The sequence below is a fragment of the Massilia alkalitolerans DSM 17462 genome (assembly GCF_000427785.1).
Lineage (GTDB): Bacteria > Pseudomonadota > Gammaproteobacteria > Burkholderiales > Burkholderiaceae_D > Telluria > Telluria alkalitolerans.
Window position 1 is genome coordinate 1 of sequence record NZ_ATYR01000003.1, and the last position, 380,385, is coordinate 380,385.

At 64.7% G+C, this 380,385-nt stretch carries 351 protein-coding genes, 1 tRNA gene and 1 pseudogene; 168 read left to right on the forward strand and 185 right to left on the reverse strand.

Going from position 1 to position 380,385, the window contains the following annotated elements; genetic code table 11:
• Window positions 1-291: 291 nt before the first annotated feature.
• Together YWC_RS0103900 and YWC_RS0103905 are read right to left on the reverse strand one after the other, a co-directional pair.
• Entirely contained in the window at window positions 292-1,857 is a 1,566-nt protein-coding gene (locus YWC_RS0103900) for a phospholipase D family protein (RefSeq protein WP_156923471.1), read from the reverse strand.
• A gap of 3 nt (window positions 1,858-1,860) precedes the next feature.
• Complete coding sequence (locus tag YWC_RS0103905) at window positions 1,861-2,640, reverse strand: enoyl-CoA hydratase (RefSeq protein ID WP_027864201.1); 780 nt, start codon at window positions 2,638-2,640, stop codon at window positions 1,861-1,863.
• Between the two features lie 75 nt (window positions 2,641-2,715).
• Between YWC_RS0103905 and YWC_RS0103910 the strand changes: the two genes are divergently transcribed.
• Entirely contained in the window at window positions 2,716-4,017 is a 1,302-nt protein-coding gene (locus YWC_RS0103910) for an MFS transporter (RefSeq protein ID WP_027864202.1), read from the forward strand.
• An 8-nt stretch (window positions 4,018-4,025) separates the two neighbouring features.
• Here the strand turns inward: YWC_RS0103910 and mltA are convergent, their stop codons facing one another.
• Window positions 4,026-5,261, reverse strand: coding sequence for a murein transglycosylase A (mltA, locus tag YWC_RS0103915; protein ID WP_027864203.1), 1,236 nt, complete (start codon window positions 5,259-5,261; stop codon window positions 4,026-4,028).
• A 26-nt stretch (window positions 5,262-5,287) separates the two neighbouring features.
• On the opposite strand from mltA, the gene YWC_RS33295 reads away from it, so the two are divergent.
• Window positions 5,288-5,425, forward strand: a complete 138-nt coding sequence (locus YWC_RS33295) for a hypothetical protein (protein WP_169728085.1) — start codon at window positions 5,288-5,290, stop codon at window positions 5,423-5,425.
• Between the two features lie 15 nt (window positions 5,426-5,440).
• Here YWC_RS33295 and apaG read toward each other — a convergent pair whose 3' ends face one another.
• Window positions 5,441-5,815, reverse strand: coding sequence for a Co2+/Mg2+ efflux facilitator ApaG/CorD (gene apaG, locus YWC_RS0103925; RefSeq protein WP_027864204.1), 375 nt, complete (start codon window positions 5,813-5,815; stop codon window positions 5,441-5,443).
• A gap of 157 nt (window positions 5,816-5,972) precedes the next feature.
• Between apaG and rpe the strand changes: the two genes are divergently transcribed.
• The 7 genes from rpe (at window position 5,973) to YWC_RS32635 (ending at window position 12,202) form a co-directional block, all read left to right on the forward strand.
• The gene (gene rpe / locus YWC_RS0103930) at window positions 5,973-6,644 is read left to right on the forward strand and encodes a ribulose-phosphate 3-epimerase (RefSeq protein WP_027864205.1); all 672 of its coding nucleotides are present in this window, start codon (window positions 5,973-5,975) and stop codon (window positions 6,642-6,644) included.
• The gene (locus YWC_RS0103935; protein ID WP_027864206.1) at window positions 6,644-7,342 is read left to right on the forward strand and encodes a phosphoglycolate phosphatase; all 699 of its coding nucleotides are present in this window, start codon (window positions 6,644-6,646) and stop codon (window positions 7,340-7,342) included. The genes rpe and YWC_RS0103935 overlap by 1 nt, the downstream gene beginning before the upstream one ends.
• A 190-nt stretch (window positions 7,343-7,532) precedes the next feature.
• Entirely contained in the window at window positions 7,533-9,029 is a 1,497-nt protein-coding gene (gene trpE, locus YWC_RS0103940) for an anthranilate synthase component I (protein ID WP_027864207.1), read from the forward strand.
• Between the two features lies 1 nt (window position 9,030).
• Complete coding sequence (locus tag YWC_RS0103945; RefSeq protein ID WP_027864208.1) at window positions 9,031-9,594, forward strand: anthranilate synthase component II; 564 nt, start codon at window positions 9,031-9,033, stop codon at window positions 9,592-9,594.
• Window positions 9,595-9,755: 161 nt separating this feature from the next.
• On the forward strand, window positions 9,756-10,793 hold the full coding sequence (gene trpD / locus YWC_RS0103950; RefSeq protein WP_027864209.1) for an anthranilate phosphoribosyltransferase: 1,038 nt from the start codon (window positions 9,756-9,758) through the stop codon (window positions 10,791-10,793).
• 32 nt (window positions 10,794-10,825) lie between these two features.
• Window positions 10,826-11,626 carry an indole-3-glycerol phosphate synthase TrpC gene (gene trpC, locus YWC_RS0103955; RefSeq protein WP_027864210.1) on the forward strand — a complete coding sequence of 267 codons (801 nt, stop codon included), beginning with the start codon at window positions 10,826-10,828 and terminating at the stop codon, window positions 11,624-11,626.
• Between the two features lie 87 nt (window positions 11,627-11,713).
• On the forward strand, window positions 11,714-12,202 hold the full coding sequence (locus tag YWC_RS32635; protein WP_156923472.1) for an energy transducer TonB: 489 nt from the start codon (window positions 11,714-11,716) through the stop codon (window positions 12,200-12,202).
• 3 nt (window positions 12,203-12,205) lie between these two features.
• On the opposite strand, the gene YWC_RS0103965 is transcribed toward YWC_RS32635, so the two are convergent.
• The 7 genes from YWC_RS0103965 to YWC_RS0103995 all read right to left on the reverse strand — a co-directional run bounded on the left by YWC_RS0103965 (window position 12,206) and on the right by YWC_RS0103995 (window position 20,881).
• Window positions 12,206-13,513, reverse strand: coding sequence for an amidohydrolase (locus tag YWC_RS0103965; protein ID WP_027864211.1), 1,308 nt, complete (start codon window positions 13,511-13,513; stop codon window positions 12,206-12,208).
• Window positions 13,514-13,594: 81 nt separating this feature from the next.
• On the reverse strand, window positions 13,595-15,424 hold the full coding sequence (locus tag YWC_RS0103970) for a M61 family metallopeptidase (RefSeq protein ID WP_027864212.1): 1,830 nt from the start codon (window positions 15,422-15,424) through the stop codon (window positions 13,595-13,597).
• 79 nt (window positions 15,425-15,503) lie between these two features.
• The gene (locus tag YWC_RS0103975; protein WP_211238941.1) at window positions 15,504-16,076 is read right to left on the reverse strand and encodes a nucleotidyltransferase family protein; all 573 of its coding nucleotides are present in this window, start codon (window positions 16,074-16,076) and stop codon (window positions 15,504-15,506) included.
• Window positions 16,077-16,095: 19 nt separating this feature from the next.
• Window positions 16,096-18,309 (reverse strand): xanthine dehydrogenase family protein molybdopterin-binding subunit, encoded by a 2,214-nt coding sequence (locus YWC_RS0103980; RefSeq protein ID WP_027864214.1) that lies wholly within the window; start codon window positions 18,307-18,309, stop codon window positions 16,096-16,098.
• Window positions 18,310-18,319: 10 nt separating this feature from the next.
• On the reverse strand, window positions 18,320-18,778 hold the full coding sequence (locus YWC_RS0103985; protein ID WP_027864215.1) for a (2Fe-2S)-binding protein: 459 nt from the start codon (window positions 18,776-18,778) through the stop codon (window positions 18,320-18,322).
• Window positions 18,779-18,926: 148 nt separating this feature from the next.
• On the reverse strand, window positions 18,927-19,646 hold the full coding sequence (locus YWC_RS0103990) for a DsbC family protein (RefSeq protein WP_027864216.1): 720 nt from the start codon (window positions 19,644-19,646) through the stop codon (window positions 18,927-18,929).
• Between the two features lie 17 nt (window positions 19,647-19,663).
• Window positions 19,664-20,881: an FAD-dependent monooxygenase gene (locus YWC_RS0103995; protein ID WP_027864217.1), complete on the reverse strand. Its 1,218-nt coding sequence runs from the start codon at window positions 20,879-20,881 to the stop codon at window positions 19,664-19,666.
• A 130-nt stretch (window positions 20,882-21,011) separates the two neighbouring features.
• Here YWC_RS0103995 and YWC_RS0104000 point away from each other — a divergent pair.
• The 3 genes from YWC_RS0104000 (at window position 21,012) to YWC_RS0104010 (ending at window position 22,315) form a co-directional block, all read left to right on the forward strand.
• Window positions 21,012-21,087, forward strand: a tRNA-Phe gene (locus tag YWC_RS0104000).
• A gap of 53 nt (window positions 21,088-21,140) precedes the next feature.
• A complete protein-coding gene (locus YWC_RS0104005) occupies window positions 21,141-21,479 on the forward strand; it encodes a zinc ribbon domain-containing protein YjdM (protein ID WP_027864218.1) in 339 nt (112 codons plus the stop codon).
• Window positions 21,480-21,559: 80 nt separating this feature from the next.
• The gene (locus YWC_RS0104010) at window positions 21,560-22,315 is read left to right on the forward strand and encodes a YoaK family protein (protein ID WP_027864219.1); all 756 of its coding nucleotides are present in this window, start codon (window positions 21,560-21,562) and stop codon (window positions 22,313-22,315) included.
• A 42-nt stretch (window positions 22,316-22,357) separates the two neighbouring features.
• On the opposite strand, the gene YWC_RS0104015 is transcribed toward YWC_RS0104010, so the two are convergent.
• From YWC_RS0104015 to YWC_RS0104025, 3 genes are read right to left on the reverse strand one after another with little or no spacing between them, the layout of a single operon-like run.
• A complete protein-coding gene (locus tag YWC_RS0104015; protein ID WP_027864220.1) occupies window positions 22,358-24,007 on the reverse strand; it encodes a M28 family metallopeptidase in 1,650 nt (549 codons plus the stop codon).
• Between the two features lie 37 nt (window positions 24,008-24,044).
• Entirely contained in the window at window positions 24,045-25,637 is a 1,593-nt protein-coding gene (locus tag YWC_RS0104020; RefSeq protein WP_027864221.1) for an AbgT family transporter, read from the reverse strand.
• A 47-nt stretch (window positions 25,638-25,684) separates the two neighbouring features.
• Window positions 25,685-26,224, reverse strand: coding sequence for a hypothetical protein (locus YWC_RS0104025; RefSeq protein WP_027864222.1), 540 nt, complete (start codon window positions 26,222-26,224; stop codon window positions 25,685-25,687).
• Between the two features lie 161 nt (window positions 26,225-26,385).
• Here YWC_RS0104025 and YWC_RS0104030 point away from each other — a divergent pair, with 161 nt between their 5' ends.
• Together YWC_RS0104030 and YWC_RS0104035 are read left to right on the forward strand one after the other, a co-directional pair.
• A complete protein-coding gene (locus tag YWC_RS0104030; protein WP_027864223.1) occupies window positions 26,386-26,766 on the forward strand; it encodes a VOC family protein in 381 nt (126 codons plus the stop codon).
• A gap of 90 nt (window positions 26,767-26,856) precedes the next feature.
• Window positions 26,857-28,188 carry a sensor domain-containing protein gene (locus YWC_RS0104035; protein ID WP_027864224.1) on the forward strand — a complete coding sequence of 444 codons (1,332 nt, stop codon included), beginning with the start codon at window positions 26,857-26,859 and terminating at the stop codon, window positions 28,186-28,188.
• A gap of 24 nt (window positions 28,189-28,212) precedes the next feature.
• On the opposite strand, the gene YWC_RS0104040 is transcribed toward YWC_RS0104035, so the two are convergent.
• The 4 genes from YWC_RS0104040 to YWC_RS0104055 form a co-directional block, all read right to left on the reverse strand.
• Window positions 28,213-31,497, reverse strand: a complete 3,285-nt coding sequence (locus tag YWC_RS0104040; RefSeq protein ID WP_027864225.1) for a DEAD/DEAH box helicase — start codon at window positions 31,495-31,497, stop codon at window positions 28,213-28,215.
• Window positions 31,498-31,742: 245 nt separating this feature from the next.
• Complete coding sequence (locus tag YWC_RS0104045; protein WP_027864226.1) at window positions 31,743-33,812, reverse strand: M13 family metallopeptidase; 2,070 nt, start codon at window positions 33,810-33,812, stop codon at window positions 31,743-31,745.
• Between the two features lie 130 nt (window positions 33,813-33,942).
• On the reverse strand, window positions 33,943-35,082 hold the full coding sequence (locus YWC_RS0104050; protein ID WP_027864227.1) for a branched-chain amino acid ABC transporter substrate-binding protein: 1,140 nt from the start codon (window positions 35,080-35,082) through the stop codon (window positions 33,943-33,945).
• A 94-nt stretch (window positions 35,083-35,176) separates the two neighbouring features.
• On the reverse strand, window positions 35,177-36,052 hold the full coding sequence (locus YWC_RS0104055) for a class I SAM-dependent methyltransferase (protein ID WP_027864228.1): 876 nt from the start codon (window positions 36,050-36,052) through the stop codon (window positions 35,177-35,179).
• 315 nt (window positions 36,053-36,367) lie between these two features.
• Here YWC_RS0104055 and YWC_RS0104060 point away from each other — a divergent pair, with 315 nt between their 5' ends.
• Both YWC_RS0104060 and YWC_RS0104065 read left to right on the forward strand, forming a co-directional pair.
• Window positions 36,368-36,874 carry a host attachment protein gene (locus YWC_RS0104060; RefSeq protein WP_027864229.1) on the forward strand — a complete coding sequence of 169 codons (507 nt, stop codon included), beginning with the start codon at window positions 36,368-36,370 and terminating at the stop codon, window positions 36,872-36,874.
• A 136-nt stretch (window positions 36,875-37,010) separates the two neighbouring features.
• Window positions 37,011-37,979: an IS1595 family transposase gene (locus YWC_RS0104065; RefSeq protein ID WP_027864230.1), complete on the forward strand. Its 969-nt coding sequence runs from the start codon at window positions 37,011-37,013 to the stop codon at window positions 37,977-37,979.
• A gap of 60 nt (window positions 37,980-38,039) precedes the next feature.
• Here the strand turns inward: YWC_RS0104065 and ahpF are convergent, their stop codons facing one another.
• The 14 genes from ahpF to YWC_RS0104135 all read right to left on the reverse strand — a co-directional run bounded on the left by ahpF (window position 38,040) and on the right by YWC_RS0104135 (window position 56,884).
• On the reverse strand, window positions 38,040-39,623 hold the full coding sequence (gene ahpF / locus YWC_RS0104070; protein WP_027864231.1) for an alkyl hydroperoxide reductase subunit F: 1,584 nt from the start codon (window positions 39,621-39,623) through the stop codon (window positions 38,040-38,042).
• Between the two features lie 122 nt (window positions 39,624-39,745).
• A complete protein-coding gene (ahpC, locus tag YWC_RS0104075; protein WP_027864232.1) occupies window positions 39,746-40,309 on the reverse strand; it encodes an alkyl hydroperoxide reductase subunit C in 564 nt (187 codons plus the stop codon).
• Window positions 40,310-40,601: 292 nt separating this feature from the next.
• Entirely contained in the window at window positions 40,602-41,816 is a 1,215-nt protein-coding gene (locus YWC_RS0104080) for a hybrid sensor histidine kinase/response regulator (protein ID WP_027864233.1), read from the reverse strand.
• A complete protein-coding gene (locus YWC_RS0104085; protein WP_211238942.1) occupies window positions 41,813-42,430 on the reverse strand; it encodes a chemotaxis protein CheB in 618 nt (205 codons plus the stop codon). Before YWC_RS0104085 ends, YWC_RS0104080 begins: the two co-directional genes overlap by 4 nt.
• Window positions 42,427-43,269, reverse strand: coding sequence for a CheR family methyltransferase (locus YWC_RS0104090; protein ID WP_036213035.1), 843 nt, complete (start codon window positions 43,267-43,269; stop codon window positions 42,427-42,429). The genes YWC_RS0104085 and YWC_RS0104090 overlap by 4 nt, the downstream gene beginning before the upstream one ends.
• Window positions 43,270-43,277: 8 nt before the next feature.
• Complete coding sequence (locus tag YWC_RS0104095; RefSeq protein ID WP_027864236.1) at window positions 43,278-46,745, reverse strand: response regulator; 3,468 nt, start codon at window positions 46,743-46,745, stop codon at window positions 43,278-43,280.
• 124 nt (window positions 46,746-46,869) lie between these two features.
• A complete protein-coding gene (gene uvrA, locus YWC_RS28180) occupies window positions 46,870-49,437 on the reverse strand; it encodes an excinuclease ABC subunit UvrA (protein ID WP_036213038.1) in 2,568 nt (855 codons plus the stop codon).
• A gap of 76 nt (window positions 49,438-49,513) precedes the next feature.
• Entirely contained in the window at window positions 49,514-50,761 is a 1,248-nt protein-coding gene (locus tag YWC_RS0104105) for a glycosyltransferase (RefSeq protein WP_036213041.1), read from the reverse strand.
• A 15-nt stretch (window positions 50,762-50,776) separates the two neighbouring features.
• Window positions 50,777-51,313, reverse strand: a complete 537-nt coding sequence (locus YWC_RS0104110; RefSeq protein ID WP_027864238.1) for a pyridoxamine 5'-phosphate oxidase family protein — start codon at window positions 51,311-51,313, stop codon at window positions 50,777-50,779.
• A 96-nt stretch (window positions 51,314-51,409) separates the two neighbouring features.
• On the reverse strand, window positions 51,410-51,850 hold the full coding sequence (locus YWC_RS0104115; RefSeq protein WP_027864239.1) for a MarR family winged helix-turn-helix transcriptional regulator: 441 nt from the start codon (window positions 51,848-51,850) through the stop codon (window positions 51,410-51,412).
• Window positions 51,837-52,724 (reverse strand): alpha/beta hydrolase family protein, encoded by an 888-nt coding sequence (locus tag YWC_RS0104120; protein ID WP_027864240.1) that lies wholly within the window; start codon window positions 52,722-52,724, stop codon window positions 51,837-51,839. Before YWC_RS0104120 ends, YWC_RS0104115 begins: the two co-directional genes overlap by 14 nt.
• A gap of 285 nt (window positions 52,725-53,009) precedes the next feature.
• Window positions 53,010-54,077, reverse strand: coding sequence for an SDR family oxidoreductase (locus tag YWC_RS0104125; protein WP_027864241.1), 1,068 nt, complete (start codon window positions 54,075-54,077; stop codon window positions 53,010-53,012).
• Between the two features lie 59 nt (window positions 54,078-54,136).
• On the reverse strand, window positions 54,137-54,604 hold the full coding sequence (locus tag YWC_RS0104130; RefSeq protein ID WP_027864242.1) for a cyanophycin metabolism-associated DUF1854 family protein: 468 nt from the start codon (window positions 54,602-54,604) through the stop codon (window positions 54,137-54,139).
• On the reverse strand, window positions 54,605-56,884 hold the full coding sequence (locus YWC_RS0104135) for a cyanophycin metabolism-associated ABC transporter (protein WP_084416293.1): 2,280 nt from the start codon (window positions 56,882-56,884) through the stop codon (window positions 54,605-54,607).
• A gap of 313 nt (window positions 56,885-57,197) precedes the next feature.
• Here YWC_RS0104135 and YWC_RS0104140 point away from each other — a divergent pair, with 313 nt between their 5' ends.
• Genes YWC_RS0104140 through YWC_RS0104150 form a run of 3 tightly spaced genes read left to right on the forward strand, consistent with a single transcriptional unit; the run spans window position 57,198 to window position 62,818 of the window.
• Window positions 57,198-59,381: a cyanophycin synthetase gene (locus YWC_RS0104140; protein WP_027864244.1), complete on the forward strand. Its 2,184-nt coding sequence runs from the start codon at window positions 57,198-57,200 to the stop codon at window positions 59,379-59,381.
• Window positions 59,382-59,393: 12 nt separating this feature from the next.
• Complete coding sequence (cphA, locus tag YWC_RS0104145; RefSeq protein ID WP_027864245.1) at window positions 59,394-61,964, forward strand: cyanophycin synthetase; 2,571 nt, start codon at window positions 59,394-59,396, stop codon at window positions 61,962-61,964.
• Entirely contained in the window at window positions 61,964-62,818 is an 855-nt protein-coding gene (locus tag YWC_RS0104150; RefSeq protein ID WP_156923481.1) for a MaoC/PaaZ C-terminal domain-containing protein, read from the forward strand. The genes cphA and YWC_RS0104150 overlap by 1 nt, the downstream gene beginning before the upstream one ends.
• Before the next feature lie 18 nt (window positions 62,819-62,836).
• On the opposite strand, the gene YWC_RS28185 is transcribed toward YWC_RS0104150, so the two are convergent.
• From YWC_RS28185 to YWC_RS31410, 3 genes are all read right to left on the reverse strand, one after another.
• Window positions 62,837-63,550, reverse strand: coding sequence for a hypothetical protein (locus tag YWC_RS28185; RefSeq protein WP_156923483.1), 714 nt, complete (start codon window positions 63,548-63,550; stop codon window positions 62,837-62,839).
• A gap of 89 nt (window positions 63,551-63,639) precedes the next feature.
• Window positions 63,640-64,068: a hypothetical protein gene (locus YWC_RS0104160; protein WP_027864247.1), complete on the reverse strand. Its 429-nt coding sequence runs from the start codon at window positions 64,066-64,068 to the stop codon at window positions 63,640-63,642.
• Between the two features lie 88 nt (window positions 64,069-64,156).
• Window positions 64,157-64,963, reverse strand: coding sequence for a matrixin family metalloprotease (locus YWC_RS31410; RefSeq protein ID WP_051306206.1), 807 nt, complete (start codon window positions 64,961-64,963; stop codon window positions 64,157-64,159).
• Between the two features lie 527 nt (window positions 64,964-65,490).
• Between YWC_RS31410 and YWC_RS0104170 the strand changes: the two genes are divergently transcribed.
• The 4 genes from YWC_RS0104170 (at window position 65,491) to YWC_RS0104185 (ending at window position 67,916) form a co-directional block, all read left to right on the forward strand.
• On the forward strand, window positions 65,491-66,540 hold the full coding sequence (locus YWC_RS0104170) for a hypothetical protein (protein ID WP_027864248.1): 1,050 nt from the start codon (window positions 65,491-65,493) through the stop codon (window positions 66,538-66,540).
• A 1-nt stretch (window position 66,541) separates the two neighbouring features.
• On the forward strand, window positions 66,542-67,051 hold the full coding sequence (locus YWC_RS0104175) for a hypothetical protein (RefSeq protein WP_036213042.1): 510 nt from the start codon (window positions 66,542-66,544) through the stop codon (window positions 67,049-67,051).
• A gap of 143 nt (window positions 67,052-67,194) precedes the next feature.
• A complete protein-coding gene (locus YWC_RS32640) occupies window positions 67,195-67,530 on the forward strand; it encodes a hypothetical protein (protein WP_156923485.1) in 336 nt (111 codons plus the stop codon).
• 26 nt (window positions 67,531-67,556) lie between these two features.
• On the forward strand, window positions 67,557-67,916 hold the full coding sequence (locus tag YWC_RS0104185) for a hypothetical protein (RefSeq protein ID WP_027864250.1): 360 nt from the start codon (window positions 67,557-67,559) through the stop codon (window positions 67,914-67,916).
• A 182-nt stretch (window positions 67,917-68,098) separates the two neighbouring features.
• On the opposite strand, the gene YWC_RS0104190 is transcribed toward YWC_RS0104185, so the two are convergent.
• The 22 genes from YWC_RS0104190 to YWC_RS0104290 all read right to left on the reverse strand — a co-directional run bounded on the left by YWC_RS0104190 (window position 68,099) and on the right by YWC_RS0104290 (window position 87,337).
• Window positions 68,099-68,293: a hypothetical protein gene (locus YWC_RS0104190; RefSeq protein WP_027864251.1), complete on the reverse strand. Its 195-nt coding sequence runs from the start codon at window positions 68,291-68,293 to the stop codon at window positions 68,099-68,101.
• Window positions 68,290-68,793 carry a hypothetical protein gene (locus YWC_RS0104195; RefSeq protein ID WP_027864252.1) on the reverse strand — a complete coding sequence of 168 codons (504 nt, stop codon included), beginning with the start codon at window positions 68,791-68,793 and terminating at the stop codon, window positions 68,290-68,292. The genes YWC_RS0104190 and YWC_RS0104195 overlap by 4 nt, the downstream gene beginning before the upstream one ends.
• Entirely contained in the window at window positions 68,790-69,254 is a 465-nt protein-coding gene (locus YWC_RS28200) for a glycoside hydrolase family 73 protein (RefSeq protein WP_051306207.1), read from the reverse strand. Before YWC_RS28200 ends, YWC_RS0104195 begins: the two co-directional genes overlap by 4 nt.
• The gene (locus tag YWC_RS0104205) at window positions 69,254-69,634 is read right to left on the reverse strand and encodes a hypothetical protein (protein ID WP_027864253.1); all 381 of its coding nucleotides are present in this window, start codon (window positions 69,632-69,634) and stop codon (window positions 69,254-69,256) included. The genes YWC_RS28200 and YWC_RS0104205 overlap by 1 nt, the downstream gene beginning before the upstream one ends.
• A gap of 131 nt (window positions 69,635-69,765) precedes the next feature.
• Window positions 69,766-70,197, reverse strand: coding sequence for a hypothetical protein (locus tag YWC_RS0104210; RefSeq protein ID WP_229413004.1), 432 nt, complete (start codon window positions 70,195-70,197; stop codon window positions 69,766-69,768).
• The gene (locus YWC_RS0104215) at window positions 70,197-70,688 is read right to left on the reverse strand and encodes a hypothetical protein (RefSeq protein ID WP_027864255.1); all 492 of its coding nucleotides are present in this window, start codon (window positions 70,686-70,688) and stop codon (window positions 70,197-70,199) included. Before YWC_RS0104215 ends, YWC_RS0104210 begins: the two co-directional genes overlap by 1 nt.
• The gene (locus YWC_RS31415; RefSeq protein ID WP_027864256.1) at window positions 70,688-71,677 is read right to left on the reverse strand and encodes a hypothetical protein; all 990 of its coding nucleotides are present in this window, start codon (window positions 71,675-71,677) and stop codon (window positions 70,688-70,690) included. Before YWC_RS31415 ends, YWC_RS0104215 begins: the two co-directional genes overlap by 1 nt.
• The gene (locus YWC_RS0104225; RefSeq protein ID WP_027864257.1) at window positions 71,677-72,597 is read right to left on the reverse strand and encodes a hypothetical protein; all 921 of its coding nucleotides are present in this window, start codon (window positions 72,595-72,597) and stop codon (window positions 71,677-71,679) included. Before YWC_RS0104225 ends, YWC_RS31415 begins: the two co-directional genes overlap by 1 nt.
• Entirely contained in the window at window positions 72,594-77,420 is a 4,827-nt protein-coding gene (locus tag YWC_RS0104230; RefSeq protein WP_084416295.1) for a DUF4214 domain-containing protein, read from the reverse strand. Before YWC_RS0104230 ends, YWC_RS0104225 begins: the two co-directional genes overlap by 4 nt.
• Before the next feature lie 6 nt (window positions 77,421-77,426).
• Entirely contained in the window at window positions 77,427-77,768 is a 342-nt protein-coding gene (locus YWC_RS0104235) for a DUF1799 domain-containing protein (RefSeq protein WP_051306208.1), read from the reverse strand.
• 17 nt (window positions 77,769-77,785) lie between these two features.
• Complete coding sequence (locus YWC_RS0104240) at window positions 77,786-78,118, reverse strand: hypothetical protein (RefSeq protein ID WP_027864260.1); 333 nt, start codon at window positions 78,116-78,118, stop codon at window positions 77,786-77,788.
• A 35-nt stretch (window positions 78,119-78,153) separates the two neighbouring features.
• The gene (locus YWC_RS0104245; protein ID WP_027864261.1) at window positions 78,154-79,116 is read right to left on the reverse strand and encodes a phage tail tube protein; all 963 of its coding nucleotides are present in this window, start codon (window positions 79,114-79,116) and stop codon (window positions 78,154-78,156) included.
• Window positions 79,117-79,119: 3 nt separating this feature from the next.
• Window positions 79,120-79,308, reverse strand: coding sequence for a hypothetical protein (locus YWC_RS0104250; protein ID WP_027864262.1), 189 nt, complete (start codon window positions 79,306-79,308; stop codon window positions 79,120-79,122).
• A gap of 1 nt (window position 79,309) precedes the next feature.
• A complete protein-coding gene (locus YWC_RS0104255) occupies window positions 79,310-79,747 on the reverse strand; it encodes a hypothetical protein (RefSeq protein ID WP_027864263.1) in 438 nt (145 codons plus the stop codon).
• Window positions 79,744-80,040: a head-tail joining protein gene (locus tag YWC_RS0104260; protein WP_027864264.1), complete on the reverse strand. Its 297-nt coding sequence runs from the start codon at window positions 80,038-80,040 to the stop codon at window positions 79,744-79,746. Before YWC_RS0104260 ends, YWC_RS0104255 begins: the two co-directional genes overlap by 4 nt.
• Window positions 80,041-80,051: 11 nt before the next feature.
• Complete coding sequence (locus YWC_RS0104265) at window positions 80,052-80,384, reverse strand: DUF2190 family protein (RefSeq protein WP_027864265.1); 333 nt, start codon at window positions 80,382-80,384, stop codon at window positions 80,052-80,054.
• A 50-nt stretch (window positions 80,385-80,434) separates the two neighbouring features.
• Window positions 80,435-82,513 carry a prohead protease/major capsid protein fusion protein gene (locus YWC_RS0104270; RefSeq protein ID WP_027864266.1) on the reverse strand — a complete coding sequence of 693 codons (2,079 nt, stop codon included), beginning with the start codon at window positions 82,511-82,513 and terminating at the stop codon, window positions 80,435-80,437.
• A gap of 62 nt (window positions 82,514-82,575) precedes the next feature.
• The gene (locus tag YWC_RS28210; protein WP_036213045.1) at window positions 82,576-82,761 is read right to left on the reverse strand and encodes a hypothetical protein; all 186 of its coding nucleotides are present in this window, start codon (window positions 82,759-82,761) and stop codon (window positions 82,576-82,578) included.
• Entirely contained in the window at window positions 82,761-83,303 is a 543-nt protein-coding gene (locus YWC_RS32645) for a hypothetical protein (RefSeq protein WP_156923487.1), read from the reverse strand. Before YWC_RS32645 ends, YWC_RS28210 begins: the two co-directional genes overlap by 1 nt.
• Window positions 83,304-85,499, reverse strand: coding sequence for a putative Ig domain-containing protein (locus tag YWC_RS0104280; RefSeq protein ID WP_084416296.1), 2,196 nt, complete (start codon window positions 85,497-85,499; stop codon window positions 83,304-83,306). It lies immediately after the preceding gene.
• A gap of 138 nt (window positions 85,500-85,637) precedes the next feature.
• Complete coding sequence (locus tag YWC_RS0104285; protein WP_027864269.1) at window positions 85,638-87,125, reverse strand: phage portal protein; 1,488 nt, start codon at window positions 87,123-87,125, stop codon at window positions 85,638-85,640.
• Window positions 87,125-87,337: a phage head-tail joining protein gene (locus YWC_RS0104290; RefSeq protein WP_027864270.1), complete on the reverse strand. Its 213-nt coding sequence runs from the start codon at window positions 87,335-87,337 to the stop codon at window positions 87,125-87,127. The genes YWC_RS0104285 and YWC_RS0104290 overlap by 1 nt, the downstream gene beginning before the upstream one ends.
• A 138-nt stretch (window positions 87,338-87,475) precedes the next feature.
• Here YWC_RS0104290 and YWC_RS0104295 point away from each other — a divergent pair, with 138 nt between their 5' ends.
• Window positions 87,476-87,955 (forward strand): hypothetical protein, encoded by a 480-nt coding sequence (locus YWC_RS0104295; RefSeq protein ID WP_027864271.1) that lies wholly within the window; start codon window positions 87,476-87,478, stop codon window positions 87,953-87,955.
• Between the two features lie 209 nt (window positions 87,956-88,164).
• A complete protein-coding gene (locus YWC_RS28215; RefSeq protein WP_036213049.1) occupies window positions 88,165-89,550 on the forward strand; it encodes an ISL3 family transposase in 1,386 nt (461 codons plus the stop codon).
• A gap of 35 nt (window positions 89,551-89,585) precedes the next feature.
• On the opposite strand, the gene YWC_RS28220 is transcribed toward YWC_RS28215, so the two are convergent.
• The 8 genes from YWC_RS28220 to YWC_RS31915 form a co-directional block, all read right to left on the reverse strand.
• Window positions 89,586-89,945 carry a Mor transcription activator family protein gene (locus YWC_RS28220; protein WP_084416297.1) on the reverse strand — a complete coding sequence of 120 codons (360 nt, stop codon included), beginning with the start codon at window positions 89,943-89,945 and terminating at the stop codon, window positions 89,586-89,588.
• Window positions 89,876-91,867 (reverse strand): phage terminase large subunit family protein, encoded by a 1,992-nt coding sequence (locus YWC_RS0104310; protein ID WP_051306210.1) that lies wholly within the window; start codon window positions 91,865-91,867, stop codon window positions 89,876-89,878. The genes YWC_RS28220 and YWC_RS0104310 overlap by 70 nt, the downstream gene beginning before the upstream one ends.
• Complete coding sequence (locus YWC_RS31420; protein WP_051306211.1) at window positions 91,864-92,430, reverse strand: helix-turn-helix domain-containing protein; 567 nt, start codon at window positions 92,428-92,430, stop codon at window positions 91,864-91,866. Before YWC_RS31420 ends, YWC_RS0104310 begins: the two co-directional genes overlap by 4 nt.
• Before the next feature lie 138 nt (window positions 92,431-92,568).
• Window positions 92,569-93,321 carry a hypothetical protein gene (locus YWC_RS28230; protein WP_156923489.1) on the reverse strand — a complete coding sequence of 251 codons (753 nt, stop codon included), beginning with the start codon at window positions 93,319-93,321 and terminating at the stop codon, window positions 92,569-92,571.
• Window positions 93,322-93,575: 254 nt separating this feature from the next.
• Complete coding sequence (locus YWC_RS31425; protein WP_169728086.1) at window positions 93,576-96,026, reverse strand: DUF5906 domain-containing protein; 2,451 nt, start codon at window positions 96,024-96,026, stop codon at window positions 93,576-93,578.
• A complete protein-coding gene (locus tag YWC_RS0104330) occupies window positions 96,013-96,192 on the reverse strand; it encodes a hypothetical protein (RefSeq protein ID WP_027864273.1) in 180 nt (59 codons plus the stop codon). Before YWC_RS0104330 ends, YWC_RS31425 begins: the two co-directional genes overlap by 14 nt.
• Window positions 96,182-96,649 (reverse strand): YmfL family putative regulatory protein, encoded by a 468-nt coding sequence (locus YWC_RS0104335; protein ID WP_027864274.1) that lies wholly within the window; start codon window positions 96,647-96,649, stop codon window positions 96,182-96,184. Before YWC_RS0104335 ends, YWC_RS0104330 begins: the two co-directional genes overlap by 11 nt.
• Window positions 96,650-96,909: 260 nt before the next feature.
• Entirely contained in the window at window positions 96,910-97,161 is a 252-nt protein-coding gene (locus YWC_RS31915) for a transcriptional regulator (RefSeq protein ID WP_084416299.1), read from the reverse strand.
• Here YWC_RS31915 and YWC_RS31430 point away from each other — a divergent pair.
• From YWC_RS31430 to YWC_RS31920, 19 genes are all read left to right on the forward strand, one after another.
• Window positions 97,154-98,044, forward strand: a complete 891-nt coding sequence (locus YWC_RS31430) for a LexA family transcriptional regulator (protein ID WP_156923491.1) — start codon at window positions 97,154-97,156, stop codon at window positions 98,042-98,044. The genes YWC_RS31915 and YWC_RS31430 overlap by 8 nt on opposite strands.
• 73 nt (window positions 98,045-98,117) lie before the next feature.
• Complete coding sequence (locus YWC_RS32650) at window positions 98,118-98,711, forward strand: hypothetical protein (RefSeq protein ID WP_156923493.1); 594 nt, start codon at window positions 98,118-98,120, stop codon at window positions 98,709-98,711.
• A 134-nt stretch (window positions 98,712-98,845) separates the two neighbouring features.
• Window positions 98,846-99,028, forward strand: a complete 183-nt coding sequence (locus tag YWC_RS0104350; RefSeq protein ID WP_027864276.1) for a hypothetical protein — start codon at window positions 98,846-98,848, stop codon at window positions 99,026-99,028.
• Window positions 99,028-99,360: a hypothetical protein gene (locus YWC_RS28245; RefSeq protein WP_036213052.1), complete on the forward strand. Its 333-nt coding sequence runs from the start codon at window positions 99,028-99,030 to the stop codon at window positions 99,358-99,360. Before YWC_RS0104350 ends, YWC_RS28245 begins: the two co-directional genes overlap by 1 nt.
• Window positions 99,361-99,659: 299 nt before the next feature.
• Complete coding sequence (locus YWC_RS0104365) at window positions 99,660-99,845, forward strand: hypothetical protein (protein ID WP_027864278.1); 186 nt, start codon at window positions 99,660-99,662, stop codon at window positions 99,843-99,845.
• Window positions 99,846-99,847: 2 nt separating this feature from the next.
• A complete protein-coding gene (locus tag YWC_RS28250) occupies window positions 99,848-100,699 on the forward strand; it encodes a ParB-like helix-turn-helix domain-containing protein (RefSeq protein ID WP_084416300.1) in 852 nt (283 codons plus the stop codon).
• Between the two features lie 21 nt (window positions 100,700-100,720).
• Entirely contained in the window at window positions 100,721-100,918 is a 198-nt protein-coding gene (locus YWC_RS0104375; RefSeq protein ID WP_027864279.1) for a hypothetical protein, read from the forward strand.
• Entirely contained in the window at window positions 100,915-101,265 is a 351-nt protein-coding gene (locus YWC_RS28255) for a YfdP family phage-associated protein (RefSeq protein WP_051306216.1), read from the forward strand. Before YWC_RS0104375 ends, YWC_RS28255 begins: the two co-directional genes overlap by 4 nt.
• Window positions 101,262-102,149: a DUF2303 family protein gene (locus YWC_RS31435; protein WP_051306217.1), complete on the forward strand. Its 888-nt coding sequence runs from the start codon at window positions 101,262-101,264 to the stop codon at window positions 102,147-102,149. The genes YWC_RS28255 and YWC_RS31435 overlap by 4 nt, the downstream gene beginning before the upstream one ends.
• Before the next feature lie 14 nt (window positions 102,150-102,163).
• Window positions 102,164-102,583, forward strand: coding sequence for a hypothetical protein (locus YWC_RS0104390; protein ID WP_027864280.1), 420 nt, complete (start codon window positions 102,164-102,166; stop codon window positions 102,581-102,583).
• On the forward strand, window positions 102,580-102,798 hold the full coding sequence (locus YWC_RS0104395) for a DUF551 domain-containing protein (protein ID WP_027864281.1): 219 nt from the start codon (window positions 102,580-102,582) through the stop codon (window positions 102,796-102,798). The genes YWC_RS0104390 and YWC_RS0104395 overlap by 4 nt, the downstream gene beginning before the upstream one ends.
• Window positions 102,795-102,983 carry a hypothetical protein gene (locus tag YWC_RS32655; protein ID WP_027864282.1) on the forward strand — a complete coding sequence of 63 codons (189 nt, stop codon included), beginning with the start codon at window positions 102,795-102,797 and terminating at the stop codon, window positions 102,981-102,983. The genes YWC_RS0104395 and YWC_RS32655 overlap by 4 nt, the downstream gene beginning before the upstream one ends.
• Window positions 102,980-103,234 carry a hypothetical protein gene (locus YWC_RS0104405; protein WP_027864283.1) on the forward strand — a complete coding sequence of 85 codons (255 nt, stop codon included), beginning with the start codon at window positions 102,980-102,982 and terminating at the stop codon, window positions 103,232-103,234. Before YWC_RS32655 ends, YWC_RS0104405 begins: the two co-directional genes overlap by 4 nt.
• Window positions 103,231-103,497, forward strand: a complete 267-nt coding sequence (locus tag YWC_RS0104410; protein ID WP_027864284.1) for a hypothetical protein — start codon at window positions 103,231-103,233, stop codon at window positions 103,495-103,497. Before YWC_RS0104405 ends, YWC_RS0104410 begins: the two co-directional genes overlap by 4 nt.
• A gap of 267 nt (window positions 103,498-103,764) precedes the next feature.
• Entirely contained in the window at window positions 103,765-104,388 is a 624-nt protein-coding gene (locus YWC_RS0104415) for a hypothetical protein (protein ID WP_027864285.1), read from the forward strand.
• Complete coding sequence (locus tag YWC_RS0104420; RefSeq protein WP_027864286.1) at window positions 104,385-104,777, forward strand: hypothetical protein; 393 nt, start codon at window positions 104,385-104,387, stop codon at window positions 104,775-104,777. The genes YWC_RS0104415 and YWC_RS0104420 overlap by 4 nt, the downstream gene beginning before the upstream one ends.
• Window positions 104,774-104,992 carry a hypothetical protein gene (locus YWC_RS32660; RefSeq protein ID WP_156923497.1) on the forward strand — a complete coding sequence of 73 codons (219 nt, stop codon included), beginning with the start codon at window positions 104,774-104,776 and terminating at the stop codon, window positions 104,990-104,992. Before YWC_RS0104420 ends, YWC_RS32660 begins: the two co-directional genes overlap by 4 nt.
• Window positions 104,989-105,285, forward strand: coding sequence for a hypothetical protein (locus YWC_RS0104425; protein WP_027864287.1), 297 nt, complete (start codon window positions 104,989-104,991; stop codon window positions 105,283-105,285). Before YWC_RS32660 ends, YWC_RS0104425 begins: the two co-directional genes overlap by 4 nt.
• Before the next feature lie 27 nt (window positions 105,286-105,312).
• A complete protein-coding gene (locus YWC_RS31920; RefSeq protein WP_084416302.1) occupies window positions 105,313-105,537 on the forward strand; it encodes a helix-turn-helix transcriptional regulator in 225 nt (74 codons plus the stop codon).
• A gap of 2 nt (window positions 105,538-105,539) precedes the next feature.
• Here YWC_RS31920 and YWC_RS0104430 read toward each other — a convergent pair whose 3' ends face one another.
• Window positions 105,540-106,844: a tyrosine-type recombinase/integrase gene (locus YWC_RS0104430; protein ID WP_027864288.1), complete on the reverse strand. Its 1,305-nt coding sequence runs from the start codon at window positions 106,842-106,844 to the stop codon at window positions 105,540-105,542.
• 438 nt (window positions 106,845-107,282) lie between these two features.
• On the opposite strand from YWC_RS0104430, the gene mutS reads away from it, so the two are divergent.
• Complete coding sequence (mutS, locus tag YWC_RS0104435; protein ID WP_156923499.1) at window positions 107,283-109,880, forward strand: DNA mismatch repair protein MutS; 2,598 nt, start codon at window positions 107,283-107,285, stop codon at window positions 109,878-109,880.
• Window positions 109,880-110,845 carry a hypothetical protein gene (locus YWC_RS0104440; protein WP_027864290.1) on the forward strand — a complete coding sequence of 322 codons (966 nt, stop codon included), beginning with the start codon at window positions 109,880-109,882 and terminating at the stop codon, window positions 110,843-110,845. Before mutS ends, YWC_RS0104440 begins: the two co-directional genes overlap by 1 nt.
• Window positions 110,846-111,030: 185 nt before the next feature.
• On the opposite strand, the gene YWC_RS0104445 is transcribed toward YWC_RS0104440, so the two are convergent.
• Window positions 111,031-111,564, reverse strand: coding sequence for an FKBP-type peptidyl-prolyl cis-trans isomerase (locus YWC_RS0104445; protein ID WP_027864291.1), 534 nt, complete (start codon window positions 111,562-111,564; stop codon window positions 111,031-111,033).
• A 90-nt stretch (window positions 111,565-111,654) separates the two neighbouring features.
• On the opposite strand from YWC_RS0104445, the gene YWC_RS0104450 reads away from it, so the two are divergent.
• From YWC_RS0104450 to YWC_RS31925, 3 genes are all read left to right on the forward strand, one after another.
• The gene (locus YWC_RS0104450) at window positions 111,655-112,776 is read left to right on the forward strand and encodes a ribosomal protein uL16 3-hydroxylase (protein WP_027864292.1); all 1,122 of its coding nucleotides are present in this window, start codon (window positions 111,655-111,657) and stop codon (window positions 112,774-112,776) included.
• A 12-nt stretch (window positions 112,777-112,788) separates the two neighbouring features.
• Window positions 112,789-113,277: a DUF7931 domain-containing protein gene (locus tag YWC_RS0104455; RefSeq protein WP_027864293.1), complete on the forward strand. Its 489-nt coding sequence runs from the start codon at window positions 112,789-112,791 to the stop codon at window positions 113,275-113,277.
• A 268-nt stretch (window positions 113,278-113,545) separates the two neighbouring features.
• Window positions 113,546-113,821 carry a hypothetical protein gene (locus YWC_RS31925; RefSeq protein WP_084416303.1) on the forward strand — a complete coding sequence of 92 codons (276 nt, stop codon included), beginning with the start codon at window positions 113,546-113,548 and terminating at the stop codon, window positions 113,819-113,821.
• 141 nt (window positions 113,822-113,962) lie between these two features.
• Here YWC_RS31925 and bamC read toward each other — a convergent pair whose 3' ends face one another.
• From bamC to YWC_RS0104515, 11 genes are all read right to left on the reverse strand, one after another.
• Window positions 113,963-115,090, reverse strand: a complete 1,128-nt coding sequence (gene bamC / locus YWC_RS0104465) for an NlpB/DapX family lipoprotein (protein ID WP_051306219.1) — start codon at window positions 115,088-115,090, stop codon at window positions 113,963-113,965.
• Window positions 115,091-115,132: 42 nt separating this feature from the next.
• Window positions 115,133-116,014, reverse strand: coding sequence for a 4-hydroxy-tetrahydrodipicolinate synthase (gene dapA / locus YWC_RS0104470; RefSeq protein ID WP_027864296.1), 882 nt, complete (start codon window positions 116,012-116,014; stop codon window positions 115,133-115,135).
• A 57-nt stretch (window positions 116,015-116,071) separates the two neighbouring features.
• Window positions 116,072-116,647 (reverse strand): class I SAM-dependent methyltransferase, encoded by a 576-nt coding sequence (locus tag YWC_RS0104475; RefSeq protein WP_371846054.1) that lies wholly within the window; start codon window positions 116,645-116,647, stop codon window positions 116,072-116,074.
• Window positions 116,644-117,300: a site-2 protease family protein gene (locus YWC_RS0104480; protein ID WP_027864298.1), complete on the reverse strand. Its 657-nt coding sequence runs from the start codon at window positions 117,298-117,300 to the stop codon at window positions 116,644-116,646. The genes YWC_RS0104475 and YWC_RS0104480 overlap by 4 nt, the downstream gene beginning before the upstream one ends.
• A gap of 53 nt (window positions 117,301-117,353) precedes the next feature.
• On the reverse strand, window positions 117,354-117,977 hold the full coding sequence (locus YWC_RS0104485; protein ID WP_027864299.1) for an L-threonylcarbamoyladenylate synthase: 624 nt from the start codon (window positions 117,975-117,977) through the stop codon (window positions 117,354-117,356).
• Between the two features lie 19 nt (window positions 117,978-117,996).
• Window positions 117,997-118,872 (reverse strand): protease HtpX, encoded by an 876-nt coding sequence (gene htpX / locus YWC_RS0104490; protein WP_027864300.1) that lies wholly within the window; start codon window positions 118,870-118,872, stop codon window positions 117,997-117,999.
• 132 nt (window positions 118,873-119,004) lie between these two features.
• A complete protein-coding gene (locus tag YWC_RS0104495; protein ID WP_027864301.1) occupies window positions 119,005-119,214 on the reverse strand; it encodes a cold-shock protein in 210 nt (69 codons plus the stop codon).
• Between the two features lie 231 nt (window positions 119,215-119,445).
• Entirely contained in the window at window positions 119,446-120,276 is an 831-nt protein-coding gene (locus tag YWC_RS0104500; protein WP_027864302.1) for a 3',5'-nucleoside bisphosphate phosphatase, read from the reverse strand.
• A 77-nt stretch (window positions 120,277-120,353) separates the two neighbouring features.
• On the reverse strand, window positions 120,354-120,902 hold the full coding sequence (locus YWC_RS0104505) for a FlgO family outer membrane protein (protein ID WP_027864303.1): 549 nt from the start codon (window positions 120,900-120,902) through the stop codon (window positions 120,354-120,356).
• An 18-nt stretch (window positions 120,903-120,920) separates the two neighbouring features.
• On the reverse strand, window positions 120,921-121,592 hold the full coding sequence (locus tag YWC_RS0104510; RefSeq protein WP_027864304.1) for a hypothetical protein: 672 nt from the start codon (window positions 121,590-121,592) through the stop codon (window positions 120,921-120,923).
• A gap of 114 nt (window positions 121,593-121,706) precedes the next feature.
• On the reverse strand, window positions 121,707-122,600 hold the full coding sequence (locus YWC_RS0104515) for an alpha/beta fold hydrolase (protein WP_027864305.1): 894 nt from the start codon (window positions 122,598-122,600) through the stop codon (window positions 121,707-121,709).
• Between the two features lie 163 nt (window positions 122,601-122,763).
• Between YWC_RS0104515 and YWC_RS0104520 the strand changes: the two genes are divergently transcribed.
• Together YWC_RS0104520 and hslO are read left to right on the forward strand one after the other, a co-directional pair.
• Entirely contained in the window at window positions 122,764-123,288 is a 525-nt protein-coding gene (locus YWC_RS0104520) for a gamma carbonic anhydrase family protein (RefSeq protein ID WP_027864306.1), read from the forward strand.
• Window positions 123,289-123,292: 4 nt separating this feature from the next.
• Window positions 123,293-124,243, forward strand: a complete 951-nt coding sequence (hslO, locus tag YWC_RS0104525) for an Hsp33 family molecular chaperone HslO (protein WP_027864307.1) — start codon at window positions 123,293-123,295, stop codon at window positions 124,241-124,243.
• A 52-nt stretch (window positions 124,244-124,295) separates the two neighbouring features.
• Here the strand turns inward: hslO and YWC_RS31440 are convergent, their stop codons facing one another.
• The gene (locus tag YWC_RS31440) at window positions 124,296-125,039 is read right to left on the reverse strand and encodes a hypothetical protein (RefSeq protein ID WP_051306220.1); all 744 of its coding nucleotides are present in this window, start codon (window positions 125,037-125,039) and stop codon (window positions 124,296-124,298) included.
• A gap of 193 nt (window positions 125,040-125,232) precedes the next feature.
• Here YWC_RS31440 and YWC_RS28270 point away from each other — a divergent pair, with 193 nt between their 5' ends.
• Window positions 125,233-125,739 (forward strand): Dps family protein, encoded by a 507-nt coding sequence (locus YWC_RS28270; protein ID WP_036213061.1) that lies wholly within the window; start codon window positions 125,233-125,235, stop codon window positions 125,737-125,739.
• Window positions 125,740-125,804: 65 nt separating this feature from the next.
• Here the strand turns inward: YWC_RS28270 and YWC_RS0104540 are convergent, their stop codons facing one another.
• On the reverse strand, window positions 125,805-126,080 hold the full coding sequence (locus tag YWC_RS0104540; protein ID WP_027864308.1) for a hypothetical protein: 276 nt from the start codon (window positions 126,078-126,080) through the stop codon (window positions 125,805-125,807).
• A 249-nt stretch (window positions 126,081-126,329) separates the two neighbouring features.
• Between YWC_RS0104540 and YWC_RS31930 the strand changes: the two genes are divergently transcribed.
• The gene (locus tag YWC_RS31930) at window positions 126,330-126,773 is read left to right on the forward strand and encodes a PAAR domain-containing protein (protein ID WP_229413005.1); all 444 of its coding nucleotides are present in this window, start codon (window positions 126,330-126,332) and stop codon (window positions 126,771-126,773) included.
• 17 nt (window positions 126,774-126,790) lie between these two features.
• On the opposite strand, the gene ftsB is transcribed toward YWC_RS31930, so the two are convergent.
• The 4 genes from ftsB to pyrG all read right to left on the reverse strand — a co-directional run bounded on the left by ftsB (window position 126,791) and on the right by pyrG (window position 131,164).
• Complete coding sequence (gene ftsB, locus YWC_RS0104550) at window positions 126,791-127,135, reverse strand: cell division protein FtsB (protein WP_027864309.1); 345 nt, start codon at window positions 127,133-127,135, stop codon at window positions 126,791-126,793.
• A 69-nt stretch (window positions 127,136-127,204) separates the two neighbouring features.
• The gene (gene eno / locus YWC_RS0104555) at window positions 127,205-128,491 is read right to left on the reverse strand and encodes a phosphopyruvate hydratase (protein ID WP_027864310.1); all 1,287 of its coding nucleotides are present in this window, start codon (window positions 128,489-128,491) and stop codon (window positions 127,205-127,207) included.
• Between the two features lie 142 nt (window positions 128,492-128,633).
• Window positions 128,634-129,488, reverse strand: a complete 855-nt coding sequence (gene kdsA, locus YWC_RS0104560; protein WP_027864311.1) for a 3-deoxy-8-phosphooctulonate synthase — start codon at window positions 129,486-129,488, stop codon at window positions 128,634-128,636.
• Complete coding sequence (gene pyrG, locus YWC_RS0104565; RefSeq protein WP_027864312.1) at window positions 129,485-131,164, reverse strand: CTP synthase; 1,680 nt, start codon at window positions 131,162-131,164, stop codon at window positions 129,485-129,487. The genes kdsA and pyrG overlap by 4 nt, the downstream gene beginning before the upstream one ends.
• Before the next feature lie 222 nt (window positions 131,165-131,386).
• Between pyrG and YWC_RS28280 the strand changes: the two genes are divergently transcribed.
• From YWC_RS28280 to YWC_RS28285, 3 genes are all read left to right on the forward strand, one after another.
• Complete coding sequence (locus YWC_RS28280; protein WP_169728087.1) at window positions 131,387-132,538, forward strand: YjgN family protein; 1,152 nt, start codon at window positions 131,387-131,389, stop codon at window positions 132,536-132,538.
• 9 nt (window positions 132,539-132,547) lie between these two features.
• Entirely contained in the window at window positions 132,548-133,594 is a 1,047-nt protein-coding gene (locus YWC_RS0104575; protein ID WP_027864313.1) for a M48 family metallopeptidase, read from the forward strand.
• Window positions 133,595-133,704: 110 nt separating this feature from the next.
• A complete protein-coding gene (locus tag YWC_RS28285) occupies window positions 133,705-135,330 on the forward strand; it encodes a methyl-accepting chemotaxis protein (RefSeq protein ID WP_084416306.1) in 1,626 nt (541 codons plus the stop codon).
• 68 nt (window positions 135,331-135,398) lie between these two features.
• On the opposite strand, the gene YWC_RS0104585 is transcribed toward YWC_RS28285, so the two are convergent.
• Window positions 135,399-136,727, reverse strand: coding sequence for an amidohydrolase (locus tag YWC_RS0104585; protein WP_027864314.1), 1,329 nt, complete (start codon window positions 136,725-136,727; stop codon window positions 135,399-135,401).
• Window positions 136,728-137,038: 311 nt separating this feature from the next.
• On the opposite strand from YWC_RS0104585, the gene YWC_RS0104590 reads away from it, so the two are divergent.
• From YWC_RS0104590 to YWC_RS28300, 7 genes are all read left to right on the forward strand, one after another.
• Window positions 137,039-138,742 (forward strand): methyl-accepting chemotaxis protein, encoded by a 1,704-nt coding sequence (locus YWC_RS0104590; protein WP_027864315.1) that lies wholly within the window; start codon window positions 137,039-137,041, stop codon window positions 138,740-138,742.
• 197 nt (window positions 138,743-138,939) lie between these two features.
• Window positions 138,940-140,097: a YaiO family outer membrane beta-barrel protein gene (locus YWC_RS31445; protein ID WP_027864316.1), complete on the forward strand. Its 1,158-nt coding sequence runs from the start codon at window positions 138,940-138,942 to the stop codon at window positions 140,095-140,097.
• 3 nt (window positions 140,098-140,100) lie between these two features.
• Window positions 140,101-142,452 (forward strand): LTA synthase family protein, encoded by a 2,352-nt coding sequence (locus tag YWC_RS28295; protein ID WP_051306222.1) that lies wholly within the window; start codon window positions 140,101-140,103, stop codon window positions 142,450-142,452.
• Complete coding sequence (locus YWC_RS0104605) at window positions 142,449-143,381, forward strand: hypothetical protein (RefSeq protein WP_027864317.1); 933 nt, start codon at window positions 142,449-142,451, stop codon at window positions 143,379-143,381. Before YWC_RS28295 ends, YWC_RS0104605 begins: the two co-directional genes overlap by 4 nt.
• A gap of 66 nt (window positions 143,382-143,447) precedes the next feature.
• On the forward strand, window positions 143,448-143,984 hold the full coding sequence (locus tag YWC_RS0104610; protein ID WP_027864318.1) for a dihydrofolate reductase family protein: 537 nt from the start codon (window positions 143,448-143,450) through the stop codon (window positions 143,982-143,984).
• Window positions 143,981-144,556: a TetR/AcrR family transcriptional regulator gene (locus tag YWC_RS0104615; protein WP_027864319.1), complete on the forward strand. Its 576-nt coding sequence runs from the start codon at window positions 143,981-143,983 to the stop codon at window positions 144,554-144,556. The genes YWC_RS0104610 and YWC_RS0104615 overlap by 4 nt, the downstream gene beginning before the upstream one ends.
• A 102-nt stretch (window positions 144,557-144,658) precedes the next feature.
• Window positions 144,659-146,929, forward strand: a complete 2,271-nt coding sequence (locus YWC_RS28300) for a penicillin-binding protein 1A (protein ID WP_036213197.1) — start codon at window positions 144,659-144,661, stop codon at window positions 146,927-146,929.
• A 51-nt stretch (window positions 146,930-146,980) separates the two neighbouring features.
• Here YWC_RS28300 and YWC_RS28305 read toward each other — a convergent pair whose 3' ends face one another.
• The 5 genes from YWC_RS28305 to YWC_RS0104645 form a co-directional block, all read right to left on the reverse strand.
• Complete coding sequence (locus YWC_RS28305; RefSeq protein ID WP_036213064.1) at window positions 146,981-147,502, reverse strand: c-type cytochrome; 522 nt, start codon at window positions 147,500-147,502, stop codon at window positions 146,981-146,983.
• A gap of 138 nt (window positions 147,503-147,640) precedes the next feature.
• Window positions 147,641-149,248 (reverse strand): mucoidy inhibitor MuiA family protein, encoded by a 1,608-nt coding sequence (locus YWC_RS0104630; RefSeq protein WP_027864320.1) that lies wholly within the window; start codon window positions 149,246-149,248, stop codon window positions 147,641-147,643.
• 104 nt (window positions 149,249-149,352) lie between these two features.
• Complete coding sequence (locus YWC_RS0104635) at window positions 149,353-149,862, reverse strand: gluconokinase (protein ID WP_229413006.1); 510 nt, start codon at window positions 149,860-149,862, stop codon at window positions 149,353-149,355.
• A 69-nt stretch (window positions 149,863-149,931) separates the two neighbouring features.
• Complete coding sequence (locus tag YWC_RS0104640) at window positions 149,932-150,504, reverse strand: DUF6624 domain-containing protein (protein WP_027864322.1); 573 nt, start codon at window positions 150,502-150,504, stop codon at window positions 149,932-149,934.
• 84 nt (window positions 150,505-150,588) lie between these two features.
• Window positions 150,589-153,771 (reverse strand): error-prone DNA polymerase, encoded by a 3,183-nt coding sequence (locus YWC_RS0104645; protein ID WP_027864323.1) that lies wholly within the window; start codon window positions 153,769-153,771, stop codon window positions 150,589-150,591.
• Between the two features lie 100 nt (window positions 153,772-153,871).
• Here YWC_RS0104645 and YWC_RS28310 point away from each other — a divergent pair, with 100 nt between their 5' ends.
• The 3 genes from YWC_RS28310 (at window position 153,872) to YWC_RS0104660 (ending at window position 157,223) form a co-directional block, all read left to right on the forward strand.
• A complete protein-coding gene (locus tag YWC_RS28310) occupies window positions 153,872-154,678 on the forward strand; it encodes a PhzF family phenazine biosynthesis protein (RefSeq protein WP_051306223.1) in 807 nt (268 codons plus the stop codon).
• Between the two features lie 90 nt (window positions 154,679-154,768).
• Complete coding sequence (locus tag YWC_RS0104655) at window positions 154,769-155,236, forward strand: RcnB family protein (RefSeq protein ID WP_027864324.1); 468 nt, start codon at window positions 154,769-154,771, stop codon at window positions 155,234-155,236.
• Between the two features lie 163 nt (window positions 155,237-155,399).
• Window positions 155,400-157,223 carry a M61 family metallopeptidase gene (locus YWC_RS0104660; RefSeq protein WP_027864325.1) on the forward strand — a complete coding sequence of 608 codons (1,824 nt, stop codon included), beginning with the start codon at window positions 155,400-155,402 and terminating at the stop codon, window positions 157,221-157,223.
• Window positions 157,224-157,357: 134 nt separating this feature from the next.
• Here YWC_RS0104660 and YWC_RS0104665 read toward each other — a convergent pair whose 3' ends face one another.
• Both YWC_RS0104665 and clpP read right to left on the reverse strand, forming a co-directional pair.
• Window positions 157,358-160,255 carry a TrlF family AAA-like ATPase gene (locus YWC_RS0104665; RefSeq protein WP_027864326.1) on the reverse strand — a complete coding sequence of 966 codons (2,898 nt, stop codon included), beginning with the start codon at window positions 160,253-160,255 and terminating at the stop codon, window positions 157,358-157,360.
• 251 nt (window positions 160,256-160,506) lie between these two features.
• Complete coding sequence (gene clpP, locus YWC_RS0104670; RefSeq protein WP_027864327.1) at window positions 160,507-161,112, reverse strand: ATP-dependent Clp endopeptidase proteolytic subunit ClpP; 606 nt, start codon at window positions 161,110-161,112, stop codon at window positions 160,507-160,509.
• A 146-nt stretch (window positions 161,113-161,258) separates the two neighbouring features.
• Between clpP and YWC_RS28315 the strand changes: the two genes are divergently transcribed.
• On the forward strand, window positions 161,259-161,951 hold the full coding sequence (locus YWC_RS28315) for a sigma-70 family RNA polymerase sigma factor (RefSeq protein ID WP_051306225.1): 693 nt from the start codon (window positions 161,259-161,261) through the stop codon (window positions 161,949-161,951).
• Between the two features lie 20 nt (window positions 161,952-161,971).
• On the opposite strand, the gene YWC_RS0104680 is transcribed toward YWC_RS28315, so the two are convergent.
• Complete coding sequence (locus YWC_RS0104680) at window positions 161,972-162,856, reverse strand: LysR substrate-binding domain-containing protein (protein ID WP_027864328.1); 885 nt, start codon at window positions 162,854-162,856, stop codon at window positions 161,972-161,974.
• A 122-nt stretch (window positions 162,857-162,978) separates the two neighbouring features.
• Between YWC_RS0104680 and YWC_RS0104685 the strand changes: the two genes are divergently transcribed.
• From YWC_RS0104685 to YWC_RS31450, 5 genes are all read left to right on the forward strand, one after another.
• Entirely contained in the window at window positions 162,979-163,179 is a 201-nt protein-coding gene (locus YWC_RS0104685; protein WP_027864329.1) for a hypothetical protein, read from the forward strand.
• A 97-nt stretch (window positions 163,180-163,276) separates the two neighbouring features.
• Complete coding sequence (locus tag YWC_RS0104690) at window positions 163,277-165,715, forward strand: TonB-dependent receptor plug domain-containing protein (protein WP_027864330.1); 2,439 nt, start codon at window positions 163,277-163,279, stop codon at window positions 165,713-165,715.
• Between the two features lie 147 nt (window positions 165,716-165,862).
• Entirely contained in the window at window positions 165,863-167,353 is a 1,491-nt protein-coding gene (locus tag YWC_RS0104695; protein WP_027864331.1) for an ATPase domain-containing protein, read from the forward strand.
• Window positions 167,340-169,064, forward strand: a complete 1,725-nt coding sequence (locus tag YWC_RS0104700) for a response regulator (protein WP_027864332.1) — start codon at window positions 167,340-167,342, stop codon at window positions 169,062-169,064. The genes YWC_RS0104695 and YWC_RS0104700 overlap by 14 nt, the downstream gene beginning before the upstream one ends.
• Before the next feature lie 86 nt (window positions 169,065-169,150).
• On the forward strand, window positions 169,151-169,360 hold the full coding sequence (locus YWC_RS31450; protein ID WP_027864333.1) for a hypothetical protein: 210 nt from the start codon (window positions 169,151-169,153) through the stop codon (window positions 169,358-169,360).
• A gap of 107 nt (window positions 169,361-169,467) precedes the next feature.
• On the opposite strand, the gene YWC_RS0104715 is transcribed toward YWC_RS31450, so the two are convergent.
• A complete protein-coding gene (locus tag YWC_RS0104715) occupies window positions 169,468-169,719 on the reverse strand; it encodes an MbcA/ParS/Xre antitoxin family protein (protein ID WP_036213074.1) in 252 nt (83 codons plus the stop codon).
• An 11-nt stretch (window positions 169,720-169,730) separates the two neighbouring features.
• Window positions 169,731-170,858 carry a branched-chain amino acid ABC transporter substrate-binding protein gene (locus tag YWC_RS0104720; RefSeq protein ID WP_027864335.1) on the reverse strand — a complete coding sequence of 376 codons (1,128 nt, stop codon included), beginning with the start codon at window positions 170,856-170,858 and terminating at the stop codon, window positions 169,731-169,733.
• Window positions 170,859-171,083: 225 nt separating this feature from the next.
• Here YWC_RS0104720 and YWC_RS0104725 point away from each other — a divergent pair, with 225 nt between their 5' ends.
• Window positions 171,084-171,377 carry a hypothetical protein gene (locus tag YWC_RS0104725; protein ID WP_027864336.1) on the forward strand — a complete coding sequence of 98 codons (294 nt, stop codon included), beginning with the start codon at window positions 171,084-171,086 and terminating at the stop codon, window positions 171,375-171,377.
• A 3-nt stretch (window positions 171,378-171,380) separates the two neighbouring features.
• On the opposite strand, the gene YWC_RS28325 is transcribed toward YWC_RS0104725, so the two are convergent.
• Window positions 171,381-173,525 carry a TonB-dependent receptor plug domain-containing protein gene (locus YWC_RS28325; protein WP_084416307.1) on the reverse strand — a complete coding sequence of 715 codons (2,145 nt, stop codon included), beginning with the start codon at window positions 173,523-173,525 and terminating at the stop codon, window positions 171,381-171,383.
• Window positions 173,526-173,533: 8 nt separating this feature from the next.
• Window positions 173,534-175,000, reverse strand: coding sequence for a D-alanyl-D-alanine carboxypeptidase/D-alanyl-D-alanine endopeptidase (dacB, locus tag YWC_RS0104735; protein ID WP_084416308.1), 1,467 nt, complete (start codon window positions 174,998-175,000; stop codon window positions 173,534-173,536).
• 152 nt (window positions 175,001-175,152) lie between these two features.
• Here dacB and YWC_RS0104740 point away from each other — a divergent pair, with 152 nt between their 5' ends.
• From YWC_RS0104740 to YWC_RS28330, 3 genes are all read left to right on the forward strand, one after another.
• Window positions 175,153-176,253: a sensor histidine kinase gene (locus tag YWC_RS0104740; protein ID WP_229413008.1), complete on the forward strand. Its 1,101-nt coding sequence runs from the start codon at window positions 175,153-175,155 to the stop codon at window positions 176,251-176,253.
• A 4-nt stretch (window positions 176,254-176,257) separates the two neighbouring features.
• The gene (locus YWC_RS0104745; protein WP_027864339.1) at window positions 176,258-177,016 is read left to right on the forward strand and encodes a LytR/AlgR family response regulator transcription factor; all 759 of its coding nucleotides are present in this window, start codon (window positions 176,258-176,260) and stop codon (window positions 177,014-177,016) included.
• Window positions 177,017-177,141: 125 nt separating this feature from the next.
• A complete protein-coding gene (locus tag YWC_RS28330) occupies window positions 177,142-179,871 on the forward strand; it encodes a hybrid sensor histidine kinase/response regulator (protein WP_051306228.1) in 2,730 nt (909 codons plus the stop codon).
• Here the strand turns inward: YWC_RS28330 and YWC_RS0104755 are convergent.
• The 4 genes from YWC_RS0104755 to YWC_RS0104770 form a co-directional block, all read right to left on the reverse strand.
• Complete coding sequence (locus tag YWC_RS0104755) at window positions 179,860-181,239, reverse strand: ATP-binding protein (protein ID WP_027864340.1); 1,380 nt, start codon at window positions 181,237-181,239, stop codon at window positions 179,860-179,862. The two genes, YWC_RS28330 and YWC_RS0104755, sit on opposite strands and share 12 nt — an antisense overlap.
• Window positions 181,236-181,898, reverse strand: coding sequence for a response regulator (locus tag YWC_RS0104760; protein WP_027864341.1), 663 nt, complete (start codon window positions 181,896-181,898; stop codon window positions 181,236-181,238). Before YWC_RS0104760 ends, YWC_RS0104755 begins: the two co-directional genes overlap by 4 nt.
• Before the next feature lie 47 nt (window positions 181,899-181,945).
• Window positions 181,946-183,469: a Do family serine endopeptidase gene (locus tag YWC_RS0104765; RefSeq protein ID WP_027864342.1), complete on the reverse strand. Its 1,524-nt coding sequence runs from the start codon at window positions 183,467-183,469 to the stop codon at window positions 181,946-181,948.
• A gap of 187 nt (window positions 183,470-183,656) precedes the next feature.
• On the reverse strand, window positions 183,657-184,112 hold the full coding sequence (locus tag YWC_RS0104770; RefSeq protein WP_027864343.1) for an Hsp20 family protein: 456 nt from the start codon (window positions 184,110-184,112) through the stop codon (window positions 183,657-183,659).
• Window positions 184,113-184,325: 213 nt separating this feature from the next.
• On the opposite strand from YWC_RS0104770, the gene YWC_RS0104775 reads away from it, so the two are divergent.
• Together YWC_RS0104775 and YWC_RS31455 are read left to right on the forward strand one after the other, a co-directional pair.
• Entirely contained in the window at window positions 184,326-185,435 is a 1,110-nt protein-coding gene (locus YWC_RS0104775) for a metallophosphoesterase (RefSeq protein ID WP_027864344.1), read from the forward strand.
• A gap of 10 nt (window positions 185,436-185,445) precedes the next feature.
• Window positions 185,446-187,989 (forward strand): ATP-binding protein, encoded by a 2,544-nt coding sequence (locus YWC_RS31455; RefSeq protein WP_051306229.1) that lies wholly within the window; start codon window positions 185,446-185,448, stop codon window positions 187,987-187,989.
• 18 nt (window positions 187,990-188,007) lie between these two features.
• Here YWC_RS31455 and YWC_RS28340 read toward each other — a convergent pair whose 3' ends face one another.
• The gene (locus tag YWC_RS28340) at window positions 188,008-190,392 is read right to left on the reverse strand and encodes a sensor domain-containing protein (protein WP_036213077.1); all 2,385 of its coding nucleotides are present in this window, start codon (window positions 190,390-190,392) and stop codon (window positions 188,008-188,010) included.
• Between the two features lie 175 nt (window positions 190,393-190,567).
• Here YWC_RS28340 and arfB point away from each other — a divergent pair, with 175 nt between their 5' ends.
• On the forward strand, window positions 190,568-190,963 hold the full coding sequence (gene arfB, locus YWC_RS0104790; RefSeq protein WP_027864345.1) for an alternative ribosome rescue aminoacyl-tRNA hydrolase ArfB: 396 nt from the start codon (window positions 190,568-190,570) through the stop codon (window positions 190,961-190,963).
• A 9-nt stretch (window positions 190,964-190,972) separates the two neighbouring features.
• On the opposite strand, the gene YWC_RS0104795 is transcribed toward arfB, so the two are convergent.
• Window positions 190,973-191,194 carry a hypothetical protein gene (locus tag YWC_RS0104795; protein WP_036213081.1) on the reverse strand — a complete coding sequence of 74 codons (222 nt, stop codon included), beginning with the start codon at window positions 191,192-191,194 and terminating at the stop codon, window positions 190,973-190,975.
• A 105-nt stretch (window positions 191,195-191,299) separates the two neighbouring features.
• Here YWC_RS0104795 and YWC_RS0104800 point away from each other — a divergent pair, with 105 nt between their 5' ends.
• Window positions 191,300-191,998 carry a GNAT family N-acetyltransferase gene (locus YWC_RS0104800; RefSeq protein WP_036213218.1) on the forward strand — a complete coding sequence of 233 codons (699 nt, stop codon included), beginning with the start codon at window positions 191,300-191,302 and terminating at the stop codon, window positions 191,996-191,998.
• A 15-nt stretch (window positions 191,999-192,013) separates the two neighbouring features.
• On the opposite strand, the gene YWC_RS0104805 is transcribed toward YWC_RS0104800, so the two are convergent.
• From YWC_RS0104805 to imuA, 3 genes are all read right to left on the reverse strand, one after another.
• Window positions 192,014-192,466, reverse strand: a complete 453-nt coding sequence (locus YWC_RS0104805) for a response regulator (protein WP_229413009.1) — start codon at window positions 192,464-192,466, stop codon at window positions 192,014-192,016.
• A gap of 150 nt (window positions 192,467-192,616) precedes the next feature.
• A complete protein-coding gene (locus YWC_RS0104810) occupies window positions 192,617-194,146 on the reverse strand; it encodes a Y-family DNA polymerase (protein WP_084416311.1) in 1,530 nt (509 codons plus the stop codon).
• The gene (gene imuA / locus YWC_RS0104815; protein WP_051306231.1) at window positions 194,076-194,807 is read right to left on the reverse strand and encodes a translesion DNA synthesis-associated protein ImuA; all 732 of its coding nucleotides are present in this window, start codon (window positions 194,805-194,807) and stop codon (window positions 194,076-194,078) included. Before imuA ends, YWC_RS0104810 begins: the two co-directional genes overlap by 71 nt.
• 229 nt (window positions 194,808-195,036) lie before the next feature.
• Here imuA and YWC_RS0104820 point away from each other — a divergent pair, with 229 nt between their 5' ends.
• Window positions 195,037-196,275: a putative Na+/H+ antiporter gene (locus YWC_RS0104820; protein ID WP_027864351.1), complete on the forward strand. Its 1,239-nt coding sequence runs from the start codon at window positions 195,037-195,039 to the stop codon at window positions 196,273-196,275.
• 10 nt (window positions 196,276-196,285) lie between these two features.
• A complete protein-coding gene (gene hepT / locus YWC_RS0104825; RefSeq protein ID WP_027864352.1) occupies window positions 196,286-196,702 on the forward strand; it encodes a type VII toxin-antitoxin system HepT family RNase toxin in 417 nt (138 codons plus the stop codon).
• A 12-nt stretch (window positions 196,703-196,714) separates the two neighbouring features.
• Here hepT and YWC_RS0104830 read toward each other — a convergent pair whose 3' ends face one another.
• From YWC_RS0104830 to curA, 8 genes are all read right to left on the reverse strand, one after another.
• A complete protein-coding gene (locus YWC_RS0104830) occupies window positions 196,715-197,803 on the reverse strand; it encodes an endonuclease/exonuclease/phosphatase family protein (RefSeq protein ID WP_027864353.1) in 1,089 nt (362 codons plus the stop codon).
• 438 nt (window positions 197,804-198,241) lie between these two features.
• Window positions 198,242-199,036 (reverse strand): c-type cytochrome, encoded by a 795-nt coding sequence (locus YWC_RS0104840; RefSeq protein WP_027864354.1) that lies wholly within the window; start codon window positions 199,034-199,036, stop codon window positions 198,242-198,244.
• Window positions 199,033-200,664, reverse strand: a complete 1,632-nt coding sequence (locus YWC_RS0104845; RefSeq protein WP_027864355.1) for a cbb3-type cytochrome c oxidase subunit I — start codon at window positions 200,662-200,664, stop codon at window positions 199,033-199,035. The genes YWC_RS0104840 and YWC_RS0104845 overlap by 4 nt, the downstream gene beginning before the upstream one ends.
• Entirely contained in the window at window positions 200,651-201,217 is a 567-nt protein-coding gene (locus YWC_RS0104850) for a cupredoxin domain-containing protein (RefSeq protein WP_371846084.1), read from the reverse strand. Before YWC_RS0104850 ends, YWC_RS0104845 begins: the two co-directional genes overlap by 14 nt.
• Before the next feature lie 22 nt (window positions 201,218-201,239).
• Window positions 201,240-201,413 (reverse strand): hypothetical protein, encoded by a 174-nt coding sequence (locus YWC_RS33300; protein WP_169728088.1) that lies wholly within the window; start codon window positions 201,411-201,413, stop codon window positions 201,240-201,242.
• Between the two features lie 32 nt (window positions 201,414-201,445).
• Window positions 201,446-202,771 carry a c-type cytochrome gene (locus tag YWC_RS28345; RefSeq protein WP_081926047.1) on the reverse strand — a complete coding sequence of 442 codons (1,326 nt, stop codon included), beginning with the start codon at window positions 202,769-202,771 and terminating at the stop codon, window positions 201,446-201,448.
• 13 nt (window positions 202,772-202,784) lie between these two features.
• Entirely contained in the window at window positions 202,785-203,519 is a 735-nt protein-coding gene (locus tag YWC_RS0104865; protein WP_503826177.1) for a c-type cytochrome, read from the reverse strand.
• Between the two features lie 143 nt (window positions 203,520-203,662).
• Window positions 203,663-204,688 carry an NADPH-dependent curcumin/dihydrocurcumin reductase gene (gene curA / locus YWC_RS0104870; protein WP_027864358.1) on the reverse strand — a complete coding sequence of 342 codons (1,026 nt, stop codon included), beginning with the start codon at window positions 204,686-204,688 and terminating at the stop codon, window positions 203,663-203,665.
• Window positions 204,689-204,896: 208 nt separating this feature from the next.
• Between curA and YWC_RS0104875 the strand changes: the two genes are divergently transcribed.
• The 3 genes from YWC_RS0104875 to YWC_RS0104885 all read left to right on the forward strand — a co-directional run bounded on the left by YWC_RS0104875 (window position 204,897) and on the right by YWC_RS0104885 (window position 207,723).
• Complete coding sequence (locus tag YWC_RS0104875; RefSeq protein WP_027864359.1) at window positions 204,897-205,361, forward strand: hypothetical protein; 465 nt, start codon at window positions 204,897-204,899, stop codon at window positions 205,359-205,361.
• 3 nt (window positions 205,362-205,364) lie between these two features.
• Complete coding sequence (locus YWC_RS0104880) at window positions 205,365-206,267, forward strand: DUF2145 domain-containing protein (protein ID WP_027864360.1); 903 nt, start codon at window positions 205,365-205,367, stop codon at window positions 206,265-206,267.
• 130 nt (window positions 206,268-206,397) lie between these two features.
• Window positions 206,398-207,723, forward strand: coding sequence for an IS4 family transposase (locus tag YWC_RS0104885; protein ID WP_027864361.1), 1,326 nt, complete (start codon window positions 206,398-206,400; stop codon window positions 207,721-207,723).
• 51 nt (window positions 207,724-207,774) lie between these two features.
• On the opposite strand, the gene YWC_RS32665 is transcribed toward YWC_RS0104885, so the two are convergent.
• Window positions 207,775-207,936, reverse strand: coding sequence for a hypothetical protein (locus tag YWC_RS32665; protein ID WP_156923501.1), 162 nt, complete (start codon window positions 207,934-207,936; stop codon window positions 207,775-207,777).
• A gap of 400 nt (window positions 207,937-208,336) precedes the next feature.
• On the opposite strand from YWC_RS32665, the gene YWC_RS0104895 reads away from it, so the two are divergent.
• The 4 genes from YWC_RS0104895 to YWC_RS0104910 all read left to right on the forward strand — a co-directional run bounded on the left by YWC_RS0104895 (window position 208,337) and on the right by YWC_RS0104910 (window position 215,279).
• Entirely contained in the window at window positions 208,337-209,854 is a 1,518-nt protein-coding gene (locus tag YWC_RS0104895) for a BCCT family transporter (RefSeq protein ID WP_027864362.1), read from the forward strand.
• 118 nt (window positions 209,855-209,972) lie between these two features.
• Window positions 209,973-210,581, forward strand: coding sequence for a DUF2760 domain-containing protein (locus tag YWC_RS0104900; RefSeq protein WP_027864363.1), 609 nt, complete (start codon window positions 209,973-209,975; stop codon window positions 210,579-210,581).
• Window positions 210,578-212,458: an Hsp70 family protein gene (locus YWC_RS0104905; protein WP_027864364.1), complete on the forward strand. Its 1,881-nt coding sequence runs from the start codon at window positions 210,578-210,580 to the stop codon at window positions 212,456-212,458. Before YWC_RS0104900 ends, YWC_RS0104905 begins: the two co-directional genes overlap by 4 nt.
• A 7-nt stretch (window positions 212,459-212,465) precedes the next feature.
• A complete protein-coding gene (locus YWC_RS0104910; RefSeq protein WP_027864365.1) occupies window positions 212,466-215,279 on the forward strand; it encodes an Hsp70 family protein in 2,814 nt (937 codons plus the stop codon).
• Window positions 215,280-215,479: 200 nt separating this feature from the next.
• Here YWC_RS0104910 and YWC_RS0104915 read toward each other — a convergent pair whose 3' ends face one another.
• Window positions 215,480-216,094 carry a TetR/AcrR family transcriptional regulator gene (locus YWC_RS0104915; protein WP_027864366.1) on the reverse strand — a complete coding sequence of 205 codons (615 nt, stop codon included), beginning with the start codon at window positions 216,092-216,094 and terminating at the stop codon, window positions 215,480-215,482.
• Between the two features lie 149 nt (window positions 216,095-216,243).
• Between YWC_RS0104915 and YWC_RS0104920 the strand changes: the two genes are divergently transcribed.
• On the forward strand, window positions 216,244-217,275 hold the full coding sequence (locus YWC_RS0104920; RefSeq protein ID WP_027864367.1) for an SDR family oxidoreductase: 1,032 nt from the start codon (window positions 216,244-216,246) through the stop codon (window positions 217,273-217,275).
• Window positions 217,276-217,631: 356 nt separating this feature from the next.
• Window positions 217,632-218,306, forward strand: coding sequence for a PRC-barrel domain-containing protein (locus YWC_RS0104930; RefSeq protein ID WP_027864368.1), 675 nt, complete (start codon window positions 217,632-217,634; stop codon window positions 218,304-218,306).
• 46 nt (window positions 218,307-218,352) lie between these two features.
• Here YWC_RS0104930 and hrpA read toward each other — a convergent pair whose 3' ends face one another.
• The gene (gene hrpA / locus YWC_RS0104935) at window positions 218,353-222,399 is read right to left on the reverse strand and encodes an ATP-dependent RNA helicase HrpA (protein WP_027864369.1); all 4,047 of its coding nucleotides are present in this window, start codon (window positions 222,397-222,399) and stop codon (window positions 218,353-218,355) included.
• 55 nt (window positions 222,400-222,454) lie between these two features.
• Here hrpA and argA point away from each other — a divergent pair, with 55 nt between their 5' ends.
• On the forward strand, window positions 222,455-223,768 hold the full coding sequence (gene argA / locus YWC_RS0104940) for an amino-acid N-acetyltransferase (protein ID WP_027864370.1): 1,314 nt from the start codon (window positions 222,455-222,457) through the stop codon (window positions 223,766-223,768).
• Between the two features lie 51 nt (window positions 223,769-223,819).
• On the forward strand, window positions 223,820-224,095 hold the full coding sequence (locus tag YWC_RS0104945) for an oxidative damage protection protein (protein ID WP_027864371.1): 276 nt from the start codon (window positions 223,820-223,822) through the stop codon (window positions 224,093-224,095).
• 88 nt (window positions 224,096-224,183) lie between these two features.
• Here YWC_RS0104945 and YWC_RS0104950 read toward each other — a convergent pair whose 3' ends face one another.
• Both YWC_RS0104950 and YWC_RS28350 read right to left on the reverse strand, forming a co-directional pair.
• Window positions 224,184-225,215 carry an AraC family transcriptional regulator gene (locus YWC_RS0104950; protein ID WP_027864372.1) on the reverse strand — a complete coding sequence of 344 codons (1,032 nt, stop codon included), beginning with the start codon at window positions 225,213-225,215 and terminating at the stop codon, window positions 224,184-224,186.
• Window positions 225,212-226,072, reverse strand: coding sequence for a GGDEF domain-containing protein (locus YWC_RS28350; RefSeq protein ID WP_036213090.1), 861 nt, complete (start codon window positions 226,070-226,072; stop codon window positions 225,212-225,214). The genes YWC_RS0104950 and YWC_RS28350 overlap by 4 nt, the downstream gene beginning before the upstream one ends.
• Window positions 226,073-226,352: 280 nt before the next feature.
• Between YWC_RS28350 and YWC_RS0104960 the strand changes: the two genes are divergently transcribed.
• Together YWC_RS0104960 and YWC_RS0104965 are read left to right on the forward strand one after the other, a co-directional pair.
• Entirely contained in the window at window positions 226,353-228,845 is a 2,493-nt protein-coding gene (locus tag YWC_RS0104960) for a TonB-dependent receptor (protein ID WP_027864373.1), read from the forward strand.
• An 11-nt stretch (window positions 228,846-228,856) separates the two neighbouring features.
• Window positions 228,857-230,686, forward strand: coding sequence for a phytase (locus YWC_RS0104965; RefSeq protein WP_051306252.1), 1,830 nt, complete (start codon window positions 228,857-228,859; stop codon window positions 230,684-230,686).
• A 61-nt stretch (window positions 230,687-230,747) separates the two neighbouring features.
• On the opposite strand, the gene YWC_RS0104970 is transcribed toward YWC_RS0104965, so the two are convergent.
• Together YWC_RS0104970 and rpiA are read right to left on the reverse strand one after the other, a co-directional pair.
• Window positions 230,748-231,074: a hypothetical protein gene (locus YWC_RS0104970; RefSeq protein ID WP_027864375.1), complete on the reverse strand. Its 327-nt coding sequence runs from the start codon at window positions 231,072-231,074 to the stop codon at window positions 230,748-230,750.
• 11 nt (window positions 231,075-231,085) lie between these two features.
• A complete protein-coding gene (gene rpiA / locus YWC_RS0104975) occupies window positions 231,086-231,763 on the reverse strand; it encodes a ribose-5-phosphate isomerase RpiA (protein ID WP_027864376.1) in 678 nt (225 codons plus the stop codon).
• A gap of 166 nt (window positions 231,764-231,929) precedes the next feature.
• Between rpiA and YWC_RS0104980 the strand changes: the two genes are divergently transcribed.
• The 5 genes from YWC_RS0104980 (at window position 231,930) to YWC_RS28355 (ending at window position 237,797) form a co-directional block, all read left to right on the forward strand.
• Window positions 231,930-233,159 (forward strand): efflux RND transporter periplasmic adaptor subunit, encoded by a 1,230-nt coding sequence (locus tag YWC_RS0104980; protein ID WP_027864377.1) that lies wholly within the window; start codon window positions 231,930-231,932, stop codon window positions 233,157-233,159.
• Window positions 233,160-233,167: 8 nt separating this feature from the next.
• Complete coding sequence (locus tag YWC_RS0104985) at window positions 233,168-233,908, forward strand: ABC transporter ATP-binding protein (protein ID WP_027864378.1); 741 nt, start codon at window positions 233,168-233,170, stop codon at window positions 233,906-233,908.
• Window positions 233,905-235,128, forward strand: coding sequence for an ABC transporter permease (locus YWC_RS0104990; protein WP_027864379.1), 1,224 nt, complete (start codon window positions 233,905-233,907; stop codon window positions 235,126-235,128). Before YWC_RS0104985 ends, YWC_RS0104990 begins: the two co-directional genes overlap by 4 nt.
• Window positions 235,129-235,130: 2 nt before the next feature.
• Window positions 235,131-235,946, forward strand: coding sequence for a hypothetical protein (locus YWC_RS0104995; RefSeq protein ID WP_027864380.1), 816 nt, complete (start codon window positions 235,131-235,133; stop codon window positions 235,944-235,946).
• A gap of 216 nt (window positions 235,947-236,162) precedes the next feature.
• A complete protein-coding gene (locus tag YWC_RS28355; RefSeq protein WP_036213094.1) occupies window positions 236,163-237,797 on the forward strand; it encodes a methyl-accepting chemotaxis protein in 1,635 nt (544 codons plus the stop codon).
• 18 nt (window positions 237,798-237,815) lie between these two features.
• Here the strand turns inward: YWC_RS28355 and YWC_RS28360 are convergent, their stop codons facing one another.
• Window positions 237,816-238,541 carry a penicillin-insensitive murein endopeptidase gene (locus tag YWC_RS28360; protein ID WP_229413010.1) on the reverse strand — a complete coding sequence of 242 codons (726 nt, stop codon included), beginning with the start codon at window positions 238,539-238,541 and terminating at the stop codon, window positions 237,816-237,818.
• A 196-nt stretch (window positions 238,542-238,737) separates the two neighbouring features.
• On the opposite strand from YWC_RS28360, the gene YWC_RS0105010 reads away from it, so the two are divergent.
• Window positions 238,738-239,229 carry an Hcp family type VI secretion system effector gene (locus YWC_RS0105010; RefSeq protein WP_027864381.1) on the forward strand — a complete coding sequence of 164 codons (492 nt, stop codon included), beginning with the start codon at window positions 238,738-238,740 and terminating at the stop codon, window positions 239,227-239,229.
• A gap of 430 nt (window positions 239,230-239,659) precedes the next feature.
• On the forward strand, window positions 239,660-239,842 hold the full coding sequence (locus tag YWC_RS0105020) for a hypothetical protein (RefSeq protein WP_027864383.1): 183 nt from the start codon (window positions 239,660-239,662) through the stop codon (window positions 239,840-239,842).
• Window positions 239,843-240,104: 262 nt separating this feature from the next.
• Here the strand turns inward: YWC_RS0105020 and YWC_RS0105030 are convergent, their stop codons facing one another.
• Genes YWC_RS0105030 through edd form a run of 3 tightly spaced genes read right to left on the reverse strand, consistent with a single transcriptional unit; the run spans window position 240,105 to window position 243,218 of the window.
• Complete coding sequence (locus YWC_RS0105030; protein WP_027864385.1) at window positions 240,105-240,626, reverse strand: hypothetical protein; 522 nt, start codon at window positions 240,624-240,626, stop codon at window positions 240,105-240,107.
• A 52-nt stretch (window positions 240,627-240,678) separates the two neighbouring features.
• On the reverse strand, window positions 240,679-241,302 hold the full coding sequence (gene eda / locus YWC_RS0105035; RefSeq protein WP_027864386.1) for a bifunctional 4-hydroxy-2-oxoglutarate aldolase/2-dehydro-3-deoxy-phosphogluconate aldolase: 624 nt from the start codon (window positions 241,300-241,302) through the stop codon (window positions 240,679-240,681).
• Window positions 241,299-243,218 carry a phosphogluconate dehydratase gene (gene edd, locus YWC_RS0105040; RefSeq protein ID WP_027864387.1) on the reverse strand — a complete coding sequence of 640 codons (1,920 nt, stop codon included), beginning with the start codon at window positions 243,216-243,218 and terminating at the stop codon, window positions 241,299-241,301. Before edd ends, eda begins: the two co-directional genes overlap by 4 nt.
• A 240-nt stretch (window positions 243,219-243,458) precedes the next feature.
• Between edd and pgi the strand changes: the two genes are divergently transcribed.
• The 6 genes from pgi to tal all read left to right on the forward strand — a co-directional run bounded on the left by pgi (window position 243,459) and on the right by tal (window position 250,204).
• Window positions 243,459-245,102 carry a glucose-6-phosphate isomerase gene (pgi, locus tag YWC_RS0105045; protein ID WP_027864388.1) on the forward strand — a complete coding sequence of 548 codons (1,644 nt, stop codon included), beginning with the start codon at window positions 243,459-243,461 and terminating at the stop codon, window positions 245,100-245,102.
• An 18-nt stretch (window positions 245,103-245,120) separates the two neighbouring features.
• The gene (locus tag YWC_RS0105050) at window positions 245,121-246,020 is read left to right on the forward strand and encodes an SMP-30/gluconolactonase/LRE family protein (RefSeq protein WP_027864389.1); all 900 of its coding nucleotides are present in this window, start codon (window positions 245,121-245,123) and stop codon (window positions 246,018-246,020) included.
• Between the two features lie 203 nt (window positions 246,021-246,223).
• Window positions 246,224-247,693 carry a glucose-6-phosphate dehydrogenase gene (gene zwf, locus YWC_RS0105055; protein WP_027864390.1) on the forward strand — a complete coding sequence of 490 codons (1,470 nt, stop codon included), beginning with the start codon at window positions 246,224-246,226 and terminating at the stop codon, window positions 247,691-247,693.
• Window positions 247,694-247,704: 11 nt separating this feature from the next.
• Window positions 247,705-248,559 carry an SIS domain-containing protein gene (locus tag YWC_RS0105060; protein ID WP_027864391.1) on the forward strand — a complete coding sequence of 285 codons (855 nt, stop codon included), beginning with the start codon at window positions 247,705-247,707 and terminating at the stop codon, window positions 248,557-248,559.
• 57 nt (window positions 248,560-248,616) lie between these two features.
• Window positions 248,617-249,117: a free L-methionine (R)-S-oxide reductase MsrC gene (gene msrC / locus YWC_RS0105065; protein WP_051306233.1), complete on the forward strand. Its 501-nt coding sequence runs from the start codon at window positions 248,617-248,619 to the stop codon at window positions 249,115-249,117.
• A 154-nt stretch (window positions 249,118-249,271) separates the two neighbouring features.
• Complete coding sequence (tal, locus tag YWC_RS0105070; RefSeq protein WP_027864393.1) at window positions 249,272-250,204, forward strand: transaldolase; 933 nt, start codon at window positions 249,272-249,274, stop codon at window positions 250,202-250,204.
• Between the two features lie 56 nt (window positions 250,205-250,260).
• On the opposite strand, the gene YWC_RS0105075 is transcribed toward tal, so the two are convergent.
• Window positions 250,261-250,698, reverse strand: a complete 438-nt coding sequence (locus tag YWC_RS0105075; protein WP_229413022.1) for a TetR family transcriptional regulator C-terminal domain-containing protein — start codon at window positions 250,696-250,698, stop codon at window positions 250,261-250,263.
• Between the two features lie 9 nt (window positions 250,699-250,707).
• Window positions 250,708-250,881 (reverse strand): annotated as a pseudogene (locus tag YWC_RS33660) (TetR family transcriptional regulator); the annotation flags it as partial.
• Between the two features lie 154 nt (window positions 250,882-251,035).
• Here YWC_RS33660 and YWC_RS28365 point away from each other — a divergent pair.
• The 4 genes from YWC_RS28365 (at window position 251,036) to YWC_RS0105095 (ending at window position 258,189) form a co-directional block, all read left to right on the forward strand.
• A complete protein-coding gene (locus tag YWC_RS28365; protein WP_036213101.1) occupies window positions 251,036-252,352 on the forward strand; it encodes an efflux RND transporter periplasmic adaptor subunit in 1,317 nt (438 codons plus the stop codon).
• Between the two features lie 30 nt (window positions 252,353-252,382).
• A complete protein-coding gene (locus YWC_RS0105085) occupies window positions 252,383-255,541 on the forward strand; it encodes an efflux RND transporter permease subunit (RefSeq protein ID WP_027864395.1) in 3,159 nt (1,052 codons plus the stop codon).
• 8 nt (window positions 255,542-255,549) lie between these two features.
• Window positions 255,550-256,968: an efflux transporter outer membrane subunit gene (locus YWC_RS0105090; protein ID WP_036213104.1), complete on the forward strand. Its 1,419-nt coding sequence runs from the start codon at window positions 255,550-255,552 to the stop codon at window positions 256,966-256,968.
• Window positions 256,969-257,205: 237 nt separating this feature from the next.
• Window positions 257,206-258,189, forward strand: a complete 984-nt coding sequence (locus tag YWC_RS0105095) for a M28 family peptidase (protein WP_051306234.1) — start codon at window positions 257,206-257,208, stop codon at window positions 258,187-258,189.
• Window positions 258,190-258,242: 53 nt separating this feature from the next.
• Here the strand turns inward: YWC_RS0105095 and hemW are convergent, their stop codons facing one another.
• The 5 genes from hemW to YWC_RS0105120 all read right to left on the reverse strand — a co-directional run bounded on the left by hemW (window position 258,243) and on the right by YWC_RS0105120 (window position 262,856).
• Complete coding sequence (gene hemW / locus YWC_RS0105100) at window positions 258,243-259,490, reverse strand: radical SAM family heme chaperone HemW (RefSeq protein ID WP_027864398.1); 1,248 nt, start codon at window positions 259,488-259,490, stop codon at window positions 258,243-258,245.
• Entirely contained in the window at window positions 259,487-260,071 is a 585-nt protein-coding gene (rdgB, locus tag YWC_RS0105105; protein ID WP_027864399.1) for an RdgB/HAM1 family non-canonical purine NTP pyrophosphatase, read from the reverse strand. The genes hemW and rdgB overlap by 4 nt, the downstream gene beginning before the upstream one ends.
• Before the next feature lie 113 nt (window positions 260,072-260,184).
• Complete coding sequence (rph, locus tag YWC_RS0105110) at window positions 260,185-260,919, reverse strand: ribonuclease PH (RefSeq protein ID WP_027864400.1); 735 nt, start codon at window positions 260,917-260,919, stop codon at window positions 260,185-260,187.
• 8 nt (window positions 260,920-260,927) lie between these two features.
• Window positions 260,928-261,860 (reverse strand): PP2C family protein-serine/threonine phosphatase, encoded by a 933-nt coding sequence (locus YWC_RS0105115; protein ID WP_027864401.1) that lies wholly within the window; start codon window positions 261,858-261,860, stop codon window positions 260,928-260,930.
• Window positions 261,861-261,875: 15 nt separating this feature from the next.
• Window positions 261,876-262,856 (reverse strand): serine/threonine protein kinase, encoded by a 981-nt coding sequence (locus YWC_RS0105120; protein ID WP_027864402.1) that lies wholly within the window; start codon window positions 262,854-262,856, stop codon window positions 261,876-261,878.
• 133 nt (window positions 262,857-262,989) lie between these two features.
• Here YWC_RS0105120 and YWC_RS0105125 point away from each other — a divergent pair, with 133 nt between their 5' ends.
• The 7 genes from YWC_RS0105125 (at window position 262,990) to YWC_RS28385 (ending at window position 272,246) form a co-directional block, all read left to right on the forward strand.
• Window positions 262,990-263,877 (forward strand): YicC/YloC family endoribonuclease, encoded by an 888-nt coding sequence (locus tag YWC_RS0105125; RefSeq protein WP_027864403.1) that lies wholly within the window; start codon window positions 262,990-262,992, stop codon window positions 263,875-263,877.
• A 161-nt stretch (window positions 263,878-264,038) separates the two neighbouring features.
• Window positions 264,039-264,686 carry a guanylate kinase gene (gene gmk / locus YWC_RS0105130; protein ID WP_027864404.1) on the forward strand — a complete coding sequence of 216 codons (648 nt, stop codon included), beginning with the start codon at window positions 264,039-264,041 and terminating at the stop codon, window positions 264,684-264,686.
• Between the two features lie 57 nt (window positions 264,687-264,743).
• Complete coding sequence (rpoZ, locus tag YWC_RS0105135) at window positions 264,744-264,947, forward strand: DNA-directed RNA polymerase subunit omega (protein WP_005665923.1); 204 nt, start codon at window positions 264,744-264,746, stop codon at window positions 264,945-264,947.
• A 76-nt stretch (window positions 264,948-265,023) separates the two neighbouring features.
• A complete protein-coding gene (locus tag YWC_RS0105140) occupies window positions 265,024-267,264 on the forward strand; it encodes a RelA/SpoT family protein (RefSeq protein WP_027864405.1) in 2,241 nt (746 codons plus the stop codon).
• Window positions 267,265-267,397: 133 nt separating this feature from the next.
• Window positions 267,398-267,898: a hypothetical protein gene (locus tag YWC_RS31460; protein ID WP_027864406.1), complete on the forward strand. Its 501-nt coding sequence runs from the start codon at window positions 267,398-267,400 to the stop codon at window positions 267,896-267,898.
• A 68-nt stretch (window positions 267,899-267,966) separates the two neighbouring features.
• Window positions 267,967-269,931: a PAS domain-containing hybrid sensor histidine kinase/response regulator gene (locus YWC_RS28380; RefSeq protein ID WP_051306235.1), complete on the forward strand. Its 1,965-nt coding sequence runs from the start codon at window positions 267,967-267,969 to the stop codon at window positions 269,929-269,931.
• Window positions 269,932-270,008: 77 nt separating this feature from the next.
• Entirely contained in the window at window positions 270,009-272,246 is a 2,238-nt protein-coding gene (locus tag YWC_RS28385) for a hybrid sensor histidine kinase/response regulator (protein ID WP_051306236.1), read from the forward strand.
• A 9-nt stretch (window positions 272,247-272,255) separates the two neighbouring features.
• Here the strand turns inward: YWC_RS28385 and YWC_RS0105160 are convergent, their stop codons facing one another.
• Together YWC_RS0105160 and YWC_RS0105165 are read right to left on the reverse strand one after the other, a co-directional pair.
• A complete protein-coding gene (locus YWC_RS0105160) occupies window positions 272,256-272,822 on the reverse strand; it encodes a hypothetical protein (RefSeq protein ID WP_027864407.1) in 567 nt (188 codons plus the stop codon).
• A gap of 103 nt (window positions 272,823-272,925) precedes the next feature.
• Window positions 272,926-274,530 carry a methyl-accepting chemotaxis protein gene (locus YWC_RS0105165; protein ID WP_027864408.1) on the reverse strand — a complete coding sequence of 535 codons (1,605 nt, stop codon included), beginning with the start codon at window positions 274,528-274,530 and terminating at the stop codon, window positions 272,926-272,928.
• Between the two features lie 276 nt (window positions 274,531-274,806).
• Here YWC_RS0105165 and YWC_RS0105170 point away from each other — a divergent pair, with 276 nt between their 5' ends.
• Window positions 274,807-275,202, forward strand: coding sequence for a VOC family protein (locus YWC_RS0105170; RefSeq protein WP_027864409.1), 396 nt, complete (start codon window positions 274,807-274,809; stop codon window positions 275,200-275,202).
• Window positions 275,203-275,206: 4 nt separating this feature from the next.
• On the opposite strand, the gene YWC_RS0105175 is transcribed toward YWC_RS0105170, so the two are convergent.
• The 3 genes from YWC_RS0105175 to greB all read right to left on the reverse strand — a co-directional run bounded on the left by YWC_RS0105175 (window position 275,207) and on the right by greB (window position 276,944).
• Window positions 275,207-275,632, reverse strand: coding sequence for a YciI family protein (locus tag YWC_RS0105175; protein WP_027864410.1), 426 nt, complete (start codon window positions 275,630-275,632; stop codon window positions 275,207-275,209).
• A gap of 77 nt (window positions 275,633-275,709) precedes the next feature.
• On the reverse strand, window positions 275,710-276,306 hold the full coding sequence (locus tag YWC_RS0105180) for a biliverdin-producing heme oxygenase (RefSeq protein WP_027864411.1): 597 nt from the start codon (window positions 276,304-276,306) through the stop codon (window positions 275,710-275,712).
• 68 nt (window positions 276,307-276,374) lie between these two features.
• Window positions 276,375-276,944, reverse strand: a complete 570-nt coding sequence (gene greB / locus YWC_RS0105185; protein ID WP_027864412.1) for a transcription elongation factor GreB — start codon at window positions 276,942-276,944, stop codon at window positions 276,375-276,377.
• A gap of 59 nt (window positions 276,945-277,003) precedes the next feature.
• On the opposite strand from greB, the gene YWC_RS0105190 reads away from it, so the two are divergent.
• The 16 genes from YWC_RS0105190 to YWC_RS0105265 all read left to right on the forward strand — a co-directional run bounded on the left by YWC_RS0105190 (window position 277,004) and on the right by YWC_RS0105265 (window position 294,623).
• Window positions 277,004-277,624: a hypothetical protein gene (locus YWC_RS0105190; protein ID WP_027864413.1), complete on the forward strand. Its 621-nt coding sequence runs from the start codon at window positions 277,004-277,006 to the stop codon at window positions 277,622-277,624.
• A complete protein-coding gene (locus tag YWC_RS28390) occupies window positions 277,621-279,069 on the forward strand; it encodes a PAS domain-containing sensor histidine kinase (RefSeq protein WP_027864414.1) in 1,449 nt (482 codons plus the stop codon). Before YWC_RS0105190 ends, YWC_RS28390 begins: the two co-directional genes overlap by 4 nt.
• Entirely contained in the window at window positions 279,066-279,713 is a 648-nt protein-coding gene (locus YWC_RS0105200) for a response regulator (RefSeq protein WP_027864415.1), read from the forward strand. Before YWC_RS28390 ends, YWC_RS0105200 begins: the two co-directional genes overlap by 4 nt.
• 257 nt (window positions 279,714-279,970) lie before the next feature.
• Complete coding sequence (locus tag YWC_RS0105205; protein WP_051306237.1) at window positions 279,971-281,533, forward strand: GGDEF domain-containing protein; 1,563 nt, start codon at window positions 279,971-279,973, stop codon at window positions 281,531-281,533.
• Window positions 281,534-281,646: 113 nt separating this feature from the next.
• Window positions 281,647-282,879, forward strand: coding sequence for a flagellin lysine-N-methylase (gene fliB, locus YWC_RS31465; protein WP_027864417.1), 1,233 nt, complete (start codon window positions 281,647-281,649; stop codon window positions 282,877-282,879).
• 297 nt (window positions 282,880-283,176) lie between these two features.
• Window positions 283,177-284,643 (forward strand): flagellin, encoded by a 1,467-nt coding sequence (locus YWC_RS0105215; protein WP_027864418.1) that lies wholly within the window; start codon window positions 283,177-283,179, stop codon window positions 284,641-284,643.
• A gap of 87 nt (window positions 284,644-284,730) precedes the next feature.
• The gene (locus YWC_RS0105220; RefSeq protein WP_027864419.1) at window positions 284,731-285,087 is read left to right on the forward strand and encodes a flagellar protein FlaG; all 357 of its coding nucleotides are present in this window, start codon (window positions 284,731-284,733) and stop codon (window positions 285,085-285,087) included.
• 179 nt (window positions 285,088-285,266) lie between these two features.
• Window positions 285,267-287,921 carry a flagellar filament capping protein FliD gene (fliD, locus tag YWC_RS0105225; RefSeq protein ID WP_027864420.1) on the forward strand — a complete coding sequence of 885 codons (2,655 nt, stop codon included), beginning with the start codon at window positions 285,267-285,269 and terminating at the stop codon, window positions 287,919-287,921.
• A gap of 22 nt (window positions 287,922-287,943) precedes the next feature.
• Complete coding sequence (gene fliS / locus YWC_RS0105230) at window positions 287,944-288,405, forward strand: flagellar export chaperone FliS (protein WP_027864421.1); 462 nt, start codon at window positions 287,944-287,946, stop codon at window positions 288,403-288,405.
• A 5-nt stretch (window positions 288,406-288,410) separates the two neighbouring features.
• On the forward strand, window positions 288,411-288,740 hold the full coding sequence (locus tag YWC_RS0105235; RefSeq protein ID WP_229413011.1) for a flagellar protein FliT: 330 nt from the start codon (window positions 288,411-288,413) through the stop codon (window positions 288,738-288,740).
• 14 nt (window positions 288,741-288,754) lie between these two features.
• Window positions 288,755-289,876, forward strand: coding sequence for a flagellar hook-length control protein FliK (gene fliK, locus YWC_RS0105240; protein ID WP_027864423.1), 1,122 nt, complete (start codon window positions 288,755-288,757; stop codon window positions 289,874-289,876).
• On the forward strand, window positions 289,869-290,213 hold the full coding sequence (locus tag YWC_RS0105245; protein WP_027864424.1) for an EscU/YscU/HrcU family type III secretion system export apparatus switch protein: 345 nt from the start codon (window positions 289,869-289,871) through the stop codon (window positions 290,211-290,213). The genes fliK and YWC_RS0105245 overlap by 8 nt, the downstream gene beginning before the upstream one ends.
• Window positions 290,206-290,955 (forward strand): flagellar brake protein, encoded by a 750-nt coding sequence (locus tag YWC_RS0105250; RefSeq protein ID WP_027864425.1) that lies wholly within the window; start codon window positions 290,206-290,208, stop codon window positions 290,953-290,955. Before YWC_RS0105245 ends, YWC_RS0105250 begins: the two co-directional genes overlap by 8 nt.
• 84 nt (window positions 290,956-291,039) lie before the next feature.
• A complete protein-coding gene (locus YWC_RS31470) occupies window positions 291,040-292,689 on the forward strand; it encodes a PAS domain S-box protein (protein WP_051306238.1) in 1,650 nt (549 codons plus the stop codon).
• A 92-nt stretch (window positions 292,690-292,781) separates the two neighbouring features.
• Entirely contained in the window at window positions 292,782-294,062 is a 1,281-nt protein-coding gene (locus tag YWC_RS0105260) for a diguanylate cyclase domain-containing protein (protein WP_027864426.1), read from the forward strand.
• A 96-nt stretch (window positions 294,063-294,158) separates the two neighbouring features.
• Entirely contained in the window at window positions 294,159-294,623 is a 465-nt protein-coding gene (locus tag YWC_RS0105265) for a carboxymuconolactone decarboxylase family protein (RefSeq protein ID WP_027864427.1), read from the forward strand.
• 1 nt (window position 294,624) lies between these two features.
• On the opposite strand, the gene YWC_RS28405 is transcribed toward YWC_RS0105265, so the two are convergent.
• The gene (locus YWC_RS28405; protein WP_036213119.1) at window positions 294,625-295,245 is read right to left on the reverse strand and encodes a response regulator transcription factor; all 621 of its coding nucleotides are present in this window, start codon (window positions 295,243-295,245) and stop codon (window positions 294,625-294,627) included.
• 178 nt (window positions 295,246-295,423) lie between these two features.
• Here YWC_RS28405 and YWC_RS0105275 point away from each other — a divergent pair, with 178 nt between their 5' ends.
• Window positions 295,424-295,885 (forward strand): RrF2 family transcriptional regulator, encoded by a 462-nt coding sequence (locus tag YWC_RS0105275; protein WP_027864428.1) that lies wholly within the window; start codon window positions 295,424-295,426, stop codon window positions 295,883-295,885.
• 109 nt (window positions 295,886-295,994) lie between these two features.
• Here the strand turns inward: YWC_RS0105275 and fliE are convergent, their stop codons facing one another.
• On the reverse strand, window positions 295,995-296,363 hold the full coding sequence (gene fliE, locus YWC_RS0105280; RefSeq protein ID WP_027864429.1) for a flagellar hook-basal body complex protein FliE: 369 nt from the start codon (window positions 296,361-296,363) through the stop codon (window positions 295,995-295,997).
• 175 nt (window positions 296,364-296,538) lie between these two features.
• Between fliE and fliF the strand changes: the two genes are divergently transcribed.
• From fliF to YWC_RS0105360, 16 genes are all read left to right on the forward strand, one after another.
• Window positions 296,539-298,230 (forward strand): flagellar basal-body MS-ring/collar protein FliF, encoded by a 1,692-nt coding sequence (gene fliF / locus YWC_RS0105285; protein ID WP_027864430.1) that lies wholly within the window; start codon window positions 296,539-296,541, stop codon window positions 298,228-298,230.
• Window positions 298,223-299,227, forward strand: a complete 1,005-nt coding sequence (gene fliG, locus YWC_RS0105290; RefSeq protein ID WP_027864431.1) for a flagellar motor switch protein FliG — start codon at window positions 298,223-298,225, stop codon at window positions 299,225-299,227. The genes fliF and fliG overlap by 8 nt, the downstream gene beginning before the upstream one ends.
• Window positions 299,227-299,943, forward strand: coding sequence for a flagellar assembly protein FliH (locus tag YWC_RS0105295; protein ID WP_036213120.1), 717 nt, complete (start codon window positions 299,227-299,229; stop codon window positions 299,941-299,943). Before fliG ends, YWC_RS0105295 begins: the two co-directional genes overlap by 1 nt.
• Window positions 299,944-301,344 carry a flagellar protein export ATPase FliI gene (gene fliI, locus YWC_RS0105300; RefSeq protein ID WP_027864433.1) on the forward strand — a complete coding sequence of 467 codons (1,401 nt, stop codon included), beginning with the start codon at window positions 299,944-299,946 and terminating at the stop codon, window positions 301,342-301,344.
• Between the two features lie 37 nt (window positions 301,345-301,381).
• A complete protein-coding gene (gene fliJ, locus YWC_RS0105305) occupies window positions 301,382-301,825 on the forward strand; it encodes a flagellar export protein FliJ (RefSeq protein ID WP_027864434.1) in 444 nt (147 codons plus the stop codon).
• Between the two features lie 7 nt (window positions 301,826-301,832).
• On the forward strand, window positions 301,833-303,101 hold the full coding sequence (locus tag YWC_RS28410; protein ID WP_051306239.1) for a flagellar hook-length control protein FliK: 1,269 nt from the start codon (window positions 301,833-301,835) through the stop codon (window positions 303,099-303,101).
• Window positions 303,102-303,358: 257 nt separating this feature from the next.
• Window positions 303,359-303,889 (forward strand): flagellar basal body-associated protein FliL, encoded by a 531-nt coding sequence (gene fliL / locus YWC_RS0105315; RefSeq protein ID WP_027864435.1) that lies wholly within the window; start codon window positions 303,359-303,361, stop codon window positions 303,887-303,889.
• Window positions 303,890-303,899: 10 nt separating this feature from the next.
• Complete coding sequence (gene fliM, locus YWC_RS0105320) at window positions 303,900-304,880, forward strand: flagellar motor switch protein FliM (protein ID WP_027864436.1); 981 nt, start codon at window positions 303,900-303,902, stop codon at window positions 304,878-304,880.
• A 50-nt stretch (window positions 304,881-304,930) separates the two neighbouring features.
• Window positions 304,931-305,365 (forward strand): flagellar motor switch protein FliN, encoded by a 435-nt coding sequence (fliN, locus tag YWC_RS0105325; RefSeq protein WP_027864437.1) that lies wholly within the window; start codon window positions 304,931-304,933, stop codon window positions 305,363-305,365.
• Between the two features lie 167 nt (window positions 305,366-305,532).
• Window positions 305,533-306,252 carry a flagellar biosynthetic protein FliO gene (gene fliO, locus YWC_RS31935; protein ID WP_084416315.1) on the forward strand — a complete coding sequence of 240 codons (720 nt, stop codon included), beginning with the start codon at window positions 305,533-305,535 and terminating at the stop codon, window positions 306,250-306,252.
• A complete protein-coding gene (gene fliP, locus YWC_RS0105335) occupies window positions 306,242-306,991 on the forward strand; it encodes a flagellar type III secretion system pore protein FliP (protein WP_027864439.1) in 750 nt (249 codons plus the stop codon). The genes fliO and fliP overlap by 11 nt, the downstream gene beginning before the upstream one ends.
• 9 nt (window positions 306,992-307,000) lie before the next feature.
• A complete protein-coding gene (gene fliQ, locus YWC_RS0105340; RefSeq protein WP_027864440.1) occupies window positions 307,001-307,270 on the forward strand; it encodes a flagellar biosynthesis protein FliQ in 270 nt (89 codons plus the stop codon).
• Between the two features lie 16 nt (window positions 307,271-307,286).
• On the forward strand, window positions 307,287-308,132 hold the full coding sequence (fliR, locus tag YWC_RS0105345) for a flagellar biosynthetic protein FliR (protein ID WP_027864441.1): 846 nt from the start codon (window positions 307,287-307,289) through the stop codon (window positions 308,130-308,132).
• A 42-nt stretch (window positions 308,133-308,174) separates the two neighbouring features.
• Window positions 308,175-308,567 carry a YfeK family protein gene (locus YWC_RS0105350; protein WP_051306240.1) on the forward strand — a complete coding sequence of 131 codons (393 nt, stop codon included), beginning with the start codon at window positions 308,175-308,177 and terminating at the stop codon, window positions 308,565-308,567.
• 103 nt (window positions 308,568-308,670) lie between these two features.
• Complete coding sequence (locus YWC_RS0105355; protein WP_027864443.1) at window positions 308,671-309,279, forward strand: PH domain-containing protein; 609 nt, start codon at window positions 308,671-308,673, stop codon at window positions 309,277-309,279.
• Window positions 309,280-309,302: 23 nt separating this feature from the next.
• Window positions 309,303-309,566 carry a hypothetical protein gene (locus YWC_RS0105360; RefSeq protein ID WP_156923505.1) on the forward strand — a complete coding sequence of 88 codons (264 nt, stop codon included), beginning with the start codon at window positions 309,303-309,305 and terminating at the stop codon, window positions 309,564-309,566.
• A gap of 210 nt (window positions 309,567-309,776) precedes the next feature.
• Here YWC_RS0105360 and YWC_RS0105365 read toward each other — a convergent pair whose 3' ends face one another.
• From YWC_RS0105365 to flgB, 12 genes are all read right to left on the reverse strand, one after another.
• Window positions 309,777-312,566: a TonB-dependent receptor plug domain-containing protein gene (locus YWC_RS0105365; RefSeq protein ID WP_229413012.1), complete on the reverse strand. Its 2,790-nt coding sequence runs from the start codon at window positions 312,564-312,566 to the stop codon at window positions 309,777-309,779.
• 382 nt (window positions 312,567-312,948) lie between these two features.
• On the reverse strand, window positions 312,949-314,169 hold the full coding sequence (gene flgL / locus YWC_RS0105370) for a flagellar hook-associated protein FlgL (protein WP_027864446.1): 1,221 nt from the start codon (window positions 314,167-314,169) through the stop codon (window positions 312,949-312,951).
• Window positions 314,170-314,200: 31 nt separating this feature from the next.
• Window positions 314,201-316,162 carry a flagellar hook-associated protein FlgK gene (gene flgK, locus YWC_RS0105375; RefSeq protein ID WP_027864447.1) on the reverse strand — a complete coding sequence of 654 codons (1,962 nt, stop codon included), beginning with the start codon at window positions 316,160-316,162 and terminating at the stop codon, window positions 314,201-314,203.
• Window positions 316,163-316,341: 179 nt separating this feature from the next.
• On the reverse strand, window positions 316,342-317,301 hold the full coding sequence (gene flgJ, locus YWC_RS0105380; RefSeq protein WP_027864448.1) for a flagellar assembly peptidoglycan hydrolase FlgJ: 960 nt from the start codon (window positions 317,299-317,301) through the stop codon (window positions 316,342-316,344).
• A gap of 16 nt (window positions 317,302-317,317) precedes the next feature.
• Window positions 317,318-318,421 (reverse strand): flagellar basal body P-ring protein FlgI, encoded by a 1,104-nt coding sequence (locus tag YWC_RS0105385; protein WP_051306242.1) that lies wholly within the window; start codon window positions 318,419-318,421, stop codon window positions 317,318-317,320.
• A gap of 8 nt (window positions 318,422-318,429) precedes the next feature.
• Window positions 318,430-319,077, reverse strand: coding sequence for a flagellar basal body L-ring protein FlgH (locus tag YWC_RS0105390; protein ID WP_027864450.1), 648 nt, complete (start codon window positions 319,075-319,077; stop codon window positions 318,430-318,432).
• A gap of 12 nt (window positions 319,078-319,089) precedes the next feature.
• Complete coding sequence (gene flgG / locus YWC_RS0105395) at window positions 319,090-319,872, reverse strand: flagellar basal-body rod protein FlgG (RefSeq protein ID WP_027864451.1); 783 nt, start codon at window positions 319,870-319,872, stop codon at window positions 319,090-319,092.
• Between the two features lie 64 nt (window positions 319,873-319,936).
• A complete protein-coding gene (gene flgF / locus YWC_RS0105400; RefSeq protein ID WP_027864452.1) occupies window positions 319,937-320,677 on the reverse strand; it encodes a flagellar basal-body rod protein FlgF in 741 nt (246 codons plus the stop codon).
• Window positions 320,678-320,792: 115 nt separating this feature from the next.
• Window positions 320,793-322,337 carry a flagellar hook protein FlgE gene (locus YWC_RS0105405; protein ID WP_027864453.1) on the reverse strand — a complete coding sequence of 515 codons (1,545 nt, stop codon included), beginning with the start codon at window positions 322,335-322,337 and terminating at the stop codon, window positions 320,793-320,795.
• Between the two features lie 39 nt (window positions 322,338-322,376).
• Entirely contained in the window at window positions 322,377-323,087 is a 711-nt protein-coding gene (locus YWC_RS0105410; protein ID WP_027864454.1) for a flagellar hook assembly protein FlgD, read from the reverse strand.
• Window positions 323,088-323,110: 23 nt separating this feature from the next.
• On the reverse strand, window positions 323,111-323,512 hold the full coding sequence (gene flgC, locus YWC_RS0105415; protein WP_027864455.1) for a flagellar basal body rod protein FlgC: 402 nt from the start codon (window positions 323,510-323,512) through the stop codon (window positions 323,111-323,113).
• A 16-nt stretch (window positions 323,513-323,528) separates the two neighbouring features.
• Window positions 323,529-323,945: a flagellar basal body rod protein FlgB gene (flgB, locus tag YWC_RS0105420; RefSeq protein ID WP_027864456.1), complete on the reverse strand. Its 417-nt coding sequence runs from the start codon at window positions 323,943-323,945 to the stop codon at window positions 323,529-323,531.
• A gap of 164 nt (window positions 323,946-324,109) precedes the next feature.
• On the opposite strand from flgB, the gene flgA reads away from it, so the two are divergent.
• The 3 genes from flgA to YWC_RS28415 all read left to right on the forward strand — a co-directional run bounded on the left by flgA (window position 324,110) and on the right by YWC_RS28415 (window position 325,831).
• Entirely contained in the window at window positions 324,110-324,796 is a 687-nt protein-coding gene (gene flgA, locus YWC_RS0105425) for a flagellar basal body P-ring formation chaperone FlgA (RefSeq protein WP_027864457.1), read from the forward strand.
• Between the two features lie 240 nt (window positions 324,797-325,036).
• Window positions 325,037-325,354, forward strand: coding sequence for a flagellar biosynthesis anti-sigma factor FlgM (flgM, locus tag YWC_RS0105430; RefSeq protein ID WP_027864458.1), 318 nt, complete (start codon window positions 325,037-325,039; stop codon window positions 325,352-325,354).
• Between the two features lie 6 nt (window positions 325,355-325,360).
• Window positions 325,361-325,831: a flagella synthesis protein FlgN gene (locus YWC_RS28415; RefSeq protein WP_036213121.1), complete on the forward strand. Its 471-nt coding sequence runs from the start codon at window positions 325,361-325,363 to the stop codon at window positions 325,829-325,831.
• A 110-nt stretch (window positions 325,832-325,941) separates the two neighbouring features.
• Here YWC_RS28415 and YWC_RS0105445 read toward each other — a convergent pair whose 3' ends face one another.
• Window positions 325,942-326,433 carry an Hcp family type VI secretion system effector gene (locus YWC_RS0105445; protein WP_027864459.1) on the reverse strand — a complete coding sequence of 164 codons (492 nt, stop codon included), beginning with the start codon at window positions 326,431-326,433 and terminating at the stop codon, window positions 325,942-325,944.
• Between the two features lie 126 nt (window positions 326,434-326,559).
• On the opposite strand from YWC_RS0105445, the gene YWC_RS0105450 reads away from it, so the two are divergent.
• From YWC_RS0105450 to YWC_RS0105455, 3 genes are all read left to right on the forward strand, one after another.
• Window positions 326,560-327,093, forward strand: a complete 534-nt coding sequence (locus tag YWC_RS0105450; RefSeq protein WP_051306243.1) for a lysozyme — start codon at window positions 326,560-326,562, stop codon at window positions 327,091-327,093.
• Between the two features lie 8 nt (window positions 327,094-327,101).
• Window positions 327,102-327,566: a hypothetical protein gene (locus YWC_RS32670; RefSeq protein ID WP_156923507.1), complete on the forward strand. Its 465-nt coding sequence runs from the start codon at window positions 327,102-327,104 to the stop codon at window positions 327,564-327,566.
• Between the two features lie 193 nt (window positions 327,567-327,759).
• Entirely contained in the window at window positions 327,760-328,101 is a 342-nt protein-coding gene (locus tag YWC_RS0105455; RefSeq protein ID WP_156923509.1) for a hypothetical protein, read from the forward strand.
• Window positions 328,102-328,106: 5 nt separating this feature from the next.
• Here the strand turns inward: YWC_RS0105455 and YWC_RS28420 are convergent, their stop codons facing one another.
• Both YWC_RS28420 and YWC_RS0105465 read right to left on the reverse strand, forming a co-directional pair.
• Window positions 328,107-329,174, reverse strand: a complete 1,068-nt coding sequence (locus YWC_RS28420; protein ID WP_211238943.1) for a glycoside hydrolase family protein — start codon at window positions 329,172-329,174, stop codon at window positions 328,107-328,109.
• A 213-nt stretch (window positions 329,175-329,387) separates the two neighbouring features.
• Window positions 329,388-331,961, reverse strand: a complete 2,574-nt coding sequence (locus tag YWC_RS0105465) for an EAL domain-containing protein (RefSeq protein ID WP_027864462.1) — start codon at window positions 331,959-331,961, stop codon at window positions 329,388-329,390.
• Window positions 331,962-332,186: 225 nt separating this feature from the next.
• On the opposite strand from YWC_RS0105465, the gene YWC_RS0105470 reads away from it, so the two are divergent.
• Window positions 332,187-333,248 (forward strand): M35 family metalloendopeptidase, encoded by a 1,062-nt coding sequence (locus YWC_RS0105470; RefSeq protein WP_027864463.1) that lies wholly within the window; start codon window positions 332,187-332,189, stop codon window positions 333,246-333,248.
• 165 nt (window positions 333,249-333,413) lie between these two features.
• Here the strand turns inward: YWC_RS0105470 and YWC_RS0105475 are convergent, their stop codons facing one another.
• The 8 genes from YWC_RS0105475 to flhB form a co-directional block, all read right to left on the reverse strand.
• The gene (locus tag YWC_RS0105475; RefSeq protein ID WP_036213125.1) at window positions 333,414-333,902 is read right to left on the reverse strand and encodes a hypothetical protein; all 489 of its coding nucleotides are present in this window, start codon (window positions 333,900-333,902) and stop codon (window positions 333,414-333,416) included.
• A gap of 61 nt (window positions 333,903-333,963) precedes the next feature.
• Window positions 333,964-334,713, reverse strand: coding sequence for a flagellar motor protein MotD (gene motD, locus YWC_RS0105480; protein WP_036213128.1), 750 nt, complete (start codon window positions 334,711-334,713; stop codon window positions 333,964-333,966).
• 7 nt (window positions 334,714-334,720) lie between these two features.
• Window positions 334,721-335,464, reverse strand: coding sequence for a flagellar motor protein (locus YWC_RS0105485; RefSeq protein ID WP_027864466.1), 744 nt, complete (start codon window positions 335,462-335,464; stop codon window positions 334,721-334,723).
• Window positions 335,446-336,177 carry an RNA polymerase sigma factor FliA gene (locus YWC_RS0105490; protein ID WP_027864467.1) on the reverse strand — a complete coding sequence of 244 codons (732 nt, stop codon included), beginning with the start codon at window positions 336,175-336,177 and terminating at the stop codon, window positions 335,446-335,448. Before YWC_RS0105490 ends, YWC_RS0105485 begins: the two co-directional genes overlap by 19 nt.
• Before the next feature lie 34 nt (window positions 336,178-336,211).
• Window positions 336,212-337,009 carry a MinD/ParA family ATP-binding protein gene (locus YWC_RS0105495; RefSeq protein WP_027864468.1) on the reverse strand — a complete coding sequence of 266 codons (798 nt, stop codon included), beginning with the start codon at window positions 337,007-337,009 and terminating at the stop codon, window positions 336,212-336,214.
• Complete coding sequence (gene flhF / locus YWC_RS0105500; protein WP_027864469.1) at window positions 337,002-338,462, reverse strand: flagellar biosynthesis GTPase FlhF; 1,461 nt, start codon at window positions 338,460-338,462, stop codon at window positions 337,002-337,004. The genes YWC_RS0105495 and flhF overlap by 8 nt, the downstream gene beginning before the upstream one ends.
• A gap of 410 nt (window positions 338,463-338,872) precedes the next feature.
• A complete protein-coding gene (flhA, locus tag YWC_RS0105505; RefSeq protein ID WP_027864470.1) occupies window positions 338,873-340,993 on the reverse strand; it encodes a flagellar biosynthesis protein FlhA in 2,121 nt (706 codons plus the stop codon).
• The gene (gene flhB / locus YWC_RS0105510; RefSeq protein ID WP_027864471.1) at window positions 340,993-342,183 is read right to left on the reverse strand and encodes a flagellar biosynthesis protein FlhB; all 1,191 of its coding nucleotides are present in this window, start codon (window positions 342,181-342,183) and stop codon (window positions 340,993-340,995) included. Before flhB ends, flhA begins: the two co-directional genes overlap by 1 nt.
• Window positions 342,184-342,488: 305 nt before the next feature.
• Here flhB and YWC_RS0105515 point away from each other — a divergent pair, with 305 nt between their 5' ends.
• A complete protein-coding gene (locus YWC_RS0105515; protein ID WP_027864472.1) occupies window positions 342,489-342,809 on the forward strand; it encodes a hypothetical protein in 321 nt (106 codons plus the stop codon).
• 85 nt (window positions 342,810-342,894) lie between these two features.
• Here the strand turns inward: YWC_RS0105515 and rfbC are convergent, their stop codons facing one another.
• The 5 genes from rfbC to YWC_RS0105540 form a co-directional block, all read right to left on the reverse strand.
• A complete protein-coding gene (rfbC, locus tag YWC_RS0105520) occupies window positions 342,895-343,446 on the reverse strand; it encodes a dTDP-4-dehydrorhamnose 3,5-epimerase (protein ID WP_027864473.1) in 552 nt (183 codons plus the stop codon).
• Window positions 343,447-343,452: 6 nt separating this feature from the next.
• Complete coding sequence (gene rfbA / locus YWC_RS0105525) at window positions 343,453-344,331, reverse strand: glucose-1-phosphate thymidylyltransferase RfbA (protein ID WP_027864474.1); 879 nt, start codon at window positions 344,329-344,331, stop codon at window positions 343,453-343,455.
• Window positions 344,332-344,340: 9 nt separating this feature from the next.
• Window positions 344,341-345,228 carry a dTDP-4-dehydrorhamnose reductase gene (rfbD, locus tag YWC_RS0105530; protein ID WP_027864475.1) on the reverse strand — a complete coding sequence of 296 codons (888 nt, stop codon included), beginning with the start codon at window positions 345,226-345,228 and terminating at the stop codon, window positions 344,341-344,343.
• 1 nt (window position 345,229) lies between these two features.
• Entirely contained in the window at window positions 345,230-346,288 is a 1,059-nt protein-coding gene (rfbB, locus tag YWC_RS0105535; protein ID WP_027864476.1) for a dTDP-glucose 4,6-dehydratase, read from the reverse strand.
• Window positions 346,289-346,470: 182 nt separating this feature from the next.
• Window positions 346,471-349,323, reverse strand: coding sequence for a YjbH domain-containing protein (locus YWC_RS0105540; RefSeq protein WP_229413013.1), 2,853 nt, complete (start codon window positions 349,321-349,323; stop codon window positions 346,471-346,473).
• A gap of 658 nt (window positions 349,324-349,981) precedes the next feature.
• Between YWC_RS0105540 and YWC_RS28425 the strand changes: the two genes are divergently transcribed.
• The 3 genes from YWC_RS28425 (at window position 349,982) to YWC_RS0105555 (ending at window position 353,968) form a co-directional block, all read left to right on the forward strand.
• Entirely contained in the window at window positions 349,982-351,922 is a 1,941-nt protein-coding gene (locus YWC_RS28425) for a nucleoside-diphosphate sugar epimerase/dehydratase (protein ID WP_036213131.1), read from the forward strand.
• Between the two features lie 30 nt (window positions 351,923-351,952).
• The gene (locus tag YWC_RS0105550; RefSeq protein WP_027864478.1) at window positions 351,953-352,513 is read left to right on the forward strand and encodes a sugar transferase; all 561 of its coding nucleotides are present in this window, start codon (window positions 351,953-351,955) and stop codon (window positions 352,511-352,513) included.
• Window positions 352,514-352,630: 117 nt separating this feature from the next.
• Entirely contained in the window at window positions 352,631-353,968 is a 1,338-nt protein-coding gene (locus YWC_RS0105555) for an IS4 family transposase (RefSeq protein WP_084416317.1), read from the forward strand.
• 31 nt (window positions 353,969-353,999) lie between these two features.
• Here YWC_RS0105555 and YWC_RS0105560 read toward each other — a convergent pair whose 3' ends face one another.
• The 10 genes from YWC_RS0105560 to YWC_RS28435 all read right to left on the reverse strand — a co-directional run bounded on the left by YWC_RS0105560 (window position 354,000) and on the right by YWC_RS28435 (window position 365,189).
• Window positions 354,000-354,959: an NAD-dependent epimerase/dehydratase family protein gene (locus YWC_RS0105560; protein ID WP_027864480.1), complete on the reverse strand. Its 960-nt coding sequence runs from the start codon at window positions 354,957-354,959 to the stop codon at window positions 354,000-354,002.
• A 124-nt stretch (window positions 354,960-355,083) separates the two neighbouring features.
• Entirely contained in the window at window positions 355,084-355,878 is a 795-nt protein-coding gene (locus YWC_RS0105565) for a glycosyltransferase (RefSeq protein ID WP_211238944.1), read from the reverse strand.
• An 80-nt stretch (window positions 355,879-355,958) separates the two neighbouring features.
• The gene (locus YWC_RS0105570) at window positions 355,959-356,864 is read right to left on the reverse strand and encodes a glycosyltransferase family 2 protein (protein ID WP_084416318.1); all 906 of its coding nucleotides are present in this window, start codon (window positions 356,862-356,864) and stop codon (window positions 355,959-355,961) included.
• Window positions 356,857-358,197 (reverse strand): hypothetical protein, encoded by a 1,341-nt coding sequence (locus YWC_RS0105575; protein WP_027864483.1) that lies wholly within the window; start codon window positions 358,195-358,197, stop codon window positions 356,857-356,859. The genes YWC_RS0105570 and YWC_RS0105575 overlap by 8 nt, the downstream gene beginning before the upstream one ends.
• 1 nt (window position 358,198) lies before the next feature.
• Window positions 358,199-359,101 (reverse strand): glycosyltransferase family 2 protein, encoded by a 903-nt coding sequence (locus YWC_RS0105580; protein ID WP_027864484.1) that lies wholly within the window; start codon window positions 359,099-359,101, stop codon window positions 358,199-358,201.
• 39 nt (window positions 359,102-359,140) lie between these two features.
• Window positions 359,141-360,388: an O-antigen translocase gene (locus YWC_RS0105585; protein WP_027864485.1), complete on the reverse strand. Its 1,248-nt coding sequence runs from the start codon at window positions 360,386-360,388 to the stop codon at window positions 359,141-359,143.
• The gene (locus tag YWC_RS0105590) at window positions 360,389-361,501 is read right to left on the reverse strand and encodes a DegT/DnrJ/EryC1/StrS family aminotransferase (protein WP_027864486.1); all 1,113 of its coding nucleotides are present in this window, start codon (window positions 361,499-361,501) and stop codon (window positions 360,389-360,391) included.
• A 24-nt stretch (window positions 361,502-361,525) separates the two neighbouring features.
• On the reverse strand, window positions 361,526-361,948 hold the full coding sequence (locus YWC_RS0105595; RefSeq protein ID WP_036213134.1) for a sugar 3,4-ketoisomerase: 423 nt from the start codon (window positions 361,946-361,948) through the stop codon (window positions 361,526-361,528).
• A gap of 67 nt (window positions 361,949-362,015) precedes the next feature.
• Window positions 362,016-363,248 (reverse strand): GumC family protein, encoded by a 1,233-nt coding sequence (locus YWC_RS28430; RefSeq protein ID WP_051306244.1) that lies wholly within the window; start codon window positions 363,246-363,248, stop codon window positions 362,016-362,018.
• 39 nt (window positions 363,249-363,287) lie between these two features.
• Window positions 363,288-365,189 carry an SLBB domain-containing protein gene (locus tag YWC_RS28435; RefSeq protein WP_084416319.1) on the reverse strand — a complete coding sequence of 634 codons (1,902 nt, stop codon included), beginning with the start codon at window positions 365,187-365,189 and terminating at the stop codon, window positions 363,288-363,290.
• A gap of 894 nt (window positions 365,190-366,083) precedes the next feature.
• Between YWC_RS28435 and YWC_RS28440 the strand changes: the two genes are divergently transcribed.
• A complete protein-coding gene (locus YWC_RS28440) occupies window positions 366,084-366,677 on the forward strand; it encodes a GNAT family N-acetyltransferase (protein WP_211238945.1) in 594 nt (197 codons plus the stop codon).
• A gap of 229 nt (window positions 366,678-366,906) precedes the next feature.
• Here the strand turns inward: YWC_RS28440 and YWC_RS0105615 are convergent, their stop codons facing one another.
• Window positions 366,907-368,058, reverse strand: a complete 1,152-nt coding sequence (locus YWC_RS0105615) for an MraY family glycosyltransferase (RefSeq protein ID WP_027864488.1) — start codon at window positions 368,056-368,058, stop codon at window positions 366,907-366,909.
• A 249-nt stretch (window positions 368,059-368,307) separates the two neighbouring features.
• On the opposite strand from YWC_RS0105615, the gene YWC_RS0105620 reads away from it, so the two are divergent.
• Window positions 368,308-369,498: a hypothetical protein gene (locus YWC_RS0105620; RefSeq protein ID WP_229413015.1), complete on the forward strand. Its 1,191-nt coding sequence runs from the start codon at window positions 368,308-368,310 to the stop codon at window positions 369,496-369,498.
• Between the two features lie 122 nt (window positions 369,499-369,620).
• Here YWC_RS0105620 and YWC_RS0105625 read toward each other — a convergent pair whose 3' ends face one another.
• The 5 genes from YWC_RS0105625 to YWC_RS0105645 all read right to left on the reverse strand — a co-directional run bounded on the left by YWC_RS0105625 (window position 369,621) and on the right by YWC_RS0105645 (window position 376,792).
• Window positions 369,621-370,607, reverse strand: coding sequence for a fumarylacetoacetate hydrolase family protein (locus YWC_RS0105625; protein WP_027864490.1), 987 nt, complete (start codon window positions 370,605-370,607; stop codon window positions 369,621-369,623).
• 158 nt (window positions 370,608-370,765) lie between these two features.
• Window positions 370,766-371,869, reverse strand: a complete 1,104-nt coding sequence (locus YWC_RS0105630; RefSeq protein WP_027864491.1) for a phospholipase A — start codon at window positions 371,867-371,869, stop codon at window positions 370,766-370,768.
• Between the two features lie 127 nt (window positions 371,870-371,996).
• Complete coding sequence (locus YWC_RS0105635; RefSeq protein ID WP_027864492.1) at window positions 371,997-373,010, reverse strand: cupin-like domain-containing protein; 1,014 nt, start codon at window positions 373,008-373,010, stop codon at window positions 371,997-371,999.
• On the reverse strand, window positions 373,000-373,704 hold the full coding sequence (locus YWC_RS0105640) for a SapC family protein (RefSeq protein WP_027864493.1): 705 nt from the start codon (window positions 373,702-373,704) through the stop codon (window positions 373,000-373,002). The genes YWC_RS0105635 and YWC_RS0105640 overlap by 11 nt, the downstream gene beginning before the upstream one ends.
• A 115-nt stretch (window positions 373,705-373,819) precedes the next feature.
• Window positions 373,820-376,792: a TonB-dependent receptor gene (locus YWC_RS0105645; protein WP_229413016.1), complete on the reverse strand. Its 2,973-nt coding sequence runs from the start codon at window positions 376,790-376,792 to the stop codon at window positions 373,820-373,822.
• A gap of 558 nt (window positions 376,793-377,350) precedes the next feature.
• Between YWC_RS0105645 and YWC_RS0105650 the strand changes: the two genes are divergently transcribed.
• On the forward strand, window positions 377,351-378,616 hold the full coding sequence (locus YWC_RS0105650) for an ROK family transcriptional regulator (RefSeq protein ID WP_027864495.1): 1,266 nt from the start codon (window positions 377,351-377,353) through the stop codon (window positions 378,614-378,616).
• A 105-nt stretch (window positions 378,617-378,721) separates the two neighbouring features.
• On the opposite strand, the gene YWC_RS0105655 is transcribed toward YWC_RS0105650, so the two are convergent.
• Window positions 378,722-379,435 (reverse strand): pseudouridine synthase, encoded by a 714-nt coding sequence (locus tag YWC_RS0105655; RefSeq protein ID WP_027864496.1) that lies wholly within the window; start codon window positions 379,433-379,435, stop codon window positions 378,722-378,724.
• Window positions 379,436-379,747: 312 nt separating this feature from the next.
• Between YWC_RS0105655 and YWC_RS0105660 the strand changes: the two genes are divergently transcribed.
• On the forward strand, window positions 379,748-380,026 hold the full coding sequence (locus tag YWC_RS0105660; RefSeq protein WP_027864497.1) for a hypothetical protein: 279 nt from the start codon (window positions 379,748-379,750) through the stop codon (window positions 380,024-380,026).
• Window positions 380,027-380,126: 100 nt separating this feature from the next.
• Here the strand turns inward: YWC_RS0105660 and YWC_RS33495 are convergent.
• The coding region (locus YWC_RS33495) for a group II intron maturase-specific domain-containing protein (protein ID WP_371846083.1) at window positions 380,127-380,385 on the reverse strand (259 nt) is incomplete at its 5' end.

Here is a 380,385-nt window from a genome sequence, read left to right on the forward strand (position 1 = left end):
GGCACCTTCATCAAACGCCCACACTTATCGACTGTTGATTGTTAAAGAACTGTTGTTCTGTACTACCTTGCTGCACCGTGCGAAGCGTTGTGTTCGTCAGCAGCAGAGAAGTGAGATTATGCAGTGTTTCGCTTAACTCGTCAACCCCTCGTTCGCTTCGTTGCAGATTTTCATCTGCGAACCTTGTCAACTTAACCAACTGATTTCGTTGAACTTTTTCGGTCGCTACCGAAGCGGAGGCGAACTATAGCAAACCGCCCCACCGTCCCGCAAGGACTTCGTTGAAATTTTTTACAGGAGCCAGTCGATGGGCAAAAATGACAGCAACTGGACGCCTGCGCGCTTCCAGATGGTCGTCCCCGGCTCCTGGTCATGGCGCCTGAGTTTCCCGCCGGTACGCTCCAGCCAATAGAGCCGCCCCTGCTCGTCCAGGCGAACCTCATAGGCGGTTTCAGGAATCGCGTCGTCGAGTGTCTTGCCCAGCTGCCCGGCCAGTTGCGCACTGTCGATCACCAGGCCCATCTCGGTATTCAGGTCGATCGAGCGCCGGTCCATATTGAAGGAGCCGACGTACACTGCGCGGCCATCCACACCGAAGGTCTTGGCGTGCAGGCTCGAGGCGGAGCTGCCGAAGCGCCCCTTGCCGCGTTCCGGCAGCTCCGCTCCCCATCTGCGGCGCAGCTCGAACACCGAGACACCGGCCTCGATCAGCCCGCGGCGCCACTTGGCATAGCCGGCGTGCACGGCCGCCACATCGGTCGCCTCGAGGGAGTTGGTCAGCACGCGCACGTGCACGCCTCCGCGCGCGATATCGCCGAGGGTGTGCGCAGCATCCTTGCTGGGAACGAAATACGGCGAAACCAGGTCGAGCTGCCGCTTCGGCTCGCCCAACAGTTTGCGCAGGCCCACCGCCATGCGGTCGTCCGGATCGGCCTTGCCCAGCACTTTCGCCGGATCGTCGCTCACCAGACGCGTAGGGCTCCACTCCAGCGGCAGCTGGCCTTCCACCAACTGCTCGACGAAGGGCGAGGTCCGGATCGCCTCGAGGTAACGCTGGGCGGCAGGCCGCTCGCGCAAGGCGACCGCGCGCTCGGCCAGTGCGCCGGGACGCTGCGCATCGTCCGCATCGACCAGCGTCGTGACGGGATAGGCGGAAGTACTGTTCCAGTAGCGGTCGAAATCCTGCGACACGTCGCGCACCACCGGGCCGACCGCCAGCACGTCGAGGTCGACGAACAGCATGTCGCCCGCGACGCCAAAATATTCGTCGCCCACGTTGCGGCCGCCGACGATCGTTGCCTGGCCGTCCGCCGTGAAGGACTTGTTGTGCATGCGCCGGTTCAGCCGGCTGAAATCGGTGAGGTAGCCCAGGCTGCGCCAGCGACGCAGCGCGAAGGGATTGAAGAGCCGCACCTCGACGTTCGGTTCACGGTCGAGGGCCGCCAGGCTTGGGTCGAGTCCGGCGGTATTGTTATCGTCCAGCAGCAGGCGAACCCGCACGCCGCGCGCCGCGGCCTCGCGCAAGGCATCCAGCATCAGCGTGCCGGTCAGGTCGCCGCGCCATATATAGTACTGGACGTCGAGACTGCGCTCGGCGCTGCGGGCGAGCAGGACGCGTGCCGCAAAGGCATCGCGCCCGTCGATCAGGGGATGGATCCCGGAGCAGCCGGGATGCGCGGCCGCCAGTGGGGCGATGGCCTGCCCCAGCCGTGTAGTGTGGGTGCCGTCCAGAGTGAAGCTGGCGGCGCGCTGGCCCAGTGGCGGCAGCGCGCTGCAGCCGTAAGCCGCCACCGCGACCGCGATGACGACGAGCGCCGCCGCTCCTCGACGCAATGCCGGGAACGACGCCGCCCGCATCGCTTACATTCCTTCGAAGTTCGGCTTGCGCTTCTCGAGGAAGGCCGCCATGCCTTCTTTCTGCGCAGGCGTGCCGAAGCCGGCATGGAAGTAGCGGCGCTCGTAGCGCACGCCTTCGTTCAGCGGCACCTGGTAGGCCTGGTTCACGCAATCCTTGATCTGCATGGCGACCGATACCGGCATCTCGGCGATGCCCTGGGCCACCTTGACCGCCTCTTCCATCACGCTCTCGACCGGGTACACGCGCGACACCAGGCCAGTGCGCTCGGCCTCGGCGGCGTCGATCATGCGGGTGGTGAGCAGCATGTCCATCGCCTTCGACTTCGAGATCGCGCGCGGCAGGCGCTGGGTGCCGCCGGCGCCCGGGGTCACGCCCACCTTGATTTCCGGCTGGCCGAACTTGGCGCTCTCGGACGCGATAAGGAAGTCGCACATCATGGCCAGTTCGCAGCCGCCGCCCAGGCAGTAGCCCGACACCACGCCGATCACCGGCTTGCGGATGTTCAGGATGTGTTCCCAGTTGCGGCCGATGTAGTTGCCCGGGTAGGTGTCCGCCGCATAGGTGTAGTTCGCCATGGCCGCGATATCGGCGCCCGCCGCGAAGACCTTGTCGCTGCCGGTCAGGACGATGACGTTGACCGCCGGGTCGGCGTCGAACTTGTGCAGGGCATCACCCAGCTCGTTCATCATGTTGTCGTTCAGCGCGTTCATCGCCTTCGGACGGTTCAGGCGGATCACGACGACCTTGCCGTGGTTTTCGATCAGCAGATCTGCATATTCCATGTGGCTTTCCCTTGTGAGGTGGACGGATTGCCGGGATTGTAACGTCTCGCGCTCAATCAAACACGGTATGATTATTTGTTCAGCAATAATCTGTGCGAGATCACCATTCTTTCGTTCGGCAACAACTGGTTGCAAAAGCGCGTCTCCGCCGACTCGGTGATGCGCAAGCCCGACTTCCGCCGCTTCTGGTTCAGCAGCATCCTGGCACATTTCGGCGCGCAGATCACGCTGCTGGCCCTGCCGATCTGCGCGGTGCTGATGCTGCATGCGACGCCGGCGCAGATGGGCACCCTGGCCGCCTTCGAATCCCTGCCCTTCCTGCTGTTCGGCCTTCCCTCCGGCGTCCTGCTGGACCGCAGCCGGCGCCTGCCGGTCATCATGTGCAGCGATCTCATGGTGGCGATCGCGCTGGCCAGCGTGCCGCTGGCCTGGTGGCTGGACATGCTGACCATCCCCTGGCTGTATGCGGTCGGCTTCGTAATCGGCGCCGGCCATGTGGTGGGCGGGAGTGCGGAACAGGTATTCCTCACCTTCCTGGTCGGGCGCGACGGCCTGGTGGACGCCCAGGCCAAGTTCGCGGCCACTGAATCGGCCGCGCGCGTGGTCGGCCCCGGCATGGCGGGCGGCCTGGTGCAGCTGCTGGGCGCGCCGATCGCCATCCTGTGCAATGTGGCGGGTTTCATCATTTCGCTGCTCAACCTGCGCCGCATCCGCGCACGCGAGCCGCAGCCGCCGCCCTCGACCTCCCATCCGCTGCGCGACATCCAGGAGGGCCTGGCCTTCGTCTGGAACCAGCCGCTGCTGCGCACCCTGGCCTGGGTGTCGGCCTGCTGGCACCTGCTCTTTTATGGCTACACCGCCCTGCACGTGCTGTTCGCCACCCGCGTGCTCGGCATGACGCCGGGGACCATGGGCATGGCCAACATGCTGGGCGGCCTGGGCGTGCTGGCGGCCTCGCTGCTGGTCAAGCCGCTCTCGAGGCGCTTGGGCACCGGCGGCGGCATCCTGGTCGGCCTGTGCGTGTCGGCGTTCGGCTTCGCCCTGGTGCCGGCCATCCCGCCGGCGCTGTTCGGCAGCGCAGCCTGGACGGTGGCGGCCTACGCCATCGTGGTGTTCTGGATCGACTGCGGCGCTACGCTGTTCTTCGTGCCCTACATCGCCCTGCGCCAGCGCGTGACGCCCGATGCGGTGCTGGGCCGGATGGTGGCGACGATGCGCGCCCTGACCGTGGCTGCGGCGCCGCTGGGCGCCCTGCTGGCGGGCGGGCTGGGCGAAGGCTTCGGCGTGCGCGCAGGCCTGGGCTGCATTGCCGCCGGCGCCGTCCTGCTGGCGGCCGGCGGTGTATTCGGCACCCGCCTCAAAGAGGCGAAGGAGTAAGTCCGGAATTACTGCGCCGCGCGCGGCAGCAGCACCCAGACCGTGCCGCGCTGCTTCATCTTGCCGGCCCGGTCCATCGCGTCGGGGCCGAAGCCGTAGAAGAAGTCGGCCCGCACCGCGCCGCGGATGGCGCCGCCGGTATCCTGCGCCATCATCAGGCGCTGCATCGGCACCTCGCTGCCGGCTTCGGTGGTCGCCAGGTACAGCGGCGCACCGAGCGGCACGAAGGCCGGATCGATCGCCACCGAACGCCCCGGCGTGAGCGGCACGCCCAGCGCGCCCTTCGGGCCGAGCGAAGGATCCGGCAGTTTCTCTTCGCGGAAGAAGATATAGCTGGGGTTCACATTGAACAGTTCCTGGCGGCGCCCCGGATTGGCCACGATCCAGGCGCGGATGCCCTGGGCCGTGGCCTCCTCGGCGGTGAGTTCGCCCTGCTCCACCAGCCAGCGCCCGATCGCCTTGTAAGGATGGCCGTTCTGGTCGGCGTAGGCCACGCGCACGGTCTCGCCGGTGTCGAGCTGCACCCGCCCCGAGCCCTGCACTTCGAGGAAGAAGGCCTCGACCGGATCGTTCACCCACACCAGCTCCTTGCCGGCGAAGGGCGCACGCGCGATCTCGGCGCGGCTGCTGTACGGCACCACGGTCTTGCCGGACAGGCGGCCGCGCAGGCGCATGCCCTTCAGCTGCGGATACACACTGCCCAGGTCGACCGTGAGCAGGTCGCCTGGTACGCGGTAGAGCGGCGTCTGGTAGGCCCCAGCGCGCTTGCGCGAACCGTACAACATCGCTTCGTAATAACCGGTGATCAGGCCGGTGTCGGCGCCATCGGCGGCGCGCACCAGGTTCGGCACGAACCGGCTCTCGAAGAAGCCGCGCACCGCGGCGGCGTCGCTCCCGTCCACGGCGCGGGCCGCGGCGCACGCCGCTTTCCAGTCAGGCTTGCTGGCCAGGCCGCGGCAGGATTGCAGCAGGGCCGGCCAGGCCTGGCGCAGGTCGTCCTGTTCCCAGCCCGGCAGCGCACTGAAGGTGGTCGGCGTCATGAGCGGCGCCGGCGCCGGCGGCTGGGCCGGGACTGTCGGCTGCGCGGGCGCCGCCGGCTGCTCCGGCACATAGACCGGGCCGACCGGCGGCGGCATGCGCACCGGTTCGGCGGGCTTGGGCGGCTGCTGCGGCGTGGTCGAGCAGGCGCTCAAAAAGGCGACGAGGGCAAGCGAAGCGGTTACACTGCGGCGTGTCGATGGCATAAGAACAAATGGACTGAAGGACCGATATGTGGATCTTGATGGTGGAAGCCGGCGTGGCACTCTTCCTGCTCGTCTTTATCGTCTGGTGGACGATGTTTGCGGGCCGCAAGGACGTGCCGCGCGACGAGCCGGCACAGAAACAACGTGAGGCCGACGAACAGTAAGCTGTGCTGCGGTGATCAGTGCAGCGCGCCGGGCTGGGCCAGCACGAATTCCGGAATCGGCACTTCGAAGCGGTGGCCATCCTCGGCCACGCAGAAGTATTCGCCCTTCATCGAGCCCTGCGGCGTTGCCGACTGGGTGCCGCTGGTGTACTCGAACTGCTGGCCCGGCTGCAGCAGCGGCTGATGGCCGACCACGCCCAGGCCGCTCACTTCCTGCACCGCGTTGTTGGCGTCGGTGATGACCCAATGGCGCGAGATCAGCTGGGCGGCGATGCTGCCCGTGTTGGTAATCGTGATGGTGTAGCTGAACACGTACTGGTCCCGTTCCGGGTTGGACTGTTCGGACAGGTACTGGGTCCTGACCTTGACAGCGAATTCATAGGCGGGCATGGGGATTCCTTGCGTGATCGTCAATATTGGTGGAAGCGCCCTGTGTGGCACAAACGACAATCATACCGCGCGGCGGCTTTCCAAGTCGCCGCGGGCGCAGCGGGCATGCGCTTCATCAGCGTAAAATATCGGATTCTTTTTAACGGCACGACCTTTCATGACTACCTACCGCATCGCTCCCAGCATCCTGTCCGCCGATTTCGCCCGTCTGGGCGAGGAAGTGCGCAATGTCGTCGCCGCCGGCGCCGACATCATCCACTTCGACGTGATGGACAACCACTACGTCCCGAACCTGACCATCGGCCCGCTGGTGTGCCAGGCGATCCGCCCGCACGTGCAGGTGCCGATCGACGTGCACCTGATGGTCAAGCCGGTCGACCGCATCATCCCGGACTTCGCCAAGGCCGGCGCCGACATCATCACCTTCCACCCGGAAGCCTCGGAGCACATCGACCGCACCCTGCAGCTGATCCGCGATAACGGCTGCAAGGCCGGCCTGGTGTTCAACCCGCACACCCCGCTGCACTACCTCGAACACGTGATGGACAAGATCGACATGATCCTGATCATGTCGGTGAACCCGGGCTTCGGCGGCCAGTCCTTCATCCCGCAGGCGCTGAAGAAGATCGCCATGGCGCGCCGCATGATCGACGAGTCGGGCCGCGACATCATGCTGGAAGTCGATGGCGGCATCAAGGCCGACAACATCGCCGAAGCGGCCGCCGCAGGCGCCGACACCTTCGTCGCAGGTTCCGCGATCTTCGGCAAGCCGGACTACAAGGCCGTGATCGACGCGATGCGCGGCGAACTGGCCAAGGTCGGACAATAATGCGGGCCGGCGCAGCAGGCATCCGGGCCGCCATCATCGACCTGGACGGCACCATGCTCGACACGGTGCCCGACTTCGAGGCGGCCCTGAACGGCATGCGCGCCGACCTGGGCCTGGCGCCCATCACGCAGGCGACCATCAAGCCGCTGGTCGGCAAGGGCTCCGAAAAACTGGTGCGCGACGCGCTGCTACTCGACTGGGACGCGGCGCGCGTGGACGCGGTGTTCGACGAGGCGCTGGCCGGCTACCAGCGCCACTACCTCGCCATCAACGGCGAGCGCGCTACCCTGTTCGAGGGCGTGACCGAGGGCCTGCAGGCCATGCGCGCGCAAGGCCTGCGCCTGGTCTGCGTGACCAACAAGCCGATCGCTTTCACGCTTCCCCTGCTCGACCAGAAGGGCCTGGCGCCGTATTTCGAGCGCGTGTTCGGCGGCGATTCCTTCGAGAAGAAGAAGCCGGACCCGATGCCGATGCTGGGCGCCTGCGCCGCGCTCGACCTGCCGCCTTCACAAGTGGTGGCGATCGGCGACTCGTCCAACGACGCCGAAAGCGCACGCGCCGCCGGTTGTTTCGTGCTCACCGTCCCATATGGTTATAACCACGGACGGCCTATACAAGAAATTAATTCTGATGGTATAGTGAGTTCGCTGCTAGAAGCGGCAGAGCAGATATCTGCGCATAACCACACCGCAAAATAAGTTATCTATACATGTTTTTCACCAAAAAACACACTGTCAACCAGACCGGCGCCCTTGAGGCCTGGCTGTGGCGACGCTGGCAATCCTGGGCTAACTAACCCGTCCCCGATTGCTGTCGGCCGTGCTCGTCCGACAGGTTTTTTGAAGTGAACCACCGCCCTTCCCTCCCCTGGGCGGTCTGGAGAAAAGCATGACCGAACTCGAATTCAAATCGCTGGCCAACCAGGGCTACAACCGCATTCCTTTGATCGCGGAAGCCTTCGCCGACCTCGAAACCCCGCTCACGCTCTACCTCAAGCTGGCCCAGTCCCAGCAGGCCGGCAAGAACACCTTCCTGCTGGAGTCGGTGGTCGGCGGCGAGCGCTTCGGCCGCTATTCCTTCATCGGCCTGCCTGCCTCGACCCTGATCCGCAACAGCGGAAAAATGACCGAAGTCGTCAGGCACGGCGAAGTGATCGAGACGCACGAAGGCAATCCGCTGGAATTCATCGAGGCTTACCAGTCGCGCTTCAAGGTGGCCCTGCGCCCCGGCATGCCGCGCTTCTGCGGCGGCCTGGCCGGCTACTTCGGCTATGACACCGTGCGCCACATCGAGCGCAAGCTGGAAAACAGCTGCCCGCGCGACGAACTGGGCCTGCCCGACATCCAGCTGCTGCTGACCGAAGAACTGGCGGTGATCGACAACCTGTCGGGCAAGCTCTACCTGATCGTCTACGCCGACCCGGCCCAGCCGGAAGCCTATGCGAAAGCGCGCCAGCGCCTGAAGGACCTGCGCGTGATGCTGCGCCGGAGCGTCGATGCGCCGGTGACGTCCAGCTCCGTGCGTACCGAGGCGGTGCGCGACTTCAGCAAGGAAGATTATCTGAAGGCGGTGGCCCGGGCCCACGAATACGTGATGGCCGGCGACCTGATGCAGGTGCAGATCGGCCAGCGCATCCGCAAGCCCTACGTGGATTCGCCGCTGTCGCTGTACCGCTCGCTGCGTTCGCTGAATCCGTCGCCCTACATGTACTACTACAACTTCGGCGACATGCAGATCGTGGGCGCTTCGCCGGAAATCCTGGTGCGCAACGAGTCCCTGCCCGAGGGCGGCAAGAAGGTGACCTTGCGCCCGATCGCCGGCACCCGCCCGCGCGGCGCGACGCCGGAACGCGACCTCGAATTGGCCGACGAACTGCTGTCGGATCCGAAGGAGATCGCCGAGCACGTGATGCTGATCGACCTGGCGCGCAACGACATCGGCCGCATCGCCGACACCGGCAGCGTGAAGGTCACGGACCGCATGGTCATCGAGAAGTACTCGCACGTCCAACACATCGTCTCCAACGTCGAAGGCCGACTCAAGGACGGCATGTCGAACCTCGACGTGCTGCGCGCCACCTTCCCGGCCGGCACCCTCACCGGTGCGCCCAAGGTGCGCGCAATGGAGGTGATCGACGAGCTGGAACCGGTCAAGCGCGGCATCTACGGGGGGGCGTGCGGATACCTTTCTTTTGGTGGCGAGATGGACGTGGCGATCGCGATCCGCACCGGCGTGATCAAGGACGGCAACCTCTACGTGCAGGCCGCGGCCGGCATCGTGGCCGACTCCATTCCCGAGATGGAATGGCAGGAAACGGAAAACAAGGCGCGCGCCGTGCTGCGCGCGGCCGAACAGGTGCAAGACGGCCTGGATGGGGAGTTCTGACATGCTGCTCATGATCGACAACTACGACTCGTTCACCTACAACATCGTCCAGTACCTGGGTGAGCTGGGCGAGGACGTGCGAACGGTGCGCAACGACGAGATCACGTTGAAAGATATCGAAGCGATGGCGCCCGACCGCATCTGCATCTCGCCGGGGCCGAAGGCGCCGAAGGATGCCGGCATTTCGCTCGACATCCTGCGCGAATTCAAGGGCAAGCTGCCGATCCTGGGCGTGTGCCTCGGCCACCAGGCGATCGGCGAAGCGTTTGGCGGGAACGTCATCCGCGCCAAGCAGGTCATGCACGGCAAGACCTCGCTCATCGCCCACACCGGCGAAGGCGTGTTCAAGGACTTGCCGAGCCCCTTCACCGTGATCCGCTACCACTCGCTGGCGATCGAACGCGCCTCGCTGCCGGACTGCCTGGAAGTGACGGCATGGACCGACGACGGCGAGATCATGGGCGTGCGCCACAAGGAGTACGACATCGAGGGGGTGCAGTTCCATCCCGAGTCGATCCTGTCGGAACACGGCCACGCGCTGTTCAAGAACTTCCTCGCGCGCTGAGATATACCGTTATCCGATGAGTCGTCGTTCCCGCGAAGGCGGGAACCCAATTTTGCGTGACTAGCCACAAGCGCTAAAGCAATCGATACGCAAGCAACTTGGATTCCCGCCTGCGCGGGAATGACGGTCTTGAGAATACCTCATAGAAAACTGGACCCGCCATGCCGATCACCCCACAAGAAGCCCTGCTGCGCTGTATCGAACACCGCGAAATCTTCCACGACGAGATGCTGTCACTGTTCCGCCAGATCATGTCGGGCGAGATGTCGCCGACCATGGTCGCGGCCCTGACCATGGGCCTGCGCGTGAAGAAGGAAACCATCGGCGAGATCACCGCTGCCGCCCAGGTCATGCGCGAGTTCTCGACCAAGGTGCCGATGGCCGACACCACCAACCTGCTCGACATCGTCGGCACGGGCGGCGATGGCGCCCATACCTTCAATATCTCCAGCGCGGCAATGTTCGTCGCCGCCGCCGCCGGCGCGCGCGTGGCCAAGCACGGCGGACGCAGCGTGTCCTCGTCCTCCGGCAGCGCCGACCTGATCGAATCGCTCGGCGCCCAGATCGACCTGAAGCCCGAGCAGATCGCCCAGTCGATCGCCCAGACCGGCATTGGCTTCATGTTCGCGCCCAACCACCACGCCGCCATGAAGCACGTGGCGCCGGTGCGCCGCGAGCTGGGCGTGCGCAGCATCTTCAACATCCTGGGACCGCTGACCAACCCGGCCGGCGCACCCAACATCCTGATGGGCGTGTTCCACCCCGACCTGGTGGGCATCCAGGTGCGCGTGCTGCAGCGCCTCGGGGCCCAGCATGCGATGGTGGTGTGGGGCCGCGACAATATGGACGAAGTCTCGCTCGGCGCCGGCACCCTGGTGGGTGAACTGGTCGACGGCGAAATCCGCGAGTACGAGATCCATCCGGAAGACTTCGGCATGTCGATGATCTCGAGCCGCAACCTGAAAGTGGCGAATACGGCGGAATCGAAGCAACGCGTGATGGAAGCGCTGCGCGGCGAGCCGGGCCCCGCCACCGACATCGTGGCGCTCAATGCCGGCACCGCCCTGTACGCGGCCGGCGTCGTGTCCTCGATCGAGGAAGGCCTGGCGAAGGCGCGCGCGAAGATCGCGTCCGGCGCGGCCCTGGCCAAGCTCGAGCAGTTCGTCACCGTCACGCGCCAGCTCGGCGGTCACGCCTGAGCGAAGCAGTCAGCCAATGCATTGAGAGTCTTATGTCCGACATCCTGAACAAGATCCTGGCCGTCAAGGCCGACGAAGTGGCCGCGGCGAAAAAAGCGCGCGACCTGGCCAGCCTGCGCCGCGAGGTGGAGAGCGACCTGGAAGCACGCCGCGCCATCCGCGGTTTCGAGAACAGCCTGCGCAACAAGATCGCTGCCGGCCAGGCCGGCATCATCGCGGAAGTGAAGAAGGCCTCGCCCTCGAAAGGCGTGCTGCGCCCGGACTTCCAGCCGGCGGCGATCGCGCAAAGCTACGCCGAACACGGCGCGGCCTGCCTGTCGGTGCTGACCGACGTGCAGTTCTTCCAGGGCTCGGTGGACTACCTGCGCCAGGCGCGCGCCGCCTGCGCGCTGCCGGTGATCCGCAAGGACTTCATCGTCGACCATTACCAGGTGTACGAGGCGCGCGCGATGGGCGCGGATGCGATCCTGCTGATCGTGTCGGCACTGGACCACGGCCTGATGGCGGAACTGGAAGCCTGCGCGCTTGACCTCGGCATGGACGTGCTGGTCGAGGTGCACGACGGCGAGGAACTGACTGCGGCGCTCAAGCTGAAGACCCCGCTGCTGGGCATCAACAACCGCAACCTGCGTACTTTCGAGGTGTCGCTCGATACCACGCTGGGCCTGCTGCCGCGGATTCCGGCGGAGCGCCTGGTGGTGACCGAGTCGGGCATCATGGGACCGGCGGACGTGCAGCGGATGCGCGCGGCGAACGTGCATGCCTTCCTGGTCGGCGAGGCCTTCATGCGGGCGCCGGAGCCGGGCGTGGAGCTGCAGAGGCTGTTTGGCTGAGGCATCTCAGCGGAACTAAGGATGAATGGACAGCGTCGAAGCTAAGCGCCCCCGAGGCGTTAACCCGCGACGCTTCATTCATCCGCCATGAACATTTCTCTTCGCAGTAGTGCGCTATTCGCCGTCGTCCTGGCAATCCTGTCTGCTTGCGCCAGTTCCCCGCCTCCCGTTCCCGTCGAAGAGCGCAGCAGCATCGCCATCGAGCGCGAACCGACCGCCGCGCCAACTCCACCGCCATCCCTCACGCTCGACGCCTACAAGGCGCACGTGGCGCGCCACATCGTCCAGCACAATGCCGACCGTATCTTCAGTGGACGCCTGCCGCCGATGCTGCCGGCGATCGTGGTCGTCAACATCACGGTGGACCGGGACGGCCAGATGACAGACGTGCAGGTACAGCGCGCGCGCGACCCGGATGCGGCCAGGGTGGCGCTGGCCTCGATGCTGCGCAGCGGCCCGCTGCCGCGGCCCCATGGCCTGCTTGCCGCGCACAGCCGCGCGATGACCTTCTCGGAAACTTTTTTGTTTGACCGCGACTACCGCTTCCAGCTACGCACGCTGGCGGGACCGCAGTAGCCCTCAGCGTCCGAGGACGTTCAGGACGGCCAGGCTCATCGCCTGCGCCGCCGTTTTGATCGACGGTTCCGGCACTGGCGCGTAGAACGGCGAGTGGTTGAAGGCGATCGGTTTGCCGCCCGGGCGTTCAGCGTCGGCCACCGCTTTCGGGTCGTAGACGCCGGTGAAGAAGAACATCGAGGGCACGCCCTCGTTGACGAACAGCGAGAAGTCTTCGCTGGCCGTCATGGCCGGCATGCGCTGGGCGTTGGCGGCCCCGAAAGCGTCCTTGAACACGGCTTCGGTCTTGGCCACCAGCGCTTCGCTGTTGACGATGGCGGCGCCGCCACTGATCAGCTGGACGTCCGGCGCCGGTGCGCCGGCCATGGCGGCGGACGCGTTGGCGACCCGGCGCACGCCCTCCAGCAGCTTGGCGCGCACGGCCGGGCTGTACGAGCGGATGGTGCCGCGCACCTGCACATTGTCCGGGATGATGTTGCCCACCGTGCCGCCCTGGATGGCGCCGATGGTCACCACGCCGAATTCCTTCGGATCCTTCTCGCGGCTGACCACGGTCTGGACGTCCACGACGAAACGGGCGGCAATGAGGATCGGGTCGACCGACTTGTCCGGCGCCGAGCCGTGGCCGCCGCGGCCCTTGAACACGATCTCGATCGCGTCCGAGTTGGACGATACCGGCCCCGAGTTGAAGCCGACGGTGCCGTGCGCCAACGGCCAGGAATGCAGGGCGAAAGCGTAGTCGGGCTTGGGGAAACGCTTGAACAGGCCATCGTCCAGCATGGCCCTGGCGCCGGAGACGATTTCCTCGGCCGGCTGGGCGATGAAGACCAGCGTGCCTTTCCACTTGGCCTTCATCTCGGAAAGCGTACGCGCGGTGCCGAGCCAACCGGCCATGTGGACGTCGTGGCCGCAGCTGTGGGTGACGAAGCTCTCGGCGCCGTTGCTCACGGCCTTGGCCCGGCTGGCGTAGGGCAAGCCGGTCTTTTCTTCCATCGGCAGGCCGTCCATCTCGGTACGCACCAGCACCGTCGGGCCGGCGCCGTTCTTCAGGACCGCGACGACGCCGGTCTTGCCGACCTTTTCCGTTACCTCGAAGCCGAGCTTGCGCATCTCGCCGGCGAGCTTGCCGGCGGTGCGCACTTCCTGGAAGGCGATTTCGGGGTTGGCGTGCAGGTCCTTGTAGACCGTGTCGAGCCAGGGGTACATGGCGTTGACGCGGGTGGTGATGTCGGTTTTCAGTGGGGCGGGGAGCTGGGCGGAGGCGGAGGCGGTGCAGAGCGCGAGGACTGCGGCGGTCAGGGCGTTTTTCAAATGAGCCTCAATGCATGTTCGAGTTGAACGCGTGGGGTAATTCGGGCCAATGGCCCGAATTACGAGACGCCCACGTCGGGATTAAACAGCGCTTGGGCGCTTGAGGGCCGTCGACTTCTTGCCAGCGACGGCCTGCGACAGGGTGATGGTCGGCACTTTATCGCCCTGCAGCGTCACGTCGAAGGCCATCAGCTCGTCGCGGCGGAAGGCGTGCACGGTCACCTTGTCGCCGACGCGGTAGCGGCCGAGCAGCGTGTCCACGTTGGGCGGGTTGCCGCTGGCGCGCAGGCCGTCGATGGCGATGATGACGTCGTGCGCCGACAGGCCGGCGCGGTGCGCGGCGCCGCCTTCGTGCACCTGGGTCAGCTTGGCGCCCAGCGGGTCGCGGCCGATCCCGGCATCCAGCGAGGGCTTGCCGCCCTTGCGTTCGTCCACCAGCTTGACGCCGAAAGGCGCGTACAGCTTGGCCAGCGGCAGGTCGTCGGTGCCGCGCACCCAGCGTTCGAACTGGGTGCGCAGGCGCGTGCCGGCCACCTCGTCGAAGATCGCCTCGACCTCGGCGTCTGTCACGCCGCGGCCTGCGCCGCTGTAGAAGTCACGTCCGAAGCGTTCCCACAGGGTCAGCATCACGTCGTCCAGCGACTTCGCGCCGTTAGTCCTGGCGCGGATCGTCAGGTCGAAGGCCAGGCCGATCAGGGAACCCTTGGTGTAGTAGCTGATGATCGCATTCGGCGAGTTCTCGTCCTGGCGGTAGTACTTGCTCCAGGCGTCGAAGCTCGAATCGGCCACGCTCTGCTTGAGCCGTCCGCTGCCGCGCAGGACGCCGCCGACGGTCTTGGACAGCAGCTTGAGATAGGTCGCTTCGCCGATGATCCCGGCGCGCACCAGCATCAGGTCGTCGTAGTAGCTGGTGAAGCCTTCGAACAGCCACAGCAGTGGGGTGTAGTTCTCCACCTGCAGGTCGTAGGGCGCGAACACCGCCGGCTTGATGCGCTTGACGTTCCAGGTGTGGAAGTATTCGTGGCTGCACAGGCCCAAGAAGCGCAGGTAGCCTTCACCCGGCTCGGCGCTCTTCGGGCTGGCCAGGCTCGGCAGGTCTGCGCGGGCGCAGATCAGAGCGGTGGAAGCGCGGTGCTCCAGGCCGCCGTAGCCGTCGCCGACGGCCATCGTCATGAAGACGTAGCGCTCCATCGGCGCGCGTGTCGTGTGCGGCTCGAAGAAGGCGATCTGGGTTTCGCAGATGGCCTTCAGGTCGGCCTGCAGGCGCGCCATGTCGAGGTTGGGCACGCGGCCGGTAATGACGATGTCGTGCGGGATGCCGTGCGCCTTGAAGGTGGCCAGCTCGAACTCGCCCATCTCGACCGGATGGTCGATCAGTTCGTCGTAGTCGCTTGCTGTGTAGGTGCCGAAACCGTAGCGCTTGGCGCCCAGTTCCTTCATCGCGGTGGCAACACGCCAGCCCTTGGCGGCCGGGTCGCCTGGGCGCTGGATATCGACCTGGTGGGCCAAGGCTTCCTGGCCGATCACGCGCAGGAACACGCTGGTGCCGTTGAAGAAGCCATGGGTCTGGTCGAGGTGGGCGGCGCGGACCGACAGATCCCAGGCGTACACCTCGTAGTGCAGGGTCAAGGGACCGCTGGTGCGCGCCGCGCGCCAGGAGTGCTTGTCCAGTTTGCTCAAGACGACGTCCTGGCCGCCGCTCTCGGCGCGGATGCGCACGATGTTGCGGGCGAATTCGCGGATCATGTAGCTGCCCGGGATCCAGGCCGGCAGCGTGAATACCTGTCCCTCAGGGTCGGGGCTTGCAACCGTAACCGTGACGTTGAACAGGTGGCCGGCCAGGTCCTTGGGAACGATGGTGTAGAGGATGGCGGGCTGCTCGGGCTTCTTTTTTTGGGAAGGTTTTTTCATATCGATAGGTGATGCGGCCAAATATGCTCCCTAGTGTAATCGGATTCGATCACGACTGGAAAACAATGACAGGCATACATCACGCCGGCAGGTCGGCGGGCGTGTCGATGTCCTGCAGGATGCCGGGATCGGCCACGGGGATGTCTTGTACCGGATGCGCCTGCAGCAGCCGGCGCGCGCCCTGGTCGCCCTCCATCGCCAGCAGCGCGTCGCGGTGAACGGAACCGAAGGCGACCGGGTTGCCGCGCCTTCCGCCGACTACCGGCGCCGCAATCCCGGCGCCCGCCTGTACCGCCTCAACCAGCGCTTCCAGCGTGGATGCCGCCACAAAAGGCATATCCCCCAGCGCCACCAGCCAGCCTTCAGCCGGCAGCGAGTGACGGATCGCATGGGCCAGGGAGGCGCCCATGCCGGTATCGGCGTCCGGGCACACGGTGACCTCGCAGCCGAGTGCGCGCAGGATGTCGCCCACGCCGCCGTCCTCCGGCGGCACGACCGCGACGACGCGCGGCACACAGGCGAGCAGGCGGCGTGCGCTGGCGACGACCACCGGCTCGCCGCCGGGCAGCCGCTGGAGCAGCTTGTTACGCCCGCCCTCGGGGTCGAAGCGGCGCCCCCGGCCGGCAGCGAGCAGGATGCCGGTCAAGGACATGCGCGTCTGCGACATTGCGTTATGCCGAGGCCAGGTCGAACGGCAGCCTGCGCAGGCGCTTGCCGGTCAGGCGGAACACGGCGTTGGCAAAGGCCGGCGCCAGCGGCGGCAGGCCCGGTTCGCCGACGCCGGTGGGCGGGTCGTTCGACGGCACGATGTGCACCTCGACCTGCGGCATCTCGTGGTGGCGGGCGACGACGTAGTCGCCGAAGTTCTGCTGCTCGACCACGCCGTCCTTGAGCGTGATCGCGGCGCCCGGCAGGGTCATGCCCAGGCCCATCAGGGCCGCGCCCTGCACCTGCGCCTCGATCGACAGCGGGTTGACCGGCTGGTTGCAGTGCACGCCCGCGACCGCGCGGTGCAGCTTCGGCACGCCGTCGACCACCGAGGCTTCGACCACGTAGGCGACCACCGAGCCGAAGGACTCGTGCACCGCCACGCCCCAGGCGCGCCCTTTCGGCAGCTTTTTCGTGCCGTAGCCGGACCTGGCCACCGCCAGGTCGAGCGCCGCGCGGTGACGCAGGTGCTTCTCGCCCATCAGCTTCTTGCGGTAGGCCACCGGATCCATCCTGGCGATGTGCGCGGCCTCGTCGATCAGGGTCTCCATCACGTAGGCGGTATGGGTCGAACCAACCGAGCGCCACCACAGCACCGGCACGTTCTGCTTCACGCCCTCGACCGCCAGGTTCAGCGGCACGTCGTAGGGCGCCCCCATGCCCTCGGTCGTGCTGCCGTCCACGCCGTCCTTGACCATGCCCTGCTCGAACATGGTGCCGGTCATGATCGACTGGCCGACGATCTTGTGGTCCCAGGCCACGATCCGCCCCTTGCCGTCGATGCCCAGGTCGGCGCGGTGCACGTAGGACGGGCGGTAGTAGCCGCCGCGGATGTCGTCCTCGCGGCTCCACACCAGCTTGACCGGGCCGCTCTTCCCAAGCGCGCGCCAGGCCTTGGCGATGCGGACCGTGTCGCCGACCCAGTCCGATGCCAGCACCGCACGGCGGCCGAAGCCGCCGCCGGCCATCATGGTATTGATTGTCACCTGCTCCGGCTTGAGGCCGAGGATTCCAGCAGCCACCTGCTGGTCGACCGTCTGCGACTGGGTGCCGGCCCAGATCGTGCAGGAGTCAAGCTTAAGGTCGACCACGCAGTTGAGCGGCTCCATCGGCGCATGCGCCAGGTAGGGGAATTCGTAAACCGCCGAAATCTTGTGGGCAGCGCCGGCCAGCTGCGACACGTCGGCCTTGCGCGCGAGCGCGCCGCCCGGGGCCTTGGCCAGCTTGCGGAATTCTTCCAGCTGCTGCGCGCTGCTGACTTTCTCGAGACCGCTCGTGTCCCACTCGGCCTGCAGCGCCTCGCGGCCCTGCTTCGCCGGCCAGTAGCCTTTCGCGAACACGGCGACGCCGCGGGCGCCGCGGTCCAGGTCCACTTCCAGCACGTCGACCACGCCCTTCACGGCGCGCGCGGCGGCGGCATCGAACTTTGCTACTTTGGCGCCGAACACCGGTGGGCGCGCCACCAGCACGGTCAGGGCATTCTCCGGCGTGAAGTCGATGCCGAACTGCTGGCGGCCGCTCGACTTGGCGCGTGCATCGATGCGGCGCATCGGCTTGCCGATGTAGCGGTAGGCTTTCGGCTCCTTCAGCACCACGGTGGCGGGCACCGGCTGCTTCATCGCGGCCTCGGCCAGCGAACCGTAGCTCGCCTTCTGGCCGTTCGGGCCGAGCACCATGCCCTTCGAGGTCGTGCACTTGGCAGGATCGACCTTCCACTGCTCGGCCGCGGCGGCGACCAGCATGGCGCGGGCGCGCGCGCCGATCTCGCGGTATTGCGTGAAGCCGTGCGCGATGCTGCCCGAGCCGCCGGTGATCTGCATGCCGAAAGCTGGATCCTTGTAGACCTCGCCGGCCGGGGCCAGTTCGCCGCGCATCTGCGACCAGTCGGCGTCGAGTTCCTCGGCGATCAGCATCGGCAGCGAGGTGTGCACGCCCTGGCCGAATTCGAGGCGGTTGACCATGACGGTGATGGTGTTGTCGGGCGCCACGCGCAGGAAGGCGTTCGGTGCGTAGACCTTGGCTTCGGCGGCTTGCGCGAAGCGATGCGCGCCCGGCAGCGTAAAGCCGAGCACCAGCCCGCCGGTGGCGGCGCCCGCGGTCTTCAGGAAACCACGGCGCGACAAGCCGGCGCCGGCGGAGCGCGCAGCGGCGGCGCGGTCGATCCAGTCGAATTTCATCGCGCTCTCCTCAGGCCAGGGTCGCGGCGGCATCCTTGATGGCCGCGCGGATCCGTTGGTAGGTGCCGCAGCGGCAGATGTTGCCACTCATCGCGTTGTCGATGTCGGCGTCGCTCGGGCGCTTGTTGGTGCGCAGCAGGACCACGGCGCTCATCACCTGGCCGCTCTGGCAGTAGCCGCACTGCGGCACGTCGTGCTTGACCCAGGCGTCCTGCACGGCCTTGCCGACCCTGTCGTTTTCCATCGCTTCGATGGTGGTGATCTTCATGCCCTGCGCGCTTGATATCGGCGTGACGCAGGAGCGGATCGGGTTGCCGTCCAGGTGCACGGTGCAGGCGCCGCACAGCGCCGCGCCACAGCCGAACTTGGTGCCGGTCATGTCGAGGTTGTCGCGCAGCGCCCAGAGGATGGGCGTGCTGGGGTCGGCGTCGACCTGGAGGTCGCGCCCGTTGATGTTCAAGGTGACCATGTACTGCTCCCTGTTTGGACTACGTTGTTGTTATCGTTTTTCGTAGGGTGGGCGGGTTTCCCGCCCGCGCGTTCAACCAGCAGGAGCACTGCCATGACGCATGCACTAGTTGAACGCGCGGACGGCATAGCCGTCCACCCTACGGTTTTTATTTCAGCGACTGCAGCTTGGCTTCCAGCCCCTTCAGGTCGATCGCACCCGGGATGCGGGAACCATCGGTGAAGAAGATGGCCGGCGTGCCCTGGATACGCAGCTTCTGGCCGAGGGCCACGACCTGGTCGTTCGGCGATTCGCAGCCGGCTGGTGCCGCCGGTGGCAGCTTGTTGTTGATCATCCAGTCGTCCCAGGCCTTGACGCGGTCGGCGGCGCACCAGATGTTCTTCGACTTCACGAACGAATCCTCGGACAGGATGTTGTACATGAAGGTGTAGATCGTGACGTTGTCGATTTCCTTGAGCGTGGTCTGGCGCAGACGCTTGCAGTAGCCGCAGTTCGGGTCCTCGAACACGGCGATGACGCGCTTGCCGTTGCCCTTGACCTGCTTGAGCGCCAGTTCCAGCGGCAGCTCGCTGAACTTGATCTTGTTGACCTCCTCGATGCGGGCGCGGGTCAGGTTGGTCGAGGTCTTGGTGTCGTAGACGTGGCCGATGAACAGGTAGTCGCCCTTCTTGTCCGTATACAGGATGTCGCCGGCCACGCGCACTTCGTACAGGCCGCTGTAGGGTGTCTCGCGGATCGATTCGATCTTGGCGCCGCCCAGGCGCGGTTCGAGCGCCTTCTTGATCGTGGCTTCGGTGGTGTTCTGTGCTTCCACGCAGGATGCAAGCAGCCCCGTCGCCAGCAGAACGGCGACCTTGGTTTTCAACATGTCAGATCCTTAAGAAATTACTTGCCCATCGCATGCGCCATCAGGCGACGCTTAACCGAAGGCAATTTATCGAGCAAGTTTAATCCGAAATTACGCACGACGCGTACCGGTTCGAGGTTGGCGCCGAACAAACGTTCGAGCCCGTCGGTGGCCCATTGCATGAGCAGCACGTCTTCCTTGCGCTTGCGGGCATAGCGCGCCAGCACCCGTTCGTCGGCGATGCCGCGCCGGTCTTCGCGCTCGCGCAGCACCTGCAACAGGTCGACGATGTCGCCGAAGCCCAGGTTCATGCCGTGGCCGGCCAGCGGGTGCACCGCATGGGCGGCGTCGCCCACCAGGGCCACGCGCGGCGCCACCAGCGAGTGCGGGCGCACCAGCGCCAGCGGCACCGCCTTGACGGCTTCCGGCTGCAGCGGGCGCAGGGTGCCGAGCTTGTCGTCGGCGTATTCGGCCAGGCGGATCGCCAGTTCGCCGAGCGACTCGTCCATCAGGGTATCGGCCAGGGTTTCCGGGGCCGACCAGACCAGCGAGACGCGGTTGCCCGGCAGCGGCAGCAGCGCGACGATGCCATCGGCGCAGGTGAACCACTGGTAGGCCACGCCGTGGTGTGGCTTGTCGCAGGCAAAATTGGTGACGATGGCGCGCTGGTGGTACATCCGGTAATCGACACCGATGTCGCACTGGCCGCGCACCCAGGATTCGCGCCCGTCGGCGCCGACCACCAGTTCGCAGGCGATTTTCGTGCCGTCTTCCAGCAGCAAGGCGGCCCCCAGCTCGCTGCAGGTCAGGTCGCAGGCGCAGCCGGACACCATCTGGACGTTGGCGGAAAACTTGAGCGCCGCGTCCAGCGCGCCGTTCAGGTTGCTGTCCTCGACGATCCAGGCCAGCGTGCCGACGTGGGCGCCGAAGGCGTCGAAGCCAAGGTTGCCGCCCTGCTGGCCGTCGCCCTTGATATCCATCGCATCGACCGGCTGCACCCGCGCCAGGTCGAGGGCGCCCCAGACCTTGAGCGATGCCAGCAGGTCGTGGGCCGTGTGGTTGAGGGCATAGACACGCACATCCCAGGGTCTTTCCGCCGCCGAGGTGCTCGGCGTCTCTGGCGCCGGACGCGCCGGCGGCACCAGGAGGGTGACGCTGTATCCCGACTGGGCAAAACCGAGGGCGGCAGTCTTGGCGATGGCGCCGTTGCCGACGATGCAGACGTCGCTGCGGTACTGGGCGGAGGTGGTAGTCATGAAACACATTATAGCGAGATGTCAACAGCGCGCTCGGGCATCTGAAGCGTGCCACAGGCGCTTCCCGGCCGCAGCGTGCGCATGGGGGCTTGCGCGGATGAGAATCGCTGGCTATAATCATGCCTCTCTTGGCCTGGTAGCTCAGTTGGTAGAGCAGAGGATTGAAAATCCTTGTGTCGGTGGTTCGATTCCGCCCCGGGCCACCAAGAATTAAAGAACGCCACCCCTCGGGTGGCGTTTTTGCTTTCAAAGGTCTTTCATGCATACCCTGCCTCCCTGCCCCCAATGCCAGTCCACCCTCACCTATGAAGATGGCAGCGGCCAGTACGTCTGCCCGGAATGCGCCCACGAGTGGCCGGTAGAGGGCGAAGCGCCTGAAGCCGCCAGGGTCTGGCGCGACGCTTCCGGCAATATCCTGCAGGACGGCGATAGCGTCACCGTCATCAAGGACCTCAAGCTGAAAGGCGGGGGCGGCGTGGTCAAGCAGGGAACCAAGGTCAAGAATATCCGCCTGGTCGAGGGCGACCACGACATCGACTGCAAGATCGAGGGTTTCGGCGCAATGAGCCTGAAATCGGAGTTCGTGCGCAAGAGCTGAGCCCTACTTTTGTGCAACCAGGCAAGATGACTTAAGATAGGTTCATCCATCCTGTCGAACAGCCAAGGGGTAGGCAAGCCGTGCCGATCCATTTTGCCAGACGCCTTACCGGGCACAAGCGCAGCGTCGATGCCAACAGGCATCTCGGTGTCACCCTGGCATTTATTGCAGGCGCCATCAACGCGGGCGGTTTTCTCGCGGTGCAGCAGTACACCTCGCACATGACCGGTATCGTGTCGGGCATGGCGGATCACCTGGCGCTGGGGGACTATGCGCTGGTACTGGCCGGCTTCGGCGCGATCCTGTCCTTCCTGCTGGGCGCCACCTGCACCGCCCTGATGGTCAGCCACGCGCGCCAGCGCCGCATGCACAGCGAATACGCCCTGCCCTTGCTGCTCGAGGCCCTGCTCCTGCTCGGCTTTGGCCTGCTTGGCGGCCACCTTGCCACGATCGAAGGCCTGTTCGTGCCGCTGACCGTCATGCTGCTGTGTTTCATCATGGGCCTGCAGAATGCCTTGATCACCAAGCTGTCCAGGGCCGAGATCAGGACGACCCACATGACCGGCATCATCACCGACATCGGCATCGAACTGGGGAAAATGGCGTATCGCCGGGTGGCGCCCGGCGCCGGCAGGGTCGTGCCGAACCGGGACCGGCTCGGGATCCATACCATGCTGGTGCTGTCCTTCTTCTTCGGCGGCGTGATCGGCGCGCTGGGATTCGCGCACATCGGCTACCGCTCGACGGTGCCGCTTGCGGTCGTCCTGTGCGTGCTGGCGATCGTTCCGGCACTCGACGACCTGGCACGACTGCGGCGCCGGCGCGCCAGAAAATAAAACGCCACCGCGTACGGTGGCGTTCATCCTGTCCAGGGCCGCTTACTTGCGCTCGGCCGCCGACTTGTCGCGCGCCGCGCGGAACTCCGATTCCGGCGCCCAGTTCGGCCAGGCGCTGGAATTGGCCAGGTCCGATCCCAGCGCATACAGCAGTTCCAGGTCACGCGCCATGCCGGTGAAGGTCCAGGCCGGATTGAATTCGTCCGACGGCTGGTGGTAATTCTTCTCGGTGTAAGCCACTTCGTCCGCCATGCCGGCCTGGGTGCCGCCCTCGACCCAGTTCTTGCCCGAGCCGAAGGAAATCGCCGGTACGCCGCGCTTGGCGAACGGGAAGTGGTCGGAACGGAAGAAGTAGCCCGCTTCCGGTTTCGGATCCGGCGAGTACGTCATGTTCCAGCGCTTGGCCTTGGCGGTCAGCTGGTCCAGCAGTTCCAGCTTGGCGCTGCCCGAGATGGTGAAATCGCGTGCCGGCCCCTGCGGGTTCAGGGCGTCCATGTTGATCACGGCCACGGTCGAGGCCAGCGGATACAGGGGATTCGAGGCATAGTATTCCGAGCCGAGCAGGCCCTTTTCTTCCGCCGTCACCGCCAGGAACACCACGCTGCGCTGCGGCGCCGGCTGCTTGGCGTAGACGCGCGCCAGTTCCAGCATGGCGGCGATGCCGGTGGCATTGTCCACCGCGCCGTTATAGATCTTGTCGCCCGTAGCGTCCGGCTGGCCCACGCCCAGGTGGTCCCAGTGGCCGCTGTAGATCACATATTGCTTCGGCTGCTTGCTACCCTCGCGGATCGCGACCACGTTCTTCGAGGTGACGACCTGCGAATCGGTGGTGTAGTCGGCCGACAGCTTGACGCCCTTCAGCTCGAGCGGCTTGAAGTCGCGGGTCTGGGCCTGCTTCTTGGCCGCCTCGAAATCGAGGCCGGCCGCCTTGAACATCGAGGCCGCCAGGTCGCGCTGGACCCAGGCTTCCATCGGCGCGTGCGACTTGCGCGGCTCCTTGCGCACCACGTCGTACATGACGTTGGTATTCGAGTTCTGCACCGTCGGCCAGCCGTAGGAGGCAGGCGCGGTCTCGTGCACGATGATGGTGCCGAGCGCGCCGCGGCGCGCCATCTCTTCGTACTTGTAGGTCCAGCGGCCGTAATAGGTCATCGCCTTGCCGCCGAACTCGCCCTGCCCGGTTTCGAAATCCGGATCGTTGATCAGGACCACCGCCAGCTTGCCCTTCAGGTCCACGCCCTTGAAGTCGTCCCACTTGCGTTCTGGCGCGGTGACGCCGTAGCCGACGAAGACCAGCGGCGCGTCCTTGAACGATACCTGCTTCAGGCCGCTCATCGAGGCGCGCACGGCCATGTCCGGCCCCTGCTTCAGCTCGCGGCTGGCGCCGCCCTGGGTGAGGGTCAGCTTGACCGGCCCCTTGATCTCGAAACGGCCCAGGGGCACGTCCTGGGTCCAGGCGCGCTTGCCGTCTTTCAGGTCGCCGCCCGGCTGCAGGCCGGCCGCCTTGAACTGCTGCACGAGGTAATCGACCGTCCTGGTTTCACCCGCGGTGTTGGGGCCGCGGCCTTCGAATTCGTCCGAGGACAAGGTCTTGACGTCCTGGGCCAGGCGCTTGGGGTCGAAGCGCGGACCGTCGGCAGCCTGCGCGGCGGTAACCGCAAGGCCCATCAGAACTAGGGTAGCGTATTTCAAACGAGTCTCCATGTTGTAGCGATTAACGGTATTGCCTTCAGCTTGCCGCCGGGTAGGTGTAGGTCGAGCCGACGCCCAGCGGAATGTCCAGCGCCCAGAAGCCGAGCAGGAACGCGGTCCAGCATACCAGCATCGCCACCGAGTACGGCAGCATCAGGGCGATGAGCGTGCCGATGCCGGTCGACTGCACATATTTTCTGCAGAACACGATAATCAGCGGGAAGTAAGGCAGCAGCGGCGTGATGATGTTGGTCGAGGAGTCGCCCACGCGGTAGGCGGCCTGGGTGAAGTCCGGCGAGACGCCGAGTTCCATCAGCATCGGCACCATCACCGAGCCGATCAGCGCCCACTTGGCGGAAGCCGAGCCGACGAACAGGTTGACGGTCGCCGTCAGGAAGACGATGCCGGCCAGGGTGACGCCCATCGGGAAGGCCATCTCCTTCAGCCACAAGGCGCCCTTGATCGCCAGCAGCGCACCCAGGTTCGACTGCCCGAAGGCGAAGATGAACTGGGCGCAGAAGAAGGCCATGACCACGTAGTAGCCCATGCCGCTCATGGCGTGGCTCATCCCCTTGACGATGTCGCGGTGGTTTTTCGCGGTGCCGGCGACGTAGCCGTACACCACGCCCGGGATCAGGAAGAAGATGAAGATCAGCGGAACGATCGACTGCATCAGGGGCGCCGCTGCGTTCGTGATCTCGCGCGTTTCCGGTGCGCGCCATGCCGAGCCTTCCGGCACGATCGACCAGGCCAGCAGCACCAGGCTGGCGACCATTGCGATGCCGGCCCAGCGCAGGCCCTTGCGCTCCCGAGGCTGCAGCTCATCCATCTTGGGCAGGTCGGCCGGATCCGCATCGACCACGGCGGTTTTCGCCAGGCGCGGTTCGATGACTTTGTCGGTGAGGAACCAGCCGACCATGACCACCAGGAACAGCGATGCCGTCGTGAAGTAGTAATTATTCAGGGGGTTGATGACGACTGCGGCGGCGGCCGGATCGGACGAGAGCCGCGCGGCCACCTGGGTCAGGCCGGCCAGCAGCGGATCGAGGCTGGAGGGCAGGAAGAAGGTGGCCGAGAAGCCGCCGGACACGCCGAAAAAGGCGGCCGAGATGCCGGCCAGCGGATGGCGTCCGGCGGCGTAGAAGATGACGGCGCCCAGCGGGATCACCAGCACGTAGCCGGCATCGACGGCGACGTGGCTCAGCACGCCGACGGCGACCAGTACCGGCGTGAGCAGGCGCCGTGGCGTCACGGACAGGATCTTGCGCAGGCCGGCGTTGATGAAGCCGGTGTATTCCGCCACGCCCAGGCCCAGCATCGCCACCAGCACCACGCCCAGCGGCGGGAAGGTGACGAAGGTGTTGACCATGCGCGCGGTGAAATCGGTCAGGGCGGTGGGCGCCAGCAGATTCTTGACCTGGATGGCCTGGCCGGAGCGCGGATCGATCTCGGTGAACACCATGCCCGACATCGCCCAGGATGTGAGCCAGACCACGGCCAGCAGGAGGGCAAACAGGATCGCGGGATCGGGCAGCTTGTTGCCGACCTTTTCGATCAGGTTCAGGATGCGGTTCAGTGCGCCGGTTTTCCCGGCGGGTGCTTGCGTTTGCGTCAGCGTTTGTTCGGCCATTGCATACCCTTGTGTTCAGGCGACGAAGGTCGTGGTTGAAGAAAAAATCAGCCGGAAACGCGCTTGAGGACGAATTCCGCGCGTGGCTTGTCATGACGGTCCAGGCGATAGGTCAGCACGCTGCCATCCTGGCTGAGGCTGACGGTCCAGACATTGGTCTCGGCGCCGGGAACGAGTTTGGCGGTGTAGGCATCGGCCAGGAAGGCCTGGGAACGGGCGGTCCCGCCTTCGCGCGCCATGCCGCCGTACATGGTCACCGTATCCGGCGTGCCGTCCGGGTGGCGGTGGTCGTGGCGCAGCTCCAGCCCTGCCGGCGGACGGGTGAAGATCCAGGTGCGCGAGCGGTTTTCGCCGACCTGCACCGGCATCCGTACCGCATCCGCTGTACAGACGACCTCGGTCGAAATGGTCTTGTTGGCGAATTCGCTGTTGGGATCGATCGCATACGAGAGCGCGCCTTCGAAGCGCTGGCCGCACATGCCTTGCAGCGTGGCCATGAAGCCGTCGCGGGCGTCAAGGGGTGGCGGAGCGGTGGCGCAGCCGGCCAGCAGGACGGCGGCGGCGAGAGCGGGAAGCAGAGAGCGCATGGTGGCCTGTTGCTTGTTGGACAAACTGTGAGAGTAGCACAGCAGTCCGGCGCCTTGGCCAGAAAAAATCGATGGCCCTGCCCCGTGTTTACGCTCGGGCGCAGCACTCGACACGGGCCGATGCGATAATGCCGCATCGCTCAACCACTGCGGAGAACGCCATGCCCCATATCGCCGGAATCGACCACGTCCAGGTTGCCACGCCCCCGGGCGCCGACGAGGCCGCTCGTGCCTTCTATGGCGGCGTGCTGGGACTGACCGAGATTCCCAAGCCGGCGCCGCTGAACGCCTCGGGCGGCGCGTGGTTCCTGGCCGGCGGCAGCCAGCTGCACATCGGCGGCCAGGCCGGCTTCGTGCCGGCCAAGAAGGCACACCCGGCCTTCGCCGTCGAGGACTTCGAGGACTACTGCGCCCTGCTGCGCGAACGCGGGGTGGAAGTGCGCGAAGAAGTCCAGGTCAATGGCCGGCGCCGCGCCGGCATCGAAGACCCGTTCGGCAACCGCGTCGAGCTGATCGCGGCCCCGGCGGTGACGAACGGCTGATCATGCCGCCTGCCCCGCGCATCCCCGGGGAAATAAAAATTTATGCCGCATGGGTCCGCTGGCCTGCCGGCCCTATAGAATATCCCCCATATGGGATATCCGATAGACGCTCAGGTAAGCAGTTTTACCGGTCTCTTGCTCGACGCGGTCTGCGTGGTCGATGCGGAAGGCAGGTTCGTGTTCGTCAGCGCGGCTTGCGAACGCATCTTTGGCTACACCCAACATGAAATGGTGGGCAAAAAAGTGGTCGAGCTGGTGTTCCCTGCCGACCGCGAGCGCACCCTGGCCGCCGCACAGGCCGTCATGGAGGGCCGGTCCCACATTCATTTCGAGAACCGCTACCTGCGCAAGGACGGTGGCATCGTCCACATCATGTGGTCGGCACGCTGGTCGGAAGCCGACCAGGTACGGATAGCGGTCGCCCGCGACATCACCGAACTGAAACAGGCGCAAGCCATGCAGGCAGCCCTGTATGCGCTGTCCGAAGCCGTCCACGCGAGCGACGACCTGCCGGGCCTGTTCCGCTGCAGTCACGAGATCGTCGGCGAGCTGCTGCCCGCAGCCGGGTGCGCGGTGGCCCTGTCCGATGAAGCGGCCGGCGCGGCGCGCTTTGCCTACCGGGCCTGCGCCCCAGGACTCGACGAACCGATGCGCCTCCTGTGCGACGAGGTGCTGGCCAGGCAGGCGCCGCTGCTGCTGGGGCCCTCCGACGAGGCGGACGGCGCGGCGCCGGCGCCGGGCGTATGCATGCTGGCGGTGCCGCTGCGGGCTGCACAGGACACGCTGGGTGTATTCGCCCTGCACAGCGGGAACGATGGCGCCACATACCGCGGCCAGGACCGCAGCCTGCTGATGTTCGTGGCCGACCAGCTTGCCGCCGCCGTCCAGCGCAAGCAGATGCAGGCCCGCCTGCACTTCATGGCGATGCACGACGAGCTCACGCACCTTCCCAACCGGCGCCTGTTCCACGACCGCCTCGCCACGGCGCTCGCACGCGCCCAGCGCCACCATACCAGGCTGGCGCTGCTGTTCATTGACCTGAACCGTTTCAAGCAGGTCAACGACCTGCACGGTCACCTGGCCGGAGACCGCCTGCTGCAAGAAGTCGCACGCCGCATTGGGGCCTGCATGCGCGACAGCGATACCCTGGCCCGCGTAGGCGGCGACGAGTTCGTGGTCTTGCTGGAGGATATCGTCTTGCCGCTTGATACGGCACCGGTGGTGGACAAGATCGGCCAGGCACTGGCCGCTCCCTTCGTCCTGGCCGACGGGCTGGTACTGGCGACCTCGGCCAGCATCGGGGTCGCCTGCTACCCCGATCACGGCCGCAGCGTGCAGGAGTTGATGTCGCGTGCAGACCAGGACATGTACGGCGCGAAGCGGTCGCGGACGGCTATGCCTGCAGAGGCCGCTCAGGACTGAACGGCGACCAGCCGCTTCCGGATATCAGGGCGGAAGCGGCGCGAAGATCGCCTGCAGCTCATCCACGCCGATGGCGGGCGCCAGGCCGCCGTCGGCATCCAGCAAGCCCTTCGCCAGCTCCCCCTTGCGGCGCTGCATGTCCTGGATTTTTTCTTCGACGGTACCGCGGGCGATCAGCTTGTAGACGAACACCGGCTGCTCCTGGCCGATGCGCCAGGCACGGTCGGTGGCCTGGTTTTCGCTGGCCGGGTTCCACCACGGATCGTAGTGGATGACCGTATCGGCAGCCGTCAGGTTGAGCCCGACGCCGCCCGCCTTCAGGCTGATCAGGAATACCCCCGCTTGGCCCTGCTGGAAGGCGGCGATCGGCGCGCTGCGGACTTCCGTGTCGCCGGTGAGCATTACGAACTCGACTGCACGTGCACGCAATTCTTCCGCGATCAGGGCGAGCATGCTGGTGAACTGGGAGAAGACCAGGATCTTGCGCCCCTCGCTCAGCAAGGTCTCCAGCAGTTCGATCAGCACGCCCAGCTTCGCCGAGTCGGCTCGCCCCCCGGTGGTCTTGAGCAGGCGCGGATCGCAGCACACCTGGCGCAGCTTGAGCAAGGCGTCCAGGATCACGATCTGGCTGCGCGCAAATCCTTTGCGGTCGATCTCGTCGCGTACTTTGCGGTCCATCGCCAGCCGCACGGTTTCGTATAGATCACGCTGGGCCACACCGAACTCGACCGGCAGCACGATCTCCGTCTTGGGTGGCAGCTCGGTCGCCACCTTGTCCTTGGTACGCCGTAACATGAACGGCCTGACACGCCGCGCCAGCAAGTCCCTGCGCAAGCTGTCGCCCTGCTGTTCGATCGGCTTGCGGAACGCCGCGTTGAAGGCTTTCTCCTCACCCAGCAATCCTGGCATCAGAAAATGAAACTGTGACCACAATTCGCCCAGGTGATTCTGGACCGGCGTCCCGGTCAGGCACAAGCGATGTCTTGCCTCGATCAGGCTGGCGCTCTGGGCCGCCTTGGAGCGGCTGTTCTTGATGTACTGCGCCTCGTCCAGGATTAACAGGTGGTAGCGATGCCGGCGTAGCGCTTCCTCGTCGCGCGCCAGCAGCGGGTAGGTAGTGAGCACCAGGTCGGCGCCGGCGATCCGCTCGAACTGCGCCAAGCGCTCCTTGCCGTGCAGGAGAAGCACTTGCAATCCCGGTGCGAACCTGGCGGCTTCCGCCTGCCAGTTGCCCATCAGGCTGGTGGGCGCCACCACCAGCGCCGGGGCATCGAGCCGGCCGGCTTCCTTCTCGGCCAGGATGTGGGCAAGGGTCTGGATCGTCTTGCCGAGTCCCATGTCGTCGGCCAGGATGCCGCCAAAGCCATACTCGCGCAAGAATTGCATCCAGGATAGACCCGTCTGCTGATAAGGGCGTAGCGTCGCCTGCAGGCCGATGGGCGGGTCGACTTGCCGCATCCCCTTGAAGTCCTCCAGCTTCCGTCCCAGCTCGCGCAGGCGCTCGCCGCCCATCCAGCGCAGCTGTGCCACCTCTTCCAGCTCGGCCAGGCGCGCGGCGTCCATGACCGGCAGGCGCAGCGCCTCCCCGATGCGGTCGCTGAAATACAGCTCGCCCAGCGTGGCGAGGATGGGCTTGACCCGCTCCCATGGCAAGGCGACGCGGGTGAAGTCCGGCAACTCTACCAAGAGTGCGCCGCTGTCGTCGCGGGCCGCCAGCGTAGCGGCGTCGAACTCCCGGGGCGCCTCGCGAATCATTTCCAGCAGCAGGGGCAGCAGCGAATGGCGCCGGCCATCGACCAGCACGCCGAGTTCGAGCGCGAACCAGGCGCCGGCACCCTCGCCTTCTTCGTTCAGTTCCGCGTACCACTCCTGCACTTCCAGCAGCTCGTAGCGGTAGTTGCCGCCAAACTCGATCTCCCAGCCGGCCGCGCGCAAGCGCACCACTCCATGCCGCGCGAAGTGTACCCATGCCGCCTCGGCCGGCAGCACCAGCGCGCCGGGATAGTCCGCCAGCACCGATTGCGCATCTGGCGCGGCGAAGCCGAGTTCGGCAAGCATGGCCTGCGCCGCGGCTTCCGCCTGCACATTGCGCTCGATGAGTTCGACAACGCCATCCGCGATTCTGCGCAGCTCGGTCTCACCCTCTTCGGCCGGCATGCCGTCGTAGTGAAAGAACAGCATGGCATGGTCATGCCAGTGCAGCCTGCCGCGCACGCTCGTTCCCAGGCTGTCCAGCACCAGCAAGGGCGTCGGCAGGAGGTCGTCGCGCCGGCGGGTCTGCAGCGCTTGCGGCGGCGGCAGGATGCGGTCCAGTCCCAGCGCCACGAAACGCTCGGCCATGGGCGTGCGCTGCTCCGGCGCCAGGCGCGGTGCCGCATCCACCAGTTTCTGCAGCGCCTCCGGTGGCAGCGCCGCGAGCGCAGCGGGCGGCACGAGTTCGCCCAGCAGGCCGTCCTTGAAGTAGCGCATCGGTTCGGTCGCCAGTACGTGGCCGACCGCGCTGCCGTCCGCGCATCGCCAGCTCAGCTCGACCGATCCACCAACGTCGTTTGCATGCCAGCACAATTGCGCACTGCATAGCGGTCCCGGCTGAACGAGGAGCAGGTCGCCGCGCCTGAGGCTGGCGCTCGATTCCGCCCACCACAGCCTGCCTTCGGCACACAACTGATCCAGCAAGCGCGCGCCCAGCCTGCCAGCCGGCCTGGCTGCTTCGAGGTACCGGCTTCCCGCATGCAATCCAGCGATCAGGCGGATCGGCTCTTCGTCCTCGGCCTGGACGTAGGCAGGTCTGGTGGCGAGAAGGTGATACGTCTCGTTCTGGATAGCGACACTGCCGATACCGCCGTCCTTGCGCAAGCGCGCCCGGCACAGGTACAGGCGCGGCATGCCGGCGCCGCGCTCGGGTGCCAGAACGTAGATGAGCCGCTCTTTCGGCGCCGGCGGCGGGCCGGACTGCACACAGGACTGCAGCATGGCGAATTGCTGCAGCCATTGCTCGGCCATCGGCGGCAAGCCGTCCCTTGCGCCGGCCTTGCGCTGTTCCAGGCCATGCAGCAGCACGGCGACGACGTGCTTGCAGGCGCTCCCTACCGGACAGCTGCAATCGCTGTCGAACCTGATACCGTGGCGGCCGGCTTCGACGAAGATTTTTTGCTCGTACACATTGCTGTAGCTGCCCTCGACCTCGCCCGTGATCATGCTGTCGAAGAAGTCGACATCGACAACCATGCCCTGGCGGGCATAGCGCTCGCCACGCGCGAAGGTGGCCGAATCGAACTGGCGGACAATGTCCTCGAGGGCATAATGCATGCGAAATCAGCTGACAATGCGTGGACGACCTGCATTATCGCCGATCGCCGCGGCCACGCAAGCGACCGCGCCGTCCCAGGATTACCAGTAGATCACACGGTCCTTCAGCATTCCCGAGTTCCCGAGGGTCAGGTCTGACATTCGGACACGAGCTCGAGCGTTACACGATGGTACTGCTCAGCCCGTGTCTAAATGTCAGACCTGACCCCGGTGGGCTCGGTGGGCTGCCCGGGCCGCGCGCAGCATTACCAGAAGATCACGCGGTCCTTCGGCTCCAGGTACATCTTGTCGCCCGGCTTGACGTCGAAGGCTTCGTAGAAGCCCGGGTGGTTGCGCAGGCTGCCGTTGACGCGGAATTCCGACGGCGAGTGCGGATCCGACTTGACCTGCGAGATCAGGGCCGCGTCGCGCGCCTTGCCCTTGCGTGCCTGCGACAGGCCCATGAAGATGCGCTGCTCGGCGGTGAAGCCGTCGATCACCGGACCGGGCTTGCCCTTCAGGTAGATCTTGTAGGCGCGGCTGGCCATGATGGCGCCGGCGTTGTCGGCGATGTTCTCGCCCAGGGTCAGTTCGCCGTTCAGGTGGTAGCCCGGCAGCGGGCTGTAGCCGGCGTACTGCGACACCAGCACCTTGCCGCGTGCCGCGAACTGCTTCGCATCTTCCTCGGTCCACCAGTTGCGCAGGTTGCCGTCGCCGTCGTACTGCGAACCCTTGTCATCGAAGGCGTGGCTGATCTCGTGGCCGATCGAGATGCCGACCGAGCCGTAGTTGACCGCCGGTTCGGCGTTGGCGTCGTACAGCGGGTACTGCAGGCGCGCGGCCGGGAACACGACTTCGTTCAGGGTCGGGCTGTAGTAGGCGTTGACGGTCTGCGGCGACATGCTCCAGACACTGCGGTCGACCGGCTTGCCGAGGCGGTTCATCATGTAGTCATGGCCGAACTCGCGCGAGCGCATCACGTTGCCGACCAGGTCCCCGCACACGATCTTCAGACCCGAGTAGTCGCGCCACTTGTCCGGGTAGCCGATCTTGACGTTGATCTTCGACAGCTTGGTGTGGGCCTGCTTCTTGGTTTCCGGCGACATCCATTCCAGCTGGTCGATACCTTCGCCGAAGGCGGTGATGAAGTTCTTCGCCATGTCCAGCACCTGCTGCTTGCGCTCCGGCGGGAAATGCTGGGCCACGTAGGCCTTGCCCACCACCTCGCTCAGGTTGCGGTTGATCTCGGCGATCGCGCGCTTCTCGACCGGGCGGTTGACAGTGGCGCCACCCAGCACGCCGCCGCGGAAGGCGAAGCCCTCGTCGACGAAAGGCTGCGACAGGTAAGGCGCATAGGCGCTCAGCAGGCGGAACTCGAAATAGGACTTCCAGGTGTCCAGGGGCGTCGCGGCGATCAGCTTGTCGAGCGCGGCCACATAGCTTGGCTGGCTGACGATCACGGCATCGACCTTGCCGGCCGCGCCCACGCCCTTCAGGTAGGCGTCCCAGTCGATGCCGGGGGCCAGGGTGCGCAGCTGGGCCAGGGTGTGCTTGTTGTAGCGCTTGACCGGGTCGCGGTTCTCCACCGCGCTCCACTGCGAGCGCGCGATCTCGGTTTCCAGCGCCACGATCCGGGCAGCCTTGGCGTCGGCGTCCTGGTGGCCGGCCAGCGCCAGCATCTTGCCGATGTGCGCCTGGTATTTGGTGCGGATGTCCTTCAGGCGCGCTTCGTCCTGCAGGTAGTAGTCGCGGTTCGGCATGCCCAGGCCCGACTGCGAGATGCCCATGATGTAGCGGGTCGAATCCTTGTTGTCCTGGCCGACGCCCATGCCGAGCGGGCCGCCGACGTCGATGCGGTCGAAGCGTGCCATCAGGGCGGCCAGCTCGCGCTTGTCCTTCAGCGCATCGATGCGGACGCGTTCCGCCTTGAGCGGCGCCAGGCCGAGTTCATTGCGGCGCTTCTCGTCCACGTAGCTGGTGTAGAAGTCGCCCATCTTCTGGGCTTCCGAGCCGGCCTTGGCGTTCTTCTGGCTCGCTGCTTCGCCGATGATGGCGCTGACCTGCTGCTCGACGCGCTCCTGCGCGATGCTGAAGGCGCTCCAGCTGGAACGGTCCGACGGAATGTCGACGTCCTTCAGCCATTTGCCCTGGGTGTAGCGGAAGAAGTCATCCTGTGCGCGCACGCCGGTGTCCATGGCCGTGACTTCGATGCCGGAAGTGGCGCCCGCCAGCGCCGCGGACGGCGCCGGGGCCGCGGGCTTTGCTTCATGGGCGCCGGCTTGGGACGCCACTGCGAACAGCCCTGCGATCAAAGTGCTGCACAGACTACGTTTCATCTCTCTCTCCAGATTGTTGGTGTTGGGAACCGAACGATCCTAATCGAACTGGAGAAGCAATGCCAAGGCCATTTTTGTATGCATGTTGTTTCAAAAGCCCTGTCAATACGGGCTTCCTGCCCTGCCGGGATTATTTTCCGCGCACCACCTGCAGCTTGACCTTCTTGCCCTGGCGGTAGGTGTACAGGGTCATCGCGGCGTCACGCAGGTCGCCCTTGGCATCGAAGGCGATGCTGCCGGTGACCCCTTCGTGCCGGATGGCCGCCAGCGCAGGCAGGAAGCGTGCGGGTTCCATCGACTGGGCCTTCTGCATCGCGTCGGCAAACACCATCACCGCGTCGTAGGCATAGGGCGCATAGGTCTCGACCGGCGTGCCGTAGCGCTGGCGGAAGCGCTCGGTGAACGCGTTGAAGCGCGCCTCCTGGGCGCCGGTGACGCCACCCGCGACCGCGCAGAACACCTTGTCGTCGCCCAGCGCGTCGCCGGCCAGCAGCGGCAGCTTCTCGGAACAGACGCCGTCGCCGGACACGAATTTTGCCTGCACCCCGAGGGTCTTCATCTGCTTGAGCATGGGGCCGGCCACCGCGTCCATGCCGCCGTAGAAGATGAGGTCCGGGCGCTGGGCGCGGATCTGGGTCAGGATGGCGCTGAAGTCGGTCGCCTTGTCGTGGGTGAACTGGCGGCTGACGATGGTGGCGCCGCCGCTGCTGCGCACTTCGCGCGCGAACTGGTCCGCCAGGCCCTGGCCGAAGGCGGTGCGGTCGTCGATCACGGCGATCCGTTTTGCCTTGAGCGCGCCGAGCGCATGGCGCGCCAGCGTGCGCCCGATCAGGTTGTCGTTGGCCACCACCCGGAAGGCGGTCTTGTAGCCCTGGTTCGTGTACACCGGCGTGGTGGCGGCCGGCGAGATCTGCGGGATGCCGGCGCTGGCATAGATCTTCGAGGCCGGCACCGTCGGCCCCGAGTTCAGGTGTCCGACGACCGCAGCCACGCGCGCATCGACCAGCTTCTGGGCCACCGCCGTGCCGGTCTTCGGGTCGCTGGCGTCGTCCTCTGCCTGCAGCACCCACTTGATCTTCTTGCCGCCGATCGCGATGCCCTTGGCGTTCAGCTCGTCGATCGCCATGCGGGCGCCGTTCTCGATGTCCTTGCCCTGGTGGGCGCCGGGACCCGACAGCGGCGAAGCCGTGCCGATCCGCACTTCGGTCTGGGCGCTGACCGGCAGGGCGGCGAGCAGGAGGCAGGACAGGACGGCGGCGGCGGAACGCATGGCACCCTTTCTCGGTTGGATGCGTTCGATTGTACTGCCGCGCCGGCCTGCCACCAACCGCCATGCGTGCGCGCGGCGGTGGCGGGACTGGAGCCTAATGAAGAACGTCAGGCGTACGCTTGATGATGACGGCTTCGAGGTACTCGGCCGGCACCACCAGCGAGTTGTCGCCTGCCGTGTTGTGACGGTCGAGCAAGGCAAGCATGTCCTGCTCCAACGCCTGCTGGCCAGCCGGGTCGAGCGCGGCGAAAGCCTTGTGCACCGGTCCGTAGTAGTCGCGGAACACCTGGATCATGTGCGCTCCCGAAGCGTAGCGGAAGTTGAACATTTTCGGCTGGGCACGGATGCTGGCCGCCTCCATGCCGAACAGCTGGCGCAGATAGTCTTCCTTGCCCCACATGGCGGGCGACACCAGCCCGGCCGGTGGCGGCACATGGCGCCCGGCCGTCTTGAACAGCTGGCCGATGAAGCCCTCCGGCGTCCAGCTGGCGATGGCGATGCGCCCGCCGCCGCGTACCACCCGCATCATTTCGCTGGCGCAGCGCGCATGGTCGGGGGCGAACATCACCCCGAAGGTCGACAGCGCGACGTCGAAGCTGCCGTCGTAGAAGGGCAAGGCCTCGGCATCGGCTTCACGGAACTCGACCGTCAATCCTTCGGCCGCGGCGCGGGCGCGGCCCTTGTCGAGCAGGGCCGGCACGTAGTCGGTCGAGGTGACGCGCGCGAAGCGGCGGGCGGCGGCGAGCGTGGCATTGCCGTTGCCGGCCGCGATGTCGATCACGCGCTCGCCGGCACGGACGTCGGCGGCTTCGGCGAGCGACTCGCCGACAATCTGCAGCGTGACGCCGATGATGGCGAAGTCGCCGCTCGCCCACGTGGCCTGCTGGCGCTGCTTGATGGCGGCATAGTCGGGAACGGTGGCGTCGAGCGGCTGGCGCGGCGAGGGGGTGGAAGTACTGGGTTGGGTCATGACAGTCTCCTGAGAAATACCCGGCAGCGGGTGCATGTTTGGACAGGCAGGGAGACGGGAAGATTCGGTGCCGGGTAACTTCAGCTTAAGCCAGCGCCGTCGGAAATCCAGCCCTGTTTTTCCCGATGCTCATGCGTGCGCACGGCAGGGCCGCGTCGGTGCGCCGGGGTTCCGGAAGCGGCGATATACTGGGTTCATAGCCTGATCGACATGCACGGGAGTCGCATGCCGATTGCCGCGCCATACCTTGTTTCCGGGCGCCACTTCTGGCCGCCTGAGAACGATACTAACGATTCACTACTGACAGGGGGTAGCATGCCAACAACCTGGATTCTTTCGGCCAACAATGGCCGCGCGAGGTTCTTCGCCGAGTCCGCTGCGTCTGAGCCGTTGCTGGAAATCGAAGACATGGTCAATTCCGCGGCGCAGCTGCGCACGGTGGACACCGAGACCGACCGGCTCAGCCCGAGATCTGCCGGGGACAGCCGCCACAGCATCGGTGGCCACCAACCGGCCGGCTTCCAGCACAATGCCAAGGCGGGGGCGCCGACCAGCATGTACCAGCCGGCGCAGACGCCGGACCAGCACGCGAACGAACTGTTTGCCAAGGACGTGTCGGAGTTCCTTCTGAAAGCCCATCAGGAGGGGCGTTATCAGCAGTTGGTCATCGCGGCTTCGCCCGAATTCCTGGGCACCCTGCGCCAGAACCTCGATCCGCAAATCCAGAAGCTGGTCAAGGCCGAGTTCAACAAGGACTACACGCATTCGAACGCTCAGCAGCTGCGCGAGCAGTTGCAGGCCCAGCAAGACAAGGCCGAGTAAGCGGGGCGGTCCGGACCTACGCGCCAGCCGATGCGGCTGGCGTTTTTTATGGCGCTGTCAACCTTAACTATGGATGAGCGCGGAACTGCTGAGCTGCTTCCTGGTCGAACGNCTGTCACCACAGACGGGAACGACCATGCGCGCATCATATTTCAAGAAGTGGTTTGCCAGACTCCCCGCACTNAACCTGCCCCAGCGCCTGCAAACGCTGACCGCCCTGCATCCCGCTGCCGGGCTGGACCAGGTGATCGCCCTCATCGGCCAGATCGGCGGCACGCAGCGCCGCTGCCCCNACTGCGCCNGCGAACGTTACNACCGGCATGGGCAAGCNAANGGCNTGCAGCGCTACCGCTGCCGCGCCTGCAGCCGCACCTATAACGACCTGAGCGGCACGCCGCTGGCGCGGCTGCGGCTGCGTGAAAAATGGCTCGATTACCTGGGCACCGTGCTCGACTCGACATCGGTGCGCGCCGCCGCCGGCGAGGTCGGCATACACCGCAACACCGCCTTTCGCTGGCGCCACCGCTTCCTGGAGCGACCCAGGCATGACCAGCCGACGCGCCTGGGCGGCATCGCCGAGGCGGACGAAATGTTCATATTGGAATCGCAGAAAGGCGCGCGCAAGCTGGATCGACCGGCACGCCGGCGTGGCGGCCGAGCAGGCAAGCGCGGCATCTCACGCGAGCTCGACTGCATTCTGGTAGCGCGCGACCGCAGTGGCCAGACCGTCGATGCCGTGGTCGGCCGAGGCGCCTTGACGGCCGCGCAGCTGGANCGACACCTGCTGCCCCGGCTCGACCGGCAGGTACTGCTGGTCAGCGACGGCCATGGGGCGTACCGCAGTTTCGCCCGCAAGCATGGCATTGCGCACCAGGCGGTGAACCTGCGTGCCGGCGTGCGGGTACGCAGCGGCGTTGCCGGCGCCATCCATGTGCAGAATGTGAACGCCTATCACCAGCGCTTCCGGCAATGGTTGAGCCGCTTCCGCGGAGTCGCTTCGCGCTACCTGCCGAACTACCTGGGCTGGCGCCGGGCGCTCGACGCTGGACGGATCACGACGGTGGAGCACTTGCTGCGTCTCGCGTTCGGAGTCATCCATAGCTAAGGAGGACAGCGCCTAAAAAAAACGCCATCCCCAAGTCGGGAATGGCGTTCCTGGTGTTGCTTAAGCTGCCTTGGCTTCCTCGGCAGTGCTCTCTTCTTCCACCGGCAGGCGCATCAGGTAATCGAAGGCCGCCAGCGAGGCCTTGGCGCCCTCGCCCACCGCGATCACGATCTGCTTGAACGGCACCGTGGTCACGTCGCCGGCCGCGAACACGCCCGGGATCGAGGTCTGGCCCTTGGCGTCGACTTCGATTTCGCCGTGCGCCGACAGGTCCAGCGTGCCCTTCAGCCATTCGGCGTTCGGCACCAGGCCGATCTGGACGAACACGCCTTCCAGGTCGACGCGCTTCAGTTCGCCGCTGTTGCGGTCCTTGTACGACAGGCCGTTGACGATCTTGCCGTCGCCGTGGATCTCGGTGGTCTGGGCCGACTTGATCACGGTGACGTTCTTCAGCGAGTAGAGCTTGCGCTGCAGGACCGCATCGGCACGCAGTTCGGCGCCGAACTCGATCAGGGTCACTTCCTTGACGATGCCCGCCAGGTCGATCGCCGCTTCCACGCCCGAGTTGCCGCCGCCGATCACGGCCACGCGCTTGCCCTTGAACAGCGGGCCGTCGCAGTGCGGGCAGTAGGCCACGCCCTTGTTGCGGTACTCGCGCTCGCCCGGCACGTTGATCTCGCGCCAGCGGGCGCCGGTGGCGATGATCACCGACTTGCTCTTCAATACCGCGCCGGTTTCGGTGTGCACCTCGATCATCTTGCCTTCGACCAGCTTGTTGGCGCGCTGGGTGTTCATGATGTCGACTTCGTAGTGCTTGACGTGCTCTTCCAGGGCGACGGCGAACTTCGGGCCGTCGGTTTCCTTCATCGAGACGAAGTTCTCGATGGCGAGCGTGTCCAGCACCTGGCCGCCGAAGCGGTCGGCCAGCACGCCGGTGCGGATGCCCTTGCGGGCGGCGTAGATCGCCGCGGCCGCGCCGGCAGGACCGCCGCCGACGATCAGCACGTCGAACGGGTCTTTCTGGTTCAGCTCAGCCGCCTTGCGGGCGCCGGCGCCGGTGTCGATCTTCGACAGGATCTCTTCCACGCTGGTGCGGCCCTGGCCGAAGTGCTGGCCGTTCAGGAACATCATCGGTACCGCCATAATCTGGCGCGCTTCGACTTCGCTCTTGAACACGCCGCCGTCGATGGCGACGACCTTGATGCGTGGGTTGATGACCGACATCGCGTTGAGGGCCTGCACCACTTCCGGGCAGTTATGGCAGCTCAGCGAGATGAAGGTTTCGAATACGTAGTCGCCGTCCAGGTTCTTGATCTGGTCGATGACGGCCTGGTCCAGCTTGATCGGGTGGCCGCCCACCTGCAGCAGCGCCAGCACCAGCGAGCTGAATTCGTGGCCGAGCGGGATGCCGGCGAAATCCACGGCGATATCGGTGCCCACGCGCTTGATCGAGAACGAAGGCTTGCGGGCGTTGGTGCCGTCGGTGCGCACGGTGATCTTGTCGCTCAACGCGGCGATTTCGCGGAGCAGTTCATCCATTTCGCGCGCTTTCGGCGAATCATCCAGCGATGCAACGAGCTCAATCGGCTGCACCACTTTTTCCAGATAGGCCTGCAACTGCTTCTTGAGGGTTGCGTCCAGCATGATATTTTCCTCGACTATGACGTTGTTGTTTAAGTGTATGGCGGTGCCTGGGATCCAAAACGGATCCCTGAAATGCACCGGGCCGCCCACGGCGGCCCGGGACAGTACTACTGAACTGCTATTTAGATCTTGCCGACCAGGTCCAGCGACGGGGTCAGGGTTTCTGCGCCTTCGGTCCACTTGGCCGGGCACACTTCACCCGGGTGCGAAGCGACGTACTGGGCAGCCTTGACTTTACGCATCAGTTCCGAAGCGTCGCGGCCGATGCCGTTGTCGTGCACTTCCATGACCTTGATCTGGCCTTCCGGATTGATCACGAAGGTGCCGCGCAGTGCCATGCCTTCTTCTTCGATCATGACTTCGAAATTGCGCGACAGGGTGCCGGTCGGGTCACCGATCAGCGGGTAGTTCACTTTCTTGATGGCGTCCGAGGTGTCGTGCCATGCCTTGTGGGCGAAGTGGCTGTCGGTCGACACGCCGTAGACGTTCACGCCCATCTTTTCGAATTCAGGCTGGAAGGCAGCCAGGTCTTCCAGTTCGGTCGGGCAGACGAAGGTGAAGTCAGCCGGGTAGAACATCAGAACCGACCAGGTGCCCTTGAAGTTCTCTTCCGTCAGATCGATGAACTTGCCGTTGTGGTAAGCGGTGGCTTTGAACGGCTTGATCTGGGTGTTGATGAGGGACATGTAATCTCCTGTTTTCGGGTGGTTAAAAGATTTGATAGACGCCAGTGTACCGACCTGAGCGTCTTTTGTGAAATTGATTGATGCGATACCGCCGATTGATTTTAACTATCGAGCAAGTATTGCTCTCCCCTTGAAGGGATTATCGAGCCGGCAAGCCAGCCCAATCTGTGAGTGTGGACGAAACGACAGCGTGATGCAACCCACGCTTCGATTGAGGAGGATACGTGGGCTGTGTTACAGGATGGTTTCGTGGGTGGGCGGCAAAGCGGCCCATCCCACGGTATGGAAGAGATCAGGCCGTGGTGGCCGTATCGACCGTCTGCTCGCAGGTCGGCAGGATCAAGGAGAAGGTCGAGCCCTCCCCCGGCTTGCTGCTCACGCGCAATTCGCCGCCGTGCGAGATCGCCAGCTGGCGCGAGATGTACAGTCCCAGGCCCAGGCCCTTGGGCTCGCCGTTGCGGGCGCCGCGCTCGTAGGGCTCGAAGATGCGTTCCAGGTCGCTCTGGGCGATGCCCTTGCCCTCGTCGCGCACGTCGATCCGCACCGTGTCGTCGGCGTACTGCACGCTCACCTCGACCGGCTGCCCGCCGCCATAGCGCAGCGCATTGGTCAAGAGGTTGACCACCACCTGCTCGATGCGGAACTCGTCCCAGCAGCCCTCCACCGGCGGATGCGGCTGCAGCGACAGCTTGCAGCCGGTGGCCGCCGCCTGCAGCGACAGGTCGCTGACCACGCGTTCCAATAGATCCATCAGCTGCACCTGGCCCGGACGGATCGACAGCTGGCCGCTGCGCATGCGCGAGACGTCGAGCATGTCGTCGATAAGGCGGATCATGGCCTTGATCTGGCGCTCGTCGCGCTTGATCATAGCTTCGAACTGGTCGGGCTTGATGGTGGCCAGGGTGCCGCGCTTGAGCTGCAGGCTGCGCATCTGCGCTTCCAGGAACAGGGTGTTGAGCGGCGTGCGCAGCTCGTGCGCCACCAGCGACATGAATTCGTCGCGCATGCGCAGCGAGCGCTGCAGCTCTTCCTGGGTCTGGTTCAGTTCGCGCAGCAGGGTTTCCTGTTCCTGGCGGCTGCGCTCGATCGCGGCCATCTGGCGCTGCATCTGGCGGCGCTGCTGGTCGAGCGTGACGAACACGTTGACCTTGCTGCGCACCGCGTCCGAGTCGAGCGGCTTGTAGAGGAAGTCGACGGCGCCGGTCTCGTAGCCCTTGAAGGCGTAGTTCAGCTCGCGGCCGGCGGCCGACACGAACACGATCGGGATGGCGCGGGTACGGGACGTGGAGCGCATCATTTCGGCCAGTTCGAAGCCGTCCATCCCCGGCATCTGGACGTCGAGGATGGCCAGCGCGAAATCGTGTTCCAGCATCAGCGCCAGCGCCTCCTCGCCCGTGGAAGCCTGGAAGACGAGGCGTCCTTCGCCGCGGATCAGGGCGTCGAGGGCGCGCAGGTTTTCCGGCAGGTCGTCGACGATCAAAAGTTTGCTAGGGTCTTGCGAGCTCATAAGTTCCTCAGCATGGGAAGCAGTGTCCGGATACCGGACAGCGGCAGCACGAGATGGGGCGCGCAGCGCCGGATCGCCTCGATCGGCATGGCGCTGGCCTGGGCCTCGTCCGGGTCCTGCACGACGGTCAGTCCGCCGCGCTCGCGGATATGGCACATGCCGTCGGCGCCGTCGTGGTTGGCGCCGGTCAGCAGGATGCCGGCCAGGGCCGGGCCGTAGGCGTCGGCAGCGGATTCCATCAGCACGTCGATCGCCGGGCGCGCGAACTGCACCGGCGGCTCGCAGCTGAGCGAGAAGCAGCGGTCGCGCTCGACCGACAGATGATAGCCCGATCCGGCGAAATAGATCACGCCGGGTTCCAGCTGCTCCTTGTCGCGCGCCTCGCGCACCGGCAGCGCGGCGCGCATCTCGAACAGCTCGGCCAGGCGGCTGTCGCGGTCGGCCGGCACGTGCAGGATGCACACGACAGTGGAGCGAAAGCCAGCCGGGATGCTGGGCAGCAGCTGGAACAGCGCATCGACGCCGCCGGCCGAGCCGCCGATGACGACCAGCTCCACGCGGCGGCCGCGCAGGGCCGCGCCAACGTCCGCCAGGGCGCTCGCCGGAATGCTCACAGCGCACCCTTGCGGTAGATGCGCTCGCGCCGGGCCAGCACGTCGAAGCGGTCGGCATAGCTGGAGAACTCGATGCTCTCCTTGCTGCCCAGGCCCAGGAAGCCGCGGTAGCACAGCGACTCGTGGAACAGGCCGAGCACGCGGTCCTGCAGCTTGCGGTTGAAATAGATCAGCACATTGCGGCAGCTGACGAAATGGGTCTCCGAGAACACGGTGTCGGTGGCCAGGCTGTGGTCGGCGAAGGTCACGTTCTCGATCAGGGCGCGGTCGAACAGCGCGCCGTTGTAGGCCGCCGTGTAGTAGTCGGAAAAAGCCCGCTTGCCGCCGGCCTTCTGGTAGTTCTCGGTGTACAGGCGCATGCGTTCGAGGTTGAACACGCCGCGCCGCGCCGCCTCCAGCGATTCCGGGTTGATGTCGGTGGCGTAGATGATGGCGCGGTCGAGCAGGCCTTCTTCCTGCAACAGGATCGCCAGCGAATACACCTCCTCGCCGGTGCTGCAGCCGGCCACCCACACCTTCAGCGAGGGATAGGTCTTGAGAAAAGGCACCACGTGCTCGCGCAGCGCCAGCCAGTATTCCGGGTCGCGGAACATCTCGGTAACCGGAATCGTCAGGTACTGCAGCAGCTGGGCGAAGCCGTCCGGCTCGTGCATCACCTTGGCCTGCAGGCTCGAGACGGTATCGCAGTCCATCTCGCGCATGGCCACCAGGATGCGCCGCTTCTGCGAAGCACCCGTATAGTCCCTGAAGTCGTAGTTGTACTTCAGGTAGACGGCTTCGACCAGCATCTTCAGCTCGATGTCGAAGTCGTCCGGCGGTGTCGGATCGATGGGGCTCATTGGCGTGCTCAAATGCGTTCCAGTGTCGGCATCCACACCCGCAACAGCGAGTACAGGCGGGAGAGGTCGATCGGCTTGGCCAGGTAATCGTTGGCGCCGGCGGCCAGGCACTGCTCCTGGTCGTCCTTCATCGCCTTGGCCGTGATCGCGATGATCGGCAGGCGGTCGAAGCGGCCGTCCGCGCGGATGCGGCGGGTCGCTTCCAGCCCGTCCATGCCCGGCATCATCACGTCCATCAGCACCAGGTCGATGCCCGGCACCTCGTCGAGCTTGGCGATGGCTTCGAAGCCATTGCGGCCCACCTCGACCTTGGCGCCGCGCGATTCGAGCGCGCTGGTGAGCGCGAACACGTTGCGCACGTCGTCGTCCACCAGCAGGATGGTACGCCCTTCGAACACGCGGTCGCGTCCACGCACGGCCTTGAGCATGGTCTGGCGCTCGGACGAGAGCTCGCTTTCCACCTTGTGCAGGAACAGGGTCACCTCGTCCAGCAGGCGCTCGGGAGAACGCGCGCCCTTGATGATGATCGAGCGCGAATACTTGAGCAGCTCGGCCTCTTCATCACGGGTCAGGTTGCGGCCGGTGTACACGATCACCGGCGGGAAGGAGCAGACTTCCTCGCTGGCCATGCGCTCGAGCAGCTCGCCGCCCTGCATGTCGGGCAGTTTCAGGTCGATGATCATGCAGTCGAAGATCTGCTCCTTCAGCAGGGCCAGGGCGTCGCCGCCCATGCCGACCGCCCGGATCTCGACATCGGTGTCGGCGATCAGCTGCACCACGCTCTCGCGCTGGCGCTCGTCGTCCTCGACCAGCAGCACGCGCTTGATCTTCTGGCTCGATTTCTCCTGCAGCTTGCGGAACACCTCTTCCAGCTGCTCGCGGCTGGTGGGTTTCAGCGCATAGCCGATCGCGCCCAGGTGCAGGGCCTCGCCGCCGTTTTCCATGCTCGAGACGATGTGCACCGGGATGTGGCGGGTGGCCGGGTTGTCCTTCAGCTGCTGCAGCACCGACAGGCCGGAGCTGTCCGGCAGGCGGATGTCGAGCAGCACCGCGTCCGGCTTCTGGCTGGCGGCCAGCGCCAGGCCCTCGCCGGCGCTGAGGCCTACCAGGCAGCGGTAGTCGAGTTCGTGCGCCAGGTCGAACAGGATGCGCGCGAATTCGGGTTCGTCCTCGATCACCAGCACGGTACGGGTGCCTGCGGCAGGCAGGTCGCGGTCGTCCGCGAAGCTGGCGGCCGGCTCCATCGACGCCGGAGCACTGGTCGGCGCCGGCGTCGCCAGCGGGGCCGGCTGCGGGGCATTCAGGGCCGGCGCCGCCGGCGGGGTGGCCGCCACCGCGCCGTTGCGCGGCAGGCTCAAGGTGAACAGGCTGCCCTCGCCCGGCTGGCTCGATACGCTCAAGTTGCCACCCAGCAGGTTGGTGAGGTCGCGCGAGATCGACAGGCCCAGGCCGGTGCCGCCGAAGCGGCGGCTGGTGGTGCCGTCGGCCTGGTGGAAGGCGTCGAAAATCCTGTCCTGCTGGTCCTGGGCGATGCCGATGCCGGAATCGCGCACGCCGAACTGCACCCAGCCCTCGGGCGTCACGCCCACGGTCATGGCGACCCGGCCTTTGTCGGTGAATTTCACCGCGTTGGACAACAGGTTCTTCAGGATCTGCTCGACGCGCTGGCGGTCGGTGGTGATGGCGGCCGGCACGTTCGGGTCGATCGCCACGCTGAACTCGAGCGCCTTCTGGCGTGCGAGCGGCTCGAAGGTGCGCGCCAGGCCCTCGACCATGCGGCGTAGCGGCACCTCTTCCGGCACCAGCTCGAGCTTGCCCGCCTCGACCTTCGAGATGTCGAGGATGTCGTTGATCAGGTGCAGCAGGTCGTTGCCGGCCGAGTAGATGGTCTGGGCGAAGCGCACCTGCTCGTCATTGAGGTTGCCGCTGGCGTTGTCGGCGAGCAGCTTGGCCAGGATCAGCGAGCTGTTGAGCGGCGTGCGCAGCTCGTGCGACATATTGGCCAGGAATTCGGACTTGTAGCGGCTGGCGCGTTCCAGCTCCAGCGCGCGCTGGCGCAGCTGGTCCTGGGCGCCGGTGAGGGCCGCGTTCTTCATGTCGAGGTTCAGCGCCTGCTCGGCCAGCTGGTCGTTGGTGGCGCGCAGCTCGGACTGCTGGTTTTCCAGCGCGGTCTGCGATTCTTCCAGCGCGCGCGACTGCTCTTCCAGCTCCTCGTTGGCGGTGCGCAGCTCTTCCTGCTGGACCTGCAGTTCCTCGTTCAGGGTCTGGGTCTCTTCCAGCGCATGCTGCAGGCGCAGGCGGTACAGCACCGCGGCCATCGAAGCGCCGACCGCCGAAGCGATCAGTTCCATGAACTCGCGGTCGCGCGCGCTCACGGGATGCAGGAAACCGATCTCGATCACGCCCTTGATCTTGCCGTGGTTGTGCACCGGGGCGATCACGAGTTCGCGCGGCGGCGCGTCGCCCAGGCTCGAGGCCACCTTGATGTAGCCGTCAGGCAGGTCGTGCAGCACCAGGAGGCGGCCCTCGATCGCCGCCCGGCTGGCCAGCGAATGGCCCGGCATGATGACCTGGGCGTCGTCGGCCTTGTCGAAGGCGAAGCCGTAGGCGCCGATGCGGCGCAGGACGCCGTCCTCGCCGTGCACGTACATGGATGCGACCGCACCGTCCAGGTAGCGGACCAGGTAGCCCAGCACGGCCTCGGCCAGCGGTTCCAGCGAATGGATGCCGGCGCACAGCGCGGCCAGCTCGGTCTGGCCGGAACGCAGCCAGTCCTGGTGGCGCAGCTGGGCGTTGTGCTCGGCCTCGTGCTCCAGCGTCTCCTGGTAGGAATTCGACAGCATGACCAGCTGGCGGCGCCCGAACATGGCCAGGCCGCCGCCCACCAGCAGGCTGAGAAGCAGGAAGGAGATCACCGACCAGGTCGTGACACGGCGCGCCTCGTCGTTGCGATCGCGAAGCTGGCGGCGCTCGACGTCGAGGAATTCATCGTAGGTGCGGCGGATCTCGTCGGTCAGGATCTTGCCGCGGCCGCTGCGCACCGCGTCCAGGTAGGCCGGATCGTTGCGGCGGCGCCGTTCGATCATCTCGGCCGCGTAGTCCTTCCATTGCGTCTGCGCCGCCTGGATGCGCTTGACCCGCTCGAGCTGCTGCGGATTGTCGGACACCATCTCGGCCACGCCCAGCAAGCCGTTCTGCACGCGCTGCAGCGCCAGCAGGTAGGGCGACAGGAAGGCCTCGTCGCCGGCCAGCAGGTAGCCGCGCATGCCGGTTTCCATCTCGGCCACCAGCTTGCTGGTTTCCTGCGTACTGCCGATCACGCGCTCGGAATGCTCGACCCGGTTCAGGACATTGATCAGGTAAGCGATGATGCCGACGAACACGATCGCGGTGACGACGCTCATTCCCAGCGGCAGGGCGACGTTGCGGCTCAGGATGCGGCGAAATTGTGAATTATCGATGGAGGGGCCGGCCATGCGTGACGAAAAGTTAGGGAAAAAATATCCCAAGTGTAACGCATGGTCGTATTTTCCGTCACACAATTGGATGAATGATCGACATCTCAATTGTTAATACGGAAATTAGATTCCGACGAATCCTTTATGCAAGGTGGGTCGCAAGATACGGCGCCGTGCGGCTGGCCTTGCAGCGCGCCACCTCTTCCGGCGGCCCGGCGCAGATCAGCTTGCCCCCCTCGTCGCCCGCTCCAGGGCCGACATCGATCACCCAGTCGCAGCCCGCCACCACGCGCATGGTGTGCTCGACCACGATCACCGTGTTGCCGGCGTCGACCAGGCGGTTCAATTGCGCCACCAGGCGGTCGGCATCACGCGGGTGCAGGCCGGTGGTCGGCTCGTCCAGCACGTACAGGGTATTGCCGCGCCCGGCGCGCTGCAGCTCGGCCGCCAGCTTGATGCGCTGCGCCTCGCCGCCCGACAGTTCGGTCGCCGGCTGGCCCAGGCGCAGGTAGTCCAGGCCGACTTCACGCAGCACCTCGAGCGAGCGCTCCACTAGCGGCTCGCCCTCGAAGAAGCGAATCGCCTCGCCCACCGTCATGCCCAGCACCTCGGCGATGTTCTTGCCGCGGTAGCGCACCTCCAGGGTCTTGGCGTTGTAGCGCGCGCCTTCGCAGGTCGGGCATGGCGCATACACGCTGGGCAGGAACAGCAGCTCGACCATGACGAAACCCTCGCCGGCGCAGTGCTCGCAGCGCCCCTTGGCCACGTTGAAGGAGAATCGGCCGGCGTCATAGCGGCGCTTCTTCGCGTCCGGCGTGGCGGCAAACAGCTTGCGCACCTGGTCGAACAGGCCGGTATAGGTGGCCAGGTTGGAGCGCGGGGTGCGGCCGATCGGCTTCTGGTCGACCCGCACCATGCGCCGTATCCCCTCCATGCCGGCGACGATGCGGCCTTCGAGCGGCAAGGCGGCTTCCTGTTCCAGGCCCGGTTCTTCGACCTCCGGGGCATCGGTCTCCGGCGCGCCCTGGCCGAGGGCGGCGCTGACCAGCTCCACCAGCACCTGGCTGACCAGGCTCGACTTGCCGGAACCGGACACGCCGGTGACGGCCGTCAGCACGCCGAGCGGGAAGTCGGCGCTGATGCCGTCGAGGTTATTGCGGCGCACGCCCTCCAGGCGCAGCCAGCCGAGCGGCTGGCGCGGCGCGCGTTTTTCCAATGGCGCTTCGTTGAACAGGTAGCGCCGCGTCTGCGAGTCCGCGACCTTCTTCAATCCGTCGGGTTCGCCGCTGTACAGCACCTGCCCGCCCTTCTCGCCCGCTTGCGGGCCGACGTCGACGATCCAGTCGGCCTGGCGGATCACGTCGAGCGCGTGCTCGACCACGAACAGCGAGTTGCCGGCGCTCTTCAACTGTGCGAGCGCGTCGAGCAGGGCTTCGGTATCGGCCGGGTGCAGGCCGGCCGAAGGCTCGTCCAGCACGTAGACCACGCCGAACAGGTTGGAGCGCACCTGGGTCGCCAGGCGCAGGCGCTGCAGCTCGCCCGGCGACAGGGTCGGCGTGCTGCGTTCCAGCGCCAGGTAGCCAAGGCCCAGGTCGAGCAGCACGCGCAGGCGCGCGCACAGGTCCTGTGCGATGCGCTGGGTAACGATCATCTGTTCGGGGTGTTCTTTTGCGCGGGTCTTGTCCTTGGCCGCCTCGCCCGCCGCGTAGGGCTGCAACAGCTCGCTGAGCCGCGCCAGCGGCATGCGCGACAGTTCCATGATGTCGATGCCGGCAAAGGTGACCGACAGCGCTTCCTGGCGCAGGCGCTTGCCGCGGCACAGCGGGCATTCGGTCGAGACCATGTAGCGCGCCACGCGCTTCTTCATCGAGGCGCTTTCGGTATTGGCGAAGGTCTGCAGCACGTAGCGGCGCGCGCCGGTGAAGGTGCCCTGGTAGCTGGGCGTGTCCTTGCGCTTGAGCGCCGCCTTCGTTTCCTTGGGCGTGAGGCCGGCGTAGACCGGCACGGTCGGGGTCTCGTCGGTGAACAGGATCCAGTCGCGGTCCTTCTTCGGCAAGTCGCGCCAGGGGGTATCGACGTCGTAACCCATGGTGACGAGGATGTCGCGCAGGTTCTGGCCATGCCAGGCCGGCGGCCAGGCGGCCACCGCGCGCTCGCGGATGGTGAGCGAATCGTCCGGCACCAGCGATTGTTCCGTCACTTCGTAGACCCGGCCCAGGCCCGAGCACTGCGGGCAGGCGCCTTCCGGCGTATTCGGCGAAAAGGACTCCGCGTACAAGAGTTCCTGGCCAGGCGGATAGTCGCCGGCGCGCGAATACAGCATGCGCAGGGAATTCGACAGCGTGCTCACGCTCCCCACCGAAGAGCGCGCGGTGGGCGAACCGCGCTGCTGCTGCAGGGCCACCGCCGGCGGCAGGCCGTCGATCTCGTCGACCTCGGGCACCGGCATCTGGTGGAACAGGCGGCGCGCATAGGGCGACACCGATTCCAGGTAGCGGCGCTGGGCTTCCGCGTACAGGGTGCCGAAGGCGAGCGAGGACTTGCCCGAGCCGGACACGCCGGTAAACACCACCAGGCTGCCCCTCGGGATGTCGACGTCGACATTCTTCAGGTTGTGTTCGCGGGCGCCGCGCACCCGGACGTAGCCTGCGCGGCTTTCGCCCGCGGTGGAAGAATGGTCGTGCTTGTGGCCCGTCGGCTTGTCGCGCATGATTTCCCCGGCATCGTGAGGTCGATCCCGTATTACAGCCGACGTCCAAGGAATTGTCCGTGCGTTTAGCAACAGTTCAGCGCACAAGCGAGGTCAAGCGCTCGCACATGGGCGCCAGGTCCGCCGGTCCGCATAGCGCGGCGACCTTGCGGCAGGCTTCGTTCACATCATTATTGTCAACAACTTCTGCCAGCCGCTTCTCGAGCCGCCGTGATGTCAGTCGAGCGGCGTTCAGGCTGGCGCCCACACCCAGCGCCCTCACCCTTGCCGCGTTGTCGAACTGGTCGTGCGCCAGCGGCACCACCAGCTGCGGCGTGCCGGCGCGCAGGGCTTCGGCCGTGGTGCCGATGCCGCCATGGTGCACCAGCGCCGCCACGTGCGGCAGCAAGGCGCGCAGCGGCACGTAGTCCTGCCACAGCACCGGCGTCGGCAGCTGGGCCGGCAGCTGCTCGCGGTGCGGCGTCAACAGGATGGCGCGCAGGCCACGCCGGGCGCAGGCGTCCAGGGCGCAGCGGAAGTAATGGGCCGCCTGGCGGTTGCCGGTGCCGGGCGTGAACACCACCGGCTTGGGCCCCTCCTCCAGGAAGCGCGCCACTTGCGGCGACAGCTCGGCCTGGGGCGATGGGTCGAACAAGGGAAAGCCGGCGCGCGCCAAAGGCTGCGGCCAGTCTGGCTGGGTCGGCGCAAACCAGTCGGGGAACAGGGTCACGGACAGGTCGGGCACCTGCACGATGTGTTCGATCAGGCTGGCGACCGGCGCCAGCCCGTGCGAGGCCCGCGCCGCGTTCACGTCGGGCAGCGAAACCGGATCGATCAGGGCTTTGCCGGTGCGTCGCCACAGCCAGCGGCGCGCGCCCAGCGGCACCCAGCGCGGCACCGGATACGGCCCGAGTATGAGCGGGTCATGCACGGTCGGCAGGTTGGATGGCGCCAGGTAGATTGCCGCGACTTTCAGGCCGGGCCGCTGCGCACGACACAGGTCCGCTTCCGGCAGCGCGAGCGGATGCGCCAGCAGCACGACCTGCTCGTCCTGCGGCAGCGCGGCCACGAAAGCGGGAATCTGCGCCATCGCCGGGCGCGTGGCGCGCCACACCACGGCCAGGCCGCGCGTGGGGTGCCACAGGTCGGGATGGTCGAGCACCGCTTCGTCGGCCGGCAGGCCGTGGAAGGTCAGGCCGGTCGGCTCCACGAAAGGCGCATGCTGTACCGGCCCGAGCATGCTGACCCGGTGTCCGCCCTCGCGCAGCGCCAGCGCCACGCGCATGAAGGGAAACAGGTCGCCGGCCGAGCCGATGGTGACGACGACGAAGTGCAACTGCGGCATCGCAAAGCCCGCCCGTCAGAAGCTGAGCGTGCCCTCGATCGAATCGTCGAGCGTCTTGCCGAGCACCGCGCCGACCACCACCTTGGCGCCGGCCACCGCGTCGCCATGCTTGTTGTCCCAGTAGTAGCCCTGGCGCGGGATCACGCGGATAGCGGTGATGCGCGGGTCGTCCTCGCCCTCCGTGAACCAGGTCTTGAGCATGAAGTTCCACAATTCCTTGATGCGCTGGCGGTCGGTGATCACCTCGGCATAGCCGTCGAGCTCGAGGAAGCCGGAATGCGCGCCCTGCTGGAAATACAGTTTCACAGCCGGGTGCGCCGCGATTTCTGCGTTCTTGTGGCTGTCGCTGGCGCTCAGGAACCAGAGCTGGCCGGCGTCGTCCACCTCGCGCACGCTCATCGGGCGCACGCCACGGCTCGGTCCGGCGCCGCCCTGGGTGACGAAGAAGCAGCTGTCGGCGTCGTCGGCCATGTCCTTGAGGCGCTGCACGGCCTGCTCGCCGCTGAGGTCGAGGCGGTTCTGTTCCGGCTGGTTGCGGTTGATCGAATCCATGAAGTCTCCCGGTAGGCGTAAGCGGATAGGAGGACTCTACCCGCGATGTGCTTGCGGGTATGTGAACGGACGTACACTGACGGTCGAAACGCCCGGTCAATCCTGTGACGCGCCCGGCTCCAGCGCCGCCGCCTGGGCCAGCCATCGCGCCACGGTCTGCAGTTCTTCCGGCGTGAAGCCTTCCGCCAGGCGTGCATTCAGCTCGACCAGCACTTCCCCGGCGCGGGTGCCGGCTTCCCGGCCGCTGCCGGTCATCCGCAGGCGCGTCAGCCGCGCGTCGTGCGCATCGGCCACGCGCTCGACCATCCCGGCCGCCTGCATGCGCTTGGACAGGTTGGTGACGGCGGCGGGCGCCACGCCCAGTTCCGTGGCGATCTCCCCCACTGCGGCGTCGCCGCGCGCGCGCAGCACGAACAGCAGGCCGACCTGGGCCGCGCTGATGCCTTCCCAGGATTCGGGCCGCGCCTCGATCCAGCGCTGCAGGGCGCGCTGCGCGCGGCCCAGCAGCTGGACGAAGCGGGGTTTAGCCGCTGGCATGCGCGACCTCCCGCGCCTGGGTGGCCCTGGCATGCAGCCAGTCGGCCACCTGCGGCCACAGCGCCGCTTCGCAGCGGCGCCGGAAGAAGCCCATGTGCCCCACCGCCGGCACGCCGGCCGCACGCGGGTCGATGTTGCGGCGCTCCAGCTGCGCATTGACCAGGTGCGACACCAGCATGTCGACCGCCACCGGGTTGGCCCAGGGATCGTCGTCGAAGCCCAGCACCAGCAGCGGGATGTCGACCCGGGCCATGCGGCGCGCGGCGTCGAGCGCCGGGTCATCGAAAAAGTAGCGCGGCAACGCGGTCCACCGGGCCCATTGCAGCATGACGCCGCGCGGCAGGTCTTCGCCCAGGCCGATGCGGCGTCCCGGCATGTAGCCGAGCAGCGCGCACAGGAGCGGCGCCAGCACGCGCAGCACGAAGCGCACGCGCAGGCGCTCGCCAAAGCCGCGCACGGTGCGGCTGGCGCCCGCATGGGACGCCACCAGCACCGCGGCGCGCAGGCGCGCGCTCTCGGGCGACAGGCCGATCGCATGGCCGCCCACGCTGTGCCCCACCGCCAGCAGCGGCGAGCCGGGGAAGCGCTCCTCGGTCCAGCGCGTGACGGCGGCGACGTCCTTGTCGATCCAGTCCGTCATGCTCGCCTTGAAGCCGCGCAGGCTGTGCGGGCGCGAGCGCCCGGTGCCGCGGTAGTCGTAGGTCACAACATTGAATCCGCGCCCCGCCAGCCAGGCCGCGAAAGGCGCGTAATAGGCCTGCGTGACCGCGGTCGCCGGATGCAGGATGACGGTGGCGGCGGCACCGGGCGCCGACCAGCAGCTGGCTTCGACCGGGATCCTGCCGGCGGGAATCGAGAGATGTTCGGCTTGCATGGCAGCGATATCGCCCATTTCGTTAACGTGTTAACGAATTTAGCACCAAGCAGCTTGCGGCGCAACCTCATGTCGTCGCGATGGCTTAACAGCTAGTTGAACTTGGGCCCCGGACTTCGCCGGGGCGACGGTCTCACTGCAAACTATAAGAACAACGTCAGCTTTGTTCTACTGTTGCCCCAAAGACCGTCATCCCGGCGAAGGCGTGAACAATGCCACTGGCATTGTTCACTCCAATTCCGCACCGCAGCCAACAGCTCATCCGGCGGCCAACGAAGATGGAATTCAAGGAATCAGGCGTGCCGCGCGCAGCTGCCCGAACAGGTCGAAGAAGGAGTCGTCGGTGGCCTGGTAAGCCGTGAAGCCGAGCTTGCGGCTGCGCGCCATGTCGGTCATCACCTCGATCGGGCGGCCCAGGTCGAGGTCGGTATGCCAGGGCGACGCCAGGCGATCGAGGTCGGCTTCCGCCAAGCCGTGGCGCGCGGCGATGTCGCGCCACAGCGCATGGTCGTTCGCCATCGCGCTTTCCAACGGCTGCACCGTGCCGTTGAAGCCCGCGGCCTGCACGCCAAAATAGTCGGCGATGCGGCCCCACAGCCAGCTCCAGCGGAACAGGTCGCCGTTGACGATGTTGAAGGCTTCGTTGCGCGCCGCGTCGGTATTCGCCGCCCAGACCAGCTGCCTGGCCAGCATGCGCGCGTCGGTGACGTCGGACAGGCCGTTCCACTGCGCGCCAGAGCCGGGGAACTGGAACGGGCGCCCGGTCTCCCTGCAGATGGTGGCGTACACGGCCAGCGTGGTGCCGAGGTTCATGGCATTGCCGACCGCCATGCCGATGACCGTGTGCGGGCGGTGGACGGTCCAGGTAAAGCGGTCGCGCTCGGCGGCTGCGTAGACCTCGTCTTCCTGGGCATAGTAGAAATTTTCGACCGGCAGGCGCGGCTGGCTTTCGCGCAGCGGCGTGTCCGGCAGCGTGCCGGAAGCGGCATAGGCTTCGAAGGGGCCGAGGTAGTGCTTCAGGCCGGTGACCAGGGCCACGTGGCGCAGCGACTTCTTGCTCGACAAGGTGGAGAGCAGGTTGCGCACCATGGCCGCGTTGACGCGGATGTTCTCGCTTTCCGTGGCCTGGCGCATCCAGGTGGTGATGAAGACATGGGTGGGCGCGACATCGGCCAGCGCGGCAGCCAGCCCTGCCTCGTCGAGCAGGTCGGCCGCGACCGGCGTCACGCCCGGAACATCATTGCCGGGACGGCGCGCCAGTCCGTAGACCTGCCAGCCGTCCGCCACCAGGGCTTTCGCCGTGTAGTTCCCGCCGATCCCGCTAGCGCCTACTACCAGTGCAGTTCGTTGCATTGCCGTTTCCTTCCGTATCAAAGGAAAAACGGTAGCACGGATGGACGAATCGGGTCGTCTTACAGGAAGCGGTCCAGGATCTTGCGGCTGTGCTTGTCGATATGGAACATGTCGCGCACCAGGAAGTTGATGCCGTGGTTGTCCGCAATCAGCAGCGAGGCTTCGCCGATGCGGCGGATGTCCTCGTCCACCTTCAGCACGAACTCGGTGTCGCCGCGGTCGGTCGTCACAAACCAGGTGCAGGGCGTGGCGAAGCTCGACACGTCCTTGATCGTCAGGATCTCGGGAATGAATTCGCGGCCCTCGATCTCTTCCTGGATCATGGCGCGCACCTGCTCCGGCACCTCGGCCAGGTCGTCGATCCAGGCCACTTCCTTGCCGCCCTCGCGCACCAGCGAAATGCCGCGCGTCGGCGCCTGGATCGGGAAGGCGCGCACCGGAATGACGCCGACGTGTTCTTCACCTTCGGCGGTGGTGAGCACCAGCCTGCCGAAGCTGTCGCGCCGTAGTTGGAAAGTGCTGCTCATTTAATCTTCCTTGTCGTCCGGTTCCCCGTCCACGTTGCGCGCCTGCGCTTCGTAGAGGCGGTGGTAGGCGCCTTCGCGCGCCATCAGCGCGTCGTGGCTGCCCTCTTCCACCACCACGCCGCGGTCCAGCACCACCAGGCGGTCGGCCCGGTGCAGCGTGGACAGGCGGTGCGCGATGGCGATCGTGGTGCGGCCCTGCACGAGGTTGTCGAGCGCCTTCTGGATCTCTTTCTCGGTTTCCGAGTCCACCGAGGACGTCGCTTCGTCCAGGATCAGGATCGGCGGGTCGATCAGCAGCGCACGCGCGATCGAGATGCGCTGGCGCTCGCCGCCCGACAGGCCCTGGCCGCGTTCGCCCACCATCGAGTCGTAGCCCTGCGGCAGGCGCAGGATGAACTCGTGCGCGTGGGCCGCGCGCGCCGCCGCGATGATCTCTTCGCGGGTGGCGCCCGGTTTGCCGTAGGCGATGTTCTCGGCAATCGTCCCGAAGAACAGGAAAGGCTCCTGCAGCACCAGGCCGATGTGGCGGCGGTAGTCGCTGACCGCGAAGGTCCGGATATCCTGGCCGTCGAGCAGGATCGCGCCCTCGGCCACGTCGTAGAAGCGGCAGATCAGGTTGACCAGCGTGCTCTTGCCCGAACCCGAGTGGCCGACCAGGCCCACCATCTCGCCCGCCTTGATCTTCAGCGAGATGCCGCGGTTGACCGCGCGGTTGCCGTAACGGAAACCGACTTCGCGCAGCTCGATATTGCCCGCCACCTTGTCGACCTTCACCGGGTTGACCGGGTCCGGCACGCTCGACACGTGGTCGAGGATGTCGAAGATGCGCTTGGCCGCCGAGGCCGACTTCTGGGTCACCGAGACGATGCGGCTCATGGAATCGAGCTTCACGTAGAAACGGCCGCTGTAGGCGATGAAGGCGGTCAGGGTGCCGACCGTGATCTCGCCGCGCGAGACCTGCCAGATGCCGAAGATCCAGATCACCAGCAGACCCATTTCGGTCAGCAGCGAGACGGTCGGCGAGAACAGCGACCAGACCTTGTTCAATTTGTCGTTGACGGCCAGGTTGTGCTTGTTCGCTTCGCGGAAGCGCGCCGCTTCGCGTTTTTCCTGGGCGAAGGCTTTCACCACGCGGATGCCCGGGATGGTGTCGGCCAGCACGTTGGTCACCTCGCCCCATACCCGGTCGATCTTCTCGAAGCCGGTGCGCAGCCTGTCGCGCACCACGTGGATCATCCAGGCGATGAAGGGAAGCGGAACAAGCGTCACCAGCGCCAGCCAGGGATTCATGCTGAACAGGATCACGCCCGTCATGATGATCAGGAGGACGTCCGACAGGAAGTCGAGCAGGTGCAGCGACAGGAAGACGCTGATCCGGTCGGAGCCGCTGCCGATGCGCGACATCAGGTCGCCGGTGCGCTTGCCGCCGAAGTATTCCAGCGACAGGCGCAGCAGGTGTTCATATGTGGTCGAGCGCAGGTCGGCGCTGATGCGCTCGGAGGCCAGCGCCAGCACGTAGGTCTTGCCCCAGCCGAGCGCCCAGGCCAGCAGCGCCGCCCCGAACAGGCCGCCCATATATACATAGACGAGCGAGGTGTCGATGACTTGGCCGTTCTGGTACGGGATCAGGACGTTGTCCATCAGCGGCTTGGTGAGATACGGCGGAATCATGTGGGCGCCGGTCGAGCCCACCATCAGCAGGAAGCCCAGCAGCAGCTGACCCTTGTAGGGCCGGGCGAAGCGCCACAAACGGAACAGGGTCCAGGTCGACGGCGGGGTGTGCAGCACCTTGGCGCACACCGCGCATTCGGCGTCGTCGGCCTCGAGCGGGGCCTTGCAGCTCGGGCAGGTGTGCTGTTCCGGCGGCGTCACCGGCACGCCGGTCACGACGCTTTTCAGCTGTTCGTTGAAATGGTCGACCACCCGGATCGCCCCCAGGTTCTGGCCCAGGGTGAAGCGCCAGGCTCCCAGGCGGCCCTCTAGATCGACCAGTTCGAGATGGCCGACACCCGCATGGTCGTGGTGGCGCAGCTGCAGGCCGGATCGGTAAGTCCAGTCGCGCCAGGCGTCTTCGCCCGGGCTTCTCGCCAGCAAACGGCGGCTGGTGACCACCACCAGGCCCTTCCGGAAATGTAATTTCGCATCGAGGTCAACCTCGACGCTGCTTAAAACGTTTTCCCCTGGTGCAAGCTGTTTCGTAACGTCATTTTGCCAGTGTTCGGGCAAAAGGTTGGCGGCGACCGCCAGGGACGACGGAATAGCAGGTTGTTGAGTTGTCATGTGTTGCGCCCGAAATCAGGCATTTGGTTCTGGTGGGGTACAAACAGCGGCGGGGCTTGGCAAGGCACAGGACTGCCGGGATGCCCGCTTGCGTGAAGCGTTCCACAAACAGGCTTAACGTTTCTGCGTATCCTTTGGATGACAGAAGGTGGCGTTCTGGCAGAAAAGGAAGCGACCCGATAAGCTTCGGGCCGGCAAGTATATATGAAGTGCGCTGCGGGGAACCGGCTTTGGGTACCGTAGCAGCAGGCAGGTAATTTAAGGTAACGCCAACGTTGCGCGCAACAGTCGCGGCTGGCAAAGACATTTTTTCATGAACAAGAAGAACGACATCAAGTTCCTCCGCGTGACCCACCTGCGCGGCCCGAACATCTGGACCTACCGACCGGTGATCGAGGCCTGGCTCGACATTGGGGAGCTCGAAGACTTCCCCTCGAACACCTTGCCCGGATTCACCGAGCGCCTGACCGCCTGGCTGCCGGGCCTGGTCGAACACCGCTGCGGCGTCGGCAGCCGCGGCGGCTTCCTGGAACGCCTGCGCGACGGCACCTGGGCCGGCCACATCCTCGAGCACATCGTGCTCGAGTTGCAGAACATGGCCGGCATGAAGACCGGCTTCGGCAAGACCCGCTCGACCGGCCTGCGCGGCGTCTACAAGATGGCTTTCCGCACCCGCGACGAGATCGTCGGCCGCGCCGCCCTCGAAGCCGGCCACCGCCTGCTCATGGCGGCCATTAACGACACGCCCTTCGACATGGCCGCCACGGTGCAGGGTCTGACCGAGCTGGTCGACCGCTGGTGCCTGGGCCCGTCGACCGCCCACATCGTCGATGCCGCCACCGACCGCCGTATCCCCTCGATCCGCCTCACCGAAGGCAACCTGGTGCAGCTCGGCCACGGCGCCGCCCAGCGCCGCATCTGGACCGCCGAGACCGACCGCACCAGCGCCATCGGCGAAGGCATCGCCAGCGACAAGGACCTGACCAAGACCCTGCTCGCCTCCTGCGGCGTGCCGGTGCCGGAAGGCGCCCTGGTGAGAAGCGCCGAAGAGGCATGGGAAGAAGCCCAGGACATCGGCCTGCCGGTCGTGGTCAAGCCGGTCGACGGCAACCATGGACGTGGCGTGACGCTGAACCTGATGAGCGAAGCGGAAGTGACGACCGCCTATGCGATCGCCGCCGAAGCCGGCGACAGCAGCGCGGTGCTGGTCGAGCGCTTCATCCCCGGCAACGAGCACCGACTGCTGGTGGTCGGCCGCGAGGTGGTGGCCGCCGCCAGCGGCGAATCGCTGTGGGTGACGGGCGACGGCAGGCAAACCGTGCTTCAGCTGTGCGACAGCCAGATCAACACGGATCCGCGCCGCGGCGAGAGCGAAGAACACCCGCTCGGCCGCGTCAACCCGCACGACAGCGAAATCATGCTGGACCTGAAGCGCCAGGGCCTCACGCCCGAGTCAAGGCCGCAGGCTGGCCAGAAGGTGCTGATCCAGGTGAACGGCAACGTCGCCGACGACGTCACCGACCTGGTGCACCCTTCGGTTGCCCACGCCGCCGCGCTGGCGGCGCGCATCGTCGGCCTGGACATCGCCGGCATCGACCTGGTGTGCGAAGACATCTCGCGTCCGCTGGAAGAGCAGCGCGGCGCCATCATCGAAGTCAATTCGAGCCCGGGCCTGCTGGCCCACATCAAGCCGGCCAGCGGCCAGCCGCGCAACGTGGGCAAGGCCATTGTCGACCACCTGTTCGCACAAGAAGAAACCGGACGCATCCCGGTAGTCGGCGTCACCGGCACGCTCGGCACCAGCCTGATCGCGCGCCTGGTGGGCTGCCTGGTCCACATCACCGGCAAGCACGTCGGCGTGGCCAACGGCGAAGGCCTGTACCTCGACGCGCGCCAGGTATCGAACCGCGACTCGACCGGCTTCGAAGCCGGCCAGCGCCTCCTGATTAACCGCACCGTGCAGACCGCCGTGTTCGAATCGAACGCGCGCTCGATCCTGTCGGCGGGCCTGCCCTACGACCGCTGCCTGGTGGGCATCGTCACCGACATGGAAGGCCTGGCTGACGTGGCCGAGTTCCACATCAATGACCAGGACGCGCTGCGCAACGTGATCCGCAGCCAGGTCGACGTGGTTCTGTCGGAAGGCACCGCGGTGCTGAACGCGGCCAACGAACAGGTCGCTGCGCTGGCGGAACTGTCGGACGGCCGCGTGATCTTCTACGCGCTCGACGAAAACAACCCGACCGTGGCAAACCATCGGGCGCAGGGCGAACGCGTGGTGTTCGTGCGCGACAACCGCATCGTGCTGGCCGAAGGCTTCGATACCGAAGACGTGCTGCTCGACCTGGCCAGGATCCCGCCGGCGACGGTGAAGCACCCGGACAGCGTGCTGGCCGCCGTGGCGGCGGCCTGGGCACTGGGCGTGCCCTCCGACCTGATCTGCGGTGGCCTGCGCGCCTTCGACGCCACCCCGAAGAAAACGACCCACTCAATTTAAGACTGAAGGTTTATGGAAGTATCTCGTGTACGGGCCCTGCGCGGCCCAAATCTGTGGAGTCATCACACCTCGGTGGAGGCGATCGTCTCCTGCACGCCCGACGAAGAATCGATCCGCGGCCTGGCCGGCTTCGAGACGCGCCTGCGCGCGCGCTTTCCGCAGGTAGGCGAACTGCAGCCCTACGGCCACGACGACACCGTGCCTCTGGCCCAGGTGCTCGAACGCGTGGCCCTGGCCCTGCAGGCCGAAGCCGGCTGCCCGGTCACCTTCAGCCGCACCACCGCCACCGTCGAGCGCGGCATCTACCAGGTCGTGGTCGAGTACAGCGAGGAAGACGTCGGCCGCCTGGCCCTGGAACTGGCCCAGGAACTGGTCGAGGCGGCGCGCAAGGATGCCGCCTTCGACCTGGCGGGCGCCCTGGCGAAACTGCGCGAAGTCGACGAGGACGTGCGCCTCGGCCCGTCCACCGGCGCCATCGTGCAGGCTGCGGTGGCCCGCAACATTCCCTTCCGCCGCCTGACCGAAGGCAGCCTGGTGCAGTTCGGCTGGGGCAGCCGCCAGCGCCGCATCCAGGCCGCCGAGATCGACGCCACCGGTGCGATCGCCGAGACCATCGCCCAGGACAAGGAACTGACCAAGAAGCTGCTCGACGCCGCCGGCGTGCCGGTGCCGATGGGCCGCAGCGTGAGCGACCCGGAAGACGCCTGGGCCGCCGCCCTCGAGATCGGCCTGCCGGTCGTGATCAAGCCGAAGGACGGCAACCAGGGCAAGGGCGTGACCGTCAACGTCACGACCAGGGAGCAGCTGACCGCGGGCTTCCACACCGCCTCCGAGTTCCGCGACGACATCCTGGTCGAGCGCTACCTGCCGGGCCACGACTACCGCGTGCTGGTCATCGGCGACAAGATGGTGGCTTGCGCCCGCCGCGATCCGCCGCAAGTGGTGGGTGACGGCGTGCACAGCGTGCGCCAACTGGTCGAGCAGGTCAACAAGGACCCGCGCCGCGGCGACGGCCATGCCACCTCGCTGACCAAGATCCGCTTCGACGACATCGCCCTGGCTACGCTCGCCAAGCATGGCATGGATGCCGACTCGGTACCTAGCAATGGCCAGCGCGTGGTGCTGCGCAATAACGCCAACCTGTCCACCGGCGGCACCGCCACCGATGTGACCGACGACGTCCATCCGGAAGTCGCGGAGCGCTGCATCGCCGCCGCCCACATGGTCGGCCTGGACATCTGCGGCGTCGACCTGGTGTGCGACAGCGTGCTGAAGCCCATCGAGGAACAGCACGGCGGCATCGTCGAAGTCAACGCCGCGCCGGGCCTGCGCATGCACCTGTCGCCCTCGTTCGGCAAGCCCCGTCCGATCGGCGAAGCCATCATGGATACCCTGTTCGCACCCGGCGACGACGGCCGCATCCCGGTGGTAGCCGTAACCGGCACCAACGGCAAGACCACCACCGTTCGCCTGATCGCCCACCTGTTCACCGCATCGGGCCTGCGCACCGGCATGACCAACACCGACGGCGTCTACATCGAAGGCCGCCGCATCGACAGCGGCGACTGCTCGGGTCCGCGCAGCGCCCGCAACGTGCTGCTACACCCGGACGTCGATGCGGCCGTGTTCGAGACCGCGCGCGGCGGCCTGCTGCGCGAAGGCCTCGCTTTTGATCGCTGCCAGGTGGCGGTGGTGACCAACATCGGCGCCGGCGACCACCTCGGCCTGAACTACATCACCACGCTGGAAGACCTCGCGGTGCTCAAGCGCGTGATCGTCCAGAACGTGGCGGCCGGCGGCATGGCCGTGCTGAACGCGGCCGACCCGGCGGTGGCCGCGATGGCCGAAGTGACCCGCGGCGACGTGACCTTCTTCGCGCTCGACGTCGGCCACCCGATCATGTCCATGCACCGCGCCCAGGGCCGCCGCGTCGTCTTCGTCGAAGACGGCCAGCTGGTCGCCGCCCAGGGCAATGTCGAACACCGCGTGTCCCTGGCGGAGGTCCCGATCACCCGCGGCGGCAGCGTCGGCTTCCAGGTCGAGAACGTGCTGGCCTCGGTGGCCGCGGCCTGGGCCGTGGGCACCGCCTGGGACAAGATCCGCCTTGGCCTGAAGACCTTCGTCGGCGAGAGCGACAACGCGCCGGGCCGCTTCAACGTGTTCGACTACCGCGGCGCCACCGTCATCGCCGACTACGGCCACAACCCGGACGCGATCGCCGCGCTGGTCAATGCAGTTGAAGGCATGCCGGGCAAGCGCCGCTCGGTGGTGATCAGCGGCGCCGGCGACCGCCGCGACCAGGACATCACCCAGCAGACCGAAATCCTCGGCAAGGCTTTCGATGAGGTGCTGCTGTACCAGGACCAGTGCCAGCGCGGCCGCGCCGACGGCGAGGTGGTCGCCTTGCTGCGCAAGGGCTTGAGCGGCGCAACCCGCACCAGCCATGTGGAAGAAATCAACGGCGAGTTCGTCGCGATCGACCGCGCGCTGTCGCGTCTCGAGAACGGCGACCTGTGCCTGATCCTGATCGACCAGGTGGACGCGGCGCTGGCGCACATCAAGCAACGCGTCGCCGAGGGCTAATGCCTGCCTCTCCTGCCACCCATGTGCCGGCGCTGCCGGCCATGGGGCCCGGCATCCTGCTGCGGGCGCTGCTCAAACGTCCGCAACACCCCCTCCCCGCCCGGTTGCCGGAACTCGTCACCGAGTACCGCCTCGACAGTCTCCCGCTGGACGACATCGCGCGCTACCGCGCGGCCTTCGGTTTCGCGGGCGACGGTATTCCGCTGACCTGGTGGTATCTGCCGGCCCAGCGCGCCCACCTGGCCACGATGCTCGACCCGCGCTTTCCCTTCCGGATCGCGGGACTCGTCCACATGGACAACGTGATCGAGGAGCACGGCAGCGTCGCGCCCGGCCAGGCCCTGTTACTGCGCACCGTGTTGCGGATACTGCCGCCGTCGGCCAGCGGCGCCCTGCGCTGCGTACTGGAGACCACCGGCATTGCGGCCGGGGCGCCGGTATTCAGCTGTTCCAGCACTTACCTCATCCGGCGGGGCGAACACGGCGCCGCCAGTCTGCCCGAGGCGGGCCCCGACCTGTCCGGCCGGTCATTGGCGCAGTGGACGCTGGACCCGGCAGCGGGCCGCCGTTACGCCCGACTTTCGGGGGACTGGAACCCGATCCACCTCACCCGCTGGAGCGCCCGCCTGATGGGCATGCGCAAGCCGATCATCCATGGCATGCACACGCTGGCATCGTGTTGCTCGGTACTGGAAAACGAGAGCGGCCGCAGCGCTGTCCGCATCGAATGCCGTTTCCGCTCACCCGTGGCCCTGGGCAGCGCTGTCGTCCTGCGTGCGACTGCCGGGACCGGCGGATTCGTGGTGGAAGCGGACGGCAAGCAGGCCGTCACGGGACACTGCTTGCTCGCATGAGCACGGCGGTGGACTTCGTTACTGCTTGCGCCCCGGCTCGACAGCGACCTTGATCGACTTGTAGAACACTGCGCTTCTTGCCTCGAAACCGGAGTCGATCCCGAAGAAGACCCAGATGTCACCGTTGGCATTGCTGGTGACCGCCAAGGGAGCCGTACTCTTGAGTACCTTGGTCTGGAAAACCTGGGGGCCGCAGTCCGGCACGGCGTTGGCGACGTTGCCCAGCACCTGGGACGCAGCGCCCGGTGTCGCCTGGTTGCCGCGGTCGAGGTCGACCCTCCACTCGCCATTGACCTGCACGGTCTTCGGCTCCGTTGGCGCCGCGCCCGCGACCACGTAGACGCTTTCGCCCGGCGCACCGCCGACGCCGACGCAACCGGATGACTGGTTGGTGGCGATCTCGATTTCAAAGCGCAACAGGTAGGAGGTCGACGGCGCATAGCCGCTGAATTTTTTCCTGCTGTAGACAAACAGGTCGTCGCTGCGATTGGTCCCGCCCGTGTAGTAGGCCTGGCCCGACAAGGGCGCCGGCAATGGGCGCAACTCCCACACGAGCTCGGTCGGCGCCGTCGCCTCCTCATAGTCGGCGAACGCGCCCACCCAGCCGTCGAGCGAGGCGGCGAAGGTAGTGCTGATCTGTGGCGTCGGTGCGTCGAGCGTGTCACCACCACAAGCGGCGAGCAGGCAGGCAGAGCTGATCATGCCCAGAATGAGTCTCTTTTGAATGGCCATCGGCACCTCCATGGTGGATATCGAGGAAGCCGAGGATAGGAGACTGTGGTGTCAGAAAATAGACGATATTTGTCCGAGAATTGTAGAGCTCAATCGGGAGCCGCCTGCCCTCGCGGCCGGCGCGCCTTCACCAGGTCCTGGAAGTGGCGCATGCGCGGCGCCGCCTCTTCTTCGGGGAGAAAGCGCTGGGGATGGTCGGCGCGGTACAGGGGCGTACCGTCCGCACCGGGCGTCGCGCGCAGGAACCACAGGCCCTTCTGGCCGACGCTGTAGTGGATGTCGCCACTGGAGCGCAGCGCCCCGGCGGGAGACAGTACCAGGCGCACGACGCGGGGCTGCCCGGCTCCCTTGAGGACCTGGCGGACATCGAGGATGCCCGTTTCGGCCGGGCCTGCGCCCCCCGGCCCGGCCTGGCGCTCGATGCGCACCAGCGTGGCCGAGACGATCAGGTCGGAATGCTCGACGAGCTCGGGATCGCCGAAGCGTGCCGACGAGGCCCCGGCCGCTCCTGCAAGCATGCATGTGGCCAACAGGAGAAGCAAGGCGACTGCTTTCATGCGTTCACCCACGCGGCACTGACGCAACACCAGCGTGGGTTCCAGACGATCAGGCGCGGCGGCGGGCAGCGCTTAGCGCAGCCAGCCCCAGGCCGATCAGCAGCAGCGAGCCCGGCACCGGCACCGGGTTGGTATTGGCGGCGCCGTAGATATAGCGTGCGCCGGCGATGTCGTCCGCCTGCAGGCCGCGGAAGGCTTCGGTGTAATAGGGATTCATGAGCGAGCCCGGGGTCGTGCTGTGGTTCAGGCCGATGGCGTGGCCGATCTCGTGCGCCGCCACCTGGAAGATGTCGAAGCCCGGACCACCGAAGCCCAGCTTCCAGGTTTCGCCGATGTCGAAGTGGATGTCGCCGGCGGCCGTCGCGCCGTTTGCAGGCGGGTAGTAGCCATGCGCCAGCGTGCCGAAGGCGCCATCCATGGCGTGGCCGCCGAAACGCAGGTCCGCGACCGTGCCGGGTGCGTTGAAGGGCACGCCATTGTCTTCCACCTGGGTAAAGATGATGTCCGCGACGGCCGACCAGGCGGCAAAGGCGGCATTCAGGGCGGCCAGGTAGCCGGTCGGCATGAAGTCGCCCAGGGCGGTGCAGGATCCGCCACCATCGGCGGCGCAGCTGGTGCCGGTTGGCATCAGGCTCCAGGTCACGACTGCGCCGGTACCAAACACTGGGGAACCCCACTTGCCGGGCGTGGTCGGTCCGAGCACGTAGCCACCGCTCTGCAGCGGCACGTCGTGGGCGTGGTCATCATGGTCCACGTCGCCGGAGCCGATCACCATGGCATGCGCAGGCAGGGCGATCGATGCAGCCGCCAGGATTGCCGTTGCCAGGATTTGTTTGGTTTTGATTACTGCACGCATCGTCGAGTCCTTATGGGTTGATAAGAATGTGGAAGAGCCTCCCCATAGGCAAGAAACGTGCCACACATTAATTAAAAATAGGAAACTCAAGCGATACAAGGACTTATTTCTCTTGTGCAGCAAGCCTCTCCAAGCAAAGAATGTTCAGTGTAAAATTTTTCGACATGGAAACATTCCGCTCCGTGGCGCGAGCGAAGGAAAGACACCGGATAGGAAGTTGACAAGCACTACCCCGCTTTCGGCCAGCCGTTCGCGGTAAAATGGCGAGCCCTGGCTCAGCACCCGCCTGCCGTACCGAAACACGAAGAAATGAACGCTCCCAACGAAATCAATGCCGCCGCCCTGAAGACCGGCGCGACGGAAAAAGTCACTCCCATGATGCAACGGCGTGTTCTCCTATGAAGAAATTCGTGTTTTGCTAAAACTTACGCCATAAGCTACGCCAGCAGCCACAGGTTTTATGTCGTGTAAGTGTTGCCTGACCTAAAGTATACGTATAATCGTGTCACTTTATTATCAGGACTGCTATGTTGACCGACGTCAAAATTTGGCTGTACGAGTTTCCTAAGTGCGGGTACTTTACCTTTCGCGGCAATACACCTGCTTTGTTTGGTGGCATCTCCCAAACTTTTGACGCGCTCACTGCTTGGGCGCGCGGCAAGCAACTTGGGGAGACAGCGACGTTCTCGACCAAAGAGCCCGATGGAACAGTAGTCGGCGGCGCTTACTTTCTCGACATAGCCAAGCATACGAACGGCGATTTTCTCATCGGTGTCTGGAATCGCCTTCCGGGCAATAAGAACAACATCACATCAGTGGGGGTTGGTGACGTAGTAGGGAGCGCTTCGGCGGCCGAGACTGTCATCGATAGAAATAGAATCCCAGGTTTTGCAACGTATTTTTGGATCATGCCGGCAGAGCAACGCATTGCATGCCTTCGGCTGAAACATGAGACGCAGGGCCTTGATGCCTTTAAGAAGTACATGCTTTCGTTCCTCAAGAACATCAATCCGCAAAACGTGATTCAGGGGCCTCCTGGCCCAAATGGCGAGATCAACGTTGTAGGTTATCGCCCAGACACGACTACTACCACACCGACTGGGGGCGCTTTTCCTAAACTTTCTGTAAAATCGATTGTGCTCTCCGGGGACATCACTTACCTTAGACACAACGCAGCCGCGATTGACAAAGTGCTCAGCAAGACCACGTTGTCGTCCGAGTCTCCCGGAGATTTTCAACGCTGGCAAAAAGTGATGGACATCTCTCGGTTTCTGCGCAAACCACCTCCGCTACGCGAAGAGTCGTTGATCCGGATGGAGTTTCCGATGAGCTTTACCACCCAAGAGCTCGATGAGGCCATTGCCAGCTGGCAGGACCGGGAGGGAAACAATGATGCCAGCGATCAAGATGATCTGGGTTTCCATTTGCGCACTGGTGAAACCAAATGGCTTAGCAAGAGTCAGGCTCGAATTGGGTATCAAATCGACGTGATGTGGACCGACGCCGAGCTGGTCAACGTAACTACCCTGCTTTCGCAACTGCAGGTCTACCGCAGTGCAGTGCTTGCTCTAGGATGATATGAAATTTATGCGCTTTGGGATCGTCGTCGTAATAGCCTGGCTAGGCTATTACTTCGGCGCGCCCATAGCGCTTAAAGATCAGTGGCCGCTTTACGACGCGCTTCGGAATACGACATCGATCGTGTTCGGAATCATGGGCGCGTTGATTGCATTGGTCTACCCCGATGCCGTCAAAAATGCCTTACGTGGTGGGCAGCCGGCGCAAGCGGTCGATGGAGGGCTTGGGAAACTGATCACTCCTTGTGGTCACTCAGCATTGCTTCTGATCATGCTTGTCGTTCTCGCACCAGTTATCGCTTGGGTTGCGACCTTTGAGCCAGCTACGAGAGCGGCAGACATAACGACCCTTCAAAAGGTTTCGTTCTCACTATTCTGTGTGCTGTCTTATTGGCAGGTTGTAATTCTACTGATGGTGCTCATCCCCTTTGATGAGATGTACTCGAAGGTGCACGATGACATCAGACGGGCTAGGTTGCGTCGCAATTTGCACAGTAACGGCCCTGGCTAATCGTTCGGACGTCGCTTACCGAAGAAACGACGTTAATGTCGTAAGCTTGGGAAGCCGTGCAGAGAATCTCATAACCATGCGGTTTTCGAACCCTTTCGCGCTCCACAAAATCCGCTGATCACCTCGCCTAAACGCTAGTATTCATGCGGCTCCTGTTCCCTTTGTGGAGCATTTCAAGCGTTCGGCGGGAGCTTCGGGAACTCCCTTACGCACGGCTCGTCAGCCAAAGTTTTCCGGATCGACTCGAGCAGGCCTCCCTGCTGGCCAGGAAGAGTGCCAAGCATGCGCTGCAGCTGGTCAGCGTACAGGACGAGAGATCGCAGGCGCGCCACTTCCCACAGCACGGCTTTCATGTCTTCCGAGTCGAGATTGCGCGCCTGAATAGCTTCAAGGTCTGCGCGTGTCAGGGGCTTCTTGAATCGCATCTGCCGAGTGTAGCACTGCTGAGCCAGGTCGCTGAATCCAGCCGAGTGGCATAATTCTGTGTCAGCCAGGAGCCCCACCCATGTTCATCACACGCCGGCAGCACCCATCCATCGAGTTCATTCCCGCCGAAGGGCAGCAGGAACCACACCTGGTGCACTACTTCAGCGACCGGGGCGACCCGTTTAAGTCAGTGCTACCGCTGCTGGTGGAAGGTGCTGGGCAAGACGAAGAGCGTGTGTTCATGGTCGAGTCGCCCCTAAGCGAATTGGTCAGCTGGACGATCGAGCTCAACCGGCACCATGGCTTCCCCGATCGCGTGCTGATGGACGAGAAGCACCGAGCATTCTTCGAGGCGGTGAAGGCGTCGCTCTCAAGAGCAATTGCGAATATCGACGGGATCGAGTATGCCCGGCTGGATGAGCCGGATGAGGAAGGTTGAGCAGGATCAAGCCTGTGCTGTTGGTGGTTGGTATGCTGGCCGGATGATCAAGCGTACCGACCGCATGACTGCGTTCCACGTCGACCTGGCTGTCAATTTGGCCGGTTCGCATGGCGTTGCCGCAGGCGCTCGCGAGATGTTCCGGCTGGGCCTGCCGCTCGATCTAGCCCACCGAGTTCTGCTCAGGCCGCAGGAACGTCGGACTGATCGATCCGGGCCGCCTGCAGCGCGACTAGATCAGCTTCAGCCGCCCGCAGCCGTGCCAGCTCCTGCGCGCTAATCATCTGCAGCGGCGTCTCGTCTCCGGCGCTGCGGTGGATGGTGCACACATGGGTCACACCCTTGTCGGTGTAGGCGTGGAGCTCGAGCGTGCTCATTTCGCGTTTACTTCCAGGCAGGCTTCGAAGCGCTCGACGACACGCTCATATCGCCGCACGAGTCCGCCAACGTCTGCGGCGATGCCGAGAAGATCAGCAGCAGTCTCTGGCACAATGCTCGGTCCTGTGCGGTCAGCCTGAGATCCGCCGGTAGCGGGTCGATCACCGGCCGGCGCGGCGGCTGGTACTGGCCCTGCTGGGCAGCGCAGCCGGTCATCGCCAGCGCGCATGCGACGCTGAGCAGCTTCAAGGTTCGTTGCATGTTCCTGCTCCTTTCGTAAGGCGGTGGTGTCTTGCTCCAGCAGGCGGGTGCGGAGACCTGACTCGATCGCCAGGTTGGCGAGGACCGCGGCGTCGCGCGCTTCCTTGCCGTCGGCCACGGCAGCGGCGTAGCCGGCGCGGTACTGGGCGGAGCCGTAGCTCCGCACGGCCAGCGCCCCTCCGAACAGCAGGAGCACCAGCAGCACAGCGCCGACGAGCAGGCGCTCAAGCGAGTTCATTTCGCGTCCGGTGGAAGCTGATCGTAGAACTGCAGGTTGCGCGCCCGGATGGTGGCCTGCAGCTTCTTCGCGTAGTCGGGATCGGTTGCGTACCCGGCCTTCTGCAAAGCAGTCGCCCAGCCCATGCCGGTCGTTTCCTTGAAGCAGTCCCGATAGCGCGGGTTCGCCAGCAGGAAACGGCCGTGGTCGACCATGCTTTCGGCGTAGCTGGCATATGCTCGGAACTTGTCGGTGAGGCTGACGCTCTTCCCGCCGATGTGCTCCGTGGTGCGGAAAGCTACGGTCAGACCGGTCCAGCTCTTGTCCGCTTTGATGCCGAAGAGGTTGTTACCGAGCGCGCGCGAACCCCATGCGGATTCGAGCGCGGCCTGCGCCAGGATAATCGATGCCGGGATGCCGGTCTTACGCTGGCACGCCTGGGCCGCGCCGGCCAGCATGCCGATGAAAGCGCTCGGCGGCATCAGATCACCTCCTTCACGTCCTTGACGATCTCGGCCAGGTCGGCGTCCTTATGCTTGTCCAGGTACTTGAACAGCGCGCGGACCACCAACCAGCCCGGCAGGCCACATGCGAAAGCCAGGCCAAGAATGCCCATCAGACCAAAGACATCATCGACCCAGTGCTCCAGTCCCAAGGCTTTGACGACCGCCGCACCGCCACAGATGGAACCGACTACGGTGCAGATCAGTGAGATCCGCCATTCCTCATCGGTCTTCGGTTTGGTTTTGGCGTACACGATGTATGCAGCCAGACCGGCGCCAATACCACCGATGCCCACCAGGCCACCAAGCAGCTTCCAGCCAGCGACGCCTGCCGCAGTGCCTGAAATGGGTTCGCTCATTAAGTTTTCTTTCATAAGGTGATTGGTTCCTGCGAAGTCCACAGTGTCCCCGTCACCTTGTCTCATTTCTAGGAAAGTTGAGACTATTTCACTGGGCCGTATTGAAGCGGGTGGACGTAAAAAACCCGCTATCAAGCGGGTTGGCGGAAAAGCGTGATTGCACTCGCGAGCGTGCTCGGGTCGTACCGCCAGGGATCAGGGAAGCCAAGCGCTGCAGCGACAGCCTCGGAGCAGAACCAGCGCTTGCGGCTGTGCGGAATGGCGGCCAGCACGAATTGCAGATTGCCCACGACGTCGTACTTGGCGCCGCGGTGCGCTACGAACCAGTCGACCGCAGTCGCCTCAAGATGCGCCGGCAGATCGACCAAGTCCCACTTCGCCGGATCGAAGTCGATCAGCTTGGAGCGCACGCCACCGTCTTCGAACGATGCCGACCAGGCGCGGCCGGTCGACACCACCAGCTCAACGTGCGAGTACGGCGAGCTGGTCCACCACCGCACCAAGCGGTTGTAGATGCCGGCGACACCTGGGCGCGTGCCCTTATAGAAGGCGGCGCGCAGCATCACAGTCCCGCAGCAGTGATGAACAGCTGATCGAGCTTGGCGGCATCGAGCCCCAGCGCCTCGCCGATCTGGATCACCAGCGGGCGAGTGCGCACGAACTCGAGCGAGTCTTCCCACTCGATTTGGGCCATGCGGCGCTGAACCGGGTCGGGAATGGCGTCGATGGCGGGCTGAACGTTATCGAGCAGTTCTGCCATGAGCAGCGCCTGTCGCGCCTGCCGGCGGGTGACGGTCTGCGGCACGATTATTACTTGCTCGCCCGGCAGCGGTGGCGGCAGCAGCTCCAGGCTGTCGCGCGCCTCGTTGGCGCGGTAGTTGACCCAGGCCGGAGCGAGGGTCTCGTCGATGACGATCATGCGGTCGGCGTGTCCGTCCGGCGGCACTTGCAGGTAGCAGCCGTCGAGCGCGCCTTCAGGGGTGAAGGTAACGTAGCGCAGCGGTTGCGGCTCGGCTGGCAGTTCTGGAGTGATTGGGGTGTCGAGGTTATCCATTAGGCGACTTTCGTGATGTTCAACTCGGTATAGGTCTCGTTCACGCCACTCACGCTCACCGCATTGCCCAGGCCGGTGCTGGTGGTAGCCTGACCCGTGTAATGTCGGACGGAGAAGGTCTTAGCTGTCGTGAGCACGATGCGGCCCATGAACGCGGACGAGCTCTGTACGCCGCCGGCAGGGGATGCGTACTCCGAACTCCCAACCAGGGCAGGGGTGCCATCCGTGACGTTGTAGAGCGACGCGCGGTGATAGCCCACCGCATGCGCCGGGGCGCGGCCCTGGATTTCGTAGGTTCCAGGCTGAATCGTGACTTGGTTGCCCGACAGCGTCACGCCGGCAGTGTTGTAATCGGTCGTGTTCAGAGTTCGGGTCTGCTCACCCGTCACATTCGTGCCGCCGCTTACTCCGGAGGATTTGCGGTCGCTAAACTTGGCAGACGGATTGATCGCTGCAGCCCCGGTGTCGCCCTTGTCTCCGGTGCGCTGGAGATGAAGTATCACAGGATCGTTCTCTGCAAACAGCCCATTCTCCAGCACGTAGCTAACAGCGAAGTAGCCGTACTTGCCGCCGGCATCCTCTGTGTAGGAAGTGATGTTGTAAATCGCAAACGTAGACGGATCGCTTTGCTTGACGATCCTCAGCGTGCCTTTGACGGCACTCGAAGACGTGGAGATCGCGTTGAGGATCGCTTTGACCGAAACGCCCTGAAGGTTCTTCGTGTCTATGAGCAGGACCGTCGCCTCGTTGGAGAATGCGAGGTGCCCGCCCGATGCCGTACCGACAGCGCCGCCGATGGCAGCGGCCGGACTGTTGAAGAGGTAAGGTAGCGCATACGCCCCTCCCGCTGCGATGGAGTTGAGGTTGGCGACGAGGCCGACCAGTTCACTGACGAAGTTGATCAGCCAGGTGATGAAAGCGTCGACGCGCTGCGCGAACGTGGCGCGGTCCCCGCGCTGGGGCGCCGCCGGCGGTGGTGTAAGTGCCATTAGATTAATCCTTGAACGTTAAGAGAAAGTTGGCAGCGCCCCGGCCCGTCGGCGGAAATCTCGGCGCTGCCAAGGCCGAAGACGCGCAGGAAGCCGTACTCCTGCAACCCGGATGCGATCCATACCGCAGGTACATCGAGGACGCTGCGAATGATGTCTGTGACAGCGTTCGCCTCCGACACATCGAGGTGCGCGGACGCCGACATGTCCATCGCGGTCTTGCGGCGCTTGATGGACGTCCTCCCGAAGTCGTCGGTCTTGATGTAGCTGTAGGTCTTCGGCTTGGCCTTGGCGCCGTACTGAGTTCTGCCCAGCGACCGGAGATCGCCGATGGCGAGCACTCCGCACTTGACCGCGCCGCCGGCAGAGGACAGCGTCAGGGTCAGCTCCGCGCTGTTGTATTGCTCGATGTCGCTGGCGAGGAAGTCGGTCAGCGGCTTGAAGCGGTCGAAGAAATACTCGTCATAGTCGGCCGGCTGCGAACCCTCCAGCTGCCCGGTGTAGCTGTAGATCACAACCCCGCTGGGCGCATCCTTGACGGTGATCGAGATCGACCCGGCATCCACCCCGGCCAAATACAGGCCGGAGAAGCTGCCCGGGCGCAGCACGACGGTCAGCGGCGAGGCAGCGACCGTTTGGGTGCTCACCTCTTCGTCGAACATTGCCCACCGGTTCGTGGGGCCAATATCGAGCCAGTACACGGTCGTGCCAGCACGGTTCGTCACATCGTCCGGGTTCTTCCCGGTATGCGGCGTCATGCACTGGTAGATGCGGTGCGTGGCAGGGCTGATGCAGAAGGCGTCCTTCACGTACGCTGTGCCAGCAGCCCATGCGGCGTAGTCGGCCTCCGGCACCGTGCTGCTGATGAGAGTCGTGTTATCGACCTCCACCGGCACCAAAACACTCAACGAAGGCGTCATTCCACGACCTCCACCTGTACCGGTCCGCCGCCATTGGTTGCTTTGTCGAACATTTCTTTATGCTCCCCAGTGTTGTCGGCAATCTTGGACAGGACCGCCCGAATCTGCCGGTTCTCCTCGCGAACCGCACGCAGTTCTGCGACGATGGCGGCGCTGTTGTCAGACGGCCTCATCAGGCCGGACAGAAGATTGCTTGTCTGTCCAGCATTCCAGATCCGCGACGGACCAGTCGCCTCCAGTTCCGGACCGTTCTCACCGACGATCCGGAGACCGCCACCGAACATGCCGCCCGAAGCGAAGCCCGGGATGCCCTTGTACTCGGCGCCCTCCATGATCATCTTGCGCACCTGGTCGAGCGACAGGCCACCGGCTACCGCGTTCTGCCAGTAGTCGAGGCCTGCGCTGTCAGCCGGGCGGTCCAGCAGTTCGCGGTACAGGTTGGCGATGCTGCCGCCCGCGCTTGCGACCGGATCCGCCTTTGCTGCACCAAGCGCACCTTGGAAGCCGCTGATCGCCTGGGCTAGCGTGATCACCGAGTAGTCGATCCCCTTCAGCGCGTTGACCTGCTGCTGCGCGCTGTCGAGGATGCCGTCCAATGCCTTGAGCGACTTTTCCTCCACGCTCAGGGCGTCATCGGTGAGGCCAGCGAGGGCCGCGATGTCGTTCTGCGTCGAGTAGAAGTCGCGCAGGTAGTCCTGCTGGGTCGCGAACATGGACGAAGCGCCCCTGCTCAGGACCGACAGGGCACCTTTCAGGCTATCGGCATCCGGCAGCACGCCGCCGGCTTTGGCGATCGCCAGCGCCGCCTGAATCTGGGCGCGCGCATTCTGGCGGTCTTCCACCTCGCGACCGGCGACGCTCATGCTGTCCAGCGTGCCCCGCAAGGCCGACGACAGCGCGCGGTGGGCGTTGGTCGTCTCCTGCAAGAGCGTCTTCTCGCGGCCCACCACGGTTTGCAGGGCCGAGAAGGCGCTGTCCACGCCGGACAGAAGGTTGGCTGCGCGGTCCTTCGTGGCCTGCGTCAGGTTGCGTTGGGCCTCGACCTGTGCTTCCAGCGCCGCCTTCGAGTCCTTGAGCGCGTTAATCTGGTCAAACAGAGGGCGGTTGCTTTCGTGCAGCGCGTCCCCCTGCTTCTCCAGCAGCTGCGCCGACGTCATCGTCATCTCATCCAGCTGCTGCTGGAGATCCTTGCGTTCGTCATAGATGTACTGCTCGGCATCGGCGATCTGCTTGAGGGCCGGGGCGATCTGGCTGAGGACGGCGAAGGCCTTGGCGCCGGCATCGGTAGCCGGGTCGAGCGCGACCAGGTAGTCGCGGAACATCCTGGTCGCGTCCTCGCCCGACGCCTTTAGGCCGTACTGGCTCAGGATCGGCTGCACCCGCGCCTTCAGCGCTTCCGCCTGCTCCTGTTCGGTGAAGAAGTCCCGCAGGAACTGCTCGCTGTTCTGCACGAACTTCTGCAGGCCGCCGGACAGGTCGAGGAGGTGCTGCCGCGCGGCGATCGAGTCGAGGCCGATCGCGCCGAAGGTCATCCCCATCGACTGCATGACGACGTCGACCGACTGGTAGCCCTGGGCGATGCGCACCAGGGTTTCCATGTAGCCTTCGCCAACTTGCTGGAACTGCTCCAGGCCGCCGACCGCGAACTGGGCCATGTCGTCGCCGAGCTTCGAGAACACCGCCTGCAGGGTCTTCTCGATCTCGTCGGCCTTCATGTCCTTGAAGCTGATCTTGCCGATGTCGACGACGAACCCGTCCAACTTCTGGGCGAAGGCATCGGTCGGCAGGCCCATAGCGATACCGGCCTCGCGGATCCCGTCGGACAGCGACAGCAGGACCTTCGTGATCTGGCGATTGCCGTCGGCGCCCAGGCCTTCCAGCTGGGTGCTCATCTTGTCGCTACGGAACCAGCCGCCGTCCTTCTTGATGTCGGCATAACTCATGGCGTTCAGGCCGCCGTTGGCGATGGTGGCCAGCGAGGCCTTGTCGAGCGTGAAGCCGCTGTCCTCCAGCGTCTTCTTGCCGCCGAAGATCGCGCCCATGATCTTGCCAGTGGCCTTGCTCAGCCAGCCGCCCGTAAGCTTATCCAGGACCATGCCGACCATGCCGCCCTGAAGGAAGGTCGCCTTGTCGGAGCTCCAGAATTCCTCGGCACTGCCCTGCCCCAGGCCCTTGACGGGCGCCTGGCCGGTGATGTTGGTGTCGCGCACGACAAGCGCCGAGAATGAGCCGATATTGCTTTTGATCTCGGTGAGCGCGTTCAGCATGCCCATGCTGATGGCAAGGCCCTGGTAGGTGTTGTCCTCGACCCGTTCCAGCGAACGCGCGATCGATTCCGACTTGGCGCCGGCGTCGCCGAAGACGCTGCCGGTGCCCTGCGACTCCTGACGCGACTGCGACAGGCTGACGCTCGATCCGCCGACACCGCCGAACATCTTCGCGCCGACCGCCACGACCGCCGCCATGGTGGCTGCGCCGGCCGCCAGGTTCAGCGGGAACGGTAGCGACGCGATCGCCTTGACGACGGCTGTGATGCCCCAGGCGCTGGCCTCGGTTGCAGCCAGGCCGGTCGAGGCGGCCGTAGTGGTGGCTTCGCCGGCCAGCTTGGTGGCATTCAGAGTGGTATGGGCCGCCACTTCCGCTTCCTTGAAGAACAGCTTCTTCGCGAGCGTCTCGGCGGACATGGCCAGCTCATAGGCGCGGAAAGCCTTCTCGGTGGTCTCCAGCGCGCGGTACCCCCTGCTGCCCTCGGAGAAGAATCCCTTGGCGGCGGCGGTCATGTCGCCATAGGCGGTGACGCGGCTGCGCAGCTCGTCGCGCGAGATTGCGGCCGAGGCGGCGGCGTAGCCCTTCGAGTCGGACGCGAACCTGGTCGCAGCATCCTTGCGGGCCTTGTCGACCTCGGCCTGACGGATGGCATAGGCGTCGAGGTTGCTGACGAGCTGGGTCAGCGAGTCGCCAGCCGTGCCGAACGCGCCCTTGAGCGCCTCGCCGAAGGTCTGGGCCTTGGTCGGGTCGAGGAACTTGTCCAGATCCTCGCCGGCCTTCTTTACCACTTCGCTGGTGTCGACCGAAACCAGCGCCGCTGCGCTGCGCTTCTTGGCAGCAATCAGCTTTTCCAGATGCTCGATTTCTTCGCGATCCAACTTAAGGGACGCACTCTGGGCTAATTGGTCCTCAAGACGCGCAAGCTCAACCTGTTCAATTGCTCCCTTGGTCATCCCGAACGTGCGGGCCAGCACCTCGTTGCGTGTTGCTTCTTCTGTCGCATTGTCCAGCACTTTCGCCATCGCATCAGACTTTTCCTTGCGGGCCTTGTCGATCTTCTCTTGAGCTTCCACCGCGCGTTTGTTCGACTCGATCACCGCGTTGCTAGCCTCCAGCTCCTGCAGCAGGCCGTCCACTACGGCGCGCTGCTTGGAAGTAAGGCTGAGCTTACCTGCACCGATCTGCTCGTCGAGGCGGATCTGCTCCTGCTGCGCAGCGGTCGCCGCCTTGCCGGTGTTGGCCTCGATCTGGGACTGCTTGATTTTCGCTTTGATCGATTCAGTAAGGGCGCGATAGGCCTCGGCTGCTTTCTCAGCCTCTTCGGCGTCGCTGCTCTTTCCGGAACTATAGTTTGCAGGCGGCTTATCAGGGTCGGGGGCGCTTGGACCTTTCGCAGCACCTTTACGATCAGCAAAGCGCGCCATTACGGCTTGCTCAACTAAATTTGCAGGTTCGTTCCAGAGGCGAACGTACTCAGCATTTGCTTCCTCAAGAACCTTGTTGCGCGCCGCCAGAGCAGATTTTATGCCTTTAAGCGGGTCTTCTCCCTTGGCGTATTTAAGGGCAATGTTGGCAGGATTCTTAAGTTGCGCTAACTCAACTGCGGTGGTCGCTAAATACTCGACATCGGCGCCAATCACTTTAAGGCTGCTCCACACTGCAGATGCAGTGCGAGGAATCAACGCCAAAACATCAACAACGCGCGCAGCTCCCATCGCCATTGCTTCTGCCCAGCCAGTGTCCTCGCTAGCAGCCAACTTGCTCTGAGCTTTCATCACATCCGATATGCCGCCTGCGAGATCAGTCATTGCAGGAAGGCCGGACACAACGATGCCTTCGAAAAGCTCGCCCGATCGCACGCGCAACATGCCCCACTGGTCCTGCAGGGCAGTGGCCTGGGCAACGGCTTCTTTCGACGTCGCGGAGAAGTCGTCGACTGATTCCGCCACGTCGCCCAGGTACGGCAGCAGTTCCCGTCCAGATTTTCCGAAAAGGTCGTTAGCAAGCGCAGCTTTGCCAGCTCCATCCTTGTAGCCCTGAAGACGCTTAGCGATGTCCTCCATCAGCTTATCAGGCTCGCGCAGCTTGCCCGCACTGTCCTTTGCCGAGATTCCGAGGAATGCGAGAGCCCTCCTGGTTTTACTAGATTCTTCATCCGCTCCGGACAAGCCCTTGTTCAGGTTCGCCAACGCGGTGCCGACCGTGCCAAAATCAGCGCCGAATACGGCCGCTACTTTCTGCAGCCGCGACAAGCCCTCGACGCTCGCGCCAGTTCTCTGGGCCATGTCGTCCAGATCACCGAACTTGTCGAGCGTAGCGCCGATCTTGTCCGAGAGCATGTTCAGAGAGACCCCCGCAATGGTGAACGATGCGATATCGCCGATGCGCGAGTGGAGTCCGCTGATGCGATCGTTCAGGGCGCCAACCTGGCCGGACAGGCCCGCCAGGGATTCCGCATTCATACGCCGGAAGGCCTCGGCGACGCTGTCAATATTGCGACGACTTTCCGGCGCTCCGTCGACGCCCATCGTGATTGTTGCGCGTGTACCCGTCATCGCCGCCTAACCTTTCCGTTTCTCCGCCCACTCTTCCAGGCAAGCTTGTTCCATCAACTGCACCGAGGCAAACAGCTCGGTGCGCTTCTTGCGCGCGATGTCACGCATCCGTATGCAGGCTTCAACCCCGGCATAGTTGAGGCCGACCGCACCGGCCATACCCACGTTCCACTGGGTCTGCAAGCCAAGCCAAAGCTCGAAAGCTTCTTCGTTTTCGGGCCAAAGCCAATACTCCTGCTGCTCCAGCACCGGTCCAACGGCATACAGGCCGAGGGCGGCGAGCGCCTCATTGACGTGCCGCTCGGCCTTGCCCGCCTCGCTGCTGAAGCGAAGGTCGCCGCGCGCCATGAGGCGCACGGCCTTGATCAGTTTTTTGCCGCGACCGCGATCTGCTTCATGTAGCTGGTGAAGCACAGCATGGGCATGCCGGCGGTGCTCAGGAGGCCATTCAGACCATCCTCGCTAAATGTCACGGCCGCACCGTTCTCGTCCTTCACTTGCTCCCAGCCTTCGGCGACGCCGCGCAGAAAGCCCTTGACGGAGCCATGCTTGTCGTTCTGTTCGGCTTCGACTTCTTCCTGGGTAAGGCGCTTGCAGTGCAGGATGAAGTCGAACTCGACCGGCTTGCCGTCCTCGCCCGGCAGGGTGCCCTTGACGCGAACCGGGAGCTTGTTCAGTTTTTTCAGTACGAATGCCATGTGGCGATTCCTTGCAAATTGAGTTGGTGGATGGGTTATTGGGTGACGATGCGCCACTCGTCGTTACCGCTGACTGGGACCAGGCGCACGTCGTAGCCGATCAGGCGCTTGCCGTTGAGCTCGGACTTCTTCGGGTTGGTCAGCTGGGCGGCCGGGGCGAACACGATGATCTTGTTGCCGGCCACGGTGCCGATGGTCAGGGCCAGGCTCTGGGTCGTATTCGCCTTGACGGCCGCCATCAGCGCGACTTCCTGCTCGGCGGTCAGTTCGAGTTCGATCGTGGCGGTCGACTCGCGGTCGGTGATGTCCACGGTCTCGGTGCCGAGCATCGGCGTGAAGTTGACGACATTACCGAAGTTGAGCTCCAGTCCGGTGCTGTTGTAGACCGTACCGCCCGTCAGGGCGCCGGCCGCATAGGTCGCACCGAGCGTGATGTCCACCACGTTGGCCTTGGTCATGGCGACCGGCTTCTTCCACGGCGTGAAGGTCGGAGCCACATTCGGCACCGCGGCGATGCCGCCATCCAGGCCGGTCCATTCGAAGCGCAGCACAGGGCGGTCGCCGACCTTGGCCGACAGCGTGCAGTTACCCATCGACGCCAGCAGCTTGTGCAGAACGCCGTCGTCGTAGTAGTACTGGGTCAGCGACTTCAGGCTGGTCGACACCGGCTGGTATTCCACGCGCGCCGGGGTCGCCAGCACACCTTCAGCCACGGCGCAGCCCTGCAGCAGCTGGCCCCAGGCTGGCGCAGTGCCGGCGGTGCCGGAGCCTGCCAGCTCGACGGTGTAGGAAATCTTGACGCTGCCAGGGCCGACCAGCTGCTCGCTGCCTCCGAAGTAGCCGCGGACCAGGTTGCGGCCAATGGCCTGGGATTCGAGCGGCGTGATGCTGACGTCGGAGACCAGCACCGCGTTGGCGGCACCGGTTGGCGCTGCGTCCACGCCGGTAGTCGTTTCAACCTTGGCGGTGACGATCGTGTTCTTGATGCTACGTGGCATGGATTACTCCTGGTCGGTGGCCGAGGTACCGGCCTGTTCGTTGCCTGCGTCGGCCGGGCCGGCTTCGTCAGGGGCTTCGGCAGCGACCGGATCATTCGAGATCCAGGCCCACTGCGCTTCGTCGAAGGTCCACGAGCCACCGCCAGGCATGGGCGGGATCTCGCGGGTGTCGCTGTTTTTTTCGATTTGCATGTCAGCTGATGAGTGCGTTTTCGGTTCGGTGCTGGGCGACGTAGGTAAGACGCACCCATCCAGTTTTCTTGCCTTCGCTCGTGTTCTCGGCCTCGATGCCGGCAATGACCAGGTCATCGAGCATGCCGCCCAGCGTAGGGTCTGCCGCCAGGCGCTCGTACACGCGCTCAAGGAGCGGATCGACCACAACGTCGCCGGTCACGCCGACTGCACCGCTGCGCGCATAGCAGTCGACGGTGAGCCGGGTCGACCAGTCGATCGGCGCGCCCGTGATCGTTCCTTGCTGCGGGAGCGCCTGCTCCCACTGCACGCTGATCGACTCGTCTTCCTGTTCCGGCACGACGTGGGCGCGGGCGCGGTGGATCGACTTGCAGACCGCCGGGCTGGTCGACAGCGCCGAGATGACCGCGCTCACCGCTTTCGAGAAGGCGGTGCTCACTGCACGCACTCCACGGTGAGCATGGTCAGGCCGGTGCCGTCGGGTGCAGTCGCGACGATTGCATACGGGACGCCGGCGATGTGGACCAACTGGTTGATCGGCTCGGCCATTACCGCGCTCGAGGCGACGGTGAGGGTCGGACTGGTGTCGGCCGCGCCGCCGCCGAGGTTCGCCACCGACGAAGGACGCTCGAAGATGCCCGGTACCGTAGCGCCCGCGATTACCACCCGGACATTGGCCAGGTGGTTCAGCACGTTGGCATTCGCCGCGGCTTCGAGGTTGGCGAAGAACATGGCGGGACGGGTTAGCGGATCGCGCCGTCGAGCAGGACGGTGGCGGTGGTGTCGCTGCCGCCCTTGGCCACGGCCAGGGCGCCGACCAGGGTGTTGTTGGTGGCGGTCTTGGTCAGCTTGCGGGCGGTGTCGTCCCAGTACATCTTGTCGCCCGCGGCGCCCGTGTCTGCGGTGACGGCGGCCAGCGCGTACACGCCGGTGCGGTCGATCTCGACCGGGCTACCCTGCGCGGCATCGCCCGCGGCGACGCCGAACAGCGCGCCGACCTTGACGCCCTGGCCGCTCGTCACGGCATACGGTGCGATGACGGCGATGACATCGCCCTTCTGGATCTTGTTTTTCATGCGAGTTGCTTCCTATCGTTCGTTGGACGGTTGATCCTGTAGGCCGCGGCTTAGGCGCCGTTGCCCTTGTACAGGCCGCGGTGGTCGACTGCCTTGGCGGCGAAGTCCAGGCGGCACTTCCAGGTGACGCCATCCACTTCGAAGCCGGTCTGGCTTTCGATGACCGGGCCTTCGGCGCCGTCCAGGTAGCAGTACTCGACGGTGTCGATCTGGCTGTTGTTGCTGGCCATGAACCAGGCGGTTTCGCTGATGCCGTCGAGGATCGGCTCGACGATCGGCTCGACCGCGGTACGGCCGCCGGCACGGAATTCGTTCACGTCGCCCTGCTTTGCCGGCACGTAGTTCGAGCTGGTCAGCTGGTAGGCGTCCTGCTCCAGGGCGGCTGGCACGATCAGGAAGTTCGGCGCGAGGTTCAGCTCTTCGCCGGCCAGGCCCTTTTGCTTACGCATTGCGGTGCGGCCGGCCTTGAGCGAGTTCAGCTGCAGGGCCGAGCCGACGCCGGTGCCGAGGTTGCCGTGGCTGGCGTGGAACAGGACTTCGCCGTCGCCCATCATCGGGTTGCCGGTCAGCTGGCTGTACACCAGGCGGTTTTCCAGGCGGCTGGAGCTTGCGCCGAAGGCGGTCACCAGACGCTCGAAGGCGCGCAGGTCGTCATTGATGATGGCCTGGCGGGTCAGCGAGACCATGCGGCCGTAGGTGACCAGGGCATACGACACGGCTCCGTCCTTCATCGTGCCGTACTTGAACTCGCCGTGTTCGTTGGTCTGCAGCAGGTCCGGCGCACCCGACAGCTGCGCGAGGTTGATGTTCTTGAAGTCCGGTGCGTTCGGCGCGCGGCGTGCCCACTGGGTGTAGGTACCGACGTTTTCCTGGTAGGCGTCGCGCATGCGCTTGTTGGCGACGTTCGCGAACAGGGCGGCGAAGTCGCTGGTACCGTGCATGCCCGAGCGATAGGTCAGGATCTCGGTGGCGAGGCGCAGGCGGTCCATGCCGCGGGTGTTGATGCCACGCGCTTCCAGGAAATCGCGGCCGACCTCGAGCAGGGTCATACCGCGATACTGGCGACCGTTGTCGGTCAGCTGGGCGCCGGCATGGATGCGGTGCATCATCGCTTCTTCGATGCCGGCCATGCGCACTTGGTGTTCGTCGCTGACGACCTGGATGCGGACGTTGTTGTGGCCGCCGCGGGCGGCGTCGTCGCGGGCCAATTCGTCCAGCACGGCGGCGCGCGCCTGGTCGACCGAGTTGCCGCTGCGGATCAGGCCGGCGGCCAGGTTGGTGACGCCGTGGCGCTCGCACAGTTCAGTGATGTCGGCAGCGCGCGTGGCGGCTTCCTGCGCTGCACGGGTGGCTGCATCGTCGGCGGCCGGTGCGGCAGCTGGTGCCGACGCGGCGGCCGGGGCCGGTGCAGCACCCGAACGGGTGGCGTCGATAGGCGCAGGGTTCTGGGCGCCCGATTGGGTAGCAGTTGGCATGTTGTCTTCCTGGTTGGATGGAACGGAATGGGCGGGCGCCCGGGTAATGAACTCGCATGGCGTACCGCCAGCTGGCTGCTCGCGCGTGCTTGCGTTGGCGTCGGCCGGGACGGTTACAAAACTGATTTCGTATGGCTGCCAGTCGATGGCGCGGTACAGCGGCACGGTGCCGCCATCGGTGCGGTCGATGGCTGGCGTGATCTCATACTTGCGCACGACGTAACCGAAGCTGATCGAGCGGATGACGCCAGCCTTGATGTCCGAAACCTTGCCGGCCATTTCAGGGCGGCTCGACAGGCGGAGTGTGGCCAGTCCCTGACCGCTCTGGATGCTGCCCTTGGTGGCGACGCCCATGATCGAGTCGGTGCCGCGATAGATCTGGTGATTGTCGATCACCTGGACCACGCCGGCATCGAAGCGCGACATGTCGACCGCTTCAGGCGTGACGACGAGCTCTTCGTCGAAGTAGGTGTCGCGGTACCAGTCGTAGCGACGCACAAGCGCGCCGGTGTTGGTCCACACGCATTCGATGGTGTTGGCCGCTTCGTCGAACGTCGAAGGCTCCAGTACGGCTGCGCGAGTCAGTACCGGCATGTTGCCGGTGCCGTCCTGAGGCGAGCGGCTGGTGGTGGTTTGAGCAGTAGGCGTCGTCATGCAGCCCATTCTGCTCATTGCGCTGTCTCAATTCTCGGAAAACTGAGACAGTTTTTACATGCCTACTTTTCGAGGTCTACAGCTCGATACTTGCCATCCACGATCGTGAGGCTTTTGGCTGGGTAGCCAGGAGCAGGTTCAACAACTGAATTTTCGGCGCCCATGGTTGGCAGCTCGGGCGGCTGCTGCACTGTGGCCTCCCTAGCCAACAGCGCGCGCACTGACGGGTTGTCGGCAATGCGGATCATCAGGTGTCGTCCCTATTGAAATACGTAGTCTTGTCGAAGCGTTCGCCATTCGCGCAGCGGACACGCGCCGTCCACTTCCAGTCGGGCGGAGGATTACCCTCAATGCCACCCAGGAACGCTACGACAAAGGTGCGTTGCACACCGTTGATTGTCGCCACCTCAATCACTGGTTCTTCAAGCTGCGTAACCCCTGTCAGGACCAGAACAAGCTCATTCGGCACCGCAGTGGTGTTACGGTCGTGCAGCTCCTGCGTGATGTCAGCCGCATAGTAGCTCTCCTCGTCGGGATCCCGATCGACCATCCATTTGTTGCCGACCTTATAGGCTTCTTTTGCACTCATCTGATCAAACCTTATTCTGCTTCCGCTACCTTCGAAAATAACTAGCCGCGTTCCACTGCCCTCGAACACAACCACTCGCTGCGCTGATACTTTTGATATGGAGAGGCCGTTCTGGGGAGGTAGTTCGATCACTACCGGCACCTCTGCAGGAGCCAAATACGCCCGCCCGCCGATGCTCGCCGGGTGTAGATAGGCAGTCATTTACGCCACCGTCACTGTGCGGAACAAGTTGCGCCCGTCGGCCATCTGCACGACCACAGAACCTGAACTGCCGGCCGCAAGGGTAGACTGCACGGCGAGCGTCATCACGCCCGAAGCATTGGTCGTCACGTTTGCGGCTCTGAAGCGCGGCGCGGTATGCAGGTCCGGTGTCGGCTCGTCGTAGAAGGCAACCTTCAAGCCAGCTAGGTTCGCTGCTGGAATGGGCTGGCTGTTCGCGTCCATGCCAGTGGCAAGCGTGAGCGTTACCGTGCGGTTGCTCAGCACCGGCTGCGCGACGCCTGCCATCAAGGCCTGCATCTTGGCGGTGAAGCCTGCGGCCACCATGGCATTACTGAGCAGATTGCGGTGCACGGCGTCGGAGGCATACAGGTTGCTACCGCCCGTCGTGTTGCCGCTGCCACTGATGCCAGCCTGATACCCGGCGCCCAGGTCGAGCAACTTGACTTTCGCATCGCTGCTGCGCGCCGCGACTGCCGCCGCGATCGCCGAGCGCGCCTTCCCGCTGGCAGGCACGGCCACGAAAATCCATGCAGCCGGATCGGCCGCGCGGAACTGCTCGATCACGCTCTCAACCATCGCCTGCGTGGTCGTTCCGTTGGTGCCGTGCTCGATGAAGTGGAAATCACGCGGGGGTGCGAACTTGCCGTTCACCAGGCGGGAGCGCCCCTCAGAGAAGAACATCAGCGCCTCGGTGACTGCCGGGCGACCGTTCGATGCCTGACCGTAGCCCTGCCCGCTGAAGCCGAAGTGTCCATACTCGGCGTCCAGCGCCTTGGCGATCATCGGTGCAATCGTGTTGCGTGCGAAGTTGCCCGAGGTGGAGGTTCCCACCCAGCCTTCAAGGATCGAATCCCCATGGAACTCGCCCAGTAGCGGACGCGTGGCGGCGGCCGAGTAGGAGCCTCCGTTCGGCAAGCTGAAGCCGGTGATACGCAGCCCTGCGGGATTCGTCCACTCCGGCACACTGGTGCCGATGGCGCGCAGCTGCACTTCCAGCGTATGTGAGCCGGTGCTCAAGCCGTTGCGGGTGACCGTGGTCGTGCCGCTGTTAAGCTGGAAATCGTTGAACACATAGCCGTCGATCAAGGTCGTGACAATCGGATAGTCCGCCGCCGCCACGCCAGCCGCGACCAGGGCAGACACGTCCACGTTGACGCTGACTTCGGTCACGCCGCTGAAAGCAAAGCGAACATAGGCGCCGGCTGCTACCGCCTCCTTGCGCGTGCCGTAGTCATCCCAGTTCGGCGACCAGTACACAGCCGGGTCGTTGTGCGGGATCGACACGTTCGATGCGGCTGCGATCACGACATCGAAGGCGTTGGAATCTGCGTACTGGCCAACCGTGTCGGTGGCGCGCACCTTGATGTCCTCAGTCGTGCCGGCGCTCGCTACCGTGCCGCTGATGACGCCGGTTTCGCTGTTGATGCTCAAGCCGGAAGGCCACGCGGTACCGCCTGGGCTGGCCGAGTAGGTCAGCGCGTCGGTATCGCTGAATGCCGATGCCACGCTGACCGACGTAATCGCGTTTCCCGCAGTGCCGCTGATGTTGGCGATGGACCCGGTGAAAGTCGGGGCGTTGTTGACTGGCGGCGGCGTTTCGGTATTGCCGCCGCCTCCGCCGTAGGCCGGGCCGCTCAGACTCGCGCCCGAGGCGCTGATGTTACAGTTGGTTGTCGGGGTGCTGACAGTAACAGTGACGGTCAGTTCAGCGTTGTCCACGCCTGCCTGAAACACAATGGTCGCGTCGCAGTTGCCTGCCGAACCGTGCGCCACTGGTGCGGCCGTGGCGGACCCATCCGACAGGGTGGCGGTGACATTGGCGCGGCAGTTGTAACCGCCAACGAACAGTTTCAACGTGCGAACGTTTGTGTCGGCCGGAACCTTGAAGGAGTAGCCGGAACCAACCTGCAAGGTGGTTCCATTGAGGGCGTAGATGCCGCCGCCGCTCGTGCCGGATGCGGTAGGCGCGCCGTCGCTCCACGAGAGCATGCGTCCGGTGGTGCTGTTGTAGGCGGTGTCAGTCGAAGTGCCGACCCTGCCCACCACGATTTTGCCGCCACCGCTCGCCTTGCGAGCGGGCGTCAGCGTGTTCGGGTAGATAAGCCAGTCTTGCGTGCCGAGAGCGCTCAGGTCGGAGCTTACCCCGGCGACTACAGATACAGAAAGTTGCGGCATTTATACACCCACTTCGCACTCGACGCGGATCATCGCTTCAGCGCGCAACACCTGCTCGGCGAAATCGTGAAGTGCTTTCAGTGTAAGCATGGTTTTCTCTTTGGTTTATTCGAACACGAATTTGCGGACCTGCACGAATCAGGCTGTGCTGGCCTTGTCAGTGCCGCCAGCCTGAGTAGGCAGATTCCCTCGCTGGAGGAACAGCAGCACATCAAGGATGCCCATCTGGCGGAACTTCTCGATGTCGTCCTTGAGTTCATTGAAAACGACGTCCGGGTCGTAGCCACGCTGACGCAGCTTTTCGCTGAAGCTCGCTAGGCCGCCGCCGATCTCGGCCAGGTCGGCCTTCACGTCCTGCTCGGGATTCACGTAGTCCCACTTCGGGGGGCTGAAGTCGACGGACATGTCCCGCCCGCGGATCTTTCCGCCCAGGTAGGCAGCCTCGACAAACGCTTCGTGCACGGGGATCAGCAGCTTCGGGACCAGCACGAGCCATTGCATCTGCTGGACGGCGCGGCGGAAGTCCAGCAGGCGCACACGAGCGCTGCTGAAGTTCACCCCGGTCATGTCGCCGGTCACCGTCTCATAGGGGACACCCACGCCGGTGGCGAAGATGTGCATCTGGTATTTCACGTACTCGACGTAGCCTGGCGCGGCCTTCGGCTCGATGACGGTAAAACTCATCCCGGGCGGCATGCCGACGATGCCGCCAGCGCCCAGGTCGCCCAGGTCGCGCGCGCCACCGCCCTGCTCGCCCCCCGCGCCGCCGAGCGATGCCGGGTTTTCCATGCCGGCCGTGTCACCGCTGGCCAGCACGCTGAGGCGGGTCTCGAGGTTCTTGCGCGCCAGCTCGGCATCTTCGTACAGCTGCAGGTCGCGCACGCGCGCGATCACCGGCGCGAAGCGGGTGAAGCCGCGGCCCTGGCCGGGCCGCTCCGGGTTGTAAAGGTGGATGATGAACTGGGCCGGCACGCGCGTGCTCTGGGTCTTGCGGCCACGTAAGGTGCCCGTGTCGCCAGGGTGCTGGTCCCACAGGTAGTAGGCTGCTACCGCCCCGAGGGCGTCGTACTCAATCCCGTTGATGATCTGGTTGCCGCCATTGGTGCCATTGGTGCCAGTGCGCGAGTCGTCCAGCCAGTCGATTTCGAGCAGCTGCAGCTGCAGCGGAACGGGGAGATTGTCGCTCGGGCGACGCGGACGCAGACGCACCAGCACCTCGCCGTCCTGCTCCATGGCAGCGTAGGCCGCCTTCACCATGCCGTAGTAGTCGTACCGGCCATCTGCGTCGCACACCCTGTTCCACTCGGCGAACAGCTTGTTGATCTTTTCCTTTTCCTGGCCGGTTGCACGCGGGACGATGCCCGTGCCCACAGTTGCCGATGACAGGCCATCCAGGGCCGCACGGCAGTATGGAACGTTCTGCACCAGGGCGCGGGCCTTGACCCGCAGCGTCCTGGCGTCGGCCTGGTGGTCCGCATTCGCGCTGGCCCCGGCGCGGCGTGGGCGCCAGGTGTCGCGCGGGCTGGCCGCCTCGTAGGCGCGGGCCAACTGCTGGCGGGCGAAGTGTCGGGCGATGCCGGCATGGGGATTGACCCAGCCGACGATCCGGTCGAGCAGGTTTGGCATCAGTCGCCCCTCGACGTGGTGAAATTGAATTTGAAGACAGCGGGGCCGCGGTTGCGGCCGGCACTGTTGACGACAGTCGCAACGTGGTTGCGCGCGGTGATGAGCGCCGCGGTCGACTGGTAAGTAACTTTGCGCCCGTTGAATTCCACTGACAACGTGCCAGAGGCGATTGCGGAGTCGAGCGCGTCGAGGTCAGATTGAGAGAGGGCCATGCCGCCAAGGGTAGCGACTGCCCTGTCTCACTTCTCGGAAAACTGAGACATTATTTCGGCTCTCCGGATTAGTTTGTGGAATGGATGAGTTCGGGGTATACTCAAATTCCGGATTAATTTGTGGAATGGAGGTGTGCGATGGACTACCGCGACGAACTCATGCAAGCCGGCCAGCTTGGTCGGACTGCTACGAACCGATTTGAAGAAGTTAGTGGGACTGACGAGCGTAGAGCTACCGAGGTGGCAGCAAAAGCTATCTACCGTTCGTTTGATGGCTCCGACGCTTACCCATGGGTCGAGGGTGGCAACAGTAATAAGCAAGAGGATGCGCGCCGGTATGCTCGCGCTGCCTTGCGGTCTGTTAAAGACATTCCTGAGCGCGACCAAATGAAGGGTGCTGAGGACCAAGGGATGTTCCGCAAGTTTGACGTTCGCAGGCTTGACGGTACCGACCGCCCAGGAGGCAAGCATTACGGGTGTCGCTATTTCGTACTCGACTTAAGCCATGACAAAAATGCTAAGGCAGCAATGCGAGCGTACGCGGCATCGTGCTCGTCGACTCACCCCCAGCTCGCTGCGGATATTGAGGCTGAGTTTGGCGCCGGCAGTGCCGCATGAACGCATATTGCCTTGGGTACACGCACAGCAAGTGTGATTATTGTCAGAACGAAAAAAACTGGCAAGTCCTAAACCAGATGCCAGACGCGTTGCGGAGGTCAATGCAGAACGGCATGGCAAGCATAAACAGCGACAAATGTAGACTTACCTGCATGGGTGAGTACGCGCCTATTCAGCCCGCAAGTCAGGTGTAACGCGATAATTGTTGCATGACGGACATACTTAACTTGCCTGACTGGCGTTGCATCGACAAACGCCAAGATGCCCTCGGCACTGAGCTTCATGTGGAATACACCATCGACCCTGACTTCTGCCTGAAATGCGGGGTCGTTGGCAATCTGTACAAGCACGGCACTACCAGCACTACGTACCTCGACTGCCCAATGTACGGCAAGCCTTCCCGCCTGGTGGCCAAGGTGCGCCGTTACAAGTGCCGGGACTGCAGTGGCACATTCCTTCAGCCTCTAGGAAGCATCGACGCGGCGCGCAGAATGACGGTCCGGGCCCTGGAGTACATTCAGCAGCAAAGCCTGCGCGACACCTTCCAGCGCGTTTGTGAGCACCTTGGCTGTGACGAGAAGACGGTCCGCAACGTGGCCAACGAATACATCGAGGTTAAAGACGACGGCTACAAGCCTTATCTACCCGAATGGATTGGGTTGGATGAGACGCACTTGAACAAGGTCATGCGAGCCATCATCACTGATGTCGCGGCAAGGAAGCCGGTAGACATGCTGCCGGACCGCGACAAGCAGACGCTGCGGCGTTGGTTCGGTCAGTTCCGCGACCGTAGCCACGTAAAGGGCCTGGCAATCGACATGTGGGCGCCGTACCGCGACATCGCCCGCGAACTCTTTCCAAACCTGCCAGTGGTTATCGACAAGTTCCACGTCGTCAAGATGGCCAACTCAAGCGTCGAGCGGGCCAGGATTAGGCTGGGCAAGGCGCAGGGCCAGAAGGTCAACCTGGCATGGAAGCGCAGTAAGGCCCTCATCCGCATGCGTCATCGTGACCTGGGCGAGAAGCAGCGATTCAACCTCGACATGTGGCTGGATAACGAGCCCGACATGGCGGCTGCCTATCGCCTCAAGGAGCGGCTGTTTAACATCTACGACAAGCCCAAGGCTGAGGCTATCGCGGATTACGACAGCTTCGCAGGTGACGTGCCAGACAGTCTGAAGGCTGACTTCCACGAGTTGACCAGGGCTATGAAGAACTGGCGCAAGGAGATTCTGAATTACTTCGACCATCCAATCACGAACGCATACACCGAGAGTCTCAACGGGGTAGCCAAGGTGGCGAACAGGATGGGTCGTGGTTACTCGTTCGAAGTAATCCGGGCCCGCATCTTGTTCAACGACAGAAAGCCATCAGCTCGCCAGCTACGCGCCCAGAGAGCAGCTGCGGCGCCAGTGGTCGACGAGCCGATGACCCGTTGTGCGTACTGCGAGGGGCTTTTCTACAAGAACGAGTTGGATGGACTGACGTTGGACCACTTCTTACCGAAGGACACCTCACGCAAGTTCGACATGTTGAATCTAGTAGTCGCATGCCACAGCTGTAACTCACGTTTCCACACAGCTAATGGGCTTTAGAGCTCAACCGTTCCACAGATTAATCCGGATACCCATTATTTCTTGCCGCCCTCTTGCTTGATGATCCGGTACACGGTAGCCCGCCCGATCCCGAGCCGCCGCGCCACCTCCGCTGCGTTGCGGCCGTTGAACACGCGCAGCACCTCTGCAGTGATCCGCGCACGCTCGGCGGTCGACCGGCGCGGAATATAGATCTCGATCCCACTGAACTCGCGCCGCACCTCCTCTTTCAGCAGGGCCGTGCGGGGCGCCAGGTCCGGAAACTCAGTTTCGATGAATGCGAAGATGGCATCGACCAGGTCGGGGTCATCCAGTACCTCGCTGCTCACCACTGCCTCCCGACTGGTCGGCGCGGCATGCTGGAGGTCGATACAGGTTTCGTCGATGGCTGCCATTGTGCGGGTCTCGTTTGTTCTACTTGTGGTGGCACTGCGGGTGAGGCGGCGGTGGTCGCCGGGCTGTCTGCTGCCTGTGCAGGCGGCTGCTCGAACAGGTCGGGGGTGTCAGGGTCGACGAAGTCGCGCACGAGCTTCCACTGCGCTGCTGTTTTTTTGTGCAGACCAAGGTATTGCGCGCAAGCGACGCCGTAGACCATCAGGTCGCCCGCCTCGTTGCGGTCGGCCTTTTTCTTTTCCCAGACCCGAACCTTGCGCCCGCCCTTGAACACGGCCACGCAGTACTCGGCGGTCAGCTGCTCGTAGTACTCGGTCGGTAGGTCGGATGGGAAGTGGATGGCGCCCGGGCCGCTGGGGAGGTGGTAACGGGCAGCCAGGTAATCCTTTGCCGTGTCGGTACCGATCATCCAGAGCTTGACGCCATGCGGCACGGTCTTGCCCTGCCAGTTGACATCGACGAGCGTGGGCTTCGTGCCGAGGATCGGTTTGTTCGGGGTCGAGTGGCCCTTGATCGCGTAGATGTTGCGGTGTTGACGGGTACGCGTGAAGTTGTACACGTCGTGGGTGTTGGCGCCGCCCGAGTCGATGAAGGCAGCACCGATCGGCAGCATGCGTCCGCCCGCGTGTTTGTAGCGCTGGAGCAGCGCCTGGTCCAGCTTGTCCTGGGTGGTCTGGTCGGACGGCGAGCCGTCGATCACCTGGTAGTCGACCACCCACACCTCCATGCCCTCGCCCCAGGCCAGCACCTTCAGCTCGAAGCGGTCGGGCTGGGTATCGACGGTGGCGGTGAGGATCAGGCCACCCTTCGGCACCGTGCCCATCTTGTAATCCTCGGCGCGCGCTTGCAGCTCGGTCGCCTTGGTCTGTTCCTTCTTGCGCTCCCAGCAGCGCGCCAGGCGCGTGTTGTAGAACGTGATCATCAGCTCCTCGCTGCCCTCATCCAGCTTGGCGCGGGCTGCGCGGTATTCGCGCAGCAGGGCAATCCACGGCAGCCAGCCGTAGGGCGCGAACATCGCGTTGATCGTGAAGCTGACCGTCTCGCCATCACCGGGCACGCCGTCCGACCACAGGCCGCGCGCGAACATGCGGTTCTTGTCGGTCTCGTACATGACGCCGCCGCAATCGGCGCACGGGTAGACGGCCCGGCCCTCGTCGTCCTGGTCGAGGCGCTCGAAGACCAGCGGCTGGGCGTGGCCGCAATGCACGCACTCGGCCAGCGCCTCCTGCTGGGTACCCTGCTTGAACAGGCTCTCGATGATCGACTGGCCGGTGACCGTGGGTGAGCTGGGGAAATAGCTCTTGCGGTTGCGCTCGAAGGTGGTCTGGCGGGCCTTGGCCAAAGCGACTGGATCGCCCTCGCCATTGACGTTGGCCTCGGCACGGTCGACCTCGTCGAACAGCACCCGGCGTGCCGGGATCTCGGACAGGTTGGCAGCAGCGCCGGCGGTGACAATGTGCAGGGATCCGCCGATGTATTCCTTGGTGTCGAGGGTGTTGACGGAATCGCGCGAGCGCGGTGCGGCAACCCGCTCGCGCACCTCCGGTACCGCGGCGATTGTCTTGCTCACCCGCGCACTGGTACGCTTGGCCAGCTTGCCGGTCGGGAGGATCCATAGGAAGTTCGCCGGCGACTGGTGTACGCTCGCGCAGAACCAGTTCAGGCCCACCTGGGTCTTGAGCATCTGCGAGGCGCCCATCAGGGCGACGGTCTTGCAGGGATGATTGTCCGACAGCGCCTGCATAGGGAGGCGCGCGTGAGGCGTACGGCTGGTGCGGTACTTGCCCGATTCGTTTGCCCCCGACTCTTTCGGGATGATCATGTACTCGTCGGCCCATGCGTCGACCGTCATGTTCGGATCGGGCGCCAGGCCGCGCGCCATGGCCAAGCACACAACGGCAGCAGCTGATGCGAAGCCGATCATTCGAACGCGCCTTCCACCTGGGCGGCCAGCTTCTCGTTGAAGCTGTGCGCCAGGCTTTCGAGCAGCAGGCGGTGTTCGCGCTCGATCACCGCCTCGCATTCGTCAGCCGTGGCCAAGGCCGCCACGTCCGCGGCGATGCGACGCGCGCAGTTCATCAGGCCGTCGCGCAGCGCCCTGGCCGCTTCGAACACGGCGGCATCGACGTCGGCCTTGACCAGGAACTGGCCGGCCTGCTCCGCCAGCTTGAGCTCGGCGAGCGTCGCCTCCGCCGCCTCCCTCCGCGCGCGGCTCGAATCGTACCCCGGCACCTTCGCCGGCGACTCCGGACCTCCTGCACCTCCCGCGCCCGCCGCGGCCGAGGGCTGCGCCCCATGTGCCAGAGGGTCAGGACGGTTGCCGTTCGCGCGCTGGCGGGTGTTCTTTGCGTACAGGTGCGACGCGTAGTCCGGGTCGACCTTGCCATCGGTGACCGGGATCTCGCAGCGCTTGACCGCATCGTATGCGGACTGGCGCGAGATCCCCACGGTCTTGGCCCACTCGGCAATGGTTGTCAGGTTCGGCATGTGTTTCGGTACGTTGTCAGGATGTTTGTCAGGAAATGTTTTCGGGTTCCGCTAGTGCGTTGACGGGGCCTGAATTACCCTTGCCTGCTATAGGCTGGGAAGAACCTAGACCCGGGGGGGGGGTGTCGCCCGCCGCCGTCAGAGGCGCGCCGTTCGCATCGCCTTCGCCAGCTCGCTTTCGAAGTGGACCGGGAAGCGCGTGGCCACCGTGGCCTGGCCGACCTCGTGGAACTTCAGGCGGGTCTGGTACTCAACCTTGGACACGAAGATGAACACCGGGCGGATCGCGCTGCCGTGGCCGAAGCGCCGCTTCAGGTACACGCCAGGCAGCAGGCCGCGGTTACCGTTCGGCAGGGCAAAGTAGGTCACGCCCTGGCGCGCGATCGTGCGGTTCGAGCGCTGGCTGCCGGTGGCGCGCGACTCGTGGCCGGCCCCGCCCTGCACCTTCAGCTGGGACAGGATCTGCCTGAGCTGGCCGCGGCGGATGTTGCCGTTGCCGTCCAGCTGGGCGCCCGCCGCCGGCACCAGGTACGAGCCTTGTGGCATCAGGCCGGCAGCCTGGAGCAGGCGCTCCGAACCCTTGTGCCGGCGTTCGCCGCCGAAGATCTGTGGACCCAGGAAGCGGTCGGCCGGCACGCCCTTGCCGAATGGGTTGTCCTTCACCCAGACGCGCGCCTCGAGGTCGGTCTTCGTCGCACGCTTGAGGAACATGCCGTTCAGGGCGTAAGCGGTCGGGCGGTCGAACGAAGTGCGCATCTCATCCTTGATCGCGGCCTGGACGTCCTGCGCGGTGCGGGTCAAGGCTACGGCTGCGACGAACGGGCCTTGCCGGCCCAGCTCGCTGATCCTGTCGGCCATGGCCGGGAAGTTCGACTTGATGCTCATCCGCATACTGCTCTCCTCATTTGGCAGGCTTTGCAGCCTATTTCTCAAACCCTGCAACTCTGTAACCCGCATGGATACCGCTTCTTGGCAGGGTGTGCAGGGATGCAGGGTTGTTTTTAATGTGGGCGTAAAAAAAATACCCACATCAGAACCACTGCATTTCGCGCATACGTGCGCAAAACCCGGCAAACCCTGCATACCCTGCTAGAACCCACTATCCATGCAGCTTCCAGCCTTGCAGGGTTTACATGCAACCCTGCTCAACCCTGCAACGCCCGGTCCGCACGAACGTCACTCAGCTTCCTGAACTTCGCGATCTGTGCTTCCAGGTCTTCCGGGTGGTCCGGGTTCTCGACCACGAAGACCATGCGCGTCTTCTTGTGCTTGCTCTCGACAGCCACGCTCTTCTTTGCCTTGTGCTCACGACTGGCGATCAGGCCGGCGAACTTGCACAGCGTCAGCGGCTTCTCCCCGCTCTTGTCGCACCACCGCTTGTAGATGATGTACAGGTCCTCCGACAGGCAGGAGCAGTACGGCGCATCCAGGTACCCATCCTTCCACGCGCGGTGGAAGCTCATCCAGCCGGCCAGGCCGAACTCGATCACGCGCTCCTTGGCCAGCGTCATCGGCGGCTTGGTGTGCTCGTTGAAGTCGTCCAGCGGCAGGTTCAGCAGGAAGTGGTAAAAGGCCTCGATGCCGCCGGCCACGATGGACCGCTGCACCTCGGCATAGAAGTCCGGGTCCTGCTTGCGCCTGGCCTCGATCACCATGAAGCGCCGGTCTTCCAGCTCGATCGGGATCGGCTGCGGTTCGTTCGACAGGAAGGCCGAGTTCATGTGGTTGCGCTCGTCCCGCTCCGGCAGGTTCTTCTGGTTGATGCTCATGGTCTTGCCGGTGATCATGTACTTGAGCGTGCCGTTGTGGCTGTACTTGTCATCGCGCGAGAGCACCTCTTCGAAGAGGACGAACAGCTTGCGGCTGCGCCAGGCCGTGAAGCTGGAGTCCAGCTGGTGTTGGCTGGCCACCGTGCCGTAGTCGCCGTAGATCGGCAGCATCACGTCCTGGAAGAACAGGGACTTGCCGGTACCCTGCTTCTCGCCGAACATCAGCAGCGCGGTCTGCATCTTGGCGCCCGGGTGCTGGAGGGGATAGGCCAGCCAGCGCAGGATCCACTCGACGCATTCGGCGACCTTGTCTTCGGCGTCGCACAGCGATGCAAGGAGCGCGAGGATCGGCTCGACCAGCTTTGCGTTCTCTTTCGGCGACAGCGGCCAGCCAAGGAAGATGTTTACGTGGCTGACCGGGTCCGCGGTCTGGGTCGGATCGAACACCAGGTTGCGGGCCTCGATCGTCTTGCGCTGCGCATGCTCCTGCCACTTCGAGGTCAGCTCGGCCGTGTAGTCGGCGCGCACAGCGCCCAGCGTCATGACCTGCTGGCCGATCCCGTCCCATACCGTTTCGGTGCCGCGCAGCAGCGTCAGGTTGTCGAGCATCTCGCCCAGCTTGCCGCCGCCCGCGCCGCCCTCGACCGCTTTCCCCCCGATGAGGGTGGGCAGGGAGTCGCGCATGATCGTGCGGCGCTTAGAGTCCTTCTCCCAGGTGGCGGCCAGCTCCTTGCCGACCCAGGCGGTGAAGGCGGACTTCTTCAGGCGCTGCTTGCGCAGGCTGTCCCATACGTCCGTGGTCGGATAGATCAGGCTGAAGTGCGACAGCAGCACCTCGAGCGTCGGCACGACCATCGCAGGCGCTTCCGGCACAGCGGAAGGCACGGAAGGTGGCGGCACTTCGTCCAAGTAGGCAGGGACCTCCCGGGCGGCTTGTGCGGCCGGCATCGGCGCATTGTAGGAACCGGGCGTGCGCGGCGGCCGCCAGCCAGCGTCGACGGCCATCTTGTAGACCGTGGCGACCGTGATGCCGCCGTCACCGCCGAACGACTTCCAATGTCCTTCGAGGTCCTTGACGCCTGCATACTTGGACGAGCGCGACGACCAATAATCCCACACCGCCAAGCCGCTTGGACCAAGGGCTGCGTAGATGCCCATGCCGACGCGGATCCAGTCGTCGTACCCGCAGTCCGGATTGATGCATGCCAGCGCGGAATCAAGCTTGGCTCGCTCATCGGTACCAGCTGGCGGCGGCAGTTGTGCGCGCGCAGGATTGGCGCCCTTCGCCTGCTGTACAGTCAGCTGCAGGCGGTTGAGAACACGGGCATCGATCGGCGCGACCTGGTCAGGGGTGCCGGGGAAAGGTGAAGCGGTGAAGGTGAAAAATTGCGCACCACAGAAAACCTCGAGGCCGATGTCGTTCGACTTGAAGGTCCTGGTCTCGCCGGACACGATGATGTGCACACCCTTACGCGAAGGGGAGTACTCGGTGTAGGAACCGCAGGCCTTGATGATGTCCGCCGCGCGCTGAGCAACGGCCCCCTCTTCGTCGATGCAGCCGTCGATATCAATACCGATGAGGCCGTCGCCAGGAAGGAAGGCAAAGCCGATGCCGGAGTAGCCAGCGTCGAGGCGCGCCATGGCGGCCGACAGCGAGACCAGCTCGCTACGGTCTTCGTCGCTCCCCTGCTTGCCGGTACGGCGCCGGCCGGATGCGTAGTACGGCATCTTCTTCGGCTTTTTCTCGCCCGGTTCGAACTTCCACACCAGCCATTGGGACCGATTGGCGAGTTCTGCCGGGATCACGCTGGGATCAAGCGCCGACATTGGCCACCTCATCGTTCTGCAGTGCGGCCAGCTGGGCGGTCAGGTGCGCGAGGACGCGGACCTTGTCCACCGGCGCCCGAACAGGCACCGGCCACAGGTCGCGGTGGGTGCGGCGGGAAGAGTCGGTCACGATGCGGTCGAGGGTCGGATTCGAGTCAGCGGCCATGACCAGGTGCTTCGATTGCAGCCGCCGGCTGGCGGCAGTAGATCTGGAACATGAGGGCCATTAGTTCGGCCATGGTCTTGTGCATCTGCTGGCCGATGTCCTCCAGGTCGTTGCGCTCTCGCGCATCGATCTCGCCGTCCCTCACCGCGTTGGTGTAGGTGGCCGACAGGGCGCCCAGTTCGGAATACAGCTCGTGGAACTTAGCGTGAAGTTCTTCGCCGGTCACGCACTCAGCCTGCGGCAGTTCCATGAACACGCCGCCGGATGCGGCAGCCACGGCCTGGGCAAAGTGGGTGGTGCCTGCGTAGGACTGGATCAGCAGCGCGGTGTCGACGCGCATGCCTTGCCCTTTCACTTCGTACACGCGGGCCTCCAACTGCGACTTCGTCATGCCGAGCGTCGCTGCGGTACCGTTCCAGCCGTGCACCTTGATCATGTCTTGGTAGGCGTTCAACATTTCCACGGTCTTTCCTTCCATTCCTTGGGTATTGCTGTTTGGACCAGTGCGATACATTTCCTGCATCAAACTAATTCCGTAATTAAATTTCCTATGGGCAATTCTCAACGCGCACGAAAGTCACGCTTGCTGTCGAGGCTCCGGTGGGAGCGCAAACGAATTGCTCCAGTAATTCAGGTGACCTTGTTTGTTCGGTCAGGGCGCTTGCTTACCCTTTCGGCCAGGAAGGTCGGTGGCCGGGTCGTGTGGGGACTACAGCTTTAACGGCCGTTTTTTTGCTGTCCTACTGGTCGGTCTAAAAGCTCCGGCCAGATCACAGCCCACCCGTCAGGGAACATTTCCTTACGTGTGACCTGTCCCCCGGTAGCGGTTTCGATGCGTGCTCCGTATTCAACAGGAATAGGACGTTTTCCTCTTGCCCAGCGGCTGACATCAGGGGCGTGTGCCCCAATCGCTTTAGCTAAAGCCGCCTGTCGGCCGCGTCCTTGAGAAAGGTAAGTTTTGATGTCCATAGCGACCAATTATAGCGATTCGCTAAACAAATGCAATAGCGAATCGCATATTTCCAAATATAGCGTTTTGCTATTTAATGCGCGGATGCAAACTAATGACGAAGTTCGAAGACTCAACCTTGAGCTTGCAATCAAGCGCGTTGGGTCCGCCGCCAAACTTGCCGAAGTGGCAAGAACATCGCCTGCCTACTTGAGTCAGATCAAGAATCGAACGCCCGACAGCAAATCCGGCACCCCGAAGACTATGGGTGACGACATCGCGCGGCGCATAGAGGCTGCAATTGGAGAGCCGAATGGGTGGATCGATACCTTGCATGTGGATCACATCCGCCCGGCAGAATCAGGCGTTGAGCCCCCAGACAATCTAGTTTCGGTCGACAGACGCACCAACGAAAGACAGCTTCCGTTCAACAATTCGACGGTCGCTGCGTTTGATGCTGAGGACGGTGTGCCTGACGATATTGTCCTTGTGCCTGAGTCAAGAATCGAGTTTGCTGGTGGAGACGGGAAAATTCATTACGAGCTAGTTGAAGATGCTGAACCGGCAACCTACCGTCGGTCATGGTTCCAGAAGCACGGACTCAATCCTGATCGTGTGCGCCGCTTCAGAGTCGCAGGGGACAGTCAAGAGCCATTTTTATTCGACAGAGATACCATCCTTGTCAACCTGGACGAGATCGATGTGATTGACGGACGACTGTACGCACTCCGGTACGGCGATCAGTTGCGCGTGAAGTATTTAAGTAAGCGACTCGACGGCACTCTGGTTTTGCGAAGTGTGAATCCTGCCTATAAGGACGAGGAAGTGCCGGCTGATCTGGCAAACGAGCACATCACGGTTATCGGCCGCGTCCGCGACCGAAGCGGCACTGGCGGACTATAGGTCCACGCTGGCTAACTGCGACATAGCTCAACGTGCAAACTAAAGTGGGAGCGAAATGGGAATTGGAAGATGGGTGTTCCTGGGCGTTATCGTGATCGGTTGCGTGTATTCCACTCTGCCACAGCCGGCTCTCAAGCCGGCTGCCGCTGAGACTACGCTTCCGGCGCCCGCTAAAAAAATTGCGCCCCCCGAACGCAAAGCTATCATTGCAGCCGCGACCAAGTCTCTCAAAGGCAAGTACGACAAGTTTGCCAATGCCGACTTCTACCAGGCGGACTCAAACACTTTGACGAGCAGTCGATTAAAAGCGTACATCGCGGTGCCAGCTGAAGGCCCAGCAGCACTCCGCTTCAGCCCGATCTACTACGGCTCACGATGGGTACTCTTCAAGCACGTGAAAATTGTCGCGGACGGAAGCCTCGTTTTCGACAGACCCATAGGTCGAGAACATATAACGAGAGATAATGATGGAGGCCACGTATGGGAAGTGGCTGATCTCCGAGCTGAGGCTGATGAGCAACGAATGCTGAGTAAAGTTGCAACTGCCAAGTCGGTGACTATCCGCTTCATTGGCCGGGACCGCACTCATGACCACGAGCTCACCACTCGCGAGCGCGCTAACCTCAAACAAGTCTTGTCTGCGTTCTCAGCACTTGAATCGCTCTGAAGTATAGCGCCGCTAAATCTACCCGTTTATGCGGGTATTTTTTTGTCTTCATCACCTACATTTCAGTCATACCAACAGCAATATTTAGCGCATCGCTACAAATAACGCTTTACAGACTTTAGCGAAGCGCTATAATGACTCTCATCAACCCTTTCGGAGCGATGATGAGCACCTTCCAGATTACTGTCCGCACCGGCGGCAAGCCTTACGTCTACCCCGCCCTCGCTGCGTCGGCCGCTCAGGCTGCAGAAGACGCTGCTGAACGCTTTGCCGATGTGCCCTGCGGCATCACCGTCACCAGCTGCGAGGTGCAGTGATGACGACCGCCGCCAAACTGCGCGACACGATCCTCCGCTGTGCTCGCGAGGCCATCCAGGCCGAGCCAACCTGCGTCGATGACCGCCTGCACTCCTTCATCGCCAAGATGTCCGGCGCGATGGAAGTCATCGGGGAGCGGGAACTGGACGAATCCCTCTGGAGCCTATTGCAGGCGCCGGCAAAGCCAGCCCAGCCCCATGACCTGGCAGCCTGGCGCAATCAAAAGCTTTTCACCCTTTCGAGTTCCGCATCTGAGCCAGGATCGAAGCTCCTTTCGCAAGATCAAGAAGCATCGTCTTCGAAATCGGCTCCAGCCCCGGGGGGGCAGTGAATTCCTCAAGCGCTTTTGCCAGCTTGCTCGGGTCGGCTGATTCGCTTGAAATCAGAGCATTCATGAAGCCTCGCAGGACTTCCTGGACAACGGTCAGGGTGGCCATGTCGACCTTGGAGATATCTGGATGCGGCATCGAAGCTCCTAAGTTGTGAAATTAACCATTTTGCCACAGCGTACCTCGGACGCCGAGAAAGGGAATGACATGGGTTTCTTCGCTCTCTACCGCTACTACCGATTCACTGGCCTGCGCCGCCTGGAGGCGATTCGCCGGGCCTACAAGCTGCGCATGTACTGACATGCTCCGCATCGTTCCAGACCGCGCCGCTCTCGAAGTGGCGCACATGAGGCTCCAAACGGACGCCGACCTGGACGAAATGCTCAAGCACCCGGCCCTCAAATTGATTTTGGAGGCCGTAGCACGCCGGCATATGCAGCGCCGCGCGCGCGTCGACGTGAAGAAGCTGCAGGCCAACGACAAATAACTATGGCATACGCAAACCACATGGCCTCGCTGAAGGCCGCAGCCGAAGACAAGAGCAATCCGGCTGTATCGAAGACAACTCAGTTTGAGGTTGACCCGCGTGCCATGGAGATCGAGGAAGGCTTCAATGCCCGACCTCTGGATCCTGACCACGTGGCCGCGATGTCGCTGGCAATGCGGAGCGGCGCGACCTTTCCGCCGCTGGAGGTGCGCGTCGAAGACAACCGCATCCTGATCGTGGATGGCCACCACCGCCACGCCGCCGCACTCGATGCGATCGACAAGGGCTTCGAGATCAAGGCCCTCGCTTGCCGCCAGTTCCGCGGGAACGACGCCGACCGCGTCGCCCACATGCTCAACAGCGCATCGGGCCTGGCGCTCACGCCGCTGCAGCTGGGCGTCCAGTACCGCAAGCTGATCGGCTTCGGATGGTCCGAGAAACAGATTGCCGACCGCCGCGGCAAGTCGGCCCAGCACGTGAAGGACATGATCCGGCTGGCCGAATCGAACAGCGACGTGCACCAGGCGGTCACCGCCGGCCAGATCTCGGGCACCGCGGCGCTCAACATCGTCAAGAAGCACGGCAGCAAGGCCGGGGCGGTCATTCGGGAAGGTCTGGAAGCCGCAAAGGCATCGGGCAAGAGCAAGGTCACGCCGAAGGCTCTCGCACGCGGCGCGGCCGGCAAGGTCAGCGACAAGCAGATCGTCGACTGGCTGGTGGCGAACCTCAAGATCTCGGGGCAATACGAGAGCGATAAAAACCGATTTTACGAACTCGACTTGACCATCGCGAAGACGGTCGAGCACACCACCGACCTGCGCGCGCTGCTCACGGCCGCTGCTGGTCAGCAATAACCACAACCAGAAAGGACCAGCATGGACCGCAACAACATCGGCCCCGGCTCCGCAGTCAAGTTCGACAGCGAAGCTGGCCCACAAACCGGCACCGTCCACGAGATTAAGACGGACATCAGCAACGGCGCCAAGGTCGCCTTGGTGCGCGTGGCAGGCACCCTCGGCGGCCAGCCGTGGCGTGTGCCAGTCAACGAACTGCAGCACGCGGAGGCGGCATGAGCTCGCGCGCATTCGCCATCTTCCTCCAGGAGCTGCGTGACGGCCGCACGCACACCGAGCTGACCACCCAGCTGGCCGCCCTGCTCGAGAAGGTGAAGGAAACCGGCAAGGGTGGCGAGCTGACGCTCAAGCTGAAGGTGAAGCCGGCAGGCCGCGGCTCGGACGTCGACAAGATCGTCATCGCCGACAGCATCAACATCACGCTGCCGAAACCCGAGCGCGGCGAGGACTTCTTCTGGCTGACCGAAGAAAACGACCTGTCCCGCAATCACCCGCGTCAGCAGTCGCTCGAACTGCGCGATGCGAAACCCACTCAACCCATCACCTTCAAGGAAGCCGCGAAGTGAACGACAACAAAAACGACAACGCCGGCACGACGGCCCATCTCCATATCGGTAGCCAAGGCAACACCGAGCACCTGGACATCGACGCCTCCGCTATCCAGCAAATCGGTGCTCTCTCGCTCGCAGCGTGCGCCGCCCAAGAAGTCAACGGCACGACGCACCTGGTGATCCCGAGCGACCACAAGCACATCGACCTGACCGGTGCGATCGAGCGCGCGGCAGCGACACCGAATCGCAAGGCCGGCACGGTGCAGCTGGGCGACATCGCCAGCTTCAACGTGTTCGTCGCCGACCAGGGCAACACGCCGAACGTCTACATCTACGCCGACCCGGAAGCGCGCACGCTGACGGCGGTGCTGAACGACCACGTCAAGTCGGCCGAGACGGCAGGCTGGCGCGACCTTCGCGCCGTGTTCCGCGCCGAGCTGAGCCGCGAGTTCGCCACCTGGATGGGCTCGAACAAGAAGCCGATGGAGCAGGAAGAGTTCGCCATCTTCCTGGAAGACAACATCGCGGACGTGGTCGAGCCATCCGGCGAGACTCTGCTGCAGGTCGCACTGACCCTGCAGGCCAAGACCGAAGTCAGCTTCAGCAGCCACAAGCGCCTCGACAACGGCCAGGTGCAGTTCACCTACAACGAGACGATCGACGCCCGCGCCGGCACCGGCCTGATCGAGATCCCGCGCGAATTCACCATCGGAGCCCGCCTGTTCAAGAACGGCGACGGCTACAAGGTCCGCGCGCGCCTCAAGTACCGCCTGCACGGCAGCAAGCTGAAGTTCTGGTACGAGCTGGACCGCGCCGAGAACGCTATCGAGGACGCCTTCCAAGCCTACATCGACCAGGCTCGCGAGAACGGCTTCACCGTCCTCCTCGGCCGTCCGTAAGCAGCGAGCCCGCCATGCCCCGATTCCACCACCGCGCCGCGTTCCAGCCCCGGGCCAACATCCCGATGGCGACCGAGAGCCGCGACCGGCTTGCGCTCGAACTGCGCATGGCGGGCGAATCCCTGATCGCCTGCCCTTCGATCGACGCGTACAACACGCTCTCGAAGATGCTGGCAGCCCTGAACCGGGCCGGCCTGCAGGACAGCCTGCTCGACCCTGGCACAAACATCCTCAACGGGATCTGCGACCGCTATGAGCAGTCGACCAGCATCACCGTGGAGCGCGAGGAAGCGGCCGAGCTCCGCCAGGCGCTCGCGAACATTGACGCCGGTCTGCACCGCGTGCCGCTGCAGCGCCTCGCTCGCGCCGTGGCCGAGGTCGAAGTCTTCTTTGCCGTCGGCGTCGACGGCCCGGAACAGAAAGAAATCGAATGACGAATATCCAACGGGCCGCTGGCGCATGGATCCTGGCCACCGACCAGCTGCCTGATGACGACACGCTCGTTCTAGTGGCCACCACCGACGGCGAGGTCTGGCCAGCCTATCGCGATGGCGATATCTGGCGTTGGGGCGATGCCATGCCCGTAGCCACCGAATGCGTCACGCACTGGATGCATCTGCCGGCCGCACCGCTCAGGAGCGCCGCATGAGATTCGGAACCCCGAGCGCGTCCACCTTGGATCGCTTCCGCGAGAACACTGCAAACGCGACGCCGATTAGCCTGCGCCGCAAGCAGTGCGCGTGCGGGAAGATCGTCACGGCCAAGCAGCTGGTCCAGCAAGGCGGCTGCAACGCATGCGCGCGCCAAGCGGCAGCAGAAAGGAAAGCGGCATGACCGCCCCAGTACCGACCGAGCAGGACACGCCGCTCGACACGGCCGCATACCGGCATCAGATGCTGCTGCTCAGGTCCGCACACTGCGCGCGACCGGTGCTGTACCAGGACCGCAACCGCTTCATCAACGGACTCTCGCTCTACCAGGACGGTGGGCGTGTCTCGATGACGGTCTACCTGGCCGGCAGCAAGGAAGGCATCGACAGCACCGAGATTCAAATCAAACCAGCAGCACAGGAAGGAAGCAAATGACCACAACCGCAGAACCGCTGAGCGCCGTAATGCTGCGCGCGCTGCGCAACCTCATTGCGAACGACAGCTACGCCATGAGGTTCCAGTCGATGGGCCAGTACCGCACGGCCCTGCTCCACCACTTCGATGATCTTGTGGACGCGCCGGTCAGTGGCAACAGCCAGTGCCCAGCCCTGCAACCGCAAGCCGCGATCGTGATGCTCGACGGCGACCAGCAAACCGCCGCCCAGGTAGCAGCGCTCGCCAGGCCGGGAGACACCTGATGCGCCTGTCGTATATCACACGTTCGCCGACAGCATGCGTGCGCTGTGGCCAGCCACAGGGCACCAAGCATCTGCCGGCATGCCCGCTCCAACGATTCACCGCCAGCACCGGCCAGAAAGGAACCGCAGCGTGACCGAGCCTATTCACCCAGCCTACAGCCAGGTCAGCCCGGGCATGGCCGCCCGTCCATGCCTAGCAAATCGCATGGTGCACCCGTTAGTACACCCAGCGCGGCGGAACAGGCGTTTCGGCAGTACATCGAAGTCATGGCCGACCCGTGCAACGAGTTCATGGCGGAAATCACGGTTTGCCGCGAGGAGCGCGCCCGCCGAGCCTTCGCGAACAGCATCCGCGAGGAAGCCGACCGCCTGCTGAAAGCCTACCTGCAGGCCGACAGACCTGCTGCCGCCAACGCAGTCGATCTGTCCAGCCTGCAACGGTACGATATGGACGAAGAATGGGAGCACAAAAGCATCTATCGGCGGTCATGGGGCGAGTACGTGAAGCTGGCTGATGTGCAGGCGCTGCTGGCGAACAGAACTACTGCTGCGGACGCAGGCTATCACGCCGGACGGCTTGCCGGGCTGGAAGAAGCCGCCGCGATTTTGGACAACAAATACAACCGCCACTTCGCCGACACATGGGCGAACGAAATCCGCGCGCTGAAGGACAGAGCTACTGCTGTGGGCGCAGGCGGTCTGCCGGATGGCTGGAAGGTCGAGCGCGTCGGCAGCAACATCCATCTGACGCGCGCAGATGGCAAATGGTGCGGCTATTCGATGGACATCGACAGCCCTGCGCACCAGCTGACCTACGGGTTCCTTAAGGCGCTGCTGGCCGACAGACCTACTGCCAAGGGTGCAGCAGGTCAGGAAGGCGGTGCAGTATGAATACCGACCTGATGAAAGCCTTGGATGCCCGCGATGATCGGATGAAGGAACAGCTTGACCAGATTGGCCGCGCCATCGGCTACGGTCGCGCGATCCAGCTGCTGGGCCAGCTGTGGGACGACATGATGCAGGCCAGCTACCCGCAGGTTAGCCGCCTCCAGGAAGGCGCGCACCGCCGCAAGGACATCGAGCGCATCGAAGCGGAGCTGCCGATTGGTCGCAAGGTCGTCTATTACCAGAAGCGCGGGCGCAAGGGGCAGATCACGGCGCTCTGCTACCCAGATACTGAATTGCAGAACGTCGCACGGATCGTTTCGGACACGCCGCTGTATGGGCGCGTGCCGTACGCCGACGACAGTTCTACTGCGGAAGTGGCGGGTGGCGAATGAAGGCCGGACGCTTCCACGATTTCTGGCGCGGCAACGGCTGGTTTGTATCCTTCGACGTGCGCGGCGGCTGGCTACTGTTCGCATTTCGTCCGAAGTGCTGGCGGCTGCGGATTGTGCACCCGCACGCTAAACCAGACGTGACGCGCCTTTATTTCGGGCCGTTTGAAGTCGAGCGGACACACAGACCTGCTGCCCAGGGGGCGGGTGATCTATGAGCGCGCTTACCCACACCGAACAGGAATACATCAGCGTTGACCTGTTCCAAGGCGACGAAGCCGAACTGACCTGTCACACGGTCAAGCTGGTGAAGACACGCAAGCCGCACCCCTGCTTCTTCGGCCTGAACGGCGACGGCCACCAGGTCGCGCCGGGCGACCACGCAAGGCATGAACGGGCGCTGGTCGATGGCGACTACTGGGGCAGCTACTACGTGTGCATTCCGTGCCTGGACCGCGAAATTGCAGTGCTGAATGGCGACGAAGACCAAGACAGACCTGCTGCCGGATAGGCAGTTGATTAGAGAAAGAACCGAGTCGTGAAACCACTTTATCTCGAGCTTGAGGCTGTCGCCGGAGTCGTTGCTCTTGCGGCGACTACCGTCCAACGTCTGGTGCGACAAGGCGAGTTCCCAAAGCCGCGGCAACTATCCGGGCGCCGAGTTGCTTGGCTGGTGCGCGAGGTCGAGGAGTGGGCCGAGCAGCGGCCCGTTTCGGATCTACCTCCACCGTCGAATACCTCGCGCCGCGGCACCCCGCAATGACGTCAGTTGGTACCACCTGCCTTGGCCAAGCATTCATAGTGCTCGCTTAGCCTAGTCAACCACTGACGTCGCTCTTTGTCGTAGCGGTGCAAATCGTACACTCCCTTAATCCCCGTCGGCATATGGCCGATCACTGCCTCAGCAACGTCTGAGTCGCAACCCAGCGCGGTCAGCTGCGTGCGGCCGGTACGGCGCAGGTCATGAACGGACCAGTGCGAGACCGGCAGCCGGGTGCGCTGATACTCTGGCCTGGTGTTCGAATACGGCTGGTGCATCCATACCATCGCACTGATGTTCTTCTGCTCGACATGACCGCTGCGCGCTGTCGAAGGAAATATGTACCCTTCCTTGACCACCTCCATGCGCCGCTTCACGATCGCCTCGGCCCGGCCAACCAATGGGACGCGCAAGTCTACGGCTTGATCGCGCCATGAGTTTTTCGTTTTCGCTTTTGGAATCGTCCACCAGAGGCCGTCCTTTTCTCGCGTGATCTCGTCCACTTCCATTTCCACGATCTCACTGCCACGAGTACATGTCCACAGGTAAAGCGTGACGACGTCCTCGACTAGCCGCGAAAAGTTGGGCAGCCAGGGGATCAGGGTCCCGATCTCCTCCGCGCTGAGCACGCGCTTGCTAGTTCCGATACGCTCGCCCTCGCGCACGCGCCCCTTGCTGCGCAGCTTCCCGCGCATGAGCTGACGCCACCAGTTCGGCACCTCGGGGTCGAGCCGGCCGGCGTCGTGCCCGTATTCCCATGCGGCGCCGAGCTCCATGCGGATCCGGCCGGCCTGGACTGGCGTATCGATGTAGGCTTGCAGGATATCGAACGCAACTGCCCTGGTGACCTTCGGCGGGTCCATCTCAGCGAAGTTCGGATGCTCGTTAAGGACCTTCTCAATCGTCCGCCGAGTTTCTTCAATTCCCTTTGGCTTACGGTTTTTCAGGACGTGCCCCTCGAAGTACAGCTTCCACAGGCTACGCACCGATGCGCGGCGCGCCACCGCCTCCCGGGCCGCGTCAACCGCTGCCCGCTCTTGCTCACGAGCAGCTCGCCGCTCAGTCGCTGGGTCTCGACCTGCCGCCCGTAAATCACGCAGCGCCTCCCACTCGACCTGGGCTTTTACTGCCGACATCGCTGGCCACGTGCCGATCTTCACTTGCCGCATCTTGCTGTCGATCGGGCTCTTGTACCGATATGTCCACGAGCGAGTGGTAGCGGTCGCCTCCAGGCGCAGCCCTGGGCAGTCGGAAATGGTAAAGTGTTGGCCGGGCTCGAGGAGTTTGGCGGCCTTCGCATCAAATTGCATGTTCCCTCTCAGCGTAACGTCGGCGTAGCTTTTTGCCAGTCGACTGCAGTGAGCAGAGATTGTAGCGTAACCTGCTGATGAGTGACGTCAAAAAGCTACGCTAAAATACGGAGTGTTGTGGTTTGTTGTGGAGTGTCGTGACCAAACCGAAATGCGAGCTCCAATCCATGCACTCCCTTATAGAACATGAACTTAGCTGAGCAAATGCCGTTAGATCAACCACTTACCGACAGCGGCAAGAGTAAGGTTACTCCTATGATGCAACGGCGTGTTCTCCTATGAAGAAATTCGTGTTTTGCTAAAACTTACGCCATAAGCTACGCCAGCAGCCACAGGTTTTATGTCGTGTANTGCACTCCCTTATAGAACATGAACTTAGCTGAGCAAATGCCGTTAGATCAACCACTTACCGACAGCGGCAAGAGTAAGGTTACTCCTATGATGCAGCAATACCTGCGCATCAAGGCCGATTACCCCACCATGCTGGTCTTCTACCGCATGGGCGATTTCTACGAGTTGTTCCACGACGACGCGGAAAAGGCGGCGCGCCTGCTCGGCATTACGCTGACCGCGCGCGGCACCTCGAATGGCCAGCCGATCAAGATGTGCGGCGTGCCCTTCCACTCGCTCGACGGCTACCTGGCCAAGCTGGTCAAGATCGGCGAATCTTGCGCCATCTGCGAGCAGATCGGCGACCCGGCCCTGTCCAAGGGCCCGGTCGAGCGCAAGGTGGTGCGCGTGGTCACCCCGGGCACCCTGACCGACAGCGACCTGCTGCCGGAAAAGGCCGACCGCCCGCTGCTGGCCATGTGCATGCTCCCCCAGCGCAAGAACGTCACGGTCGGCCTGGCCTGGCTGTCGCTGGCCAGCGGCGTGCTGCGCCTGATGGAATTCTCGGGGGAGGGGCGCGCGGTCGAGTCGCGCCTGGCGCACGAGCTCGAGCGCATCGCGCCGGCCGAGATCCTGCGCGCCGATTGCGCCGACCTGTTCGCATCCGAGCCGGTGGCGCACACCAACCGCGTGCCCGAGTGGCATTTCGACGTCCTCAAGGGCCACCAGTCGCTGCTGGAGCAGCTGGGCGTGGCCACCCTTACCGGCTTCGGCGCGGACGGCATGGGCGCCGCCTTCGGCGCGGCCGGCGCGCTGCTGCGCTATGCGCAGTCGACCCAGGGCCGCGGCCTTCAGCACGTCAAGAGCCTGGCCTGCGAGACCGAGAATGAGTACATCGGCCTGGATGCGGCGACGCGCCGCAACCTGGAACTCACCGAAACCATCCGCGGCCAGGAAGCGCCGACCCTGTTCTCGCTGCTCGACGGCTGCCGCACCGCGATGGGTTCGCGCATGCTGCGCCACTGGCTGCACCATGCACGCCGCAACCAGCGCGTCGCGCGCTCGCGCCACGAGGCGATCGCCGCGCTGGCCCAGTTCGATGCGACCCGCGGCTTGTCCAGCACCCTGGCCAACGTGCCCGACATCGAACGCATCACCACCCGCATCGCCCTGCTGTCGGCGCGCCCGCGCGACCTGTCCTGCCTGCGCGACGGCCTTAAAACATTGCCGGCCTTGCGTGAACAGGTGGCGCGCTGCTTCGTCCCGGGCGACACCACGCTGCTGCGCGAGGTGCACGATCTGCTCTCCCCACCCCAAGCCTGCCTCGACCTCTTGACGCGTGCGATCATGGAAGAACCGAGCGTGATGGTGCGCGACGGCGGCGTGTTCGCACGCGGCTTTGACGCCGAGCTCGACGAGCTGCGCGCGCTGTCCGAGAACGCCGGCCAGTTCCTGGTCGACCTCGAAGCGCGCGAGCGCGCCCGCACCGGCATCGCCAACCTGCGCGTCGAGTACAACCGGGTGCACGGCTTCTACATCGAAGTCACCAACGGCCAGGCCGACAAGGTGCCGGAAGACTACCGCCGCCGCCAGACCCTGAAGAACTGCGAGCGCTACATCACGCCGGAACTCAAAGCCTTCGAGGACAAGGCGCTGTCGGCCCAGGACCGCGCCCTCGCCCGCGAGAAGATGCTGTACGACGCCCTGCTGGGCGACCTGGCGCCCTTCATCGGCTGCCTGCAGTCGATCGCCGGCGGCCTGGCCCAGCTCGACACCCTGGTGGCGCTGACCAGCCATGCGGTGCGCAACAACTGGTGCGCGCCCCAGCTCGTGGACGAGCCCTGCCTCAGCATCGTCGAAGGCCGCCACCCGGTGGTGGAAAACCAGATCGAGCGCTTCATCGCCAACGATTGCCGCCTGGCGAACGAGCGCCGCATGCTCCTGATCACCGGCCCGAACATGGGCGGTAAATCGACCTTCATGCGCCAGGTGGCATTGATCACGCTGCTGGCCTACGTGGGCAGCTACGTGCCTGCCACCAGTGCCACCATCGGCCCGATCGACCGCATCTTCACCCGCATCGGCGCCAGCGACGACCTGGCCAACGGGCGCTCGACCTTCATGGTCGAGATGACCGAATCGGCGGCCATCCTCAACGGCGCCACCGAGCAGTCGCTGGTGCTGATGGACGAAGTGGGCCGCGGCACCTCGACCTTCGACGGCCTGGCGCTGGCCTGGGCGATCGCGCGCCACCTGATCGAGACCAGCCGCAGCTTCACGCTGTTCGCGACCCACTACTTCGAGCTCACCCAGCTGCCGGAAACCCACCCGAGCGCGGTGAACGTGCACCTGTCGGCGGTGGAGCACAAGGACAGCATCGTGTTCCTGCACGCGGTGCAGGACGGTCCCGCTTCGCAGAGCTACGGCTTGCAGGTGGCGCAGCTGGCGGGCGTGCCCCCTGGCGTGATCCGCGCCGCGCGCAAGCACCTGGCGCGCCTCGAATCGCAGGCGCTGGACACGACGCCCCAGCTCGACCTGTTCGCCGCGCGCAGCGAAGAGGTGGAAGAAGTATCGGAGAACGCCGCCCCGCCCGCGAGCGGCGCGAACGACGAGCTGCAGCAGGCCCTTGCAGCCATCGACCCCGACGCACTGAGCCCGCGTGAAGCGCTGGAACGGCTCTACGAGCTGAAACGGCTAGTTGCCTGATGCCGGCGCGCCGTCCCTTCCTCCTGGCGAGCCTGCTCGCGGCGGCCCTGGCGGCGACGCCAGCCTTCGCCCGCGACAAGAAAAAAGAGAAAGAGACGGATGAACATGCGCACCGCTTCGCCGTCGTGGGCCACCGCGCGGCCGAGGGTGGCGAGGACGCGCTGAAGGAGGTGCTGCTCGAGGCCAGGGACAAGGAGCTTGCCTTCCTGGTCGTCACCGGCATCAAGGGGGCCGGGGAAGCCTGCGGCGACCGCCTCTACCAGAAGCGGCGCGACCTGTTCGACAAGGCCAGGCGTCCGGTGATCCTGTCCTTGAGCGGCAACGACTGGACCGGCTGCCGCAATTCGGCGGGCCGCACCAATGCCATCGAACGCCTGAACCGGCTGCGCGAGCTGTTCTACAGCGAGCCGGAGTCGCTCGGCAAGGACAAGCTTCCCGTGACGCGCCTGTCGAGCAGTCCGCGCTTTCGCAGCTATGCCGAGAACGCCCACTGGCAGGTCGGCAAAGTGCTGTACGCCACCATCAACCTGCCTGCGGCCAACAACCACTACCTGGCGGCGGCGGGACGCAACAGCGAGTACGAGGACCGGACCGTGGCCAACCGCTTCTGGCTCAACCGCCTGTTCGCGATCGCCAAGCAGGACAAGGTCGATGCAATGGTGCTGTTCGCGGAAGGGAATATGCAGCCCCTGCTGCAGCCGGCCAACGGATTGCGCGCCCTGCTGCAGCGTACGCCGGCGGGCCAGGATGGTTTTGCCGAGACGCGCCGCCAGCTGCAGCAGCGGGCAGCCGGATTCAAGGGGCGGGTGCTGGTGATCGATAGTGCGGGATTGCCCACGGATGCGCGGCCGGCGATCGCGTGGCGCGGCAACCTGGGGCACTTGTCCGTCGGGGCCCACGCGGTGGAGTTGCGGGTGACGGGCAAGGGGGAGAATGTGTTTTCGCTGGGTGAGGTGCTGCGTTAGCGGCTGCGCAGGCAGAAATTGGATCCCGGCCTCCGCCGGGATGACGTGCTAATGCTAACGATGGCGCAAACGCTAGCGTGCAACCTAACCGTTAGCCTCAAGACCGTCGTTCCCGCGCAGGCGGGAACCCAAGTTCGTCGCAGTCCCGCAGCGCATCCGAGCACCGCAGGTGCGAACCAACTGAATTACAGCGGCTTGCTGCGGAAGTGGTCGCCCTCTTCGCTGTCTTCCATCTCTTCGTGATGGTGACCATGCGCACCGTGCACGTGGCCGTGGGCGATTTCTTCCGGCGAGGCTTCACGCACGTCGATCACCGACAGGTCGAAGCGCAGCGCCATGCCGGCCAGCGGGTGGTTGCCGTCCAGGACCACCTTGTCGTCCGCGATGTCGGTCACGGTGAAGATGGTCGGCTCGTCGTCCACGCCTTCTGCCATGCCTTCGAACTGCATGCCGACTTCGAGCGGCTCCGGCAGGCGCTTGCGGTCTTCGACCTTCACCAGCTCCGGATCGTAGTCGCCGAAGGCGTCTTCCGGCTCGACCTGGATCGTCGAAGAATAGCCGGTTTCCTTGCCGTCGAGCTCTTCTTCGATTTTCGGCAGGGTGTTCTCATAGCCGCCGTGCAGGTACACCATCGGCTGGGAACCCTCCTCGATCAGGTTGTTCTGGGCGTCCGACAGCTTGTAGTTGACCGACACGACCGTATTCTTGGCAATCTTCATCGCAGATCCTTTCGTTGTAAGCCCCGGATTATACCCTTAGCGAACCATGGCACTTGCCAGTTTGGCTCATTTGGCTGGTTATAATGGCGCATGAAAAAATTACAGCTTCTCGGGAATATTACTCCCGCCCAGTTCCTGCGCGATTACTGGCACAAGAAACCGCTCCTGATCCGCCAGGCCATCCCCGGCTTCAAGCCGCTCCTGAAATTCGAGAAACTTGCCGAGCTCGCTCGCCGGAATGACGTCGAGTCGCGCCTCGTCACCCTGCGCGGCGGCCAGTGGGACATGCAGCACGGTCCGCTGGAAGAACTGCCGTCCCGCAGCGAACGCGAGTGGACCATGCTGGTCCAGGGCGTCAACCTGGTCGACGAACGCGCCGACGAACTGCTGCGCCAGTTCCGCTTCGTGCCGGATGCCCGCCTCGACGACCTGATGGTGAGCTACGCCAGCGACGGCGGCGGCGTCGGTCCGCACTTCGACTCCTACGACGTGTTCCTGCTGCAGGCGCAGGGCAAGCGCCGCTGGCGCATCAGCGCCCAGCAGAACCTCGACCTGGTCGAAGGCCTGCCGCTCAAGATCCTCGCCAACTTCGAGGCCGAGGAGGAGTTCGTGCTGGAGCCGGGCGACATGCTCTACCTGCCGCCGCACTATGCGCACGACGGCGTGGCCGAGGGCGAATGCATGACCTATTCGATCGGATTCCGCTCGCCCTCCTTCCAGGAAATGGGCGAAGCCTTCCTGCAGTTCATGGCCGACTCGATCGACCTGCCGGGCCGCTACGCCGACCCGGACCTGCAGCTGGCCAAGAACCCGGCCGAGATCCCGCGCGAGATGCTCGCGACCATCGTCGAGGAACTCAACAAGGTGCGCTGGGACGAGGAAGACGTCTCGGTATTCCTGGGCGAATACCTGTCCGAGCCGAAACACAACGTGTACTTCACCGGTCCGGCCAAGCCGCTGACGGTCGGCCGCTTCATGGAAACCGCGGCGAAGAAGGGCTTGAAACTGTCGAGCAAGACCCTGATGCTGTATCGCGGCAAGAGCGTCTTCATCAATGGCGAGTCCTTCGCCGTCAGCCGCGCCGACAAGGCGGTGCTGGACGTGCTGGCGAACGAGCGCCGCATCGGCGGCGAACTACTGGGCAGTGCCACCGACGACGTGCTCGAAGCCTTGTACACCTGGTACCAGGACGGCTGGGTGGAACTGGGCTGAGCGGGAGGCGCCATGCAGGAAGCGGCAAGGGAAGCAGTGGTTCGTTTCGACACCCGGGCGGAATTCGAGACACAATTCCGCGCCTGCCTGGCTGCCGCGCGCACCCGCCTCGACCTGTTCGACCCCGACTTCGCCGTGTTCCCGCTGGGAAGCAGCGAAGTCGATGCAAGTTTGCGGGAATTTTTCAAACGCGGCGGCGTGCTGCGCCTGGCGATGCACTCACCAAGCCACATCGAACGCCACTACCCGCGCTTTCTGCGCCTGCTACGCGACTACGGCCACCTGCTCAGTTGCCGCAACACGCCGAAAGGCCTGCGCAATCTCACCGATTCCTTCTGCATCGCCGACGACCTGCACCTCGTGCGCCGCTTCCACAGTGCGCACATGCGGGGCGAAGCCAGCTTCGCGCTCGCGGAAGCGGTGGAGCTGCCGCGGCATCGCTTCGATGGGATCTGGATCGAATCTTTTTCTATCTTGCAGTCAACCACAACAGGCTTATGAACGTTATAAGCCTGTTGCTACCAGCTGACGGCCTGGCCGTTTCATCTTGTAACAATATGAAGCTTGTTAAACCGCAAAATACTTTCGCCACGGAATGAGTTCGCTATTGCGATTCAGTAAATTTGGCTATAATATCAGGTCAGGAAGGTTCCGTTGCCTATCTGGCAGTATTGCTTTTAACGAAAGCACGAAAATTCCTCTGAGCAATAATTACCGGTAATTATTATTCAAACAAGCAGTACTTACTTTTGAAATATTAAGGAAAATCATGAAAAAATCCCTGCTGATCGTTTCCCTGATGGCTGTTGCTCTGGCTGCTTGCAGCAAGAAAGAAGAAGCTGCTCCGGTCGCTCCGGCTGCTGTTGAAGCACCTGCTGCTACCACCGACGCTGCTGCTACCCCGGCCGCTACCGACGCAACCACCGCTGCTCCGGCCGCTGACGCTGCTGCTGCCGCTTCGGAAGCTGCTTCGACCGCCGCTGACGCAGCTGCTGCTGCTTCGACCGCTGCTTCGCAAGCTGCTGACGCTGCTGCAACCAAGTAATCAGCGCGATCTGATTCAAGACCGGCCTGCGGGCCGGTTTTTTTTCGCCCCTACTGTTTGTGTTTGCGTTTTCCGCAAACGGTCCGGGCATAAAAAAACCGGCCGCTCGGGCCGGTTTCGACGATATCGTCAAGCTTCTGATTATTTCAGCTCATCCGCCAGCAGCTTCAGGATCTTGGCGCCGGTCTCGCCGGTTTCAAGCTTGCCGTCATTGGTCTGCACGCTCACCTGGCTGGTCGAGGCGCCCTGCTCCGCCTTGACGATCACGCGGTAACGCTGGGCTTCCTTGGCCTTGTCGTCCGCGCCGAAGGTGAACAGCTTCTTGAAGAAGCCATCCTTGCTGGCCGCATCCGGATCGACGTAGCGCACGAAGTACACGCCCTGCACGCGGTCGCGATCTTCCACGGTGAAGCCGACGCGGTCGAGCGCCAGACCGACGCGGCGCCATGCGCGGTCGAAGCCTTCATTGAGTTCCACGGCATTGCCGACCAGCGTGGCCTGCTGCGGCGCCACCGGCGCGTTCGCGACCATGGTCTCGGCCGGCTTGGTTTCCTTGACGCCGGTCAGTTGGGCCACCAGGCGACCCAGGAACTGGGCTTCCAGGCCCGGATCGTTCGGACGCACGGTCCAGATCGTGGTTTCCTTCTGGGCGCCCTGCAGCACTTCTTCGGCGCCGCGGTGGCTGATCCAGATCTCGGTCGAGCCGTCCGGCAGGCGCTCCAGGCGGGTGCGGAACTTGTCGCGCTCGCCGGTCGAGTAGGCGCTGTCGAATACCTTGCCGATCGAGCGGCGGATGAAGTCCTGCGGGATCTTCGAACGGTTCTCGACCCAGTTGGTTTCCATGGTGCCGGTCGTGGCCGACTCGGTCTCGATGGCGAAGCCCTGGTTTTCCCAGAACTGGCGCAACTGCGGCCACAGTTGTTCCGGGGTCTGCTTGACCACCAGCCAGCGCTGGTCGCCGTTGCGCTGCACGCTCACGGCGTCGGTCGAGACCGGGCCGATCGGCTGCAGCGAACCGCCCACCGGCGCCATCGCACCCTGCGCGCCCATCTGCTGCTGGAAACCGGATGCAGTCGCCACGCCCTTGCCGTCCGGGACGGCATAGCGGTTGTCGCGCTGCAGCGCGGTCAGGTCCGGTGGAACTTCCAGGTTGGCGGCCTTCTTGGCGCCACGGTAGTCGACCTTGTCCGATTCGAAGATGGTGGTGCAGCCGGCGAGGCTCAGCGCGATCGCGGTCAGCGCGACGGTCTTAGTAGTGCGATTTGTCATGTCGTTCGATATCAGGTACTAGGAACCGGAACCCTTGCGGGTTCAGGCAGGGAGAAGGCCCGCCTGGGCCAGTGCGCCACGCACGGTATCGTGGAAGGACGAGCCCAGCGGCGCCAGCGGCAGGCGCAGGCCGGTCGGGATCCGGCCCATTTCGGCCAGGGCCCACTTGACCGGCACCGGGTTCGGTTCGACGAACAGCTTGGCATGCAGGTCGAGCACGCGGTTGTTGATCTCGACCGCGCGCGCCACGTCGCCGGCCATGGCGGCGGCGCACAGCTCGTGCATCGCGCGCGGGGCCACGTTGGCGGTGACGGAGATGTTGCCGGCAGCGCCGCAGAACATCAGGGCCATCGCGGTCGGGTCGTCGCCCGAGTACACGCCGAAGGACTTGTCGACCATGCGCAGCAGCTCGATGCCGCGGCCGATGTTGCCGGTGGCGTCCTTGATGCCGACGATGTTGTCGATCGGCGCCAGCCGCGCGACGGTCTCGTTGCTCATGTCGGCAACGGTGCGGCCCGGGACGTTGTACAGGATGACCGGCAGGTCGACCGCTTCGGCGATGGCCTTGAAGTGGCGGTACATGCCTTCCTGGGTCGGACGGTTGTAATACGGGACCACCTGCAGCGAGGCGTCGGCGCCGACGTCCTTCGCGTGCTGGGTCAGCGCGATGGCTTCCACGGTGGAGTTGCCGCCCGCGCCGGCGATCACCGGGATGCGGCCGGCGGTATGATCCACCGCGATCTTGATCAGTTCGGCGTGCTCCTCGGGGGAGACGGTGGCCGATTCGCCCGTGGTGCCGACGATGACGATGCCGTCGGTGCCTTCCGCGATGTGCCAGTCGATCAGCTTGCGCAGAGAGTCGCGGTCAAGACTGCCGTCCTCGAACATCGGGGTGACGATTGCTACGATGCTGCCCTTAATCATATGCGTTGGCCGTGCCGGAAAGTAAATAAAAGTCTGATTGTAGCGGATCGCCCGCCTCTATGGTTCATTCGAACCCACATTATGGTCGAGCTTTGCCTCGGTTTTGGCAAAGCCGGGACCGGCCGCGCACAGGCGCTGCACCTGTGCCGGGTGGGGGCGGTCGACGTGGCCATCCTCGTAGGCCAGCACCTGCAAGCCGCCCCCGCGTGCCAGGCCCAGCAGTTCTTCCGGGGCCAGCAGGAAATCCGGGTTCGAGGGCTTGCCGTAGACCTGGTTACCCTGGGCGAAGGTCTCATAAATGAGGATGCCGTCCGGAAGCAGGCTGGCCGCCAGCTGCGGGAACAATGGGCGGTACAGGTAATTGGTAACGACGATCAGCGCGAAGCGCCCCGGTTCGAAGGGCCAGACCGCGTCCTCGGCCTCGAGGTCGTGCTGCAGCGTCGCCACGTTCGGGCCGGCGAGCGCAGCCAGGAGCTCCGCGTTGCGGTCCAGGGCCAGCACATGCATGCCGCGCGCCGCCAGCAGGCGCGCGTGGCGGCCGCTGCCGCAGGCCAGGTCGAGCGCCTCGCCGGCCTTTGCCAGCGGCGCGAAGCGTGCGACCCAGGGCGAAACCGGCAGGTTCATCATGTTCATGTGAGCAGCAGGGTCAGGGGCGAGGCGATCAGCTGCAGCAGGATGCGTCCCAGGTTCATCACCGGCATCACCCAGAAGGCCAGCAAGTTCATGAAGATCAGACCCAGCACGATGAAGAAGCCGTACGGCTCGATGCGCGCGAACTTGTAGGCCAGGGAATTCGGCAGCATGCTGGTGAGCACGCGGCCGCCGTCCAGGGGCGGAATCGGCAGCAGGTTGAAGGCGAACATCAGGAGGTTGGCGAACAGGCCGGCCTGGGCCACCTTGTGCGGGAATTCCTCGCCGACGCCGAAGGCGACCAGCAGCACCGCCAGCACCAGCCACAGGAAGGCCATGATGAAGTTGGCGGCGGGACCGGCAAGCGCCACCCAGGCCATGTCGCGCTTCGGATTGCGCAGGCGGTTGAAGTCGACCGGCACCGGCTTGGCATAGCCGAACACGAATCCGGTGGTGAGGTACAGGGCGATCGGAATGACGATGGTGCCGAAGATGTCGACGTGCACCAGCGGGTTGAGCGTCATGCGCCCGGCGGCATAGGCGGTGTTGTCGCCGAAATAGCGGGCGACGTAGGCATGGGCGGCTTCGTGCAGGGTAATCGCAAAGAGGACGGGCAGCGCGTAGACGGCAATGTTGCGTATCAGTTCAGGATCCATGTGCGCGATTCTATCAGGTCCGCAGGACCCGGCTGTTAGGAGAAACTGAAGCCCTACAGCCCGAACGCGGCCGGATCGCCCCTGCCCTCGCGCACCAGCCCCGGCACCGGCCCGGTCAGGTCGATGACCGTGGTCGCCTCGAGCGTGCCGGCCCCGCCGTCGATCACCAGCTCGATCTGCTTGCCGAGGCGCTCCAGCACTTCGTCGGGATCGGACAGCATGTGGTCGTCGCCCGGCAGCTGCAGCGTGGTGCCGATCAGGGGCTCGCCCAGTTCCTCGATGAGCGCCAGCATGATCTGGTTTTCCGGGACCCGCACGCCGATCGTCTTGCGCGACGGGTGCGACAGGCGGCGCGGCACTTCGCGCGTGGCTTCCAGGATCACGGTGTAGGGGCCCGGCATGGTCGCCTTGAGCAGCCGGTACTGGGTGTTGTCGACGCGCGCGAAGTGCGCGATCGCGGACAGGTCGCGCACCAGCAGCGTCAGGTGGTGCTTGTCGTCGACGCCGCGGATGCGGCGCAGCTTCTCGACCGCGGCCTTGTCGTCGAGGCGGCACACCAGCGCATAGGCCGAGTCGGTCGGCGCGGCCACGATGCCGCCCGAACTGATGATCTGGGCCGCCTGCTTGACCAGGCGCGGCTGCGGGTTCTCGTGGTGGATCTGGAAGTATTGGGCCATCTGGATTCTGCCTTTCTTTTTATCTGATTGCCTGCAGCGCCGCGATGCGCTGCTCCATCGGCGGGTGGGTCGAGAACAGCGCGCCCCAGCCGCCGCCGCTGCCCGAGATGCCGGAAGCGGCCATCGACGAGGGCAGCGCACCCGGCGCCAGGCCGCCGAGGCGGGCCAGCGCATGCTGCATCGGCACCGGGCTGCCCAGCAGCTTTGCCGAACCGGCGTCGGCGCGGAACTCGCGCTTGCGCGAGAACCAGGCGACGATGATCGAGGCCAGGATGCCGAATGCGATCTCGCACACGAACACGGTGATCATGTAGCCGATGCCGGGGCCGCGGTCCTCGCTGCGAAACAGCAGCTTGTCGACGAAATAGCCGACCACGCGCGCCAGGAACACGACGAAGGTGTTGACCACGCCCTGGATCAGGGTGAGCGTGACCATGTCGCCGTTGGCGATGTGGGCCACCTCGTGGCCGAGCACGGCCTCGACCTCGTCCTGGTTCATGCTGGCCAGCAGGCCGGTGGACACCGCGACCAGCGCGGAATTCTTGAAGGCGCCGGTGGCGAAGGCATTCGGTTCGCCTTCGTAGACGGCAACTTCCGGCATGCCGATGCCGGCGCGCTCGGACAGCCTGCGCACGGTATCGACCAGCCAGCGTTCGGTGGCGTTGGCGGGGGTCTCGATGACGCGCGCGCCGGTCGACCACTTGGCCATCGGCTTGCTCATCAGGAGCGAGATGAAGGAACCGGTGAAGCCGACCACCAGCGAAAACACGGCCAGGCTGCCGATGTCGATTCCCTGCCCCGTGACGGCGCGTCCCACCCCGAGCAGGTTGAGCACGAGCGACACCACCAGCACCACGGCGAGGTTGGTGGCAAGGAACAGCACAATACGTTTCATGGACAGCCCTCCTGGCAACAAGATGATGTCAGGCTGCCAAGGTTGGGCTGACGAGCGAAAATTTCAAGCCAAAGAAAAAGCCCGCATGCGCGGGCTTTGCAATTCTGGTGGGCGGAAATCCGCCCCGCCGGCTTAGATGCCGCGGATCTCGCTCGCCTTGTCGCCCTTCGGGCTGCTGGCGCGGGTGAAGGACACGCGCTGGTTTTCCGCGAGGCTCTTGAAGCCGTCCGACTGGATGTCCTTGAAGTGCGCGAACAGGTCGCCGCCGCCTGCGTCAGGGGTGATGAAGCCGAAGCCCTTGGAGTCGTTGAACCATTTGACGGTGCCGGTTTGAGTAGTCATGTGTATACCTTGAATGTGATGAGGCAAAGATGCCGGAACGCACAGGCAAGCAAGAAGAATGCAGCAGGAGGGAATCAAACAGGAATGCCGGATGGCGAAACGGGAAAGAGACCAACTAGAACGACGACTTGATGTTGTGCCCGATTGAAGATACAGGACTTCTTCCCTTCCACCTAATGATTTCGTGTTTATTTACCTGTCGCGTGCAGAACTTACGACCCTGCACACGTCTCAGAACCAGTCGTGCCAGACCGGCGTGAGGCCCGCCGGCAGCGGCGGCAGTTCGGCAAATTCCACCCGAGCCTCGCCCGGCGCGTGGAAATCCGTCCCGCGCGAAGCGAGGAAACCGTAGCGCCGCGCGAGCTCGGCGTAGGTCTGGTACTGGTCCGGCGTATGGCTGCCGGTCACCACTTCGATGGCATTGCCGCCCAGCTGGCGGAATTCGTCGAACAGCGCCCCTTCGGCCGTATCGCTGAACGGGTAGCGGCCCGGGTGCGCGATCACCGGGATGCCGCCGGCGCCGCGGATCCAGCCGACTGCGTCGGCCAGCGTAGCCCAGCGGTGCGGCACGTAGCCCGGCTTGCCCTCGGTGAGGTATTTACGGAATACGTCGGAGGTCGAGCCGCAGGCGCCGATCTCGACCAGGAAGCGGGCGAAGTGGGTGCGCGAGATCAGGTCCGGGTTGCCCACGTAGCGCAGCGCGCCCTCGTAAGCGCCCGAAATGCCGGCACTGTCCAGCTGGGCCGCGATTTCCCTGGCGCGTGCCTGACGACCGTTGCGGGTGGCGGCCAGGCCGTCGATGAGGGCCCGGTTGTCCTCGTCGAGCTGCAGGCCGACGATGTGGACGGTCTCGTTCGCCCAGGTCACCGAGATCTCGACGCCGGCCACGAAGCGCATGCCGAGCTCGCCGGCCGCCTGGCGCGCGGCCTTGATCCCGCCGATTTCGTCGTGGTCGGTCAGCGCCCAGACGTCGACGCCGCCCTTGCGCGCATAGGCGGCGACGGCGGCAGGTGCGAGCACGCCGTCGGAGACGTTGGAATGGCAGTGGAGATCGACTTTCATGGCACGGCAATGTCATTGGCGATTGGAGCGAAACATTGTACGCGCCAATCCGCCTGTCGTGCTGTTACGAAAACCGATCAGTTGGATTGAAGCATGGAACGCACCGTGCCCTCTTTCGCCAGCACGTAGTCGTGACCGGCCAACACCAGATTGGTGCTCGGCTGGATCACCTTGACGTTGATGAAGACGGCATCGCGGGTCTCGGCATACGAGCCCACCACCACTGCCTGGGCGTTGTGGGCGCTGGCCACCTCGCCGATCTCGCGGGTGAGCATCAGCTCGCCCTGTCCGCGCTTGAGGTAGACGCTGTTACGCAGCTTCATCTCCAGCATCTTCATGCCACCCTGCGCGAGGCGGGTCGAGAGCTGTTCCGACACCAGGCGGCCCAGCATCGAGGTCTGCTCGAGCGCGTCGATATTGACGATGGTGGCCATGATCAGGGGCTTCTCGTCGCCCAGCTTGCCGCGCAGCTGCAGCGCCAGCGCGTCGGCGGCGCGGTAGTTGGCGGCCACGAAAGCGTTGGCCGAGACCGAGGTGTAGTTGGTGTCTTCCCTGGTCGTCGAGCAGGCGCCCAGCAGCAGGGGCAGCGCGAGGACCGCGGCGCAAAGGGTCAGGGTTCGCTTCATGGCCTCAGTGCTCCGTGCTTAATGGTTGCGGACCGCGAAGGTCTTGGTGGGTTGCGCCGCCGCGTCGTACAGCGCGCGATCGCTGTCGGTGGTGTAGTACACCGAGGTGGTGCGCGCGTAGTAGCGCGCGTCGTCGGCCAGCGACAGGTTGACGATGATCTCGGTCTTCGGCGTGTCGCCGGTGGCGAACTGGGAATGGAACCAGGAATAGGCGTCCTCGGCGAAGATGGCGGCGGTGGCCAGCCACTCGACGGTGTGGTCGATTTCGGTCAGCACCCAGGCGCCTGCCACCAGCAGGCTGCGCTCGCCGGCGAACTTGTACTGTGGACGCTTGGCCGAGAAAGCCACCACCTGCGTGTCGAGTTCGATGCGCAGGGTGTTCGCATCCGGCACCTTGACCACGATGTAGCCGTCGTTGACCAGGGCCGAGACCAGGTGGCTGCTCACGCCCTGGGCAAAGGCGCTCGACTGCTGCGAGCTGACGTACAGCGGGCGTTTCGCGTTCACTTTCAGCGAGGGCGCGAGCTGGCCCGCCATGTGGCGTGCGATGACGCCCCAGTGCGCGGCCGCCTGCAGCTTGGCCTGCTGGGTGCTGGGGAAGTTGGTGGCCACCGGGGCCGGGCTGTAGGGAATGGCGCAGCCCGCCGCCAGGAGGGCGCCGCAGAGCGCGAGGCCGGCTCGAAATCGCATGTGTGTCCTGTCAGTCTATCGAAGGGCGCGCGGGGCGCCGGGTCGGGTGGGACTGTAGCACAGGCGTTTCCGTGCGGCAATTAATGCTGCGTCAGTTGAGGGCTGCTTACAACGCTAGCCCGGCACCTCGGCACCATTCAGGAATGCCTCGATCATCCGCGCCAGAAATTCCGGCTGATCGTGATGCAGCATATGCCCCGCTCCGGGCATCATGCGCGCCGTGACCTTGGCCAGGTGCTCGCGGCGCCGGTCGATCTCCGCCCTCGCCTGCTCCTTCGGTCCCATCCAGCGCCACATCTCGGTTTCTTCCGCCTCGACCCACAGCACCGGCGCCGTGATCTGGGTCCAGCAGGCCAGCACCTCGTCGGCGTGGTACAGCAGCGGGCCGGTCATTTTGTGCGCCGGGTCGCCCAGGATGCGCCACTGGCCGTCCGCGTCCCGAGCCGCCCAGTGCCCCGCCAGGAAGGCGGCCCGTTCCCCTGGCAAACGCGGATTGGTCTTCTGCAGCCGCGCCGCCACCTCTTCCAGGCTGGCATAGCCGCGCATCTCCGGCTTGGCCTTCAATTCGTCGAGCCACTTGGCGAAACGCCCCGGCGCCTGCGAGGCGCGGGTCGCCGGCAGGCCGAAGCCTTCCAGGTTGATCAGCCGGGCGATGCGCGCGGGGCGCACGCCTGCATACAGGCTGGCGATGTTGCCGCCCATGCTGTGGCCCAGCAGGTTCACGGCCTCACCGGGCGCGTAATGGTCGAGCACCGCTTCCAGGTCGGCCAGGTAGTCCGGGAACCAGTAGGTGTCGGAATGCGAGCGCTCGCTCAGTCCGAACCCGCGCCAGTCGAAGGCGATCACATGCCACTCGCCCTTGAGTGCATCGACCACGAACTGGAACGAGGCGGCGACGTCCATCCAGCCGTGCTGCATGAAGATCTTGGGGGCGCCTTCGCGGCCCCAGTGGCGCACATGGGTGCGCAGGCCGCGGATGGTGAGGAAGTCGGAACGGGATGCTTGCATAAGTCAGGCAAAAGCGTGAACGAAAGGAGGAAAAAAGTACGACCGTTCGCATTATACCGCGTCAATCTTGATTTCGTCTTGCCCGTCCCCATTTGCGATCGACCGGACGATGGCGGACAGGAGGTTTACAATAGCGGCATTTCAATCTTCCGCGAGCACATCCATGGCGATTTACCAGCTGGGCGAGCATGCGCCCGAGATCGACACCTCAAGCTTCGTGGCCGATTCGGCAACCCTGATCGGCAAGGTCACGCTCGAGGCGAACGCCTCGGTGTGGTACGGCGCGACGCTGCGCGGCGACAACGAGCGCATCACCATTGGCGAGAACAGCAACGTGCAGGAAGGCACGGTGATGCACACCGACATGGGATTCCCGCTCACGCTGGGCAAGAACGTGACCGTCGGCCACCAGGCCATGCTGCACGGCTGCACCGTCGGCGACGGTTCGCTGATCGGCATCCAGGCCGTCATCCTGAATGGCGCCCGGATCGGCAAGGGCTGCCTGGTGGGCGCCGGCGCGCTGGTTACTGAAGGCAAGGAGTTCCCGGACGGTTCGCTGATCCTCGGTTCGCCTGCCAAGGTCGTGCGCACCCTGACGGAAGAAGACATGCTGCGCCTGCAGGCCAGCGCCGCGAGCTACGTGGCGCGCGGCCAGCTGTTCAAGGCGCAGCTCAAGAGAATCGGATAACAGAATGACAGACACTCGCGACACCCTCCAAAAATTCATCTTCGATAACGCCGCCGTGCGCGGCGAGCTGATCGAGATTTCCGACACCTGGCGCGAAATCCAGGCCCGGCACGCCTACCCGAAGGCGGTGCGCGCCGCCCTCGGCGAAATGGTGGCCGCGTCTGCCCTGCTGTCGGCCAACCTGAAGTTCAACGGCGCCATCGTGATGCAGATCTTCGGCGATGGCCCGGTGCGCCTGCTGGTGGTCGAGTGCGACGCCCAGCTGCGCATCCGCGCCACCGCGAAGCTGGCGCCGGACGCCGAGCTGGCCGACGACGCGACCCTGGAGCAGATGTTCAATGCGCACGGCAAGGGCCGCTTCGTGATCACGCTCGACCCGGTCGACAAGGTGCCGGGCCAGCAGCCCTACCAGGGCGTGGTGCCGCTGATCGGCGACGACATGGCAACCGTCATCGAGAACTACATGCTGCGTTCCGAACAGATGGATACGCGCCTGTGGCTGGCGGCCGACGACCAGGTCTCGCGCGGCCTGCTGCTGCAGAAGCTCCCGCGCCACAGCGGCAAGGACGACCAGCAGAAGCAGGCCTCGGAAGCGGAAGACCTGGAAACCTGGAACCGCGCGGTCATGCTGGGCCAGACCCTCAAGCGCGAGGAACTCCTGAGCACGAACATCGAGACCCTGCTCAAGCGCCTGTTCTGGGAAGAGACGATCCGCGTCTTCGATCCGCAGCACCCGCAGTTCCACTGCAGCTGCACGCGCGAGAAGGTGGGCAACATGCTCAAGATGCTGGGCCAGCCGGAAGTGGAATCGGCGCTGGCCGACCTGGGCGAACTGGGCGTCAACTGCGACTTCTGCGGCAAGCACTACGCCTTCGACAAGGTCGATTGCGCCCAGCTGTTCGCCAGCGACACGCCGGTGGAAACCATGATGCCGGCCAGCGGCAGCATCAACTGAGCGTCGTAGCGGCGCTTTGCGAAGGTGGGCGGCGCTGCCGCCCACTTGTCGTTTACGGCGCAGGGGCCTGCGGCGCCTCGGCAAATTCATACACGACCAGCGCATCGTCGTCCCAGCTCTTGTCGCGCAGCGGCGCCATGTAGGCGGCGCCGTTCAAGTGAAGCGGGAGCCCCGCCTTGCGCTCGCCCGACACGATCATGGCCGAGGCCAGACGCCGCGGTGCGCGGTAGGGATAGGACACCATCGGCAACCTGCACAGACCGCCTGCTGCCACCGCCCCGGCGCGGTACAGCAGCGGAATGTCTTCCTTGCGCACTGCCACGCCGACCTCGCACTCGAGGCGCAGGTCGCCCAGGCGCCGCGCATTCGCCGGCACGCCAGGCGTGCGTACGCGCGGACGCCAGCGGATTTCAGCCTTCTTGCGGTTCGAAACGAGATCGGCCTGTTCGTCGAAAGCCTGCTGGCTGCGCGGCAGCACGAAGCTGCCCTCCTGGTCGAGCGGCAGCGCAATATCGACCGTATCGCCGGCGATGCGCAGCTGCAGGCCGTCGGTGCCGGCCGGCTTGCCGTCCTTCGTCCACAGTTCGAAGCGCAGGTCCGCCTTCGGCGCGAGCGCGCGCTTTTCGTCCCATGCGTCGAGGCCGCGCACCATGCGGCGGTAGGGAAGCAGCTCGGGATCCTTGATGCTGCTGACTTCGACCTTTTCGGTGGGCGGCGCTTCTGGCGACATGCCGTCCTGGGCAAATGCGGGTGCGGCCATCGCCAGCAAGGCGGCGATGATGGAAAGGCGCTTCATGAGGGTCCTTCATTGGCAAGAGGTGCCTGCATTGTAAAGACGGCAGGATTGCCAATGTGCGCAGATTCTCACGCCCCGCATTTGAACCGTGACACTCAAAACACGCATTTTTTGCAGCGGTGCTAAGCTGATGCATCTTTGACAGTGTTGTCATTTCCTTACAAACACTGCACTCACCCACAGGAGAAAAACGATGCACATGGATACCGGAATCAGCACCGAAGACCGCGCCAAGATCGTCGAGTCGCTCTCGACCGTCCTGGGCGACGCGTTCATGCTTTACCTGAAGACCCACAACTTCCACTGGAACGTCACCGGGCCGATGTTCTCGACCCTGCACGTGATGTTCGAGGAGCAGTACACCGAGCAATGGAATGCGCTGGACGAGATCGCCGAACGCATCCGCGCCCTGGGCCATTTCGCCCCTGCCACCTCCAAGCGCTACGTCGAACTGTCGAGCATCAAGGAAGAGCCGGAAGTCCTGTCGGCCAAGGAAATGATCCGCCAGCTGGTCGAAGGCAACGAAATCCTGGTGCGCACCATGCGCCAGGGCGTCAAGGTTGCCGACGACCTGGACGACTTCCCGACCGCCGACATGCTGACCACCCGCATGGAAGTGCACGAAAAGAACGCCTGGATGCTGCGCTCCTTCCTGGAGCAAGGCGCCGGCTCGATGCAGGGCGAGGCTTCGTCGGACTGATGCGAAAATGGCCGCGGTCAGCGACCGCGGCACCTATCAAACCTGGAGTTGGACGCGCCAGGTATTCAACCGCGGCCTGACATGTGCAGGTCGACTACCTTCATGATCTCGAGCGTCAGGTCGAGGTTGAATTCCTCCGCCACCAGGGCGGTCTGCAGTTCATCGCGCGGCATGCCGACGGCCGCTGCCAGGGCGCCGAGGCCGGGCGCCTGCGCCACGGCCTGCATCGCAAGGGTAATGACAGCGCCGTCGCCGTCCTCGAAGGCATCGGCCAGGCAATCGGCGATGGCGTCGAGCGAATCGAGCTCCGCGGGATTCGGAGGGGTGTTTTCTTGGGTCATGCTTGGTTCCATGAAGTCATTCTGGTGATCATACACTGCTGTGCGCCTACCCTGTTTGCATTCCGATACCCCAATTGTGGTAAATGCTCTGTAGTCCCAGTCCTACATGAAAGTTGACTTGAGGAAAGTCAAACACGCCCTAGCCTTGAGGGATTCCAATACGCTTCGCCATATCGAGAGTAAGACCGCGTCGAGCACGTCTGGCAAGCGTGGAAGGATCACTCGCCGGTCACATCCATAGGAGCGTCAATGAAGCGTATGTCCGCAGCGGCAGCAGCGTCGGTCGATCAAGAATGCAATCCCGTACCGGCTCGCCGAAAAATCACGGCCCGTTATCCCATCGCGACGATCGGGTCGCGTACCGTACAAGGCGGGGAGGTCGTCGTGGCCGATAACGTGGTGCACATGGACGGTTTCCGCATCGCCTGCGTCGGCGACCGGGTCCGCTATCCCGACGGCAGCGAAAGCATCATCGTTTCCGGCGCGGGCAATGCGTCCACGTTCGGCGACCGGCCGGTTGCGCTGGTCGGCAGCCACGTCGAGAACGGCGACCGCATCGCCCTGAGCCGGCAGAACATGGCGAAATCGTGCTGTTCGAAGGGGATACGCCGATCAAGGGGCTGCTGCAACCCGGCTACATGCCGGCACGGGGCGGCAGCGAAGCCTGAAGGCGCCGCCGGGCGCTGCCGCTGATACGGGAAAGGCGGAGATCAGCGGCCGCCCTTTTTTTCCTTCGGCGGCGGCGGGGGCGGCGGCACCGTCATCGAGACCGCGGGTTGTTCGTCCTTGCGCAGCACCTGCACGAAGATCTCGTTCTGCTTGATCATGCCCAGTTCGTAGCGGGCACGCTCCTCCACCGCGCCGGTGCCGTCGCGCAGGTCGCGCACTTCCGATTCCAGCTTGGCATTACGCGCTTCCAGCAGCTCGGTCTTGTTGCGGGTCTTGTCGACCTGCTCGCGCATGTCGGCGACGTTCAGCCAGCCACCCTTCCCCAGCCACAGCGGGTATTGAATCAAGAGCAGCAGGACGGCAAGGGCGATGGTGATGAGTCGCATGGACGGCGGTCGCGAAAGACGAAGCCGGACCACCCGCAAGGGCAGTCCGGCCGTGGACTTACTTCAGGTTTACTTCAGATTATAGAATGCGTCGCGGCCCGGGTAGGAAGCGACGTCGCCCAGGTCTTCCTCGATGCGCAGCAGCTGGTTGTACTTGGCCATGCGGTCCGAACGCGACATCGAACCGGTCTTGATCTGCAGGGCGTTCAGGCCGACCGCGATGTCCGCGATGGTCGAGTCTTCGGTCTCACCCGAACGGTGCGAGATCACGGCGGTGTAGCCGGCGCGCTTGGCCATCTCGATGGCGGCGAAGGTCTCGGTCAGGGTGCCGATCTGGTTGATCTTGATGAGGATCGAGTTGGCGATGCCCTTCTGGATGCCCTCTCTAAGGATTTTGGTGTTGGTCACGAACAAATCGTCGCCCACCAGCTGCACCTTCTTGCCCAGGGCGGCGGTGAGCGTCGCCCAGCCTTCCCAGTCGCCTTCGGCCATGGCGTCCTCGATCGAGATGATCGGGTACTTGTCGCACCAGGTGGCCAGCATGTTGGTGAAGTCCTGTGCCGACAGTGCCAGCCCGCCCTCGCCTTCTAGCACGTACTTGCCGTCCTTGTAGAATTCGCTCGCGGCGCAGTCCAGGCCCAGCGCGAAGTCCTGGCCGGCCACGTAGCCGGCCTGCTCGATCGCCTGCATGATCAGCTTGATCGCTTCTTCATGGTTGGCAACCGACGGGGCGAAGCCGCCTTCGTCGCCGACGGCGGTGTTCAGGCCCTGGGAATGCAGGATCTTCTTGAGGGTGTGGAACACTTCGGCGCCCCAGCGGATCGCTTCCTTGAACGACGGTGCGCCGACCGGGATGATCATGAATTCCTGGATGTCCAGGTTGTTGTCGGCGTGGGCGCCGCCGTTGATGACGTTCATCATCGGGACCGGCAGCTGCATCGCGCCCGAACCGCCGAAGTAGCGGTACAGCGGCAGGCCGGCTTCCTCGGCGGCTGCCTTGGCCACGGCCATCGACACGGCCAGCATGGCGTTGGCGCCCAGGCGGCTCTTGTTCTCGGTGCCGTCGAGATCGATCAGGGTGCGGTCCAGGAAGGCTTGCTCATTCGCGTCCAGGCCCATGATCGCTTCGGAGATCTCGGTGTTGATATTCTCGCAGGCCTGCAGCACGCCCTTGCCGAAGTAACGCTTGGGGTCGCCGTCGCGCAGCTCGATCGCTTCGCGCGAACCGGTCGAGGCGCCCGAAGGCACGGCGGCGCGGCCCATCACGCCCGATTCCAGCAGGACGTCGCATTCCACGGTCGGATTACCGCGCGAATCAATGATTTCGCGGCCGATGATATCAACGATAGCACTCATGTTTTTCAGTCTCCGGAAAGGTAAAAATCTGTAGCAGCCGCCTGCTTGGCAAAGCCTTGGCAGCCAAATCGCTTGACATTGTAACAAATGCGCGCGTCCGCCCGGCCGCCGGGCGCACGCGCGCATTTTGCTGATGCTGTGCTTACTTGAAGTCCGCTTCCAGGAAGCCGGTCTTCTTGACGATGCGGTCGAGCTCGACCAGGGTCGTCAGCAGTTCCTTCATGCGGCCGAGCGGAACCGCGTTCGGGCCGTCCGACATGGCGTTGGCCGGGTCCGGATGGGTCTCCATGAACAGGCCCGCGATGCCGGCCGCCACGGCCGCGCGCGACAGCACCGGCACATGTTCGCGCTGGCCGCCGGACGAGGTGCCCTGGCCGCCCGGCAGCTGCACCGAGTGGGTCGCGTCGAACACCACCGGGCAGTTCGATTCGCGCATGATGGCCAGGGAACGCATGTCCGAGACCAGGTTGTTGTAGCCGAACGAGACGCCGCGTTCGCAGGCCATGAAGTTATCTTCCGGCAGGCCCGCTTCGCGCGCGGCGGCGCGTGCCTTGTCGATCACGTTCTTCATGTCGCCCGGGGCCAGGAACTGGCCCTTCTTGATGTTGACCGGCTTGCCCGAACGCGCGCAGGCGTTGATGAAGTCGGTCTGGCGGCACAGGAAGGCCGGCGTCTGCAGCACATCGACCACGCTGGCCACCTGCGGGATCATCTCTTCGTCGTGCACGTCGGTGAGCACGGGCACGCCGATTTCCTTGCGCACGTCGGCCAGGATTTCCAGGCCCTTCTCCATGCCGGGGCCGCGGAAGGACTTGCCGGACGAGCGGTTGGCCTTATCAAAAGAAGACTTGTAGATGAAGGGGATGCCCAGCGCGCTGGTGATTTCCTTCAGCGTACCGGCGGTGTCGAGCGCCATCTGGCGCGATTCGATCACGCAGGTACCGGCGATCAGGAAGATCGGCTTGTCGAGGCCGACGTCGAATCCGGCGAGTTTCATGCTGCGTCTCCTTGCAGTGCCGGCGAGCTGTTCGCCGCCACGTTGGTGTTGCCCGCCTGGTGCTTCAGGGCGGCCTGGATGAACGAGGTAAACAGCGGGTGGCCGTTACGCGGGGTCGACTTGAACTCCGGGTGGAACTGCACGCCGATGTAGAAGGGGTGCACCTCGCGCGGCAGCTCCATGATTTCCAGCAGGTCTTCGTTCGGGGTGCGTGCCGACACCACCAGGCCGGCCGCTTCGATCTTCGGCAGGTAGTAGTTGTTGCCTTCGTAACGGTGGCGGTGGCGCTCGGTCACGACGTTGCCGTAGATCTCGGCGGCCAGGGTGCCCGGGTTCACGGCGCAGGTCTGCGCGCCCAGGCGCATGGTGCCGCCCAGGTCGGAGTTGACGTCGCGCTTCTCGACCTTGCCGTCGTGGTTCTGCCATTCGGTGATCAGGGCGACCACCGGCTGGTCGGTTTCCGCATCGAACTCGGTCGAGTTGGCGTTCGGCAGGCCGGCCATGTTGCGCGCGTATTCGATCAGCGCGACCTGCATGCCCAGGCAGATGCCGAGGTAAGGAATCTTGTTTTCGCGCGCATAACGGGCGGCCAGGATCTTGCCTTCCACGCCGCGCTTGCCGAAGCCACCCGGGACCAGGATGGCGTCGTACTTGGCCAGGTGGTCGCAACCCTTGCTTTCGATTTCTTCCGAGTCGAGGTATTCGATGTTGACGCGGCTCTCGGTATGGATGCCGGCGTGGCGCAGCGCCTCGGTCAGCGACTTGTACGATTCGATCAGGTCGACGTACTTGCCCACCATGCCGATGGTGATCTCGTGCTTCGGGTTTTCCAGCGTGTGGATCAGCTTGGTCCACATCGACAGGTCGGCTTTCGGCGCTTCCAGGCCGAGCGCTTCCAGGATGATGTCGTCCAGGCCCTGGTCGTGCAGCACCTGCGGCACCTTGTAGATGGTGTCCACGTCCCACACCGAGATCACGGCCTGCTCTTCCACGTTGGCGAACAGCGAGATCTTGCCGCGCTCGTCGTCGGGGATGCGGCGGTCGGCGCGGCACAGCAGCGCGTTCGGCGAGATGCCGATCTCGCGCAGCTTCTGCACCGAGTGCTGGGTCGGCTTGGTCTTCAGTTCGCCGGCCGAGGCAATCCAGGGGACCAGGGTCAGGTGCACGAACGCGGCGCCCTTGCGGCCCGAGCGCAGCGACAGCTGGCGCGCGGCTTCCAGGAAGGGCAGCGACTCGATGTCGCCGACGGTGCCGCCGATCTCGACCAGCGCCACGTCCACGCCTTCGGCGCCGCGGCGGATGTAGTCCTGGATTTCATTGGTGATGTGCGGGATCACCTGCACGGTCTTGCCGAGGTACTCGCCGCGGCGCTCTTTACGAATCACCGACTCGTAGATCTGGCCCGTGGTGAAGTTGTTCACCTTCTTCATGCGGGTGCTGATGAAGCGCTCGTAGTGGCCCAGGTCCAGGTCGGTCTCGGCGCCGTCGTCGGTGACGAACACTTCGCCGTGCTGGGTGGGGCTCATGGTGCCCGGGTCCACGTTGATGTACGGGTCGAGCTTGAGCAGGGTGACTTTGAGGCCGCGCGATTCGAGGATCGCGGCGAGGGAAGCGGCTGCGATCCCCTTGCCCAGGGAAGACACGACGCCGCCAGTGACGAATACGAATTTGGTCATTTGTACTGAAGGTGCCGAATGGCACGCGCGGGAAATAGAAATTATACCTTAAACCGCGCAAATACTTCTGGTCACCATGCCAATGCCGCGGCAAAAGGCGCGTTTGGATGCCATTGCCGGAGAAAAACGCGGCATCTGCAAAACGCCAGGGATCGAGAATATGCCCCATCAATTGACCGACCGGCAGGGGTGCTGCCTATACTGGGATTTTTTGGCCGACCCATGCATACATTGACCGACCCGCCCGCCGGCGCGGCCGTCTTGTCCGACACCGGAACGCTTGCCGCGCCGCCGCAGCCGCGCACCCTGGCGCTGAGCTTTACCGGCGACGGCCGCGAATACTTCCGCATCTGGGTCGTCAACCTGCTGCTCACGCTGGCTACCTTCGGCATCTACTCGGCCTGGGCCAAGGTGCGCCGGCTGCAGTATTTCGACCGCAATACGGTCCTGGCCGGGGCCAGCTTCGATTTTCATGGCAATCCGAAGGCCGTGCTGGCCGGGCGCGCGCTGTCGGTCGTGCTGCTGGTGGCTTACCACTACGCCTTCGGCTTCTCGACCACCTTCGGGGTGATGGTGATCGTCGGCCTGCTGCTCGCCTTCCCTTACCTGATGCGCGGCGCCCTGCGCTTTCGCCTCGGGAACACCAGCTACCGCGGCCTGCGCCTGGGTTTCGATGGATCGGTGGGCCAGGCCTACCTGGCCTGGCTGCCGCCTGCGCTCGCGGTGGTTCTGCCTGGCACCATGCTGGCCCTGTATCCGGAAAAACCCTTGCTGGAAGTGCTCGTGCTGCCGCTTTACCTGGCATGGCCGCTGATGCATGCCCGTATCCGGCACTTCCAGCACGCCCACCTGCTGTTCGGCGACCAGCATTCCCAGTACGAGGTCAAGGCGCGCCGCTTCTACCGTTTCTACCTGGTCTCCAGTGGACTCGTCGTGGTGGTCACCATCGCCGCATTCGCGGCGGTCCGGCTCGCCGGCAACGCCGCCGGGAGCGACGACCGCACGTCCGCCATGGCCGGCTACCTCATCGGCATCGTCATGCTGTACCTGTTCTACCTGCTGACCATCCCCTACATGATGGTGCGGGTGTCGAACCTGGCCTGGTCGAACACCCGCTTCCCCGGCATCCGCTTCCGCTCCACCCTGCCGGCGCGCGCCTTCATGAAGCTGCAGACCAGGAATGCCCTGCTTACCGTGCTGAGCCTGGGCTTGTACCGCCCCTTCGCCGTCGTCAACGTCTACCGTTTCCGGCTGGCGCACCTGCACATCGACGTCGACGTCGACATCGAGGCCGCCTGCGCCCGTGTGGCGCCTCGTGGCGGCGCGGCCGGCGACAGCGTCGCCGACGGCTTCGGCATCGACCTCAGCTGGTAGAAAGACATCATGAGCGCAACACACTATTTCGATGGCCGCAGTGCACGCCTGCACGTGGTCGAGCTGAGCGCAGGCGATGGCGCCATCCACCTGTGCGGCGAGGCCACGCGCAGCTACCCGGCGTCCAGCACGCGCCTGGCCGAACCTTTCCGGCGCGCTCCGGCCGTGCTCTATTTCGAGGACGGCGGCCGGGCCGAGGTCCATGACCCGGCCATGCGCACGGTGCTGGCCGAGGCGCTCGGCTACCGCAAGTCCTGGGTGGTGCGCTGGCAGGAGCACGCCGCCGCCGCGCTGCTGGCCCTGGTCCTGCTGGTGGGCCTGATCGCGTCAGGATGGCATTGGGGCATTCCGGCGGTGGCCGATCGCCTGGCGAGCCGGGTTCCGCGATCGGCCGACCAGGCGCTCGGACGGAATGCCCTGGACCTGCTCGAGCGCCAGGGCATCCTCAAGCCTTCGCGCCTGAGCGAGGACCGCATCGCGGCACTGTCCGCCATCCTGCAGCGGGTCCAGCCTGACGCGCCGCGCATCCCGCTGCGCCTGCGGGTGTACGCCGCTCCCGAACTCGGTCCGAACGCATTGGCCTTCCCCGACGGGACCATTGTCGTCACCGACGAGATCGTGCGCGCGGTGATGGGCAGCTCCAACGACTTCGATGCAGAGGCGGCGGCGGCGCTGGCCGGCGTGCTGGCGCACGAGGTTGGCCACATCGAGCAGCGCCACAGCGTGCACACGCTCACGCGCTCGTCGCTCACGGCGGCGTTGTCGGCCACGCTGTTCGGCGATTTCAGCGCGGTTGCCGCCGGCCTGCCGGCCGTCGTGAGCAACATGGAGTATTCGCGCGCGATGGAACTGGCCGCGGACGACTACGCAGTCGAGGCGCTGCACACGCGCGGCATCCCAGTGAGACCGCTGGCCGACCTGTTCGACCTTCTCGAGGCGCGGGCCGACAAGACACCGGCATTCCTGCGCCGGGCGATGTCGTATGCGTCCTCTCATCCCGACGCCTACGCCCGCAGCCAGCGCCTGCGCAAGTCGGCGACCGGACAGGGGAAGTAACTGTTGTAAATCATCTATAAAGCCGAGGCCGCGTAAAGATAAAGCATGCATGCCTGTTACAAATGGGCAATAATTGTTGCTTTCCATTGGTATGTTTGGCAGAGTCAGTTATGCGCACTTTTAATAATCTCGGCATCGGCATCCGCCTGACCGTCGGCTTTACCCTCACCCTCGTCATGGCGGTCCTCATCGCCGGCTCCGGCATGTGGCGCCTCGAACAGGTCTCCAGCGCCGCCCGCGACACCTTGGCAGCGCCGCTCACCAAGGAACGGCTGATCGCCGAGTGGTATACCCAGATTTTCGCTGCCGTGCGCCGCACCGCTGCCATCGTCAAGAGTAGCGATCCCTCGTTGACCGCCTATTTCAAGGAAGACGCCGCAGCCACCGCCAAGACCTCCGCCGACCTGGTCAAGCAGATCGAACCGCTGATCGCGGGCGAGCAGGAAAGCGCCCTGTTCAAGCGCATCACCGAGCAGCGCAAGCTGTACGGCGCGGCGCGCGACAACGCCGTCAAGGCCAAGGCCGAGGGCAACCAGGAGCTGGCCGACCAGATCCTGGAACAGTCCTTTACCCCGGCCGCCAAGGCCTACCAGGAATCGATCAACGAACTGGTCGCGATGCAGCGCGACCACATCACCGCCACCGCCGCCGGCATCGATGCGACCGCCACCCGCGGCCAGATGATCATCGCCGGCCTGACGGCGGGCGCCGTGCTGCTCGGCGCGCTGTTCTCGTGGATGCTCACGCGCGGCATCACGCGCCCGATCCGCGCCGCCGTGCAGGCCGCCGAGACCGTGGCCGGGGGCGACCTGAGCAGCCGCATCGACGCCGACACGAACGACGAGACCGGCGCCCTGCTGCGCGCCCTCGGCCACATGAACGACAGCCTGGTCAAGATCGTCAGCGAGGTGCGCAGCGGCACCGACACCATCGCCACCGCGTCCGGCGAGATCAGCGCCGGCAGTCTCGACCTGTCGAGCCGCACCGAACAGCAAGCGGCTTCGCTGGAAGAAACCGCGGCCTCGATGGAAGAGCTCACGGGGACCGTGCGCCAGAACGCCGACAACGCGCGCCAGGCCAACCAGCTGGCGATCACCGCGTCGAAGGTCGCCCTCGATGCCGGCAGCGTGGTAGACCAGGTCATCACCACCATGGGCTCGATCAACGACTCCTCGAAGAAGATCGTCGACATCATCGGCGTGATCGACGGCATCGCCTTCCAGACCAACATCCTGGCCCTGAACGCAGCCGTGGAAGCGGCGCGCGCCGGCGAGCAGGGCCGCGGCTTCGCGGTGGTGGCTTCCGAAGTGCGCACCCTGGCACAGCGCTCGGCGGCGGCCGCCAAGGAGATCAAGACTTTGATCGGCGCCTCGGTCGAGAAGGTCGAAGCCGGCACCAGGCTGGTGGACCAGACCGGCGACACCATGGAGCAAGTGGTCACTTCGATCCGCCGCGTCACCGACATCATGGCCGAGATCGCGTCGGCCAGCCAGGAACAGATCCACGGCATCGAGCAAGTCAACCAGGCCATCGGCCTGATGGACGAATCGACCCAGCAGAACGCCGCGCTGGTGGAGGAATCGGCGGCCGCCGCGGGCGCCCTGCAGGACCAGGCCGCACGCCTGGCCGGCATGGTGAACGTGTTCAGGCTCGAGGCGCAGGCGAGCACACCGGCGACGCCGGCACCCCGTTCGCTCGCAGGCGGCGCAGGAATCGGAAAACTTCTGATTTCCTGACCATTTGGTAAAAAAAGGCCGGGCCCTGTGCATGACAGGGCCCGGCCTTTTCATTTGCTACGCAGGGATTACTTCGCGCCCGGCTTCATCAGGTCGAGCAGCACCGCGGTTTCGGCCGCGATGAAGGAAGTCACGGTCGGCTTGAAGTCCGGCGCCCACTGCGGCGAGTGGGTGCCCGGCGGGTACTTGCCGGCCTGGCGCGCTGCGGCCAGCTTGCCCGGCTCCACGGCGCCGACGTGCAGCAGGATCGCCTTGACGCCGGCCTGGCCGTAGTGGGCGAAGTCTTCCGAAGTCATCTTGGCCGGCATCTCGCTGATGTTCTGCTCGCCGATGGCGCCCTTGATCGCGGCGACGGCGCGCGCGGTCAGTTCCGGATCGTTGAACACCGGGAAGGGGCCCGGCTTGATGTCGATGGTCGGCTCCTTCGGTGCGCCGGCCGCGATGGCTTCGCCCTTCACTTCGCGGGCGATGCTGGCCAGCACGCGCTGGCGCACTTCCGGACGGAAGGTACGCACCGTGAGCATCAGCTTGACCTGGTCCGGCACCACGTTGGCCTGGGTGCCGCCGTTGATGCTGCCGACGGTGATCACGACCGGGTCGGCCGGGTTGTTCTCGCGCGAGACCAGGGTCTGCAGCGCCATCACGATACGCGCCGACATCACGACCGGGTCGCGGGTCTCGTGCGGGGTGGCGCCATGGCCGCCCTGGCCATGGATGGTGATGGTGACCGTATCGGCCGAAGCGCGGAACGGGCCGGCGCGGTAGCCCACGTGGCCGGCCGGCAGCGTGCCTTCGTCGTGCATCGACAGCGCGTAGTCAGGCTTCGGGAAGCGCGTGAACAGGCCGTCCTTGAGCATGGCGAGGGCGCCGGTCAGCGGCTCTTCGGCCGGCTGGCCGACCAGCATCAGGGTGCCGCTCCAGGCCTTGCGGTTGTCCGCCATCAGCTTGGCGGTGGCGTACCAGGCCGACATGTGGACGTCGTGGCCGCAAGCGTGCATGGTCGACACGGTTTCGCCGGCCGCGTTCTTCTGGGTGTGGGCGCTGGCGAACGGCAGGCCGGTCTTTTCCTGGACCGGCAGGCCGTCCATTTCGGTACGCAGCATCACGGTCGGGCCGGGGCCGTTCTTCAGGATCGCCACCACGCCGGTGCCGCCGACGCCGGTAGTCACGTCGAAGCCCAGCGCCTTGGCGCGCTCGGCGAGCTTCTTCGCGGTCTGGTGTTCCTGGAAGGCCAGTTCCGGCGTGCGGTGCAGGTCCTGGTACAGGGCTTCGACCGACGGGAACATCTTGTCGAGCTGGGCGCGCATTTCCGGCGGCAAGCCGGCGGCGTGGGCGGAACTGGCGGCGAAGGCACCGGCCAGCAGGAGTTGTCGGATGAGACGGGCGGATTGTTTCATGAATCTCCTCGAAAAACGGGGGAACGAAGGCGACTCCGATGGACTGTACTGGCAATCATCGGGGCCGGAACCGTAACAGACGAATTTCCATGCAGCAATATTTAACAATTAACATAGGTAGTTCTACGTAATAAAAGTGTCGTAAAAATTTCTCAATTTCATTTTTTATTTCTACAGAGAATTGATTTACACGTAGAATCCGTCCCTCAAGTGATGTCGGACTATTCCTACGCGCCGCACGTGCCACGCCTTTAACGTCGCCTGCAGCCGCCGGCGTTCACGCCACCCTCGAATACCACAAGGACGCTGTAATGGGTTTCATCTCGAATATTCGCATTGGACGACGCCTGGGTCTCGGCTTTGCCGTGATCCTGGCGATGACGCTTCTGATCGCCGTGGCCGGCATCTCGCGCATGAACGACGTGGCGGCATCGACCCGCGACATGATGGCGGCGCCCCTGACCAAGGAGCGCCTGATCACCGACTGGTACAGCCTGAATTTCGCCTCGATCCGCCGTACCGCCGCGATCGTCAAGAGCGCCGACCCGGAACTCGGCCCCTACTTCAAGGAAGACGCGGCCGCCTCGGTCAAGAAGGCCGCCGAACTGCTCAAGCAGATCGAGCCGCTGATCGCAGGCGAGAAGGAAAAGGCGCTGTTCGCCAAGATCCTGGAACAGCGCAAGACCTACAGCGCCTCGCGCGATGGCGCAGTCAAGGCCAAGGCCGACGGCAATGCCGAGGAAGCCGCGCGCATCCTCGAGCAGGGCTTCACGCCGGCGGCGCAGAAGTACCAGGACCTGCTGCAGGAGCTGGTGCTCATGCAGCGCAACAGCATCGACCAGACCGCCAAGGCGATCGACGAGAGCGCACGTTACAACAGCACCGTCATCAGCGTGCTGGCCGCCGGCGCGGTGCTGCTCGGCGCCGCCCTGTCGTGGCTGCTCACCACCGGCATCACCCGCCCGATCCATGCTGCCGTGCAGGCTGCCGAGACCGTCGCTGCGGGCGACCTGACCGCCCGCATCGACGCCGACACGAAGGACGAAACCGGCGCCCTGCTGCGTGCCCTGCGCAACATGAACGACAGCCTGGTGAAGATCGTCAGCGAAGTGCGCAGCGGCACCGACACCATCGCCACCGGCTCGGCCGAAATCTCGGCCGGCAACTTCGACTTGTCGGCACGTACCGAACAGCAGGCCGGCGCGCTGGAGGAAACCGCGGCGTCGATGGAAGAACTGACCACCACGGTGCGCCAGAACGCCGACAATGCGCGCCAGGCCAACCAGCTGGCGATCACCGCGTCCAGCGTGGCCCTCGATGCCGGCAACGTGGTGGACCAGGTCATCACTACCATGGGTTCGATCAACGACTCCTCGAAGAAGATCGTCGACATCATCGGCGTGATCGACGGCATCGCCTTCCAGACCAACATCCTGGCCCTGAACGCAGCCGTGGAAGCGGCGCGCGCCGGCGAACAGGGCCGCGGCTTCGCGGTGGTGGCCTCGGAAGTGCGCACCCTGGCCCAGCGCTCGGCGGCTGCCGCCAAGGAGATCAAGACCCTGATCGGCGACTCGGTCGAGAAGGTCGAAGCCGGCACCAGGCTGGTGGACCAGACCGGCGACACCATGGAGCAAGTGGTCACCTCGATCCGCCGCGTCACCGACATCATGGCCGAGATCGCATCGGCCAGCCAGGAACAGACCGGCGGCATCGAGCAGGTCAACCAGGCCATCGGCCAGATGGACCAGGTAACCCAGCAGAACGCTGCGCTGGTCGAAGAGTCGGCGGCCGCAGCGGCCTCGATGCAGGACCAGGCGGCTCGCCTGGCCCAGGTGGTCGGCGTGTTCAAGCTGGACGTCCAGGCTGCGACCGCAAGCGCCAGCCCGGCCGCCCCGGTGCGCACGCTGGCACTGGCGACCAAGCCGGCCAAGCCGGCCGCGCGGACAGCCAAGCCGGCGCCGGCGCGTCCCCGCGCCAGCGCACGCGCCGAAGCCGATGAATGGGAAACCTTCTAAGCCTGCTGCATACGGATGAAACGCCCGGTCCATGGACCGGGCGTTTTTATTTCCAATTCGCAAATCAACGTGTCAGACTGCCTAGAATTTGACGATTTTGCGCGACACTGAAGTGCGCAGCCTTGATGTTTCCTTGACGCACTACCCCTGCTAAGGCAAAGTTTTGCCTGCCGTTCCCGTCTCTTTCATTCTCACCCATGCCCGTCGATTACCAGCTTCCTCCCGCCGAAGTCGCCCAGGTTCAGCCTGCCGCCACCGCCTCGTTCGAACAACAGTATGAAGCAGCGCGCACGCTCGCCAACACAGGCCAGCCGGAACTCGCGCTGGCCGCCTACGATGGCCTGCTGGCGCGCTCGCCGGGCAATGTCGACGTGCTGCTCGGGCGCGGCATCGTGCTCAGCCGCCTGGAACGCTGGCCCGAGGCCGAAGCCGACCTGACGGCTGCCGCCAAGGCGTCGCCGGAATACGCCGACGTCTGGTTCGCGCTCGGCAAGCTTTACCAGTGGCAGGGCCAGCCCGCGAAGGCGGCCGAGGCCTATGGCCGCGCCGCCGTGCTGCGTCCCGACGACGCGACCACCCGGGCGGCGCATGCGCAAGCGCTGCAGTCCATGCAGCCGCAGCAGCCCCAAGCTTTCATGAGCAGCCCGGAAGCGGCGATCGCGGCGGGCTACACCTGGGTCGCCGGCTTGAGCGGCAGCTGGCAGGACGTGGGCGCCAGTCCGACCTGGAACGACCAGACGCTGAGCGTGCGCCATTACATGAAGCGCGGCTCGATCGGCTTCGAGGCGCTGCGCGCCCACCGCTTCGACCAGACCGGACGCGCCTGGGCCATCGACGCCTATGCCAGCCTGTGGCAAGGCGCCTACGCGAACCTGCGCTACCAGCATGCGCCAGGCGAACGCCTGTTCCCGGCCCATTCCGGCCGCGTCGAGCTGTACCAGTCGCTCGGCAACGGCTGGGAAGCCTCGGTCAGCGACGACCTGCTCGGTTTCGATGCGCGCGTGAACATCTACGGCGTCAGCCTCGCCAAGTACACCAGCAACTTCTACGTGCAGCTGCGCCACCAGAACATCGTGTCGCAAGGCGCGCGCAGCTCGGGCGACCGCCTGCTGGCGCGCTGGTACTACACGGGCGACGCCGACAGCTACCTCGAGGCTGCCGTCAACCGCGGCCGCAGCGACGATCCACTCTCGCTCAGCGGCGGTCGTGCCCGTTCGGGCGGCGGCAGCCTGACCTGGGTCCACTACCTGTCGCGCGAGTGGGGCGCCAGGGTCGGCGCCAGCTTTGCCCGCAGCGGCGGTAGCGGCGATGCCCGCGAACGCGGCCTTACGGTCGGCCTGTATCGCCGCTGGTAAGCCATGGAAGGCACCAGCATCCGCCAGCGGCTGAAGGCCGCACTGGAAGCGGCATCCGACGCCGCCGCGTTCGCCCTGTCTGCGCTGCCGGCGTTGATACTGGCCTGGCTGTGCTTGCGCGTCGCCGACGGCATCCATGCGGGCGCCGCCGGGGTGCCGCAATCGACCCTGTTCGGCGTCGGCGTCGGCAACGACGCCCTGTCGCTGCTGCGTTACGGCTTCGTGTTCCTGCTCGGCTCCCTGCCGCTGGCCTTCACCACATCGCAGCGCCTGCGCATCGCTTACCTCGGCACGCTGTGGAGCGCACTGCTGTGCCTGGATGCGGCCCTGCTGCAATACTACTGGGTGGCGGGTGTGCCGCTCGGCGCCGATTTGTTCGCCTACAGCGGCAACGAGGTCGCGGCCACCGTGGCCGGCGGCTGGCAGGCCAGCCTGCTGCTGCTGGGCGCGCTGGTCCTCGGCCTGGGCGTGCTGTGGGGCGTGCTCGTGCTGTCGCGGCACGAGCTGTGGCCGCGCGCCGGCGGGCGCACGGCCGGCATCGCAGTGGCGGCCAGCCTGGCCGCCTTCGCCTTCCTGCCGGGACGCATGACGCCGGTCGTGGTGCGCACCGACGCCGACCTGAACTTCGTCGCCAACAAGGCCGCCTTCTTCGTCGACAGCAACCTGGCCAGCCTGCGTGGCGAAGCATCGCAGGCGGCCGCACATTCCTCGCCGCAGGGCCGGGCGCCGTGGGACGGCGCGGACCCGCGCTACCCCTTCCTGCACGCCGAGCGGACGCCTGACACGCTCGGACCGCTGCTGCGCCGCGCCGACGGGCCACCCAACCTGGTGTTCGTGATCGTCGAAGGCCTGGGCCGCAGCTTCTCCGGTCCCGGGGCGCGCCTGGGCAGCTTCACGCCCTTCCTCGACGAACTGGCTGGACGCAGCCTCTACTTCGAAAACTTCCTGGCCGGCCAGGGCCGCACCTTCGGGGTGCTGACCACGGTCTTCGGTTCGCTGCCTTTCGGCGAGCACGGCCTGGCCGCGCTGGGCGAGCGCATGCCGCGCCACGACTCGCTGCTGTCGATCCTGAAAGACCAGGGCTATGACCTGCGCTTCTACTCGGGCTCGAACATGGAGTTCGACAACGAAGGCCTGTTCCTGCGCCGCCAGGGCGTGCAGAGCATCGTCAGCGAGAAGGACTACGGCCCGGGCGCACAGCGCGCCAACGACTGGGGCTATGCCGACCGCGACCTGGTCGAGATGGCGCTGCGCCGCGAAGCGGCGGGCAGGCCGCTGCCTTACGCCAGCATCATCCAGACCACCAGCATGCACACCCCGTTTACCTTCCCCGGAAAGGAGTCCTATCTGCGCCGGGTGGACGCGCACGTGGCGCGCCTGGGACTGCGCGAGCGGCCGGAATACCGCACCCAGCGCGAGGTCTTCGCCAGCATCCTGTACACCGACGACGCACTGCGCATGTTCTTCGAGCGGGCAGCCGGCCTGCCCGGCTATGCCAATACGGTGTTCGTCATCACGGGCGACCACCGCCTGCCGGAGCTGCCGATGGACACCCGCATCGAGCGCTACCACGTGCCGCTGATCGTCTACTCTCCCCTGCTCAAGGCGCCGGCCTCGATCAAGGCGGTGTCCTCGCAGTTCGACATTGCGCCCGCGCTGCTGGCCTGGCTGTCGAAGGACTATGGCCTGAAGACCCCGCGCCAGGTGACCTGGCTGGGGACCGGCCTCGACACCGAGAAATCCTTCCGCAACCTGCATGCGATCCCGCTCAAGCAGACCAAGACCGAGATGAGCGACTTCGTCTCCGGCACGGCCTACCTCGCACAGGGCAAGCTCTACACCCTGGGCGACGGCATGAGCATCGACCGCGCCGACGACCCATTGGCGCAGTCGCAGGCGCTGGCCCAGTTCCGCGCCTTCCTGAAAGCCAACCGGCAGGCCGGCACGGGCACGGCGCTGGCGCCGGAGGGCGGACAGCTCGCCGGCTGGAGCGGGGAACGCAGCCTGCACGGCGTGCCGCTGGTAAGGCTGGGGGGCGAGCTTGCCGTGCGCGGCGTGCGTCCGCGCGCCGGCAGCGGCCCGCTGGCGATCGAAGCGACCTTCAGCAACAGCGCCGCCACGGCGTCGCGCACTTTCGCGCCGCTGCTGGTGATCACCGACGAGCGTGGCGCCGAGATCGGCGAGACCACCTTCGAGGCACGCCGGCTTGGCGCCGGCGAGTCGGCCTCGGTCACGCTACGCCCGGATGTGACACGGATCGCCCCCGGCACCTATTACATCTCCGTGATTCCCTCCCATCCAGACACCGGCCGCTCGATCGGCATCGGCCAATACCACGTGGAGCTCAAACTGTGAAACCTGTCCTCGCCAGCCTGGCGCTGGTGCTCGCCTGCGCCGGCAGCGCCGCCCATGCCGCAAATGCCGCCGCACCGCGCGCGATCTGGACCTGGGAAGAGGACAGCACTGCCATGCTGCAGCAGCCGGCCGCCGCCGGGCGCGCCATCGCCTTCCTGAAGGAAAAGTCGGTGGACACCGTCTTCCTGTATGCCGACGCTTACCAGGGCCGCAACCCGCTCGTATCGGACCCAGCCCAGTACCGGCGCCTGGTCCGGCGCCTGCACGCGTCCGGCCTGCGCGTCTATGCCCTGCTCGGCTCGGCCCCCCTGCACACCGAACGCTACGTGCTGCCCGCGCAGCATGCGAATGCGGTGGCGATGCTGCAGCGCGTCCTCGACTACAACCGCACGGCGGCGCCTGAAGAACGCTTCGACGGGGTCAACGTCGACATCGAGCCACACATCCTGCCGGAATGGCCGGCGCGCAAACTGGCGCTGCTGGCCGGCTTCCTCGACATGTCGGATGCCTTGATGCGTACCGTGCGGGCCTCCGGACAATCCCTGCCCGTCGGGCCGGCGATTCCGTTCTGGCTGGACGGCATCGAACTGGAGTGGAAAGGCAAACGCAAGCCGGTGAGCCAGCACGTGCAGGACACCTACGACTATGTGGCGCTGATGGATTACCGCGACCGCGCCGAAGGCGGCGACGGCATCGTCAGCCATGCAATCGACGAACTGCAGTACGGCGCCGCCATCGGGCGCCGCGTGCTGATCGGCGTCGAGACCATGCCGAACGCGATCAGGAAGGTATCCTTCCACCACCTGGGCGAGGCCGACCTCGAGCGCGAACTCGGCAAGACCCGCGATGCCGTCGGCAAGATGCCTTCGTTCGGCGGATTCGTGGTGCATCACTACGGCGCCTACCGCACATGGCTGGGGCTGGACTGAGGGCGGCCATGTCGCCGGCGCCGAATACATCGGATAAAATATACGGTGTATAAATAAGGAGCCACCATGATTTCTGGACACGTTTTCATCGCTACCAGCCTGGACGGCTACATCGCACGCCCGGACGGCGACATCGGCTGGCTGTTGCAGCGCGACGACCCGGCCGAAGACCACGGCTACGGCGACTTCATCGCCGACAAGGATGCCATCGTGATGGGACGGGGCAGCTACGAGAAAGTGCTGGGCTTCGATCCCTGGCCGTATGAGCTGCCGGTGGTGGTGCTGTCGGCGCAGCTGGCCGGCACGCCGGTGCCCGCCGCGCTGCGCGGAAAAGTCCGCTTCTCGAGCGCCGCCCCGGCCGATGCCATGGCGGAACTGGAAAGCCAGGGCGTGCGCCGGGTGTATGTCGACGGCGGCCGGCTGGTGCAGTCCTTCATCCGTGCCGGGCTGGTCGAGGACATGGTGCTCACCACCGTGCCCGTGCTGATCGGCGCGGGCCGCCCCTTGTTCGGGACGCTGCCGCACGACCTCGACCTGAGCCTGGTGGCCAGCCGCAGCTTCCCGTCGGGGCTGGTGCAGTCCACCTATCGCTTCCTGCCATGACGCGGCCACGGGGACGTCCTGCACGCGGCGAAGGCGTGACGCGCGACGGGATCCTGTCCGCCGCACTCTCCCTGCTCGACGAGGACGGCGCCGGCTTCGGCATGCGCGCACTGGCGGCGCGGCTGGGCGTCACGCCAATGAGCCTGTACCACCACGTCGGCGACCGCGCCAAGCTGCTGCAGGCCCTGTCCGACCACGTGTATGGTGCGGTGCTCGGCCCCGACGCTGCTCCGGCCGGCGGGCTGGCAGAGATACGCGCCCTGCTCACCCGCTACCACGAGGCCGTCGGCCGGCATCCGCAGCTGACCCTGGCTATCTTCGCCGAGCCGGCCGCCTTCGCCGGGATCACCCGCGCGATCACCGAGCGCCTCACCCTGCTGCTGTCGGCGCTCACGCCGGAACACCTGCTGTGGCGCGACATCCTGGTCGACCACGCACACGGCAGCGGCCTGGCCCTGTGCGCGGCGCGCGGCGACTGGCAACAGCTGGACGCCATGCGCGAACGGTATGGGCAGGCGCTGGGCTGCATGCTGGGGCGGATCGCGGCACCAGGCAAGGGTAGCGCCAGCTGAGCCCACCCAAGGCAGGCGGCGCTACCTTGCCGGTTACGGATGCGCCCGCCAGGCAAGGGCGCTATGATCGGCGCCGCCTTCAACCCAACCCCGACGAACCCCATGTACCAGCCATTCCCGCTCCGCCCGGCCGTCCGTGCCGCCGTATGTGCCGCCCTGCTGCTGCCGGCCGCCCTGCCTGCGCGCGCCGGCGTCCTGGACGAAGTGCCGCTGCCCGACATCAGCGCTGTCACCGACTACCGGCCGAAGATCCCGCTGCGGGTGTACTCGGCCGACAAGGTCCTGATCGGCGAGTTCGGCCTTGAACGGCGCGATTTCGTGCCGATCGCGAAGATCCCTCCCCTGATGAAGGCCGCCGTGCTGGCGATCGAGGATGCGCGCTTCTATGAGCACAGCGGCATCGACTGGATCCGCGCGCTGGGCGCCGCCAAGGCCAACCTGGCGTCGCTCGGCAGTTTCCGCCAGGGCGGCTCCACCATCACCATGCAGGTGGCGCGCAACTTTTTCCTGTCGCGCGACAAGACCCTGCCGCGCAAGCTGACCGAGGTCGGCCTGGCCTACAAGATCGAGCAGGCCCTGTCCAAGGACCAGATCCTCGAGGTCTACATGAACCAGATCTACCTGGGCCAGCGTTCCTACGGCTTCGCCAGCGCGGCGCGCACCTATTTCGGCAAGCCCTTGTCGAGCCTGAGCCTGGCCGAGGCCGCGATGCTGGCCGGCCTGCCGCAGAACCCGTCGCGCCACAACCCGGTGGCTAATCCGGAGCGCGCGCAGCAGCGCCAGCAGGTGGTCCTCAAGCGCATGCTGGCGCTGGGCAGAATCACCGAGGCGCAGTACCGTCAGGCGCTGGCCGAACCGCTGCGCGTGCGGCGCGACGGCGGCGGCCCGGGTGCGGGCGCCGAATACGTCGCCGAGCTGGCGCGCCAGGCCGCCCATGCGCGCTTCGGGCAGGCGGCCTACGAGCACGGCTACACGGTCACCACCAGCATCAACGCGGCCGAGCAGACTGCCGCCTACGAGGCGGTGCGCCGCAACGCCATCGCCTACGATCGCCGCCACGGCTACCGCGGACCGGAAGCGCGCATCGCGCTGCCGAAAGCGGAACAAGAGCGCGAAGAGGCGGTCAACGAGGCCCTGCAGAAGCGCCCCGTGGTGAGCGGCTTCACGCCCGCCGTGGTGCTGGCGGCGTCGCCCAAGCGGGTGCGCGTCGTCACCCGCGACGGCGACACCATCGAGATCAAGGCCGGCGGGCTCGCCTTCGCCGCCCCTGCCCTCCTGCCTTCGGCCAAGGCCGGCCTCAAGCTGGCGCCGGGCGCCGTGGTGCGCATCGCCCCCGGTGGCAAGGATGGCTGGGCCATCACCCAGCTGCCGCAGGTGGCCTCGGCCTTCGTCGCGATTGATGCACAGACCGGCCTGGTGCGCGCCATGGTGGGTGGGGTCGACTACCAGCTGCAGAAACTCAACCACGTGACGCAAGCCTGGCGCCAGCCGGGGTCGAGCATCAAGCCCTTCGTGTATTCGGCGGCGCTGGAGCGCGGCTTCTTCCCGGGCACGACCATTCTCGACGAACCGCTCGATTTTTCAAACGAGAAGGCCTATGCCAACTGGTCGCCGCGCAACGACGACGGCCTGTTCGAGGGCCCGGTGACGATCCGCCATGCGCTCACGCACTCGCGCAACGTGCCGACGGTGCGCATGCTGCGCGCGCTCGACGTCGACTATGCGCGCGAACACCTGGGTCGCTTCGGCTTCGACATGGCGCGCCACCCCAGCAACCTGACCCTGGCGCTCGGCACCGGCGCGGTGACGCCGCTGCAGATGGCCGGCGCCTACGCGGTGCTGGCCAACGGCGGCTACCGGGTCGAGCCCAGCCTGGGCATGACGATCCACGACCGCGACGGCAAGCTGCTGTTCGAGAGCGGCAAGCCGCGCCCGCTGCAGGAGAGCGCGCGCGTGCTGGATGCCCGCAATGCCTTCATCGCGGACAGCATGCTGCGCGACGTGGCGCGCTTCGGCACCGGCGCCCGGGCTTCGCGCCTCTTGAACCGCACCGACCTGGCGGGCAAGACCGGCACCACCAGCAACGCCATCGACGGCTGGTTCGCCGGCTATGGCGCCAATGTGGTGGCGGTGGCCTGGATGGGCTACGACGAACCGCGTTCGCTGGGCAGTCACGAATTCGGCTCCACGCTGGCCTTGCCGGTATGGGTCGACTACATGCGCGTGGCGCTGGCGAAGACGCCGCAGCGCGAGCGCACGCCGCCCGAGGGCGTGGTGCGCGCCGGGGGCGACTGGGTGTACGCGGAGTTTGCCGAACCGGCGCCAGCCGTGGAGGGCGGCACTGCTGCACCTGTGGCGCCGCAGTCACCGTAACAAGGCAGGGCGGGTGCCGGAGCTTGTATCCGGCACCCGCCGTGTGATCGTTTATTTCGCTGGCGGCGCCGGGAACAGGATCGCCGGACCCTTCGGCGCCACGCCCGGAGCGAGCGCGGCGGGCGCCGGCTTGCCGGCCGGGCCGAGGTGGCGCACGAAGCGGTAGATCGCGCGCAGGTCTTCCCTGTCCATCTGGTGCAGCGTGAACCAGGGCATGGGCGGGCGCGCCTGCATGGTCTGCGCCATCCTGATCCAGTCGTCCTCGCCGAGCGCATTCATCGACAGGCGCAGGTTGGTCGGGTAGGTCGTGCCCCAGGGGCCGTGCCAGCCCAGTTGGTCACCCTGGAGCCAGTCCTTTTCGGGCACCTTGCCGGCGCTCATGCCATAGCCGGCGGTATGGCAGTCGTTGCAGCCGCCGACCTTGACGAGGTAGCGCCCGCGCTCGATGTATTTGCCTTGTGCCGTGGCGTTCGCCGCCGGCTGGTGGGGCTTGTTCTGTGCGGCGTGCACGGCAGGCATGGCGAGAGCCAGCAGCACGGCGGCGGCACAGGCTGTGTGAAGAGCTGCGATCATGTGGTCGGTTCCCGATAATGGCCGGCCCATGATGCAGCAAGTAGCCTGGCGCCGGCTGTTTCTTGTCAATAGGCGACAAGATAGCCGGCGTTCGCCGTCGATGGCAGCCCCACGACTGGGGGGATCGTGCATGCCTCCTTACGGCAGGCCCTGTACCGTCCCCTCCTTCGGATAATCGATCACGTAGTCGACGTTAAAACGGGCGGTCTCGTTCGGCTTGAGCGTGCGCTCCCAGCCGACCACGCCACGGCGCTGCTGCCAGTCCTTCACGCTCGGCTCGGGATTCAGGGAGATCTTGGCGCTGATCTTGTCCGACTGGCTGACCGGGGTCGGCTCGAGCACCAGGATATCGATCGGCTGGCGGTGCAGGTTGGTCACCACATAGGTGTCGGCGATGCGCTTCTGGTTCTCGCGCTTGAAGAAGCCCGCTTCGCCCGATTTCTCGTTGCGGCGCTCGGTCGTGACGCGCACCAGCGGATCGCGCCCGAAGGCCATGTTGAAGCGCTCGCTTGCCTGGGGATCCCAATGCAGTGCGCCCACGTAGGAACCGTCGCGGCGCAGCTGCACCTGGCCCGGCAGCCAGACGCCGTCGGGCCGCGCCGCATCGATGGTCAGTACCGCGGCATCCTTGTTGTCGCGCGGCGCGATGCGCACCAGCTGCTTGACGGCCAGGTTCTGCCTGGCCAGGCCGACCGAGATCTCGCGGCCGTCCGATGCCAGGTCGACCCGGGCCGGCACCTCGAATTCGGTGGTGAAGCTGCCCTGCGTCTCGATGACCGGCGCGATGTAGTCGTCGGCGGCGACGCGCGAACCCGTGACCGTCACGGCCCTGGGCGCCGGAGGTGGCGGCGCGGCAGGCGCACTCCGCCGGGCATACTGGAAGTTGAGCATTTCCTGCGCCTCCTGCGGCGGCCGGTGGGTCAGCAGCCACGGCAGTGGATCGGGCGCGTAGGCGGTCAGGTTCGGCTGGCCGGTCGACAGGCGCAGCCTGACCTTACTCCAGTCCTCGCCGGTCTTTTGCGAGATCGCCGCCATCCGCTCCAGTTCCACCGTGGACGTGTTCGAGTCCAGCGTGGCGCGATAGGTCGGCTTCCAGCCGGCGCGGTTGACCTGGTAGGACAGCAGGATCTTGCCGGGCTGGCGCACCGCGACCGCCACCGTCATGCTGCGGCTCTCGCGCGTGCTGGCCTGGAGCTTGGCGAGGTCGCCCTTGAGAGCCTCCAGCTGCCTGGTCAGCGCCCGCTTCTTCACCTCGGCCTCGTGCATGCGGGCCAGGGCCTCGCTGCCGCCCTTGCGGATCGCGTCCAGGGTCCCCAGCAACGCCTTGGGATCGCCCGCGGCACGTCCCGGGGCGTTGTCGCCGCCGCCGAGGCGCTCGAGGTAGCCCTGCACCAGCTGGGACGATTTGATCTCGGCATCGACCAGCGCGACCTGGTCCTGCAGCGCCTGGATCTTTGCTTCCAGTTCCGCTGCGCGCGGGCTCGGGCTGTCGACGGCGCGCTGGTCGCGCGTGAGCACCTGCCCGACCTGGATGCCCGGATCGGCCTGCAGGCGCACGGTGTCGGTATTGAAGTTGGCGAGCAGGCCGGTGATCTCGACCTGGGTCATGCCCGGCGTCACCTGGACCAGGCGTTCCACCGTGGCGCTGCCCGGATACAGGGTGACGCTCTGGATCGGCGCCTCGACGGCGGATGCGCCGGATGCGGCCAGGGCCAGGAAGATGGTCCACTGCTGCTTGATTGCCATGGAATCTCTTTCAAAAGTGAAATGTTTCCGCGAGCGTAGCAGATGTGGCCTAGCAAAAACCCTCACAAAACCACGACGTGGCAAGGACTGTGTAACGAGACGTTTCAGGAAGCGCCGCGTGTTGCCAGGACCTGCTCCACCAGGCGCTGCGGCGGCTCGCGCACGTCGAGCGTGACGCCGCGCTCATCCGGCTGGAGCGGTTCGAGGGTGCGCAGCTGGCTGTCGAGCAGCGATACCGGCATGAAGTGCCCGCTGCGCGCGGCCATGCGCTGCGCAATGAGGTCGCGGTTCCCGTGCAGGTGCACGAAGCGCACATCGCCGCCATCGCCGCGCAGCACGTCGCGGTAGGCGCGCTTGAGCGCGGAGCACGACAGCACGACCACCGGATCCGTCTGCCATGCCCGCTCGATCTCGGCGCGCAATGCCTCCAGCCAGCCGCGCCGGTCGTCGTCGTCGAGCGGGACCCCGGCCGACATCTTGGCCACGTTCTCCGGCGGATGGAAGCGGTCGCCCTCGATGAAGGGTGCGTCCAGCGCCTGCGCCAGGCGCGTTCCGACTTCACTCTTGCCGCAGGCGCTGACGCCCATCACCACCCATGCCGTCCGCTTGTCCATGTGCTCTCTTCGTCCTGGTTCATTGAGGGATGGCGACTGTCCGCTTGGGATGGGAGGCGCTGTGCAAGCTCATATGGGGATTGGCACACACTTCCTTGAACAGTTTCGCATACTCGGCAAGCGGCGGCAGGCCGACCGCGCGCCGGCGCTCGTCGACCCTGGCGATATCCTCGATTTCGAAAGGCTGCCACTCGGTCCTGCTGACGCAGCTGCCCTGGGTGCCGAAGCGTTGCGGATAGTGGGTGCGGTCGTGCAGGTAGGCGACATTCTTCCCGGATGCCTGCCCTTCCTTCCCAGGGGCTCCATCAAGGCCAGCACCTCGCGCTGGAAAGCCTGGTCCCGGTCCGCGTGCTGCGCGATCAGCCAGGCGGCCGTGGCGCCGTCCTGGCCGACCATCGCGACCGTCGGCCAGCCATGCTGCGCGACGATCTCCTTCAGGCGGGACCGGTTGGCGTCATCGACGGCGGCCCAGCGGCTGACATCGCCCTTGCGCGCGAGCTGGCGGACTTCCTGGTCGCTGGCCGCCATTTTCAGGAGTTCGTCGCGCAACGCGGCGTGCGTCAGGCCGGCGGCGTGGGCGCCGGCAGAGCCCGCGAACAGGATGGCGGCCGTGAATAGCTGTCCCAGGATTACGCGTTGCATGCTGTCTCCGAAGTGGTGGATTGCCCCCAGCTTACCGAAAACTGAGACACCGGATATGCGCGCATTTTCACGCTTCGGTCGTCCTCAGCAGAAGTCCCGGCTCGGCGCACGCAGCTTCCCGAGCAAATGCGACATGTCCACCAGCCGCTTGGCCACCAGGTGCCGCACCTCGCCCTGCTTCTGCCAGATACCGTACACCCCCAAGAGCGGGGCATTGAGCACCTCGCGCCGCTGCTGCTCCACCAGCGTCGGCCAGACGATCACGTTAATGTTCCCGGTCTCGTCCTCGAGCGTCATGAACAGCACGCCCTTGGCCGTCCCGGGCCGCTGGCGCACCGTCACCAGGCCGCAGGCGCGCGCCAGCTGGCCATCGGCATAGTCGGCAAGAACCGAGGCCGGCATGAAGCGCCTGGCCAGCAGCTGCTCACGCAGCAGCGCCAGCGGATGGCGGCCCAGGGTCAGGCCCTGGGCGCGGTAGTCGCCCACGATCTCGTCGGCTTCGGTCGGCGCCGCCAGCTGCGGCAGTTCCTCCTGCGGCGTGGTCGGGCGCAGCAGGTCGCGGTCGGGCACCGCCCCCACCGCCTGCCACAGCGCCTCGCGCCGGTTGCCCGCCAGCGACCGCAGCGCGTTGGCGCCGGCCAGCACCTGCAGGTCGCCCCGGTCGAGCTGGGCGCGGCGCGCCAGGTCGGCCACGCTCTCGAAGGGACGCACCGCGCGCGCCATCTCGATGCGCAGCGCTACCTCCTGCTTCAGTCCGCGCAGCAAGCAAAGGCCCAGGCGCACCGCCGGCTGGCGCGAGCGGTCCGTCGGATGCAGTTCTTCCAGGGTCGAATCCCAGCCGCTGATGGCGACGTCCGCCGGACGCACTTCGATGCCGTGGCGGCGCGCATCCTGCACCAGCTGCGAGGGGCTGTAGAAGCCCATCGGCTGGCTGTTGAGCAGTGCGCAGAGGAATGCGGCCGGCTCGTGGCACTTGAGCCAGGAGCTGGCATAGGCCAGCAGCGCGAAGCTGGCCGCATGCGACTCGGGAAAACCGTATTCGCCGAAGCCCTGGATCTGGCTGAAGATCGCTTCCGCGAACGCCAAGGTGTAGCCGCGCTCCAGCATGCCGCGCACGATGCGGTCGTAGTATTTTTCGAGCCCGCCCTTGCGCTTCCACGCCGCCATCGCGCGCCGCAGCTGGTCCGCTTCCCCCGGCGTGAAGCCGGCGCCGAGGATCGCCACCTGCATCACCTGCTCCTGGAAGATCGGCACGCCCAGGGTACGCTCGAGCGCCACCTTCATTTCGGGGCTCGGATAGTGGATCGGCTCCAGGCCCTGCCTGCGCCGCAGATAGGGATGCACCATCCCGCCCTGGATCGGGCCGGGGCGCACCACGGCCACTTCGATCACCAGGTCATAGAAGCGGCGCGGACGCATGCGCGGCAGCATGCTCATCTGGGCGCGCGACTCGATCTGGAACACGCCCACGGTGTCGGCCGCGCAGATCATGTCGTAGGTGGCCTTGTCGTCGGGCGGAATGTCCTGCATCTCGAACAGGTTGCCGTAGCGCTGGCCCACCAGTTCGAGGCCGCGCCGCATCATCGACAGCATGCCCAGTGCCAGCACGTCGACCTTCATCAGGCCGAGTTCTTCGAGGTCGTTCTTGTCCCACTGGATGACGCTGCGCTCCGCCATGGTGGCATTCTCGATCGGCACCAGGCGCGACAATTTGCCGCGCGCGATGACGAAGCCGCCCGGGTGCTGCGACAGGTGGCGCGGGAAGTTCAGCAGCTTGTCGGCCAGCGTCGCCCATTGCTGCGCCAGGCGCGATTCCGGGTCCAGTCCCGCCTCCGCCAGGCGCCCCAGCAGGTCGGCGCGGCTGTCGAACCAGTGGTGGGTCTTGGCCACCTTCTCGACGATGGCCAGGTCGATGCCGAGCGCGCGTCCGCTGTCGCGCAGCGCGCTCTTGGGGCGGTAGCTGATCACCACCGCGGCCAGCGCCGCCCGCTCGCGCCCGTATTTCCGGTAGATGTACTGGATGACTTCTTCGCGGCGCTGGTGCTCGAAGTCGACGTCGATGTCGGGCGGCTCGTTGCGCTCCTTCGAGATGAAGCGCTCGAACAGCAGGCTGGCGCGCGCCGGGTCGACCTCGGTGATGCCGAGGCAGTAGCACACCGCGGAATTGGCGGCCGAGCCGCGCCCCTGGCACAGGATGTGCTGCGAGCGCGCGAATCTGACGATGTCGTATACGGTGAGGAAGTAATGTTCGTACTTCATCTCGGCGATGAGCTGCAGCTCGTGCTCGATCTGCGCCTGCACCTTGGCCGGGATGCCCTCGCGGAAGCGCCGGTGCGCGCCGATATAGGTTTCCTGGCGCAGGAAGCTGGTGGCATCCATGCCGGGCGGGATCACTTCGTCGGGATATTCGTAGCGCAGCTCATCCAGCGAGAAGGTGCACAGGCGCGCGATGCGCAGCGTCTCGGCCAGCGCTTCGCGGCCGTAGATGTTGGCCAGGCGCAGGCGCGAACGCAGGTGCTGCTCGGCGTTCTGGGCCAGGCCATAGCCGCATTCGGTCACCGGTTTCTTCAGCCGGGTGGCGGTGAGCGTGTCCTGCAGGGGCTTGCGGGAGCGCACGTGCATCACCACGTGGCCGAGCGCCGTGATCGGCAGGCCGTGCTGCCAGCCCACCTCTTCCACCGCCTCGCGGTGCGGTTCGTCGAAGGCGCGGTGCAGCAGGACCAGGCCGAGCCAGGCGCGGCCAGGGAAGGTGCTCGCCATCCAGGCGGCTTGAGCGTGCAGGCGGTCGACGTCCGCCGCTTCGTGCGAGGGATAAGCGGGGAGCAGGATCGCCAGGCAGTCGGGCATGTGCTTCAGGTGCGCGTACGCGGGCGCGGGCCGGGCCAGGTCGTCCGGCGTGAGGAAGTAGGTCCCCTTCTCGCTGCGGGTGCGGCCCAGGGTGATCAGCTCCGCGAGGTTGCCGTAGCCGTTGCGGTTCTTGGCCAGCAGGATCAGCGACAGCGCCGGGCTGCCGTCCGGGTGCTTCAGGTGGAAGTGGGCGCCGATCACCAGGTGCAGGCCGGCCTTCTTGGCCTCGGCATGGGCGCGCACCACCCCGGCCAGCGAGCATTCGTCGGTCAGCGCCAGGGCAAAATAATCGAGTTGGACCGCGCGCGCCACCAGTTCCTCCGCATGCGAGGCTCCTTCGAGGAAGGAGAAGTTCGACAGGCAGAACAGCTCCGCATACGGAGGCAAAACCTGTGGTGGCGGAGAAAGCGGATCGGTCATCGGCAGGGTATGGGCGAACGGGATACAATGCTGGACAAACCGGCAATACTGTATAAAAACACAGTATAACCGAGACTTCCCGCTCGACAAGGAGAAACGCATGCAGATTCGTGCACTGAGCTGTTTTGGCGAACATGCCGGCGACGGCAACCCGGCCCTTGTCATCGAAGGCGGCCAGGCGAACGAGGAAGCGCGCCGCGCCCTGGCGCGAGCACGCAACACCACCTGCGTCTTCCTCGACGGCGAGGTCGTCGATTTCTATTACCCGCACATGCGCAGCCCCTTGTGCCTGCACGCGACGCTGGCCGTGGCGCACGTGCTGTTCGGGCGCCATCCCGATGCCGCCCTACTGTCGGTGACGACGGCGATGCGCGGCCAGCGGCTCGATCTGCTGCGCGGCGATCATGCCTTCTATGTTCGCCTGCAGGCGCAGGAAGTGGCGCAGCCGGTGCTGGCAAGCGGCCTGCTGGAGCACTTGCTCGCGGCGCCCGGCTTCGTGCCGGCATCGCCGCCGCGCGTCGCTTCGGTCGGCAGCCCGAAGCTGCTGGTCGAAGTGCAGGACGCCGCCACGCTGCTTGGCCTGCAGCCGGACCTGGAGGCGATCGCGGCATGGGGCAAGGATGCCGGCATCAACGGCATCTACGCCTGGTGCCGCCTTCCCGACGGCCGCTTCGAAGGCCGCAACTTCAACCACCTCGACCCGGCCCTGGAAGACATCGCCACCGGCGTGGCGGCGGGTGCGCTCACCGCGCTGCTGGGACATGGCATCGTGCTGCGACAGGGACGCGCCACCCGCCAGTCATGCATCATCAGGACCCGGGCAGAAGACGGCGCCATCCTGGTCGGCGGCCGCACGGAGCCGGCCGCCGTGGTCGAATCTGCGGGGCGGCCCCGATACGTTTGGTAGCATTCCTTACCAGTTGGCTTCACCTGCCCGGCCCGGTTTGCGGTGTAATGGACACATCGCGAAAGCACACCGCGTCACCAGGAGAACAGCATGAAACCAAGTTTGATCGCATCGGCACTGATCGCCCTGACCCTGACTGCCAGCGGCAGCGCGTTCGCCCAGCGCGGCGACCATGGCCACGACGGCCGCAACGGCAACGCCTATGGGCAGGACAGCCGCCGTGGCGACAAGCATGACAACGGCCGCTATGACAATGACCGCCATGACGGCCCACGCGGCAACGCCAACCAGCGCGCCAACGACCGCAATCACGATCGCTACTACGACGCCCGCCAGTTCCATCGCGACGACCGGCGCGGCGCCGGACCGCGCCACGACCTGCGCCGCGGCCAGCACCTGAGCAAGGAATACCGCGGCAGACGCTACGTTGTCACCGACTGGCGCGACCGCCACCTGAGCGCGCCGCCGCGCGGCCACCACTGGGTCCGCGCCGGCAACGACTACATCCTGGCCGCCATCGCCACCGGTCTGATCGCACAGGTCTTGCTGAGCAACTGATACGACACCGGATCAGTCCCGGAAAGGCCGCGCCCTGTAACAAGGCGCGGCCTTTTTTCGCATGGCCAGGCCGTATTGACACCGCCAGCAAGGGCTGTCCCCCGTCCGCGAGCTGGTATACACTTCCGCGCACGCTCTACCGGAGCTCATCCATCCTGCGGACATGAAACCACAACTCCTGACCTACGCCCTCCCCTTGATCCTGCTCGGCGCCAGTGCCACCGCACGCGCCGACGTCGATTACCAGCTGCGCATTACCGATGCGGCACAGCACCTGGCCGAAGTGCGCGCCACCTTCCCGGCAGCCACCGGCACCACGCTCGACGTGCAAATGCCGAACTGGCGCACCGGCCGCTACAACATGCTCAACCTCGCCAACGGCGTGCGCCTGTTCAAGGCCTTCGACGCCAAGGGCCAGCCGCTGCCGGTCGCCAAGACCGACAAGGGCACCTGGCAGGTCCGCACGAAGCCGGGCGACGCGGTGACGGTGCAGTACGAGCTGTACGCCAACCTGCTGGGCGAGCGCACCCGCCACATCGACGACACCCACGCCTACCTGGATGCCAGCGGCGTGTTCGTCTACGCCGCGCCCTTCCGCCAGGAGAAGGTGACAGTCAAGCTGGACGTGCCGCAGGGCTGGAAGTCGCGTTCGGGCATGGATTCGGGCAGCTGCGACCACTGCTTCGTGGCGCCGAACTACGACGTGCTGATCGACGCGCCGATCGAGACCGGCATCCACGAGTTCTACACCGACAAGGTGGATGGCCGTACCATCGAACTGGCGATCTGGGGCCGCGGCAACCACGACGGCAAGCAGATGATGACCGACCTGAAGAAGATCGTCGTCGAGACGGCGAAGATGTACGGCAACCAGTATCCGTTCCAGCGCTACCTGTTCATCGTCCACGCCACCGACGGCGTCGGCGGCGCCACCGAGCACGCCAATTCCACCGTCATCCAGAAATCCCGCTGGACCTTCGCGCCGCGCAAGGACTACCTGAACTTCCTGCGCGTGGCCGCGCACGAGTTCTATCACACCTGGAACGTCAAGGCCTACCGTCCGAAGGAGATGGTGCCCTACGACTACCAGAACGAGAACTACAACCGCCTGCTGTGGGTCGCCGAAGGCCACACCTCCTACTACGACGAGCTGATCGTCCTGCGCGCCGGCCTGCAGAAGCGCGACGAGTTCCTCGAAGGCTACGCCAAGCTGATCGACGACTACCTGCACCAGCCGGGCCGCTTCCAGCAGAGCGCGGCCGACGCCAGCTTCGACGAGTGGATCGCCGTCGGCGGCGAGCGCGCGCGCAACGCCTCGGTCAACATCTACTCCAAGGGCCAGGTACTGGCGCTGATGATGGACATCGAGCTGCGCCGCCAGACCGGCGGCAAGCGCGGCCTTGAGGACATGCACCGCGTCCTGTTCGAGAAGCACTCGACCGCGCAGGGCGGCTACGACGTGCCGGCCGTGCTGGCAGCGCTGCGCAGCGTGAGCGGCCAGGACTGGAGCGGCTGGTGGGCCCAGTACGTGGACGGCACCAACGAGATCCCGTTCGACACCCTGCTGGCCCAGGTCGGCCTGCAAAAGATCGCCGACGTGCCGAAAGACCAGGAGCAGAAGACCGAATGGTGGGCCGGCTGGACCCTGCGCGATGGCAGCGATCCGGCGGTGGTCACCGTCGTCGAGCGCGACAGCCCGGCATGGAAAGCCGGCGTGGTCTCGGGCGACACCCTGGTGGCCGTGAACGGCCTGCGCGTGTCCGCCAAGGACATCGGCGACAAGATGTCGCTGGTGAAGACCGCCCCGTTCAAGGTGCACCTGTTCCGCCGCGACGAGCTGGTGGAAAAGCAGCTCACCCCGCTGCAGCAGCCGAAAGGCAAGGCCAAGCTGAAGGTCGCGGACAAGGCGACCGACGCGCAGAAGGCGCTGAACGCGTCCTGGCTGGGCGTGGCCTGGCCGAAGGAAGAAGCGGCGGCGAAGCCCTGATTTCTAGTTGCGCAACGCTTCTCCGCCTAGTATATGAACCGCAGCCTCAGCTATCTGAGGCTGCGTTTTATAGTCAGTCAATCGAAATTGTCGAATTCACGGTTGTAATGAAGACCCAAAAAAATCGGAGAAGACTATGCTGTCGAAGCGTGATATTTATCCCTACGTGTAGAGAAAGCAGGCATCGTTCCTTCAAGCACCTCAACTAGCGCACTGTTTATATAGTCATCTTCAATACCACCTGCCATACAATTAAATTGATTCCCTTTATCCTTCTCTAGATTAACCTTGATAATCTGCTCTGAATCGGCAACAACCGCCAGATTCGGATTGTGAGTAACAATTACGATTTGACGCTTTCGCTTAGCCTTTTTGATAAACGGAACTAAGATTTTGGCAACGCTATAGTTATCCAGATTATCCTCAGGCTGATCAATTACTAACGGAATATCTTCTTTATCAAGAAGCAAATAAAAAATTAAAAGCAGAGCACCCTTTTCACCTGGGGAGAGCTGTTCCAAGCGCTTTCCACCTTGCTGCAACTCATAATGTGGCTGCACGTAGCCCAGAGAGAAAAGGAAGTTATAGAACTCCGCACGTTGCTTAACAAGATTCGAAATATATGTCCTAGAGCTCTCCTTTGCAGCTTCGCGCATATCATGCTCAAGATAATGAATCACCTTATCCAACATCGAGCTAACGCTCTCTACGTCATTCCAGTCAGTTGGGGCAATTATCTCGACCAATAGGATAGTTCTTCCATCCGGCCCGTAAAATGATCCAGATTTGTTTTGCTGGATAAATTTTAGGAGATTTTCTGCAAGATCGCTTTCTGAGGCCAACGTACTTGCAATAGCTAATCCCGGCACTTCAACTTCGTTGAAACATTTGTCGATCTCAATTTTAATATCATCATAAAAAGATCTAACCTCCGTTTTTTTTGCGAAAATTTCTTTAGATAGTTGTAGCCGAGTACTACGCAGATGGGCAAGCTCGATAGGGAGTTTTTCTTCAACATACGACAGCTCCTGTCTAAAAAATAAGAGCGAGTCTGCCGTTAGCGCATCTCCTTCGATCTGGCGCTTTTGATTTTCCCAATTTCGAACATCCTCTAAGTAACTTTGATATTCCTTTTGCTCCCCACTAAATTGGCCCTGCAATTTCGCGACCTCACAATTACAACGTATCTGCTTCAGCGCAAGGGTAGCCAATTTATCATATTCCAAGTCCTCGGAATAAAGATCGACTAAATTTTGTTTTACCAAAGCACCTTTCTCCTGTGCCTTCTGCTGAATTGCCGCATCGACGTTAGAGAAATCGTATTTCAGCGAAACCAACTGATCTATTTCGAAACCTAGGTTTTTCGCCTGCTCGCGTTTTAGCTCAATAAACTGAAGCAGTTGGGTAATAGAGCTAAAAATCTCGTCACGGAATTTTTCAAGCGAATCTAATTTAATGGACGTTTCGACGATCTGTGCGTCGACTTCCGCCATTTCTATCTCAATTTGTTCACGTCTTTTTGTCCAATTATCTAACTCAAGCTTCCTTGCGGCTACGCTTGGATCATTCGACATAGCCCCGGGGTCCTTTTTCTCCGGCGGCTTAGAAGCTAAATGCGCTAGCAATTCAGCCTCCTTCAATTTTAATTTTCCATTTAGGCTCTTCTTGAAGTCGGGATGAGACTTATCTTCCAGATTTATTATCCGACTGTTTATCTCAGCTAGTTCGCGAGTAAGCACCGAGATTTTTTCAACTATTGACGACTGCTTGTGACGGACGAGCTCAGCGAAATTTGCTTTTCCCAACCTCTTGTCTACCGGAACGTATTGAAAAACCACTTTTTCGATTTCATTTCTGAAGGCCTCAACTTTTCCAATCTCATTACAGACCTTCTCGAAATAGCTCTGTGGCAAGTAGCGTATTTTTGCTTGCTCACCCACTAAAACTGAACAATCCAGCTGTCGAAAATCTGTCCATGATCCCGTTTCAAACTGCACAGCAGCTGAGAATCGATCTGCCAATCCCTTTTTCTTAAATTTTGTCTTGTGCAAGAATAGATAATCGTCACCGTTCTCAGCGTCTGTACATAGCGCAAGAATGTCAGACAAGGCGCTTTTCCCGCTACCTTTATTTCCAATAATAGTTACGAGCTCACTATTGAGAGGAATTTCAACATTGTGAAACCATACGTGCTCCGGATCATGGTCGCCAGAGTTAAAAATTTTTAACGAACGAATATACTTAGTCGGATTGGTTCTCACACGACTAATCGCCGCCGGCTCATCCCCGATAAAAAAACGTTCGCCTGGCTCATTTAGCGCATGTAATAGTCCCGAGAAATTTGGAGCCCCTTTAATCCAAAGTTTGGATTTTCTGTGATATTTATTTATATTATGATTATCGGAACAAAGTACCATCGGAATAGTTCGCCCAATGTTTGGGAAGACGAATCTTTGGTATCCGTCCTGGTCCGATACCTTTCCAATCTCATAAATATCAACAATCTCAGCAATATCTCGTTTCTGCGCAGCCGCATGAGGAAGCGCATGAGTGATATTTTCAACTGAACCGCTTTTCTCACCGGCGTGAATACTGATCAGGCCACCAAGCTCTTTGATAATTTTCGCGGTTTCAAAGAGGTCACAATATACCTCGTTCTCACGCTTCCCGCCCCCGCGAATCTTACTTATTTCAGTGCGATTTTGAATTTGGGGCCAGATGAACTCGATATCTGCCTTTTCGGAAAACAACCCGATAAAATGAACCGGCTCCTTACCTCTAGCATCAGATAAGAACTCAATCCCCGGAAGAATTGTTATACCATGGGGTAGTCCTATACGTTGAAGTTCTCGAATACGCTCTACATCTATGACGTGATGATCTGTTATCGCGACTACCGACATACCGTTTTCACGAAGGACATCTATAATTCGCTCATTGCTGACAGATTTATCACCGTAATCGTACGATGAGGGTGAGTGGAAGTGGAGGTCCCAGAGACACCATTGAGAGCCCTTATTAATATTAATCATATGTCCTTTCAGTATTAGCGTTTTTTGTAATTATTGTTAAATAAGTAACAGATGCAACTCACATTTAGATAGAGTCGACTTGCCTGCATTAACATTATGAACGCTGAAGAACAGTATTAGAGCTCTACTTAACTAATAACCCAAACCGCATAAATCGCTTATATAGAATCGTCACGAGAGTTCGTCTTTGGTGCCGATGGGCGCGCAGACCACATTGTTGAGAGGTCGCGCAACACCTTGAGTCGTCCTCTCTAACGCACTTCGAGCACCCGGTCGATCAGGCCGTACTCCGCCGCCTGCCCGGCCGACATGAAGTTGTCGCGGTCCGAATCTTTTTCGATCCGGCTCAGCGGCTGCCCGGTTCGCTCGGCCAGCAGGCTGCCCAGGCGGTGGCGCTGGTACAGGATCTCGCGCGCCTGGATCTCGATGTCGGCCGCCACGCCCTGCGAACCGCCATGCGGCTGGTGGATCATGATGCGGGCATTCGGCAGCGCGTAGCGCTTGCCGGGCGCGCCCGCGGCCAGCAGGAAGGAGCCCATGCTGGCGGCAAAACCCGTGCACAGGGTCGACACGTCGGGCTTGATGAACTGCATCGTGTCGTAAACGGCCATGCCCGCATAGACCGAACCGCCGGGCGAATTGATGTACAGCGCGATGTCCTTGTCCGGGTTGTCCGATTCCAGGAACAGCAGCTGGGCCACCAGCAGGTTGGCGGATTGCTCGGTGACTTCGCCGACCAGGAAGATCACGCGCTCCTTCAGCAGGCGCGAGTAGATGTCGAAGGCGCGCTCGCCGCGCCCGGTCTGTTCGATGACAGTGGGCACCAGGCCCAGTCCCATCGGTGAATGCAAGCTCATGTTCGTCCTTTCGCGCTAAAGTGATACTTGCATGACGCCCGCCGCCCGCCGGGTGTGACAGCCCGAAAAAAATACCGCTGGCCTGTCACATCCGGGCCTGCCCAGGCGTCAAGCGGGAGACCCATCCGCCCCGAACAGGAGTTGCCATGCCAAGCGCCACCGATCCAGATGCCGCCACCTTCGAACAGCTGCGCCCGCGCCTGACCGCGATCAGCCGCCGCATCGTCGGCAGCGCGGCCGAAGCCGAGGACATCGTGCAGGACTGCTACCTGAAATGGCATGGCGCCGAACAGGCCGCGCTGACGACACCGGCGGCCTGGCTGACCACGGTCGTGCAGCACCAGTCGATCGACCGGCTGCGCAGGCGCGCCCGCGACGCGGCGGTGGCGCAGGCCGCACTGGAACTCGGACCCGAGCCGGCGCCGGCCCTGCCCGAGGATGGCCTGCTGCGCCATGCCGAACTGGGTGAAGCCTTCGCTTGCCTGGCGCGCCTGTCGCCGTTCGAGCGCCTGGCCCTGGTCCTGCACGAGGCCTGCGAGTGCAGCCATGCGGACATCGCCGCAATGCTGGGCACCAAGGCGGCGAACGCGCGCCAGCACCTGGCGCGCGCGCGGCGGCGGCTGCGCGATGCGGGAAGCGCAGAGCCGCCGCCGGAAGAGAAGCTGTGCCGCGACCTGGTACGCCGCTTCCAGGCCGCCATCAACGGCCTGGACCTTCCGGCGCTCGTCACGCTGCTGGCCGATGAACAGCCCGTCTCCGTGCATGCGTTCCCGCAGCCGCGGATGCGGAGCGGCGCGTGCGCCAACGACGCGTCGTACAGCGTCGTCCTGGCAGCATAAGACCGGGAAGCGCTCGGCGATTATTCCGGCACCTGTTCCAGCAGTTGCCGTGCCAGCAGGCCGGCATGCGGGGTCAGCGCGGAGAAGTCGCGCGCGCACAGGTAGAGCTGCCTGGCCGCCCAGGCTTCGGACAGGGTCAGGACGGCCAGGTCGCGTTCGATGGTTGCGGCCAGGGCACGGGAGAGGATCGAAATGCCGATGCCTGCCTCGACGTAGCTGGCCACCTGCCCTGTATGGCGCAACTGGATGCGGTAGTCGAGCTGGCGGCCCAGGCGCGCTGCGCGCTCCGCCAGGTGCGTTTCGAGCGCGGTGTCGGCCATGCCCACGATCGGCTCGGCGAGGATATCGGCGAAGCTCACCTGCGCCTGCCCGGCCAGGCGGTGCGAACGGCCCACCAGCACCACCAGCTGGTCGCTGGCCACCAGGTGCGTCTGCAGCATGCGCATGTCCGTGACGCCGGCGACGACGCCCAGGTCGGCGCGCAGGTCCACCAGCGCCTGGACGATGTCCGTGCTGGGCCGCTCTTCCAGGTCGATCGACAGGTCCGGGTGCGCCGCCAGGAAGCGGCACAGCTGTGGCGGCAGGAAGGCGGCCATCGCCGCCGTATTCGAGAGCAGGCGGATGCGGCCCTTGAGGCCGGTCGCATAGGTGCGCAGCTCGCCGCGCATCTGTTCGACCTGGCCCAGGATCGAGCGGGCATGCCGCACCAGGGCCTCGCCGGCCGCAGTCGGACGCACGCCACGGCGGTTGCGTTCCAGCAGGGGCGCGCCCAGCGCCGCTTCCATGCCGGCGATGCGTTCGCTGACCGATGCCAGCGCCAGGTGCATGGCGCGCGCGCCGTGCGTCAGGCTGCCGCATTCGACGACGCTCAGGAACAGCCGCATATCGGTCAGGTCGAAGCGCATCGTACAGCCCTCTACTTTCGGAATTTCCGAAGTCTAGCACCGGAATTGCCAGATTGCGCAGGTGTGCAGACTCGCCTACCATCATTTACATCGGTTCAGGCGAATGCTTACAGGAGGAAACCATGCTGGACGCCTTGCTGGCAACGATCGGCATACTGGGCCTGCTGGCCACCATCGCAGTCAAGTTCGGTAAATCGTGCACGGAAGCGATGGCGCGCCACGCCGAGCGCCACGAAGACCCTCCCGAGACCGGGCCGGCGCCCGCTTCCGCACGCGCCTGCCCGCACCGCCGGCGCCGCAGGAAGGCGCCGGCCGGACGATAGACTAGGGTTATATATTGACAACGTTGTGTTAATGATACAGTGCCTTGGTGCTCCGTCATGGGATTGTTTAGTATTCAATTTTCCCTCGGAGTAACCAGTGCTCACACTCAAACGTCTACCCAAGTCGGTCCTGCTTGCCCTGTACGGCGGCGCCGCATTCGCTACCCTGGCCCCAGCCGCCTTCGCCCAGAGCACTGCGCAAGAGCCGTCCACCACCCCGGTCGCCGCCGGCACGCCGGCCGCTGCGGACAGCAAGGGTGGCGGCATCCAGAGCGTCAGCATCGTCGGCTCGCGCCGCGTCGGCAACGTCTCCGATATCGACACGCCGGTCCCGGTCGACTTCATCCCGATGACCAAGGCGACCGAACAGGGCGGCCAGTTCGACCTGGCGCAAGTCCTGAACAACGTCTCGCCCTCGTTCAACTCGACGCGCCAGACCGGCGCCGACGGCGCCGACCTGATCGACTCGGCCGCCCTGCGCGGCCTCGGTTCGGACCAGACCCTGGTGCTGGTCAACGGCAAGCGCCGCCACACCACCGCGCTGGTCAACCTGTTCGGCGCGCGCAACCGCGGCAACACCGGCACCGACATGAACGCGATCCCGCTGATGGCCATCCGTAACGTGCAGGTGCTGCGCGACGGCGCCGCCGCGCAGTACGGCTCGGACGCCATCGCCGGCGTGCTCAACATCGAACTGAAGAAGAACCTCGGCTGCGAGATGGTGACCGGCTTCGGCCAGTACACCGAGGGCGACGGCGACAACTACCTGGCCTCGGCCTACTGCGGCGTGGCCGTCGGCGGCGGCGTGCTGGGCATCACCGGCGAATACTATGACCGCGGCCGCTCCAACCGCGCCGAGGAAGGCAGTCCGCGCATCATCGGCGACACCAAGTCGCAGAACAGCACCGTCTACCTGAACGGCGAATTCCCGGCGGGCGACGGCAAGCTGTACGTCACCGCCGGCGCCCAGAACCGCGACGCCTCGTCGGCCGCCTGGGCGCGCGAAGGCCTGGGCTCCGAGGACATCCCCTCGCGCAACTCGGCCGCCATGTACCCGAACGGCTTCGTCCCCTTCATCAACGGCGACATCAACGACCACTACGGCACCCTCGGCTACCGTTTCCGCCTGGGAGAATGGAACACCGACGTCTCGCAGACCTTCGGCCAGAACCGCATGCGCTACACCATCGCGAACACGCTCAACGCGTCGATCGCCAACCTCGACCTGCTGCGCGGCGGGCCGGGCAGGAGCGCCAGCATGTTCGACGCCGGCGGCTTCTCGTTCCGCCAGGCGACCACCAACCTGGACTTCTCGCGCTTCTTCGAGGGCATCGGCAAGGGCATGAACGTGGCCTTCGGCTTCGAGCACCGCCGCGAGAACTACCAGATCAAGGCGGGCGAGCCGGGTTCCTGGGTCGACGCCGACGGCGTGGGCGTGGGCGGCAATGCCGGCAGCCAGGGCTTCCCGGGCTTCCAGCCGATCGATGTGACCGACAGCGACCGCCACTCGAACGCCGCCTACCTCGACCTCGAGACCGACCTCGCCGAAGGCGTCAAGCTGCAGGCCGCGCTGCGCCACGAGCGCTACTCGGACTTCGGCGCCACCACCACCGGCAAGCTGGCGGCCGCCTACCGCATCAACCCGGCAGTGCTGCTGCGCGGCTCGGCCAGCACCGGCTTCCGTGCGCCTTCGCTGCAGCAGGTCTACTTCTCCTCGACCTTCACCGACTTCGTCAACGGCCAGCCGCTCGACGTGGTGCTGGCCCCGAACGGCGGCCGCGTGGCGAATGCCGCCGGCATCCCGCAACTGAAGGAAGAAGAATCGAAGAGCTATACCCTGGGCCTGACCTGGTCCCCCGGCCAGGCCACCTCGCTGACGGCCGACCTGTACCGCATCAACATCGACGACCGCATCGTGCTGTCGGGCCGCTTCGACGCCGACAACTACCCTGCCCTGGGCGCCACCTTGCAGCAACTGGGCGTGGGCCAGGCGCAGTTCTTCGTCAACTCGGTGGACACCAAGACCCAGGGCCTGGACGTGACCCTGTCGCACCGCATGGACCTGGGCGCCGGCAAGCTGAACGCCTTCCTGGCCCTGAACTTCAGCAAGACCGAAGTGACCGGCGTGCATGCGCCGAGCGCCCTCACGGGCTTCGAGGACGTGCTGCTGTCCGAGCGCGAGCGCCTGTTCATCGAGGAAGGCGCGCCGCGCCGCAAGGCCACGCTGGGCTTCGACCATACCCGGGGCAAGCTGGAAACCGCGCTGCGCATCGTGCACTTTGGCCCGCAGACCCTGGGCACCTTCTCGGGCCCGCCGGTGCCGAACCAGTACTACAAGCCGAAGACCTCGGCCGACCTGTCCTTCACCTGGGCCTTCACCGAGAAAACCAAGTTCACCGTCGGCGGCACCAACATCTTCGACGTCAAGCCGAGCGCGCAGGATCCGAACGAGACCGACAACGGTTTCAAGTACGAGAGCGTGCAGTTCGGCCTGAACGGCGCGGCCTGGTTCGCGCGGCTGTCGCATCGCTTCTGATCCGCGGCGCACGGCCGTGCCTCGAAGGGTCCCCGCCGGGACCCTTTTTCATTACATGTAATGTTCGCATGTGTAACAATGAGAATTTGGCGAATTTGCTTGTGTATATAATGCCCAGCATATCCGTCTATCACCACCATGCACGTAATGACCAGCGCCCCAGATACCCGCATTTCCACCGGCATCGCCGGCCTCGACGACATCCTCGGCGGCGGCCTCACGCCGCAGCGCATCTACCTGGTCGAAGGTTCTCCCGGCGCCGGCAAGACCACGCTCGGCCTGCAGTTCCTGCTCGACGGCGCGGCCAGGAATGAGAGCGGCTTGTACATCACCCTGTCCGAGACCGCCGAAGAGCTGGCGGCGGCGGCGGCCAGCCATGGCTGGGACATCGGCGCGCTCTCGGTGTACGAACTGGCGGGCGATACCGACCTCGATCCGGACGCGCAGCAATCGGTGTTCCACCCCTCCGAGGTCGAGCTGGGCGAAACCACCCGCAACGTGATGAACCGGGTCGACGCGCTGCGTCCGGTGCGGGTGGTGTTCGACAGCCTGTCCGAGATGCGCCTGCTGGCGCAGAACCCGCTGCGCTACCGGCGCCAGATCCTGGCCCTGAAGCAGTTCTTCGCGGCGCGCGCCTGCACCGTCCTGCTCCTGGACGACAAGACCAGCCAGTCCGACCAGCACCTGCACAGCATTGCGCACGGCGTGATCAGCCTGGAACAGATCGCCAAGGAATTCGGCAAGGAGCGCCGGCGCGTCAACATCATCAAGATGCGCGGCATCCGTTTCCGCGGCGGCTACCACGACTACACGCTCGACACCGGCGGCATCACCATGTATCCGCGCCTGGTCGCGGCCGAGCATTTGCGCGACTTCGTGCCGGCGGTGCGCTCCACCGGATCGAGCGGCATCGACGCCCTGCTGGGCGGCGGCCTGGTGCGCGGCACCAATACCCTGATCGTCGGCCCTTCGGGCATCGGCAAGACCACCCTGTCGACCCGCTGCCTGTTGACGGCCCTGGAACGCGGCGAGCAGGCCTCGTTCTACCTGTTCGACGAAGGACTCGGCACCTTCTTTGCACGCAGCCGCGCGCTCGGCATGGAACTGCGCCAGTTCGTGGACAACGGCCAGCTGCGCATCCACCACATCGACCCGGCCGAGCTGTCGCCGGGCGAGTTCGCGCAGATGCTGCGCGACGCGGTCGAACTGTCCAGGGTCAGCTTTATCGTCATCGACAGCCTGAACGCCTACCTGCAGGCGATGCCGGGCGAGCAGTACCTGATCCTGCAGATGCACGAACTGCTGTCCTACCTGAACCAGCAGGGCGTCACCACGGTGCTGGTGCTGGGCCAGCACGGCATGATCGGCGAAGTGAAGTCCGACGTCGACCTGAGCTACCTGAGCGACAGCACGGTCCTGATGCGCTTCTTCGAGTCGAACGGCCGCCTGCGGCGCGCCGTCACGGTCATCAAGAGCCGCGCCGCCGAGCATGCGCTGACCATCCACGAGCTGGAGCTGGGCGCCGACGGCATCCGCGTCGGCGAAGCTCTGGAAGGCTTCGACGGCGTCCTCACCGGCCTGCCCAGCTACCGGGGCCTGACGCCCATGATGTCGGACATTCCCGATGTCGCCGGCTGAGCGGCAGGACCAACGCATCCTGATCCTCGCGCCGCGCGGGCGCGACGCCGAGGTCATGTGCTCGGTGCTGGCGCAGGACGGCGCGGCCTGCGGCGTGATACCCGATTTCGCCGCGCTTGCCGGCGCCATCGGCGAAGGCGCCGGCCTGGCCATCGTCGCCGAGGAAGCGCTGCATGGCGCCGACCTGGCGCCCCTGCACGCCTGGCTGGCGGCGCAGGAGCCGTGGTCCGATTTCCCCTTCGTGATCCTGCTCGGCAAGGCGGTCGGGCCGGCTGCGGCCACCACCCGCTCCCGGCTGGAAGAGCTGGGCAACATCATCCTGCTCGAGCGCCCCCTCAACGCCCAGACCCTGCGCAGCGCCGCCAGCTCGGCACTGCGCGCCCGGCGCCGCCAGTACCAGGCGCGCGACCTGCTGGCAGAGCGCGAGCGCGATGCCGCCAGCCTCAAGCAAAGCCGGCAGGACCTCCTGTCCCTCAACGAGACGCTCGAATCGCGCATCGAGGAACGCACCCGCGCGCTGGCCGGGGCCAATGACCGCCTGATGAACGAAGTCATCGAACGCGAACGGGTGCAGCAGGCGATGGTGCAGTTCCAGAAGATGGAAGCGGTCGGCCGCCTCACCGGCGGCATCGCCCACGACTTCAACAACCTGCTCAACGTGGTCCAGGGCAGCATGGACCTGATCTTGCTGCTGTCGAAGGACGACGTGGCCAGGCAACGCGCCGAGATCGCACGCCGCGCCTGCCAGCGCGGCGGCAAGCTGACCAGCCAGCTGCTGGCCTTCGCCCGCAACCAGAACCTAGACCTGCGCCCCGCCGAGGTGAGCGACCTGTTCGATGGCGTGCGCGAACTGGTGGCGACCTCGCTCGGCTCGCGCATCGCCTTGCGCTTCGAGGTCGAGGAAGGCTGTGCGCGCGTGTTTGCCGACGCCAACCAGATGGAGATGGCGCTGCTGAACCTGGCCATCAATGCGCGCGACGCCATGGGCGACAGCGGCGTACTGGCTTTTCATGCCGGGCATGCCCGGCCGCCCGCCGGACTGCTGCCGGCCGGCGAGTACGTGCGCATCGCCGTCACCGACAACGGCCCCGGCATGCCGCCGGAACTCGTGGCCAAGGTCTTCGAGCCCTTCTTCACCACCAAGGCGGTCGGCAAGGGCACCGGACTGGGCCTGAGCCAGGTATACGGCATGGCGCAGCAGTCGGGCGGCGCGGCGCGCATCCTGAGCCAGCAGGGGTGCGGGACCACGGTGGAAATCTGGCTGCGCGCCTGGGACGGCGGCGAGCTCCCCGCCGCCGCGCCCCTGCCGGACGCCGTCCCGGCCGCCGGACAGGGTTCCCGTATCCTGGTGGTCGAGGACGACAACTTCGTGCGCGAATCGATGGTGCAGTCGCTCGAAGCCTTCGGGCATGCGGTGACCCAGGCGGCGGACGGCGCGGCCGCCCTGCGCGAACTGGGACGCGGGCGGCCGGACCTGATCATCACCGATTACCTGATGCCGGGGATTACCGGGGCCGAACTCATGCGGCGCGCGCGCGAAGTATTCCCCGGCATACCGATGATCATTGCCACCGGCTATGCGGACATGCATGCGATCGACCAGGTCCTGGGCGACGACATCCTGCTGCGCAAACCCTTCCAGCTGGCCGAGCTGGCGCTCAGCGTCGAGCGCGCGCTCGGCCGCGACGGCTCATCCGCACGGCCTCACTGAACCGCGCCGGTAGCCCTCATCGAGCTGGACGCCGCCGAAAACGACTCTGTGCCACACTTTGTTCATCACCTCCAGAGGAGAACATCATGAGCAAGGAACAGAAGTCGCAGGAGAAGCAGGCCGCGCCGCAAGGCCAGCAACAAGGGCAGGAACAGGGACAGCAACAGGCGCAGCCCCAGAACCAGCAGCAGGCGCACGACGTGGACGGCCTGGCGGACAAGAAGCCCGAAGAGCTGACACCGGAAGAGCTGAGGCTGATGGCCGACACGATGCCGGGCGAAGGACCGGGCGATTGAGATGTTCTTATTCTTCTCGAACAAACTCGGCTGCCTCGGCTCCATCGCCGTCTCGATCGTGCTGACGCTGATCGTGCTGCTCCTGATCGGCGTGTTCTGAAGCGGCCCTACTTCTTCAGCGTACGCACGTAGGCCAGGACCTCGTCCTCGCTCCCCTCGCCCACCGCCTCGGCGGCAGTCTTGCCGCCGAGCGCGGGCTGCGGCTCGTTCATCCATGCGCTGGCGGCGTCATCGCTGCCGACGATGCCGCGCACTTCGTGCATGACCGTGTAATAGGCCTGCGCCTTGCGCGACTGCTGGCCAAAGCGGGCCTGCAGCGCCGCAAAGGCATCCGGCTTGATGGAATCGCCTCCTGCCATGGCCGTGCTCCTTATTTGGTGACGGTGAGCAGCGAACGCTTGCCGCCCTTGAACGAATACAGCGTGATGGTGCCGTCCTTGACGTCGCCGCGCGCGTCGAAGGCGATCGGCCCGGTCACGCCCTTGTGCTGGATCCTGGCCAGCACCGGCAGGTATTTCGCCGGCTGGCTGGAGCCGGCCTTCACCATCGCCTCGGCCATGGTCATCACCGCGTCATAGGCATACGGGGCGTTGATCTGGACGTCGATGCCGAAGCGCTTTTTATAATCGGCGCGGAACTTGTCCATGGCGGCGCGGGCTTCGCCCTGCACGCCGCCCGCTTCCGCGCACACCACCTGGCCGTCCGCCATGGTGCCGCCGGAGAGCTTGTGGATCTCGTCCGAGCACAGGCCGTCGCCGCCCATCATGCGCACGTTCATGCCGAGCTGCTTCATCTGGCGCAGCATGGGGCCGGCGGTGGCGCTCATGCCGCCGAAGAAGACTAGGTCCGGCTTGGTGGCGCGGATGCGGGTAATGATGGCGGAAAAATCGGTCGCCTTGTCGTGCGTGAATTCCTTGGCGACGACGCTGCCGCCCTGGCTCTGCAGGCTGCGCGCGAATTCGGTGACCAGGCCCTGGCCGTAGGCGGTGCGGTCGTCGACCACGGCCACGCGCCTGGCCTTCATGGTGCCGGTCGCGTAGCGGCCCAGCGCCTGGCCCAGCTGCACGTCGTTGGCCACCACGCGGAAGGTGGTGTTGAAGCCCTGGCGGGTGTACATCGGCGAGGTCGACGAGGGCGATATCTGCGGGATGCCCGCAGCATGGTAGATCTTCGAAGCCGGGATGGTCGTGCCCGAGGTCTCGTGGCCGACCATGCCGTTGATCTTCGCGTCCACCAGTTTCTGCGCCACGGCGGTGGCCTGTTTCGGTTCACCGGCGTCGTCCTCGGCTACCAGCTCGAAGCGGACCTTCTTGCCGCCGATGCTGACGCCCTTGGCGTTGAGCGCCTCGATCGCCATGCGCGCACCGTTCTCGGTGTCCTTGCCGAAGTAGGCCACCGGGCCGGTCACGGCCGCCGCATGGCCGATCCGGACCACTTCCTGGGCCGAGGCCAGGCCGGCTGCAGCCAGGCCAGCCAACAGGACTGCTTGCTTCTTCATCGATTCCTCTAGATATCCGCTCAGGGCCCGCTGCCCTGTGAGCAAAGGGAGCATTCTACCGTTACCGTGCCGCGCCTGCCGAACGCCCCCATGGCGAATGTGACAATTGGCGAGAATTCAAGGACCAAAACGCGGGTATCCTGCGCGCCTTATACAAGAACGAGAGGGGCCGGCAGCGCCGAGCGACCCTCCGGCACCACGGAGACCACCATTCTTACCCTCGCCATGCGACCTGCCGCCTCCCTTGCGGCGTGCATCCTGCTGTCGTGCGTGCTGGCCCCGGCCGCGGCACGCCAGCCGGCGTCACACCATCTCGCCGCCGGCTGCGGCGCCGGCAAGGCCTGCGCCGCCGCTCGCCATCGCAGCACGAAGCAAGCGCCGGAATGCGGCCGCCTGCGCGCGGCCATCGTGGAAGCCGAACAATCGGAGCGGCGGGTGCGCGCCGCGATGATGGAATCGGTGCAGCTGGACCTGCTCAGCCTGCGCAAGCGCTACCGCAAACTGGGCTGCCGCGCCTAGGGCCTACAGCGATTGTTCCCACACCAGGCGCCAGGTCGGGCGCAGCTGGTAGACCGTTGCGCGTTCGAGCGGCCTGCTTCCCTCGTAGGCCAGGCGTTCCAGGTAGTCGCGTTGTGACAGGCTGGCCACGGACAGGCGCAATCGCGAGCGCGCGTCCCGCTTCCATACCGCATACAGGTCGAGCTGGCGCCGGCTGCCGTCGTCGCTATGGATCAGCGCGCTCGCGCGGCTCGCCACCCGTCCCTGGTAACTCCAGGTGCCGCCCAGGTCAAAGCGGCCGGTTGGCGCCGCGTAGTCCAGCCCGAGATTGCCGCTGTACGCCGGCTGGCCTTCGATACGGTTGTCCGGCCCCGGCACGCTGTCCAGGCGCGACCAGTTGCGCGCCAGGTTGATGCGTCCTGACAGCGCGCCGCGCGTCAGCTTGCCTTCGAACTCGATGCCGCGCACCAATGCGCTGCCCGCGTTGTCGGGGGTGGCGGTCCACACGCCGCGGCTCTCGCCGATGCGCGTCAGCGTGATGTCGTGGATGCGCTTGTGGAACAGGCTCACGCTCACCATGTCTGCCGCGCCGAAGTAGCGCTCCCAGGCCAGGTCGACGGCCAGGGCGAGTTCGGGCCGCAGACCGGGGTTGCCCTGCTGGTCCGGATTGGTGGCGCTGTTGTTGTTGTCGACCGTGTAGCGGCGCGGCAGCAGCTGGACAATGTTCGGCGCCTTGTAGGTGCGGCTGACCGCGAAGCGAAACCCGTCGCGCGCTCCGGTGTCGCCTTCCGCCCGCTGCGGCTTGAACAAGGTCTGGAACACGGGACTCCAGGCGCCCGCGTCGACATCCACCGGCGCAGCCGCATTGCCTTCGCCCGTCGTGCGCAAGTCTTCGCGCCGCAGGCCAGCATAAGCGGACCAGCCTGGACCGATGTCCCACTCATCCTGGATGAAGAAGGCGCTGCGTACCACGCTGGCGCGGTAGTCCTCGTCGCTGGAGAACAGCAGCGTGCCGCGGGGATCGACATGCCGTTCGCGCCGGTATTCGCTGCGCCCCTTGCGGCCGAACTCCCATCCGGCCGCCAGGGAGTGGCTGCCCCACAGCGGGCGGCGCCAGCTGCCGCTGAACGTCCATTCGCGTTCGACCGGGCCGGAAGCAACCAGATGGGACTCGAGGGGGCGATCCTGCGCATCCATGCCCCGGTAGACGAAGCCGGCCTCGCGCTTCATCTGGAAGCCTGACAGCTTGGCGTTCAGGCGGGCGCCGCCCTCCAGCCTGCGCGTCCAGGCCAGGTCGGCGTAGGCGTGCAGGGGACGGGTCTCGAAGCTTTGGTACGCGTGCGGGAACGGCGTCGACTGGCCAATCTCGGTCGTCTCCTTTTCGCGCTTGACGTTGTCGATGTGGCGCCTGCGCAGGTAGCCCTGCGCGCTGATGCTGTCGACCGCGTTCGGCTGCCAGCTCAGGCGCGGCGCCAGTTCCAGGATGTCCTCGACCTGGTGGTCGGTCCAGGCGGTGCGCCGCAGCAAGGCAGGGTCCGATCCCGCCTCGGTGCTGAGGGCCGCGACCGGATTCAGGTTGCGCTTGACGGTCGCGGCCACGGTGTAGGCGAGCGCTCCCGCGCGGCCGCTGTGCTGGGCAAGCAGCTGCGGCGCCGCATGGCCGCGCTGGAAGGCGCTGCCCGCCTTGATCTCGTTCGCGCTCTCGTTCCTTGCCGGGCCGGCGCGCCGCAAGACGATATTGATGGCGCCGGCCACCGCCTGGCTGCTGGTTTCGGCGGTGGCGGCGCGCTGGATCTCGATGCGTTCGATCAGCTCGGGACTGATCGATTCGAGCGAGAAGCCGCCCGGCGCAGGCACGCCGTTCAGCAGGATCGCCACATAGCCGCTGCCCAGGCCGCGCATGCGGATGGCGGCTTCCTTCCCCGGGCTGGCGTCGAGCGTGATGCCGGGCTGGCGTTTCAATACCTCAAGCAGGCTGGCGTCGCCCTGGCGCAGGATCTCGTCGCGCCCGACGACGATGGCGGTGGTGGTCGACTGCGCGCGGCCGTTCGCTGCGCCGGCCTTGACGACGACCTGCTGGATGGGCTGTGGAGCGGCGGTCTGGGCGGATGCGCAGGCGTGCGCCGCCAGCAGCAGCGCGCCTGCGCCGCGGGTTCGGGTCATTCGCATGGTAGGAATCAGTCAGGTGGATGGAAGGTCGGTGTGTCGGCTGCGGCGGCGTTTCCGTCGGCGACCCAGAGGATCAGCTGGTCCAGCACGGCCCTGCCCCTGCCCTCGCCCGCCTGCGGGTCGTTGACGAAGGCCGCCACGATCCAGTCCTGTCCGCGCCGGTCGCGCACGTAGCCGGCCAGCGCCGCGACGTCGCGCAGCGTGCCGGTCTTCAGGCGCGCATTGCCGGCCGCGGGGCCGGTCTTCAGGCGGTTCTTCATGGTGCCGTCCAGCGCCACGATCGGCAGGCTGGCGGAAAATTCCGGAGACCAGCGGCCCGCCGCGGCGGACTTGAGCAAGGCGGACAGCTGTGCGCTGCTTAAGCGCTCGATGCGCGACAGGCCGGAGCCGTTCTCGATGACGATGCCGGACGTGTCGACGCCCTGGGCGGCGATCCAGTCGAGGACGCGCCGGCGCGCCCGTTCGAGCGTCGGCAGGCCCGCGCTCCCGCGCGCCGTGGCGCCCAGCGTCAGGTAGACCATGCGCGCCTTGACCGCGTGCGAGTCCTTGTTGATGGCGCGGACCGTCTCCGCCAGGGTCTCGAACTGGCGCTCGACCAGCACGGCCGCACGGGCGGGGACCTTGCCCTCGCGGGCGCGTCCGCGCCACCGGCCGCCCATCTCTTCCCACAGCGCGCGCACCAGGCGTTCGATGTAGAGGTCACGGTCGAGCGTGTGCAGTTCGACGGCCTTGCTGCAGTCGCGAGGAAAGCTTCCGTTCAGGATGATGCGCACCAGGGCGCCCTGTTCCTCTACCCTTGGCTGCTGCCAGGTCTCGCGCCAATCCTTGCACGGCAAGTCGTTGGGCGTCATCCGGTTCAGCACGGACACCCCGGACAGCGGCGGCGTGGCCTGCACCGCCACTGTCGATGCATCCGAGGACAGCGTGTAGGTGACCAGGTAGTCCGACAGCGCCAGCGCGTCTGGGATGACGTTGTACGACGCGTCCGGCATGTCGTCGAAAGGGGGCGCACCGATGTCGAGCCGGGTCGGCTGGAACAGGGTCCGGTCCAGCACCAGGTCCCCGCCGATGGAGACGATGCCGCTGTTACGCAGGCTGCGCAGCATGCCGCCCAGCCGCTCCCAGCTCAGGTTGGGGTCGCCCCCGCCCAGCAGGTACAGGTCGCCTTTCAGCTCGCCGTTTTCAAGCCTGGCGTCGGCAAGCATGGCCGTGGTCCAGCGGTGCGCGGGGCCCAGCACATCCAGGGCCGCCAGGGTCGTCACCAGCTTCATGGTCGACGCCGGGTTGAGCGCGCGGCGCTCGCCGACTGCCTGCGCCGGCGCCGGCCTTCCTGCCAGGGCCTCGATCCGGTAGCTCAGTGCGCCGGCAGGGATGCCCTGGCGCGCCAGTTCCTGTTCGACCGCGGGAGGCATGGCGGCGGCATGCGAGGCCGCCAGGAAGACGGCCAGGATCAAACAAAGGATGCGAAAGGGCATGGTGGTTTCGCGATGCGCTCAACAATGGACCTGGCTATTCTGCGCACCCTCGCGCCGGCCGCCACCCCATATGTGACGAATGCCCGCTTCCGTGTGATGGCATCCCCGGCAGGCCTGGTTTGGCAGCCGTTTCGCACTGCTATACTTTTCCGATGAGCTCCTCCCCCTATCGCCTCCAGCCCTTCGCCAGGATCGTGCTGTCCATGGTCGTCCTGTGGACGGCCATCAGCGTGCTCGGCGCGCTCCAGACCTACAGCGACAACCTGCGCGCCGGGCAATCCAGCCACTATCCGGCGCTGCTGGCGACCTGGTTCGTCGAGTATGCCGTGCCGCTGATCGTCCTGAGCTGCATCCTGTGCATCGCGCTCACGCGCTGGCCGGCCCTGATCTCGCGTCCGCGCAACGTGGTGGCGATGTTCGCGTGCCTGGTGCTGCTGTTCCAGCCGGCCCAGTGGATGTACATGGCCTGGCAGCGCGGGATGCTGCAGGTCTCCAGCCTGGAGGACGCCTGGCAGCTCTTGATGAGAATGCTGCTGGTCGGCTGGTTCTCGACCACCGGCACCTTTGCCGCGATCCTGGCCTTCTTCTACTGGCGTCAGTCCAAGGAGCGCGAGCTGGCGTGGCAACGTTCGCAGACCGACATGCTCAACCTGCGCCTGGCGCTCGAGGAGCAGCGCATGCTGGCCCTGCGCGCCCAGCTCGAACCGCATTTCCTGTTCAACGCCCTGAACGCGATCAGCGCCCTGGTGCGCAGCGACGACAAGCGCCTGGCGCTGCAGGGCATCGGACGCCTGAGCGAGCTGCTGCGCTACGTGCTGTCCGCCAGCAGCGGCAACACCGTCACCGTCGCCGCCGAGCTGCGCTTCGTGCAGGACTACCTGGCCCTGCAGCGCCTGCGCTACGGCGAACGGCTGCGCATGCACGTCGACGGCGCCGGCGAAGCGCTGGAACACATCGCCTGCCCGCCGCTGCTGCTGCAGCCGCTGGTCGAGAACGCGCTGCGCCACGACCTCGATTGCAGCGAAGGGCCGAGCGACATCCACCTGTCCTTCATCCGGGAACACGACGCGCTGCTGGTGCGGGTCACCAATCCGGCGCGCGGGGACCTTCCTGCCAACCCGGGCGCCGGCCTCGGGCTCGCCAACACCCGCGACCGGCTGCGCCTGATGCACCCGGAAGCCGCGCTCTTCGCCGGGCGGCAGGGCGAGCGCTTCGTCGCCGAAGTGCGCCTGCCGCTGGCGCAGGCGGATTGACGCCATGGGGATCCGCTACCTGATCGTCGACGATGAGCTGCCAAGCAGGCTGAATCTGCGCCTGGCCATGGGCGCCCACCCGGGCTGGCTGCTGGCCGGGGAATGCGGCGGGGCCGCGTCGGCACGCGCGGCGCTGGCGAGCAATGATGTCGACGTGGTGTTCCTGGACATCCAGATGCCGGGCCAGTCCGGGCTGGTGCTGGCGCGTGAGCTGAGCCGCCTGCGCGAGCCGCCGCTGGTCGTGTTCGTGACCGCCTACAGCGAGCACGCGATCGAGGCCTTCGAGGTGCATGCCCTCGACTACCTGCTCAAGCCGCTCGACGATGCGCGCCTGACGCAGGCCGTCGAACGCGCGGGGAGCATGCTGCGCCAGCGCCAGCGCGAGGCCTATGGCGCGGCGCTGCGCGGCTTCGTCGATGCCGACGGCGCGCAAAGCCTGGACACGATCAGCGTGCGCTCGGTCGGCCGCATCGAACAGGTCAAGGTGGGCGACATCCTGCGCATCGAATCGGCGGGCAATTATGTGGAACTGCGCCTGGCGGGACGCACGGTCCTGCACCGGATGACGCTCAGCCGCCTCGAAAGCCTGCTGGCCCCGGGGGAATTCGTGCGCGTGCACCGCGGAACGATCGTGCGGCGCAGCCAGATCGCGGGCATGGAAACCCGCGGCGACGGCACGTACTGGCTGAACCTGCGCGACGGCGAGGTCGTGGCCGTCAGCGAGCGCTATGCGGGCGCGCTGAAAAGCATCCTGACGGCGTGATGCTCGGTTGGCGGGTGCCGACCCGCAGCGCCCTTTTACCGTTATATTCGTCAAATATGCTATGGTTCGACTCATTCACTTTGAGTAAACCATGCTGTTGAACTTCCTCTCCACCAAGGGCGGCCATGCGTCATGAGCCTGCAGCGTTCGCATCCGATGCCGTGCTTGCGGCAAGCGAGCGCGAGCTGCGCTTCGCCACCAAGGCCGGGCGTCTCGGCACCTGGAGCCTCGATCTGAGGACGGGTGAACTCACGACGTCGGAAATCTGCCGGCTCAACTTCGGTCGCGATCCGGACATTCCTTTCAGCTACGCCGAACTGCGCGATGCCATCCACCCCGACGATAGCGTGCGGATGGCCGAGGCCGTCGAGCACAGCATTGCCGCGGGGGCGGACTACGACATCGAGTACCGGATCGTGACGCCTGCCGGCGAGGTGCGCTGGGTGGCCATTCGCGGGCAGCCCGGCTATGGGAGCGATGGCAGGCCGATCACGATGACGGGTGTGTCGATCGACGTCACCGACAGGCGCCAGACCGAGGAGCGCCTGAGCGAAAGCGAGGCGCGCTATCGCACCCTGTTCGACTCCATCGACGAAGGTTTCTGCGTGGTCCAGTTCATCGACGGACCGCGGGGGCCGCTCTCGGACTATGTACACCTCGAAGCGAACCCGGCCTACATGCGCCATGCCGGCATTTCCGACATCGTCGGCAAGACAGGGCGTGGCGAGCTGACGGAGAGCGAGGCGGACGCCTGGGTGGCGATTTTCCGCGACGTGCTCGAGACGGGCCAACCGGTCCGCTTCGAGCGCGAGCTCGAAGCCACCGACCGGCACCTCGAAGTGGCGTGCTCGCGCATCGAGCCTGCCGCCAAGCGCCAGGTTGCGATCATCTTCCAGGACGTGAGCGCCCGCAAGCGGGCGGAGCGGCGGCTCAAGGAGTTGAACGAGACATTGGAAAGCCAGGTGGTCGAACGCACGGCCGAGCGCGACCGCATGTGGGATACGTCGCCCTACCTCATGCTCGCCATCGACTTCCATGGCTACTTCAAGCGGGTCAACCCGGCGTGGATGGACGTGCTCGGCTATGCGCCCGAGGAGCTGGTCGGCCGGCATGTCAACGAATTCGTGATCCAGGCCGACCATGCCACCACCATCGAGGCTTACCAGGACCTGGCGGCAGGCGGCCAGGCGAGGCTGGAAAACCGCTACCGGCACAAGAACGGCGCGATCCGCTGGATCTCGTGGGTCGCGGTGGCTGCCGGCGACCTCAGCTATGCTACCGGCCGCGACGTCACGGACGAGAAAGCGCGTGAAGCGGAGCTGGCGGCGCGGACCGCCGAGCGCGACCAGCTCTGGAACCTGTCCCAGGACATGCTCGCCCGGGCCAACTTCGCCGGGGGCATGTCGGCCGTCAGCCCTGCATGGACCCAGGTCCTGGGCTGGAGCGAATCCGAACTGCTGGCACGCCCCTACGCCAGCTTCATGCACCCGGAAGACATGCCTTCCACCCTGGAGGCCATCGGGCGGATGGCCGAGACGCACCTGCCGGCCCGGTTCGAGAACCGCATCGCCACCCGGGACGGCGGCTGGAAGTACATCGAGTGGACCGTCACGCCGGAACCCGATGGCCAGAACTTCGTTGCCATCGGGCGTGACCTCAGCCTGAACAAGGCCCGTGAGGCCGAGCTCGAACAGGCGCAGCAGTCCTTGCGCCAGTCGCAGAAGATGGAGGCGGTCGGGCAGCTCACCGGCGGCCTGGCACACGACTTCAACAACCTGCTTGCGTCGATCAGTGGCGCCCTGCAGGTCCTCAAGCTCAAGCTGCATCGCGGCCAGCTCGGCGGGCTGGAGCGCTACGTAGAGATCGGCGAATCCTCGGTACGCCGGGCCGCCTCGCTCACGCAGCGGCTTCTCGCTTTCTCGCGCCGGCAGACGCTCGATCCCAAGCCCGTCGACGTCAACCGCCTCGTCGCCGGCATGGAAGAGCTGGTGCGCCACTCGGCCGGTCCCATGGTCGAACTGGAGGTGGTCAATGCGCACGATCTCTGGCTGACCAGGGTCGATCCGTCGCAGCTCGAGAATGCCCTGCTCAACCTGTGCATCAATGCGCGCGACGCGATGCCGGACGGCGGGAAACTGACGCTGGTGACAGCCAACGAATGGATCGACGAGCGCAACGCGCAAGGCGATATGCCGCCGGGACAGTATATTTCGCTGTGCGTGTCCGATACCGGCACCGGCATGCCTCCCGAAGTGGCCGCGCGCATCTTCGACCCCTTCTACACCACCAAGCCATTGGGGGAAGGCACGGGCCTGGGGCTATCGATGGTCTACGGCTTCGTGCGCCAGTCCGGCGGCCAGGTGCGCGTGTACTCGGAGCCGGGACGCGGGACGCGCATGTGCCTGTACATGCCCCGCTATTCCGGTGCGGCCGGGATGGAGGCGGCGGCCGACAGGCCATCTGCCGGCTCGGGCCAGGGCGAGACGATCGTGCTCATCGAAGACGAGCATGCGTTGCGCGACATCGTCGAGGAGGTGCTGCGTGATGCCGGCTATCGCGTGCTCACGGCGCAGGACGGTCCCACCGGCCTGCACCTGCTGAACGCCGATACGCAGGTGGACCTCCTGATCACGGATGTCGGCCTACCCGGCGGGCTGAACGGCCGCCAGGTGGCCGATGCCGCAAGGCTGCGCCGACCCGGCCTCAAGGTGCTGTTCGTCACCGGGTATGCCGATACCGCGGCAGTCGGCAACGGCCGGCTCGCGTCGGGCATGGAAGTGATCACGAAACCTTTCGAGATCACTGCGCTGACCCATAAGGTCCGTGCCCTGATCGACGCGCGGCTAGCGCATTGACGCTTCCTGGAAGCAGACGGTGGCCGACAGGCCGCCCAGGCGTTCCGACTCGCCCAGCGCCAGGGTGGCGCCGTGGCGTTCGGCGATCGCCTTGATGATCGCCAGTCCCAGCCCGCTGCCGGCCGCCTCGCTGCCGGCCACGCGGTAGAAGCGGTCGAACACGCGCTCGCGTTCCTCCGGCGGGATGCCGGGGCCGCTGTCCTCGACCGTGACCGTGACCGTGCAGCCGTCCTTCGCCGTGTCGCTGCGCACCGAGATATCGGCGGTGCCGCCCGCCGGGGTGTACTTGATGGCGTTGTCGACCAGGTTGCGCAGCAGGATGTGGAGCGCATCCGGCTGCCCTTCCACCGTGGCCGGATCGGCGTGGTGAATGCCGACGTCCACGCCCTTGGCGGCGGCCACGCCGGCCAGGTCGGCCACGGTGCGGCGCGCCAGGTCGGCCAGGTCGACCGGGCGCGCGACGGTGCCGGCGGCGGCGGTGGCTTCCTGGCGCGCCAGCACCAGCAGTTGCTCGACCAGGCGGGTGGCGCGGTCGATGCCGGCGGTCAGGCGCTGCACGGCGAGCTTGCGCGCTTCCGGCGTGTCGGCGCGGTCCAGGCTCTGGGCCTGCAGCCGCAGCGCCGCCAGCGGCGTGCGCAGTTCGTGCGCGGCGTCGGCAACGAAAGACTGCTGGGCGTCGAAGGCGGTCCGGACGCGCCCGAACAGCAGGTTCAGTTCCTGCACCAGCGGCTGCACCTCGTCCGGCAGGCCGGCGTCGGACACCGGCGACAAATCGTCGGCCTGGCGCGACGCCACCTGCGAACGCACCCGCGCCACCGGCTCGAGCGAGCCGCTCACCACCCACCACACCACCAGCATCAGGATCGGCATCATGACGGCGATCGGGCCGAGGGTGCGCAGCGCGAGGTTGCCCGCCATGTTGCGGCGCACGGCGAGGTCCTGGGCCACCTGCACGGTCTGGTTCTCGCTCTGGATCGAGAACACGCGGTAGACGGTGCCGTTGGCCTTGACGTTGGAGAAGCCCAGCACCGCGCGCTGCGGCAAGCGGGCCCGCGAGACGCTGTGGAAGACCTGCACGCCGTCGGGCGACCACATCTGCACCACCATGTCGTCGTTGCCGGCGCCACCCGGGCTGGCCTCGTTCTTGGCCTGCAGGCGCTGCTGCGCTTCGCTGTTCGACAGCGGCGTGCTCGAACGCAGCGACAGCGCCATCTGCTGCATGTGGTAGTCGAAGATCTGGTCGGCGTCGTGCAAGGAGGTGCGGTAGGCGATCGAGGCTTGCGCCAGGGCGGCGATGGTGATCGCCGCCAGCAGGTACCACAACAGGCGCCCACGCAGCGAGTGCGTGACCTTTGACCTGAATTTCATGCCTTGGGCACCATGTAGCCGACGCCGCGCACGTTCTGGATCAGGTCACTGCCCAGCTTCTTGCGCAGGCCGTGGATATAGACTTCGACCGCATTGCTGGAGACTTCGTCGCGCCAGCTGTACAGTTTTTCTTCCAGCTGGGCGCGCGACAGCACGGCGCCTGGCCGCGCCACCAGGGCTTCCAGCACCGCCCATTCGCGTGCCGAAAGCGCCACCTGGGTGCCGTCGACCAGCACTTCGCGGGTGGCCGGATTGACGGTGATGTTCTTGTACTCGAAGATGGGTTCGGCGCGCCCGGCGGCACGGCGCAGCAGCGCGCGGATGCGCGCCAGCAGTTCGTCGAGGTCGTAGGGTTTGAGGACGTAGTCGTCGGCGCCGGCGTCCAGCCCGGCGATGCGCTGGGCCACCGAATCGCGCGCGGTGGCGACCAGCACGGGGGTGCGGTCCTTGCGAGTGCGCATGCTGCGCAAGACTTCGAGGCCGTCCTTGCGCGGCAGGCCAAGGTCGAGCAGCACCAGGTCGTAGTTCTGGTTCTGCAGCAGGGCCGTGTCGGCCATCTCGCCGTCCTTGACCCAGTCGACGGCGTAGTGCTCGGCCCGTAACAGGTCGAGCACCACTTCGCCGATCATCGTATCGTCTTCTACCAGCAATAAACGCATGTATTTCCCGTTGTTTGAAACCAGCCGGTCGAGGACGCTACGCGCTCTTAACCAATCCGCACTGGAATGAAGATTCTTTCACTTCCGCGCTGGATCAGCAAGGCCACCGACTTGCTGGCCTTCGATACCACGTCACGCACCTGGTCGAGCGAGTTGACCGCGCGGCCGTTGACCGAGACCAGCACGTCGCCCGGCTCGATTCCGGCCGACGCCGCCGCGCCGCGCGCATCCTCGATCAGCAGGCCCGAGGCGATGCCGCTCTGGCGGCGCTCGATCGGCTCGAGCGGGCGCAGGACCAGGCCCAGCTTGGCGCCCTTGCTGTCGCCACCGCCGGCAGCCAGCTCTTCCGGCATGCCACGCTTGGCCTTCTCGCTGGCATCGCCGATGACGGCGTCGATGCGCACCAGTTTACCGTCGCGCCAGACGTCGAGCGCCACGCGCTCGCCCGGCTTGGACAGCGAGACGCTGCTGGACAGGTCGCCCGGCGACACGATGGCCTGGCCGTTCAGGCGGCGGATGATGTCGCCCGACTTCAGGCCGGCGCGCTCGGCCGGTCCTCCGCGCTCGACGCTCGCAATCAGCACACCGTCCGGCGAATCGAGGCGGAAGGAGTCGGCGAAGACCTGGTCGATCGGCTGCACGCTCACGCCAAGCTTGCCGTGCTGGACTTTGCCGGTAGCCATGATCTGGTCCTTGATCTTGACCGCGATGTCGATCGGGATCGAGAAGGACAGGCCCTGGTAGCCGCCGGTCTGACTGTAGATCTGCGAGTTGATGCCCACCACTTCGCCGCGGGTGTTGAACAGCGGGCCGCCCGAGTTGCCCGGGTTGACCGCCACGTCGGTCTGGATGAAGGGCACCTGGCCGTCCGGCAGGTTGCGGCCGGTGGCGCTCACCACGCCGGCGGTGACGGTGCTCTCGAGGCCGTAGGGCGAGCCGATGGCCAGCACCCACTCGCCCGGGGCCAGTGCGCGCGACTTGCCGAGCGGCGTCACCGGCAAATTCTTGGCGTCGATCTTCAGCACGGCCACGTCGGTCTTCGGATCGGCGCCGACGACCTTGGCGCGGAATTCGCGGCGGTCATGCAGCTTGACGGTGACTTCGTCGGCGCCCTGCACGACGTGGGCGTTGGTCAGGATGACGCCGTCCGGGCTTACGATGAAGCCCGATCCGGCGCCGAAAACGGGCGCTCCACGACCGCTGCCGCGCGGGTCCTGGAACTGTCGGAAGAATTCGTAGAACGGGTGACGCGGGTCGAGCTGGGGTACGTTGCCGCGATTGGCGGTCTTGGTGCTGCCGACCACCTGGATGTTGACCACCGCCTTGCCGTGCTGGGCGGCGATGCGGGTGAAGTCGGGGAGGGTCACGGTGCCTGCCGGAGCCGGGGCGGCGACGGCAGGAGCTGGGGCGGCGACAGGCGCCGGCGCTGCTGCGGCGGCCGCGGTTTCGGCTGCCACGTTGTTATGGTTGACGGCAAGCGCACCGACCGCTCCGCCGATGACGCCCGCGGCACACAGGGCCAGCGTGAGGCGTTTGGCAGTGATGGCAGTGACGGCACCTTCGTTACGCATGTATGTGCTCCTGATGAAAATGGTTGACCGATGATGTTCTTTATCGATGGGCTTATCTTCCCAAAGCTGGCTTAGACCATGCTTAAGCAGGCAACTTTTGGCCTTAGACCGCTCTTAAACCGAAGCCGGGCCCATCGTCAAAAAGGGCGCCCCGCGGGACGCCCTTCTTTCAAACGACTATCTGTACTCAGGCGGCGCGCTGTTCCAGCTGCTGCACGTTATTGGTATTGCCATTGGCGTCGCCAATGGCGATCTTGCGCGGCTTGAACGCTTCCGGCACTTCGCGCACCAGTTCGATGGTGAGCATGCCGTTGTCGAAGGATGCAGCGGTGACTTTCACATGGTTCGCCAGCTGGAAGCGCTGCTCGAAATCGCGGGCGGCGATGCCACGGTGCAGGAAGGTGCGCTGGGTCTCGTCCTTCTGCTTGCGGCCGGTGACGTGCAGGGTATCACGCTCGGTCACGATTTCCACTTCGTCGCGGGTGAAGCCGGCCAGGGCCATCACGATGCGGTAGTTGTCTTCGCTCACCAGTTCGATGTTGTACGGCGGGTAGCTTGGCTCGGCGCGCTGCTCGAGCAGGCTGGCCAGGCGATCGAAACCGATGGCGGAACGGTACAGGGGAGTCAGGTCGAAAGTACGCATGATAAATATCCTCGTAAAGTTTAAGCGATATAGTTGCCGGACCTCATCGTGAGCATCCGGTGACTCCAATCTAGTGCCATGCCGCGGCAGTTTCAAGACATACGAAATATGGATTTTTAGGCATTTTTGCAAATATTATTTGCATCCCTGTGTGCCCGCAAATTTGTCAAATTTGCGTTAAGGTAAGCACCTTTAGCCACAGCATCTGCATCCATGTTTTCGATCGTCCTCAATATCGTCGGTACCCTGTTCCACCTGTACGTCGCCGCCCGCGTGTATTCGCTCGATGCGGTCAAGCGCCGCATCCCGCGGCGCGCCTGGTGGATCGGCGCCTTCCTGGTCTGGCTGCTGTATTTCGCCGGCGTGCGCATCGGCGACCAGGCCCTCGACTGGCGCTGGTGGCCGGGCCAGTTCGCGCTGACCTGGCTGGGCATCACCTTCATCATGTCGCTGTGCCTGCTGGTGACGGACCTCGCCAGCGGCTTTGGATTCTGGTGGCGCGCGCATACCCAGAAGCTGCGCGCCATCGGCGCCATCGGCGGCGTGCTGCTCGCAAGCTTCGCCATCTTCCAGGGCATGCGCGCCCCCGTCATCGTCGACCAGGAAGTCGAGATGAAGAACCTGCCGCAGGCGCTGGACGGCACCGTCATCGTCGCCGTCAGCGACATCCACCTCGGCGCCCAGCGCCGCTCCGAATGGCTGGCGGCGCGCGTCGAACAGATCAACGCATTGAAGCCGGCCGCGGTCCTGCTGCTCGGCGACCAGGTCGAGGACGATCCGATCGGCGAGCCGCAGCTGGCCCCGACCCTGCGCGGGCTGCGCGCGCCGTGGGGCGTGTGGGCGGTGACCGGCAACCACGAGTTCTACGGCGACGCCGAGACCACCGTGCGCGAATTCGAAGAAGGCGGCGTGCGCTGGCTGCGCGACCGCCAGGTGGAGCTGGCCCCGGGCCTGGTGCTGGCCGGGATCGAGGACATCGGCCGCGCCATGCGCAACGAGCGCGAGATCACGAGCGGCCTGGCGCGCACCATCCCGGCGCCGACCGGCACCGCCACCATCCTGATGTCGCACATCCCGGCCGCCGGCATCATCGAGGAAGCCAGCGCGCGCGGCGTCGACCTGATGCTGTCCGGGCACACCCACGGCGGCCAGATCTGGCCCTTCAGCTATGCGGTAAGGAAGCGCTTCGCGAAATACATCGGCGCCTACGACGTGAACGGCATGATGCTGTACGTGACCCGCGGCGCCGGCAGCTGGGGCCCGCGCATGCGCCTGTGGCAGCCGGGCGAGATCATCAGGCTGACGCTGCGCGCGCCGGCCTGAAGGAGCATCCATGCACGAACCATCCTCCCTGAACGCGCGCTGGCGCGCCTTCCAGCTCAAGCTCGCCGACCAGCTCAAGGCCCTGTCCTCGCCCACCGCCATCGTCGAGACAGCGACCAGGCTGCTGGCCGGGTATCTCGGCGCCTCGCACTGCTGGTACACCGAAGTCGGCGCGGACGGCCATACCTTCTTCTCGCGCGCCGGATGGTTCGGCGCCGGGATGCCGCCCATCCCCAGCTCCGGACGCATCGACGACTTCGGGCCGGCGGTGGTGGCGACGCTGGGCACGGGAAGCGACTTCGTGGTCGACGACATGGCTGCCGATGCCAGGACCGCCGCCTTCGTCGCCAGCTACCGGGCCATCATGATCGGCGCGCTGCTGGCGGTGCCGATCTTCAAGGACGGACGCTGGGCCGCCAACCTGAACGTCGCCAAGCCGGATGCCTACGAATGGACCGGCGACGACATCCTGGTCACGCGCGACGTGGCCGAGCGCACCTGGTCGGCGGTCGAGAACGCCCTGGCGCAGGCCGCCCTGCGCCAGGAGCGCGACCGCAGCCAGTACATCTTCGACACACTGAGCGAGGGCCTGGTGCTGCTGGCGGCGGACGACACGGTGGGCTATGCGAACGATGCGGCACTGCGATTTTCCGCCCTGCCGCGCGAGGCCATCGTCGGCAAGCCCTATTGCGAGGCCTTCCCGGCGCTGGCCGGCGCCGGGATCGTCGCCCTCCTCGCGGGCGCGCGCGCCGGCCGCAAGGCCGAGTCGACCGAACACGCCTGCCTCCTGCCGGATGGAAGCCGGGCCTGGATCGAGGTCCGGGCCAACCCCTCGCTGGAGGACGGCCTGGCCGTGTTCTTCGATGACGTCAGCGCCCGCAAGCTGGCGGTGCTGGCGGCGCAGAAGGCTGAGGCCCACAAAACCATGCTGCTCGACCTGGACGAACAACTGCGCAGCGTCGCCGACGACCCGGCGATGATGATGACCGTGGCCACCCGGGAGCTGGCGCGCATCCTCGGCGTGCCGCGGGTCGGCTACGTCAGCATGGACGAGGCGGTCGAGTACGGCGTCGTCGGGCACAACTACAACGACGTGCGCCGGGTGCCGGAACTGCCGGCGCGGGTCGAGCGGCTCGACGATTACGGCCTGTCCCTGGCAGCCGATATCCGCGCGGGACGCGTCATGCGCGTCAGCGACCTGGCCAGCGATCCGCGCACCGTTGGCGCGGCCGCCGCGGCCCACGCGGAGATCGGCGCGCGCGCTTCGGTGGCGGCCCCGATCCAGCGCGACGGCAAGACGGTGGCCTTCATGTTCGCCCACCACGACCAGTCACGCGCGTGGAGCGACGAGGACGTCGAACTGATGCGCCAGACCGCGGCCCGTACCTGGGATGCGGTGGCGCGCGCGCAGGCGGTGCTGGCGCTGCGCGAGGCCGACCGGCGCAAGGACGAATTCCTGGCCATGCTCGCGCATGAGCTGCGCAATCCGCTGGCCCCGATCAGCTCGGCTGCCGACCTGCTGCGCCTCGGGCGGCTCGACGAAACACGCGTGCGGCAGACCAGCGGAATCATCTCGCGCCAAGTGAAACACATGACCGGGCTCATCGACGACCTGCTGGACGTGTCGCGCGTCACCCGCGGCCTGGTCAGCCTGGAGCGGCGCGAGGTCGACGCCCGCAGCGTCGTCAGCGAAGCCGTCGAGCAGGTCAAGCCGCTGATCGAATTGCGCAACCACCGCCTGGAAGTCCACGTGGCGCCGGGGCCGGCGCATGTGTGGGGCGACCTGAAACGCCTGGTCCAGTGCGTTGCGAACGTCCTGAACAATGCGGCCAAGTACACGCCGGAAGGCGGCAGCATCGTGCTGCACCTGCGTACCGAAGCCGAACAGGTGGTGATCACGGTGACGGACAACGGCATCGGCATGACGCCCGACACGGTGGCCCATGCCTTCGAGCTGTTCGCCCAGGCCGAGCGCACGCCGGACCGCGCCCAGGGCGGCCTGGGCATCGGCCTGGCGCTGGTCAAGAGCCTGGTCGAGCTGCATGGCGGCCGGGTCGCGCTGCACAGCGCGGGATTGGGACAGGGCAGCAGGTTCAGCATCCATCTGCCGCGCCACCGGCAGGTGCCGGCGCCCACCGTCGCGCCCGCGCAGGCGCAGGCGGCGCCGGCCGCGCGCGCGGAACAGCTGCGCGTCATGGTCGTCGACGACAACGTCGACGCCGCCGAGGTGCTGGCGGCCTTGTGCGAACTGCTCGGTTACGTGGTCACGGTCGAACATTCTTCGCTGCGCGCCATCGAGCGGGCCAGGCAGGAGCGGCCGGAAGTCTGCCTGATCGACATCGGCCTGCCCGACATGGACGGCAACGAACTGGCCGGCCGCCTGCGCCGACTGCCCGAGACCGCGGGAGCGATGCTGGTGGCGGTGACGGGCTACGGCCAGGACAAGGACCGGGAAGTCGCCCGGGCGTCGGGTTTCGACCATTACCTGATCAAGCCGGTCGACGCGGAGCAGGTCTGGGCGCTGCTGCAGGCACGGGACGGCGGCAAGGCCTGAGGTCTTTTTTCTTGCGGCTCAATCGGGCAGGCGCGCGTCCCTGGCAAGCATCTCCTGCAGCATCTCACGCGGCAGCGCGGGGCTGAAGTAAAAGCCCTGCATCTGGTCGCAGTCGTGTTCGCGCAGGAAGGCGATCTGCTCGCGCGTCTCGACGCCTTCGGCCACCACCTTGAGCTTGAGGTTGTGGCCGAGCGCGATGATGGCGCGCGTGATGACCAGGTGGCCGTCGTGGCCGACGTCGCCCAGGAAGGAGCGGTCGATCTTGATGACATCGACCGGGAATTTCTGCAGGTGGCTCAGGCTCGAGTACCCGGTGCCGAAATCGTCGATCGACAGGCGCACCCCTAGAGCCTTGAGTTGGCCCAGCGCGTCCAGCGCTTCGTCGGGATGGTCCATCAGCTGGCTCTCGGTCACCTCGAGTTCGAGCGAACGCGGGTCGACGCCGTGGCGGCGCAGGGTCGCGCCGAGGCGCTCGGCGAACTGGCGCTGGCGCAGTTGGCGCGCCGACAGGTTGACCGCGATGACGAAATCCTTCACGCCGAGCGCTTCCATGGCCTTGAGCGCGCCGCAGGCCTCGTCGATGACCCAGTCGCCCAGCGGCACGATCAGACCGGTTTCCTCGGCCACCGGGATGAAGCGGTCGGGCGGGATCACCCCCTCGACCGGATGGCGCCAGCGCACCAGGGCCTCGGCGCCCACCACTTTGCCGCTGCGCAGGTCGACCTTCGGCTGGTAATCGAGCACCATCTCGTGCTCGCGGATCGCGCGGCTCAGGTTCGCCTCCAGCATCAGGTGCTCGTGCACGATCTGGTTCAGGTCGGTGGAATAGAACTGGAAGTTGTTCTTGCCGAGGGTCTTGGCGTGGTACATGGCGGCGTCGGCCGCACGCATGATCTTCTCGGGACTGTCGCCGTCGTCGGGGAAGATGCTGACGCCGATGCTGGTGCCGGGCAGGATGTCGCGCCCCTTCACTTCTACCTTCGCCATGACGCTGCGGCGGATGCGCTCGATCAGTTCGGCGATGCGTTCGTGGCTGGCCGGGTTGCAGATGACGAGGACGAATTCGTCGCCGCCCATGCGCGCGATGGTGTCCTCCTCGCGCACGTTCTCGCGCAGGCGCTGGGCGATTTCGCGCAGCACCGCATCGCCGGCATCATGGCCGAAGTTGTCGTTGATGTGCTTGAAGTTGTCGAGGTCGAGGAAGGCCAGCGCCACCATGAAGCCGCCGCGCTTCGCGTTCTCGATGGCCTGGCGCAGCCGGTCCTGCAGCAGCGTGCGGTTGGCCAGGCCGGTGAGCGGGTCGTGGTGGGCCAGGTGGTGCAGGCGGCGCTCGTAGTGGCGGGCCTCGGTGATGTCGTTGATGACCCCGACGAAGTGCGTGATCTCGCCGTCGGCGTTGGACACCGGATCAATGCGCAGGTCGTTCCAGAACACCTCGCCGTTCTTGCGCTTGTTGCGCAGCACCACGCGCACGCTTTCCCTGCGCGCGAGCGCTTCGCGGATGCGCTGGCGCTCGTCCTCGTCGCAGCCCGGGATGGCCATGAAGCGCGGATCCTGGCCCCGGATCTCGGAAAGCAGGTAGCCGGTGATGCGCTCGAAGGCCGGGTTGACGTAGTCGATGCGGTGCTCGTCTTCTTCGCAGCGGGTGATGACGATGGCGTTCAGGCTCGAGAAGATGGCGCGCTCGCGCACCCGCAGGCCGATTTCGGCCTGCTTGCGCGCCGTGATGTCCATGCCGGTGCCGAACACGACCGGAACGTTGCCCAGGTGGGCCAGGGAACAGCGGAACAGGTAGGGCGTGCGCTTGCCGTGCTTGCCGACCAGTTCCGCCTCGTGCGTGGAGCCGCCGCCGTCGAAGGCGGCGAGGATCTTGTCGACGATGAGGGGCCGCTCCTTTTCGTCGAAGAAGAACTTGACGTTGGAAGTGGGCAGCTCATCGGCATCCATCTCCAGCGCTTCTTCCAGCTGGTGGTTCCACAGCAGTAGGTGGCCGCTCTGGTCGATCACGTAGAACACGCAGGGCAGCGACTCGAGGATGTCGGCCACCGGCAGGTCCTGGATCAGGGCATAGCGCGTCGGGAACTGCCTGGTGCGCGGGATGAGGATGACGCTGAAGGTGCCGGGCGTCTCGGTGTCGAAGGACTGCGGCGCCACCGTGATGCGCACCGGCAGGCGCCGGCCGTCGGCCGTGTGCAGGGTGCCATCGTTCTCGGCGTCGGCGCGCGCGGCCATGCGCGGTTCAGCGCCTGCGGGGTCGTCGAACTCGACGATGCGGTCCAGGGTCATGCCCTGGATTTCGCCGGGGCCGTAGCCGGCCAGTTTTTCGCAGGCCTTGTTCCAGCTGGTGACGGTCCCGGCCGCATCGACGACGAACACGGCAAGGGGCAGGGGCGACAGGTTCAAAGCTCCTCCGGGATGGCCGCGCAGCGGTGCGCGCGGCAGGCAGTGAGCACGTAAATACATGATAGCGCAGCAACCGATGCCGGGCCACACGAAACTCTTATGTCGTGCGGCAAGATCGCTGCGGAAGGAGGCGCCCTGCCCTTACAATGTCGTCTGAAGCTTTGACAGGTGGGACATGGCAGTCATCGATCCGGCGGAAGTCGAATTCAGCGCAATCCGGGCCCAGGGACCGGGCGGACAGAACGTGAACAAGGTGTCGTGTGCGGTGCACGCGCGCTTCGACGTGGCCGCGTCGTCCTTGCCGGCAGCCGTCAAGGAGCGCCTGCTGACCCTGCGCGACGCCCGCATCACGCAGGAAGGCGTGATCGTTCTCAAGGCGCAGGCCTCGCGCAGCCTCGAACAGAACAAGCTGGATGCGCTGCAGCGCCTGCAGGCCCTGGTCGACCAGGCCAGCGTCGTACCCCAGGTACGCCGCCCGACCCGGCCGACGCGCGGATCGCAGCTGCGCCGGCTCGATGCCAAGGCGCGCAGCGGGCGGGTCAAGTCCTTGCGCGGCAAGGTCAGCGAATAGCCCGGGGGGCTAGGCCGCCCCGCCCGGGTCCGCCTTGCGGATCATGGTGGCCACGTTCTGCAGCTCGCGCACCACGCCGAGGACGGTGGGTTCGAAACGCTCGAACATGTACTGGGTCGCGGCCTCGGCCGTCAAGCCTTCCGGCGTCTCGTGCACCAGGCGCTTCATCGCCAGTTCGCGCACATGGTAGGCGAACAGCAGTTCGCTGTAATCCATCGATCTTGCGTCCATCGTTTCCTCTTCTGCCTGGGTTCCGGCATCGACAATAGCATGCCGCTGCCGATACCAGGCGACGGCGCTATCATCTCCTTATCGACAACCGAGAGGATGCACGCCATGTCCCCTGCCCTGCACGCCAGCCTCGACCGGCCGGTGTGGTCGTCCCTCGAAGGCGGCCACCGCCACCTGGCCCGCGGCGGCCCGCTGGCCAGGCGCTATCCGCGCGAGATCGGTCCCTTTGCGGCACTGGCCGACGACAGTCCCGCGGCCTGGGAGGCGCTGGCGGCGCTGCTCGAACCCGGCGAGGCGGCCATGCTGGTCACGCCCGAGGCGCCGCGCCAGACGGCCGCGCAGCGGTCCGGACTGGTGCTGACGCCGCTCGATCCGGTGCTGCAGATGGTGGCCACGCGCGCGCCACGGCCCGGCACGCTGCCGTTCACGGTGCTGGGCGAGGCGGACGCCGGCGAGATGCGCCTGCTTGCCGGGCTGACCAACCCGGGGCCGTTCGCAGAGCGTACCCACGAACTGGGCGAATTCCTCGGCATCCGGGATGGCGGCCGACTGGCGGCGATGGCAGGGGAACGGATGCGCCCGCATGGCGGGGTCGAGGTGAGCGCGGTCTGCGTCCATCCCGAGCATCGCGGCAAGGCCTATGCGCGCCACCTGCTGGCCGAGCGCACGCTTCGCATCATGTCGGGGGGCCGGCAAGCCTTCCTGCACGTCTATCCCGGCAACCTGGGCGCAATCGCCCTGTACGAGTCGCTGGGCTACGTGCTGCGCCGCCAACTGCACCTGACGCGCGTCATGCCGGCCTGAAGCGCCGGTGCGGCCTCAGGTGCGCAGCAGCCGGAGCAACTGGTCGATGCGGTAGGGTTTGGCAATGAAGAGCTGCTTCATCGCCTGTCCGTTGAACATGCTTGGCGCCATATAGCCGGACGCGAGGATGATCTTGACCGCCGGATAGTTCCCGGCGATGCGTTCGGCCAGTTCCAGCCCATTCATGCCGGGCATCATGACGTCGGAAATGACGGCGTCGATGTCGGGGTGGGCCGCTAGCATCTCGAGGGCTGCGGCGCCCGAATAGGCGACCATGGCGTCCATGCCGTGGGCCGCCAGCAGCATCTCGGCCAGGTCCGCTACGTCGGCCTCGTCATCGACGACCAGTACCTTGCGCACCTCTCCCACCTGTGCTCGCGCATCCTGTCCATCCGCCTGCATATTGCCGGGAGCGAATCCGGGCCGCCCCTTGTCACTGCACCAGCGGCTGTTCATCAAGCCGGACACTCGGTCCTCCATGGAGTGAGATTGTTGGTAACCAGAGCAGCCCCGGGGGGCTGCATGCGCCAGTATCGCGCAAACGCGCCGAAGGAAGCGCCCGGTTAAGCCTTTGCATGACCTTCGGTCTGCCCGGAAATTCCTCCTCCCTTGTATCTGCTATCCGAACAGCCCGTGCAGGTACCAGCGCGGCTCGGCATCCTCGCCGGCGCCGACGATGCGTTCGCGGTAAATCCAGTACAAGGTATGGTCCTGCCCTTCGGCGATGAAGTAGTCGCGGGTCTGGGCCTCGCTCCACCAGCCGGCCTCGATGCGCTCGGGTGTCGAGGCCACCATCAGCGGCGAACCGTAGAAGGGCCGGTGGTTGCGCATGAGCAGCGCGATCGGCTTGGCCAGCAGCCAGCTCGGGCGCGGCAGGCTGGTGACAATCGGCGGCAGCCGCGCCGCAGCTGCCGCCGTGCGTTCGGTCTTTTGCTGCACCGGCACCCATTCGTTGGCCACCTCGGGCCGGTAATCGGCCTGGGGCAGCGCCTGCAGCACGTTCTCCGGTCCCAGCCGCGCCACCAGCAGCTCCAGCATGCGCATGCGGTCTTCCTCGGTACCGCCCGGCTCGGGGAACAGCGATTCGGTCGGCGGCGCCATCGCCCTCACCTGCCGCGCTTCCAGCCCGAGCCCGATCACCGGTCCCGGCAGCTCCTGCCGGGCCAGGCGTTCCTTCAACAGGCGCACCAGGTGCTCGTCGCGCCAGGCGGGCTCGGCCAGGACGATCTCGAGCGGCGTCGGCGGCATCGCCACCCGTCCGCGCTCGTGCTCCATCAGCAAGGTGAAGCGCTCCACCGCGAGCTGGCGCGCGCACAGCCAGCCGACCAATTGCAGCACCAGGTGGTGGGCGCCGGCCAGCAGCAGATCGGCCTGCTCGATGCGGTCGAACAGTTCCAGCCGGGCCCGGAAATGCTCGGGCGGCGCGACCCAGTCGAACAGCTCGGGACACATGCCGTAGGCGGCGTCGAGCATGTCGAGCAGCTCGCGCCCGCAGCGCCGCTGCAGCCCCGGACGCGGCAGGCGCCGCAGCTGGCCCAGCGCCTCGCAGCCGATGCCTTCGAACCAGGACATATAGGGCCGGGCCGGCGGCAGCAGCGCCACCGGCAGGTGCTCGAGGCGGCGCTCGAGCGAAGCCATGCGCAAGGAACGTCCGAGGACGCGCCTGCCGCCCTGCCTGCTCCCGTGCGCCATCGCATTCGCCCCCGCGCGCGCCAGCAGCCAGGCCGCGCGCGCCGTCGGTGCGCAGCTGACCGAGGCGGTGAAGCCGAGCGCGCGCAGGCTGGCGCGCACGCGGGCGCACAGGGCGCGGATGCCGCCGAACAGGCGCAGGCTGGCGCCGATGTCGAGCAGCAGCGTCGCCTCCTCGGCCAGCGCGACCTGGGGCGTGAACTGCAGCATCGCCAGCGCGACCGCATCGAGCGCCTCGGCTTCGCGCGCGGGATTGCGCTCGTACAGCCGCGCTTCGGGCATGAGCATGAGCACACCGCCGCGCCGCATGCCGCGCCCGACGCCGGCCGCGCGTGCTACTGGTGATACCGCCAGCACGCGGTCCTGCTCGAGCACGACGCTGCCCGGGTCACTGCACCAGTTGGGGCTGAAGATTTCGAGCGCCAGCTGGGGTAGGGAGAGGCCGATCCACAAACGCATGTCTTTGCAGGAGAGAAGAAGTGAGAGGTAAGCCGAGGGGTAAAAATAGCGGCGCATCGCGCTGCGGCCCCCGGCGCTTGACGAAATCGACGTGCATGCCGCCGGCCGCGGGCCGCAAGCCCAGGCGCAAGGGCGCGGGAGAAGCGTCCTGCGCCGCGGCCAGCGGGCGCAGCATGAAGAACAGGGTTTCCCCGGCTTGGGCCGCCAGGTGCAGGCGGCGCAGGCTTTCGCCGCGCGCATGGTTGGCCCAGAACAGCAGCGCGCCGCAACTGCCGCTGCGCAGCACCTGTTCGGCCGCCCACAGCGCGTCGGCGCTGCGGCTGGTACGCAGCCACAGCAGTCGCGAGGGCGGCAGGCCCAGCGCGGCCAGCGCCAGGGCCTGGGGCGGATGGGGCGGCTGCAGCAGGACGATGCGGCGCTCGGCGCAGGCCTGCAGGGCCGGGCGCAGCAGGCGCATTTCGCCGATGCCGGGCTGCTGTTGCAGCAGCTCGACCAGGGTGCCGACCGGCCAGCCGCCGCCGGGCAATTGAGAAGAGAGTGCGGCATGCCCGGTGTCGACGCAGCGCGTGCCGGAGCGTGCCAGCTGCGAGGCGCGCCAGAGCGAAGGGTGCAAGGCCTCCGGCGCCATAGGGGAAGCCCCTGCGGTGGGTGAGCAGTTCATATGGGTTGGTAAAAAAGTACTGTATAAACGTACAGTACTCGCTGAGCCCGGATTTGGCAAGATGTATTCTTTTAGGCCATACCAGTTGGGCGATTGGTATTGACAGAACTTAAAGGTGTGCCCTGCCTGGAAAACCGCGCCAGCATGGCGAATCATGAAATAATGGCGCTCTGTCCATTTACACCCAGACAATGATTAACCTGTCTCATGCACGCGACGGAGTCGCCCTGTGAATACGCTCCAGCTCACCGGCGCCATCCTGTTCGCGATCGCCCTCGTCCACACCTTTTCCACCAAGCTGTTTCACTCACTAGCCAAGCGGCACCCGCGCCATGCCGGGCTGTTCCACCTGCTGGGCGAAGTCGAAGTCGTGTTCGGCTTCTGGGCCTTCGTGCTGATCCTGGCCATGGCCCTGCTGGCCGATGGCGCCACGGCCATCGCTTATGTCGAATCGCGCCAGTACACCGAGCCGCTGTTCGTGTTCGTGGTGATGGTGATCGCGGCCTCGCAGCCGGTGCTCGACGCCGTGCGCGACCTGCTGGCCCTGCTGGCCCGGCTGGCCCCGGTACGCACCGAGGTGGCCTTGTGCTGGCTCGGCCTGGCGCTGGTGCCTCTGTCCGGCTCCCTGATCACCGAGCCGGCCGCGATGACGCTGGCGGCCCTGATGCTGGCCCCGCAGGTATTCCGGCCCGGCATTCCCGAATGGCTCAAGTACGGCGCGATCGGCGTCCTGTTCGTGAACGTCTCGATCGGCGGCACCCTCACCTCCTACGCCGCCCCGCCGGTGTTGATGGTGGCCGGCACCTGGGGCTGGGACAGCGCCTTCATGGCCTCCACCTTCGGCTGGCGCGCCGCGCTGGCGGTGGTGTTCAACGCGACCGTCATCACCCTGCTGCTGCGCCGTCACCTGACGCCGGGGAACACGGTCGAGGACGTGCAGTTGCCCTGGGTGGTCTCGATCGTCCACCTGGTCCTCCTGGGGAGCGTGGTGCTGCTGGCGCACCATCCGGTGCTGTTCATCGGCCTGTTCCTGCTCTTCCTCGGCTATACCCAGGCCTACCCGAAACACCAGTCGCGCCTGATCATCAAGGAAGGCCTGCTGGTCGGCTTCTTCCTGGCCGGGCTGGTGGTGCTGGGCGGCATGCAGCAATGGTGGCTGCAGCCGCTGGTGTCGAGCCTGGAGCCGACCGCGCTGTTCTTCGGCGCGCTGGCCCTGACGGCAATCACCGATAATGCGGCACTGACCTACCTCGGTTCCCTGATCGAGGGTTTATCGGACCACGCCAAGTACATGCTGGTGGCCGGCGCGGTCGCCGGTGGCGGCCTGACCGTCATCGCCAACGCGCCGAACCCGGCCGGCGCCGCGCTGCTGCGCGAGGGCTTCGAGGACGGTTCGATCGGCATGGGCGGGCTGTTCCTGGGGGCGCTGGGGCCGACCTGCGTGGCGGCGGTGATGTTCCTGATCTAGTGGAGGGTATATGGACGACGACATCCTGGTACAGAAGGCGGGGACGATCGAACGCTGCTGCCGGCGCGCGCGCGAGGAATACGAAAAGGACCCGACCACTTTTGTCACCGACCTCACGCGCCAGGATGCGGCCACCCTCAACGTGATCCGCGCCTGGGAAGCCGCCATCGAGATGGGCGACTACGTGATCGGCAACGCCAGGCTCGGCCTGCCGCACGACGAACGCGAAGTCATCACCCTGCTGGCCGAACACGGCTGGATCTCTCCCCTGCTGGCCGAGGACCTCAAGCGCACCGGCGAATTCTGCCGCGCCGAATGGGATTACCAGGAAGCGCCGCTGCCGGCGCTGGTAACCATCATCAAGCGCGGGCTGGACGATTTCGGGGTGTATGCCCAGGCGCTGGTGAGCGGGGCGTCCTCCGCCTGATCCAGCACGGCCTTACGGCTGGGGCTCGTGCACATCTGATACCTCCACATCCTCGGCGGCGATCTTCTCGTCCGCCAGCTCGTGGTCTTCCTCGTCCGCCACCAGGCCCTCCTGATCGGCGCCGCGCGCACTGTCATAGGTGAGCTCGACCAGCATCGGGAAATGGTCCGAGCCAAAAGACGGCAGGCGTTCGATGTGCGAGAGCGTGAAATGTTCGCTGTGGAACAGGTGGTCGAGCGGCCAGCGCGCGAACCAGAAGCCGGCATGGAAGGTATTGAACATGCCGCGCCCGATGCGCGGATCGAGCAGGCCGCTGATCTTGCGGAACAGCCTGGTGGTGGTCGACCACGCCACATCGTTCAGGTCGCCCGCGACGATCACCGGCGTCTCCAGGCCGGCCTCGTCCACGCTCTTGGCGACCACCAGCAGCTCGGCGTCGCGCTGGGTCGATTCCATGTGTTCCGTCGGGCTGGGCGGCGTCGGATGCAGGAAATGCATGCGCACCTTGTGTCCGGACGGCAGGATGACCAGGGTATGGATCGACGGGATGTCGTCCTCGACCAGGAACTGGATGGCGCTGTCTTCCAGCGGCAGCCGCGAATAGACGTGCATGCCATACAGATTGTCGAGCGGACACTTGATGGCATGGGGGTAGTCCTTCTCGAGCACATCCAGCCTTTCCTGCCACCACGCATCCGTTTCCAGCGTGACGAAGATGTCGGGCTGGTGCTGGCGGATCAGCGCGATCAAGCCATCGGTATTCCGGTTCGGCATCAGCACATTGGCCGTCAGGATACGGAACTGGCGGTTCGCCCCGCCAATCACCGCATTCTTCACCTCGTGCGGATAGGCCTTTGTGTACGGAAAGATCCACCAGGCCTGGTAAGCGAGGCAGGCGGCATTCGCCACCAGCAGCAGGTGGAAATGGCTGTCGCGCCAGTCGAGGAACACGAACTGCCCGACCAGCACGGCGAGCGACAGGATGGCCAATTGAAGGCGCGGAAAATCAAGGTCGCGTATCCACCACCCTGTGCATCGCAACAAGGGAAGCAGCGTCGCGAGGACGATCACGGCAACCAGGGTTACGAAAGTCGGCAGCATGGTCTCTCGAAGGCGGCAAGTAACTCATCACAAAACTGAGGCTTGCAGTATGTCCGCTTTCAAACGCAGCCGTCTGTACGCTAGCGTGCACAAGCGGCAAGATAATCCGCTGCAAGCAGACCAGCCCATGCCAAAACACCTTATCAAACAGAAATGCTTGCCTTGAGCTGCTGCAGGTTTGCGCAAACCGCTTGAAAAGCCTGCAGACGAGACTTATGTTCAATACTAGACATGCAGGGATACCGTCATGAACCTAAGCAAGCCCGTAGAGAAAGCAGGCAAAGGTGCGAAGCACCTTGAACGCGTGAAATCCCGCTCGAGGTTCAACGTCTATCCCCTGCTGGGCATCCTCCTGGGCATCGTCGTGGCCGTGCTGGCCTACGGCGGGCTGTACCTCCTGCTTTGCGGCTGAGGCAACGCAGGCCCCAAGCCTGCAGATCAGCGGGCAGCGTAGTACCGGCTGAGCTCCACGATCTCCGTATCTGTCAGGCCATGCGCGGCATTGCGCATCTGGCGGTTGATATCGTTGGCGCGCCGGCCATCACGGAATGCCGTGAGCTGGTCACGCAGATAGCTTTCCGATAATCCTTCCAGCACCGGTGTGGCCGGACGCGAGGCATGCGGGCTGTGGCACGAGGCACAGGCACCGATGGCACGCATGGGGTCGCCGTTGCGCACCAATCGTGGACTTGCCTGTGCCACCTGTTCCACTGCGGCAATGCGCTCGCGCTCGAGCGAAGCGTAATAGGCGGACAGATCGCGCATGTCCTGGTCGCTCAGCTCCATCACCAGCGGCCGCATGATGGCGCTCGGGCGGTGGCCCGATGCGAAGTCGCGCAGCTGCTTGTAGGTGCTCGAAGCCGGCTGCCCCGCCAGGTGCGGCGTCCCGGCCGGGCTGGTCCCGCGCGCGCCATGGCACATGGTGCAGGCCATCGCCAGCGTTGCCCCCCTGCCCACCGAGACATTTCCCGCGGCGCCCATCATAGTGGCGTTCACGATCACGTTGCTCGGATATTTCCGTTCATCCTCCGGCAGTGCTGCGCTTTGATAGGGTGCCGGCGCGCCCGCGGCCCTGCAGATCGATTCCCACAGGCTTTCCATCGCGGCGCGGGCATGCGCTTTCGGCACCCAGACAAAGCCGACCAGCGCGGCCGCGAAGGCGATCACTGCCAGGATCGCGACGCTCCAGGCGAACCAGCGGTTGCGGAATGAAAAGGTCTTTTCCATGCTCATGGCTGTGCTCCCACCGGCACCGCCGGCACCGAGGTCTGCTTTAGTGCGATGAGCTGGCTGATCGGGTAGCCGTAATTCACCAGCGACAGCCCGATCATCAGTGCCAGCCACAGCGCATAGCTGTTGAGCGCGGCGGGCATCCGGCCGCCCGCATGCACCGGCTGGCTGAAGCGGAATTCGGGCAGCCTGACGCGCTCACTGCGGTGGCCGCGCAGCAGCACCAGCAGGAACAGCAGGCCAGAGATCACCAGCAGCAGCCCGCCGAAGAAGGTGATGATCACCGTGATCGCCTGGGCCGAGATCTCGGGATGGCTGTAGTCGAAATAGGCCATCCGGCGCGGCATGCCGAGAATGCCGGTGATGTGCCAGGGGAATGTCAGCACGATCATGCCAACAAACCATAGCCAGAGCTGGGCACGCATCATGCGTCCGGCCACCAGCTGCTTGCCGGTCAGGTGCGGCCACAGGTCATAGGCCAGCGCGAAATACATGATGACGATGGCGCCCCCGAAGATCAGGTGGAAGTGGCCGGTGATCCACTGCGTATTGTGGACGGCGAAGTCGAGCTGGTAGCTCATGTTGATCAGGCCGCCCGCACCGCCGAAGCCGAGCAGGATGAAGGAAAAGGCGACCGCCAGCATCATCGGATTCTTCCATGGCAGGCGTTTGACCCAGCCGAAGGCCCCGGTGCCGCCACGCAGCCGTCCCGCGATCTCGACCGAGGCGGTGATGGTGAAGATGGTCAGCAGGGTCGGCACCGACACCATGCCGGTAAATACGGCGTGCAGGAACTTCACGCCCGAGCCAACCTGCGGGTCCTGGAACAGGTGGTGCACGCCGATCGGCATCGAAAACACCAGAAACAGCACGAAGGAAATGCGCGCCATCTTGTCGCTGTAGAGCCGCCCGCCGATGGCGCGTGGCACCAGCGTGTAGAAGGCGATGTAGGCGGGCATCAGCCAGAAGTAGACGATCGCGTGCAGGGTCCAGGAAAAGAACACGCGCGCCAGGCCGGCGTCGATGGTGCTCTTGAAGCCGAGCGCCACCGGCAGGATCAGGAACAGGATCTCGATGGCCGCGCCGAGCGAGGTCCAGGCCCACAGGTAGGCGCCGGCCAGGTTGGCGAACATCGGCAGCGGCACCGTGGCGCCCGGGTTGGCCGCCTTCCACACCTTGAGGTTGATCGACATCAGCGCCACCCAGATCCACGAACCCACGACCACCAGCACCACCCCAATGTAGTAGAAGGCATTCCCGATCAGGGGCGGGTAAAAGGTATACAGCACCGTGGCCAGGCCCATCGACACCGGCACCATTGCCGTCACCGTGCCGATCACCACCAGGAAGAACCCAAGCCAGGCCCAGCGCCGTCCCACCAGCGGCTGCTTGAGCGCCAGTTCCACGATCGCATAGCCGAAGCCCATTGCCACCAGGGTCGGGAACACATAGCCCATGGCCGACCCGTGCGCGGTAACGGCGCGGTAGTACAGCTCGGGGTTGCCGATCCAGTCACGCAGAGGGCTGCGGATGTACATCTGCCATTCGCCCAGTACCAGGGCGACGAAGAACGCGGCGAAGGCGACCCAGAAATGGGCCAGTACCAGCCGTCTGGAATCATTGCTGAACACAGCTCGCCCTCCTTCCCTCGCTGGCCTGGCGCATGAACTCGGCCCGGTCGACGATCTTCACGCGTGCCCACATGGCCGCGTGCCCGACCCCGCAGTATTCGTGACAGGGAAACACGTGCTCTCCCGGTTTCTCGAATTGCGTGCTGAAGTTCGAAATGTAGCCCGGGATTAGCATCACGTTGACGTTGCCCTGGGCGATCGAGAAACCGTGGACCACGTCGGCGGCGGTCCCGCGAATGCGCACCGGCGTATTCGCCGGGACCAGCACGCACGAAGGAGTGAAGGAGTACTGGTTGGCCAGCACGCGCACGGTGACGCTGCCGTCATCCTCGAGCACGGAACCAAGGTTGCCTTCCACGAACTCGCCCGACAGGTGCAGGGTATTGGGATCGATGGTCTCGGTGCGCACCGGCGGCATCGCGGCCCAGTGCACGCTCATGTAAACGATCATCCCGACCAGGAACACGATGATGGCGCCGACCAGCCAGGCCCAGCGCATCTCGGCCGCGTGGGCGACATGTTCGAGCGCGTCGCCGTCGGCGCCACGGGGAATGTCCGGCGTGGTGTTGGCCATCTTAGCCTCCTCCCCGCGCCAGGTATACGAGTACGTAGAACGCCAGCCAGATTGCCATGACGATCGCCACCGCCAGCCCCGCCACGGCGAAGGCGCCGCGCGGCCCCTGCGCCACGATGGCGTCCACACGCTGCTGGTCGGCGCTGCCATCACTGTCCATCGGTTCCAGGATCATGGATTCTCCTTGTTAATCAGCCCTTCCAGGAATTACTCGACGGTCGCCGCGCGCAGTTCGCTCACCTCGCGCGCCGTCACCGGCGCGCCGCGGTTGCCCCAAGCGGTCCGGATATAGGTCACCACCGCCGCAACGTCGTCGTCCGACAGCTCATGGAAGAAAGGCGGCATCCCGTAGGGCATCGGATTGCGGCGCGTGCCAGGCGGGTAGCCGCCGTTGAGCACCATCCGGATCGGGTTGACGGCGGAAGTCATGGTGATCGACTGGTTGTTCGCCAGCGGCGGATAGTGCGGCAGCTTGCCACGCCCGCGCTCGCCATGGCAGCTGGCGCATTGCGCGTCATAGATGCGCCGGCCCTGCGCGAACTGCTGGGTGGCATGCGCGCGCGCGGGGGCCATGTCGGGATCGGTATTGACCGGCTGGTCCGCCGGCAGGCTCTTGAGGTAAACCGCCATCGCGCGCACGTCGGCGTCGGTCATGAACTGCAGGCTGTTGAAGGTGACCTCGGCCATTGGTCCGTAGACGGTGCCGCGGTTCGACACCCCTTTTTGCAGCAGGTCGACGATGTCCTGGATTTCCCAGTTGCCCAGCCCGGCCTCCTTGTTCGAGGTGAGCGAGGGCGCGTACCAGTTCTGCATCGGGATCAGGCCGCCTCGGAAGGCCTGCTCTTCCGACGAGCCGCCCAGCGCGTTGATCGGGGTATGGCACATGGCGCAGTGGCCCAGGCCCTGGACCAGGTAGGCGCCACGGTTCCATTCGGCGGACTTGCCCGGATCCGGCTGGTACTCACCCTCCTGGAAATAGAGCGTGCGCCAGCCGATCAGCAGCGAGCGGTTGTTGTAGGGGAAGCGCAGGTCGTGTTCGCGCGTCTGCATGCGCACCGCCGGCACCGAGCGCAGGTAGGCGAAGATCGCGTCGCTGTCGGCGCGCGTCACCTTGGTATAGCTCGCGAAGGGCATGGCCGGATAGAGCAGCTCGCCCTTGCGCGACTTACCAGTGCGCATCATGTTGAAGAACTCGGTAGCCGTCCAGTCGCCGATGCCGGTTTCACGGTCGGGCGTGATGTTCGGCGCATACAGCGTCCCGAAAGGCGTGGGCATGGGGCGGTTGCCCGAGAAAATTTTCCCACCAGGAATCGTATGACAGGCGATGCAGTCGCCCGCCTGCGCCAGGTATTTGCCGCGCGCGATCAGTTCGGCGGACGCCATGCCGTCGACTTCGGTCCCGGCCCTGCTGTTCAGCAGTTCCGGCGGCCGCAGCCCGCGGCCCACCGTCAGGGCCAGGGCCACGCCAAGCACGATCACCCCGCCGGCAAGACCCCAGATCGTCGCTCGCTTGAACTTGGCAGATGTACTCATGGACGCATGCCTTTCACTTCGAATGGACCTGGCTGCCGCAGGGCATGGGCAGCGCCGTCGTATTCCCCTTCACGGGCCGGACATCGGTCACCGGCAGAGAACTCAGGTAGGCCGACACGGCGGCGACCTCCGTCTCGGTCAGGCTCGACGCGATTACCTGCATGCAGTCCGGAGCCAGCGCGGTACGTACGCCATAACGCCACGCGCCAAGCTGCGCGCTCACGTAGTCGGCACGCAAGCCCAGCAGGCCAGGAATGCCTGGTTCACGTCCCGCCAGGTCACTGCCATGGCAAGTGGCACAGGCAGGAATGCGGCGCGCCGGCACGCCGCCGGTGACGATCTGCTGTCCATCCCGCACCAGCTGCGGTAATGGCGGCTGCCCCGTCGTCGCCAGCGGCGGCGGGTTCTGGGCGGCGAAGTATTCCGCCATCTTGTAGAGATAGGCATCAGGCAGGTAGGCCAGCAGGTAGTTCATCGGAACGTACTTGCGGCGACCGTCCCGGAAGGCCACCAGCTGGTTGTAGAGGTAGCCTGCGGGCTTGCCGGCCAGGCGCGGGAAATAGACATTCTGGACGCCGCGCCCTGCAACACCGTGGCAGCTGACACAAGCCGCCACGCGTGCTTCCATCGTGTCCGGGACCTGCCCGTCCGACGACGGCACGGTGGGCACATTCCGGCTCTGTGCCGGAACGAGCTGCGATATGGAGCCCAGCAACAGGCATGCGAAAACGTGTGCAAGAGGCTTCAATTTCCCTCTCCCAGTGAACATCTGCGTCGGCAGTAAGCCACGCTACATATGTACAACGTAGCATGAGCTCTACTGGGATGTCGCACTTTTGTCCCGTCTGTTTGAGCCCGAGAGGAAATTGGCAAAACTGCCGAAAAAGTCGGCTACTGTGTAAGCTTCACGATCAACTTGCCGAAATTGCGTCCCTGCAGCAGGTCGATGAAGGCTGCCGGCGCCTTGTCCAGCCCTTCGACGATGTGCTCGCGGTAGCGCAGGCGCCCATCCCCTACCCACCCCTGCGCTTCCTGCAGGAAGGCGGGCCGCAGCTCGGCAAACTCGCGCTGGATGAAGCCGCGGATGTTCAGGCTCTTCGTCAGCACGTCGCGCATGAGCAGGGCCAGCCGGTCGACGCCGGGCGCAGCCTGCGGCAAGGCGTTGTACTGGGCAATCAGGCCGCACACCGGCACCCGGGCGAAGTCGTTCAGCAGCGGGAATACCGCATCCCACACCTTGCCGCCGACGTTCTCGAAATACACGTCGATGCCTTGCGGGCAGGCGCTTGCGAGCTGCTGCGCGAAATCGGGCGCGCGGTGGTCGACCACGGCGTCGAAGCCCAGCTCGTCGCGCACGAAAGCGCATTTGTCGGGACCGCCCGCGATGCCGACCGCACGCGCACCCTGGATGCTGGCGATCTGCCCCACCGCCGAGCCCACCGCGCCGCTCGCCGCGGCCACCACCACGGTCTCGCCCGCCCGGGGGCGGCCGATCTGCAACAGGCCCGCCCAGGCCGTAAAGCCCGGCATGCCCAGCACGCCGAGCGCCGTGCTGGGCGGCGCCACCGATGGGTCGAGCTTGCGCAGCCCGAGGCCATCGGACAGCGCATAGCGCTGCCAGCCCGAGTGCGACAGCACGATGTCGCCCACCGCGTACTGCGCATGGCGCGATGCGATGACGCGCGCCACGGTGCCGCCTTCCATGACGGCGCCGAGCGCGACCGGCTCCGCATACGACTTCGCATCGTCCATCCTGCCGCGCATGTAAGGGTCGAGCGACAGGTACAGGATTTCCAGCAGCAGCTGGCCATCGGCGGGAACCGGGCAAGGCTCCTCTACAATGCGGAAGTTGTCCGGCCGCGGCAGGCCTTCGGGACGGGAAGCGAGCAGGACCCGCTGGTTGCGTGCTGGTGTCATCGTCGGCATCCTCCGAAAAAATAAGGAACAGACAATCCTACGCCGAATACGGAAATTTTTCCTGCCAGTCCTTCGGCACAAAGCCCACATCCTCGTCGACGATTACAAGAACTTACAGAAATCCGACCATCGCCGCCTTCTCAACAGTTCGCGGCACTTGTACCATAGCCGTCATTCCCGTTTCATTACTCTTCATAAGAAAAGCACCATGACCTTCACCACCCTGTCCCGCGCGCTGTGCCTGGCCGCCTTCGCCGCCGCCGTCGCCGCTCCTGTCCACGCCACCAGCTTCACCTCGTCCGCCTCCAGCGCGGGCTCGGCCTCGTCGGGCAGCATCTCCGACTCGATCGGCGCTTCCAGCAACAGCTCGAGCGGCGAAGACCGCGTGGCCGCGGGCGAATACCGCGTGATCGACATCGCCCAGGCGCCGGGCAAGGTGGATACCACCCGCATGACCCTGCGCGCGGTCGCCGCCGGCCCGGCCCGCGAATTCACCCTCGACGTGCCGAACCGTGCGCTGGCCGAACGCGGCGTCGGCAAGGGCGAACTGGTGCAGGTCAGCGAACGCGTGTACGGCTTCGACTTCGCCCATGCCGACACCAAGCGCTCCTTCTTCCTGGCGCTGCAGGACGACTGGTACCGCGACCTGGCTTCGCGCAAGGTCACGATCTAAGCAATGTTCAGGGAGTTCGCAGCAAGCGCGCTCCTGCTGGGCGCGAGCGCGGCAGCGCAGGCCGGGCTGCCGGCCTTCTGCCAGCAGTCGATTGACATCAGCGCCGCCGAGCAGGACCGCGTGCTGCGCTTCGCCGGCGCCGTTAAAAACGAGCTGGAACGTTCCGGTGCGCGCGTCGCCCTCATCGCACGCGCCGGCCTCGACCTGAGCCGCTTCGGCCAGCTGTATTCGCACGCCGGCGTCGCCCTGCGCGACAATCCCGGCGGCCCCTGGGCCGTGCGCCAGCTCTATTACGCCTGTGACGAATCGCGCCCACGCCTGTTCGACCAGGGCGTGGCCGGCTTCGCGCTGGGGGCCGACGCGCCCACGCGCGGCCATATCTCGCTGGTCTTCCTACCTGGCGAAGACGCCGCCCTTCTCGAAGGCGCGGCGCTGGACAAGCGCCTGGCCCTGGCCCTGCTGGGCGGGGAATACAGCGCCAATGCCTATGCCTACGGCACCCGCTACCAGAACTGCAACGGCTGGGTGGCCGAACTGCTCGCCAGCGCCTGGGGACGTCTCGATGGCGGCGCCGCCACGCACCCGCGCGAGGACGCGCAGGGCTGGCTGCGCGCGCAGGGCTACACCGCAGGCCCGGTGCGCATTCCCTCGCACTGGCTGATGTTTGCCGGGCAGTTCGTGCCGCTGGTGCACATGAACGACCACCCGGTAGATGACTTGCACGCGCTCGCGCTGCATACGAGCGTGCCGGCCTCGATCGAAGCCTTCGTGCGCCGCCGGGCGCCGCAGGCGCAGCGCGTCGAGCTGTGCCATACGCAGGACCGCATCGTGGTGCGCCGCAGCTGGGAGCCCCTGGGCGCCGCCTGCGAGCCGGCGCCGGGCGACGACGTCATTCCACTGAACTGAACACCATCCAGGTCCTTCAGCCACGCACAACAAAAAGCCCCGCTCGCAGCTAATGCCGTTCAGTTAAGACTGAACGGCATTTTTATTTGGTTGTTGTAAACGCCGCGTATCGCTGTTAACCTTCGTCGCCATGTTCGACGACACTCTGCATTTCCTTGCAAATCATCTCGAAGCTCCCGACTGGACAAGGTTGGGTGAGCATCTTCCTACTGAATGGATCGAACAGGCGCTGGCGAGCGCGGATGCGCTGAGTATCCGGCACCGGCGCCTGCCTGCCGAGCAGGTGGTATGGCTGATGGTGGCGCTGGCGCTATACCGCCACAAGTCGATCGGCGAAGTGCTCGACGACCTTGGTCTGGCGGTACCGAGCGCACAAACGCCGTTCGTCAGCAAGAGCGCGGCAGCGCAGGCGCGCCAGCGGGTCGGGCAGGAGCCGTTGAAATGGCTATTCGAGCACTCGGCGGCAAACTGGGTTGCGCAGGACAAGCGCGCCTATCTGCTCAAGGGACTGCAGCTGTTCGCGATGGACGGCACGACCTTGCGTACCCACGATACGGAGAAGAACCGGGAGCATTTCGGTGCCCAAGGCTATGCTGGCGGCACAGTCGCCAGCTATCCGCAGGTACGCGGCGTCACGCTTACTGCGCTGCCGACGCACCTGGTGCATAGCGCCGCGTTCGGTCCTTATTCGACCAACGAAATGCTGTACGCGAAGCAGCTGGTCGAAGCGATTCCAAACGAGTCGCTCACCGTCTTCGACCGCGGTTTCCTATCGGCCGAGATCCTGTGCAGCCTGACAGGCAGCGGTGCCGAACGGCATTTCCTGATCCCGGCCAAGTCGAACACCAAATGGGAAGTAGTCGAAGGCGGCGAGCATGATGCCGTCGTGCGCATGCGCGTGTCGCCGCAAGCCAGGAAAAAGGTTCCAGAACTGCCAGAATTCTGGGAAGCGCGCGCCATCACGGTCGTCGACGCGCAGGCGCGCAAGCGCATCCTGCTGACTTCGCTACGCGACCGCCAACGCTATAAGCCGGCCGACATCGCTGCCTTGTACGACCAGCGCTGGAGCATCGAGACGAGCTACCGGGAACTCAAGCAGACCATGCTGGGCACGGCATTGACATTGCGTTCGAAAACCGTGGATGGGGTCTACCAGGAAATCTGGGGCACCCTCATCGCCTACAACCTGGTGCGCCTTGAAATCGCCAAGGCTGCGCTGACAGTCAAATGCGCCCCGACCGAAGTCAGTTTCATCCGTGCCTTCCACCTGATCCAGTTCGAACTGCATTGGGCAGGCGTCACCAGGTCATACGGAAAGTTACCCGCCTCGATGAAGCATTTGCGAGAAAGGCTGGTTAGCCTTCTGAAAGACGAACGGCCCGGTCGCAAATGCGACCGGGCCGTCAAGGCAACACCGAAGCGTTATGCCGTCCGGAAGGTCAAGAAGCTACCTTAACTGAACGGCATTACCGCTCGCAGCGGGGCTTTTTGCAGAAACCGGTAGGGCTTACTTGGCGGCGTCGGCCAGCTTGCGCAGCACGGCGGGCGATACCGAGTCGCGGCCACGGCTGAGCTGGTAGAGGGTCCAGAGGTCGCCGCCGCTATTGTGGGCCGTGATGGGAGCCGGGGTAAGGAAGAGGCTGCGGATGAAGTTGACGATGGTGGACATGATGTTATTTCCTGAGATCGCTATGAAGTAACTCCAGTATGCGCCCTTTCAGATAGAAATCAAATTGCGATCCATGATGATCGTCATTCACCAATCATCTATCTCAAACACATGATTATTTGCTCACATATTTGTGCAAATGCATTGTGTGTTACACTCCAGCCCGCTGGCCAAGGCCAGCGTCAATACCCCTCTCGCCAGTAAGGGCCATAGCGCGGTGCGACAGTCTCGCAGCGATTGGTCCATACTGAACGCCTGTCATGCAGGCGATCCGTCAAGGTCAAGGCGACAGTGCATGCCCGGCAAAACCATGCCCAGGCTACTGCTTCGCCGACCCAGCCTGCGGCTACGCCCGGCCCTCCTGCTGGCCTGCGCCCGCACGCATCAATAAGGAGAACTCATGCAACTGCTCTGCTCTGCGGGCTTTATTTTTCTTATCGTCCTATGGGGCATTCTTGCCCCGGACAACATGGCCTCCGTCTTCTCGGCCATGCTCGCCGCACTCACCCGTAATTTCGGCTGGTTCTACCTGTGGGTCGTGCTGGCCCTGGTCCTGTTTGCCGCTTTCGTCGCCTTCAGCCGCTATGGCAACCTCAAGCTAGGCGGCGAGGACGACGAGCCGGAATTCACGGTAGGCAGCTGGTTCTCCATGCTGTTTGCCGCCGGCATGGGCATCGGCCTGGTGTTCTGGGGCGTGGCCGAACCGGTTTCCCACTACGTCACCGCGCCGCCCGGCATCACGCCCGGCACGCCGGAAGCGGCCAACGCCGCCATGCGCTACGTGTTCTTCCATTGGGGCATCCACCCCTGGGCCGTGTACAGCGTGGTGGCACTGGCGATCGCCTTCTTCCAATACCGGCGCGGCGGCAATTCATTGATCAGTACCGTCACCAGCTCGCTGCCCTGGCGCCCGATCCGCGCCATGTCGGGCCTGTTCAACGGCCTGGCGATCGTGGCCACGGCCTTTGGCGTCGCCGCCTCGCTCGGTGTCGGCGCGCTGCAGATCAACAGCGGCCTGAACGCCGTGTTCGGCGTCGCCATCAGCCCCACCGCGCAAGTCGTCATCATCATCGTGACCGCCGCCATGTTCCTCACCTCGGCCATCTCCGGCGTCGAAAAGGGCATCAAGTTTCTGTCCAATGCCAACATGGCCGTGGCGGCGCTGCTGGCCGTCGCCGTGTTCCTGCTCGGGCCGACGGTCGCGATCATCGACACCTTCACCAATACCCTGGGAAGCTATGCCAGCGAACTGGTCCGGATGAGCCTGCGCTCCACGCCTTTCCGCGACAGCAGCTGGGTCGGCAACTGGACCATCTTCTACTGGGCCTGGTGGATCTCGTGGTCGCCGTTCGTGGGCCTGTTCATCGCGCGCGTCTCGCGCGGCCGCACCATCCGCGAATTCATCCTCGGCACCGTGCTGGCGCCCTCGCTGGCGGCCTTCATCTGGTTCTCGATCTTCGGCGGCACCGCGCTCTACCTGGAGATCTGGCAGCACGTCCCGCTGGCCGAAGCCGTCAAGGCCGACCTGGCCACCGCCTTGTTCGCGCTGTTCGACGCCATGCCTTTCGGCCAGATCATGTCGGTGGTGGCCACGCTGCTGGTGGTGGTGTTCTTCGTCACCTCGGGCGACTCGGCCGTGCTGGTGCTGGGCATGATGAGCCAGGACGGCAATCCGAACCCGACCACCCGCGTCAAGCTGGTCTGGGGCACCCTGATCGCCGGTATCGCGATCAGCCTGCTGCTGGCGGGCGGGATCGACGCCGTGCAGACCGCCACCATCCTGTTCGCCCTGCCTTTCGCACTGGTGATCGTGCTGATGGTCATCGCCCTGTGGCGGGGGCTGCGCGACGACTGGGAGGAAGAAGCACGCCGCGAACGCGCCCTGCGGCGCAAGATGCGCGAGATGGCGGCGCGCTAGCCGCCCCGGGGGAAGGGGCTGGAGGACGCGCGTGCCCGGGCTGTAGCCAAACTGGTATCATGCGCGTTTTCCGGACCCTGGCCCGTCGCGCCCGTCCCCACCCTACAGAACATCAAGAATGAACACACCGACCCAACTGCCTGGCTTCTTCGGCCGGCTTTCGATCGCCTTCGGCAGCTTCTTCAAATCGCTCGGCGATGCCGAGTTCGCCGCGCGCGTGCGCGATGACGCGGTAGGCCCTGCCGTGGTTCCCACTCCGGCGCCGACGCCTGCGCCGACCCTTGCGCCGACGGCTGCACCGACGCCGGCCCCTACCCCGGCGCCAACCGCCGCGCCGCTGCGCGCCCCGAGCGCCGAGTCGGCTCTGCAGCTGCTGAGCCTGCTCCAGCGCGAAGCCCGCCTGATCGACTTCACCCAGGAAAACCTGAGCGCCTATTCGGATGCCGACATCGGCGCCGCCGCCCGCGTCGTGCACGAAGGCTGCGCGCGCGTGCTGCGCGAGCACTTCACCATCGAGCCGGTGCGCAATGAAGCCGAAGGCGCCCGCGTTACGCTGGAAGAAGGCTTCGACGCCGCCAGCGTGCGCCTGACCGGCAACGTGGTCGGCCAGGCCCCGTTCAAGGGCACCTTGAGCCACCGCGGCTGGCGCGCCACCAAGGTCCAGCTGCCGCAACTGGCCGAGAAGCACGACGCGCGCGTGCTGGCCCCGGCGGAGGTGGAACTGTGAGCGATCTCCAGAATGCCCCTCAGTCGGCACGCTATGCCATCGGCATCGACCTCGGCACCACCCACAGCGCCCTCTCCTATGTCGACCTGCAGGCCAGCGACGGCGAGAAGACCGTCGACGGCGTGCTGCCGGTTCCGCAGCTGAGCGGACCGGGCACCGTCGAGGCGCTGCCGCTGCTGCCCTCCTTCCTCTACCTGCCGCACCCGGACGAACTGGCCACGGGCGAAACGGCGCTGCCCTGGAGCGCCACTGGCGACAACGGCATCGCCGGCGCGATTGCAGGCGAATTTGCGCGCAGCCGTGGCGCAACAACCCCGATCCGCCTGGTGTCCTCGGCCAAGAGCTGGCTGAGCCACCCGAGCGTGGACCGCCGCGCCGCGATCCTGCCGCACGACGCGCCGGAGGAAGTCACGCGCGTTTCGCCGCTGGAGGCATCCACCCGCTACCTGGCGCACCTGCGCCAGGCCTGGAACGCCGCCCATCCGGACGCGCGTTTCGAAGAGCAGCAGGTCACCGTCACCATCCCGGCCTCGTTCGACCCGGGCGCGCGCGAACTCACTGCGGAAGCCGCACGCAACGCCGGCTTCTCGCCTACCCTGCTGGAAGAGCCGCAGGCGGCCCTGTACAGCTGGATCCAGGGAAGCAAGGGTGCCTGGCGCAAGCAGGTCAAGGCCGGCGACATCGTGCTGGTCGTGGACGTGGGCGGAGGCACCAGCGACTTCTCGCTGATCGCCATCCTCGAGCGTGACGGCAAGCTCGAACCGCACCGCGTGGCGGTGGGCGACCACATCCTGCTGGGCGGCGACAACATGGACCTGGCCCTGGCCCACTTCGTGGCGCGCAAACTCCAGGCGAACGGCACCCAGCTCGATTCCTGGCAGATGCGCGCCCTCACCTACGGCTGCCGCAGCGCCAAGGAACACCTGCTGGCCGACGCGAACGCCACCGTGTGGCCGATCGTGGTACCGAGCCGCGGCTCGAAACTCATCGGCGGCTCGATCCGCACCGAACTCACGCGCGACGAAGTCACTGCTTTCATCACCGACGGCTTCTTCCCGCGCGTGGAGGCTGCAAGCCGTCCGGCCACGCGCCAGCGCGCCGGCCTGACCCAGGTCGGCCTGCCCTATGCGCAGGACGCCGCGATCACCAAGCACCTGGCCGCCTTCCTGGCGCGCCAGGCCGGCGCTACCGCCGAGCTCGAAGGTTTCGCAGGCCGCGTGAACGCGGAACACACTTTCCTGCACCCGAGCGCGGTGCTGTTCAACGGCGGCGTGTTCAAATCAGGCATCCTGGCCCAGCGCGTGATGGATACCATCAACGACTGGCTCTACATGGAAGGCGCGGAAGCCGCGCGCATGCTCGAGGGCGCCGACCTCGACCTGGCGGTGGCGCGCGGCGCGGCCTACTTCAGCTACGCGCGGCGCGGCGGCGGCGTGCGCATCCGCGGCGGCACGGCCCGTTCCTACTACGTCGGCGTGGAATCCTCGATGCCGGCCATCCCCGGCATGGAGCCGCCGATCGAAGCCCTGTGCGTGGCGCCCTTCGGCATGGAAGAAGGCAGCGAACTCGAACTGCCGGGCCAGGAATTCGGCCTGGTGGTGGGCGAGCCGGTCACCTTCCGCTTCTTCGGCTCCACCACGCGTCGCCAGGACCGCATCGGCGAGGTGCTCGAGTTCTGGGGTCCGGACGAGCTGCAGGAAATGAACGAAATCCAGGCGACCCTGCCGGCGGAAGGCCGTGTCGCGGGTGACGTGGTGCAGGTCAAGCTGCATGCGCTGGCAACCGATGCCGGCACGCTGGAACTGGCCGCGGTATCGCGTGAAGGCCAGCGCTGGAAGATCGAGTTCGACGTCCGCAACGCGCCCGACCAGCAGTGAAGCCGCAGTGACGCAATACCTTGTCAGCATCGACCTGGGCACCACGAATACGGTGCTCGCCTACGCCCTGCCCGGCGCAGGGCAGGTCGAGCTGCTGGCCATCGAGCAGCTGGTGGCGCCCGGCGAAGTCGCCGCGGCGCCGCTGCTGCCCTCGATGCGCTATCACCCCGCCGAGGGCGAACTCGCCCCCGGCGAACTCCAGCTCCCCTGGATCCAGCAGGACCCGGCCGGCGTCGAACGCGTCGCCGTGGGCCGGCTGGCGCGCTTGCTCGGCGCGCAAACCCCCGGACGGCTGGTGGCCAGCGCCAAGAGCTGGCTGTCGCATGCGGGCGTGGACCGTATGGCCCCCATCCTGCCCTGGGGCGCCGAGGATGCGGACGTCGCCAAGGTGTCGCCGGTCGCGGCCAGCGCCAGCTACCTGGCGCACCTGCGCGCGGCCTGGAACCGGCGCTTTCCCACCGCGCCGCTGGAAGCCCAGCAGATCGTCCTCACGGTTCCTGCCTCCTTCGACGAAGGCGCACGTGCGCTCACGCTCGAAGCGGCGCGCATGGCAGGCCTGCCCGAGCTGCGGCTGCTAGAAGAACCCCAGGCCGCCCTCTACGACTGGCTGTACCGCCACCGCGCCAGCCTGTCCCAGGACCTGGCGCAGACGCGCCTGGTGCTGGTGGCCGACGTCGGCGGCGGCACCACCGACTTCAGCCTGGTCAAGGTGGAACTGGAAGACGATGGCCAGCCCAGGCTGACCCGCATCGGCGTCGGCAACCATTTGATCCTGGGCGGCGACAACATGGACCTGGCGCTGGCGCACCTGGCCGAATCGCGCCTGGGCAATCCCGAACGCCTGTCCGCCGGCCGTCTTGCACAGCTGACGGAACGCTGCCGCGCGGCGAAGGAACAGCTGCTTGCACCCGATGCGCCGGAACAGGTGAACGTGACCCTGCTGGGCAGCGGCTCGCGCCTGATCGGCGGCAGCCGCTCGGCCGCCATCGCGCGCGAGGACGTGCAGCGCATCGTGCTCGACGGCTTCCTGCCGCCGAACGAGGCGCAGGAGCCGGCCAAGCGCGCCAGAACCGGCATCGTCGAATTCGGGTTGCCGTATGCGAGCGACCCGGCGATCACGCGCCACCTCGCCGGTTTCCTGCGCCAGCATGCGCAGGCGGCCCGCGAAGCGCTCGGCAAGCTGGACGACACCGAGGACGACGGCAGGCTGCCGGTGCCCGACGCCCTGCTGCTCAACGGCGGCGTGTTCCGCGGCGCGGCGCTGGCCCAGCGCCTGGCCGACGTGCTGTCACACTGGCGCGGCGCGCCTGTCCAGGTGCTGCACAACGAGGACCCGGATGTGGCGGTGGCGCGCGGCGGCGTCGCCTACTCGCTGGCGCGCGCCGGCCAGGCGCCGTCGATCGAAAGCGGCTCGGCGCGCAACTACTACCTGCTGCTCGACGCGCAGCAATCCGGCGACACGCTGCGCGCGGTCTGCCTGCTGCCACGCGGCGCGCCCGCCGGCGAAGAAGTCCGCCTGGCGGGCCGCAGCTTCGCCCTGCGCCTGGGGCGGCCGGTGCGCTTCCACCTGGTCTCGTCCACCGCCGATCCCGGCGGCACGCTCCCACAGCCGGGCGACTTGCTCGACCTGCCAGCGGCCGACATCGTACGCCTGCCCGCCATCTCGACGGTCCTGCGCAGCAAGCGCAGCACCGACATTCCGGTGCAGCTGGCCACGGTACTGTCCGAGGTAGGCACGCTCGAGGTCTTCTGCGTGGCCGAGGAAGACGCGACCCAGCGCTGGCGCCTCGAGTTCCAGCTGCGTGCGCAAGACGAGGAGCGAACGGAGGACCTCAAACTGCCGCTGGAACTGGACGAGGCCATCGCACGCATCGACCGCATCTTCGGCAACCGTTCGCAGCAGGTCGACCCGCGCGAGGTGCGCCAGCTGCGCGCCTCGCTCGAACACCTGCTGGGCGGACGCGAACGCTGGACCACGCCGCTGCTGCGCCGCCTGTTCGACGCCCTGCTGGTGCGCGCCAAAGGCCGCCGCCGCTCCGCCGAGCACGAACGCGTGTGGCTGAACCTGGCCGGCTACTGCCTGCGTCCCGGCTTCGGCCATCCGCTCGACGAATGGCGCATCGAGCAGCTGTGGGCGATGTTCGAGGCCGGGGTCCAGTACCACAAGGACAGCCAGGCGCGCGCCGAATGGTGGACGCTGTGGCGGCGCGTGGCCGGCGGTCTCTCCGTCGAAGCCCAACTACGCCTGCTCGACGACTTCGCCTTCAACCTGCAGGCCGACGAATCCGAGCGCGGCCGCCGTCCGGTGACGCTGGTGGACGGCACCGAGGACGACATGCTGCGCGTCGGCGCCTCGCTGGAGCGCATCCCGTCCGCCTACAAGGCCGAGATCGGCGACTGGCTCGTCAAGCAGATCATGGAGATGCCGCCAGCGGCCAAGATCGATGCGCGCGCCGCGGCGCGCTACGGACGCTACCTGTGGGCCCTGGGACGCGTGGGTGCGCGCCAATCCTTCCACGGCGCCGCCCACGAGGTGGCGCCCAGCGCCTCCGCCGAAAGCTGGCTGGACCAGCTCCTGCAGCTCGACTGGAAGAAGATCGAGCCGGCCGGCTTTGCCGCCGCCCACATCGCCCGCATGACCGGCGACCGCTCGCGCGACGTCAAGCAAGAGGTCCGCGACGAGGTACTGCGGCGCCTGTCGTCCAGCGGCGCGCCGGCCAGCTGGTCGGCCATGGTGCGCGAGGTGGTCGAACTCGACCAGGCCGTCGAGACCCGCATGCTGGGCGATGCGCTGCCGCCGGGGCTCAAGCTGCTGCGCTAACAAAACACGAAATCCTCATTCGACTTCGGCAACGCGCACATCACAGCACGTACGCTGAACCACGCAAACCCCGCAACGGGAACCAGCAGCAACCAGAACGCAGACATGATCGACTCCTTCAGCTCAGCTTGATTTCGCACAGGTGTGCGAAATTAGTTCAAAAAAAGGGACAGGCGTCGCCGGTCCCGCTTTGCACATCCCTACTCCAGATCGTTAAAACTTTTATAGGTTGATATCAGGCGGTTGAACGCCCGCTGCGCCCGCCGCGGCACCGCGTTCGCGCGCAGGAAGCGCGCGTCATGCATCACCCCGATCGCCAGGCTGTAGATCTCGAACACCAGCTGCTCGGGTTCGGTATCGGGCCGCAGGTGGCCGGCTTCCATCGCCTGCAGCACCGTCTTGCGCAGCGAGGCGCGCCAGCGCGTCACCCCAGCCTCGATGCGGTCGCGCAGCGGTCCCGGCACGTCGTCGAACTCGAAGGCGCCGGCGGTGTACAGGCAGCCTCCGCGCGCGGTCTCGTTGCCGATCTTCTTCAGCCACAGCTCGACCTGCATCGTCAGGCGCGGCAGGCCGCGCGGCGCCTGCAGCGCCGGCACGAACACTTCTTCGCTGAAGCGGCGGTCGTATTCGTCCAGCACCGCGGCCTGCAGGGCTTCGAGCGAGCCGACGCGCGAGAACACGCCGCTCTTGCTGATGCCGGTGCGCTTGGACAGCTCGCCCAGCGATACCTTGCCGATGCCCTCGCCAGCGGCCATGTCATAGGCGGCCGTGAGGATCGTCGCGTAGGTGGCTTCGCTCTTGGCAGTCGTGTTCATGAAGTCACTTTAGCACAGGTGTGCGAAACAACAAGGATTATTTATTTCTTTCCTTAAAGCTAGCGAATGCCCTGCCTTACCGATCATGGCTACCATCGTTGCGCCAGATGAGGCCAGCAGGAATGCATCCCATACCTTCAGGAGAAAAAATGGATTCGGATAACAAGCAAGACGGCGAGGCCGTGGCGCCTTCGCGCCGCCGCTTCGTCAGCACCGTTGCCACCGGACTCGCGGCCGGCGCCGCGGCCGTCCCCGCGATGGCCCAGCAAACCGGCGCGGCCGCCAACCAGCCGCCGCCCGGCCGCGCCCGCGAAGCGGCGATGCGCTACCCGGCCCCACCCTTCCCCAAGCAGGAGCAGCCCTGGCCGGGCCTGGCCAGCAAGATGACGCCGCGCCCGGACCATGGCGAAACCACCTACCGCGGCAGCGGACGCCTGGCCGGACGCAAGGCACTGGTGACGGGCGGCGATTCGGGCATCGGCCGCGCCGCCGTGATCGCCTTCGCGCGCGAAGGCGCGGACGTGGCCATCAACTACCTGCCGGCCGAGGAGCCGGATGCCCAGGAAGTGCTGCAGCTGATCCGGCAGGCGGGGCGCAAGGCGGTCGCGATCCCCGGCGACATCCGCGACGAAGCCTTCTGCCGCAAGCTGGTGGACGAAGCGGCGCGCCAGCTGGGCGGGCTCGACATCCTGGTCAACAATGCCTCGCGCCAGAAGTCGGCGCAGTCGATCGAGGACATCTCGACCGCGGATTTCGACTGGACCATGAAGACCAATGTGTATGCGATGTTCTGGATCACCAGGGCGGCGCTGCCGCACCTCAAGCCCGGCAGCTGCATCATCAACACCGCTTCACAGCAAGCCTACGATCCATCGGAGAACCTGCTGGACTATGCGATGAGCAAGGCGGCCGAGGTGGCGATGACCAAGTCGCTGGCCAAGCAGCTGGCCTCGAAAGGAATCCGGGTGAATGCGGTGGCGCCGGGGCCGGTGTGGACGCCCTTGCAGGTGTCGGGTGGCCAGACGCAGGAAAACCTGAAGAGCTTCGGCGGGGACACGCCGATGAAGCGGCCGGGCCAGCCGGCCGAGCTGGCGGCCACCTATGTGACGCTGGCGTCGGACGAGTCGAGCTACACCACCGCGCACGTCTACGGCGTATCGGGCGGCGGCGGCAACCCCTGAGCGTGCCCTGAGACTGGCGCGCGGGCCGGGGCCAGCCCGCGCGCTGCGCCCCGGTTCAGCGGCGGCCGAACCAGCTCAGGCGGGCGACAAAGGAACCGAGCGAACGAGTCGGGATGCGTTTGCTGAACAGGCCGGTGTAGTTGCAGCGCGAATTGACGGTCATTTGTTTTGTCTCCGAAACATTACTTAGCACAATAACCACGTTGCAATTACTGTTCTGTGCGCCAGCTCGCATAGCGCGCAGGCTCATCCTTTCCATCCGCGCGCGCCCCTGCACGATTGCGCCATATCATGCGGCCAGCAGGGCGGCGTTCTACTCTGCTTCGTGGCCAACCAAGGACCCAAGGAGGTATGTGATGAGCTACGCAGATCGCGACAAATATGGCATGTACAGGAACACCCGCAGCACCGGCCCCGGGCCTGCCCTGATGGGCGCCGACACCTTGATCGGAGACAGCGTCGTCAACGCGCAGGAGGAAGACCTCGGCGACATCAAGGAAATCATGCTCGACATGCAGACCGGCCAGGTCGCCTATGCGGTGCTGGCCTTCGGCGGCTTCCTCGGCATGGGCGAAAAGCTGTTCGCCGTGCCATGGCAGGCCCTGCACCTGGACACCGCGAACAAGCGCATGGTGCTCAACGTGGACAAGGAAAGGCTGAAGAACGCGCCCGGCTTCGACAAGGATGCGTGGCCGGACATGAGCGACGTGGGCTGGGCCGGCGGCATCCACAGCTTCTATGGCACCGACCCGAATCGCTCCGGGGCGCCGACCATGGGGCCGGGTGCGACGATGAGCGGCACGGCAGGCGCCATGGGCGCTGGCTCGGCAATAGGCAGCGGCATGGGTTCCAGCATGGGAGCCGGCTCGGCCGGCAGCACCGGCGGCGCCGGCAGCAGCCTGGGCGCCAGCGTCGGCTCGGGGAGCGTGCATGGCGACTCCTACGGCGTCGGCGGCAGCGCCGATCCGCGGCCCGGGCATGATGGGGACGACAAGGATCTGAGCCGGATTCGGGGCAGCAATATCGGCTAGCAATGATCTTGTCGGGTGGACGGCTTCGCCGTCCACCCCACGAACATCAACGGATCATCGATTCCCACACCTTCTGCAGGCGCTTGGCCGACACCGGCATCGGCGTGCGCAGCTCCTGCGCGTACAGCGACACCCGCAGTTCCTCCAGCATCCAGCGGAATTCAAGCATGCGCGGGTCGTTGTTCTTGCCGGCCTGGTTCTTGAGCGTGCGCTGGAACTGGCTGGCCGCGTTCTGCCACTCCGCCATCAGCTGGGCGTCGCGCGAAGGATTGCCGCGCAGCTTCTCGATGCGCACGTTGATCGCCTTCAGGTAGCGCGGGAAGTGCGCCAGCTGGCTGTACTCGTTGTCCGCGATGAAGCGCTTGTGGATCAGGCCCTGCAGCTGCGACTGGATGTCCTGCTGCACCGCCGGCGGCAGGCTCTGGATGCGCTTCGGCATGCCGTGGAACTCCCCCAGGATCGAGCCCACCAGGCGCGCGATCTCGTTGATCAACAGGCCGATCCGGCCCTTGCCTTCGTCCTTGCGCTTGTTGAACTCTCCGGAGTTGATCGGCAGCGGATCCTGCAGGCAGGCGATGTCGATCGCCTTGGCGATGATCTGGTCGCGCAGGTCTTCCTGCGTGCCCACGCTCATGAACTGCATGCCCATCCCCTGCAGCCCGGGGATGTTCTTCTCGGCGAACTTCAGTTGATCCTTGAGCTGCAGCGCGAACAGGCGGCGCAGGCCGATGCGGTGGGTGCGCGCCGCCACGTTCGGGTCGTCGAAGACTTCCAGGTCGCAGTGCGTGCCCTTGTCCACCAGCGCCGGGAAGCCGATCAGGGTCAGCTTGCCCTGCGTGATCTCCAGCAGTTCCGGCAGCTCGCCGAAGCTCCAGGTGCTGAGACCCGTGTGCTGGATCGCGCCTGGCGCCGGCGCAGCGGGCGCGGCGCCTGATGCCTGTCCGGCCGATTTCGTGACCGGCGCATTGCCCTTTCCCCTTGCAGGCGGAGGAGCGGCCGGCGCCGCCTGCAGCTTCGCAGGCGCGGCCGCCGGCGTGGCTTCCGCCATCTTCTGGAAGCTCTGGCGTGCCTGGCCGCCCAGCTCGGCCTGCAGGGTCGCCAGGTTGCGGCCCATGTCGAGCTGGCGCCCGTGCTCGTCGATCACCTTGAAGTTCATGAACAAGTGCGCCGGCAGGGTCTCGAGCTTGAAGTCGCCCGTGAGCACGCGTGCGCTGGTATGCATGTGGATGTCGGCGATCAGGGCGTCGACCAGATCGCCCTTGGCGAAGCGCAGCGGGTCCTGGTGGCGCTCGAAGAAGTTGGCGGCGTACTCCGGCAGCGGCACGCAATGGCGGCGCAGCTTCTGGGGCAGGGATTTCAGCAGCAGGTGCACCTTCTCCTTCAGCATGCCCGGCACCAGCCAGCCCGCACGTTCCTGGGGAATCTGGTTCAGCGCGAACAGCGGCACCGCCAGGGTCACGCCGTCGCGCGGGCTGCCCGGTTCGAAGTGATAGGTGAGGCCCATCTCGATGCCGGTGACGTTCATCGTCTTCGGGAACAGCTCGGTGGTGACGCCGGCCGCCTCGTGCCGCATCAGCTCTTCGCGGACCAGGAACAAGAGCTTCGGGTTGTCGCGCGCGGCGTCCTTGTACCACTTCTCGAAACCCGCGCCGTTCACGACCGTGTGCGGGATTTCCTTGTCATAGAAGGCGGCGATCAGCTGCTCGTCCACCAGCACGTCCAGGCGCCGCGACTTGTGCTCGAGGTTCTCGATCTCGCGCACCAGCTTGTGATTGTGCGCATAGAAGGGCGCGCGGGTCTCGTAGTCGCCCGCCACCAGCGCGTCGCGGATGAAGATCTCGCGCGCTTCAAGCGGGTTGTGCTGGCTGTAGTTGATGCGGCGGTTGCTGTAGACGACGATGCCGTACAGGGTGGCGCGCTCGGTTGCGGTGACCTGGGCCTGGCGCTTTTCCCAGCGCGGCTCGCCCCAGGATTTCTTGAGCAGGTGCGCGCCGATCTTCTCCACCCATTCCGGCTGGATCTGCGCGATGGTGCGCGCGTACAGGCGCGCGGTCTCGACCAGTTCGGCCGCCATCACCCAGCGTCCCGGCTTCTTGGCAAGATAGGAGCCCGGCCAGATGTGGAACTTGATGCCGCGCGCGCCCAGGAATACCGGCTCGTCCTCGGCCTTGAAGCCAATGTTCCCCAGCAGGCCGGTGAGCAGCGCCATGTGCAGCTGGTCGTAGGTGGCTGGCGCGGCGTTCAGGCGCCAGCCCTGCTCGCGCGCCACGGTGAGAAGCTGTGAATGCACGTCGCGCCATTCGCGCAGGCGCAGCTGCGACAGGAAGTTGGCGCGGCAGTTCTCCTGCAGCTGGCGATTCGACTTCTTGTGCGCGATGGCGTCCTCGAACCAGGCCCAGATCTTCAGGTAGCTGAGGAATTCGGACTTCTCGTCGGCGAATTTCTTGTGCTTCTCGTCGGCTTGCTGCTGGTACTCGATCGGGCGGTCGCGCGGATCCTGGGTGGACAGCGCCGAGGCCACGATCAGCATCTCGGTCAGGCAATCGTTGTCGACCGCGGCCAGGATCATGCGGCCCACGCGCGGGTCGAGCGGCAGCTTGGCGAGCTTCCTGCCCAGCGGGGTCAGTTCGTTGGCATCGTCGACCGCGCCGACTTCCTGCAGCAGCTGGTAGCCGTCGGCGATCGCGCGGCCTTGCGGCGGCTCGATGAAGGGGAAGGTCTCGACGTCGGCCAGGTGCAGCGACTTCATGCGCAGGATGACCGAGGCCAGCGAGGAACGCAGGATCTCCGGATCCGCGAACTTCGGACGCTTGTTGAAATCATCCTCCTCGAACAGGCGGATGCAGACGCCGTCGGCCACGCGGCCGCAGCGGCCGGCGCGCTGGTTGGCCGAGGATTGCGCGACCGGCTCGATCTGCAGCTGCTCGACCTTGTTGCGGAAGCTGTAGCGCTTGACGCGCGCCAGGCCCGTGTCGACCACGTAGCGGATGCCCGGCACGGTCAGCGAGGTCTCGGCCACGTTGGTGGCCAGCACGATGCGGCGCGCATTGGTGGTCTTGAACACGCGATCCTGCTCTTCCACCGACAGGCGGGCGAACAGGGGCAGGATCTCGACGTGCGGCGGATGATGCTTGCGCAGGCTTTCCGCGCAGTCGCGGATCTCGCGCTCGCCCGGCAGGAACACCAGCACGTCGCCCGAACCGATGCGGCACAGCTCATCGACGGCGTCCACCACCGCTTCCATCAGGTCGCGCTTGTCGCGCGCGACTTGCGCCTTATTTGACACATTCGGGGCCGGCTCGCCGGGCTTGGCATTGGCGCCCGTGACCGGGTCGCGGTCCACCGGACGATATCGCACTTCCACCTTGTACAGGCGGCCCGAGACCTCGATGACGGGCGCCGGTTTTTCCGGCGTGCCGAAGTGGCGCGCGAAGCGCTCGGCGTCGATGGTCGCCGAGGTGATGATCACCTTCAGGTCCGGACGGCGCGGCAGCAGCTGCTTCAGGTAGCCGAGCAGGAAGTCGATGTTCAGGCTGCGTTCGTGCGCCTCGTCGATGATGATCGTGTCGTAGGCGCGCAGCAGCGGGTCGGTCTGCGTTTCGGCCAGCAGGATACCGTCGGTCATCAGCTTGACCGAGGCGCCCTTCGACAGGGTGTCGTTGAAGCGCACCTTGAAGCCCACGTGCTCGCCCAGCGGCGAGCCGAGTTCCTGCGCGATGCGCTTGGCGGTGCTCGATGCGGCGATACGGCGCGGCTGGGTATGGCCAATCAGACCCTTCTGGCCGCGGCCCAGCTCCAGGCAGATCTTCGGCAGCTGGGTGGTTTTACCGGAGCCGGTTTCGCCCGAGACGATGACGACCTGGTTCTCGCTCACCGCTTTCGCGATCTCGGCGCGGCGGCTCGAGACCGGCAGGTCTTCGGGGAAGGTGATCGTCGGGAGCGGGTTGCGGAAAGGCGCTGCTTCCTCGCGCGCCGGACGCTCGCTGCGTTCGCCACGCTCGCGCCGCCGCCCATCGCGTGGGCCGCTGGCGGAAGGATTCGGGGATGCGGCGCGCGCCTGCTGGGGCGAAGGCTTGTTACTCTGTTCAGACATTGATTTTTACAAGGTATTTTGTGCGCACAACGCGCAGCGAATTATAATGCGGCAAATGGAAAATCCTACCCAATTCGTCCAGTGGCTGCGCTCTGTCGCGCCATACATTCACACCTTCGGCGGCAAGACTTTCGTCGTCGCCTTCCCGGGCGAACTGGTCGCAGCCGGCGCCCTGCCGGTGCTGGCCCAGGACCTGTCCCTGCTGCTGGGACTCGGCATCCGCCTGGTGCTGGTGCACGGCTCGCGTCCGCAGGTAGCGGAGCAGCTCGCCCTGCGTAACGTCGAAGGCCGCTTCCATAACGGCGTGAGGATCACCGACCCCGCCGCGCTCGAATGCGCGAAGGAAGCCGCCGGCGAATTGCGTCTCGACATCGAAGCCGCCTTCAGCCAGGGTTTGCCGAACACCCCGATGTCGCATGCCCAGATCAGCATCGTCTCCGGCAACTTCGTCGTCGCCCGTCCGCTGGGCGTGATCGACGGCGTCGACTTCGAACTCACCGGCGTGACCCGCAAGATCGTCGCCGAAAAGATCCAGCCGATCCTGCAGACCGAGGATAGCCTGGTGCTGCTGTCGCCGCTGGGCTTTTCGCCCACCGGCGAGATCTTCAACCTGACCATGGAAGACGTGGCCGCCTCGGCCGCGATCGCCCTGCACGCCGACAAGCTGATCTTCATCACCGAGACCGGCATGATGAGCGACGCGGCCGGCACCGAGATCCGCGAACTGTCCTCGCACCAGGCCGAAGCGGTGCTGCAGGCCGGTTTCCTGCCGCCCGATTCCGCTTTCTACCTGCGGCATGCCATCAAGGCCTGCAACAGCGGCGTGGACCGCGCCCACATCGTGCCCTTCGAGATGGACGGCTCCGCCCTGCTGGAACTGTTCACCCACGACGGCGTCGGCACCATGATCAGCCACGAGAACCTCGAGAGTCTCCGCCAGGCCACAATTGAGGACGTCGGCGGAATTATCAAGCTCATCGAACCTTTGGAAGCCGACGGCACCCTGGTGTACCGCGGCCGTGAGCTGATCGAGCGCGAGATCGACCAGTTCTCGGTGATCGACCACGATGGCGTGATCTTCGGCTGCGCCGCGCTCTACCCCTTCCCGGAAGCGAAGATGGGAGAAATGGCCTGCCTGACCGTGAGTCCCGACGCCCAGACCCAGGGCGACGGCGAGCGCATCCTCAAGCACATCGAGAACCGGGCCCGCGCGGCCGGCCTGACCAAGCTGTTCGTGCTGACCACCCGCACCTCGCACTGGTTCAAGAAGCGCGGCTTCGTGCCGGCCACGGTGGACGACCTGCCCAAGGACCGCCAGCACATGTACAACTGGCAGCGCCGGTCACAGGTTTTCATCAAGACTCTATAATGTCGGTCTGACCCGCATTAGCGCGTACTTAACAGATACAGGAGCAATACCATGGCCCGCACCGTCCAATGCATCAAACTGAACAAGGAAGCCGAAGGACTGGACTTCCCGCCGGTACCAGGCGAAATGGGCAAGAAGCTGTACCAGTCGGTCTCGAAAGAGGCCTGGCAGGCATGGCTGAAGCACCAGACCATGCTGATCAACGAAAACCGCCTGAACCTGGCGGACGACCGCGCGCGCAAGTACCTGGCGACGCAGATGGAACGTCACTTCTTCGGTGATGGCGCTGCCGACCAGGCGCAGGGCTACGTGCCGCCGGCAGCTTAAAGCGTTTGTAGGGTGGACGGCTTCGCCGTCCACCCTACGCTGCGCCGAGTCCTGTCCATTGCGATGCGCTCAGCCGCTCGCTCCCCCGTCATCCCAAAAGCCACCCCAGTTCCCCTTGCATCGCCGCCCTGATCGGCCCCGGTGTCAGCCCTGTCCAGCGCTTGAACGAGCGCCTGAAATTGGCCGCATCATGAAAGCCCAGGTAGCGCGCCACCTCCTCGTTGTCCGCCCGTTTCACCTGCAGCAGCCACAGCGCCACGTGCGTTCGCACCTGGTCCAGCTCGCCCTGGAAGTGGGTATGGTGGCGCAACAAGTGCCGTTTGAAGGTCGCCGGACTCACCCCGAAATCAGCCGCTGTCCGCTCCAGCGTCGGCACCGCGCGCACGTTGGTCAGCAGGTAATCGTAGAGCGCCGCCAGCAGCCCGGGTGCGCGCGACGCTTCGAGCGCGGCGGCCTGCTGCGCCAGCCGCGAGGCTAGCTCGCTGGCGCGCGGCCACGGCTGGTCGAGCCAGGACGCGGGGATCAGCATGGCGTCGAGCTGGCAGCCGAAGCGCAGCTCGGTACCGAGGTGCACGTGGTGCTGCTCGACATGGCGCGGCGCCGCGCGGTTGAAGCAGAAACGCCACGGCAGGCGCTCGCCGCCCAGCCAGCGGCACAGGCCGACGAGCGCCGTCATGTGCATCTCGACCAGGGCCGGCCGGATGCCCGGCGCGCCATAGGCATCGATCCAATACACCAGCGCCACCTCGCCCCAGTGCTCGAAGCGCGGTCGCAGCAGCGGCGTCAGGCGCGCATGGTAGCGGCACAGGGTCTGGAGCAGCACACGCAGGTTCGGCGCCTGCACCAGCGCATGGCTGGCCGCCCCGTCATGTCCGGGTAGTAGCAGCTGGCCCAGCATGAAACTGGTGTCCGGGCTGCCGAGCACGCGCAGGGTGTTGGACAGCTGCTGCAGGTACTGGGCCGGCGACACCAGGCTGTCGGGCGACAGGCCAGCCAGCAGGCCGGTGTCGCGCAGCAAGTCGGCGTCGCCTGCATCGCGCGAGCGGCCGTACTCCAGCGCCAGCGCCGGCTGCTGCCGCGCCGGAATCGAGGGTTCTCCCGCCGGCTGCCAGTCGATCACGCCGCATCCATCCGGCGGCACAGATCGGCCAGCAGCGCGTCCGGCGCGCCGCGCGTCGGCGCACTGCCGTGACGCAGGGTGATGGGCACGGGGCCGCTTGCCGCGTGGTGACGCATCGCGCCCACCATGGAGCACAGGTGAGCGGCGGCATCTGCCGCTTGATTCACCCCGAATCCAGGCATCAGGACCGCGAAACGGTCGCCGGCATAGCGGCACAGCAGGTCATCGTTGCGCAGGTTCAGCAAGAGCATGTGGGCGACTGCCTGCAGCACGCGGTCCCCTTCGGCATGGCCGTGCTCCCGGTTGATGCGGTGGAAGCCGTCGATGTCGAACAGCACCAGCACGCATTCCTGGCCGCCGTCGCGCCGGCTCTCCAGGCGCAGCTGCTCGCGCAGGTAGGCGGCATCGGCCAGTTGGGTGATGCGATCGAAGGGACGATGGTTGCGGAACAGCCGCTCGCGCTTGCGCATGTGCTCGGCCAGCGTGGCCTGCTCCTGGCGCCAATAATACAAGCCGACCGTCAGCACCAGCATACCCAGCGGCAACAGCGCCTCCAGCGCGTTGTCCCATAGGGCATGCCGGTCGACGTCGATGGCCTCGTCCAGGCAGTCGGCCCACGAACCCAGCATGATGCAGGCCAGCCCGCCCGCCAGCAGGCGCGTCACGCGCCCGTCCGGACGGCTGTTCAGGACGATCAGGCACCACACGGCCGCGAGTAGCGCGGTGCCGCCCTCGCCCGCGATATCCATCCAGTTCCACTGCGCGGGCGGCAGGACCGTGCCGGCGGCCGCGAACAGCAGCATGAGGCTGCACAGCAGGCCGGCAAGCAGGAGAACAGGGCGGATGGCAAAGGGCATGGCGCAAGGAAGCAGAAAGCAGGGCGTCCTAACGTAGCGCAGGCGCGTGACAGCAGCATGACAGGACGACAAGCCTGTGGCGCCTGCGCACGGGTCCGAACGGCTCAGCCGCCTGCCCCAGGTTCCGGCGATCAGGAGCGCTGCCACAGGACGCACCGATATGCCAAGGGGGTCAATTCGGCTCATTCGATCCACCCAGTGGCCGGTGGCCGGATTGCCGTCACCGGTACGTCACATTCGGCCACCAGAATCCGCCGCATTCCAACAACACGGTTCCCCCATGCGCTACTTCGCCCTTCCCGCCCTCACCGCCGGCCTGCTGTCCGCGACCGGCGTTCATGCCGCCGACGAACCCAGTGTCGTCATCACCGGCCAGCGCGCCAGCCTGGCGCACGCCATTACTGCCCAGGAACAGGCCGACAACATCGTCAGCGTCGTCAGCAGCGACGACATCGGCCACCTGCCAGACAAGAATGCGGCCGAGGCGCTGGCGCGGATGCCGGGCGTGTCGGTGCAGCGCGACCAGGGCGAAGGCCGCTACGTGGTCGTGCGCGGCCTGGATGCGGACTACAACAGCGTGACCATCAACGGTGCACTGGTGCCCTCGCCGGAAGCCTCGCGCCGCGCGGTGGCGCTGGACGTGCTGCCGGCCGGCCTGGTGCGCTCGCTGACGGTGTCGAAATCCAGCACGCCCGACCAGGACGCCAACTCGCTGGGCGGCACCGTCGAGGTCAAGACCCTGTCGGCCTTCGACCTGCCCGGCACCCTGTTCAGCGTCGGCGCGGCAGTGGGCCGCGACGGCAACACCCGCCGGTACAGCCCGCAGGGCAACCTGCTGTGGGCACAGCGCTTCATGGACGGCAGGCTCGGTATCGCTGCCGGGCTGTCGGGCGAGAAGCGCAAGTTCGGCTCCGACAACGTGGAGACCGGCGGCGCCTGGGATGGCGATCGCCTGTCCGGATTCGAACTGCGCGACTACCTGCCGCAGCGCGAGCGCCGTGCCGGCGCCCTCAACCTCGACTACCGGCCGGACGCCCGGACCAGCCTTGCACTGCGTGGTTTCGTGAGCCGCTTCTCGGACGAAGAGTCGCGCGACCGCCTGACCGTGGGCGACTTCGACGGCGACGAGGTGGCGGAAGGCGACCTGGATACCGCGCGCCTCGAACGCCGCCTGCGCCAGCGCAAGTACACCCAGGAGATCCGTTCGCTGACCGGCGTACTCGACCACCGCTTCGGCGCGGGCTGGAAACTGCACCTGGAAGCTGCCGCCAGCCGCGCCACGGACGAGACGCCCGATGCGCTCGGCGACGCGCACTTTCGCAACGTGGACGACTTCGAGGGCGTCGGCTTCACCAATGGCCGCGTGCTGCGCCTGGTCGCGCCGGCTGCCGCGTTCGACGCCGCCAACTACGAGGTAAAAGGGTTTGCCCTGTCGCGCGAATACGCGAAAGACCGCAGCAACCAGTTGCGCCTGGACCTGCAGCGCGATTTCGCCGCCGGCGACTGGCTTGGCGCGCTCAAGTTCGGCGCCAAGGCCACCCGCCGCGACAAGGACAACGATGCCGACGAATGGGAATACGGCAGCGACGATCCGGACGACAGCGACTACTTCGGCACCGGTCCGACCTCGCTGAGCGCCTTCGTCGCTCCCAACCAGCTCGACTACAAACTCGGCCACATCGGCCAGGCCATCGACCCGGCCCTGGTACGCGCCCGGCTGGCCGCCCTGCCCCGTGCCGGCGCGCTCCTCGCAGCCGAATCGGCGCTGGACGACTTCCGCATGCGGGAAGACATCGACGCCGCCTACCTGCAGGCCAGCTTGCGCAGCGGCGCCTGGTGGCTGCTGGCGGGTGTGCGCGCCGAGCGGACCCGCTTCAAGGCGAGCGGCTCGCAGGTGGCCGACGACGGGATCAATGCCCGCGACGCCGGCCGTTCCTACACCAACTGGCTGCCCGGCCTGCACTTGCGTTTCGACCTCGACGGGGCCACCAGCCTGCGCGCCGCATGGACCAACTCGGTGGTGCGCGCCAACTTCAGCCAGCTGGCGCCCGGCATCAGCCTGGACGGCGACGAAGCCGTCATCGGTAACCCGGAGCTGGCGCCGCTTCGCTCGCACAACCTGGACGTCGGGTTTGAACGCCTGATCGGCAAGGAAGGCGTGGTCTCGGCCTATGTGTTCAGCAAGCAGATCCGTGACTTCACCTACACCACCAACCTGGCCGGCAGCGGCGCCTGGCTTGACTACTCCAGCGCGATCTCCTACGCCAACGGCGGCGAGGCGCGGGTGCGTGGTATCGAACTGTCCTGGCAGCAACCGCTGCGCATGCTGCCGGCGCCGTTCAACGGCCTGCTGGTCGGCATCAACGGCGCCGTGACCCACTCGCGCGCCGGCATCGATAGCAGGGGTGAAGACGGCGCGCGCTCGGCACGGACCATCCGCCTGCCGGGCCAGTCCAACCGGGTCGGCAATGTGATGCTCGGCTACGAGAATGGCCCGTTCAGCGCCCGCCTGGCCCTGAACTACAAGTCTTCCTACCTGCTGGAGCTGGGCGAGGACGTGCTCGACGCAAGCCAGGACCGCTGGGTCGACGCCCAGAAGCAGCTCGACTTTTCGCTCTCGTGGAAGCTCGACAAGCGCTGGCAGCTGACCTTCGATGCCAGTAACCTCAACAATGAGAAATACTATGTGTACCAGGGCGAGCGCGCCCGCAACGCCCAGTATGAACAGTACGGCCGCAGCTACAAGATCGGCCTGAAAGCGAGCATCTTCTAATGAACATGCGGATGAACAGCATCATACTCCCGGCCTTCCTGTCCGCCCTGCTGGCGGCTATCCCGGCATTCGCCGCGCCTGTCGTGCCGGCGGCGCTCGACAAGGCGGAAGAGCTGGCGGCCTTGCCCGGCGGCAGCTGGCTGGCGCTCGACAAGCGCGGCCTGCGCCTGGTCGACACCGACGGGCACGAACGCGCCGTCCTGGCCCTGCGCGGCGAGCAGCTCGACCTGCGTCCCGTGGACGGCGGCGCGCTGGCGATCGTGATCGACTCGAATGCCGAGCGCCTGCTGCCGGTGCGGGTCGACACCCGGGCCGGCACCCTGGCAGCGCTGCCTGCTCTCCCGGAAACCGGCTACGGCATCGAAGCCGCTTGTCTGTACCGTGACGCCCAAGGTCTCGACCACGTATTCCTGGCGGCCAAGGACGGCCAGGCGCAGCAGTGGCTGCTGGGTGCCGAGTATCGCCTGGTGCGCCGCCTGGCCTTGCCCCCAAGCGTCCAGCATTGCCGCGTCGACGATGCGAACCACACCCTGTTCGTGGCCGAGGAGGGCATGGGCGTATGGGCCTACGGCGCCCAGGCCGAGGGTCCACCGGCGCGCTCGCCGGTGGCGCTGCGCACTCCCCATGGCAAGCTGGCTGGCGAGATCGGTGCACTGGCCGTCCTGCGGGGCGGCCTGGCTGCCATCGACGACAAGGGTGACCTGCTGACCTGGCGCCGCGACGGCGGACGCTGGCAGTCCTTGCGGCCACGCGCACTCGGTGCACAGCAGCTGGTGGCACTGGAACCAGCGTCCGAGCGGCTGCTGGTCCGTACCGGCAAAGGCTGGCAGGCGCCCTCGCTCGGCTGGAAGGCCGGCACTGCGCCACTGCCTCCCCTGCCGACCGTGCTGCCGCGCATGCAGACCGAGCCGGTCGCACGTACGGGCGACGCCGCGGACGATCCCGCCATCTGGGTCCATCCCACCGACCCGACCCGTTCGCGCATCCTCGGCACCAACAAGAAGCAGGGACTGCTGGTGTACGACCTGCAGGGACGCCAGACCCAGCTGCTGGAAGCGGGACGCCTGAACAACGTCGACCTGCGCCAGGACCTGCGCTTCGGCGCCGAGCGTTTCGACCTGGCCGTGGCTACCCAGCGGGACCAGAATGCGATGGTGCTGTTTGCCATCAGCGCGCAGGGTGAGGTGAGCGAGGCGGCGCGCCTGCCGACCGGCCTGGGCGACATTTACGGCACCTGCGTGTCCCGTAACAGCGAGGGCGGACTGGACGCCTTCGTGAACGACAAGGACGGCCGCTATGAGCACTACCGGATCACCCGCGACGGCGGCCGCTTCGTCGCCCGCCTGGCGCGCAGCTTCAGGGTGGCGACCCAGCCGGAGGGCTGCGTGGCGGACGACCGCAGCGGCCTGCTGTTCGTGGGCGAAGAGAGGCGCGGCCTGTGGGTCACCTCGGTCCGCGCCGACCAGCCAGCGACATTGAAGATGGTATTGCCGGTAGGGCCGGTGCTGCATGCCGATGTCGAGGGCATGGGCATCTACCATGGCGCCGGCAAGAGCTATCTCGTGGTCTCGAGCCAGGGGAACAACAGCTATGTGGTGCTGGATGCGGCGGCGCCCTTCAGGGTGCGCGGAGCGTTCCGGATCGGGACGGATGCGGCCAACGGGATCGATGGCGCGTCGGAGACCGATGGGCTGGAGGTGACGTCGGCCAACCTGGGTGGGGTGTACGGGCGGGGGATGCTGGTGGTGCAGGATGGGTTCAAGCGAATGCCGGATGGGCCGCAGAACTTCAAGGCCGTGGCGTGGGAGGATATTGCCAAAGTGTTGAAGCTGGAGGATTGAGCGCGCTCCCTGGCGCGATCTGGTTCGTCGTAGGCGCCACCGCGCCTACGACCTCGGGAGACTACATCTTCACGCACTGGCGCAATTCACAGCGCGCCATGAATACTTTCCCATCCTCGCAGCGCATCCGGTAGACCTCCACCGGCCCCGGCTCGGTCACCAGACCGGCGCCCTGCCCGCTCGTGCAGCCCTGCTGCTTCGCCAGCTTCTCGACCGTCGCCGACGACACGCCGATCCTGAACGGCACGCGCTCGATCGGCGTGCCGTTCGGGTCGGCCAGGCCGGGGGCCGCCGGCTTGGCGGCCGCCACAGGCGCCGGCTCCACCTTGCTCTTGAACAGCGTACAGCCGCCCAGCAGGACGGCGACCAGCAGTAGCGCGTGCTTCATGCGTTCTCCGCTCAGAAAGTCAGGGTCTTCACGCCTTCGGGCGTGCCCAGCAGGCAAACGTTGGCGCCCGCCTTGGCGAACAGGCCGACCGCGATCACGCCGACGATCTGGTTGATTTTCTCTTCCATTGCGACCGGGTCGGTAATCGACAGGCCGACCACGTCGATGATCTCGCCGCCGTTGTCGGTGATGAAGGCTTCATCCGAACCGGCCTTGGTGCGCAGGCGCGGCTGGCCGCCCAGCAGCGCCAGCTGGCGCATCACCGAAGCGCGCGCCATCGGGATCACTTCCACCGGCAGCGGGAAGGCGCCCAACGTTTCGACAAGTTTCGAACCGTCCGCGATGCACACGAATTTCTTTGCTACAGATGCCACGATCTTCTCGCGGGTCAGGGCCGCGCCGCCGCCCTTGATCATGGCGCCGCTGGCGGTGATCTCGTCCGCGCCGTCGATGTAGACCGCCATCGAGGTGACCTCGTTCAGGTCGAACACGGGGATGCCATGGCCGCGCAGGCGGCTTGCCGTCGCTTCGGACGAGGCCACGGTGCCCTTGATGCGGTCCTTGATCCTGGCCAGTTCGTCGATGAAGAAGTTGGCCGTCGAGCCGGTGCCGACGCCGATGATTTCGCCGTCCACCACGTAATCGATCGCGGCGCGCGCCACGGCTTGCTTGAGTTCGTCCTGGGTCATGATGCTGTCAGTGAGGTAAAAGGAAGCCGCCATTTTAGCGGATCGCTCCGTCCAGCCCCCGAAAACGACGCTTCGTCGCATGGTTTTGCCAGTCGATGCATCACGCATTGCCAAGCTGATATCCGTACAGCACACTAAGTCTTTCCGTAGGTTAAAGAACAGCACAATGAAATTCTTGACGAAGAAGCGGGTGGCGATCGCCGCCGGGGTGATCGTGGTGTGCGGCGCGGCCGCTGCCTGGATGATGCCGAAGGGCGAGCCCACAGTGCCGCCGTCGAAGTACCGCACCGCGGCAGTCGACATGGGCGCCATCAACCAGACCGTCACCGCCACCGGCACCATCAATCCGGTCGCGCTGGTGAACGTCGGCTCGCAGGTGTCCGGCACCGTCGTCGAGCTGAACGCGGACTTCAACGACCGCGTCACCAAGGGCCAGGTGCTGCTCAAGCTCGACCCGACCATCTTCAACGCCCAGATCCGCCAGTTCGAAGCCAGCCGCGCGTCCGCCATGGCCAACCTGAAGCTGGCCGAGGCCAACTACCAGCGCAACCAGCAGCTGGTCACCCAGAGCTTCGTCTCCAGCACCGCGCTCGACCAGAGCCGCCGCGAGATGGACGTGGCCCGCGCCAACGTGCAGCTGGCCCAGGCCCAGCTCGACCGCGCACGTGCGGACCTGAACAACAGCGTGATCCGCTCGCCGATCGACGGCGTCATCATCAAGCGCACCATCGACCTGGGCCAGACCGTGGCGGCCTCGTTCAACACGCCGAACCTGTTCCAGATCGCGCGCGATCTCACCAAGATGCAGATCGACACCAGCGTGTCGGAAGCCGACGTCGGCGCCCTGAAGGACGGCCTGCCGGCGCGCTTCGTGGTCGACGCTTACCCGGACCGCGAATTCCACGCCACCATGCGCCAGTTCCGCCTGGCCGCCAACGTGGTGCAGAACGTGGTCACCTACAACGTCGTGCTCGACGTCGACAACCAGGACGAGATGCTGAAACCCGGCATGACGGCGCAGGTGCGCCTGGTGGTGGCCAACCGCCCGAACGTGCTGCGCATCCCGACCACCGCGCTGCGCTTCCAGTTGCCGGAAGAGGAACAGGAAAAGCTGCGCAAGCAGGAACAGGAAAAGGCCGGCAAGGACGGTAGCGTCAAGCAGGTGGCGCAGAAGCCGGCGGCCCCTAGCCAGGACGACGACCTCGCCTTCCGCACCGCCAACGAGACCGCGCGCCAGTACAAGGTCTACCGCCTGGATGCCAAGAACCAGCCGCAGCCGGTCGACATCCGCGTCGGCCTGTCGAACTTCCGCTATACCGAAGTGGTGTCCGGCGGCCTGAAGGCGGGCGACCAGGTCGTCACGCGCACGCTGGCGCAGCCGAAAGAGGACATGTGAGCGCCGACATGACTTCTTCTTCATTGATCGATATCCGCGGCGTCACCAAGACCTACGTCAGCGGCAGCGTCGAGACCCGCGTGCTGCACGGGATCGACCTGCAGGTGGCGCGCGGCGACTTCGTGTCCATCATGGGCCAGTCCGGTTCCGGCAAGTCGACCCTGATGAACATCCTCGGCTGCCTCGACCAGGCCACCGGCGGCACCTACCTGCTCGACGGCGCCGACACGCGCTCGCTGTCGCGCGCCCAGCTGGCCGACATCCGCAACCGCGCGATCGGCTTCGTGTTCCAGAGCTTTAACCTGATCAAGCGGATGAGCGTGGCCGAGAACGTGGCGCTGCCGCTGATCTACGGGGGCTGGGGCCGCGGCAAGGCGCATGCGCGCGCGCTGCAGGAGCTCGAGCGCGTCGGCCTGGGCGGCCTGGCGAAGCGCACCCCGAGCCAACTCTCCGGCGGCCAGCAGCAGCGCGTGGCCATTGCCCGCGCCCTGGCCACCGACCCGCCCCTGCTGCTGGCGGACGAACCGACCGGCAACCTCGATACGCAAACGAGCGACGACATCATGTCCAGCTTCCAGCAACTGAACAAGGAGCGCGGCATCACCATCGTGCTCGTCACCCACGAGGCCGACGTTGCCGCCTACAGCCGCCGCCTGGTGCGCCTGAAGGATGGCCGCGTGCTGTACGACGGTCCCTCCGCCGAGGGCCTGCGCCAGCTGAGCACGAACCACACTGAGGTGCCGGCATGAACTTCATCCAGGTACTGATCGAATCCTTCCGCTCGATGGCGGCCAACCGCCTGCGCACGGCCCTGACCATGCTCGGCATCGTGATCGGCATTGCGTCCGTGGTCCTGCTGCTGGCGATCGGCGACAGCATGCAGCGCTTCATCGGCAAGGAACTGCAGCAGCTCGGCACCAACATGCTGTACGTGTTCCCCGGCGGCGACCGCACCACCGCCCAGCGCGCCCGCGCCGGCGCGGTGCCTTCGCTGTCGATCCACGATGCGGCCGCGCTCAACGACCTGCCCAGCCTGACCGGCGCTGCGCCGGCGCTGCAGGGCAGCTTCAAGCTCAGCGCGGGCAACGAAAACCTGAACAGCCAGGTGCACGGCGTGACCCCGGCCATGTTCAAGATCCGCAACTGGAAGCTCGACCAGGGCAACATCTTCAGCGAAGCGGACGTGCGCGCATCGAGTCGCATGGTAGTGATCGGCCAGAAGATCGCGGACCAGTTCTTCTACAAGACCGATCCGCTGGGGCAGTACATCCGCATCGAGAACGTCGCCTTCCAGGTGATCGGCGTGCTGGCCGGCGAAGGCAAGCAGATCGACGGCTCCGACATCTCGGAATTCGTGCTGATACCGATCACGGCGGCCAGCGCCAACCTGATCAAGATGCCCTTCCCGCAGAACGTGCACTACATCGCGGCCCAGGGACGCCCGGACATGTCGCTCAAGGAGGCGGAAGAAGACGTCAAGGAAACCCTGCGCGCCCGCCACCGCATCCGCCTCGACAGTCCGGACGATTTCAAGGTGCAGAACATGGCCTCGTTCGCGGAGACCGCCAACACGATCAGCGCCGGCGTCGCCATGCTGCTCGGCCTGATCGGCGCGATCTCGCTGCTGGTGGGCGGCATCGGCATCATGAACATCATGCTGGTGTCGGTCACCGAGCGGACCCGCGAGATCGGCATCCGCATGGCCATCGGTGCGCGGCCGCGCGCGGTGCTGCTGCAGTTCCTGGCGGAGTCGGTGGTGATCTGCGTGGCCGGCGGCCTGGTGGGCGTGGCGATCGCTGCGGCCGGTGCGGCGGCGATCACCTCGACCGGCAAGTTCGACGTGTACCTGACCTTCCAGGGCGTGCTGGTGGCTTGCGGCTTTGCTATGGCCGTGGGCGTGTTCTTTGGATTCTATCCGGCGCGCCGGGCTTCGCGCCTGCTGCCGGTGGATTGCTTGCGTTACGAGTAGACATGAAGAAGTTGTACGATCCCGCCACGCCGCCGGTCGCGGCGCTGGCGGCCTTGATGGTGTTCACCGCCCTCGCCACCGTCCCGGCCCGGGCCGTGGCCCGTGAAGGGGCACCGGGGAAGGCCGGATCGGCCGGACTGCAGCTGGACGAGCAGGCGCCGGTCCACGTCCATCGCAAGACCAACCGGGGCGACCTGCCCTACAAGCCTTTCTTCCTGATCCAGACCTATCTGCAGTCGCTGCTTCCGCCCGAACCGCGTTCGATCGACCTGCTGGGGCGGGTCGAGTTCGTCGCCAAGAGCGAAGCGGAGAAGGATTTGTTCGCGCCGGATTCCTGGGCAGTCGCCATCGTCGGGGACGAACTCGACCAGGTCGTCCCGGTCCGCCGCGGCGGCTACTTCCTGCTGCCGAAAGTGAAGCTGGGCATGCTGGAACTGGGCACCATCATGTTCAACACCCAGACCCAGAAAGGGAAGATGAGCGTGGCATGGAAGGTCCGGGTTCCGCCCACGCAAACGCTCTCGTATGCCGAATTCGCGAAAGCGCTCGAGGAAGTCAGCTACGTCCAGAGGCAGATTCCCACCTACCGCTACGACCTGCGCGAAATCCGGCGCCACGGCCACAACGCCTTGCGGGCCTGCTTCCTGGGTGGTCCCGGCCGTATCGAGATCGATGGCCGGCCGGCCATGACGATTCCCGACGGCGCCTGCCAGGTGCTGAAGCACGATGCTGCCATCGCGCGCGAAGGCAAGGCGCAGATTGCTTTTGTGGGAAAGCTCGACATCGTCACACTGAAGGAAGTCATCAAGGGGGACTAGCCGCCGCGCAGCGCGGCTGGCGCTCTTCCTGCTTCCATCCGCAGCCCTTCTCGCTCGCGAAAACTTAATTCATCAGCAAGTTTTCGTTTCCTAGATGCAACAATGTTCAAGATTATTCCCGGTCTGATAAGCCCGTTTCGCCCTCAAATGGCCCTTCTTGAAGTAAAGTTCTGGAATAACTATTCTATAAACTGCACATTTTCTGACTAGGGCATCATGAAAATCAACAATCTCAACATCGGCATCCGGCTGGGCGGCGCCTTTGCCGCAGTCATTCTCCTGATGGCGATCATGCTCGGCAGCATGCTGTGGCAACTCGAACGTATCGCCGAGGCGAAAGAAGTGATGGCGCAAACCGGCCAGAAGACTGCGCTCGCCAAGGACTGGCTCGAAGGCGTCTCCGCCAACAGCGTGCGCTTCGTTGCCAAACTCAGGAGCAACGTGCCGGGCGACGACCAGTATTACGACGAGCGGATCGCGACCGCCCGTGCCAAGGTCGCCAAGGTACAGGAGCAACTGCAGGCCATGGACCATACGCCGGACGGCGCGGCCCTGCTGGATCGGGTTAGCGAGAACGACCGGACCTGGTACGCCCTGGGCGAAGCCGGCTTCCAGCGAAAAGCCGAGCTGGGAGGCGAGCACCCAGAGGTCCAGGCCTTCTTCAAGGACAAGGTCGCCCCGCAGATGCGCGCCTATATCGCCTCGCTGGATGAGATGGTGGCCTACCAGACGGAGCAGTCCGAACAGGCCCAGGCCGACATCGACGCCCTGCAGCTGGCAGGACGCCGCCTGTTGCTTGGCGTCGGCGCCTTCGCCCTGGCGAGCGCGGCCCTGTTCGGCTGGCTGCTCACGCGCAGCATCACGCACCCGCTGGCCCATGCCGTGCGCGTGGCCCGGCGCGTCGCCTCGGGCGACCTGAGCGCCGACATCCGGATCGAATCGCGCGACGAGATCGGCGAGCTGATGGGAGCGCTGCAGGCCATGAACGCCAGCCTGCTCAAGACTGTCAGCGCGGTACGTGCCGGCACCGAGACCATCGTCGGCGCTTCGCAGGAGATCGCCGCCGGCAACCTCGATTTATCGAGCCGCACCGAGCAGCAGGCCGCGTCGCTGGAGGAGACCGCCTCCTCGATGGAAGAGCTGACCGGCACCGTGCGCCTGAACGCAGACAATGCGCAGGAGGCCAACCTGCTGGCCCGGCAGGCGTCCCAGCTGGCCACCCGCGGCGGCGAGGTGGTGGCGCAGGTGGTGAGCACCATGGCCTCGATCAGCGCCTCCTCGAAGAAGATCGCCGACATCATCGGCGTCATCGACGGCATCGCCTTCCAGACCAACATCCTGGCGCTGAACGCGGCGGTCGAAGCGGCGCGTGCCGGTGAACAGGGGCGCGGTTTCGCGGTGGTGGCGAGCGAAGTGCGCAACCTGGCCCAGCGCTCGGCCGCGGCGGCCAAGGAAATCCGGCTCCTCATCGCCGATTCGGTGGACAAGGTCGGCGCCGGCGGGCGCCTGGTCGACGAGGCCGGCGACACCATGCAGGACATCGTGGACGGCATCGCGCGCGTGACCAACATCATGTCCGAGATCGCCGGCGCCAGCGCCGAGCAGACGGTCGGCATCGATCAGGTCAATGCCGCCATCGTCCAGATGGACGGCGTAACCCAGCAGAACGCCGCGCTGGTCGAGCAGGCCGCTGCGGCGGCGGCCTCGATGCAGGAGCAGGCCCTGGCCCTGGCCGAACTGGTGCGGGTGTTCGAAATCGGCGACGGCGCGAACCCGGCTACGGCCAGCGCTGCGCGTTTGCCGGCGCGCATAGCCCTGGAATACGAAACCGCAGCGATGCCATTACGGTGAGCTTCCCGACCTACTGCATCAACGCAACAGCCGGCAGTCGATCGCGAAATCGACATGGTAATGCTCATCATGCCGGATCCAGGGCTTCATCTTCATAAAAGGAAGCGAAGCGAGCTTCTTGCCCTGTAGCGTACCGGAGAGGCGACGCGTCAACTCTGGATCGAAGATGACGCGTGCAATACGGACGCCGCGATTGCGCGCCTGTTTCTCCAGTTGAGCCAAATGCGCAGTGATCGCATTGAAATCGATGTGCAAGTCGCCCAACTTACCATCTGTACTGAACTCCAGATCGTAGCCGAAGCGATTCTGTGGCGTTGCGGGCAGGAGCGCCGGCGAGCCATCGAGTTTTCGCACAGGGACCATTAAGTCGACCGAGGTGCCATTCTTGTGCGTCCGATGCGGGGGCATCGGACCGCCGTGGCTCAGTCCCGTTTCACCATAGACGAATGTCACCTTGGGCAGATCGTGCTTTAGCTCTTCGTACGCATCTTCCACGATAGCTCGGACAGTCGCATGCACATAAGTTCGACCCAAGAGCACCCCTAACTTGGTATAGGGAGCAAAATTAGCCCCCTTGTCGCTCAGTGGCACCGCGTTCTCGATCCTCCCATTGGCCGGAGTGCCAAAGCAGGTGCTTGCCAAGACGGGCGCGACAGGCAACGCTAAAGCAAAGACCACTCCAGCGAATGCACTAAAGATAGGTCGCATGATTTCCTCAACGCAAAGGACGAGCAAGTTTGCCACGCAGATTTCGGAGGATCAACTCACGATATGTCGCCGGATGAGGGGCCGCAAGCTATGGCCATAGTTCGAGCGAACGTCCATAGCCGCGTGGAAGAGAACAGTCGTTGATCTTCTTCGGCAGCTCCCCTGTCTCAAGCCAAGTTCCGCCCGGTTCGGTTGGGCAAGAATCGCCATTCGACATGCAACGGGGACATCAATGGCGAACGACGCTTACTTGCAGATTGACAGTATCAAAGGAGAGTCGACGGATCAAAAACATAAGGATTGGATCGAGGTCAGCAACGTTCTGTACGCGATCCATCAGCCTAGGGCCGAAACCACGTCCACAGCCGGAGGCCTGACAAGCGGCAGAGCCGACCTTCTCCCGATTACGTTCAAGAAGCTTGCAGACATTGCTTCCCCGATCCTGCTGCAAACATGCGCAGCAGGTAAGACTATCGGCAAGGCGACTTTTGAATTCATGAGGGCAGATAGTAACGGCAACCCCATTCCTTACTTCCGCATCGAGCTCGAGAACCTGCTGATCGCCAGTATCACGCCGGATAGCGGTGACGCGGGAATCATTGCCGAGCGGGTCCAGCTTTCGTATGCCAAGATTCGATGGAACTATATCAGGCAGAGCATCCGAGGAGGTATGCAAGGCAACACCTCGGGGGGCTGGGACTGTTCAGCCCATCGCGTCTGCTAACCGGGGCGCCTATGTCCAGGTATGAAGGCGACGAAATGATTGTCTGCCCGCTTGACGTCTCCGACTTCCGGCACGTTTGTGCTGTCATTGTATCGGGCGACAAGGGGAACCCCTGCGGCCATGCGCTACTTCACGTTGGCGATGCCTGGTATTTCCATGTGGCGGGCTTCTACAAGTTGCCTAAGTACATGCACGAGGATGGATACCGGCGATATATGAGAGAGAACAACAAGCGCGAGATTCGCCGCTGGCCTATCAGGCTACCCAATCCTCGGGGAGCACATGAAAAGCTTCACGACTTACTAGCGAAAAAGTGGTTGTGGGGCATCGTAGTGAACAACTGCACTTCCTTTGTAGAGGAGATTGTGCAGGCAGGTGGAAGTAACGCTTATCAGATGTTCAACTGCCCATCAGCGGAGCCCTTCGCACCATGAAACGCACCCTCGTGTCACTTGGCGCATTCTTCTTGGTGGCTGCGCTTATTTACATTTCGATATTCATCTTCGATCCGGGGATGTATGTTGAGACGGCGTTCGTCATCATCGTCTATCCTTCCATCGCTGTGGGGATCATCACCGCGGTTGTATGGAGGCCAAAGCACCGTCGCGGCTAGTGGCCAGGTTCATCGCATGACCCGGAGAATTCTACTTTCCCTCGGCGCCGGTTTTCTGGCCTGCTTCGCTGTCTGGCTGTCCATCATTCTGTGTGCACCCGACCTGTATGTCGAAACCGCAGGTGCCATCATCTTTTATTCCTTGCTCGCTGCAACCGCCGTCACCTTTATCACTCTCTGGTTCTCGGAATATCTGCTGTTGAAAGCCGCAGGTCGAAGGGGGACTTAGGAGCGGCCGAATGAGACGCACCTAATGTGCAGATCAAGCCCCACGTCTTGCCAGGCGCCTCAGATTCAGCAGACCGCGGCCATACCCGCGCGACAGATTCGCCACGCTGGACGGATCGGCCAGAAAATCCGCCAGCACACGTTCATACAGCGCCAGGCTGTCGCGGTAACGCTCCTGGCGCATGGCGCCGGGCCGGCGCAGGAATTTCAGCACGAAATAATCGGCCAGCAGGTCGCCCTGCGCCTCCATGTTGTAATCGGAGAGAAGCGCGCCCTCGCGCAGCGTGTAGGCATACGAAAGCCCGAGACGCACCGCCCCGCGCATCCGCACCGGATACCCCAGCTGGTGCTGCCACACGTGCACCATCTCGTGCATGAACCAGTGGATGGCGCCGGGGTCGCCGCGCGAGTAATCGGGAAGAAAGCAGGACCGGTGAAAATACATGCTGCCGTTCGGCGTCATGCAGCAGTTCTTCGGCTGGAAGGGCATGTAGCGCCGGCCGTGAATACGGACGCGGCTGTAGTCGATGGCGTCGCGGAACAGCAGCGACGCCATCGCGATCTCGTTCCCGGTCAAGGGCCGGGAACGAGGACGTTGCAAGGAAGGCTCAGGCAGCACGCAGCGCGGAAGCCGCTTTTGCCAGTTCGGTGATGCCGGCCCAGTCGCCGTTGGCGATCAGGTCCTTCGGCGTCAGCCACGAACCGCCCACGCAAGCCACGTTCTTACAGGCCAGGAACTTCGGCGCGGTCTCGATCGAGATGCCGCCGGTCGGGCAGAAGGTCACGTCCGGCAGCGGGCCGGCAATGGCGTTGAGCATGCCCACGCCGCCCGCCGGCACCGCCGGGAACAGCTTCAGTTGCTTGAAGCCGTGCTCGCGCGCCGCCATCACTTCGGACGGCGTCATCACGCCCGGCAGCAGCGGCAGGCCGCTCTTTTTCGCTGCCTCGATCATGGCCGCGGTCAGGCCCGGCGAGACGCCGAACACCGCGCCCGCGTCGCGCGACGCGGCAAATTCTTCAGGCTGGGTCAGCGTGCCGACGCCGACGATCGCGCCTTCGACGGTGCTCATGTCGCGGATCGCCTGCAGGCCGTGTTCGGTACGCAGCGTCACTTCCAGCACGCGGATGCCGCCTGCCACCAGGGCCTTGGCCAGGGGGACGGCGTGGGCCGGGTCGTCGATGGCGATGACAGGGATCACGCTCGCCGAGCGCATGATTTCAAGTAAGGTCATTTCTGCGTCCTAAAGAGAAAGTCTTCGTCGGAACCGGGCTGCACTTCATCGGTCTGGATACCGTCGTGCAGCGGCACGGTGGTTTCGATTGGCGACGGCAGCGGGAACGTTGCCGCCCCCTCCTCCGCCGGGCTGGAATGGGAACGGAACATCGCGAACAGTTCGCGGCCCATGCCGATGTGGCTCTTCGACAGGTCGGCGCTGGCCATGCCGCGCGCGGCCCACACGGTGTCGGTCACCAGCGCTTCCAGGGTGCCGGTGGTGGCGTCGACACGGATGATGTCGCCGTCGCGCACCAGGCCGAGCGGGCCGCCGGCCAGGATCTCGGGCGACACGTGGATCGCCGCCGGCACCTTGCCGGAGGCGCCCGACATGCGGCCGTCGGTGACCATCGCCACCTTGAAGCCGGCATCCTGCAGGTTCGACAGCGCCGGGGTCAGTGCGTGCAGTTCCGGCATGCCGTTGGCGCGCGGACCCTGGAAGCGGATCACGGCCACGAAGTCGCGATTCAAGAGGCCGTCCTTGTAGCGCTGCATGAAGTCTTCCTGCGAATCGAAGGTGATGGCCGGCGCTTCCACCACGTGGTACTCCGGCTTGACCGCCGAGATCTTCATCACGGCGCGGCCCAGGTTGCCCTGCACCAGCACCATCCCGCCGTTGTTGGCGAACGGATTGCTGGCCGGGCGCAGCACCGCTTCGTCGCCGCTCTTTTCGGCCACGTCGCGGAACACTACCTTGCCGTCTTCGCCCAGGAAGGGCTCCTTGCAGTGCGCGCGCAGGCCGCGGCCGAGGATGGTGTTGACGTCTTCGTGCGCCAGGCCGGCATCGAGCAGCTCGCGGATCACGAAGCCCGGACCGCCGGCGGCCTGGAAGTGGTTCACGTCGGCTTCGCCGTTCGGGTAGATCCTGGTAAGCGAAGGCACGACTTTCGACAGCTCGTCGAAGTCGTTCCAGTCGACCACGATGCCTGCTGCGCGGGCGATGGCGATCAGGTGCAGGGTGTGGTTGGTCGAGCCGCCGGTCGCGTGCAGCGCGACGATGGCGTTGACGATGCTCTTCTCGTCCACGATTTCCCCGATCGGCATGTACTGGCCTCCCTGCTGCGAGATCGCGACGGCCTGCTGGGCCGCGGCGCGGGTCAGCGCGTCGCGCAGCGGCGTGCCCGGGGTGATGAAGGCGGAGCCCGGCATGTGCAGGCCCATCATCTCCATCAGCATCTGGTTGCTGTTGGCGGTGCCGTAGAAGGTGCAGGTGCCCGCGCCGTGGTAGGACGCCGATTCGTTCTCCAGGAGCTCCTCGCGGGTGGCCTCGCCCTTGGCGTAGCGCTGGCGGACGGCCGCCTTTTCCTTGTTCGAGATACCGGTGGTCATCGGACCGCCCGGCACGAAGATGCCCGGGATGTGGCCGAAGTGCAGCGCGCCAATGAGCAAGCCCGGCACGATCTTGTCGCAGATGCCGAGGTAGAGGGCCGAGTCGAACATGTTGTGCGACATCGCCACCGCGGTCGCCATGGCGATGGTGTCGCGCGAGAACAGCGACAGCTCCATGCCCGGCTGGCCCTGCGTCACGCCGTCGCACATGGCCGGCACGCCGCCCGCGAACTGGGCCACGGCGTCGACTTCACGCACGGCTTCCTTGATCACCGCCGGGAAGGTTTCGAAGGGCTGGTGCGCCGACAGCATGTCGTTGTAGGACGAGACGATCGCTACCGACGGCTTCTTGTATTCCTTCAGCTTGAGCTTGTCGTTGGCCGGGAAGGCGGCGAAGCCGTGCGCGAGGTTGGTGCACGACAGCGCTCCGCGCTGCACACCCTGCACGCGGGCGGCTTCCATGTGCGCGAGGTAGGCCGCGCGCGATGGGCGGCTTCGCTTGATGATCCGGTTCGTTACCTGTTCGACTACGGGGTGCAGCGCCATGATCGTTCCTTCGTAAATTTAGTATCTGAAATTTTACTACAGATTTGAAAGGGACGCAGCCAAGCCATTTTCGGCTCGCCTGTAGAGAGAGTTCGTCCGAAGATGCCCGAACCCGACTGCCGTACGCGTGGTAAAGCTGCCACTCTTTTATGTAGTGAATTTACGCACGCATCCTGTATTATTCGTTAATCTGCTATTGACAACATTGTGCCATCGACACCGCTCATTGACACCGACCTTATGCGCCAGCCAACCCTTACCAGCACCACCAGCTTCCAGGCCCTCGAAAACCACGCCGCCACGGCAGAAGACTGGGAGATGCGCGACCTGTTCGCCGCCGATCCCCAGCGCTTTGCGCGGATGTCCGTCGAAGCGGCAGGGCTGTTCCTAGACTATTCAAAAAATCGCCTCGACGGGCGCACGCTTGAACTGCTTGCGGCGCTTGCGCGCGAGCGCGGCGTGGAAGAACGCCGCGACGCGATGTTCGCGGGCGAACGCATCAACAATACCGAAAACCGCGCCGTCCTCCACACTGCCCTGCGCGCCCCGCGCGGCAGCAAACTGGTGGTCGAGGGCCAGGACGTCGACCTTGAGGTGCACGCGGTGCTCGACCGCATCCGGACCTTCACCGATGCCGTGCGCAGCGGCGAATGGCTGGGCCACACCGGCAAGCCGATCACCGACATCGTCAACATCGGCATCGGCGGCTCGGACCTGGGCCCGAAGATGGTCGTGCTGGCCCTGCGCCACTACGCGCATCCGCGCCTGCGCATGCACTTCGTGTCCAACGTCGATGGCCATGACATGGACGCCGCCCTGTCCCAGGTCGATCCGGAAACCACGCTGTTCATCGTCGCCTCGAAGACCTTCACCACCGCCGAGACCATGATGAACGCGCAGACCGCGCGCAGCTGGTTCCTCGAACGGGCACCGGAAGAAGCCCTGGCGAAGCACTTCGTAGCCGTCTCCACCAATCTTGAGGCCATCAAGACCTTCGGCATCGACCCGGCCAACATGTTCCCGTTCTGGGACTGGGTCGGCGGCCGCTACTCAGTGTGGTCGGCGATCGGCCTGTCGGTCGCGCTGGCGGTCGGTTACGGTTACTTTGCCGACTTCCTGGCCGGCGCCCACGAGATGGACCAGCATTTCCGCACTGCCCCGGTCGAGCAGAACATGCCGATGCTGCTGGCCCTGGTCGGCTTCTGGAACCGCGAGTTCCTCGATGCGCACTCGGTCACGATCGCGCCCTACCACCAGGACCTGAACCGCTTCCCGGCCTACCTGCAGCAGCTCGACATGGAGAGCAACGGCAAGTGCGTCACGCGCGACGGCGACCCGGTCGACACCCCGACCTGCCCGGCGATCTGGGGCGAGCCCGGCACCAACGGCCAGCACGCCTACTTCCAGCTGCTGCACCAGGGCACCGACCTGACGCCGATCGACTTCATCGCCGCCCTGCGTCCCGCGCACGAGATGGAGCACCACCATACGGCCCTGCTGGCGAACTGCTTCGCGCAGTCGGAAGCCTTCATGAAGGGCAAGACCATCGACGAGGTGCGCGCGGACCTAGTGGCGCAGGGCTTGGCCCCCGAAGAAGTGGAACGCCTGGCGCCGCACAAGACCTTCCCGGGCAACCGTCCGAGCAACACCATCCTGATGGAACGCCTGACCCCGAGCACTCTGGGCGCCCTGATTGCGCTGTATGAACACAAGACCTTCGTGCAGGGCGTGATCTGGAATGTCAACAGTTTCGACCAGTGGGGCGTTGAGCTCGGTAAGGTGCTGGCGAAGAAGATCGAAGCCGAGCTGGCAGGCGAGCCGCAGCCGGCGAATCACGACAGCTCCACCAACGGCCTGATCGCCCGCGCCAAGGCCGCAATCTGAACCTGATCACGACATACCATGGCAAGCGATAAATTTGAAGTGGTGCACGACGCGCCGATGCTGGTAGGCGAAGCAGCAACCTGGCACGAGGTCGAGTCGGCACTGTACTGGGTGGACATCAACGGTTACACGGTCAACCGCGTGCACCCGGCCAGCGGCAAGTATTCGTACTGGAAGATGGGCTCGGAGCCTTCTGCGCTGGCGGTCGACGGCGACAACAACCTGATCGTGTCCCTGCGCTCCGGCCTGATCTGCCTGAACACGACCAGCGGCAAGGAAACGCCGATCGCCGACGCGCCCTACGACACGTCCATCGTCCGCTTCAACGACGGCCGCGTGGACCCGGCGGGCCGCTTCTGGATCGGTACCATGTACGAGCCGCGCGACAAGCCGGCGGCCGAGATGTACGTGCTCGAGCGCGGCCAGCTGCGCCGTGCCTGGGCTGGCGGCATGACCAACTCGAACGGCCTGGCCTGGAGCCTGGACGGCAGCACGATGTTCCATGCCGACACCACCACACACCGGATCGACTGCTACGACTACGACCCGGTCACCGGCACGCATTCGAACGCACGCACCATCAAGACCTTCTCGCTCGACAAGTCGGCAGCCGACTATGGCGGCCGCCCGGATGGGGCCACGATCGACAGCGAAGGGGCCTACTGGGTCGCGATGTTCGAAGGCGGCCGCGTGCTGCGCATCTCGCCGTCGGGCGAGATTCTGCGCGAGATCGCGCTGCCGCTGCGCTGCCCGACCTCGCTGGCCTTCGGCGGGCCGGATTTGCGCACGCTGTATATCACCAGCGCCAGCCACGGGCGCTCGGCCGAGGAACTGGCGCGCTATCCGCTCAGCGGCAAGGTGCTCTCCATCCGCGTCGACGTGGCGGGACGCGAAGAGCCGGAATACGCGCACCGCTGACCTGTAGGGCGGACGGCTCGCCGTCCGCGCGTTCAAGCAGTGTAAGCATGGATGATGCGGCTCGTCGCATCGTGTCGTTGAACGCGCGGTCGGCAAAGCCGACCACCCTACAAACCCCAGCAATTTCGTAGTAGATTTTCTTGCTAAGCGAATATCTGTGTAGTAAATTTACACATTGCTGATCACTTCTTCCAGACTTTCCCATGGCTCTTTCCGATTTCGACCTCGTTTTCTTTGGCGGCAGCGGCGACCTTGCAATGCGCAAGCTGCTCCCCGCGATGTATGCGCGCGATGTCTGCAATGACCTGCCCGATACGGCCCGCATCATCTGCGTGGGCCGTGACGACTTCTCGCAGGAAGACTTCCTCCAGTTCATCGAGAAAAATTCGAAGCCGCATATCAAGGAAACGCCGCAGGATGAAACCTGGGCCCGCTTCCTCAAGCGCATCGTCTACGTGGCGCTGAACGCCACCGACCTGTCCACCTTCGGCCCGCTGGTGGAAGCCCTGCGCAAGGATGAAGCGCTGACTCGCGTCTACTACCTCGCGACGCCGCCGCATTTGTTCGCGACCATCTGCGACAACCTGGCCGAAACCAGGCTGGTCTCGCCGAACTCGCGCGTGGTGCTGGAAAAACCCCTGGGCCGCGACCTGGCTTCGGCCAAGCAGATCAACCTCGACGTCGGCAAGGTGTTTGCCGAATCGCAGATCTACCGGATCGACCACTACCTGGGCAAGGAGACCGTGCAGAACCTGCTGGCCCTGCGCTTCGGGAACATCCTGTTCGAGCCGCTGTGGCGCCGCGAGTGGATCTCGGACGTGCAGATCACCATCGCCGAGAAGATCGGCGTGGGCAACCGCCTGGGCTACTATGACACCTCGGGCGCGCTGCGCGACATGCTGCAGAACCACCTGCTGCAGCTGCTGTGCATCGTGGCGATGGAACCGCCCACCTCGATCGCGCCGGACGCCGTGCGCGACGCCAAGCTGCAGGTATTGCGGTCATTGAAGCGTTTTACCCCGACCACGCTGGCGCAGAACATCGTGCGCGGCCAGTACCGCTCCGGCCACATCGACGGCCAGGCGGTGCCGGGCTACCGCGAGGAGCCGGACGCGCCGAAGCAGTCCAGGACCGAGACCTTCGTTGCCATGAAGGCCGAGATCGACACCTGGCGCTGGGCCGGCGTGCCCTTCTACCTGCGCACCGGCAAGCGCATGGCCGACCGCCTGGCCGAGATCGTGGTGCGCTTCAAGCAGATCCCGCATTCGATCTTCAACCAACCGACCTCGAGCTTCCAGCCGAACAGCCTGGTGATCCGCCTGCAGCCGGACGAAGGCCTGTCGATGAACCTGATGGCCAAGACCCCGGGCGACTCGATGCGCCTGAAGCAGGCCGAGCTCGAACTCGACTTCCGCGAGCAGTTCACCAGCCCGCGCATGGAAGCCTACGAGCGCCTGCTGGTCGACGTGCTGCGCGGCCAGCTGACCCTGTTCATGCGCGGCGACGAGCTGGAAGCCGCCTGGGAATGGGTCGAGCCGATCCTGGAACACTGGGAGCAGAACGACAGCGCGCCGGTGCCCTACACCTCGGGCACCTGGGGCCCTGCCGCCTCGAGCGCACTGATCGGCCGCGACGGCCTGCAGTGGCGCGAAGAAGTGCTGCCTGAAGACTGACGGCTACCATCATGCTGCTCGACTCCATCCGCACCCAGCTCGACTCGCTCTCCAAATCCGAACGCAAGGTGGCGCTCGCCGTGCTCGCGGCGCCATCCAACACGGTGAGCCAGAACATCACGGCGCTGGCCAAGAGTGCGCAGGTGTCGGAACCGACCGTGGTGCGCTTCTGCCGCACCCTCGGCTACGACGGCTGGCACGAGTTCAAGCTCAAGCTGGCCCAGGGCCTGGCGCTGGCCCTGCCGGGCGCGAACGAGCAGCCGGCGCCGGACGACCTGGCGGCCGACCTGGTGAATAAAATCTGCAGCCGCTCGATCAATACCCTGCTCGACCTGCGCAACAACCTCAAGCCGGAACTGGTCCAGAAGGCGCTCGACATCCTGTCGCGCGCCAACAAGATCGAATTCTACGGCCAGGGCTCGTCGGGCTTCGTCGCCGCCGACGCCCAGCACAAGTTCTTCCGCTCGGGCGTGCCGACGGTGGCCTACACCGACCCGGCGATCCACTCGATCGCCGCGGCCCTGCTGCGCGAAGGCGATGCGGTGGTGGCGATCTCGCAGCGCGGCAACAATCCGGCCCTCACCCGCTCGGCCAAGCTGGCGCGCCGTGGCGGGGCCGACGTGATCGTGCTGGCGCCCTCGGGCACGCCGCTGGCGGAGATCGCGACCCTGTTCATCCCGATCGACCTGGTGTTCGCGATCGACCCGTACACGCCGATCTCGGCGCGCCTGGCCTACCTGGTCGTGATCGACGTACTGGCGGTGGGGCTGGCGCTGCAGCGCGGACCGGAATTCCGCAAGAAGATGCAGAACGCGCAGAAGGCCTTGCAGGAGTTCGATATGCAGTTCGATTCGTTCATAGGCTGACCCAACCCACCACAGGTGTAAAATACCCGGTTTCCATAGCATCCCGGGTCTACGCCAATGCACATCAATCCCGAACGCAGCTCCCGTCCCGACTACCCCCTGCTGGAACGCCAGGTCGAAAGCGTCCTCGAGGGCGAACGCAGCCTGATGGCGAACGCCGCGCAGTTTTCCGCCCTCGTCTACGACACCCTGGCCGACCTGAACTGGGCCGGTTTCTACTTTACCGTTCCGGCGCGCAAGGGCGACGGCCATGACCTGCTGGTCGGCCCTTTCCAGGGCAAGCCGGCCTGCGCCCGCATTCCCTTCGGCCGCGGCGTCTGCGGCGCCTCCGCCGCCGAGCGCAAGACCATCGTCGTGCCGGACGTGCATGCCTTCCCGGGCCATATCGCCTGCGATTCGGCGTCGAATTCGGAAATCGTGATCCCGCTGGTCAAGGACGGCGAGGTCGTCGGCGTGTTCGATATCGACAGCCCGCAGCTCAACCGCTTCTCCGACGAAGACCGTGAAGGACTGGAGCGCATGCTCGCCGCGTTTATGGACGGTACGGACTTCGTTTGACTATGTCGAACTTGGGTCCCGGCCGGCGCCGGGACGACGGTTTTGAGGCCAACATACTAGAGATCGTCGTTCCGGCGTAGGCCGGAACCCAATTTCCCTACCGAAGCCGCTAAACTGGAATTCACAGCATCATCACTCAACACCGAGCCCCCACATGAACCAACTTGAACAACTCAAGCAGTACACCACCGTCGTCGCCGACACCGGCGATTTCCAGTCGATCAAGGCCTATGCCCCGCAGGACGCGACCACCAACCCGTCGCTGATCCTGAAGGCCGTGCAGAAGCCGGAATACCGCCCGCTGCTGGAAAAGGCCGTCGCCGACGCCAACGGCGCCTCGGTCGACGCCATCGTCGACAGCCTCCTGATCGCCTTCGGCGTCGAGATCCTGAAGTACGTGCCGGGCCGCGTCTCGACCGAGATCGATGCCGCCCTTTCTTTCGATACCGAAGCCACCGTCGCCAAGGGCCGCGAACTGATCGCCCTGTACGAAAAGGCCGGCGTCTCGCGCGAGCGCGTCCTGATCAAGATCGCCTCGACCTGGGAAGGCATCCGCGCCGCCGAGATCCTGGAAAAAGAAGGCATCCACTGCAACCTGACCCTGCTGTTCTCGCTGTGCCAGGCCGTTGCCTGCGCAGAAGCCGGCGTCAAGCTGATCTCGCCCTTCGTCGGCCGCATCTACGACTGGTACAAGAAGTCGACCGGCACCGACTACACCGGCGCGGACGATCCGGGCGTGCAGTCGGTCAAGCGCATCTACCAGTACTACCGCAAGTTCGGCTACCAGACCGAAGTGATGGGCGCGAGCTTCCGCAACACCTCGCAGATCCTGGAACTTGCCGGCTGCGACCTCCTGACCATCTCGCCGGACCTGCTGCAGAAGCTGGCCGATACCGAAGCGCCGGTCGAACGCAAGCTGGTGGCGGACGCCAATGCAGACATCCAGAAAATCGCGATCGACGAGAAGACCTTCCGCTTCATGCTGAACGAAGACGCGATGGGGACCGAGAAGCTGGCCGAAGGCATCCGTGCCTTCGTGGCGGATTCGATCAAGCTGAAGAAGATGATCGAAGAACTGCTGAAGTAAAAAGAAAACCCGCTTTCAAAGCGGGTTTTTTGTAGGGTGGGCGGATTCCGCCCACCCTACGAGACCCGCAGTCCGTCCAGGTAGGTATCGATCACCGTCCCGCCCAGCTGCATCAGGTCGAACCAGGTCGGCTCGAAGATCCAGTTGCGGATCAGCCCGTCGACCAGGATCCAGCCGCCCTGAGCGGCCGCCAGCGTGGTCACGCCCTGGCGCAGCATGCCTTTCTCCTGCGCCTGCTTCAGGTGCCCTTCCATGCGGTCCTGCCACAGGGTGATCGATTCTCTGCGGCGCGCGCGCACCGAATCCACCTCGTCGATGAATTCCGTCTTCAGGGTGGCGATCTCGAACACGCGGCGCGCCTTCTCGTCCTCGACCACGATGCGCAGCACGGTCATCATCTCGTCGCGCAGGCATTGCAGCGGATCCTTCACGTCGCGTTCGTGGTCGAGCTGCTGCAAGGCCTCGTCCATCGGCAGTTTCGCCCGATCGAACATGGCGTTGAACAGCGCGGCTTTGTCCAGGAAATGCCAATAAATAGCACCGCGCGTGACACCCGCAGCGGTCGCAATATGCTGTAAAGTCGTTCTTGAGACGCCTTGTTCAGCAAACAATCTTTCAGCAGCATCCAGGATGCTGTCGCGGGTCGCCGCAGCTTCCGCCTTGGTTTTACGTGCCATTTTTTCAGTGCCCTCCCATTAGAAGGGGCTCTCCAGCAATAAACATACAGCCGTGATAGTATATAAAACTGTCCGTAAAATCCAGTGACAATTCCTGCGTGATCGAAAGGTGTGCGCCGGATATCGAAACAACAATGAGAAGGAAGCATACGTAATGCGCTCAGACCACTCCTCCCACTCCCTGACCCGCATCGCCGCAGGCACGCTGGTGGCCATCGCCCTGTTGTCAGGCTGCGGCAAGAAAGATGCCCCGGCGGCCGGTGCCCCGGGCGGCGGCATGCCGGCGCCGGAAGTCGGCGTCATCACCACCAAATACGAACCGGTCGCGCTGCTGACCGAACTGCCGGCGCGCGCCGAGCCGGTGCGTACCGCCCAGGTCCGTGCACGCGTCGACGGCGTGGTGCTCAAGCGCCTGTTCACCGAAGGCAGCATCGTCAAGCAGGGCCAGTCCCTGTTCCAGATCGACCCGGCGCCCTACCAGGCGCGCCTCGCGGCGGCCCAGGCCGACGTCGGCAGCGCCCAGGCGACCCTGAACCAGGCCACCGCCCAGGCCGAGCGCTACAAGCCGCTGGTGGAAGCCAATGCCATCAGCAAGCAGGAATACACCAATGCCGTCGCCGCCCAGAAACAGGCGGAAGCGGCCGTGGCGGCCGCCAAGGCCCAGGTGCGCATCGCCCAGATCAATACCAGCTACGCCAACGTCTACGCCCCGATTTCGGGCCGCATCGGCCGCGCGCTGGTGACCGAGGGCGCGCTGGTATCGGCGGCCCAGGCCACCGAACTGGCGCTGATCCAGCAGACCGACACGATGTACCTGAACATCACCCAGTCGGCCAGCGAACTGCAGCGCCTGCGCAAGCAGGCCGGCAACAACGCCAAGGACGCCGCGGTCAGCGTGATCCTCGACGACGGCACCGAACTGGCGACCAAGGGCCGCCTGCAGTTCTCGGACATCACCGTCGACCCGGGCACCGGCCAGGTCACCCTGCGCGCGACCGTGCCCAACCCCGATAACGCCCTGCTGCCGGGCCAGTACGTGCGCGTACGCCTGGCCCAGGCGGAAATCCCGAACGGCATCGTGGTGCCGCAGCAGGCCGTCACCCGCGGCGGCCAGCAGGGCGATACCCTGATGGTTGTCGGCGCGGACAACAAGCCGGCCCAGCGCGTCGTCAAGATCGGCTCGCAGCAGGGTTCCAACTGGATCGTCACCGACGGCCTGAAGGAAGGCGAACGCGTGATGGTCGACGGCTTCCAGAAGCTGCAGATGCTGCCGCCGGGTACCCCGGTCAAGGCGGTGCCATGGCAGTCCGCCACCGCAGCCGCCCCTGGCGCGGCGCCTGCGCCGACCGCGGCGCCGGCTACCGCCAATGCCGGCCAGGCCGCCGCCAACAACGCGCGCCAGTTGCCTGCTTCGGCCCCGTCGGGCTCCACCGCCGGCGCCGCGCCGGCAGCCGCCTCGACGCGTAACTGAGCCGCCGCAGGAAAAGAACAGGACTAATTCATGGCACGTTTTTTTATTGACCGCCCAATTTTCGCCTGGGTGATCGCGCTGTTCATCATGGTGATCGGCGCGGTCTCGATCACCCAGCTGCCGATCGCCCAGTATCCGAACGTGGCTCCGCCATCGATCGTGATCAATGCCGCGTATCCGGGCGCCTCGGCACAGACCCTGGAAGACTCGGTCATCTCCGTCATCGAACGCGAGATGAACGGTTCGCCAGGCCTCGTCTACATGGAATCGAGCAGCACCGCCAACGGCAGCGGCTCGATCACCCTGACCTTCGAAACCGGCACCAACCCCGAGCTCGCGCAGGTGGACGTGCAGAACCGCCTGTCGCGCGCGGCCCCGCGCCTGCCGGCGGCGGTGAACCAGCAGGGCGTGCGCGTCGACAAGGTGCGCGCGAACTTCCTGCTGTTTACCATCCTCTCCTCGGACGATCCGAAATGGGACCCGATCGCGCTGGGCGACTACGCCTCGCGCACGGTGCTGCCTGAAATCCAGCGCATCAAGGGCGTCGGCACCGCGCAGCTGTTCGGTACCGAGCGCGCCATGCGCGTCTGGATCGACCCGGCCAAGCTGGTGGGCTACCGCCTGAGCCCTGGCGACGTCAACAACGCGATCCGCAGCCAGAACGCCCAGGTGGCCTCGGGCACCATCGGCGAACTGCCGCTGGCGAAAGGCCAGGAAATCACCGCGACCGTGGTGGTGACCGGCCAGCTCTCCACCGTCGAACAGTTCGGCAACATCGTGCTGCGTGCGAATCCGGACGGCTCGACCGTGCGCCTGAAGGACGTGGCCCGCATCGAAATCGGCGCCCAGGCCTATGGCACGTCGGCGCGCCTGAACGGCAAGCCGTCCACCGGTATCGGCGTGCAGCTGGCGCCATCCGGCAACGCCCTGGAAACCGCGCGCCTGGTGAAGGAGCGCATGGCGGAACTGGAGAAATTCTTCCCGGCCGGCGTGAAGGCCACCGTGCCTTTCGACAGCTCGAAGTTCATCGACATCTCGATCGAGCAGGTGCTGCATACCCTGGTCGAAGCGCTGGTGCTGGTGTTCCTGGTGATGTACCTGTTCCTGCAAAACTTCCGCTACACGATCATCCCGACCATCGTGGTGCCGGTCGCCCTGCTGGGCTCGCTCGGTACGCTGCTGGCGCTGGGCTACTCGATCAACGTGCTGACCATGTTCGGCATGGTGCTGGTGATCGGTATCGTGGTCGACGACGCCATCGTGGTCGTCGAGAACGTCGAACGCATCATGTCCGAGGAAGGTCTGCCGCCGCTCGAAGCAACGCGCAAGGCCATGGGCCAGATCTCCGGCGCCATCATCGGCGTGACCGTGGTCCTGATGTCGGTGTTCGTGCCGCTGGCCTTCTTCGGCGGCGCGGTGGGTAACATCTACCGCCAGTTCTCCGTCGTCATGGTGTCCTCGATCGCCTTCTCGGCCTTCCTGGCGCTGTCCCTGACGCCGGCGCTGTGCGCGCACTTCCTGAAACCGGTCGCGGCCGGCCATCACCACGAGAAGCGCGGCTTCTTCGGCTGGTTCAATCGCAAGTTCGGCGCCACCGCCAAGGGCTATGAAGGCTGGGTCGGCAAGCTGATCCGCAACTCGGGCCGCGGCCTGGTGGCCTTCGTGCTGGTCTGCGGCCTGGTGACGCTGTTCTTCACCCGCATGCCGAATTCCTTCCTGCCGAACGAAGACCAGGGCTACGTCATTGCCAACATCCAGCTGCCGCCGGGCGCGACACTGGAGCGCACCAGCGAAGTGATGGCCACCGCCGAGAACTTCATCATGAAGCAGCCGGAAGTGGCCAACATGGTCAGCGTGCTGGGCTTCTCGTTCTCGGGCGCCGGCCAGAACATGGCGCTGGCCTTCATCCCGCTGAAGGACTGGGACGAGCGCAAGGCCGACGGTTCGGACGCCCAGTCGGTGGCCAACCGCATCATCGGCGGCCTGTCGGGCATCCGCGACGCCTTCATCTTCGCGCTGTCGCCGCCGCCGATCCCGGAACTGGGCCGCGGCACCGGCTTCAGCTTCCGCCTGCAGGACCGCGGCGGCAACGGCCACGAGGCCCTGCTGGCGGCCCGCAACCAGCTGCTGGGCATGGCCGCGCAGAGCCCGGTCCTGGCCGGCGTGCGTCCGGAAGGCCTGGAAGACGCGCCCCAGGTTCGCCTGGACATCGACCGCGACAAGGCGCAGGCGCTGGGCGTCACCTTCGACGCGATCAACACCGCGATCTCGACCTCGCTGGGCTCGGCCTACGTGAACGACTTCCCCAACGCCGGCCGCCTGCAGCGCGTCGTGGTGCAGGCCGATGCCAAGGACCGCATGCAGCCGGACGACCTGCTGCGCATCAACGCGCTCAACGTCCAGGGCCAGCCGGTGCCGCTGTCCTCCTTCGCGACTACCAGGTGGGTGACCGGTCCGATGCAGACCCTGCGCTACAACGGCTACCCGGCGATGAGCATCTCGGGCGACGCCAAGCCGGGCTACTCGACCGGCGACGCGCTGGCCGAGATGGAGCGCCTGGCGGGCAAGCTGCCGGCGGGCTTCGCGTTCGAATGGACCGGCCAGTCGCGCGAGGAACAGCTCTCCAGCGGCACCATGGGCATCCTGATGGCCTTCTCGCTGCTGGCGATCTTCCTGGCCCTGGCAGCGCTGTATGAAAGCTGGTCGATCCCGGTGTCGGTGCTGCTGGTGGTACCTTTCGGTATCCTGGGCGCGGTGCTGGCGGCAATGATGCGCGGCTACCCGAACGACGTGTACTTCAAGATCGGCCTGGTGACCATCGTCGGCCTGGCGGCGAAGAACGCGGTCCTGATCATCGAATTCGCGAAAGACCTGCAGGCGCAGGGCAAGTCGCCGATGGAAGCGGCGATCGAGGCGGCGCACCTGCGCTTCCGTCCGATCATCATGACCTCGCTGGCCTTCATCCTCGGCGTGCTGCCGCTGGTGATCGCGGGCGGCGCCGGCTCGGCATCGCAGCGTGCGATCGGTACCGGCGTGATGGGCGGTATGATTACGGCTTCCACGCTGGGCGTGCTGTTCGTGCCGCTGTTCTTCGTCGTGGTGCGCAAGCTGTTCAAGGGCAGCAAGCGCCAGCAGGACAAGTACGCGCACCATCCCGACGCGGCGGTCGTCGAAGGAAAACAACCATGATCCAAACAATGAAAAAACTGACTCCGCTGGCACTGGCAATGATGCTGGCAGGCTGCATGTCGCTGGCGCCGAAGTACGAGCGCCCCGCGGCGCCGGTGGCCGAGGCATTCCCTGAACTGGCCAAGCCGGCCAGTGCCCCGGCCGCCCAGGTGGCGAACGAGGCGCCGGCGGCAATCGCGTGGCAGCGCTTCTTCCCGGACGCGCGCCTGCGCGGCCTGATCGAGCAGGCCCTGGTCAACAACCGCGACCTGCGCGTCTCGATCGCCAACATCGAGCAGGCCCGTGCGCAATACCGCATCAGCCGCGCCGACCGCCTGCCGACCGTGGGCCTGGGGATCAGCGGTTCACGCCAGACCACCGGCGAGGACCAGCCGATCGACAGCTTCTACCAGTCGGGCTTCTCGGTATCGGCGTTTGAACTCGACCTGTTCGGCCGCGTGCGCAACCTGTCGGAAGCCGCGCTGGCGCAGTTCCTGGCAACCGAAGAGGCGCGCAAGTCGGCGCAGATCAGCCTGATCTCGTCGGTGGCCAACGTCTACCTGCAGCTGCTGGCCGACGAAGAACTCCTGGGGATCACCCAGCAGACCCTGGGCACGCGCCAGGAATCGCTGCGCCTGACCCAGCTGCGCTTCGACAACGGCGTGGCCTCGCGCTTCGAGCTGCAGCAGGCGCGCTCGCTGGTGGAAACCGCGCTGGCCACGCTCGCGGCGCAGCAGCGCCAGCGCGCCCAAAGCCTGAACCTGCTGACCCTGCTGGTGGGCACCCCGGTACCGCCGACCGCGGCCGCCGGCGCCACCCTGGCCTCGACCGAGCTGCCCGACCTGCCGGCCGGCCTGCCTTCGGACCTGCTGGCGAACCGCCCGGACATCCGTGCGGCCGAGCAGCAGCTGATCGCGGCCAACGCCAACATCGGCGCGGCGCGCGCCAACTTCTTCCCGCGCATCACCCTGACGGGCAGCGTGGGCAGCGCCAGCACCGAGCTGTCGGGCCTGTTCAAGTCCGGCACCTACGGCTGGAGCTTCGCGCCGCAGGCGATCCTGCCGATCTTCGACTACGGCCGCAACACCGCGGTGCTGGGCTCGGCCCGCGCCGGCCGCGATATCGCGGTGGCGCAGTACGAGCGCTCGATCCAGACCGCGTTCCGCGAAGTGGCGGACGCGCTGGCCGGGCAGTCGACCTTCAGCGAGCAGCTGCGTGCGCAGCGCGCAGTGGCCGAGGCGGAAGCCGACCGCTTCAACCTGGCGGACCTGCGCTACCGTAACGGCGCGGCCAGCTACCTCGAGCTGCTCGATGCCCAGCGCGCGCTGTTCCAGGCGCAGCAGGCGGCGGTGCAGGCCAACTTGCAGCGCCTGCAGAACCAGGTCACGCTGTACAGCGTGCTGGGCGGCGGATGGACGGAGCCGGCCACGCCGGTGGCGGCGCGCTGAGCGTTTCCTGCGTCGTTCAAGATCGGGCCTTCGCGGCCCGATTTTTTTTACGCCCGGGGTCAGGTCTGACATCTGGACACGAACTCGAGCATTAGCTTGCTGCATTGCTCAGCGCGTGTCCGATTATCAGACCTGACCCCGATGGTTTGAATTGAAGCGCGGAATTGAAGCGATGCCGGATTGCGCAAATGGCTACACTGGAGCCATGAACGCTTGGGGGCTTGCCGCCCGACTGCCATGCGCAAATTCGCCCGCTCACACTGGAAAATCCTCATCGCGATCCTGCTTGCGATCGCGCTGGCGACACTGACCTTGGAAACCGATTCCGCCGCCCCAGCCCAGGATTTGTCCGTCCGCCTGCGAACGCATGTCGAGGCCATCGCCTCCAAAGAACACAATACCGCCACGCCGCGCGCGCTGGAACAGGCCGCGCGCCACATCGAAACCACGCTGGAAGGCTACGGCTACCGCCTGCGCCGCCAGGAATACGAGGCCGGCGGCCAGAAGGTGCGCAACATCGAAGTCGCGGTATCAAACACCGCGCCGGGTGCGAAACCGGAGCGCATCTTCATCGTCGGCGCCCACTACGATTCCGCGCGCGGCGCCCCGGGCGCCAACGACAACGGCAGCGGCACCGCCGCCGTGCTGGAACTGGCGCGCCTGCTCAAGACCATGCAGCCGAGCCGCGGCACCGAAGTGAAGTTCGTCTTTTTCGTCAACGAGGAACCGCCCTGGTTCATGGGCGAAGAAATGGGCAGCATGCAGCATGCCCGCGACCTCAAGAAGAACGGACACAATGTCGAAGGGGCCTTGATCCTGGAGACGATCGGCTGGTATTCGCAGGCGCAGAACAGCCAGAAGCTGCCGCCCGGACTTGAGAAGCACTACCCGAGCACCGGTAACTTCATCGCCTTCGTGGGCACGCTCGAATCCTCGGCCCTGGTGCGCCAGGCGCTGGCGGCCTTCAAGGCCCAGTCGGATTTCCCGGCCGAGGGCCTGGCGGCGCCGGCCCACGTGATGGGCGTGACGCTGTCGGACCATTCGTCATACAACCGGCACGGCTACCCGGCCCTGATGATCACCGACACCGCTTTCCTGCGCTATCCCTACTACCACACGGCCGAGGATACGCCGGACAAGCTCGATTACGCCAGCATGGCGCGGGTGGTCAAGGGACTGGCGCGGACCATGGAGTCGCTGGCGGGTGCTGCGCGCACGTAGGGTGGACGGCTTCGCCGTCGACCCTACGCACTGGAAAGCCGCATATCGTTCCGTCAGGCAGTGAGGAACATCTCCTGCAGGTCGTTCAGGAAACGCTGACCAAGCTCGGTCGGCTTGATGAGCTTGTGGTCACGGTAGAGCAGTCCCTTGCCTTCCGCCTCGTTCAGCGCCTTGGCAATCGCGCTGATGCTCATGCCGGTGCGCTCGGCGAACAGGTTCGGATCGAAGCCGTCGACCAGGCGCAGGGCGTTGAGCATGAACTCGAAGCCCATGTCGCCGCGTGCGATCTCGTGCTCTTCCTGCACCGGGTTGCCGCGCCTGGCCGCCTCGATGAAGGAGCCCGGCTGCTTGTAGCGCGCCTGGCGCAGCACGCGGTGCGGGAAGGAGATCTTCGAATGCGCCCCCGCGCCGATGCCGAGATAGTCGCCGAACTGCCAGTAGTTCAGGTTGTGCTTGGCCTGGCGCCCTTCCCTCGCATAGGCCGAGACCTCGTAGTGCCGGTAACCCGCCGCGGCCGTCGCTTCCAGGATCATGTCCTGCATGTCGGCGCTCGTATCGTCGTCCGGCAGGACCGGCGGGTACTTGGCGAAGACCGTGTTCGGTTCCATCGTCAGGTGGTACATCGACAGGTGCGGCGGGGCGAAGGACAGCGCCGTCTCCAGGTCGCGCCGCGCCTCCTCTAAAGTCTGCCCCGGGAGGGCGAACATCAGGTCGAGGTTGAAGTTATCGAAGGTTGATCGCGCGATCTCGACCGCGCGCAGGGCTTCGGTTTCGTCGTGGATGCGACCCAGCGCCTTCAGGTGCGCGCCGTTGAAGCTCTGGATGCCGATCGACAGGCGGTTGATCCCGCTGTCGCGGTAGGAGGTGAAGCGCTCGGCCTCGAAGGTGCCGGGATTGGCTTCCATCGTGATCTCGGCGTCCAGCGCCAGGGGCAGCAGGGTACGCACGTCGGACATCAGGCGATCCAGCCCGGCGGCCGACATCAGGCTGGGCGTGCCGCCGCCGATGAAGATGGTGTGGATCTTGCGGCCCCAGATCATGGGCAGCGACTGCTCCAGGTCGAGGCGCACGGCGTCGAGGTATTCCTTTTCCGGCAGCTCGCCCTTGGCCTCATGCGAGTTGAAGTCGCAATACGGGCACTTGCGCACGCACCACGGGAAGTGGATGTAGAGCGACAGCGGCGGCAGGCTGGTCAAGTTCAGCGCGCCCGGCTGCAGGTATTGCAGGGCGGTGGCGGCGGGAGAGCGCGATTCGCCGGCGATTTTGCCAAGATCGGAACCGGCGACTTTAATGGGGATCATTTCAGTTTTTCTACCAGTGCACGCAAGGCCTGGCCGCGGTGCGAGTGGGCGTTCTTCACGCTTGGTTCGAGTTCGGCGGTGGTCTTGCCGAGCGAGGGAATCAGGAAGTGCGGATCGTAGCCGAAGCCGTTGGCGCCGCGCGGGGTCTCGATGATCTCGCCGTGCCATTGGCCGTCGGCGATGACCGGCTGCGGGTCGTCGGCGTGGCGCACATAGACCAGCACGCAGTAGTAATAGGCCGACTTGTCGGCGTGGCTGGCCAGGTCGGCCACCAGCTTCTCGTTGTTGCGGGCGTCGGATTTCGGCTCGCCGGCGAAGCGGGCCGAGTAGACGCCCGGCGCGCCGCCGAGCGCGTTGACGCACACGCCCGAGTCGTCGGCCAGGGCCGGCAAGCCGGTCAGGCGCGAAGCGTGCCTAGCCTTGGCCAGCGCGTTTTCCACGAAGGTGCCGAAGGGCTCTTCCGCTTCCGGGACGTTGAACTCGCCTTGCGGATGCAGCTCGAAACCGATGGGCTCGAGGAGCTGGGCGAATTCCTTCAGTTTGCCGGCGTTGTTGGAGGCGAGGATCAGGCGTTGGGTCATGGAGGGCTCGAGAATAGGTTTGCTGCGGAGGGTGGGTATTTTAGCGCGTCGGACCAAACGGCGCTTTGGCGGGCGCAGTCCGGAATGTGGGTCCGGACCGCGTCGGACGACGATCAGGCGGTCAGGCCGAGCGCCTGTTTTTGCAAGCGGATCAACTCCGTGATGCCCAGCTGCCCCAGGTCCAGCAGGCGGTTCATGCCCACGCGATCGAAGGCCGCGCCTTCCGCCGTGCCCTGCACCTCGATGAAATGCCCCTGGTCCGTCATCACGATGTTCATGTCGGTGTCGCAAGCAGAATCCTCGACGTAATCCAGATCCAGCACCGGCGTTCCCTGGTACACGCCGACCGAGATCGCCGCCACGAAGTGCTTCACCGGCACCGCCGGGACCAGGCCCTGCCCCGCCAGCGCACTGAAGGCGTCGTAGGCCGCGACCATCGCGCCGGTGATCGAGGCGGTGCGGGTGCCGCCGTCGGCCTGGATCACGTCGCAGTCCAGGTGCAGCGTGCGCTCGCCAAAGGCTTCCAGGTCGAAGGCAGCGCGCAGCGAGCGGCCGATCAGGCGCTGGATTTCCTGGGTGCGGCCGGTCTGCTTGCCGCGCGCGGCTTCGCGGTCCATGCGCGTGTGCGTCGAGCGCGGCAGCATGCCGTATTCGGCCGTCAGCCAGCCCTGCCCCTTGCCCTTCAGGAAGCCCGGCACCTTGTCTTCGATGCTGGCGGTGCAGATCACCTTGGTGTCGCCGCACTCGATCAGCACCGAGCCTTCGGCGTGCTTGGTGTACTGGCGGGTGATGCGGATGCTGCGCAGCTGGTCGACCGCGCGCCCGCTCGGGCGTTGTGCAAACGTCATGGGAATCCTTATTTAAGTAATTGGGAGGACTTCTCGATCGCCTCGCGGATCTCGGCAATCGCTTTTTCGATTTCGTCTTCGTCGAAGGCATCGGCCGCCTCACCCGGGGGCAAGGGCTGGCCCGCCGTGATCGTCGAGCTGACCTCGTCCTCCGGCAGCATCTGGGTCGAGATCACGTCGGGCGACAGGCTGCCCTTGGCGTCCGCGCCCTGCCAGGTGATCGCCAGCGCCGTCGTGTTGTCGGCGCGGGCGCCGCCGATCGCGGCGGCCATCGCCACCATGTCCGGCACCGCCTGCACGATGGTGGAGGTGGACAGCCGGTGCACTATCTCGGTCTCGGGCAGCATGCCCCACAGGCCATCGGAGCAAAGCAGCAGGGTGTCGCCCGGCTCCAGGCTGGCCTGGCGCGAGATGTCGATCCTGGGCGCCTGGCCCGCGCCGAGGCAGTTGTACAGCTTGTTGCGGTCCGGATGGGTGTTGCGCTCGGCTTCAGTCGCCCTGCCGCGCTCGATCAGGTATTCCAGGTGCGAATGGTCGCGCGTGCGCGCCAGCACCTGGTTGCGGCGCACCCAGTACAGGCGCGAGTCGCCGCAGTGCGCCCACACGGCGCAGTTGTGCTGCACCAGGCAGGCCACCACCGTGGTGCGCGGCGTCTCCGGCAGCTTGTGGCGCTCCGCATAGGCCAGGATGTCCCAGTGGGCCTGGTTCAAGGCCTCTTCCAGGAAGCGCTCGGGCTTCTTCACATAGGGCTTGGCCTGCATGCGGAACATCATCGACAGCGTCTGCAGCGCGATGGTCGCGGCGATCTCGCCGCGCATGTGGCCGCCCATGCCGTCGGCCAGCACCAGCAGCAGCGCGTCGCGCGTGAAGCTGTAGCCCATCCGGTCCTGGTTGACCTTGCGCCCGCCGATGTGGGTCTGCTGGTAGACGGAAAACTGCATGCTGCCTCCTCGTGCTTAATTGGCGGTCTTGCGGCCGAAGCGCCCGACCAGGCCGCGCCAGCCCCCTGCCCGCGCGGGCGCCCCTTCGTCGGCATCCGGCTGCGGCGCCAGCGTCGGCGGCGCCTGCAGCACCTTCTGCATCGAGAACACGCTCTGTGGCCGCGTCAAGGGATCGAGCGCCATGCACGCGCGGACCATCGCGATCAGCTCGGGCGAATAGCCGCCTGCGAGCCTGGCGAACTGCGCTTCGGTCTTGTCCTCGTCCTTGCGCGCTTCGACCGGGGGCGGCATGCTGCGCGTCATGCAAGCATACATGGCTGCGCCGATGCTGTAGATGTCGGTCCAGGGCCCGAGCGCGGCCGCCCTGCCGTACAGCTCGGGCGCTGCGAAGCCCGGGGTGTACATGGGCGCCAGCATCGGCGCGTCGAGGTTGATGGTCTGGCGCGCCGCGCCGAAGTCGAGCAGCAGCGGCGAGCCATCTACGCGCAGGTAGATGTTGGCCGGCTTGAGGTCGAGGTGCAGCAGCTTGTTGGCGTGGACTTCGCGCACGCCGGCGCACACCCCGTTGAACAGCTGGCGGATCGAGGCTTCGCCCATGCGGCTGCCCCTGGCGTGCAGGCGCGCGATGTGGTCCTGCAGGGTATGGCCGGATTCGTAGGCCATCACCATGTAGACCGTTTCGTGGGCGCGGAAGAAGTTCACCACCCGCACCACGTTCGGATGGACGATCCGGGCCAGCGCCCGCCCCTCTTCGAAGAAGCACTTCAGGCCGATGCGGAAAACCGGTAGATTGGGCTTCGAAACGACTGGTATCAGTTGGCCGGGCGCGCGCAAGGCGAGCTGGCTGGGCAGGTATTCCTTGATGGCGACCGCGTTGCCTTCGGCGTCATATGCCAGATAAACAATACTGAACCCACCGGACGCGATTTTCTTTACAATGCGATATCCGGCAATTTCCAGGCCATCAGGCAGGGGGGCATTATTCTGTGCGGCCATTAGAGTCCTTGCTTAACAGGGCGATTGTGTGGGATAAATGTTGCCTTTGTAAAGGCCACCTCGATCCGCCTGCGACGGTTCTCGGGGTATCTAAAGAATAAAAAAGACGGGGAATTCTTTGAGCATTTCAAGCATGACAGGTTATGCGGTTGCCACCAGCGAAAGCGCTGCCGGCACCCTCACGATCGAGATCAAGAGCGTCAATTCGCGCTTCCTCGACCTCCAGTTCCGCATCAACGACGAACTGCGCGCGCTGGAACCCGACCTGCGCGCCGCCATCATGGCCGCCATCACGCGCGGCAAGGTCGAGGTGCGCTTGTCCTTCGGCCGCAAGACCGCTGGCGGCTCGCAAGTGCTCAACCAGGAACTGCTGGCCGACCTCGCGCGCCTGCAGGCGGAAGTCACCAAGCATTTCGCCCAGGCGGCGCAGATGACGGTGGCCGAACTGCTGCGCTGGCCCGGCGTGATCGAAGAGTCGACCGTGGGCCAGGAGTCGCTGCAGACTGATGTCGCCGCCCTCACCGCCACCACCGTGGCCGCTTTCGTCGACAGCCGCAGGCGCGAAGGCGCGGCGCTGGAAGCGATGCTGCTGTCGCGGATCGACGCAATGGAAGCGATCGTCAAGCGCATCACCCCGCTCATCCCGCAAGTGATCGCGCAGTTCCAGCAAAAGGCCATCGAGCGCATGCAGGACGCGCTGGGCCTGGCCGGTCACGGCAACCCGTCAACCCTGACGCGCCAGGAAGTGCTGGAGCGTATTCGCCAGGAAGTGACGCTGTACGGCATCCGCATCGACGTCTCGGAAGAACTGTCGAGGCTGTCGGCCCACCTGAACGAAACCCGCCACATCCTCAAGAAAGGCGGCCAGGTCGGCAAGCGCCTCGACTTCATGATGCAGGAGCTGAACCGCGAAGCGAACACGCTGGGCGCCAAGGCCTCGGTCAAGGAGCTGGCGGATGCGTCGATGGAGCTGAAGCTGCTGATCGAGCAGATGCGCGAGCAGGTGCAGAACCTGGAATAATTTGTTGTCGTTGCGCAACAGCGCAACGGTGATTTGAACGCGTGGGCAGGAAACCTGCCCACCCTACGAATACGATTTTGTAGGGTGGGCGGGTCTCCCGCCCACGCGTTCGACGTTATGATGAACACACGTAATACACGTTTTAACCAAGGACTCTATTCATGATCACTCCCGCCCTCTCCGGCAGCCTGTTCGTCGTCGCCGCACCATCCGGCGCCGGCAAATCGACCCTGGTCAACGCCCTGCTGAAGCTGGAACCGGGCATCAAGCTGTCGATCTCGACCACCACGCGCCCGCCGCGTCCGGGCGAGCAGGACGGCCGCGAATACCACTTCACGACGGCGGAAGATTTCGTCTCGCGCGCCGACCGCGGTGAGTTCCTGGAATGGGCGGAGGTCCACGGCAATTACTACGGCACCAGCCGCCTGACCGTGGAACAGGAAATGAAGCTGGGCACCGACATCCTGCTGGAGATCGACTGGCAGGGCGCGCGCCAGGTGAAGAAACAGTTCCCCGACGCCGCCGGCATCTTCATTTTGCCGCCGTCGATCGAAGCCCTGGAGGAGCGCCTGCACAAGCGCGGCACCGACGAGCCCCACATCATCACCCGCCGCCTGCTGGCTGCCGGGGGGGAGATGGCTCACGCTCCGGAGTTCGAATATGCTATCATCAACGAAGAGTTCAACGTCGCCCTCGCAGAACTGCAGGCGATTGTCAAAGCGACACGTTGCCGTTTCGCCCAGCAGGCGGCGCGCAACGCCGACTTGTTTGCCCAGCTGGGAATCCACGCGCAACAACCAAATTTGTGATCTAGCAGCGTGCGGCACCGCAAGGTCGCCGCACATTGTCCAATTCAGGAGTGACCTATGGCCCGCATTACCATCGAAGATTGTCTCAAGAACGTCCCGAACCGCTTCCAGCTGACCCTGGCCGCGACCTATCGCGCGCGCCAGCTGCTGCAGGGCCACACCCCGAAGGTCGAAGCCAAGGACAAGCCGACCGTCGTCGCGCTGCGTGAAATCGCCGCCGGCAAGGTCGGCCTCGAGATGCTCAAGAAAGTGCCGATGTAAGACCTTGCGGGGAACCTGGAATCGTCATATCGATATTCTGTTATTCTGTGCCTACACTGGCTGATCGATATTACATATGAGTTTGTCTTCCCCGGATTCGACCCATCCAGGAACCCCTGCCCGCACCAAGCGTCCGGGCAAACCGCAAGACGCCGAGGCACCGGCGCCCGCCCCGGGTGTCGCCTCGGTCACGCAGCTCATCAACAAGCTGTCCGACTACCTCACCCCTGCCGAGCTGAAAAAGGTCAAGGAAGCCTATCGCTTCTCCGACGAGATGCATCTCGGCCAGGTCCGCAAGTCCGGTGAGCCGTATATTTCCCATCCGATCGCCGTCGCCGAGATCTGCGCCGAGTGGAAGCTCGACGCCCAGGCCATCATGGCCGCGCTGCTGCACGACGTGATCGAAGACCAGGACGTCAAGAAGGACGAGCTGATCGAGCGTTTCGGCGCCCAGGTCGCCAACATGGTCGACGGCCTGTCCAAGCTCGAAAAGATCGAGTTCCAGAGCCAGATAGAGGCCCAGGCCGAGAACTTCCGCAAGATGCTGCTGGCCATGGCCTCGGATGTGCGCGTCATCCTGATCAAGCTCGCCGACCGCCTGCACAACATGCGCACCATGGGCGTGATGGTCCCGGCCAAGCGCCGCCGCATCTCGCGCGAGACCATGGAAGTCTACGTGCCGATCGCGCACCGGCTCGGCCTGAACAACATCTACCGCGAGCTGCAGGACCTGTCCTTCGCCCACCTCTACCCGCTGCGCTACTTCACGCTGGCCAAGGCCATCAAGGCGGCGCGCGGCAACCGCCGCGAGGTGGTCAAGAAGATCCTCGAGGCGGTCAAGAACCAGCTCGCCAGCGCAGGCATCCAGGCCGAGGTTTACGGCCGCGAAAAGACCCTGTACGGCATCTACAAGAAGATGCGCAACAAGCACCTGTCGTTCTCGCAGGTGCTGGACGTATACGGCTTCCGCGTGGTGGTCGACACGGTCCCGAACTGTTACGTGGCGCTCGGCACCCTGCACGCCCTGTACAAGCCGATGCCCGGCAAGTTCAAGGACTACATCGCGATCCGCAAGATCAACGGCTACCAGTCGCTGCACACCACCCTGATCGGCCCTTACGGCACCCCGGTCGAATTCCAGATCCGCACCCAGGACATGCACCGCACCGCCGAAAGCGGCGTGGCGGCGCACTGGCTGTACAAGACCGGCGACTCGAACATGTCGGACCTGCAGCAGCGCACCCACGCCTGGCTGCAGTCGCTGCTCGACATCCAGCAGCAGACCGGCGACTCGGCCGAGTTCCTCGAGCACGTCAAGGTCGACCTGTTCCCCGATTCGGTCTACGTGTTCACCCCCAAGTCGAAGATCATCGCCCTGCCGCGCGGCGCCACGGCACTGGACTTCGCCTACTCGATCCACACCGGCATCGGCGACCACACGGTGGCGGTCAAGATCAACAACGAGACCCAGCCGCTGCGCACCGAACTGCACAACGGCGACATCGTCGAGATCGTCACCGATCCGGATTCGCGTCCGAGCCCGACCTGGCTGTCCTTCGTCCGTACCGGCAAGGCGCGTTCGGCGATCCGCCACTACCTGCGCACGGTGAACGTCAACGAGTCGGTCGAGCTGGGCCAGGAACTGCTGGCCGGCGCCCTCGCCGCCCGCAACATCGGCGCCGAACTGCCGCCGAGCACCATCGAAAAGCTGCTGGCGGAATCCTCGGCCAAGTCGATGGAAGAACTGTATGCCGACATCGGCATCGGCAAGCGCATGCCGCAGCTGGTGGCGCGCCACATCTTCGGCCTGATGGACGCCGACCCGGAACACAAGCCGTCCAACCTGCCTCTGCCTGCCAGCGACATCGACCCGGTCACCATCTACGGCAGCGAAGGGGTTTCGGTGCAACTGGCGCCCTGCTGCCTGCCGATCCCGGGCGACCAGATCACCGGCCAGCTGCGCCGCGACCAGGGCCTGGTGGTGCACACCAAGGACTGCCTGCCGGCGGCGCGGGTCCGCTCCAAGGAACCGGACCGCTGGATCGCCGTGCAGTGGGGCGAGGAACTCAACCGCCGCTTCGACTGCCGCATCCGCCTGCTCATCAACAACGAGAAGGGCATCCTGGCGCGCGTAGCCGCCGAGATCGGCGAGTCCGACGCCAACATCACCTATGTCGGCATGGACGAGGACGACGAACACCTGATGACGCAGCTGCGCTTCACCATCCAGGTGAAGGACCGGGTGCACCTGGCGCAGCTGATCCGCAACCTGCGCCGGGTGGCGGGCGTCAACCGGGTCGAGCGCGAGCGTTCCTGATACGGATCGGCGGCCGGGCACCCGGCCGCCTCCATGCACCCTGCATACGCCACGCACAGCTCATCCATTCGTGCGCTCATTGGCAGCTTGTCCATATTAATATTTGGACAATGTCCACCACGAGAGCGCTTACATGAACACATCCTCCCTCCGTTTTGCTGTCGCGTCGCTGCTGCTGGGCGCAAGCTTCACCGCCCCGACCGCCTCGGCCGCTTCGCTGGTCACCAAGCCGCTGGTCATTGAAGGGGTCATCCATGAAGTGCTGGGCCCGGCGCTGCGCTGCGCCTCGAAGCTCGGCGGAACGCTGGTCGGGCACGGCAACGATCCGGCCCTCGGCCCGGTCGCCTTCATGGGCAGGGACTGCGTCACGCCCAACGGCCCACTGCTCACCTTCAGCGACGGTCGCATCACCCTTCTCACCGGGAGCGGCGAGGTGATCTACGCCAACTACAGCGGCCAGGCGGTCCCGACCGGCGACGGCAAGGTTGCCTTCAGCAATGCCACCTTCCAGATCATCGGCGGCACCGGACGCTACCACCGGGCTTCCGGCGGCGGCGACTTCACCGGCAGCCAGGCACTGCTGACCGGCGCCGGTACCATCAAGCTGAGCGGGAAGATCACCTACCGCGAGTAAGGTCTTGCCGCTCGCGATGCTGTCCGGAAGCTGTATGATGACTTTTTTCCTCACAGGCATCCGGACTTATGCTTTCGCTGGACCAGATCGAAGCTGTCTTCAACAGCTCCACGATTCCCACTGCCCTGTTCTCTCCGTCGGATGACCCGGTCTTTGTCGCGGTCAACGACGCCTTCCTGCAGACCAGCACGCGCAGCCGGGAAGAGCTGCTGGGAACGCGCCTGTTCGCCGCCTTCGACGTGCCCGGGGAAAGCCCGGACGACCCGATTGCCGCGGCCCTGAAGGCATCGATTGCGCTGGCCATCGCCACCGGCCAGCCGCAGACCATGACGGCCCAGCATTATCCGATCAAGCTCAGGCAGCCCGACGGCAGCGAATCCTGGGAGAACCGCTACTGGAACGCCGTCAATGCGCCGGTGTTCGATGCGGCAGGACAGCTGATCTTCGTCCTGCACTACACGCTCGACATTACGCAGCAGGTCAAGGCCCAGCAAGAACAGCGCGCCACGACCGAGCTCTACAGCAAGCTGATCGCCTCGATGGACGACGGCTTCTGCATCGTCGAGGTGCTGTACGACGAAGCGGGCAAACCCGTCGACTACCGCTTCCTCGACATCAATCCGGCCTTCGAGGCCCAGACCGGCCTCAAGAACGCGCGCGGCAAGACCGTGCGCGAACTGGTGCCGGAGTCGAACGATACCCACTGGGCCGAGCTGTACAGCAGCGTGGCATTGACGGGAAGGCCGCTGCGCCTGGCCGAGGAAGGATCGCCGATCGGCCGCTGGTTCAACATCTACGCCACGCGCGTGGGCGATCCGAAGCAGGGCAAGGTGGCGGTCCTGTTCAACGACGTCACCGACGCGCGGCGCACGCGCGACGATCTGCGCAGCCTGGCCCACGACCTGGCCACCGAGAACCGGCGCAAGACCGAATTCCTGGCGACGCTCGCGCACGAGCTGCGCAATCCGCTGGCGCCGATCCGTACCGGCCTGGAACTCATCCAGCTCGCCGGCGGCAAGCCGCCGCCCAGGGTCTACGAGATGATGGACCGGCAGCTGAACCAGCTGGTGCACCTGATTGACGACTTGCTGGACATCGCCAGGATCAACAGCGGCAAGGTGCAGCTGAAACGCGAACGCATCGCACTGCGCGACGCCATCGCCAATGCGGTCGACTCGGCCCTGCCGGCGATCGAGGCGGCAGGGCACCGGCTCGACCTCGCCCTTCCCGACGCGCCGCTGGTGCTGCACGCCGACCCGATCCGGCTGGCGCAGGTGTTCAGCAACCTGCTCACCAATGCGGCCAAATATACGCCCGGCGGTGGAACGATCGGCATCGCGGTGCAGCACGACGAACGCAGCGTGCGCGTGGCCGTGACCGACACCGGCATCGGCATCCCTGCGGACGCCCTGCCCGGCGTGTTCGACATGTTCAGCCAGGTATCGCGCAACATGGGGCGTGCGCAGGGCGGCCTGGGCATCGGCCTGTCCCTGGTGCGCAGCCTGATCGAGATGCATGGGGGAGCGGTGCATGCGGAGAGTCCCGGCGAGGGCAAGGGCAGCAGCTTTGTGGTGGAGCTGCCGCTGGCCAGCGGCGGTGCGGCGGATGACCCCATGGGCGCCGAGCCGCCTGCCGGCACGCAGGTCCGCCGCGCAGGCCGATTGAAGATCCTCGTTGCCGACGACAACGTCGACGCCGCCACGACCTTCATGGCCCTGCTGGAAGCCGGCGGCCACGAGGTGGACGTCGTCCACGACGGGCGCCAGGCGCTGGCGCAGGCGCAGGGCGGCAGCTACGACCTCGCCATCCTCGACATCGGGATGCCGGGCCTGAGCGGCTACGAAGTGGCCGCCGCACTGCGCAATCTTCCCGGCTGCGCGCCTACCTTCCTGGCCGCGCTGACCGGATGGGGCTCCGAAGAGGACCAGGCCCGGGCCAGGGCCGCCGGCTTCGATGCGCACCTGACCAAGCCCGCGGGACTCGCCGAAATCGACCGCCTGGTGCAGTCCTTGCTGGACAAGCGAGCGCAATAGCACCAGGAAGCGACGCGTGACAAAGGCCAGGCCTGCACTTGCCTGTTAGAATCCCTTGCTTACACCAAGAGAACAGCATGAAGACGCGTACTTACCTTGCCGCGATCGTCCTGACCGTCCTTGTGCCGCTACTGGCGCTGTCGGCCTGGGGCCTGAACCTCCTGCTGGAAGAGGAGAAGGAAGCGCGCCTGCTGACGGTGGAAGCGCGCGCGCGCTCGATCGCGCTGTCGATCGACAAGGAGCTGGTCCGCGCCGAGGGCGCCTTGCGCGTGATCGGCCAGACCGACCAGATGTCCAGGGAAGATTTTTCGCCCCTGTACGAGCTGATGCGCAAAACGATCACCTCGCCGGATTCCTGGGCCGTGCTCTACGGCGCCGACGGCAGCATGCTGATGCACACCCACCATCCCTACGGCGCCAGTTTCGACGAAGGACCGAATGCCTGGGTACCGCAGGCGATCGCGCTGCAGAAGCCAAGCGTGACGAACCTGCGCGAGGGCCGCGCCGGCAAGTGGAAGGTCGTGTCGGTCAACCTGCCCGTGAAAAGCGCGGGCGGGCGCCAGTTCCTGCTGTCGCACACCTTCCACGTCAGCCACATCACCGCCCTGCTGCACCGCCAGGAACTGCCTCCGAACTGGGTGGTGGGCGTGTTCGGCGACGACGGCATCTCGATTGCCCGCAACCTGCGCGAGACGGAATTCGTCGGCAAGCCGGTCAAGCGCGAGTTGTACAAGGCCTCGCGCGAGCGCGCCAGCGGCAGGCTGATCAACCTGACGCGCGACGGATTCTGGGCCTACAATACCTTTACCCACACCACCCGCGCCGACTGGACCGTCGCCATCGCCGCGCCGGAAGAAGAAATCAACCGGTCGGCGCGCACCGCCACCCTGATCGCGGGGTGCGTGCTGCTGTTCGCCCTGGGCAGCGCCCTGCTCGGCATCGTCCTGTTCGCCCGGCGGCTCAGCGCTTCCTTCGACCTCGCCCTGGATGCCGCCAAGTCCCTCGAACTCGGCAAGATGCCGGTCGTCCAGCCTTCGGGGGTGGTCGAAGCCGACGTGCTGCAGCGTGCCCTGCACGATGCGGGCGCCAAGCTCGAAGCCGAGAACGAGGCCCGCCGGCGCCTCGAGCGCGAACGCGAGCAGCTGCTGCGCAGCGAACGGGACGCACGGCGCGCGGCCGAGAACCAGAACAACGCCAAGGACGAATTCCTGGCCATGCTGGCCCACGAACTGCGCAACCCGCTCGCGCCCATCGTCGCGGCCGCGCACATGCTCAGGCTCCCGGGACGGGACGACGCGAGCGTGCAGCGCACCGGCGACATCATCATCCGCCAGGCCGACCACCTCAAGTCGCTGATCCACGACCTGCTGGACGTCTCGCGCGTGACCCGGGGACTGGTAACGATCGACCGGCAACCGGTCGAGATCGACGCGGTGGTCAAGAGCGCCATCGAACAGGCGCAGCCCCTGATCGATTCGCGCAAGCATGCGCTCGCGCTGGACCTGCGCTCGTCCAGGGCGGTCGTCCTCGGGGACAAGAAGCGCCTGGTCCAGGTCATCGCCAACCTGTTGACCAATGCCGCGAAATACACGCCGCCGGGCGGCAGGATCGCATTGATGGTCGAAACGCAGGGCGAGCAGCTGGTCCTTGCCGTATCCGACAACGGCATCGGCATCGATCCGGAACTGCTGCCCCATGTATTCGACCTGTTCAGGCAGGCGGAGCGCTCGGCCGACCGCTCGCAGGGCGGCCTGGGACTGGGGCTGGCACTGGTGCGCAGCATCATGACCATGCATGATGGACAGGTGAGCGCGCACAGCGACGGTATCGGCAAAGGCGCCTGTTTCACCCTCACCCTGCCCCTGCATGCCGAGCGCGCCACCCAGGCGCGCGCGCCGCACGAAGCCGCACGCGGAGGCGCGGCGCCGGTGCACCTGATGATCGTCGACGACAATGTCGATGCGGCGCGCTCGCTGGCCCACCTGCTGGAGGCCAAGGGGCACCATGTCACGGTCATGGCCAACGCCCATAGCGCCCTCGACGAAAGCCTGCGCAATCCGCTGCCGCTCTACATTCTGGACATCGGCCTGCCGGATATCGACGGCTACGAACTGGCGCGCCGCCTGCGCGCTGCGCCCGGCAGCGCGGGCGCGGTGCTGGTCGCGCTGACCGGCTACGGCCAGATGCACGACCAGCACAAGGCCTTCGCGGCCGGCTTCGACCACCACTTCGTCAAGCCGATCGATATCGCGGCGCTCGACCGCATCCTGGCGGACGCCGCGCAGTCGCAGGCGGGACAGGCCGTCTGCGACTGAAGACCCGCCTCAGTGCCGGCGGCCTGCGCCCGGCGTGGCAGGAACCAGTTCGGTAAAGTCGAGCGTTTCCCCCGACATGAGCGCCGCCTCGTCGTGGCGGTAGCCGCACAAGGCGGTGGCCAGCATGAGCGGCACTTCGAACAGGCAGTCCACGTCGGCGTCCACGCCGCCCTGTTCGTCCTGGGTCGCCTTCATTTCGGCGTGGATGGTGTCAAGCAGCGCGGGCGGCGTGCCGTCCACCGCCAGGTGGTACAGCCCTTCTTCGGACAGGTGGACCACGTCCCAGAGCTTGGCCCCATCCTTGTACTGGAAGGCGGCGCTGGCCATGACGTGTTCCTCGACCTGGCAGCCGAGCGCCTCGCAGCCCGCGGACAGGCGGGCCATGCCCTCGGCCTGGGTGGCCGGGTGCGCCATGTCATTGAAGACCAGCAGGTAGCCGCCTCCCGGCAGGTCCGCGCCGGAGACCGGGCTCTCGTTCACCTCATCGGGCTCGCCGGTATTGGCCAGCGACAGCTGGGCAAGGATGTCGTCTTTCGATTTGCCGCGTATCGCGATCCAGGCAAGGGAAAATCCCATGTGCTGCGTCCTTTCGAAACCGTTGTCGTTGGGCGCCAGTGTGGAGCAATCCACATCGCTTGGCAAATTCCGGCAAGGGAGTCGTGCGCAGCGGGATTGGGGTTCAGGCCTGCACCGGGAGGGCAAGCTGCCCGCGTGCAGTGGGTTGCGGGCGCGCCGCATGCCCGTCGCGCTCCAGCCGGAAGGTGCCGACCACCTGCGCCAGTTCGGCCGCCTGTTCCTGCATCGCCACCGCGGCGGCGGCGGCCTCCTCGACCAGCGCCGCGTTCTGCTGGGTCACGCGGTCCATCTCGACGATCGCGCCGTTCACCTGCTCGATGCCGGCGCGCTGTTCTTCGCTGGCGTTGGCGATCTCGTTCATGATGACGGTCACCTGGCCGATGCTGCGCACGATCTCGTTCATGGTCACGCCGGTGCGGTCGACCTGGCTGCTGCCTTCCGCGACCTTCGACACGGAGTCGTCGATCAGCGCCTTGATCTCCTTGGCGGCGCTGGCCGAGCGGTGGGCCAGGTTGCGCACCTCGGTCGCCACGACCGCGAAGCCGCGGCCCTGTTCGCCGGCGCGCGCCGCTTCCACCGCCGCATTCAGCGCCAGGATATTGGTCTGGAAGGCGATGCCGTCGATGACGCCGATGATGTCGGCAATCTTGCGCGAGGCTTCGTTGATGGCGCCCATGGTCGAGACCACCTCGGCCACCATCTCGCCGCCCTGGCCGGCGATCATGGCGGCCTCGCCGGCCAGGCGGTTGGCCTGGCGCGCGTTGTCCGCGTTCTGCTTCACGGTCGAGGTCAGTTCTTCCATCGAGGCCGCAGTCTCCTCCAGGGCGCTGGCCTGCTGTTCGGTACGCGCGGACAGGTCCTGGTTGCCGGCCGCGATCTCGCCCGATGCCAAGGCGATGGTGCCGGTGCCGGCGCGCACGCGGCCGACGATGCCGGCCAGGCTGTCGTTCATCGCGCCCAGTGCCCGCATCAGCTGGCCGGTTTCGTCGCGGCTGTTCGCCATGATGCGGCTGGCCAGGTCGCCGGAAGCGACCTTTTCCGCCACCGCCACCGCCGCGCGGAGCGGCACGGTGATCGAACGGGTGATCAGCCAGGCACAGGCGATCCCGAAGACGATGGCGGCGATGCCCAGCGAGAGCAGCAGCACGCGCGTGCCCGCATAGGAATCGAGGATGGAACTGGCGACGCCGTCGGCCGCGGTGATCTGCATGTGCGCGAGCTTGGCGACGGCGTCCTGGAAACGCTTCGTATGCGGCAGCATCTGCTCGCGATAGATCGTGGTTGCCAGCGCGTGGTCCCCGTCCAGCTTCGCCTTGAACAGCGCGTCGCGCGCCGCCAGGTAGCCGACCCGTTCCTGCTTGACGACCTTGAACTGCTCCTTGACGCCTTCATTGCGCAGTGAGCTTTCGATCGCGCTCTGCAGTTCGTTCGAGCGGGCCGAGACGGCCTGCATGCGCTGCGCCATGTCGGCGTACACGGCCGGGTCGGTGGCCACGAACACGGTTTCGATCCGGGCGCTGTTCAGCTCGATGAGCTTGCCCCACTCCGCCACGTTGCGCTGGTTCTTGATGCTGGTGTTCACCAGGCGGTGCGTCAGGTCGCCCGCCGACTGCATGCGCGCCAGCGCGGTCAGCGTCACGACGAGCAACAGGGACAGGACGACGGCGAACCCGATGCCGAGCCGGGCACCGATCTTGAGGTTTTTCACTGCTGGATTCCTTCCGGATGTGACGAAATGCCGTCAAGGTATGAACACAGATGGGCCGGATGCCCTTGCTTGCCTTGGTACCAAGGGTGCCATCGACGCGACTACGGAGAATAACATTGCCAAACGGCAATGATGGTGCAATGCGGCAATTGCGCAACTCAGGGATATTACGTATTCCGGTGCAATGCGACAGGGGCCTGCCGCATTGCCAACAGGAAGCACCTGATGCTACTGTTGGCCTTCCCACGCACACAGCGTTCCCAGATCGGAGAGTACATGAAGCGGGTTACTGGCATCGGCGGCATCTTTTTCCACGCACAAGACCCGGTGGCGCTGCGCGCCTGGTATGGGCGGCATCTGGGTGTAGACGTGCTGGACTGGGGCGGCGCCGCCTTTACCTGGGACGATGCGGCGCGCAAGCCGGACGGCGGGGTCACGATCTGGTCGATCGGCCAGGCCGGCAACGAACACTTCGCCCCGGGCAAGGCAAACTTCATGATCAACTACCGGGTCGCCGACCTGGACGCCCTGCTGCAGACCTTGCGCGAGGAAGGCTGCAATGTCATGGACCAGACCGACGACTCGGAATTCGGCAAGTTCGGCTGGGTCATCGACCCGGAGGGCAACAAGGTCGAGCTGTGGGAGCCCCCAGCGGAGCCCCAGGCACAGTAAAGGCTCAGCCGGCCAGCGCGGCGCGCTGGCGCTCTTCCTGCTCGCGCAGTTCCGGGGTCATGGCCTCGCCGAAGTCTTCCATGTCGAAGATCTGGCGGATCTCGATCTCGGCTTCGCCGCCCGCCATCGGCATCGGGACGCGCTTGACCCACGCGATCGCCTCTTCCTTCGACTGGACGTTCCAGATCCAGAAGCCGGCCAGCAATTCCTTGGTTTCGGCGAAAGGGCCGTCGACCACGCGGACATTTCCATTTTTATCGAAATGAACGCGTGCGCCGCGCGAGGACGGGTGCAGGCCTTCGCCGGCCAGCATCACGCCGGCCTTGATCAGCTCGTCGTTGAAGTTGCCCATGTCAGTGAGCAGTTTCTCGTCAGGCATTTCACCCGCTTCGCTGTGCTTGTCCGCCTTCAGCAAGATCATGAATCGCATCGCATCCTCCGTTTGGTTGGTTGTTGACACTACGACGATCAGGAAGGCAGGCAATCGACATCGCCGCCCGAATATTTTTAATTTTTTTCCAGCTGCGCCAGTTCAAGGATCGCATCGAAGGCCGCACAGGCCCCGGCGCAGGCCTCGGCAATTTCCACCGGGCCGGTGACGTGCGCACGCAGCGCTCCCATGAAGGCGCGCCAGCGCAGGCCCGGGCCGCCCTCGTCGCCGCGCAGGTAGCGCAGCGGATGCGGGGCCAGCGGCCCGGCCAGCTTGCCGTACAGGACGGCGCCGCCCAGCTGCGAGCCTTCGATCACGTAGGCGACGCCCCAGCGCCAGGCGGCGCTGGCATCCGTTGGCCAGGCGGGGGCGGGACGCAGGGGCTGGACCTCGGGCATGCGCGGCTCGGCAAGGTCGGCCTGGATCAGGGCCAGGCGTTCGGTAGGCGGCAGCGTGGCTTCGGCCTGGGGGCCGTCGGCAAAGCCGGCCAGCCAGCGCTCGAGCGGCGCCAGCCAGTCGCGCACCATGTGCAGGTGCGCGGCGTAATCGTCGAGGGAAGGAAGGGGTGCGGACAGCGGCAGGCCGCTGTCGAGCCGCTCGTGCCGCGAGGCAGTCGCAGTCCGCAACGCGGCCAGTACGTCGGTGTCGCGCGCGGAATCGTTGGAACGGTTCATGGTGCTCGGTAAGCGGCGAATCGTCCATCTTACCACCTCCAGCGCCTGGCAAAACCTGCCAGGCGCTGTTAGTCGGTGACCGGTTCCGGATATTCCACTGAAAGAATCTCCAGCTCGTCGGTTCCGAGCGGCGTCTGCAGCGTGATGACATCGCCTTCGCGCGCCTTGGTCAGCGCGCGCGCCACCGGCGAGACCCAGCTGATCTTGCCGCGCAGCGGGTCGAGCTCGTCGACCCCGACGATGGTCACGGTGTGCTCCTCGCCTGCCTTGTTGAGGTAGGTGACGGTGGCGCCGAAGAAGACCTGGTCGTTGCCATGATGCACGCTGGGGTCGACCACGAAGGCCGAATCCATGCGCTTGGTGAGGAAGCGGATGCGGCGGTCGATCTCGCGCAGGCGGCGCTTGCCGTAGATGTAGTCGCCGTTCTCCGAGCGGTCGCCGTTCGAGGCGGCCCAGTGCACCACCCGCACCACCTCGGGCCGGTCGACGTCGATCAGCTGCAGCAGCTCGTCCTTGATGGCCGCATAGCCGGCCGGGGTGATGTAGTTCTTGGCCCCGGCGGGAATTGCCTGGGCCAGCGCCAACGCCTCGGCGTCGTCGTCCTCGTTGTCGGACTCTTTTACGAATGCCTTGTTCATCATCTTATTGTAACGGCAAGCAGCGCCCGCCGGCTCACGCTTCCCGTATCATGTACTCCATGAAACGAGCACACGCACGATCCCGGCTGCTCGCGCCCCTGGTCCAGCTGGCGGCGCTGGTGCTGCTCGCCGAGGCCTGGACCTGGGATGTCGGCAGCCGCGCCGCCGCGCGCATGGCCGCCTGGCCGCCGCTGCGCCGGCTCGAGGCGCGCGTCCGGGGCCTGCCCGCCTGGGCCGCCCTGTGCGCCTTCGTGCTGCCCGGATTGCTGCTCCTGCCCGTCAAGCTGCTCGCCCTGCTCGCCATCGCCCACGGCCATGCGCTGGCCGGCCTGGCCGGCTTCGTGGCCGCCAAGCTGGGGGGCGCCGTGGTGGTGGCGCGCGTCTACGTGCTGACCCTGCCCACCCTGCTCACCCTCGCCTGGTTCGCGCGCTGGCACGGCGGTTTCCTGCGGCTGAAAGACCGCCTGCTGGCGGCCCTGCGCGCCAGCGGCTTCTGGCGCCGGGTGCGCGCGGCCATGGCCGATGCGCGGCGCCGCCTGCGCCGGCTGCTGCGCCACGCCGGGCGCCAGCCCAGCCACTTGGTGCGCGTGCTGCGCCGCCTCAAGACCCGCGTCAGGTCACGATTCGCAGCGCGCGGGCAGGCGCGCCACCAAGACAAGACAGAAACCGAGCTTCCATGAGTCCCATCCTTGCCCTGGCCGCCGAAATGCAGGCGGCCGCTTCCGAAATCTTCCTGCTCGACGCCGCCACCCTGCGGGTCATCGACGCCAACCAGGCCGCGCGCCTGCATCTCGGGATGGAGGCGGCTGCACTGGAGGCGATGAACATCTACGCCCTCGCGCCCGGCCTCGACCGCGCCGCGCTGGGCGAGCTGCTGGCCGGGCTGGGCGAAGAAGTCGGCGCCCAGGTCAGCCTGCGCACCCGCTTGCGGCGTCTCGACGGCAGCAGCTATCCGGTGCGGCTGTGCTTCCTGCGCATCGTGCGCGACGGCCGCTCGCTGCTGCTGGCGATTGCCGACGACCTCAGCCTGGAGCAGGCCTCCGCCCAGGCGCTGGCCCAGTCGCAGGCGCGCTTCGACGCCATCGTGCGCCATACTCCGGGGCTGGTGTTCCAGTTCGTAGTGTATCCGGACGGGCGCCAGGATTTCCCCTGGCTGAGCGAGGGCTGCTCCGCCCTGCTTGGCTTGTCCGTGTTGGAACTGCAGCGCGACGCGGGCTTGTTCGAGCAACTGATCCTGGCTGAAGACCGCAAGGGCTGGCAGGAATCGATGGCGGCGTCCGGCGCCGCCATGAGCGTCTGGAACTGGGAAGGCCGGATCTGGATCGACGCCTGGAAGGACGTCAAGTGGATCAACCTGCGCGCCACGCCGCATCCCGTCGACGGCGGCGCGGTGCAGTGGGACGGCATCATGACCAACATCAGCGCCAGCAAGGAGGAACAGGAAGCCAGCATGCGCTCGCGCGCCCGGCTGGCCGAACTGACCGACCACATCGAGCAGGTCAAGGAACAGGAACGGGCGCGCATCGCGCGCGAGATCCACGACGACCTTGGCGGCAACCTCACGGCCATCAAGATGGCGCTGGCCATGCTGGCCGCGCGCCTGCCCGACAACCAGCCGGCCCTGCTGGAAAAGGCCAACTACCTCGACGACCTGGTCGACCGCACCATCGAGGCGGTGCACCGCATCTCGCTCGACCTGCGTCCCACCATGCTCGACCTCGGCATCGTGGCCGCGCTGGAGTGGCAGGCGCGCGAATTCGAGAAGCAGATGGGCATCGTCTGCATCTTCCGCTGCCCCCTGGACGAGGGGGAGGAACTCCTGCTCGACGACGACCACGCCACCGCCCTGTTCCGCATCTTCCAGGAAGCGCTGACCAACATCGCCAAGCATGCCCACGCGACCCGGGTAACGGTGCTGCTCCGGCCCCAGCGCGCCCATCTGACCCTGACGATCTGCGACAACGGCCGCGGCATCCACCCGGCCGACCGCCTCAAGCCGCATTCCTTCGGCCTGCACAGCATGAGCGAGCGCGCCAAGGCTTTCGGGGGAACGCTGGCCTTGTCGTCCGCGCCCGGAGGTGGCACGATGCTGACTATCAAGACCAGGCTGGCAACAGAACAATGAGTGACAAGGCAACAATCCGGGTATTCATCGCCGACGACCATGCGATCGTGCGCGAGGGCCTGAAGCAGATCCTGGCCGAGCAGCGCGACATCATCGTCGCCGGCGAGGCCGAAACCGGGCTCGATGCCGTCAAGCTGGTCGGCAAGGCGCGGCCGCACGTGATGCTGCTCGACATCTCCCTGCCCGACCGCAACGGGATCGACGTGCTCAAGCAGATCAAGAAGGACCGGCCCGAGCTGGCGGTGCTGATGCTGTCGATGCACCGCGAAGACCAGTACGCGATCCGCTCGCTCAAGGCCGGCGCGGCCGGCTACATGACCAAGCAGAGCGCCCCGCGCGAGCTGGTCACCGCAATCCGCCAGGTGGCCGCCGGCCAGAAGTACGTGAGCGCCGCCCTGGCCCAGACCCTGGCGGCCCAGGTCGGCGAAGACCACGAGGCGCCGCTGCACGACAGCCTCTCGGACCGCGAATACCAGACCCTGACCATGATCGCCTCCGGGATGACCGTCAGCGACATCGCACGCGAACTGTCGCTGTCGGTGAAAACGGTGAGCGAATACCGGGCCCGGCTGCTGGCGAAGATGAAGCTCAAGAACAGTGCGGAGCTGACCCATTATGCGATCCGCAACCAGTTGGTAGGCTGATGGTTTTCGTAGGGTGGGCGGGTCTCCCGCCCGCGCGTTCAACCAGACTTTGAACAAACGAGCAGGCAATATTCCAGTGATTTGAACGCGCGGTCGGCGAAGCCGACCACCCTACAAGAGCTTCTTGCGGAAGCTTGCAGGTTTCATATCTGTTGTAGAAGTACAGAAATAACACAGTTTGTTGCTGTTTTTTAATTGATGATTGGCAAAGAAGCTGCTTATCATGTCGCTCAACAGCATTCCGTGTCTTGACAGCCATGTCCATCTCGTCCCCGCCGGCCGGCACCGGCCAGAATCCCGCCGATATTGCCCGCGAAGCCTTCCGGCGCCTGGCGACGCGCCGCATCGCGCCGACGCCGGACGCCTATAAAGCCATTTACGACGAGATCGCCGGCGTTCCCCCCGCCCCGCCCACTCCGGTCCTGAATCCCGCCGCCGAGGTGCTGGAAAGCTTCGCGCGCCGACTGAGCGAGACGCCCGGCGAAGTCTCGGAACCCGGCCGCCGCATGCTGCGCGCCGCCCGCACCGCCGACTGGACCGGCTACGCCCAGGCGCTGAGCCAGATGGCCGACCGCCACCTGCGCCGCAACACGCCGGTGATGGCCCTGGGCGACGAGGACCCCGATGCGCGCCAGCTGCGCGAGATGCTGGGCCGCTCGCTGGCCTATGCGCTGGCCACCCTGCTGGCCGGCAGCCCGCCCCTGGTCCAGGAGGCGGAAGCGCTGGGCGGGGCGGTCCGGCTGGCGCGCGGCGAGGAGCTGGGCGAATTGTCCGGGCGCCTGAAGCAGCTGTGCTACCAGATCGAACTTCGCAGCGGCGACAGCGCCGAGCAGCAGGAACTGCTGCTGCGCCTGTTCCGCCTGCTGCTCGACAACGTCAACGAACTGCTCGACGATGACAGCTGGATGCGCGGCCAGATCGCCGCCGTGCAGGACCTGATCGCCGGCCCGCTCGACGTGCGCTCGCTGGAAGACGCGACCCGCAGCCTGAAGGACGTCATCCTCAAGCAGGGCCAGCTGCGTCACAGCATCTCGGACGTGCGCGCGACGATGAAGAACATGATGATGACCTTCATCGACCGCCTCGGCTCTGTGGCGGCCTCGACCGGAGACCACCATGCCAGGCTGGCCGGCTATTCCGACCGGATCGGCCGCGCCGCCAACATCGACGAGCTGAACGAGGTGATGGAGGAAGTGCTGCGCGAGATGCGCACCGCCCAGGACGAGGCGCTGGCCTCGCGCGACCGCATGGTGGCCGTGCACCGCGAGGTGCAGGAAGCCGAGGACCGCATCCGCACGTTGGAAGCGGAACTGCAGCACATGAGCGAACTGGTGCGCGAGGACCAGCTGACGGGCAGCCTGAACCGTCGCGGCCTGGACGACGTGTTCGAGCGCGAGAGCGCGCGCGCCGACCGCCGCAACACGCCGCTGTGCGTGGCCATCCTCGACCTCGACAATTTCAAGAAGCTCAACGACACCTACGGCCACCTGGCCGGCGACGGGGCCCTGAAGCATCTGGTGAAGGTGGTGCGCGACACCCTGCGCTCGATGGACGTGATCGCGCGCTTCGGCGGCGAGGAATTCGTGATCCTGATGCCGGAAACCCCGGTGGACGCCGCGGCGGCGGCGATGGTACGCGTGCAGCGCGAGCTCACCCGCCATTTCTTCTTGCACGACAACGAGAAGATGCTGATCACCTTCTCCTGCGGCGTGGCCCTGCGCATCCCGAACGAGGACCAGGCCAGCCTGGTGGCCCGGGCCGACCGCGCCATGTACCAGGCCAAGCAGAGCGGCAAGAACCGGGTCGTGGTGGCCGATTAATCTTCCGGGCCAAGCCGAGAATTGCGGCACGAATCGCGAGGTGATCGGCCAATCGCCCCGGCGGCGCCCTCGTATACTCTGCTGTTGCACGCTCATCTATTCGCCCCCAGACCATGGCCATCCTGCACCGCACCCGCACCTACCCTTCCCTGATTCCGCGCTATGTGGAGCGCTTCCGCTGCCTCGGCCCGACCTGCGAGGACACCTGCTGCTCGAGCTGGCCCATCCACATCGACAAGAAGACCTACAAGGCCTACCGCCAGGATTCCGCGCACGAACTCGGCAAGACCCTGTCGAAGAGCCTGGTTCGCACGGAGAATAATCTCGGCAGCATCGCCTACGCCGCCATCCTGCCGGAAGGAGAAGAACAGAAGTGCCCGGTCATGAAGGACGGGCTGTGTTCGATCCACGCGCAGCTGGGCGAATCCTATATTTCCGATCTGTGCTTTACCTATCCTCGGGTTACCCGGCAGGTGGATGGGCAGATGGAGCAGGCCTTGACGCTCTCGTGCCCGGAAGCCGCGCGCCAGGCCTTGCTGGCGGAAGACGCCTTCGACTTTGTCGAAGGCAGCGTGAGCCTGCGCGAAGCCATGGTCAGCAAGCTCGAGCCCGGCTACGGCCTGTCGATGGCGACGATGAACGAGATCCGGATTTTCTGTCTGAACCTCCTGCGCACCCGCGAGCTGGCACTCTGGCAGCGCCTGGCGCTGCTGGGCGTCTTCACGGACGACTTGTCGCGCCATTGCGCACAAGGCCGGCAGGCCGAACTGCCCGCCATGCTGGAGCAGTTCATCGGGTTCGTGGAAAGCGGCGCGGCGCTGGCCGCCCTCGATGCGATCCAGCCCAATCACACGGCGCAAGCCATGGTGTTCGCCACCTTGTGGGCCGCCAAGGGCTTCGATACGCCGTCGCGCTTCCAGCAAGGCGTCATCCGCCAGCTCTCCGCGCGCATGGGCGCCGACGACAGCGGGCAAACCAGCGCTGAGGGCCTGGTGGCCGCCTACCGCACCGGCCTGGACCAGCTCGACCGTGTGCTGGAAGATGCGCCGTTCATGCTCGAGAATTACCTGGCGAACGAAATGTTCATGCATTTCTTCCCGTTCAGCGCACCGGACCCGTATGACAGCTACCTGCACCTGGTGGCACGCTTCGGCCTGCTGCGCTTTTTGTTGGCGAGCTATTGCAATACCGATCAGCCGGTCTCCGTTTCCGAACTGATTTCGGTCGTTCACCTGCATTGCCGCCGCTTCCAGCACGACAACGGCTATACCCGGCAGTTGCATACGTCGCTGCATGAGAGTGGCTGGGCAGGCCTGGATAAATTGTATTGTTTGCTACGCACCTGAGTTTTTATTAACTCCTTGTCAAGGCCGGACCGCATTGCGCGTCCGGCCTTTTCTTTTCTGAAGCGCGAAAAATAATTTTTTTACCCCTAAAGTTCGCCCACGCGCTGTCGTCTAAGCGCGCTCCCGATGGGAACTTGAGGGGCAACACCGAAATTTATTTCTCAAAATTTCCCTAAATGTTTCCGTACGGCCACCGTTACCAGCATCAACAGCGGTGTGATCGTCACGGAACAGCGTGGCGCACCAAAGTGAACAGGGCACAGTGGCCCACCCCGAAATACAGTCTGGAGAAATACCATGGCATCCGTAATCAACACCAACGTTGCATCCCTGAACTCGCAGCGTAACCTGTCGACCTCGCAAGCTTCCCTGAACACCTCGATCCAGCGCCTGTCGTCGGGCCTGCGCATCAACAGCGCCAAGGACGACGCTGCCGGCCTCGCGATCTCGGACCGCATGAACTCGCAGATTCGCGGCATGAATCAGGCGACCCGCAACGCGAACGACGGCGTGTCGATGGCCCAAACCGCTGAAGGCGCCCTGTCGAGCTCGGGCGACATCCTGCAGCGTATCCGCGAACTGGCAGTGCAGTCGTCGAACGCGTCGAACTCGACCAGCGACCGCAAGGCCCTGCAAACCGAAGTCACCCAGCTGACCTCGGAACTGAACCGTATCGCCAACACCACCGAATTCAACGGCCAGAAACTGCTGGACGGCACCTCGGGCACCTCGAGCTTCCAGGTCGGCGCGAACGCTGGTCAGCTGATCTCCATGTCGGGCGGCAACTTCTCGACCTCGGTGTACGGCAACAACACCCTGCAACAGAACGCGCTCAACCCGACCGTCGACGGCAAGGTTGCTACCGGCAAGCTGGTCATCAATGGCTACCAGGGCTCGAAGACCGTCGAATTCGGAGCCGACGTCAGCGCCAAGGCCGCCGTCGCCAAGATCAACGAAGTCAGCGGCGACACCGGCGTGGTCGCATCGGCCAAGACCGAAGCGAACCTGAAGGGCGTGGCCGGCAAAGCCTATACCTTCGACCTGACCTCGGACAACGGCAGCGCCGTGTCGGTGTCGTTCTCGGTGGGTTCGAACAACACCGCCGACGACTACGCAGCCGCCATCAGCGCCTTCAATGCCCAGACCGCCAAGACCGGCGTGACCGCTTCGTACGACGCCAACAAAGGCGGCGTCAAGCTGACCAATGCCAGCGGCGCCGACATCAAGCTGGAAAACAAGTCGGCAGACACGGCTGTTTCGACCGCAACCCTGGCCACTTACCAGAAGAACGGCAAGGACCTGAATGCCACGACCGTCACCCTGAACACCGCTACCCCGGCCGGATTTGCCAAAGGCAACATCAGCCTGGATTCGGAGCAGAGCTTCTCGACCGCAGATGGCACCCCTGCCAGCGGCTGGGGACTGGGCGGCAAGCCCTCGGAACTGAAGTCGGTGGGTGACATCGACATCGGCACCTTCGACGGCGCCCAGGCTGCGATCAAGACCGCCGATGCGGCTCTGGCAGCAGTCAACAGCAAGCGCGCGGAATACGGCGCACTGCAGTCGCGCTTCGAATCGGCAATCTCGAACCTGGCCTCGAGCACCGAGAACCTGTCGGCATCGCGCAGCCGCATCGTCGACACCGACTTCGCCGCAGAAACCGCCAAGATGACCCGCGGCCAGATCCTGCAGCAAGCCGGCACCTCGATGCTGGCCCAGGCGAACTCGCTGCCGAACGGCGTCCTGTCGCTGCTGCGTGGTTAATCGTCGACCAGCTAGTCCATCCGGGCAGTAAAAAACGCATCCTCGGCTGAAGAAATTCAGCCGAGGATTTTTTGCTAGGGAAGTCACATGAACATCCAATCACTTGGTTCACCCGTGGCGGCGCGGCTGGAAGAGCGGTCGCTTCCGACGCTCGAGCAGCAAAACACCCAGCCTGCCAAGGCCGCGAAAGCGCCGGAAGCACAGGAAGCCACTCCGCCCTCGCGCGAACAGCTCGACGACGCCGTCAAGAAGATCAACGAAGGCATGCGGGCCTCGTCGCAAAGCCTGGAATTCGCGATCGACGAAGACAGCAAGGAAATCGTCGTCAAGATCATCGACCAGAGCACCCGCGAAGTGGTACGCCAGATCCCTTCGGTCGAAGCACTCGAGATCGCCAAGTCCATCGACAAGATGCGCGGCCTCCTGATCAGCCAGACGGCCTGAAGCGCTTCACCACCTGTCCAGCGCGCGCTTCCTGCGAGGAGCACGCGCCGTTCTTGCACGTCTGTCAGCTTTACCCGGTTCATTCCCAACTATTTGAATTGGGACACATTTCCCACTCTTAAGTCCGGTTTGCTTCTGTCGATAATGACTTACATTATCGCTTTCACGGGAGAAACAAAGTGGGCATCAGTTCAGCGGGCATCGGTTCCGGTCTCAACGTCGACGACATCGTCAGCAGGCTGATGCAGGCGGAGGCGGCGCCGCTCGCCAACTTCGACAAGAAGGCGTCCGCTTTGCAGGCACGCATGGCCGCGCTCGGCAAGGTCAGCGCCGCGGTCGGCGCCTTCCAGGGCGCCCTGACGACGCTCAACTCTCCCGCCACCTTCAGCGCCCTGAGCGCCACCTCGGCCAACAAGGACATCCTTTCCGGCAGCGCCGGCAGCAATGCGGTCGCGGGCAAGTACAAGATCAATGTTTCGCAGCTGGCCTCGGCACAGAGTCTGAGCACGGCCGGCCGGGCCAGCATGAGCGCGACCATCGGCGTCGCCGCCAAGACCGTCCTGACCTTCCAGTTCGGCAGCATCAGCGGCGGCAACTTCGGCGTGGCAGGCAGCACGCTCGGCGCATCGGTGGCCACAAGCGGCATCAGCAACGGTTCGCTGTCCATCAATGGCACCGCCATCACCACCAGTGCGGCAACCCGCAGCGCGGCCCAGCTGGCCGAAGCGATCAATGCCAAGAGCGAGACCACCGGCGTCACCGCGAAGGCCGAGCCGGCCAGCAGCGCCGCCGACCTGTTCGCCGGCTTCGGTGCGGTCACGGTCGAGGAAGGCGCACGCTACACCCTGGCCGTGGGCGGTATCGACATCCTGTCCCATACCGACCATACCGCGCCGCTGGAAGCGGCCGACATCGACGCCGCCCTGAAGGATGGCGGCCTCGCCGCCAGGCTGGCGGCTGCCAACATCACGTTCACCGGAGAGGCCGACAAGGGCACGCTGCGCTTCACCGCCGCCGACGGATCCAACCTGAGCGTGACCGAATCCGTGGCCGGCGAAGGCGTGGTTGCCGGCGGCATCAAGAACCCGGCCGCGAACACCGGTTCGATCGTCACCAGCAGCGCCGGCGTCACCCTGAGCTCGCGCGACGGCAGCCAGATCCTGATCGGCGGCAGCAACCCGGCCGCCGCGGGCTTGAGCGCCGGCAGCGCCGGCAGCTACCTGACGGGCGCCAGCTTCGTCCAGGATGGCGCCCAGGCCAGCGGCACGGTCACCCTCGAGGCCGGCGACCAGTCCCTGCAGGGCATCCGCGACGCCATCAACAAGGCCAACATCGGCGTGACCGCGACCATCGTGTCCGACGGCGGCGACAACCCCTATCACCTGGTGCTGACCTCGAACGCGACCGGCGCCAAGTCCTCGATGAAGATCGGCGTCGAAGGCGCCGACGGCCTGGAGCCGAACGCGGGCATCGCCGCCCTGCTCGGCCATGACCCCGGCGGCGTGCAAGGCCTGACCCAGACCAGTGCGGCGCAGGATACCCTGTTGAACCTGAACGGCCTCGACATCCGCAGCAGCAGCACCACCGTCACCGATGCCGTCCAGGGCGTCTCGCTGGACATCGCCGCGACCGGCAGCACCACCCTGAACGTGACCCGCGACACCGCGGCGGTCTCGACCGCCGTTAACAACTTCGTCAAGGCGTACAACGAACTCAACAAGACGATCTCGAGCCTGGCCGGTTATAACGCCGAGACCAAGACCGCCGGCATCCTGCAGGGCGACGCCTCGGTGCGTTCGATCCAGAGCCAGCTGCGACGCCAGCTGGGTGCTGCGGTCGAGGGCCTGGGCGGCAACCTGACCACCCTCAGCCAGGTCGGCATCACCTTCCAGAAGGACGGCGGCCTGGCCGTCGATTCGAGCAAGCTGAACAAGGCGGTCACCGAGAATTTCGCCGAGATCGGCGGGCTGTTCGCAGCGATGGGCAAGGCGACCGATGGCCAGATCAAGTTCGACAAGTCGGGCGCGGCCACCAAGCCGGGCACCTATGGCGTCAACATCGAGTGGCTGGCGACGCAGGGCACGCTGACGGGCGCCGACGCGCTGACGGGCCCGACCACGATCGACCCGAACACCACCTGGCGCATCACCCTGAACCAGACCGACCCGGTCAGCGAAAAGAAGACCCAGGACATCAAGCTGGCTGCCGGCAAATATACCAATGCCCAGCTGGCTTCCATGCTGCGCGCCGCCATCAACGGCAACACCGTCTTCGCCGGCGCCGGCGACGCGGTCGAGACCAAGGTCGAGGACGACGGGCGCCTGTCGATCTCGTCGAGCAAGTACGGCGAGATGTCGAACATCGACATCAGTGCCGTCAGCGGCACCGCTCCCTCGATCCTGTTCGGCAGCGCCACGCCGGCCAAGGGCAAGGACGTCAAGGGCACGATCGGCGGCGTCGCCGCCATCGGCAATGGCCAGACCCTGACGGCGGCGGCGGGNTCGCCCGCCGACGGCATCCAGCTCTCGATCACCGGCGGCGCTCCCGGCGAACGCGGCACGGTCAGCTTCTCCAAGGGCTTCGCCTTCGAACTGACCAACCTGGCCGCCAGCTTCACCGGCAAGGACAGCCTGCTCAACAGCAAGACCGACGGCCTGAACGTCACGCTCAAGTCCGTCACCAGCGCGCGCGACCGCTTCGAATCGCGCCTGGAGACCATCGAAAAACGCTACCGGGCCCAGTTCACTGCGCTCGACGTGGCCCTGATGTCGATGCAATCGACCTCGGCTTACCTGACCCAGCAGCTTGCGGCGCTCACCGCGAACGCAAGCTAAGCTCATCCACCTGGAGAACACGATGTTTGGAACCATGCAACGCGGCGTCGGCGCCTATGCGAAAGTCGGTCTCGAGACCGGCGTCGCCGCCGCTTCCCCGCACAAACTGATCGTCATGCTGTACGACGGCGCAATGGTGTCGATCCTGAGCGGCATCAGCAACATGAAGGCCGGGAACATCCCCGCCAAGGGCGCCGCCATCTCGAAGGCCATCAACATCATCGACAACGGCCTGCGCGCCGCTCTCGACAAGAAGGTCGGCGGCGAGATCGCCCAGAACCTCGACGCCCTGTACGAATACATCAGCGCGCGCCTGCTCAAGGCCAACCTCAGCAACGACCCGGCGATCCTGGAAGAAGCGCATGCGCTGCTGTCCGAACTGCGCGAAGCCTGGAACGCGATCGACCCGCAAGCCGCGGCCACCGGCGCGACGGCCCCTGCCGCCACGGCGCCGATGCGCGCCCCGACCCTGATGAGTGCCTGAAGAACATGCCGCAGATGACCAGCGACGATATCGTCGATACCTATGAAACCATGGCGGTGATCACCGACCAGATGCTGCGCGCCGCCAGCGACAGCGACTGGGATCGCCTGGCCGAGCTCGAACAGCAGTGCGCCCTGCACGTGCGCCAGCTGAAGGAAAGCGAGCCGCAGCCGCTGGCCGGTCCGCAGCGCGTCAAGAAGGTCGACGCGATCCGCCGCATGCTCGCCGCCGACCGCCAGATCCGCGACCTGACCACCCCGTGGATGGCGCGCCTGTCGGCCCTGATCAACAACACCTCGACCGAACGCCGCGTCGCACGCGCCTACGGCGTGTAAGGCCGTAGAGCAGCATGCTGCCGCGCGAGCTCGTCTCCGCCGTCCTGCCGGCCAGTCCGGCCAGGCCGGCCGAACACCTGAATGACCCGCGCCAGCAAGCCTTCCAGCGCGCCCTTGCCCCCCAGCTGGGCAAGGCGCTGCACGGCGAGGTCCTCGCCAGGCTGACCGACGGCAGTTTCGTCGTCAAGGTCGCCAACATCCCCGCCCGCATGCAGTTGCCCGCGGGCGCCCAGGTGGGCGCCGACGTGCCGCTCACGCTGGTGTCGGTGCACCCGCGCCCGACTTTCCAGGTCGGTCTCGGGTCCAATCCCGTGTTCAGCGAAGCCGGCCCGCCGCTGCCCCAGGGCGCCGACCCGGGCAAGGCGCCGCTCGCCATGCGCGAAGGGACCGCCGTCGGGCGCGCGGCCGCGCTACTGCAGGCCAGCGCCGCCGGCAGCGCCGCGCAGACCTTGGGCGCGGAAGCCAACAACACGACCCTCAGCCAGGCCGGCAGGACCATCGGGGGCGTGCTCGCGGCCGCCCAGAAAGTGGAAACGCCGATGACTGCCGCCCTCGGCCGTGCGCCGATCGTGGCCGCGGCCGGCGCGGATGCCGCCAGCATCGCGGCCGGCCTGCAGCAGGCGCTCGGCAAAAGCGGCCTGTTCTACGAATCGCACGTGGCCGAATGGGCGCAGGGCGCGCGCGCCCTGGCCGAACTGAACGCCGAACCGCAGCAGCAGCTGGCGAAGGAAGGCGTGCGCCAGAACGCGCTCGATCCGGCCACCGCCCAGTTCATCAACCTGCAGCTGGCCACCCAGGAGCAGGCCCAGCTTGCCTGGCAGGGCAAGCTGTGGCCGGGCCAGCCGATGCAGCTGGAAGTGCAACGTGACAGCCGCGAAGGACAGGACGAGGCCGGCGAGGCCGAATCGCATTGGCACAGCCGCCTGCGCCTGCGCTTTCCCGAACTCGGCGAACTCGACGCCCGCCTGACGCTCAGCGGTGGCCGCGTGCAGGTGCAGTTCGAGGCCGGCAGCGAGCACACCGCCGCCCTGCTGCGCCGCCACTTGGGCAGCCTGGCCGGCGCCCTCGACGCCGTCGGCACCGCGCTGGCGGGCTTCGAGGTGCGCTCGGCACCCGTCGATACGGCCGATGACTGACCCGAAGAAGGAGCAGGCCAGGCGCCAGAGCGCGGTCGCCCTCGCCTACGGCAGCGGCGACCCGGCGCCCAAGGTGGTGGCCAAGGGTCAGGGCCTGGTCGCCGAGCAGATCATGCGCCGCGCCAGGGAAGCCGGCGTCTTCGTCCACGAATCGAAGGAACTGGTGCAGCTGCTCATGGGGGTGGACCTCGACCGCGAGATTCCGCCGGCGCTGTATCGCGCAATTGCGGAACTGTTGGCGTGGCTATATCATATTGAGTCGGCTCAGAAACACGGAGGGCCAACGCCCCACCTCAACCTGGACGACGCGCCAAGCGCTGGTACAAGCAATGAATAATCAGGAACTCGAGAATTGGCACGACTACGAGGTGGAGTCGCGCCGTGAAGTCGTACAACTGCTGCGCCAGATCGGCGAAAAGCACCAGCTGGTGCGCATGCTGGTCAAGGGCGAGGCCGACGTCTGCGTCACCACCGTACTCGACGTCGACGCCGACACCAACTCCCTGGTGCTCGACCGCTCGATCGAGCGCATGCAGAACGAGCGCATCGTCGAAGCCGGCAAGGTACGCTGCGAAACCACGCTCGACAAGATCCGCATCCTGTTCACGGCCGAGAACCTGCGCCCCACCCTGTTCGAGGGCGAGGCCGCCCTGCGCGCCGACATCCCGCCGAGCCTGATCCGCCTGCAGCGCCGCGAGTACTACCGGATGGAGACGCCGGTATCGAACCCGGTGCGGGCGATCCTCCCGCTGCCGCTGGAAGCCGGGGCCGGCACCGGCGTGTTCCCGCTGCACGACATCAGCTGCGGCGGCATCGCCGTGCTCGACAACAAGCTGCAGCTCGACACGACCATCGGCGCCCGGCTGCCCAACTGCCGCATCGAGCTGCCCGAGATCGGCCCGGTGACGGTGACGCTGGAAGTACGCAACTCGCTCGACCTGACCCTGCTGAACAACAAGACCAACCGCCGCATCGGCCTGCAGTTCGTCGACATCTCGCGCGGCGGCATGGCCGGCGTGCAGCGCTACATCACCAAGCTCGAACGCGAGCGCAACGCGCGCCTGGCCGGCCTGGCCTGATTCGATTATTACCAATTAGCAATGTGAATAGTTGTTGAACAGTAGATAAGCTACACTGCGGTATCTTGTTATCCTGGTGACCAGATGCCGACGCAAAGCCCAACCACCGACCTGTTCTACACCGCATTCGCCCACTCGTCGGTGGGCATGGCAGTCGTCGGCCTCGACGGCCGCTGGATCGAGGTCAACCCGGCGCTGTGCCGGATCCTCGGTTATGACTGCGACGAGCTGCTGGCGCTCAGCATCCAGGATATCTCCCACCCGGATGACCTGCCCGCCGACCTGACCCTGCTCAACAGGCTGCTGGCCGGTGAAATCGACTCCTACAACCTGGAAAAGCGCTACCGCCATGCCGACGGCCGCCCCGTCTGCGGCCTGCTGACGGTCTCGCTCAGCCGCAACGCGGGCGGCGCCCCGGAATGCCTGATCGCCCAGCTGCTCGACGTCACCGAACAGAAGCAGGCGGTCGAAGAACGCGACGCCTTCTTCACGCTGTCGCCCGACCTGCTGGCGATCTCGGGCAAGGACGGCTACCTGCGCCAGGTGAATCCGGCCTGGACCGACGCACTCGGTTGGACGCAGGACGAGCTGACCGCCCAGCCTTTCATCCATTTCGTCCATTCCGACGACCGCGACGCCTCGCTGCGCGAAGCCGACAAGATCTACCGCGGCGGGGTGGACACCGGCTTTCGCAACCGCTACCGCCATGCCTGCGGCGGCTACCGCTGGCTCGAATGGAATACGCGCGCGGTCGGCGCGGAGCTGCTGTATTGCTCGGTGCGCGACGTCACCAGCCAGATCGAGGACGAGGAGCGCCTGCGCAACCAGGAACAGAAGATCAGCCTGCTGATCGAGAACGCCAACGATGCCTTCCTCGGCATGAACGAACACGGCATCATCACCGAATGGAACAAGCAGGCCGAGGCCACCTTCGGCTGGAGCGCGCAGGAAGCGATCGGCAAGCCGATGGCTGAGCTGATCACGCCGGAGCGGATGCGCCAGCGCCACCACGACGGCATCCATGCCTTCCTGCGCAAGGGCATGACCGCGGCCTCGCGCAAGCGGGTCGAGGTCCCGGCGCTGCGCAAGGACGGCAGCGAGATCCTGGTCGAGATGACGGTGGGCGTGGTGCCTCTCAAGGGCGAACGCTACTTCACCGCCTTCATGCGCGACATGTCCGAACAGCGCCGCATGACCGAGGAACTGCACCACCGCGCCACCCACGACTTCCTGACCGGCCTGCCGAACCGCTACGAATTCATGGGCCGCCTGCAGCACGCGATCGACGCGCTGGGGCGCGAACCGCGCCCGCTGGTGCTGCTGTTCATCGACCTGGACGGCTTCAAGGCGGTCAACGACCTGTGCGGCCACGAGGTGGGCGACGCGGTGCTGAGCGCCTTTGGCCGCCGTCTCACGGCATCGGTGCGGCGCACCGACGGGGTGGCGCGCCTGGCGGGCGACGAGTTCGTGGTCCTGCTCGACCACCTGCACGATCCCTGCCACGACGCCGCCCAGGTGGTCGACAAGATCCTGCTCGCGGCCAGCCAGCCCTACCCCGAAGTGGCGGGCCGCACCGAGCCCGGCGCCACCATCGGGATGGCGCTGCACAATCCGGGCGACCGCGCCGACCGGCTGCTGTCGCGCGCCGACGCCGCCATGTACGTGGCGAAGAATGCGGGGAGGAACCGCGCCGCCTGCGAGGGCGACGGACAGTGGGTGCTGCGCGGGGATTGAAGGGCCAGCGCAGTATTTACATAATGCAATCTTTCTGGTAACCAAAAAATAATTCGGCTACACTGGCGTCACCTCACGATGTGCAAGCGCAAATGCCGAGTTACGCCGTCCCCAGCCATTTTCTTGCGGCCTTCGCCAAGTCGGCCGTCGGCACGGCGCTGCTCGACCTGCAAGGCCGCTGGCTCGAGTTCAATGACGCGCTGTGCCGCATCCTCGGTTACCCGCGCGACGAGCTGCTGACCCTGGACTACCGTGACGTCACCCATCCCGCCGATCTCGATGCCGACCTGACGCAGCTGCAGCGGATGCTGGCCGGCGATCTCGACTCCTACTGCCTCGAGAAGCGTTACTGCCGCCCCGACGGCGCCGTGGTCTGGGGCTTGCTCACGGTGACGCTGAGCCGTGACGATGCCGGCCGCCCGGAGTGCCTGATCGCCCAGGTGATCGACATCACTGCCCAGAAGAAGGCCATCGAGGACCGCGATGCGCTGTTCGCCCTCGCCCCCGACCTGCTGTCGATCTCCAGCCACGACGGCTATATCATGCAGGTCAACCCCGCCTGGCATGAGCTGCTGGGTTGGGACGAAGCCGTGCTGATGTCGCGTCCCTTCGTCGATTTCCTCCATCCGGACGATCGGCCACGCACCCTGGAGAAAGCCGGCGAGCTGGCCAGCGGAGGCGCGGTGCTCGGCTTTCGCAACCGCTACCTGCACGCTGACGGCAGCTGGCGCTGGATCGAATGGAGCACCAGTGTCGCTGGCGACGGGCGCATGTTCTGCTCGGGACGGGACGTCACCGAGCAGATCGAATCCGAGGAGAGGACGCGCCGCCTGTCCAGCGAGCTGCACCACCGCGCCACCCACGATTACCTTACCGGACTACCCAACCGCTATGAATTCATGGGCCGCCTGCAACACGCGATCGACACGGCCGGGCGCGAGCCGCGTCCGCTGGTGCTGATGTTCATCGACCTGGACGGGTTCAAGGCGGTCAACGACATCTGCGGCCATGAAACGGGCGATGCGGTGCTGATCGCCTTCGGCCGCCGCCTGCGCGAGGCGGTGCGGCAGGCCGATATCGTGGCACGGCTGGCGGGTGACGAATTCGTGGTGCTGCTCGACCGCCTGCATGGGTCCTGGCCGGCGGCGATCGAGGCAGCGCAAGCGATCCTGCAGCTTGCCGGCCGGCCCTACCCGGAGACGGGAGGGCGAACCCAGCCCGGTGCCACCATCGGGCTGGCGCTGCATCGCCCGGGAGAGAGTGCCGACCAGCTGCTCTCGCGCGCCGATGCGGCAATGTACGCAGCCAAGAACGCCGGAAAGAACCGCGCAGCGTACGAGCGCGCGGGGCAGTGGGTGTTGCTCGGCGCCTGAAAAAACCGGCCGCCTGTCACACCATGGGGCCCTGGCTCGTCCTGGATGCATGGAGGGCGCAACGGGCGCCTTCCCCATCCTGAAAGGACCGACACCATGACGCTCGCTGCCCGCATCCCCCTATACACCCTGGCCCCCGCCAACCTCAAGGCGATGATCGCCCTGTCCCAGTCCACCAGGAACAGCTCGCTCGGCGCGCGCCTGGTGGAACTGGTGCAGCTGCGGATCTCGCAGCTCAATGGCTGCGGGGTCTGCGTGGACATGCACTGGCGCGACCTGGTCAGGCAGGGACTCGATCCGCGCCACCTGAACGCGCTCGCCGCCTGGCGCGAGGCGCCCTTCTTCAGCGAACGCGAACGGGCGGCGCTGGCCTGGGCCGACGCCGTCAACGCCCTGCCCGGACGCGACGACACCGACAGCGCCTGGCCGGCGCTGCGCGAACATTTCAGCGATGTGCAGATTGCGGAACTGGCTTATACGATTGCCGCGATCCGCGGCTGGAACGCGATCAACCTGAGCCTGCATAGCCCGCTGCCGGAACATCCGGCGCCGGGCATGTGATTCAGGCCGCTGCGCCGGCGCTGCCGCCGGGGCGGATCAAGCCGCGCTGGGTCGCGACCACCACCGCATGGGTGCGCGCGGTGGCGTCCAGCTTGCTCATCACGCCCTTCACATGGGTCTTCACCGTGCCCACGCCGATGCCCAGCTTGCGCGCGATCGACTTGTTGCAGCAGCCCTGCGCCAGCAGCTGCAGCACGTCGGTCTCGCGCCCGGTCAGCGATTCGCGGGTGAGGCTGTCGGCGACGCTGCGCGTCATCGACTCGCTCAGGTAGCGCTGGCCGCGCGCCAGCTGCTCGACCGCGTGCGCCAGTTCGTCGGTGCCGCAGGACTGCAGCAGGTAGCCGGCCACGCCGGCATCCATCGCCAGGCGCACTTCCCACTCCTTGTCGAACTGGGTCACCACCAGCACGACCGGCGCCAGGCTGCCGGCGGGCGGCTTGCGCGCCAGGTTGATGCCGGTGTCGTAATCGGTCACCAGCACGCGCGCGACACGCTGCGCTTCGGGCTGGGCCAGGTGCGTGGTGACGCGCAGGCCGGGCCGGTCGACCAGGATGGCATGCAGCCCGACCGTCATGATCGGGTCGGCGTGCATGATATGGACGGCGGAAGAGATCGGTTGCATGTGCATACTCCGGCAGAAGGCGGCAGACGACGGCGGCCTCGAGCGGCCAACAGCCGACATATTGAAACGACAAGAACGGTAAATCAAGTAATGGTTTGTAATGACTGGTCAATATGCATGCCATCCGCATAGTCACCTTATGCACGTTGGGAGGGTGCATGGGATATACTTCCCGGATATGCGCCTGACTTCCTTTACCGACTACACCTTGCGGACCCTGCTCCATCTCGGCAGCAATCCGGGGCGGCTCGTCACGATCCAGGAAATCGCGGACCTGCACAGCATCTCGAAGAACCACCTGATGAAGGTCGTGCACGAGCTGGGCCGCAACGGCGTCATCGAGACTATCCGCGGCCGCAACGGCGGCTTCCGCCTGGCGCACAAGCCGGAAGACATCAACATCGGCGCGGTGGTGCGCCAGAGCGAGAGCGATTTCTACATGGCCGAATGCTTCGACCCGGGCGGCAACCCGTGCGGGCTCGTCAAGGCCTGTGCGCTCAAGGGCGTGCTCACCAACGCCACCTCGGCCTATCTCGCCGAACTGGACCGCCATACCCTGGCCTCGCTGCTGCCGGAACCGGCGCCGCGCGACGGCGCCATCCCGGTCACCTTCCACCGCAAGGAATCGCAGGCGGCCTGAGCCTGTATTCATGTCCCTGCGACATGAATGAATCGGTGTATTCAGTAAATCTGCTCAGCAATAAAAAAACCGGCCATGTGGCCGGTTGCGTTTGAGCGGATTATCAGGCTTACACCTGCATGTTCATGATGTCGTGATAGGCTGACACCAGTTTGTTGCGTACTTGCACGGTTCCTTGGAAAGCGATGCTGGATTTCTGCATGGCGATCATCGTATCGGACAGGCTCACGGTATCATCCCCCATCGCAAAACGCTTGCCGAGTTCTTCCGCGTTCTTCTGGGTATTGCTGACCTGCTGGAGCGAGGTCTTCAGCGCATCGGCGAAGTCGAGCTTGGCAACGCCGCCCTGGGGCGCAACATTGCCCAGGCCGGCAGGCGCAACCGGGCCGGCCGCCGGCTTGGTCGCCGCGGCTTTCAGCTGTTCCATCATCGCCTGGATGCGGCTGCTGTCGATGCCGCCGATTCCGCCAATACTCATCGTTCGCTCCTGCTCGCCAAGGGATTCAATTTGTTCAGGCTGTCAGATTACCAGCGCCCCAGCAAATTCCTCGCGTGAAGAAGCATGGATTTCCACCCCTATTTCAGGGTTTGAATGTTGCCCTGTGGCTTCATAATGCGGCCTAACCTCTCCATCCTGGACATATACCCACACCATGGCAGCAGTTGCTGATGAACTGATCGACACCCCGGCGCCCGAGCAAGAGGCAAAACAGGGCTTTTTGCAGACCACCATGGGCAAGCGCGTCGCCATCGGCGGCGGGATCGCGCTGGTCAGCGCCATCATGATCGCGCTGTGGATGTGGAGCCAGGCGCCGGAATACCGCGTGCTGTTCTCGAACTACAGCGACCGCGACGGCGGCGCCATCACCGCCTCGCTCGACCAGATGGGGGTCAAGTACAAGTTCTCGGATGGCGGCAGCGCGATCCTGGTACCCGCCGAGCAGATCCACGACCTGCGCCTGAAGCTCGCCGCGCAAGGCCTGCCCAAGGGCGGCAACGTCGGCTTCGAACTGATGGAAAACCAGAAGCTGGGCGTGTCGCAGTTCCTGGAACAGGTGAACTACCAGCGCTCGCTGGAAGGCGAACTGGCGCGCTCGATCCAGTCGCTCGGCCCGGTCAGCGGCGCGCGCGTGCACCTGGCCATGCCGAAGCCCTCGGTCTTCGTGCGCGACCAGCAAAAGCCCACCGCGTCCGTGGTATTGACCCTGCAGTCGGGCCGCGCGCTCGACCCGGGCCAGGTCAGCGCCATCGTCCACCTGGTCGCTTCGAGCGTGCCGGAACTCACCGTCGGTAACGTCACCGTGGTCGACCAGAACGGCAACCTGCTGTCGGACACCTCGAACAAGGGTCCCGGCCACAAGGGTCTGGACGCCACCCAGCTCAAGTACGTCGAGCAGGTCCAGCAGAACATCATCAAGCAGGTCGAGTCGATCATCGCACCACTGGTCGGCAAGGAAAACGTGCGCGCCGAAGCGACCGCCGAGATCGACTTCGCCCAGGTCGATACCGCCGCCGAGATGTACAAGCCGAATTCGCCGCCGGAACCGCAGGCGATCCGCAGCCAGCAGACCTCCGAGTCGACCCAGCCGGGCGCCGGCGCTTCCGGCATCCCGGGCGCGCTGTCGAACCAGCCGCCGGGCGTGGCCACCGCGCCGATCGACGGCCAGCCGGTAGCCGGCGCGGCTCCGGCAGCCGGTGGACCGACGCGCAAGGACGCGACCACCAACTACGAAGTCGACAAGACCATCCGCTACGAGCAGCGCCCGATGGGCGGCATCAAGCGCCTGACGGTGGGCGTGGTGGTGAACTACCGCCGCTCGGTCGACCCGAAGACCGGCAAGATCATCGTCAAGCCGCTGGCGGCCGCCGAAGTCGCCCAGATCAACGAGCTGGTGAAACAGGCGATGGGCTACTCGCAGCAGCGCGGCGACACCCTGAACGTGGCCAACGCCCCGTTCGACGGCGTCGACCGCCCGGACGACACGCCCCCCAGCCTCGACTGGTGGCGCGATCCGGCCAACCTGCCGCTGGCCAAGGAGATCGGCAAGTACCTGCTGCTGTTCGCGGTGCTGGCCTTCCTCTACTACCGGATCCTGCTACCGCTGATGCGCCCGGCGATCAAGAAGTTCGACGAGGTCACCGCCCTGCCGCCGGAACCGGAACCGGAAGAGGAAGAGATTCCCGAAGAAGAGCGCGAGCCCGATCCGGAAGAGCTCGAGGAACAGGAAGTTGAACGCCGCGCCCAGGGCTACCGGGCGAACCTGCAGCTGGCGCAGGACCTGGCCCGCGAAGACCCGCGGATCGTTGCAAACGTAATCAAGGCATGGTTGGGATCAAATGAGTGACAAGGACAAGGAAGGCGTACAGCAGGCAGCGATCCTGATGCTGGCCCTGGGCGAGGCGGAAGCGGCCGAAGTGATGAAGTTCCTCGGCCCCCGTGAAGTGCTGAAACTCGGCGCCGCGATGGCCCAGATGAAGTCGGTGCAGCACACCGAAGTGGTCAAGGTGCTGGAAGCCTTCGTGGAAGAGACCAACCTGCATTCGAACGTCGGCCTCGATTCGGACGAATACATCCGCCAGGTGCTGACCAAGGCGCTGGGCGACGACAAGGCCGCCGTGCTGCTCAACCGCATCCTGGGCGGCAAGGACGCCTCGGGCATCGAAAGCCTGAAGTGGATGGACTCGCCTTCGGTCGCGGAACTGATCCGCAACGAGCACCCGCAGATCATCGCCACCATCCTGGTGCACCTCGAGCGCGACCAGGCCTGCGAGATCCTGGCCCACTTCACCGAACGCCTGCGCAACGACGTGGTGCTGCGCATCGCCACCCTGGACGGCGTGCAGCCTGCTGCTTTACGCGAACTGAACGACGTGCTGACCAAGCTCCTGTCGGGCAACGAGAACATCAAGAAATCCTCGCTGGGCGGCGTGCGCACCGCGGCCGAGATCCTGAACTTCATGAGCGGCGAGCAGGAAGCGGCGGTCATGGACAACATCAAGAACTACGACAACGACATGGCGCAGAAGATCATGGACGAGATGTTCGTGTTCGATAACATCATCGACATCGACGACCGCGGCATCCAGCTGCTGCTGCGCGAGGTGCAGTCCGAGATGCTGATCATCGCGCTGAAAGGCGCCTCGCAGGACCTGCGCGACAAGATTTTCAAGAACATGTCGCAGCGCGCGGGCGAGATGATGCGCGAAGACCTGGAATCGAAAGGTCCGGTGCGCCTGTCGGAAGTGGAAACCCAGCAGAAGCAGATCCTGCAGATCGTGCGCCGCCTGGCGGACGAAGGCCAGATCGTGCTGGGCGGTAAAGGCGAGGATTCGTTCATCTGATGATCCCGAAGGAACAGCAAAGCGCCTACCAGCGCTGGGAAATGACCTCGTTCGGCGACGAGCGCCCGAGCACCCAGTCGCGCCGCGCCGCCATGGCCCCTCCTCCTGCGCCGGAACCGGTGGCTCAGCCGGTCGAGCTTGTCCCGCACGTGACGCTGCCGACCATCGAAGAGATCGAAGCGATCCGCGAACAGGCGCGCGCCGAGGGCTATGCCGAAGGCCTGGAGGAAGGCCGCGCCGCCGGCCATGCCCAGGGTTACGCCGACGGCGCCAGGACCGGCCAGATCGAAGCGGAAGGCGAGCTGGAACAGCTGCGTTCGATCGCCGCGACCTTCAGCGAGGCCGTCATGCAGGCCGACGAGACCATCGCCCACGACGTGCTGGAACTGGCCCTGCGCCTGGCGCGCGGCATGGTGCGCACGGCCTTCGAGGTGCGTCCGGACCTGATCCTGCCGGTGGTGCAGGAAGCGATCGGCTACCTGCCGGTGCTGGCCCAGCCGGCCACCTTGAGCTTGAATCCGCTCGACGCCGAGATCGTGCGCGATGCCATGGGGCAGGAACTGGTCAAGGGCGGCTGGCGCATCGTCGAAGACGCGGCGCTGGCGCGCGGCGGCTGCAAGGTGGATACGGCGAGCAACCAGATCGATGCACAGGCGCAGGCGCGCTGGGCGCGCTTGACCCATGCGCTCCAGTCAAATGTGGATTGGTTGTCATAAATGACGACAACGACCGACCGCCACACCGCCCGCTGGAAGTCCTTCATCAAGGACTGCGACTCCCTGGTCGGCCTCGCCGAACCGATGCAGGTCTCGGGACGCGTCACGCGCGTGGCCGGCCTGGTGATGGAATGCGTGGGCCTGAAGCTGGCTGTCGGCAGCGCCTGCACCATCCCGGTGGCCAACGGCTTGAGGATCGAGGCCGAAGTGGTCGGCTTCGAGGGCGAGCGCCTGTTCCTGATGCCGCAGAGCGACGTCGAGGGCGTGGTGCCGGGCTCGCGCGTGTTCCCGGTCGAATCGGCGCTGCCCAAGCCCGGCACCGTGCAGCACCCGCGCCGCCGCCCGAGCGACCGCGCGCGCCACCTGCCGGTCGGCATGCAGCTGCTCGGCCGCGTGGTGGACGGCGCCGGCCGCCCGCTCGACGGCAAGGGCCCGCTCGGCACCGACGAAGTGGGGCCGCTGAACGCGCGTCCGATCAACCCGCTCGACCGCGCGCCGATCTCGGAAACCCTGGACGTGGGCGTGCGCGCCATCAACGCCATGCTGACGGTCGGCCGCGGCCAGCGTCTCGGCCTGTTCGCCGGCACCGGCGTCGGCAAGTCGGTCCTGCTGGGGATGATCGCGCGCTACACCACGGCCGACGTGATCGTCGTCGGCCTGATCGGCGAACGCGGACGCGAAGTGAAGGAATTCATCGAGCAGATCCTGGGCCCGGAGGGCCGCGCCCGCTCGGCCGTGGTGGCCGCACCGGCCGACTCCCCGCCCCTGATGCGCCTGCAAGGCGCGGCCTATGCCACCGCGATCGCCGAACACTTCCGCGAGCAGGGCAAGAACGTCCTCCTGATCATGGACTCGCTGACCCGCTACGCGATGGCCCAGCGCGAGATCGCCCTCGCCATCGGCGAGCCGCCGGCCACGAAGGGCTATCCGCCCTCGGTGTTCGCCAAGCTGCCGGTGCTGGTGGAACGCGCCGGCAACGGGGTCGAGGGCGGCGGCTCGATCACCGCCTTCTATACCGTGTTGTCCGAAGGCGATGATCAACAAGACCCGATTGCCGACGCGGCGCGCGGCATCCTGGACGGCCACATCGTCCTGAACCGTCACCTGGCCGAAGCCGGCCACTATCCGGCGATCGACATCGAACAGTCGATCTCGCGGGCGATGCACTCGATTACCTCGCACGAGCACCAGCTGGCGGCGCGCAAGCTCAAGCAGCTGTACTCGCGCTACCAGCGCTCGCGCGACCTGATCAGCGTGGGCGCCTACGCCGCCGGCAGCGACCCGGTGCTGGACCAGGCGATCGCCAAGCACGAGCAGATCGAACAGTTCCTGTGCCAGGAAATCCACGACAACGCGGGCATGCTGGAAAGCTTGGGGCAATTAAGCTCTCTATTCCAATGATTGGAATTTGCCGGGCGGAACTATACTCTGACCCAATATGGCCACTTCTTCCGCCCTCGAGACCCTGATCGACCTTGCGCAGCGCGATTCCGACGCGATCGCCAAGCGCCTGGGCGCCGCCCTCAAGGCGGTCGAGGAAGCCGAGCAGAAGCTGGTCATGCTGGATGGCTACCGCGACGAGTACGTGCGCAAGCTCGACGCGGCGCAGATGGCGGGCATCACGCCCTTCGCGTACCACAACTTCGTGGCCTTCATCGGCAAGCTGGACAACGCCATCACCGGCCAGCGCGAAGTGATCAAGCATGCGCAGTACAAGGCGGACGTGGAAAAGAAGGCATGGCAGGAAAGCGAGCGCAAGCGCCTGTCCTACCGCACCCTGAACGAGCGCGCAGCCGCCGAGGCATTGGCGATCGAGAACAAGCGCGACCAGAAACTGATGGACGACCACGCAGCCCGTGGCGCCCGCTACAAACAACGCTAATGTCCCCATGACGATGCAGACGACCACCCTTCCGTTCCAGGTCTCCGGCGCCAGCGCGCTGGCCCAGCCGCAGCGCAACGCTGCGGCCGGCGTGCAGGCCCCCGAAGCCGAGCAGTTCAGCGCCACGCTGTCGCGCGCCATGGCCCCGACCATGGCCCCGACGCCGGCGCCGGCCGCCGCGCCCGCCAACAAGCCGGCGGCCCCCACCAGGCAGGCCGACAAGCCGGCAGCCCAGGGGGCGAAACCTGCAACACGCGAGCCGGCCAAGCAGAGCGAAGCATCCTCGGATGCGCCAGCGCCAGCGCAGGGGGCGGCCAGCGCCGAATCGGGCGACCCGGCCAAGGACGCGGCAGCCGCTGCCGAATCCGCCAGCGCCGCCGCCGAAGCGGCCACCACGCCGGTGACCGACATGCTCGCCTTCATGGCCGCCCTGACCCAGGCCCCCGCGGCGGCGCCGGTCACGGCCGAAGCGGCAACGGCGGCCGGCGGCGCCGAGCTGCAGCTCGCCGCGCTCCAGTCCGCGTTCGCGAAACTCGAGACCGCGGACGGCGGCGTGGCAGCTGCGGATCCACTGGCCGCCGCCGACAGCGACGCGGCTGGCTTCTCGCTGGCAGCCGGCGTGCAGACCACGGCCCAGGAAAGTGCCGACCTGCGCGCGCAGGCGCAGGCGCTGGCGCCTCTGGATGCGGGCAAGGCCCAGCCGCAGCTGCGCGACGCCGCTGCCAGCACGGCGGCGAATCTCGAGGCGCCCCTGCCTACCGTCACCCAGCTGCAGGCTCAGGCCGCCAAGCTCGAGAGCTTGCCGAACCCGGCCGCCATGCCGGGCGACCGCATCCCGGCACGCCTCGGCACCCAGGCCTGGGACAACCAGGTCAGCCAGCGCATCGTCTACATGGTGGGCAAGGAACAGGCCGCGACCCTGACGCTGAACCCGCCGGACCTCGGCCCGGTGCAGGTGGTGCTCAACGTGACCAACGACGGGGCCAGCGTGGCCTTCTCGTCGAACCAGCAGGAAGTGCGGCAAGCCCTGGAAAACGCCCTCCCGCGCCTGCGCGAGATGATGGGCGAGAGCGGCATCGCGCTCGGTAACGCGACCGTCGATGCCGGCATGCCGGACGGACGCCAGGCGCAGCAGGATGGCGAGCGCCGCCATGGTGGCGCTGGTGGTCCTGGCAACGCGGGCGGGACGGTGGCGGTGGGCGATGACGCCGCTGCGCGGCCGGCTACCCGGACCGTGAGCCTGGGTGACAACGGGCTGGTGGATACGTTTGCATAATCTATAACGTAGGGTGGACGGCTATGCCGTCCGCGCGGTGATAGTTAGCTAACGAAATAACGCACAGGCAGATCTTGCCTGGTTTGAACGCGCGGTCGGCAGAGCCGACCACCCTACAAAACCGTCAAGACACAGGCGCAACAATCATCGGGATTACCGCCTCTTATTCCCTCTTTTCCGGGCTTGGCGGGTTGGGTTTCCCCGCGATAATGCCATAATGACGGAATCATTCTTTTAGGCAGTAAAGAGGCATCTCGATGGCGCAAGCAAAACCAAAGGCCGATCCGAAGGCGGACGCAGCGGCAGCTCCGGCCGGCTCCAAGAAGAAGCTGATCGTGATCGCGGCGGCGGCCGTGCTGCTGCTCGGCGGCGGCGGTGGTGCAGCCTGGTACTTCATGCAGGGCGGCGACGGCGCGGCCGCGCACGAGAGCCCGAAGGAATCGAAGAAGAAGAAAAAGAAGGACGCCGGCATCAAGCCAGAGTACGTGCCGGTCGAGGCCTTCACGGTCAACCTGCAGCCGGAGAACGGCGAACAGTACCTGCAGGTGCAGTTCACCCTGCAGGTGGCGGGCACCGAACAGGCGACCCTGGTCAAGGACAACATGGCGATCGTGCGCAACCGCGTGCTGCTGCTCCTGTCGGGCAAGCGGGCATCGGAAATCAGCACGGTCCAGGGCAAGCAGCAGCTCGCCGCCGAAATCCAGGCGATCGTCCAGGAACCCTTCGACAAGGACGGCGACGAGCAGGACGTCACCGACGTATTGTTCACCTCCTTCATCATCCAGTAACCGAAGCACCATGGCCGATAATTTCCTCTCACAGGAAGAAGTCGATGCCCTCCTCAAGGGGGTCAACGGCGATCAGGACGACATTGCGGCGCCTGAAGACACCTCGGGGGTACGCACCTATAACCTGGCGACGCAGGAGCGGATCGTCCGCGGCCGCATGCCGACGCTCGAGATCATCAACGAGCGTTTCGCCAGGTATCTGCGGGTTGGCCTGTTCAACTTCCTGCGCCGCAGCGCCGAGGTATCGGTGGGCTCGGTGCGGGTCTCGAAGTACAGCGAGTTCATCCGCAACCTGGTGGTCCCCACCAACCTCAACCTGATCCACATGAAGCCGCTGCGCGGCACGGCGCTGATGGTGTTCGACCCGGGCCTCGTGTTCCTGCTGGTCGACAACCTGTTCGGCGGCGACGGCCGCTTCCACACCCGCGTGGAAGGCCGCGACTTCACCCAGACCGAGCAGCGCATCATCATGCGCATCCTCGACATCGTGTTCGAGGCCTATGCCAAGTCGTGGGAGCCGGTGTACCCGATCGAGTTCGAGTACATCCGCTCCGAGATGAACACGCAGTTCGCCAACATCGCGACCCCGAACGAGGTCGTGGTGTCCTGCACCTTCACCATCGAACTCGGTTCGGTGTCGGGCCAGATCCACTTCTGCATGCCCTACTCGATGATCGAGCCGATCCGCGACGCGCTGACCTCGAGCATCCAGGGCGAAGCCCTGGAAGTCGACAAGCGCTGGGTGCGCCTGATGACCCAGCAGATCCAGGTCGCCGAAGTCGAGCTGGTGGCGGTGCTGGGCGAAGGGCGGGCGAACTTCGACGAGATCCTCAACATGAAGATCGGCGACATCATCCCGATCACGGTCCCGGAAACCCTGCAGGCAACCGTGGACGGCGTGCCGGTGATGGACTGCAGCTACGGCGTCTTCAACGGCCAGTACGCGCTGAAGGTCGAGAAACTGCTCGCCAACAGCGACAACTTCAAATAACAGAATTATCGTGCCGGCCCTGAAGGGCCGGCAAGCAACAGGAGAGCACCATGTCTGATACCCAGGATGACCAGAGCGCACTCGACGACGATTGGGGCGCGGCGATTGCCGAGCAGGCCGCAGCCGAAGCGGCGGCGCTCGAACGCCAGCAACAGCAGCAGGCCACCGCTACCGCGGCCGTGTTCAAGGATTTCTCGAACAAGGGCACGCGCAACGACACGCCGAACGACATCGACTTCATCCTCGACATCCCGGTCCAGCTGACCGTAGAACTCGGCCGCACCAAGATCGCGATCAAGAACCTGCTGCAACTGGCGCAAGGCTCCGTGGTCGAGCTCGACGGCCTGGCCGGCGAGCCGATGGACGTGCTGGTCAATGGTTGCCTGATCGCACAGGGCGAGGTCGTGGTCGTGAACGACAAGTTCGGTATCCGTCTGACTGATATCATTACGCCATCGGAACGGATCAGAAAACTGAATAAATGACCTCTAGCAACGTCGCTCATCGTCGAAGCCTCGGTTTTATCGTAGGGTGGGCGGGTCTCCCGCCCACGCGGTCAAACCAGGCCAGATCTGCCCGTTCGCTTTTTCATCCGATAACTATCACCGCGTGGGCGGCGAAGCCGCCCACGCTACGGATCGCGGCAGCATTGATGTTTGCGCCCTTGGCAGCTTGTGCGGCACCGGTTGGCGCCGATCAGGCACCAGCTACCCAGCAACAACAAGCGGCGCCCTGGACCGAACCCGATGCTCCCGCAGCCACCGCACCGGTTCCGGTGCCGGCCACTGCATCGCAAGACACCCAGCCCCTGCCACGCGGCGCCACCACCACCGGCCGCCCGGCCACGCCGGCCCGTCCCGCCCCGTCCGGTCCAGTGTCGACGCCGGTGCAGTCGCCCGGCCCGGCGCCGGCAGACAGTGTCCCGGCCGCGGCGGCCGAACAGCCCGCTGCCCCGGCAGCCACCACGCCCGCCCCTGCCCAGCGCCCGCCTCAGGTCGTGATGCCAACGCCAAGCGCACCGGCCACCGGCAGCCTGCTGCAGACCATCCTGGCCCTGATGCTGGTGCTCGGCCTGCTGCTCGGCCTGGCCTGGTTCATGAAACGCTTCGGTCCGCGCGTCATGGGCGCCAGCGCCAACGTGAAGCTGGTCGGCGCGCTCAACATCGGCGGGCGCGAGCGCATCATGGTGGTCGAGGTGGGCAACCAGTGGATCGTCGTCGGCGCGTCGCCGGGACGGGTCAATGCCCTGGCCACCATGCCGCGCCAGGAAGGCGCGCAGGCGGACGGCGCCACGCTGGCTCCGCATGGGGCGAGCGCCGGCAGCTTCGGCGACTGGCTCAAGAACACGATAGACAAACGTAATGCGAAATAAGAAATTCCTGCTCGGCGCCGGCATGCTCGGCCTGGCGCTGCTGCCGCTGGCCGTGCTGGCCCAGCCCGGCATCCCGGCCTTCACCACCAGCCCGGCCGCGGGCGGCGGCACGCAGTATTCGCTGCCGGTCCAGACCCTGATCCTGCTCACCGCGCTGACCTTCCTGCCGGCCGCGCTCCTGATGATGACGGCGTTCACCCGCATCATCATCGTGCTGTCGCTGCTGCGCCAGGCGCTCGGCACCCAGACCGCGCCGCCCAACCAGGTGATGGTCGGGCTGGCGCTGTTCCTGACCTTCTTCGTGATGGGCCCGACTTTCGATCGCGCCTACACCGAGGCCTACCTGCCGCTGCAGCAGAACCGGATCCAGATGAGCGAGGCCCTCGACCGGGGCGTGGTGCCGTTCAAGGAATTCATGATCAAGCAGACCCGCCAGTCCGACCTGGCGCTGTTCGTCAAGATCTCGCGCTCGCCCGCGCTGCAGGGTCCCGAGGACGTGCCGCTGCGGGTCCTGATCCCGGCCTTCGTCACCAGCGAACTGAAGACGGCCTTCCAGATCGGCTTCGCGATCTTCATCCCCTTCCTCATCATCGACATGGTGGTGGCCTCGGTGCTGATGGCGATGGGTATGATGATGATGTCCCCTGCCGTGATCTCGCTGCCGTTCAAGCTGATGCTGTTCGTGCTGGTGGACGGCTGGCAGCTGCTGCTGGGTTCGCTGACCCAGAGTTTTTACTAGGAGGCGCGCATGACTCCCGAATCCGTCATGACCATGGGCCGCACCGCGATGGAGATCACGCTGATGGTCTCCGCCCCGCTGCTGCTGGTGGCGCTGATCATCGGCCTGATCATCTCGATCTTCCAGGCCGCCACCCAGATCAACGAAGCGACCCTGTCCTTCATCCCGAAACTGGTCGGCGTGTTCATCGCCCTGGTGCTGGCCGGACCCTGGATGCTGTCCGTCATGCTCGACTACATGCGCGGGGTCTTCACCGGCATTCCCGGCCTGATCGGGTAAGCGGGAGAACGCGCGCGTGCTGAGCCTGACCACGGGCGAAATGAATGCCTGGATCGCGGGGCTGATATGGCCGCTCACGCGCATCCTCGGCCTGGTCGCCGCGGCGCCGGTGTTCGGCAATGCCGGCGTGCCGATGTCGATCAAGGTTGCGCTCGGCGTGCTGCTGGCCAGCGTGATCGCGCCCACCGTCCCGGAAATTCCCGCGGTCGACCCGGGCTCCTGGGCCGGCATCCTGATCCTGGTGAAGGAACTGCTGATCGGCGTGGCGATGGGCTTCGCGATGCGCATCGTGTTCGCCGCCATCGAATACGCCGGCGAGGTGGCCAGCATGACCATGGGCCTGGGCTTCGCGGTGTTCTTCGATCCGTCCTCCAGCGGCCGCTCGGCGGCAGTGGCCCAGTTCCTGGCGCTGGTGGCAACCATGGCTTTCCTGGCCGTGAACGCCCACCTGGCGCTGCTGGCGGCGCTGGCCGAAAGCTTCCATGCGCTGCCGATCTCGAGCACCCCGTTCTCGGGCAACGCGCCGCTGGAACTGGCGCGCTGGGGCGGCAAGATCTTCGCGACCGGACTGCAGCTGTCGCTGCCGATCGTGGCCGCCCTGCTGGTCACCAACGTGGCGCTCGGCATCCTGACGCGCGCCGCGCCGCAGCTGAACATCTTCGGTATCGGCTTTCCGGTGACCCTGGGCGTGGGCTTCCTGACCCTGAGCCTGGCCATGCCCTACCTCGGCATGCCGATCGTGAACCTGTTCAACGAGGGGATCGAGAAGGGGCGCGCGGTGCCGCGTGCGGGTGCGGTGCGCAATGCCGCGCCACCGCCGGCGCCGGCGGCCCCCAATCCGGTGCAGACGGCGCCCGGCTAGTGGGGCGCGCCCGCGAAGGCGGTTTTCGGTTAGGGTAGCGGCATGACGATGACCCGCCGACTGCTCGCGGCCAGCCTGCTGGCCGCCATCTCCCTGGGTGCGGCAGCCGCGCCCACCCCGCCCACCGTGCGCGCCGAGATCGACGCCCTGATGGCGAAGATGAGCGCGTCGAACTGCCAGTTCGAGCGCAACGGCAGCTGGCACAGCGCCCTTGAGGCGCGCAAGCACCTGCTGCGCAAACTGGACTACATCGAGAAGCGCCGCGAGACGCTTGCCAGCGCCGAGCAGTTCATCGACGTTGCCGCCTCCAAAAGCAGTTTTTCGGGCAAGCCCTACCGGGTCAAGTGCGGCAACGCGGAACCAGTTGCCAGCCAGGTCTGGCTGAACCGGGAGCTGAAGGCGCTGCGCGCCGCCGGCCAGAAGGCCAGGCCCTGAGCGCGCTTGTGCCTGGACAACGGCCCGTCGCGCCCTGCCCCGAAAATCATTTTCCGCAATCAAATAGTGCTAAGGTAACTACTTTCACTACGCGAGGGCGATCATGTTCAAGAAACTGGCAGCGGAAGCACTGGGCATCAGCGATATCGGCGTCATCGTCGGGCCGGCCGACTACAACAAGGTCGACGCGGACGACTACCTGTTCAGCGAAGACGGCGAACAGATCTTCTTCCTCATCAAGAGCAAGAAGGACGAGTACTGCTTCACCAACCTGGCCCTGATCCACGTGGACGGCGACTCGGCCGTGTCCTCGAAGCGCTCGATCAAGCGCTACGACTATGCCTCGCACCAGATCTCCGGCGTGAGCATCGAGACCGCGGGCACGCTGGACATGGACATCGAGCTCAAGTTCAGCCTGGACAACACGGTGTTCTCGATCGACGTCAAGAAGACCCACATCGAACAGCTCAAGGACATCTACAAGGCCTTGATCACCATCGGCAAGCAGCAAAAGCGCGACGCGGTCAGCCGCGACAATGCGCTGCGCGCGCTGGACGCCACGGCCTCGGTGCACAAGCTGAATGTCGCTCCCGGCGAGAACGGTCTCGTCGGCCTGTACGGCGACCTGCTGGCGGCCCTGAACACCGCCATGTTCGACACCCACACCAAGCGCGATTTCAGCGACGTGTTCACCAAGTACATCCACAACTGATTATGCGCAGGCGGGGCAAGCTATTGCTGAGATCGGTCCTCAGCTACCTGGTGGCGAGCGTCGCCTGCCTGATCTACATCCAGTGGCCGCATCTCGCAGGCCACGTCCACCTGCCGTTTTCGTCCTTCCCCAGCAGCCTCGTGCTGGCGCCCTTCTCGCCCTGGATGGCGGTGTGGATGCTCACTGTCCAGCCACTGGAAGCGGTGCTGGCGCTCGCCGTCTTCAGCGCCGTTTTCGCGCTGGTGTTTTCCGTGTCGGCCCGGCGGCGCGCGTCGGACAGGGAGTAGCAGCCGCCGTCAACGCCGCGGCGGCGGCGGCAGCACCTTGCGCAGAAAAATCGGGGTCAGGTCTGACATTCGGACACGAACTCAAGCATTATATTGCTCAGCCCGTGTCTCAATGTCAGACCTGCCCCCCCATAACAAGACCTGCCCCCCCATAACAAAAAAGACCAGGCCGAAGCCTGGTCTTTTGCAATCATCTAAACCTTCAGACGATTAGTAGGTGTAGCTCGCAGCGATGCCGAAGCGGCGGAACTGCGGGGCCAGGTTATTCCAGCCACCGCGCCAGTTGATCGGCTGCTCGCGGGCGAACACGTTGTCGACGTAGGCGCTCAGGCGGACCTTCGGGATGCCGGTGTAGGCCAGCGAGTAGTTCCAGACGGTGTTGCTGCCAACGCGGCCGCAGGTGTCCATGTACTCGGCTGCAACCTTCTGGGTTGCGCAGTAGGTCGGCTGAGCGATGCTGTTGGTGCTGTAGCTGCTGGCGAACGATGCGATGACGGCGTGGTCGAAGTCACCCTGCTTCATGTAAGCCTTGGCAACGGCGGTCAGGCGCGAGCCGTAGTCGTAGGTACCGGTTTCGTTCGGACCATAGGCGTTGTCGGTCACGCTGAAGCTCTGCAGCTTCCAGACGTAGCTACCTTCGAGGAACAGGCGCACGGTCTGGCCCACCACGTTGAAGCGGCCCTTGGCGTCGAAGTCGAAGCCCTGGACGCGGGTGCGGCCGCTGTTGACGTACGGGTTGTACACCAGGCCCAGCTGGCCGACCGGGAAGCTCAGGTTCGTGCCCGGAGAATATTTCTTCGCCAGAGCGATGAAGTCGTTGTCGGACTTGCTGCTGTCGACGCGGACCAGCTGGCCGGCCGGCAGGCTGTCTTCGCCGCGCAGGATGTCGACCACCGAACGGCTGCCGATTTCGTTACGGCGCTCGATGAAGTAGTAGTCCAGGCCCGCGCTCCAGTTCTTGATCGGCTCCCACACCATGCCGGCGGTCAGCGAACGCGAGGTTTCCGGCTTCAGGTCCGGGTTCGACGCGACGAAGCTCGGCAGGCTGCCCGAGCATTCGGCGTTGCGGTAAGCATTGGCCTGTGCCTTGTCGGCGGCGGCGCTGGCCGGCACCAGGGCGTTCAGTGCGTTGGCGGTCGCGCAACGCTTCGGATCGTTGACGCTGGTGGCCACCGAGGAGCGGCCCAGGCCGTTACCCGATTCGACGATGTTCGGTGCACGGAAGCCGCCCGATGCGGTTGCGCGCAGCAGCAGGTTGTCGGCGACGGTGTACTTCAGGCCCAGCTTCGGCGATACGTGCGCGTCCTGGTTGTCGGTCTTGTCGAGGCGGGCTGCGGCTTCCAGCACCAGCTTCTTGGTCAGCGGCACGCGGGCTTCGGTGAACAGCGCGTACTGGTTGACGTCGTCGTCGACCTGCAGGCCGAACAGACCGATCAGCTGGCCACTCAGGACGTTGTCCGAGGACTTCATCATGTAGGCGTTGTTACGGATGTCGGTACCGAATGCCACGCTCAGCGGACCTGCCGGCAGCTGCATGACTTCCTTCGACACGGTGGCGTCGAAGAACTTCACGACTGCCTTGCCGTCGGTGGTACGAACCGGGAACATCGCGTTCAGCAGGGCCGGATCGTTCTGCTGGCCGAACTTGTACTTGTTGTTGACGATCGCGTCGACGTAGCCGGTGAGGCTGGCAGCGCGCGCCGCCTTGTTGGCGGTCGACTCGGAGCGGCCGATAGCCGACTTCCAGTCCCAGCCGGCGTAGTTGCCGTTCAGGGTCAGCATCACGCGCGACTGCTCGCTGTCGGTGGTGTTGAAGTTGAAGCCGTTACCGGTGTCCATCAGACGGGTACGGTATTCGACCGGATAGTTGTACGGGTTCTTCGGATGACCGACCGGCAGCTTCGGATAGGAGAACGGACCCACCATCTTGCCACCGTACACGTCGTACCAGACGGAGGTGCCGGACGTCGGCTGCAGCGCTTGCGGCGCCAGGATGTAGTCGTTGGTCGCGTCGGCGTACATGACTTCGAAGCTCGCGTCGATGTCATTGCCGATACGGAAGCTGGTGATGCTGGTAACCGCGGTACGCTTGTTATCGGTGGTCAGGCCGGTGAACGGCATGGTATCGAATTTGCACAGCTTGTCGACCGGATCGATGTCGCCGGCCGGGCAGCCAGGCGCTGCAACGTAGTTGCTCGCGCTGGTGTAGTAGTTACCGGTCGGCGAATACACGTTCTTCGCATCCCAGGTCGAACGGCCCGGGGTCAGGCGGTGCCATGCCGGATAGTGCCTGCGCAGGTCGCCGGTGGTGTAGCCGTCGCGCTTGTAGACTTCCGCGGTGATGTAGGTGTTGAAGCCGTTGGTGTCGATGTCGCCCCAGCCTGCGATGAACGACAGGTTGCGGTTGCGGTCATCGGCGAAGTGCTGCGATTCCTTGTAGCTGGTGCGGACACGGAAGCCGGTGAAATCCTTGCGCAGGACGAAGTTGATGACGCCTGCGATGGCGTCGGAACCGTAGATCGCCGATGCGCCGTCCTTGAAGATCTCGACGCGCTCGATCGCGTCGCTCGGGATCGCGTCGAGGTTGGTGAAGGCTTCCTGTGCATTGTCCGACAGGCCGTACTGCGGCATGCGGCGGCCGTTGACCAGCACCAGGGTGGCAACCTTGCTCAGGCCGCGGCTGGAAGCCGAGGACGAACCGGTCGCGAAGCTGCCCGAGCTGGCGCTTGCCGAGTCGCTGCCGGCGTAGATCGACGCGGTGGTCTGCAGGATACCCAGGGCCGTCGTTTGGCCGGTTTTCTCGATGTCGTCGCGGTTCAGGACCTGGATTGCGGCGGCGGCTTCGAGTTCGGTGCGCTTGATGCTCGAACCGGTCACTTCGACGCGCTGCATTTTTTGTGGCTCGATCGCCGGTGCTTCCTGTGCGCCGACGAATGCCGGGAAGGCCATGCTCAGAGCGACTGCAATCGCGCTCTTGTTAAAAGTACTCTTGTGCTTCACAACGACTCCTGGACAATAAATTTTTCTAGTAAATCCGCGTGCCTCGTAGCATTTTGTTCACTGCTACCTCAGCACGCGCATAAATACTCTTACATAACATTGCTTTGCCGCAAAGCCTCAGTGTGAGTTTTTGTTAGGAAATTTTGCCAAACATTACATTCGTCGCGTGAATGATACGTTTTGTTACTTCAAGACAATGAAATTGTTACAGAACGGTCAATACAAGCATCGGCATTTGTCATAAACATATGTCATTTTCTTATAAAGGATCGGGAATAAAGCCAAATAATATTTGCATTTTCATCAAAAACGCAGAACTATTCGCCATGAGCAAGGCATAAAAAAAGCCGACTTGCGTCGGCTTTTTTGTTCCTGATAAATCTTACAAGTAATTAAACAAGGACAGCCCCGACATCGTCTTGAACGACATCTGCGCCGCCTGCAGCGTGGTTTGCTGCATCGAGAAATCGGAAATCGCCTTGACCATGTCCAGGTCCTGCAGGTCGCCCAGGGTGGCCGCGTACTGGACGTCGAGGTCGTCCCCGGCGCTGTCGAGGTAGTCGAGCTCCTTCATGTGGGCACCGACCGAGGCCTGCACGGTCAGCACGTTGTCGTGGGCCGACTTGAGGTTGTCCAGCGCCGTATTCAGCCCGTTGGTCAGCGCCGCCTTGCCGGTCGAGCCGTCGCTTGGGGCGCGCAGCGCGGCGATCAGGTCGGTCACGGTGTTGAATACCGACTGCTTCTTGCTCGGCTCCACCGTGAACACGTCGGCATCGGCTGGCTCGCCCTTGATGTCGAAGCTCAGGCCGCCGAAGCTGATGGTCTTGCCCGGCTCGTAGTTCTGGTTGTCGTGACCCGGGACGGCGGCGCCGCTGGCGTCAACCACGGTATAGGTGGTGACGGCCGGGGTACCGGCCACCGTGAAGGTGAGCTTGTAACTGTTTCCCAGGTTGGCCTGCTGCCGGTCGACCACCGCCCCCGAGGAAATGATGGCGGCGCCCTTGTTGGCTTTATCGGCCTGGGTCTGGAAGACACCGTTGCCGGTCGGGTTGTTCTCGAACACGGCGCTACCGGAAGCCGACAGCGGGATCTTGCGCGAAGCGCCCACCTGCAGCTGGCGCTGGCCCTGGTCGCCCTGGTAGGCCGCGCCACCCGGGGTGCGGGTGAAGGGCTGGGTGGTCGCCATGTAGCCGGAGAACAGGTAGCCCCCTGCCCCGTCGGTCATGTTGGACACGCCCAGCAGGTCTTCCAGGCGGCCTTCGAGTTCGGTGGCGAGCGCCTCGCGGTCCTGCGGCTGCATGGCGCCGTTGCCGGCGTTGACGGTCAGCTGCTGGATGTCCTGCAGCAGGTCGCCGGCATTCTGCAGCGCGCCTTCGACCATCGCCAGCGAGGAACGCGCGCTGGCGCGGTTGGTGGCGAACTGGCTGTTCATCTCCTTCGACTGGCTCACTTCCAGGGCGCGCGCCGAGGCCACCGGATCGTCGGCCGGGGTCAGGATGCGGCGGTTGGTCGAGAGCTGGTTCTGGGTGCGCGCCAGGGCGCTCTGCAGCGTGTTGAGCTGCGAGGTGGCGTTGTTGTAGATCGACTGGGTGCTGATGCGCATGGGTGTCTCTCGTTACTCGTCTGGTTGCCTGTTAGCGGCCGATCGACAGCAGGGTGTCGAAGATGGTGCCGGCGATCTGCATGACCTTGCCCGCGGCCTGGTAGGCCTGCTGGTACTTGATCAGGTTGGTGGCCTCTTCGTCCAGGTTCACGCCCGAGACGTCGGCGGCGCTGGCCTTGGCCTGGGTCAGCAGCGCCCCGGCGGCGGCGCCGTTGACCTGTACCTCACGGGTCTTGTTGCCCACCGTGCTGACCAGCTGCGCATAGGACGACTGGATCGTGGCGCTGCCGTCGTTGAAGATGTTCCTGGTCTGCAGGTCGCCCAGCAGGCCGATGTTGCGGGTGTCGCCCACGCCGTTGCCGTTGCCGGCGATGGTGAAGACGGCCCCGTCGCCGGGAGCGCCCGTCATCGTCACGCTGATGCCGCCGAAGCTATAGGTGGCGCCGTCCACGAACTTGACGTCGGCCGACGGCGGCAGCTCCTTGCCGTCGCTCGTGACTACCTTGACGTCCACACCGGCCGGGAAGCCAGTGAGGATCGGGCTGCCGCCATTGCTGCGGAATTCCAGGGTCACCGGCAAAGGCGGCGGATTGTCCAGGAAGCGCTGATCGACCTTGCCCTCGCTGATCTTGCCGGTGCCGGTATTGCTCACCGGCGCACCGGTCACGATCGGCGCCGCCGCCGCGATGCCCGCCACATCCTTGACCTGGAGCGCGAAGTTGGCCGCGCCGGCGATGGTCGGACGTACCAGGAAACTGTCTCCCTTGGCCGCACTGCCGGTGCTGATCATGAAGTCGATGCCGTCGACGTTGACCGGGTCGCCGTCGGGAATGTAGTTTTTCAGGACGGGATGGTTGTCCGTCAGACGGGTGACGTCGAAACCGGTACCGTTGAACTCGACCTTGTAGTCGCTGTCGGCCAGCTTGGAAGGATTGGTCACGATTGCATCGACCTTGACCTCGCTGCTCGTCGCATTGTCGATGTGCTTGCCGACGACGGCACGCGCCACATTGAAGAAATCCTGGCCCTTCTGGCCATTCTGGTCCAGACCCAGCCGGTGCTGGGCATTGAACTCGACCGCCAGGCCGATCGCGACCTTGCCAAGGGCGCTCTGGGCCGGATCGAGGGTCCGGGCGCGGAAATCGAGGGCGCCGCCGAGGGTGCCGCCGGACAGGGCGTTATCGGCCAGCACGGTCACCTTGCTGCCGGTGAGGTAGCCCACCTCGACGCGGGTCTGGTCGAAGGGCGACTTGGTGGCCGCCAGCTGGAAGGCGCGCGCACCCACCACCAGCGGCTGGCCGCTGCCGATCGAGACCGTCAGGCTGTTGTTATCGCCGGGCATGACGTTGGCCTTGACCTGGGTGTTCAGTTCCATCACCAGCTGGTCGCGCTTGTCGAGCAGGTCGTTCGGCGCGTGCTGCTGGGCGCTGGCGAAGCTGCCGATCTTGTCGTTCAGGTCGGCGATCTGCTGGGCATACGAGTTGATCAGGGTGACGCTGCTCTGGATGGTGCCGTTCACGCCTTCGCGGATCTCGCCCAGGCGCGCGTCGAGGGCCTGGAAACGCGTCGCCAGGGTGTCGGCGCTCGACAGCATCGACTGGCGCGAGGGCACCGAGGCGCGGTTGGCGGCCATGTCCTGCACGCCCTTGAAGAAGCCCTGCAGCGAGGGCGACAGGCCGGCGGTCTGGTCGGCCAGCATGTTGTCGATCTGGCTGATCTGGCTGTAGTACGAATCCAGGCCGCTCTTGCTGGCCTGGGCATTGCGCACCTGCGAATTCAGGAATTCGTCGCTGTAGCGCTTGATCTGGGAAATCTGGGTGCCGGTGCCCTGGAAGCCCACGCCGGTATCGAGCATCGGCGCGGTGGCCTGCACCACCACCTGGCGGTTGTAGCCGGCCACGCCGGCATTGGTGATGTTGTGGCCGGTCGTGGACAGGCCTGCCTGTGCCGCGAACAGGCCGCTCTTGCCAATGCTGAGGAGGTTACCGGACATGTGCTTGTTCTTTCTTTGACTGATCTAACTACGGCAGAATTCTCGAAAACTGTAGGGTGGACGGTAAAACGGTCCAGTGGACTGTTTTACGCCGTCCGCGCGTTCAACTCACGGACGCGCTGTGGCAATGCTAGTTCCGGTCGAACGCGCGGTCGGCGAAGCCGACCACCCTACGAAAATCACGCCAATGAATTCTTGATAACGCGGGTCAGCTTGGCCGCATACTGCGGGTCGGTGGCATAGCCGGCGCGCTGCAGGCCGTGGGCGAAGGCCGCGGCATCGCCGCCGCTGTTGAGTACCTTGTCATAGCGCGGATTCCTGGCCAGCATGTTGGCGTAGTCCTTGAACGAGTCGGCCGGCGTATCGTAGGCGCGGAAGCGCTCCACCTTCTGGCGCGCCACACCATTGACGTATTCGGTGGTCACGGCGGTGGCGACCTTGCCCTTCCAGCCCGGGCCAGCCTTGATGCCGAACAGGTTGTTGCTGCTGCTGCCGTCGGCGTTGCGGATCATGCGCTTGCCCCAGCCGCTTTCCAGCGCCGCCTGGCCGAGCATGAACTTGGCCGGCACGCCGGTGGCGCGCTCGGCCTCGGCCGCGTGGGCATGCAGCTTTTCCTGGAAATTGCGCACGTGCGCAGGCTGGACGCGGCCGCTGGCGGTGGTCAGGGGCAGCACCGGCGCGCCCGGCTGGGTGGCGCCGGTCTTGATCATCGTCGCCGCGTCCATGCCCGGACGCATGCTGCCATCCAGGGGCGCCATGGCCGATGCAGCCGCTGCCGCCTTGCCTGCGGCGACGCCGTCGGCGCCGATGGCCAGTGCCTGGGCGCCCATCTGGTTCGCGCTCAGCTGGCGGGTCAGCACGTCGGCCAGGCCCATGCCGCGCTTGGCCAGGTTCTGGCTCAGCTGCTGGTCCAGCATGCCCGTGAACATCTTGCTCTGCTGGTTGTCCATGATCCCCTCTTGCGGGGTGGCCTCGCGCATGCTCTTCATCATCATGTTGATGAACATGGCTTCGAACTGGGTCGCCGCTTCCTTCAGCGCGGCGGGCGAGCCGTTCCTGGCGCCTTGCTTGAGTTCGCCCAGGCCCTTGGTGTCGAGGGCAAACTTGCTGGTCAGGTCGGTGGAGGGAGAGCCGATCATGGTATCCGGTGCCTATTTAGATGATCTCGAGTTCGGCGCGCAGCGAACCGGCGGCCTTGAGTGCCTGCAGGATGGCCAGCAGGTCTTGCGGCGTGGTGCCGATCGAATTCATGGCTTTCACCACTTCGGCCAGCGAAGCGCCGCCCTTGATCATCAGCACGCGGCCCGGGTCTTTCTTGACGTCGACCGAGGTGTTGCGGGTCACGGCGGTGCCGCCCAGCGAACCCGGGGCCGGCTGGCTGACGTTGGTCTCGGCGCCCACCGTCACGGTCAGGTTGCCGTGCGAGATGGCGCAGCTTTCCAGCATCACGGCCTGGTTCATCACGACCGAACCGGTGCGGGCATTCATGATGACCTTTGCCGCGTCCCTGGCGCGCGCGACGTCGATGCTTTCCAGCTGACCGATGAAGGCCACCCGCTGGTCGCTCGAGGAGGGCGTGCGCACGCGGATCACGCGGCCGTCCAGGGCGGTGGCGATGCCGGCGCCGAACTGGTCGTTGATGGCTTCGACCACGCGGGCGGCGGTCGAGAAATCGGTCTGGTTCAGTTCCAGGCGAATCTGGTTGTCCGCGCCGAGGTTCGAGGCGACGGCGCGCTCGACGGTGGCGCCGCTGGACACCTTGCCAACGGAAAGGTGATTCACCTGCACCTGGGCGCCGCCGGCCTGGGCGCCGACGCCGCCGACCAGCACGTTGCCCTGGGCCATGGCATACACCTGGCCGTCGGCGCCGTGCAGCGGCGTCATGAGCAAGGTGCCGCCGCGCAGGCTCTTCGCATTGCCGATCGAGGACACGGTGATGTCGATGGTCTGGCCAGGCTGGGCGAAGGCCGGCAGCGAGGTGGTGACCATCACGGCCGCGACGTTCTTCAGCTGCAGCTGGGTGCCCGGCGGCAGGTTGACGCCCTTCTGCTGCAGCATCGCCTGGATCGACTGCACGGTGAACGGGGTTTGACTGGTCTGGTCGCCGGTGCCGTCCAGGCCCACGACGATGCCGTAGCCCGACAGCTGGTTCTGGCGCACGCCGGCGATGCTGGCGAGGTCCTTGATGCGCTCGGCCTGGGCCAGGGGCGCCGCGCCCAGCAAGGCCGCGGCGAACAAAACGATGGAAGCGAATTTCATGGCAAGCCTCAGAACGGCAGCATCGACTGGAAGAAGCGCGAGAACATATTGCTCAGCTCGGCTTTGTCGACGCGGCTGTTGGTACGGTATTCGACGCGTGCGTCGGCGATCACGGTCGACGCGACGATGTTGCCCGGCTGGATGGTGTCCGGCGCGACCATGCCCGAGAAGCGGATGTACTCGACGCCCTTGTTCATGGCCACCTGTTTCTCGCCGGCCACGATCAGGTTGCCGTTAGGGAGCACTTCGGTGACGGTCACGCCGAGGGTGCCGGTGAAGTTGTTCGACGCGCTCTGGGTGTCGGCATCCGCGAACTTGTTCGCGCCTTCCAGTCCCACGTTGGCGCCGATGCGCGCCTGCAGCGGACCCGGCACCGCGAAGCTGGCGCTGCCCGTCTTGCTGCCGGTGCTGGCGCCCGACTTGCCGGCCGAGGTGCGCTCGCTGATGTTCACCGTCAGCAGGTCGCCGATGTGGCGCGCGCGGCGGTCTTCGAACATCGGGCGATAGCTGTTGGCGTTGTAAATGGCGCCGTCCGCGCTTGGGGCGGCCTGCACCAGCATCGGGCGCGCCGAGGTAGGGCCCTGGACGATGGTGCTCGGGGTGGTCGAGCACCCGGCGACGGCGACCAGCGCGGCCGCGGCGAAGAAGCGTTTCATGCGTGTTCCTGATTACAGCTGGGCCAGCTTTTGCAGCATCTGGTCGGAAGTGGTGATCGCCTTGCTGTTGATCTCGTAGGCGCGCTGGGTCTGGATCATGTTGACCATTTCCTCGACCACGTTCACGTTCGACGATTCGACGTAACCCTGCATGAGGACGCCAGAACCATTGGTGCCCGGCACGTTCAGGTTCGGGTTGCCCGACGCACCGGTCTCGACGTACAGGTTCTCGCCGCGCGATTCGAGCCCGGCCGGGTTGATGAAGGTGGCCAGCTGCAGCGAGCCGATCTGGGTCGGCGCCACGGTGCCCGGCAGCTTCACCGACACGGTGCCGTCGCGGCCCACCGTGATCGATTCGGCGTTGGCCGGGATCGTGATGGCGGGCTGGACCACGAAACCGCTGGAGGTGACCAGCTGGCCGTTCTGGTCGGTCTGGAAGGAGCCGTCGCGGGTATACGCCTGGGTGCCGTCCGGCAGCAGGACCGGAAAGAAGCCCGAACCGTTGACCATGACGTCCTTCGAATTGCCGGTCAGCTGGGGGTTACCCTGGGTGTGGATGCGCTCGGTGGCGACAGTGCGCACGCCGGTGCCGATCTGCAGGCCCGACGGCAGGTTGTTCTGCTGCGAGGACTGGGCGCCGGGCTGGCGGATGTTCTGGTACAGCAGGTCCTCGAACACCGCACGCGAGCGCTTGAAGCCGCTCGTGCTCACGTTGGCGAGGTTGTTCGAGATGACGTCGAGGTTGGTTTGCTGCGCTTCGAGGCCGGTCTTGGCGATAAACAGCGAACGGATCATGGGATTCTCCTATTGGCGACGGACGAAGTCCGCCACGTACAGGAGAATTATGCTGGAGCAACTATCAATTCAAAGCGAGGATCTGGGTGGCTTTCGCCGCGTTATTCTCGGCGTTCTTCAACAGGCTCATTTGGGTCTCGAAAGAACGTGCCAGGCTGATCATGCTCACCATCGAATCGACCGCGCTGACGTTGCTGCCCTCGAGGGCGCCGCCGGCCACGCGTACCGCCGGGTCAACTTGCGCCGTGCCGCCATCCTTCAGGCGGAACAGGCCGTCGTCGCCGCGCACCAGGTCCTGCGCCGCGGGATTCACCAGTTTCAGGCGCCCGAGGATGTTGGCGGCCGCCGGCTGGTCGGTGGTGGAGATGGTCGAGATGGTGCCGTCGCCGCCCACCGTGACGGTGACGTCCGGCGGGATCGTGATCGGGCCGCCCTCGCCCGCGATGGTGGCGCCGCCCGCAGTGGTGAGCAGGCCGTTCTGGCTGGTCTGCAGGGAACCGTTGCGGGTATACGCCTCGGTGCCGTCCGGCATCTGCACCGCCAGCCAGCCCTCGCCCTTGACGGCGACGTCCAGCTCGCGCCCGGTAACCTGCAGCGCACCCGGGGTGAAGTCGGCCGCCGCGGTCGAATTGACCACGAAGGCGCGCGTCGGCAGTCCTTCGCTCTGCACCGGCACGGCGCGGAACACGTCCAGCTGGGCGCGGAAGCCCGTGGTGTTCACGTTGGCCAGGTTGTTCGAGGTCGTGGCCTGCTGTTCCAGGATGTGCTTGGCGCCGCTGGCGGCGGTGTAGATCAGGCGGTCCATGATATTTTTTCCATTTCCGGTGATTCGACGGTTGGTTGAACGCGCGGTCGGGAGACCCGACCACCCTACGTAGGGTGTTCGGCTTCGCCGAACGCGCGTTCAACTCACGTATGAATTAACGCAAATTGACGAGGGTCTGCAACACCGAATCCTGCGTCTTGATGGTCTGCGCATTCGCCTGGTACACGCGCTGCGCGGTGATCATGTTGACCAGTTCCGCGGTCAGGTCGACGTTCGAGCTCTCCACCGCCGACTGCTGCAGCACGCCCATCCCGCCGGTATTGGGCGTCCCGAGCAGCGGCACGCCCGAGCTGGCCGATTCCGCCCAGGCATTGTTGCCCAACGGTTCGAGGCCGTTCGGATTGGTAAAGTTCGCCAGGATCACCTGGCCGAGCGGCTTGGTCTGGCCGTTGCTGTACTGTCCCAGAATGACGCCATCGGCGCCGGTCGTGAAACGCTGCAGATTGCCCGCCGCATAGCCATCCTGGACCAGCCGCTTCTCGCTGGTCGCGGTGCCGTACTGGGTGGAGCCGTTGTAGTCGATGGTGATCGGCATGGTCAGCTCGGCGCCGGTCGGCGGAAACACGGGCAGTCCGCCCTTCGGCGTCAGCACGCCGGCAACGCCGGAGGTCGCCTTGTTCAGGGTGCCATTGGAGTCGAAACGCAGGGTGTCGATCAGCTTGGCCGGCACCTTGATGGCATCGGCCATTGCCTTGTCGATCTCGGCGGGCGTCGCGCCCGGCACGGCGGCGGCGTTGGCCGCGGCCTTGCCGATGTCGGTCTGGTTCTCGGCGGTGGCGCCCCGGGTGCCGGCGGCTGCCACCACCATGGCCGAGGCGGCCGCTGCATAGGTTCCGAGCGCCCCCGCGATCGTCGCGGCGACTGGCGGAACCGCTTTCGTGGCAGCCTCCCAGGCGATACGGGCATCGTTCACGGCGGTGAACTCCGGCCCGCTCCCCTGCGCCGCGGCAGCTGCCTCCATGGCAGCCATCTCGACGCCGTCGACGGCGACGTACACGTTCCAGGCGCCGGGTTCAGCGCCCTTGACGTAGAAGGTCGACAGCACGTGCGGATTGCCGAGGGTGTCATACACGCTCATCGGGCTCTGCTTGTTGTACGAGGTCGGATCGTTCGCATTGAAGGTCGAGGTGGTCGGCGGCAGGCTGCGCGAATCGAGGTTCATCTCGATCTTGACGGCCGTCGTCTTGACCGGCGCCAGGTCGGACGTGTCGATCCGCAGCGGGGTCGGCGCGCCGGCCACCAGCTGGCCGTTCTGGTTCAGGCCGTAGCCGGTCAGCTTGGCGCCCTGCGCATTGATCAGGAAGCCGTTCTTGTCCAGCGAGAACTGGCCATTGCGGCTGTACTGGACGATGCCCGAGGCTTCGGTACGGAAGAAGCCGGCGCCGTTGATGGCGATGTCGAGCGGGTTGTTCGAGGCTTCGACGTTACCTTGCGTGAACTGCTGGGCGATGTTCGCTACCTTGACGCCGATACCGGCCGAGATGCCGCCGGCGCCGTTCAGCGAGTTCGCGTAGACGTCGGCGAACTGGGTGGTCGAGCCCTTGAAGCCGACCGTGCTGGCGTTGGCGATGTTGTTGCCGATGACGTCGAGGGATTTGGCTGCGCCGTTCAAGCCGCTCAGGCCTTGCTGGAAAGACATGGTGTACTCCTGAAGAATGAATGAAGTAAGCGGCTCGGCTTACAGTACTTGTTTGATATCGGCCATCGTGACGGCGCCCTTGACCGGCAGGTTCAGCTTGATGCCGTCCTTGCCGCCCGTGGTGACGCTGGCCACGCTGTCGAAGGACAGGGTGCGCGCATCCTTCAGTTCCTCGCCGCCGCGGGTGGCGACCACCTTGTAGGTATAGGTGCCGTCCGGCAGGGTCACCGGCTTGCCGTCTTCGCCCAGCTTGTCCGGGTCGGACACGCCGTCCCAGGCGATCGGCAGCACGCCGGCTTCCTGGGCGCCCAGCTCGATGGTGGCGACTTCCTTGCCGGTGGCATTGCTGGTGATGACCACCTGCACCTTGTCGGCTGCGCTGTCGAGTTCCACGCCCAGGATGGCCTTGCCCTCCTGCAGGCCGAGCTTGTAACCCTCGACCAGCACGCCGTGGCCGATCAGGTTGGTCGCCTGCATCGCTTCGGCCGACTGGTAGCTGCTCTTCAGCGATTCCAGGGTGGCGTTGAGCTTGTTGACGCCGGTGACGGTCGACAGCTGCGCCAGCTGGCTGGTGACCTGCGCGTTGTCGAGCGGGTTCAGCGGGTCCTGGTTCTTCAGCTGGGTGACCAGCAGGGTCATGAACTTGTCGGTATCGGCCTGGACGCTGTCGACTTCGGCCTTCTTGCCGTTCATGGTCGACATCAGGTCGGTGACGTTGGCGCCCGGGTTGGCGGTGTTAATCGTTGTCATGGGTGGTCACGGCTTATGGGTTCTTATTGACCGAGGGTCAGGGTCTTGAGCAGCATGGTCTTGGCCGCATTCATGGTCTCGACGTTGGTCTGGTAGGAGCGCGAGGCCGACAGCATATTGACCATCTCGTCCACCACGTTCACGTTGGGCATCGCCACATAGCCCTTCTCGTCGGCCAGCGGGTGCTTGGGGTCGTAGACCTGCTTGAGCGGCGACGGATCCTCGACCACTTCGCGCACGCGCACGCCGGTGGCGCCGGACTGCTGGGGCACGGCTTCGAACACGACCGCCTTGGCGCGGTAGGCTTCGCCGCTGGGGCTGGTGGCGCTGTCGGCATTGGCCAGGTTGGAGGCCGTGGTGTTCAGGCGCTGCGCCTGGGCACTCATGGCCGAACCGGAGACGTTGAAGATATTGAAGAGCGACATAGTCTATTAAACCTTTTTACTGTCCCTGGATGGCCGCCAGCAGGCCCTTGATCTGGTGGTTGATCATCGTGATGCCCGCTTCGTAGCGCAGCGCGTTGTCGGCGAACTGGTTGCGTTCCACGTCCATGTCCACGGTATTGCCGTCCACGCTGCCCTGCACTTCGCCGCGGTACAGGACCGGGGTGCCATTGGCCAGCACGTCGCCGGTCGCCGCGCCGCGCGCGAGGTGCTTGGGCGCGGTGGTGGCCAGCGGGCCGCCTGCGCCCTTGGAGGCAAGTGCATTCTGCAGCGCGTTCGAGAAATCGATGTCGCGCGCCTTGTAGTTCGGGGTGTCGGCGTTGGCGATGTTCGACGCCAGCAGTTCCTGGCGCTGGGCGCGCAGGGACAGGGCCGTTTCGTTGAAACTCAGGTACTGGTCGATCTTGCCGATCATGCCGCCTCCGCTAGAGACTTGTTGGGACAGCACCGATGATACGTACGGGCAACACGTCCCAATCGATCGATAAAGATGGGCAAACCCCGGCTATTCAAAGTTTCGCCAGAGAACCCTACTGCCTAAAATGGCAGCATCTCCCACCTGCATCTGCCGGATTGCCCATGAAACGCACCATCGCCGCCGCCCTGCTCGTCCTGCTCGCCCCGCTCGCGAGCGCGCAAGGCCGCCAGAACCTCCCGGCCCTGCGCACGGTCGTGGAACAGTACCTGCAGAGCCAGAGCGCCGGCCTGCCGGGCCAGGTGACGATCAAGGTGGGACAAGTCGACCCGCGCACCAGCCTGGCAAGCTGCCCGGCGCCGGAAGCCTTCCAGCAGCCGGGCGCGCGGGCGTGGGGAAAAACAACGGTCGGGGTGCGCTGCACCGCCCCCTCGCCCTGGACGGTGTATATTCAGGCCACCGTGCAGGTGATGGCCGACTACGTTGCCGCCGCCGTGCCGCTGGCCCAGGGCCAGCCAGTCGACGCCAGCCAGCTCGTCATGATGAAGGGCGACATCGCCTCCATGCCGAACGGCATCATCACCGACATGGCCCAGGCCATCGGCCGCACGCCCACCGCCTCCTTGCCGTCCGGCACGCCGCTGCGCCTCGACACCTTGCGGTCGCGCCCGGTGGTCCAGCAGGGCCAGGCAGTGCGCCTGGTGTCGAAAGGAACGAACTTCTCGGTATCGAGCGAAGCGAAGGCGATCAGCAACGCCGGCGAAGGCCAGGTGGCGCAGGCGCGCACCCAGTCGGGAACCGTGGTGAGCGGCACCGCGCGGGCGGGCGGGATCATCGAAGTGGCGATCTGAAAACCACTTTGCATATTTTCATTGGACGGCCTTTTCTGCGCTATGGACGTCTCGAAAAACCGTCGCGAGCGGCAGCAATGGTGGTTGAGAAGCGCAGCTGTACGAGTAGTACAGCGAGCATCGCAGACCGCCAGTGCAACGCGCAGCAGGTTTTTCGAGATGGCCTAAAGTTTGTGAAATCCTTGCCGTTACAGGATGCAGATCCCGGAGTTTCCGCTCCGAACAGAGAAGGATGATGCTGTGAAAATCAACGATACCCTCAAGGGCAACCCAGGCCTTCAGCCCACCAACACCAACGGCGCCGCGAACGCACGCGGCGCCGACAAGGCCGCCACGACCGCGACGACGACCCAGGTCGCGACCGACAGCGTGCGCCTGTCCTCGCAGGGCCAGGCCATGGCCAATGCCGTGGGCGGCAACAACCAGGTGTTCGACACCAAGAAAGTCGAGCGTATCAAGATGGCCATCGCCGATGGCCAGTTCCAGGTCAACTCCGAGAAAGTCGCCGACGGCCTGCTCGACACCGTGCGCGACTTGCTCCATTCACGCAAGCGATAATCCTTCATGCCCACCAGCCCAATCTCGACCGTCCTTCAAGAACAGCAACACCTCGGCTCCCTGATCGAGCTGATGAAACAGGAACAGCAGCTGCTCGTCGCAGCTGACGCCGATGGGCTGGCGGAAACCACTCCCCGCAAGAATGCACTGCTGCAGGCGCTCGCCGATTTGTCGGCCCAGCGACACGCGGCGCTGCTTGCGGCCGGCTGCGAAGCTTCGGAAGCCGGCATGGAACCCTGGCTGGCGGTGGGCGGCAACGACGAAGCGAGAACCCAGTGGGAAGCGCTGCTGGCGCTGGCCCGGGAAGCCAAGGAACTCAACCGCGTCAACGGCATGCTGATCAACAAGCAGCTGGCGCACAACCAGGGCGTGCTCAATGCCCTGCGCATGCCGGCCGGCGCGGATGCGGGTGGCGTGTATGGCGCCAGCGGCCAGGCTGTGGGAAGCGGGCCGTCCAAGCGCTACGTGATCGGCTGAGCGCGGCATCGCCAAACCACAATGGCCGCATGATGCGGCCATTGTCGTTTTTGCCGGCTCCGGATGGGACGACGCTGCCCCGCACCCAGGCTTATTGGTGAATCGAGCGATCATGCAACTTTGTTGGCAGCCAGATCCCAGCCGCCGACGGTCGAACCGCCAATGCCGCCACCAATTTTCTGTTGCGTGTATTTCCATTTCACCTTCGAGAACTTCAGGCTGACATGCTCGCTCAGGATAGAGCCAGCTTCTATGCCTGGGGAAATCGCTCCGATAAGCACGTTTTCGAGTTCGATTTCGAAATACCGTACCGGAACACCGTTCCCATCGGCGCGCATGAATTCGAATTTCGCCTTCGGAATGGTTTTACCCATTGCGCAAGTCTGCATCAGGATTGGCGACGACAAATCCGCCATTTTGCTGAACGTCACCTCCTCCAGCTCGACCCGTTCTGCGGTATGTCCACCGGCCGTCGATGCAGTCGCGCTGCGCGGCTGGATGAGGCCCCAATTGACCGACGCGCATTCTATCCAGTCTTTATGCTTGTCGTCCTGCGACTCGCCTTTGATTCCGTCGATTTGCAGGTATACATCGATTGCCATGATTCCTCCAGTGATTGTTGAGGCAACCATACTCTCTCACCCAATGCAGAGCTCGCATGCGCGTGCTCAATAATCGGGTTCAGCGCAGTGCTAAGTTGACGGTCTCTCTCGACCGTGGAGGAATCGATGACCGACAAAATTCCGAATTCCGCTCGACCCAATGCGGACAAGAGAATGTCGCCTGATCCGCGTGCGCGGATGCGTGCCACCGAAAAGGCGGTATATCGGTACTACAATGACATGGGGAAAAACAAAGGGAATTGCACGTGGGGCGTAGGCATCCTCGCGCACAAAGGTGTCTGCTCGCAGGAAGAGTTAGGGAGGAAAGTTTCGGCGCAAGTGGTCGACCAGGAATTCGAGCGCCGGGTGAGCGAAGCGGAGCGATACGTCCACATCATGGTAAAGGTACCGGTCAACCAAGATCAGTTCGATGCGCTTGTCAGCCTTACTTATAACGCGGGCGTAGGCGGCATGGAGGATACGTACAGCTTCGTTAACAAGGGGGACTTCGAAGGTGCTGCGGCAAATATTTCGAAAATGATCAAGGTTACTGTTATCGAGAACGGCAAACAGAAACGGGTGATCGCAAGAGGACTGATCAAGAGGCGCGAGGAAGAAAGCGCACCGTTCCGGCTGAAAAAGCCGACTGCAAAACAATAAGGAAATATATGATTTTTCCCTACCTTTCGTCTTCAAGGAAGTTTTTTAGGACGATGTTTGCCGTCGCTGCCATTGTGTTTGGGGCGTGCCTCGCAGTGACTGCCGATGCAGCTGATTCGACTCAGCGGACCGTTATTGGTCAATGGAAAATTACCGCTGCACTAGACTCTGCTGATATTACGTCGCTTGACGACCAAGAGGCGCGGAAACTGCTCGGTCGTACGCTAACAATAAACAGGAAGCACTTCAAGTTTGGCGAACGGACATGCACATCGCCTGATTTTGCAGCAGAGCTGGTGGATCCTGCTTTGTACCTGCGCGAGCATTATCGGGCAAGTGCTTCTCAGCTGGGCCTGCCAAATCCCGTCACGATCGTCCATCTGGAATGTACATCGGCATTTATCAAGGACCGGAATCGCCTGGTGATTTTTTGGAAAGGCTGGTTTTTTGAGGCAGTTCGAACAAGGCCGTAGCCGTTTTATTTGTCCAGACCTTCTGGGTTTTGCGCTGGGCGGGCCTGGTCTACGTGTCGAGTCCCGTTTGTACTGGCACGCCCGGGTGTTCGGCAAGCGAGCCTGATACAGGCATCGACAAGGTGGTTCCAGCTTATCCGCAGTAGTGACCATGTGTGCATTTTCCCGGCCAGGCAAGCGCTAGACTGCCGGAATGTCACCACAACGAAAACTTTGCGTCGCCAACGTCCTCATGATCGTCGGCATGGTGCCGCTCCTGCTTGGCCTCTGCTGGATCGCTGCCGTCATTGCCTTTGCCCGGCAGCACAAGGGACAGATGGGAGGATCCGACGCCTTCCTGATGATCGGCGTGCTCTTCCTCGCCTATGCATTCGCGCTGGTCGTCAGCGGCGGCAGCGCCTTGTGGTCCACCATCGTGGCAAGGCGGAACGCCGGACTACGCGCCCGCGCTTCCACGATCATCCGCAGCACCACCTGCCTCGTCCTGCTGGCACCGCTGCTCTGGTACGCCTGGATCACGCTGCGCTTCGCCTGAGGGCGTCAGTCGCCGCCCAGCGCGATCCGCGTCGGCGCATCGCGCTCCACCCGCAGCCGGTCGCCCGACTGGATCAGCTCCGTCACCTGGAGCGAGCTGCGGCGCTGCTCAGGGCCGTCGGTGCCGGTGCCCGCCCCGCCCTGCACCTTGCCGCGTCCCGGATGCGTGAAGTAGAACAGCCAGGCGCGGTCACCGACCACCACGACGTCGGCATGGCCGCCGATGACGCCGTCGTCGACGCCCTTGCCCGGCTGCTGCAGCAGGTTGTCCGGCTGGCGGGTCCAGTTGACGGCGTCCTTGGAACGGTACACGGCCAGGCCGCGCCACACGTCGGTGATCATCCACCACGCGCCGCGCCATTGGAACACCTTCGGCCCTTCTCCGGCCTGGTCGGCGACCACCTTCCCGCGTCCGGTCCAGTTCTCGAGGTCGGGGCTGTCGGCGTAGTAGATCGATTTGCCGTCGCGCTCGTTGTTGTACCACATGCGCCAGCCGCCGCCCGGCAGGCGGGTGACGGCGGCGTCGATGACGCGGTCCGAGGCCAGCGGGATGTTGCGCGCGTTGCGCCAGGTGCGCAGGTCGGTGCTGGTGAGCTGCACGATGTGGCGCGGGTGCTTCCAGTCGGTGAACACGCCCGGCACCACGGTCAGGAACATGCGGTAGCTGCCGTCGTCGGCGCGCACCACGTCCGGCGCCCAGTGCGTGGCTTCCGATCCGCCCAGCGCCGCCGGCAGCTCGATGTCGGCGGTGCCGACATAGCGCCAGCTGGCGCCCTCATCAACCGATTCGGCGATGCCGATTCTGGTGCCGTGCACCCACGACACGCCCGACAGGCCGGCCGCGTTGGCGCGGCGGTTGGTGTAGAACATCCACCAGGTGCCGCGCGCCGCATTGCGAATCACGACCGGGTCGGCGGCGCCGTCGAAGACGGGATCGCGGAACAGCGGCTTGGCGGCGATGCGGCCTTCCGGGGATGCAGGCGCGGCGGCCGGCGCGGCAGGGGCAGTCTGTGCGGCCGCGTGCGCGCCGGCGAAGATGGAGGCACAGACGAGGCAGCGCAGCAGGGTTTTCATCGGCAATCGCGAAAGAGATGGTCAGCCCCCGAGTATCTGGAGCGAGGCTATCCCAGTCAATCCTGTCAGCGCGGATTCGGGAAAGAATCACAAACCTGAGCATATCGAGCGAAGCCGTCAGGCATGCATGCAAGTAGCCGCGCAAACAAACTTGGGCACCGGCCTTCGCCGGTGCGACGGTCTTACGGCCAACGGTAATAGTCCAGATTAGCTCTAGGCCGGCACCGCGCCCAGCATCGCCGCGATCGCCTGCGGCTCGACCGGCCTGCTGAAGCAGTAGCCCTGCATCTGGTCGCAGCCGCGCTCCTGCAGGAAGGCCAGCTGCTCATTGGTTTCGACGCCTTCCGCGATCACGTTCAGCTTCATCGAATGCGCCAGCGCGATCACGGCGTTGACGATGGCCGCGTCGTCGGCGTCCTGGGTCAGGTCCATCACGAAGGAACGGTCGATCTTCAGGCTGTGGATCGGAAAGCGCTTCAGGCTGGCCAGGCTCGAGTAGCCGGTGCCGAAGTCGTCGATGGCCAGCTGCACGCCCATCGCGGCCAGGCGGCCCATGGTCTCGGTGGCCGCGCCCGGATTCTCCATCAGCACGCTCTCGGTGATCTCGAGGGTCAGGAAGGCCGGGTCGCAATCCGTCTCCGCCAGCAGCGCGGCCACGCGCTGGGCCACGTCCTGGCCCAGGAACTGGCGCGCCGACAGGTTCACGCTGATGCGCACCGGGGGCAAGCCGGCGCGGCGCCAGGCCACCTGCTGGCGCATCGCGGTGGCCAGCACCCAGTCGCCGATCGGCACGATCAGGCCGGTCTCCTCGGCCAGCGGGATGAATTCGGCGGGCGAGACCATCGGCCCGCCCACCGGCTGCCAGCGCAGCAGCGCCTCGACGCCGGCGACCACGCCGCTGCCGATGTCCACCACCGGCTGGTAGTGCAGCAGGAATTCCTCGCGCTGCAGGGCGCGCTGCAGCGCCCCTTCCATGCGCAGATGCTGGGCCGCCTGCTCGCCCATCTCGGCGGCGTAGAAGGAATGATGGTTGCCGCCCTTGCCCTTGGAGCCGTACATGGCACTGTCGGCGTTCTTCAGCAGGGTGGCGCTGTCTTCGCCGTCGCGCGGGTACATGGCGATGCCGATGCTCCCGGACGGGAAGACTTCCTGGCCGCACAGGAGCATGGGCTGGAACAGGTTGTCGAGCAGCTTGCGCGCCACCTTGGCCGCGTCTTCCCGGCCCGCCAGGTCGGGCAGCACCACCACGAATTCGTCGCCGCCCTGGCGCGCCACGGTGTCGCTCTCGCGCAGGCTGCTCGACAGGCGGCGTGCGATCTCGACGATCAGGGCGTCGCCGGCATCGTGGCCGAGGCTGTCGTTGACGTGCTTGAAGCGGTCCAGGTCGATGAACATCACCGCCACCTGGCGCCCCGCGCGGTGGGCGTGCATGATGGCCTGGCCCAGGCGGTCCTGCATCAGCACCCGGTTGGGCAGGCCGGTCAGGGCATCGTGGTTGGCCAGGCGTAGCAGGGCTTCCTCGGCCTGCTTCTGGCGCTGGATGTCCTTGATGACGCAGATGAAGCGCTGGTTGCCGTTGGCGTCGCGCATGCGCGAAACGGTGATGCTGACCCAGACCGGGGTGCCGTCGCGCCGGATCAGGCGCTTCTCGCGCTGGTAGTCGCTGATCTCGCCGGCCTTCAGGCGGTTGATCAGTGCCAGCTCGTCCGGCAGGTCTTCGTCGCAGGTCAGTTGCTGGAAGAAGCGCTGCAGCAGCTCGATCTCGGAATAGCCGAGGATGTGCGACATCTTGCTGTTGGTACGCAGCACGCGGCCGTCGCTGCCCAGCAGCGCGATGCCGACCGCGGCCTGGTTGAAGGTGAGGCGGAAGAACTCCTCGCTCTCCTGCAGGCGCAGCCTGGCCTTGCGACGGAAGGTGATGTCCTGGCCGATCAGGAGCAGCATGTAGCTGCCGTCCTTGCGCGCGCGGCGGATGTTGAAGTCGACGTAGCGCACGCCGTCGGCGCGGCCGTCGAGCGTGACCAGCACCTGGTCGTGGCCCGCGCCGGAGGCCAGCGCCTCGGCGGCGCGGTCGGCCAGTTCGCGGCAGGGAATCAGCTCTTCGAGCGCGGGTTTCTGCTCCAGCAGCAGGCTGTCCGGCACGCCCAGCAGTTCGGCCATGGTGCGGTTCATCGAGCGCACCCGTAGTTCGGCGTCCACCACCACCAGGCCCGCCGGCATGCCGTCGATGACCTGTTCCAGGTAGTTCTGGTTCTGCAGGATGCTGCGCTGGCTGGCATGGGTATAGGTGTCGAGCGCCAGGCCCATGTCGAAGCAGACGATCTTCAGCACCGCTTCCATGGCGGCGCTGTAACGTTCCGGCTGCCCGCGCAGGCGGCGCCACAGCAGGCCGGACAGCTCCGACAGGTACTTGCGGTAGGCCCCGATGTACCACTTCGGATCGAGCCCGATCCGCTGGTGGGTGGCGCCCACGCGCAGGCGCTCGCGCATGTAGTCCTCGCCATACTCGCCGGCCGTCAGGCTGCTGAAGTAGGCGGCCTGCACGTGCCGCAGGCGCGCCTCGGCGCCGTCGCCCAGCATGCCGCGCAGCTTCGGGAAGGACATCAGGTGCGCGTAGAAGCGGTCCGAGAACGCGTCGCGATGGGACTCGAGCAGCGCGTGCACGTCGCGCAGGGCCTCGAGGTCGGGCTCGTCCAGTTCCAGGTAAGCCTTGCGCGCCGCGACTTCCTCGCAGTCGAGCCCGATCTCGCGGGCGAGCTCGTCAACCAGGTCATGCAGGGCGTTCATGGCTTAAAAAGGGGAAAATATTTACGGGTGGATAGCTTGATTGCATCATAGCAATGGGCCTGTCCTGAATCGAGCAAATAATCACAGATATTCACATCTGTTGTTAATAGGCCATACTCAAAGTGTGGTTTTGTTGCTCACGGTAAATATACGCTTGGGATTGCTCAAGATGCGGTCGCGCCAGCGGCGCACAGTAGGTTCCACCCCATCTGCAAGGAGCCCGCCATGCGCTACTCAACCCTGCCGCGCCCGCTGCTGTCTTTGACGCTGGCCCTGTCCGCCCTGCCCGCGCTGGCGCAGGACGTCAACGTCAGCGTCCAGCCCGTGCGCGAAAAATTCGCCCGCAGCGACGAAGTACTGGTGCGCGTCACCCTGCAGAACAACAGCGCCACGCCGCAGTTCGTGCTCAAGTGGCACACCCCGGTGGCGGGCGTGCAGGCGCCGCTGTTCGAGGTGCTGCGCGACGGCCAGCCTGTGCGCTACCTCGGCATCAAGGCCAAGCGCCCGGCCCCCGGCCCGGACGACTACCTGCGGCTGGAACCCGGCGCCACGCTCGCCAGCACGGTCGAGCTGTCGGCGCTGTACGAGATGAGCGTCACCGGCCCCTACCAGCTGCGCTACCGCACCGCCTCGAGCGGCCTGTTCGCCGCCTCCGGCATGCGCCCGGTGCCCGGTGCGCTGGCGTCCAGCCAGGTCGGGATCTGGATCGACGGGCGCCTGCCGCGCGGGGCCAGGGCGCCGGCCAGGCAGGCCGTCGCCGGCGCCGCCGGACTGGAGTTCAGCAAGTGCTCGAACGCCCAGCAGGAGCAGCTGGCGGCGGCCGTGGACGCGGGCAAGGCAATGACGGTCGACGCCTACAATTACCTGGCGGCCGGCGCCGGCGGCGCGCAGTACGGCGCCCGCTACGGCACCTGGTTCGGCGCCCTCGATGCCGGCCGCGCCGCCACCGTGAACACCAATTTCACGGCGATCCGCGACGCCTTCGAGACCAAGCCCCTGAAAATCGACTGCGGCTGCAACGAAAACTATTTCGCCTACGTGTACCCGGCCCAGCCCTACGCGATCTATGTCTGCAAGGCGTTCTGGACCGCGCCCCTGACCGGCACCGACTCGCGCGGCGGCACCCTGCTGCACGAGCTGAGCCACTTCGACGTGGTCGCCGCCACCGACGACCACGTGTACGGCCAGCAAGGTGCAGCCGAGCTGGCCAGGACCAATCCGGCGCATGCGGTCAACAACGCCGATTCGCACGAATACTTTGGCGAGAACACGCCAGCGCAGAACTGAAGGCGTGACCCGTGGTTCTTTGTAGGGTGGACGGGTCTCCCGTCCGCGCGTTCAACTCCCGCGTGAAAGGATTCGGCGTCGACTGTTCCCGCACTGTCTGAACGCGCGGACGGCGAAGCCGTCCACCCTACGAGAGCGAAACGGGCCGGCATTGCCGGCCCGTTTTCATTGGCTGAAGCTGAACTTCACCGGCGCCGCGGGACTCTGGCGCACGGCGTCGAGCTGCGTGAGATCGGCCAGCCACGGCCCCTCGTAGCGGATCTCGTAGCCCTGCTTCGCTTTCCTGAAAGCGTAGGACGGCGTGATGTCGATGGTGTTCATGTGCATGCTGTGCGGCGCCACCTCCTGCCAGTCGCTGGCCGTGAGTGCGCCGCGCTTGACCATCCTGCCGGTGTAGTCGACCGGCTTGCCCTTGGCGTCGCCCAGCTCGAAGCGGCGGCCGGTGATCTCGTCGCCGGCAGCGATTTCGCGCGGGATGTAGATCGCAGTGTCGCCGCGGTTCTCGACCAGCAGGCGCACCCGTACCGTGCCGCCGCCGGTTTCGACCTCGAGCTGGTGGCGCACCTGGGCCTCCTGCTCCTGCGCACCGCCGGCTGCGCTCACCAGGCCTCCGAGGACCAGCAGGGCCGGCGGCAAAAAGCGTTTACCATGCATTGCTTCTCCTTGAAATATTATTTCAAAAGAACCGCAGAAACGAACTTTTATTTCACGCCTACTATACACCCGCCGGCAGCGGTTCCGGCACCGACGCCAAGATCATCACCGCCACGCGCCGGTTGCGCGCCTGGTTGGCCGGCGTGTCGTTCGGCGCCACCGGGCGCGTCGCGCCATGGCCGATGGCCGACAGGCGCAGGTCCTGCACGCCGCTCTCGATGAACAGGCGCACCACGCTGGCCGCGCGCACCGCCGACAGTTCCCAGTTGGAGGCGTAGCGCTCATTGGTGATCGGCAGGTTGTCGGTATGGCCCTCGACCTCGATGCGCTGCGGCGCATCCTTGAGCAGGCCCGCCACCGCGCCCAGCACCTCGCGCGCCTCCTGCTGCAGGGTCGCTTCGCCCTGGGCGAACAGCACGCTGGCATTGAGTTCGATGCCGATGCCGCGCGCGTTCTGCGTCACCCGCACCTGGCCCGATTTCACCAGCGGCATCAGGGTGGCGGTGAGGTCCTTCGCGAGGATTTCCATGCGCTCGCGCTCGCGCCGCGCGGCTTCCTGGCGCTTGCGGTTGACGATGTGCGACAGCGGCAGCACCGGCTCGACGCTGGTGTGCGCCTGCGGCGCGACGCTGCGCCCGCCGAAGGCATCGCCCAGGGCTTCGGACAGCACCGCGTATTTCCCCTCGTTGACGATCGAGATCGCGTACATCACGACGAAGAAGGCGAACAGCAGCGTGATGAAATCGGCGTAGGAGATCAGCCAGCGCTCGTGGTTTTCCTGGGCTCCGTCGTCGTAGCGTTTGCGCGCCATGATGTCGTCAGTGACGCGTGAGCAGGCTTGCCACCCGTTCCTCGACCACGCGGGTGTGGTCGCCGGTGGCGAGGTCGTGGAAGACTTCGGCGAGGATCTCGTACTGGGCCACCTTGTCGCTGACGATAGCCTTTAATTTATTCCCGACCGGGTAAAAGAACAGGTTGGCCAGCCCCACGCCGTACACGGTGGAGACGAAGGCCACCGCGATGCCGGACCCCAGGCGCGCCGGATCCGACAGGTTTTCCATCACGTGGATCAGGCCCAGCACCGCGCCCAGGATGCCGATGGTGGGCGCATAGCCGGCCGCCGATTCCCAGATGCGCGCCGCCTGGCGCTGCGAGAATTCGTAGGCGTTGATCTCGTTCTCGAGCAGGCTGCGGATCTTCTCCGGCTGGATGCCGTCGACCACCAGGCGCAGTCCCTTCTGGATGAATTTGTCCTTGCTGTCCATGTACTGCTCGAGCGAGAGCAGGCCGTCGCGCCGCGCGGAGAGGCTCCACAGCGCGATCTCGCGCGAGAGCAGCTCACGGTTCGATTTAGGCGGGAAAAACACCCAGCGCAGCATGCGCAGGCCCAGCATGAAGCTGCGCCGCTCGCTCTGCAGCAGGGTGGCGCCGAAGGTGCCGATCACCACGATGGCGAAGGCGGACGGATGGATCAGCGACGCGAATTTGCCGCCGTCCAGCGTATGGCCGATAAAGATGCCCGCGATCGCGAGCACCAGGCCGGCTACGCTGGCCCAGTCCACAATTGCTCCCGCAGCGCCGCGCGCAGGCGCGACACGGCCTGGGTGTGCAGCTGCGACACCCGCGACTCGCTCACGCCCATGACGGCGCCGATTTCCTTCAAGTTGAGTTCTTCCTCGTAGTAGAGGCCCATCAGCATTTTCTCGCGCGGCGGCAGATTGTCGATGGCGTCGATCACGGCCTGGCGGAAGCCGGTATCGAGCAGGCTGCGCAGCGGGTCGCTGTCGTCCACCGCATAGCGGTCGAGGAAGCCGTCACTGCCTTCTTCAGTGTCGTGGAAGTCTTCGTAGTAGAGCAGCTGGTGGCCGCCGCCGTCGCCCAGCATCTCCTGGTAGTCGCTCAGGGACATCTTGAGCGACTTGGCGATCTCGGATTCGCTGGCCGGACGGCCCAGGCGCTGCTGCAGCGCCTCCATCGCGGCCTCCACCTTGCGCATGTTCTGGCGCGTGGAACGCGGCATCCAGTCGCTGTTGCGCAGCTCGTCCAGCATGGCGCCGCGAATGCGCAGCACCGCGTAGGTCTCGAACTGGGCGCCGTGGTTGTCTTCGTAACGGTTGATCGCGTCGAGCAGGCCCATCATGCCGGCCTGTACCAGGTCATCGACTTCCACCGAAGGCGGCAGCTTGGCCTTCATGTGGTGGGCAAGACGCTTCACCAACGGCATGTGCTCCGTCAGCAAATGGTTCTTGTCCGCTTTCCCTTTGACCGTGTACATGCGTTCTGCTTTTCTCTTCCGCTATCTTTGTTCTTCATCCCCTGCCCATGCCAGGCATCGCGTGCAACGCGAACTTGCCTGCCAGGCGACGGAAGGCGACCGAGGCCCCCGCCAGCGGGAAGGCATCGACCACCGCCCGGCCCAGGCGCGCGGCCCGGTGCAGGTACTCGTCGGCCGGCACCGAACCCATCGAGCGCAGGTTGACCGCCAGGTAGCGTGTTGCCGCAGCTGACATATTATCGTATACCACCTTGGCCTCCGCCTCTGTCGCGCCGGTCACCAGGATGCCGAAGGGACGGCGGCCCAGCTGCTGCGCCAGGCGCTTGATCAGCGCATAGGCATTCGTGATCGACGCGGCGCTGGCAGAGACCTGCACCACGATCTCGGAGCTCGCCATCAGCGGCAGCGGGAATTCACCATCCGGTCCCAGTTCGCCGTCGACCATCACGATGCCGGCCTGCCCCACCAGCACGTCGAAGGTCTTGGCCAGGCGGCGCGCGTCGTTGCTGCCGAGCGGACGGCCAAGCGACGCCACCGAAAAGCCCTGCGGCACCGCGTGCAGCACCTGGTTCAGGCCATACTCCTGGCGCGCCACGGCGGCCAGGTTGGCGGCCCGGTTCAGGCCCAGGCGGCGCGCCACGCCGTAGTCGCGTTCGCAGGCGTCGACGATCAGGACCTCATTCCCCAGCTGGGCCAGCGAAGCGCCCAGGTTGACCAGCATGGCGCCCTTGTCGTCGTCTAGCGTGGCGGACAGAAAAGTGACGATGCGCGGGCGCGGGCCCTGCAGCATCCGGCGCAGGCCTTCCGCCTGGTCGAAGTCGAAACTAGCCAAGGTGCACCTCGCGCAGCGAACGGTCCGCATTTTGTCCAACCGCTGCCGCGGCCATCATCAAAGGCAGGTCGGCATCGCCGAACTGGGCGGAAGCATTACGGTTGTTGCGGAAGGCGCGGTCGATCAGCATGGCGCGGTCGGCCAGGTGCAGGTCTTCCGGCACGCGCTGGCCGTTCGAGATGTAGTGCAGGTTGAGCTTCTGCCGGATCACGACGTCGAGCACGTTGCCGATCGAGGCGGCTTCGTCCAGCTTGGTCATGATGCAGCCGGCCAGGCCCGAGCCCTGGTAGGCACGCACCACTTCGTTCAGGGTCTCGTTCGTCGAGGTCGCGTTCAGGCACAGCAGGCGCTTCACGTCGGCGCCGGAGTCGGAGAGCATGGCCACCTGCTCGGTGACCATCTGGTCGCGCTGCGACATGCCGATGGTGTCGATCAGGACGGTGTGCTTGTTCTTGAGTTCTTTCAGGGCGATGCGCAGGTCGGCCTCGTCCTTCACCGAATGCACCATCACGCCGAGGATCTTGCCGTAGATGCGCAGCTGCTCGTGGCCGCCGATACGGTAAGCGTCGGTGGTGATCAGGGCCAGCTTGTCCGGGCCGTGGCGCATCACGCAACGCGCCGCTAATTTTGCGGTGGTGGTGGTCTTGCCGACGCCGGTCGGGCCGACCAGGGCAAACACGCCGCCGCGGTTCAGGAGATCGTCTTCGTTGGCGATGGTGGTGAGATTACGGGCCAGGACGGTCTTGATCCAGCGCAGCGCGTCGGCCGCGTCTTTGGTCGCCGGCATCTTGTCGATCAGGTAGCGCGCCAGGGTGGCCGAGAAGCCGGCGGCCAGCATCTCGCGCAGCACGGCGGCCTTCTGCGGCTCGCGCTGTTGCGTCGCGTTCCAGGACAGTTCGGCCAACTGGGTTTCCATCAGGCCGCGCATGGCGCGGATCTCGTTCATCATGCCGCTCATTTCAAGAGCGGCCGATTCCTTGGCCTGGGCGATGGCGGCGCTCATCATCTGGGTCATGGCAGCCATGTCGATGCCCGGCTCCGGGGCCGGGGCGCGGCGGTTGACGTAGGTCGGCGGGATGTCCGGTTCGATGGCGGCAGCCGGAGCTGCGCGGCGCTCGACGTAGGGTTGGCCGGCGAACGGGTCCAGCTTCGGCGCGGCGGCGCGTGGCGCCGGCTGGCGCGGTTCCGGTGCGGCGGGCGCGAAGGCGGCCGGGGCGCGGCTGAAGACCGGTTCGGGGTCGAAATCGTTGTCGAAGGCCTGGAAGCTAGGCGCCTGCGGTTCTTCGATGGCCGGGGAAGCCAGTGCGGCGACGTCGTCGTTGTCGAGCGCGAGGATCTCGACCACGCCGTCGACCGGGCGGTTGGAAAGGATGACCGCGTCAGGGCCGAGCGCCTCGCGCACCTTGCGCAAGGCGTCACGGGAAGTAGCCGCTGTAAATTTCTTCACGTTCATCGTTTCTCTCCGCACTTCATTCAGCTGTACTGTTCTAGGTTTCCCAGGCGCAATTGCCCGTCCATAGGCAACATTATTGGCGATGCCGTGAGGAAACCATCGGGGGAAAAGGGAGGGGAAAAGCGCTTATTTCAAAAGGCGAAGGTTTGGCGCAGAGATTCGTCGGGCGACAAATGATGCCAAGGATAGCTACGCGGCGCTGCCAACGTCGCTCAATTTGCTTCATGCACACCGATAACCAGCGTCGTCCCGGCGAAGGCCGGGATCCAATTTCTCATCCGAGGTCAGGCTAACAACTATTCAAGCAAACTTGGATTCCCGCCTTCGCGGGAATGACGGTCTTACGAGCAAGTGAACGAAATAGCGATAGTGACCTGATTTGCTGGATCATCGGACCGGCCCGCTCCTCCTTACATCGGCACGCCCACCAGGCTGGTCACCCGGATCGTCTTAGTCTCCGGAATCTCGTTATGCGACAGCACTTTCAGCTGTGGCACCGCACGCCGCAGGAAGCGCGACAGCAGCACGCGCAGCGGGGCCGGCACCAGCAGCACCGGGCTCAGGCCCATCTGCTCCTGCTGGGCGGCGGCGTTGGCCGCCTGCTGGGCGATGGTGTCGGCCAGGCCGGGCTCGATGCCGGTGCCGTCACCGCCCGCCCCCATCGCCTGCATCAGCAGGCGCTCGAGGCGATTGTCCAGGGTCATCACAGATAGTTCATTCGTGCCAGGGAACAGCTGCTGCACGATGGCCCGCCCCAGCGCCACCCGCACCATCGCGGTCAGCTCGTTCGGATCCTGGGTCTGCCCCGCGTACTCCGACAGGCACTCGATGATGGTGCGCATGTCACGGATGTGCACGCCTTCCACCAGCAGGTTCTGCAGCACTTTCTGCAGGGTCGACAGCGACACCACCTTCGGCACCAGGTCCTCGACCAGCTTGGGCGCCCCCTTGGCCAGGTGATCGAGCAGATCCTGGACTTCCATGCGGCCCAGCAGTTCCGAGGCGTGGGTCGTGATCAGGTGGTTCAGGTGAGTCGCCACCACGGTGCCGGCGTCGACCACGGTATAGCCCAGGCTCTGCGCCTCGTCGCGCAGGCTGGCGTCGATCCAGGTGGCCGGCAGGCCGAAGGCCGGATCGGTGGTGACCAGGCCCGGCAGCGTGCCGCTGGCCATGCCCGGGTTGATCGCCAGGAACTGGCCGTTGATCGCTTCGCCGGTGCCCACTTCCACACCCTTGAGCGTGATGCGGTAGGCCGAGGGTTTCAGTTCGAGGTTGTCGCGGATATGCACCGGCGGCGCCAGGAAGCCGACTTCCTGGGCGAACTTCTTGCGGATGCCCTTGATGCGCTTGAGCAGTTCGCCGCCCTGGCTCTTGTCGACCAGGGGAATCAGGCGGTAGCCCACTTCCAGGCCGAGGGTGTCGACCGCCATGACGTCCTGCCAGGTCGCCTCTTCCGATTCGGCAGGGGTGGCGGCCGCGCCGCCGCCCGCAGCCGTTGCCGCCGCTTCCGCGGCGGCCGCTTCCTTGGCCGGCGCCTCCTTCTTGCGCTTGGCGATCAGGTAACCGCCGCCGCACAGTGCGCTGCCCAGCAGCAGGAACACCAGGTTCGGCATGCCCGGGATCACGCCCAGCGCGAAGATGATGGCGCCGGTGATGTACAGGGCTTCCGGACGGGCGAACAGCTGGTTGGTCACCTGGCTGCTGATGTCGTCCTCGTTGGCCACGCGCGAGACGACCATACCGGCCGCGATCGAGATGATCAGCGAAGGAATCTGGGCCACCAGCCCGTCACCGATGGCCAGCAGGGTGTACACCTCGGCGGCCTCGCCGAAACTCAGGTCGTGCTGCACCACGCCGATGATCAGGCCACCGATGACGTTGATCAGGGTGATCATGATGCCGGCCACGGCGTCGCCCTTCACGTACTTGGACGCACCGTCCATCGCGCCATAGAACTCGGCTTCCTGCGCCACTTCGTTGCGGCGCTTGCGGGCTTCTGCTTCGCCGATCAGGCCGGCGTTCAGGTCGGCGTCGATCGCCATCTGCTTGCCCGGCATCGCATCCAGGGCGAAGCGCGCGCCCACTTCGGCGATACGGCCAGCGCCCTTGGTGACGACCGTGAAGTTAATGATCGTCAGGATGATGAAGACGACGATACCGACCGTGAAATTGCCGCCGATGAGGAAGTGGCCGAAGGCCTCGACCACCTTGCCCGCGGCCGCGCCACCGGTATGGCCTTCGGTCAGGACAATACGGGTCGAGGCGACGTTGAGCGCCAGGCGCAGCATCGTCGAAATCAGGAGGATGGCCGGGAAGGCCATGAAGTCGAGCGGCTTGACCGTGTACAGCGCGGTCAAGAGCACGATGACGGACAGGGCGATGTTAAAGCTGAAGAACACGTCCAGCACGAAGGCCGGCAGCGGCAGGATCATCATCGCCAGCAGGATGACGATGAAGATCGGGGCGGCGAGCGCGCTGGCGCCGCGCGACGCGAGCCCGTTCGTCCATGCCGGCAGTTTGACGCTGTTCATTAGTGCAATGCTCCGTTATTCGGGTCCGTATTTGCTGCCCCCGGTCCCTTGTAGGCCGGGTCGTTCGGGTCCATCTCTGCCGGCACCGCCAGCCTGGTCGGACGATCCGGGTAGATGCCCTCGCCCTTCTTGTAGGCGCGCAGCTGGTAGACGTAGGCGAGGACTTCCGCCACGGCCGAGAACAGCTTTTCCGGGATTTCTTCGTCGATGTCGGTGTGCTTGTAGAGCGCACGGGCCAGGGCCGGGGCTTCCAGCATCGTCACCTTGTGCTCGGCGCCGAGTTCGCGGATCTTGGCCGCCACCTCGTCGACACCCTTGGCCACCACCCGCGGCGCGCCCTTCTGGCCGTCGGCGTACTTCAGCGCCACCGCGTAGTGGGTCGGGTTGGTGACGATCACATCCGCAGTGGGCACATTCTGCATCATGCGGCCGCGCGCCATTTCGCGCTGCATCTGGCGAATCTTCCCCTTAATCTGCGGATTGCCGTCCGACTCCTTCGACTCCTGGATCATTTCCTGGCGCGTCATCTTCATCTTGTCGTGGTAGTGCCACAGCTGCCAGGGACCGTCAATGGCGGCGATCACGCCCAGCGCGCCGGTGATGAACAGGAAGGCCTTGGCCACCAGTTCGCCCACGTGGGCGCTGCCGGCGCCCAGCGGCTCGACCGCCAGGCCGATCAGCGCATCCTTCTGGCTCATGATGACCACCCAGGCCACGGCGCCGACCACCAGGGTCTTGGCGACGGCCTTCAGCAGTTCGATCAGGGCATTGGTGGAGAACATGTTGCCAATGCCCTTGATCGGGTCCAGCTTCATGAAGTTGGGCACGAAGGCCTTGGAAGAGAAATTCCAGCCGCCGATCAGGAGCGGCGAGGCCAGGGCCACGAGCATGATCAGGCCGGCGAGCGGCAGACAGGCGATGATCACGGCCACAAGGTCGGCGGTGATGCGTTCGATCAGGACGTTGGGGTTGAAGACCTGGTCGCGGCTGAGCGAGAGGCCGGACTGCATGGCCTGCTCCAGCTTGCCGATCAGCGAGCCGCCCGTCATCCACAGGCCGGCGCCGGCGGTCATCAGGACGGTGAACGTGGCGATTTCGCGCGAGCGGGGGACGTCGCCTTCTTCGCGGGCTTTCTCCAGTCTTCTGGGTGACGCTGGTTCTGTCTTTTCTGCGTCGCTGTCGTCCGCCATCTACTCTTCCCGTCTCTCTGCACTACTACCAAAGCAGCATTGTCCCAGATATTGCTGCATGGCTATACTTTGAATAAGGGAAGAAATCGCCCGCATTCCTCGCGTAAAGACGCGCAGGACACTTTTGGGATGTGTGCCATGCGTGACGCATGGACATGTTGCAAAAGGTGCGATACGGTGGCTACATTGTCGAAATATGGCGCCTACTCGCGTCTTTTTTGATAAGGGGAAATGTTTTAGTAATATAATGTGCTTGCAATTGATGCACTTGCACCTCTGTAATTTGAACAAATCAAGGACCCAACATGAAAAAGCTTCTCGTTGCTAGCGCTATCCTGAGCCTGCTGTCGACCCCAGTGCTCGCTCAGAGCACCACCACCACCCCGGCGACCAGCACCACCGGCGCAACCGGCACCACCGCAACCGGCACCGCAACCGGCACCACCGCTGCCGGCACCGGCGCTGCTGCTGGCACCGCCAGCACCGGCGGCCTGCTGGGCGGCACCGCCCTGGCTGGCCTGTCGACCACCACCCTGGTCGCCATCGGCGCAGCTGTTGCTGCTGTCGGCGTTGCTGCTTCGGACAGCGACTCGAGCACCAACCACTCGGCAACGACTCACCACTAATCGTTCTGAAAGAGTGCCTTCGGCGCTCTGCCAACGAAAAAAACGGCCGCATCTGCGGCCGTTTTCATATTGAGGCATTGATCATTCAATCGAACAAGTCAGCCTCTTTGAAAGAGCGGCCCGCCGCATCCTTTGCCGCCAGTTGGGGAGCAAAATCGATCGGCCAATCGACAGCCACAGTCGGATCGTTCCACAGCAGGCTGCGCTCGTGCTCTGGGTACCAATAATCCGTTGTCTTGTAGAGGAACTCCGCTGACTCGCTCAACACGACGAACCCATGCGCAAAGCCTGGCGGAATCCACAGTTGGCAATGGTTATCTGCACTAAGGATTTTCCCTACCCATTGTCCGAAAGTCGGTGAGGATTTCCGCAAGTCGACCGCGACGTCGAAGACCTCACCTTGCACTACACGCACCAGCTTGCCCTGAGCATGTTGGATCTGATAGTGCAAGCCGCGCAAGACACCTCTCGCGGACTTGCTGTGGTTGTCTTGTACAAAGTCAACCTCCAAACCCGTGAGCTTTCGGAAGTCTTGCGCATTAAAGCTCTCAAAGAAGAAGCCTCGCGCGTCCCCAAACACTTTCGGGGTTAACACCAGCACGTCGGAGATGGCGGTTGGGGTAACGGTATAAGGCATATCGAATTACTTCAGGAGATTCAACAGGTAACGGCCATAGCCGTTCTTGGACAAGGGCGAAGCCAGCTTCTGCAGGTCAGCAGCGCTGATCCAGCCTTGACGGAATGAGATTTCTTCTGGGCAAGCCACTTGCAGGCCCTGTCGCTTTTGCAACGTTGCAATGAAACTCGCTGCTTCCAGCAGGCTGTCGTGGGTGCCGGTATCCAACCAGGCGAAGCCCCTGCCCATGATTTCCACATCCAGCGCTCCCCGCTCGAGGTAGCACTGGTTCACATCGGTGATCTCCAACTCACCGCGTGCAGATGGCTTGATGTCGGCAGCGACGTTACACACGTTGTTATCGTAGAAATACAACCCGGTTACCGCATAGTTCGACTTCGGTACGTTCGGCTTTTCCTCGATACTGATGGCCCGCTGCTCGGCATCAAACTCGACCACGCCATAGCGTTCCGGATCATGAACGTGATAGGCAAAGACCGTGGCCCCATCGGTACGCTCGTTAGCGCTGTGCAGCTGCTTGACGAGGTCATGCCCGTAAAAAATATTATCGCCCAGAACCAAAGCACTTGGATCGTTGCCGATGAAGTCTCGGCCAATGATGAATGCCTGCGCCAGGCCATCAGGCGAAGGCTGCACTGCATACTGAATATTCATGCCCCACTGGCTGCCGTCGCCGAGCAGTTCCGCAAAGCGCGGGGTATCGTGCGGTGTGCTGATGACTAGGACGTCGCGAATACCGCTCAGCATCAAGGTACTGAGAGGGTAGTAAATCATTGGCTTGTCATACACGGGCATCAGCTGTTTACTGACAGCCTGGGTCACCGGATAAAGCCGTGTTCCGGAGCCTCCAGCGAGGATGACTCCCTTGCGTTTGGAATTGGACATTATTATCTTTTAAAAAATTTGCTGTAAGACGTGGCGGACGCTTTCCTGCCATGGCGGGAGGCGCAGGCCAAAGGTCGTGCGGAAGCGGCTGGTATCGAGCCTGGAATTGGCCGGCCGCTTGGCGAGAGTCGGATACTGCGCGGTCGTGAGCGGCATCACTGTCTCCGGCCTTGCCTTGAGCTCCTTGCCCGCGGCCAAGGCTTCACCGACCACAAAGCGTGCATAGTCACACCAGCTGGTTTCGCCCGATGCGGCAACGTGGTAGGTGCCGTATGGGAAGTCATCCGCGCCTTCGCGCTGGTATTGCCGTACCAGGTGGGCTGTCAGGTCAGCCAGCACGGCTGCCGAGGTCGGCGCGCCGAACTGGTCCGCCACGACGTTCAGCTGCTCGCGTTCGGCAGCGAGGCGCAGCATGGTTTTTGCAAAATTGCCCCCGTGCGCCCCCACCACCCAACTGGTGCGCATGATCAGGTGGCGCGCATTGGCCCTGGCCAATGCCATCTCCCCCGCGTACTTGGTGCTGCCGTAGACGCTTTGCGGGTCGGGCTGGTCGTCTTCCGAATAGCTGCCATCCTTGCTGCCGTTGAACACATAGTCCGTAGAAAAGTGTATGACCAGTGCGCCAAGGCGCGCGGCCTCTTCGCCAATAACGCCGGGTGCCCGGGAGTTTACGGCGAATGCCGTGGCTCCATCGGCCTCGGCTTTGTCCACTGCGGTGTAGGCGGCCGGATTGACAATGACGTCCGGTGCGACACGCCGCACCAGTTCACGGATTGCCTCGACGTCAGCTAGGTTGCAGTCTGTATGGTTGACGGCAACGACTTCGCCCAATGGCGCCAGCGCACGTTGTAACTCGAAGCCGACCTGACCATTCCTGCCTGTTACGAGGATTTTCAACTTATGCTCCGTACTGCTTGCCGACCCACTCGCGGTAGGCGCCGCTAGTCACATTACCTGCCCACTCTTGATTGTCGAGATACCAGCGCACGGTCTTGCGGATGCCAGTTTCAAAGGTTTCTGCCGGTTTCCATCCAAGTTCACGTTCAAGCTTGGTGGCATCGATCGCGTAGCGGCGGTCATGGCCGGGACGGTCCGTCACGAAGGTGATCTGGGTCTTGTACGACGCGCCGTCGGCGCGCGGGCTAAGTTCATCAAGAATATCGCACAAGGTGCCAACGACTTCGAGATTAGCCTTTTCGTTCCAGCCGCCCACGTTGTAGACCTCGCCAAGCTTGCCCGCTTCGAGCACCCGGCGGATGGCAGAGCAGTGGTCTTTGACGTACAGCCAGTCACGGATCTGCTGTCCGTCGCCATAGATCGGCAACGGTTTGCCGCCCAGCGCATTCTGGATGCACAGCGGAATCAGCTTTTCCGGGAAATGATACGGGCCGTAGTTATTTGAACAGTTCGTCGTCAGCACCGGCAAGCCATAGGTATGGTGATAGGCACGCACCAGGTGATCGCTAGCCGCCTTACTCGCCGAATACGGGCTGTTGGGCTCGTAGCGGTTGGTTTCGCTGAACGCGGGATCGTCCTTGCCGAGCGAGCCATAAACCTCATCGGTTGACACGTGCAGGAACCGGAATGCCGCCTTTTCCTGCTCAGGCAGGCTGCCCCAGTATTCGCGCACCGCTTCCAGCAGGTGGAAGGTGCCGACGATATTCGTCTGGATGAAGTCTTCCGGGCCGTGGATGCTTCGGTCGACATGACTTTCAGCGGCGAAGTTCACGACCGCGCGCGGCCGATGCTCCTTCAGCAGTTGCCGAAGCAGGCCGACGTCGCCGATATCGCCCTGGACAAAGATATGGTTCGGATTGTCGCGCAGGCTGGCCAGGTTCTCCAGGTTGCCTGCATAGGTCAACTTGTCGAGGTTGACGACTGCTTCGTCGGAAACCGTGAACCAGTCGAGCACGAAATTACTGCCGATAAACCCGGCACCGCCGGTCGTTAAGATCATATGAGAATACTCCAAATAGCTGCGAAAGCGTCTCGGTAAGCGGCCTTGTTCGTCCGATATCGAACACGCTGGTATACGGAAAACACGACAATTGTAAATAACTGCGCACTTCCAGACTGAAAATCTTTACGATGGGGTAAGCGATTTTCGGTGGTAACGTCGGGAATATGCATCAATAGACGTCAATAGCTGCCGCTCCATGCCACACTGAGCGACTTCGGTCCTGGACTGACAGCGAAGTGCGAACGCGGGTTGTCGCGCTGCGCCTGCCATAGCCAGCTGCCCACGGCATAGCCGATCACGCCACCGGCAACCACGTCCGACACCCAGTGTTGGCGCCCGGCGCTACGACCAAGCGAGCTCGCGGCGGCAAGGCCGTACAGCCATGGCGCATCATATTCCTGGGCGAACGGCGTTACGGCAGCAAATGCCACTGCGCTGTGGTTTGATGGGAAAGACGAATCCGAGCGTTTCGACGCCCTGCTCCACCGCCCCTGCTCTTCTTGCGGACGCGCACGGCCGACCAGGCGCTTAGTCGCCATGGACAGTGCGGCGCTGCCGACGACAGACTCCAGAGAGATAATGCCGATATTCTGCATCCGTGCATCGCCGAACGCCACCGCACCGGCGGCCGCGCCAACCAATACTGCAGGCATTGCCTTTCCGGCCTTATCCCAGGCTTCCGTGACGCGCGAACCGGCATGCTTCTTCATGAAGCGGTCGACGGGCTTGTCCAGCAAGGCGCTGCCCAGGATCGCTCCGCCGGCAAGCATCGTCCCATTGGCCCATTGCGGCAGCGTCGGGGTAGCTGATGCCGCCTGTTCGAGGCGCCAGCGGAAGGCCGGCCATGGGCTCGCCATTGCACGTACTGGCGGATTCACCGCAGCGAGGCCCTGTTCGTCGCGGCGCTCGGCGAAGTTGCCCAGGCCATCATAGGTCGTCAGGTCGCGGCGCGGCTGCTCCATGATGTCGTACAGGTCGCCCGGACTGGCCACCATCTGGCCGACGTCGCGCGTCCAGGGCGCAATCGCCATGCCCGCTGTTGCCTGGGAATCCATCGGCAACATGATGTTCAGCGGCACCGACAGGAACACGCCTTTATCGTTGTACGGATTGGCAGGCGAGCCGGGATTGGTGATGTCCTTGCCATTTGTCCTAGTGTACCAGACGCCGATTTCGGTACCCGACTGGAAACGGCGTTTGAACTCCACCCGCACGCCGTCGTCCTTGGCGAGGAAGCGCCCCGCCCGCGCGGTCGCGGTAACGTCATACGGGAGCCTGTAATGCAGGGAGCCCAGGGCTGTCACGGTACTGTAGTCACGCTTGTCGAACCAGCCCTTGAAGCCACGCTGCTGCAAGGCGTCCACACTCAGGTCCACGGCCCAGCGGCTATCTTTCGGCAAGTAGAGGATCTGGCCACCGACGCCGCGATACATCTCTTCATAGAAACCGGCAGACGCGCGCACGTATACGCGCTCATCGAGCGTCATGTATTTATTGACCAGCAGTCGATTGAGCTTGAAGCGCCCACCCCGCTTGTACTCGGCAATGTCGGTGCGGACGTGGGGCAGCAAGCTGTTCGACGGCTGGGTGACACCCGAAACGTTTTCGAGGATGTTCAGCCTGAATGCACTGTTCAGGTAGGTGCCTTCCGCCAGGCGCTTGTCATAATTGGCAGCCGCGGCGACTTCGTAACGCAAGGCGCCGCTCGGATCGTTGAAGAAGAAGCCGATCTTCGGCACGACCTTGAAACGGTTCGCCTCACGGTCTTCCGAAACCACCTGGACCATGTTGCCGTCATGTCCCACTTGTACAGCCAAGCCATTGCCTTCCTCCATGACTGCGGCCAGCAAGCCGTCCTGGTCGCCACCGGGCCTGTCAGCCGGAGTCGAATAACGCACCACCACGCTCTGCAGGAAGGATTCGCGGCCTGTAAGCCCGGTCAGATAGTCGGTCAGGCGCGGCAGGTCGATGAACTCGTAGGTAGCGATCGGTTGCTCGAGCTTGGTGTACGTCACATGGATCGAGCGCGTGCCCTCCGGCGCGAACGCCAGCGCAGTACGTGCGGCACGGCCTACCGCGCGGCCCATATTCGAGATCCGGTTATTGGTCAGCGTGAGTTTGAGGCTTGCTCCATCGAGTTCGACGCGGACGTTCTTGAAATCCTGCTTGGCCAGGGCTTGTGCCAGTCCGGCGCCATGGACGCCGCTTTGCCGCCACTGATCGAGCGAAACACGGGCCGGCGCGGTTTTCGGGTTGAACGGCGCCGGCTCGTACAGCTTCGGGATGAATTCGCGTTCGGAGAACGGGATGCTGATGTAAGCGTTGGCGCTGAAGTGGTCGCGATGCCGCGCGACTTGGGCGCCTAGCCAACCCCATCGATATTCCACCCCTACGGCAGGACCTTTTTTTCGTGTCGCCGCGCCCGTCGCCTCGGCCCGGAAGTCGCTCGTGTAGTCGTTCGCATCATACTCGGCCACCAGTGCCCACCCCGGCGCGGACAGGGGCGCCCAGCGCGCGCCGGCGAAGACGCCGCTCGGGCGGGTTCCGCCGAAACCGATGGTAGCTTCGATATTCCGGGCAGCGCCAAACGTCTTGGAGGCCGCGAAATATTTTCCTTTGAAGAGCTGGGTACCCAATAAATCGGTTGCGCCAATCGAGAGCGCTGGCAACCATGACGACTCTTGCCAAAGATTGAGCTTCGCGTCGACTACCTTGTCTTTATAACGGCCATATTTCTTGCCATATTCTGGATCTGCATTTGCGAACGCCGGAACACCTGTCACAGATACATAGCGTCCGGTCACCTGAAGAAACGGCAGGACTGTAGCCGTAACCCATGTACCACCATAAGGACTATCATAACCGTAGCCCGCAGTAATTGTCCCGTCGCGCTCAACCCAGGCACTCGGCATATTGACATAACCCGACTGCCCCATTACCGAGGGAGTCGCTCCCCATGCATTCACCGCGCCCAGCACGAGCGAACTGCATAAAGAGAGTTTGAAAGAGCGTTTAAAAGCAATGTCGAGCATTAGGGGATCCGGCAAAATGCATCGTTCCCCATCCGAGAAATGGACAGGCAGCAGATGCAAACGGAAGAGTTTATCAGGTCAACCCTTGGTAGCCAACAACTCTTGTCAGCGACCTGAGGGAAGCAGCACCCTACTGGACAGGCATCGATGCCGCCAACAGTGAAGTTTGGATGCGCGCAAGCACTATTTCATTCTAATCCAACAACATCGCGATCCTGATGTGATGCGTTGACGCAACACTCTCTTAGGATTTTTCCTACTAAATTACTTGCATTAAAGTCTACTTTTCATGCGCTGTGCATTAATTGACATGTAACATTTCGCTCGTGCCGGTAGAGTTGCACAGCAGCGTATGCCAGGCGAATCAACGCTGAACGAGAGGGCGTCTGGGACGAAAATGTCGCCCCCTCGTTAGGGGGAATTTTCCTACAGTGACGTGTATTTTTCCGCGTCAATAAAGTATCATTGAGCGGATGCAACGTTACGCCGTTCAATATATGAACCGGCCCACGCGACCGTTACAAACGGTGAGAATCGCGCCTCCCCCAAGGAATACTCCGGATCTCAACGAAAGAGTGATAAGAGCCCTCTTCGTCCGGGGAAATATTTCTCGGAACTTCGACGACGTCCCGGATACGAAATCCAATTTGCTTCAAACATGAAAAACAGATTTTTAGAGCTACCCCGTCGCCAAAAGCAAATCGTCGCAGCCGCTGCCGACCTTGTTTTCGTTCCACTTATCTTTTTGGTGGCTTTGGCACTGCATTTTAATACGCTTCAATCACCGGAAGTAGTCAATTATTTTTGGTTGATTCTGGCTGCTCCATTTGTCTCGATTCCGATTTATGCTCGTATCGGTTTATACCGGGCGATTATCAGGTATATCGATCACCAGATTGTGATGACGGTCGTCAAAGGCGCCATGATCACGGTATTGGTTCTGGTTGGGCTCGCCGGCTTTGTTCTGGAAAATAACTTCTCTGCCACGCCGTTCCTGATTTTTGCCGCGAACCTCGTTCTATATCTGCTGGTAAGCCGTTTCACGGCCCGCGGATTTTTCGTGGGTGATCGTCGTGCCAACCAGCGCGTTAATGTCGTAATTTACGGCGCAGGCAACGCGGGCGTGGCACTGGCAAACGCCCTGCTTCCTGGGCGGGAATACTTGCCGGTGGCATTTATCGACGACAATCCACAATTGCACCGAGCAACGATCGCCGGTATCAAGGTACATTCCCCCAAGCGTATCGAAGAGCTTGTTCAGCAACATGAGGTAGGCGCGGTGCTGCTGGCGATGCCCTCACTGACCAGCGCGGAACAGAAGCGCATCATTGACGGCCTTACTCCTCTGAAGGTCAAGATCAAGGTCACCCCGCCGATGAAGAACCTGGTCAAAGGCATGTCGCGTGTCGAAGACGTGCGCCAGATCGAAATCGAAGACCTTCTCAGCCGCGACCCGGTGGCGCCGAACAACGCCCTGTTGTCGGTGTGCATCACCGGCAAGAGCGTGGCCGTGAGCGGCGCAGGAGGATCGATCGGTTCCGAACTGTGCCGCCAGATCGTCAAGCTCGCACCGCGCAGGCTGGTGATGATCGAGCTGACTGAGTACGCCCTCTATGCCATCGACCAGGAACTGCGTTCCGTGTGCGCCGCGAACGGCTATGACATCGAGCTTGTTCCCTTCATGGGCTCCGTATTGGATTACAAGAAGTCTTGCGAGATTTTCCGTCAATTCGAGATCGACACCGTCTACCACGCTGCCGCCTACAAGCACGTACCACTGGTTGAACAGAATCCTGTCGAAGGCATCCGCAACAACGTTTTCGGCACGCTCAACTTTGCCCGTGCTGCCGTCGAGGCCAAGGTCAAGTACTTCGTCCTTGTTTCGACCGACAAGGCTGTTCGTCCTACCAACGTGATGGGTTCGACCAAACGCCTTGCCGAGCTCATCCTGCAGGCATTCTCCCGCCAGCACAGCAGCACACGCTTCTGCATGGTTCGATTCGGAAACGTCCTCGGTTCTTCGGGTTCCGTTGTGCCCTTGTTCCGCCGGCAGATCGCAGCGGGCGGACCTGTCACGCTCACCCATCCGGAGATCACGCGCTATTTCATGACGATCCCGGAAGCGGCCCAACTCGTCATCCAGGCTGGTTCGATGGGCAAGGGTGGTGATGTGTTCGTGCTCGATATGGGTGAGCCGGTGAAGATCGCGGACCTGGCCAAAAAGATGATTTACCTGAGCGGCAACGAAGTACGCTCGGCTTCCTCCGAATCCGGCATTGCGATCCAGTATGTCGGCCTGAGGCCGGGCGAGAAGCTTTATGAAGAACTGCTCATTGGTGACAATGTCAGCGGGACCGAGCACCCCCTGATCATGCGCGCCCAGGAAGCCGAAATCGCATGGCCTTTCCTGGAAATCATGCTGAAGCATCTGGATGAGGCCTGCAATCTCGCAGACCACGACCTGATCCGCACCCAGCTGCGCAAGATTGTTCCTGAATTTACGCCGTCGTCGGACATCGATGACCACCTCTGGAAAAAGCACAAGGAACGCAGCGGCGCAGACGAGTGCGATCCGCTCCTTGAAGAGGCGCGTGCCTGATTACTGTTTAGAGAAAAGGTCGAGTATTAAATGAAACGTGCAGTTGATTTTCTGTTGGCATTGCTGGCGTCGGTCGTCTTTCTTCCCCTGCTGATTGTCCTGGCGCTGGTCGTCAAGTTGACGTCCAAGGGCCCCGTCCTGTATTGGTCCAATCGCGTCGGCCGGGAAAACCGTATATTTGCGATGCCGAAGCTGCGCACGATGCGTACCGACACGCCCGTGGTCGCTACCCATCTCCTGACCGACCCGGACCAGTACCTGACGCCCGTCGGCGGCTTTCTGCGTCGTACCAGCCTGGATGAGCTTCCCCAGTTGTGGTGCATTCTCACTGGCGACATGAGCATCGTCGGGCCGCGCCCTGCCCTGTTCAACCAGCAGAACCTGATTGAACTACGTACCGAACATGGCGTGCACACGATCCGCCCGGGCCTGACTGGCTGGGCACAAATCAACGGCCGAGATGAGTTGCCGATTCCGGAAAAGGTAAGACTGGATGTGGACTACCTGCGAATGCAGTCACTGGTTTTCGATGCAAAAGTGATGTTCCTCACCTTCATCAAAGTAGCGCGACGCGAAGGCATTACACACTGACCGCGTGCCACTGGTCGCTGTCTGATTAATCGAAAAAGCCAGGCTCTAGGGCCTAATGCCTGTCACTTAAGGCATTGACCTGCCGGCGGCTTGAGCTAAACGGATTCATGTTCAAACATGAATCCGTTTTTTATTATGGCTCTCCAACTTGACCTGGACTATGCGGCGGAGCTGGCGCCGCATGAGTTCGAGCGCTTCGCCAGCCTGATCGATCCGGCTTGGATCGATGAAGCTCTGCAACAGACTGGGACAGTGTCATTGCGCCGACGGCGCTTGCCCGCCGAACGCATGGTGTGGCTGGTGATAGGTTTGGCGTTGTTTCGCAATGAACCGATCTGGCATATCGTCCAGCAGCTCGATTTGGCAGATGGTCCGGTGGCAAAGACACCCGTGCCAAGTGCCGCAGTGGCGGGCCGTGAGAGCTTGGGGGCGGCGCCAATGGCTTGGCTGTTCAACCGCATCTCGGCCTGCTGGGGTAAGCAAGCCGTACCAGGGCAAGGTTTGTTTCATGGACTGCGCAGCTACGCTGTCGATGGCGTAGTCTGGTCGCTTCCCGATACGGCGCAGAACTGTGCGGACTTCGGCAAGCCATCAAACGACAAGGCCAATGGAGCGTGGCCACAGCTTCGCGTGGTCTGCCTCATGGACTTATTCAACCACTTAGTCCATGCCGCCGAGTTCGGCGGTTACCGCACCAGTGAGCTCGGCCTTGCGAGATCGGTCATGCATGCCGTACAGGACGACTCACTGACGATTTTCGATCGTGCGTATTTCTCTGCTGCCTTCCTGCTCGACTGGCAGCAGGCTGGACAGCAAAGGCATTGGCTTATGCGAGCGAAAACTCCATTGCGATATGAAGTGGAGCACCAGTTTGCACCGGATGACTTCCTGGTCCGCATGCCGGTCTCGCCGCAGGCACGGAAGGAGCGTCCAGACTTGCCCTCCCATTGGCAGGCCCGGCTCATCAAATGCATGGTCGGTGGGAAGCCACGCCAGTTCCTGACATCCTTGTGCGACGCTCACCGCTTCCCCGCGCGCGAGATCGCCGCGTACTATATGCAGCGCTGGGAAATCGAGTTGGGATTCAGGGAGATCAAACAGGGCATGCAGAAAAACGCAGCTACGTTGCGCAGCAAACTGCCGGAACTGATACGCCAGGAAGTGTGGGGCATGCTCATCGCCTATAACCTGCTGCGTCATGAAATCGGCCAGATGGCCAGCGAACTGCAGGTGCCGCCCCAGCGCCTGAGCTTTCAATGGCTGGCACTGGCGATTACCACGGCCTTGTATCACTGGCCTTTGCAGACTCCGGGCACCTTCCCTAAACGTCTGGCCTTGTTACATCAGCAAGCACGCTCATATCTTCTTCCAGAACGACGAACGCGAGCCTACCCACGAACGGTCAAACCGCCACGATCCAGATATCCAATAAAAAATGCCAGTCAGCTTAACTGACTGGCATTAGGCTCTAGGGCCTGGCTTTTTCTTAAGGGTCAACGTACCAGCTTCCCGTCCGCCGAAGGCCTTCGGCCAGCGAAACCGGTGGATGCCAGTTCAACACTGTACGCGCATGACTCGCGTCCACCGTCAGGTTGCCGCACAATTTCTCAAACATGGCGCTCTTTCCCGCTATGCCCGCTACGAAGCCTAGCAAGGCCGGGCTGAGGGAAAACAGCGGCGCCTTTTTCCCCATGCCTGCTGCGAGGCCGCGCAACAAACCAGGCAGGGTGACGTCTTCCATATCCGATACCAGGAAAACCTCGCCGGCAGCCTGAGGATTCAAGACACAAGTGGCGAGAAAATCCGCCAGATTCCAGACACTGACGAAACTGCGCTTGGTCGATATCGCCCCGAACGGCAGCGGAACACCACTCGACAACAATTTTAGCAAGCGCAGGAAATTTCCAGGACAATCTGGGCCGTATACAAGTGGTGGGCGCACGATGACCAGCTCCATCGCACTATTGCTTGTCTCTTCGATCAGGGCTTGTTCGGCTTCGAATTTGGAAATTGCGTAAGCTTCGGCTGGTGCCGCTGCATCCGCTTGAGTAAACGGGCGGGAATTCGCGTTGCCGTTGACCCCGATCGAACTTACAAATACGAAACGCCTGACGCCGGCACGGGCCGCACAGCGTGCCAGTTGCACTGAGCCGGCGACATTGGTGGACCGGAAGGCTGCCAGCGGGTCATCGATTGTGTCGTTCAGGATATGGGCGCGCGCTGCCAAATGGATCACACTGGAGCATCCTGTCAAGGCATTTGTCCAATCAGTCTCAGCATCGATGTTTCCGACGCTATTGGTTTCAATCGTCGGACCAGCACGCATGGCGATCCTTGCCGAGGCATCGCGTACGGCAGCAACCACTGGAATGCCGCGCGCCATCAATTCCATGCAAACTGCTTTGCCGACGAAGCCGTTAGCTCCTGTTACTAGAACTTTTTCCATTTATTTGAATGACTTTCAACAGTCGCATTCCAGATGCCGATCTAATGCATGCCTGAAGGCACAAGGATCAGCAGCCGGTATAAGGACCTATCTCTATCTACCGCTCCCGGCCGAATCCAGCCACTTAACGGGCGTGCTTATAGAAGAGTTTGCGCATGCCGGAAGGCGACACACGCACAACCGTACGGATTGCCAGATAGATGAAAAGGTCATGCAGGCCCAGGAAACTGATCGATCTCTGATAGCGCAGTAGTCCCAGTTCCCCCTTCAGGAAACTGACACCGCGACGGACGATGAAATCGTCGCCGGTACGCATATGGACCAGCACCGCAGGGATATTCGCGAAACGATAACCCTTCACCAGCATCGCCGACCAGAGTGCATAGTCCTCCGGGAAGACCATAGGATATCCTCCGACCGCCAGCACCGAACTCTTCCTGTAGATCGAGGCCGGGTGGTTGATGGGATTGCGCCGCTTGGAGAACTTGAGAATCTCTTCATGAGTAGGCGGAACTTTTTTGACAAAACCGGATGCCTGCATCGTTTGGGTGCGCTCTTCGATCCACGAGCTGGCGACGTCGATAGACGGGTTCGCCTGCATGAACGCTACCTGCAACTCGAAGCGATTGGGAAGCATGATGTCGTCGGTATCCATCCGCGCAACGAGTTCATGGGAACAATGCTTCAGGCCGACATTGAGCGCCGTTGCCAAACCCTGGTTGGTTTCCAGTTTTACGCTCTTGAGTGGCAGCAATTCGGAATAACGGTCGATGACGGCATACAGCTCGCCAGTCAGGGGGCCGTCTTCAACAAGCACGATTTCAGACGCCTGAAGCGTTTGCGCCATTAAGCTCTTTAAACATTCTTCGAGAAAAGCGGGATTCTCTTTTTTGTAAACCGACATCAGTACGGAAAACATCATATATTTCCTATTAGTTCGATGTCCTGCCCGGGTAGCGACGACGCGCGAATCGAGGCAGAACACATAGATCAAATCAATTACCAGCTCAGCTTGCCGTCCTTGCCGGCAATTACGTCGCTGAGCGCTTTCCAGATATATTTGCGCCGGGCCTGGCCATCCCCAACCCAGAATGCATAGAGCGGCATTTTGGCAAGCATGATCACGAGGCGCTTCATGCGCCAGGACAGCGGAACGTACCGGCGTTTCAGCATGTAAAAGCCGTTCCGGTATTGATAATAGTGACGTATCGGCGCAGGTAATCCCACTTGAAAACCCAGAATCTTCCGATGGCCGTTGCCGAGCATGTGGGTGATTGCACTGCCAGGGTCGACATAGACTTTCATTCCCCGATAACGTGCACGCCAGCACCACTCCCAGTCCACATAATCGATAAACAACGCTTCATCCTTCGGACCGACTTCCTCATAAGCCTTTCGGGAAAAGAAAAAACCCGAACTCAAGGTTTTATCTACGACCACTACTTGCGTAGTCTTCCCGTGGCCGTCATAAACGAAGCCATCCGCCCTCACGGCGATTGGCCCGATTCCTGCTACCCGTTCTCCGTCCTGGACCAGTCGCGCGTGGCTCTGCGCGATCTTTTCAACGTATCCTTGAGGAAGCGACGAATCTTGGTCAATCTCGATGAAATACTCGTAACCGTGCGCGATCGCGTAGTCTACGCCGCGGTTTTGCGCAGCCGCTATGCCGATGTTCCCGCCCATCGGCAGGTAGACCGCGTTTGCAAATTTCAAAACCTCATCACGAACTTGCTGCTGAACCGAGGCATTGTCGGAGTTATCGCAAACTACCACTTGCGCTACCTGGTTCACATAGCTCGACAGGTTTTTGCCGAACGAACGAAGCTCAGGATTATATGCCGTAACGATGACACTTACTTCCGGTGCACCATGCACCAAACCTTTTTCTGCTGGACGATTATTCATATACACGCTGCTTTTTCGAAAATACTGCACAAGAAATCTTCAGCAGAAAGAACAACAAACAAAGATCGAACACGTAAGCCAGACCGACTGTGGGTTCGAGCATCAGGGCCTGGGAACGGAGCCAGATGGCGGCCGCCAGAGCCGAGTAGAAAATCTTATCCTTGCCGTCCTTCGCCAATAACAGTAGAGAGGAGAGCAGGAACGATATTGCAAGGACGAAGAGAGGTCCCAAGAGGAATCCGAAATACTTATATGCAAAGAGGTCGAAATGGCTTGTGGGCCCGCCTGCGACATCGTTCCATGGATAAAAATACATGATCGTTTGCCGTCCGATATTCAGTTCGTCGACGCTATAGCCGACGAGTGAGCTCATACGTCCGGTACCGATGAACGGGGCGCCGAATGCTACCAGGACGTTGTCTGTTTTCAACTCCTCGATGACGCGATTGGGGAGTGAAAAATAATACTTGTCGGCGTTGGCGATCACCCGTAGCAGCAAGCGCTCGACTACCAGTGAATCGCCGGCGGTGTATTGAGGATCCACGTCCTGCGTGCCACTGTCGTTTTGCAGGTTTGCAGACAAGACCAGCAGGGCGAATCCAAGCGCGGAAAAAAATACGGAGAGTGCAACCCACAAGCGGAATTTCGGCTTCTCGTAATGGATGGATATCGCCAGAATGACAGCGTAGATGGCCTCCAGCAGGGCGAATTTCGATCCGTTCACCACAGACCCGACAACGATCAGGACAAGAACGCAGAAAAACAACACGAGGTTCCCGGGTTTTAATCCGCCATCATTGCGAAAACGCCGAACCGCCAGCAGTGCCAAGTAGGCAACAACAAACAGGCGCAGCGCGTCGGCGACCCGCACGAACATGCCGAAACCACGATTCTGCTCGAATCGATTTGATTCGGCAAACATGCCGACGCCGACAAACGCAATGATCGCGACCAGCAACAGTACGTATATGGTCAACGCAACGGCAAATTCGAGCGTTCCCTCGCCGCGCGGCACCAAGAAGCGCAGGAACGTCTTTTTCATTGGACTGGCTTTGGCGCGGGCAAAAAGCCGGAACGAAACGATAAACACGAGGCCGAAAAGCAGGACCATCATGAATAGGTAAGTGTCGATGTGCCCCAATAGAAACAAGCCGACCACGATGCCGTATGCCGAGCCAAAAGTAAAAGTCCAGTAAAAGTGGAGCGGATCCAAGTAACCGGCTGGAGAAATTTTTCGTACTGTCAGGAACAACACTCCCATCATGATGATCATGGATGGAAGGAATATCGAAAGGTTCTCGAAAAATTCCAGAAAAAATGCGAAATCGCTCATGTCAGTTCCGAACCTTGCGCAGCACGATTTTCGCGATCGAAGGAATCACGAACAGCATGCTGCCGCGATTCGAATTCCGCACAATGCTCCGAAATCCATCGATGTCACGGCTACGAACCGCAACCAGCAGGTAGAAACCGATTGCACTGCCGAGCGCGCGCTGCCGAAGGTCATCCGGTGCCAGCAACTCGAGCGTCTGCTTCACGATGTTGAACTGCTTTGCCAGGTTCTTGTAGCTGTTCGTACCATGATGCCGGTAACGAACCACGTGGAACTCCGGCTTGAACAGAAAGTCCCGCTGGTGCTCGGGAAAACGGGTCAGCAGTTTTACGAACGTCGGGTAATCATCCAGTACAAGATTCCTGTCCCATCCACCGATCGTCCTGAGCGCCTGAGTACGGAACACTGTGGACTGAAGCAAGACGGGATTTGGATAATTCAGGAACAAATCGCGCCTGCGCTGATGGGTGTTCGCTTCGAAGAAAGAGCGGTGCCTCTGGCCATATACGGGGGTCGGCGCCGCCTCCGAATCGCTGAAGAAATTTTCGCCGCCGCCGATACAGAACTGGTAAGACGGGTCGGATTGGAGCTGCTCCAGGCATTGCATTATCCCGCGGCCTTGCGGGATGTCATCGGACGCAACGAAATAGACGAAATCCGTTTCGGTCATCTCGAGGCCCAGATTAAGCGAAGAGATCAATCCGCTGTTTTTTTTGCAGACTAGCTCGATACCCTCGTCAGGATGCCTGTCCATGTACGAACGGACCACGCCCGCCGTCGCGTCGGTCGAACCGTCATCGATGACGATGATCCGCCTGCCGCCGACTTCTATCGCACGCGCTGCGTCAAGGCAGTCGGCGATAAAACGCTCATGGTTGTACGAAGGAATGACGATAGTAAGCATCTTGTTTTGAAATCAGGGCAAAAAAGAACAGCTCGCCGCTTAGCGCGGGAAGAAGCGCTGAATGGCGACAGCCATCGTCAGCCAGTAGAGGGCGTAATTGGCAGCGTGAGCGATCGCGACTCCCTCGATACCAAACATGCCGGTCAACAGCCAGGTCAGGCCGAAGAATCCGGCTGCAAAAATTACTTCGGTAATCATGAAAAGCTTGAACATTGCTTTTCCGAGCATCACGTAAGATAGTATCCAGCCACCAATCTTGAGTGTATCTCCGATCATTTGCCAAGCGAACAGATCGCGCATTGGCGCGAATTCTCTGGTAAAAAGAACCGGAATAATCTGGTCCCGCAAGAGGTAGACAGCAAGCCCGCTGGCTGCGGCAAACGGCAGGACGACTTTATACCCCCGTACGATCTCCGCTTTCAGCTGGCTCCACTGGCTGATTTCCGCGAACCTCGGCAGGTAATACACGCTGAGCGTCGTCGTGACCAGCATCAGGTAAGCAGCGCTCAAGCGCCATGTTGCCTCCCACAGGCCGGCCGCCTCCCATCCCAGCGTTTCGCCAAGATGGTTCCGGACCAGGATATGACTCATTGGTACGCACACCGCTGACGTCACTGCCATCGCTGCGTACTTCGCAAGATTGACCGCAGTCTTTCTATCTACTCGTCCGAACAAGACGTCATATTTGAACCACGATGCCTTTTGGCATAGGAACAGTGTGATGAAAAACGCGATCGACTGGTAGATCGCCAATGCAACGAGCGCGCCATACAGACCGAGGCCATACACCATCACTGCGGTCACGATGAGTGCGAAGATGCTGCCAGCAATATTCGCAAAAACGTAACTACGGAGCTCCTTCTTGCCATTCAGGATCGCCAGCAATAGGGTATTGAACGCGAGCAGGACCAGCGTTGCCGCAAACCATAGAAACACCCCGGCATAACTCTCCTGTTTGAGGAAGAAAACGGCAAGTTCCTTGCTGTACAAGGCGATAACCGTGCTTCCCAGAATGGAGCCTGTCAAGGTGATCGTTCCCGCGGTGCGCCAGAGTTGCCGCTGCGCTACTTCGTCCTCCGCATATTCGGCGGTGTATTTGGTAACGCCAACGCTGATCGCGCCGCTGGTAAACGTGGTCATCATCTGCACGGCATTCTGAAACTGCCCCAATGCACCGTAACCTGCTGGGCCTACGAAGATCGAGAGGATCTTGTTAATCCCGAGCATGGTCAGCATTTTGATGACGACTGCGAGGCCGTTCCACAGCCCCGTTTTGATCAAGGTCATTTAGCCAGGACGATGTTCGTTGGCGCGCAGGATAGCAGCGCAGACTACGTCGACCTGCTCATTCGTCATCGTCGGCCCTATCGGCAGACTCAGGATTTCGCGGTGAATCGCTTCGGCTACCGGGAACGTGCCTTTACCAAGGTTCAGCTCGGCATATGCGGGCTGCAGGTGCGGGGGCACGGGATAGTGAACCATGGTCGCGATGCCGTCGGCCGCCAATTGCTCAGCCAGAGCGTCGCGTTGCGGATGACGAATAACGAACAGGTGCCATACCGGGTCAGCCCACTCGGGTACGGCCGGGAGCACGATACCGGCTGCCTGGAGCTTGTCCAGATAGGCGGCAGCAATCTCCGACCTGCGCTTGTTGGCCGCGTCCAGATCCTTCAGCTTTACGCGCAGAAGGGCCGCCTGCAACTCATCGAGGCGCGAGTTATAGCCGGCAACTTCGTTGTGATACTTCTTTTGCGAACCGTAGTTCCGCAGCACGCGAACGGCCTGCGCAAGTTCCGGGTCATTGGTGGTGATGGCACCGCCGTCACCCAGCGCACCCAGGTTCTTGCCCGGATAGAAGCTGAATGCTGCCGCATCACCCAACACGCCGACGCGGCGCCCTTTATAGAACGCGCCATGCGCTTGGGCTGCGTCTTCGATCACTTTCAATCCATGACGAGCGGCGATCTCGTTGATGGGGTCCATATCCGCCGGCTGGCCGTAAAGGTGCACCGCGATGATGGCCTTGGTACGGGGCGTGATCGCCGCTTCGATCCTGGCGGGATCGATATTGTAGGTCGACGCATTCGGCTCGACGGGTACGGGCGTCGCGCCGCAGTGTGAAGCTGCCAGCCAGGTGGCAATGTAGGTGTTGCTTGGAACGATGACCTCATCGCCAGGCCCGATCCCATACGCTTTCAAGATCAGGAAAATGGCGTCCAGACCATTGGCAACGCCAATCGTATGTTTCGCCTCGCAGTAGGCCGAAAACTCCTGTTCGAAACTTTCAACTTCACGGCCAAGGATGTACCAACCGGAATGCAGGACGCGGCTGAATGCGGCTTCAAGCTCGGCGGCATGCGTCAGGTTGGTTTCTTTTAAGTCGAGGAATGGAATTTGCATGGAAATCACTGATAAAAATAATAATTACAAAGCCGACGCTCGCGCCTCGTGGGCGATCTTCACGAACTCTGCGTGCTCATGGTAGTAGTCGGCCGGATCGTACACGGTGGAGGCAAGAACAAGGCAGACTGCTCCCGACGAGAAGTTATCCACCTCTCGCCACATCATTTTCGGGATGTACAAGCCATGGTAGGAGCGGTTCAAATGCACGGTCTTCCGTTCGAAGCCGTCGTCGACGATCACGTCGAAGCTACCCGACATGGCAATAATCACCTGCTGAAGTTCCTTATGACCGTGACCAGCCCGGGAAGACCCGCCGGGGACGTCATAGAGGTAATACACTCGCTTGATATCAAAAGGGATATGGACACCGCCCTCGATCGCGGAAAGATTACCGCGTGGATCGGAGTATTTGGGAATGTCCAGCAACTGGCACTTTGACAACATAAAATTCCTTTAAAAATTTTCCCTTGGACGCGATGGCGCTGCCACAAGACGATGGAAGAATGCCGGGTCAGACGGCTGGACGACGCCGCTTCCAGGCGTCGGCAAGGCGCTGCCACCGTTTGTTACTGTCGGGATCGCGGCGTGAACGCTCATAGCCCTCCAGAATGAACGCAAGCAGAATTCCCAGCATCCCTCCCCCGATGACCCCGGCGATCGTAATCGTCCCGCGACGGGGTTTTGATTTCTTCTCGGCCGGAATCGCTTTATCCAGAAGCTGGATCATCGACGAGTCTTCGGCTTCGTCGATCTTTGCCAATTCGAATTGTTTGGCCAGCAGTTCAAAGATGGTTTCGTAGTATTTGACGTTGCGGACTCCGCGCACATATTCAACGCCGGCTTCCGGAATCCGTCCCGTTGGAATCATGAAATCGCCCTCGCGCGTCGGCTGCTTTTTTTCCATTGCGGCCAGTTGTGCACGGAGGGAACGCAGCTCTTCCTGGGTTTGCAACATCTGGGGATTTTGTCCAGCAGCAAACGTCCGCATCGCATTCAACTGCACCTCTTTGGCAGCAATCGTTCCACGCAACTGAGCGACGGTGGTAATAATCGTGCCGACCTGGGCCGACGGCTGGATCAGGCCGGTTTTTTCCTGGGTTTTCCGCAGGTCGACTTCAGCATTGGCCAACTGATCCTTCGCATCCTTCAACTGCTTTTCGAAGAACGCGCGGCGCTGCGATGCTTCAGTGATCGCAAGCGTTTGGGTCAGTTGCGCCAACTCGTCGACATAAGCGTTCGCCAGTTGCGCCGCGAATACCGGATCCTCATCGATAACCTTGATCGAAATAAGCCCGTCCTTCTTACCGGTACTGATTTCGCTACGCAGAGACAATTCCTTGCGGGTCTCGTCCATGGTCTCTTCTTCGTACCGTTCCTTGAGTTTGTACTTGACGATGAGTTTGTCAGCGATCGAACGACTTTGCAGCATGCCGATATAAAGGTCGTTCGGAGTCTTCAAACCGCCGAGTCCGCCTGCAGCGCCTGCCAGTCCACCCAACTGTCCCAAGACGGCTGCAACCCCCGAACTTTGTTGCTTCTGGGGTGGGAGCACCTTGGCAGTACTTTCAAAGACCGGCGTGATCAGGAAGGTGGCGGCCAGCGCCAACGCACCAATGACAACAGGTGCTCCGAGTACGAACCCCCTGTGCCGTGCCAGCACAGTCAACAGGTCGAGCAAGTGGATATCCTCGCTGGCAACGGCATTTGCAGTTGGAGTTTTAGCTAAGAGTTGTTCAGACATCATTTACTTTCGGGCAGTTCGCGGGGCGCGCAGCCCCTTACTTTAGTTTTGCAGGACTTTCAGGCCAGCGGCACCTAAACCGAACTGGTAGAAGATTGCAGTCCATTCCTTGAGGGTTTGGCGCCAGTTGCTTCGATCGATCTTCTCGGGGACGACGATAGTATCGCCAGCGTTGAGCTTCGTGCCACCCACCCGGTTGAGCCAGCCAAGCTTGCTTCCGCTTTGCGCGGTGCCGTCGGCACGGATGATGTACACCTCGGAGGTATCCGAGGTCGCGGTTTCGCCACCGGCCATGCTGATGTAGTCGTTCACGACGCGGTTCGGCTTATAAATGAAAGAATTTGGCTGGAATACCGCTCCCAGCACGTCGACCGTGCCTGGTTTACGGGGCACGACGATGTTGTCGCCGTCCTGCAGCGCCAGATCGGGCAAATGCTTGACCTCGGCACTGCCGCCTTCCAGCTCCAGCACAATACGTCCCTCGGCTTTGACCGAGCGGAGTTTTTCGGCAATACGCCGCTGCCTTTCGAGTTCGACAGTTTGCAGCGCGACAGCATCCTTGTCAGCCGTTGCACTAAGCCGCGCCAAGCTGGATGATTCGATGTCGCGTTCGAAACGCTCAGCAACCTCGTCGAGTTTCTGCTGCTGCCTCTGCCGGAGAGATTCACGCTTCAGCTGGATACCATAGACATAACCATTGGCCGTGGTTCCACCGATGCGGACCATCAGTTCACGAAGCGTCTCTCCCTTACGGAGCTCGAATATTCCGCTCTGCTTCACTTCGCCAGACACTCGGACATACTCATGCTGCAGTTGAGCTTGCACAGCGACCGAGGCCGGAGCGAAAACGCGGATTACATCGGTAGGCTGGACAGGGATACCTGCGAGTTTATTTGCGTAACCCTGGTCGGCCACAAACTTCGTCATGGTCTGATAAACGTTATTGACGGTCTTCTCGACGATAATCTGCTTTTGTTGTGCCGACGAGTCGATGCCTCCTGCCCACGCAATCACATCAGCCAGAGAAGACTGGCCTTTCATCTCGAAAATCGCAGGAGTTTTTACGTTACCGGTGAGTGCGACCAGCGGCCCGGTTTCCGGAATGTAGATGACGTCGCCGTCGCGCAGCGAAAGGTCACCGCTCTTGTCGCCACGTACCAGCATGTCGTACAAGTCGAACGTGCCTACCGTCGAACCGCCGCGTTTGAGCTGGATGTTGCGCATCGAACCTGCCGCGCTTGGGCCACCGGAGGTGAACACCGCATTCAGCAGCGTGCTCATCGAATTGAGCGTATAAGTGCCGGGTCGCACGGCGTGACCGACGACATAGATTTGAAGCGCGCGCGTCTGTGAAATGCTTGCGGTCAGTTCAAAATTGCTGAAAATTCGACCGATTGCCTGCTTGAGGTGGCCCTGCAAATCACGGTATTTGATTCCCGCGACTTTCACTGCCCCAACTTGCGGGATATAAATCGAACCGCCCCGGTCGACCGTGGCGGTGACATCGACATTGATCATGCCCCAGCCGCGAATCTGCAATTCATCGCCAGCCCCAATCACATAATCGCCATTCACCTGCGCTGCATCGAAAGGCGCAAATGTGGTTGGAACGTCGGTGAATAGCTCCTTGCCGAAGATCTGCAGCTTCGCCCCAGTTACAGTGTTCACATATTCACCGAACACATCTGCAACCACCGCAACTTTCGCAGGCCGCTTCTCCATTTGCTGCTGTTGCTGATTGCGCGACTCAGGGCGTGCATTGACAATATTCGGAAGCCTCGGCGACTGGCTTTGCTCAGCAGGCACAAAAGCTTCTGGACGCTCGTTGGTGCTTTGCACTTCTTGAGCGATTTGCGCTTGCGCAATTCCGCCCAACGATCCAAGCAAGAATGCTGCAGCGGCTATTTGTTTCAGTACGGTAGCGACGGGAGAATTTTTATCCATGTCTTTGGTGAACTTACTAATTATTAATCCAGTATGCTTAAACGGATATGATCGGGTGTCGGCGCGGAAGTAAAACCAGCACGCGAAGTTCCGGAGCGATCCGAGGCAGAATTCGTATGTATGAGATCGGTAAGGGCTGCGACAAGTACGGAACAAGCGTTCAACATCGCAGCCACGTGACAAAATGCAAACACAGCGGTAGTGGTCTAGAGGCCACCTGAACACGGCCTTGTCTAGTTGCCAAGCGGCACTATCGCACGCACAAAACCCAAGATATTAACATTGATGACGCAGCGCAAGCACCGCGGTCGCAAATATGCGACGAAATAAACCTTGAACACAGGCTTACTTGAGACTCCAGCATGCTTGTCGCATAACAATCTACAAGCCTCGGACCGCGAGAGTGGTCAGCCCTGCTCGATACAGTGGTAGATGGAGCGGACTGCAGAGCCAGCAGCTAACGTCTGGCTGTCTCGTGGCGACGGCAGGACGCGTGTACATACGCATGCTGCACTCCAGTGCATCCTCCATAGCGTTTCTGTAGAAGGCCAGCTCGGCTTGCTACCTTTCAATGGTGGCTGAACCCGAAGGATGCCCAAGCATACGAAGCTCGAGACAGGTTCTTGCCTACCAGGAAAGTCGAAAGCGGCAACTTCCTCGAAGAAAACGTCGCCAGAACATCGTGGAGTGCGCTAGAATTTCGCCCTATTAAATACAATTCTTCGCCATCCCAAGTCCGCAGGTTGCATGTTGCGAATTTTGTTCTACTGTGCAGTTCAAATATCTTCAGCCAGGCCGGAAAAGAATTCGGTTAACGTTGACACTTGGGACAGGGATTAAGGGCGCAACACACTGCTGTTTGAATGGCAGAATATTTTCGCAAGAATGGTTAAAATGAATGATTTAAAAGTGAAGGTGGCAATGGATAAAGCGCAGCAGGTTATGTCTGCTCCACCCTCGATCGAAATGCGCTTGGCCAGGCCAACCGACGCCGAGTACATTTATTCGTTGCGCATCGATCCCCAATTCAACCAGCATCTTTCGGCGGCACCTCCAAGCGTGGAAGCCCAGGCAAAGTTCCTAGAAGGTTACGTCACCCGCGAAGCCCAGGGCCTGGAGTATTATTTCATCGTAAAAAACAAACTGACTGGCGCAGACTGTGGCACGGTTCGGATTTACGACCTGCGTGAAGATAGCTTCTGCTGGGGAAGCTGGATTCTTGATTCCGACAAGCCACGACTAGCGGCGTTGGAATCTGCGCTTTTCATTTATGATTTTGGATTTGGTGTGCTCGGCTATCCGGCTAGTCATTTTGACGTGCGGAAAGAAAATACTCGGGTAATCGCCTTCCACGAGCGCTTCGGAGCACAGCGTGTAAGCGAGGATGACATCGACGTATTCTTCAAACTTCGCCGCGAAGATCTCGGAGCTAAACTCGGTGACTTGATGGCAACAAGTTCTTACTCTCCCGTGTTCCTGACTGCCTGATTAATTAATTTGTGCGTGCACATCCGGTCGTAGCCGGCCTTTCCCGCGCACAAATTTTTTTTGCCGAGTTCTCTCATGGACTCGGCCAACACAAATTACACCGCCAAGGCAGTTGGCCGCACAAGCATACACACTCCCCACTTGCGCTAACGCCCCCCTGTTCATCCCTCCAATACGTGGACACCGAGCCGTGAGCGGGATGACGGCGCGTCAGCTGTGCAGCAGGGATTCACAGCCCGCGCTGGGCCAGGGGCGCATCGGGTTGCCCCAATACGGCAGCGGGCAGCGGATCGCTGCGCTTGATACGCCGCCGCCTTGCCCACCACGCCGAAACCACAAACGCATACACCGACAGATACAGCAGGAAACTTGCCAGCACGCCCTGCAACAGCGCTTCCGGCACGGCCGCAAAGCGTACCGCCATCATGGCCGGCACCAGCGCCACCAGCCAGGACACGGGCGACACGCAGGCATTGCGCAGCGGCGCCGGCAGCCCGCGCAGGAAGCGCGCCACGATCGCGGTCTTGACCAGGCTGTGCAAGTGCCAGCTATCTGGATGACCGGGATGACGGCGGCACCACAGGCGGCGCAAGATAGTGAACACGGTCTCGAACACCGGATAGCCGCATGCCAGCAAAGGCGCCCAGGGCGACACCAGTGGATTGCGGTACACCAGCATCACCGACAGCCAGGCCAGCAGGAAGCCGAGCAGGTAGGCGCCGCCATCGCCAAGGAACAGTTTACCGAAGGGGAAATTGACGACGAAGAAGCCGGCGGTCACGGCGCATATCACGAAGCACAGTTGCGCCAGGTTGGCGTCGCCGGCGTCCTGGGCGATGATGCCGAGCGCCGCCATGCCGATCAGCACGGTGCCGCTCGCCAAACCGTTGAAGCCGTCGATGATATTGACCGCGTTGGCCACGCCGCCCACCGCGACGGCGGTGAACAGGACCGATGCCGGAAGCCAGGTCAGCATCATGTCGAGCGGACCAATGCCGATGTGCAGCAGGGTGACCCCGGTCAGACCCCAGCAGCACACGCCACTGGCGATGGTGGCGAACAGGCGCGCCCGCACCGAGACCTTGCGCGTCAGGTCTTCAGCCAGGCCGAACACGAAGGCCGGCATGGCGGCCACCAGCACCGGCAACAGCAGTTCCTGCTGCGCTGCAGGCAGGACGCCGAGCGACAGCCACAGGCCCAGCATGATGGCGGCGCCGCCGACGCGGGGCGTCGGGGTAATGTGGAATTTCTGCACGCCGTGCGTCGCGTCCAGCGAAAAGCGTCCATGCCAGCGCGTCGTCAGGACGAGCAGCAGCGAACAGGCTAGCGACGCGGCGAAGCCAAGCTCGAGGGCAGTCAATGGCAAATTAATAATACTCATAGAACCACTTTGTTAACTCGTCAATTCTATCGCATTTCTATTTAGCCAACGCCTAATCGTGTTACAGACTGTTTCCTTGCTAGACGCTGTAAGTTATTGATCTTTCAAGAACAATCCGGCGATTCTAGGGATGTTGACGTCTAACAATCAACCGTCCTGAAACTTCTCCTACTATTTCCGGACAATTCGTTACATCTTTATTCTTAGCAATTATCCTTGCTGAATAAACCCAAGGATTCGGGAGCCGGCATGGCCTTCACCCGCGGTATCGAACGTTCTTGCTCTGCCCTCTTTCTTTATTTCTTCCTGTTTTGCCTGTTGCTTGCCGTCCCCGCGGCAGACGCACATGCCCAATCCGCAGCCGACCTGGCCGAGCTCCGCACCCGCCAGCTCGAGGCCGAGACACGCCAGGCCCTTGCCGAAGCCGAACGCGCCGAACTGCTGGCGCGCCTGCCGCTAGCCCAGTCCAAGCCGCTGGCAGGCAGCGTCGACACCCGCCAGTTCGGCGCGGCCGGACTGGTACGTGCCTTCGACCTGGCGCGCGAGCTTGCAACAACCCTGTGTGCCCGCCTGCCGGCCGGCCGCACCGCCGCCCTCTACGATCCGGCCACGAGCCAGGGAATGGTGGCGGCGCGCAGCGTCGACAGCGCCCTCACCCGCTTTTCCGGCGATATGGCCGAGCGCAACAAGGCCTTGCAGCGCTACCTCGACACCCAGCGCCCGCCGGGCTCCGGCGCGGCCGCGCTGCCGCTGGCCGTGCTCACCATCGTGCCGGCCACGGTGCGCGCGGGCGCCGACATCGCCGCCCTGCTGCGCAGCGACGTGAGCGCGACCGGGATCGGCTATGGCGAAGGGGCGCGCAGCCTGTTCGCCAGCGCCCTGGCGCAAACCTGTCCCGAGCGCATCAGCGGACTCGGGGGCGGCTACCTCGGCGAACTCGACTGGGCACGCTACGAAAAACTGCTGGGGCGCCTGAATGCCCTCGCCGTCCACCGCGCCACCTACGCCCAGCGCATCGCCGAGCTGCAGGTGCTGCTCGATGCCGCCAAGGGCGAGCAGAAGAAGGAAATGGCGGCAGTCAGCCAGGCGGCGCTGGCGCAGCTGAAGGTGGTGGACGCCTTCGTCGACTCGCTCAAGGCCGGCGAAGCCAGCGACAGGAGCCCGCTGTTCAATGCCACGCGCTTCCTCGGCTACAGCGAGCGCACTGCCGGCAGCCTGGTGCTCGACGCGGAGCTGCGGCTGGAAGGCATGAGCATCGTGAAGGAAAACCTGTTCACCGGCCAGCATCTGCGCCTGTCGGGCGTGGCCTTCCTCTGGTACCGGCTGCACGAGCCGGACGGGCGGCTGCTGGCGGCGGAGGTGCTGCGGCGGATCAGCAGGCCGGTGGAGGTGGATTTGCGTGGAGAGGGGGCGCCGGATTCATTTTGGTCCGATCGCTGATTTCGTAGGGTGGACGGCTTTGCCGTCCGCGCGTTCAAATCGTGGATGAATAGTGTCGCGGCTAATCGTCAGCCGGTTGAACGCGCGGTCGGCGAAGCCGACCACCCTACCAACCCAAGCCGTCAGCGTTCCAGCCGCTTCACCGCCTGCTCGATCGCCCCAAAAATCGACTTGCCCTTCTCATCCAGCATCTCGATCCGGATGGTGTCGCCGAAGCGCATGAACTGGGTAACCGGCTCGCCGAACTCGATGCTCTCCAGGCAGCGCTGCTCGGCGATGCAGGAATAACCCTTCGACGTATCCTTGTTCGACACCGTGCCCGAGCCGACGATGCTGCCGGCGCGCACGTTGCGGCTCTTGGCCAGGTGCGCGATCAGCTGCGGGAAGTTGAAGACCATGTCCGTGCCGGCATCCGGCTGCCCGACCAGCCTGCCGTTCCAGCTTGATTTCAGCGGCAGGTGGACCTTGCCGCCGCGCCAGGCATCGCCCAGCTCGTCCGGCGTGACCGCCACCGGCGCGAAGCTGGTTGCCGGCTTCGACTGCAGGAAGCCGAAACCCTTGGCCAGTTCGTCGGGAATCAGGTTGCGCAGCGAGACGTCGTTGGCCAGCATGAGCAGGCGGATCTGGCCGTGCGCCGCGTCGGGCGTCGATCCCATCGACACGTCGCCGGTGACCACGGCCACCTCGGCCTCGAAGTCGATGCCCCACTCTTCATGCGCCAGCACGATGTCGTCCATCGGACCGATGAAGTCATCGCTGCCGCCCTGGTACATGAGCGGGTCTTGCCAGAACGAGGCCGGCATCTCGGCCTTGCGCGCCTTGCGCACCAGTTCGACGTGGTTGACGTAGGCCGAGCCGTCGGCCCACTGGTAGGCGCGCGGCAGCGGAGACATGCATTTGGCCGGGTCGAAGTCAAAGGGACGGCGGGCGTGTCCTTCGTTCAACAGCAGGTACAGGTCTGCCAGCTGGGGCGCGATGAAAGCCCAGTCGTCGAGCGCGGCCTGCAGGGTGGGCACGATGCCGTCGGCGACGTGGGCGGTCTTCAGGTCGCGCGAGACGACCACCAGCATCCCGTCGCGGGTGCCGTCCTTGAGGGTAGCGAGTTTCATATCAAGCGGGCTCTATCTGGAAACCCGCTATTGTAGTTCGTAGGGTGGACCGGGGCGCGTAGCCGGCTATGCCGTCCGCGCGTCCAAATTATGGACGCGCAGTCGCAACGCATGTTGGAGCTGAACGCGCGGACGGCGAAGCCGTCCACCCTACAACATCAATAGCGCACCACCACGCCGGCGCCGATGGTGCGCTGGAAGTAGTTGTAGTCGATCAGGCTCTGGCCATAGCCCGAGAACCAGTGCACATAGCCCTTGAGCGGACCGGCCAGCGGGAAGGCCCAGCCGAGCTGGGTCGCGCCCTTGCTGGTCGAGAGGTTACGGCGCAGCATGGCGGTGAACTCGTGGCCGTCCATCCGGTAGGTGCCGGACAGTTCGGCGCGGCCCATGTAGTCGATGATGTCGGGGTTGTCGTCGTCCTCGAACCGCTCGTTCAGGCGCTTCCACACGCGCGCCGTCATCGAGAAGCGGCCGCGCTCGATGCCGACCTGGGCATAGAGCCGGTTCCAGCTGCGCGACAGGGTCGAGGTCTGGCCGTTCGACTGGTGAACCAGGCCCAGGTTCAGGTACTTCAGGTTGGCGCCGAAGATGCTGTAGTTCAGCGGCGTCACCACCATCACCTCGGGCTGGTAGTTGGTCTCGCGGAAGGGGCTGGAAGCCTCGCTGTTGTCGGCCTGCCAGAAGCTGTTCTGGGTGTATGCCAACCAGACGTCGATCGGCAGCTCGAAGGCCGTCTCGACCGCCTTCATCTTGAAGCCGAGCTGGTACTGCAGTTCGGCGTGCGACAGCTTGCCGGTGAAGTCGGCCGCGCGGAAGGGTTGGTAGGGCGCCTCGTTGGGGCGGTGGGTACGGGTCGCGATCAGGTAGTTCTGCCGGTGCGGGCGGAACACGAAGATGCCGCGGCGGTGCTTCTCGTTCAGTTCCCAGTGCGAGTCCATGGTGTACTCGGCGGCCGCTTCCACCGCCGGATCGACCGAAGCGGCCGGGTTCGGCTGCGGCTTGGCCGGGAACGCGGTCGGCTGCTGGCCGGGAACGGCGGCGACCTCCGCCCCCTGGGCCGGCGCGGCAAGGACGGCGGGTGCGGCGGGCGTGGCGCCATGGGCCGCGGCCAGGCTATCGAAACAGGCCAGGCGCTCCCGGGTGTCGACCAGCCTGGTGCAGTCGGCCAGTTGCTGGGTTACCGTTGGAGTCGCTTGCTGGGCGAAGACTGGAGTGGCGAGCAGGACGGGCAGCAGGGCTGCGGGAATCTTCTTCAAATGCATGGGCTTTCTTCGAAAACGGCTGTGCGGACGCAATGACAGGGGCAAGCGTGCCCGTGACATGACGGTTTGTCAACAGCAGTGTCGCGGAAAACCCGGGATGATGGCGCACTGTTTGCAGCCGCCCACCCTACCGGTTCAGCCTGTTCAGCAGCTGGATGCGCAGCGCACGGGCGCCATCGGCGTCCAGCGGGGCCAGCATGCGGCGCGCCCGGGGCGGAATATGGGCGGCCTCACTACCATCGCTTTCGAAGACGTAGTGGCGGAACAGCTCCTGCCAGGCGCGCCGCTGGGCGGGCGGGAGCTCGCGCATGGTGAGCAGCGCCAGCATCAGGCTGCTGACCGGCGAATCCATGTGCGGCGCCGACTGGCGCCACCAATAGTTGACCAGCGCATTGAAAGGCGCGAGCGCCTCGATGTGGTGCCACCACATCGAAGGAATGAAGAGCGCGTCGCCCGGCCCCAGTTCGGCCGACCGGGCCTGCTCCATGGCCTGCGCGAAGCGCGGGAAGCGCTCCAGGTCGGGCTTGGCGAAGTCGACCAGGCTGATCGCCTGCCCGGCCGGGGTGAAGTCGAGCGGCCCGATGTACAGGTTCGACACCTGCTCCGGCGGGAACAGCGTGAAGCGGCGCCGGCCCGCGGCCACGACCGCGATGTTGTCCGGTACGTCGTAGTGGGCGGCGATGCGCGAGCGGTTGCCGATCCAGATGCTCACCAGCGGCACGCGCCCGCCCAGGTCGAGGTCGTTCTCGGAACGGAAGCCCGGCAGGTAGTGGTCGATCATCGTCGAGCCGACGTAGACCGAGGGCGGGCGCACGTCGTCCTTGTGGTCTTCCAGTTCTTCCAGCACCTTGTCGAGCGGCGCCTTGATGGCGGCGTAATTGAAGCCGCTCAGGTCCTCGTTATAAAAATAGCGCCCCGCCATCTCGGGCGCGCCCAGGAAGGCCAGCACCTGCTCGCCGCGGTAGAAGCGGCGCAGGTAGGCGCCCGCTTCCTGCTGCGAGGCGCGCGCCCTGGCGACCATCGGCCAGCTTGACGCCAGCCCGCGCAGCACCACGGGTTCGGTCGAGGTCAGCAGTGCGTCGCTGAGCACGCCCGGCACGCTGCCGTCGAGCTCGCGGATCGGCGCGGGTTCAGGCAGCATGGCGCCGCTCCCTGCGTGCGATCAGGTCGCGGAAGTTGGCGAGCGAAGCCAGCGCCATGTAGATGGGCTCCAGGTGGCCGGCGCGGCTCAGTCGCTCGAGCGCGGCGCCCGGCAGCGCCTGCAGCCGCTCCTCGTTGATCGTGTAAAAGCCCGTCAAGCGGTGCTGCGATCCGTCGCTCAGTTCGATGTCGGCAACGAAGGATTCGAGCAGCGCGTGCTCTACCAGCGCGTCCACGAAGGCCGGCATGGCTTGCAGGCCCTGGTGCAGGGTCAGCAGCACCGAATGGATGCGTTCCAGGTAGGGGCTGGTGCCGCCATAGGGCAGGAACAGCTCCTGCCCCGCGGTCCGGCTCACGCGCGGGTGGTCGATGTCGATGTGGACGTTCAGTTCGTCGCCATGGCGGCCGATCAGGAAGGGCCGGCGTTCGATGTTCAGCGGGACGTAGTGGGCGTCCCAGCCTTGCGGGCCGAGGAACAGGTTCTCGCCGCTCTCGAAGCCGAACAGCGCCAGCGCCTCGTAGCCGGCGGCGTCGTTCGTGGCGCGAAAGACGATCGGGTAATGGGCCTGGACCTGGCGGAACTCCTGCGGGAATGTCAGGCTGAACATCACGTCGTCGCCGTAGGCGGCGCCGCGTTCGGCAATGACGCGCAGGTCCTTGTGTTCCAGGCTGTGCAGCAAAACGGATTGGTTCATGGTCTCCTCCGCCTTAAGTTTCGCATAGGCAAAGCCATGCGTGTCAAAAAAAAACAGGCCGCACGAAGACGGCCTGTCGGAAAGGCGGCAGCGGGTGCCGCCCGGCACCAAGAACTTAGAACTTGTAGCGGGCGCCCACCATGTAGCGGCGGCCGCCGGTCGATACCTGCAGCACCTGCATCTCGGAGCGGCCATGGACACGCTGGGTCGCATCGTTGACGTTGATCGCTTCCAGCGACAGGCTCAGGTTCTTGTTGACGTTGTAGCCGATCGAGAGGTCCAGCTGGCCGTAGGGCTCGACATAGCTCGGATTCGGCTTGCCGTTGTCGGCGGTCGAGGACAGGAAGCGGTCGCGCCAGTTGTAGGCTGCGCGCACCGACCAGTTCGTGTCTTCGTAGATACCGACGATGTTGGCCGAGTCCGACAGGCCGACCAGCGCGAACTGGTTGCCCACGCCCAGGTCGTCATAGGTCAGGCCCGACTTCACGTAGGTGTAGTTGGCCTGGAAGCCGAAGCCGTTGTTGAACATGTGTTGCCAGTTGACCTCCGCGCCCTTCAGGGTGTCGCCCTGCGAGTTGACCAGGGTGGACACCTGGTAAGGCAGCGCCGGATTGCCCGCGACCCCGGTGATCGTGCCCTGGGCCACGCCGGACGAGTTGTCGCCGGTGTAGGTCACGCCCGGCTGGCCGGCGTAATTGCGCAGGATGTAGTTGCGGATGCAGATCCGGTTCGAGACCGAGCAGCCGGAGGCCACCGCCGCATTCCAGTAGGCGCCGCCCACCGGCGTGGTCGCGCTCGGCGAACCCTCGGTGATCACGGTCGAACCCGTGTAGTCGGTCAGCTTCTTGTGGAACAGGCCCAGCGAGAGCATGCTCTGCTTGTTGTAGTACCACTCGGCCGACAGGTCCAGGTTCTTGGACTTGACCGGCTCCAGCGCCGGGTTGCCGCGGCTGACCGTCACGCCGGTGACGCTGGCGGTAGTGCCGTAGGTGCTGCCGCCGGCGATCTGGTCGTAGCGCGGACGGCCGATCGACACGCCATAGCTGGCGCGCACTTTCATGTCGGAGCGCGGCTCGATGTCCCAGTCGATGCTCGGCAGGAAGTTGTTGTACTTGCCTTCCAGCGTCTCGAAGGTCTGGGAACCGAAATCCACCGGCAGCTCGTTTTCCGAAATCCAGCGGATACCGGTCGGCACCTTGGTCAGGCCGGTCGACGAGACGCGGGTCTGCTCGTAGCGGAAACCGATCCCGGTGTGCATCGGCATCGCGGTGTCCCAGTCGGTGTTGAACTGTAAGTAGAGCGACTTGGTCTTCTCGATCGTGGTGCGGTCGTAGGCAGGGTTGGCCAGGCTCGGGGTGTAGCCGGCGCGGTCGCCGGTGATGGCGATGGCGGCATTGCGCACCGCTTCGAAATCGAAGGGGTGGATCTGGGTGAACAGGGCCGGATTGTCCGCGCCGCCCAGCTTGCTGAAGTAGTTGCGCAGGTTATCCGCGTGCCACATGTTCTGGTCGTAGGCGTTCGACGTGACCGGCACCGTGCCGCCCCAGGTATCGCGCTGCACCTGCTGGAAGACCGACTCGTTCTTGTTCTTGGTGAAGGCTGCGCCGAAGTTCAGGCCCGAGCTTTCGAACAGTTTCAGTTTGCCGCCCAGCTGGGCCTGGTCGAGCGTCATCTTGTTGCGGCCGTCCTGGAACCACGAGCCCGCGACCTGGTGCGGTCTGCCGATGAAATCGGCGCCCTGGATCGACAGCACCGGCATCTCGCTGGTGAAATCGGCGCGCGTAATGCCGCGGCTGAAGCTGGCGGTGGCCAGGTCGTTGTTGAAGCCGTAGGGGCTGTCCGACTTCGCTTCGGCCACCGAGTGGTGGGCGTCGACGCTCAGGGTCAGGTCCGGGGTGGCGCGCCACTGGGTGTTGAAGCCGAGCGAGTTCAGGGTCGAGGTGCGGGCGGAGTCGCCGCCGTTCATCGAGATGTCCTGGGGGCTGGTGTAGCGCTCTTCGTAGTACAGCGGCGAGGACAGCGGACCGCCGCTGAACTGGGCGCCCTGGATGTCCATGTTGTGGCCGAACCAGGCCGACAGCTCGCTGTAGCGGTGCTGGAGCTTGTTCTCGGCGAAGGTGTAGTCCAGGGTGGTGGTCAGTTCCTTGACCGGGCGGAACTGGAAGGTCAGCTGGCCGTTGGTGCGCTGGCGCTGGTAGCCGTTCATCTTGTACGACATGTTCTGTGGCGACAGGTACAGGTCGTTGCCGCTCGGCGGGTTCTTGATGTTGACGAAGTTCGGGTTGTTCGGCTGCGGGATCGCGCCGTCGCTCGTATCGCCCATCTTGAACGGGCCCAGCCAGCCGTTGATGATGGCGGCCGTGTTGATGCCCATGTTGCGTTCCTGGTAGCTGGCGCTGGCGGACAGGCCGAACATGCCGTCGTTCCAGGTATTGCTGTACAGGCCGGAGATTTCCGGGGTGGCCGAGCGCCTGGCCTTGTTCTGGTCGGGCAGGTTGTTGTTCGACTCGTCGTACATCACCTTGGCGCCGAAGCTGGCCTGCTTGCCGAGGTCGAGCGGACGTCCGGTCATGACGTTCAGGGTGGCGCCGATGCCGCCCGGGGTGACGTCGGCGCGCACGCTCTTGTACACCTGGATCTGCGACACCGCTTCCGCCGCCAGGTTGCTGAAGTCGAAGGCGCGGCCGGACTGGTCGCCCAGGTTCGCGGTCGGCATCTGGCGGCCGTTGAGCAGCACCAGGTTCAGGTCCGGGCCGACGCCGCGCACGGTGACCAGGGCGCCTTCGCCGCGGTTGCGGTCGATCGACACGCCGCTGATGCGCTGCAGCGCCTCGGCGAGATTGGTGTCGGGGAACTTGCCGATGTCGTCGGCCGCGATGCCGTCGACGAAGCCGTCCGAATTGCGCTTCAGGTTCAGCGTCGACTGCATGGCGGCGCGGATACCGGTCACGACCACGGTGTTGGCGGCGGTGGGGGGCGCGGTATTGGCCGGATCGGCCGCGTTGGCGACGGCTGCGGTGTTCGCTTCCTGCGCATGCGCCTGAGCGACCAGGGTAGCGCAGGCGCTCGCCACGGCAAGGGTGATCAAGCGACGTTTGGTACCCGGGTAGCGCGAATTACCCTTTTTTGGTTTGTGCAGCACTGTGTCTCCTCTCTTCTACAAATATGGCCGCGCCCGGGTGGGAACGTGCCGCTGGTGGTGTCATCGAAAACACCTGATTGGAACTTTGTAGTCGGGCCGTGTCCGTTGTGCCTTGTGCGACTGCTGCATCGCCTTGGCTTATAAATTGCCGCTCGGACTTTTTGTATTGACGAAAGAGTAAAGGCGATGTTTGAATTAGTCAATTCGTCGAACAAACGAACTGCGTGCTAAAACACCGTGAGTCAATACAAAAAAATTCATTCTGGATACGATCTAAGGGTCGCCGGGCCAGGTAATTGGCGCTGCCGGCCGTGTGCTCGAGGTGACTTATGAAATCGATTTCACAGCAAAATCAAGGACTTCGCGTTTTTTCGGATCAGTGATATTTCTGCAAGGAGGTGGTTATACTTGCAATGCTCCGTCCGGCCATGCATGCGCGTAAAAAATTTTTTGTGTTACTGCTGGTGTTGCATAATCTTCACACTCACTTACCTTTATTTATCCATGCCCGTCACCGGTGACCACCAATTACTCAAGCAACTCAACCGGATGGCCCTGGTGCGGCAGGTCAGCACCCAGCCCGGACTGTCGCGCGCCTCGCTGGCCGAGGTGCTGGGGCTGACCAAGTCGACGATCAGCATGCTGGTGCGCGACCTGGTGGACGAAGGCTGGCTGACCGAGCGCGAGCTGATCGCCACCGGCGAGGTGGGCCGGCGCGCGACGCCGCTACACCTCGATCCGGGCCGCCTGGCCCTGCTCGGCGCGGAGATCGGCGTGGACGAAGCGCGCGTGCTCGCCACCAACCTCCTCGGCGAAGTGCTCGACACGCGCGTGGTCAGCTACGACGACAGCGCCGACCCGGCCTCCTGCATCAAGCTGGTGGCTGGCGGGCTGGTACGGCTGGCGCGCCGGCTCGGACGCTCGACCGGCACCAGCGGCGCACGCCAGGTGCTGGGCATCGGCGTCGGCCTGCATGGCGGGGTGGACGAGACGCTCGGGATGCTGCGCTATGCGCCCCACCTGGGCTGGCGCAACGTCGACGTGGACAGCCAGCTGCACGCGCATTTCGCCGGCACGCCGCTGGAGGCCCTGCCGCTGTACATGCAGAACGAGGCGAACGTCGCGGCGCTGGCCGAATTCGAATTCACCGGGCAGTCGGGCACCGACCCGCTGGTCTACCTGTCGATCGGCTATGGCGTGGGCGCCGGCGTGATCGTCGGCGACAACCTGCTCACCGGCCTGAACGGTTTCGCGGGCGAAGTCGGGCACGCGATCCTGCAGTCCAACGGGCCGCGCTGCTCGTGCGGGCGCCGCGGCTGCGCGGACGCGCTGATCGGACTGGGCTCATTGCTGGGCGCCGAGAAGCCGAGCCGTGCGGCGCTCGAGCGGCTGTTCGAGAAGGTGGCGCAGGGACAGCAGCAGACCTGCGCGGCGGTGACCGCGGCCGGGGAACAGCTCGGGGTACTGCTGAACAATCTGTGGGCCGCCTTCGACCCGATGGCGATCGTCATCGGCGGGCCGGCGCTCAGCCTGGGGGATACCCTGATCGCGCCGGCACGCCGGGTGCTGGCCGGCTACGCCGATGCCGCGATGCTCAATGCGCCGGAGATCCGCACTTCGCGTTTCGGCGCGGATGCGGTTGCGGTCGGCGCCGCGGCGCTCGCGCGCCACCGGCTCACCCGGCCGCTCGACCTGCAGAGCATGGCGCGGCGGGTGGAAAAGGCGGGGCGCCAGGTGCGGCCGGCATATGGAGAGCTGGGCCTGGCGTAGGGTGGACGGCTTCGCCGTCCGCGCGCTCAACTCCCGTTTGAATGGATGCGGCGCTTACTATTCACCCACTGGTTGAACGCGCGGTCGGCAGAGCCGACCACCCTACTAGGGCACCAGCAGCGCCAGCTGTTCCGGCTCCAGGTAGCACCACTCCCCTTCCTTCAACCCGAGCGATTCCAGCGTCAGCCCGCCGATCTGCGAGCGGTGCAGCGCGCTACAATGGTTGCCCGCGGCCGCCAGCATGCGCTTGACCTGGTGGTACTTGCCCTGCTCCAGCACGATCTCGAGCAGGTGCTCGCCGCGCTGCACGCAGGATACCGCCTTGAGCGGCGCCGGCTCGTCGTGCAGCTGCACGCCGGCCAGCATCTGCTCGACCAGCGCATCGGTGACCGGCTCGGCGGTGGTGGCCTGGTAGACCTTGGGCACGTGGCGCTTGGGCGAGGACTGGGCGTGGATGAAGGGGCCGTCGTCCGACATCAGGAGCAGTCCGGTGGTGTCGTGGTCGAGGCGGCCGACCGGCTGCACCTCGCGCCACCCGAACTGCTCGGGCAGCAAAGTCAATACGCCGGGGTGGTGGCTCGGCTTGCGCGAGCACTCGTAGTTGGCCGGCTTGTACAGCGCAAGATAGAGGTGTTCGCGGTAGCGCCATTCCTCGTCGAACACGGTCAGCACCAGGTCCGTCGTATCGAAGCTGGCCTTGTAATTGTCTTCGACCGCGCCATTGACCAGCACGTCGCCGTCCTCGATCAGCGCGCGGCAGTATTTGCGGGTGCCGAATCCCTGCGATTGCAGGATGCGGTCCAGGGATAGTTTGCTCATGGGGCGCCACTTTAACAGAAGGGGCTGTCCCGACAAAGCACCGCCCGTGCCCCTTGCCCTGGCACTGATTACCCATTTGAGGTAAGTAATATTCCGACAGGTCTTCGGATGCTTCCGCACATTTGATGCGCGTCAAGCCTAGGAAGATTCTGATTGATAGACTTCAACGCGTTAGGAATCCACCTAATGACACGAGGATATCTTTACGGCATACGTCCTCGCCCAGACTGATAGGACAAGACCGTGCATACCGACGCGCAACCGACCGATGGAGTTCTTCCGCAAGCAGCCGATCCTGCCGAGCGGCGCCAGATGGCCAGATTCCATGCTGCCCTGTTCCCCACCCGGCTGGCGCTGTCGCGCTGGCAGCATGGTGGCCACATTCCCCACCTGCATCATGGTGGCACGTCGGACACGACGTGCGCCCTGCGTGCGGCCTGGTATGCCGCTGCCCGGCGCGATTTCCAGGCCTGGCTCGACCGCGGCGGCTTCAGCCAGTACGAGGATGTCTCCCGTGCGCTGCCCGCTGCGCGGACTGCCGGCCAGCCGGTGCGCGATGGCGATACCAAGCAGATCGGTACCTGCACGTAATTCCTGTCGGTAATTGGGATAGGGGCGGTCAGCATGCTGACCGGCCCCTCCCACACCACCCGGCATGCGGTTCCGCACCGGGCGGTTCGAGTAGTTGAGGTTAAGTGAGGCGAGGCATGCCAAGACGCTCAAAGTAGCCAATCGTCAGGACGTTGTTCAGGGCAAGCCTGCTGTTGCGCCACCAGCTGCGGTTGTTCCCCGCAACCAGAGCAGCGACTTTCGGCGTTGCCCCCAACTTTCGCAGCTCTCGATAGATGGTAGGCCCACATCGCCACTGTTTCAGGTGAATTGCACGTAGGCGGTGGCGCATCCATTTGTCCAGCTCTCGCAGGGCAGTCGGGGTTTGCGCCAGTCCGAAA

Excerpts from the sequence above, each read along its gene's own strand:
- YWC_RS0103900 (WP_156923471.1), bottom strand. The coding sequence starts at position 1,857 with ATGCGGGCGGCGTCGTTCCCGGCATTGCGTCGAGGAGCGGCGGCGCTC.
- YWC_RS0103905 (WP_027864201.1), bottom strand. The coding sequence starts at position 2,640 with ATGGAATATGCAGATCTGCTGATCGAAAACCACGGCAAGGTCGTCGTG.
- mltA (WP_027864203.1), bottom strand. The coding sequence starts at position 5,261 with ATGCCATCGACACGCCGCAGTGTAACCGCTTCGCTTGCCCTCGTCGCC.
- YWC_RS33295 (WP_169728085.1), top strand. The coding sequence starts at position 5,288 with ATGTGGATCTTGATGGTGGAAGCCGGCGTGGCACTCTTCCTGCTCGTC.
- apaG (WP_027864204.1), bottom strand. The coding sequence starts at position 5,815 with ATGCCCGCCTATGAATTCGCTGTCAAGGTCAGGACCCAGTACCTGTCC.
- rpe (WP_027864205.1), top strand. The coding sequence starts at position 5,973 with ATGACTACCTACCGCATCGCTCCCAGCATCCTGTCCGCCGATTTCGCC.
- YWC_RS0103935 (WP_027864206.1), top strand. The coding sequence starts at position 6,644 with ATGCGGGCCGGCGCAGCAGGCATCCGGGCCGCCATCATCGACCTGGAC.
- trpE (WP_027864207.1), top strand. The coding sequence starts at position 7,533 with ATGACCGAACTCGAATTCAAATCGCTGGCCAACCAGGGCTACAACCGC.
- YWC_RS0103945 (WP_027864208.1), top strand. The coding sequence starts at position 9,031 with ATGCTGCTCATGATCGACAACTACGACTCGTTCACCTACAACATCGTC.
- trpD (WP_027864209.1), top strand. The coding sequence starts at position 9,756 with ATGCCGATCACCCCACAAGAAGCCCTGCTGCGCTGTATCGAACACCGC.
- trpC (WP_027864210.1), top strand. The coding sequence starts at position 10,826 with ATGTCCGACATCCTGAACAAGATCCTGGCCGTCAAGGCCGACGAAGTG.
- YWC_RS32635 (WP_156923472.1), top strand. The coding sequence starts at position 11,714 with ATGAACATTTCTCTTCGCAGTAGTGCGCTATTCGCCGTCGTCCTGGCA.
- YWC_RS0103970 (WP_027864212.1), bottom strand. The coding sequence starts at position 15,424 with ATGAAAAAACCTTCCCAAAAAAAGAAGCCCGAGCAGCCCGCCATCCTC.
- YWC_RS0103975 (WP_211238941.1), bottom strand. The coding sequence starts at position 16,076 with ATGTCCTTGACCGGCATCCTGCTCGCTGCCGGCCGGGGGCGCCGCTTC.
- YWC_RS0103980 (WP_027864214.1), bottom strand. The coding sequence starts at position 18,309 with ATGAAATTCGACTGGATCGACCGCGCCGCCGCTGCGCGCTCCGCCGGC.
- YWC_RS0103985 (WP_027864215.1), bottom strand. The coding sequence starts at position 18,778 with ATGGTCACCTTGAACATCAACGGGCGCGACCTCCAGGTCGACGCCGAC.
- YWC_RS0103990 (WP_027864216.1), bottom strand. The coding sequence starts at position 19,646 with ATGTTGAAAACCAAGGTCGCCGTTCTGCTGGCGACGGGGCTGCTTGCA.
- YWC_RS0103995 (WP_027864217.1), bottom strand. The coding sequence starts at position 20,881 with ATGACTACCACCTCCGCCCAGTACCGCAGCGACGTCTGCATCGTCGGC.
- YWC_RS0104005 (WP_027864218.1), top strand. The coding sequence starts at position 21,141 with ATGCATACCCTGCCTCCCTGCCCCCAATGCCAGTCCACCCTCACCTAT.
- YWC_RS0104020 (WP_027864221.1), bottom strand. The coding sequence starts at position 25,637 with ATGGCCGAACAAACGCTGACGCAAACGCAAGCACCCGCCGGGAAAACC.
- YWC_RS0104025 (WP_027864222.1), bottom strand. The coding sequence starts at position 26,224 with ATGCGCTCTCTGCTTCCCGCTCTCGCCGCCGCCGTCCTGCTGGCCGGC.
- YWC_RS0104030 (WP_027864223.1), top strand. The coding sequence starts at position 26,386 with ATGCCCCATATCGCCGGAATCGACCACGTCCAGGTTGCCACGCCCCCG.
- YWC_RS0104035 (WP_027864224.1), top strand. The coding sequence starts at position 26,857 with ATGGGATATCCGATAGACGCTCAGGTAAGCAGTTTTACCGGTCTCTTG.
- YWC_RS0104040 (WP_027864225.1), bottom strand. The coding sequence starts at position 31,497 with ATGCATTATGCCCTCGAGGACATTGTCCGCCAGTTCGATTCGGCCACC.
- YWC_RS0104045 (WP_027864226.1), bottom strand. The coding sequence starts at position 33,812 with ATGAAACGTAGTCTGTGCAGCACTTTGATCGCAGGGCTGTTCGCAGTG.
- YWC_RS0104050 (WP_027864227.1), bottom strand. The coding sequence starts at position 35,082 with ATGCGTTCCGCCGCCGCCGTCCTGTCCTGCCTCCTGCTCGCCGCCCTG.
- YWC_RS0104055 (WP_027864228.1), bottom strand. The coding sequence starts at position 36,052 with ATGACCCAACCCAGTACTTCCACCCCCTCGCCGCGCCAGCCGCTCGAC.
- YWC_RS0104060 (WP_027864229.1), top strand. The coding sequence starts at position 36,368 with ATGCCAACAACCTGGATTCTTTCGGCCAACAATGGCCGCGCGAGGTTC.
- ahpF (WP_027864231.1), bottom strand. The coding sequence starts at position 39,623 with ATGCTGGACGCAACCCTCAAGAAGCAGTTGCAGGCCTATCTGGAAAAA.
- ahpC (WP_027864232.1), bottom strand. The coding sequence starts at position 40,309 with ATGTCCCTCATCAACACCCAGATCAAGCCGTTCAAAGCCACCGCTTAC.
- YWC_RS0104080 (WP_027864233.1), bottom strand. The coding sequence starts at position 41,816 with ATGAGCTCGCAAGACCCTAGCAAACTTTTGATCGTCGACGACCTGCCG.
- YWC_RS0104090 (WP_036213035.1), bottom strand. The coding sequence starts at position 43,269 with ATGAGCCCCATCGATCCGACACCGCCGGACGACTTCGACATCGAGCTG.
- YWC_RS0104095 (WP_027864236.1), bottom strand. The coding sequence starts at position 46,745 with ATGGCCGGCCCCTCCATCGATAATTCACAATTTCGCCGCATCCTGAGC.
- uvrA (WP_036213038.1), bottom strand. The coding sequence starts at position 49,437 with ATGCGCGACAAGCCGACGGGCCACAAGCACGACCATTCTTCCACCGCG.
- YWC_RS0104105 (WP_036213041.1), bottom strand. The coding sequence starts at position 50,761 with ATGCCGCAGTTGCACTTCGTCGTCGTCACCATCGGCTCGGCCGGCGAC.
- YWC_RS0104110 (WP_027864238.1), bottom strand. The coding sequence starts at position 51,313 with ATGGATTCGATCAACCGCAACCAGCCGGAACAGAACCGCCTCGACCTC.
- YWC_RS0104115 (WP_027864239.1), bottom strand. The coding sequence starts at position 51,850 with ATGCCAGCGGCTAAACCCCGCTTCGTCCAGCTGCTGGGCCGCGCGCAG.
- YWC_RS0104120 (WP_027864240.1), bottom strand. The coding sequence starts at position 52,724 with ATGCAAGCCGAACATCTCTCGATTCCCGCCGGCAGGATCCCGGTCGAA.
- YWC_RS0104125 (WP_027864241.1), bottom strand. The coding sequence starts at position 54,077 with ATGCAACGAACTGCACTGGTAGTAGGCGCTAGCGGGATCGGCGGGAAC.
- YWC_RS0104130 (WP_027864242.1), bottom strand. The coding sequence starts at position 54,604 with ATGAGCAGCACTTTCCAACTACGGCGCGACAGCTTCGGCAGGCTGGTG.
- YWC_RS0104135 (WP_084416293.1), bottom strand. The coding sequence starts at position 56,884 with ATGACAACTCAACAACCTGCTATTCCGTCGTCCCTGGCGGTCGCCGCC.
- YWC_RS0104140 (WP_027864244.1), top strand. The coding sequence starts at position 57,198 with ATGAACAAGAAGAACGACATCAAGTTCCTCCGCGTGACCCACCTGCGC.
- cphA (WP_027864245.1), top strand. The coding sequence starts at position 59,394 with ATGGAAGTATCTCGTGTACGGGCCCTGCGCGGCCCAAATCTGTGGAGT.
- YWC_RS0104150 (WP_156923481.1), top strand. The coding sequence starts at position 61,964 with ATGCCTGCCTCTCCTGCCACCCATGTGCCGGCGCTGCCGGCCATGGGG.
- YWC_RS28185 (WP_156923483.1), bottom strand. The coding sequence starts at position 63,550 with ATGGCCATTCAAAAGAGACTCATTCTGGGCATGATCAGCTCTGCCTGC.
- YWC_RS0104160 (WP_027864247.1), bottom strand. The coding sequence starts at position 64,068 with ATGCTTGCAGGAGCGGCCGGGGCCTCGTCGGCACGCTTCGGCGATCCC.
- YWC_RS31410 (WP_051306206.1), bottom strand. The coding sequence starts at position 64,963 with ATGCGTGCAGTAATCAAAACCAAACAAATCCTGGCAACGGCAATCCTG.
- YWC_RS0104170 (WP_027864248.1), top strand. The coding sequence starts at position 65,491 with ATGTTGACCGACGTCAAAATTTGGCTGTACGAGTTTCCTAAGTGCGGG.
- YWC_RS0104175 (WP_036213042.1), top strand. The coding sequence starts at position 66,542 with ATGAAATTTATGCGCTTTGGGATCGTCGTCGTAATAGCCTGGCTAGGC.
- YWC_RS32640 (WP_156923485.1), top strand. The coding sequence starts at position 67,195 with ATGCGGCTCCTGTTCCCTTTGTGGAGCATTTCAAGCGTTCGGCGGGAG.
- YWC_RS0104185 (WP_027864250.1), top strand. The coding sequence starts at position 67,557 with ATGTTCATCACACGCCGGCAGCACCCATCCATCGAGTTCATTCCCGCC.
- YWC_RS0104190 (WP_027864251.1), bottom strand. The coding sequence starts at position 68,293 with ATGAGCACGCTCGAGCTCCACGCCTACACCGACAAGGGTGTGACCCAT.
- YWC_RS0104195 (WP_027864252.1), bottom strand. The coding sequence starts at position 68,793 with ATGAACTCGCTTGAGCGCCTGCTCGTCGGCGCTGTGCTGCTGGTGCTC.
- YWC_RS28200 (WP_051306207.1), bottom strand. The coding sequence starts at position 69,254 with ATGCCGCCGAGCGCTTTCATCGGCATGCTGGCCGGCGCGGCCCAGGCG.
- YWC_RS0104205 (WP_027864253.1), bottom strand. The coding sequence starts at position 69,634 with ATGAGCGAACCCATTTCAGGCACTGCGGCAGGCGTCGCTGGCTGGAAG.
- YWC_RS0104210 (WP_229413004.1), bottom strand. The coding sequence starts at position 70,197 with ATGCTGCGCGCCGCCTTCTATAAGGGCACGCGCCCAGGTGTCGCCGGC.
- YWC_RS0104215 (WP_027864255.1), bottom strand. The coding sequence starts at position 70,688 with ATGGATAACCTCGACACCCCAATCACTCCAGAACTGCCAGCCGAGCCG.
- YWC_RS31415 (WP_027864256.1), bottom strand. The coding sequence starts at position 71,677 with ATGGCACTTACACCACCGCCGGCGGCGCCCCAGCGCGGGGACCGCGCC.
- YWC_RS0104225 (WP_027864257.1), bottom strand. The coding sequence starts at position 72,597 with ATGACGCCTTCGTTGAGTGTTTTGGTGCCGGTGGAGGTCGATAACACG.
- YWC_RS0104230 (WP_084416295.1), bottom strand. The coding sequence starts at position 77,420 with ATGACGGGTACACGCGCAACAATCACGATGGGCGTCGACGGAGCGCCG.
- YWC_RS0104235 (WP_051306208.1), bottom strand. The coding sequence starts at position 77,768 with ATGGCGCGCGGCGACCTTCGCTTCAGCAGCGAGGCGGGCAAGGCCGAG.
- YWC_RS0104240 (WP_027864260.1), bottom strand. The coding sequence starts at position 78,118 with ATGGCATTCGTACTGAAAAAACTGAACAAGCTCCCGGTTCGCGTCAAG.
- YWC_RS0104245 (WP_027864261.1), bottom strand. The coding sequence starts at position 79,116 with ATGCCACGTAGCATCAAGAACACGATCGTCACCGCCAAGGTTGAAACG.
- YWC_RS0104250 (WP_027864262.1), bottom strand. The coding sequence starts at position 79,308 with ATGCAAATCGAAAAAAACAGCGACACCCGCGAGATCCCGCCCATGCCT.
- YWC_RS0104260 (WP_027864264.1), bottom strand. The coding sequence starts at position 80,040 with ATGTTCTTCGCCAACCTCGAAGCCGCGGCGAATGCCAACGTGCTGAAC.
- YWC_RS0104265 (WP_027864265.1), bottom strand. The coding sequence starts at position 80,384 with ATGAAAAACAAGATCCAGAAGGGCGATGTCATCGCCGTCATCGCACCG.
- YWC_RS0104270 (WP_027864266.1), bottom strand. The coding sequence starts at position 82,513 with ATGACGACGCCTACTGCTCAAACCACCACCAGCCGCTCGCCTCAGGAC.
- YWC_RS28210 (WP_036213045.1), bottom strand. The coding sequence starts at position 82,761 with ATGATCCGCATTGCCGACAACCCGTCAGTGCGCGCGCTGTTGGCTAGG.
- YWC_RS32645 (WP_156923487.1), bottom strand. The coding sequence starts at position 83,303 with ATGACTGCCTATCTACACCCGGCGAGCATCGGCGGGCGGGCGTATTTG.
- YWC_RS0104280 (WP_084416296.1), bottom strand. The coding sequence starts at position 85,499 with ATGCCGCAACTTTCTGTATCTGTAGTCGCCGGGGTAAGCTCCGACCTG.
- YWC_RS0104285 (WP_027864269.1), bottom strand. The coding sequence starts at position 87,125 with ATGCCAAACCTGCTCGACCGGATCGTCGGCTGGGTCAATCCCCATGCC.
- YWC_RS0104290 (WP_027864270.1), bottom strand. The coding sequence starts at position 87,337 with ATGGCCCTCTCTCAATCTGACCTCGACGCGCTCGACTCCGCAATCGCC.
- YWC_RS0104295 (WP_027864271.1), top strand. The coding sequence starts at position 87,476 with ATGGACTACCGCGACGAACTCATGCAAGCCGGCCAGCTTGGTCGGACT.
- YWC_RS28215 (WP_036213049.1), top strand. The coding sequence starts at position 88,165 with ATGACGGACATACTTAACTTGCCTGACTGGCGTTGCATCGACAAACGC.
- YWC_RS28220 (WP_084416297.1), bottom strand. The coding sequence starts at position 89,945 with ATGGCAGCCATCGACGAAACCTGTATCGACCTCCAGCATGCCGCGCCG.
- YWC_RS0104310 (WP_051306210.1), bottom strand. The coding sequence starts at position 91,867 with ATGATCGGCTTCGCATCAGCTGCTGCCGTTGTGTGCTTGGCCATGGCG.
- YWC_RS31420 (WP_051306211.1), bottom strand. The coding sequence starts at position 92,430 with ATGCCGAACCTGACAACCATTGCCGAGTGGGCCAAGACCGTGGGGATC.
- YWC_RS28230 (WP_156923489.1), bottom strand. The coding sequence starts at position 93,321 with ATGCGGATGAGCATCAAGTCGAACTTCCCGGCCATGGCCGACAGGATC.
- YWC_RS31425 (WP_169728086.1), bottom strand. The coding sequence starts at position 96,026 with ATGTCGGCGCTTGATCCCAGCGTGATCCCGGCAGAACTCGCCAATCGG.
- YWC_RS0104330 (WP_027864273.1), bottom strand. The coding sequence starts at position 96,192 with ATGGCCGCTGACTCGAATCCGACCCTCGACCGCATCGTGACCGACTCT.
- YWC_RS0104335 (WP_027864274.1), bottom strand. The coding sequence starts at position 96,649 with ATGTTGAACGCCTACCAAGACATGATCAAGGTGCACGGCTGGAACGGT.
- YWC_RS31430 (WP_156923491.1), top strand. The coding sequence starts at position 97,154 with ATGTCCATAGCGACCAATTATAGCGATTCGCTAAACAAATGCAATAGC.
- YWC_RS31915 (WP_084416299.1), bottom strand. The coding sequence starts at position 97,161 with ATGGACATCAAAACTTACCTTTCTCAAGGACGCGGCCGACAGGCGGCT.
- YWC_RS0104350 (WP_027864276.1), top strand. The coding sequence starts at position 98,846 with ATGACTCTCATCAACCCTTTCGGAGCGATGATGAGCACCTTCCAGATT.
- YWC_RS28245 (WP_036213052.1), top strand. The coding sequence starts at position 99,028 with ATGACGACCGCCGCCAAACTGCGCGACACGATCCTCCGCTGTGCTCGC.
- YWC_RS0104365 (WP_027864278.1), top strand. The coding sequence starts at position 99,660 with ATGCTCCGCATCGTTCCAGACCGCGCCGCTCTCGAAGTGGCGCACATG.
- YWC_RS28250 (WP_084416300.1), top strand. The coding sequence starts at position 99,848 with ATGGCATACGCAAACCACATGGCCTCGCTGAAGGCCGCAGCCGAAGAC.
- YWC_RS0104375 (WP_027864279.1), top strand. The coding sequence starts at position 100,721 with ATGGACCGCAACAACATCGGCCCCGGCTCCGCAGTCAAGTTCGACAGC.
- YWC_RS28255 (WP_051306216.1), top strand. The coding sequence starts at position 100,915 with ATGAGCTCGCGCGCATTCGCCATCTTCCTCCAGGAGCTGCGTGACGGC.
- YWC_RS0104390 (WP_027864280.1), top strand. The coding sequence starts at position 102,164 with ATGCCCCGATTCCACCACCGCGCCGCGTTCCAGCCCCGGGCCAACATC.
- YWC_RS0104395 (WP_027864281.1), top strand. The coding sequence starts at position 102,580 with ATGACGAATATCCAACGGGCCGCTGGCGCATGGATCCTGGCCACCGAC.
- YWC_RS32655 (WP_027864282.1), top strand. The coding sequence starts at position 102,795 with ATGAGATTCGGAACCCCGAGCGCGTCCACCTTGGATCGCTTCCGCGAG.
- YWC_RS0104405 (WP_027864283.1), top strand. The coding sequence starts at position 102,980 with ATGACCGCCCCAGTACCGACCGAGCAGGACACGCCGCTCGACACGGCC.
- YWC_RS0104410 (WP_027864284.1), top strand. The coding sequence starts at position 103,231 with ATGACCACAACCGCAGAACCGCTGAGCGCCGTAATGCTGCGCGCGCTG.
- YWC_RS0104415 (WP_027864285.1), top strand. The coding sequence starts at position 103,765 with ATGGCCGACCCGTGCAACGAGTTCATGGCGGAAATCACGGTTTGCCGC.
- YWC_RS0104420 (WP_027864286.1), top strand. The coding sequence starts at position 104,385 with ATGAATACCGACCTGATGAAAGCCTTGGATGCCCGCGATGATCGGATG.
- YWC_RS32660 (WP_156923497.1), top strand. The coding sequence starts at position 104,774 with ATGAAGGCCGGACGCTTCCACGATTTCTGGCGCGGCAACGGCTGGTTT.
- YWC_RS0104425 (WP_027864287.1), top strand. The coding sequence starts at position 104,989 with ATGAGCGCGCTTACCCACACCGAACAGGAATACATCAGCGTTGACCTG.
- YWC_RS0104430 (WP_027864288.1), bottom strand. The coding sequence starts at position 106,844 with ATGCAATTTGATGCGAAGGCCGCCAAACTCCTCGAGCCCGGCCAACAC.
- mutS (WP_156923499.1), top strand. The coding sequence starts at position 107,283 with ATGATGCAGCAATACCTGCGCATCAAGGCCGATTACCCCACCATGCTG.
- YWC_RS0104440 (WP_027864290.1), top strand. The coding sequence starts at position 109,880 with ATGCCGGCGCGCCGTCCCTTCCTCCTGGCGAGCCTGCTCGCGGCGGCC.
- YWC_RS0104445 (WP_027864291.1), bottom strand. The coding sequence starts at position 111,564 with ATGAAGATTGCCAAGAATACGGTCGTGTCGGTCAACTACAAGCTGTCG.
- YWC_RS0104450 (WP_027864292.1), top strand. The coding sequence starts at position 111,655 with ATGAAAAAATTACAGCTTCTCGGGAATATTACTCCCGCCCAGTTCCTG.
- YWC_RS0104455 (WP_027864293.1), top strand. The coding sequence starts at position 112,789 with ATGCAGGAAGCGGCAAGGGAAGCAGTGGTTCGTTTCGACACCCGGGCG.
- YWC_RS31925 (WP_084416303.1), top strand. The coding sequence starts at position 113,546 with ATGAAAAAATCCCTGCTGATCGTTTCCCTGATGGCTGTTGCTCTGGCT.
- bamC (WP_051306219.1), bottom strand. The coding sequence starts at position 115,090 with ATGACAAATCGCACTACTAAGACCGTCGCGCTGACCGCGATCGCGCTG.
- dapA (WP_027864296.1), bottom strand. The coding sequence starts at position 116,014 with ATGATTAAGGGCAGCATCGTAGCAATCGTCACCCCGATGTTCGAGGAC.
- YWC_RS0104475 (WP_371846054.1), bottom strand. The coding sequence starts at position 116,647 with ATGAACATGATGAACCTGCCGGTTTCGCCCTGGGTCGCACGCTTCGCG.
- YWC_RS0104480 (WP_027864298.1), bottom strand. The coding sequence starts at position 117,300 with ATGGATCCTGAACTGATACGCAACATTGCCGTCTACGCGCTGCCCGTC.
- YWC_RS0104485 (WP_027864299.1), bottom strand. The coding sequence starts at position 117,977 with ATGGCCCAATACTTCCAGATCCACCACGAGAACCCGCAGCCGCGCCTG.
- htpX (WP_027864300.1), bottom strand. The coding sequence starts at position 118,872 with ATGAAACGTATTGTGCTGTTCCTTGCCACCAACCTCGCCGTGGTGCTG.
- YWC_RS0104495 (WP_027864301.1), bottom strand. The coding sequence starts at position 119,214 with ATGACTACTCAAACCGGCACCGTCAAATGGTTCAACGACTCCAAGGGC.
- YWC_RS0104500 (WP_027864302.1), bottom strand. The coding sequence starts at position 120,276 with ATGAAAGTCGATCTCCACTGCCATTCCAACGTCTCCGACGGCGTGCTC.
- YWC_RS0104505 (WP_027864303.1), bottom strand. The coding sequence starts at position 120,902 with ATGAAGCGAACCCTGACCCTTTGCGCCGCGGTCCTCGCGCTGCCCCTG.
- YWC_RS0104510 (WP_027864304.1), bottom strand. The coding sequence starts at position 121,592 with ATGCGATTTCGAGCCGGCCTCGCGCTCTGCGGCGCCCTCCTGGCGGCG.
- YWC_RS0104515 (WP_027864305.1), bottom strand. The coding sequence starts at position 122,600 with ATGCAAGCATCCCGTTCCGACTTCCTCACCATCCGCGGCCTGCGCACC.
- YWC_RS0104520 (WP_027864306.1), top strand. The coding sequence starts at position 122,764 with ATGGCGATTTACCAGCTGGGCGAGCATGCGCCCGAGATCGACACCTCA.
- hslO (WP_027864307.1), top strand. The coding sequence starts at position 123,293 with ATGACAGACACTCGCGACACCCTCCAAAAATTCATCTTCGATAACGCC.
- YWC_RS31440 (WP_051306220.1), bottom strand. The coding sequence starts at position 125,039 with ATGAAGCGCCTTTCCATCATCGCCGCCTTGCTGGCGATGGCCGCACCC.
- YWC_RS28270 (WP_036213061.1), top strand. The coding sequence starts at position 125,233 with ATGCACATGGATACCGGAATCAGCACCGAAGACCGCGCCAAGATCGTC.
- YWC_RS0104540 (WP_027864308.1), bottom strand. The coding sequence starts at position 126,080 with ATGACCCAAGAAAACACCCCTCCGAATCCCGCGGAGCTCGATTCGCTC.
- YWC_RS31930 (WP_229413005.1), top strand. The coding sequence starts at position 126,330 with ATGAAGCGTATGTCCGCAGCGGCAGCAGCGTCGGTCGATCAAGAATGC.
- ftsB (WP_027864309.1), bottom strand. The coding sequence starts at position 127,135 with ATGCGACTCATCACCATCGCCCTTGCCGTCCTGCTGCTCTTGATTCAA.
- eno (WP_027864310.1), bottom strand. The coding sequence starts at position 128,491 with ATGAGTGCTATCGTTGATATCATCGGCCGCGAAATCATTGATTCGCGC.
- kdsA (WP_027864311.1), bottom strand. The coding sequence starts at position 129,488 with ATGAAACTCGCCGGATTCGACGTCGGCCTCGACAAGCCGATCTTCCTG.
- pyrG (WP_027864312.1), bottom strand. The coding sequence starts at position 131,164 with ATGACCAAATTCGTATTCGTCACTGGCGGCGTCGTGTCTTCCCTGGGC.
- YWC_RS28280 (WP_169728087.1), top strand. The coding sequence starts at position 131,387 with ATGCATACATTGACCGACCCGCCCGCCGGCGCGGCCGTCTTGTCCGAC.
- YWC_RS0104575 (WP_027864313.1), top strand. The coding sequence starts at position 132,548 with ATGAGCGCAACACACTATTTCGATGGCCGCAGTGCACGCCTGCACGTG.
- YWC_RS28285 (WP_084416306.1), top strand. The coding sequence starts at position 133,705 with ATGCGCACTTTTAATAATCTCGGCATCGGCATCCGCCTGACCGTCGGC.
- YWC_RS0104585 (WP_027864314.1), bottom strand. The coding sequence starts at position 136,727 with ATGAAACAATCCGCCCGTCTCATCCGACAACTCCTGCTGGCCGGTGCC.
- YWC_RS0104590 (WP_027864315.1), top strand. The coding sequence starts at position 137,039 with ATGGGTTTCATCTCGAATATTCGCATTGGACGACGCCTGGGTCTCGGC.
- YWC_RS31445 (WP_027864316.1), top strand. The coding sequence starts at position 138,940 with ATGCCCGTCGATTACCAGCTTCCTCCCGCCGAAGTCGCCCAGGTTCAG.
- YWC_RS28295 (WP_051306222.1), top strand. The coding sequence starts at position 140,101 with ATGGAAGGCACCAGCATCCGCCAGCGGCTGAAGGCCGCACTGGAAGCG.
- YWC_RS0104610 (WP_027864318.1), top strand. The coding sequence starts at position 143,448 with ATGATTTCTGGACACGTTTTCATCGCTACCAGCCTGGACGGCTACATC.
- YWC_RS0104615 (WP_027864319.1), top strand. The coding sequence starts at position 143,981 with ATGACGCGGCCACGGGGACGTCCTGCACGCGGCGAAGGCGTGACGCGC.
- YWC_RS28300 (WP_036213197.1), top strand. The coding sequence starts at position 144,659 with ATGTACCAGCCATTCCCGCTCCGCCCGGCCGTCCGTGCCGCCGTATGT.
- YWC_RS28305 (WP_036213064.1), bottom strand. The coding sequence starts at position 147,502 with ATGATCGCAGCTCTTCACACAGCCTGTGCCGCCGCCGTGCTGCTGGCT.
- YWC_RS0104630 (WP_027864320.1), bottom strand. The coding sequence starts at position 149,248 with ATGGCAATCAAGCAGCAGTGGACCATCTTCCTGGCCCTGGCCGCATCC.
- YWC_RS0104635 (WP_229413006.1), bottom strand. The coding sequence starts at position 149,862 with ATGGACAAGCGGACGGCATGGGTGGTGATGGGCGTCAGCGCCTGCGGC.
- YWC_RS0104640 (WP_027864322.1), bottom strand. The coding sequence starts at position 150,504 with ATGCAACGCGTAATCCTGGGACAGCTATTCACGGCCGCCATCCTGTTC.
- YWC_RS0104645 (WP_027864323.1), bottom strand. The coding sequence starts at position 153,771 with ATGACCGATCCGCTTTCTCCGCCACCACAGGTTTTGCCTCCGTATGCG.
- YWC_RS28310 (WP_051306223.1), top strand. The coding sequence starts at position 153,872 with ATGCAGATTCGTGCACTGAGCTGTTTTGGCGAACATGCCGGCGACGGC.
- YWC_RS0104655 (WP_027864324.1), top strand. The coding sequence starts at position 154,769 with ATGAAACCAAGTTTGATCGCATCGGCACTGATCGCCCTGACCCTGACT.
- YWC_RS0104660 (WP_027864325.1), top strand. The coding sequence starts at position 155,400 with ATGAAACCACAACTCCTGACCTACGCCCTCCCCTTGATCCTGCTCGGC.
- YWC_RS0104665 (WP_027864326.1), bottom strand. The coding sequence starts at position 160,255 with ATGATTAATATTAATAAGGGCTCTCAATGGTGTCTCTGGGACCTCCAC.
- clpP (WP_027864327.1), bottom strand. The coding sequence starts at position 161,112 with ATGAGCTTGCATTCACCGATGGGACTGGGCCTGGTGCCCACTGTCATC.
- YWC_RS28315 (WP_051306225.1), top strand. The coding sequence starts at position 161,259 with ATGCCAAGCGCCACCGATCCAGATGCCGCCACCTTCGAACAGCTGCGC.
- YWC_RS0104680 (WP_027864328.1), bottom strand. The coding sequence starts at position 162,856 with ATGCGCTTCGACCTGACCGATATGCGGCTGTTCCTGAGCGTCGTCGAA.
- YWC_RS0104685 (WP_027864329.1), top strand. The coding sequence starts at position 162,979 with ATGCTGGACGCCTTGCTGGCAACGATCGGCATACTGGGCCTGCTGGCC.
- YWC_RS0104695 (WP_027864331.1), top strand. The coding sequence starts at position 165,863 with ATGACCAGCGCCCCAGATACCCGCATTTCCACCGGCATCGCCGGCCTC.
- YWC_RS0104700 (WP_027864332.1), top strand. The coding sequence starts at position 167,340 with ATGTCGCCGGCTGAGCGGCAGGACCAACGCATCCTGATCCTCGCGCCG.
- YWC_RS31450 (WP_027864333.1), top strand. The coding sequence starts at position 169,151 with ATGAGCAAGGAACAGAAGTCGCAGGAGAAGCAGGCCGCGCCGCAAGGC.
- YWC_RS0104715 (WP_036213074.1), bottom strand. The coding sequence starts at position 169,719 with ATGGCAGGAGGCGATTCCATCAAGCCGGATGCCTTTGCGGCGCTGCAG.
- YWC_RS0104720 (WP_027864335.1), bottom strand. The coding sequence starts at position 170,858 with ATGAAGAAGCAAGCAGTCCTGTTGGCTGGCCTGGCTGCAGCCGGCCTG.
- YWC_RS0104725 (WP_027864336.1), top strand. The coding sequence starts at position 171,084 with ATGCGACCTGCCGCCTCCCTTGCGGCGTGCATCCTGCTGTCGTGCGTG.
- YWC_RS28325 (WP_084416307.1), bottom strand. The coding sequence starts at position 173,525 with ATGCGAATGACCCGAACCCGCGGCGCAGGCGCGCTGCTGCTGGCGGCG.
- dacB (WP_084416308.1), bottom strand. The coding sequence starts at position 175,000 with ATGCCCTTTCGCATCCTTTGTTTGATCCTGGCCGTCTTCCTGGCGGCC.
- YWC_RS0104740 (WP_229413008.1), top strand. The coding sequence starts at position 175,153 with ATGAGCTCCTCCCCCTATCGCCTCCAGCCCTTCGCCAGGATCGTGCTG.
- YWC_RS0104745 (WP_027864339.1), top strand. The coding sequence starts at position 176,258 with ATGGGGATCCGCTACCTGATCGTCGACGATGAGCTGCCAAGCAGGCTG.
- YWC_RS28330 (WP_051306228.1), top strand. The coding sequence starts at position 177,142 with ATGCGTCATGAGCCTGCAGCGTTCGCATCCGATGCCGTGCTTGCGGCA.
- YWC_RS0104755 (WP_027864340.1), bottom strand. The coding sequence starts at position 181,239 with ATGAAATTCAGGTCAAAGGTCACGCACTCGCTGCGTGGGCGCCTGTTG.
- YWC_RS0104760 (WP_027864341.1), bottom strand. The coding sequence starts at position 181,898 with ATGCGTTTATTGCTGGTAGAAGACGATACGATGATCGGCGAAGTGGTG.
- YWC_RS0104765 (WP_027864342.1), bottom strand. The coding sequence starts at position 183,469 with ATGCGTAACGAAGGTGCCGTCACTGCCATCACTGCCAAACGCCTCACG.
- YWC_RS0104770 (WP_027864343.1), bottom strand. The coding sequence starts at position 184,112 with ATGCGTACTTTCGACCTGACTCCCCTGTACCGTTCCGCCATCGGTTTC.
- YWC_RS0104775 (WP_027864344.1), top strand. The coding sequence starts at position 184,326 with ATGTTTTCGATCGTCCTCAATATCGTCGGTACCCTGTTCCACCTGTAC.
- YWC_RS31455 (WP_051306229.1), top strand. The coding sequence starts at position 185,446 with ATGCACGAACCATCCTCCCTGAACGCGCGCTGGCGCGCCTTCCAGCTC.
- arfB (WP_027864345.1), top strand. The coding sequence starts at position 190,568 with ATGGCAGTCATCGATCCGGCGGAAGTCGAATTCAGCGCAATCCGGGCC.
- YWC_RS0104795 (WP_036213081.1), bottom strand. The coding sequence starts at position 191,194 with ATGGACGCAAGATCGATGGATTACAGCGAACTGCTGTTCGCCTACCAT.
- YWC_RS0104800 (WP_036213218.1), top strand. The coding sequence starts at position 191,300 with ATGTCCCCTGCCCTGCACGCCAGCCTCGACCGGCCGGTGTGGTCGTCC.
- YWC_RS0104810 (WP_084416311.1), bottom strand. The coding sequence starts at position 194,146 with ATGCGTTTGTGGATCGGCCTCTCCCTACCCCAGCTGGCGCTCGAAATC.
- imuA (WP_051306231.1), bottom strand. The coding sequence starts at position 194,807 with ATGAACTGCTCACCCACCGCAGGGGCTTCCCCTATGGCGCCGGAGGCC.
- hepT (WP_027864352.1), top strand. The coding sequence starts at position 196,286 with ATGGACGACGACATCCTGGTACAGAAGGCGGGGACGATCGAACGCTGC.
- YWC_RS0104830 (WP_027864353.1), bottom strand. The coding sequence starts at position 197,803 with ATGCTGCCGACTTTCGTAACCCTGGTTGCCGTGATCGTCCTCGCGACG.
- YWC_RS0104840 (WP_027864354.1), bottom strand. The coding sequence starts at position 199,036 with ATGAGCATGGAAAAGACCTTTTCATTCCGCAACCGCTGGTTCGCCTGG.
- YWC_RS33300 (WP_169728088.1), bottom strand. The coding sequence starts at position 201,413 with ATGATCCTGGAACCGATGGACAGTGATGGCAGCGCCGACCAGCAGCGT.
- YWC_RS28345 (WP_081926047.1), bottom strand. The coding sequence starts at position 202,771 with ATGAGTACATCTGCCAAGTTCAAGCGAGCGACGATCTGGGGTCTTGCC.
- curA (WP_027864358.1), bottom strand. The coding sequence starts at position 204,688 with ATGACACCAGCACGCAACCAGCGGGTCCTGCTCGCTTCCCGTCCCGAA.
- YWC_RS0104875 (WP_027864359.1), top strand. The coding sequence starts at position 204,897 with ATGACCTTCACCACCCTGTCCCGCGCGCTGTGCCTGGCCGCCTTCGCC.
- YWC_RS0104880 (WP_027864360.1), top strand. The coding sequence starts at position 205,365 with ATGTTCAGGGAGTTCGCAGCAAGCGCGCTCCTGCTGGGCGCGAGCGCG.
- YWC_RS0104885 (WP_027864361.1), top strand. The coding sequence starts at position 206,398 with ATGTTCGACGACACTCTGCATTTCCTTGCAAATCATCTCGAAGCTCCC.
- YWC_RS32665 (WP_156923501.1), bottom strand. The coding sequence starts at position 207,936 with ATGTCCACCATCGTCAACTTCATCCGCAGCCTCTTCCTTACCCCGGCT.
- YWC_RS0104895 (WP_027864362.1), top strand. The coding sequence starts at position 208,337 with ATGCAACTGCTCTGCTCTGCGGGCTTTATTTTTCTTATCGTCCTATGG.
- YWC_RS0104900 (WP_027864363.1), top strand. The coding sequence starts at position 209,973 with ATGAACACACCGACCCAACTGCCTGGCTTCTTCGGCCGGCTTTCGATC.
- YWC_RS0104915 (WP_027864366.1), bottom strand. The coding sequence starts at position 216,094 with ATGAACACGACTGCCAAGAGCGAAGCCACCTACGCGACGATCCTCACG.
- YWC_RS0104920 (WP_027864367.1), top strand. The coding sequence starts at position 216,244 with ATGGATTCGGATAACAAGCAAGACGGCGAGGCCGTGGCGCCTTCGCGC.
- YWC_RS0104930 (WP_027864368.1), top strand. The coding sequence starts at position 217,632 with ATGAGCTACGCAGATCGCGACAAATATGGCATGTACAGGAACACCCGC.
- hrpA (WP_027864369.1), bottom strand. The coding sequence starts at position 222,399 with ATGTCTGAACAGAGTAACAAGCCTTCGCCCCAGCAGGCGCGCGCCGCA.
- argA (WP_027864370.1), top strand. The coding sequence starts at position 222,455 with ATGGAAAATCCTACCCAATTCGTCCAGTGGCTGCGCTCTGTCGCGCCA.
- YWC_RS0104945 (WP_027864371.1), top strand. The coding sequence starts at position 223,820 with ATGGCCCGCACCGTCCAATGCATCAAACTGAACAAGGAAGCCGAAGGA.
- YWC_RS28350 (WP_036213090.1), bottom strand. The coding sequence starts at position 226,072 with ATGCCCTTTGCCATCCGCCCTGTTCTCCTGCTTGCCGGCCTGCTGTGC.
- YWC_RS0104960 (WP_027864373.1), top strand. The coding sequence starts at position 226,353 with ATGCGCTACTTCGCCCTTCCCGCCCTCACCGCCGGCCTGCTGTCCGCG.
- YWC_RS0104965 (WP_051306252.1), top strand. The coding sequence starts at position 228,857 with ATGAACAGCATCATACTCCCGGCCTTCCTGTCCGCCCTGCTGGCGGCT.
- YWC_RS0104970 (WP_027864375.1), bottom strand. The coding sequence starts at position 231,074 with ATGAAGCACGCGCTACTGCTGGTCGCCGTCCTGCTGGGCGGCTGTACG.
- rpiA (WP_027864376.1), bottom strand. The coding sequence starts at position 231,763 with ATGACCCAGGACGAACTCAAGCAAGCCGTGGCGCGCGCCGCGATCGAT.
- YWC_RS0104980 (WP_027864377.1), top strand. The coding sequence starts at position 231,930 with ATGAAATTCTTGACGAAGAAGCGGGTGGCGATCGCCGCCGGGGTGATC.
- YWC_RS0104985 (WP_027864378.1), top strand. The coding sequence starts at position 233,168 with ATGACTTCTTCTTCATTGATCGATATCCGCGGCGTCACCAAGACCTAC.
- YWC_RS0104990 (WP_027864379.1), top strand. The coding sequence starts at position 233,905 with ATGAACTTCATCCAGGTACTGATCGAATCCTTCCGCTCGATGGCGGCC.
- YWC_RS0104995 (WP_027864380.1), top strand. The coding sequence starts at position 235,131 with ATGAAGAAGTTGTACGATCCCGCCACGCCGCCGGTCGCGGCGCTGGCG.
- YWC_RS28355 (WP_036213094.1), top strand. The coding sequence starts at position 236,163 with ATGAAAATCAACAATCTCAACATCGGCATCCGGCTGGGCGGCGCCTTT.
- YWC_RS0105010 (WP_027864381.1), top strand. The coding sequence starts at position 238,738 with ATGGCGAACGACGCTTACTTGCAGATTGACAGTATCAAAGGAGAGTCG.
- YWC_RS0105020 (WP_027864383.1), top strand. The coding sequence starts at position 239,660 with ATGAAACGCACCCTCGTGTCACTTGGCGCATTCTTCTTGGTGGCTGCG.
- YWC_RS0105030 (WP_027864385.1), bottom strand. The coding sequence starts at position 240,626 with ATGGCGTCGCTGCTGTTCCGCGACGCCATCGACTACAGCCGCGTCCGT.
- eda (WP_027864386.1), bottom strand. The coding sequence starts at position 241,302 with ATGACCTTACTTGAAATCATGCGCTCGGCGAGCGTGATCCCTGTCATC.
- edd (WP_027864387.1), bottom strand. The coding sequence starts at position 243,218 with ATGGCGCTGCACCCCGTAGTCGAACAGGTAACGAACCGGATCATCAAG.
- pgi (WP_027864388.1), top strand. The coding sequence starts at position 243,459 with ATGCGCCAGCCAACCCTTACCAGCACCACCAGCTTCCAGGCCCTCGAA.
- YWC_RS0105050 (WP_027864389.1), top strand. The coding sequence starts at position 245,121 with ATGGCAAGCGATAAATTTGAAGTGGTGCACGACGCGCCGATGCTGGTA.
- zwf (WP_027864390.1), top strand. The coding sequence starts at position 246,224 with ATGGCTCTTTCCGATTTCGACCTCGTTTTCTTTGGCGGCAGCGGCGAC.
- YWC_RS0105060 (WP_027864391.1), top strand. The coding sequence starts at position 247,705 with ATGCTGCTCGACTCCATCCGCACCCAGCTCGACTCGCTCTCCAAATCC.
- msrC (WP_051306233.1), top strand. The coding sequence starts at position 248,617 with ATGCACATCAATCCCGAACGCAGCTCCCGTCCCGACTACCCCCTGCTG.
- tal (WP_027864393.1), top strand. The coding sequence starts at position 249,272 with ATGAACCAACTTGAACAACTCAAGCAGTACACCACCGTCGTCGCCGAC.
- YWC_RS0105075 (WP_229413022.1), bottom strand. The coding sequence starts at position 250,698 with ATGTTCGATCGGGCGAAACTGCCGATGGACGAGGCCTTGCAGCAGCTC.
- YWC_RS28365 (WP_036213101.1), top strand. The coding sequence starts at position 251,036 with ATGCGCTCAGACCACTCCTCCCACTCCCTGACCCGCATCGCCGCAGGC.
- YWC_RS0105085 (WP_027864395.1), top strand. The coding sequence starts at position 252,383 with ATGGCACGTTTTTTTATTGACCGCCCAATTTTCGCCTGGGTGATCGCG.
- YWC_RS0105090 (WP_036213104.1), top strand. The coding sequence starts at position 255,550 with ATGAAAAAACTGACTCCGCTGGCACTGGCAATGATGCTGGCAGGCTGC.
- YWC_RS0105095 (WP_051306234.1), top strand. The coding sequence starts at position 257,206 with ATGCGCAAATTCGCCCGCTCACACTGGAAAATCCTCATCGCGATCCTG.
- hemW (WP_027864398.1), bottom strand. The coding sequence starts at position 259,490 with ATGATCCCCATTAAAGTCGCCGGTTCCGATCTTGGCAAAATCGCCGGC.
- rdgB (WP_027864399.1), bottom strand. The coding sequence starts at position 260,071 with ATGACCCAACGCCTGATCCTCGCCTCCAACAACGCCGGCAAACTGAAG.
- rph (WP_027864400.1), bottom strand. The coding sequence starts at position 260,919 with ATGACGTTTGCACAACGCCCGAGCGGGCGCGCGGTCGACCAGCTGCGC.
- YWC_RS0105115 (WP_027864401.1), bottom strand. The coding sequence starts at position 261,860 with ATGCAGTTTTCCGTCTACCAGCAGACCCACATCGGCGGGCGCAAGGTC.
- YWC_RS0105120 (WP_027864402.1), bottom strand. The coding sequence starts at position 262,856 with ATGGCCGCACAGAATAATGCCCCCCTGCCTGATGGCCTGGAAATTGCC.
- YWC_RS0105125 (WP_027864403.1), top strand. The coding sequence starts at position 262,990 with ATGACAGGTTATGCGGTTGCCACCAGCGAAAGCGCTGCCGGCACCCTC.
- gmk (WP_027864404.1), top strand. The coding sequence starts at position 264,039 with ATGATCACTCCCGCCCTCTCCGGCAGCCTGTTCGTCGTCGCCGCACCA.
- rpoZ (WP_005665923.1), top strand. The coding sequence starts at position 264,744 with ATGGCCCGCATTACCATCGAAGATTGTCTCAAGAACGTCCCGAACCGC.
- YWC_RS0105140 (WP_027864405.1), top strand. The coding sequence starts at position 265,024 with ATGAGTTTGTCTTCCCCGGATTCGACCCATCCAGGAACCCCTGCCCGC.
- YWC_RS31460 (WP_027864406.1), top strand. The coding sequence starts at position 267,398 with ATGAACACATCCTCCCTCCGTTTTGCTGTCGCGTCGCTGCTGCTGGGC.
- YWC_RS28380 (WP_051306235.1), top strand. The coding sequence starts at position 267,967 with ATGCTTTCGCTGGACCAGATCGAAGCTGTCTTCAACAGCTCCACGATT.
- YWC_RS28385 (WP_051306236.1), top strand. The coding sequence starts at position 270,009 with ATGAAGACGCGTACTTACCTTGCCGCGATCGTCCTGACCGTCCTTGTG.
- YWC_RS0105160 (WP_027864407.1), bottom strand. The coding sequence starts at position 272,822 with ATGGGATTTTCCCTTGCCTGGATCGCGATACGCGGCAAATCGAAAGAC.
- YWC_RS0105170 (WP_027864409.1), top strand. The coding sequence starts at position 274,807 with ATGAAGCGGGTTACTGGCATCGGCGGCATCTTTTTCCACGCACAAGAC.
- YWC_RS0105175 (WP_027864410.1), bottom strand. The coding sequence starts at position 275,632 with ATGCGATTCATGATCTTGCTGAAGGCGGACAAGCACAGCGAAGCGGGT.
- YWC_RS0105180 (WP_027864411.1), bottom strand. The coding sequence starts at position 276,306 with ATGAACCGTTCCAACGATTCCGCGCGCGACACCGACGTACTGGCCGCG.
- greB (WP_027864412.1), bottom strand. The coding sequence starts at position 276,944 with ATGAACAAGGCATTCGTAAAAGAGTCCGACAACGAGGACGACGACGCC.
- YWC_RS0105190 (WP_027864413.1), top strand. The coding sequence starts at position 277,004 with ATGAAACGAGCACACGCACGATCCCGGCTGCTCGCGCCCCTGGTCCAG.
- YWC_RS28390 (WP_027864414.1), top strand. The coding sequence starts at position 277,621 with ATGAGTCCCATCCTTGCCCTGGCCGCCGAAATGCAGGCGGCCGCTTCC.
- YWC_RS0105200 (WP_027864415.1), top strand. The coding sequence starts at position 279,066 with ATGAGTGACAAGGCAACAATCCGGGTATTCATCGCCGACGACCATGCG.
- YWC_RS0105205 (WP_051306237.1), top strand. The coding sequence starts at position 279,971 with ATGTCCATCTCGTCCCCGCCGGCCGGCACCGGCCAGAATCCCGCCGAT.
- fliB (WP_027864417.1), top strand. The coding sequence starts at position 281,647 with ATGGCCATCCTGCACCGCACCCGCACCTACCCTTCCCTGATTCCGCGC.
- YWC_RS0105215 (WP_027864418.1), top strand. The coding sequence starts at position 283,177 with ATGGCATCCGTAATCAACACCAACGTTGCATCCCTGAACTCGCAGCGT.
- YWC_RS0105220 (WP_027864419.1), top strand. The coding sequence starts at position 284,731 with ATGAACATCCAATCACTTGGTTCACCCGTGGCGGCGCGGCTGGAAGAG.
- fliS (WP_027864421.1), top strand. The coding sequence starts at position 287,944 with ATGTTTGGAACCATGCAACGCGGCGTCGGCGCCTATGCGAAAGTCGGT.
- YWC_RS0105235 (WP_229413011.1), top strand. The coding sequence starts at position 288,411 with ATGCCGCAGATGACCAGCGACGATATCGTCGATACCTATGAAACCATG.
- fliK (WP_027864423.1), top strand. The coding sequence starts at position 288,755 with ATGCTGCCGCGCGAGCTCGTCTCCGCCGTCCTGCCGGCCAGTCCGGCC.
- YWC_RS0105245 (WP_027864424.1), top strand. The coding sequence starts at position 289,869 with ATGACTGACCCGAAGAAGGAGCAGGCCAGGCGCCAGAGCGCGGTCGCC.
- YWC_RS0105250 (WP_027864425.1), top strand. The coding sequence starts at position 290,206 with ATGAATAATCAGGAACTCGAGAATTGGCACGACTACGAGGTGGAGTCG.
- YWC_RS31470 (WP_051306238.1), top strand. The coding sequence starts at position 291,040 with ATGCCGACGCAAAGCCCAACCACCGACCTGTTCTACACCGCATTCGCC.
- YWC_RS0105260 (WP_027864426.1), top strand. The coding sequence starts at position 292,782 with ATGCCGAGTTACGCCGTCCCCAGCCATTTTCTTGCGGCCTTCGCCAAG.
- YWC_RS0105265 (WP_027864427.1), top strand. The coding sequence starts at position 294,159 with ATGACGCTCGCTGCCCGCATCCCCCTATACACCCTGGCCCCCGCCAAC.
- YWC_RS28405 (WP_036213119.1), bottom strand. The coding sequence starts at position 295,245 with ATGCAACCGATCTCTTCCGCCGTCCATATCATGCACGCCGACCCGATC.
- YWC_RS0105275 (WP_027864428.1), top strand. The coding sequence starts at position 295,424 with ATGCGCCTGACTTCCTTTACCGACTACACCTTGCGGACCCTGCTCCAT.
- fliE (WP_027864429.1), bottom strand. The coding sequence starts at position 296,363 with ATGAGTATTGGCGGAATCGGCGGCATCGACAGCAGCCGCATCCAGGCG.
- fliF (WP_027864430.1), top strand. The coding sequence starts at position 296,539 with ATGGCAGCAGTTGCTGATGAACTGATCGACACCCCGGCGCCCGAGCAA.
- fliG (WP_027864431.1), top strand. The coding sequence starts at position 298,223 with ATGAGTGACAAGGACAAGGAAGGCGTACAGCAGGCAGCGATCCTGATG.
- YWC_RS0105295 (WP_036213120.1), top strand. The coding sequence starts at position 299,227 with ATGATCCCGAAGGAACAGCAAAGCGCCTACCAGCGCTGGGAAATGACC.
- fliI (WP_027864433.1), top strand. The coding sequence starts at position 299,944 with ATGACGACAACGACCGACCGCCACACCGCCCGCTGGAAGTCCTTCATC.
- fliJ (WP_027864434.1), top strand. The coding sequence starts at position 301,382 with ATGGCCACTTCTTCCGCCCTCGAGACCCTGATCGACCTTGCGCAGCGC.
- YWC_RS28410 (WP_051306239.1), top strand. The coding sequence starts at position 301,833 with ATGACGATGCAGACGACCACCCTTCCGTTCCAGGTCTCCGGCGCCAGC.
- fliL (WP_027864435.1), top strand. The coding sequence starts at position 303,359 with ATGGCGCAAGCAAAACCAAAGGCCGATCCGAAGGCGGACGCAGCGGCA.
- fliM (WP_027864436.1), top strand. The coding sequence starts at position 303,900 with ATGGCCGATAATTTCCTCTCACAGGAAGAAGTCGATGCCCTCCTCAAG.
- fliN (WP_027864437.1), top strand. The coding sequence starts at position 304,931 with ATGTCTGATACCCAGGATGACCAGAGCGCACTCGACGACGATTGGGGC.
- fliO (WP_084416315.1), top strand. The coding sequence starts at position 305,533 with ATGTTTGCGCCCTTGGCAGCTTGTGCGGCACCGGTTGGCGCCGATCAG.
- fliP (WP_027864439.1), top strand. The coding sequence starts at position 306,242 with ATGCGAAATAAGAAATTCCTGCTCGGCGCCGGCATGCTCGGCCTGGCG.
- fliQ (WP_027864440.1), top strand. The coding sequence starts at position 307,001 with ATGACTCCCGAATCCGTCATGACCATGGGCCGCACCGCGATGGAGATC.
- YWC_RS0105350 (WP_051306240.1), top strand. The coding sequence starts at position 308,175 with ATGACGATGACCCGCCGACTGCTCGCGGCCAGCCTGCTGGCCGCCATC.
- YWC_RS0105355 (WP_027864443.1), top strand. The coding sequence starts at position 308,671 with ATGTTCAAGAAACTGGCAGCGGAAGCACTGGGCATCAGCGATATCGGC.
- flgL (WP_027864446.1), bottom strand. The coding sequence starts at position 314,169 with ATGCGCATCAGCACCCAGTCGATCTACAACAACGCCACCTCGCAGCTC.
- flgK (WP_027864447.1), bottom strand. The coding sequence starts at position 316,162 with ATGTCCGGTAACCTCCTCAGCATTGGCAAGAGCGGCCTGTTCGCGGCA.
- flgJ (WP_027864448.1), bottom strand. The coding sequence starts at position 317,301 with ATGATCGGCTCTCCCTCCACCGACCTGACCAGCAAGTTTGCCCTCGAC.
- YWC_RS0105385 (WP_051306242.1), bottom strand. The coding sequence starts at position 318,421 with ATGAAATTCGCTTCCATCGTTTTGTTCGCCGCGGCCTTGCTGGGCGCG.
- YWC_RS0105390 (WP_027864450.1), bottom strand. The coding sequence starts at position 319,077 with ATGAAACGCTTCTTCGCCGCGGCCGCGCTGGTCGCCGTCGCCGGGTGC.
- flgG (WP_027864451.1), bottom strand. The coding sequence starts at position 319,872 with ATGATCCGTTCGCTGTTTATCGCCAAGACCGGCCTCGAAGCGCAGCAA.
- flgF (WP_027864452.1), bottom strand. The coding sequence starts at position 320,677 with ATGGACCGCCTGATCTACACCGCCGCCAGCGGCGCCAAGCACATCCTG.
- YWC_RS0105405 (WP_027864453.1), bottom strand. The coding sequence starts at position 322,337 with ATGTCTTTCCAGCAAGGCCTGAGCGGCTTGAACGGCGCAGCCAAATCC.
- YWC_RS0105410 (WP_027864454.1), bottom strand. The coding sequence starts at position 323,087 with ATGACAACGATTAACACCGCCAACCCGGGCGCCAACGTCACCGACCTG.
- flgC (WP_027864455.1), bottom strand. The coding sequence starts at position 323,512 with ATGTCGCTCTTCAATATCTTCAACGTCTCCGGTTCGGCCATGAGTGCC.
- flgB (WP_027864456.1), bottom strand. The coding sequence starts at position 323,945 with ATGATCGGCAAGATCGACCAGTACCTGAGTTTCAACGAAACGGCCCTG.
- flgA (WP_027864457.1), top strand. The coding sequence starts at position 324,110 with ATGAAACGCACCATCGCCGCCGCCCTGCTCGTCCTGCTCGCCCCGCTC.
- YWC_RS28415 (WP_036213121.1), top strand. The coding sequence starts at position 325,361 with ATGCCCACCAGCCCAATCTCGACCGTCCTTCAAGAACAGCAACACCTC.
- YWC_RS0105445 (WP_027864459.1), bottom strand. The coding sequence starts at position 326,433 with ATGGCAATCGATGTATACCTGCAAATCGACGGAATCAAAGGCGAGTCG.
- YWC_RS0105450 (WP_051306243.1), top strand. The coding sequence starts at position 326,560 with ATGACCGACAAAATTCCGAATTCCGCTCGACCCAATGCGGACAAGAGA.
- YWC_RS32670 (WP_156923507.1), top strand. The coding sequence starts at position 327,102 with ATGATTTTTCCCTACCTTTCGTCTTCAAGGAAGTTTTTTAGGACGATG.
- YWC_RS0105455 (WP_156923509.1), top strand. The coding sequence starts at position 327,760 with ATGTCACCACAACGAAAACTTTGCGTCGCCAACGTCCTCATGATCGTC.
- YWC_RS28420 (WP_211238943.1), bottom strand. The coding sequence starts at position 329,174 with ATGAAAACCCTGCTGCGCTGCCTCGTCTGTGCCTCCATCTTCGCCGGC.
- YWC_RS0105465 (WP_027864462.1), bottom strand. The coding sequence starts at position 331,961 with ATGAACGCCCTGCATGACCTGGTTGACGAGCTCGCCCGCGAGATCGGG.
- YWC_RS0105470 (WP_027864463.1), top strand. The coding sequence starts at position 332,187 with ATGCGCTACTCAACCCTGCCGCGCCCGCTGCTGTCTTTGACGCTGGCC.
- YWC_RS0105475 (WP_036213125.1), bottom strand. The coding sequence starts at position 333,902 with ATGCATGGTAAACGCTTTTTGCCGCCGGCCCTGCTGGTCCTCGGAGGC.
- motD (WP_036213128.1), bottom strand. The coding sequence starts at position 334,713 with ATGGCGCGCAAACGCTACGACGACGGAGCCCAGGAAAACCACGAGCGC.
- YWC_RS0105490 (WP_027864467.1), bottom strand. The coding sequence starts at position 336,177 with ATGTACACGGTCAAAGGGAAAGCGGACAAGAACCATTTGCTGACGGAG.
- flhF (WP_027864469.1), bottom strand. The coding sequence starts at position 338,462 with ATGAACGTGAAGAAATTTACAGCGGCTACTTCCCGTGACGCCTTGCGC.
- flhA (WP_027864470.1), bottom strand. The coding sequence starts at position 340,993 with ATGAACAGCGTCAAACTGCCGGCATGGACGAACGGGCTCGCGTCGCGC.
- flhB (WP_027864471.1), bottom strand. The coding sequence starts at position 342,183 with ATGGCGGACGACAGCGACGCAGAAAAGACAGAACCAGCGTCACCCAGA.
- YWC_RS0105515 (WP_027864472.1), top strand. The coding sequence starts at position 342,489 with ATGAAAAAGCTTCTCGTTGCTAGCGCTATCCTGAGCCTGCTGTCGACC.
- rfbC (WP_027864473.1), bottom strand. The coding sequence starts at position 343,446 with ATGCCTTATACCGTTACCCCAACCGCCATCTCCGACGTGCTGGTGTTA.
- rfbA (WP_027864474.1), bottom strand. The coding sequence starts at position 344,331 with ATGTCCAATTCCAAACGCAAGGGAGTCATCCTCGCTGGAGGCTCCGGA.
- rfbB (WP_027864476.1), bottom strand. The coding sequence starts at position 346,288 with ATGATCTTAACGACCGGCGGTGCCGGGTTTATCGGCAGTAATTTCGTG.
- YWC_RS0105540 (WP_229413013.1), bottom strand. The coding sequence starts at position 349,323 with ATGCTCGACATTGCTTTTAAACGCTCTTTCAAACTCTCTTTATGCAGT.
- YWC_RS28425 (WP_036213131.1), top strand. The coding sequence starts at position 349,982 with ATGAAAAACAGATTTTTAGAGCTACCCCGTCGCCAAAAGCAAATCGTC.
- YWC_RS0105550 (WP_027864478.1), top strand. The coding sequence starts at position 351,953 with ATGAAACGTGCAGTTGATTTTCTGTTGGCATTGCTGGCGTCGGTCGTC.
- YWC_RS0105555 (WP_084416317.1), top strand. The coding sequence starts at position 352,631 with ATGAATCCGTTTTTTATTATGGCTCTCCAACTTGACCTGGACTATGCG.
- YWC_RS0105560 (WP_027864480.1), bottom strand. The coding sequence starts at position 354,959 with ATGGAAAAAGTTCTAGTAACAGGAGCTAACGGCTTCGTCGGCAAAGCA.
- YWC_RS0105565 (WP_211238944.1), bottom strand. The coding sequence starts at position 355,878 with ATGTTTTCCGTACTGATGTCGGTTTACAAAAAAGAGAATCCCGCTTTT.
- YWC_RS0105570 (WP_084416318.1), bottom strand. The coding sequence starts at position 356,864 with ATGAATAATCGTCCAGCAGAAAAAGGTTTGGTGCATGGTGCACCGGAA.
- YWC_RS0105575 (WP_027864483.1), bottom strand. The coding sequence starts at position 358,197 with ATGAGCGATTTCGCATTTTTTCTGGAATTTTTCGAGAACCTTTCGATA.
- YWC_RS0105580 (WP_027864484.1), bottom strand. The coding sequence starts at position 359,101 with ATGCTTACTATCGTCATTCCTTCGTACAACCATGAGCGTTTTATCGCC.
- YWC_RS0105585 (WP_027864485.1), bottom strand. The coding sequence starts at position 360,388 with ATGACCTTGATCAAAACGGGGCTGTGGAACGGCCTCGCAGTCGTCATC.
- YWC_RS0105590 (WP_027864486.1), bottom strand. The coding sequence starts at position 361,501 with ATGCAAATTCCATTCCTCGACTTAAAAGAAACCAACCTGACGCATGCC.
- YWC_RS0105595 (WP_036213134.1), bottom strand. The coding sequence starts at position 361,948 with ATGTTGTCAAAGTGCCAGTTGCTGGACATTCCCAAATACTCCGATCCA.
- YWC_RS28430 (WP_051306244.1), bottom strand. The coding sequence starts at position 363,248 with ATGATGTCTGAACAACTCTTAGCTAAAACTCCAACTGCAAATGCCGTT.
- YWC_RS28435 (WP_084416319.1), bottom strand. The coding sequence starts at position 365,189 with ATGGATAAAAATTCTCCCGTCGCTACCGTACTGAAACAAATAGCCGCT.
- YWC_RS28440 (WP_211238945.1), top strand. The coding sequence starts at position 366,084 with ATGAATGATTTAAAAGTGAAGGTGGCAATGGATAAAGCGCAGCAGGTT.
- YWC_RS0105615 (WP_027864488.1), bottom strand. The coding sequence starts at position 368,058 with ATGAGTATTATTAATTTGCCATTGACTGCCCTCGAGCTTGGCTTCGCC.
- YWC_RS0105620 (WP_229413015.1), top strand. The coding sequence starts at position 368,308 with ATGGCCTTCACCCGCGGTATCGAACGTTCTTGCTCTGCCCTCTTTCTT.
- YWC_RS0105625 (WP_027864490.1), bottom strand. The coding sequence starts at position 370,607 with ATGAAACTCGCTACCCTCAAGGACGGCACCCGCGACGGGATGCTGGTG.
- YWC_RS0105630 (WP_027864491.1), bottom strand. The coding sequence starts at position 371,869 with ATGCATTTGAAGAAGATTCCCGCAGCCCTGCTGCCCGTCCTGCTCGCC.
- YWC_RS0105635 (WP_027864492.1), bottom strand. The coding sequence starts at position 373,010 with ATGCTGCCTGAACCCGCGCCGATCCGCGAGCTCGACGGCAGCGTGCCG.
- YWC_RS0105640 (WP_027864493.1), bottom strand. The coding sequence starts at position 373,704 with ATGAACCAATCCGTTTTGCTGCACAGCCTGGAACACAAGGACCTGCGC.
- YWC_RS0105650 (WP_027864495.1), top strand. The coding sequence starts at position 377,351 with ATGCCCGTCACCGGTGACCACCAATTACTCAAGCAACTCAACCGGATG.
- YWC_RS0105655 (WP_027864496.1), bottom strand. The coding sequence starts at position 379,435 with ATGAGCAAACTATCCCTGGACCGCATCCTGCAATCGCAGGGATTCGGC.
- YWC_RS0105660 (WP_027864497.1), top strand. The coding sequence starts at position 379,748 with ATGGCCAGATTCCATGCTGCCCTGTTCCCCACCCGGCTGGCGCTGTCG.